The organism is Halorientalis sp. IM1011, from assembly GCF_001989615.1.
In the GTDB taxonomy this organism is placed as follows: Archaea; Halobacteriota; Halobacteria; order Halobacteriales; family Haloarculaceae; genus Halorientalis.
The window spans coordinates 2767303-3208186 of sequence record NZ_CP019067.1 but is presented as its reverse complement, the minus strand read 5'-3'; the positions used below and the strand labels follow the sequence as shown (position 1 = coordinate 3208186).

Genomic DNA, 440884 nt, shown 5'->3' with positions numbered 1-440884 from the left:
GGATCAACGTCACCGACGAGTTCGACCGGAGCTTCGAGATTTCCGCCGTTCTCGAGCCTCAGGGGTTCTCTGCCCCGCTGGGGGCGGATCAGACGGTGTTCGTTCCGGCCTCGCAGTTCGAGAGCGACGGCTACGAGCAGGCCATCGTCCGGGTCGACACGACGACCGGTTCCGTCGACGCCGCGACACGGGCCATCGAGAGCGAGTTCAACGTCCGGGAGGAGGTGGTCCGTGTCGAGCAGGTCCAGGAGCAACGCGAGCAGTTCACGGAGTTTTTCGGCACGATCAACCAGTTTTTGATCGGCGTCGGTGCGATCTCGCTGCTGGTCGCCGCGGTCACCATCGCCAACACCATGCTGATGGCGGCCATCGAGCGCGAGAGCGAGATCGGCGTCCTCCGGGCGTACGGCTACCCCAGGCGGGCAGTCGTCAGCCTGCTCGTCGCCGAGTCGACGATCCTCGGCGTCATCGGGGCGGCCATCGGCGTCCCCATCGCGCTCGGCATCGGCATGGCGATCAACCAGCTCCTGCTCGGGGACCCGCTGGCGTTCACCGCCGCGGGGCTCCGATACGTCGGGATCGGCGTCGCCTTTGGCATCGTGACCGCGCTGCTCGCGGGGCTGTACCCGGCGTGGAAGGCGGCCAACAAACGACCCGTGGAGGCGCTGGACTGATGGTCCGAATCGACCACCCCGGCGGAGGTGCCCGGCCGTGAGCTGGCTCCGACGGATTACAGGCCGGTTCCCGTCGATCGTCATCGCTCGGCGGAACATCTCCCGGGCACGCACGCGGTCGCTGCTGGCGGCCGCGGCGATCACGATCGGCGTCGTGGCGATCGCGGCTATCGGGGCCGGCGGCGCGGCGTTCAAGCAGAGTCAACTCGACCGGATCCAGGAGCAGGGCGCGACGAACGTCTACGTCTCGCCGGGGTTCGACAAGGACGAGTCGAATTTCGACCGGACGGACCTGCTGCGGATCGAGGAGACGGTGGGGGGTGCCGGTATCGTGGCCACGGAGTCCCGATCGATGGAGTACCGGATACGATCTAACCGCCGATTGAGCGTCTCGGTGACGTATCTCGACGATCCACGGCTGCTCTACGAGGTCGCGGCGGGGGAGATTCCGACGAACTGGCGGCGAAGCGCCGTCGTCTCGAACGAGTTCGCCGCGGACCACGGCCTCGAACCCGGCGATCGAATCATGCTGGCTCCGGAGGCCGACGACGGCGAGGTCGCCGAGACTCGGCCCTACCGCGTGACAGCCGTGCTGGCCGAGAGCGCGGCCTTCGGCGTCGACGAGGTGTTCCTCCCGATCGAGGAGACGGGTGACCGCACCTACAGTCAGGTCCGGGTGACGACCCAGTCGGTCGACGAGGCCGAAGCGGCGGCCACGGCCCTGCGGTCGGAGTTCAACGGTCGGAAGGACCAACTGCTCGTCTTCGAACTCACGTCGCTCGTCCGCCTGTTCCGGTCGATCGTCGACGGGATCAACCTGTTCCTGGCGGGGCTGGGCTCGCTGTCGCTACTGGTCGCCGGAGTCTCGATCGCCAACACGATGTTGATGTCGGTGACCAAGCGACGCGAGGAGATCGGTGTCCTCCGGGCGGTCGGCTACTCGAAGGTCGACATCCTGTGGATCCTGCTGGTCGAGGCCGCGATGCTCGGGGCCCTCGGCGCGGGCATCGGCATCGCGCTGGCGCTGCTGGTCGTGCTGGCCGCCAACGCCGTCTTCCTCGGGAGCCCCTTCGCGTTCACGTCGGAGTCGCTGCTCTATCTGGGCGGCGCGGTCGCGTTCGGAATCCTCACCAGCCTCATCGCGGGTGCCTACCCCGCTTGGCGCGCGGCAAACGAACGCCCCGTCGAGGCCCTCCGGGGCTGACGGAAAAAGGTCCGGAGGGGACCGACGGTAGCTTTTATTTCCGGTGTACGGTATCGGGTGGCATGGACATACAGGATCTCGGGGAGCGTCCCCTGGAGGGGAACGCGGCCGGACTGCACGACCGGACGGCCGACGTGAACGGCGATCTGACTGCGATCGAACACGACGACGAAACGCTCTCGCACGCCGAATTGCGCGACCGGTCGGCGGCCTTCGCCGGGGGCCTCCACGATCTGGGACTGGAACCGGGCGACCGGATCGTCCTCTACCTGCCGAACTGTCCGGCGTACGTCGTGGCTTCGCTCGGCGGGCTGAAAGCCGGGACGCCGGTCTCGTTCATGAACCCGCAGTACAAGCCCCGGGAGATGGTCCACCAGCTGGAAGACACCGACGCCGACGCTATCGTCACCCACTGGTGGCTCCGGAGTACGGTCGACGACGCGCTGGCGGAGACCGACGTGGACCCGGTAGTGATCACAGCCGGCGACCGCGGACAGGTGCCCGACGACGACCACCACGTCGACGACGTGGCGGGTGAGCCGACCCACGTCGAGCGCGACGGCGAGGACGTAGCGCTCCAGCCCTACACCAGCGGGACGACGGGGCAACCCAAAGGCGTGCAGTTGACCCACCGGAACGTCCGCGCTCAGGGCGTCGACATGCTGGTCGAGGACGACGAGAAGGCACCGCTGACGCCAGCCGAACTCAAGAGCCTGATCTGGCTGCCCATGTACCACATCACGGGCTTCGTCCACTGTGGGTGGCAACCCCTCCTTTTTGGTGGATCCCTCCACCTCCGAAGCGCGATGCGGTGGGACCCCGCCGAGGCGATGGCGACCATCGAGGATCTGGGGATCACCCACTTCGTCGGCGTCACGACGATGTACGTCGACATGGTCACCGACGAGGCCTTCGGCGACCACGACCTGACGAGTCTGGAAGTGGCGGCGGAGGGCGGCGCGAAGATGTCCGTGGCGGTCCAGCGGGAGTTCGAGGACACCGCTGGCGTCGACGTGACGGAGGGGTACGGGCTGACCGAGACCTGCGGGGCGACCCACACCGAGAACCAGACCGCGTTCGGTCACAGGGAAGGCACCGTCGGGCAACCCCTCCAGATGACTGACTCGAAGATCGTCGACGAGTCGGGCGAGGAGGTGATGCCTGGCGAGGAAGGGGAGTTGCTGGTGCGTGGCCCGCAGGTGATGACCGGCTACCACGACATGCCCGATGCGACCGAAGAAGCGTTCACCGACCGCGGGTACCTCCGGACCGGCGACGTGGCCCGACGCGACCGAGACAACTACTACGAGATCGTCGACCGGAAGAAACACGTCATCGTCACCGCCGGCTACAACGTCTACCCCAGCGAGGTCGAGGAACTGCTGACCGAACACGACGCGGTGGCCGAGGCCGCCGTCGTCGGCGTCGACGACCAGCGCCGCAACGAAGTCCCCGTGGCCTACGTCGTCCCCCGCCCCGAAATCGAACCCGGCGAGGACGTGACCGCCGAGGCGATCAAACAGTTCGCCCTCGACGAACTGGCCGAGTACAAACACCCCCGCGAGGTCGAGTTCGTCGACAGCCTCCCCCGGACGACCAGCGGCAAGATCCAAAAGTACAAACTCCGGGACGACGAGTAACACGGTATCTCGACCCCGCCACTACCCCCCAATTCGTAACTCGTTAAATAAACGGCCTCAAATAACTGGTTCTGTTGGTATTTCGGCAGTGATTGGTTTCCATCGTTGTGTTCTAGGGCAACGTTTATCTGTCGGAAGACTCTCCTATTCTGAAAATGAACGAGCGAGGAACCCACATGCAGGAGACGACGACGGTCCATCGGCTGGAGTGTAGCGTGGACTGGCCGCCCGAGAACGTGGCGGCGTACTTCGTGGACTGTGCCGAACCGATCCTGTTCGACGCCGGGATGGCGGGCGAGCAGGCTCGCGACGAGTTGATCGCGGATCTCGACGATCACGGTCACGAACTCGCGGACATCGACCACCTGGTCGTCACCCACCCCCACACCGACCACATCGGACAGGTGCAGGCAGTCATCGACGCCGCCGATCCCGAAGTGTACGCACCCGCGACCGTCCGGGAACGATTCGAGCGCGAACCAGAGGGGCTGGAAGCGACGGTCCGGGAGAACGCGCAGAAGGCCGGCGTGCAGGGCGAGTATCTCGACGAAGCGGTGAAGATGTCCGTCGACTCGCTGAAACGCGACAGCAGTCTCCTCCCGAGCGCGGCCGTCGACCACTGGCTCGGCCGCGGCGAGACCGTCGACATCGGCCCGCTCACCGTCGAGACGGTTCACACACCGGGCCACCAGGCCGACCACCTCTGCTACCTGACCGATCTGGACGGCGAACGCGTCCTCTTCTCGGGGGACATGGCGCTCGGTACATTCCGTCCCGTGGCGATGCACACGGGCTTCGACGACGGCTACGAGGAAGCCATCGACGCCTTCTACACCGCACTCGACACACTGGGAGAAATCGACGTGGATCGCGTGTTCACCGGCCACGACGCGCCTCACACCGACTTCGCGGACGCCGTCGAACGGGACCGCGAGAGTCTGGATCGGCTGCTCGACCGGACCCGAGAGGCGCTGGCGGACGGCAGCGGCTCGACGGCCGTCGACATCGCCTTCCAGCGCTCGGGCGACCGAAACATGGAGTACCTGGTCATCGAGACAGCCAGCGCGCTCGCCCACCTCGAACGAGAGGGCGAGCTGACAGGCGAGACGGACGAACACGGCGTCCGTCGCTACGAGGTCGCATGACCGAGTACGAGGCCGTCTTCTTCGACATCGGCGGCGTCATCGTCTCGCTCCCCTCGATCCGGCAGGGCTACGTCGATTATCTGGAGGAGTTCGCCGCCGAGCGCGGCCTCGACCACGGCCCCGCACTGGAGACCTGGCGGGAGGCCCTCGGCGATCACTTCAAATCCGCCGAGGGCACCGAGTACATGTCCGCCAGCGAAGGGTATCAGAAGGCCTTCCAGGCCATCGTCGACGGCGACATCGACCGCGAGGAGTGGGAGCCCGGGTTCGAGACCGCCACGAAGGCCGCCATGGAGACCGAACCGAACGTCGTCGAGACGATCCGGGCGCTGGACGACGCAGGCCTGTATCTGGGCATCGTCTCGGACATCGACACGGCCGAGGCCCACCGGATGCTCGACCAGTTCGGCGTCGACGACGCCTTCGACGGCGTGACCACCTCAGAGGCCGTCGGCTACAAGAAACCCGACCAGCGGATGTTCGACGACGCACTCGACAGGTCCGACGTCGACCCCGCCCGCTCGCTGATGGTCGGCGACCGCTACGACCACGACATGCAGGGTGGCAAAGCGGCCGGCCTCGACACCGTTGCCTACAACGGCACCGCCTTCGAGCGCGCCGAAGAACTGGACAGGGACGGCCACCGCGTCGTCGAAGAGGACGCCATCGACTTCGCCATCGAGGACCACCGAACACTCCTTTCGATCGTCGGCGTCGAGTAGTTCGACGGGTCGTACGAGCGTCCCGCTACCACCGTTTTTCGACGGGTCTGTCGGGTCGACTGATAAACCCCCCTCCCTTATGAGGAGGAACTGTTAACAAAGTGTGTTCGGAACAGCCAGATGCAATGGACTTCGGACTTGACGACAAGACGGCCCTCGTGACGGGGGGTGCGGGCCGCATCGGTGAAGAGGACTGCAAGACACTCGCAGCGGAGGGCGCAGAAGTGGTCGTCCTCGACGTCGACGAGGACGGCGCGCAGGACGTCGCCGACGATATCAACGAGGCCGACAACGACGGTGAGGCCATCGCCATCGAGTGTGACCTCACCGACCGCGATCAGGTCAGTGAGGTCGTCGACGACCTGCAGGACGCGACCGGCGGCGTCGACATCCTCGTGAACAACGCCGGCCTCGTGGACGCCGTTGGTACGGCCGGCGACCTCGACCCCAGCATCTGGGACCGAGACATCTCGGTCAACCTGACGGGCACCTACAACATCACCCGCGAGATCTTCCCCAACATGTGTGACCGGGGCTGGGGCCGCATCATCACCATGTCATCGCTCGCCGGCTGGGAAGGCGGGTACGGCCAGATCTCCTACTCCACCACGAAGGCCGGCCTCATCGGCTTCGGCAAGACGCTCGCCCTGGAGGGTGCACCCGAGGGCGTCACCTCGAACATCCTCGCACCGACCATCGTCGTCGGCGACCTCGCCGAACTGCCCCACGACCAGCTCGAGAACATCAACGAACACTGGGCCGACATCGCCCGCGCCACGCCGATGGACAAACTCGGCAGCGAGGAGGACGTCTCCAACCTCGTCGCCTACCTCTCCTCCGAGCAGGCCGAGTACATCACCGGTCAGGTCATGGGCGTCACCGGCGGCGTCGACCTGTTCACGTACTAGCACCTTTTTACTGCGGGGGGGTTCGCCGGGGGCGAACCCCCCGTTGCAAAAACGTGCGTGAAAAACTCTCCGCGAGTCGCGCCCTGCGGGCGCGCTCGCGGTGTCTTCGTGAGTGACCGAAGGGAACGAACGATGGCTCGAAAGACGCATCGCGTCTTTCGGTGAACTGCGCTCGCTCCGCTCGCGCGGATGCTAGCCTTCCACTCGTTTACTGATCGGGCGCGAGCGCCTGAATCGTGTCCATCGCCATCTCTCCGGCGGCCTGCCGGGGCACCGTGATCATCGGCAGATCGACGATCCCGTCCTGCAGTTCGTCCAGTCGGTCGCGGGCCTGCTCCGTCGTGCCGGCTACCCCGAGCGCGTCGACCATCTCGTCGGTCACTGCGTCCGAGGCGTCACCTCGGTCGCCCGACCGCCACGCGTCGGCGACCGCCTCCGCACCGTCCGGGAACCGCTGGGCGACTGCCTTCCGATAGCCCTCGCCGCTCCCGACGTAGTAGGCGACGTGACCCCGGATCGCGTCGCGGGCCGCGTCCGGGTCCTCGTCGCTGACCGCCGACGGGACGTACGGCGCGACGGTGATCTCGCTCGCGTCCCGTCCCGCTTCGTCAGCCGTCTCCTCGATGTCCGCGAAGGCCTCGGGCAGGTCCGGGAAGGGGACGTTGTGGGGGATCCAGCCGTCGGCGAGCCGGGCGACGACCCGGCGGTTGGCCGGCCCGAGCGCCGCGTGGTAGACCGGGACGTCCCGACCCAGTGGCTCGAAATCCTCGACCTGAATCATTTTTCCGTCGTAGGAAACACGCTCCTCGTCGGTCGAGAGGTACCGCTGGGCGACGGCGATGGTCTCGTGGGCCCGGCGGACCGGGTTCTCGTAGTCGATGCCGTGGAGGTCCTCGATGGCCTTGGCGGTGCTGACACCGGTTCCCAGTACCATCCGGCCGTCGGCGTAGCGGTCCACGGTGGCGGCGGCCATCGCGAGAACGGCCGGGGAGCGGGAGAACACGTTGGCGATGGCGGTCCCCAGCCGTACTTCCTCGGTAGCCTCGGCGACCGCCGAGAGCTGGACGAACGCGTCGCTCCCCCAGAGTTCCGGCATCCAGACGGAGCCGTAGCCCAGCTGTTCGGCGGTGGTCGCGACGCCGGTCGGATCCATCACGTCCGCGGGCGGCAAGAGCAGGCCCGGTTGCATGGTCTTCGCAATCGCCGCCCCGGTACAAAAAGCTCCCTCCGGTCGCGTCCGCGTCTCGATTCGTCGTCCGACTACTCGATCACGCCGTCCTCGCGGAGCGCCGCGATCCGGTCCGCGTCGTAGCCCACGGCTTCGAGCACGTCGTCGGTGTGTTCGCCGTGGCTTGGTGGGGAGCCGGCTACCCCCTCCGGTTCCGCCGTGGACTGGGCAGGGAAGGTAACCCGTGGGATAGTCCCGGAGCGGTCGATCAGGTCCCGGGCGTCCGCGGCCTCGCTGTCGAGCGCTTCGGCCGGCGATCTGACCGGCGCGACCATCGCCTCGGTGTCTCCCAGTTCCGACTCCCACTCGTCGCGGGTCCGTTCGGCGAACAGGGTTTCGAGTTCTTCACGGACGGCCTCGCGTTCGGCCGGATCACCAGTCATGTGCGCATCGGTGAGGTCCGGACGGCCGACCGCCTCACAGAAGGTCTCCCAGAACTTGGGTTCGAGGGCTGCGAGCGTGACGTACTTTCCGTCGGCGGTCTCGTAGGTGTCGTACCAGGGCAGGCCGCCGGAGAGTTCCGTCTCGCCGGGGCGAGGGTCAGCGCCGGTGAGCGCGTCGTGGGAAACGGCCTGCGAGAAGGAGGCCACCACGTCGGTCATCGCCACGTCGACGTACTCCCCGCCGGTGTTGCCCAGTTCCCGCGAGAGCAAGGCTCCGACGACGGAGAAGGCGGCGAAGAGGCCGCCGGCCATGTCGCCGACGGGGTAGCCCGGCATCTGTGGCGTGCTGTCCTCGTCCGCCCGGGTCATGTCGAGCAGGCCGGCCATGCCGACGTAGTTGAGGTCGTGCCCGACACGGTCGGCGTGGGGACCGTCCTGTCCGAACCCCGAGAGCGAGCAGTAGATAACGTCTTCGTTGACCTCGCGGACGGCCGCGTAGTCGACGCCGAGGCGGTCGACGACGCCGGGGCGGAACTGCTCGAACACCACGTCGGCCTCGGCGGCCATATCGAGGAAGGCCTCGCGGCCACGGGCGGACTTGAGGTCGAGAGCGACGCTTCGTTTCCCGCGGTTGACGGCGTCGAAGATTGCACCGACGCCCGTCTCCGTGTAGGGCGGGAGGATCCGCGCGTAGTCGCCAGCGTCCGTGTCCTCGACCTTGATCACGTCCGCGCCGGCGTCGGCGAGCAGTTGCGTCGCGTATGGGCCGGGCAGCAATCGAGAGAGGTCGAGCACGCGTACTCCATCGAGTCGCATGGAGGGAGTCCACGGGCCAGTGACAAAAGCGTGAGCCACGACCGTCGCACCTGACAGCGGTTCGGCCCAAGGATCGACCTACCGTCGTGAAGCCGTCGTTACCTACCTGGAACCGTGCGTCGGGGTCGGATTCCACCGTCGCTCGGTGTGAATTACCGAATCCGTTCCTGAGTCACGGGAACTGTTCGGTACGATGTCCGTCACGACGATTGACGCGTGTACGGTCGGCCTGTGCCAGTGGGCAACTGTTGTGAGAAGTTTCGGCCAGTGGCGTATCGAGCGGGAGTCTCGAAACGGTCTATCGGCTTTACTAGTGGCTTCGGAGTACGTGGGGGAGACGCGGCATTACCGTACACAGGGGGACTTTCACATGGACGTCAACGTACCGACACGGACGCATCGATCGCCAGAACTCGACCGGCCCACGCCACGGAGGGACGGATGACCCGTCGCCCCGATCGGCAGTTCGTCCTCGTCGTCGTACTCGTCGCTTCGCTGGCCGGCCTCGCCAGTGTCGCTGCTGGCGCGAGCGGGCCCGCGGCGGACGACGCGTCGGTCGCACAGGCGAACGGGAGTGATCAAATTGCGACGGAACTGGACGAACTCGCGAGCGCGACGGCCGGCGAGGGAGTGGTCGAAGCCGAGAACAGTCCCGGCGCGAACGGAACGGCACAAGTCGGCCAAGCGGAGACGGAAGCCGCACGGGAAGGAGCCCGGGCCGGTGCCGAACTGGCGGAACAGCAGGGCGTCTCGATATCCGAGGAGGAACGCCAGGCAGCCGTCGAGGCAGCCGTCCGGGCGGCGAGTCAAGATCACGACGCGAGTGCCGACGAGATCCGATCCGCCGCCAAAGGGGCCGCCCACGGCGCGCTCGTCCAGAGCCAGCGAGCGAACGTCACGCAGGTCCAGGCCGGGGTCTTCGGCGGGACGGTGGGGTCGCTGACGCAGGCCCAGAACGCCACCGCCACCCAGATGCAGAGCGCGAGCTACGGCGGGGCCCACGGCGCGGTCGCCCAGTCACAGCGGGTGAACGTCACCCAGATCCAGTACGCCGCGGCCGGGGCGGCCGCGGGCGCGTGTGACGAGACGGCCGACGACGATAGTGAGGAGCAAGACGAGCAGCCCAACGAAACCGACACGCAGGGGGCGAACGTCACCCAGCGCCAGGCGGTCCGCGTCTCACAGATCCAGGAGGCGGCCCAGGGAGCGGCCTACGGCTCGCTCGTCCAGAACCAGACGGTCAGCGTCAGACAGGTCCAGGCCGCGGCCTTCGGCGGCGCTGCCGGCGGAGCGAGCGGTGACGAGGCCGACGCGAAGAAGGTCCAGGAAGCCGCCATGGGCGGTGCCAAGGGTTCGATCGTCCAGCGCCAGCAGGCCGAAGTCACGCAGATCCAGGCCGCCGCACGGGGCGGGACCGAGGGGTCACTGACCCAGAGCCAGCGGGTCTCCGTCACCCAGATACAGTCGGCCGCCTCGGGGGCCGCAGGCGGAGCCATCTCGCAGTACCAGTCCGCGACGATCACCCAGATCCAGTCGGCCGCCTCGGGGGCCGCCGAGGGCTCGCTGACCCAGATCCAGCAGGTGAACGTCGTCCAGATACAACAGGCGTCGTTCGGCGCGGCCGAGGGAGCCGCCAGCACGGCCGCCCAGGAACAGATCGTAAACGTCGAACAGATTCAGGCCGCCGCGAGAGGAGCCGGCAGCGGTGCCGTGATCCAGATCCAGCAGGTGAATATCGTTCAGGTGCAGGTCATCGCGCGGAGCGCGGCCGGTGGCGCGCTCACCCAGTACCAGTCGGCCAGCGTCTCACAGATCCAGTCCGCCGCGAAGGGGGCCTGTGAGGGAGCCGTCTCGCTCAGCCAGCGCCAGCAGGTGAGTGTCGAACAGATCCAGGTGGTCACCGAGCGGGCCGCCGCCGACACGGCGTCGATCGTCGCTGATATCGACATCACCAACGAGCAGACGATCATCAACTACGCACGCGGGACGGCCGACCGGCCCGACGACGATGAGGCGGCCCCCGACGACGAACCCGACCTGCGAAGCCTGTTCGCGGACGGTCGTGACGACGGCGTCTTCCTCGCGAACCCGAACGACGAGGCCGTGACCGTGACGATCACCACCGAGGACGGCGAGGTGCAGTCCGAGACGCTGTCGGCCGGCGAGCAGCGGACTGTCGACCTCGAACCTGGGCTGTACACGCTCACCGCCCAGACCGCCGACGGCGAAGACGTCGAGGTCGGTGGCCGGACTGAACTCCGAATCGGCGTCGGGCCCGAGGACCTGAGTCTGGACGTGACCGTCGACGGACAGTCGGTCACGGTCCAGAACCCGAACGACCAGCGGGTCACCGTGACCGCCAGTCAGGACGGTGAGACGGTCCGGACCTTCGACGTGCCGTCGAACTGGGACGTCACCCAGCGGTTCGATCCGGGGACCTACGTCCTCACCGCGGAGGGCGAGGACGGGAGCACCCTCCCCGTCGAAGGTGAGGACGAGTACGAGTTGACCGTCGAGGACGGGCCCGACCAGCCCGACGAACCCGGGCCGATCGACCTGAACGCGACGGTGACGAACGGGACCCTCTCCATCGAGAACCCCGGGAACGCCTCCGTCACCGCCACGGTGACCGACGAGGAGGGCGAAGAGCAGACGCTCGACGTGGCGGCCGGCGAGACCGTCGAGGAGTCGTTCGATCCCGGGGAGTACACCGTGACCGTGGCCGCCGACGAGAACCGGACGGTCACGATCAACGGCGACGAGGCGTTCGAGTTCACCGTCGAACCTGCGGAGGAACCCGGGCCGGCCATCGACCTCGCCGCGTCGGTAGACGCGGGGAACCTGACCCTCGAAAATCCGAGCAACGCCTCGGTCACGGCAACCGTGGCCGGTGAGGACGGCGAGGAGCAGACGTTCGACGTCCCCGCGGGTGCGTCGGTGACCGAGACGTTCCCGGCCGGGAACTACACCGTGACCGCTGAGTCCGACGAGAACCGGACCGTCACAATCGACGGGAACGAGACGTTCGAGTTCTCGGTCACAGGCCCCGAGCCGGGCGATATCGACCTGAACGTGTCCGTCGAGGGCCAAAACGTCACCGTCGAGAACCCCAGCGAGACCGGGGTCACCGTGACGGCCGCGCCCGAAACCGGCGAGAACGGGACATTCGAGGTTCCCGCGGGGGAGGCCGTCACCGCAGCGTTCGATCCGGGTAACTACACCCTCACGGGCGAACCCATGGAGGGCGACCAAACCGTCACCTTCGAAGGACAGGATACCTTCACGGTAACCATCCAGCCAGCGGCTCCGACGCGGCAGATCGACTCCTGCACCGTGATAGACCAGTCGGGCGAGTACGAACTCACCTCGGACATCTCCTCGGACACCGAGGGAACCTGCATCCGGATCGCGTCGAGTGACGTGACCCTCAGCGGGAACGGCAACACCGTCTCGGGTGCCGGGAGCAACGACAGTATCGGCGTGGCGGTGTACGGCCCGGAGATCGACGAGATCGAAAACGTCACGATCCGGAACCTCGAAGCCGAGAACTGGGGGACCGGTGTCTACTTCAGTAACTTCAGCGACGACATCGGTGTCCAGGGGACGATCGAAGACGTCGCGGTCACCGACAACGTCGGAGACGGGATTTTCCTGGTCAACGCCGACGGATCGACGGTCGAGAACGTGACCGCAAGCGGTACCGACGGTGTCGGCATCACGGTCTGGGAGAGCACGGACCTGTCGTTCACCGACGTCACGGCGACCGATAACGGAAATTACGGGATCCACCTCTGGGATCAGGCCTCCGACAGCGAGTTCACCGAGATCCGAGTCGCGAACAACGGCGGCGACGGACTGTACGGGTCCGTGATCTCGAACAACACCTTCGAGGCGGTGACGGCCGACGGGAACGCCGGGGACGGTATCGGGCTGACCGACAGCGGTGCGAACCAGTTCCAGGATTCCCGGATAACGGACAACGGAGAACTCGGATTCAGGTTCCGGGGCGCGGACGACCAGCGGTTACAGAACGTCACCGTCCGTGGTCACCCCGGGCCTGAGGTCGGCTTCGACGATTCCCTGGGACCGGAGCCCTACGACGCGACCGATCTGTTCCTCGAGCCGGCGGCCAGGTTCGAGTTCACCGGCGAACCCGTGACTCTGGACACGGTCGACAACGAGTCGCTGCCGGATCTCCCCGACAATGCGACCGCCGTCCAGTCGGGTTTCAACGTGTCCAACGTCCAGAATCAGGTTTCGGTCACCGTCCCGCTAGAAGCTGGAACGGACGCCGCACAGGTCGACCTTCTGCGCTTCGACGGCAGCGAGTGGGAGCGCGTGGCCAACGGGTCGGTGACCGACGAGGGTGACGCACTCCAAGCCACGCTGTCCGAGAGCGGTGTCTACGTGCCCGTTCGTACGGAAGCGGTCTCGGCGCTCGACCTCGACGCGTCGGTCGAGAACGACACGCTCACCCTCGAGAACCCGAGTAACGCCTCCGTCACGGCGACCGTCGAGCCCGAAGACGGCGAGAACCGGTCCGTCGAAGTGCCGGCTAACGAGACGGTCAGCGAGACTTTCGAGCCGGGCAACTACACCGTGACGGCCGAGAGCGACGACGACCGAGAGGTCCTGATCGACGGCAACGAGGCCTTCGAGTTCACCGTCGAGGAAGCCGAGCCCGGGGAGCCGATCGAACTGGCCGTGGCGGTGGAGAACGAAAACATCCTCGTCGAGAATCCCAGCGACACTGGTGTCGTGGTCACGGCCACGAACGCGACTGGCGAGGAACAGACCTTCGACGTGGCAGGAGGCGAAACGGCGACACAGGGCCTCGCCCCGGGCAACTACACCCTCACCGGTGAGACAGAACCCGAGACGAACCGGACGGTCCTGCTAAACGGCGAGGAGTCGTACAACGTCACGGTCGAGGAAGACGAGCCCGAGGAACCGATCGAGCTGAACGCGTCCGTGGAGAACGACACGCTCACCCTCGAGAACCCGAGTAACGCCTCCGTCACGGCGACCGTCGAGCCCGAAGACGGTGAGAACCAGACGATCGACGTACCGGCCGGCGAGACGGCTACCGAGTCGTTCGATCCGGGTAATTACACCGTGACGGCCGAGAGCGACGATAACCGATCGGTCCTGATCGACGGCGACGAGGCCTTCGAGTTCACCGTCGAGGAGGAACAACCAGAATCCATCGACCTCGACGTCACCGTCCAAGACCAAAATCTGACGGTCGCCAACCCGAGCGACGCGGTCGTCACTGTGAGCGCGACCGACGCGGACGTGTCGGTCACCGTGGAACCGGGCGAGACGGTCACCGAGACGGTCGATCCCGGCAACTACACGCTCACCGGCGAGAGCGAGAGCGAGCGCCCCGTCACGCTGAACGGCGAGGACGAACTCGACGTCGAGGTACAGCCCGTCGAGGAGTTCGAGTCCCTCGAAACGAGTCTGTCGGGCCAGGAACTGACGGTCGAGAACCCCAGCGAGGAGCTCAGACTCGTCAGGATAAGTAACGAGAGCGGCACGATTCAGACACTAGAGGTGCTGGCCGGCGACGAGACGACGACCACGCTGGAGCCGGGCACCTACACAGTCGAGGCCGCGACCGGTGAAGGAGAGCCGGTGCCCATCGACGGCGAGTCCGAGATCGAAGTAACGGTGGAGGAGGTCGAGCCGCTCGACCTCGCCGTTACAACGACCGACAACGTCCTCGCTATCGAGAACCCCGGCGAGATCGATGCGACCGTCGTCGCAACACCGGAATCGGGGGAGAACGTGTCCTTCGACGTGGAAGCCGGTGCGGAGGTCACCCAGGAGCTCGAACCGGGGTCGTACACGGTGACTGGAACGGCCGAGGACCGCCCGGTCACTATCGACGGCGAGTCAGAGACAGAGGTGACCATCGAGGCGGCCCTCGAGAGCCTGGACGCCTCGGTCGACGACGGGACGTTGACCGTCGACAATCCGAACGAGGAGGAAGTAACGGTGACCGCTTCGCCGGAGGAGGGCGAGAACGTGACGCTCGACGTGGCGGCCACCGAGTCGAACTCCATCGATCTGGATCCCGGGACGTACGAACTGACTGCCGAGTCGACCGACGGCCGGATCGTCCAGATAAACGGTGAACGAGTCGCGACCATCTCAGTCGAAGGCCCGACGACCGAAGAGCCCAACGAGACCGACGAAACTGAAGAACCTGAAGAGACAGAGGAGCCCGAAGAACCAGAAGAGCCTGAAGAACCCGAAGAGCCTGAAGAACCTGAAGAGCCGGAGGAACCAGAGGAACCCGAAGAGCCGGAAGAACCCGAAGAGCCTGAAGAGCCTGAAGAACCCGAAGAGCCGGAAGAACCCGAAGAACCGGAGGAGCCTGAAGAACCTGAAGAGCCGGAGGAACCAGAGGAACCCGAAGAGCCAGAAGAACCAGAGGAACCCGAAGAACCCGAAGAACCCGAAGAACCCGAAGAAACAGAGCAGATGGAAGTCGTGACGCCGGCCACGCCCGGGTGAGCCGAGACCCGGGCATTCGGGACCTGAGATCGGACTGCCGACGGTTGCGATGAGTACACCGCGGCGGGGCCGATGATAACGCCGCCCCTCTCACGAGGCGGTGGATTCAAGCGGGGGCGGGCGTACCGTTGGGCTATGGCAACACAAGGCACGGCCTCGTCGGTCGACTTCGGAACGGGTGAGGAGACCCGGCTCATCCTCGACAGTCTGAGCGAGTTCCTCGAGCAAGAGGTCGAACCCGTCAGAGACGAACTGGGCGAAACGTGGTCGAACCCGCAGTTACGCCACGAGGAGGACGGACGGCTCGTCCCGGAGGTCGTCGACGCTATCGAGCGGATCCGGAAGAAAAGCGCCGACGCGGGCTTCTACGCGATGAACCTCCCCGAGGAGGCCGGCGGGGACGACGTCTCGAACGTCACCTGGTACCGGGCGAAGAAACACGTCGCCAGCCACGGCATCGGCCTGACCGAGTACGTCCTCGCGGGTCCGGAGGGCCCCAAGCCGCTCCTGTTGCAAGCCGAGGGCGAGCAGGTCGAGAAGTATCTGGAGCCGGCCGTCGCCGGCGAGAAATCGACCGCCTTCGCCCAGACAGAGCCCGGCGTGGGGTCGGACTCACCGAGTATGGATACCCGGGCTCGAAAGGACGGCGACGAGTGGGTACTGAACGGCCAGAAACAGTGGATCACGAACGCCCCCTACGCCGACTTCGTGCAGGTGTTCGCGCGAACGACACCCCAGGAGGAGGCCGGGCGCTACGGCGGGATCACCTGCTTCGTCGTCGAGGCCGACGAGTTCGAACTGGGGTCGATGAACAACGCGGTCGGAATGAAGGGCATGCAGGCCGAACTTATCTTCGACGACGTGCGCCTCGGTGAGGACCGGGTGCTCGGCCAGCCCGACACCGCCTTCTACAACGCCATGGACTTCCTCTCGCTCGGGCGGCTCGAACTCGGGGCGGAGGCAGTTGGGTACGCCGAGCACCTCATCGAGCAGGGTGTCGAATACGCCAACGAGCGGGAGGCGTTCGGCCGGCCGATCGGGAAGTTCCAGGGCATCTCCCACAAACTCGCGGAGGGACGGGCACGGAACTTCGCCGCCGATGCCGCCGGACTGAAACTCGCCTGGCTGATGGACGAGGGCGAACAGGCCATCGAGGAGGCTTCGATCTTCAAATATTTCGCGTCGAACGTCTACTTCGACATCGCCGACGACGTGGTGCAGGTCCACGGCGCGAACGGGCTCTCGGAGGACAACCCGTTCATGGACCACCTCCACGTCGCCCGGATCCTGCGCGTGGTGGAGGGCACCGACGAGATCCAGCTCAACACCGTCGCCAAACAGCTCGGCGTGTCGTAAGCAGGATCGCCCGTAATTCGCCGGCCACGGACGGACGTTTCGAGCGGTCGCGGACGGGCGGTCCTCCCGGACAGTGAGAATCACGAAGCGATTTTAACTCGATAGCTACCCGATCTCTATCTGTATGTACGACAGAATCTTGCTCGCGACGGATGCGACAGTCGCGTCAGACGACGCCGAGAGACATGCCATCGAACTCGCAGCGGCCAACGACGCCGTACTCCACGTGCTCTACGTCGTCGACGAGAGCGTCGTCACCGCCTACAGCGGCGACGAGTACGTCGACGAGCGCGAGGGTCCCGAGCACGGACTGGAAGAGGTGGGCCAGGAACGACTGGCAGCGATCAGGGCCGATGCCTCCGACGCGGGCGTCGAGGTCGTAGAGGAACTTCGACACGGCCAACCGGCCGAAACCATCGTGGACTACGCCGAGGAGAGCGACGCGGATCTGGTCGTGCTCGGGACAAAGCGGCGACCCGAGGAGTACCGGACGCTGCTCGGGAGCGTCACCAACCGCGTGCTCCGGTTGACGACCCGTCCCGCGACCGTCGTGAAAACCGACGTGAGCGAGTGATCGGCGCCATCAGTGTCTGAACATGAGGATACGATCCGGCTCGTGTCGGATGCAAAAGGGCGTCACCGACGAGGGGGTGAACGTGTTGTCGGTCTTCTCCGAGATGAACAGTTGCTCGAAGGGCTTCCCGCAGGCGGGACAGGCGTACCCCCTCTTGTTGGCCCAGTGGCTCGTCTCGCGGGTCTCTTTCAGGAGTTTGAGGCCGTGCCGGTAGTCGTGCACGTCGATGGGGCCGTCGCCGTCACCCAGCGTCTCCATGGCAGCGGGAAGGTCACGGAGGGGTATCAATGTCCGGAGCGGTTCGGGCGGCGTTGCCGGCTCCCCGGGCGTTAAGACGCGGGCTAGAGAACGGGACCGCATGACGCTTCTGGTCCCGTTCGACGGATCCGACCTGTCCCGATCCGCGCTCAAGCGAGCGAGCGAGTTCGCCGACTACCGCGGCGAGGAGGTCGTGGCGCTGACCATCATCCCGGACGACGAGGCGTTCGCCCAGGAACGCGGCTGGATCGAGGCCGGCGAGACCTACGACCCGACGGCTGTCTCCGATGAGTTCGAACGGACGGTGCAAGAGGTGGCCCCCAACGCCACCTACCGCTGTGAACACCCCGAGACCAGCGACTCGATGACCGCGACCGTCATCGACGACATCACGCGAACGATCAGACACGTCGCCGACGACGTGGACGCCTCCATCGTGTTCATCGGCAGCGAGAACGCCGGCCGCGTCTCGACCCCCGTCACGAGCGTCGGGAGCCCCGTCTCGGAGGACCCTCGCTACGACGTCCACATCGTTCGCCACGCTGACTAGCTCGCTCCGCCCGGATGAACGCGGGGGCATATAACTGACCGATGATATCGTGAAGAAAACTCAACCACAATCGGTTCGTTGAATCAGATGCGGTTCGCTCCCAATCCCGAACCGGTTTTCTCCCTCTTTCCGCTCCCCCCTCCTCACACGCTCCCGAGGTGACTGTCTCTTCCCGGCAGACCTGTCCGTGACCGAAACCACTAGCCCGTGGGCCGCGTAGGGCCCTTCATGACGGGAGTTCTGGATCGACTGGCCGAGCAGGAGGGCTGGCGCGTCGAGAACGCCGCGGCGCGCGTTCACTACGACGGCGGCGGTGACCGGTACAGCATCGAGTACTACGAACCGAGCGAGTGCGTAATCTACTGGAAGGTGTCACCCGACGGTGACATCGCCGTCCCTGTAAGTCGCGACACCGTGCCGACACCGTTACGCGAGCGTATCCGGCAGGATCTGGCCGCCGCCGACATCGATCCCGAGATCGAACACCGGTCCCTCTGAGTTACATGGACAGCTGGTCTGTCTGCGGGTTGCCGTCGTCCCCCGATTCCGCCGCCGCGACCGCCTCGTCGACGACTGACTGACTGGCTCACGACGGCGAGTCGACGACTGCGTCGATCACCGCCGCAGGGGTCTCACTACCAGCCTCGCGATTCCCGTCCCCGGTTCCGTTCCCACCGGCCGACAGGTCGGCCCCGTCGTGTTGATCTTCCCAGAGGCGGTCGATCTCGGCCGTCAACTCGGACATGCACGCATCCAAGCCGGTTTCCGGACTGTCGTGGTCGTCGACGGGTTCGGTAGCCATTAACATGGTATTATCTCACACAGCCTGATAAGTAACCAGCCAAATTTTCGAGGGTACCCGGGTATCGGCGGAACTCGATCCGTCCAAGAGACGGAGATTTTAATCCCACAGGCGGCCCGAGATGGTAGCATGAGCGTCGACGAGTCGGACCTACGGGCGGTGGCCGGGGCAATCCGTGACGCCGAGTCCGTGGTCGCGCTGACCGGAGCGGGCGTCAGCACCGCGTCGGGTATCCCGGACTTCCGCGGTGAGGACGGTATCTGGGAACGCAACGACCCGATGGACTTCCACATCGATCGGTTTCGGGCCGATCCCGCCGGGTTCTGGGACGACCGGGTGGATCTGCAGTCGGAAGCGTTCGACGACGGTGACGTGGCACCCAACGCCGCTCACGAGGCCCTCGCCGACCTCGAATCGGCGGGCTACCTCGACACCGTCGTCACCCAGAACATCGACGGCCTCCACCAGACGGCCGGTTCCGAGAACGTGATCGAGATCCACGGCTCGGCCGCGCGGGTCGTCTGTCGGGACTGCGGCCAGCGGAGCGACGCCGATCCGGCGATGGAGCGAGCGCGGGACGGTGAGCTACCGCCCACCTGTGAGGACTGTAACGGGACGCTCAAGCCCGACACCGTCCTGTTCGGGGAGCAGTTGCCCGAACACGCGCTGATGCGATCGCAGACCAGAGCCGAAGAGGCCGACGTGTTCCTCGCGGTGGGGTCCTCACTGACCGTCGAACCAGCGGCGTCGCTGCCACGGGTCGCCGCCGAGCAGGGGGCGACACTGGTGCTGGTCAACCTCGAATCCACACCGCTCTCGGGGCGGGCCGACTACGACTTCCGTGCGGACGTGACCGAGGCACTGCCGCGACTGCGCCGCGTGGTCGAGGAGTGAGGGCCTGCTAACGGACCGGTCTCGCCCCCTACGCTTTTGGGGAGACCGGGCGTGTGTTCCCCCGGTATGGAGTACGAAGTGCTCGACACAGAGGACGTACCGGTCACAGACCTGTCGGAAGTGGAGGGCGTGCCGCCGGATCTGGACATCCGGCCCGTCGGCCGGACGATGGGGCTGGACAACCTCCACGTGACGCTGTGGTACTTCGAGCCCGGCGAGGAGATCAACTACCACGCCCACGGTGAGCAGGAAGAACTCTACTACGTGATCGAGGGCGAGTTCTCACTGAAACTCGGTCGCTCGGGCGAGACCGAGACGATGGAGGTCGGACCGGGCGCGTTCTGGGCGGCCGGTCCGGAGATCGGCCACGGCCATCGATACGTCGGCGACGACGAGGGCGTGATCCTCGCGATCGGCGCGCCGGCCGTCGAGGACCCCGGCCTCGACCCGCACAGTCTGGACTGACCGCGATCTCGATCAGGCGTAGCTCCGATCGAGATATTCGAGGATGCGGTCCGACTCGGCCATCGTGATGCCACGGTCCTCGTCGACGACGACCGGGACCTGGCGCTGGCCCGAAATCCGCTTGACTTCGTTACGGCGGGAGTGTAGTCCCTCGACCCAGACCGATTCGTAGTCGATGTCCAGTTCGTCGAGGCGGTCGACGACGAGTTCGCAGTACGGACAGCCCTCCAGCCGATAGAGTGTCATCGTCATACGACTGGATTGGGAGGGCTGTGGCAAAAACCTGCGGCCCCGAGCCGGTGTCACGATCGAGCCGTCCAACCGTCCGCCGGGATTTTTGTAACCGCCGCGTCTCTCCAGGGATATGCCACCCACCGAGGGCGACGAACTCCCCGACTTCGAGGCACTGTGCTGTGACGGCGAGACGTTCCGGTCGACCACTCTCTCCGACGCCGTGGGCGAGCGCGGTGCCGTCCTCGTCTCCACGGGCTTCGTCTACAGCGCTATCGCGCAGAACTGGTGGAAGCGCTTCCAGAAGTACGGCTGGGACGAGTTCGACGAGGTGCCCGTCCTCGGAGTCAGCCGCGACGGTCCCTACGCCCAGAACGATTTCCTCCGCTGGCTCGGCCGCCCGCCCTTCCGTATGTTCGCCGACGTGAACGGCGAAGTTTCCGAGTCGCTGGACCTGCTGACCGACCGCGATCACATGTCCAACGTCTCGACGCCGTGGCGCTCGGTGTTCGTCGTCGATCCCGATCTCGAAGTCGAGTTCGCCTACGTCGCCGACGAGTGGATCGGCCCGCTCCCCCACGAGGACGTGGAGGCGGCCGTGGCGGACCTCTAGTCCGCGCTGGCTTCCTCGCCGTAGATGGCCTCGACCTTGTGGAAGAAGTGATCGCGGATGTTCCGGCGTTTGAGCTTCATCGAAGAGGTGAGCATGTCGTTCTCGGGCGTCCACTCGACGTGGACCAGTTCGAACCGCTTGATCGTCTCGTGTTTCTCGAACTGCTCGTTGACCTCGTCGACGGCCTCCTGCACCCACTCGCGGACGCGCTCGTCGTCACACACGTCGTCGGGGTCCTCGGGGAGGTCGATCCCCTCCTCGTCGGCCCACCGCTCGACCGCCTCCAGATTCGGCACGATCAGCGCGCTGATGAACTTCTGGTTGTCGCCCATGACCATCACCTGATCGACGCGCTCGCTCGTCGCGAAGGCGTCCTCGATGGGACCCGGGGCGACGTTCTTCCCGGTCGAGAGGACGAGCAACTGTTTCAGCCGGTCGTGATAGACCAGATAGCCGTCCTCGGTCTGCTCGATTATGTCGCCGGTCCGGAACCACGGGTCGTCGTCCGCGTCGTCGGACAGGGTCGTGAAGGCGTCCTCGGTCTCCTCGGGTCTGTTCCAGTACCCCTGCGTGACGTTCGGCCCCTTCAGGAGCAACTCGCCGATTTCGCCGTCGGCCTTCTCCTTTCGGTCCGGGCCGATGACGCTGTCGTCGAGGTGGATGTCCATCCCGGCTACCGGCGGGCCGAGCGTCCCGGGCCGGGGGTCCTCGGCTGGATTGGTCGAGACGACCGGCGAGGTCTCGGTGAGGCCATACCCCTCGAAGATCTCCAGGCCCATCCCGCGGAACAGCTCCGCGAGTTCCTTGTTGAGACTGCCGCCGCCGCTGACGAAGTAGTCGATGTTGCCGCCGAGCTGATCTTTGACCTGCTGGAAGACGAGTTTGTTCGCGACGTAGTACTCCAGTTTGAGCCGCCGGCTCGGGTTCTCGGTCCGGCCGTACTCCTTGCCGATCTCCAGGGCGCGCTGGAAGATCTTCTCCTTGAGGTCCGAGGAGGCGGCCTGTTCGCGCATGGCGTCGAAGACACGCTCGTAGACCCGCGGGACGCTCGTGGCCGTCGACGGCTCGACGGCCTTCATGTCCTCCTGCACCGTGTCCGGGCTCTCGGCGTAGGCGACGGTCGCACCGGCACCGAACATCGAGAAGTGGCCGGCGGTCCGCTCGAAGACGTGCGCCAGCGGGAGGAAGGAGAGGGTCTTCACGTCCGAGTCGAGGACCGGTGTGTCCTCGTCCTTGTCGGGACGCGGGCCGAACCGCTTGCGGATCTGGCTGACGTTGGCCCGGAAGTTCGCGTGGGTCAACTGGACGCCCTTCGGCTTGCCCGTCGTCCCGGAGGTGTAGATCAGGCTGGCGAGGTCCTCGGGTGACTGCTGGTCGATCCAGGATCGGTAGGTCGACTCGTCGAAGGCCTCGCGGCCGAGTTCGTAGACCTCCGCGAGCGTGTAGATGTCGTCGTTCTCGTCGTAGACGTCGACGCCGTCGACGAGGACGACGAACTCCACGTCGGTGTCCTCTTTCACGTCCAGCACCCGGGCCAGCAGTTCCTCGTTCTCGACGACGACGCCCGTCGCACCGGGATCGTTCAGAAGATACCGGACCTGCCGGGGCGAGGATTCAGTGTAGATTGTCGTGACGACGCCGCCCGCTGCGAGCAGCGCGAAGTCGGCCTGTGCCCACTCCATCCGCGTGTTCGAGAACAGCCCCACGCGGTCACCGCTGTCCATTCCGAGTTCACGGAATCCAGCCGCCAGGTACCGGACGATTTCGGCCATCCGCTCGTAGGTCAACAGCCCCCACTCGCCCTCGGCCGGTTCGGGGATCACGTCGTCGGTCAGCGACCGGTCGTAGACGCCACCCTTGTACTGCTGGGCGGGCAGATCAGTGTGCCGCTCGACGCTCGCCTCGAACAACTCGGGAATCGTCCCCGAGCCGGTAACTTCGTCCGTGTACTCCCGCTCCAGTTGCAACAACTCCTCCGTTGTGGTCATTGGCGGGACCCACGCAGTCCCACACAATAATACGTTCGGGAATGACTGGCCCACCTCTCATAAAAGGTTACTCATGTGAACGATGGTCGGCGGAACGCGGCTCCGATCCGGTGACCGCCCGGCGCGTCGCCCCATGGATCCGTCCCAGGGCGGTCGCCCTGACGGGCCGCGTCCGACCGCTGGATTTTTGCCTCGGTCGGGCGCGACCCGAGGTATGCGACGGGTCCCGGTTCCGCTCGTTCCGGCGTGGCTCCGGTGGCTCGGTGTGGCTATCGTCGCCGCCTTCGTCTTCGTCACGTCGGTGGTGGTCGCGCCGCCGCCCGAACCCATCGTTCCGGGCAAGGTCGAGATTATTCCACTCGACAAGTGGCGACACTTCCTCGCGTACGGGGCCATCGCCTACGCGCTTGCGTACGCTCTCGCGGACTCCGATCGGCCGCGCACCCACCTCGCCGCGAGCGTGTTCTGCGTGACTGTGCTGTACGGCATCGGTATCGAACTCTGGCAGTGGACGATCCCGAACCGGTTTTTCAGCGTCGGGGACGCCTACGCCAACGCCATCGGGGCCGCGCTGGTCGTCGTCTGGTACGCAGTCGAGTCGTACCTGCAGTTCCGCCCGGTAGCTTCGTTTTTGTCGGAACGGGAACCCGACGCCTGATCACTCGCGAGTCGCACCTTCCAGACCCCCGGGTACCCGCGCCAGCGAGTCGAAATCGACAGCCCCGGGCTCGCGGTGTTCGACGGCCAGACCTCCGTCGTCGGCAGCGACGATCAGCACGTCGGCCTCGTCGTCCACCGCCGCTGGTGCAGGACCTACCGTCGGGCCGGCCGGACCGGGGCCACCCGCGGGCCGCGCGAGGACGACCTGTTCGTCGTCCCGGAACACGACGGCGTCGTCCAGCGACCAAGGGATGACGGCGGCGAGGCGGCCGAGTCGCCTCGCCAGCGCGTCCACGCCGTCCTCGACCGACGACCGGTCTCTCCCGTCGTCGTGACCGCCATCGTTCCCGGGTGAAAAGACCATACGGGACCTAGGTGGTCCCTGGTTGTAAGCGCACTGGCGACTTCGAGCGTCGATTCGGAGTCGCCGGCACGGCGACAGGCTGTCACTGTTCGAGTGTCGCGAGCGTCGTCCCACCCTGTTCGCGGACTTGCACGATGCCGTCGTCTGCCAGGTCGTCCAGCAGGCCTCGAAGCCACTCGCGGCCGTACTCGCCGTCGGGGGCGTAATCGACCCGGATTCGCGGCCCCAGTTCGTCCAGCGACAGTTCGTCGTGTTCACCCAGTACGCGGACCACCCGCCCACGGAACTGCCGACGACTCCCCTCGAAGTCGGGTTGGGTCGGGACGTCGGGCGCGGTGAAGTCACCGGTTTCGTAGGCGTGGCAGAACTCCCGCCAGGGACACCCCGCCGCGTCGCAGGAGGGGGTCTTCTCGCAGGCCACACCACCCAGTTCCATGATCGCGTTGTTCCACACGCGGGACTCACCCGCCGGCATGAGTTCCCGGGCCGCCCGCTCGAACGCGCTGTCGTCGTCGTCCACGTCGAAGGCCCGATAGAGGACGCGTTTGACGTTCGTGTCGACGACGGCGTCGCCGTTGTTGAAGGCGAAGGAGGCCACTGCGTTGGCGGTGTAGGGGCCGACACCCATCAGTTCCGAGAGTTCGTCGGGATCTTCGGGGAACTCGCCGTCGTAGTCGGAGACGACCTGTTCTGCGGCCTCGTGGAGGTACTTCGCGCGGTTGTTGTACCCGAGACTGTGGCCGGTCCAGAACCCGACCACGTCCGCCCGGTCGGCCGCGGCGAGGTCCTCGACCGTCGGCCACCGGGAAAGAAAGTCCTCCCAGGCGTCGACCACGCGGTCGAGCTGGGTCTGCTGGCTCATCACTTCCGAGACCAGGATCTCGTAGGGGTTCTCGGTCTGCCGCCAGGGATAGTCCCTGTGGTCGGCCTCGTACCACTCGATCAGCGCCGTCCGGACGGCGGGCACGTCGACCCCGGAGAGCGCCGCGGGGGCCTCCTCACTCATCGGCGCGACGTAGGGACGACCCCCGCTTACGCGTGGCGGTTCGTGGCGGCCGGTCGATCCACGGCGCACGCCCAGTCGAAAGCGGTTTCCTCGGCAGCCGCCACGTCCCCGCCATGAGCCTCGACGACCTCAAAGACGACGTAGAGGAGAACTACTCGGAACTCGGCGAATCCATCGACGTGGACCTGGACCGGGAGACGCGCAACGAACTCGCGATGCTCGTCGCAGCGATGGAGCCCGACGACGTGGGCGAGTTGCTCCGGCGGGCCGTCCACATGCAGTTCCAGACCGCCGTCGAGACCGGCAACCTCGATTTCCACCTCCGGAACGCCTACGACGTGACCTACGACGAGTACCTCTCCGGGATGACCTTCGAGGAGATGACCGGCGGCCAGTTCCCACAGCAACAGCAGAAAGACGACCGACGCTACCAGTTCTAGTCTCGCACGGCGATCCGACTCTCGCTGGACTACGATCGGGTGGTCTCGGTTTCCCTGTCGGCCACGACAGTCTGCACGTTGTCGAACACGGAGCGCACGTCGGTCTCCCAGATCACGTTCATGCCGACCGCGAGGGTGCCGGTCCCAGACAGCTCTGTGACCGAATATTCGTAGGTCTTCCAGCCCTCGTGGTCCTGCACGTCCTCGCTTCGGTCGAAGTCGCGCTCCTGCAGGCCGCCCTCGGGCTTCTCGCCGGCGAAGAAGGCCACCTCCGAGAGGATGTTCGCCGAGCGCATCTCGCTGTAGGCGTCGACGGTCACTGTCTTGACGCCGGAGAAGTCCATCTCCTGTTCGACCCAGATGGTCCCGTCGTCTGCGACACCGGAGATGTAGAACTCGACCGCCTGCTCGCCGTCGCTGGCACGCTCCGTGACGACTTCGGTCCCGTGGTCGACCGTTCCCCCGCCGCCGGGTATCTCGGGCAGGTCTTTCCCGATCCACCAGCCGTCGAGTCCGTCCTCGAAGGAGGGGTTCGCGAGTCCGATCGGATACTCGGGATCGGTGTGGGGCGTGTCGGTGCCGTCGGGCCGGTCGGTGTCCGACGGGTCGTCGGCGGGGGAGTCGTCGGGGCTCGATTCGTCGCTGGAGCCGGTACAGCCGGCCAGTCCTGCGGTCAGGGCGGTACTGCAGCCCACGAGGTAGGTTCGTCGTCGCATCACCTGACCGTCGAGGGGCGTGGGATGAATCCCTTGTCGAGAGTCAAAGACTCCTTTGAGCTACCAGGCCCCGAGCGGGGGGCTGTCGGATTGGGAAAGAAAGAACGGTGTGTCGGGTCGGGAGGTTACTCGTTGGCTTCTTCGGCAGCGCCTTCGATCTCTTCCATGATCTCGTCGGCGTCGACGTCGGCGTCTTCGAGGGCTTCCTCGATGTCCTCGCCGCCGGGGCCGCCGCCCATGCCGCCCATCATGCCGCCCATGCCCATGCCCATCCCGGAGCCGTCGATGATCTCCTGGATGATCACGCGATCGAGACCGAGCAGATCCGTGACCTGCTGACAGATCTGTTGTTTCTGCATCATCCACTGCTGGTTCATGCTGAGCTGCGGGTTGGCCTCGATGTAGAGGGTCTCCTTCTCGACCTCGACGACCTCCGTCTCGGGCTCGGGTTCTTCGTCCTCGTCACCCTCCTCGTCGGGCTGGACGAGTTCCTCTTCCTCGACCTCGTCGGTCTGGATCCACATCTCCAGATCCATCCCGAGGTACATGTCGAAGAGGCTCTGGGCCTGTTCGAGCTGGTCGTCGACCTCGCCGACGACCTCGTAGTCGTACTCGATGTCCTCACCCGCGAGCGGGTGGTTGAAGTCGACGCGGGCGCGGCCGCCGACGAGGGTCTCGACGCGGCCCTGCTGGCCGTCGACCTGAACCTGTGCGCCGGGGTACTGGTCGTCCTCGGGGATCTTGTTGACGCTCACGGTCCGAACGTCGTCCTCGTCGAACTCGCCGAACGCCTCGGCGGCGGGGATCTCGACGGTCCCGTTGTCGCCGACCTCGCCGCCGATGATGTCGTCCTCGACGGCCTCGAAGAGGAAGCCCTCGCCGAGCACGAGCGTTCGGGGCTCGAACTCGCGGTCTTCCTCGTCCAGACCCTCTTCCTCGGCGACCTCGGGGTAGGTCGTGTCGACGATCATGCCCTCTTCGACGGTGCGGGCAGTGTAGTCCAGTTCCACGAAGTCGCCCGCCTGGAGTCCGGACTGTTCGGATTCAGCTGTCTCCTCACTCTCGGCTACGTCATCGGCCTGTTCGGCCTCGTCGGCCTCGGCTTCGTCACTCATACCGTGAAGGTCATGGGTTACGCCTATAAGCACAACGTTTCGACCCGGGCCGCAGACAGGTCGGCGAGAATCGGTCGGAATCCCGTCGTTTTAGTCGTACCCCGCGAATCGAGGGGTATGTACGAGGTGGAGGTCAAGGTCCGCGCCGATCACGAGGCCGTCCGCGCTCGATTGGACGAACTCGACGCCGAACCACTGGGTACCGTCGAACAGGTCGACACCTACTTCGACGCACCCCACCGGGACTTCGCCGAGACCGACGAGGCGCTGCGGCTCCGGGAAGAACGCGACGCCGACGGTGCGGTGACCGAACTGACCTACAAGGGGCCGCTCGTCGAGCAAGCGTCCAAGACCCGTGAGGAGATCGAGTCGAAAGTGGCGGATCGCGAACGCGTGCAGGCGATCTTCGAATCCCTCGGCTTCTCGCCGGCCGCTACGGTCGAGAAGGAACGCACCCGATACCGGATCGAGGAGTTCACCGTCACCCTCGATACAGTGTCGGAGGTCGGCGAGTTCGTCGAGGTCGAGACCGAGTGTGAACACGAGGAAGACGTGCCGGCAGAACGCGAGGCCGCCGAGGACCTGCTCGAATCGCTCGCCCTGAACCCAGAGGACGGCATCCGAACCTCGTATCTCGGCATGCTCCTCGCCGATGGTAATGCCTGACGGTAATTCTGTCAGCATCGACATTTCCGGAAGTTATAGAATCCCCACCTGCCAAGGGAGGGGTAATGACCGAGCGGAACATTCGCGTCGAGCCGACGAACCGGCTCGCCGTCGAAGATCAGGAAGTGGAGATCGTCGAGCGGAAGGGAATCGGGCATCCGGACTCGATCTGTGACGGGGTAGCCGAGCGCGTCTCGCAGGCGCTCGCAAGGGCCTACATCGAGCGCGTGGGCAAACCACTGCACTACAACACCGACGAGACGCAGCTGGTGGCGGGCAGCGCCGCGCCTGCCTTCGGCGGCGGCGAGGTGCAGGAACCGATCTACCTGCTGATCGTTGGCCGCGCGACCAAGGAGTACGAGGGGACCAAGATCCCGGCCGAGACCATCGCGCTGGAGGCGGCCCGCGAGTATCTCAACGAGGAACTCCCCCGGCTCGACGTGGGTCGGGACGTGGTGATCGACGTGAAACTCGGCGAAGGGAGCGGCGACCTCCGAGACGTGTTCGGCGAGGACGGCGCGGTGCCGATGGCCAACGACACGAGCTTCGGGGTCGGCCACGCGCCCCTGACCGAGACCGAGAAGATCGTCTACGAGACCGAGCACCGACTCAACGGCGAGTACGCAGCGGAGAATCCCGTGGTCGGGCCGGACGTGAAGGTGATGGGCAAGCGGGAGGGCGACCACGTCGACGTGACCGTCGCCGCCGCGATGATAGACGAACACGTCGCCGACCTCGACGAGTACCGCGATGCCGTCGAGGGCGTCCGCGAGTACGTCGGCGACCTGGCCCGGTCGATCACGGACCGTTCCGTCACCGTCCACGTCAACACCGCCGACGACTACGAGGACGGCGCGATCTACCTGACCTGTACCGGGACCTCCGCCGAGCAGGGCGACGACGGCTCCGTCGGCCGGGGGAATCGCGCGAACGGCCTCATCACGCCAAACCGCCCGATGAGTATGGAAGCGACGAGCGGGAAAAACGCCGTCAACCACATCGGGAAGATCTACAACCTGCTCTCGACGGACGTGGCCGAGGCCGTCGTCGACGAGGTCGACGGCATCCGGGAACTCCAGATTCGCCTGCTCAGTCAGATCGGACGGCCCATCGACGAGCCACACGTCGCCGACGCCCACGTCGTCACCGAGGACGGCGTCTCCGTCGCCGACATCGAGGCGGACGTGACCGAGATCGTCGACGAGCGGCTGGCGGACGTGACCTCGATCACCGAGCGGGCGATCGAGGGCGACCTCTCGACGTTCTGAATCGAGTTCCGGCGGCGGGTGAGCCGAAACCGCTTTGCCTCGCGCCTCTGTTCCAGCGAGTGTGACACAGGTCTGTCTCGTCGGCGACCCGGAGGTGAACCTCCGGTACGAGTTGCTCTCCCGGGAAACCGCCCGGAACGCCCTCGCGACCTACGACCTGCGGGAGCCGTTCGAGAACACCGTCGTGGTCGAGACGGTGAGCCTCGGCGCGGCCGTCGCGCTCCTGAACGATCTGAACTGGTATCTCGTTCGGTTCACCCGTGATGCGTTCCTCCGCGAACCGAGCGTCAGCGAGACCGAGTGGCTCTCCCGCGATCTGGCCGCCGCCGTCCGTGACGACGAGGTATCCCCCGACGAGACCGAACGCTTCCTCAAGATCTACGGCGTCGAGTACGAGTCCGACCGCGACGACGAGGGACCGCCCGACGCCGTTGAATCGACGGAGTCCGACGACCGCGACAGCGACGACGACAACGACCCCGACGGCGGGACGGTCGAGACGGCCCCGGATCTGGTCGAACCTATGTACGCCGCCCGGACTGGGCCGGAACTCCCGGAGTACGACCTACGGGACGTGTCCGACACGCTCGTCGTCAGAGTGGCCGAGGACGAGTTCGGCGGCGAGAAACAGCGATAGGGCGGTCGCGGTGCGGTTGCAGTCGGACGAGCATCCGCGCGAGCGGAGCGAGCGCGGTTCACCGCGAGCGCGCCCGCAGGGCGCGACTCGCGGGTAGTTTTTGTACTAAATTTTTGCGAGGAGTGGTGGCGCGCGGAGCGCGCCACCCGACGACGTAAAAATTTAGTTGCCGAACATCCCGGTCGACATGTACCGCTCCCCGGAATCCCAGAAGACGGTGAGCACGAGCGGGCAGTCGGCGTAGTCTGCGCTCCCGGGATCAGCGGGGGCGTCGCCGTCCATCACGATCCCCGGACCGGGGCCACCCGCGTCGGGCGAGGGCGGGCAGGTTGCGTCGGGGTCGGCGAGGCGTTCGGCGACGCGGCGGGCGACGAGGTTGGTGCCGCCGGAGGACTGGCCGACCAGAATCCCCTCCTCGCGTGCGAGGCGGCGACACTCCGCTTCGGCGTCGTCGATGCCGACGGTCTCGACGGAATCGAGCAGGTCGGTGTCGAGGTTGTCGCTGACGAAGCCCGGGCCCATCCCCTGGAAGTCGTCGGAGCCCGATTCGCCGGTCGAGAGGACGGCGTTGTCCTCGGGTTCGACGGCGACGACCTCCATGTCGGGGAACTCCTCTTTCAGTCGGCGAGCCGTTCCGGAGAGGGTGCCGCCGGTACCGACGCCGGCGACGAACGCGTCGGGTGTGCGGTCGCCAAGCTGGTCGATGATCTCGGGGCCGGTGGTGCGGTAGTGGGCCTCGGGGTTGGCGGGGTTCTCGAACTGGCGGAGCTGTACCATGCCCTCCTCTTCTTCGAGGCGGTCGGCCCGTTCCTTGGCCTCGTCCATCTCGCCCTCGACGAGTTCGAGGTCCGCACCGTAGGCCTGCATGATGTTGCGTCGCTCCTCGGACTTGGAGGCGGGCATGACGATGGTGATGTCGTAGCCCTTGGCGGCGGCGACCAGCGAGAGGCCGATGCCGGTGTTGCCGCTCGTGGGCTCGACGAGGTGGTCGCCGGGTTCGATCACGCCGTCGGCCTCTGCGGCCTCGATCATCGCAAGTGCGGGACGGTCCTTGGCGGATCCGCCGGGGTTCTTCGACTCGATCTTCGCGGCGACGGTCGCGCCCGGTGGCGACTTCACCTGCACCAGCGGCGAGCCGACGGTCTCCAGAATCGACGAGTGCATTTGCCCCCGCTATGCAACCCCGGCTTAAGTGCCCACTGCCGGCGGCAGGGCGTGCCTCGGTCGCGGACGCTCTCACGGGCTCCGCCCGTTCGAGTCGAGGTCAGAGACCTCGTGCGCTCCGTTCGCCGCCGGGTTTTTGCTCGCACCCGACCGAGACGATAGCATGGGACGCAGTTCGGGGGCCGGCGCGGTCGAGGAGACCTACGTCGCCGCGCTCCAGCACGACCTCGTTTCCTTCGAGGGAGATACAATGTTCGTCGGTGTCGTCCGCCATCCCACGGGGTGGTTCCACGGCGAGGTCGACGAGAACCGGCCGACACTGGGGCCGCCCGCGGACCTGCTGGAGGAGACCAAACAGCGCCACGAGGACCTGAAGATGCAGGGGTTGTGCGACGAAGAAGCGCACAATCAGGCCTGGGACGACGTTGGATTCGAGGAGCGATACCGCGAACACGTCCGCGACTCAGCGGAGGCACAGGCAGCGCTAGACGGTCTGGCGGATCGGGTTCGGGACGGTGAGACCGTCGTCCTCGTCTGCTTCGAGGGTGAGGACAAACGGTGTCACAGGCACATGCTGGTCGAGATGCTGGAGCAGCGGCTGGACGGAGAGTCGTGAGGGACGTCAGGTAGCTGTCGGGAACACACCCGTTAAGGTCGGTGACTGCGTTGGTGGGGATATGAGCGACGACGGACGACTGACGACGATGGAACCGGACCCGGTCTGGGACGAAGACTCCTACGAGGAGACGGTCGAGACGCTGCGCGATCTCGACGACGACGTAGTGTTCAAGATCTGGGGCGGCGACTGGTGCAAGGACTGCCGGTCACAGCTCCCGGCCTTCGGCGCGGCGCTTGAGGCAGCGGAGATTTCCGAGGACCGGATCGAACACAACCCGACCGAGAAGGAGGACGACGGCTCGAAGACCGGCCCCGGCGTCGAGGAGTACGGTATCGAGTACATCCCAACTGTCGTGGTCGAAGATACCGAGACGGGCGAGGAACTCGCCCGCTTCGTCGAGGAGGAAGACGTTCCGATCGCCGTCTACCTCGCCGACGAACTCGACGGGCAGGTCACGACGACGAACTGAGCCGTATCCGATTCCTACGAACGGTTTCCGGTCGGGAAGCCGGTGGTTACCGACCTGCAAGTTACCGACACGAAGACGGGCCCCACGAGTGGAACGGACTGCATTCCGAACGTGACTGTCGGTATCGGCGGTCCGTCCGGCCGCGTTGGGCCGTGTCTCTGGCACGAAGGATCCGTATGTGGCTACCTGACCTGTTCTATCCGGAATATTACGAAGGGGGGCGTCGGTGTAGCCCGGCCAATGCGACGGAACACGAACGCGGGACTGGACAGGCGGCAGTTCATCGCTGGACTCGCGGCGGGAACAGGTGCGCTCGCGTCGACGGGCGTCGCGGTCGCGGGGTGTGAGGATCACGACGAACCGGATCTCGACGAAGTCGCGGACGGTAAATCCGAGAAGACCTACTACTGCCTGCAGAAGCGGTGGTTCTTCGAGAAGAAGTTCCTGAAGCTCACACCGCTGAAGGGGTCGATCCCTGTCGAGGAGTTATACGGCTGGGACAGAACCCACTACAGTTCGACGGGGACGAAGCCGCTCCAGCGCGAGAACACCTGTACGATGTTCTTCTACGAGGGCCCGGACGGCGACGTGAGTCTGGTGATCGTCCACGAGAAGTGGACCGGGGACAACGACGGCGGTGCGGCGTCGTTCGAGTTCCTCGGCCTCCCCGAGGATGGGTCCTGGACCGTCAGGGACGACGACTACGACGCGTCGAGCAACTACGACGAGTGGGAGACCGACGGGAAGCACCAGACCGTCCACTGGACCTGGGCGGGCGGTCGCAACGACGGCGGGGCGTACGGGCCCCTCGACGACGACCTCTACTTCCGGATCGACCCATCGTTCAACGAGGAGGCCGAACTCTACGGCGAGGAGTACGAGGGCGAGGTCGAGAAGTGGCAGGTGCTCTCGGGCCGACTCGACGATCCCGAACGCCACACCCTGTGGATGGACGAAGGTGCCAACTTCTTCAAGAGCATCTTCAGCGGCCGGGATCACGAGGACTTCTGGGAGGAGAAACGCGACGAATGGGAGGACGGTGACGAGACGGACGACCGCGAGGAGGACGGCGGGAAGGACCACGACGACGAGAAGCGCGACGACGAGAAACACGAAGACGAGGATCGCGGCGATGACGACGAGGGGAGCGACGACGACCACGACTGGTGGGACGACGACGATGATGAGAAAGAGGACGATGACGACGACTGGTGGGATTGAGCCAGCGCCAGTCGTCCGCTCGAACCGAGATCAGTACCGAAGTGCGGAGCGGTTGATGCGGGCGGTCGTCAGGCCTCAGTATCGAACCACTCCAGCGCCGCTCCGATATCGTGGCGCGGCGGCGAACAGGTGAATGCCCGACAGGCGTAGACTGTAGGGTCACCGTCGCGTGCGTCACGGTCGGCCCAGATCGGCGGGGCCTCGTCCAGATTCAATCGGTCGAGCCACTCTGCCAGTCCGTCGGCAGTCGGCGGCCGGCGGGATAGGATACGGCCCGGGAGGTATGCCTCGCCGACGGCGGCCCGCCAGTCCTCGGGTAGTTCGTCGGCGGCGACGGTGAGTTCGTAGCCGCCGTGTTCGTAGCCGTCGGCGGCCAACACGAGCGACGTGTGCCGGAGCGGGCCGGACTCGATCTCGTTGCCGTGCGTGGCCAGCACCCGCTCGGCGATGTCGGCGAAACCCTCCCGCGGGACGAAGTGATCCAATGCGAGCAACAGGTCGGCCGCCACGCCGGCGCTGGAGGGCGTCGACTGGTCGGTGAGTTCCTGCGGTCGTGCGACCAGATCCTCGCCGTCGGCAGGCGTGAAGTACAGCGTCGCCGCCTCGGCGTCCCAGAAGGTGTCCTCGATGGCTCGCGCGAGTTCCAGCGCGAACGCGAGGTGATCGGTGTCGGCCGTAACCTGGTACAGGTCGAACGCGCCACGCGCGAGGAAGGCGTAGTCTTCGAGGTAGCCGTCGACGCTCACGTCGCCGTCCTTGTACCGCCGGGCGAGCCGGCGCTCCTCCGCGTCCCACAGGTGTTCCCGGAGAAACTCCAGCGCCTCGACGGCTGGCTCGGCGACCTCGGGACCGGCCACGAGGCCGGCCTCGGCGTAGGCCGAACACATCAGCCCGTTCCAGCCGGCCAGGATCTTCTCGTCGCGCCGAGGACGCGGCCGATCCTCGCGGGCCTCGAAGGCGGCCTCCCTCGCCCGGTCGAGGACGGTCTCGACCGTCTCTCCGTCGAGGTCGTAGGCCTCGGCGAGGTCCTCGATGTCGGCCACGACGGTCAGCACCGTCTTCCCCTCGAAGTTACCGGGTTCGGTGACGCCGTAGCGATCACAGAAGATGTCGGCGGCGGTGTCTGCGTCCACGGCGTCGAAGTCCGTCTCCGCGAGGGCTTCGCGGACTTCCTCTGGCGTCCAGACGTAGAACGCGCCCTCTTCCTGCTCGCCGGACTCGCCCTCGCTCTGGGCGTCGAGCGTGCTGAAGAAGCCACCGTCGGGGTGCTGGAGTTCCCGCGTGACGAAATCGAGCGTATCGAGCGCGTACTCGCGGTAGCGGTCGTCACCGGTGGCCTGATAGCCCGCCAGCAGTGCGCGGGGGACCTCGGCGTTGTCGTACAGCATCTTCTCGAAGTGGGGGACCGTCCAGTCCCGGTCCGTGCAGTAGCGGTGGAAGCCGCCGCCGACGTGGTCGTAGAGGCCGCCCTCGATCATCGCGTCGAGGGCTTCGGTCGCGACTTCTCCGTACTCCTCGCGGCCCGTCCGGTCGTGGGCGCGCAGGAGGACGTGAACGCGGCCGGCCTGGGGGAACTTCTGGCCGCGGCCCCAGCCGCCGTGGTCGCGGTCGGCCCCGCGGAGGGCCGCCTGTGCCGCGGAATCGAGGGTCTCGGCGGGTGCCTCGTCGGCCGCCTCGGGCGTCTCTTCGAGTTCGCCACGGATCGCGTTCGTCCACTTCTCGGCCCGCTGTTCGATCCCCTCCCGATCGGTCTCCCAGCTCTCCCGAATGTCCGAGAGTAACTCACCGAAACCTGGCATCCCGCGCTTGGACTCGGGCGGGAAGTACGTCCCGACGAAGAAGGGGTCGCCGTCGGGCGTCAGGAACACGGAGAGCGGCCAGCCGCCAGTTCCTTGCGTCATCTGGCAGATGGACTGATAGATGGAGTCCAGATCGGGGCGTTCCTCACGGTCGACCTTGATCGGGACGAAGTCCTCGTTCAACTTGCGGGCGATCTCGGTGTCCTCGAAGGACTCTTCTTCCATGACGTGACACCAGTGGCAGGCCGAGTAGCCGATCGAGAGGAAGATCGGGTCGTCGCGAGCCTGGGCCGCAAGCAGCGCTTCGTCGTCCCACGGTTGCCAGTTGACGGGGTTGTCCGCGTGCTGTCGGAGGTAGGGGCTCTCCTCGCCGTCGAGGCGGTTGCGGTCGGTGGGGGCCGCGTCGGTCATGGGACGGGCTAGACGGGCCGGGTACTTGAGGGCGGGGACGCGGGATTCGGCTGCCACGGCGGGGTATGGCAACGCTTACGTGAGCGTAGTTCGCGGGCTTTCGTATGACAGAGACCGTGCTGCTGGTGGGTGGCGGGGGTCGCGAGCACGCCATCGCTCGCGCGCTCGCCGACTCCGACGCCGACCTGTACGCCTGTGCCGGCAACCGCAACCCCGGTATCGCCGACCTCTCGGAAGGGTTCGAGACGCTCGACACGACGACGCCCCCCGCGGTCGTCTCCTACGCCGAGGAGGTCGAGGCCGACCTCGCCGTCATCGGTCCCGAGGCAGCCCTCGAAGCGGGTGTCGCCGACGCGCTCGACGAGGCGGGGATCTACACCTTCGGCCCGCAGGAAGAGGAGGCCCGCATCGAGACGGACAAGGGCTTTCAGCGGCGGTTCATGGAGAAACACGACGTGCCGGGCTGTCCCGACTTCGAGGAGTTCCGGGACGCCGAGGCCGCCTGCGAGTACGTCGACGAGTACGACGGCGACCTCGCGATCAAGCCCGCCGGTCTCACCGGCGGCAAGGGCGTCCGTGTCATGGGCGATCAGGTCGACGCCGAGGAGGCCAAAGAGTACATCCGAGATTCGGACTACGACCGGATCGTCCTCGAAGAGCGACTGATCGGCGAGGAGTTCACGGTGCAGGCGTTCGTCGCCAACGGCGAGTTGCGCGTCACGCCCGCCGTACAGGACCACAAGCGCGCCTACGAGGGCGACGAGGGGCCCAACACCGGCGGCATGGGCAGTTACAGCGACGGCTCGCTGGAACTCCCCTTCATGACCGAAGACGAGTACCACGACGCCGTGGACGTGCTCCGGGCCGTCGTCGACGCACTGGACGGCTACAAGGGCGTCCTCTACGGCCAGTTCATGCTCACTGCAGAGGGCATCAAGGTCGTCGAGTTCAACGCCCGCTTCGGCGACCCCGAGGCGATGAACACACTCCCGATCCTCAACACGGACTTCCTCGACGTGCTCACGGCGGCCCGCGACGACGAGAAACTCCCGAAACTGGAGTTCCAGCGGCAGGCCACCGTCTGTAAGTACGCCGTCCCCGACGGCTACCCGACCGACCCCGAATCGGGGGCCAAAGTGCAGATCGACGCGGACTCGGCGGGTGACGCGCTTCTCTTCTACGCCTCCGTCGACGAGCGCGACGACGGCATCTACACGACGACCTCACGGTCGTTCGCCGTCGTCGGCGTCGACGACTCGATCACCGAGGCCGAGGAGGTCGCCGAGGACGCCCTCCAGCGGGCCGGTACCGAGGGGCTACGCGTGCGCCACGACATCGGCAAACCCGACCTCGTCAAGCGCCGCATCGACCACATGGCCGAGTTGCGCGACTAGGCGATATCCTGATCGGACGGCGAAAGGGACCAGTTTTCCGCGTCGTCGATCTCCACGCCGCCGAGCCGCCAGCCCTCGCCCGATTCCGACGAGGGCAACGGCCTCGTGACGTGAGTGGACCGAGTCACCAGCCGCGACAGCGGGGCCGTGTCGTCGGCGAGGAAGCCGAAGTCGGCAAGGACCTCGGCAGGGATCGGATCGGCCGTCGCGGTCAGGACGGCCGCCCTCGGGGTGTCGGCGACGACTGCGGCGACGACTGCGGCGAAGACGTCGTCGGAACCCCCGACAAGCGGGAGGGCGTCGGCCAGCCGCGTGGTGGTCACACCGTCGACCGTGTCCGAGCAGGTGACGAGACCGCCGACGAGACGGCCGTCACGGCGAGCGAGGTACGTCCGGCAGTCCCAGTTCGGATTCGAGAAGCGCCAGTCGATGTAGGGTTCGTCCCGGACGACGTGGATCCGATCGGGTACGGCCCGACTATAGAGGGCTGCGAGCGTCGCCGCCGGTACGCCATCGAGTCGCTCGACGGCCACGTCGTCGGGTGTCGCGGCCTGCCAGTCCCGGTAGTCGAGATATCCGTGGACGAGAGGCGCGAGGAGGCGACCCGCGATTCGCGTCGTGCGTCCGTCACCCCGGCGGGCCGCGACCGCGGCCGGGTCCTGGACGCGGTAGTAGGTCGTCGGTCGGGAGACGGTCCGCCAGCCGAACTTCGACAGCAACGGTCGCAGGGCCGGTGTGGGGAAGTTGAAGTAGAGTGCGGCGTCGCCGTCGCGTCCGATACGGGACTCGGTCATCCGGGTCGCCAGACCAGCCCCGCGGTGGTCCGGGTGGACGATCCAGTCGACGGGCTGGAGTGCGGAGACCGTCTCGTCGCCGACCCGGAGACGGTAGGGGAGGACAGCCTCCGCGCCGACGAGCGTCCTGTCGCGCTCGGCGAGGATCATGCGAACCCGGTCGGCCGCCGGGTTCGCCCGGAACCGCCAGTCGAACCACTCGCTCGTCCGCCCGTGGCCCCAGACCGTCTCGTAGAGGTCGAGAAAGCGCGACTCGTCGCCGGCCGCGAACGGACGGATCGCGTACTCCTGCTCGCCGCGTGCGGTAGCAGTCGACTCCATCCATGGTGTCGACGGCTCCCTGACGGGTTACTATGCAGTGTATACCCGGGATAGGCACCGGCTACGGACGGACGATGGGTACCTTTCTTGTCGGTCGCCGTCGAATGGATGGCCGTGACCGACGATCCAGCGACCGGTTCGGGGACCGGAACGGGCGACGGGGACGCCGATACCGACGGCCAGAGGCCGGAGCGACACGCCGCAACGACAGTCCACGCGACGAGCGGGCCGAAGAACTCCCTCCAGCACTGGCTGGAAGCGCGCAGTTTCCTCCGGGTCTGTTGCAACTACGTCGTGATCGTTCTCGCGCGGATCGCGCCGAGCCTGCGGCTGAAGAGCTGGTTGTTGCGCCGCATCGGCGTCACCGTCGGCGACGGGGTGTCCTGGGGCCTCGAATCGACGCCGGACGTGTTCTGGCCCGAACTCGTCACCGTCGAGGATCAGGCGATCATCGGCTACGACGCCACGCTACTCTGTCACGAGTTCCTGCAGGACGAGTACAGGACCGGTGAGGTCGTCGTTCGCGAGCGGGCGATGATCGGCGCGGGCGCGGTGGTTCTTCCTGGGGTCGAGATCGGTACCGGAGCGCAGGTCGCGGCCAATTCGCTGGTGACCGAGGACGTCCCGCCCGAGACGACGGTCGCGGGCGTGCCGGCAGAGGTCGTCTAGTCGCGAATGCGGACGATCCCGTCGCGGAGGATCTGCTGGTTGGGGATGATGTACTCGGTGCCGTCGTCCTCGACGTGGGTGACGAAGAGGTCGACTTCCTGGACGATGCCGGTCCGCTCGCCGACGCGTATCTCGTCGCCGATGCTGTAGGGTTCGTTCAGGAGGAGGTAGACGCCGGCCGCGCCGGCCGACAGCAGGTCGCGGAACGCGATCCCACCGAGGAAGATGATGCCGAAGACGTACGCGGCGAGCAGGATGAGCAGGGCCCGCGTCGCGACGCCGAGCTGGTTCAGCGCGATGAGCGCGGCGATGTAGAAGATGCTGTACTTGACCAGCGTCGGGATCAGGCCGGCCTCCGGGAGTTTGACGCCCCGGAGGTGCTCGCTGACCAGCAGGGCGGCCTTGTCGCCGACGACCAGTCCCGCGATGACCGCCAGCACGGCGATGAACACCTGCGGGAGAAAGGCGGCGAAGAAAGGCAGGACGGCGGCCATCACCAGTAATCCGGCTACGTCCAGCGCTGCGATGGTCGCTCCCAGATACACGGAGAAGGCGACCAGTTGCGAGAGCAGACCGACAGTCGAGGTTCCCAGGCCGCGCGCACTCCGTTCGAAGGCCGTCCCTTCGACGACGCCCGGCAGGCCGAGCGCTCGCAACGCTCGTCGGACGAACTCCCCGAGCAGGTAGCCCGAGATCAGTCCGACGATGAAGATGGCGCTCGCGGCGAGAAAGGGGGAACTCGTCAGGTACTGCAGTACCGCCTCGGCAGCGCTCATCAGTACTCCTCCGGATCGAGTTCGAGGATCAGTTCACCGCCCTTGAACGCCCGCACCAGTCCGTCACTCTCCGAGAGGACGATCGCGACGGCGTTCGTATCCCGGGTGATCGCTCCCGCGGCCATGTGCCGCGCGCCGAGCCCCTTCGGGATGTCGACACCCTCCGCGGATGGTTCGAGGTACCGGTACGCGGAGACGATCTTCCCCGAATCGGAGATGACGAACGCGCCGTCGAGCCGGGAGAACTCCTTGAGCATCACGTTCACGATGGGGTCGCCGACGTGGACGTGGGACTTCTCGAAGGGGTTGTAGCTGAGCGGGCGGGACTTGTTCATCACCTTGCCGGCGTCGCCGACGACGAACAGCGCGCCGACGGGTTTGCCCTTCTGGCCTTTCTTCCCGAGTTCGACGGCCACTTCGAGCACGTCGCGGATGACGGCTGGTTCGGCCCGAGAGTTGACGAAGAGGCCGTAGACGCCGGAGGGATCGAAGTTGCTGGCCTTGACCCGCATCACCGTGTCGATGTCCTCGTCGAAGGTCTTGATGGCGCAGGCGATGTCGTCGCCGTCGTCGACGAGGTCCTGATCCAGCGCACCCTCGACACCGTACCGGACGCGACTGGCCACGTCGTTGAACTCTAGCGGGAGTTCGACGAACTCCTCGGCTCCGACGGCGTTGTCGGGCGCGACGACCACGACCAGCGTGTCGTCCTCGCCCTCGAAGTCCTCGTAGAACGAACTGCTCGGGGAAAACAGGAAGACGGCGTCCACGTCGGACACGAGACCCCCGAGTAGCTCACGCAAGTCGCTCATTGCCGTATGGATCCGTCTGATCCGATTAAATGTTGTGGCCTCGTCGTGCGCCCGTCCTGCATCCGTCAGACCCCCAGGCACGAACTCACAGCGCCACGCCCACGACCCCACGACTGGGCGACAGGTCTTATATCCCCCGCCGCCGTGGTCCGTGGCATGTCAGACCTGCCCGAGGACCCGGATCCAGCGACACGGCTGTACCACCACCGCACCGAGACCGTCTCCGAGGAGCGCGGCTCCGGACCGGCCGTCGTCTTCGCCCACGGGACCCTGATGGACTGGACGATGTTCGAACCCCAGCTTTCGGCCCTCTCTGACGAGTATCGGACCATCGCCTACAACCTCCGGGCCCGAACCGACCGCTTCCAGGGGCCCTACGATCTGGACGATCTGGCGGACGACTGTCGGGTTCTCATGGACGCCAGAGATATCGACTCCTGTGTCCTCGCGGGGATGTCGATGGGCGGGTTCATGGCGCTGCGCTTCGCGCTCAGATATCCCGATATGCTCGACGGAATCGTCCTGATCGACAGCATGGCGACGCCCCACGACGAGGCCGAACGGGAGCAGTACGGCGACATGGTCGAAACGGCGAAATCGGAGGGCGACGTACCCGATCCGATGGCCGAAGCCGTCTCCCACATGCTGTTCGGCCAGACCTCCATCGAGGAGCGAACCGACCTCGTCGAGCACTGGAAGGACCGCTGGCTGACCTACCCCGGTGAGGCCGTCCACGACGAGGTCAAGTCCTGGCTCCACCGCCCCGGCGTCGAGGACCGACTGGACGAGATCGACGTGCCCGTCCTGATCACCCACGGTGCCGAGGACGTGTCGATCGAACCCGAACGCGCCGAGCCGATGGTCGACCAGCTCCCCGACGCCCGGATGGAGGTGATCCCCGAGGCAGGGCACTCCTCGAACACCGAGAACCCCGACGCCGCCAACGCCGCGATCCGGGAGTTCCTCGAGGAGGTCTACTGAACCGAGTCCGGCTTCGCTCGATGTTTTCGTGGCGGGTAGACCCGCCCTGCACAGGCAGGCATGCTACTTACGCTCACGTCCGACGAATTCCGGACGCAATGTCTCTTGCAGAAACAGTCGACAAAATCGATAGCCTGACCGACGAACAGCGCGAGTGCATCGAGAACTGCAACGAGGCGACCGAGGTGTGTGAGTGGTGCGCCGACGAGTGTCTCGGCGATCCCGACATGGAGGAGTGCGCCCGTCTCTGTCGGGACGTCGCCGACCTCACGTCGCTGCACGCCCGATTCATGGCCCGTGGCTCGGAGTACAGTTCCACGCTCGCAGAAGCCTGTGCAGAGGCATGCGAGGCCTGCGCGGAGGAGTGTAGCAACCACGACGCCGAGCACTGTCAGGTCTGTGCCGAGGTCCTGCCGGAGTGCGCCGAAACCTGCCGGGAAATGGCGAACGCATAACCGGGAATCCGGATGGGAATGGCTCTACCCTGTCACCCACGCAATTCATCCCGGAATCGCGTTCAGAGATAGATGGTCCCAGACGACGATTCCACGAGTACGACGGAGATCGAGGACCGACTCCAGCGGGTCGGGCGATATTCCAGACTCGTCAAGGCCGGTTTCGCCGTGATCCTCGGCGCGTTCGTCCTCGCAGTCCTCGTGGTATTGCCGTCGAATCTCGACTCCGTCGCGAGTGCCGTCGATGCGATCCTCATGCCGCTGATATTCGTCGGCATGGGGCTGTTGCTGTTCGGCATCGGAATGCACCTCCATCTCATGCACCTGAATCTGGTCCGGCAACTGCGGACGCGTTCAGACGAGGGTTCGAGCCACAGAACGGATGGACGTGATTCGTAACGTCACAGTCCGGTGAAACGAGCACGGGGTCGGTCTCCTGAGCGACCGAGCCGGGCGTCGAAGCACCTCGGTTGCTACAGTTCGACCGCGTCCAGAAACCGGTCGAACGCCCCGCTCTCGGCGTGGACGTGGGCGTAGGTGCCGAGCGTCCGGTACTCGGTCAGCCCGTCGCGCTCGCCGTCGATCCCGTCGCCCCGTTCCATCTCGAAGGCGAAGCGAGCGTCTCGGCCCACCGACGCCTCGCTGTAGTGAAATTCGTGCCCCCGAAGGAACCCACCGGAATCGGCGGTGAGCGTTTCCTCCGTCGCCCGCAACTCCACGTGGTCGAGCGCCTGGTAGCGGTCCCGCATCTCGATTTCCGCGGGGAGGACGCCGGCCATCTCGCCGGTCTCGCCGTCGGCGGTGGTCAGCGACTCCGAGAGCGTCATCAGTCCACCGCACTCCCCGAGGATCGGCAGGCCCTCGCTGGCGCGCTCGCCGATGGTGTCGAGGGCCGGACTCGCGGCCAGTTCCGAGACGTGGAGTTCGGGGTAACCGCCGGGGAGGTAGACACCGTCGCAATCGGGCAGGTCGTCACCGGCGGTCGGCGCGAAGGTCACCACCTCGGCCCGGTCGCGGAGCCGTTCCAGCGTCGCCGGATAGGTGAAACAGAAGGCGGCGTCCTCGGCGACGGCGATACGGGCGTCAGTGGTGCCTTCGTGGGTATCGACTCCCCCAGCGGGTTCGGGCGGTGCCCGCGCCGTCTCCAGCAGGGCGTCGACGCGCAGGTGATCGGCGGCGGTCGCGAGCGCGTTGTCGTCGACCTGTGATTCGTCGCCCATCTCCAGCCCGAGGTGACGGTCCGGAATCTCCAGTTCGGGCGTCGGCGGGATCCTGCCGAAGTAGTCGAGTTCGTCGGGCAAGGCGTCGCGGATGCCGTCGGCGTGGCGGCCGCCGTGGGCGCGCTGGGCGATCACGCCGGCCACGTCGATATCGCGGTCGATCCGGGCCGCGTACTCTCGGAACCCCAGCGCCGTCGCCGCGACGCTCTCCATGCCGGCTTTCGCGTCGACGACGAGGACGACAGGCAGGTCCAGCGCCTCGGCGACCATCGCCGTGCTGGAGCCGTCGCCGTCGTACAGGCCCATGACGCCCTCGACGAGACAGAGGTCGCCCTCGCCGCGACGGTAGTTGCGCCGGAGGCCGTCGGTGCCTTCGAGCCACGTATCCAGCGTCCGGGACGGGCGGTCGGCGACGACGGCGTGGTGACTCGGATCGATGAAGTCCGGGCCGGCCTTGGCTGGCTGGACGGCGTGCCCGGCATCCTCGAACGCTCGGATGGCAGCCAGCGTCGCGACGGTCTTGCCGACGCCGGAACTGGTGCCGCCGAGGACGAGTCCTCTCATGCCTCGGGTTCGGTCGTCTCCGCACCGTCCAGCAGGCGATCGTAGACGGTGACGATCTGCTCACGAACGTCGGCCATCGGGATCCTGGCGGCGTCGGCGAGTGCAAGCGCGCCGCCCATGCCGACGCCCTCTTTGGCCTCGCCGGCGACGTAGGCGTCCATCGCAGGGTGATCGCGGGCCTCGAAGCCGGGATCGGTGACGGTCAGGTCGATGTCGAGATCCCGGGCCGCCGCCTCCAGATCGACGCTCTCGTCGTCGGCGACGAACGAGGTGGTCGCCAGCCGGATCGTGGTCTCGACGCCGGCGTGGCGCGCCAGCGCGGCGGCGGTCAGCATCTGGGTCCCGCCGGCCAGTGTGATCGCAGTATCGTTCTCCACCAGGCCCACGAGCAGGCCGGTGACCGTCGCCAGTACGGGGTCGCCCATCCGCCGGAGCGCGACTGGGGGTTCGCCCGCCGCGTCGCCCGGGCCGAGCGAACTCGCGGCCAGCCCCTCCTCGACCACCTCCCGCTTGAGTTCCAGCGGGTTCTCGGGGAGCGAGGAGGAGACCGCCGGGTCCTCGCCGAGCGCGCGGAGGGCACCCAGTGCGGTCGTCGTTCCGCCGGGGACGGTCTCGGCCAGGTACACCTCGTCGTCGGGGACCGATCGCCCGAACTCGCGGGCCGCCGCGAGGACGCCCGGCGCGGTCGACACCGGATCCTGCTCGCGAATGTCGTTCCCGGGCCGGGCACCGACGGTCACCGTCGGCGCACCGGTCGGCTCCGCGAGACCCCCGTCGACGACCGTCACGTCCAGATTCAGCAGTTCCCGGACGGCGCGGGTCACGACCGCCGGTGTGGGACAGCCGCTCGGACTCACCGGGACGACCGGCGCGCGGATCGGCTCGCCGTAGGTGACGATCTCTGCGTCGGCGCTGGGCGTGTGAACCAGCAGGCCCTGATCCGCGCCGGCCGCGCTGATTCCCTCGATACGGGCCGTCCGCGTCGTGCCCGCGACGAGCATCAGTCGCACGGCGGGCTCACCCGTCGTTCCATGGTACCGTAGTTACTCCAACTCAGCTTTAACTCGTTCGGTCGGGCCGCCGCTGGGGCACGGTGAGCGAGGGACTTTTTGGCGAGCCCGCCCTGGCCTGAGTATGAAGAAGAGCCTCGAAGAACACGCCGCCCGGTTCGACGAGAAGGCCGAGGCGTACGACGACGACGAGACCCCGGAGTACCGCGCCTGTGCGGGGCTGGTCGTCGAACACGCCGCGGCCGACGCCGACGACACCGTGCTGGACCTGGGGACCGGCACGGGTGCCATCGCGCTGCAGATCGCGCCCGAGGCCGGACGCGTGATCGGCCGTGACATCAGCGACGGGATGCTAGAGCAGGCACGCGAGAAGGCAGCCGAGCGCGGCATCGAGAACGCCTCCTTCGGGACCGGACGGTTCCGCGAGCCGGACGTCGACGAATCGGTCGACGTGGTGACGACGAACTTCGCGATGCACCACCTCAGCGACGAGGAGAAGCGCGAGGCGATCGAGGTGATCGCGGACCTCGATCCCGACCGGTTCGTGCTGGGCGACGTGATGTTCTTCGACGAACCCGACCCCGACGAGCCATTCTACACGCCCGAGGTGGACGATCCGGCCACGGTCGGGACGCTCGCCGACGCGCTGACCGACGCCGGATTCGCGCTGACGACGGTCGAGCGGGTCCACGGGCAAGTGGGTGTGCTGGTCGCGGAACGTGTCCCGGCCGAGCGAACCGTCACGCCCCAGGACCGATGAAACACCTCCCGAAACACCTCCGGCCGCGGTGGCGCTATCTCGCTGTCGCCATCGAGGGCTGGCCGGACGCCGACGTCGACCGCGGGGACTTTCAGCACCACCTCTGGTACGCGGCCCAGAACCTGCTCGGCGATGCGGCGAGCGCGGACGTGGACCTGACGGTCGTCCGCTTTTCCTTCGGGGACGGCGACGGCTGGGCGGCGGTGCGGACGCGCCGCGACGAGGTCGACCGGGCGCGGGCGGCGATCGCTGCGGTCGAGGCCGTCGACGGCCACCCCGTGGGGCTGCGAGTGGCGGGCGTGAGCGGGACGGTCCGTGCCTGTGAGGAAAAGTATATACGAGCAGATCCGGAATCCACGGACGAGAGCACGGTCGTCTTCGAGGACGCCGAGCGGACGGCGGTGGTGCGGGAGGGCCGCGCCGACGTCCGACTCGAATCGGCGTTCGCGGGCGCGACCACACTCGATTTGTAACCATGCAGGGACAATCACAACAGCAGGCCTACGACCGGGGGATCACCATCTTCTCCCCGGACGGTCGCCTCTATCAGGTCGAGTACGCACGCGAGGCCGTCAAGCGCGGCACGGCGTCCATCGGCATCCGCGCCGCCGACGGCGTCGTCCTCGCGGTCGACAAGCGTATTCGGTCCCCGCTGATGGAGCGGTCGAGCGTCGAGAAGTTACACAAGGCCGACGACCACATCGGGATCGCGAGCGCCGGTCACGTCGCCGACGCGCGCCAGTTGATCGACTTCGCGCGCCGGAACGCACAGGTCAACCGGCTGCGCTACGGCGAACCCATCGGCGTCGAGACGCTGACCAAGGACGTCACCGATCACATCCAGCAGTACACGCAGATCGGCGGTGCACGGCCGTTCGGCGTCGCGCTGATCGTCGGCGGCATCGACGCCAACGGCGAGCCGCGCCTGTTCGAGACCGATCCCTCTGGCACCCCATACGAGTGGAAGGCACTGGCCGTCGGGTCCGACCGCGGCGAGGTTCGGGACTACCTCGAAGACCACTACGACGAGGGGATCGATCTGAACGAGGCCATCGGGCTAGCGCTCGAAGCACTCGGCTCGGTCAACGACGACGCGCTCCGCCCCGAAGCCGTCGGGCTGGCGACTGTCGGCGTCGAGGATCGGGAGTATCGCCAACTCACCGACGACGAAATCGAGGATTACCTCCTCGATCTGGACCTGCTCGCGGACGAAGACGACGCCGAGAGCGAGGCTGCGGAGGGCGAAGAGCCGGACGACGAGGCGACCGAGGAGTAACCGCGGGGACCGTTCCCGCCGTGGGGTTGCGAAAACGCCGGTCGGGAACCGGGAAACACCTTTTAACCGGGCAACACAACCCTCGGGTATGATTTCACTCGACGAGGCGGTGACGGCCCGACTGGAGTCCCACGGGGAGCGATTCGAGGTGTTGATCGATCCTGACGCGGCACTCGCGATCAAGCGGGGCGAGTTCGACGGCGAACTCGAGGACGTCATCGCCGCCGAGGACGTGTTCGAGGACGCCTCGCGAGGTGATCGTCCGCCAGAGAACGCCCTCGAAGAGGTGTTCGACACCACCGATCCGATGGAGATCATCCCACAGGTGGTAGCGGACGGGGAGATTCAGATCACGGCCGAACAGCGCAAGGAGATGCAGGAACAGAAGCACAAACAGCTCGTCCAGCACATCACCCGCAACGCCGTCAACCCGCAGATGGACGACGCACCCCACCCGCCCGAACGCATCGAGAACGCACTCGAAGAGGCGGGGTTCAAAGTCGACCCGATGGAACCCGCCGAGAACCAGGTCGACGAGGCGCTCGATCTCCTCCGACCCGTCATTCCGATCCGGTTCGACGAGATGACCGTCGCCGTGCAGGTCCCACCGGACTACGCCGGGTCCGCACAGGCCCAGATCCGGCAGTTCGGCGACCTCGAACGCGAGGAGTGGCAGTCCGACGGCTCCTGGGTCGGCGTCATCACCTTCCCCGCTGGCATGCAAAACGAGTTCTACGACGTGGTCAACGAACACACCAGCGGCGAGGCCGAGACCCGGATCATCTCCGACGAGGACGACATCCCCACGCGTTGACCGGGATCTGACAGTACTTCTGACGTATCACTGAGGCTGTACCGTCGCCCTCCGTGGAAATTTTCGAGAACTAGTTGTTAGTTTAGAAAACCTTCTACGTGAGTGTCCCGACGGTCGGGCTGCATCATGTCAGCAGAAAACGAGGCGACTGGAACGTCCACGTGGCTGTACGTGGCGGTCGCGGTCGCCGCCGTCCTGATCGGCGTGTTCCTGGCCCCCCAGGTGATGCAGTTCACGGAAGGGGCGACACAGGACACGCCCGACTCGGTCGCGGTGGTCCCCGTCGAGGGGCCCATCACCGGCGAAACGGCGGACCAGATCGGCGCGAACCTGCGAGAGGCCCGCCAGAACGAGTCGATCCAGGCTGTCGTCCTGAAAGTCGACAGTCCCGGTGGAACCGTCCCCGCGAGTGAATCGCTGTATCTCGCGGTGAACAGAACGCGAGCGGCCGGTATCCCGGTCGTGGCGAGCGTCACCGGTACCGGAGCCTCCGGCGCGTACATGGCCATGTTACCGGCCAGCCGGATCTACGTCACCCCCGGCTCTATCGTCGGGAGCGTCGGCGTGGTCGGGACCCAGCCGTCCGGCGGGGCCGCCGGGAGTCAGATCGTCACCGGTCCGGACAAGGGCGCTGGCGGGACGCAAGCGGAGTTCCGCGACCGCGTCGAGATGCTCCGCCAGGAGTTCGTCGGCATGGTCTATGACCACCGCGGTGAGCGACTCGACCTCGAACGGGAGCAACTCTCCTACGCGAAGGTGTACGCCGGTGCTGTGGCCCAGCGCAACGGTGTCGCCGACGAGATCGGCGGACTCGACGCCGCGATCCAGCGAGCGGCCGACGAGGCCGGCCTCGAAAACTACGGTATCGTCCGGATGGAGCCCCCGGAACAGCCCGGTCTCGGACTCGTCATCGGACAGCACAACGGCACCGGCGACCGGGTCGTGGTGGTCGAGGACTCGCCGTTCGACTACAGCGGGGTCGAGACACCTCGGTATCTCGCTGTCTACGGTACTCCCGAGCACGCGGAGGTGAGTACCGATGACTAACGTCGCTCGACTCGTCGGTGTGTTCGCCGTCGTCCTCGCGCTCGTACTGGCCGTCGCCGCGGTTTCACCGCTGGTCACGTCACCGGGTGGCGACGCGAATCCGCGACCGCAGGACCCGGCCGCGTTCGAGCCCGGGAACATCCTCCCGGGAGACGTGAATCAGACCGGCACGGTCAGCGTCGAGGCCGGAAGCGAGGAGAAGGTCGTCCTGATCGACCGGGCACACGAGAACGACTTCGACCGCGAGGAGATCGAACCGCTGGTCGAGTCGCTCGTCAGCGCGGGCTACGAAGTGCGGTTCCACGGCGGAGGCGGCCCGGGTGGCGCCCCGTCGTCGTCCGGTCCCGGATCGAGCAGTCCGCTCAACCAGTCGCTACGCGACGCCGACGCGTTCCTCGTGATCGCGCCGGGTCGGCCGTTCACCGACGCGGCGCGGCGCGGGATCGCCGACTTCGCCGACCGCGGGGGCCGCGTCGCCCTGCTGGGTGAACCCACCTCGGCGACGACCAGCATCGTCAGTATCCTCGGCCCCGTGACGAGTACGCAGTCTGCGAGCCAGATGACGCCGCTGTCCTCCCGGTTCGGGATGGGCCTGTCGACGGGCTACCTGTACAACATGTACGAGAACGGGAACAACTACCAGAACGTCTACGCCACCGCGTCGGGCGACGGTCCGCTCACCGAGGGCGTGGACAGAGTGATGTTCGACCGACCGACGGCGCTCTCCGTCGGCGAGGAGGCGTCGGTGGCGCTGTCGGCGACCGAGCGGACCTCGCTGTCGACGACCCGCCAGCAGGCCGCCTATCCTGTCGCCGCGGTCAACGACGACGTCGCACTGATCGGCGACACGTCGTTCCTCACGCCCTCGAACTACCAGTACGCCGATAACGAGGTGCTGGTGAGCAACCTCGCGGAGTTCCTCGTGAACGGGCAGAAAGAGCCGAAACCGACACCGACCGGAACGGAGCGTCCGGGTGTCCCGCCGGGTGCACAACCGCCTCGGACGCCCCCCACCGGGCAACCGCCGACCAACGAGACGACGCCGCCCGCACCGTCGACCGCGACACCGGTCGCGCCCTGAGAACTCGAATTATCCTTTTTTGAAGCCGACGAGGAAGCCGCCGCTGAAGCCCGCCGTCACGGGGAGTGCCGAGAGTAGACTCATGATCCAGCCGGGAGCCTCGGCGGCCTGATCCGCGCCGTCGTTCGCCGCACCGGTGATCGCCTCCCAGTTGACGGCGAGGATCCCCTTGGTTTCGAGGAACTTGAACAGCGCCAGTTCGAGGCCGACGATGACGGCGATTATCTTGGCGATTTTCTTCGCAGCGAAGCCGATAATGCCGCCGATGACCGCGCCGCCCCCGACCTCGATACCGATCTGCTGGGGGTCCAGCCCGGCGACCTGCAGCAACGTTGGATCTACCATGTCACATCAGTTATCCGAGTGCGCCGATATAAGACTTTTGTGCCCACAGGGGCCCGCTGACGCCTGTCAGACGCGGCCCGGGGAAGGAGCTGCCGGTGGACCGACAGGAACCGTACTGGAGTGGTGGCCCTGTGTTTAAATAGCACCACGCCGTAGGTTCGGGTAAGTGACGGCGAACCACACGGAGACCGAGCGAGCGGTCATCGCCAAGCGCGTGGACTCGGGAACGGCCGACACGAGCGAAATCCGGGATCTGGCCCGGGCCGCCGGGTACGAGGTCGTCGGTGAGGTGACCCAGACCCGGACCGAGGACCCCGCGATGCACGTCGGGGAGGGGAAAGCCGAGACGATCGCGGCGACGGCCGCCCGCGAGGACGCGACGGTCGTGATCTTCGACAATCAGCTCGGCCCCTACCAGACCTACAACCTCGGCAACGTCCTCCCCGAGGACCGGCGGGTGATCGACCGCTTCCGCCTCATTCTGGAGATCTTCGGCCAGCGGGCACAGACCCGGAAGGCACAGCTCCAGGTCGAACTCGCCGAACTGCGCTACGAACTGCCCCGCGCCGAGGCCAAGGCCAGCCTCGCCAAACGCGAGGAACGCCCCGGATTCATGGGGCTCGGTGAGTACGACGAGAGCCGAGAACGGGACATCAAGGCCCGCATCTCGCGCATCCGGGACGAACTCGAAGACATCGAACAGACCGAGCAACACCGGCGCGAACAGCGCCGCGAATCGGGGTTCGACCTCGTCGCGATGGCGGGCTACACCAACGCCGGGAAGTCGACCCTGTTGCGCCGACTCGCCGAGGACCTCGACATCGACGAGAACGAGGAGCTCCACCCCGACCTCGATACGACTGCCGAGAGCGAGGACCGCCTGTTCACGACGCTGGGCACGACCACCCGGAAGGCCGATATGGATCGCCGGGACGTGCTCGTGACAGACACGGTCGGGTTCATCACGGACCTGCCCCACTGGCTGGTCGAGTCGTTCAAGTCCACGCTCGACGCGGTCTACCGGGCCGACCTCGTCCTCCTCGTCGTCGACGTGAGCGAACCGATCGAGGAGATCCGGGAGAAACTCGTCACCAGCCACGACACCCTCTCGGAGCGCAATCAGGCCCCCATCGTCACGGTCCTGAACAAGATCGATCGGGTGGACGACGAGGAACTCGAACGCAAGCGAGAGGCGCTCTCGGCGCTGGCTCCCAACCCCGTGGCGGTCAGCGCCAGGGAGGGCGAGAACGTCGACGCACTTAGGGATCGCATCGACCACGAACTCCCGCCGTTCGAGCGCGAGCGTCTCGTCATGCCGATGACCGACGAGACGATGAGCGTCGTCTCGTGGATCCACGACCACGCCCACGTCGACACCGTCGATTACGGCGAGCAGGTGGTCATCGAGTTCGAGGCCCGGCCGAAAATCGTCGAGCAATCACGGGCCAAGGCCGGCGACCTCGTCGCCGCCGAGTCGGCCTAGAGGTACAGCGTCGCCCCGAATCCGAGGCCGATCAGTGCCACGACTACGCCGAGACCGCGGACCGCCCAGAGCCACTTGTCGTCGAACGTCGCGTCCTCGCCGTACTCGCCACCGGTGCGGTCCGGTCGGCGGCGGCCGGCGGTCCACGACCGGATGAACGCCTGTGGGAATCCGATCAGCACGAGCCCGAAGCCGACGCCGAGGACGGCCGCGATGAGCTCGCGGGCGACCATCAGTAACTGCGGAGGCGTTCGATCCGCTTCTCGGTGGAGGGGTGGGTCGACAGCAGGCTACTTCCCCCGCCGAAGATACAGAGCGCGTTGACTTCCTTGGCTTCGGGGGTCGGTTCCGCCCGGCTGGCACTGGAGGAGATTTTCTCCAGCGCGCGGGCGAGCGGGTCACCGCGGCCGAGAACCTCCGCGGCGTCGCGGTCGGCGACGAACTCGCGGTGGCGGGAGACGGCGAACACGAAGACCATCACCAGCATCTGCGCGATGTTGCTCACGATCATGCCGATGAAGATGTCGACGAGTTCGTTGTCGCCCGACAGGATCACCGCGAAGTAGGCGGCGAAGCCGATGATCGAAGCGATGCCCTGCCCCAGTTGCATGATGATCGAGTCGCGGTTCTGGAGGTGGGCCAGTTCGTGGGCGACGACGCCCTCGACCTCGTCCTGTTCGAGCACGCCGAGCAGTTCACGGGAGACGGCGACGGTGCCGTTCCCGCGTCGGCCCAGCGCGAAGGCGTTGGGGACGCCCATCTCGACGAGGTAGAGGTCGGGCTTTTCGATCCCCATGTCCCGACTGGTCTGCTCGACGAAGCGGTGGAGTTCGCGGAACTGGTCCTCGGGCAGCTCCTGGCCCTTCAGCGACCGGAGCGTGAACCACTTGCTGATCTTGTACTGGGCGAAGACGAACACGACGCTCAGCCCGATCAGTAGCGGTATCGGTGCACCGAACACCAGATAGAAGAACGATATCCCCGCGGTGTAGAAGGCGAACAGGATCGAGCCGACGATCGCCATCCGCACTTTGAGTCCGAAGTTGCGCATTGCTGTGGTGTTAGTTCGGCGTTCTCGAACTTATGTTTCGTGGTTGGGGAAGAACCACAAAGTACTCGAAGGGTCAGAACGGGGTCGAGCGATTGGGAGACGGCCAGTCGCCGCTACAGTTCGCGCTTTCGCTTCTCGACGACCCGGACGTTCCGAATCGCCGTGTCGGGATACTGCCCGTCCGCGTCCTTCTCGGCTGCTTTGACCATGTCCCAGACGACGTTCAGCCCCGTCGTCACGCCCTCCAGCGCCTCCATCTCACAGCCCGTCTTGCCGGTGGTCTCGACGGCCACCGTGGCGAGGACCCGCTCCTCGCGTACGTCGAACTCGCAGTCGACGTTGGTGATCGGGATCTGGTGGCACATCGGGATCGTCTCCCAGGTGTGTTTGACCGCCTGGATCGCGCCGATCCGGGCGGTCGCGAGTACGTCACCCTTCTCGACCTGATCGTCACGAATGGCCTCGATCGTCGAGGACTGTAAGCCGATCTCACCCTTCGCGACCGCTCGCCGGGCCGTGTCGGGCTTGTCTCCCACGTCGACCATCTGGACCGACCCCTCGTCGTCTGTGTGGGTCAACTCCTCGGACCCTTCGACGGCCGTCGCGCCGACCTCGTCGAGGGGGTCGTCGGGACTCCCGTCCTCACCGCCGACCGCGCCCTCGTCCTCACCGTCGTCCCCGCCGTCACGCATCGCTCTCACCCCACAGCGCCGTCGGGAGGCTGTCTACGAGATCCGGGGCGACGAGGCCGTGCCCGTACTCCTCGACGGCGAGGTCGCCGGCCCGGCCGTTGGCGTAGGCGGCGATTGCGCCCGCGTGAATCGGCTCCTGTGTCGCGAGCAACGCCCCTGACGCGCCCGCGAGCACGTCACCCGTACCGCCGACCGTCATCCCCGGGTTCCCGGTTCGATTGACTCGCGTCACCTCGCCGTCGCTGATCACGTCGTAGGCACCCTTGACCAGCAGCGTCTGATCGACGTCGGCGGCGAACTCGGCGACCAGATCGGCGCGTCGCTCCCAGTCGTCGTCGGTCTCGCCGCCCATCTTTCGGAGTTCGCCCTGATGGGGCGTACACAGCAGGCTCGCGTCGGTGTCGACTTCGGGGACGACCTGCAGGGCGTCGGCGTCGACCACGGCCCGGCCGTCGAACTCGTCCAGGAACTCCGCGACGGCTTCCAGCGTCCCCTTCGCGTTCCCGAGGCCGGGGCCGATCACTACCACGTCGTGTTCGACCGCCCGGTCGAGCAACTGGTCGACGTGGTCCGGTTCGAGCAGGTCGCCGGTGAACGGGCGCACGATGATCCCCTCGGAGAAGCCCTGTACCTCGCGGGCGACCGAGGAAGGACAGGCCACCCGAACGAGGTCGGCCCCGGTGCGAAACGCGGCCCGTGCCGAGAGGGCCGGCGCACCGGTGTAGGGGCCGCCGCCGATCACTAACACTTCGCCGTGGTCACCCTTGTGACTCGACGGATCCCGGGAGAGACGGAGGAGATCGCCACGCTCGACGAACAGTTCGGCCGCCTCCGGGATGCCGATGTCGGCGACCCTCACGTCGGCGTCCAGTTCGGTGAGTCCCGGTTTCTGGTCGTGGAAGGTGACGACGTGGTCGGCGTCGACGGCCACGCCCGCCGCCTCGCCGGTGTCGGCGTCGATCCCGGAGGGCACGTCGACGGCGACGACCGTGGCGTCGGTCTCGGCGATACGCTCGGCTGCGGTGGCTTCCGGCTCACGGAGTGCGCCCGTAACGCCGGTCCCCAGCATCGCGTCGACGACCACGTCGGGGTCGGCCAGGTCCAGGTCGGTCGAGTCCCGGGCCTCGCGGGCGTCGACCTCGGCACGCTGGAGCGCCTCCCAGTTCTCCCGTGCGATGTCGGTCGTGATCGTCTCGGGACGACCCAGCAGGTGGACGGTCACGTCGTAGTCCGTCAGGAAGCGCGCTGTGACGAAGGCGTCGCCGCCGTTGTTCCCGCGACCGGCGACGACGGCGACCTCGCTATCGGGATCGGCCACGTCGCGGACGACTCGCGCAACGGCGTTGCCGCTGGACTCCATCAACTGTTTCTGCGGGACGCCCAGCGCCGCGGCGTTCTCGTCGAGGATGGCCTGCTCTTGGACGCCCATCATTCCCACTTCACCTCGAAGCCGTCCAGCCCCTCGGGATCATCGTACTCGACCGTCACGTCGTCGACCCGTGCCCGGGGGCTCCCGTCGTGACACCACTCGACCAGCGACTCCACGTCCCCCTCGCCCCCCTCGAAGACGGCCTCGACACGGCCGTCGTCGAGGTTCTTCACCCAGCCATCGACGCCCCGTTCGCGGGCGGTGTCGCGGGTGTTCGCGCGGTAGTAGACCCCCTGTACTTTCCCGGTGACGTAGACGTGCGCGCGGACGCGGTCGCTCATGGGCGTCCCTTCGCCCGCCCCGCAGAAAACGTTGGGCTCTCCCGCCGGCCGAACTATCGGTGTTCGAGGTGGGTGACGGCGGCGATACGGTGACTAATGGGTGGCTAAACGTCCGACGGACGCACGACGGATGTCCGACGATCGGTCTTTGCCAGTTTATAATAATGTCTCCCCCACCCGGAGCCGACGCCGTGCAGCGACGAGTCTACCTCACGACGGTAGCGGCCGCTCTGGGACTGGCCGGGTGTTCCGGCACGGAATCGGAGTCGACACCGAACTCGACAGGGACCTCGACCGAGACCGACGACGCCAACCCGAACGTCGTCGAGCCGACGCAGACGGCCCGGACCGACCTGACGAGCACGGCACCACAGATCACGGCGCTTTCGCTCGCCCCCGACTGGGATCGCCCCGGTGACACGAAGAGCGAAGCCGTCTCGTCGGCCACGGTCGGCGACGACATCCAGATCGCCTACCAGTACCGCGCGTTCGCCCACAGCAAGTCCGTGAATCTGGAGCGACGCATCGCGGTCTACGACGGGAGCGACGAGCAGGTTTCCGACGACACGAGCACGATCAACCGGTCGGTCACTCGGTCGGGATACAGCACCTGGGAGACGGCGGAGGTTTTCGGAACGTCCGGCTGGGACCCCGGCGAGTACCGCGCCGAGGTGACCGTTCGCGATACTACTTCGGGCGAAACAGACACGGCGTCGATGACGTTCCAGCTAGAGGAATAGTCCTCACTCGCCACCGTTGCGGAGATAGTGGAAGACGTACGTCTGGACGTACCCGGCGTATTCGTCGCCGAAGGCCGCCCGGATCGCCCGCGAGGTCTCGGCGTAGGAGTCCCGGTCGCAGTCGGGATAATACTCCTCGATAGTCGTCTGGATCCAGGTGTCCAGCGGCACGGCTTCGAGAAAGTCGAGCGAAAACAGCAGGACGCAGTCGGCCACCTTCTCACCGACGCCGACGAACCGCGTGAGAAACTCGCGAGCGTCTTCGTACGACAGGGTCCGCGCCTCGGCGGGGTCGGCCGTCCCATCGGCGACCATTTCGGCACTGCGCTGGACGTAGGGCGCGCGGTAACCCAGTCCTACCTCGCGAAGCTGGGCCTCCGTCGCGTCGGCGAGCGCCTCGGGCGTCGGGTAGGCGTAGTAGGTCTCCCCGTCAAAGGTCACCGGCTCACCGAACTCCCGGCGGAGCGAGATCTGCATGTCGTGGATACGCCCGACTCGCATCTGAGCCGAGCAGATGAAAGAGATCAGTGCGCCAAACGGCGGGTCACGCACGACGCGCATCCCGCGGTAGGTCTCGAAGGCCTCCCGGAGGAGCCGGTCGTCGGGGGTCGCGTGGCGGATGGCGTCGAGATCGTCGTCGAGGCGCAGCAAGCGCCGGAGGTGTGGCTCGGCGTCGACGTGTGACTCCCACTCCAGTGCGCCGTCGACCTGTCGAACCCGGACGACCGCTGGCTCGTCGCGGTCGGCGGGGCGGGTCGTCGTCCAGTACCAGGCGTCACCGCCGTGTGCCCGGTCGTCTTCGTAGGTGGCGCCGTCCTCGCGCGCCCAGAGATAGGACTGCCCGCTCTCGACGGTCGACTGGAGGTCGACGCCGCCGGCCAAAGTCCTCGCGTCGATTCGGCCCCGTCGCATCGTCGGTCGGGACGGGCCGGATCGGTATGGGGGTTTCGAGATCGAACTCACCGACGGAACCGTTGTTCGGGATCCCGATAAGGCACTGAATACCGCGTGAACGGACACCAATCTTCTTATCGTAGGACAGCCAACAGCAAATTATGAACTGCAGAGTTGTCGTAGAGGCCGCAGTCCCGGTCTACGACGTCGAAACACCGGACGAAGCGGTCCGGATCGCCATCTCGAAGACCGGCGAGATGCTCAATCCGGATCTCAACTACGTCGAGATCAACATGGGCCAGCGCACCTGTCCCCACTGCGGCGAAGATCAGGAGCCCGCCTTCATCGCAGCGGACGAGAGTCTGGTCGCACTCGAACTGGAGATGACCGTCTTCAACGTCGAGCGCGAGGAACACGCCGCACGGATCGCCCGCAAAGAGATCGGTCAGCGCCTCGAGAACATCCCGCTCGACGTACTCGAGATAGAGGCGATCGACGAGGAGGGTGAGGAGGACGAGACGGACGAGTCCGAAACTGAATCGGCGGCCGAGACCGAGACCACGGTCGAGGAGATCACGTCGGACGACACGATCAGTGAGCGAGACGAACGGGACAGCGAAGTGCTGCCCGAGTTCGAGGAGCTCATCGACGAGTAACGCGGGTTTCGACGGGTAGCCTGCCACCGGAGACGCGTGTGTCGTCCGTCGTCGGGCAACGCTGTCGCTCCGGAGTGATTATGTCGCGAGAACGCAGAGAACCGGTTCAGTCGGCAGCGGCTGGAACCTGTTCGGACGGTTCCTCGACCATCTCCGAGACGATACCGCCGGCCAGCGCGAAGACGGCGTCCTTGTGATCGTCCTTGGACATGTGGATCGAGGTCGGTCGAACGCCCACGCGCTCGTACTCGTCGTGGTCGACCTCGTTACCTGTTTTCTCTTCGTAGTGGTTCTGTACCTGTGCAAGCAGGCCGTGAAGATGGATGAGCTCCTGCTTTTTCATGGTCACCCATTCGTAACGACTGAAGGGTTATAGTACTACTCTGAGTCCCGTTAACACACTCCCCGTCCGTAGCGCCGTCCATAGACGGGTTTTCAAGTGATTACTGATCGGAACGGAACTGGCGAAGAGTTGTTTACTCTCCGACAACCGGTGTATGTATGGAGTCGAGGCTGGCGCGCGCTCGGCTGAAAGGTTTTTGGCTCGTCCGCGGCATTGACCGATATGGACTACGAGGATCAACTCGACCGGGCGATGGAGCAGACACCCGACATCGAGGGCAGTAGCGACCGGTTCGACGTGCCCGAACCGGAAGTGCGCCAGGAGGGTAACGTCACGGTCTACGAGAACTTTCAGGACACGACGACGCGGCTCGGCCGCGAGGACGACCACGTCGTGAAGTTCCTCCAGAACGACCTCGGGACCAGCGGCCACATCGACGAGAGCGGCCGCGCCCGACTCACCGGCGAGTTCCGACAGAGCCGCATTCAGGAGTCACTCGACGAGTACGTCGACGAGTTCGTCCTCTGTTCGGAGTGTGGGCTGCCGGACACGAAACTCGAACGCGAGCGCGGGGCGCTGGTGCTGCGGTGTGAGGCCTGTGGCGCGATCTCCTCGACGAGCGGCTAGCTCAGCGTCTTCAGCGTCTCCAGATCGTGTTCGGTGCGGGTGAACTCCGCGAGCCGCCGGCTCGCGTGACAGTTCGGGCAGTGAAACGTCCGCTTGTGCGAGGGGAGCTCGGTGGGGGAGGACTCCCATCCCTTCTTGCACTCCGGGCAGAGCAACCGGACGTAGGTCTCGGTCATGTGTGACCTGTTGACACGCGGCAGCGTGAAAAAGGTTGTCGCCGGTTCGTCTCGCGCGTTCCGCCGGGAGCGTTTACCCGGTCGTTCAGGCCGCCTTCACGTCGTGTTCGGCTTCCAGTAGCTCCTTGTACCGGTTGCGGATGGTCACCTCGGAGATGGAGGCGACCTCCGAAACTTCAGACTGGGTCACCTTCTCGTTGGTGAGCAGCGAGGCGGCGTAGACGGCGGCCGCGGCGAGGCCGACCGGGGACTTGCCCGAGAGCAGGCCGCTCTCGCGGGCGCTGTCGAGCAGTTCCCGGGCGCGGCGTTCTGTCTCGTCCGAGAGGTCCAGATCCGAGGCGAACCGGGGGACGTAGCTCTCGGGGTCTGCGGGCTGAATCTCCAGGTTCAGTTCCCGGACGATGTAGCGGTACGTCCGGGTCATCTCCATCTCGCCGACGCGGGAGACGGTGATCATCTCGTCGATGCTCCGGGGCGTGTTGGCCTGGCGGGCCGCGGCGTACAGCGACGCGGTGGCGACGCCCTCGATGGACCGACCGGGGAGGAGGTCCTCGTCGAGCGCCCGGCGGTAGATGACCGACGCCGTTTCGCGGACGTTCTTCGGGAGGCCGAGCGCGGAGGCCATGCGGTCGATCTCGCCGAGTGCCTGCTTGAGGTTGCGCTCCTTGGAGTCGCGGGTCCGGAACCGCTCGTTCCAGGTGCGCAGGCGCTGCATCTTCTCGCGCTGGCTGGAGTTCAGCGACCGCCCGTAGGCGTCCTTGTCCTGCCAGCCGATGTTGGTCGAGAGCCCCTTGTCGTGCATCATGTTCGTGGTCGGGGCACCGACTCGGCTCTTCTCGTCGCGTTCGCTGGCATCGAAGGCGCGCCACTCCGGTCCGCGGTCGATCTCGTCTTCCTCGACGACCAGTCCGCAGTCTTCACAGACCGTCTCGCCGTGCTCGGTGTCGGTCACGAGGTGACCGCCACACTCCGGGCAGGTCGTCGTCGATTCCGTCTCGGTCTCCGTCTCCTCCGTGATCTCGTTCTCTGTACGTTCGTTCGTTATCGGCCGAGTTGTGGTGTCGCTCATGGGGGGATTGCTTGGGTTGCCGGCGGCGAAAGCCATAAGAAATTGCCGGCGTGCTGCTAACTGTTAGTAAGTGCGAAAAGCATATAAATGTTTCGCTAATCCGGGGCTAGAGGACCGTTCGTATGGCACCAATTACCGCACTGCTGTACAGCGGTTTCACCGATATCGAGAGCGAATCGTCGCCGTCCGCGAGCGGTGGTCAGACCGTAAATAGGTGTCCCTCGTCGGGGACGTCGAACAGGCCGATCCGCGCACCGGCGTCGAGCCAGGCGTGGCCGTAGGAGAAGGCTGCCAGTGCGTTGACTGGGTCGTCGTCGGCCCGGAAGTGTCGGCCGTCTTCCAGATACGAGCGGGCCATCTCCTCGCACTCGGCGGCGGCCTCGCCCAGCGGCGACTCCGGGGGAACGGCGATCTCGGCGGCGTCGAGGGCGTCGGCCAGCAGGTCCTCGTACCGGTCGGTCTTCTCGTCTAGATCGGCGGGCATGTGCCACCAATCTGTTCGTCTTGTCCTAAGCGTGTCGACGTGGCGGGGTCGCCCCGATCGGTCGTGTCCGGACCGTACAGAACAGCGCAGGCTTAATACACCGTCCCCGACTACCGTCTCTCATGACAGACGAGGCCGTCGAACACCGGAGACTCATCATCGCTGGTTCGGGGATCGCGGGCCTGAGCACCGCGATCTACGCCGCTCGCTCGAACAACGACCCGCTCGTTCTGGAGGGGGACGAACCGGGTGGCCAGCTCACGCTGACCACCGACGTGGCGAACTACCCCGGCTTCCCCGACGGGATCGGCGGGACCGAACTGGTGAACAACATGAAAGAGCAGGCCACCCAGTTCGGGACGGACATCGAACACGGGATCGTCGAGTCGGTGGACGACTCCGATCGCCCCTTCCGCGTCGAACTCACAGATGGAACGGTCTACACCTGCGACGCCTTCGTCGCCGCCTCCGGGGCCAGTGCCCGCACGCTGGGCATTCCCGGCGAGGACGACCTGATGGGCTTTGGCGTCTCGACCTGTGCGACCTGCGACGGCGCGTTCTTCCGCGACGAGGACATGCTGGTGATCGGCGGCGGCGACGCCGCGATGGAGGAGGCCAACTTCCTCACGAAGTTCGCCGACACTGTCTACATCGCCCACCGGCGCGAGGAGTTCCGGGCCGAAGACTACTGGATCGACCGCATCGAGGAGAAAGTCGAGGCTGGCGACGTGCAGATCATGAAGAACACCGAGGCCGTCGAGATCCACGGCTCCGAGGCCGAGGGCGTCGACCACGTGGATCTGGTACGCCACCCCGAGGGCCACCCCACGGACAAACTCGACGATCCCGACACCGAGCAGATGCAACTCGACGTGGGCGCGGTGTTCCTCGCCATCGGCCACACGCCCAACACCGACTACCTCGAAGACACGGGCGTCGAACTGGACGACGCCGGCTACCTCCGCACGCAGGGCGGTGACGGCGGCGGCCAGACGAAAACTGCCGTCGAAGGCATCTTCGGAGCCGGCGACGTGGTGGACCACCACTACCAGCAGGCCGCGACAGCGGGCGGCATGGGCGTGAAGGCCGCACTCGACGCCGACGAGTACCTCGAAGACGCGGTGACGGCAGAAGCGGCCGAGGCCGACGGCGTGAGTGCCGAAGCGGACGACTGACGGACGACAGGCTAGTCTGTCGGAAAATACACAGTCTCCTTCTCGGCGGTAACCAGAGCTTACGGAAGATTCGAGGCGAAAGGCTCGCCCTTCAGGGCGGGGAGGATGTCAACTCAGTCGAGTCGCTGCCAGCGGTCGGACGCCTCCAGCGCCGGCAGTGCGTTCGCGAGGTCCATCCTTGCGGCACCGTAGAATCGGTCGCGACCGACAGGTGTCCGCACCCGCAGGACGACTGTCCCGTCGGTCACGGAGTAGACCGCGAGTCGCCACTGGCTCTCCGTGTCGGTCCAGCGACTGCGCAGCGTCGCCGTCGAGTCGTCGACGGTGCGGGATCCGAGTTCCCAGCTCAGGCGATTCAACTGAGGAATGTCGAACGGGACCACGGTCGGTAACTCGACGCGTACGGAGCACTCCCGGGAGCCACGTGCAGCCATACCACAGCACCCGCCCGACTGCAGTAAAAATGTACCTGTTTCCGATCGGACGGCCCGCCAAACCCGACAGTTCGACCGACGTTTAAGCACGGGCAGGACCACGGTACAGCCATGTCACGACCGCACATCGTCGGGATCTGTGGGAGTCTCCGCGACGACAGCCACACGCGAAAAGGACTCGAACACGCCCTCGACGCGGCCGCAGCGACCGGCGGCGAGACGGAACTTCTGGACCTCCGGGACTGGGACCTCCCGGTCTACGACGCGGACGCGGGCGAGGCCGGCGACGCACCGACGTTCACCGCCCGAGTGCGCGCGGCCGACGCCATACTCCTCGGGACGCCGGTGTACCACGGATCGTACGCCACGCCGCTGAAGAACGCCCTCGATTACTGCGGGTTCGACGAGTTCGAGAACAAGACCGTGGGCCTGCTGGCGGTCGCCGGCGGCGGGTTCCCGATAACCGCGCTCGAACACCTGCGAACGGTCTGTCGCGCACTGAACGCCTGGGTCATCCCACACCAGGCCGCCATCCCCCGGGCCAGCAATGCCTTCGAAGGCGACGCCGACGACTGGGGATTCGTCGACGAGAGTGTGGCCGACCGGGTCGCAATCCTCGGTCGACGGGCCGTCGAGTACGCAACCATCGAACCCGATCCGCCCTGCATCGAGAGCACGGAAAACGTGGGTGCCGACGACTGATCGGCGTCAATCCAGGTACTCGATGTCACCGATTTCGGTGCCGTAGAGCCGCCACTCGCTTCGATACGTGCGGAGCCTCGCGGTGGCAGTGATCCGATTGTCCCGGAACTCCCCGCTATTGGAACCGGTCGCTCGCGTCACCTGTTCGTACTCGACGGTCGCCTCGTCGCCGACGACCGAAACCGACTGAACGGTCAACGAGTACTTGAGTTCGTACTGGTTCCAGATTTGCTGCGTTTGCTGGATCGTCCGCTCGTAGTACGGACTCTCGGGGTGGAGCGTCTCCCGGAGTGATTGGAGTCGCTGCTCCTCCGTGGCTCGCACGTTCTGTCTGAGGACGCGCTCGACCGCGTCCCGTTCGGCGTCGGAGGCGCTCCCTGTCTTCGCGTCCGTCACGGGAGTCTCCCCGTCCGTGTCCTCTTCACCCCCGTCGCCTTCCTCAGTGTCGTTGTCCGTTCCGTCCTCGGCCGCTCCGTCACTTTCAGCTGGAAGCACGTCTGTACAACCGCTCACCATCGCAGCCAGTGCCACACCGCTTCCAGCGATTACGTCACGTCTGTTCATAGTGTCCGAACACTATCACTATCTGATAACTGTTCGGGAAGCGGCGCGAATGCGACCGGAACCCGCAACCGTCAAGCCCGGACGCTGCCTATCCCATCGCGTGACCCAGTGGGTCGAGAATCCGACGGGTGGGCGGGACCGCGGCCCGGTCGCGCTCGCGCGGGCGTGGGCAGAGGTGCTGGTTCGCCCCCGTCGGTTCTTCCGGGCAGGTATCGCGCCCGGCGACCAGGCACCGGGACTGATCTTCGCGGCCGTCGTCGTCCTGCTCGAGGAACTGACACGGCTGGCGCTGATCCCGGACGTCTATCCCGTGGTCGCCGGACAGCCGGTCGCCTCCCGGGCCCTGTTTCTCGCGCTCGCCGTCGTCCTCGTGATGCCAGCCGTGTTGCACCTGACGGCGGCGCTCCAGACGCTGATCCTGATGGCGACGGCACCGAACCGCGGCGGCGTCAGCGAGACCGTGCAGGTCCTCGCATACGCGACCGCGCCGTGCGTGTTCGCCGGACCCGAAATCCCCGCCCTGCGCGTGATCTGTACGGCCGCGGGTGCCGTCCTGCTCGTCGTCGGTACCGTCGAGGTCCACGACCTGCCGTACTGGAAGGCGGTCCCGGTCGTCGCGGTGCCGGCGGCTATCGTCTTCGGCTACGGCTTCCGCGGGTTCGGGGCCGCGGGTGCCCTGCTGGCCGAGATCGGGGTCTCGCTACCGTTTTAACCACCGGCAGGCCAACTATCGGTATGCTCAGTCTGCAACTCGAGGAGTTCATGGTCGAACTCAAAGACGGGTCGATCAAGAACGTGGGACCGACGAACAAGTCTGCGACGGCGAAACTGTACGACGTGGAAGGCGTGGACGTGCGGGAGTTCGGCGACGAGCGAGTGAAACTCGCCTTCGAGGACGAGGCGGGTAACGAAATCGAGATCGCACTGTTCCCGGACGAAGCCCGCGAGATAGCTCGCGGGATCGAGATGCTGGAGGAGGAGAGTCGAGTCTTCGAGTGACCGACTGCGAGGACGGGTACTCGCGCGGCAGGGGTCGAACGGGATTCCCGGAGTGATTCGACAACAGTTTTAGGCCGGGTCCGTTTGGTTCCGGTAATGGGAAGCTGTATCATTTGCGGAACGTCTGTCGAAGGGCACATCTGCGAAACACACCAGCAGGACGTGGTCTTCGAGTTCCGCGGCACGAACGCAGACCAGCTGACGCCGGGGCGATTCTACCGAGGAACGGTCGACGGGTACGCCGAATTCGGCGTGTTCGTCGACATCGCGGACCGGGTGACCGGTCTCCTCCACCGGAGCGAACTCGACCAGCGACTCGAGAGCCTCGACTGGGAGGCGGGTGACACCGTCTACGTCCAGGTCAAGAACGTCCGCGACAACGGGAACATCGACCTCGGGTGGTCGATCCGCCAGTCCGAACGGGAGTTCCGCGGCACGCTGATCGACGACCCCGACGAAGATTTCGCCCTGCTGAAAGAAGACGTCGAGGGAGACGACGACAGCGACGACGACGGCGACGACGGGCCGGTTCGCCACACGGTCGGCGAGGTCCCCGACGAGAGCGGGAACGACGACACACGGGAGGCCGGCCGTACCGGTTCCCCGACCGACGGCGGCGACACGGAGACAGACGAGAGCGGAACCACAGACACCGATTCCGACACCCGGACCGCCGACAGCGGTGGCTCGGGCGGCGCCGCAGTCGTCGAAGCCGAACCGGAGAGTACGGACGAAGAGACGACGAGCGTCGAACTCACGCAGGTCGCCGTCGACACGCTGTCCGACCGCGTCGGTGACGACGTTCGCATCGAGGGCGAGATCGCCGACATCCGCCAGACCAGCGGCCCGACGGTCTTCGAGCTCCGTGACGAGACGGGCGTCGTCGACTGCGCCGCGTTCGAGGAGGCCGGCGTCCGGGCTTACCCCGAGGTCGAAGAGGGCGATCTGGTCAGACTCGACGGCGAGGTCCGCCGTCGCCGCGGGGAACTGCAGGTCGAGACGGAGGCACTGCTCGTCCTCGAAGACGACGAACACGACGCCGTCTCCCAGCGGATGGCCGACGCGCTGACCGAGCGCGCCCGTCCCGAGGACGTCGAACCGCTGGCCGACGACCCGGCCGTCGACGCCGTCATCGACGGCGTGCGCGAGGCTGCGACCGCCATCCGGCGCGCCGTGCTCGAAGATCGACCGGTCGTCGTCCGGCACAACGCGACCGTCGACGGCTACGTCGGCGGCGTGGCCATCGAGCGCGCGACGCTCCCGCTGGTCCGCGACCAGCACGGCGCGGCCGACGCCGAGTACCACTACTTCGACCGCCGGCCGCTGGAGGACGGCGTCTACGACATGCAGGACGCCACGCAGGACGTGACCGGCATGCTCGACAACCGCGAGCGTCACGACGAGAAACTCCCGCTGTTCGTGTTCGTCGCCGCGGGCGCGACCCGGGAGTCGCTCGACGGCTTCGACCTGCTGTCGATCTACGACGCCGACCGCCTGGTGCTCGACTCCGCCGAGGCCGACCCCGAGGTCGGTGACGCCGTCGACACGCTCGTCTCGCCCTCGCTCACCGACGCCGACGCCACGACGACGGCGAGCGCCATCGCGGCGACCGTCGCCGCCCACGTCGACGACGACGTGCGCGAGGAGATCGGTCACCTCCCCGCCGTGAGCTTCTGGGAGGACACGCCCGAATCCTACGTCGACCTGGCCGAATCGACCGGCTACGACGCCGACGCCACCCGCGAGATCCGTGAGGCCATCGCGCTGGAGGCCTACTACCAGTCCTACGAGGACAAACGCGAGTTGATCGCCGATCTCCTCTTCCCGGAGACCGACGACGAGCGCGGCCTGGCCGGCCACGTCAGCGAGCAGTTCCGGACGAAACTCGACGCGGAGATCGAGACGGCCGAGGCCAACCTCGAACGCCGCGAAGTCGACGGGATTTCGGTCGCCGTGCTGGACACCGACGCCTTCGCCCACCGGTACGAGTTCCCGCCGACGAACCTGCTGCTGGACGAACTGTTCCGCCGACACCGCGACGACGTGGACGTGGTCGTCGGACTCGCCGAGGACGAACTCTACCTGCGCTCGACGACGGCGCTGGACGTGCGCGCCGTCGCCGCGACCGCCGCCGAGGAAGCGCCGGACGCCGGCCTGCAGGCAAAGAGCACCCGGGACGGCTGTCTCGAATTCCTCTCGGGCGAGCGCGACGCCGTGCTCGACGCCGTGCTGGAAGCGGTCGCCGACGTGGCCTGATCGAGGGAGACTCACGACCCGCCCGTTCCATTCGTTTCGCCCGGTTTCGTCCGTTTGCGCCTTTTTGCCGATGTATAACGAAGGTCGACCGACGTGTATCACCACTCGATGACACGCGAGTCTTCGTCCGGTAGCCTCCCCCACTCGCTCGCCCACCTGCCGCAGTGCCTCGATCGGCTTTGGGCGCGGTTGCGGTCGAACGGACTCGCGACACCGCCGTCGTCGGTCCGACAACCGGCGACGGCCGCACACGCCCCCATCGAGACCGGGACAGTGCCCCCCTTCGAGACCATCACGGTCGCCGAGACCGAAGACTGTAGTGGCTCCCACGGCGTCACGATATGGAACGAGGGGCCGACGCGATTCCTGACCGTGTCGATCGAGTCGGCCGGCCGCGGGCACCTGTTCGAGACCGAGCGTCGCGTCTATCCAGACCGACCGCTCAGGGTGGAACTCGAACAGGCCGACGCGTACACCGTCGCTGTCGGGGACGGCGATCTGCTGTACGAGATAACCGTCGACCCGGCGTGGTTCGACCGCGACGCCGCCGTGACAGATGTAGTGGTCGACGAGGACGGCAAAGTACGGTACAGTTCGCTCGCCGAACGGGATCCGAACGAGTGAACGACCCGAACCTGCCACTCACGTACCTTTCAGATCCAGGAGTGGTGTCTCTGTATCCATGCACCGCCGCCGTTAGTTCCTGGGACTGCTCGCCGGTGGCTACCTGATCGGCGACCGCTGAGGGTCGCTCAGCTGCGGCAACGGAGCCAGCGCACGACCGCCAGGTGCCCAAATACCGTGCGGATGGGTCTCGGCCGGACTGGCGGACCGGGACCCGGTCGAAACGCTGACGGCCGGCGATCCGAGCGCCGAACGGGGCCCCTACTACACCGGCCAGCACAGCCTCTCGCTGTGGAACGACCGGTCCGGCTGTGCATTCGGACTGGAGATCACCGGGCTGGAACACGGGACCGTCCTCGACTGGCGGGGCGAACTGGATGGCGGGGAGTACGTCACCGTCGAGTTCGCGCAGGCCGATCAGTACCTCGTGGCCCTCCACGTCGACACCGTGGACGACACGTGGTTCTGGCACCCGATTCGGAGACCGACGTTCGACTGCAACAGCTCCGGGACGACCGTCGTAGTCCGTCCCGGTGGCCGTGTCGAGTACAGCAGTGTATCGACGCTCGAACTCTGTGACCGCAGTCCGACACAGTATCGGACGCCCAAACCCGGCGATTTCGACGCCGAATAACCAGGTCCAGTTCGTGTCGACTGGAATATATCAAAGCGTTCAACTTCCGGGCTGGAGTCGGCCGAAATATGCGTCGCCGTCAGGTCCTCGCCCTCTTCGCCAGCACCGTCGTTCCGTTCGCGGGGTGTAACGCCCAGAGCGAAACGGCCGAATTGCGGAGCGAGCCACTGCCGTCCTCGCCGATCGATTCCCGACCGGACACGATAAATGCCACGCGTACAGCTAACCTCGACGACGATATCGGGAGAGAGGACACTGTCTCGTTCGACGAGCAGCCGGTCGCGACCCGGTCGGTCGGGGATCGGTCCCACGTGACACACGCTGAGTACAACCGTCCGCGGCAGTTACTGCTCTGGAACGACGGTCCGGAGCGGACGCTCGACGTGACGATCCACGGTGACGCACTCGGTCGCGTCCTCGACTGGCGGCCGACGGTTCCGGCGAGTCGATACGTCGAGGTGACCCTCGCTCGGCCGGATCGGTACACGGTGGTCGTCGGCACGGCTGAGAGCCGGGGCTACACGGTGACGGTGGACCGCGACTGGTTCGACTGCACCGAGTCGTGGCGGACTATCGTCGTCCGTCCCGACGGTCGCGTCGAGTACGCCCGGGGAATGGAACTCGCCACCTGCTTTCCCCGGACCGTCACGCCGGAGTGAACCGCTCGGTAGCCCGAGGCGACACCCTTATTCTCGCGACGCGTCCAGTACTCTCCAAGCGGCAATGAGCACGGAGACGACCGACCCCACCGAGACGGAGGCGTTCGAGCAGGTCTGTGAGGAGCTGGTCCAGCGGATTCTCGCGGGCGACCTGGAACGCGACGAGGTCGAGCAGGCCAAGTTAGAGGTCTGTTCGGACTTCTCCTCGCCGAAGGTTCCGAAAAACTCCGAGTTGCTCGACTACGCCCCGCTCGAACGCCGGGAGGAGTTAGAGGAAGTCCTCCAGCGCAAGCCCGTCCGGACGGCGTCGGGCGTCTCCCCCGTCGCGATCATGACCTCGCCCGAGCGGTGTCCCCACGGGAAGTGTCTCTACTGCCCGGGCGGCCCCGACTCGGAGTTCTCGAGCGCCCAGAGCTACACCGGTCACGAGCCCGCGGCGGCCCGTGGGAAGCAAAACGACTACGATCCCTACGGCCAGGTCACGCTCCGACTGGAACAACTCCGAGAGATCGGTCACCCCGTCGACAAGGTCGAACTCATCCTGATGGGCGGGACGATGACCGCCCGCTCCCACGACTACCAGGAGTGGTTCGTCAAGCGCGCGCTGGAGGCGATGAACGACTACGACGCCGCGGCCCAGCCCGAACCCGCCGAGGGCGAGAGCTTCGCCGAGGATCCCCAGGAGCAAGAGTTCAGCTACCTCGAAGACGTCATCGCCGAGAACGAGACCGGTGACGTGCGCAACATCGCGACCACCTTCGAGACCAAGCCCGACTGGTGTGATCCCGAGCAGATCGACCGGATGCTCGATCTCGGTGGGACGAAGGTCGAGGTCGGCGTCCAGACCACCTTCGAGCGGATCAACCGCGAGATGCACCGCGGCCACGGCGTGCAGGACTCCATCGACGCCAACCGCCGGCTGCGGGACTCGGGGTTCAAGGTCGGCTTCCACATGATGCCCGGCCAGCCCGGGATGAGCAAGGAGATGTGCCTCGAAGATTTCCGCCGGATCTTCGAGGAGTCGGAGTGGCGGCCCGACTACCTCAAGATCTACCCGACGCTGATCGTCGAGGGCACGGCGACCTACGACATGTACCACCGCGGCGACTTCGACCCCCTCGGGAACGAGGAGGCCGCCGAACTCGTCGCGGAGATCAAGTCGATGATTCCGAAGTACACCCGGCTCCAGCGCGTCCAGCGGGACATCCCTGCGGACTTCATCGAGGGCGGCGTCTGGAAGTCCAACCTCCGGCAACTCGCGCGCCAGCGGATGGACGAGCACGGCTGGACCTGCGACTGCATCCGGTGCCGGGAGGTCGGGATGAACGACGAGGAACCCGAGGACGTCGAACTGCAGGAACTGACCTACGAGGCCGGCGGCGGCACCGAACACTTCCTCTCCTTCGAGGACCCCGAGAAGGACCTCCTGATCGGCTTCTGTCGGGTGCGGTTCCCGAACGATCCCGTCAGGAAGGAACTGGAAAACGCCGCGCTGGTGCGGGAACTCCACGTCTACGGAAGCCAAGTGGGGGTCGGTCAGCAGAGCGAGGCCGACCAGCACCAGCACCGCGGCTACGGCCGGCGGCTGCTGGAGCGGGCCGAGCAACTGGCGGTCGAGAACGGCTTCGAGAAACTATCGGTCCTCTCGGGGATCGGCGTCCGGCAGTACTACCGGGAGAAACTGGACTATTATCAGGACGGGCCGTACGTGTCGAAGCGACTCTGACTCAGAGCGCGGATTCCTCGTCGCTACCGAGCGAGACGTAGCGACTGCCGCGCAGTACGTCGACGCCGATGAACACGAGGACGAGGCCACCGACGACACCGGCGACGAGGAACGTGTAGTCCATCGACGTGGCGGTTCCCTCCAGAACGGGGTTCAACAGTGTGAGGGGAAAGCCTAGCCCGAGGGTGACATCCGCGCCGCCGACGAACTGGTGCCAGGAGAGCGTCCAGTCGCCCACGTCGACTTCGTCGCGGCGGGCCGCGACGACGAACAGGAGACCACCGGTCCCGAGCAACAGGGTGCCAACGGCGTCGTAGACGCCCTGCGTGACGCCGACCAGCAGCGCCGGGAACGAGGTCAGCGCCAGGACGACGCCGGCGATCAGGTAGATTCTGCGACGCATGCCCGCATCTCCCCACCGCAGAACAATGAAGCTCCCGACAGCGGGCGAGCGGTTGATACGGGGCCGACGGCAGGGGGTACTTTGACCCTCGCACCCGAACGAGGAGTATGGCTGACGACATCGCTATCGTCGGGGCCGGCGCGGCGGGCGCGGGTGCCGCCTACGCGCTCGCCGACGCCGACGCGTCGGTCACCGTCTTCGAGAAGAGCGGGGGTGTCTGTGGTCGCGCCGCGACGCGTCGCCGCGAGGGCTGTCGGTACGACCACGGGGCCAACTACGTCAAGGCCGACGACGAGCGGGTGACCGAACTGGTGACCGACGGCCTCGACACCGAGGGACTGGTCGACATCGCGGAGCCGGTCTGGGTGTTCGACGCCGACGGGGAGATTTCGGAGGGACGGGACGCCGACGACCACAAGTGGACCTACGAAACGGGAATCACTCAGCTGGCGAAACGGCTGTTCGGAGCGACCGACGCGTCGGTCGAGAACGGTGTCCGCATCTCCGAACCCGTCCGCGAGAACGACGGCTGGCGGCTCTACGACACCGATCACGAGGATCTGGGACACTTCGACGCCGTCTTGCTCACGCCGCCGGCCCCCCAGACGGCGGACCTGCTGGGCTCGGCGAACTGGGAACACCGGCTCTGCCGGGAACTCCGCGAGGCTGTCGCCGTGATACCCTATCGAACCATCGTCTCCGCCGTCCTCCACTATCCCTTCGAACTGGACCAGCCCTACTACGCGCTCGTCAACACCGACGACGACCACGACGTGGGGTGGGTCTCCCGCGAGGAGTGCAAGGACGGGCACGTCCCCGACGGCGAGAGCCTGCTGATCGCCCAGATGAGCCCCGACTGGTCGGTGGATCACTACGACGACGCCGACGGCGCGATCACCGCGACCGCCGCCGAACGGGTCGCCGAGCTGCTCGACGACGAGCGACTGGCGGATCCGGACTGGACGGACACCCAGCACTGGCGCTACGCACTGGCCGACGACGGCGTCGACGCCGGGACCGTCGATCGGGCGGCCGAACACGGCCTCTACCTCGCGGGCGACTGGGTGGCCGGCGAGGCCCGCGTCCACGCCGCCCTCCGGAACGGACTGGAGACCGGCGAGCGCATCACCGACCGACGCTGAGAGTCCAGTCTCGAACTTCTTCGAAAATACCTCAGATTTCTGGGTTTTGTGACTGGCATTTAAGTAGTTGCCAAAAATCGTGTACGTCAATGGCATTAGGGGTACGCCACGACATAGCACGGCAGGTGCATGGACAGGAATCGGTCGTTTCAGTCGGTGACCAGAAATCGACGATGCAGTGTGGGAGGGTGTATTCGCTGTGATCGTCGGCGTTCCGACCGAGACGGCAGACGGCGAGCGACGCGTCGCACTGACGCCGTCGGTCGCCGAAGATTTCGTCGAGGACGGTCACGAGGTCTGTGTGGCCGCCGGCGCGGGGGCAGGAGCCAACTTCGCCGACGACGCCTACGAAGCGGTCGGCTGTGAGATAATCGACGACCGCAGGGCCGTGTTCGACCGGGCCGACGTGCTCTTTCAGGTCCGGGGTCTCGGCGCGACCGAGACGGAAACCGATCCCTACCGCGAGGACCAGATCGTCGTCGGACTGCTCGGGCCGTACGAGGTAGCTGACGAGACGGTCGACGAACTGGCCAGCAGGGGCGTCAGCGCGTTCGCGCTGGAGTTGATGCCCCGGATCAGTCGCGCCCAGAGCATGGACGCGCTGTCCTCGCAGGCGAGCCTCGGTGGCTATCAGGCGACACTGATGGCCGCCGAGGAGTTGCCCAAGATGTTCCCGATGGAGATGACCGCCGCGGGGACGATCCAGCCTGCGGAGGTGTTCGTCATCGGCGCGGGCGTGGCCGGGTTGAAGGCCATCGCAACGGCCGAACGTCTGGGGGCCAGCACCCGCGGCCACGACGTGCGCCTCGAAGTCAAACGCGAGGTCGAGAGTCTCGGCGCCGACTTCGTCGAACTCGAACTCCCGACTGAAGGGTCGGGGGACGAGGAAGGCTACGCCGTCGAAATGGGCGAGGAGTTCTACGCGGAACAGCGAAAACAGATGCAGCGGGTCGTCCCGGAGTCGGACGTGCTGATCACGACGGCCGCCATTCCCGGCCGCCCGGCACCGGAGATCGTCACGACGGAGATGATCGAAGACATGGACGCGGGGTCGGTGATCGTCGACCTCGCAGCAGAGACCGGCGGGAACTGCGAACCGACCGAAGCCGGTGAGACTGTCGAGGTCGACGGCGTCCGGGTCCACGGCCCGACAGACCTGCCCTCACGGGTCAGCACGACCGCGAGCCAGCAGTACGCGAACAACCTGGGGAACTTCCTCGACAATCTGGTCGACGAGGACGGCGAACTCGACGTCGACCTCGAAGACGAGATCGTCGACTCGACGCTGCTCGTCCACGACGGAACGGTCCGTAATCCACATCTCGACGACGGTGGCGGGGGCGGCGACGACGGCGATGCCGCCGACGATTCGGAAGGAGGTGACGACGATGGCGACTGAACTGTCAGCACTGGAACTGTTCGTCCAGAACCTCACGCTGTTCGTGCTGGCGGCGTTCGTCGGCTACGAGATCATCACGAAGATTCCGACGAACCTGCACACGCCGTTGATGTCCGGCGCGAACGCGATTTCGGGCATCACGCTGCTGGGCTCGGTCGTCGTCGCCGGGTCTGGAGAGACGACCCTCGCGACCGCGCTCGGCTTCCTTGCGGTCGTCATGGCAACGATCAACGTCGTCGGTGGGTATCTGGTGAGTCACTTCATGCTCGATCAGTTCCGAGGTGGTAACTGATGGCGGGACCGCTCGCACAGGTGTTGCCCGACGCGGCGCTCCAGGTGGCCTACCTGATCGCCGGCATCCTGTTCATTCAGGGGCTCCGGGACATGACCCATCCGCGGACGGCGACCCGCGGGAACGCGATCTCGGCCACGGGGATGTTCCTGGCCGTGATCGTCACCGTCCTGTGGTTCGACATCGTCTCACCGCTACTCCTCGCGGCCGGGCTGCTGGTCGGTGGCGGTGTCGGCGTCTGGCTCGCTGTCTCGGTCGAGACCACCGAGATGCCCCAGCTCGTGGGGCTGTTCAACGGCTTCGGCGGGGGCGCGTCGGCGCTGGTCGCCGGCGCAGAACTGATCGACACCTACGATGGGGCCAGCGCCGTCGCCCCGCTCCCGATCGACCTGACGGCGACGGCGGCCATCGCCGGCCTCATCGGCTCGGTCACCTTCTGGGGGAGCCTCGTCGCCGCGGGCAAACTCCACGGGTTCGTCGGCGATTCACCCGTGAGCACGAACGTGGGCCACGCGATCAAGGGACTCTTCCTCGCGGCCGCCGTGGTCGCAGGGCTCGTCCTCGTCGTCCAGCCCGACGCGCTCGGTAACTCGCCGATCGCGCCGTGGATCCCCTCCTACTGGGTGCTGGTCGCGGCCGCGTCGATCCTCGGTATCTTCCTCGTCGTGCCCATCGGCGGCGCGGACATGCCCGTCGTCATCGCCCTGCTGAACTCCTACTCCGGGCTGGCAGCGGCGACGACGGGGTTCGTGCTCGGGAATACAGCGCTGATCGTCGCCGGGACGCTCGTCGGTGCCTCGGGGATGATCCTCACCGTCATCATGTGCGAGTCGATGAACCGCTCGCTGGCCAACGTCTTCTTCGGCGGACTGGGCGGCGACGACGGCGACAGCGAGGACATGGAGGACATCTACGAGGGGCAGATTCAGGAGACCTCGACCGAGGAGGTCGTGATGCTCCTGGAAACTGCGAGCCGGGTCGTGGTCGTCCCCGGCTACGGGATGGCGGTCGCACAGGCCCAGCACGCCGTCGCGGAACTGGTCGACCTGCTCGACGAGCACGACGTCGACGTGGAGTTCGGCATCCACCCCGTCGCCGGCCGGATGCCCGGCCACATGAACGCGCTGCTCGCGGAGGCCGACGTGCCCTACGAGAAGATGCGCGAACTGGAGGAGGTCAACCCGACCTTCTCCCGGACCGACGTGGTGATCGTCACCGGGGCCAACGACGTGGTGAACCCGCGGGCCAACGAGGACGACGGCAGCCCCATCTCGGGGATGCCCGTCCTGAACGTCGACGAGGCCAATCAGGTGATCGTCAACAAGCGGAGCCTGAGCCCTGGGTTCTCGGGCATCCCCAACCCGCTGTTCGCCCAGGACGACACGAGCATGCTCTTCGGTGACGCCAAGGAGTCGATGCAGGAACTGGTCAACGACTACAAGGAAGCCACGGACTGAGACCGCGGCTCACCCTGATTCCCAGATTCTGGAGATCGGGGCCACTTTCTTGTTCACGCTTGACGTATTCTCGGGTATGGTACAAGACGCAGTACTGGTGACCTTCATCGGCCTGGCAGCGTTCTTCCTGCTGATCCCGGCGTCGATCTGGCTGCTGAAGAGCGCCCTCGGTGGCGAGGAGCCGGCGGAACCGGCCGACGACGTCGAGACGAACGGTGATCGGCCGCGTCAGGGCCCGAGTGCCTGACGGCGGCCTCACGCTACGAACCGTTTTTCGCGACCGAACGACACCCTCTTTGCGAGGCCGGCGGACCGGAGGATATGGACCGCAAGCGGGAGCTGACGAGCGTCGACCTCGCGGCGCTCTGTGGCGAACTCGGGGACTACGAGGGCGCGAAAGTCGACAAGGTCTACCTCTACGACGACGGCCTCGTCCGGTTCCGGATGCGCGATTTCGACCGGGGACGCGTCGAGTTGCTACTGGACATCGGCGAGACCAAACACCTCAGGGTCGCCGACGCCGAGAACGTCCCCGACGCGCCGGGTCGGCCACCGAACTTCGCGATGATGCTCCGGAACCGCCTCTCCGGGGCGGATCTGGTCGGCGTCGAGCAGTACGGCTTCGACCGGATCGTCACGCTCGAGTTCGAGCGCGGCGACGAGGACACGACCGTCGTGGCGGAACTGTTCGGCGACGGCAACGTCGCCGTCCTCGACGGAGAAGGCGAGGTCGTCGACTGTCTCGACACCGTGCGCCTGAAATCTCGAACCGTCGCGCCCGGGTCGCCATACGAGTTCCCCTCCTCCCGTTTCAACCCGCTCGAAGCCGAGTACGAGGCCTTCGCCGACCAGATGGAGGACTCGGACACCGACGTGGTGCGGACGCTTGCGACCCAGCTGGACTTCGGCGGCTTCTGGGGCGAGGAACTCTGTACCCGCGCCGGCGTCGAGAAGACGATGGACATCGCCGAGGCCGGCGAGGAAGAGTACCGCGCCCTCTTTTCGACCATCGAGGACCTCCGCGAGCGACTGGCCGCTGCCGACCTCGACCCCCGGGTCTACTACGAGGGAGGCGAGGACGGCGAGGATGGAGACGGTGACGATGGCGACGACGATTCCGACCGCGGCCTCCGCGTCGACGCGACGCCGATTCCGATGGCCGAGCACGAGGACTTGCCCAGCGACGCGTTCGAGACGTTCACCGCGGCGCTCGACGACTACTACACCAACTGGGAGGCCGAACCGGAGACCGGCCCCGAGGACGGCGGCGGGCGCGACCGCCCGGACTTCGAGAGCGAGATCGAGAAGCAGAAACGGATCATCGAGCAACAGCAGGGAGCCATCGAGGACTTCGAGGCCCAGGCCGAGGCCGAACGCGAGAAGGCGGAACTGCTGTACGCCGAGTACGATCTGGTCGACGATATCCTCTCGACGGTCCAGCAGGCACGCGAGGAAGACGTGTCCTGGGACGCCATCGAGGCCAAGTTCGACGAGGGGGCCGACCGCGGGATCGAGGCCGCCGCGGCCGTCGTCGGCGTCGACGGCAGCGAGGGCATCGTCACTATCGAACTCGACGACCACCGAATCGACGTGGACGCGAGCGTGGGCGTCGAGAAGAACGCCGACGAACACTACACCGAGGCCAAACGCATCGAGGAGAAAAAGGAGGGCGCGCAGGCGGCCATCGAGAACACTCGCGAGGACCTCGAAGCCGTCAAGCAGCGACGCGAGGAGTGGGACGCCGCCGACGGCGACGAAGGCGACGGAGCAGGCGGCGAGGAGTCCGACGATGACGAGGAGGACACCGAGGACGTGGACTGGCTCTCGCGGGCGTCGATCCCCGTCCGCGCCTCCGAACACTGGTACGAGGAGTACCGCTGGTTCCACACCAGCGACGACTTCCTCGTCATCGGCGGGCGCAACGCCGACCAGAACGAGGAACTCGTCAAGAAGTACATGGACGGCGGTGACAAGTTCTTCCACGCTCAGGCCCACGGCGGCCCGGTGACCATCCTGAAGGCGACCGGGCCGAGCGAACCGTCGAGAGACGTGGACTTCCCCGAGTCCACACTCCAAGAAGCCGCACAGTTCGCGCTCTCCTATTCCTCGGTCTGGAAGGAAGGCAAGTACGCCGACGACGTGTACATGGTCGACCCCGATCAGGTGTCGAAGACGCCCGAGAGCGGCGAGTACCTGGAGAAGGGCGGCTTCGCGGTGCGGGGCGACCGCACCTACTTCGAGGACGTGGCAGCGAGCGTCGCCGTCGGCATCAAGTGCGAACCGGACACGCGAGTCATCGGCGGGCCGCCGGCCGCCATCGAGCCGACGGTCGAGACCAGCATCGAACTCGAACCGGGTCGGTACGCACAGAACGACATGGCCAAGATGTGCTACCGTGAGCTCAAGGAGCGGTTCGCGGACGAGTCGTTCGTCCGGTCGGTCGCCAGCCCGGACCTGATTCAGGAGTTCCTGCCGCCGGGCGGGTCGCGGATGGTCGAGGACTGACCGGTTGCGGCGGTCCAGTCCCGGCGTCGATCAGTGTTTGTGGGTGAAAAGCAGCGGGTTGCCGTCGTGGGTCGCGGTGCAGAGGTCCATCGCGAAGTCCAGTTCCAGCGAGTTGTACTCGTCTTTGCAGACGATCAGGTTGTCGAACGGTTCCTCACAGGCAGGACAGGCGAGTCCGACCGTGTTCTGGTGGATGGTGACCGAGTCGCTCTCCTGCCGGGGCGTCAGCGACGAGACGAGTTCGTCGTACCCTTCCATACAAAAAGGGGTGACCCAGCGAGTATAAATCACACGCCCGACCCGCGCGATTCGGATCCGGTCCCCTGGTTCGCGCGAGTCAGCGACGAAAACGACCCATAGAGCCAATTACCGTGACAGTCATTGTCGACTATGCAACGACGGCTCCAGGGGGCTGCGATCGCCGCCGTCGGGCTCCTGCTGGCCGCCGTCCAGATCGCCCAGGCGATGGTCCGCACGTCGACCACGGTCGGGTTCGCCGTCGATCTGCTCCCCTTTCTGGCGATGGCGGCCGCGATCACCTTCGCCGGCGTCTGGGTCGCCCGGAGTCCCGAGTACGTCGAGTACGGGACCGTCGTCGGCGCGTGGGTCGTCGGGAGCGCCGTCGCCTTCGCCGCGATCACCGCGTTGATCCTCTTCTCGCTGAACGTCGCCACCGAGACGTTCGACGCCTTCGATGCAGCGCCCTACGTCGCCGTGGACAACGTCACCGCCGGGACGCTGGCGGGTGTGCTCGTCGGCATCTACGACGTGCGCAGTCGGATCGACAGGGCAGAGCTGAAACGCCAGCGCGACCGGATCGAGACGTTCGCCAACCGCGCCGCCGACACGAACCACTACGGCCGCGCCCTCAACGAGTCAGACACGATGGACGCGGTGAGCACCCTCTGTGTCGAGGCCGCCATCACGCTCGTCGAGTTCCACGACGTGGCCTTCGTCGAGCGCCGGGGTGGGTTCGCCACGCTCGTCGAGAGCACCATCGCCGGCGTCGACGAAGCGACTATCGCCGAACTCGCCGGCCTGGCCGCCGGCGCGGAGGCCGCGACCGTCGTCACCCACGAGGACGACCTCCCCGCGGGACTCCCCGAGGACGTCGAGCGCGTCGTGACGATCCTCGTCGCCGAGACCGACAGCGCGACGACGGCGATGGTCGCGCTGGACCGGGGCGACACCGCCGTGACCGAGGAAACTCGCTCCCTGCTGGAGATGCTCGTCGCCCACGCCGGGACGGCCCTGGAGAACATCTACGAGACCTCGATCCCCACCCGCGACGAGCGGGACGCGGTCACCATAGAGATCGACGACGGGGACGAGTAGGACTACCCGTTCTCGTTCCCGTCGCCGCCCTCGTACTCCCCGAGTCGAACCCCCGGTTCCACGTACCGGTCGGACTGTCGCTCGCGGTTGCGCTCGGCCAGCTGACCCCACTCTTCGAGCCCCCGCTCTACCTGCTCGGCCGAGAAGCCGATCACCTCGCCGACGGCCCGGAGGTCCCGGGGGGCGCGCAACTGGAGGTGACTGGTCGGGTCGACGCTCACGACGTAGGGCACGTCGTAGGTCTCGACCATCTCCCGGAGCTTCCGGAGGTCCTGAATCGCCCGGACGCGGGTGCCGCCCTGTTCGCGCAGCACGCGGGCGAGCGAGAACTCGATCCGGACGCCGTTTCTCGCGGCTTCCTTGGCGAGGACGTGGTTGAAGTCGCCACCGTCCATCGGGTGGGCGAGCACGTCGACCGCCGGCTGTTCCACGGCGAAGCGATTGAGGCGGTCGTCGCCGCCGTGGACGCAGACCACCGTCTTCTCGTCGCGGTAGTTGCCGACGAAGCCACTCGCGCGGGAGGGATCGTCGGCCCGGACCTCGACGCCGTCGACCACGTCGATCCCGTAGGTCTCGGCGATCTCCTCGCGGTCCGCGTCACAGGGCTGATCGCCGTGGTTGCGGACGACGATGCCCGAAAAGCCGTATTCGGCGGCCGTGAGGGCCATCCGCGCGAGGGTGCTCTCCCCGTCCGGTCGCGCGTGGACGCCCTCGTACATCACTCCTCCGCGATGAACGTCTCCAGTGCCTCGCGAGCGTTCTCGACCGCTTTCTCCTTCGTCGCGGGGTAGGCCTCGACCTTGGATCGGACGGTGATACCGTCGCCCAGTCGCGCGTCGCCCCCGAAGGCGGCCTGCTTGTCGAGTCTGAGAAACAGCGAGCAGTTGTCGTCGACGCGCTCGTCGAGTTCGTCGGCCAGCTGCTGGGCGGTGTCGAGGTCGCTCAGGCGGTCCAGCACGTGGCGCATCTCGTCGGCCCGTTCGACCCGGGCCGAGAGGACGACGATACGGTCGCCGTGGTGCCCTTCCGAGGTCGTGCGCTCGATCTCGGCCTCTTCGGGCAGAAAGGTACGGAGCGCTTCCTCGACGCGTTTCTCGTCTTCCGTGGCGTAACAGAACGCGCGGAGGTCGACGTAGTGGAAGGGGACCGACGGCACGGCTACGTTACTCCTCGTCGGCGTCTTCGACGGCTTCGAGCGCGTCCTCGGAGATACCGGCCTCCTGCCCGTCGTCGAAGCTGACGGTGTAGTTGGCGTCGCCGAACATCGTCTCCATGACCTGCGTGATCACGCCCTCCTCGCCGTCGTGTTCGCTGTGTTCGTCGTGCAGAATGACGGTGTCGTCTTCCTCGAAACTCATACCCGAAAGCTACGCACGCCGGCCTAAAAAGGGACTGATTCGTGACCACCTCGGGTAACGCGAGCGTCCGAAACCAAACCCCGGGCGTGTCGAAGAATTATTGCTGGCTCGTGTGAAATACGTCGACATGGTCGACCGTTCGCACTCTTTCGTCGCCCCTCCGTATCGCGTGCAAACGCCACGCCACCCAGCAGCGGCACGATGACGGCCGTCGACAACCTGTGGTATCTCGCCGACGAGGCCGACCAGCGGGCCGAACAGACGTATCACCGCCTCGCCAGCGACCACGAGAACTACGTCGAGTACGAGCGCACACGCACTGTCTCCCGGTCGCGCTTCCGCACCGTCGCCGACCGCATCCGGGAGAACGGCCTCCCTTACGGCGCGCACACGCTCGTCTACCGGGAGTCAGGCGACCTCCTGCTGGTCCGCCACGAGGGCGTCGACATGTGGGTCGTCCCCGGCGGCGAGGTCCGTCCCGACGAGTCCTTCCGCGAGGGAGCGCGCCGCGAACTTCAGGAAGAAGCCGGTATCGACGCCGAGTACGAGGGGCTGGGGATCCTCGCCCGGGTCGCGTTCCGCAGCGACGGCCACGACGCCTGGGGCGTCCTCCCCGTGTTCGCCGCCCGCGCGGAGACGACCGACCTCGAAGTCGCCGATCCGGACGACGAGATCTCGGAGGCACGTTGGTTCAACGACCTCCCCGAAGACACCCGCGACCGGGCGGAACTGCTGACCTGGCGCGAGCGGGCACTGTAATCGGCCCGAAAAGCCGTACCGGCCGCCGATTGGACGCACCGTAACCGGAAGTAGTTTTATAACTGACACGTGTGCCTGTACGGACGGATGGAACGATCACAGATGGCGGCCGTCGCCGGCGTCGTCGGCGCGGTCGTCGTGGTGGCAGTCGGTGCAGCGTTCGCCTTCGGACTCGTCCCGGGCGGGGGCAGCGGGGACGACGTGGCACCGCCTGCGGGGGACGATCAGACGAACGACAGCGGGACCGTCGCGCTGAACTTCACGATCCACGGTCGCAGTGAGTGCGGCCTGACCTGCCGGCGTGTGAACACGACGATCACGAACACCGGCAACGAGTCGGTGGAGAACGTCCGGTTCAGACACGAACTGTACACCAGAACGGAGAACGGGACCGCCGACAGGCGGGTCTGGAACGGCACGGTCGAACCGGGAACGATCACCACGAACGAGACGATCGTCAGCCAGTTCGAGATCACCCTCAGCGGGTCGGACGGGTTGGAGATTCAGAACGACGGCGGCATTCTCTACTCGACGGCGGTCACGCCGGCCGGTAACCGGACGTTCGAGAACGTCGTGCAGAACGATTAAGCGCCGAACTCCTCGCCTTCGCGACGGTCGGCGTTCATGCGTCTGAGCGTCGCGCGGGCGTTGCTCGCGTCGTAACCGAAGAGGACGGACTCGCCGTACTCGGCGGCGACTTCGGCTGCGTCGATGAGGTTGTCGATGTCCACGTCGACGGCGTACAGTTCGACGCTGAAGGGCTTCTCGAGGGCGTCGGAAAAGCCCGAGGCGATGATCTCCAGCCAGTAGGTCGTCGTGTAGGCCATGTCGTAGATGGGGACGACGAACTCGTCGACGTACTCGGCGAGGGCGTCGAGGTCGAGACCGGCCCGCTCGTGGACGTGGCCGGGGTAGGGGTCGGGATACAGCGTCAGGTAGAGGTCGCCGGGGACGCGCTCGCGGGCCTCGCGGACGAACTCGGTGATGACGTCGGCGCGCCAGGCGAACCAGTCGTCGAACTCGCTGGCCTCGAAGCGCCGTTCACAGCGGTCGCAGTGACAGTACTCGGGGCGGGGAAACCCAACGTCGTCGAGTCGCACGTCCGGCGTCACGGCGGCGGCGTCATCGACGATTTCGAGCAGCCCTTCGCGGTAGTCGTCGCGGGTGGGGCAGACGTAGTCCCAGTCGAAGTACCGGCGCTCCCGCGTGGCCGGTTGCCCGTCCTCGGAGACCGGGACGAGGTCGGGGTTCCCCTCGGCGGCCGCGTTGTCGCCGAAACAGGAGATCATGCTGATCCCCTCGGAGACGGGTTCGGCGGCCCGGCCGGTGACGTCTTTGACCTCGTAGAACGCACGGTCGAACTCCGACCAGGCCAGCTCTTCCTCGTTGCGGGTGACGACGCCGTACATATCTGTGGGTACACAGCGGCCGGGAAAAGCCCGTCGGGGACGAGCCGTCGGGACAGGGCGGTTCGCTAGCGATACGTCAGTGTCGCCGAGTCACTCCTGAACCGCGAAGCGGTACACGAGGACGATGGCGACCAGGGCGGCGGCGAGCTTGACCTTCGTTGACATTGCATGAAAGAAAACGTCCGGTCAGGGTATAATTGTTCCGGGAACCGCAATCTTCGGCGCAAGCCTGGACCCCAGTCGGTTCCGTCAGCCGACGTGGATGTGATCGGCTATCGACTCCCGGATGATCGTATCGCAGTAGGCACATCGGACGCCGTCCTCGAGGACGGCGAAGCGCGAATCGACCGGTTCGTCCTTCGTCGTGATGCAGTTGCGGTTGGGACATCGCAGGACCCCGACCACCTCGCCGGGTCGCTCGACGCGGTGTTTCTCGATCACGTCGTAGTCCCGGACGATGTTGATCGTCGCCGCGGGCGCGATCAGCGAGAGCACGTCCACCTCGTCCTGACTCAGTTCACGGCCTTCGACTTTCACAACGTCCTTCCGGCCCAGGCGCTCGGAGGGGACGTTCATCCCGATGGAGACCTCCTCGCCGCCGGAACCGTCGATGCCCAGGATCGCCAGGACGTTCAGCGCCTGCCCGCCCGTGACGTGGTCGATCACCGTTCCCTCACTGATCTTGCTGACGCGGAGCTGTTGGTCGTCGGTCATAGGTTCCCCTCCAGGATGAGATCGAGCAGTGCCATCCGTACCGGCACCCCGTTGTGTGCCTGCTGGAAGTAGCGGGCGTGATCGGTCTCGTCCACGTCCGAGGCGATCTCGTCGACGCGGGGCAGCGGGTGCATCACCACCAGATCGTCCTTGGCCGACGCCAGCGTCTCGGCGTCGATCTGGTACTCCCCGGCGACCTTGCGGTACTCGTCCTCGTCCGGGAATCGCTCGGCCTGAATCCGGGTGACGTACAGCACGTCGAGACTGTCCAGCACCTCGTCCAGTTCCGTGTGTTCCCGCATCGACGCGCCCTGCTCGTGGAGGTCGTAGCGGACCCCCCGGGGCAGTTTGAGGCTCTCGGGGCTGACGAAGTGTTGCTGGGCGTCGAAGTTCGTCAGCGCGTGGGCCAGCGAGTGGACCGTCCGACCGTACTTCAGGTCACCCATGATCCCCACGGTCAGGTCGTCGAAGCCGGCCGACTCCCGGATCGTGTAGAGGTCGAGCAGGGTCTGGGTGGGGTGCTGGCCGGCGCCGTCGCCCGCGTTGATCAGCGGAACGTCGACGAACTCGCTGGCCATCTTGGCCGAGCCTTCGAGCGGGTGGCGCATCACGAGGGCGTCGGCGTAGCCCTCGACGACGCGGACGGTGTCGGCGAGGCTCTCGCCTTTCTTGACGCTGGACTGGTCGACCGGGCCCATGTCGACGATGTCGCCGCCCAGCCGTTTCATCGCCGCGGTGAAACTCATCTTCGTGCGCGTGCTCGGCTCGAAGAATAACATTCCGAGCAACTTCCCGGCGTGCCGGTCGGACACGGCCTCGGGATCGGCGGCGATCTCGGCCGCGCGATCCAGTACCGACTCGATGTCGGCACGCGAGAGGTGTTTCGCGCTGATGATGTGGTCCTGGGGCATTGAGAGAACCCGCGACCCGTGGCCCCTTGAATCTCCCGTTAGCCGGAACGGGCCACTGCGGCAAGGATCCGCTCGCGTTTATCCCACCCGAGGACGGCGTTCGAAGGAACACTCATTGTGAACGGGGACCGCCGTTCGAACAGATGGCTCGTCTGGAACGACTCAGGGTGTACCCGGTGAAGGGGCTGGACGGTATCGACGTCGAAAGTGCGGGGGTACTCGACGGCGGGACGCTGGAACGCGACCGCGAGTTCGCGCTCTACGACGCGGACGGCGAGGTCCTCAACGGCAAGCGGACCGACCGCGTCCACGATCTCGACACGGAGTTCGACCCGGACACCGGTGCGTTGCGGGTCGATCCACCGGACGGCGAGAGTCGACAGTTCGACCTCGAAGCGGACCGCGAGACCGCCGCCGAGTGGTTCGGCGAGTACTTCGACGCGGACCTGACCCTCCGGCGGGACGAATCTCTCGGGTTCGTGGACCGCCGCGACATGGGGCCGTCGGTCGTCAGCACGGCCACGCTGGCGGAACTCGCGTCGTGGTTCGACGACGTGACCGTCGACGGCGCGCGTCGGCGCCTGCGCGCCAACGTCGAGATATCGGGCGTACCGGCGTTCTGGGAAGACCGCTTCGTGGGCGCGGACGCGCCCGCCTTCGAGGTTGGAGGCGTCCGCTTCGAGGGCGTCACGCCCTGTGGCCGCTGTGTCGTCCCCCAGCGAGACCCCGACACCGGCGACCCGATCCCGGAGTTCCGCGAGCGATTCGTCGAGAAGCGCCGGGAGACGTTCCCCGACTGGGCCGACTTCGACGCGTTCGATCACTACTACACGCTGATGCTCATCTCACGGATTCCCGATTCGGATCGTGGAAACCGGCTCGACGTCGGGGACGCAGTCGAGGTCGTCGACTAACTCCGCCGGCGAACGTTCTTGAGGGAAGCCGGGACCACCTGCTCCCATGCTCGCGATCGCCGGTGGGAAAGGTGGCTGCGGGAAGACGACCACGACGTACCGACTCGGGCGGGCGCTGGCCGACGACGGTCGCTCCCCGCTACTGGTGGACGCCGACGTGGAGATGCCCGACCTCCACTCCGTCGCCGGCGTCCCCCGCGAACCCGGTCTCGCCGCCGTGGCCGACGGCCGCCGCCCCGCGACCGTCGCCCGCGCCCCAGATGAGCATCCCGATATCGCGGTTCTCCCCGCCACTGGAGCCGACACGGACGACCTCGACGCCGTGGTTCCCCGACTGCGCGCCTGGGACGGCACTGTCTTGCTCGACTGTCCCGCCGGCGCGATGACCGACGCAGTCCGACCGCTGCGGCACGCTGATCGGACACTGATCGTCTCGACACCACGCGCTGCGTCCCTCCGTGACGCGGTCAAGACCGCCGCGATAGCCCGTGAACTCGATGCACCGCCACTCGCCACGGTACTGGTCGAGACCAGTCCGACCGACGACGCGGCCACGGTCCCGGTCGACCGAGCGCGCACAGCGATGAACTGTCCGATTTCGGCATGTATACCCCACGTTTCGAGTGGAGATTACGCGACACACCCAGTTCGTACGGCCTACGAGCGGGTCGCAAGAAAGGTTCAACAACGGAATATTTAATCTGCTGGGTACGCTTGACTCGTACTGACATGGAGAATCGGCTCCGGACCGGGATCGACGTTCTCGACCGGAAGCTCAACGGCGGGATCCCGGCCGGCAGTATCGTCGCGCTCTGTGCCGATCCGGCCAGTCAGGCGGAGCTATTTCTCTACGAACTCACCGCGACGCGGGGCACGCTGTACCTCTCTCTCGACCGCTCCGAAGAAGCCGTCTCCGACAGTATCAGCAACTCGCCGACCGAGACCGGCGATCCGACCGTCCGGCACATCCCGGGGGAGGCCCCGCTGGACAACGCCGGCAAACTCGTCTCCGCGCTCCCGGAGACCTCGAACCTCATCATCGACCCGGTGAACGTTCTGGAGACCCAGGAACCGCCATCCCGGTTCCGCAACTTCATGAACGACCTGCAAAACCACATCTTCAACACCGGGTCGTTGGCGGTCCTTCATTGTCTGACCGGCCACGAGATTCCACGCCTCCGGGACTCCACAGAACACTTCGCCGACGTGGTCTTCCAGCTGGAGACCGGGACCAACGGCGACGACGTGGAGAACCGGCTGGCCATCCCGAAATTCCGGGGCGGCCGGGCACCCTCCGACGTGATCAAACTCGACCTCGTGGAGGAGGTCTCCATCGACACGTCCCGGGACATCGCCTAGGAGTGCCGTTGCTCGGCTAGACGGGACATGTACACCCGGAACACTACCGGGCGAGTTTCTACCAGTAGGCCCGGTGGAAGTGGAAACGGCATATGGGGAGGCGGACCCGTTGGATATTACCAGTAGATGACATGGGTGCCTCGCTGCATACAGAGGGTGATTTCATTCCTCGCCGTACCCCGTCGTTCACTCCGAATGCTCGTTCTTTTCGACTTCGGTGACGATCACGTCCCAGTCAGGATGTTCGGCCCCATTCCGACATTCGAATCCGCCTTCCACATCGATTCCACTCTCGTAGGCCCTGCGAAGGAGGGCTTTCAGCTCCGCGTTTAATTCGTCTTTCGACGCAAGCGAGGTCTCCTCAGACGTCATCTTCCCGCCCCGGTTCGTGGTTCTCCACTGTGGGTTCGTGTTCCGGTGTGATAGTGATCACACCGTAGCTGTGTACGGTTATTGTGTGCCCCTGGTGCGTGAACGTAACGTGAATGTCTCCGTTCGTCCCGTTGCGAACTCGGACGAGCGCATCTAACGCGTCGGGGTCAACAGTGGAATGGAGCGGGGTCAGATCAACCGGATCAGTGTCTCTTACATCTGCCAGCGTTGCGATAACAGCCATACTCGCAGGTGTCTTCTCCTGATCGAACTGCGTGCGAACAGCCCCAAATTCCCGAGAGTGCTCGACCGCTTCGACTCCCACTCCAGATACCGTTGCGTCCATTTCACCCGAATCTAGCCGTCTGAGTCGGTTCAATAAGTATACTGATTATACAGAGGGTTTAATAGAGGGGAGCTCTCCGGACGATCACTCCGAACTACTGAGCGTCGCTCTAATGAGGCGTCGATGCCCGCGTCGAAGGCGTGACGAGAGCGATTGCTGGGTGATGCCGAGCTCGTCGGCGATCTCTTCGAGCGACACCTCGCGTGGGCTGTCGAAGTACCCCCGTTCGTAGGCTAGTACCAGCGCCTCGCGTTGGGTCTCGGTTAACTCGTAGCCCTCTCCCTGGATCGGAAGCATGGCGTGGACGGCGGTGATCGCAATCGGAATGTCGGTTTCCTGGCAGTACTCCCGAAACTCGGCGAGCGCCTCCTGACTCTCACCGCGTACCTCGAACCGCCATTCCTCTTTCGTTCCAATCCCGGAAAGCACGACGACGTTGGCCTTGGCAAGCGCACTCAGGATGCCGAAGTACTCTGACTCCCACTCGGCACGCATGAGATACTCGTCTTCGACGCTATCGACGACTCGAATGTTGCTCACGCCGGAATGTGCCTCGAACGCAGCTTCGATATCCTCCGTTTCTACATCACGCACCCAGAAGTACGGGATAATCAGCGTCTCGTGTGGAATCAATCGCTCCAGTTCGACGGTCACACCCGGCAGGTTCTCGAACACACTTCCCAGCGGAAACTCCCCTACCGGACTCGTAAATTCCATCACAGTCGCCATGGGGAGCCTTCGTCTGGCAGGCGAATAACCGGCATGGGTGGTGTATCATGGCTTCGAGACGAGTCGACGCACCGTTGCTGGCCGACATGGTGTGCGCTGCGAGCGGGGTGTACCTCTGGCACCCGGATGGGCATGGTGCACCATGTTATCTCCTTTTGTCCAACCGGGCAATCTAGTCTTACAAGCGAGTATGAGTGTGATAACGGAGGTTCGCATCCCATCCGATGCTTTTGAACTCGGGCAAATCCTCAGTCTAGAGCAAGCCTCGGCCATCGAACTGGAAACGCTCGTCCCGAGTGGGGACGTGACCGTGCCGCTCTTCTGGGTCTACGAACCGGTCGAAAACGGCTTTCTCGAGACCGTCGAACGCTATCCAACTGTCAACAGCGTCACAGAGGTGGACGTGTTCGACGACAGGACGCTGATCAGGCTCGACTGGGATGCGAGCCAGGACCACCTTTTTCAGTGCATCATGGAACACGACGGGCAGATACTGGGTGCGACTGGATCGTCGGAAGGGTGGAATTTCGAGATACGGTTCACAGATCGCGAGGCATTGAGTCAGTGCCAGGACTGCTGTGAGGCCGCGCACATCTCTCTGGAGCTAACCCGCATATATAATCCGACGGACCCTGAGGCCGGTCCGTGGTACGGCCTGAGTGAGTCCCAACGAGAAGCGTTGACGCTTGCCATTCGAAGGGGATACTACGACATTCCACGAGGGTGTACGACCGCAGAGTTAGCTGACGAACTCGGAATTTCCGATCAAGCAGTGACTGAGCGACTGCGTCGTGGCATTGGGACGTTCGGGAGATACGCACTTCTCACGCCCGAGTCAGCAGCGAAAATGGACTGACTGGGCCCATTATGCACCATGGGACAGAGCCAGGCAGATGGGACGACGCTATGTGAGTATGGACGAGAGTCGAGAGCTGGGAACGCGTGAGATACAGTCAATCGATGAGGATACCGGTTCTTCGGGCCGTGAGGGGTCGATCTCCCCCGATACGATTCTGTCGGCAGTAGCGGACGAACACCGACGCGCCACCCTCACGGCGTTGGACAACGCTTCCGGGAAGACACTGGAATACGATGTGCTCGTAGATCGCGTTGCAGACCGGGTTCGGGACGAAGACCCGAGACTGGAGTCAGAAGAACACCAACAACGCGTCCGAATCGCACTTCACCATACGCATCTTCCAAAACTGGAGGAGGCTCGAATAATCGACTACGAGGGTGAGACGGGGCACGTCCGGTTTGTTGGCGGTGAACTGGAACAAGATCTCCTGAAGTCGGTCGGGACATACGAGGCCTGCGAGTGACAGAATATCGGATCGACTTCCCCTTCGTTCGACCTGACTCAGCCCTAATGTACGAATAGGTATTGTTCGTCGTCTTCGTTCTCTGTACTGACCGATACGACTGACCTGAATTGAAAGTAGGTCCGTTACTGTATTCGCGCCCTGTATGCAGCAATCGCAACGTGTTGAACGTTGAACACGCCACACCAGGGAACGCGGTCGCTATGAATTATCTGAGAATAATATGTATACCTTCTAGAAGTGTACACCCGGAACACTACCGGGCGAGAGTCTACTAGTAGGCCCGGTGGAAGTGAAACTCTCGGTTCTGCGAATCGCGAATCGAGGGGCGTGATAACGCTATTCGTGTTCGAGGGCGTCGTAGATATTGCGATGGTCGTCCCGGTCAGCCTTGGCGACACGCAATACGAGCTCTCGACGGATATCCTCCATCACGTCGTCGAGTGGCGTTTGTTCGCCCGTCTTCTCTTCCGTCGCCATGCATACCCCTTGACCACGAATCCCGTTAATCGTTCGGGTCCGATGATTCATCGGATAGCTGATCAAGTCCATACTCGACGAGGTCGCCTCGCCATCGTCCGACCACTTCATTCAAATCGACTTCTGTCGTGTGTGCTTGGAAATATTCGAGCACGTCGTTTTCATCGACGGCCTTCTCGTCAGTGCCGAGTTTCGCTAGTATCTCTCTGACCTCATCGTCGTAATCGAAGCGAAAGCCATTGAGCAGATAGAATACGACCACCACGTTGAGTGCGGTGCGCTTGTTTCCGTCCACGAACGGATGGTTGGCGACGAGAAGCCGAAGCAGGTGAAACGCCTTCTCGTGAACCGTTTCGGGAACCGATCCGAAACTTCCCTCCTCGACGTACTCAAGTGTGAACTCGACGTCACCACGGTTCCGGACGCCAGGGCTGGTATCCGGGTATTCGGAGACGATATCGTCGTGGATATCGACGACGTCCTCGGCGGACGGATACCAGAGCCGATCACTCATCGTCTGCGCCAACGGGAGGGGAGAAAATGTAGCTTTCCACGCGGGAATTCGCGGGACCGTCACTGGTACTCAGTTCGAAAATGTACACCCGGAACACTACCGGGCGAGTTTCTACTAGTAGCTTCGTCTCTGTGCGATAGTAGAGAGAACCTCCGGGAAGACTGCCACAGACTAGCTATTTCGGTCGATCCGGGCACAGAATTCGTCGAAATCTTTCGCGCCGGCCTGCTCGGCGATGCTCCGCAACGTCCCCGTATCGACCTCGTCGTGCAGCGGCACTGGAACCGTCCGCGCGTCCGAATCGTGATCCGCTGGCGGTTCCCAGCGGAGAATCGCGTGGTCGCCGTTCGTCCGGTCCCATTCGTAGATTCCACTGTTGACCATCACCTTCACGACCTCCCTCCGGAAAACGGTCCCCGCGCCATTCGGTTACTCGAAGATGTCCGACTCGTCCAGCGATCCAGCGGTGTTCTGCTCGGGGTCGATCCCCATCTCCCGGAGGTCGTCGTCACTCGGTGACTCTCCGGCACCGTGATAGCCGGCGACGGCCTCGTCGAGGTTTTCGAGTGCGGCCTGTCGAGTCTGACCCTGCGAGGTAACACCGGTGTCCTCGTCGCGAGCGACCCACACGTCGCCGCTCTCGCCCAGCGATAGCGAGATGTTGATCGGCCCCGGCTCGTCGTCGCCGGAGTCGTCGGTGTCGGTGCTCATACATAGGAAGAGGTCTGGTGGTCGAATAAATCTGGCGTGTCCAGTGGCTGATCCGGACAACTCGTGAGTGGACCACCGCTGATCGAAGGTGTAAACGGACTTTCAAAGATTCGATATGGATATGCTGCGGTGATGGATACAGAGGTTGAGTGCAGCGCTGAGTGAGCGTCCGATTCAGGCGTTTTTGATCGAACAAGCTGTTCGGTACGCCTGTTTATTTCTCGATGGCCCCGCGATAAATGCGATATAAATGCCACGATACTCGTGATAGTACTCAATTTGGTGTGTCTCTCACGCCGTCACCGTCGCCGCTTATTGAGCGAGGAACTGTTTCTCCTCTATGACCGATTCGAGGAGCGACGAGTTCGACCCAACAGCACCAGACCAACGGGAGATTGGCCGCGAAATGGTTGACGACAGTACGGGGCTCGGTTCCGTGATGGCCCACGCCTATCGCGGAGAGATAGACCGAGTGGGGACGTGGCGCCAGCGCCTCGACCAGACGACGACGTGGGCGGTGACGCTGATGGCAGCAATCCTGACGTGGGCCTTTTCGAGTCCCGATAACCCACACTATATCTTGCTGGTCGGGATCGTCGTCGTCACTGTCTTTCTGAACATCGAAGCACGGCGATACCGAGACTACGACGTCTTTCGCTCTCGTGCTCGACTCATCCAAGAGAACCTGTTTGCAAACGCCCTCGATCCGTCCGAGGGTGTCGAAAGTCACGACTGGCGAGCGGAACTGAGCAGGGACTATCGGAAGCCGACGCTGAAAGTCTCGGTATATGAAGCACTCGCAAACCGGCTCCGGCGGGTGTACCTCGCTCTGCTCGGTGTCCTCTTGGTTGCGTGGCTCTTCAGAATCACTGCGTTCACGGGGCGCCAAGACTGGCTGACAACCGCTGGAATCGCCCGTATCCCTGGGATTGCTGTGGTTACCGTCGTGGGTGTGTTCTACGTCGTACTGCTGGGCGTCACCTTCTGGCCCCACGAGCGTCATGCCAAAGGTGAATTCCGTGAAGGAGATACGGACGAATGGAAAGAGACGGACCGATGAATCCGGGCTCCGTACACTGTACCATCTCGGGAGTGGAACGGAATATAGAGGGCTGCAGTCCCTACTAGGAGTGATGTCCGAATCAGAGGCGATCCGCTGGGAGTACGAGACGCTTCGCCCGCCGCGCGATGAGACCCAAAAAGAAGCAGAGGATCCGAAAGCAGAGTTGAATCAACTCGGTACAGAGGGCTGGGAGTTCGTGGAGACGATCGACTACGAGGGAGGCGGCACCAAGTACCTCGTTTTCAAGCGACCTGCCCAATCGGATGAGTCAGTATGACTGACGGGAGCGACATCGGTACGGCAAACACCATGCGTGAGCGCTCGGGCGAGAGTCGGATTAAACTCTGGTTGCTGCTGCGCGCGAACCGCCTTCTCGTCGCCAGCGTCCTGACCGGTGCCGTATTCGTCGCATTCGTCGTCGCCGTCGCTGTCCTCGAACCACCGTTCGCACGGCAAATCGAGTCCGGCGACATGATCGACACGATGTTCTCGACGATGATCACGGTCATCGTGACTGGGACGACACTCGTCGTCACGATCGGTCAGCTCGTCCTCTCCCAGGAGAACGGCCCGCTCGGTGATCAACGCGAGCGTATGTCCAGTTCGATGGATGCCCGGGACTTTACTGAAGAATTGATCGGATCTCCGAGTCCTGCCGATCCATCCGAATTCCTGCGGCAGATCATCGGAATCACGGCACAACGGGCGACGGCTCTTCGAGAGTCTATTGATAAGAACGAGGACGCGGACCTCCGAAAAGAGGTCGATGAATTCGCTGACAGCGTCACTGGGAACGCTGACCTGGTCCGCGACCAACTTGAGGATGCGCAGTTCGGCTCGTTCGATGTGTTATTCGCCGCACTGAATTTCAATTATAGCTGGAAAATCTTCCAAGTCGAACGTCTCGCGAACGACTACGAGGGGAGTCTCGATGAGGAAGAACGCGGCTTGCTTGACGACCTCAAAACAGCGCTGTCTCTGTTCGGTCCGGCGCGCGAACACGTCAAGACGCTGTACTTCCAGTGGGCACTCATCGACTTGTCTCAGATGATACTCTATGCTGCAGTCCCGGCATTGGCCGTTGCGGGTATCATGGTCGGAGTCGTCGATGCGAGGACGTTCCCGGGAAGCACACTCGGTCTCGATCACATGATCCTCGTCGTGGGCGGTGCGTTTGCGGTGACGCTCGTTCCGTTCATGCTGTTCGTCTCGTACGTCCTTCGCGTCGTCACCATAGCGAAACGGACGCTCGCCATCGAACCGTTAATCCTGCGCGACTCACAGCGCTAGGGGTCACGGTCTGCGCGACGAGCGTCGCTCGCTCCGTTCGTGCCACCCTTCCGATGGGACACAGGAGTCCGGTCAGCTGAGGACGAGCGGCCCCATCGAGAGGGTTTGCTTCGCGATCGTGGCGAGTCGCAGGATGTAGGCGGTAAACAGTAGAAACGGCAATGCCGAGATGGCGAAGGCGGCGCTGACGACCCAGAGAATGCGCTCGATCCCGAGGAAGGTGCCGGGAAACGTCGTCGGGTCGACGAAGACGACCATACCACCGGCGACGGTGAGCGAGATCACTGCTGCGTACAGGATGGCTCGCGAGAGTTTCACCAGTGCCCACTGGATATAGAGGTCCTTGATGTACTCGCGGACGGGCCCGTACATCGTGAGCGCCTCCAGGAGAGCTCTGAATGCGTCCCGCTCTTCGTCCGTCAGGTCGGCCTCGTGCGCCATCCCGAGCCGGCGAACGTCGTACATCTTTCGGTCGTAGTTGTAATCGAGTGCCGGTGACAACACGTCGAACGTCCCGAAATCAGCTCCTTCGAGGTGGTCGCGAGCGTGGTCGGCGTTCTTCAACAGGTCATCGACGTATTCGTCTACCGTCTCTTGGAAGTCCTTGTGTCCGGAGTCGTCGAGTGTGTCTCGAAGTGTCCTCGCTCGGTGTTCACTCGTTTCGACGAGCGCGAGGAGGTACGCCGCAGGGTCGGCCGGCGTGACCGTACCGAGGAGGTCGTCAGTGTTCTGGCGGAAATCCATCGTCGTATCCATCCGGCTCCGCTGGCTTCCGAGCGAGCCGATCTCCTGGGAGAGCACGAGCTGATTGATCGTCACGACCAGCGTCGTCCCCGTGATGATCGCCCCGACGAGGCCGGCGAACACCGTCTCGACCATGTCGCTTGACTGCATAGTCGTCTGGAGCGACACTGGTTTCAACACGCCCCAGAGCATGAATACGAGGAAGATCAGGCAGGCGAGACTACCGGCGACGGCCCACCGATTAGCCCCGAGCAGTACCCAGAAATAGTACTTGTTGACGTCCGTCCGCTCACGCAGCGTGTTCTCAGTGGTAAGGTCACTCATGGGGGACAGGCCGTTTGAACACGAGGAGCTTCGTGCCGCCACCATCGTAGCTAATCGTCTCCGTCAGTTCCCACCCTTCGGTGCCGAGGCGGTTGAGTTCGTCCGTCGGATCGACCGTTTCTCGTTTGGTCAATCCCTTCGGCGGTTCGAGCGTCTTGTACTCCCATTGCTGGGGCATAATCAACACCCATGCGAACAGTCGGCCCCCACGATGATGAGACTGCTGGCAGGGACGCCCGCTAACAGCTAGTGAAACTGGGTCTTTGCCACCGTCGGACTCGACGAGCCAGCGGTCGATGCAGGTCGATGGGACAATTCGACCGACTCGCGTTCGGCCAGGCGGGCTGGGTTCTTCTCGGGATCGCAACCGGGAGTGTGATCCAGGTCGGGTCGACGACCCTGCCATGCCACACCTGTTGATGAGTCTGATTCGCTTCGGTCACTATGCTTTTGCAGCGACGGACACAGTGAAAGTGTGTGAAAGAATCAGGGCCGGAAAGCACGGACACGGTTGATCCAACCGGAGTTACAGAGGTCCTCGATTCGTTGATCGAAAGCGGGTTCCACGAAATCAACCGCGAGACGAACGGATTGTTACTTTCTGGATTGTCCGCTGGTCTGGATATTGGGTTTGGTCCATTGTTGATGGCGGTGATACTCACCCTCTCACCGGGTGGGTATGGTGATCTCGGGACGGAGTTGCTACTTGCGGGTGTCTACGCCGTCGGATTCATGTTCGTCATCTTGGGACGGTTAGAACTGTTCACCGAACATACGACCGTGGCCGTGATGCCGGTCCTCGACGGACGAGCGTCACTCGCGGAACTCGGCCGTCTCTGGGGCCTGGTCTACGTCGGTAATATCGTCGGTGGTGCGGCGTTCGTCGCACTCATCGTCACGCTGCTACCCGACCTCGGTGTTGCCTCGCCGGAAGCCTTCGAAACGATTGGTCTCTCACTCGTTACCCACGGTTTCACGTGGCTATTCGTCGCTGGCGTGCTTGCGGGGTGGCTGATGGGACTGCTAGCGTGGCTGGTTACCGCTGCTCAAGAGACGACGAGCCGTCTCATTATCATCTTTATTGTCACCGGTGTTATCGGTCTCCTCCACCTCCCCCATTCGATTGCCGGTAACGTTGAGGTGCTATTCGGCGTTTTTCTATCACCTCAGATATCCGTGATGGACTACGTATCCTTCCTCGCGTTAGCCACGATTGGAAACGCGGTCGGCGGGGTTGTGTTCGTTGCCCTATTGAAGTACGGCCACGTCGTAAGGGGCGGGGAGTAGTGACAAGTGGCCATGCCGAACTATCGCATAGATGACGGGAATCGGACGGCGTGCTGAATCCCGGAAAACACCGGGTGCGGCACAACTCGCCACTCCTCTTCGAAGAGTTGGATCGAATCCACGCTACTGACTGATTGACACGAGGTACTTGCGGAGGTCGTTTACCGCGTCTCTGACCCGTCGCCGGCGACGCGAGTTGACATCGACGTCTATGCCGTGACTCTCGATCCATTGCCGCATCGTGCTACGACCGGCTTCCCGCTCGATGCCGACCTGTCGGAGGTGTTTGATCCGGTGTCGCAGCCAACTGTACTCCATGTGGGCGAACACGTCGATGTACTCCGGCGAGTGGGCGATGAGGATGACGTGGATCTGTCTGTCAGCCAGCAGAGACCGACGATACGTCCAGCTACCGTTTGGCTCCGAGCCAACTGCCGGCTGGTGATACCACGCGAGCGGGTCCCACTCGAACCCGTGTTTCCGGAGTGTTTCCGTGAACTCGTCCAGCGGTTGCTGGACAGTGCCGACGTATTCGGTATCACGGAGGCGGTACTCGGGCTCACCGAGAGTTCGCCCGAGTCGGGTAATCACGGGACCGAGCCGCGTTCTCACGCGGTAGGGAACGTTGGGTTCGAGAGTCTCAAGGATGGACTGCATTTGGAGGCCATTGGGCTTCGAGCATCTCGAATGTATTGCAGACCCGGCAAAAAGCCAGGAAGTGAGCGACACCCCGCCACCGTGTTCTGAGCGGAATCTCTCGTGCTGACTACAGAGAGTAGGTAATCAGCGCCACGAGGTGAACCGATCGGGGCTTTCCAGTTCCGTCTTCAGGGAATCGTCAAAAGCTGACGGCAGTAGGTGACTACCGTGGCACATATTGGCAATAGCTGATATTCCGTTGGCTGTCCAAATAATGGTGTGGGACACAAACAGGAGTTCATCTACGAGCAGGACGAAGATGAACCATTGAGCATCGCGGTCGTATCGGCAGTTGCAGAGGCTCACAACGAGGACATACTCGAGCAACAATGGCGCATCAGTGAAGATATTAATACAGATGCTCTCGACGGGCTCTTTCAGGAAAACAATCTCAAAATGACACTCCAGTTTGAGGCGGATTCGACGACTGCGACTATCACTGCCGACAAAAACGGAGACCCGGTAATCAAAATCAAATCACACCGTTAAGTATGCAAGCCGTACTGAGCGACCCAACCACCCGTGATCGGATGGCAACTCCATGCGAGATTCGCGCCCTGTATGCAGCAATCGCAACGTGCTGAACGTTGAACACGCCACACCAGGGAACGCGGTCGCTATGAATTATCTGAGAATAGTATCTGTAACTGCTAGAAATGTACACCCGGAACACTAACGACCGACATCATCCGGGGCGGTGTGCCCTGTCAGTCGGGAAACCCTCGTGCCGGGTGGAGGACGCTTTCGGCGTCCTCGAACTGCGAGACGGCGGTAGCCGTCGAGTGGGTGGCCCGAAGGGCCACCGAATACGCGAGCGGCGTGAGCCGCGAACGCGGGGAGGCTCGCTAGAGCCTCCGAACTGCGAGGCGGCTAGCGGCCGCCAGTCGTCTGTCGCGTGCCCGGGTTCTCCGCACGGTCATCGCGCCCAGACGGGTGTGCTCGGGCGGGGACTAAAGGCACGCGGCTGGAGGTAAACGTCCGGCCGGTAAGAGCCTGTCGCGCTAGAAGAGATAGTCGTCCTGTCGCAACTGGACGTACCGCCCGGAACCGAGGCTCAGCTTCCGGAGCTTGTACTCCGCGACCAGTCGGATGCCGCTCAGGCCCGAGCCGAGCGCCTGCGAGGGCGAGTACGCGCCGCGATTCAGCATATTGTCCACCAGCCGGAAGGTGTCGTCCCAGTCGTCGGGCTCCCAGCCCCGGACCATATCGGCGAGCGCGACGTTGCGGCGCACCTCCTCGCCGATGGCGCGTTTCCACTCCCGGTTGTACCGGTCGAGCCGGCCCTGGCCCGCGAGCTGGCCGGCGATTTTGCCTGTTCGGACGGCGACGTGGTCGCCGCCTTCGTGGAAAGCCGAGGTCGCGCCCATCGCACCGCCGACGACGGCGACGCCGGCCTCCGTCGGGGACTCGATCGGGCGAGTCGAGGAGATGGGATAGGCCTCGGTACCCTTGCGCTTGCCCCGGTCCTCCACGAGCGGGAAGTCCTCGTCGACGTCGTACTCGGGGTACTCGCGTTCGAGCAGGCGGCGGACGTACACCCGGCCCGGCGGGATCTGCTCGTCGTCGGGATCGAGCAGGGCGTAATCATGCGGGTTTGCCACGTCCGCGAGGTCCATCCCGATGGGCATCGTCAGGCCGATACGGGCGACGTTGTCGTCGTTCGGGAAGACCCACGGGTAGGCGGTGTGGCCGGGCATGACGCCCCACCAGAACTTCAGCAGGCCGTCGTCGAACAGTTCCTCCGGAACACGGCGATGTTCCTGGTATGCGATGTGGTTGGCGGTGTTCGAGTCCAGGTAGTCCCGGACCGTATGGTTGTGCGGGAGGAACTGATCGATGGTGTCGGTCGTGACGGTTCGCTGTGGGCCGTCGGCGAGGATCAGGTACCGCGCCTCAACGTTCTCGCCCTCGGCGAGTTCGATCTCGTGGGAGTGCCCGCCGGTCATGTCCGTCGTCACGTCGGAGACGGAGGTCCCGACCCGGTAGGTCGCGCCGGCGGATTCGGCGCGCTCGCGGAGCCAGTCGTCGAACCGGGCGCGGTGGAAGGCGAAGCCGAAGTCGGGGTAGGTCGCGTCGATGCCCGTGTCCCGGATCGTGACGGACTCGCTGGGACCGATGAACGAAGCGCCTTCGAGGTCGCTGAGGATGATGTCGTCGGGAATCTCCTCGGGACGGAAGTCCATGATGTCGACCCAGTAGTCGAGCATTCCCGCGGCGTCCGTCGAATCGGGACCGAGTCCCTCGCGATCCGCGCGTGGCACCCCCTTCTCGAGGACGACCGTGTCGGCACCTTGCACCGCGGCCTCGTAGGCGGCCGACGACCCGGCCGGGCCGCCGCCGACGATCGCCACGTCCACCTGTTGCATACCCGGTAGCCTGCGCCGAGGGGTGTTAAATGCCGTTCATTTGGCGGCGCGCTCGGCCGCTCGCTCGCCCGACCCGTCGCCGACCACGCCGCGGTCGAACAGCGTCGCCCAGTCGACTTCGGCCCGCCGGACCACGTCGTCGAGGCGCCGGTCGAGTTCGTCGAGTCGCTGTCGAGCCACGCGATACTCAGCGTCGGCGTTCGGTGCGATCGCGTCGCGTTCGCGCTCCAGTCGGGCGATTCGCTCGGCGAGCGTCGCCGACTCCGCGAGCAACCGCTCGCAGGCCACCTCGATCAACAACCGCTCGGTCGTCGCGGCGAGGCGCTCCGGGGTCGGCTCGGACATCGTCAGGTCGGCGTCGGTACTGGCTCCCCCACCGCCGAGGCAGACGACACGGCAGTCGCCGGTCGCATCCCGGAACGTGCCCGGTCCGAGTCCGTCGCGTTCGAGCAGGTCCCCGTCCGCGAGGACGACGTCGATCGCCGTCCCGACTTTCTCGTAGACCTCGAGCCTGTCCGCGGCAGTCCAGACGTTGTACTCACCACCGAGCCACTCCCGACAGGATCGCCGTCGCGACTCGTCGACCACAGCGACGAGCACCACACGGTTTCCCCACGTGTCCATGGCTCGGCTAGCACGGGGGGTGAAATCAAATACGACGACCGTTCGTTCCGTTTCGTTCAGTTCATCGTGTCCGGATACTACCCGACTCGGGCCGATCTGGATTCCAGCCCGCCGCGACAGACAACGCGCGGTCCGGTCCCGAGGTACCGGGTCCGAGATCTCCACTGCCCCCAGATTTTTGCCCGCTGGTGCCGCTACCACCACCATGAGCCGATCGGACAGCACGGGCCGTGATCTGCTGGTGCTCGGCGAGAAGTTCAACGGGCTCCCACCGGCCTCCCTCGCGACCGCGCTCCGCGACCGCCTCCCCGAGTGGACGGTCACGGCCGCGACGACCCCGGCGGAGAGACGGCAACGTGCAGCGAATGCCACGGTGATGGTCGGGCCGAGCGTCGAGGCCGACCTGTTGGCCGACGCGCCAGATCTAGAACTGTTCGCCTGCGCTTACGCCGGGTACGACCACCTGCCGCTGGACGTACTGGCCGAGAACGACGTGGCAGTGACGACCGCCAGCGGCGTCCACGTCCCCAACGTCGCCGAGCAAGCGATGGGGTTCGTCCTCACGTTCGCCCGCGGCCTCCACGACGCGTGGCGGCGACAGCAACGCCGAGAGTGGCGCGTGACCGACCCTGGCGAACTGTCCGGCAGCACGGTCGCGATCGTCGGCCTCGGAGCCATCGGGACCGGGATCGCCGAACGACTCGATCCCTTCGGCGTCGAGACGGTCGGTGTCCGCCACTCACCCGAGAAGGGTGGACCGTGCGACGAGGTAGTGGGGTACGACGACCTGCACGACGCGCTCGCCCGCGCCGAGTACGTCGTCCTCACCTGTCCGCTGACCGACGAGACCGAGGGGCTGATCGGCGAGGTCGAACTCCACACGCTCCCGACCGACGCGGTGATCGTCAACGTCGCTCGCGGCGGCGTGATCGACACCGACGCACTCGTCGCGATGCTCCGACAGGGCGGCATTCGCGGCGCGGCGCTGGACGTGACCGACCCCGAACCGCTGCCCGAGGACCACCCGCTCTGGAACTTCGGGAACGTCCTGATCACGCCACACAGCGCCGGCCGCACGCCGGCCTACCACGACCGACTGGCCGACATCGTGGCCGAGAACGCGGAAAAAGCGGTCGACGGGCGGTTCGACGAGTTGCGAAACCGCGTGGCGCTACCGGACTGACGGTCAGTCGTCCAGCGGTTCGATGAGTTCCACGACGTGGCCGTCGGGGTCCTCGACGAAGGCGGTGCGTGCGCCCGCCGCGGGCTGGTCGCCCGGTTCCTGGACGACGCCGTGGTGGTCGATCTCCTCGAAGGCGGCGTCGACGTCATCGACCTTGACGGCGAGGTGGTCCCAGCCGTCGCCGAAGTCGAAGTCGTCCTCACCCTCGGTGTCGGAAAGCTGGATCTCGACGCCGCTGTCGTCGGCGACGTAGACGTTGCGGGTCTCGCCGTCCTCGCTCGTGAACTCCCAGGAGCGCTCGAAGTCGAGGTTCTCGACGTACCAGTCGGCCAGTTCGTCGGCGTCCGAGACGTTCAGACAGGTGTGCAGGATGTCCATTGCGTGTGCGTGTTGCCACGATGCGGGCTTAAAAGGGGTGAATCGTGGTTGACGCCGAGCGGGGCGGCCTACTCCTCTTCGTCCGGTTCGATGGTGATGGTTCCGTGGGAGCCGGTTCCGTTGGCGACGAGCCCGTGGACGTAGCTTCCGGGCCGGACTCCGTCGGTGTCGACGGTGACGTTGAACCCGCGCTCCTCGGTCCCGTCCAGCGTGAACGGTTTCGCGGCGAGTACCTCCCCGTCGAGGCGGTACTCGATTCGCTGGGTGTCCTCGAAATCGTCGTAGTTCTTCACCGACGCGGTCATCGTGAACGTCTCGCCGGCCGTCACCGATTCCGGGGCGTCGATCTCGTCGATGTCGAACCCTCTCGTCAGCGTGAGCGGGGCCATCTCGCCGCGGTCGCCGACCAGCACACCGGTGTAGTACTCCCCGGGCTCCAGTCCGATCCCCATGGTGTTCTGCTCGAAAGTGAGCGTCGTGCGCTCCCCGGGGTCGAGCGTCACCTCGTGGCGCGCGTAGCGGCTCCCGGCCATGACGAACTGGACGGTACGGGTCGCGGGATCCGACCCCTCGTTTTCCAGTACGGCTTCGACGCGGACCGTCGTTCCGATCCGCGCCCGATCCGGGGTCGTGAGTTCGACCGCGTCGACGGTACCCGATCGGTCGGCCTGTGTGTCCACCCCACTGCCGGACAGCCGGGCGGCGTCGACGGACTCGTGAGCGTGTTCGGTCTCCGCGGGCTGGACCCCCACGGTGACGACGACCAGTGCAACGAGCAACAATAGCGGATAGTACCGCGGCATCGTCGAAGGTGAACCACGAACAACGCGATAAAGCGGTGGGACCATTCACGCTGGAAGGACGACAGTACGGTGACAACAGCTTCGTCTTATCCGGCGATGAGGCGTGACCGACCGACGGCGAACGGACGCCACAGGGCGGCGGTTCGACGGCCAGCGCGTCGGCTCGTGGCCGCTAAGTGCAAACTATGCGTTCCGGTAACAGGCGATTATTCCGGCCCGGCCAGCGCTCCCGGACCCGACCGGTCGGCCGCGTGAGACGTGCTGTTCGGAACCGGCGCGTACTGTCGATGAGGTGTCAGAAATCGCCTCGTCGGCCCCCGACGGATCGGACCGTCAATGCGAACCATTATCACTCAGGATTTCACCTAATAGAACATGAGGTACGGGACGTTCGTGCTAACGCCGGACAGGGGGTGGTTCCATCAGAAGGAAGCCGCACTTCGCGACCGTGGGGTGACGATGGTCGCACTTCGGAACATCACGCTTCTGTCGGACGGGACAGTGGTGCTGTTACACGAGTTGAACGGATCGACCGGGGCGATTCTGGACGCGATCGAGGAGACCGACGAGGACGTTATCGACTATCAGCTCACGGACACCGACGACGGGAAGTTGCTGCGGTGTCACTTCCACCCGACGGAACTGGTCGACTCGCTGTTGACGGTCCTCGACGAGTTCGCCGTGCTTCCGGAGTACCCGCTTGAGTTCGTCGAACCGTCACAGTCGAGTCTGAAGGTGACGCTGATCGCCGAAGACGCCGCGCTCCGGGAGATGATGGACGTGATCCCCGACGGCGTGTCGGTCGACCTGCTCCGGATCGGAACCTACGACCCCGAGAGCAAGACGCTGTTCTCGGGGCTCACCGAACGCAAGCGGGAAGTCGTCCGGAAGGCCGTCGAGAAGGGGTACTACGAGATTCCCCGCGAGGTGACCTGCGAGGAGATCGCCGCCGAACTCGACTGTTCGGCCGGTACCGTCGCCGAACACCTCCAGGCCATCGAGAGCCAGTTCGTGACCGAGATCGTCCCCGCGGGCTACGACACGACCGCCCGGGAGACCATGCGACCGCTCGGCAGTTCCTGAGAACGGACCTGCTCACAGAAGACAGCAAACCGTAGCGGTGCAATGCAGTCGGGGTGCTGTGGGGTCGCGGTAGCGGTTTGCAGTGCGGAGTCACGAGCACAGCAACCGCGAGCGCGCCATCGGCGCGCGAGCGGCCTTTTTCATGAACGTTTTTGCCGCGAGCGGTGGCCGCAGGCCACCCGAGTGGTTCGAAAGGCGCGAAGCGCCTTTCGTCATCACGAGAGAGCCCCGCTCTCTCGAACGACGGGAAAAAGGTTCAGAGGTAGCCTTCTTCCAGCAGCAGTTCGCCGTTCAGCACGGACGCACCGGCCGCACCGCGGATGGTGTTGTGGGCGAGACAGTTGAACTGGAGTCCGTTCTCGGTCTCCTGGATACCGCCGACGGCGATACCCATGCCGTCGTTCTGGTTGCGGTCGAGACGTGGCTGGGGACGGTCGGGTTCCTCGAAGACCGTGATGAGCTGGTCGGGCGAGGAGGGGAGGTCGATGCTGGGGTACTCGCGCAGGGCCTCGGCGGCTTCCTCGACGGACACGTCCGCTTCGGTGTCGGCCCAGACGTTCTCGAGGTGGCCGTCGAGCGTCGGGATGCGGTTACAGGAGGCGGCGACCTCGGCGTCGTTCCACTGGACTTCCGCGCCGTCGAACTCGCCGAGCAACTTCTTGCTCTCGGTCTCCATCTTCGTCTCCTCGCCACCGATGTGCGGGATGGCGTTGTCGATGATCTCCATCGAGCTGACGCCGGAGTAACCCGCGCCGGAGACGGCCTGCAGGGTGGAGACGCGCACGTCGGTCAGGCCGAAGGCCTCGTCCAGCGCGGCCAGCGGCGGGACCATCGTGATCGTCGAGCAGTTGGGGTTCTTGACGAGGGCCCCGTCCCAGCCGCGTTCGTCGCGCTGGACCTCGATCAGGCCGAGGTGGTCCGCGTTGACCTCCGGAATCGTGAGCGGGATGTCCTCGTCGGTCCGGAAGTTCGAGGAGTTCGAGGACATGACGTAGCCCTGCTCGACGAACTCGGGTTCGACGGCCTCACCGACGCTTGAGGGGAGCGAGGAGAAGAGCAGATCCACGTCGTCCGGGACCTCGTCGGGGTCGGTCGCGACGACGGTCGTGTCTGCCACGTCGGCCGGGATGGGGCTATCGACGCGCCACTTCGCGGCCTCGCGGTAGGACTTGCCCGCGCTGGCCTCGCTGGCGGTCAGGGCGGCGAGTTCGAAGTCCGGGTGGGGATCGAGTTGCTGGATAAGTCGCTGTCCGACTGCGCCAGTCGCGCCGAGAACGCCTACACGTACTGTCATTGGTACCCACAGCTACGGCCGGGACACCTCAAAACGGTTTGGAAAGTGGTCGCGTCAGAACGCGGAAGCGTTGGGACTGATCGGCGGGAGAATCGAAGGAGAGATCGATTACGCGGGGACTTCTGCGCCCTGTTTGCGGGTGATGTAACCCGCGATGCGGTTGCGGACGCCCTTGGACTCGATGTTGGTGAGTTCCGTGACCAGTTCCTTGTTGTGCTCGAAGTCGTGTCCGAAGGCGTCGGGGTATCGCTCCAGCAGTGTTCTCCCCGTCTTCTTGACGTAGGCCGGTTTGATTGCCATGTTGGTCGTACGTGCTGGCCCAACTCTGAAAAAGGGTTCGAAAGGCGACCCGGACCGAACGGCGATACGGAGAGTGACCCGTCAACCGTCCCAGGACGAGTTCTCCCGAACGAGTTCCATCGCCGCCCGTTCGCGTTCGCCGCCACAGCGCTCGACCACGTCGGCGAAGTAGTCGAGTCGCGTTTCCAGTTCCGCGCGATCGTAGGCGGGCACGTCCAGCCGGGAGGCCGCCACGGTGGCCTCGATCACGGCGTAGTAGCCCCGGTTGGTCGTCGGGACGGTCTCGCGCTCGACGCCCGTCTCGACGGGTTCGAGCGCCCACTCGACCCACTCCGTGTCGCCCTCCGCGCCCGCGTCGATCTCCTCGACCGTGACCCGCGTCCAGGCGTCGGCGCTCGATAGTACTGGATCGGAAACCTCGCGGACGGTCATCGCCGCCTCGGCGAAGGTGACGGGATCGGTCGTGAACTGGACGTACCCTTCGCCGCGCTCGCGGAAGTTTCGCCAGGTCCTGGTCCGGCCCCACGTTCGTGCGGTGACGGGCCCCTCGTCCGAATCGCCACCCGCAGTGTCAGCCTCGGGCGCGTGCAGCCCCAGCGCGGCGACGTTCCAGCGGTCGTTGGGGCCCAGCGTCGTGACGACGGACTCGGTGACGCCGTGCAGTTCGACCGGCCAGGCCTCAGACATCGGGATCCACCTCCGGGTCATCCTCGACCCACCGGCGGAGTGCGCCACCGGCCGCGCCGAACAGCGTCGCGGGCAGCGCGTAGGCGACAGCGACGCCCATCAGTCCCAGCAGGAGGAAGGTTGCAGGCGCGTCGGCCCGCAGGAAGAGCACGCCCTGCGCGAGCGTCGTCCCGACGAAGACAGTCCGGAAGCCGGTGTCGGCGGTCCGGCGGAGCGACCCGCCATCGAGCCAGCCCGCGAGGACAGCGCCGGGATACAGCCCGAGCGCGCCCGGCCGAAGCACCGTCGAGAGCGTCGCCGACCGCTCGATGCCCGTCAGCAACGCGATGGCAGCGTAGCCCAGCACGGCCACCGTCACGCCCGCGCCGATGGCCAGCGTCCCGCCCTCCGCGGTGATCGGGAGGCGGCCGCCGTCCGAGTCAGATTCTCCGAGCGCTCCCGGTGGATCGGGCCAGTCCGCCTCGTCGTCGCTCATACGTCCAGCCCCCGTTCGAGCGCGACGAACAGCGCCGCGGCGGTGAGGTCGGCGGTCGTCCCCGGATTGATCCCCTCGGCGACGAACTCGTCGGCCAGCGCCGCCGGGACGGTGTCACCGGCGAGCGCCGCAGCCGCGCGCTCGCTCGCGCGCTCGGCGGTCTCGCGGTCGTGCTTGGTCGCGACGAACGTGTCGGGCTCCTCGGCCAGCAGTTCGAGGAACACCCGCGCCGCGCGGTCGGGTACGGGGCCGTCGAGCTCGAGCAACCGCTCGGCCGCGTCGAAACTCCGCTCGAACTCGCCAGTCCACTCCCGAGCGATACCGTCGACTTCGGCGGAGCGCTCCATCACGTCGTACAGCGTCAGCTCTCGCTCCTCGACGGCTGGGATGGCCTCCGCACCGCGGCGTACGTCCAGCGCGTCCATCCCCTCGGGCGGGTCGTCGACGGCCACGTCGACGTGTTCGAAGGCGCGGAAAAAATCGGCGGCGTCGGCGACCGTCGTGGCTTCGGCGAACTCCCCGGCCCGTTCGCCCGAGAGTTCGCCCTCTGCGGCCGCCCGAACCAGCGGGGTGAGGACGAGCAGGGCCCCGAATTGACTGTTGCCGCCTCGCTGCTGGCTCATCCCCGCGACGGCACGCTCGAAGGCCCGGCCCAGGCGCTTCCCATCTGCGGCCAGTTCGAGACCGCGGCGTGCGCCGATCCCGCCGGCCAGAAAGTGCTCGAACCGGAGGTCGTCGTAGTCGTGGGCCCGATCCACGTTGCCGGGTTTCGGCGTCCCCGCCACCTCCAGCAGGAGGGCGAGCTGGGCGTCGTCGACGACGGTGCGCCCCGGCGGTGGCTCGACGCCCGAACCTGTGGAGGTCACGGTTCCACCTCCCCGGCGAACCAGGCCCTCGTGGCCTCCCGGACGCGTTCGAGGACCGCCGGCTCGTCGCTGGGCCGGCCGACGCTCACGGCGTCCGCGCCGTAATCGAGGTACTCCCGCACGCTCTCGCGGTCCCGCACTTCGTTGTTCGCGATCACGAACAGCCCCGTCGCCGCGGCTACCTCGCCGACGACGGATTCGGAGTCCATCGCGTCGACGTGGACCGCGTCCGCGCCGGCGGCTTCGGCCCGTTCCGCGAGCGCCGGCAGGTCGACCCCCGGGACCTCGGTCCGGACCTTGACGCTCACCGCGGCTCCGGTCTCGGCCGCCTCGCGGACCTGCTCGCAGAGTCGATCCGGGTCCCGGAGCAGGCTCTCGCCCGCACCGGCCGCGCACATCTCGTCTTGACGGCAGTGGGCGTTGATCTCCACGAACGCGTCGCGGTCGCGACAGACCCGCGCAACGTCACGGAGTGGAGTCATCTCCGTGGTCCGAGCGTTGAACCCGGATTGGATCGGGACATCCGAGAGGGCGGCCAGTTGCTCGTCGACGAACGCGACGGGATCGGCCGGCAGAAACTCCGTGCGGTCTCGGTCCACGAGTTCGCGGGCGGCCTCGCGGGTGGGTTCGTCCAGCGCGATACCCCCGAGGACAGCCGCACCGGCGTATTCGCTTCCGGCCGCGGCCCACTCTGCGTCGGACTCCCCGGAGAGACTCGCCAGCGCGACCCGCGGTCGGAAGTCGAGCGGTTCCGGTGGCGATGGGGCAGTCACGCGACCACCTCCAGCGCGTCCTTACAAGCTTCGGCCACTCGACGGGCGTCGGCCTCGGTGTCGAGTCGCGTGTCGGTCCGGACGACCGGCCGGTCGAGGTCGGTGCCGTCCTCACTGTCGAGGACGAACGCGTCCGCGAAGTCGTAGGCCTCGGCGACGCCAGCGGTCGAGGGATCGAACCCCTCGGCGGCCATCAGTTTCGCCGCCGGGCCGGAGAACACCCGATCCTCGACGAACGGGGAGACTGCCACGACCGGCGTCTCCCGGAGCGCACTCTCGATTCCTTCGACGGAAATCATCGGACCGATGCTGGTGATCGGATTCGAGGGGCCGACGACGACGGGGTCGTCGAGGGCCGTCAGCACAGCGTCGGTCGCGGTCGCCTCGGTGCCGCCCCGGAGCTCGACGGACTCGACGGTCGGGTCGCCGTCGCGGCCGACCCAGAACTCCTGGAAGTGCATCGGCCCGTCGGGTGTGTGGACGATGCTCGCGACGGGGTCGTCGCTCATCGGCAGCACCTCCCACGGCGTATCGAAGGCATCGGCGAGTGTCCGGGTGACCTCGGTGAGCGTGTGGCCCTCGTCGAGGAGGCCGGTGCGGGTGAGGTGGACCGCGCGGTCGCGGTCGCCGATCAGCATGAACTCCGCGACGCCGGAGAAGCGCCGCCAGCGTGCGATCTCCCGACCCGAAGTCTGCTGCTCGTCGGGGAGGTACCGCGGGCCACCGTCGAGACCGGCGGCGTCGGCGAGGCGGTGGAGTTCGTCGTCGGTGACGGTAGCGTCGTCGGCGATGCCCCACCACGTATCGAGATCGAGTTCGTCGCCGCCGAGAAAGAGGACGGTGTCGACGTCCGGACAGACGAGGTGCCCGCCGAGTTCCACGTCGTCGCCGGTGTTGCAGACGACGGTCGTCTCGGCCGGCGGAAAGATATCGTCCGCGCCCCGGAGGAGTTTCGGCGTGCCCGTCCCCCCGGAGAGAAACGTGACCATACTCGTCGTCGGGAATCGGCGCGGTAAATCCTTTCGCCAGGGGCAACCGCGAGCGCACGCCACGTCCCGGGCGTCGCTGGCCTACTCGCCAGTGACGTTTTTGGCCTCGTCGAGCCAGGACGGCTCCGACACGGCCGTGGAGCCCACGCCTGCGTACTCGACTGCGACGACGTATCGGACGCGGCTCCCCTGCGGGTTCGTCCCGGTCACGTCGTAGCGGAAGGTGCGGATCGATCCGTCCTCGGCCACGCGGAGTTCGGCCGACAGTTCCGTGAGGGAGGCGGAATCGAGCGCGGTCAGACCGTGTGCGTCGGGGTCGAGTCCGTCCGTGCCGTTCGCCGCGTAGACGTGGACGGTTTCACCGTTGGCTCGCTCGGTGCCCTCGTACTCGTAGGACAGGCCCCTGAGGTACCGGTTGATCTCGGGATAGAGATAGGCGTCCGTACTCCCACTGGCCCCGGTCTGGCGGTCGTACGCGATCTGTCCGTCGCCGCGTTCCCGGAGATACGCCGTCCCATTTGCGTCGACGTACGCGGCGGTCGGGTTCGTCCTCGTCACGTTCTGGAAGTACCGGTACTCTCCGGTCGTGCGATCGACCTGAGCCGACAGGTTCGTGTACTCGCGCACGGCACCCGATCCGGCCGCACGGACGACCGCGTTCTGGCGATAGCTAAAGGTTCCGTCGTCCAGGACAGTTCGGTGGCGATCCCGGATCTCGGACCCGTTCAGCGGAAGGTCGTACGGACCGTCGGTCGCGGTTGTCGTGTCGGGCCAGTCGGTCGTCGCGTTCGATCCGTTTGCGGGCGTCTCCGTCGGCGTCCCGGAGTCGCCGCCGAGGCCGCCACAGCCCGCGAGGGCGACGGCAGCGACGAGAGCGATCAGGACGACACGGTTGCGGTTCACGTCCGGGGCCACACCGGCACCCGTCTTGAAAGGGACGGCTTCGGCCCGTGGAAATTCGTCCGGTGACGCGTGAAGTTTAGTGGCGGCGGGCCAAAGCCCGGCGTAATGGATATCAAGGACAGTGTCCACGACCACATCGAGGTGCGCGGGGTCGCGACGGACCTGCTCGACACGCCGCCGGTCCAGCGGCTCAGGCACGTCCGCCAGCTCGGCACCGTCACGCTGGTCTACCCCTCCGCCAACCACACCCGCTTCGAGCACAGCCTCGGCGTCTACCACCTCGCCGACGAGGCACTGGCTCACCTCAACGTCGAAGGACAGCAGGCCGAACGCGTCCGCGCCGCCGCCCTGTTGCACGACGTGGGCCACGCGCCCTTCAGCCACAACGTCGAGTCCGTCGTCCACCGCCACACCGGGAAATGGCACGACGACGTCCACGAACTGCTGGAATCGGGCGCAGTCGCCCGCGTACTCTCTGATCACGGCCTCAACCCCGACGCCGTGGCCGACCTCGTGGCCGGCGACGGCAAGCTGGGCCAGTTGATCTCGGGCGAACTCGACGTGGATCGGATGGACTACCTCGTCCGCGACGCCCACCACACCGGCGTCCCCTACGGTACCATCGACCACGAGCGGCTGGTCCGGGAACTCTCATTCGTCGACGGGGAACTCGTCCTCGCGGAGGGCAACGTCCAGACCGCCGAGAGTCTGCTGGTCGCCCGGGCGCTGATGACGCCGACGGTGTACAGCCACCACACTGCCCGTATCTCCAAGTCGATGCTTCGGCGGGGGGCCGAGCGCCTGCTGGAGGAGGCCGACACCACCGCCGAGGAGATGCGTCGGATGGACGACCACGACCTGCTCGTCGGCCTGCGCCAGTGCGAGGTGACCGCCGAGACCGCCCGCCGGCTCACCGAGCGGGATCTGCTGAAGCGGGCAGTCTGGGCGGAGATGGGCGACGTGCCAGAGGACCTGCTGGAGCGGGACCACGCGGAAATCGTCGAGGCCGAGCGCGAGATCGCCGCCGAGGCCGAGGTCGACCCGGCCGACGTGATCCTCGACGTGCCCGGCCGGCCCGAGATCGAGGAGACGACGAGTCGGGTGATCGTCAACGGGGAGATCCGGCCGCTGGGCGACCAGTCGACCCTCGTCTCGGCGCTCCGGGCCGTCCAGCGCGACCAGTGGCGACTGGGCGTCTACGCGCCCGAAGACGTGACCGAACGGGTCGGCCACGCCGCCGCCCGTGTCCTCGGACTGGACATCGACGGGTCGCTCGTCAGCAACACGCGTCCGGGCGTCCACACCACACTCGACGACTTCCAGGAGGTGCGAGAATGAGCGATCGCCGTACTATCGAGGGAACTATCCTTCGAGGGAAAGAGTTCGAGGCGACCGAGGGACGTGTGATCGTCGCCGACGGGCAGATCGCGGGGATCGAGGAGGAACCGGTCGAGAGCGACGACATCGTCGTCCCGGCGTTCGTCAACGCCCACACCCACATCGGCGACTCCATCGCCAAGGAGGCAGGTGAGGGACTGGACCTGGACGAACTGGTCGCGCCACCGGACGGCCTGAAACACCGACTCCTCCGCGAAGCCAGCCACGAGGAGACCGTCGCGGCGATGGAGCGTTCGCTCTCGTTCATGGAGGGGAGCGGCACGGCGGCCTGCATCGGATTCCGCGAGGGCGGCGTCGAGGGGGTCCGGGCGATGGCCGAAGCCGTCGAGGGACTGGACATCGAGTCCGTGACGCTGGGCCGCGAGGAGATCGAAGCCATGGAGGCCGCCGACGGGTTCGGCGCGAGCGGGGCCCGCGACGGCGAGTTCGGCCGCGAACGGACCGCGACGCGCGAGGCGGGCAAACTGTTCGGCATCCACGCTGGCGAGCGCGACCCCGACGACATCAACGGCGCGCTCGATCTGGACCCGGACTTTCTGGTCCACATGGTCCACCCCGAGCGGATCCACCTCGAACGCGTCGCGGACAGGGACGTCCCGATCGTGGTCTGCCCGCGCTCGAACCTCGTGACCGGCGTCGGCACGCCCGATATCGCCGAGCTGGCCGAACACACCACGGTCGCGCTCGGGACGGACAACGTGATGCTCAACAGCCCCTCGATGTTCCGCGAGATGGAGTTCGCCGCGAAACTCTCCGAGGTTTCGGCCCGGTACGTCCTCAAGATGGCGACCCACCACGGGGCCGAGATCGCTGACCTGAACTGCGGGGTCATCGAGGAGGACCGGGACGCTCGACTGTTCGTCCTCGACGGCGACTCGGACAACCTCACCGGCTACCAGAACCCCGTCCGTGCCGTCGTCCGCCGCGCTGGCATCGACGACGTACGCGAGGTCGTCCTGGAAACCCCCGACTGAACGCGACCCCCCGCCGTTCCGAGTTACAGTTAAGCCCGTCGGTGTCCAAGGTTGGTAATAGATAACAATGTACAATCGCATCCTCCTGCCGACGGACGGTTCGACGGAGATGGAGCCGGTGATCGACCACGCGGCCGAGGTGGCGGCTCGCCACGACGCACTGATCCACGCGCTGTACGTCGTCGACGCGGCGGGGTTCGCTAGCCTGCCGATGGAGACCAGCTGGGAGGGGATCTCGGAGTTGCTGTACGAAGAGGCCACGAGCGCGTTGAACGAGGTCGAACGGATCGTCGACGATCAGGCACCGGTCGAACGGATCGTGGTCGAGGACAGGCCACACCGGGCGATCGTCGACCACGCCGACGAGGACGACTGTGATCTGATCGTGATGGGGACACACGGCCGCGGCGGCATCGATCGGCTCCTGCTGGGGAGCGTCGCCGAGCGCGTCGTCCGACGCGCGCCCGTCCCGGTGATGACGGTTCGAGTCAAGGAGTCACCCGTCACCGACCGGGAACCGGAGATGAAGGCCTAGATCGGCCGGAGGTGTTCGCAGTCCCCTGCGCTGACGCGGACGCGACCGTCGTCGGTCTCGACGACGAGCGCACCGGGGAACTCGACGTCGACGGCCTCGCCGACCACCTCGCCGCCGGGCGTGTCGACCCGGACCCGCCGACCCAGCGTGTCCGCGAGGTCGCGCCACGCGGGCACGACCGAATCGAGGTCCGAGCCCAGGTCGTGGAACTCCTCCAGCACGCGCTGGGTGAACACCCGCCGGTTCACGTCACCGTTCTCCTCCCGGAGGCTGGTCGCCCCCTCGACGAGGTCTCCGGCGTCGACGTTGGCGTTGATCCCGATGCCGACGACGATCCACGAGACTCTGTCGGCCTCGCCCTCCATCTCCGTGAGGATTCCCGTGAGTTTGCGGTCTCGTCCGTCGCCATCGGTCACCAGCACGTCGTTAGGCCACTTGATCGTCGCGTCGATACCGGCCTCGCGCGCTGCGCGGGTGGTCGCCACCGCGGCCGCCAACGTGAATGCCGGTGCGTCGGCGGGCGGAACCGTCGGTCGGAGGAGAATCGAGAGCCAGATGCCCCCGGAGGGGGCCGCCCATTCGCGGTCGAGTCGGCCGCGGCCACCGGTCTGTTCGTCGGCCAGCACGACCACGTTCTCCCGGCCCTCGGCGGCGAGTTCCCGGGCGCGGTCGTTCGTGCTCGGGATCGAATCGTGGTACTCCACCTCGAAGGGCGCGTCGAGACCGAACGCGACGGCTTCGCCGCCGAACTCGGGGACGGTGACGAGTTCGTAGCCGGCGTCGCCGCCCTCGATCGAGAAGCCCGCCTCCCGGAGTGCCTCGATGTGTTTCCAGACTGCGGCGCGTGACACGTCCAGTCGGTCGGCGATTTCGGGACCGGGTACCGGCCCGTCGGCGATAGCGTCGAGGACGCGGCGGCGCGTGTCCTGCATACCCCGGCGTTCACCCGCGGAGAGTAAGTGTCCGGCGACCGCGGTTGATTGCCCCGAGTGTGCCGACCGGATTTATCCGCTCCGGGATCCAAGCGCAGTCATGCGTTACTTCGAGGACCTCTCGGTCGGTGCGTCGGACACCTTCGGCGAGCGGACGCTCACGGAGGCGGAAATCGTCGCGTTCGCAGAGAAGTGGGATCCACAGCGGTTCCACGCCGATCCGGACGCCGCGGCCGAGTCGATCCACGGCGGCGTCATCGCCAGCGGGCTCCACACCATCGCGGTCGCCATGCGGCACTGGGTCGACGCGTGGCTGTCCGACGTGGCCAACCGCGGCGCTCGCTACATCCAGCGCGTCGAGTTCGACCAGCCAGTCCGGCCGGGCGACACGCTCGTCGTGCGAGGAGAACTCCTCGAAAAGACGGTCCCGGACCACACCGACGCCCACGGCTACGCCGACTACGAACTCTCGGCACACGTCGACGGCGAACCCGCCATGACGATGGTGACCGACCTGGTCGTCCGGCGACGCGGGGACGACTGACTCCGGGCGGTCACTGCTCTCGATCCGTCAGTCGATGACGACCAGCAGGTCGCCCATGTCGACGCTCTCGCCCTCGGCGATGGCGACCTGCTCGATGGTGCCGCCCGCGGGAGCCACGATGTCGTTCTCCATCTTCATCGCTTCCAGCACGCAGATCACGTCACCGGAGGCCACTTCGTCGCCCTCCTCGACGTTGACTTCCAGAATTGTGCCCTGCATCTCGGCGGTGACCTGCTCGCCCTCGGCGGCCGCGGCCTGCCCGCCGCCACCACCGCCACCGCCGCCACCGGATCCACCGGAGGGACGCTGGGGCTGGGTCCCGCCACCGCCGTTGCCGGCGCTGGTCGGGATGGGCGGCGCGCCGCGCTCTTCGAGGTTGACCTGGAAGCGCTTGCCGTTTACCTCCACCGTGAACTCGCGTTCGACGACCTCGTCGTCCTCCTCGCCGTCGCCGCCGGCGTCCCCGCTGCCCCACTTCTCCTGGGCCTCGTCGATCCGCTGGGGGTCGAGTTCCTCGTCGAGATACTTCGTGTGGTGTTTGCCGTTCACGAAGGCCTCGTCTTCGAGCATCAGCCGGTGGAACGGGATGATGGTCGGGATGCCGTCGATATCGTACTCCGCGAGAGCCCGCTGTGAACGGGTGATACACTCCTCGCGATCCGAGGCGTAGACGATCAGTTTCGCGATCATCGAGTCGTAGTCGGTCACCAGATCGTCGCCCTGCCGGAGCGCGTCGTCCATCCGCACGCCGATCCCGCCCGGCGGGTCGTACACGTCGAGTTCGCCGCCGGTCGCGGGCGCGAAGTCCTCCGCCGCGTTCTCGGCGTTGATGCGGAACTCCATGGCGTGACCGTCGATCTCCACGTCGTCCTGTGCGAAGCCGATCTCCTCGTCCGCCGCGACCCGGAGCTGCCACTTCACGATGTCGATGCCCGTGATCTCCTCGGTGACCGTGTGTTCGACCTGAATCCGGGTGTTCACTTCGAGGAAGTAGAAGTCCGCGTCCGCGCCCAGCACCTCGTCGGGATCCCGATCCGGATCCTCCTCGACGAGGAACTCGACGGTCCCGGCGTTGTAGTAGTCGGCGGCGTCGACGCCGCGGCGGGCCGCCTCACCGATCTTCTCCCGCAGCTCGTCGTCGAGGGCGGGACTGGGGCCCTCCTCGATGACCTTCTGGTGGCGGCGCTGGAGCGAACAGTCACGCTCGCCCAGATGCCGGACGTTGCCGTGGTGGTCGGCGATGATCTGCACCTCGATGTGGCGCGGATCCTCCAGATACCGCTCCAGAAAGACCGAATCGTTGTCGAAGTAGGCCTCGCCCTCGCGCTTGGCGCTCTCGAGTTGCTCTTCGATCTCGCTCTCCTCGTGGACGATCTTCATCCCGCGGCCACCGCCACCACCTTCGGCCTTGATGGCGATGGGATAGCCGTGTTCCTCGGCGAACTCCCGGACCGCCTCGGGTTCCTCGATGGGGTCGGTCCCGGGGATGATGGGCACGTCGGCGTCGCTCATCACGTTGCGGGCCTTGGTCTTCTCCCCGAGACGCTCCATCGCGTCGCCGGCGGGGCCGACCCAGGTGACGCCCTCGGTGGCTTCGACCTTGCGGGCGAACTCGGCGTTCTCCGCGAGGAAGCCGTAGCCGGGGTGGATCGCGTCGGCGCCGGCCTTCTGTGCGGCCTCGATGATCGCGTCGTGATCGAGATAGGAGTCTGCCGCACGGGCCGGTCCGACGTTGTAGGCCTCGTCGGCGTACCGGACGTGGCCGGAGTGTTTGTCCGCCTCACTGTAGACAGCGACCGTGTCGATCCCCAGTTCCTCACAGGCGCGCATCACCCGGACGGCGATCTCTCCACGATTCGCGACGAGAACCGTATCGAACATGTCGGTCTGTACCGCGAGTTGGGCCTTAAAGGTATGCGACCACGGAAGGCCAGCGCTATCCTCGGCACGCGATACCCCTCGCCGTTTGCGTATCTTTATCACGGAGACCGACGACCGCTCCCCTACGATGGAACACGTCACAGTCGAGGACCTCGAACCGTTTCCGCATCCGCTGGACGCGACCGACGGCGCACGCGCGCTCGCCGACGCACTGGGTACGACCGACGTGGCGATGAACCACTACACGCTGGCTCCGGGCGAAGCCCCGGACGGCGGCTACCACACCCACCTCGATCAGGAGGAGATCTTCTACGTGCTGGAGGGGACCGTGACGTTCGACACCGAGGCGGGGTCACAGGAGGTCGCGGCCGGCGAAGTCATTCGCTTCGCGCCGGGCGACTACCACCACGGCGAGAACGAGAGCGACGAGCAGGCCGTCGTGCTGGCCATCGGTGCGCCCGGCAGGCGTCACGACTGGGACCAGCTCCGCGTGCCCGTTCCCTGTCCGAACTGCGAGGACGTCGACGCGATGGGCGTCGACATCGAAGCCGGCGACGGGGGCGGCCTGCGCTGTCCCGAGTGCGGCGAGACGATGAGCGTCTAGCGGCGGGCGACGAGCACACCCCGAGAAGGGGTGTTTCTGTCCGGTGAGCGCACAGTACGCTTTTCTGTGAACCGTCCCACACATCACGTATGCGGGAGTAGCATGGGAGATACACACACACAGTCGAGCGACAGAGAACACCTCGTGATTCCGCCGGGGACGACCGTTCTCTACGTCGGGTCCGAATCGAAAGCGGGGGCGATCACGACCAGACTCGAACAGGCGACGGACCACCTGTGTACCCAGACGGCGACCGCGGCCGAAGACGCGCGAGCGGTCGTCGAGAACGACGACGTCGACTGTCTCGTCGCGGAGTACGACCTCGCCGACTCCGACGGAATCGACCTCCTGGAGTCGGTCAGGAAACAGCATCCGAACCTCCCGTTCGTCCTCTACACCGACGACGAATCCATCGAAACGGCGACCCGGGCTATCTCGGCAGACGTCTCCGAGTACGTCCTGCGATCTGACGAGTCCGCCGAACAGCGACTGACGGACACCGTCGTCGAAACGGTCCACAAGACGACCCGCCTCCAGCGACGGGACCTCCTCGAACAGCTCATCAACCTCGTCCCGGTCGGCGTCGTCGTCCACGACATCGACGGCGAGTTGATCCAGGCGAACGACCGGGGGCGCGAGCTGCTCGGAATCGCCAGCGACGAACCTCTCACCGAAGCTCTCGAGGACCACCACGTCTATCACCCCGACGGGACCCCGTACGATCGACCGCAACTCCCGCCAGTGAAAGCGTTCCGGACCGGTGCGCCCGTTCGCGACGAATTGCTCTACATAGAGCCACCCGACGACGGCCCGATCTGGGTGTCGATGAATTCGACGCCGATCTACGACGACACCGGCGAGAACATCGTCCGTGTCATCTCCACCGGACAGGACGTGACGGAGCTCAAAAATCGCGAACACCAGCTCGAAGCCACGAACGCGGAACTGAAGAAGACGAGAAACCGCTTCCAGGCGCTCACGGAGAACGCGTCGGTCGCCGTCCTGACCATGGACGAATCCAGCACGATCCAGTTCGCGAACGACACGGTCGAAGACGTCTTCGGATACGCGCCGGACCGACTCGAAGGTGAGTCCATGGACGTACTCATCCCCGACCGACTCGTGGACGACCACTACGCTGCGGTCGAACGGTATCTCGAGACCGGCACGCGCAAACTCGACTGGAGCTGGGTCGAACTACCGGCCGTCCACGAGTCGGGTCACACGATAGATATCGGCCTCTCGTACGGGACGACACAGGTCAACGGCAGCCAGTTGTTCACCGCGGTCATACGCGACATCACCGAGGAGAAGGCCCGCCAGCGGGAACTCGAGGACAAGCGCAAACAACTCGAAGCGACGGTCGCGGAACTCGAACGGTCGAACCGGGAACTGGAGCAGTTCGCCCAGGCGGTGTCACACGACCTCAAAGAGCCGATCCGGACGGTTTCGAACTACCTCGGGTTACTAGAGCGCCGGTACGCCGGGGAGTTCGACGACGACGCCGACGATTTCCTCGAATTCGCAGCAGAGGGGAGCGAGCGGGCCCAGCGAATGATCGAGGATCTGCTGGCCTACGCCCGCGTCGACCACGGCGGCGAGATCGACGAAGTGGTCGACCTGAACGATGTCGTCGAGACGGTCGTTCGAGACTGCAAGCGATCACACGAGTCGAGCGAGGTGGATGTCTCGGTCGGTAACCTGCCCCCCGTCGTCGGAAACCGCACGCGGCTCGAACAGGTCTTCCAGAACCTGCTCTCGAACGCTATCGAACACGCCGACAGCGAACCGGTCGTCGTCGACGTCACGGCGGAGCAGTGCGACGGAAGCTGTGTCGTCTCCGTGTCCGACAACGGCCCCGGGATCCGGCCCGAAGAACAGGATCAGATATTCGGCCTCTTCGAGACGAGTCGCGACAGCGAAGGGACCGGCGTCGGCCTCGCGCTGTGTGAGAAGATCGTCCACAACCACGGCGGAGAGATCTGGGTCGATTCGGGGGACGACGGGACGACGTTTTCGTTCATCATGCAACCCTCGACCGCGTGACCGCCATCGACCCGACCGATATGTCAAGTCGCAGTTTGTCCATCCGGCCGGCTTATGTGTCCGCCGTCGAACTGGCACAGCGTGTCCGATTCACCACCCACTCCGCCGGCACAGTCGGTATCGACCTACGTCGAAGAAGGGGCTCGCATCGCCGCGATACTGCTGGTCTGGGCGATCATCTCCCTGTTTTTCGCGTTCGGACTGACCGAGATCGGTGTCTTCGCCCGCGTCTTCTGGGTACTGGGTGGCGTCTTCGCGCTCACCGGACTGCTCAACGCCGTGCTGTACCTGCTGTACCGTACGGTCGACTACTGGCACTCACAGTCCTAGATCACATCCGGTCCGCTCGTCCCGCGGCAGTCCAGGGGTCTGTCGGCGCGTCGGTCGGCACCCGGACCGAGCGGCGACGCTTACGCGCCACTTTGCTCGCGAACTTCCACTTGCCGTCGGACCAGTTGGGACCGCTGTCCCCGTCGGCCGCGGCGGCCGCCGCGAGTTCCTGATCCCGTACGTGAGCGCCGATGGCAGCGGCGACGGCGGCCGCTTCGTCGGGCTCGGCGTCGTCGAGCGCCGCTTCGACGGCCGCGAGCAAGGCGTCCTCGCCGATCTGGGACGGTGTATTCTCCTCGGCCATCTCAGAGCGGGATGTTGCCATGTTTGCGGTCGGGGGTGTCCTTGCGTTTTCCGCGGGTCATCTCCAGGTCGTCGATGAGGCGGGCGCGAGTGTCCTTCGGTTCCAGGACGTCGTCGACGAACCCGCGTTCTGCGGCCGTGTAGGGGTTCGCGAAGGCGTCGCGGTACTCGTCGATGAGTTCCTGCCGCCGGGCCTCGACGTCGTCGGCGTCCGCGAGTTCGTCGTCGTAGAGGACGTTCACCGCGCCCTCCGGCCCCATGACGGCGATCTCGGCGGTCGGCCAGGCGTAGTTCATGTCCGCCTCGACGTGTTTCGAGGCCATCACGTCGTAGGCCCCGCCGTAGGCCTTCCGGGTGATCACCGTCAGCAGCGGCACGGTGGCCTCCGAATAGGCGTACAGCAGTTTCGCACCGTGTTTGATGATCCCGTCGTGTTCCTGATCGGTACCGGGCATGAACCCGGGCACGTCCACGAACGTCAGGATCGGGATGTTGAACGCGTCACAGAACCGGACGAAGCGCGCGCCCTTGACCGAGGCGTCGATGTCGAGCGTGCCCGCGTTGACGCGGGGGTTGTTCCCGACGATGCCCACCGCGTGGCCGTCCATCCGCGCGAACCCGATCGTGAGGTTGCGCGCGAACATCTCGGCCACCTCGAAGAACGACCCCTCGTCGACGATGCTGTCGACCACGTCCCGCATGTCGTAGGGCTTCTGTGGCTGGTCGGGCACGATGTCCATCAGGTCGTCGGGTTCCCGCTCGGGGTCGTCCCACGGCTCCACGCGGGGCGGGTCCTCGACGTTGTTCTGCGGGAGGAAGGAGAGCAGATAGGCGATGTCGTCCAGCGCCTCCTCCTCGGCCTGGGCCGTGAAGTGTGAGACGCCCGATTCCGTGGCGTGGGTCTGTGCCCCGCCGAGTTCCTCGAAGCCGACTTCCTCACCGGTGACCGTCTCGATGACGTCCGGCCCGGTGATGAACATGTGGCTCGTGTCCTGAACCATCATGATGAAGTCCGTGATGGCCGGGGAGTAGACCGCGCCGCCGGCACAGGGGCCCATGATCGCCGAGATCTGGGGGACGACGCCGGAGGCGAGCTGGTTGCGGTGGAAGATGTCGGCGTAGCCCGCCAGCGAGTCGATGCCCTCCTGGATGCGAGCGCCCGCCGAATCGTTGAGGCCGATGATCGGACAGCCGGTCTCGATGGCCTTGTCCATGATCTTACAGACCTTCTGGGCGAAGGCCTCACCCAGCGAGCCGCCCATGACGGTGAAGTCGTGGGCGAAGACGAACACCTTCCGGCCGTCGACCTCGCCGTAGCCGGTGACGACGCCGTCGCCGGGCATCTCCCGCTCGTCCATGTCGAAGTTGGTCGAGCGGTGTTCCCGGAGCTGATCGACCTCGTTGAAGGTACCGTCGTCGAGGAAGTAGTCGACGCGCTCGCGGGCAGTCATCTTCCCGCGGTCGTGTTGGGCCTCGATGCGGTCCTCGCCGCCGCCGAGTTCGGCCTCGCGTTTGCGTTCGCGGAGCTCTTCGACGCGGTCCTCTATCGTCATCGCGTATCACGTCCCCGTTGGTCCATCTTGGGAGTGAACACGAAGTAGGGTGAAAAATGTTTTCCGGAGTGGGAAGGACGAGCAACGCGAGTCCTTCCGAATTGCGAACGGGGAGGAACGACCCGTGAGCGGGGAGGCTCGACCGAAGGGAGAGCCTCCGGAATTGCGAACGGGGAACGCGAGGTCTTCGACCTCGATTCGAGCGGGCAGAGCCCGCGAGAACGCAGGGAGCCGTGAGCGGGGAGGCACGAGCAACGCGAGTCCTTCCGAATTGCGAACGGGGAACGCGAGGTCTTCGACCTCGATTCGAGCGGGGACTGACCCGAGAGCAGGGAAACTACATCGACCGGCCGAGGAGGTGGGCGCTGTCGTCGGCACGGTTGCCGGTCGCGCGACCGATAGCGTACCCGACAGTCCCGAGAAGACCGCCGGTGAGAATCGACACGGAGAACAGGACGGTCGCGATACCCAGACCGGGAAGGCCCGCCAGCGGAAGCGCGACCGATTTGCTGACGACCAGCGCGAAGACGAACACGACCGTTCCGTAGACGGGGTAGGCCGGGCCGACGCCGAGGTAGCCACAGATCGCGGGCCCGAGGAGACAGATCTCGGCCGCCAATAGGATCGCCGTCTGCCCGCCGTGGGTCACGGGGATCGGCGGAAATCCGTAGTAGACTGTCAGTAACGCCAGCGTCGACAGTCCGTAGAGATAACAGATTCCCGTCGTGCGTTGCCTGAGCAACCACCGCCGGCACTGGGTCCAGTCGAGCATGGCATCTGTTCCCTCCTCGATAATATTTGGTAATAAAAACTATCGTCCGTTCAATCAGTAGGTGGCGACTACGGCCAGGAAATGAGGGGAATCGGCAACGCTTAGGCGGGCGCGTGTCCTCGACCGAGCCATGACAGCACAGTCCCAAGCCGCGCAGTTCCGGGCGGTGGTCGACGGTGACGGAATCGTCGCGTTGCCGGGGGTCCACGACGCGCTCTCGGCCCGGCTGGCCGAGCGGGCCGGGTTCGAGGCCGTCTTCACCTCGGGGTTCGGGATCGCGGCGTCGACGCTTGGGCTCCCCGATCTCGGCATGATGTCGATGGCGGAGAACGTCGATCGGATCGACCGAATCGCCGGCAGCGTCGACGTGCCGCTGGTGGCGGACGCCGACACGGGCTACGGGTCGGCGGTGAACGTTCGGCGCACGGTCTCTGAATGTCTCGACGCCGGCGTCGCGGGGATCATCCTGGAAGATCAGGAGTGGCCCAAACGCTGTGGCCACATGGACGAGAAGCGCGTCGTTCCGGCCGCGGAGGGCGTCCAGCGGATTCGCGCGGCCGCGGACCTCCGCGCGGAGCGCGACGAGGATCTGGTGATCGTCGGCCGCACGGACGCCCGCGCGGTACACGGGCTGGACGAGGCCATCGACCGCGGTCGCGCCTACGCCGACGCCGGCGCGGACGTGGTGTTCGTCGAGGCCCCCGAGTCCCGGGCGGAACTGGAGCGCATCGCCGCGGAGATCGACGCGCCGACGTTCGCCAACGTGGTCGACGGCGGGAAGACCCCTGAACTGTCGGCCGCTGAACTCGACGAGATCGGGTTCGACATCGCCGTCTACCCGCTGTCCGCGCTGTTCGCGGCCACGAGGGCGATGCAGAACGCCTACGAGACGCTGGCGAGCGAGGGGACGACCGAATCCGTCGATGGCGTCTCCTTCGAGGCCTTCGAGGACGTGGTCGACGCCGACGGCTATCGGGAAGTGGAACGGCAATACGCGCCGGAGGAGTGACCCCCAGAGGGAGACGAGAACCGGAGACGAACACATTCTCGGAATTCTGGAATGGTGAGATTGTATTAAGCCGATAGCCATCGTATTTTACTCTGTATGTACGAAACCGTACTCCTCCCGACGGACGGAAGCGAGGTCGCCGCCAGCGCGGTCGAGCACGCGACCGACACTGCGAGCCGCCACGACGCGACGGTCCACGTTCTCTACGTGGTCGACGAGAGCGTCGCCAACGCTGCGCCCGGGCTGGCGATGGGTGAGATCAACGAGAAACTCGAAGACGAGGGCGAGCGAGCCATCGCGGACCTGGAAGAGGAGATTCGCGAGGCAGGCCTCGACACGGAGACGGCCATCCGGGTGGGTGTACCCGACGAGGAGATCCTCAGATACATGGACGAGATCGACGCCGACATCGTGACGATGGGCACCACAGGCAAACGGATCGTCGAGCGCGAGCGGGTCGGTAGCGTCACGGACGCGCTCGTCAGGAAGGCGAACGTCCCCGTGCTGGCGGTTCCGCGAGCCTGATCCGAGGGGCGGGAACGGGCGGCGAACCGCGTTACTGCTGTTCGCGCGCCAGTTCCAGCGACCAGAAGAAGCCGAAGTAGGCGAGGATGCCTGCGAGCATGAACATGTAGTAGGCCCACTGCGGGCCGTCGACGAACCGGAAGAACAGTTCGACGAGCGTCACCCACACCAGGGCGAACAGCAGATCCGAGACCATCCCGGAACGGTGTTCCCGGACGTGATCGCGGATGCTATCGACGAGACTCATCGCCGGTCACCTCGGATCGCCAGCGTGTGTGGGCGGGTCATGCTCGGGTGTAAGGGAGTGGGTGGCTATTCCGCTTGTGCTTCGTCGTCTTCGTCGCCGCCAGCGTCGACCACGAGCACCGGCAGTCGGGTCCGTCGCAGGACCTTCTCGGTGACGCTCCCGAGGATGACGCGGGAGAGTCCCGACCGGCCGTGACTCCCCATGACGATCAGGTCGATGTCGCTGTCCTCGACGAACTTCCGGATGGCGCGTGCGGGTTCGCCGACGCGCATGTGTTCCTCGACGGTCAGCCCGTGTTCGGCGGCCTCGTCGGCGACGTATCCGGTCGCTTTCTCGGCTGCTTCCTTCACCTCGGGCATGTCGTCGAGGTTGCCCTGTCGGATGCGATCGACCTGTTCTGTCCCCAGCGAGTAGCTGGTGGCGTCGACGTCCACGACGTAGAGGACGTGGACCGTCGCGTCGTACTTCGAGGCGATGTCGATCGCCTGATCGACCGCGTACCGTGCCGTCTTGCTCCCGTCGGTGGGAACGAGGATGTTGTCGTACATGGTTCAGTCGTCCGCGGGGGTCTGGCCCCCGTCGGCGCTCACGACGTCTTCTGCGGTCTGTTGCTGGCCCATCGGTTTCGGGCTGTGACACTGCCGGACCATCTTCTTGGTCTTCTCGGGCGGTTCGGTGGTCGCCAGCGAGACGACGATGGTGACGGCAAAGACCAGCGGCGTGCCGGGCAGGGCCGCACCGATCGCGGGCACGAACTCGCCGTAGACCTCGCTGAACGGCATGATGAGGTCGTTGACGACGGCGAGGATCCAGATCGTCAGCCCGGTGACCATCCCGGCGAGTGCGCCCTGTCGGTTCGTGTTCTCCCACCAGAGACCGAGGAAGAACATCGGGAACAGGACGAGCGCGGCCAGCGAGAACGCCAGCGCGACGAGTTCGCCGATCAGCGCCGGCGGGTCGAGCGCGGTGAGCGTCACCAGGGCACCGATGCCGACGATGGTGGCGCGGCCGAGCAGGACCTGCTGGCGCTGGGTCGCGTCGGGGTTGATGAGTTCGGTGTAGATGTCGTGGGCGACCGCGGAGGAGGCCGTGATGAACAGGCCCGCCGTGGTCGCGATCGCTGCGGCCATCGCGCCGGCCGCGACGAAGCCGACCAGCCACTGGGGCAGGTTGGCGAACTGCGCGGCCAGCACGACGATCACGTCACCTTCCGCCCCGGACATCCCGCCGGCGTCGGCGGCGGCGAAGACGGCGTCGGGCGAGATGTTGTTGACCTGTGCGAACAGGTCGACGCCCAGCGCGGCCATTGCAGGGGCCGACCAGTACAGGAGCATGATGAAGAACAGTCCGGAGACGGTCGACCAGCGGGCGGTCCGCTCGTTCTGGACCGTGTAGAACCGCACCAGAACGTGTGGGAGACCACACGTCCCGAAGATCAGTGAGAACGCCGTCGCGACCCAGACGTAGAACGGCGCGTTGACGAACGGTTCGGAGAACTGGGTCGACAGCTCGCTGATCATCGCGCCGTACTGGATCTGCGGGACGATCCAGCCCTGCTGGGTCCAGCCGACGGCGAAGACGCCGACCAGGAACGCGACGATGAGAATGACGTACTGGAGGGCCATCCCCTTGGTCGCTCCCAGCATGCCCGAGAGCGCGAGGTAGCCGACCGTGATCGCCATCATCACGATGACCATCGGGACGAAGTCGAGCCCGAAGACGTACTGGCCGACGAGGCCCATCCCGCTTGCCTGTCCGACCGAGTAGACGTACGCGATGAGGATCGTCGTGAACGCCGCGATGGCGCGGGCAAGCGAGGAGTTGAAGCGGTCACCGACGAAGTCGGGCGCGGTGTACTTCCCGAACCGGCGCATCTGCGCGGCCAGGAAGATCAGCAGGACGAAATAGCCCGTCGTCCAGCCGACGACGAAGGCCAGTCCGTAAAAGCCCGAGAGGGCGATCAGCCCTGCCATCCCGAGATAGGACGCCGCGGACATCCAGTTGGCCGCGATGGCCATGCCGTTCTCGACGTAGCCGATGCCACGGCCAGCGACCCACATCCCCTCGGTGTCGGCGACCCGGAACAGGTAGCCAATAGCGAGGAACGAGGCCATCATCAGGAAGACGATGGCCGCACCGATCGGCTTGAACGAGATGTTCAGCGCGTCGGCCTGCAACGGCAGCATCATTCGTTCACACCTCCGTCAGTGGCGGCCGCCTCCTCGGGGCCGCTGGGTTTCTCGGCCGTCTGTCCGGTGTTGATACCGTACTTCTCGTCGAGTTTGTCACGCCGGTGGGCGTAGATCGCCGCCAGAATCAGCGAACTCGTCGGGGCGAAGAAGGCGACCATGAAGTAGTGCGCCGGGAAGCCGAGAATCGTCAGCGACGTCATCGTCCCCGGGGCGAGGAAGGTCGCGACGACCGGCCCCCACGTGGCGAGGATCCAGGCGATGAAACTCCCCCAGACCAGTTTCAGGTGGTCCCGCATGAACCGCGTGCTGGGCCTGAGGAGGTTGACCTCGCTGTCGAGGTAGTCGGTTTGCTGGTGTTCCTGTGCGGCCTGCGATACCGTACCGCCGTCGGTCTGGGCGACCGGGGACTCGTCGTCTCCGGTCGCCGTACCGTCCGGCGAATCGTGCGTGTCTTTCTCTCTCATATTTCGGTCGTGTGATGGAGTCGTCGGTGGTTCGTGTCTGTGCGAAAGTCAGGTGGTGTCGTCGTTGTGTCGCGTGCGTGAGTGGTCGTGGGTCGGGTCCTCAGTCCTGCCCGACCTTGCCGGCGATATCCTCGACGATATCGGGGTTGCGCAGCGTGCTCGTGTTCCCGAGTTCGTCACCGTTGGCGATGTCTTCCAGCAGGCGACGCATGATCTTGCCCGACCGGGTCTTCGGGAGTTCCGGCGAGAAGATGACCTCCTCGGGTCGAGCGATGGGGCCGATGGCGTCTTCGACGCCCTCGACGATCCGCTGTCGGAGGTCGTCGTCGCCCTCGTACCCGTCCTCGGTGATCACGTAGGCGTAGACCGCCTCGCCTTTGATCTCGTGGTCGCCGCCGACGACTGCCGCCTCGGCGACGCCCTCGACGCCCACGATGGCGCTCTCGACTTCCATCGTGCCGAGCCGGTGGCCGGAGACGTTGATCACGTCGTCGACGCGGCCCAGCACCGTGATGTAGCCGTCGTCGTCGATCTTCGCACCGTCCTCGGGGAAGTAGACCCACTCGTCGCCCTCCTCGTCGGAGTACTCCTGCCAGTACTCCTCGATGAACCGCTCGTCGTTCTGGTACAGCGTCCGCAGCATGCCGGGCCAGGGTTTGTCCACCGTGAGGTAGCCGGCCTCACCGGGCTGGACCTCCTCGCCCTGCATGTCGACGACGTTCGCGCTGATCCCCGGCAGCGGCGGCCCGGCCGATCCGGGCTTCATCTCGTTGACGCCGGGCAGGGTGGTGACCATCATCCCGCCGGTCTCGGTCTGCCACCAGGTGTCGACCACCGGGCAGGACTCGTCGCCGATGTGTTTGTAGTACCACTTCCACGCGCGGGGGTTGATCGGCTCCCCGACGGTGCCGAGCAGGCGCAGGCTCGAGAGGTCGTGGCGCTCGGGGTACTCCTTGCCCCACTTCATGAACGCCCGGATGGCGGTGGGCGCGGTGTAGAGCTGGGTCACGTCGTAGTCGTCGACGATCTCCCAGAGCCGGTCCTTCTCGGGGTAGTCCGGCGTCCCCTCGTACATCACCGTCGAAGTCCCCAGCGCGAGGGGGCCGTAGACGATGTAGCTGTGGCCCGTGATCCAGCCGATGTCGGCCGAACACCAGTAGGTGTCCTCGGGCTTGACGTCGAGCACGGCGTGAGAGGTCCACGAGACGTACGACAGATACCCGCCGGTCGTGTGTTTCACGCCCTTGGGTTTGCCCGTCGTCCCCGACGTGTACATCAGGAACAGCATGTCCTCGGCGTCCCGGGTGACCGGATCGACCGACGCGCCCGCGTGGTCGGCGATCAGGTCGTCGTAGTCGTGCTGGTCGTCGTCGAGGTCGTGGTCGAGTTCCTCGCCCAGTCGGTCGACGACGACCGTGTCTACGTCGTGTTCCACACCGCCAAGCCCCTCGTCGGCCTTGTCCTTGTGGTCGAGCGGGTCACCGCGGCGGTAGTAGCCGTCACAGGTGACGAGATACTCCGAGTCCGCGGAGTTCATCCGGGTCGCCAGCGCGTCCGCCGAGAAGCCCGCGAACACGACCGAGTGGGGTGCGCCGATCCGGGCACACGCAAGCATCGCCACCGGCAGTTCCGGGATCATCGGCATGTACATCGTCACCACGTCGTCTTCCTCGACGCCGAGCTCGCGCAGCGCGGCGGCGAACTCCTCGACTTCGTCGAGCAGTTCCTGATACGTGTACGTACGCGTCTCGTCGGTCGGTTCCCCGACCCACTCGATGGCGACCTCGTCGCCGCGGCCGTCCTCGACGTGGCGGTCGAGACAGTTGTACGACGCGTTGAGCTTCCCGTCTACGAACCACTCGTAGAACGGGGCGTCACCGTCCTCGAGTACTTGATCGTACGGTTCCTCCCAGTCCAGCAGATCTGCGGCCCGCTCCCAGCAGTCGGGCCAGTTCTCCTCGAACTCCTCGTAGATGGATTCGTCGGTGACGTTCGCCTGTTCGACGAACGACTCGGGCGGCTCGAAGCTCTCCCCCTCCGGAAGTCGGGCTTCGAGTTCACCCTCGGATTCCTCGGACATGGTCCATCACCATCATTCACGACATCCCCCTAAAGAAACGGCTCTAATTATGCTAACCCGTGACGCAACCACCGGTCGCCGACCTGTCGGGCGAGAACACGAACGAACCCAACTGGCGTTCATCGGGCGTCGAGAACTATCACCGTTCGTTCGTGTTCGGACCCCTCGGGCGGTTTCTCGGCTGTTTCCGCCCGTTGGAACGGATCACTAAACAGTTAGCGACGGGGTAGTACCCGGCCGCGATCAGTCCTCGTCCCACGGCGACTCGGGGTCGCCCGGTCGCTGGTCGTCGGTGAAGAAGGCGGTCAGGAGTTTCTGCTGGGCGCGCCGGAGGTGGTTGTGGAGCGTCGGTGAGGTGATCCCGATGGCGTCTGCCAGTTCTTCGGCGGTACTGCCCCGTGGCCACTCGAAGTAGCCGGCGTGGTAGGCGGCCTGCAGGACCGCCGACTGTTTCTCCGTGAGCGAGTCGCGCAGTGACGCGCGGAAGGCCGTCGGCGTCTCCGCCGGTCGGTCGCGCTCGCGTTTGGTTATCAGTTCGGTATCGGGGAACGCGTCGGTCACGTCCGCGACCAGTCGTCGCACGTCGGTCTCGGCCGACACCTGGCCGACGACGCGTTCGGTCCCGTTCGTGGCCTCCATCTCCCCGACGGTCGCTCCGTGGTCCACCAGCGTCGTCGCCAGGTCCCGGCCGGACACGACCAGTTCCAGCAGCGCCTCGTCGCCGTAATCGCGCACCAGTCGCGCGTCGTCGATCGCGGCGCGGTCGGTCGCCCACGAGAGCACCCGCTCGGACCCGGCCCCCGCGAGCGTCACGAAGTACACCAGCGCCCCCTCTTCGCCCGGGACGACGCCGTCCAGCGTCACGGTGCAGTCGTGTTCGGCCGACAGGCGGGCGAAAAACGAGTTCGGGTCGCCGCTCTCGAAGGTGAGTTCGACGACGGTGTCGGCGAGCAGGAGTCGACGCTGTTCGACGACGGTGATCGCCTGCCCGAGTCGCCGACCCAGATACGACAGCAACGCTCGTTCGCGGTCGGTCACCGGCGCCGTCGTCCCGACACCGAGGACGGTATCGACCGTCTCGCCGTTCCCGACCGGGACGACCGCTGCCGCTCGATATCCGTTCGAGTCGGCGTGCTCACGCCACGCAGCGAAGGCCGGGTCCGACCCCACGTCGTCGGTCGTCCGAACGTCGTCCGTCGCCAGGACTTCCCCGACAGCGCCGTCTTCGGACGACAGGCCGTCGAGTTCGACCCCACTTCCGGCCTGTGTCGCGACACCGATCGACCCGCCGCGCCGGCGGCCGATCCACGCCGCGGCGTACGGATCGCCGTCGACGAGGCGGTCACAGGTCCGGCGTTCGATCTCGTCCCGCGTCGACGCCGTCGACAACGCGTCGGCGGCGGCTCGAATCCGCTCGAAGGCGGCGTCGAATCGGGACCCGACGGCCGTCTCGCGGGCGGAGTCACCGCCGACACCGTCCACGAGCGAGGTCCGCTCGAACGCCGCCGCCACGTCCGCCCTGTCCAGTTCGGGCAGGAACCGTTCGACGCTTTCCAGACTCCCCCACCCACCGACCGTCGCGACCACGTGGGGATCGACGCCCTCCTCCGCGAGCAGTTGCCGGGCGAAAAACTCCCGTAGCGTCCGCGAGGAGACCGACTGGAACCGGGAATCGCCCGTGCGCTCCGCCGCGCGCTCGCCCGCCTCGGCGACGAGCATCTGTACCCGCCGGGGCGACACCGGTACCAGTCGATCCTCGTCGTTCAGGTCGTTCGCGCGGGCGTACTGCCGGAGGTCGTGTTCCACGTCCGGCGGCAGGTACGCCCGACGGGCCGTCCCGCCGTCCTCGTCGGGCACCGCGAGAAAGTAGTGGTCGGTGCCGTCCCGTTCGTAGATCCCCACGTCACCGGGCCGTACGCGCGCGATCTCGGCGGGTCGGAGTCCGACCTCACCTGCCAGTCTGACTACCAGCTCCGCCCGCAAGGTCTCTGTCGCCCGCCGGAGCCGACGGTACGCCGACGGCGTCAACTCGAACTCGACGCCGGACTCCGCGGCACACATGTTTCGTTTCTCTTTGGAAACGCGAAGCTTCAACCTTGCGACTGTGGTCGCCTGTAATCCCTCGTCGACAGAAAAGCTCCGTATCGCTCGCTTTGTATTTCGCGATTTTGGAGTAGTGCGAAACTCACTCGTCGTCGAGGGCGGATTCGAGTTCGCCGACGACCTCGGGGTTACGGAGCGCGCTGGTGTCCCCCAGGTCCTCGTCGTGGGCGACCGACTCCAGCAGGCGGCGCATCACCTTGCCCGAGCGGGTCTTGGGGAGGTCCGGCGTGAACACGACCACGTCGGGGACGGCGATGGGGCTGATGGCTGCCTCCACGGCCTCGTGGACCTGCTGGCGGAGTTCCGATTCGTCCTCGCCCTCCGCGGGGCTGACGTAGGCGTAGACCGCCTCGCCTTTCAGATCGTGGGGGCCGGCGACGACGGCGGCCTCGGCGACGCCGGTCACGTCGGCGACGGCGCTCTCGATCTCCATGGTCCCGAAGCGATGCCCCGAGACGTTGAGCACGTCGTCGACCCGGCCGAGCAGGGTCACGTAGCCGTCCTCGTCGACGGTCGCGCCGTCCTCTGTGAAGTAGGCCCAGTCGTAGTCGTCCAGAACCGGCCGTGACGGTCTGCGGGCCGCGAACCAGTCCTCGTCGTCGACCATCGACAGCGGCATCCCCGGCCATGGGTCAGTGACGACCAGATAGCCCGACTCGCCGGGCTCGACCGGATCGCCCTCGCCGTCGACGACCTCGGCACCGATCCCGGGGAGCGGTCGCCCCGCTGCACCGGGTTTCATCCGGTCGACACCCGGAAGTGTGGAGACCATCACCCCGCCGGTCTCGGTCTGCCACCAGGTGTCGACCACCGGGCACTCGCCCGCACCGATGTGTTCGCGATACCAGTTCCAGGCCCGAGAGTTGAGGGGTTCCCCGACGGTCCCGAGCAGGCGCAGGCTCGAGAGGTCGTGCCGTTCCGGGTGTTTCTCGCCCCACTTCATGAACGCCCGGATGGCCGTCGGCGCGGTGTAGAACACGTCGACCGCGTTGCGCTCGATCAGTTCCCACACGCGGTCCTTCTCGGGGTGGTCGGGCGTCCCCTCGTAGAGCATCGTCGTCGTCCCCAGCGCGAGCGGGCCGTAGACGGTGTAGCTGTGGCCCGTGATCCAGCCGATGTCGGCCGAACACCAGTAGGTGTCCTCGGGCTTGATGTCTAACACTGCCCGACTCGTCCAGGCGACGTGGGAGAGGTAGCCGCCGGTGGTGTGGCGGACGCCGGTGGGTTCGCCCGTGGTTCCGGAGGTGTAGATCAGGAACAGCTGGTCGGTGGCGTCGCGGGCCACCGGTTCGACGGTCTCGCCGCGGTGCGTGGCGATCAGTTGCTCGTAGTCGCGTTCCCCGTCGGTCAGCGGCGTCCCGTCGCCCAGGCGGTCGACGACGACCGTCGTCACGTCCCGTTCGAGGTCGATGGCGGCGTTGTCGGCCTTGCTCTTCTGGTGGACCGGCGCACCCCGACGGTAGTAGCCGTCGCAGGTGATCAGGTACTCCGAGTCGGCGTCGTCCATCCGTTCGGCCAGCGCGTCCGCCGAAAAGCCCGCGAACACGACCGAGTGAGGCGCGCCGATACGGGCACACGCCAACATCGCGACGGGAAGCTCGGGGATCATCGGCAGGTAGAGGGTGACCACGTCGTCCTCTTCGACGCCCAGCTCCCGTAGCGCGGCCGCGAACTCGTTGACCTCGCGATAGAGTTCCAGATAGGAGTAGGTGCGGGACTCGCCGAGTCGGCCCTCCCACGTCAGGGCGACCTGATTCTTCCGGCCGTTCTCGACGTGACGGTCGAGGCAGTTGTAGGAGGCGTTGAGTTCCCCGCCGTCGAACCAGCGGAAGGGCGGGCCCGCGCCGCCGAGCACCTCGTCGTAGGGCTCGGACCAGGAGAGCAGATCGGCGGCCCGCGCCCAGCAGTCGGGCCACTCGTCCGCGAACTCGTCGTAGATCCCCGGATCGGAGACGTTCGCCTGTTCGACGAACGACCGGGGTGGGTCGACGGCCTCGTCGACTGACGCTCGCGTCGACTGCTCCGCTGGATCCTCCGAGGGCATCTGTCGGTCGGAACTACGGTCTGGCGCGAATAAACGTTGGCACTCCGGCGTGCCAGTAAGCCGCCGCCCGTCGGTTGCGTTTTGTCGACGGGCGTCCTGAGAGTGGATGTGGACAACGTCACGAATCGCCCGTCGAACCCGTTCGGCATGACCTACCCCTGCGAACCGGCCGTCCCCGGCTACGGCGACGCCAACGCCCACTTCCACGTCGTCGGCGACCACCCCGGCGTCCACGGCGGGGCCGACTCGGGCATCCCGTTCACCGACCACCCGACGGGCGAGCGACTCCAGCGCGCGCTCACAGCGGGGGGTCTGCTCGCGGCAACGGGGACACCCCCAGACGTCGCGGGTACATTCCTCTCGTATCTGTACCCCTGTGCCGACGGCGACCCGGACGACGCCGACTACGCCCGCGTGGAACCCCAGTTCGACGCCGAACTCCGGGCGATCACCGCCCACGTCCTCCTGCCCGTCGGCGCGCGGGCGTCCCGGTACGTCCTCGAAACGTACACCGCACACAGGGTGCCCGACGACCTCGGTTCGCTCCACGCAACGGAACTGCGCAGCGGCGGCTTTCTGGTCGTTCCCGTCGCCGATCCGGCGGAGTGGGCCGACGGGGCGGAGCGGCGACTGGTGGAGTCACTGCGGGAACTCCAGCGGACGGATTACCGGCGAGAGGCCGACCTCGGGCGGTTCAGCGCGGGCGAGTCGCCGTACTTCGTGCGCTGATCAGAACGCCGATTCGGGCCGCCGGAGGACGGCGATGGCCCCGGCGACGCCGAGGGCGGCTCCCGCGAGCAGCCACGTTGCGGGGACCGAGATGCCGGCGAGTCCGGTCAGACTCGACAGCAGCGTGAACGCGAGGAAGACCGGGAGCACGACGGCGATGGCGACCAGCCACGGCCGACCGAGCGCCCGCGCCAGCGGCCCGGCCCCGGACTCGTACTCTTCGAGTGCTGCCTTCCCGAGCACCCAGCCGTCGAACAGGAGGAAGCCGAGCAGGCCGACCGTGAGCGCCAGATTCGCCACGTTGTCGGCCAGCAGGGTGAACAGGGCCGGCGACAGGGCGGCGGCACTCCCGGTGACGAGGAAGACCCCGCCGACGCCCGCGGTCGCCTGCGGACGGGAGACCTCGTGTTCGTCGACGAGGTAGGCGACGGGCACCTCGAACAGCGAGATGGCCGAGGACAGCGCCGCGAGCGCGACCACGCCGAAGAAGGCGAGTCCGATCAGCCGGCTGTAGGGCAGGGACGCGAACGCGCCGGCGAGGCTAATGAACAGCGCGCCGGGGCCGCCCTCGCCGGGCGGGACGCCCAGCGAGAAGAGGACGGGGAAGATGACCAGTCCAGCGAGCAGCCCCACGATCGTGTTGAGGACGGAGATGATCGTCCCGTCGGCCGCCAGCGAACGGTCCTCGTCGAGGTAGGAGGCGTACGTCAACATGACGCCCGCGCCGACCGAGAGGGTGAACAGGGCCTGCCCGGCGGCGGCCCCGGCCACGTCGACGAAGTTCGCCTGCAGGTAGCCCCAGTCTAGCGAGAGGTAGAACTCGTAGCCGCCGGCCACGTCCGGGAGCGTACTCGCCCAGACGGCCAGTCCGGCGAGCAGGACGACGATGCCGGGGACCATGATCTTCGTCGCCACCTCGATCCCGCGGTCGACGCCGGCGTAGACGACGCCCGCCGTCACGAGCAGGAAGACGGCGTGGGCCGCGACCGCGCCGAGGCCGTAGTCGATGGACGCGAAGAACTGCTGTGGCGCCCCGAAGTACGCGCCCGTGACACTACCGAACAGGTACTGCAGGATCCAGCCGCCCACGACGGAGTAAAAGGAGAGGATGACGACCGAGGCGAGCAGGGCGACGCTGCCCATCGCTCGCCAGTTGTCCCCACCGAGTTTCGAGAACGCTCCGATGGGGTCGCTCCGTCCGCGACGGCCGATCACGAACTCGCCGAGCAGGCCGGGGACGCCGACCAGCAGGACGAACAGGAGGTAGAGTAAGAGGAAGGCCGCGCCGCCGTTCTCGGCGGTGAACCACGGGAATCGCCAGACGTTCCCGATACCGACGGCACTGCCGACGGCGGCCAGGATGAAGCCGATACGTGTCCGCCACGATTCTCTCGTCATCACTCGCGCCTGTGACCGGACAGCGAAAAACGTGTCGAGACGATCAGAACGGTGCGAAGAACGCGGGGTCCTCGCCGAGGAACATCGTCTGGAACCCGAGGACGAGCGTCGCCGCGACGAACAGCGGGACGACGATGCGGAGGCCCCACATCCAGATCGGACCGAACGATCCGAGCGAGCCTGCACCCTGCCGGAGTTCCGAGACGGCGTCGCCGGCCAGCACCCAGCCGACGAACAGCACGAGCAGCAACACCGACAGCGGCAGGAGCAGCTGGTAGGCCATGTTGTCGAACCACGTCAGGTAGGCGGTGTCCCAGGCCGAGGGGAGCCCCAGGACGAACAGCGCGAGCCCGATCCCGACGGCCAGTACCGGACGCGAGATATCGAAGTTGTCGTTGGCCCAGGCGACCGTGACCTCCATCAGGCTGATCGCGGAGGACAGCGCCGCGAGCGCCACGACGGCGAAGAAGACGACCCCGATCAGTTCACCGAACGGCAGTCCGCCGAACCCGGACGCGACGGCGACGAACAGCGCGCCCGCACCGCCCTCGAGGGCGGGATCGATGTTGTTGGCGAACAGGATCGGGAAGACGACGAGCCCTGCGAGGATGCCGATGAGCGTGTTGACGATCACGATGGTGCCGCCGTCGAACAGCAGGTTGTCGTCGGCACCGATATAGGAGGAGTAGGTGATCATGATCGCCATCCCCAGCGAGAGGGTGAAGAAGGCCTGTCCGACCGCGAAGGGGATGGCCGTGCTCGCGTTCTCGACCATCGCGTCGAGACTCGGGGTCAGGAAATACGCGTAGCCAGCGCCCGCGCCGTCGATAGTCACTGCCCACAGCGCCAGCATCACGAGCAGGACGACGATGCTCGGGACCATCACCTTCGTCGCCTTCTCGATGCCGTCCTCGATACCGAGCGCGACGATACCGACGACGATGCCGAGGAAGACCAGTTGTGCCGCGATGGCTTCCGGCCCGGCCGAGACCGCGCCGAAGTACTCCGCCGGCGCACTGAAGTACGCCCCCTGGGCGCTGCCGACGATGTATCGCAGCACCCAGCCGCCGACGACGTTGTAGTACGAGAGGATCCAGAACCCGGTCACGACCGCGAACGCGCCGAGAATCCGCCACTGGCGGTGGCCGAGTTCGGTGAACGCGTCGACGGCGTTGCGGTTCGTCCGCCGCCCCATCACGAACTCCGCCAGCATCGCCGGGAACCCGATCAGCAGGACGGCGATCAGGTAGAACGCGACGAACGCCGCGCCCCCGTTACCCGCCGTCTTGAACGGGAACTGCCAGAGGTTGCCCAGCCCGACCGCGCTTCCGATCGCCGCTACCAGAAAGCCGACTCGTGTCGCCCAGGTTTCTCGTTTCGACATTGGTTTTACTCCGCCGGGTGCTATTCGCTCATGGATGAAATGTCTGTTGACGAATGTGGTAGGTGATCGGTGTAGAACCCGGACACGACGTGGTCTGTGTATGTCTCCTGCTCGTCATTTACGCCAGTTCGAACACGTCGCCCTCGACGAACCCGATCAGTTTCGTCAGCAGCTCCCGGCGGTCGGCGAAGTGTGAGATCGGCACGTCGTAGGCCTCGTCCATCTCGTCGATGGACGCAGAGGAGAACCGGGGTTCCAGATACGTCCGCCCGCCGCTCTCGACCCGTTCGGCCTCGGCGAAGATCCGGCACAGCGACGGCGGGCGCGCCGGATCGTCGCGTCGGAGACCGAAGTACTCCGGAATCGCGCCGGCTTCGGCCCCGACGCCGGTCGTCAGCGCCGCCTTCGTGAACACGAACGCACAGGCGTCGCTGGCGGCGGCGAACGCGACCGACTGGTCGATCACCGGCAGCGCCGGTCCCGCAGCGCCTTCTTCCTGAACCTCTCTAACGGTGGGAATCGCCACGTCCGAAGCGATGAACGCCGTCACGCCCGGTTCCGCGGAGAGTTCCGCACAGAGTTTCCGGAGCGTGGTCTCGATGTCGTCGGGGTCCACGTCGACGTGCCCGTGGTCGTGGGGCGCGAGCGGATCCGGCGGCAGATCGGCAAACGTCCGGTCCTCGTAGAGGTAGCCGGGATCGAGCAGTCGGTACGGCCCCATCACGAACAGGAGTTTCGTCCCGTCTGCGTCCCCGGGGACGGACTCACGGATGATCGCCTCCACCGACCGGCCGTCGTGTTCGGTGAGTCCGCTCACATCGCTCCCCGGGACCGGCACCGACATGAACCCCGACGGTTCGAACCGACGGTGCCGCCATCGTGTAGAAAACTTGTCTTAACTCGAATTAAGACTTAAGGTGGCCGGGCGGCAAGTGGCGGATATGAGCGAACGGACGAAAGAAACACAGACGGGCGAGGAGCGGTCGCCGGCCCGCGAGCGCGTCGAGTCGGAGCTACTGGGGGACGTGCTGGATTTCGACCGCGAACTCGGTCGGCTGGAGGCGATCGCCAGCGAGGTCCGGTTCCCCATCCTCTACCTGCTGGCCGCGGAGGACGGACTCAGTTCCGGGGAACTGGCCGACCTGACGGGTCGGAAACAGCGGGACCTCTACCACCACCTCGACACGCTCGAAGAGACGGCGCTGGTCCGCAAGCGGACCCGGGACGGGTCGCGGTTCTACGAGCTCTCGGCGCTGGGCGACCGGCTGGTCGAACCGCTGTTCGAGACACTCCGAGCGCGTGCGGACGAACGACAGTGAACCTGCTGGCGCTCGCTCTCAGGCCTCGCCGTACACCGGCACCGCCGCGCCGCTGGTGACGCTCGTGGCCTCCGAACACAGTGCCAGGACGGTCTGGGCGATGTCGGCGGGGTCGACCCACTCGTCGTGATCGGCGTCGGGCATCATCTCCCGGTTCATCGGTGTGTCGATGACGCTGGGCATGACGGCGTTCGCTCGGACGGTGCCGCGGTTCTCCTCGGCGATTGTCTCTGTCAACAGGCGGACTCCGGCCTTGCTGGCGCGGTAGACGCCGTCGCCCTCGCCACCCTCCAGTGAGGACCGCGCGGAGACCGAGACGATGGCCCCCTCGCTGTCCTGGAGGTGGGGCAGGGCGTGTTTCGACGCGAGGAACATCGTCTTGAGATTCACGTCGAACAGGAAGTCGAAGTCCTCGGCGTCGGTCTCCTCGATGGGGTCGCCGCCGCGCCAGGTGCCCGCGACGTTACAGAGGTAGTCCAGCCCACCGTTCTCGTCGACGACGGCCTCGATCGTCTCGGCGACCTCCTCCTCGGCGCTGAAGTCGGCCTGGTGGTGACAGACCGGATCGGGGTCGGCGTGGAAGTCCTCGCTGTCCGGGCCGACGATGTCGGCCCCGCAGACGTCCGCGCCGGCCTCGTGGAAGGCCTCGATCACCGCACTGCCGAGCGTACCCCCCGCGCCCGTCACCAGTACGGTCGCCCCGTCGAAGTCGAACTCGACTGTCATGCTACGCCGTACCGTCCCGAGGGGCAAAAAACCACGAGTGGGCGATGGGTCTGCCGGTACGGGGCGTCCGGGACGGAGTTTCTGAACGAAGGAAAACCCTTTCTCCATCCCGTTCCCATCGGGGGGCGTGCGCTGCATTGCCCACAGGGGGTTCGCCGAGACCTACCCGGAGAACACGGTCGAGGCGATCCGATCGGCGGCCGACCACACCGACGTGATCGAGATCGACGTGCGCCGGTCGGGTTCGGACGATCTGGTGGTGATCCACGACGAGACCGTCGACCGGGTCACCGGCTATAGCGGCCGCGTCGGCGACCTGTCGACCGACGAACTGGCCGCGCTGGACGTACTCGACGCCGGCGAGGGCGTCCCGACGTTCGCGTCGGTGCTCGACGCCACCCCCGACGGCGTGGAACTCGTTCTGGACCTCAAGGAGGGCGGCCTCGCGGCCGACGCGCTCGCACAGGCCCGTGACGCCGGTGTCGAGATCCTCGTCTCCTCGTTCTCGGTCGATATACTCGACGAGGCCAGCGACGCCGGCGCGGACCGACTCGCCTACCTCGCCGCGGAGGGCGACGAACAGGGGATGCTCAACGTGGCCCGTGATCTCGGCTGTACGGCGATCCATCCCCACTGGCAACTCTGTGTCGACGAGTTCGTCGACCGCGCCCACGACGCGGGCCTCGACGTCCACGCCTGGACAGTTCCCTCCAGACACGACGCCGAGGCGCTCTCCAACGTCGGCGTCGACGGCGTCATCGTGGATCGGCCCGCTGTCTGTGAGGAGTGACGCCTTCTCGCTCCGGACGAACTGGACGCAAATCTGATAGCCGACGCTCGAAGTGTGGAAAGGAAGGAAGGGGTGGGGGATGGTGGGGGTGGCACAGAAACCTGTGCCAGTGGTTCCGATACGGACCGCGACGGGAATAAATCTATTGGCCACAACGGCCGAACAAACCGTTCAGAGGCCCGCCACGTTCTGGCGGAGTTTGATCGTGGCGGTCATCAGCGTCGTCGCGGTCATGATGACGAACACGACCTGAATGTGCCGGACGACGCCGACGGTGAGTCCGACCAGCAGTGCGAGGTCGACGACGAGCACGAGCAGGCCGAACGCGACGACGGGGAGGAGGTGACGCAACAGCGAGTCCAGCAGCGTCCCGCGGACCGCGGACCGGGCGAGGTGACGACGGCCGTGGATCAACCCGTAGCCGGCGACGGCCACCGCGGCGACCCCCTCGACGGCGGTCAGCGCGTCGACCGGCCCGAGCAGGCCGGACCCGAACAGGCTCGCCCCGACCAGCAGGCCGAAACCGACCTCGACCGACCGACGTGCCGCGGGTGGTTCCTCGGCCGTCCGGCCGGCGTTCACGAGGGCCTCGTTGGTGCCGATCTCGCGCATCGTCAGCGCGAGCGTCAGGAGGAAGGCCAGCAGGACGCCGTCGCGATAGGGCGTGGTCACGGCCGCGGCCGGGCTGGTGACCGCCGTCGCGGCCTCGACCACGCCGAGTACGCCGTAGAGTGCGGCAGTCAGGCCGACCGCGAGCAGGTAGGTCCAGAGGGCTCCCTGGGCCTCGATCCCGGTCCGACTGCGGTTGAGATAGGCGTAGAGGGCGAATCTGATCCCGAGGACGGCCATCAGGGAGAAGGCGACGAAGAAGACGAACGCCAGCCCGGCGTCGCGGGCGAACACCGATGTCTGGAGCGGGGGCGTCACCCGTCGACCCCCCGCTTTAGTTCCCGCGCGACCTGCGTCGCCGTCTCGTACCGGGTGAGCTTCTGTTTGGCCATCGCGGTCCGGAGCACCTCGTCGACCCACGCCGGAATCTCGGGGTTGATCGCCGACGGGCGCGGCGGCGTCGATTCGAGGACCCCCGTCCGGACCTCGTCGTAGGTACCCTGGAACGGCGGTCGACCGGTGACGAGGTAGTAGACGACGGCCCCCAGCTGGTAGATGTCCGTGGCGTGATCCACGTCGCCGTAGCCGCGGTCGAAGTACTCGGGCGCTGCGAAGCGCGGGTCGAGCAGCGACGACGGGTCGACGTAGCTCCGCATCGCGGACAACAGCCCGACGTTCGACACCAGCGGGCGCTGCCGGTCGGCGATGGTCGTCCCGCTGTAGACGACGCTGTACGGATCGAGACCGGCGTGGACGACCCCGCGGTGGTGGATCGCAGCGACCGCCTCGGCGACCTGACGGCCGTTCCAGACCGCCTCGTCGATGGAGAGATCGAGCCGGTCGTACAGCGGCTCGGCGGTGAACCCCGTTGCCATCCACAGCGAGGGCTCGGTCCCCCAGTCGTAGAGCGTGACCACGCCGTCGTGGTCGGACACCACCCCCCAGTTGCGGAGCTGTGCGGTCACGTCGGCCGCGAATCCGTCCTCGTCCTCGGGGGGATCGAACACCGAAAGCGCCACGCCGTCCTCGGCGTCGTCGAGGACCGCCCGTGTCCGATAGACGGTCGCGAACCGGCCCTCGATCCCGCGTGAGACGATCTGTAGCTCGTCGAACCGACTGGCCGCGGCGATATCCTCGATGTCGACGGCATCGGCCACCGCCTCGAGTTCGGCTTCCCGTTCGCGTCGCCGGGCGGCCGACGACCGAGTGTCGTCTGCGTCGTCGCCCTCGGCATCGGCTCCGTTCCCACCACCCCCGTCTTCGTTACCGGCCGCTTCGCTCCCGGGATCCTCGTCGTCAGATTCGTCGTCGAGGCGGTCCCGGGGGTCGTCGCGGGTGTCGTCGGGCGGGCCGCCGATGGCCTCGCCCTCCTCGTGGTAGACGCGTCGGGGGCCAGACGCGGTGGCTTCCCCGGGCATCTTGGTCCGGCCCACGTCGCGGTTCGTCTCGCCCTGTCCCACGTAGTCGCTCCGGGCGAACCCCCGTGAGAGTTCCCGGTAGCGTCGACGGCGCTCTCGTTCCTCGGCCTCCTCGGCCAGTTCTTCGAGGACGGCGTCGACGCGTTCGGGGTAGCGCCCGTGGAGATAGCCGAGTGCGTGCCGGGTCTCGGGTTGCTCGGCGTCGGCCGCCAGTCGGTCGGCGAGCCGTCTGGCGATCGGCTGGACCATGTCCGCGTCGGCCGTCGCCACGAGCGTCAGTGCCCAGGCCGCCGAGAGCCGATCGTGCCGATCCGCCCGTTCGAGCGCGGCGAGCAGCGTCGGGAGTCGCGTCCGCCCCGCGGCCGGATCGTCGAGCACTGCGTGCACGGCGGCCGCGATCTCCGCCGACGCGTCGTCCCGTGGCTCTGCCATTGGCTCGTCTAGACCTGTCGTTTCTCTGGCACCGATATGACTGTTGTGCCGATTTCCGGCTACGAGGGTCGGATCGAGTCAGATGTCGAATCCGTAGGGATGACGAGCCCGAGGCTGTGGCACCGTCGACGGGAGACCGAGAAAGAGGTGGCGTCAGCGGACGCCGATGGCTTCGATCTGTTCCTGATAGCGGTTTCGGATGGTGACCTCGGTGACCTGGGCGACGTCTGCGACCTCGCGCTGGGTCTTCTTCTCGTTACAGAGCAGGGAGGCGGCGTAGATGGCGGCGGCGGCGTAGCCGGTCGGGGACTTGCCCGAGAGCAGGCCCTTCTCGGCGGTCTCGTCGATGATTTCGTTGGCCTTGGACTGGACCTCTTCCGAGAGATTGAGGTCGGAGGCGAAACGCGGGACGTACTGTTTGGGGTCGACCGGCTCCATCTTCAGGCTGAGTTCCTGGGCGACGTAGCGGTAGGTCCGTCCGATCTCCTTCTGGTCGACCCGGGACACGTCCGAGACTTCTTCGAGGGAGCGCGGGATGCCCTCCTGACGGCAGGCGGCGTACAGGCAGGACGTGGCGACGCCCTCGATGGAGCGGCCACGGATGAGGTCCTCGTTGAGCGCCCGGCGATAGATGACCGAGGCGACCTCCCGCACAGAGCGGGGCACCCCGAGCGCGGAGGCCATGCGGTCGATCTCAGAGAGCGCGAACTGGAGGTTGCGCTCGCCGGCGTCTTTCGTCCGGATGCGCTCCTGCCACTTCCGGAGGCGGTGCATCTGACTGCGCTTCTCCGAGGACAGGGACTGACCGTAGGCGTCTTTGTCCTTCCAGTCGATCTGTGTGGTCAGCCCCTTGTCGTGCATCGTCTGTGTCGTCGGCGCGCCCACGCGGGACTTGCTCTGGCGCTCGCTGTGGTTGAACGCACGCCACTCGGGGCCCCGGTCGATGTTCTCCTCTTCGATCACCAGCCCGCAGTCTTCACAGACGATTTCACCCCCGTCAGCGCTCGATACCAGGTTTGCTGACTCGCATTCGGGGCAACTCTGCATCTCCTCGTCGTCCCCGGTCTCTTTCTCGGTCTCTCGGTCCTGCTCGCGCTCCCGCTGGCGACTCGGACGAACCATCGTTCTTATATAGAACAAGCAGGAGTATATTTAAGCCCTTCGGTACGCCAGCCGCCGGGGAGCTGGCCCGGTGTGAGTCGTGAGTCACGACGGGGACGAAATCGCTGTCAAAGCCACGAAGACGGTGATTTACTTGACGAAAAGCTTACCTTCGGGGACAGAAATGTATCCGGACGAGAATGGAGGACCATCGGGTACTGGGGGTGGGATTGCTGGTGATCGCCGTCCTGTTGCTGGCGAACCCGCTGTACATCTACCCGAACCCGGACGAGGTCAACGAGGTGCGGGTGATGGACTCCTACGACGGGACGCCGGCGGCGAACTACACCTACGGGAACCTGTCGGACGGTGCCCAAGACCTCGTCGATCGGGCCCGGGCCGCCGAGTCGGGTCGGATCACCTTCCGCGGGAACGAGAACCGGCCGTCGGAGTTCACGTTCGTCCAGTCCGATCGGCCGGTACGGGTCGAAGGCGAGGTCTACCGGATCGAACGCGGCGACGAGCAGTTCTACGTCTGGACGCTCGGCCGTCCGGGCCTGGGCACAGAATCCAACCGGTCGCAGGGACTGTTCGGACTCGGAGTCGTGCTCGCGGTCATGGGCGCGCTCTACGTCCGACGATCGCAGCCCCTCGACATCGGCGGTGGCATGGCGGGCGCGGGTGCACTGTTGCTCGTCTTCAACCTCGATTACCGGTACACCGAACTGCTCGGTGGGTTGAGCTTCCTCGGCGGCTGGATCGTCATCCTCCTCGTCCTGCTGGCCGCCATCGTCAGCCTCGGCTATCTCTTCTACCGGACGATGCGCGAACGGCGACTGGCCGGCGAACTCTGACACCGACCAGCCCCGTCGCTACCGAATTATCGAAAAGCCGCTCGGTCGAGGAGAGGCGACCGAACGGGCGATGGGTGTGGGAAACGGGGGTGGGAAAGTCGGGGTGTGGCACTGTTACGTGCCAACACGAGAATCGACGAGTTTATTCGTATTTAATTTTGGGTTCAAATTATCAGGTTTGAATCTGGACATAACGACAGATAATACTACGACCGATTGACGGATCGACAAGCGATACATGTCGGCTCGTGGAAACTCCGGGCAGAGACCGGGTGGATTTAAGCGGGTCGCGGGCGCTGTTGACGGTGGTAATGAAGCTCCACGAGTACCAGGCAAAACGGGTCTTCGCGGAGGCGGGCATCCCCACCCCCGACGCGAAACTCGCCGAGACCGTCGACGCGGCGGTCGACGCGGCCGAGGCCATCGGCTACCCGGTCGCGATCAAGGCACAGGTACAGGTCGGCGGGCGCGGCAAAGCCGGCGGAATCAAACTCGTCGACGACAAAGCGGAGGCCCGCGAGGCCGCCGACGAGATCCTCGGGATGGACCTCAAGGGCTACCACGTCGACCGCGTGCTGGTCGAGGAAGCCGTCGACTTCACGAACGAACTGTACGTCGGTGTGACGATGGACCGCGGCGAGGGCAAACCCGTCGCCATGGTCTCGACACGCGGCGGCGTCAACATCGAGGAGGTCGCGGCCGAGGACCCCGACGCCATCGCGCGCGAACACATCGACCCCGCCTTCGGCATGCACCCCTATCAGGCCCGCAAGGCCGTCTACGACGCCGGCGTCGACCGCGAAGTCGCCAACGACGTGGCCGGCGTCCTCTCGACGCTGTACGACCTCTGGGAGGCCAGGGACGGCTCCGACGCCGAGATCAACCCCCTGATGGTCACGGCGGACGACGAGGTCATCGCCGCCGACGCGGTCATGAACATCGACGGCGACGCCCTGTTCCGCCAGCCCGAGCTGGCCGAGATGCAGGAGGACGCCGCCGAGGACGACCTCGAAGCCAAGGCCAACGACTACGGCTTCGACTACGTTCGACTGGACGGCAACGTCGGCATCATCGGCAACGGCGCGGGCCTCGTGATGACGACGCTCGACCTGGTCGACCACTACGGCGGCCAGCCCGCGAACTTCCTCGACATCGGTGGCGGCGCGAAGGCCGAACGCGTCACGAACGCGCTGGACATGGTCTTCTCCGACGAGAACGTCGACGCCGTCGTGTTCAACATCTTCGGCGGCATCACCCGCGGTGACGAGGTCGCCCAGGGGATCAACGAGGCGCTGGAGGCCTTCGACGAGATTCCCAAGCGCGTCGTCGTCCGACTCGCCGGTACCAACGCCGAGGAGGGCATGGAGATTCTGAACACGGACCTCGTGACCGTCGAGAAGACGCTGGAGGACGCCGTCCAGCGTGCGGTCGAATACGCGGAGGAGGATTCAGCATGAGTGTACTCGTCGACGAAAACACCCGCGTCGTGGTGCAGGGCATCACGGGCGGGGAAGGGAAGTTCCACACCGAACAGATGCTCGACTACGGGACGAACGTCGTCGCCGGTGCGGTGCCGGGCAAGGGCGGCCAGGAGGTCGCCGGCGTGCCCGTCTACGACACCGTCGACAAAGCCGCTCGCGAGGAGGACGCCAACGCGGCCGTCGTGTTCGTCCCGCCAGCGTTCGCCGGCGACGCCTGTTTCGAGGCGCTGGACGCCCCGGTCGACCTCGTCGTCGCCATCACCGAGGGCATCCCGACCCAGGACATGAGCAAGGTCTACCGCAAACTGCAGGAGACCGACACCCACCTCGTCGGTCCGAACTGCCCCGGCGTCATCACCCCCGGCGTCGCCAAACTCGGCATCCTGCCGGGCAACATCTTCAGTGAGGGGAACGTCGGCTTCGTCTCCCGCTCGGGGACGCTCACCTACCAGGTCGTCGACAGCCTGACCGAGCGCGGAATCGGCCAGACCACCGCCATCGGTATCGGCGGCGACCCGATCATCGGGACGGACTTCATCGACGCGCTGGAACTGTTCGAGCAGGATCCGGACACCCACGCCGTCGTCATGTGTGGCGAAATCGGCGGCGAGGACGAGGAAGAGGCCGCCCAGTACATCGCCGGCAACATGGACACGCCCGTCGTCGGCTTCATCGCCGGCCGGACGGCCCCGCCGGGCAAGCGGATGGGCCACGCCGGCGCCATCGTCTCCGGCAGCGGGACCGGTACCGCCCAGTCGAAGATCGACGCGCTCGAAGACGCGGGCACGCCCGTCGGCGACACCCCCGAGGAGGTCGCCGACCACGTCGAAGATATCCTGTAAACCCGACGCGATTCGACACCGGATCCGGCGGCGACGCCGGGCCGTCGGCGTTCCGGCCGTGTGCGGGGGGTTTCGATAGTTTTACGGAATAGATTGAACAAATGCGTTAGCAGTTCAAGCGCTATGACAGTCTCGTCCGTGGAGTCGTTCACGGTCGTCGGGGTGGGGACCGACGCCGATCTGCTGAACCGGGCCACGTCCCGGATCACTGCGCCGGGAGCGGTCGCTATCGAGACCGTCACGACCGGCGACGAGGCGCTCGCGCGCGTGCCGAACGCGGACTGTCTGGTCACCACCTACGCCCTCCCCGGGGGGGACGGAGTCGGGTTGACCGAACGGGTCCGTGCGGATCACCCCAACTTCCCGGTGATTCTGGTCACCGACCAACCAGACGATCGGGTCGCCAGCGCGGCCATCTCGGCGGACGTGACCGACTACGTTCGTCGCGACGGCGAGGATCCGGCCGCCAGACTCGCTACCGCTATCGAGGAGGGGGTCGAGTACTACGAGAGCGAACAGGCGCTTCGCGAGAGCGAACAGCGCTATCGGACCTTGGTCGAGCGCAGTCACGACGGCATCTACATCTACCAGAACGACAGTTTCCTGTTCGTCAACGAACGCATCGTCGAGATCACCGGCTACGATCCCGACGACCTGTACGGGATGGAGATCTGGGACCTGGTCCACCCCGAGGACCGCGAGTGGGTGAAGGAGGTCGGGCGTCGCCGTCGCCACCCCGACGAGGAACCCCCCAACACCTACGAGGCACGCGTCGTCCGAAAGGACGGCGAGACTCGCCATCTGGAGTTTTCCGTCCAGACGACGACCTACGACGGCGAGGCGGCCGTACTTGGATCGGTCCGGGACGTGACCGAGCGCCGCCGTCAGGAGCGGGAACTCGCCGAGACCAAGGAGTTCATGGAGACGATCCTGGACACCCTCGAGGACGTGATCTTCGTGTTCACGCTGGAGGGGGAACTGATCCGCTGGAACGACCAGCTCTGTGCCGTGACTGGCTACACCGACGACGAGCTGGCGGATATGCGCGCGTTCGACCTGCTCCCAGAGGAGTACTACGACGAGGCCATCCACCGTGTCAGAGACGCCGTGACGACCGGTAGCGGCGTGATCGAAGCGGAGGTTCTCACCAGTGACGGCCGGCGGCTCCCCTTCGAGTTTCGGGGTGCCCCCCTCACGGACGAGGATGGCGACATCGAGGCCATCGCCGGCGTCGCCCGCGACATCAGCGACCGACTGGCCCGCGAGGAGGAACTCGTCCAGTACCAGACCATCGTGGAAGCGGTCGGGGACGCGGTGTATACCCTCGACGAACAGGGCCGGATCACGTTCGTCAACGACGCCTTGCTGTCCGTGACGGGTTTCGAGGAGGAGGAACTGCTCGGCGAGTTCGTCGGGAAACTGATGCGCCAGCAGGACGTCGAGACCGCCCGAGAACTCATCGCGGAACTGCTCGAAAGCGAGGAGCGTACGCGGACCACCTTCGAGATGGAGGCAGTCGGCAAGGACGGGAGCCACCTCACGTGCGAGGACAACCTGGCGCTGCTCGTATCGGACGGGGAGTTCCGGGGAACCGCGGGCGTCGTCCGGGACATCTCCCAGCGGAAGGAACGCGAACAGCAGTTGCGCCGGCAGAACGAGCGACTCGACCAGTTCGCCAGCGTCGTCTCACACGACCTGCGCAACCCGCTGAACGTAATCCTCGGGCGGGTCGACATCGCGCGCGAGCGCCCCGGCGAGGAACACCTGGACGCCATCGAGCGGTCGGCGTTGCGGATGGAGCGGCTGATCGACGATCTCCTGACGCTGGCCCGAGACGGTGAGACCGTCGGCGAAGCCGAGCCGGTCGATCTGGAATCGGCGGTCCGCCGTGCCTGGAAGAACGTCGAAACCTACGAGGCGTCGCTGCATCTCGACGGCGACCTCGGGACGCTCCAGGCCGACCGCGCCAGACTGGCTTCGTTGCTGGAGAACCTCTTCCGGAACGCGGTCGAACACGGCGGCGAGTCGGTCACCGTTTCGGTCGGACCGATCGACGACACCGGGAGCGTCGCCGACGGCGGACGCGGAACCAGCGGCTTCTACGTCCAGGACGACGGTCCCGGCATCCCCAAAGGACAACGCGAGGCGGTGTTCGACTCGAGCTACACCACGTCCGAGGATGGCACTGGGCTCGGACTGATGATCGTCAGGGACATCGCGGAGGCCCACGACTGGACGCTTCACGTCACCGACGCGCCGGACGGTAAGCGTCCCGCGTCCTCGGGCGGGGCACGGTTCGAAATCGCGGATGTCGACTGGACCGACCGGTAAAGCCGTCCGTACCCCGCCGTAGTGGCCCCTTGAACCCCCCGTCACAGCGCCCCACGATACCGGCTCCGGGGGCCTTCGCGCCGGCCGTCTGTGGGATGTAATCGGGTGCTGCCCTCAAATCCGGGGGCATGAACGTTCCGGTGCAGATATAAGGTTCGATTCGAATTGTGTCTAGTATGGCTCACACCTGCAGGAACTGCAAGCGGACGTTCGCCACGGAACTCGAACTCGACCTCCACCGAGACACGTGTTCCGAGGGGCAGTTGTTCTGTGACAACTGTGGCGAGCGCTTCACAGAACGATCGGCGACGACCGACGGGTGGCACTATCGCTGCCCGACCGACGACTGCGACGGCGAGGGTATCGGCGAGGACATACACCAGGTAGCGAACGCACGCGTCGCGAAACAGTAACGCTCGTTCTGCCGTATCTCGGCCGCTCGCTGCCAGTCGGGACAGTTCCTGCAGGGCCCCCGTTCACGTCGAGACGGTCCCCACCCTTTCCAGGGCTGATAATCGGGCCCAACGTATACGGTGTCGGCTTGCTTAGCCGAATCCGAATGATCGAGGTCCGGGACCTGCGCAAGGAGTACGGCGGATTCACCGCCGTCGAGGGAAGCACGTTCTCCGTCGACACGGGCGAGGTGTTCGGGATCATCGGCCCGAACGGCGCCGGCAAGACGACGACGCTGAAGATGCTCGCCGGCCTGCTCGAACCGACCGCGGGCGACGTGTCGGTCGCCGGTCACGACGCCGGGACGACCGAGATGCGCCGAAAGCTCGGCTTTCTCCCCGAGGAGTCGCCGCTGTACGAGGAGATGACGCCGCTGTCGTACCTGCACTTTTTCGCCGACCTCTACGACGTGCCCGACGGCGTCGCCGACCGGCGCATCCACGACACGCTCGACGAACTCGACCTCGAACACCGTGACCGACAGCTTGGCGACATGTCCAAGGGGATGAAACGGAAGGTCGCAATCGCCCGGTCGCTGATCAACGACCCGGACGTACTGGTCTACGACGAACCCGCCAGCGGTCTGGATCCCCTGACCACGAACTACGTCATCGACTTCACGAGCGACCTCGCCCAGCAGGGCAAGACCATCGTCTTCAGCGCCCACAACCTCTATCACGTCGAATCTATCTGTGACCGGATCGCCATCATGAACGAGGGTCGGGTCGTGGCCCAGGGGCCGCTCGAAGACCTGCGGGCCGAACACGGCGAGACGGAGTATCACGTCTTCACGACCGTCGAGGTACCCGGCAGCGTGCAGGAGAACGGTCGCCACCGGACCGTCGTCGACTCGATGGACGGCGTCGAACGGATCCGGACTTCGGCGCAGGACGCGAACGGTTCGGTGGTCGACATCCGGACCGAGGAGTCCAGCCTCGAAGAGGTGTTCCTCGATCTGGCCGAGTCGGAGGCCGAACCGTGAACCCCCGGAAACTCCTGCGGATCGCTCGCTGGGAGGTCACCAAGAACGCGGGCGGCGTCGACCGCCGGACCATCGTCGTCGCCGCGCTCGCGCTGCTCGCGGTCGGGATCGCCGCACCTTACGCGGCGACCTCGGGCGTGGCCGTCGACAGCGGCATCTACCGCGTCGGCGTCACCGACGAGAGCCCCTACCATCCCGTCGTCGAAGACGATCCGACCTTCGACGTGCGGGACCCGGACGCCGAGCTGGGTGAGGGAATCGACCTCCGGGTCGACGGGTTGGTGATCGAGGCCGCGCCCACCCCGAAGGCCGCCGCAGCACAGACGGAGTTGCGCTCGTCGGTGAGGGCGTACAACAACCGACAGATGGGGGAGGAAGCCAACCAGTCGGCAGCCTTCCCCGTCCGCGTCTCGCTGGGCTACACTGAACGCTCCCAGGTTCGCGAAGTGATCTCGACCGGCGACGGTCAGGACCAGCAGAGCGACGACGAGGAGCCGAGCGACGGCACCGATGGTAGCGATGGCGGCTCCGACGGCGGACCCGGGACGGACGACGGGGGGTCGGCCGACGGCAACGGGAGTGACGGGACGGCCGGCGGAGGCGGGACCGGGAACCTAGAGGGCGCGGCCGGCGGCGCGGGCGGCGTCGGCGGCATCGCGGGCCAGTTCGCCGGGGGCAACAGTTCGGGGACGCCGGCGGACATCTCCCCGCCGTTCCCCTTCCAGTCGCTCGTGCTCGCCTTCCTCTTCGTGCTCCCGCTGAACTTCATCATCCAGGCCTACGGGAGTACGATGCTCTCGGAACGGCTCAACCGCCGGGGTGAGTTGCTGCTCGTGGCACCGGTCTCCCGGTTCGACATCATCGGCGGGAAGACCCTGCCGTACCTGACGGCGGCCGTCGGCATCGCCGCGGTGATCGCCGCCGCGCTGGAGTTACCGGCGGTCGATCCACTCTCGGTCGGCGTGTCGGTGCTGGCCGTGTTGCCCATCGCCCTGCTCTTCCTCGGCGCGACCTTCCTCGGGGCGATGTTCGCCCGCTCGTTCAAGGAACTCACGTTCGTGACGGTCACGGTGACGGTCTCGCTGACGACGTACGCGTTCGTCCCCGCGATCTTCACCGACGTGGGCGCGGTCGCGCTCATCTCACCGTTGACCATCGTCGTCCGCAACCTGCAGGGCCAGGCCATCGGCCTCGGGGAGTTCGCGTTCTCCCTGTTACCGCCCCTGCTCACGGCGGGCGTCTTCTTCGGTCTCGGTGCGGGCATCTACCGCGAGGAGGACATGTTCACTCAGCGGTCGATTCCGCTGAAGGCGCTGGACGCGCTGGCCGCTCGGGTCCACGGCAAGTGGTCCGTGGCGGCGGTCACCGCGATCCTCCTCCCGTTCGTATTCGTCACGGAACTGGTGGGTGTGGCGGCGCTGTTCGCCGTTCCCAATGCGCTGTCGATCCCGACGATGCTCGTCGTGGTGGTCGTCGTCGAGGAGTTCGCCAAGTCCCTGCACGTCTACGCCGGCTACGCCCACGACCGGTTCGAGGCCGGTCTGTGGCCCGCCGTGGTCGTCGGCGCGTTCTCGGGGATCGGCTTCTTCCTCGGCGAGAAGATCATGCTGCTGGCCCAGCTCGTCGGCCTTCCGAGCGAGGTCGTGGAGGGGCTGATCGCTACCGGCACGGCGACGGGCGTCACGCCGCTCCCGATCTACATCGGGTTCCTGCTGGCACCGCTCGCCCTGCACGTCGTCACCGCCGCTATCTCGGCGGTCGGCGCGAGCAAGACCAGGGGCACCTATCTCGCGGCAGTCACGCTGTCGATGGTGATTCACTTCGCCTACAACTACACGGTGGTGAGTATCGGTGGGTTCTGATCCGCGCGTCGCCATCGCACGACGCGATCTGGCCTCCCTCTCTCGGGAGAAGACCATCGTCCTCGCGCTGCTCATCCAGCTGTTCGTGGCGGCGTTCTCCTCCTTCCTCGTCGTCGGCCTGACCTCGCTGTACGATCCGGGGGCCACCGCCTCCGGCGAGGTCGATATCGGCGTCACCGGCGAGGCCAACGAGAGTCTGCTGCGGGCCATCGATGAGACCGACGGCGCGGAGGCCACGGTGTACGGGAGCAACGAGAGCGCGTTCCGGGGATTCCAGTCCGGAGAGGTGAGCGCGGTCATGGTCGCGACCAGGCAGCCGGATAGCCGCATCTCCGTCCAGGCCACCGCGCCGGAGGGGAGCATCCGAACGACCCTGATCGTCGTCCAGTTGCGGGAAGTGCTCCAGACCTTCGAGCGCCAGCAGCGTGACGCCCGCGCGGCGTTCCTGGAGAATCCGCCCGTGCCGCTCCCCGAGGACGTCTCGGCTAGCCCCTACTTCGGGTTCACCTACACCATCCTCCTCCCCCTCCTGTTGTTCCTCCCACCGTTCATCAGCGGCTCCGTCGCCGTCGACGCGATCACCGAGGAGATCGAGCGCGGCACGCTCGACCTCCTGCGGGTCGCGCCGGTCGACCTCGTGGACATCGTCGACGGCAAGGCCGCAGCGATGGCCGCACTCGCTCCCGTCCAGGCGCTCATGTGGATCGTCCTGCTGTCGTTCAACGGGATCGCTGTCTCCCACGTCCCGCTGTTGCTGGTCACCGTCGGGGCGATGGCGGCCATCGTCGTCGTGATCGGCGTGACGCTCGGACTGGTGATGGGCGAGCGCAAGAGCGCGCAGTTGCTCTACTCCATCGGCGTGCTCGCGCTGTTCGCCTCCGCGGTGTTCCTGCCCGAGCACCCCGCGACGACGGTGGCGAAACTGGCCGTCGACAGCGCGACGACGACCACCTACGCGCTCGTGGTCGTCTACGTCGCGATGGCCGTCGGGCTGTACGGACTGGCGCGGCGGTACACGAGAGGGCTGGACGTGGAGAGCCTGTGAAGGCTGTCGCAACCGCGTCGAGGTAGTTTTTTGGAGCGGCCGACCGACCCCTCGCCATGGAGTACACGACTCTCGGATCGACGGGCATGGAGGTCAGCCGCCTCTGTCTCGGCTGTATGAGTTTCGGCGATCCCGACTGGCGCGAGTGGGTGCTGGAAGACGACGAGGCCCACGAGATTATCGACCGTGCCATCGACCTCGGGATCAACTTCTTCGACACCGCCAACATGTACTCGACGGGCGAGTCCGAGCGCGTCCTCGGCGACGCCCTCGAAGGTCGCCGCGAGGAGTCCGTCGTCGCCACGAAGGTCTTCTTCCAGATGGACGAAGACGACCCCAACAGCGGCGGCCTCTCGCGGAAGACCATCGAGCAGGAACTCGACGCCTCGCTGGACCGGCTCGGAATGGACACCGTCGATCTCTACCAGATCCACCGCTGGGACTACGACACACCGATCGAGGAGACCCTGCGCGCGCTCGACGACGCCGTCCGCCGTGGGAAGACCCGCTACATCGGCGGGAGTTCGATGTGGGTCCACCAGTTCACCGACGCGCTCCACACCAGCGATCGGCTCGGCCTCGACCGGTTCGCCACGATGCAGAACCACTACAACCTGGTCTATCGCGAGGAGGAACGGGAGATGCTGCCCTACTGCGAAAAAGAGGACATCGGCGTCATCCCGTGGAGTCCGATGGCGCGAGGCTACCTGACCCGACCTCACGAGGACGTGGACGCCACGGCTCGCGGGGAGAGCGAGGAGTACCTGTACGAACACCCCTACATGGAGGGCGGCGGGCCGGAGATCAACCGTCGCGTCGAGGAACTGGCCGACGAATACGACGTGACGATGGCCCAGATCGCGCTCGCGTGGGTCCTCGACAAGGACGTCGTCGACGCACCGATCGTCGGTACGACGAGCATCGAACACCTCGAACAGGCCGTCGAAGCCCTCGACATCGACCTCGACGACAGCGACGTGGCGTGGCTCGAAGAGCCCTACGAGCCCGTCCCCGTGTCGGGTCACGAGTGAGGCCAGTCGGATCTCGACCCTCCCGGCCCGTCACCGAACCTCCTCGGCCACGTTCCGGATCGTCTCGTAATCCTCGTCGCTGTAGGCGATGACGCGCACGTCACGCAGGCTGGAGGGCTGGAAGGCCGCGATTTCCTCGCAGATGATCCTGGCACCCTCCCGGAGGGAAAAGCCCGCGACACCGGTTCCGAGTGCCGGGATCACCAGCGTCTCGCAGTCGAGCGCGTCGGCTTCGTCGAGCGTGTTCCGGGTCGCCGACCGGATCGAGTCGGCGGTGGCCTGTCCGCCGGCCGGCATCGCCGCCGCGTGGATCACGTACTCGGCGTCCAGTCCGTAGGCGTCCGTCGTCGCCACCCCACCGAGGTCGACCGGCCCCTTCGCGACGGCCTCGTCGTTCAACTCGTCGCCTGCGGCCCGCCGGAGCGCGCCAGCGACGCCCGACCCCATCCGCAGCCCCGTGTTCGCCGCGTTGACCAGCGCGTCCGCCTCCTGTGCAGCGATGTCGCCCTGCACGACCTCGAAGTCCATACCTGTGAGTGGTCGCTCCCCGTACAAAAATCTCGGTCCCCCGCTAGACGACTTCGGTGGTGGCCTCGGGACCGTCCTCACCAGAACCGGATATTCTTCTTGATCCCCTCCCGTTTCAGCTCCTGGATCTCCTCGGTGAGCGGGATGTCCTTCGGGCAGACCTGCGTGCAGGAGAACTGGGTCTGACAGCGCCAGACGCCGTCCTCCTCGGCGATGCGGTCGATTCGGTGCTCGGACACGCCCTCCGACTCCCGGTCGTCCATCGCGAACCGGTAGGCCACGTTGATCGCTGCCGGGCCGACGTAGTTGTCGCCTTGGCCGTAGATGCTACAGGAGGACATACAGGAGGCACACCAGATACACCGCGTGGACTTCTTGATCTTCTCGCGGTTCTGCCGGCTCTGGCGTCGCTCCTGCAGGCCCCCCGGCGGTTCATCGTCGGGTTTGAGGTAGGGGTCCATCGACCGCATCTCCTCGTAGAAGTCGTCGAGGTCGACCACGAGGTCCTTCATCACGTCGTAGTAGGGGAGCGGTTCGACCCGGATCGGCAGGTCCAGATTCCCCACCTGCGTCTGACAGCCCAGGCACTGTTCGCCGTTGATCAGGAAGGCGTCGGACCCGCAGATGGCCTGGCGACAGGAGTGGCGGAAGGTCAGCGAGGAGTCGAAGTGATCGCGGGCGTAGATCAGCGCGTCCAGTACCGTCAGTCCCTGGGTGTACGGGACGTGGAACGTGTCGAAGCGCGGCTCCTCCTTCCCCGCGACTTCCGGGTCGTACCGGAACACCCTCAGTTCGACCGTGTCCTCGGCCCGCTCGATCTCCTCGCGTGCCTGGGCCTCCAGGTCGCGCTCGCGGGCCCGCTTGCGCTTGGCGTCGAGGCGGCGCTCCTGTGGCGTTCGCGGCTCGGTCTCGGCCGCCTCGGCGTCGGCCGACCCCTCGTCCGGCCGCTCCCGCGTCTCGGTTTCGGAACTCATGGGTGGGCAGTCGGTCGCCGACAGTTGCCGACGGCCGGGCCTAAGCCCTGGGCCGGCGAGTGCAGGGGTCTCAGGGCCGGGTCAGTCCCAGAACGACTGGGTGCGCGCGTACTGCCGTTCCTGGCTCAGGATGTCCCGGTAGAACTCGTCTTCGTCCTCGCGGAGTTTGCCGATGATCCGGGCGGCGTTGTGCGGACCGACGCCGCGGGCCGCCAGCGCGATCACCGCCTGTTTGCCGTGGCTCTGCACGAGGTTCGCGGCCTTGTAGGCCCGTTGGGTCTGTTTCTCCTGCTCCTCGTCCTTCTCGGCCTGCTTGACCGACGACACCACCTCGTCGGCCCAGGGGTTCAGCGCGGCGATGCGTGTCGACCCGCACTGAGGACATTCGGGCTGGTCCGAGACCCGGGAGACCTGCCGCTTGGTCTCCCAGTCCTGACAGTGCAGGCAGAAGAGGAGGACGCGGTCGTTCTGAATGCGCTCGCGCACGGTCTGAATGACGCTGGCGTCGGCGTTCTCCGGCGAGAGCAACTCCTGGCCCGACGAGCGCCCACCGAGACCGACCGGGGTGCGCTGGGAGACGGTCGCGATCTCGATCTCGCCGGACTGGATCGCGGCGAGCACGTCGGCGGCCCCCTCGACGGCGAGTTCCTCGTGGAGCAACTCACGCAGCGCCTCGTCGTAGACCGGCGTGTCCTCCAGGGCCTCGAGCAGGCGGCGCTTGCCGAACCCGCCGCTTGCGCCCCGCTGATAGTTCTTCAGCGCGCCGAACTTCGTCGCGACCTGTGCGAGTTTGAACTTCAGCGCGTCGGCGTTCTTCAGGGAGAGTTCGACGATCCCCGCGACGTGTTCGGGGTCGGTCTCCCGGAGCGTCTCCAGCACGTCGTTGACCGTGATCCCGCTGGGCACTTCGAGTTCGATCCGGTACGGGTCGATCTCCATGCCGACCGAGGAGCCGGTGCGCTGGCCCAGTAGCGCAGACAGGACCCGCCCGAGTGTCTCGTTGATCGTGTGCCCGAAGTGGGCGTTCAGGACGACCTCCCGCCCGTGGGACTCCACGAGGATCCGGTCGCCCGACGGGATCGGCGCGTCGTGGCGTTCCAGCTGGTCGAGGGCTTCGCCGATGGTGTACTCGTCGGCGGGGTACCGCCGCGAGAGGTCGCGGGCGACGGCGTCCGTGCCGACTGCGCCGTCGACCCGGGGGCCGTCGTCAGCCGGCCGCCCGCCGTTCAGTTGCCGCCCGCCCACCTCGCGGATCTCGCCGACCTCCCGGGCGACCGCACGGGGGACGGGAATCTCCTGTCCGACCCAGGAGGGGACCTCGCCGGCGGGGTCCTCGACGGGCGAGACGAGCACCTCCTCTTCCTCCTCGTCGACCTCCGTGATGCGCCACATCTCGCCGCCCTGGATGAAGATCTCGCCGGGCTGGGCGAAGTTGACGACGAACTTCTCGTCGAGAGTCCCGACCTGCCGGCCGCTGGCCACGTCGCTGACCGCGTAGGTGGCCTCGTCGGGGATCATCGAGAGGTTGTGGTAGAAGTACTGCCACGTCCCGCGACGCTTCTCCAGGCGGTCCTCGCGCTCTTCGAGCCAGACCACGCGGTTCTCGGCCAGCTCCCGGACGACCGACTTGAAGTCGGCCTCGTCGAGATTCCGGAAAGGGTACGCGCGAGTCACGACCTCGTAGGCTTCCATCGCAGAGATCTCGCCGAAGTCCATGACGAGGCCGGCGATCTGGTTGGCGACGGTGTCGAGACTGCCGTGGTGGATGTTCGCCGGCTCCACGTCGCCGGCCTGGCCCTGCCGGGCGATCGCCAGCGCCTCGAAGGTGTCGTCCGGTCGCGTCGTGATTACGGTGCCAGAGGAAATCTCGTCGCGACTGTGGCCCGCTCGCCCCACCCGCTGGAGGAGCCGTGAGACCTGCCGCGGGCTCCGGTACTGGACGACGTGGTCGATGCTGCCCACGTCGATCCCCAGTTCCATCGAGGAGGTACAGAGCAACCCCGACAGCTCGCCGGCTTTGAACCGGTCTTCGACCTCGATCCGGGCCTCCTTCGAGAGCGAGCCGTGGTGGACCTCGATGTCGGTCCCTAACTCTTTGAACCGCGAGCCCAGCGCCTCGGCGGTCTGGCGGGTGTTGACGAACACCAGTGTGGATTCGTGGGACTCGACGATCTCCGCGATCGCCCGGACGTGGCTGGCGACACTCGCGTCGGTCATCAACTCGCTCGCCAACTGCTCGTCGGCGTCGGTCACCTCGGGTTCCCGAACCGCGATGTCCAGTTCGCTCCCCACGTCGACCTCGACGATCTCGCAGCCGCGGTCACCGGTGAGGAACTTCCCGACCTCCGCTGGGTCGCCGACGGTGGCCGATAGCCCGATCCGCTGGAACGGTCCCGAAACTTCGCGCAACCGCTCCAGTCCGAGCGTCAACTGCGCGCCCCGTTTCGAGGCCGCGAGTTCGTGCACCTCGTCGACGACGACGTGATCCACGTCTTCCAGCGCGACCCGCAACTTCTCGCCGGTGAGCATCGCCTGCAGGGTCTCCGGCGTCGTCACCAGCACGTCCGGCGGGTTCTCGGCCTGTTTCTGTCGCTGGTAGTCCGTCGTGTCCCCGTGGCGCACGTCGACTCGGAGGTCCAGCGTCTCGCCCCACCACTCCAGTCGGTCGCGCATGTCGCGGTTGAGCGCCCGCAGCGGCGTCACGTACAGCGCGCCGATCCCGAAGTTTTCCGTTCCTTCTAGGGCATCGAACACCGGAAGCATCGCGGTCTCGGTCTTGCCAGTTCCGGTGGGCGCGACGATGAGGCCGTGCTCGCCCGCTACGAGCGGGGGGATCGCGCGGCGCTGTGGCTCCGTTGGTGTGGAAAAACCACGGTCGGAGAGCGCTGCGCGGACCGCCGACCCGAGTTCGGCGAAGGCCGCAGCCGACCCCGTTTCTGCCATCGACAGGCCTAGCGGAGCGAGCCGATTAAGCACACCGCTTTCCCCGGTCGCCGCCCCTGCGACCCCCTCACACGCGGCTGTACTCGCCCAGTCGCGTCCCGTCGAGGAGATACGCCTGTGCCCCCCGAAAGCCCTCGGGGAGGAACGGCGCGAGGAACTCCTGGCCGGCGACGTTCGTCCACGTCCCCCCCGTCAGATCGTTGAACGACGGGAAGACGACGAGTTCACCGTCGGCATTCAGGTCGGTGTCGTGGAACTCCGAAAACGGTGCTGGGTCGAGCGGGCCACGGAGCCAGGCGCGCTCGGCCCGCGCACCGCCGACCTCGTCTTCCAGTCGGATCATCGGGTGTTCGTGGCCCATACAGATCACCTCCGCGGCGAGCACGTCCGGCGAGGGCCACGTATGACCGTGGACCAGCCCCACCTCACCGAGGCGGACGCCGTGTCCCGGCGTGATCTCGACGCCGTCGCGTTCCGCCAGCAGATCGGCGAGATCGCCGTCGTGGTTGCCCTTGACGACCGTGACGGGTACGGCGAGGGCCTCGAGGAGCGTCTCGATCTCCTCGCGTTCCTCGCCGCCGGGGCCGCCGATGGCGTGTTTGAGGTCCCCGAGGACGATCAGTCGGTCCGCGTCCGTTCGGTCGAGCAGGTCCACGACCGACTCGCGGCGCTCGTCGGCGCGGCTCCGGAGTTCCACGCCGTCGTATCGCAGGCCGACTTCGAGGCCGGCGTGATAGTCGGCGATCAACAGGGCCCGCTCGTCCGGCAGGTCGGCGACGGCGGCGGGTTCGCCGGGCACCGGTTCGACCGCCATCAGATGGCCTTGAGCGTCGCCTCGTCGGGCTCGTAACAGCGCCCGTCCATCAGCGCGTCCTGCACGGCCTCCTCGACCGCGTCGGGGTCGGCTCCCGTCCGGTCGGTGACCTGCTCGATCACCGCCGCCCGGTCGGCCCCGTCGCCGTCGTCGAGATCGTTCATCGCGTCCATAACCGCATCTTCCAGGTCCACGTCCTCGGCGGGTTCGTCCGCGGACGCTTCGTCCGCCACAGATTCGGCGTCCGCCGGTTCCTCTGCCGCCTCGGAGTCAGCAGCCTCGGTCGGTTCGTCCGCCTCTGACTCGTCGGTCGCCGGTTCGGCGGGTTCGGCGTCGGTCGCCGGCTCGCCCTGCTCGATCTCTTCCGGATCGGCCGTCTCGATGTCGGCATCGCCGGGTTCGCCGACCTCAGTCCCGGTGGAGAAGTCCGTGCCGAACTCCTCCTCGATCTCCTCGCGTTCGTCCTCGTCGAGTTCGAACTCGCCGGGGTCGAAGTCCCCGACCTCGTCGTCTGCGCCGGCGTCGCCGGCTTCGGTGTCGCCGGTCGGCTCGAAGTCACCGATGTCGTCGTCGGCCGATCCGGTTTCCGGTTCCGGCTCGGTCTCGACGGGTTCGGTCGGTTCCGGCTCGCTCGCCGGCTCCTCGTCGGTTTCGACGCCGGGCGTCTCGGTCCCGGCGTCGCCGGAGACCGGTTCCGTTTCGGGTTCGTCGCTGGTCTCCGGTTCTGCCTCCGTGCTGGACGGTTCGGTGTCGACGGTAGTCGACTCCACGTCGTCGGATTCGATGCCGCCGGACTCGTCGCCCGTCGGCGCCGTCGTCTCGGGTTCGGCGGTCTCCGTGGATTCAGCGGTTTCAGTCGTCTCGGCCGTCTCCGCGGTCCCAGTGGCTCCAGCGGCCGAGATCTCCAGTCCGTCGAGATCGGCCACCGTGACGGACCCCTCGTCTCCGGGCGCGACGGTCAGGGAGTCGACCTCGTCGACGTCCCCGGCGACCACGCGGGCTGCGTCCAATGCGGTCTCCCGGAGCGCGTCCAGATACGTCGGCGTCGTCCCGTAGTGTTCCAGCGCGAGCGCGGTCCCGGCGGCCAGCCCCTCGTCGACACCCGACGCCACGAGGGTATCCCGGAGATCGTCGCCGCGTTCCTCACGGCCGAGCGCGCCAGCCATCGTCTCGACGCGGTCCAGCGTCCGTTCGGCCGTCGCGACGGTCCAGCGGTCGCGGGTCTCCGCGTCGACCTCGTTGATGCTCTCGGGTCGAACCGAGGTGTAGACGGTGTCCGAATCGTCTGGCTGGAAGGTCCGGGCTTTCCCGGTTAGCGCGACGAAGGTCGGCGGCTCGGCCCGATCGAGGAAGGCCATCTCGTCGGGCTGGTACTGCCCGGCGTAGGCCACGAACGCGCCCGTCGGGTCGACGATGCGGGCGCGCAGCACGTCCTCGTTGACCTGTTCGACCTCCGTCAGGACGCCGACGACGAACAGCCGGTTGACGCGCGCGCCACTGGGTGTGACCACGTAGTTCGGGGCGCGCTCCTCGTCGCTCTCCGAGTAGGAGAAGTCGGCGTCGTCGTACTCGGCGGCGAACATCCGATAGGCGACCTCGCGGCGGCCCGCGCCGCCCTGGTCGCCGTCGTCATCGCTCGAACTCATCCGTCCACCTCCGCGAGCAGGTCACGCGCACGCTCGGCGGGGTCGTCCCCGCTCCGAGCGAACGCGGTCGCGTCGAGGTTCGCGCCGTACTCGTCGACGGACAGCGAGCCCCGGACCGCGTACTCGTGGCCGACGACGCTGTCGGCGATGGCCTCGGCGACCACCGACTGGTCCATCTCGTCGCGAGCGTGCTCTTTGGCGTCGTCGAGACCGCCGCCGTACACCTCGGCGGTCAACTCGGCGTCAAGCACCACAGTCACGGTGCCGGTGCCGTCGTCGAGGATGGCCTTGGTCCGCAGGTCGTCCTCGCCCTCGACCGCGCCGTGGCTCCGGCACTGGCCCTTCTGGATGACGCGACCGCAGTCGGGACAGCGCTCGATGAGGCCGGAGCCGTCACGGATCGAGATGACGTTGCCGACCAGTTCCACGTCGTAGGCCCCGCCGCGCTCGACGGCATGGCGGATCGGCAGCCGTTCGGGGTCGTCGCGGGCCTCGACGCCACCGGAGAGCGTCTCGGCGCGGGAGAACTCCGAGAGGTTGACGGAGGGGACGCCGCGGAACTCCCGGACGTAGACGTTTTCGAGGCGGAGGGAAGCACCCTCCTCCAGTTCCGGGCGGGGTTCCCAGTCGGTGAAGGGGAGTCGTGCGCTCTCGTCGGCCAGCGTTCCGCTGAGGATCTCGGTCTCGCCGTCGCGGCCGTCGATGGTCTTCGCCTCGCACTCGACGACCTGGACCTCGAGGTCGACACCGCGGTCGCCGGGCGAGAGGTCCGCGAGGTCGGCGTCGCCACCGATCGGATAGTCGACGGCGATGTCCTCCTCGACTCGCGAGAGGGTCGTGCTCTCACCGAGGTTCAACTCCGGTTTGCCCTCCCACTCGCGGACGCCGGCGTTGCCCATCTCGACGACTTCGCCGGCTTCGAGGCCGAAGTCCTCCCACGCGGTGTAGGAGATCTTCCCGGTCTCGTCGGCGAGTTCGCCCTCGAAGATGACGTGATCCTCGCCGCGGTAGTGGATCGGGCGCTTCCCCACGGTGAGCACGCGGGCCGTGACGGTGACGTTCGAGTCGTCGGGCGACACGTCGGCCACGTCGACGGCGCTGGGCGCGCCGGTCGAGCCCGTGGAGCCGTCGCCGTACTTCCGGCGGAGGCTCTGTTTGGCCTCGTCGACGGGCACGCTGTAGCTCACCAGGTTCTCAAGGTCGGATTTGACCTCCTCTTTGTCGACGCCGAGGTCGGAGGCGAGGTCCTCGGCATGGTCGTCTAACTCCATGCCCGCCCGTTCGGGAGGGTGGGATAAAAATCGTGTCGTGCCCGGCCGCGGGCGGGTATCCCGCCACCCGGTTTCGAGCGGCGACGTTCCCGCGTCGACCCGGCCGACCGTCAGGCTTGTGTCGGAGGTGTGTGAATGGAAACCAATGGCAGGAAGCGACGACGCCGGAACCGGCGAGGAACCGTACGAGACGGAACTGGCAGAAATCGCCCAGCAGGACGAGGCAACCATCGAGTTCTACGGTGGGAAGGGGGTCAGTGCGCTACCCATCGGCCTGTTCATCGTCTGGGCCATCGTCCAGAGCGGCCTGTTCGGCATCTCCGACACGACCGGGCTCGTGATCGGCATGCTCCTCGCGCTCATCACCGGGATGCTGTTCGTGAAGGGCGACTGGAAGGGGTACGCCAACACCATCTTCGAGGGGATGACCCAGCGGGTCGCGGCGACGGCCATCGTCGCGTGGCTGTGGGCCGGAATGTTCGCCTCGACGCTGCAGGCCGGCGGCTTCGTCGACGGCCTCGTCTGGGCCGCGAGCGCGCTGGACATCGGGGCCGCGCTGTTCCCGGCCGCGACCTTCGTCCTCGCCGCACTGCTGGCGACCGGCATCGGCACCGGCTACGGGACCGCCGTCGCGTTCACGACCCTCTTCTTCCCGGCCGGCGTCCTGCTGGGCGCGAGCCCGGTCCTCGTGTTCGGCGCGATCCTCTCGGGTGCAGTGTTCGGCGACAACCTCGCACCCGTCAGCGACACGACCATCGTCAGCGCCGTGACCCAGGAGGCCGACATCGGCGGCGTCGTCGCCTCCCGGTTCAAGTACGCCATCGTCCCGGCGATCGTCGCCTTCGCCGCCTACGTCGTCGCCGGCAACCTCATGGAGGGCATCCAGGTCGCCGGGCAAGCCCGCGAGATCTTCGTCGAGAGCGCAAACCCCGCCGGACTCCTCCATCTGGTCTCGATGGGCGTCGTGATCGCCACCGCCGTCCGGGGCCGCCACATCGTCGAGGCCATCTCCTGGGGCCTGATCGTCGCGATCGCGTTCAATCTCGTGTTCGATCTCGCCGGCCCGGCCGACATGCTCCTCTTTCGCGCGCCGGCCCGCTCGGGCGTGGCGGAGGCGGCCTCGTGGCTCCCGATCGTCGAGGTCGCGGGCTCGGGCGAGTCGCCGGGCGTCGCGGGCAGCCTCTACAGCGGTGCCGAGGGTTTCTTCCCGCTGATCGTCCTGACCCTGCTGATCGTCGCCGGCGCGCGCATCATGATCCGTGGCGGTGGCTTCGCCGCGCTCCAGGAGTGGCTGCTCTCGAAAGTCGCCACGACCGTCACCCGCGCCGAGACGACGATGGTGCTCGGGACGGCCGCCGTCAACGCGATGATCACGATCAACACCGCTGCGGAGATCGCCATCGCCCCCTACGTCTCGACCATCGGCCGGCGGTTCAACCTCAACGGCTACCGTCGGGCGAACATCCTCGACGCCAACACCTCCGCGCTGGGCTACATCTTCCCGTGGGCCGGCGGGGTGCTGGTCGGCGTCGCCGCGATGCAGGGCCTCCCAGAGGAGTACGCCTGGTTCGAGCCGAGCATGATGGTCAACCCCGTCGCCGTCGTGCCCTACGTGTTCCACGGCTGGCTGCTGGTGGCGACCTTCCTGATCGCCGCCTGGACTGGCTTCGGGCGTGAATACGTCTCCGACCGCGAATCAGGGGAGGTGGAGCGCGCATGAGCCTCCGCGAGAAGTACCTCGCCGGCTGGCGGTTCCGGACGCGAGCCCCCGTCTTCGAGCCGGGGGAGGAACTCCTCGCCTACGTCACCGACGCCGACGGCGGAACGAGCGTCGTCCGGATCGGCGACTCCGTCCTCGAACTCGACGACGACGTGCCGGCCGACGCGAAGGTCCGCATCCGCGTCACCGACTTCGACGCCGAGACCCATCGCGGCGAGGCGGAACTGCTGGACGTGGTCGGGACCGCGACGTTCTGAGCGGTCGCACCTGCAGGGCCACCGCATCGCACTCCCGGCGTTCCGTAAGGGAATTGTCGACGCCACCGGAACGGTGGGGTATGCACGTGGTCGTCAACGCCGCGATGAGTGCCGACGGCAAGCTCTCCTCGCGGGAGCGGACGCAGATCGAGATCAGCGGACCCGACGACTTCGACCGGGTCGACCAGTTGCGGGCCGACAGCGACGCGGTCATGGTCGGCGTCGGCACGGTCCTGGCCGACGACCCGTCGCTGACCGTCGACAGCGCCGACCGACGACGGGCACGGGGGGAGCGCGGCGACCCGGCGAACCCCGCCCGCGTCGTGGCCGACTCCCGCGTCCGGACACCACCGGACGCCACGGTGCTCGACGGTGCCGCCCACACCTATCTCCTCGTGAGCCGGGCCGCACCGACGGACTTCGTCGAACAGATGGAGGAGGCCGGCGCGACCGTCCTCGCGACGGGTGAGGACCGCGTGAACCTGACGACCGCGCTCGGCAAACTGGAGGGCGAGGGGATCGACCAGCTGATGGTCGAGGGTGGCGGCGAACTCATCTTCTCGCTGGTCGAGGAGGGACTCGTCGACGAACTCTCCGTGTTCGTCGGCCCGAAAGTGATCGGCGGCCGGGACGCCCCCACGCTGGCCGACGGCGACGGCTTCACCGAGGCGTTCCCCGAACTGGAACTCCGGTCGGTCGAGCGACTGGATGCGGGCGCGCTGCTGGAGTGGGACGTAGTCTGAAAACGCGGAAATCTACTGGTCGGCTCGCCGCTCAGTGGTCGTGGCCGGTCATGTCGGCGAAGGTCTGACCGAACCGCTCCTCGAAGAGATCCATCGTCACGTCTTCGGCGGCCTGTACGTCTTCGCCGGGTTCGCCCTGCGCGTGGTGGATCGCGCCGTGGATGCGCTGGGCCATGCCGATCATCGCGATGTCGCCGACGATCTCGGGGTCGGTCTCATCGCTCTCCCGGAGCATGTCGAGCAGTCCCGTCGGGACTTCGAGTTCGTCGCTGGTGCCGTCCTCGGTCTCGATCGTCAGCGTCGCAGTGTCTGCCATGGCCCTGCTTCGGGGACCCGACTAAAGGGTCTGTTGGGTCCGGGAGGGCGGATCGTACCGAGAACGACCACCGCTGCGCCATCAGTCGGCGTCCCGCGCCGTCAGCGTCAGCTCCAGGTCCGCGCCACAGCTGTTGCACTCGCCCGCTCGGATCACGTCCTTCAGCAGCATGTCCTTGAAACAACAGGGACAGGAGATGCCGGTCAGCGGGCCCGGCATGAACTCGAACGTGTTGTTCCGCGTGACAGTGAACTCCTGTTCCCGCGGCGCGACACCGTCGTCCGTTCCGGCTGGCTCCGAAGACATGCTAATCGGTACCACACCACACCTTGTAAATCTTCGTCAGACATCGGGGACTGCAGTGGAACGAGGAGTCAGTCGGCCGCGGCGACGGCCTCGGCCAGCAGGGTCGCACCGAGGTCGATCTCCCGCTCGGTCACGTCCAGCGGCGGGAGGAGTCGCAGGGTCTTCCGGCCGCAGCCGAGCGTGAGCAGACCGCGGCCGAAGGCCGCGTCCATCACCTCGTCGCGTCGCGCCTTCGTGTCGAACTCGACGGCCAGCATCAGTCCCTTCCCACGAACGTCGGTCATGGCCGGTCCGGCCTCGAACGTTTCCCGGAACTGCCGACCGCGTTCGACGGCGTTGTCCATCAGGTTCTGCTCGTGGATCACGTCGATCGTGATCGCGCCCTGCGCGCAGGCCAGCAGGTCGCCAGCGCCCCACGTCGAGGAGAGGCGACTCTCCTCGTCGGGGAACACGTCCTCGCTGGCGATCGTGGCACCGACCCGGAGCGCCTTGCCCGCCGCGATCACGTCGGGGTCGAACGGGTAGTGGTCCGCCGCCCAGAACTCCCCCGTTCGACCGATCCCCGACTGGATCTCGTCGGCCACGAGCAGGAGATCGTGTTCGTCGACCACCGCCGCCAGTTCCGCCGCGAAGGCGTCGCTGGGGAACCGGTAGCCGCCCTCGCCCTGTACCGGTTCGACGATGACGTACGCGACCTCGTCGGGATTCACGAACCCTCCCGGCCCCAGCATCCGCCGGAGGCGGGACCCGTCCTCGAGGAAGAAGCCACACCCACAGGTCTCTGGGTCGCAAGTCCGGTCGGAACAGAAGGGCACGTCGTGGACGGTGGCGATTTCGGGGAACCGCCGGCGGTACACCTCCTTCGAGCGGTTGAGCGAGAGCGCCCCCAGCGTCCGGCCGTGGAAGGCCCCCTCGAACGTGATCGCGTACTTCCCGGCGGTGTGGTCGTAGCTGATCTTGATCGCGTTCTCGACGGCCTCCGCGCCGCTGTTCGAGAGGAAGACGGTGTCCATACCGTAGTGGTCGGTCACGTCGACGAGGCGGTCCATCAGGTCGGCAGGGCCGGGAATCGGTGCCTCGCCGACCGGGCCGCTGGCGGCGTAGAAGTCCTGCCCGGCGATCTTCGTGGGGTCGGTCGGGTCGAACTCGGCGAGGCGCTCCCGCAGGGTCGGATTGTCGTAGCCCAGCGGGGCCGCCCCGACGTGGCCGGTGAAGTCCATGAGCACGTTCCCGTCCACGTCCGTGCAGAACGGTCCCGCCGCGGGTGCCGTGTGATCCCAGACGAACTCGTAAACGTAGGTGCTCGGCGCGGCCGTCTCGTGGTGGTAGGCGACCTGCTCCCGGGCCCGCTCGCCCGGCAACTCCTCGACCTCGGGCTCGACACTGTCCCGGTCCATGCTAACAATTCGGTAGCCGATCCGATAAGTAGTTCGTCCGGTCACACCCGGTCGCCGCCTCGATGGGCGGTGGTCAGGCGGTTATCGCGACCGTGACGAGGGTCGCGCCGGCCATGAGCGCGAGGCTCCAGGCGGTGACCCGGTAGGCGAACCCCCGGTTCGGGCTGGCGACGGTCAGCCCCGCCTTGACGAGGATGCTCGCTGCCGTCGCCAGCAGGATCGCGAACACCGCTTCGGGTCCGGTGAGCGACCCGCCGCGATAGAGCACCACCGCCGAAGTCGTCGCGCCCGCACTCGACACCAGCCCCGAGATGGCCGCCGTCACGTAGAACCCGGCCGTGCCGAACAGCTGGCGGGCGACGCTGCCCGCGAGGACGATCAGCAGGAAGATGGCTCCGAACCCGAGCGCCTGCCGCAGGGAGAAGGGGCTCTGGAGGTCGATGTCGACGGACTCGCGCCAGTCGGCGGTGTAGGCGGCCACCGCGACGCTCCCCAGCACGACCGCCCCGAGGGGGACGACAGCGCCCAGCAGAACCCCGGACTGGAGGGTGAACACGAGCGCGATGACGAGGTTCCGCAACGCCATCGCCGCGTCGGCCAGCAACACGGCGGCCACCGCGTAGGAGGTCGCCCGGTCGTGCTGGCGGACGTGATCGAGCATCGTCCCGACCACCGCCGTCGAGGAGGCCAGCCCGCCGAAAAAGCCCGTCACTGCGATCCCGCGTCCGCCGTAGGTCTGGACCACGGCGTAGTTGACGATGCCGATCCCCGCTACGGTGACCACCATCAGCCAGACGACACGCGGTTCGAGCGACACGGTGAGAGAGGAGACAGTCAGACTCCGCGACCCGGCCGGCAGGAGCGGATAGACGACGAACGCGAGGATGGCGAACTCCGTCACCGACTGGAGTTCCTCGTGGGACAGCCCCCAGGCGAAACTGTGGAGTTCGCGCTTGAGTACCAGCACCAGCGACGAGACGACGGCCACCGTGACGCCTTCGAGGACGTATCCGCGGGCGACCAGCGCCCCCATCCCGTACGCGACGAGCATCGAGACCGAGGTGGTCAGCGAGAGCCCCTCTTCCTCCGAGAGGAGGCCCTGAACCGCAAGAACGACGCCCTGGACGATCACCAGTACAGCTCCGGCGACCACCAGAAGTTCGACCCCGACGACGGTGAAGACGGCACCGAGCAGGCCGATGAGGGCGAACGTCCGGATGCCGGCCGTCTTCTGTGACCACTCCCGTTCCAGCCCGAGGAACATCCCCAGTGCCGCCGCCAGCACCAGGCGCGTCACCTCGGCGTCGAGCGGTGCAGGGATCGTCTGCAGGAGGAGATTCACCCGTCGGGCTACGCCCTTGAGCCGGTTAAGTACCACGGCGGCCGCCCACCGCGCCCTCCGCGGTTCTTATTAGGTAAGGTGAAAAACGGGGGGTATGGTCGATCTCGACGTCGACCGGGCGCGAGCGTTCTGGTGGGGTCTCGCGGCCGTGTTCGGCCTCATCGTCGCCTACGTCGTCCACGCTTTCATCGGTACCTTCGTGTTCGCCATCTTCATCTACTACGCGACGCGACCGGCGTACAAGCGCATCCGCCGACGGATCCGTCGTCGTAGCGTCGCAGCCGTTCTCTCGCTCGCCGTCTTCGCGCTGCCTGCCGTCGCATTACTCGCGTACACCATCGCGATAGCCCTCCAGGAACTGGACAAACTGAACGGAGACCAACTCGGGCCGGTGATGGTGCTGATCGAACCGTACGTCAACGTCTCCGACATCGTCGAGAACCCCGCGGGGCTGATCGAACAGGGCAGCGTCGAAACCGCACAGAGCACGCTCCTCGCCGCACTCGACTATATCGGATTCGTCGGCACCGGCCTGTTGCACCTCTTCGTGATGTTCGCGCTGGCGTACTACATGCTCAAGGACGGCAGTCGGCTGTCGCGCTGGTTCATCCAGTTCGGCGACGAACGGGGCGTCCTCGAAACGTACGCCAGAGCGGTCGACCAGGACTTCGTGAGCATCTTCTTCGGTAACATCCTCAACGCCATCATCACCGGCGCGATCGGCGCCATCTCGTTCAACCTGCTCAACCTCCTCGGCCCGCCGAGCCTGCAGATCCCCTACCCGGCACTGCTGGGGGTGTTGACCGGCGTCGCGAGCCTCATCCCGGTCGTGGGCATGAAGATCATCTACGTCCCGATGCTGGGGTATCTCGGCTACGCGGCCTATCTGCAGGACGGTGGTTTCGGCTTCGTCGCGCTCGTGGCTGGCGTGACCATCGTCGTCGTCGACCTGTTGCCCGACTTCATCCTCCGCCCGTACGTCTCCGGGCGGAACCTCCACATCGGGCTCGTCATGTTCTCGTACATCCTCGGTCCCCTGCTGTTCGGCTGGCACGGCATCTTTCTCGGCCCGATCATCCTCGTCCTCGTGTTTCACTTTGCCCGGATCGTCCTGCCTGAATTACTCTCGGGCGCGACGATTCGCCCCGTCGCCGTCGATCCGACGTACCTGACGCGGACCGAGACGACGCCACCACCGGACGATCCGAAGTATAGCGTCGACGGCAGCCACGACGATGCGGACGATCCGTCACCGGCCGACCAGCCGGTAGACGGGGCGTCGAACAGCGACGACGGACCGAAAACACGCTAGCCCGAAGGGAACGAGACCCCTCGGTCTCAGGTTCCGACAGATCCGTGACCCGACACCACGCCAGCCGTTTCAGAGGTCGACGTACTGTTCTTCCCACTCGCGTCGGGCGTCGATCTCCCGCCGTCCGCGTCGCGTCAGGCTGTAGAAGTTCGTCCGCCTGTCGCGCTGGCCTTTCTCCACCAGCCCCTTGTCGACGAGCGTGTCGAGGTTCGGATAGAGGCGCCCGTGATGGATCTCTTTCTCGTAGTACTCTTCGAGTTCCTCCTTGATCGCCAACCCGTGTGGTTCCTCCCGGCCGGCGATGACGTACAGCAGGTCACGCTGGAATCCCGTCAGGTCGTACATCGGTAATGTCCATCTCCCAATTAGTGTCGGAATATCATAAACATATCGAACTTCGATACGTCCATAGGGGTCTGGAGGGGTATTTCGTGCGGATTCCGTCGTATCACATCGGAGAAACAGTCCCGAACTTATCGCTGAGTTTCTCTGACGTGTCGCTACATTTCGGCCGGTAGGTCTCCGACTGCCACGTTTATCTGCCGCGGTGGTGTACGGTCAATCTATGCCCGAGAAAGTGCTGTTCGAGACCGAGCACGTACAGAGCCGCGAAGACGTCGCGACCTACCTGCGGACGGTGGCCGACAAACTGGACGACGGCGGACCGATCACCCTCGAAGCGGGCGACCAGTCCGTCACGATGGAACCGCCAGCGAACGTCGAATTCGAGGTCAAAGCCGAACGAGAGGGGCCGACCGACGCGCCCGGCGAATTGAGTATCGAGTTCGAACTCGAGTGGGACGAAGATACCAGTGGCTCCGACGGATCGCTCAGTATCGAGTAAGTAATCCTGTAACTCTTCGGTCGTAGTACACGTCGAATGGAAAGCGAACCACGCGGAGGTGAAAAGACCCCGCGTGGTTGCTTGCCGCCCTGAATTGGTCCCCGCTGACGCTTCGGCCCTCCAAGCGAAGCGTCACCTGAACGCAGTAGCCATAATCACTTAAATGTACCGGCCACGCCAATCCTATTCGCCGTTTCGCCGTTTGCCGTTATTTTTCAATTTCTGTGTCCGAGTCTTAGCCAGCCGTCGACTCTCGGCGGAGTAGAGTGACCGATCAGATATACTCTTCCTCGAGCACCCACCCCAGAGCCCGCTTGTAGTACGTGAACATCTGTCTGACGCCCTGGTGGTTCATGTTCTCGTCGTCGAGCTGTTCTTTCAGGAACTCGTACTGCTCGCGGATCTCCTCTTCGTCGCGCATATTCGAGTGCAGGGCCAGGAGAGGGAAGTATTTTCACACTCACTGGGGCCGAAACGGGGCGCGAGCGGGCCAGTTTTGAGGCTGGCACCGAAAGGGTCGGGTATGAAGATCCGCGGGGACCGGGAGTGTCAGTCCTGTGGGACGCGCTGGTCGTACTACGACACCGGGAGCGTCGAGTGCCCCGAGTGTGGGAGCCTCCGGAGCGTCGGCGTCGACGACCGGACGGAACACACCGCGAGCGCCGTGTCGCTCGATCTGACCGACGTGCGCAACCGCATCGACGACGACCCACTGTCCGAACTGGCTGCAGACGCCGCCGAGCGGTGTCGGGAGTACGTCCGACAGCAGGGGTTCATCGACGCCGGCGAACTTCGGGCACTTGACGGTGCCTACCTCGCGGCGCTGGAACTCGCCCACGCCGCGACGCAACTGGACCACAGCATGCGGATCGACGACGAGGAGGAGTACTACGTGCTGGAGTTGCTACGCGGTGCCGATCAGGGCGAACGGCCCGGCCCGTCGGCCGTGCCGGAGTCGATGCGCGCTGCTCGCGGCCTGGCCTACGCCAGTGCCGTCGACGATTACCACGGCGATCTTCGGACCTACCTCGACGACGAACCCGACGAACTCGCACGGGACCTCCTGGGTTCGCTGCGCGAGCACCGCAAGCGCGTCGAGGCCCTCGACGGCGACGTGTCACTGGCCGATAGCGAGGCGCTCATTGGAGCCGCACAGGCCGTCGGCCACTATCTCTCCGAGGGCGACGAAGGGGCCCTGGCGCAGGCACGACACCACCTCGACAACCTCGATCCGGACGCCTGACACTGCGTCCAGCCGATCGAGCCGCCGCTGCACGCCATAGCGAGCAGGCGATCCAGTTTCGCCCCGACACGGCGGATCGCACACCCGCCTCGACCGTGCCGGTCGACCGTCAGCGCACGGGCCGGACTGGTCACGGTTCCGTACAAAAGGGTTCGCCCCCGTGCCAAGTTTTAACACAGCAAGCGACGAATGAGCGGTCGCCGTTGGGAACGACAACTATGGTTTTCAAGAAAATCACGCTGATCGGTACGAGTTCGGAGAGTTTCGATGCGGCGGTCGACGACGCGGTCGACCGTGCGGAGAACACCCTCGACAACGTCTACTGGGTCGAGGTAGAGGAGATGGGTGTCGAGATCGCGGCCGCGGAAAATCGCGAGTACCAGGCGGAGGTTGAGGTGGCCTTCGAGCTGGCCGACTAGGTCCGGAAACTCTCGCCACAGCCACACTCCGAGACCACGTTGGGGTTCTCGACGTGGAACCCCTCGCCCTGCAGGCCGTCCTCGAAGTCGAGGACGCTTCCCTCGATGTAGTTCATGCTGGCCTCGTCGACGAACACGCGGAGACCGTGGTGTTCGAAGACCGTGTCCTCGCTTTCGGGTTCGTAGTCGAATCGCATGCCGTAGGAGAGCCCGGCGCAGCCGCCCTGCTGGACGAACAGGCGCAGTCCGGCCACGTCTGTGTCCATCTCTTCGCTCTCCAGCAACCGGACCGCCTCCTCGGCCGCGGTTTCCGTAACCTCGATCTCCGTCTCGGTGGCCGCAGAGGTTCCGCTCATGGACGAACGTATTCGGCGAACGGTGTTAACTGTGTTGCCGGCGGCGTCTCCGTGCCCGAGTGGTACGCTCGGTGAGGGCTTCAGCCGCGGTTACGGGGCGTAGGGCACTATTACCGGCGTATTCGGTCGAGTCGGGCGGTTCGCCATCGGGACTCCCTAATCGTTTTGGCAGCAGAGTCAACCCCGCTACCGAGAAAGGTATAGTTACATGACCAGCAAAGCACCGGTCCAGTTGGAAACCGACCAGGCCGAGCCGCGGACCACGTCACAGCTGTTCACGGTCCTCGCGGACAGTCGACGTCGACGGATACTCTCACTGCTCGACGAACGGCGTGGCGGCGTCACGGAACCCGAACTCGCGACGCTGGTGGCCAGCGAGGAAGCAGACGTCCCGCTGCGTACCGTCTCCGACGACCAGCACGAGCGGGCCCTCGTCAGACTCCAGCACGACCACCTCCCGGCGCTCGAATCGGCCGGCCTCGTCGACCGCTCCGGGACGACCGTCCGGACGGCGTACAGGACCGAGGTCGGAAGGGGCATCGTCGAACGGATCCTCGACATCGACGGCTCGCCCGCGGACACGATGACGACGCTCGATCTGCTCGCGTCGGAGCACCGGCGACTCGTGATCCAGTACCTGCGTGCCGAGGGAGAGGCGACCGTCGACGACCTGGTGTCCGCGATCAGTGAGACGAGCGACCGGAACGCCCGGATCTCGCTGCTCCACACGCACCTCCCGAAACTCGCCGATGCAGGTGTGATCGCCGACGACGAGCGCAGCGACGACCGATACCTGGTCTACGAGGGACTCCCCCTCGACGACACTACGGTCGAGGAGCTGATTCCGGTCCGGAACGGCGATACACCCGACGACACGGTCGACGAGGGCGTTACCGGGACGGCCGAGTCCAGCGTTCGGACGCTCGAAGGACGAGACGCCATCGTCGGCCACGGCCAGTCGCTGTTCGACCGGGCCGACGACGAACTGTTCGTGATGATAACGACGGACGGCCTGCTCGACCCGGCGTGTCTCGACGGGCTCCGGGACGCCATCGACCGTGGCGTCGACGTCTACCTCGGCTCGCAGACGCAGGCAGTCCGGGACACGATCAGGGAGGAAGTACCGGGCGCGACGATCTGGGAGCCACAGCGGAACTGGATCGATCTGCCGCCGACCCGCGACCGGCTCGGTCGGCTCGTGTTCGCCGACCGCGAGTCGGTCATGCTCGGCACCGTCGGCGAAAGCGGAGAACACGCGCTCGTGGGGAACGGCGAGGACGACGCCCTCGTGATCCTCCTCCGGGAACTGCTCGGCGACCGACTCGACCATCTCGACGGACAGAGCGGGGACGTCCTCGCTCACCTGCCCCTGTAGCGCCGACTCGACGTCCGTGAATCGCAGCGTCAGACTCCCGACCGCGTTCGCAGAATCGGCCGCTATTCCTCGAACCGTTTCCTGACGCTTTCGGCGTGTGCTTCCAGCCCCTCGGCCTCCGCCAACGTCGTGATCGTCTCCGAGAGACTGTCGAGTGACGTCTCGTCGAGTCGCTGGACGGTCGTCGACCGCAGGAACGTGTCGACCGAGAGCCCACCGTAGCGACGCGCACCGCCCCCGGTCGGGAGGACGTGATTCGGGCCGCTGGCGTAGTCCCCGGCCGCGACCGGGGAATAGGGGCCGAGAAAGACGCTGCCGGCGCTGTCGATGCGGTCGAGCAGGGCCTCGTCCTCGTCGGCGACGATAGCCAGGTGTTCGGCGGCGTACTCCTCGACGAACAGCACCGCCTCGCTCATCGACCGCGCGAGGAACACGCCGCTCTCGTCGTTGTCGAGCGCGCCCCGGATCGTCTCCTCGCGCTCGCGACCGGGGACCTGTTCCGCGACGGCCTCGGCGACCGCCTCGGCCGTGTCGGGGTCGTCCGTGACCGCGACGACGGAGGCGTGGGTGTCGTGTTCGGCCTGGGCCACGAGGTCCGCGGCCACCAGTTCGGGATCGGCCGTCTCGTCGGCCAGCACGGCGATTTCACTCGGACCGGCGAGGAAGTCGATCTCCACGTCGCCACGGACCTCGGCCTTGGCGGCCGTCACCCACCGGTTGCCCGGCCCGACGACGGTCTGGACGCGGTCGACTGTCTCGGTCCCGTAGGCCAGCGCGGCGATCCCTTGCGCGCCGCCCACCTGATACACCGCGTCCGCGCCAGCGATCCCGATGGCCGCGAGCGTGACGGGGTTGAGTTCCTCTGCGGGCGGGGTCGCGACGGCGACGTGGTCGACACCTGCAACCTTCGCGGGGATGACGCCCATCAGCGCGCTGGAGGGGTAGGCGGCGGTGCCGCCGGGGACGTAGACGCCCGCGCGCTCGACTGGCGTGAACAGACGACCCAGTTCCCGGCCGTCGAAGTCCTCGCGCCAGTCGTCGGGGACCTGTCGTTCGTGGAACGCACGGATATTCTCGGCGGCCGTCTCGATGGCCTCGCGAATCTCGTCGTCGATCTCCTCGACGGCGCGTTCGGCGGCGTCGGTCACGTCGAGGTTGCCCACCGAGACGTCGTCGAACTCCTCGGAGAACTCCCGAATCGCCACGTCACCCTCCTCGCTGACGCGGTCGACGATCTCTCGCACGTCGTCGCGGATCTCGTTAATACCGGCGTCGCGCTCGAAGATCGCCGCCCGCTCGTCGGGCCGCAGTTCCGAAATCTCCCGGACGTTCATACACCTCCTCGTCGGGCCAGGGAAAAACGGTTGTCGAAGTCGGGGCCGGTTCAGGCGGGCGTGTCGGCGCCGTCGGGGCTGTACGTGTTCAGTCGGTAGAGCAGGCGGGCGACCGCCAGCACGACGACGGCAGCGAAGATCCCCGACAGGATGGCCGGCGGGTCGGTGACGGCGAACGTGAGTCCGACTACCAGCGCCGCGATCCCGATACGGAGGACGGTGTTGCCGACGATGTTCGCGGCCACGTCCGAGGGCACCGGCGAGGTATCGTCGTAGCCGGCGATGAGAAATGTCCACTCGCGGTACCTGATCAGGTAGCCGAGCGCGATCACGAGCGCACCGGCACCGAGGTACTCGATCGCGATGGAGGGCAGTCCGAACATAGTCGACCGTTCGGCCGGGGGAGGAAAAAGCGTTACTCAGTGTGACTGTTGGGCGATCCCGGTCAGTGCGACCCGGTGAACTGCCCCTTCTCGTCGCGCTCCTGCGTTTGGGAGGAGTGTTGCTCGCCGCGAGAGCGAGTCTCCTGGGTCAGCCCACCGGAGCTACCGCCTCGTTGCTCCTGCTGCCCGTGTCGACTACCCTGTTCCTCCTGACCCTGCTGGCGTTGCTGGCCCTGCTGACCCTGCTGGCGTTGCTGGCCCTGCTGACCCTGCTGGCGTTGCTGGCCCTGCTGTCGGTGTCCTCTCTGTTGGCCCTGTTGTCGCTGTCCTCCCTGCTGTTCCTGCTGGCCGGTGAACTGCCCCTGCTGGGCAGGACCCCGGGACTGCACAGTGTGTCGGCCGCCCGTTTGCTGGCCCTGTTGGCTCCCCTGTCGCCCACCGGGTCGCTGGCCCTGCTGGTGCTGACCTTGCTGCCCACCGAACTGTCGACTCTGCTGACCGCTGGGCTGTCGACCTTGCTGATCGCCCTGTGACTGGTACTGACCGGTCTGTGAGCCCTGGGGCTGTCGCTGGGACTGCTGGTGTGTCTGTCGATGGAACTCCTGTGAGTGAGCACGGCCGGCCTGTCCCTGCTGTGGCTGCTGACCGTGCTGTTGTCCATGCTGCCCCTGCTGCTGTCTCTGTTGTCGCCCCTGCTGCTGTCCCTGCTGGCGTTGCTGGCCCTGCTGATGTCGCCCACCAGGTTGCTGGCGCTGCTGGCCACGTCCCTGTGTGCCGCCGTACTGGGACCCACCTCGCTGATCCTGCTGCCTGTTCTGTCGTCCCTGTTTACCATATTGTGGCTGCTGCCCTTGCTGTCCGTGCTGGCCCTGCTGCCCTTGCTGTCCGTGCTGGCCCTGCTGCCCTTGCTGAGCCTGTCGTCCCTGCTGCCCTTGCTGAGTCTGCTGTCCCTGCCGACGCTGCTGCTCTTGTTGACCCTGTTGACCTGTGAACTGGCCCTGTTGTTGTCGGTAACCCTGTCGCTCACTGCGTCTCTGTTTTCGCTGATCGTCTGGACTCATTAGAAGACCCGGTCGGAAGGCACGACCGAGACGTGGATAAACGCCGTCTATCGTTCTGGTGTCGAAACCGGACCTTATACCGCCCGTGGCCAGTACGCGAAGACTACCCGCTATCCGCTCACGAAACAGGGTCATCCTACGCGACCGGACGACCGACGTTCGACGTACCCAGTCGAACGGCGACGGTGACGGGTTTCGGTAGAGCCGTGGCCCCGGAGTCCACTAGCTCCAGTTGTCGACTACGGCCGACACGCACCCGTCGTCGGGCAGCGGGAAACTGTCGTGGTCGCTCACGTCGTCGGTCACGTCGTACTCCTCGTAGTTGTCGGGGGTCTCGCCCTCCGCACCGGTGTCGCCGACAGCCCTGTCCCACTCTTTCAGGGTGTAAGTCCACCCGAGGAACTCGTCGTCGGTCTTGTAGTAGTTGCGACAGGTGTCGCAGTGCTCGGCGATGGCCTGCCCGTACTGCCCGTCGGTCGCGACCGAGTCGTTGTCGATCGCGCCGCCGAGGAAGTCGACGGACGTGACCGAGGTGTCGTACCCCCGATCCATGAAGAACTCCAGACACTCCGCGACGGTTTTGGCCCCGCCGCCGTGTGCCACCAGCCGCACGTCCGTGTCCGGATTTTCGTCCTGGTAGTCACGGACGAACGTCCCGAGTTTGTCGGCGTTTCGGTCCGCGATCTCGACGGTCTGGTTCCAGCGACCCTCGTCTGCGTCCCAGTCCAGCCCGATCAGCGCTTCGTCGTACCCTGCCGAACGGACGGCGTCGTTGAAGCCCCGGAGCGATTCCAGTGCGCCCGTGAGTCCCTTGTCGTACCGGTGGACGAACACGACCAGTTCGGACGGCGAGGCGTCGTCGGTGAGCCCCGGAATCGTCCCGCTGGTCCCGTAGTTCGTCCGCGTGTTCCCCTTCGTCAGGTCGACACCGAGGAACAACTGCGCTATGAAGTGATTTCGCGTGAGTATCCGGCCGGCGTAGGAATCCTCGAACGCCCCCGCCGTCCCGGTCGCCGCCGTCCCCAACCCGACCGCGGCAGCCGCCCCGGTTCCAACTGTGTGCAGATACGTCCGTCTCGTGACTCGTGTCGATTCGTCCCCACGTCCCATTGTGCCACATTTTCGAACCGACCGATTTAATATATAAATTATGCCCCACACAGCCATGTCTTTATACGCTGTGGGCGTCTGACGTGTGTCTGCCGGGGAGTTTTGGCTGTCGCCGTCGATGGGTCAGATATGGGTTCTGAGTTCGTCTGGGGGGCGACGAAGGTCTGGCACTGTCAGGTGTGTGACAGCCGCAACGTCACGACGGAGACGGACGTGTTCAGCGATCAGTGTCGCAACTGCACTATCTACAACGAACTGGACTGGACGGAGAACGGCGACGTGAGCGTCGTCGAGGCCCGCCGCGTCGCCGAGGGGATGGAGGCCGACTAGGAGTACACCTGCGAGACCATGTGGAGGACCGAGAAGAAGACGGTCGCCCCGAGCAACAGGAGCGAGACGAACAGCATGGGGACGGAGGGGATCCAGGTCATGATCAGCCAGACGGTGACGAAGGCGCTGATCAGGAATACGAAGTGAAAGGCCAGCCAGGGACCAACCTGTCGGAGCGCGTCGCGCAGGGTCCCGACACTCACGTCGTCGGCCGCCGTCGCGGTCGGTTCGTATCCAGAGGGAGTGTAGGCGCTGGTCGACGCGTGTGCTGCCTGCCAGCCGTCGGCCCGCGCCCGATCGCGTGGGTCCGCACGGTGTCCACCGGTCGCCGTCGATGTCGACGACCCCGAGAACGCCCAGTCCTGTCCCCTGTCCGTCGACCACCTACCGTACTCGTCCGTGTCGGTTCCGCCGGTGTCGGTTCCGCCGGCACTCGTTCCGCCGGTGTCGGTGCTACTGGCGTCGGGTCCGGTGGTTCGACCGGTTCGCTCCGTTCGTCGCCGTCGCCCCGTCCGACCCGTCCCGTCGCGTCCGCTCGTACCGGTGTCGGCGTGGCTGGACCGGTAGCGCTGGTAATTTTCCGCGTTCGAGTCGTCACCGGGACTGCGTCCCGACGAGCGCGTCCGGCCGGCCGATCCGCCGCTATCGCTGGTTCCCGTATCATCTGCGAATCCACCCGATTCCGATCCGGTCGAACGGTCGTCGGAATCCGACACGTCGGCGGACCAGGCGGGGTTGTCGAGGTGGTCGCGGACGTAGGCGGTGTGGCCGACGCGGTCGTACCGGCGTCGGCGCATCTCGTCCACCAGCACGTCACGGGCGGCCGTGAGACGCTTGAAGGAGTCGGCGGCGTCGTCGTCGTCACTCACGTCCGGGTGGGTCTCCTTGACCTGGGCCCGGTAGGCGTCCCGTATCGCCTCGGTGTCGGCATCGGACTCGACGCCGAGGACGCTGTAGAACGTCTCCGCCATGCGGATGCCTGATTGGCAGTAGTTCGTTCCCCTGAAGGTTAAAATTTCACCAAGGTTCCACCCGTGAATCGTCCCCACCGCCGGACTACTTGTGTCCGGGGTGAGTACGGCCGGTATGACCTCGCACGTGCTGGTACCGCTCGACGGGTCACCGCTGGCCGACGACGCACTGGTCCACGCGCTCGATACCTTCGACTGTCCGGTGACGGTGCTAAACGTCGTCACACCGCTCGACACGTCCATGAGCGAGGGTGGCGTCCTCGAACCGGGAGCGGACCGCCAGGAAACGGCCCGCGACCGCGCCGAGAATCTGATCGACCGGGCGCGTCGACGAGCCGACGAGGCCGAACGCGACCTCGACACCGCCGTCGAAACCGGTGATCCGGCCGAGACCATCCTCGCGTACGTGGACGAATACGACGTGGACCACGTCGTCATGGGCGGCCACGGCGGCGAGAAACGCGGTCTCGCCGACCGCCTGCTCGGGACGGTGGCGACGACCGTGGTCGGCGAAGCCCCCGTCACGGTGACGGTCGTTCGCTGATCGACGATACCGCCCTACCCGAGCACGACCGCCAGCACCCGATAGAGCCCGAACCCGATACCGACGGACGTGACGAGCGTCAGGACCCAGAACGTCAGCGTCACGCCGATCTTCCGGCGGGAGACGCCGGCGGAACCGCCCGCGAGGCCGCCCCCGATCACCCCCGAGATGATGATGTTGTTGAACGAGATGGGGATGCCGAGCGCGATGGCCGACTGGGCGATGACGAACCCCGGAACCAGCGCGGCGATGGACCGGCGGACGCCGAGTTGCGCGTACTCCCGGGAGGTAGCCTGCAGCAACCGCGGTGCGCCCATCCACGCCCCGCCGAGGATGCCGACCGCGCCGACCGACAGCAACGCGATCCCCGGCAGTCCGAGTTCGACCTGGTAGAGGTTTTCGAGCGGGCCGGTCGCCAGTCCGACCTGACTTCCCCCGCTGGAGAAGGCCACGAGACTGCCCAGCGCGACGAGGAACACTTTCACTCCGCGGTCCACCGACTCGAGCGTCTCCCGGCGGATCAGCTGGAAGCCCCCGGCCGCGAGCAGGAGGGTCACGACCGCGGTGGCGGCGAGTTCGGCCCCCGCCACACCGGTCCGGGCAGCGGTCCCGGCGGCGTAGCCGGCGATCGATCCCTGGGGCTGGCCGGTCGGCGACGGGATGATGCTCAGCTGGACGTGCGCGACGATGCCACCGACAACCGCGGCGAGCAGTGGCACGCCGACCGTCTCGGGAATATCGTCGCGCCTGAGGATCGTCGCGGTGAGGTAGGCCAGGCCACCCGAGACGGGCGGGACGAGCGCCCAGAACAGCCCGATCCGCTGGTAAGTGTCGTAGGCGGGTGCACCGCCCAGCGAGAGTCCGACGCCGACCATCGCACCCGTCGTCGCGAACGCAGCAGGCACCGGATAGCCCGAGTAGATCCCGAACGCCATGAACCCCGCGGCGGTCAGCAGGCCAGCGGTCGCCGCCAGCGATGTGAACGCGACGCCGTCGATCAGCCCCGCACCGACCGTCTCGGAGATGCTCCCGCCCTGCGTGAGCGCGCCGAGGAAGGCGAGGATGCCGATCAGGAAGGCCGCCCGCATCGTCGAGATGGCGTTGGCACCGATCGCGGGCGCGAAGGGCGGGGAGTTACTGTTGGCCCCGAGCGTCCAGGCCGTCACGAGCCCCGTCAGCGTCGCGAACGCGACCAGTCCCCAGAAGACGAGTTCGACCACCGAGTCATCGACCTCCGGGAGCGTCGAGGGTGTCGTAGCAGTCGCGACCAGCGGCAGGCGGGCGGTGTCGAGCCTCGTGCATCGGAGACCGTTCGTACGCGGGGGTCAAAACCTTCGTGGCGGAATCAGCGTCGTCGGTGCCAGATGACGATGCCCGTGGCGAGCCCCATCGCGACGAGTCCACCAGCGACCAGCGGGACGCCGAGCGTCCACTGCCCGCGGAAGCCACCGTACATGAGTCCGAGACTCGCCGCGAACAACCCCGCCTGTGCGAGGAGAGCAGCGGCGATAAATCCCCAGAACGTCGCCGCGTCGGCCCGCGAAATCGAGTCCTCAAGGCCCTCGGGTGGCTCCGTGAAATCCTCTTCCTCGATGACACCGAACGGATCGAACATCAGTCGAACCCGGGAGGCAAACCAGTGTGTTTGACGCCACTTCGCTCCTCGATCAGGAACCGGTAGACCGCGATGTCGGCGCTGGCCGCGGCCTCCTCGATTACCCCCGGCCGCCACGCATCGGCCAGCAGGTCGTGGATGTCGTCCCACTCGGACTCGGGCACCTCGTCAAGTCGCCCCGTCAGGAAGACGCTCTCCCAGTTGTACGGCGATTCGGCGCTGTAGGCGAGAAAGCTGGCGTGCTCGGCCCGCTCGCTCAACCGCTCCTTCCGACTCTCGCCGCTGCGAACGTACGTGAAATACAGCTGCGAGGACCCGTCGAAACCGAACGAGAGCGGGAGCATGTACGGCCCGTTCCCGGTGGGAAGTCCCAGCACCCCCATCCGCCGGTTTCCGAGGAAGGCCTCGATCTCGTCGTCGGTCAACTGTTCGAGCCCGTATGCCCCGAGTTCGTCGATGGTCATCATGCCACACACAATACTCCGAACGGCCATCAATCGCTCGCCGTCTGTCGAATAGCGGATCAATCGACTATCCGAGAACACTGGACCGTCCGACGAACAGTGAAAGAGTCAACCGTGATTGCCGCGGAACCGGCGGACGACTTCGCGGTCGACGGTATTCTCCGGCACGTCCTCGACCCACTCGACGGTCTCGATCCCTTCGCCGTCGAGGCCGGGATCGGCCGCGAGTGCAGTCGTCTCCGGGGTCGCGGTGTAGTGGGCGAAGTAGAATGCGAGCCGGTCGTCCGCACACTCGAAGGCGGCCTCGGTGACGGCGACGAGGTCCCCGACGCCGATCTCGACGCCCGTCTCCTCCCGTACTTCCCGGACCAGCGCTTCTTCGTGGGTCTCGCCGGGTTCGACCTCGCCGCCGGGTGCGAGCCACTCGCCGTCCTCCCGGACCAGCAGGACGCGGCCGGCATCGTCGGTGACGACTGCTCCGACGGCCCAGGTCATCGGGTCGACCTTCGGCTGCAGTTCGGCCAGGCGATCGGCGTCGACGGCCTCGGACTTGCGGCGGTCGAGTACGTCGTCCCGGGCCGCCAGATCCTCGAACGCTGGTTCGCTCGCGGTCATCCTCGGCACTCCGCTCAGGGCAGGGTCACGTCGGTGTCGGTCTGGAGGCTCGCGGCCTTGACGGTGTTCCAGAGCAGCATCGCGCGGGTCATCGGTCCCACACCACCGGGGACGGGCGTGATCGCGCCCGCGACCTCCTTCGCGCTCTCGTACTCCACGTCGCCGACGAGTTCGTAGCCCTTGTCGTTGTCCGCCTCGACGCGGTTGATCCCCACGTCGATCACCGTCGCGCCCTCGCCGAGCATGTCGCCGTCGATCATCTCGGGGACGCCCGCCGCGGCGATCACGATGTCGGCCGCGCGGGTGCGAGCCGCCAGATCCTCGGTCCGGGAGTGACACACAGTAACCGTCGCGTTGCCGCCCTCGGCCTTCTGGAGCAGGAGGTTCGCCATCGGCTTGCCGACGATGTCCGAGCGGCCGACCACGACGGCGTCGGCTCCCTCGGTCTCGACGCCGGCGTCGGCGAGCAGTTTCTGGATCCCGTGGGGTGTGCAGGGCTTGTAGCGGGCGTTTCCGGCGACGAGTCGGCCGACGTTCTCGGGGTGGAAGCCGTCCACGTCCTTCAGGGGGTCGATCCGCCGGAGGACCTCTCGGTCGTCGACGTGGTCGGGGACGGGCATCTGGACGAGGATGCCGTTGACTTCGGGGTCGTCGTTCAACTCGTCGATGGTGTCGAAGAGTTCGTCGGCGGGCGCGTCGGGATCGATCTCGACGTCCCGGGCGTCGATGCCGACCTCCTCGCAGTCGTCCTGTTTCATCGAGACGTAGGTCTCACTGGCCGGGTCGTCGCTCATCAGTACCGTGGCGAGCGTCGGTGTGGTCCCGTCGTCGGCGAGGGTGTCGATGGCGTCGCCCAGTCCGTCGCGAATTTCCTGTGCGACGGCGTTCCCGTCGATGATCTCGGTCATGGCTGAACAGGCGTTGGGACGACCCTTGAACGTCTCGAAAGCCCGCTGACCGATCAGCGGAGCGCGATCGCAACGACCCGCGCCAGATCCGTGACGACGAAATACGTCGCGAGCGCCAGCGCAGGCACCCAGATCGATCGCGTCCGATCGTACCCGACCGCGGCAGCCGCCGCGACGACGGCGTAGCTCACAGTCGAGGCGAGCGTCGTCACCCCCGGGAAGCTGCCGGCCGCGAACGGGATCAGCACGGCGAGCTGTGAGACACCGACGCCGAGCAGGACGGCGACCGCGGTCCCGGACGCGTCGGTCGCGGCCGTGACCCGCGGCACCGCGGTGGTCGCCAGCGCGGCCGCGAGGACGCCCAGGGCTACGACGGCCGCGGCGGTAGCGACGCCGGTGAGCAGGCTGGACGGAAGCGTCGCGACAGACGACCAGATGAGGAACCCGAAGGCCGCCGTCACGCCGGCGACCGCGCCGGCCGGCCCGGCGAGTCGCTCAAGCCCCGTCTGGACGGCCCCGTTGTAGAGGAACGCCGAGCCGACACCGAGAACGGCCGCCGGGAACAGGGCGGACTCCAGGAACCAGCCGACGGAGTAGGATGGCCGAAGCCGAAACCGCTGCCCGCCCAGAACCCCAGCGTCGAGAGTTCGCCCGTCGCGGCGAGGACGAGATACGGCACCGCCGCCACCGCTCCAGAGACGGCGACCACCGCCCCGACGACGGGGATCGAATCGGGATCGGGACCTTCGATCCCCGGGTCGATCCCGCGGAGTCGCGCGTAGCCGATCCCCAGCAGCGCCGCGCTCGCGCCACCGGACAGGGTCGTTACCAGCAGGTCCTCCGGGAACACGGGGAGCTCCGTGGCTCCGACAAGCGCGTACGCGGCGACGTAGGTCACGAGTGCGGTGAGCGCGCCGGCGGTGACCCGCTGGTCCCACTGGAGTCGGTGCCAGCCCGCCCTGACCCGTCCCGAGAGCAGGTAGGCGGCCCCGGCCGCCACCAGAGCGAGCACGACGTAGCTCAGCGCGCCGAGCAGGCGCGATTCGAGGACGACGTTCCCGAACAGGAGCGGTTCGGGGTCGCTCAGGAGCCACCCGTCCATCCGCCTGACGAGGGTCGGGACCACCACGTCGAGGACCGTCGCAGCGAGCAAGAGCAGGAATAGCGAGCCGTACGTGACGATGCGGGGATTATCGGGGCCGGGCACGCGTTCGGCGGCGGTCTCCTGGAGGGACATACGTCGAACTGTTCGTTCGATCTACAAAAATGGGTGGGTCGGAACGGGTGCCTGCCTACTCGTACAGCGGGTGCGCGTCGGTCAGGTTCTGGACGCGCTCGGCGGCCTCGGCCTTCACGTCCTCGTCGTCGTAGTCGTCGATCACGTCGGCGATGATGTCCGCGACCTCGCGGCAGGCGTCCTCGTCGAAGCCGCGCGTGGTCAGTCCGGGCGTGCCCGCGCGGATGCCCGAGGGCTCGAACGCCGAGCGCGTCTCGCCCGGCACCGTGTTGGCGTTGAGGACGATCCCCACGTCCTCGAGGGCTTCCTCGGCGTCCTTGCCCGTCGTATCGGGGTGGGAGTCGCGCAGATCCACGAGGACGAGGTGGTTGTCCGTCCCACCGGAAACCAGCGAGAGTCCACGCTCCTGCAGCTGGTCGCCCAACGCTTTCGCGTTCTCGATGGTCTGTTCGGCGTACTCCTCGAACTCGGGTTCGAGAGCTTCCTTGAACCCGACGGCCTTGCCGGCGACGTTGTGCATCAGGGGGCCGCCCTGCCCGCCGGGGAAGACGGCGGCGTCGATGTCGTCGGCGTACTCCTCGTCGCACATGATGATGCCGCCCCGACCTGCGCGGATCGTCTTGTGGGTCGACCCCGTGACGAAGTCGGCGGTGCCGACGGGGTTCTGGTGGACGCCCGCGGCTACGAGGCCGGTGATGTGGGCGATGTCCGCGAGGTGGTAAGCGTCGACGGCGTCGGCCGCCTCCTGGATGGCCTCGAAGTCGACCTCGCGCGGGTACGCGGAGTACCCCGAGACGACGATGTCGGGGTCGAAGGCCTCGGCCTGCTCCCGTAGCTCGTCGTAGTCGATGTAGCCCGAGTCGGCGTCGACCTCGTACTGTTCGACCTCGTAGAGCTGGCCGGTGAAGTTCGCGGGGTGGCCGTGCGAGAGGTGGCCGCCGTGTTCCAGATCCAGCGAGAGGATCTTGTCGCCGGGTTCGAGCATGGCGTAGTAGACGCCCTGGTTGGCCTGCGTCCCCGAGTGGGGCTGAACGTTGACGTGCTCGGCACCCCAGAGCTCCTCGGCACGCTCGATGGCGAGTTCCTCGACCTCGTCGGCGTACTCACAGCCGGCGTAGTAGCGCTCGCCCGGGTAACCCTCGGCGTACTTGTTGGTGAGCGCGCTGCCCTGCGCTTCCAGCACCGCCTCGCTGACGTGGTTCTCGCTGGCGATCATCGCCAGCGTTTCGTTTTGCCGCTGTACCTCGCCCTCCAGGGCGTCCGCGACCGCCGGGTCGACCTCCCGGACGTGCTCGTAGTTCATGTTCGTGGCTCGGACCCGGCCCGTCAATAATCTACCTTTCCCGTCCCGGCGTATTCATCGGCTTCCCCACCCTTGTAAAAAAGGGCCGTCAATCGTGGGCTATTTAATACACCGGACATACCCCGTCCGAAAAATAATGAGAGAGTAGGACGTGCGAACGAGTGTACCATGTTGGCCTGGGTGGCGGCCAATGGGGGGGTTAGAGCCATTGGGGGGGCCGGGGAGGCGACGGTCCGGACTGTCGACTGGGAGGATCGAGAGTCCGGACCGACGCTGGTCCGGCCAGTCGAGGAGTGCGTGACCGGAACGCTCTCCGAGCTACAGGTCCCGGTGGAGACGGCGACGCTGACCGACGCGTCCGGGGGACGCCGGTACGACCTGTCCGAACCGGTCGCACTCGACAGCGGCCAGTTTCTGCTCGACTGTCGACTCGCGGTCGGAGCGTCCGGGGAACGGGAGCCACAGCGCGGGGCCGGAATCCAGCTATACTGTCGGTTCGACGGCTCCGCGTTCGTCCGTCGGGAGGGGAAACGAGTCGTGGTCAATCTCGGGGAACCACGGCCGGTGACGCTCGGGTTCCGGGAGCACCGCGAGGACCCGGCGTCGATCACTGTCCCGCCGACGCCGGAGGGCGTCGCGGACGCGATCACCCACCTCGCGGCGTCCCTACGGACGACCGGCCCGGAACGCTCCCATCCGTCGATGCGGGATCACCCGCCGGTCGTCGAGGTGGGCGACGAGCGATCGATACCCGACGCGGTAGCGGCGGCGACACCCGAGACGGGTATCGAACTCCGACTGCCGCCGAGTCTGGACTACCTGTTCGTCGGCGCGCCGCTGGCGTACTATCTGGGCGCGACCGTGACCGTCGAGGACGGGGCGACGCCGACGTTACTCGCGCCGAGCGCGGACGTGAACTGTCGATTCCGTGAACTTCCGACCTTCCAGCACGGCGTCGCGCGAGTGCTCAGACAGGTGTTCTTCTACGACACGCTGGTCCGGGACGTGGAGGGGGAGTCGCCAGCCCGCCGGGACTGCCTGCTCGATCGGTTCGAGCTCGATCCAGCGACCCTTCGCAATCGGTCGCCCGCCGAGCGACTGGCGCGGTACTTCTGCGTACAGGAACCGAACTTCGACGAGTTGCTCCCCGAGTGGCACTTCTCGACGTACGCTGCACCCGAGTTCGAGAACGTCCAGTCACTGCCGTACCTGCTGGACGCGCTGAGCCTGATCTACCTGCCCGAGGCCTCGGAGTTACGGGGGACGGAACTGCTCGAACGGACGCTCGACGACTTCTACCGGTCGGGCAGTCACGCCGGTCGGGGCGCGGTGGCCTCGGTCGACCGGGTGGACCCGGAGCTTCGGGCCGGGCGCATCCACGCCTGGTTCGCGGACGGCGCACCCATCGACGCGTTCAAGACGACGCCCCAGGCCTACGAGAACCGGCGACGGTACCAGGGTCGCCGGGGGACGCCGCTGTCGGTGACCGTCGTTCTCAACGACGAGGAGATGTACGACGAACACGACGCCGTGGCAGACATCTACGAGGAGCGGTCGGCCGATCTCCCGCTCGACGTCTCTATCGAGGAACACCTCACGAGCGGCGAACTCGCGGAGGTGTTCGGCTCGCCCAACGACTTCGTCCACTACATCGGTCACTGCGACGCGGACGGACTGGAGTGTCCCGACGGCCGGTTCACCGCGTCGTCGCTGGACGAGTGTGAGACGCGAACGTTCTTCCTCAACGCCTGTGGCTCCTACCACGAGGGGCTCGAACTGATCGAACGCGGCAGCGTCGGCGGCGCGGTCACGCTGACGAAGGTGCTGGACCGACAGGCCGCGACGGTCGGGACCGCCTTCGCCCGCCTGCTCGTCCACGGGTTCGGACTCGAACCCGCGATGCAGTTGTCGCGCCGCCGGATCATGATGGGGAAAGACTACGCCGTCGTCGGGGACGGCACCTACACGCTCGCGCCGACGCCGGACAGCCCGGTCGTGGGCTTTCTCGAAGGTGACGACGGTCGCTTCCGACTGTCCTGTGAGGCGCTGACAGGCCGACGAATCGGCGACTGCTTCCAGCCGCCCTTCGCCGACGAGTCTGCTTACCACGGGACCGCGACCGAAACAGTCCTCGCCCGGGAGGAACTGGTCGACGTGCTGTCAGAGACACCGCTTCCAGTCATCTACGACAGCGAGTTCCACTGGTCGGACGACCTCGCCGCGAAACTGGCACCGGACCGCTGACCGTTTTCACTCTCGAAACGCCGTTTCGATCCGCCAGTAGCCACCACCAGTGAGCCTGCCGGCGATTTTACTACCCATCTGGTGATCATATAATCACGTTTGATATTCAAGCCAAAGGCATATAATTAGCCGCCTCGAAGCTCAGATGTATAATTGTTGGCCGCGTAATTCAACTCGTTATCAACGATAAAATTAAATACCGTAATACAATATATACATTCATAGGACGATGAGCCAAAACTTGCTTGCGGACGGCATCGCGGACCTGTTACGGACCGAGTTGTCGGCCACCCCCACCGAATCGTATCTGATAAACCCCTCACGGGAGACCATCGAGGAACTGGTATCGGTAATGAGCACGCTGGAGTCTCCGCCCGGTGTCAGACTGCTGGCGGCCGAGCGGCCGCTCAAGGACGTGATGGACGACTTCCTCGTCGCGAGTCGGGCGGCGAACCTCGTCGTCGACGGCGCGCTGTCGATCCGGACGGTCGAGGAGCCACCGGAGAACGCACTGTTCGTCACCGACGAGGAGGTCGTCGCCATCGTCGCGGCCGGCGAGTCGGTGGCCGGGCTGACGACCGACGACGCCGACTTCGTCGGCAGCGCTCGGGAGCAGTACGACGCCATCTGGGACGACGCGAGCGAATACAACCTCAGGACCCCGCCGCTGACGGAGGTCCAGGAGACGCTGTCCGCCGACATCAGCGAGGCGACGGCGACGGACTTCGACGAGGTGCTAGCCTCTCTTCAGACCGCACGCGGTAACGGGGACGGCCTCGACGAAGTGACGATCAGCCTCCTCGTTGCCGCGAAAAACGGCGAGCTACTCTACGATATCAGCAAGTGGGGCGAAGACATCGGCCTCGCCTCGAAGGCGACCTTCTCCCGGACCAAGACCAAACTCGAAGACATGGGCCTGATCGACACCGAGAAGGTCCCCATCGACGTGGGCCGACCGCGGCTCCGCCTGATGCTGGGCGACGAGCGACTCGAAGATGCCGACTCGGACCAGCTGGCCAACGTGGCCCAGAGCCTGCTGTCGAGCTGAGGCACGCGCTTTTTTGACCCCCGGTCGCGTTCGACCCCCAATGACAGTCGCTCTCGTCGGTTCGGGACCGGCGCGCGAGGCGGTCGCCGCGGCGCTGGGAGACGTCGACGCGCAAGTCACGGACCTCGACCCGGCGGTCGTCGGCGGGTCCGACCTGGCGGTCGTGGTCGGCCAGGCCGGCGACGTGGCCTTCGAGACGGTCGACGAACGCGCGCGCGAGGCGGGGGTCCCCTGGCTCGCGGTCGAGATCGGCGGCGTCGGCGGCTACCCCGTCGTCGAGGCCGCCGTCGCCGGGTTCGGCCCCGGGACGGCCTGTTACCGCTGTCTCCAGTCCCGGGTACGCTCGAACGCCGATCCCGATCAGGAACCGCAGGCCGCCCCCGATCCCGAGACCGCCCGCTTCGCCGGTGCCATCGCCGGCCGTGAGGCCGCGAAACTCGTCGGGGGTAAGCGATCCTCGGTGATCGGGAGCGTGATCGAGGTTCCCCACGCCCAGCGACAGTTTCTCCCGGTCCCGGGCTGCGTCTGTGCCGGCGAGCGCGACCGGCGACTCCACCTCGATCACGTCGACCGCGATCTGGAGGAGGCGCTGACCCGCGCCGAGCAGGGGCTTGACGACCGGGTCGGCGTCGTCGCCGAGGTCGGCGAAGCCGAGTCCTTCCCGGCCCCCTACTACCTGGCGAACGTCGCCGATACGAGCGAGTTCAGCGACGCGACAGCGCCTCGACAGGCCGCCGGCGTCGACGCCGACTGGAACGCGGCGTTCATGAAGGCGCTGGGGGAGGGCTACGAGCGCTACAGCGCCGGCGTCTACCGCACCGCCGAGTTCGAGACCGGCACGGCCGCCGAAATCGACGACGCGGTCCCGCCCTCGACGTTCGTCTGTGCCGACGGCGACGGGTGGGCGACCGCCGACGAACACACAGAGGTCGAGTGGGTCCCCGGCCGGAACCTCGACACGGACGGCGACGTGTGGCTCCCCGCCGAGTTCGTCCACTTCCCGCCGCCGACCGAGCGGTTTCGGCCGGCCGTGACGACGGGTCTCGGACTCGGCAACAGCACCGTGGAGGCGCTGCTCTCGGGGCTGTACGAGATCATCGAGCGCGACGCCGCCATGCTGTCCTGGTACTCGACGTTCGACCCGCTCGGCCTGTCGGTTGAGGACGAGACCTTCGGGACCCTGCGCCGCCGGGCGAAGTCGGAGGGACTCGACGTGGTCCCGCTCCTGCTGACTCAGGACGTGGACGTGCCCGTCGTCGCCGCAGCCGTCCACCGGGAGGAATGGCCCCGCTTCGCCGTCGGCCTCTCGGCCCACCTCGATCCGGCCCGGGCTGCACGGTCGGCGCTCGCCGAAGCTCTCCAGAACTGGCTCGAACTCCGCGGGATGGGCCGGGAGGACGCCATGGCGGAGAGCGGTGCCATCGGCCACTTCGCGGACTTTCCCGGCGAGGCCCAGACGTTCCTCGCCGTCGGGAGTAGCGTCCCGGCCGAGCAGGTCGGGCCCGCGGAGGTTCCGGCCGGCCGGGACCATCTCGACGCCGTCGTGGAGCGGCTGCGGGACGCGGATCTGGACGTGTACGGCTCGCGACTCACCACTCGCGACGTAGATGCGCTCGGGTTCGAGGCGGTTCGTGCCGTGGTCCCGAGCGCCCAGCCCCTCTTTTTCGACGCCCCCTACTTCGGCGAGCGTGCCGAGTCGGTTCCCCAGAGCATGGGGTTCGAGGCGCGACTCGACCGGGACCACCACCCCTACCCGTAGTGACAGGTCTGCGAAGGTTTATTGCACAGTGTGCGAGACGTACACATAGGGTGGCTCGCGGATCGGTACGCACCGACCGATAGCGACCTACGTGTCCATGACGACCGAATTCGACCTCCCGTGTGCGGACTGTGGCCAGACTCTCGTCCGGCGACAGGTCGAGCGCGCGGGTGCGACGGTGACCGTGGCAGCGTGTCAGAACTGCGGCGGTCGGTACTACCCGGAGTCCGCACTGCGGAAACTCTAGATGCCGAAGGTAGCGCGGATCATGTCGCGCGTTCCGGGCCCGAGCCCGACCGCGACGATGGCGGTCAACAGGAGCAACGCGTAGCGCGGGCTCTCCTCGAATATCTCCCGGTCGAAGATCCACACCACCGCCAGCGCGACCGCGAGTTTCACGAGCAGGAACGGCCAGGACGAGCCCAGCGTCGAGAGCAGCGACGCCGGCAAGACGGTCTCGGCCACACTGATGATGAAAGCGTTGGCGGGATGTTTCGGGCTGTACCTGATCGCGGCGGGCAGTCCCAGCGCGCCGAGCCAGTCGGCCGCGACGACGTTCGCGACGCCGTCGATGGCGTGGCCCCACAGCACCACCAGCCCGATCAGGCCCGTACCAGCGTTGATCTCCGGCCTGAATCGGTCGACGCCCAGGTAGATGCCGACGGCGAGCAGCGTCGCGATGGCGACCACACTCAGGAGGACCTGCGGGTAGAAGTTCACGTAGTCGGCTGTGAAGGCGAGGCTGGTCAGGTAGCCGAACGTCAGGAGGAAGGCCGCGCTCCCGACCGCCGCCATCGGTCTCGCGTACGTCTCGACGTAGCCCTTCCGGCGGAGGTAGATGGTGACCAAAAGCGAGGCGAGCGTCACGAAAAAGACCGTGAAGTAGATGACGGGGCTGATGATCAGCGAGTTCCACGGGTAGGCGATGGCCTGACTGACCCCCTCCGGGACGGCGTCGTTGGCGTCCTCGACGACCCGCAACGCGCCGCCGAAGAGCATGAACGGGACCAGCGCGAAAAACAGGTCCCGGTCCCGCCCGACACCGAGCCGGCGGACCAGCTCGAGGACCCCGATCAACCCGAACAGCAGGAGGATCATGTAGCCGACCTCCGAGACGATTGTGTACCCCGGTTCGGCGACGACCTTGCCGGCGGCCATGGCCTGTTGGCGCGCCGCTTCGCTGTACAACAACTCCACCGAGTCGCCCTGGTGAACTGCCGCCACCGCGTTGTGCGCGTCGGCGTATACCGGCCCCCAGAAGTAGTGCCAGACGAACCCGCGGTAGACCGTATCGTAGAACACCAGCGAGCCCAGCACCAGCGCCGCGATCCCTGCCAGGGCGGCCGCCGTCCATGCACGCCCGGCGTCCATCCGCTCGAACACCTGCATGCTCGACACCGCGCAAGCCGCGCGTTTCAGGGTTCCGATCCTGTGCGATGGACGAACACGATCGGGTTCACGGCTCGCCCGCTCTCTCGCTCACCCGTCGACGCGTGCAGCCACGTCCCGGGCCAGATCCACCAGCCGTTCGTGGTCGGCCCCGTTCGAGGCGACGAGTCCCTGGCTGTCCAGTCGCCAGCGCCCGCCGTTCAGATCCGTGACGGTTCCGCCGGCCGCCCGGACCATGTGCGCGCCGGCGACCGAATCCCAGGGGTTGGGTCGCCGCGTCGTGATCGCAGCGTCGAGACCCCCGCTGGCGACGAACGCGAGCGCGGACTGCATGCTCCCGAACCGGCGCATGTCGCCACACTCCCGCACCACCGCCTCCGAGAGTGCGGCGTACGCGTCGCGCTCGCCGTGTGGCCCCCAGCCCAGCACCGCGACCGCGAACGTCTCCGGATCCGTCCGGTCGCTGACCGAGACCGATTCCCCGTTCAGTCGCGTCTCGCCGTCGTCCGCCAAGAACTCGTCGTCCATCGCGGGCATGACCGTCGCCCCGGCGACCGGCTCGCCGTCTTCGACGCGCGCGACGCTAGTCGCCCACAGGCGCATCCCCCGGAGGTAGTTGGCCGTCCCGTCGATGGGATCGACGATCCAGGCTGGACCACTCGCCGGAACTGTCGACGGCGTATCCGCCTCTTCGCCGACGACCGGGGCGTCGCTCTCCCCGGAGAGCAGTGCGACGACGCGGTCCTGAGCGGCGGCGTCGGCGTCGCTCACCAGGTCGTTCTTGTGTGCTTTCGTCTCGAAGCGTACGTCCGACCGGAAGCGTTCGGCCGCGACGGTACCGCCGGCACGCGCCGCCCGGGCGGCGAGGGAGATCGGATCGTCCATACCGAACCCTCGGGGACCGGGGACAATTAAAGGATGATCTGACTGGCCGTGCGCATGTCCGAGGCGATCTCGTTCGAGTGGACGGCCCGCTCCGCCGCGCGTCGCGCCTCGTAGAACTGGGGCTGGGCCTCGTCCTCGACCTTCACCTCGGCGGCCCGGTGCAGCGCCTGCGCCGCGCCTTCGAGTGCCCCCATGACGTCGGCGACTTCGTTCGCTTTCTCCTGCATCCCGGTCGAGTCCTCGACGCCCCCGAAGTCGGACTGTGCGGTTCCGAACCTGAACTCGGCCGTGTTGAGCGGCGACAGTGCCTGCTCGTAGTTCCGGTTGTAGAACGCGGGAACGCCCTTCTCGAACTTCTCTAACGCGTTCGCGGCGGATCGGATACCACTGTGGAAGTCCTGGAACGCCCAGATCTCCGCGCGGACCTGGTCGATCTTGTCGTCGTAGACGGCACCGACCGGCTCGAACACGGCCACCGCCTCGGGGTCGATCTCGTTTTTGAGCGGGCGGTACAGCGACCGGCCTTCCTTGTAGTGTTCCTTGATCTTGGGCAGCGCCGTGTATTCGAGCTGTCCCGTATTCTCCGCGTAGAGCCGTTCGACCGCGTAGCGGAACTCGTCGTGGGCCTCGTTCAGTTGTTCGCGGACCCGCGCCAGATCTTCGAGGAATATCGTCACCTGTACGAGCGACAGGATGATGTTCTTCTGGTCTTCGGGCGCGTACTCGGTGGCTTCTTCCAGCGGGTCCCGCGCCTCCTGTGCCAGCCGCCGGATCCGCGGCGCGTTGAACGACTCGATGGACGCGTTAACGTTCATTAGATTCGCGTCGGATCCAACCTGCCCCACATAGGCCTCGTAGGTCTTCTGAATCTTCTTCATCGACTCGGTCATCAACTCGGTCGCGCGCGGATCCGTCTCGATGGGCGTTTGCGTCTCGCCACCGTCTTCGCCGAACCGCGACTCGAAGTCGGCCTCGAACGCGCCCGCTTCGAACTCGAAGTCCCTGTCTTCGATCTCCCCCATGGAGAAGTTCTGGTCCTCCCCCATGCCCTCGAAGCTCATATCCGAATCGCTGATGTTGGTTACCCCGTCGGCGTAGGCCCCACGACCGTTGCCGCGCCCACCGCTCATAGCCCCGCACCCAGCGGTGAGTAACGTGCCAGCCGTCGCAAGGAATGCGCGACGTCTCATGGACTACTCGACAGTAATCCGCCTCAACCTATTTAAAAATGCCCCGGCTAGAACCGGTTCTTTTTACCGAGGGCCCAGCCGCACCGCTCGCGAGTGGACAGTTCGTTTCGTCTAGTGTGAGGTTTGCGAGGGAAGATCGCTCCTGCTCACGGGACATTGCGTTCCCTCACGGGCTCCGCCCGTTCGGATATCGAGACTCTTCTTCCGGCGAGTCTCGCTTGTCCCGTTCGCTTCGAGGCCTCCCGATGGTCGGCCTCGCTTCGGATCTTCCTGCACTGTTTGCGAGGGGCCGTAGTGGCCAACAGTGCGAGGGAAGGGATTTGAACTTCAGTCGGACACGGTCCGACAGCGTTCAAACCCTTCGTGCATCGGCCGCGGCGCGTGGTAGCGCCGCGTGCGATGCGAGGGAAGGGATTTGAACCCTTGGACCCCTACGGGAGCGGATCTTGAGTCCGCCGCCGTTTCCAGGCTTGGCTACCCTCGCACGCGTCCTGTACTGGATAGTCTCCGATATAAAGATTCCACGGAAAACGGTTGGACGAGTGATTTCTACATTTCTAACGATCGGAGATATAGAGTGTCGAAAATACAGTTTGTGCGAGTGTTGCAAAGTTGCTGTAGCTTTATTTGGGCAAAAAGTGGTCGGACGGGCTAGTTTTATTGTAGAGTGTTCACAAACGAGGAGTGTCGAAGCGATGGATCGAGCACCCCGAATCATCGAGACGATCCGCGAACGGTTCCGTTCGAGTCCGACCTACCGCTGTGGCGGCTGCTCGCTGACGTTCGAGCGCGAGCGGTTGAACTGTCCGGCGTGTGGCTATCCCGAAATCACGGAAACACGCGCCGGTCGGTGATACCGAACTGTCGATCGCTACCGGTTCTAGTCGGACGCGGCAGGCAGCGTGATTCTGATCGCCGTCCCGCGCGGATCGTTGTCCTCGACCCGGAGATCGCCCCCGGACTGCTGGACGAACACGCGGACGAGCCACAGGCCGAGCCCCTGTGAGTGAAACATCGGTTCCTCGATCCCGTCCTCGAGGACTCTCCGCTCCATACTGGGGATCCCCGGGCCGTCGTCCGCGACCACCAGGGAAACGTCGCCAGCGTCGTCCGTGGCGACGCTGATCCGTATCGTCGGGTCCGGTGCGTCGTGGTGCTCGACGGCGTTGCCGACTAGTTCTCCCAGGACCACGTCGTACTGGTCGACGACGCTCGCGACGGCCGCGTCCGCTAGCTCCGTCTCGATCGTCGCGTCCGGATACGACGCGTCGAGTTCCGGAACCAGGTCACGCGTGCGCTCACTCAGATCGATGCGGTGTGTGGTGTCGTCGGCTTCCAGCAGCGATTTCAGGTGCTGGGACTTCTCGCTCAGGGCGACGAGGTCGTCGGTGGTTCGACGGATCCGTGCCAGCGTCTCTTCGTCGGCCCGTTCGCGCTCGATCAGGTCGGAACACGACCGGACGACGGTACAGTGATTCCGGAGGTTGTGTCGGAGCACGCGATGGAGGATCGACAGTTGCGTCCGGGACTGCTCCAGTTCCGTCCGCGTCTCCCGGAGCGCCCGCTCCCGGTAGGAGATCATCGCGTACAGGACGACGCCGGATACGGCGACGAACAGCCACCCCTTCCCCGTCATCACGGCGTCGAACAGCGGCCCGTCGGAGAACAGCGCGACCAGCGCACGATCCGAGAACGCGATCCACACGGCACCGGCGACGGCGTACGCGAGCGCGATTTTCAGCGGGGTGAGTCCAGCGAACCGTGACGCGTTCATCGAACTCTTTTCGATTTGCCGAGACAATAATATAAATGCAGTGGCGAGAGCCAAAATCCGGGGTTCGTCGGTCGACGGATTGACGAGCGTGACAGCCCAAGATCGACTCGATGGACGAACACACGCGCGACGAGTCGGTCGGGCCCCCGGTACGAGGGGAGCCGACGGGGTGGCTCCCGGAGCAGGATCGCTGGGAACACGGTACCCTTCGGCGCGCGACGATCCACGGCGTCGCCCTCTACAACGCCGGCGAGTACCACGACTCACACGACTGCTTCGAGGACGAGTGGTACAACTACGGACGCGGGTCGACCGAGAGCAAGTTTCTCCACGGGATGGTGCAGGTCGCCGCCGGCGCGTACAAACACGTCGATTTCGAAGATGACGACGGGATGCGCTCGCTCTTTCGCACCGCGCTCCAGTACTTCCGGGACGTGCCGAACGACTACTACGGCGTCGACCTGCTCGACGTCCGGACGGTGTTGACGAACGCGCTGACCGATCCCACAGTGCTGGCAGGGTGGCAGGTGACACTCGACGAGCGCCGGCCGGAGGCCACCGAGGCCGACTTCGCCTACGTCGAGTCGCTGGAGCACTGACCTGTCTCGCGGGAGACCCGTCACAGTTTCGTGGGTACTAAGACGAGTCGGCCGCTGTAGTGAACCGATGCGAGTCGAGACCGTCGGCGACGGCCCCGCGGAGATCGCGGTCATCGGCGGGATCCACGGCGACGAACCCTGTGGCGTCCACGCCGTCGAGACGCTGCTCTCGGCCGACCTGGAGTTCCAGCGGCCCGTCAAGTTCGTGATCGCCAACGAGAAGGCCCAGGAACAGGACGTCCGGTACGTCGACGAGGACCTCAACCGCGCGTTCCCGGGCAACCCCGACGGCGATACCCACGAGTCCCGACTGGCACACGAGCTCTCGATGGAAGTGTCGGACTGTCAGATCCTCGCGCTGCACTCCACCCAGTCCTACGAGGGGTTGTTCGCGCTGGTCGACGAGGTCCGCGAGTACGAACGTCGGATCTGTCCCCGGCTGTCGGTCGACGCCGTCGTCGAGACCTGCGATTTCAAAGAGGGCCGGCTGTTCGAGGTGACCCGCCGGCTGATCGAGGTCGAGTGCGGGTTCCAGGGCTCGGACACGGCCGCCGAGAACGCCGTGCAGGTGACCCGCGAGTTCCTCGCCGCCACGGGTGCGCTGCCCGACGACGACGCACCCCACCGCGACGAACTGCCGGTCTACCGGCTCACGAACGCGGTGCCCAAGGACTCGGCGGAGGCTTACGACGTGTTCGCGACGAACTTCCACGAGGTCCCGGCCGGCCAGCCCTACGCCGCGGCCGACGGTCGGGAGTACGTCGCCGAAACCGATTTCTATCCCGTACTGATGTCGCCGTACGGCTACGAGAACGTGTTCGGCTACGCCGCCGACCGCGTCGGGACGCTGGAGTCCTGACCGCGAGGGCCTGTGCCGTCAGTCCTCGTCGGCCGGCGGCGCGAACTCCACGAGTTTCAGATCTCGATCGAGCATACAGTAGTCGTGCGGTGGCTCCCCGACCACCTCGTCGATCCGGTACTCCTCGTCGAACTCCGCGCCAGCCGGTTCGCAGTATTCGTGGGAGGGACAGCCGGTGTGCGGACAGGGGCCCTCCAGCGTGGCTTTGCTCCCGGCGTAGGCACCTTGAGCGTCGACGTTCGCGACGACCGGGGCCGGCTCGACCTCGACTGCGGTGACTCCCGAGTCGTGGACGGCACAGTCGAGCGTCGAGGCGTTCTCCCGGATCGCGGCCACGCGGTACTTCTGGCCGGTCGCGAGGTTGAGACACTGGTCCCGGTAGGGACAGCCCTCGCAGGCGTCGGCCTCCCCCTGATAGACGAACTCGGTCCCGACTTCGGCGAGCCGGGTCCCGACGAGCGTGACCGTCGTCATGGGCGACCCTACTCCCGGGCGGCGGTTAAGCTTCCCGGCCCGGAACGTGAGAAAGTATTCAGCCCAGTGAGAGTAATCGGATACCATGTACCGGAAGCTGACGAGGCGGCATGCGGTCCGGACTATCGGAGCGGTCTCCGGAATCGGTCTCCTGAGCGGGTGTTCGTTCGGCACGAGCGGTGGTCCCGATCCGGGCGACCTGGAAATCGAAAACGAGGACGATCGAGCCCATTCGGTGACGGTTATCGTCGAGAAGATCAGTGACGACGATGACGACGCGTTCGGTCCAGAGCGGGCACCGACGCCGACCTCGACGCCGATGTCGGAACGCCGAAACCGATTCACCGTCGCCGCGGGCGATACCGCAAGAGAGAGTGGCTATCTGGACGAGACGGGATCGTTTTTTGTCCGCGCACGGACTGACCGAGAGACCAGCGCACAGGGGTGGATCGGTCTTTACAGTGCCAGCGGCGGTGGCGTGGTCGAGGAGTACCTCGAAATCACGGTTCGTTCCGACGGCGGGTTGACGGTCTACGCCCAGCAGGCCGGGGCGTGAGGACGGAATCGCCACGACGACTCGTGACGATCGCTTATTCCCGGCTAGCGTGCCGGAAGAAGGCGATGGCGGCACCCAGCAGCGTGAGGTTCTGGAGGAAGGAAGTGAGTTCTTCACCGCGCTGGTCCTCGTCGACGGCCCAGAAGTCGTGCATCAGGGGTGTGACGCCGACGAAGAAGGCGGCGACGCTCCCGGCCGAGAGCCGCGGGAGTTTCCAGGCACCGATGCCGAGACTGCCACCGAGGAGGAGGCCGCTGGAGAGCGGGACGAGAGTGTCGGCCAGCGGGACCCCCTTGGCGTCCGCGTAGGCGATCCGGCCGTCGAGGTCGTCGAGGTTCCTGAGTGCGAGGACGGCGAGCCCGCTCGCGAAGAGGAGTCGGCCTACGAGCGACGGGGGGCTATCGTGTGTCGAGTCGGGTTGGGGCATCAGGCTAGGAAGGTCGTCGAGCGTGTTAATCCCCACGCTCGACCACGGGTCCAGCCGGCTCGGCACCAGAACGAGGTTCCGTCAGCGGCGGTCGTCGCCGTGCTCGCCGAGCAAGGCGTCGAGTTCGTCCAGATACTCCTCGCGGGGTACCTGATAGTACTCGCGAGGGTCGAACTCGCCGGCGGCGAAGCGGGCGGCGAGGTCGTGGACGCCGTCGACTGCCTCGGCCCGGTCCTCGTACCGCTCGGCCGCGACCTCGATTTCGGGTTCCAGATACAGCGTCACGTACCAGGGGTCGTCGGGGACGGGCCGGTGCTGGCCGGGACGGCGACCGCGCTGTCCCTTGGTCAGGTAGATCGTCGGCAGACAGGGCGCAGGGAACTCGCTGCTGTCGAACACGTCCGGCCGATAGGCCAGCACGTATCTGGTCTCGCCCTCCGACCAGACCGCCCACCCGGCCGCCAGATCCGCGAAGTCCATACCCGTCCATCCGTCCGGTCGGCCTTGAGTGGCGCGGTCTCAGTGGCCCGGTTCCGCCCGTGTGTCCACCGTGCGTTTAAATGGTGGTTCCGACACGTGTAGAACTCGACCGTGGTTCCGGGTCCCGTGGGCGAGTTTCGGCCGTCGAACAGTGCGGAACGAACGCCCGGAAAAGGGGGCCTCGGGGGAACGCTTATGCTCGTGGGATTCTCATTAAATAAATAGTATCGGTGGTAAGCCCACCCATACACGACCCCCACCACCGCCCCCGCTCTCGCCGTCCAGGCACCCCGGTATTTTTTCGGGAATCACCGACTTCGGGCGTTCTGGGCCGGCGGGAGTGGTACGTATACACATGACACATACCCGATACGCTCGCCGTCGACGGGCGCGCGGTTGCTCGCGTCGCGCGAGCGCGCCGTGTCGGTGGCGGAGTGTGGGCTGGTGTGGTGGACTCCACCGAGATCTGCGGGTACGCACCCGTGGTAGCGGGGGCACGCGCGGCGACCGCCGTGGCGGCCCCTCGTTCAAACTGTCCATGATAGCATGACCGATACGAAAGAAACCCTCGCAGAGCTGAGTCGGGAGTACCAGGATTCGATCCCAGCGGACCTCAGAGAGACCCGGACGTTCGACTGGTATCTGGACCAGCTGTACGACCACCCGCGGATCGCCCGCAACGCCCACCAGCGCGTTGCCGACATGTTCGACTACTACGGGACCGAGTACGACGAGGACGCGGGCGTCGTGGAGTACGAGCTCGCCGCCGAAGACCCCCTCAACGACGGGGAGAACACGTTCTACGGCCGCGTCATCCACGAGGCCATCCACGAGTTCGTCAACAAGGTCAAATCCGGAGCCCGCGGACTGGGCCCCGAAAAGCGCATCAAACTCCTGCTGGGCCCCGTCGGCTCCGGGAAGTCCGACTTCGACCGGCAGGTCCGGCGCTACTACGAACACTACACCCGCACCGACGAGGGGCGGATGTACACCTTCCGGTGGAGCAACCTCTGTGACATCATCCAGGACCAGGACCCCGCCGACGACACCGTCCGGTCCCCGATGAATCAGGACCCGCTCGTCTTGCTCCCACAGGAACAGCGCGACCGGGTCATCGAAGACCTCAACGAGGCACTCGACGCCCCCTACACCATCCGCAACGAACAGGCACTCGACCCGGCCAGCGAGTTCTACATGGACCGGCTACTGGCCTACTACGACGACGACCTCGAAGCCGTCCTCGAGAACCACATCGAGATCGTCCGCATCGTCGCCGACGAGAACCAGCGCCGCGCCATCGAGACCTTCGAGCCCAAAGACAAGAAGAACCAGGACGAGACCGAGTTGACGGGTGACGTCAACTACTCCAAGATCGCCATCTACGGGGAGTCCGATCCCCGCGCGTTCGACTACTCCGGAGCCTTCTGTAACGCAAACCGGGGCATCTTCTCCGGGGAGGAGCTGCTCAAACTCCAGCGGGAGTTCCTCTATGACTTCCTGCACGCGACGCAGGAACAGACGATCAAGCCCAAGAACAACCCGCGGATCGACATCGACCAGGTAATCGTCGGGCGGACGAACATGCCCGAGTACAAGGACAAGAAGGGCGACGAGAAGATGGAGGCGTTCAACGACCGGACCAAGCGGATCGACTTCCCCTACGTCCTCCAGTACGAGGAGGAGGCCCGCATCTACGAGAAGATGCTCCGGAACGCCGACCTCCCTGACATCCAGGTCGAGCCCCACACCTTAGAGATGGCCGGCCTGTTCGGCGTCCTCACCCGGATCGAGGAGCCCGACTCCGGCACCGTGGACATCGTCCAGAAGGCCAAGGCCTACAACGGCGAGGTCGACGAGGCCGAGGACGTCGACGTGAAGAAACTCCGGGAAGAGGCCGCGGAGATGGCCGAGATCGGCGAGGGCATGGAAGGCGTTTCGCCCCGGTTCATCGGCGACGAGATCGCCGAGGCCATCATGGACTCGATGCACCGCAGCCGTGACTTCCTCTCGCCGCTGACCACCTTCAACCACTTCGAAGAGAACCTCGAGAACCACGGCTCGATCCCGGAAGACCGGTTCGACACCTACTACCGCTACCTCGAACTCGTCCGCGAGGAGTACAAGGACCGGGCCATCGAGGACGTGCGTCACGCGCTGGCCTACGACGTCGACGAGATCCAGCGCCAGGGCGAGAAGTACATGGACCACGTCATGGCCTACATCGACGACGACACCGTCGAAGACGAGATCACCGGTCGCGAGCAGGAGCCCGACGAGACGTTCCTCCGGTCCGTCGAGGAGAAACTCGACGTGCCCGAAGACCGGAAAGACGACTTCCGCCAGGAGGTGTCGAACTGGGTCTCACGGCGCGCCCGGGAGGGTGACACGTTCAACCCGCAGGACAACGACCGCCTGCGCCGGGCGCTGGAACGCAAGCTCTGGGAGGACAAGAAACACAACATCAACTTCTCGGCGCTGGTCTCCAGCAACGAGATGGACGACGACGAGCGCAACGCGTGGGTCGACGCGCTCATCGAACAGGGCTACACCCGCGAAGGGGCAAAGGAGGTGCTGGAGTTCGCCGGCGCCGAGGTCGCCAAAGCAGAGATGGAAGAGTAATGGCCGGACACGACTACATCGACGCCGCGGACACCGCCCTCGAGGAGACCTACCAGGAGCCGATGAGTCTCGGCGAGTACGTCGACCTCGTGCTGGAGCAGCCACAGCTGGCTTCCCACGCCTCGAAGTACCTGCTGTCGGCCATCGAGGCCGCCGGCACGCGGTCGGTGATCGAGGAGGGCGAGGAGAAAGAGCGCTACCGCTTCTTCGACGACCCGCACAACGACGGCGAACACGCGATCTTGGGCAACACGGACACGCTCAACCAGTTCGTCGACGACCTGCGCTCCATCGCGGCGTCGCGTGGCAAAGACGAGAAGATCATCTGGCTCGACGGCCCCACGGCCACGGGCAAGTCCGAACTCAAGCGATGTCTCATCAACGGGCTCCGCGAGTACTCCAAGACCGACGCGGGGCGGCGCTACACCGTCGAGTGGAACGTCGCCGGTGCCGGCGACGGCTCGTCGGGCATGACCTACGGCGAACAGCCGGTCAGCGACGAAGACGACTGGTACGAGAGCCCCGTCCAGTCCCATCCGCTGACGGTGTTCCCCGACGAAGTCCGGGCCGACCTGCTCGCCGAGATCAACGACCGCCTCGACGACCACGTGCCGGTCCTCGTCGAGGGCGACCTCGACCCGTTCTGCCGTGAGGCCTACGACTTCCTCGAGGAGCAGTACCGCCGGCAGGACACCGAGGACCTGTTCTCGGCGGTCACCGACCCCAAACACCTGCGGATCAAGAACTTCGTCGTCGACGTGGGGCGGGGCATCGGCGTCCTCCACAGCGAGGACGACGGCAGTCCCAAGGAGCGCCTCGTCGGATCGTGGATGGCCGGCATGCTCCGGGAACTCGATTCGAGGGGGCGGAAGAACCCGCAGGCCTTCTCCTACGACGGCGTCCTCTCGCAGGGCAACGGCCTCCTGACTATCGTCGAGGACGCGGCCCAGCACGCCGACCTGCTCCAGAAACTCCTGAACGTCCCCGACGAAGGGAAGGTGAAACTGGACAAGGGCATCGGGATGGACGTCGACACCCAGATGATCATCATCTCCAACCCCGACCTGGAGGCGCGGCTCAACCAGCACGCCGACCGGGAGGGCCAGGACCCGCTGAAGGCGCTGAAACGGAGACTCGACAAACACGAGTTCACCTACCTGACGAACCTGTCGCTGGAGGCCCAGTTACTGCGACGGGAACTCACGAACGAGACGGAGGTCTGGACCGCCCAGACGTGGGACGAACTCGAATCCTGGATCCGTGAACCGCTGACGATCCGGGTTCGAGACAGCGACGCCGAGGTCAACGAGAAAGAACTGGCACCGCACGCCATCGAGGCCGCCGGGCTATACGCCGTCGTCACGCGGCTGGACGACGAGGACGTGCCCAGCGGGCTCGATCTGGTGGACAAGGCCATGCTGTTCGACCGGGGCTACCTGCAGGAGGGCGACGAGCGCATCGAGATGGACGACTTCGAGTGGGACGGCAGCGCCAGGGACGGCGAGGGCGGCATCCCCGTCACCTACACGCGGGACGTGATCGCGGACCTGCTCCACGAGGAACAGGACCGCTACCACGCCGACCTGCCCGTCGAGCACGTCGTCATGCCTCGGGACATCCTCAACGCGATGGCCGAGGGGCTGGTCGACGCGCCCGTGTTCTCGGGTAGCGAACGCGTCGAGTTCGAGAACCAGGTGGTCGCCGTGAAGAATCACGTGTTCAGCCAGCAGGAAGACGACGTGCTCCGGGCGATCATGCGGGACAAGCGGGTCGACGAGGAGACCGTCGAGGAGTACATCGAGCACGTCTACGCCTGGGAGGCCGACGAGGGCATCGAGAACGAACGCGGCGAACTCGAAGACCCCGACCCGCTGAAGATGAAGGTGTTCGAGATCGAACACCTCGGACGGTTCTCCGAGGACAACTACGACGGCAACGACCCCGACGACGCCGTCGAGAAGTTCCGGACGGACAAGATCATCACCGCCCTCAACCGCCACGCCTGGCACAACCGGGACGAGGAGTTCCAGATCTCCGACGTGAACCCCAAGGAGATCCCGGTGATCAAGTCGGTGCTGGGCACCCACGACTGGGAGGACGTGCGCCGCACCTACGAGGACTTCGACCCCCGGCAGTGGGACAACCCGCCGGGCGGCACGGAGACGGCGAGCGTCAAGGCGGCGACCATCGAGAACATGCAAGAGCTGTTCGACTACAGCGAGGCCTCCGCCGAGCTGACCAGCCGCCACGTCATGAGCCAGGTGAGTTACAAATGGGACTGAAAGACGATCTCGACCGCTACCGCGAAGTCGGCGAGGAGCGCCGGCAGGACCTCGCCGACTTCATTCAGTACGGCGACCTCGGCCAGTCGCGGCCGGACGAGGTGAAGATCCCGATCAAGATCGTCGACCTCCCCGAGTTCGCCTACGACCAGCGCGACATGGGCGGGGTCGGCCAGGGCGAGGACGCCGAGGAGGGCCAGCCCGTCGGCCAGCCCGAGCCCCAGCCGGGCGACGGCGACGAGGACGGCGAACCCGGCGAGGAGGGCGGCGAGCACGAGTACTACGAGATGGACCCCGAGGAGTTCGCCCAGGAACTCGACGAGGAACTCGGCCTCGACCTCGAACCGAAGGGCAAGCAGGTCATCGAGGAGAAGGAGGGCGACTTCACGGACATCACCCGGACCGGCCCCACCTCGACGCTGGACTTCGAGTCGCTATTTAAAAAGGGGCTGAAGCGAAAGCTGGCGATGGACTTCGACCGGGACTACCTGCGGGAGGCCCTGAAGGTCGACGGGATGGGCCCGGCCTCGGTCTTCGAGTGGGCTCGCGGCGAGAACATCCCGGTCTCGAAGTCCTGGCTGGAGGAGGAGTACGCGGAGCTGTCGAGCGAGGAGAAGACCGAGTGGGCCTCGATGGACGAGATGGACGAGAACGTCGACCAGCAGTCCACCGCCGAGCGCATCCGCCGGGAGGGGGTCGACCAGATCCCCTTCCGCCGGGAGGACGAGCGCTACCGCTACCCCGAGATCATCGAGGAGAAAGAGAAGAACGTCGTCGTCGTCAACATCCGCGACGTGTCCGGGTCGATGCGCGAGAAGAAACGGGAACTGGTCGAGCGGACGTTCACGCCGCTGGACTGGTACCTGACGGGCAAGTACGACAACGCCGAGTTCGTCTACATCGCCCACGACGCCGAAGCCTGGGAGGTCGAGCGCGACGAGTTCTTCGGCATCCGGAGCGGCGGCGGCACCCGGATCTCCAGCGCGTACGAACTCGCGGCGGAGATCCTCGAACAGGAGTACCCCTGGCACGAGTGGAACCGCTACGTGTTCGCCGCGGGCGACTCGGAGAACTCCAGCAACGACACCGAAGAGCGGGTGATCCCGCAGATGGAGGAGATTCCCGCGAACCTCCACGCCTACGTGGAGACCCAGCCCTCGGGCAACGCGATAAACGCGACCCACGCCGAGGAGGTGGAACGCCACTTCGAGGGCAGCGACAACGTCGCCGTCGCCTACGTCTCCAGCCCGGAGGACGTGGTCGACGCCATCTACGAGATCCTGAGCACCGAGGAGGTGGAAGCATGAACTCCGATCGCTACGAAGCCAAACGCATCGCCGAGGACCTCGAAGAGCCGGTCGACGAGGCCTCGAACCTCGCACAGAAGCTGGGACTGCAGCCGTACCCGGTCAACTACTGGATCGTCGACTACGACGAGATGAACGAGTTGATCGCCTACGGCGGGTTCCAGAAGCGTTACCCCCACTGGCGCTGGGGGATGCAGTACGACCAGCAACAGAAACAGAGCCAGTTCCTCGGCGGGAAGGCCTTCGAGATCGTCAACAACGACGATCCCAGCCACGCCTTCCTCCAGGAGTCCAACTCGATGGCCGACCAGAAGGCCGTCATCACCCACGTCGAGGCCCACGCGGACTTCTTCGCCAACAACGAGTGGTTCGGGATGTTCTCCGACGATCCCGACGCCGCGGCCATGCTGGCCCGCCACTCCGAGACCATCGAGGAGTACATGCAGGACCCGGATATCGACCGCGCCGAGGTCGAGAAGTGGATCGACCACGTCCTCTGTCTGGAGGACAACATCGACCAGCACCGGCCGTACGCACCGGTCGAGACCGACGACCGCGACGAGGTGCTGGACCGCGACGAGGACGTCGAGGATCTGGAGACGAAACTCGACGAACTCGACCTCTCGGAGGAGGTCGTCGGGCAGGTGTTCGACGAGGACTGGCTGGAGGCCCAGCGCGACGAGGACGGCGAGATCACGTTCCCGGCCGAACCGGAGAAAGACGTGATCGGCTTCCTCCGCCAGCACGGGATGGCCTACGACCGCGACGCCGAGAAGGCCGTCACGATGACCGACTGGCAGAAGGAGATTCTCGAGATCCTCCGTCGTGAGGCCTACTACTTCGCGCCCCAGAAGATGACGAAAGTCATGAACGAGGGGTGGGCCGCCTATCACGAGTCCACCATGATGACCAAGGAGGCCTTCGCCGGCGACGACGAGTTCGTCAAGTACGCCGACCACATGGCCCAGGTGCTTGGCTCGCCGGGCTTCAACCCCTACAAACTCGGGCTGGAGCTCTGGCAGTACGTCGAGAACACCGAGAACCGCAAAGAGGTGATCGAGCGTCTGCTCCGCGTGGAGGACATCACCTGGCGTACCCTCCACGACCGCGTGGACTTCGAGCAGGTTCAGGACCTGATCGCGCCCGATCCCGACCTCACCGACGTGCCGGGGTCCCTCGACGACCTCGATCCGGAGGACCCGCGGGTCGACGCCGACGCGCTCGACCGCGCCCGCGACGGTGAGATCGACGTGGAGACCTACCCCTGGAAGGTGCTGACCTACGAGGGACTGGCCGAACGCCACTACTCGCTGGTCCAGCCACAGAACCGCGGGTTCGTCTCCCGGATCGGACAGGAGGAGCTCGAACGGATCTCCCGGTACATGTTCGACGATTCCCGGTACGACAGCGTCGAGGCGGCGCTTTCGGACATCGACTACACCCGCGGCTGGGACCGGATGTTCGAGATCCGGGAGAGTCACAACGACGTGACCTTCCTAGACGAGTTCCTCACCCAGGAGTTCGTCGACGAGAACGACTACTTCACCTACGAGTACACCCAGTCGACGGGCGACTACCGGGTCACCTCGACCGACTACGAGGACGTGAAGAAGAAACTGATGTTGCGCTTTACCAACTTCGGGAAGCCGACCGTCGTCGTCGAAGACGGCAACTACAACAACCGCAACGAGTTGCTGCTCGCCCACAGGTACAACGGCGTCATGCTCGACGTGGAGCAGGCCACGGACACCCTCGAACGCGTGTTCGAGTTGTGGGGTCGGCCGGTGAACCTCAAGACCATCGTGAAGGAACTCGACGAACACGACATCGAGGTGGCAAAGCGCCGGGACCGCGAGCCCGAACCGGACGAACAGGGCAAACTCATCCGCTACGACGGCGAGGAGATCACGACCCGCGACCTCGACTGGGACGAGGTCGAACACCTCGCCGCGACCGACGTGGACTACGACACCAAGCCCGACGAGTGGCTGGCGTAATCGCGGGAGCGCCTCAGGGCCGCCGGTGGGTGCGCCCGCCCGTCGGTCCCCACATATTAATCTGACCCTCGTGTAGCGGAATGAGTCGTTAGGAGCCATTAACAGCGAAGAGAACTGCTTTCGAACCGAGAATGTCACCGGACAGAGACGGCTGGAGTCGCGTCCCGGCGGGCGCGGACGGAGCCAGGAGGTGATCATGGGAGCACAGACGAAAGAACGAGACGACCTCGACGCGGGCGAGATTCACGATATCCTTCGCAACGACCGGAGACGGCTGGCGATCAAGTGTCTCCGCGAACACGACGGGCCTCTGAGCGTGCGCGACCTCTCGGAAGACGTGGCGACCCGCGAGACAGGTGAGTCGCCGGCACCCCGGGACAAGCGCCGGAGCGTCTACGTCTCGCTCCACCAGACCCACCTCCCGAAACTCGACGAACTCGGCATCGTCGACTACGATACCGACGAGAAGGAGGTGCGCCTGCGCGACCGCGCGGCCGAGATCACGACCTACATGGAAGTGGTCCCCCGTTACGGGATTACCTGGGCGGAGTACTACCTCGTCCTCGGGATTCTCGGCTTCGGGACCGTGCTGGCCGCCAGTCTCGGGACGCCGCTGCTCGGCGCTATCGGGACGCCGGCGGTCGCCACGACCTACCTGCTCGTTCTGACCGGGTCGGCCGCGTTCCACGTCCGATCGCAGGACCGGGAGTTCTTCGAGGGACTGCGCGCCTGACACCGGGTTTCAAGCGGCCGTTGGCCGTGGCCCCAACTATGCACGCCGAGTTCGAGATTTCGACCGACGAGCGAGTGACGACCGTCGACGTGACGGAGCGCGTCGAAGATCAGGTTCCGAACGACGCCGATGGCACCGCCACCGTCTTCGTCAAACACACGACGGCCGGGATCAGCGTCAACGAGGCCGAACCGCGTCTCCTGAGTGACATCGAGACCGCACTGGAAGACATCGTTCCGGAGACGGGCTGGGAGCACGACGAACTGGACGGAAACGCGGACGCACACCTCCGATCCATGCTGCTCGGGCGGGACGTGACGGTGCCAGTCGTCGACGGGCGACTCGACCTGGGCACCTGGCAGTCCATCCTGCTCGTCGAGTGCGACGGACCCCGAACGCGAACGGTGACGGTAACCTGTGAGTGACAGGTCGGCGATAGTCGGGATGGAAGCGCTTCGCGGGTCCCTGATGTGTGCCGAAACACATAATGTGCCGTGTACGAAAGGGACGATGACATTCGTTCGCTAACGAGACTCTCACATGAGGTATTTCGATTTCACAATCTCGCCGGAAGACGGGGCGATCCATCCCGCGGACAAGTTGATCGCCGAGCAGCCGGGGGTGACGCGGGACGCACTGATGCACGTCAATTCGCTGGGCGACGGGACCGGTGTCCTCCTCTACCGGATCTACGGTGATCCCGAGTCGGTGACCGAGGTCATCGACGAGTCGAACCAGGTGCTCGCGTGGGACGTGCTCGACGTGCAGGACGACGTGTTCCACCTCTACCTCCACGTCCCGCCGGGCCAGCCCGCCGGGGGACTGATGGCACTGGCACAGAAGTACGCCCTCATCATCGACACGCCGCTGAAGTACACCGATCAGGGCGGTCTCCGCACGACCATCGTGGGCACTCACGAGATGCTCCGGAAGGCCCTGGAGGAGACCCCCGACGGCGTCCGCTTCGCCGTCGAACAGGCCGGCCAGTACTCCCCCGATCGGGAGGACATCCTCTCGATTCTCACCGAACGCCAGCACGAGGTGTTCGAGACGGCCATCTCGGAAGGCTACTACGAGATTCCCCGGGAGGCGACACACGAGGACATCGCCGACTCGCTGGAGTGTGCGCCCTCGACCGTCGACGAACACCTCAGGAAAGCCGAATCGCGTGTGTTGTCGGCGTTGATGCGGTAGGCGAGGGCGAGCGGAGCGAGCCCTCGGTATCGTGAGCGGGGAGGAGCAATGCGACGACCCGCGAGCAGCGAGACTCGATCGAGGGGCATCGAAAATGGGGGCCGATCCGGCTCGCGACTATCGCCGCTCGGCTGTTCGGGGACACTCCCGCCGGTCGCGTCCCCTAATCGTCCGCCGTCGCCGGTTCTCCTTCGTAGATCTTCGTCACCTGGTCCTCGAACTCGGATTTGATGTTGCGACGCTTCTTCTTCAGCGAGGGGGTGAGCATGTCGTTTTCCGGCGTCCACTCGAGGTGGACCAGCTCGAACTGCTTGATCGTCTCGTGTTTCTCGAGGTTGCGGTTGACCAGTTGCACGTCCTCGTTGACCCACTCGCGGACGCGCTCGTCCTCACAGATCTCCTCCTTCGAGTTCGGGAGGTCGATGTTGCGGTTCTGTGCCCACCGAGCGATGGCGTCGAAGTTCGGGACGACCAGGGCGCTGATGAACTTCTCGTCGTCGCCCATCACCATGATCTGCTCGACGCGCGAGGAGGTCGAGAACTCGTCCTCGATTGGCTCGGGCGCGACGTTTTTCCCCGTGTCCAGCACCAGCAGGTTCTTCAGCCGGTCGTGGTAGGTGAGGTAATCGTTTTCGGTCCGTTCGACGATGTCGCCGGTCTTGAACCAGCCGTCGGCCGTGAAGGCCTCCTCGGTCTTCTCCGGCATCTCCCAGTAGCCTTCCGTGACGTTCGGACCCTTCACGAGGAGTTCGCCGATCTCGCCCTCCACGTCCTCGAACTGGTCGTCGGCGACCTGTGACTCGTCGATCTTGACCTCGACGTCGGGCAGCGGCGGCCCGAGCGTCCCGGTTTCGAGGCTCTCCGGGAGATTCACCGACACCACCGGCGCGGCCTCGGTCAGGCCGTATCCCTCGAAGATAGGGATGCCCATGCCCTTGAACAGGTCCGCGAGATCCTCGCTGAGACTCCCACCGCCACTGACGAAGAAGTCGATGTTCCCGCCGAGTTCCTCTTTGACCTGTTTGAACACGAGCTGGTTGGCGATCGAGCGCTTGATCTTCAGTCCCAGCCCGGGACTGTCCGTCCGGGCGTAGTTCCGGGCCACGTCGACGGCCCACTCGAAGATTCGCTCTTTCGTGTCCGAGCCGCTGGCTTGCTCGCGCATCTCGTCGAAGATGCGCTCGTAGACCCGGGGGACGCTGGACCCGCCCTGCGGTTTGATCTTCTGGATGTCCTCGCTGACCGTGTCCGTGCTCTCCGCGTACCCGACGGTCGCCCCGCAGGCGAACATCAGGAAGTGACCCGTGGTCCGCTCGAAGACGTGTGCCAGCGGCAGGAAGGAGATGGACGTCCGGCCTTCGGAGACTGAGGGCACGTCGTCGTCCTTGTCGGGTCGGGGTCCGGTGCGTTTGCGGAGCTGGTTGATGTTCGCCCGGAAATTGTGGTGGGTGAGTTTGACCCCCTTCGGTTTGCCCGTCGTCCCGGAGGTGTAGATCAGACTCGCCAGATCGTGCATGTCCTGCTGTTCGATCCACGACCAGTACTCGTCCTCGTCGAACCCCTGGTCGCCGAGTTCGTAGACCTCCGAGAGCGTGTGGATCTGGTCGACGTCCTCGTATTTCTCCAGTTCGTCGATGACGACGACGAACTCCAGGCTGAGTTCGTCCTGGACCTTCACGATACGGTCGAGCAGGTACTCGTTCTCGACGACCACCCCGGTCGCACCGGGGTCGTTGAGCAGATACTTGATCTGTTTGGGCGAGGACTCCGTGTAGACCGTCGTGACCGTCCCGCCGGCGGCCAGCAGTCCGAAGTCCGAGAGCGCCCACTCCATGCGCGGGTTCGACATGATCCCGACGCGGTCGTCCTGCTCGACGCCGAGTTCTCGAAAGCCCGCAGCCAGCCGTCGGACGAGCCCGCGCATCTCCTCGTAGCTGAGTGACGTGTACTCCCCCGGCTCCGGCTCGTCGATGATCTCGGGCGTGAGCGACCGCGAGTAGATCCCACCCTTGTACATCTGGGCCTCGTTGTCCGGATACCGCTCGACCGCGTCCTCGAACATCTCCGGAATGGTGTTGTCCTCGATCACCTCGTCGGTATACTCCTGCTCGGTCTCTCTGATCGCCTCGATATCAGGTGGGGTCATGCATTGTGGTATCGCGTCAGTCGTTAAATATGCCCGGGTCGTTGATGCGACTCGAAACGCGCGTGGCCGCATGCGCGCTCAAGCAGGTCATTTTCGGGACTCAGCACGTGCGCCTCGGCCACTGATATCGGACCAAAAGTCCCTTTCCCTGACAGTTTTTGGATCCCGAACGCTGCTGGGAGACTGCGGTACAGAACCGGTCGCTATCGAGCCATATCGTCGCGAACGGAATGCACCGGCAGGGATTCGAACCCGATGGCAAACGCTCGCTATCGCTCGCGTTTGCGTGATTCAAATCCCGACAAGTCGCATTCACCGCTCACGGGTTGTGAGCGCCAGAAGTGCACCGTCAGGGATTTGAACCCTGGTCCTCGGCTGTCTTCCCGCGTCGGGTGACACCGAATTTCGCGGCCGAAAGGCCAAGATGATTGGCCGGACTACACCAACGGTGCGCATTCATAGCTGAGAGGGGTTCGGTAATAAACCCTGCTTTTCGGAGGCGGAGTGGGGATCACTCACAGAGGGCGCAGGTGGTGTACCTGTATCGGGTGGCCCAAGTCGAGTGCAGTAGCTCAGTGAGACGAGCGGTGTCGGCGTCGATCCATCGACGAAAGAAAAGTCGCGGGTATCGGCTCGGAGTTACTGACCCTCGAAATCGGGCACACTTCCGTTAGACCTGCGGTCTAACGACGTTCGCCCGATTTTTTCAGTTACCTTCGAAATCGGGCTCACCGTCGCCCATGAACGCCGTCATGCCCTCCATGACGTCGTCGGTGCCGATGAGGTGGCCGAAGGCCTGGGACTCGACTTCCAGCCCGGCTTCGGTGTCGTCGCGGCCCTTCAGCATGGCGCGCTTGGTCATCTTCTGGGCGACCGGCGGGCCCTGGGCGAGCTGTTCGGCGAGTTCGAGCGCCTCGTCGAACAGGTCGTCCTTCGAGACCACGTCGCGCAGGAAGCCGAAGTCTTCCATCTCCTCGGCGTCGTAGCGCTCGGCGGTCATGATGATCTCCTTGGCGGGGCCCTCGCCGATGACGTTGGCGAGACGCTGGGTACCGCCCCAGCCGGGCAGCAGCCCGAGGTCGAGTTCGGGCTGGCCGAACTCGGAGCGCTCGGAGGCGATCCGGATGTCGGTACACATCGAGAGCTCCATCCCACCGCCGAGACAGAAGCCGTCGATGCCGGCGACGACCGGGAGCGGGCTCTCTTCCAGTCCGCCGAAGGTGGACTGCCCCTGAACCGAGAGTTCCTGTGCCGAGAGCGGGTCGGCGCTGGTGGCCATCGACTGCACGTCGGCCCCGGCCGAGAACGCCTTGTCACCCTCGCCGGTGATCAGGATGGCGCGGACCTGCTCCTCCTCTTCGAAGATCTCGCGTGCCTGGTCGAGTTCGTCCAGCACGTCGAGGCTGATCGTGTTCATCCGGTGGGGTCGGTCGATCTTGATATGGCCGACCTGCTTCTCGTTGTGGCCCTCCGGGACGTCCACGTCGATGCGCTCGATGGCGATGACCTCGAAGTCCGGGCCGGTGTCTTCGTCCGCACCCGCACCCTCGTTGAAGCCGCCCTGCTCGGCGGCCTCGGAGAGGTACTCCGGCGGCTCGTAGCGGGCAGCACCTGTCTCCTCGTACAGTTCTTCGAGTTTGTTCAGGCACTTCTCGACGCCGTAGTCGTCGATGGTCTTCGTGGGGCCTTCGGGGAAGCCGGCACCCATCATGACGGCCTCGTCGATGTCCTCGGGCGGGGCGACGTCGCCGCCGACGAGGTTGGCGATCTCCTTGGCGAGTGCGGCGTTCAGGCGCTCCTCGACCTCCTCGGTGTACTCGTCGGTCGGGACGTCCGCGCCGTCACCGTCCTCGTAGTCGTAGAAGCCCTTGCCGGTCTTCTGACCGAGTTCCTCGGCCTCGACTTTCTCCTGCATGATCGGTGCCGGCTCGTACTCGTCGCCGAGCACGTCGTTCATGTAGTCCAGCACGTGGTAGGAGATGTCGATACCGGTCATGTCGGCCAGCTCGAAGGTGCCCATCGGCAGGCCCATGTGGTACTTCGTCGTGGAGTCGATCTCCTCGACGGTGGCCACGTCCTCGCTGAGCATCCAGCAGGCCTCGTTCATCAGGGGCACGAGGATGCGGTTGACGATGAAGCCCGGCGAGTCCTTCCGGACGCGAACGGGGGTCTTGCCGAAGTCCTCGGCCAGATCCACGATGGCGTCGACGGTCTCGTCGTCGGTGTGGGCGCCGTTGATGACCTCGACGAGGTCCATCCGGATCGGCGGGTTGAAAAAGTGCATCCCGCAGAACTGCGCTTCCCGGTCGGTGACCTCGGAGAGGTCGGTGATCGAGAGCGAGGAGGTGTTGGTGGCAAAGAGCGTGCGGTCGGGGGCGTGTTCCTCGACCTCGGCGTAGACGTCCTCCTTGATCTCCATCTGTTCGGGGACGGCCTCGATGATAACGTCGACGTCGCCCACGGCCTCTTCCATGTCGACCAGCGGTGTGACCCGGTCGAGGGCGGCGTCTGCCTCGTCGTCGGTGAGCTGGTCTTTCTCGGCCAGTTTCTGGAGGCTCCACTCGATGTCCTCGTAGCCGCTCTGGACGAACTCTTCTTTGATGTCGCGCAGGCGCACGTCGTATCCCGCGAGGGCGGCGACCTCGGCGATGCCGTGGCCCATGTTACCGGCACCCAGCACCGCGACGGTTTCGATGTCTTCGAGTTGCATGAGTCATTGGAACACTCTCTGCCTGCCCCTTTCAACGTTTTTCTTTGGCCGCAGAAACGGATTACAGAGTGTCTATCGTTTACTCTCGCCGGGAACATCTGTAAGCGAAAACCGGCCGTTCGCTTACAACGGTTCGTGCGTTGTAGACTGATCACAAACAATTATGTTCCATAAGACCTCACGATGGCGTATGGATTTTGAACTACCAGAGGGCATAGACCAGATCCGGAAGGAAATCCGCCGGTTCGGCGAAAACGAGATCGAACCAGTCGCGAACGAGTACGACCGCGAGGAGAAGTATCCCCACGAGGTCATGGACAAGGCCAACGAGATGGGCCTGCTCGGCGCGTCCATCCCCGTCGAGTACGGCGGTGCCGGCTACTCGATCCTCGAGAACATGATCATCGTCGAGGAGCTGTTCGCCATCGACCCCGGCATCGGGTTCTGTATCGTCGCGTCCTCGTTCGGGACCGAGGCGATTCAGGAGTTCGGGACCGAAGAGCAAAAAGAGGAGTTCCTCGAACCGGTCGCGAAAGGGGAGAAGATCTCCGGCGCGGCCATCTCCGAGCCCCACGCCGGTTCTGACGTCTCCTCCATCTCGACACGCGCCGAGAAGGACGGCGACGAGTACGTCATCAACGGCAACAAGATGTGGATCTCGAACGGGACGGTCGGCGACTTCTTCGTCGTCCTCTGTCAGACCGACCCCGACGCCGACGGCCGCTACAACGGCTTCTCCCAGATCATCGTCGAGGCCGACCGCGACGGCTTCGAGGCCGACAAGATCAAGGGCAAACTCGGCATCCGCGCCAGCGACACCGCGGAACTGATCTTCGACGACGTGCGCGTGCCCGAGGAGAACCTCGTCGGGACCGAGGGCATGGGCTTCCTCCAGCAGATGCAGTTCTTCGACGCCACCCGCGTCGGCGTCGCTGCGCAGGGCGTCGGGATCGCCAAGGGTGCGGCCGACGCAGCCCTCGACTACGCCCAGGAGCGCGAGCAGTTCGGCCAGCCCATCTCCGAGTTCCAGGCCATCCAGCACAAACTCGCCGAAGCCTACACCGACATCGAGGCCGCCCGGAACCTGACCTACAAGGCCGCCTGGAAAGTCGACCAGGGCGAGCAGGTCACCAAACTCGCCTCCATGGCCAAGGAGTACGGCTCCCGCGTGGCCGTGGACGTGGCCAACGAGGCCGTCCAGATCCACGGCGGATCCGGCTACGTCGACGACTTCCCGGTCGAGCGGTTCTACCGCGACGCCAAGATCACCCAGATCTACGAGGGAACCACCGAGATCCAGAAGAACATCATCGCCCGCGAACTGCTCGGCAAGGGCATGTCGTAAATCGGCAGTCACCGACTCGCTTTTTTCGATACACTGAGAGTCCGTATCAGATTCGATCGACCAGCGGTGATTATCGGTGGGAGAGACCCGCATGGACTTCGGATATCCCGGCAAACGGCGCAAAATCCCGGAGGAGGTCCGTCGGCGAGCGAAGCGGGATCCGACGCGCCCGTCGGTCGTATCCGTTCCGGATAGCATTTATACTTCGGCGGCGACGAGGTATCGTATCATGCGCGTCCAGCGTTCGCGTACGACCAGTTCGCCCGAAACCAGCCTCGCCGACCGGCGTGGCTGTTGCCGGTGCTGACTCCCTTCTCGACCCGCTGGACGCACCGGTCGTCGACCCGCCGAAACCAAATACCACAATGTTCGACCGACTCGACAATATCAGGAAACACGTCGTCGAAGACGTACGCACCGCACTCGCGAAAGACCCAGCGGCCAAGAGCGCACTGGAGGTCGCCCTGCTGTATCCGGGCCTCCACGCCGTCTGGCTCTACCGCATCGCACACGCCCTCTGGACCGGCGACCACCGGCTGACAGCCCGGGCGCTCTCGGAGGTCGCCCGGTTTCTCACCGGTGTCGAGATCCACCCGGCGGCGACGATCGGCCGCCGACTGTTCGTCGACCACGGCCAGGGTGTCGTGATCGGCGAGACTGCCGAGATCGGCGACGACGTACTCATATACCACGGCGTGACGCTGGGTGGGGACTCCATGCGCCGGGAGAAACGCCACCCGACGGTCGAGGACTGCGCGACCCTCGGGGCCAACGCCACGCTACTGGGCGCCATAACAGTGGGCGAGAGCGCGACCGTTGGCGCCGGCTCGGTCGTCACCGAGGACGTTCCCGCGGACGCGACGGCCAAGGGCGTCCCCGCCGAGATCATCGAGCGGGCTGCCGGGGACGAGGCGGAGACGCCGAACCCGACGGCCGACGCCGAATCCGAACCCCACTGGCTGGCCGACTGCTGATACTGCCGGACAGAAGTTCGTAAATATCATTCGTCGAATCTATGCAGAGACCGGTTGCCACCGTCGTTCTCGGCACCCGTCGGATGTGAAATCCCCTGTCCGGCAGTATGAGGAAACGCCTTTTGCCGCTCGCTCCCTGGCCGGAACGTGACGAGTCCACACGACGAGCTGTCGACCGACACGTATCTCGGGCCGCTGATCGAGGCCCACGGTCGCCTGCGCATCGAGCCGGCCGAGGACTTCTTCCAGCGGTTCGTGACCTCGATCCTCCGCCAGCAGGTGTCGATGGCCTCGGCGGCCGCGACCCGGGAACGGCTGTTCGACGCCGTCGAGGTGACACCCGCGGGGATTCGGGACGCCGACGACGACCTGCTCCAGGACGCCGGCCTCTCCCGGCAGAAGACCCGCTACGTCAACAACGTCGCCTGGGCCTTCGAGCAGCGTGGCTGGAGCAAGGCCCACTTCGAGGGGATGGACGACGACGCGGTACGTGCCGAGTTGACCGACGTGACCGGCGTCGGCGCGTGGACGGCCGACATGCAACTGATCTTCTCGCTCGGCCGCGAGGACGTGTTCCCGGTCGGAGACCTCGGAATCAGGAAGGGAATGACCACCCTCTTCGACGCCGACCTGACGCGAGCGGAGATGGTCGAGGAGTCCGAACGCTGGCGACCGTATCGGAGCTACGCGAGTCTCTACCTGTGGCGGGCCGAAGAGGACATCGCCGAGAGCGTGGCGGAAGTCGTCGGCGAGGGCTAGACCGCGAAGACGGGTCGGCTGGCGTCCCGGAGGACGCGCTCGACGACGCTGCCGATGTTACCCTTCGAGTGGGTCTTGCCCTCGAATCCCATCACGATGGCGTCGGCGTCGACCTCGTCGGCGTAGGCGATGATTTCCTGATGGGGCACGCCGTGACAGTTTCGGGTTACGACCTCGATGCCCTCGCGTTCGGCGCGTTCCGAGAGCGTCTTGAGATAGCCGTGACCGGTGTCTTCGATCTCGTCGATCACCAGTTCGGTGCTGCTCAGTCCGGGTTCGCCGTACAGGCGGGTGTCGACGACGAAAATCGAGTACAGCGTCGCTCCGAACCGCTCGGCGAGTTCGAGAGCGTGTTCGGTCGCCCGGTTGGCACCGTCGCTCCCGTCGATGGGTACCAGAATCGTGTCGTACATACCGGCACTGGGAGCGCCACGGGCATAGTTAGAAACTGGCTGTGAGTGCTGGGACCGGAGAACACACTGATCGGGACGAGCGTGACGTACCAGTCCGGGCTACCGTTCAGTAAGACAGGCTTACGGGTTACTCCTCGCCGGCTTCCTCCTCTTCGGTGTCGACTTCCGTCGTAGTCCGGTCGGCCCGCCGGGTCACGTCGACGTGGTAGTGTTCGAGGATGTCCCGGCCCAGAAGCAGCGGGTAGTCCATGTGGCTGCGGTCCTCGATGCTCGCGGTGACGGTGTGTTGACTGCCGCCGACGCCGACCACGAGGTCGACGACCGGCCTGGAGCGCCCCTCCTTGACGCTACCCGACCGGATCTTTACGATGTCCTTGATCGGCCCGGTGCCGATGTCGGCGGCCAGCGCGGCGTCGATACTCGTCCGGGTCGCGCCCGTGTCGGATTTGGCGTAGACGGTCTCTGCCCCCCGGGTTCCGCGGACGACGACCTCCTCCGTGTAGCCGATCACGACCGGTTCGGCCGGGTCCTCTGAGTCGACCTCGGGCATGCAGGCCGGCCGCGAGTCGTCGAGTTCCGTCGCGAGCTCCGCGACGGCCTCGTCGTCGACGGCCCCACCAGCCCGCTCGATGGCGAGTTTCGCGATGTACGGCGCGGGGTTGATCCCGGTCGCGCCGAACAGGCCCTTGAACCCGGCGGTGGGGTTGACCTCCAGCACGTACCAGCCGTCCGGGCCCTCGATAACGTCGATGCCGGCGTAGTCGAGGCCGACCGCGTCGGTCGCACGGCGGGCGATGTCCGCCACGTCCTCGGGGAGGCTGTCGGTCACGTCGGCGGTCTCGCTGCCCAGCGCGACGTTTGCGCGCCACTCCTCGCCCTGTGCGGTGCGGGACATCGCGGCGATCACTTCGTCGCCCACGACGTAGACCCGGAGGTCGCTGTGGTGGTCGTCGGTGGTGGCGAGAAACTCCTGTAGGAAGGCCTGCCGCGGCCCGACCTGCGCGTTGACGGTGTTGCCGGCGTCGACCTTCCAGGTGCCGCCGCCGTGCGTGCCGATGGCGGTCTTGTAGACGGCGGGGTCGCCGAAGCGCTCGCGGTCCGCGTCGAGGCGGTCGGTCGAGAGCGCCAGCAGCGCGTCTGGAATGGGGACGTCCGCTTCGGCCAGTGCGGTCGCCGTGGCGAACTTGTAGGTAGCCGACAGCGTCGGTCCCGGCGAGTTGAGCATGGGTCGCAGGTTGGCGATAGTGGCTGCGAGCCCCAGTCCCTCGGCGGGTTGTTCCTGTTTCGAGAGGAGGAGCCGGTTGACGATCACGTCGGCGTCGGGTTCGAGCGTGGCCCGGCCGTCGCGAACGTCGACGGCGGTGTTCTCCGCGCGGAGCCACTCGGCCTCGTAGCCCAGCGCGGTGACGGCGTTACAGATCGCCTTCGTCTCCTTGCTGGTGTGGAGGCTGAGGACGCCGATCGTCGGGTCCGTGGTGTCGGCCATAGTGGAGAGTACATCCCCCAGACCGTATGTGTGGTGATCGGCCGGCGCGACCGACTCGTCGCGTCGGGGACCTGCGGGTTTCCGGGCTCGAACCGGCAGGGCAGTTTTTGTACTTGCCTCCCCCTAGAGTTGCCATGGCCGCGGGGGATTTCACGTACAGCGGTGGCCGGGTCGAACCCGGCGAGACCGACGACATCCGCTTCCCGGTGAGCGAGACGTACCTCGGTGACCCGATCCGGATCCCGGTGACGATCATCAACGGTGCGAAACCGGGACCGACCGTCTTTCTGAGCGCCGCGATCCACGGCGACGAACTCAACGGGATCGAGGTCGTCCGCGAGGTCGCCCAGGAGTGGGATCACGACGGCCTCGAGGGGACACTCGTCTGTCTGCCGGTCCTGAACGTCCCCGGGTTCATGGGCCAGCAACGGTACCTCCCCATCCACGACCGCGACCTCAACCGCGCCTTTCCGGGGGCCGAGGACAGCACCAGCGCCCAGCGGATGGCCGCGCGGATCTTCGACGAGTTCGTCGAGCCCTGCGACCTCGGCATCGACTTCCACACCTCGACGCGCGGGCGGACGAACATGCTCCACGTCCGTGCCGACACGGACGACCCGCGAGTCGCCCGTCTCGCGAAGGCCTTCTCCTCGCACGTCATCATCTCCAGCGAGGGTCCGTCGGGGTCGCTCCGCCGGGAGGCCACCGACGCGGGCGTCCCGACGATCACCGTCGAGATGGGCGAGGCCCACCGGTTCCAGCGGGACCTGATCGACCGCGCGCTCGACGGCGTAGTGAGCGTTCTCGCGGAGTACGACCTCCGCCCGACCGAGGCGGTCAACTGGCCCGGCTGGCGCACCATCGTCGCCGATCAGGACGAGAAGACGTGGCTCCGGGCCAACGCCGGCGGCGTCGTCGAGATGCACCACGCCCAGGGCGCACTGGTCCACGAGGGCGACCGCATCTGTACCATCACGAATCCCTTCAAGGCCGCCTCGGACACCGTCTGTGCGCCCTTCGACGGCGTCATCGTCGGCGTCCTCGAAAACCCGCTGGTGTATCCGGGCAACCCGCTCTGCCATCTCGTGCGGCTCGACGCCGACACCCTCCGGGCGGTCGAACGGGAACAGAAAGAAACGGATTCTACGGGACGTTAGTCGCGGTACCGTGCCAGAAGCGCCGTCGAAAGCACCGCGAGCAGTGCGATCACGACACCGAATCCGGGACCGCTCCCGGAGGTGGTGCCGTCGGACTGGTCGCCGGACCCGCCGTCACTCGATCCGCCGTCCTGCACCGAGACCGACCGCGTCGAGAAGTGGTTGATCCCGACCAGCACTTCGCCGCTGGCCTGCGCGCTCGCCGCGTTCGAGACCATGAACCGGGAGTTGTCGCCGTTCTGCGTGGCGCTCTCCAGTTCCGTGACGCTCTCGGCTCGCGCCGCGGCTTCGCCGTCGACGTACACCTGTACGTCCTCGGCTGACTGGATCTCCTCCGCGAGCGAGGCGATGACGACGCGACCCTGCTGCTCGCTCCGTTCGACCGTCATGTTCACCGTGCTGGCGCTTTGCTCGGAGACCTCGACGGTGGTGTCCTGCCCGTAGTTCACCACGTCGGTTGCGTACTCGCCGCCCGATTCGGCCTGCGAGACCGTCACTTCCGCGGCGGCGGTCCCCTGGGCGATGAGACGCTCTTCCTCGGAATCGGAGTCGTCACGGCCGTCGGGGTAGGGTCGGAAGACGAGCGACCCGTCCTGCCCGATGCGGGCGGTCACGTTGCCGGCGTCGTTGACCGTCACCTCGCCGTCGCCGACGACGATGAAGGTCCCGTCGGCGCCGTTCTCCTGTGAGACGACGACGCGGCCGTCACCCTCGCTCTCGGCCGACGCGTCGCCCGAGAGGTTGACCGACGCGACCTGTGCCTCGTCGTTCGCACGAACCACGAAGATGCCCTGGCTCCCGTCGTGAGCGGTCATCTCGGCGCCACTGTCGAACGCGACCGACGCCGAGAGGTCGGTCTGGCTCCCGAGCGACAGGCCCGACCCGCCGATCCGGGTCACCGCCGAGAGGTCGAGACTCGCGCCCGCCCCCAGTCGCGATCGGGTGGTGCTCCGTGACTCGACGGCGACCGAGTCCAGCAGCGTCTCACCGTCGATGGCGTAGTTCACGATCGCGTCGTCTCGCGTCTCGAAGGAAACCGTCGCACCGGAGTACCCCGACGCCTGCTGAGCGTCGGCCGCTGTCGACTCCGCGACGGTCCCATCCGTCGTCGGAGCTACCCCCTGTGCGCCGACCACTCCACTCGCCGATACTGTCAGTGCAACTACCATCGCAGTTACAACTATGCTTCGTATTCGCTCTCCCATTGCATCCCGTCCGGAAGCAGGTGGTAGTCAAAACCTTTCCGGCCGAACATGATTGGAAAGTATAAGGAACGTGGATTTTCCTCCGATTCGATCGCGTCGGGCCGAGTTAGCCGTCGTGTTCGAGGCCTTGGACCATCGTCACGACCCGGTCTTCCTCACCGTCGATCCGTTCCGGGTAGATGGCGACGACGCCGATGAAGTCATCACCGTGTTCGAACTTGCCGGCGTGGATCACTACGTCCACCTCCTGACCGGCCAGCGTCGCCGTGCCGTCGAACTGCTTTACAGTCCGTTCGGAGCCGAGCGTCGTTATGTTGCGGCTCCCGGTCTGTTCGCCCACCTCGAGACCCCGATAGCTGGTCTGGGCCTGTTGGAGAATCTCGCGTTCGGACATCGTCGCGAGCGGACTGAACGACTTGCCGAGGACTTCTGCCTGTGGGCTCGAGAAGGCGACGAACACCGCGGCGCGCTGTTCGCCGAGCGGTTCGAGCCCAACCTGTCGTTCGTATTGGGCCAGGTGGTTCGTCGCGATGACCTCGCGAGTCTGGCCCGCGGCCTCGACCTCTTCCCTGATCACCTGTTCGGTCACGTTGGTCTCCTCGTAGCCGGTCTCCTCGACGGCCGAATCCGAGACCGTGACCTGGGAGGCGTTCAGTCGAAGGGGTTCGTTGCCCAACAGGAACCCACACCCTGCTGTCGCCATCACCGCTGCAACCGCCACTGCTGCGAGAATTCGTCGTTGCATGCTGTACTCGTGGGGATGGGAGACGACGAGCAGCAATAGGAGTTGTGGCCGGGACAGCGCCTGTCGACGGTTCACACCCGGAACGAGGGAAAAACACGTCGCCGAATCGAACGGTCGGAACCGAACATGACCGGGCCGTCGGCGGCTAAACGCTGTGATACGGAGGCGAGGTAGAAACTACTATACACCCCCAGTACCTGCCCACGAACGTTATGAGTCAGTCGTACGACCGGGGCACCATCGAGGACTTCGGCCGGTGGAAGGAGTTCTCGGCCGGCATGTGGGCCTGGATCTTCCACAAGTTCTCTGGCTGGGTGCTCATCGGCTACCTGTTTACACACATCGCGGTGTTGAGCACTGCGACCCAGAGCGGGACGATGTACACGAGCACCATCCAGGGACTGGAGTCGCTCGTCGTCGTCCGCGTGCTCGAGGTGGGTCTGCTCGCGGTCGCCGTGTTCCACATCCTCAACGGCGTCCGTTTGTTGTTCGTCGACCTCGGTGTCGGACTGGAGGCACAGGACAAGAGTTTCTACGCATCGCTCGTGGTCTCGGCGGCCATCGTCGCCGCGAGCGTGCCGACCTTCCTCGCGGGGGCGTTCTAACATGGCCGAGCACTACTCCTCGTTCGAGTACAAGGGGACGCGGTGGTTCCTCCAGCGGATCACCGCCGTGTTCCTGATCGGCGTGCTGGCCTTTCACTTCATGCTGTTGCACTTCGTCAACCACGCCGCCGAAGTCACCTTCCTGGGGACGCAGGCACGGATGCAACAGGTGGGCTACTTCGGCACCATGGTCGCGTTCCTCGTGACCGCGACCTTCCACGGCGTCAACGGCGTCTACAACGCACTGATCAACCAGGGCCTCGGCGGCACCCAGAAGCAGGTCGTCAAGTGGGTCCTGGTCGTCGCCAGCGGCGTGTTGATCGCCCAGGGAATCCGAACCGCACTCTACATGGCAGGGATCATCGCATGAGCACTGAAGTCCAAGAACAAGAGACCGAGACCGAGGCAGAGACCGAACCGGCGGAGTCGCCCCACCAGTCCCGCCGGATGGAACAGAAACGCCAGCGTGCCGCCCAGCGGGACCTCGAAGAGGAAGCCCGGACGGAGATCGACGACGCCGAGGAGACGGTCGAGATCAAGGTCTTCCGCTTCGACCCCGAGGTCGCCGGCAAAGAAGAACCCCGCTTCGACACCTTCCACGTCCCCTTCTTCAAGGGGATGACGGTGCTCGACGCGCTGATCTACGCCCGCGACCACTACGACTCCTCCCTTACCTTCCGGCACTCCTGCCGGCAGGCGATCTGTGGCTCCGACGCCCTGTTCGTCAACGGGACCCAGCGCCTGGGCTGTAAGACCCAGATCGCTGACCTCGAAGACCACCTCAGTTCGACCATCCGCATCGAACCGCTCCCCCACCAGGAGGTCGTCAAGGACCTGGTCGTCGACATGGAGCACTTCTACGACCAGATGGAGGCCGTCGAACCGTTCTTCGACGCCGACGAACTCCCGGACGGCGAACTCGAAGAGCAGCGCCAGGACCGGGAGAACCGCGAGAAGATCAAGATGTCCACGCGCTGTATCTGGTGTGGCGCGTGCATGTCCTCCTGTAACATCGCGGCCGGCGACAACGAGTACCTCGGCCCGGCGGCCATCAACAAGGCCTACCGGTTCGCGATGGACGAACGCGAAGGCGAGAGCCGCAAGCAGGAGCGGCTCAACATCATCGAGCAGGAACACGGCGTCTGGCGCTGTCAGACCCAGTTCTCCTGTACCGAGGTGTGCCCGAAGGACATCCCGCTGACAGAGCACATTCAGGAGCTGAAGCGCGAAGCGGTCAAGAACAACTTGAAGTTCTGGTAACCCCTAGCGAATCCATCTCAACACCCATGCACGAACACGACGTTCTTGTCATCGGCGGCGGCGGAGCCGGGTTGCGTGCGGCCATCGCGGCCCACGAGGAAGGCGCCGACGTGGCCATCGTGACGAAGCTCCACCCCGTCCGGAGTCACACCGGCGCGGCGGAGGGCGGTATCAACGCAGCACTGCGCGACGCCGACTCCTGGGAAGACCACGCCTACGACACGATGAAGGGCTCGGACTTCCTGGGCGACGCCCCGGCGATCGAGACGTTCGCGAAGAACGCCCCAGAGGAGGTCATCAACCTCGAACACTGGGGGATGCCCTTCTCCCGCGAGGACGACGGCCGCGTCTCCCAGCGACCCTTCGGCGGCCTCTCGTTCCCGCGGACCACCTACGCCGGTGCCGAGACTGGCCACCACATGCTCCACACGATGTACGAGCAGGTGGTCAAGCGAGGCATCGAGGTCTACGACGAGTGGTACGTCACCCGACTCGCCGTCACCGACCACGACGACCCCGAGGATCGGGTCTGTCACGGCTGTGTCGCCTACGACATCAAGACCGGTGAGCTCGCCGGCTTCCAGGCGTCAGGCGGCGTGATCCTCGCCACCGGCGGCCTGGGGCAGGCCTTCGACCACACCACCAACGCGGTGGCCAACACCGGCGACGGCCCCGCGATGGCCTACCGCGCCGGCGTCCCGGTCGAGGACATGGAGATGATCCAGTTCCACCCGACCACGCTCCCCTCGACTGGCGTCCTGATCTCCGAGGGTGTCCGTGGCGAAGGTGGCATCCTCTACAACGACGAGGGCGAGCGCCTGATGTTCGAGTACGGCTACGCGAACAACGAAGGCGAACTCGCCTCCCGCGACGTGGTCGCCCGCGCGGAACTCACCGAAGTCAACGAGGGCCGCGGCATCGACGACGAGTACGTCCACCTCGACATGCGCCACCTCGGCGAGGAACGCATCCTCGACCGACTGGAGAACATCCTCCACCTCGCGGAGGACTTCGAGGGCGTCGACGGCCTCGAAGAGCCGATGCCGGTCAAGCCCGGCCAGCACTACGCCATGGGCGGTATCGAGGTCGACGAGAACGGGGAGACCTGCATCGACGGCCTCTACGCTGCCGGCGAGTGTGCCTGCGTCAGCATGCACGGCGCGAACCGCCTCGGCGGCAACGCCCTGCCCGAACTGCTGGTCTTCGGCGGCCGTGCCGGTGCCCACGCCGGCGGCCGCGATCTGGGCGAGGCCCAGATTCCGACCGGCCAGTCCGCGAAGAGCGAGGACGAAGACGTCGACACGCCCGTCGCGCCCGGTGCCATCGACACCGGTGACGAGGACGTCGCCGCCGACGGCGCGCTGGTCGACCCCGACGAGGTCGTCGACCACCACGTCGACGTCGAGGAGCAGCGCGTCGAATCGCTGCTCGAGAAAGACGACGGCGTCAACCACGCCGAGGTCCGGGCCGACGTGCAGGAGACGATGACCCAGAACGTCAACGTGTTCCGCGAGGAGAGCAACCTCAAGGAGGCGCTGGAGGACCTCCGCGTCGCCCGCGAACGCTACCAGGACGTCTACGTCCGTGACCCCTCGCGCACGTTCAACACCGACCTGATCCACACCATCGAGACGCGCAACATCATCGACGTGGCCGAGGCCATCACGCTCGGTGCCCTCGCCCGCGAGGAGTTCCGCGGCGCTCACTGGCGCGCCGAACACCAGGAGCGCAAGGACGAGGACTGGATCAAACACACCATGCTCGCCTGGAACGACGGCAACCCCGACCTCTACTACAAGCCCGTCATCCTCGAGGGCGAGGACAAGACCTACGAGCCGAAGGAACGCTCCTACTAGACCACCTTTTTCTGCGTCGGGTTGCGCGCCGAAGGCGCGCAACCGCTCCTTGAAAAACGTGGGCGAAAAAGTCCTCGACGCTCGGCTTCGTCGCCGGTGCTACGCACCGGCTGCCCGAGGGACCGAAGGTCCCTCGACGCCTCGCGTCGAGCGAACCGCCGCGCCGGAGGCGCGGCGGATGCTTGTCTGCAAACCCGTTACTGCAAACGAACCGCTTCGTCAAACTCAGTTCACAGGCTAGCCGCTCGTCGCATTCTGTGATCCCGGTCGTGGTAAGTGAGTGACTTCCAGCGGGTAACCGTCGCGTGGCCAACGGAACCCGACGCGTAACAATGAGCGGGGAGGCGGTAGTCCGACCGCATGCGATCGTCGGGATTCTCCACCGCAACGTCGAGCACAGCGACGGGGGTCGTCCTCGGAATCGTCCTGCTGGTCACGATCACCGCCGTCCCGGCGGCAGGTGCGTCCGTACAGACGGGACAACACGCCGACGACGTCGAACCGGCCGACGAGAAAGAGACAGTCGACGATGAGGAGCGTCGGATCGTGGTTCCGGCGAGCGCCACGGCGCAGGATGATAGCCACGGCGGGTCGGTCGGCGATATCGTCGACATCGACCTGAGCGTGCCCGACGGTTCCTCGGGACGTCTCTACCTCGGATCCGAGGAGAAGGCGTACCTGACGAGCGTCGAATTCTCGGACGACGGAGACGGCGAGGTGACGCTCTCGCTCAACACATTCCTCGCTGGCGGGCACCTCGGTGCCGAAGACCGCGCGTGGTCGGCCGACAGCGGAACGATTACGAACGTCACGCGCCACACCGACCCGCTCACCGACCCGCTGGAGCCAGCCGTCTACGACGTGAACGTGACCGTCGGCGGTTCCGAGCGAGCCGTCACTCCCCTCCCGCTCCGTCCGGCGTCGGTCGACGGCGCGACACTCGCCGTGGCCCCGGCCGAGGAGTTCGGTGACGAACCGGGCGACCTCACGGCGACCCGGACCGAACGAGTCGCGAACGGCGACACGCTGCTCGCGAACGTCACCGCGACCGGCGTGTTCGGGATGCTGGCGGCCCAGCCCGGCGAGTCGGCGACCGCCCGATTCCGCTCGCTGGTGACCGGCGAGAACGCCTCGCTGGAGATCCGTCCCGACACCGTGGACGCCGATATCGCACTCGATCGGAGCTTCGAGAACGACGCCTTCGACGTCTACGTCGATCCCGACGCGGCGACGCTGTCCATCGTGATGGACACGGGCGCGCTCCGGTACGACGGTGACGCGAGCGGAATCGAGGACGACGAGCGCTACACTCTCGTCTTCTGGATCGAAGAAGAAAGCGAGCTCGTCGTGGACGAGAGCACAGTCGGGGCCGGGTTCGAGGTTCGCGAGCGGACCGCGACGTTCGAGACGGGGGAGAATGGGACCGTCCAGGTGGCTGCAGAGCCCGACGCACGGCTCTCGGGAACCACCCCATTGGCTCCGGGAACGGAGATCGAGGTCGAGGCCCGGGCCGCAGGGGCCTTCCTCCGGCGGAACGAGACGCGAGTCGGAGAGAACGGGACGTTCGACGCGAGTCTCAATCTCTCGGCCGTCGAACCAGGGACCGAATTCACCGCGAGTGTCGACGGCCTGGACGTGGAGACCCCCGGCATCGTGACCAACTGGATCGATCGCGACGCCGCGCCCGACCGGGGTACAGCGACCGATCAGGTGGGTGAAACCGGAACGACGGAACCGGGACCGAACGACGGGAACGTGCTCCCGGCGGCGGCCGCGGACACGGCAGCCCCTCCGACCGATTCGACGCCGGCCAACCACTCCGGGACCACGACCGACGAGTCGGGGGCTGGGTTCGGTGCGGTGGCCGTGCTCCTGGCCGTCGTGAGCGTCGTTTCGCTCGCGCTGGCCCGACGGCGGACCGCGTGAGGTCAGTCCGCGAACTCGTCCAGCCCTGACTGCTCGCTCTCGTCGGGTTCGATGACCGACGGGGAGTCGTTGCTGGGGTCGTTGACCGCCGTGGAGATGGGATAGGCGTCGAGGTCCTCGTCCGGATAGGGCCGGCAGAGGGCCTCGCGCTCGACCGGATCGGCCGTCAGCCAGGTCTCCTCCTCGTCGCGGGGGAGAATCACGGGCATCCGGTGGTGGATCGGCTCGACCACGTCGTTCGGTTCGGTCGTGAGGACGGTCACGGTGTCCAGCGTTCCGGTATCGGTCTCGCGGCGCTCCCAGAGGCCGGCCATGGCGAAGGCCACGTCACCCTCACGGTGGAACCGGTAGGGCTGTTTCGGGCCGCGCTCGGCCGGCTTCCAGTCGTAGAATCCCGAGGAGAGGACGAGACAGGGGCGGGATTCCCAGGCGTCCCGGAAGGCCGGTTTCTCGTCGGCGGTCTCGGCGCGGGCGTTGACGAACCCCTCGTCCTCGGCGTCGGCCCACTCCGGCAGGAGGCCCCAGCGAACGCGGTCGATCCGGTCGGGGGCCTCGTTCGTGACGACCTCGACGGGTTCGGTGGGCGCGACGTTGTACCGCGGCCGGTACTCCTCGGGGACGGTCGCGTCGAACCGCTCGCGGAGGTCGGCCGCCGGCGCGAACAGGGAGGTGCGGCCACACATGGACACCGATAGAGCGGGTGGACGGTTGGATCTGTCGGGAGCTTTTTGCCGGTCGGCCGTCGACGTGGTGGCGGCATGTTACTCGCGGGGACGGTCGTGGCCGACGACGAGACGGTGATCGAGGACGGTGCGGTCGTCGTCGACGGCGACCGGATCGAGGCCGTCGGATCGGCCGACGACCTCCGGGAGCGCTATCCCGACCACGAACGCCTCGAGTACGACGTCCTCGCGCCGGGACTGGTTGGCGGCCACGTTCACTCCGTCCAGTCGCTCGGGCGCGGGATCGCTGACGACACCGAACTGCTAGAGTGGCTCACCGAACACGTCCTGCCGATGGAGGCGGCGCTGGATGGGGAAGGCATGCGCCTCGCGGCCGAGGTGGGGTATCTGGAAGCCATCGAATCCGGGACGACGACCGTGATCGACCACCTCTCGGTCCACCACGCCGAGCAGGCATTCGAGGCGGCGGGCGACCTCGGGATCCGCGCCCGAATGGGGAAGGTGCTGATGAACCGGGACTCCCCGCCGGGACTAGTCGAGTCCGCCGCCGACGCGCTGGCCGAGAGCGAGCGACTGATCGAACGGTATCACGACACTCACGGTGGGCGGGTCCAGTACGCCGTCACGCCGCGGTTCGCGATCAGTTGCACCGAGGAGTGCCTGCGCGGGGCGCGGGAGTTGGCCGACGCGTACGACGGCGTCCGGCTTCACACCCACGCCAGCGAGAATCGCGGCGAGATCGAACGGATCGAGCGCGAGACCGGTATGCGCAACGTCGAGTGGCTCCACGAGGTCGGGCTGACCGGCGACGACGTGGTGCTCGCCCACTGCGTCTGGACCGACGAGCGCGAACGGGAGATTCTGGCCGAAACGGGGACTCACGTCACGCATTGCCCGTCTGCGAACATGAAACTCGCCTCTGGTGTCGCGCCGGTCGCGGACTACCTCGACCGCGGGATCACCGTCGCGCTGGGCAACGACGGCCCGCCCTGCAACAACACGCTCGACCCTTTCACGGAGATGCGCCAGGCCAGCCTTCTGGGGAAGGTCGACGCGCTAGATCCCACGACACTTCCCGCCCGGACCGTGTTCGAGATGGCGACCGAACACGGCGCGCAGGCTGCCGGGTTCGACCGCGTCGGCCGCCTTCGCGAGGGCTGGAGAGCCGACGTGATCGGGCTGCGGACGGATCGGATGCGGTCGGTGCCGATCCACGACGTCTACTCCCATCTGGTCTTCTCGGCTCACGGTGACGACGTGGCGTTCACGATGGTCGACGGGGCGGTGCTGTACGAGGACGGCAACCACGTCGGTGTCGACGCCGCGGACGTCCGCCGGCGGGCCCGGGCGTACGAGTGGTGACCGAGGCGGTCGATTTCGGGGGCACCGTAGGGTTCATACCGATCGGAATCTAAATGTTTGGCGTCTGGAAGGGTGGCTCAGTGGTAGAGCGCCGATGGTTGGACATGCCAGAAATCCGGCTATCGGTATAACCCGCAATGGGCTTCGCGTGGTTCAAATCCCGCCCCTTCCGCTTCAGCCGAATTTCCCCGCGAGGCGTGCCAACGCCGAGCGGTTCGTTCGGGTGAAGTGGGACACGGGATTTGAACCCTGGAAGTCACAGCCCGCGCAGGGCCGAAGGCCCGAGCAGGAATGTCTTCCTCTGGTCCAAATCCTGCCCCTTCTCCGACAATTCGTCCGACGAGCCATGCCAACGCCGAGCGGGCCCTCCGACAGTGAGCGGTCGGAATTCGAATCGTGTCAGTCTCGAACCGACGCGCAAGAACGGTTTTTCGCGTCATCGTGGACTAGCCGCTGGAACCGTGTTTTACCACGACGACAGACTCCAGTACGAGGTCGAGGTAGAGGACCCGGATCCGGTGTTCGGGAAGATGCTCCAGCAGGCGATCGGCGGCGTCGAGGGGGAGATGCGCGTCGCCATGCAGTACATGTTCCAGGCGTGGTCGGTCCCGGACGAACACGAGGAGTATCGCGAGGTGCTGCTGGACACGGCCGCCGAGGAACTGGGCCACATCGAGATGCTCGCGACGGCGGTCAAGAAGAACCTTCAGAACGCGCCCGCCGAACTGAACGAGGACATGGAGACGCTGGCCCACATGCAACCGCGACAGCTCCTGAGCGGTGGGATGAACCCGGTGGCCGCCGACTCGAACGGCGTGCCGTTCAACGGCTCGTGGATCGTCGCGAGCGGGAACCTCGCCTCGGACATGTACGCGAACATCATGGCCGAGTCGACCGGCCGGTTGCTGGCGACCCGGCTCTGGAACGCGACCGACGACCCCGGGATGAAAGACATGCTGTCCTATCTGGTCGGCCGCGACACGATGCACCAGAACCAGTGGATCTCGCTTTTGAAGTCGCTGGGCGACCCCGAGAAGGTGCTCGATGTCCACCCCATCCCCGACAGCTTCCCCGACGAGATGGAGAACCAGGAGTTCAACTACGCGTTCATGGGGACCAGTACGGAGCGCAAAGAGGACCCGGGGAAGCCCTGGACCACCGGGGACTCCCCCGACGGCGAGGGCGAGTTCTCCTTCGTGAACGAACTCGACCTCGACGCACCGACGATGAGCGTCCAGAAGCCGAACGCCGAGGTGTTCAACGAGCCCGCACCGCAGGACGAGGACTGACGACCTATCAGAATAGAGTCCCTACGCCGACCAACAGTCGGTAGGGCTTTGTGGGTGTAAGCGGCAGGGCCGGGCATGCAGGCTGTGATCCTCGCCGCGGGAGAGGGGACGCGGATGCGTCCGCTGACGGCGTCGCTGCCGAAACCGATGTTGCCAGTGGCCGACCGGCCGCTCTGCGCCCACACCGCCGACGCGGCGGTGGCGGCCGGCGTCGACGAACTGATCTTCGTCGTCGGCTACGAACAGGCGGTCGTTCGCGAGCACTTCGGCGAGCGCTACCGGGGCGTCCCGGTCTCCTACGCCGTGCAGGACGAACAGCTCGGGACGGCCCACGCCGTGAAAGCCGCCGAGGACCACATCGAGGGCGAGTTCGCGGTGCTGAACGGCGACGACCTCTACGATCCGGGCGCGCTCGCCGATCTGTTCTCCGGCGGTCCAGCGGTCGGCACCTACGCCGTCGAGGACCCCACCCCCTACGGCGTGTTCGACGTACAGGACGGTACGGTCGAGGGTATCGTCGAGAAACCCGAGGAGCCGCCGTCGAACCGGATCAACGTCGGCGCGTACGTCTTCCCGTCGGAGGCACGGGACTGGCTGGACGTGCCGATGAGCGAGCGCGGCGAACACGAGATCACCGACGTGCTGGAGCGGGTTATCTCGGAGTTCGACGTACGGACGGTCGACGTGGACCGCTGGCTCGGCGTCGGCCGCCCGTGGGAACTACTGGAGGCCAACGAGTGGAAACTGGGAGACCTCGAACCCGCGGTCAGGGGCGAGGTGAGCGGGGACGCCGACCTCCGGGGGCCGGTCGTCGTCGAGGAGGGCGCGACGGTCGAACCGGGGGTCGTGATCGAGGGACCGGCGCTGATTCGCAGCGGCGCGGACGTGGGACCGAACGCGTACGTCCGTGGGTCGACGCTGCTCTGTGAAAACGTCCACGTCGGCAACGGCGTCGAGGTCAAAAACAGCGTGATCATGCAGGGGTCGAACGTCCCCCACCTGTCCTACGTCGGCGACAGCGTCCTCGGACGGGACGTGAACTTCGGCGCGGGCACGCAGGTGGCCAACCTCCGGCACGACGATCGACCTGTGGAGTTGACGGTCAAGGGCGACCGCGTCTCGACCGGCCGCCGGAAGTTCGGCGTCGTCGCCGGCGACGAAGCCAAGACCGGTATCAACACGAGCCTAAATCCGGGCGTGACCCTCTCACCCGGGGCGACGAGCGAGCCGGGCGAGAGCGTGACGCGAGATCGGTAGTTCAGGGAACGGTCCCGGTCGCGAGGGCGACGGCGACGGCGGCGACCGCGAAGCTCACGAGCCAGACGACGAGACGTTTGGCGTTGGCGGCGACGGCAGCGGACATACCCGACGGTTCGACGGGCCGGGACTTAATTTCACGGCGTTCGGCTCGATCCACCGCTTCCCGTAGGGACTGCCGTTGCAGGAGTTATTTGAGGTATGCCAGAGTGGACCACTCACGGATGATCGAGACACCCGACCTGAGCGGTCAGACCGCGTTCATCACTGGAACTACCCGCGGCATCGGCAAGACGCTCGCCCTCGAACTCGCCGAGGCAGGCTGTAACATCGTCTCGACGGGCAAGACCGTCGACGACTCCGACAGCGATCTGGAAGGGACGATCCACAAGACGGCCGAGGAGTGCGCCGAGAAGGGCGTCGACACCCACGCGATTCAGCTGAACGTTCGCGACGAGGACGCCGTCGAGGCCGCTGTGGAGGAGGCTATCGACGAGATGGGTGAGATCAACATCGTCATCAACAACGCCAGCGCGATCCAGATGGCTAACGTCGAGCAGATGCCGGCCAATCGCTACGACCTCATGAACGAGGTCAACGTCCGCGGGACCTACCTGATCTCCCGGGCGTTCATCGACCACCTCAAGGAGGTCGAGGAGGACGCCTGGATCCTGACGAACGCCCCGCCGGTCGAGATCGACCGCTCGCCGGGCAAGGCCGCCTACTCGTGGTCGAAGATGGGGATGTCCTTCGTCACGCTCTCACTGGCTCAGGAACTCGGTGGGTACGACATCGGCTGTAACTCCTTCTGGCCGGTGACTGCCATCGATACGCGGGCGACCCGCTACTTCGGCATGGGCACCGAAGACGACTGGCGGACCCCCCAGATCGTCGCCGACACGGTCATGGAGATCCTCTCGCGAGACCCCACGGAGTTCACCGGCGAGGCGGTCTACGACGAGGAACTGCTCTCCGAGGCCGGCGTCACCGACTTCGGCGAGTACAACCTCACCGAGGGCGACCCTGCGCCCCTCTCCGCACAGATGTTCGATCCCGAGTACGAACGAACGATCTGATTCCCGGCCACAGACGGACGGCCGTGAACCTGCGTCGTTCGGTGCCGATATGTGGGATTAAGTACGTCGGTTCCACAGGTACACCCAATGGTCGATCCGACATCGGATATCGGCGAAGACGTATCGGAGGACGACGCGCCCGCCTGTGAGACGTGTGGAGATGTCGTCGTCGACGAACCGGACCACCGCGTCGTCACCTGGATCGAAGACGCACAGGTCCAGTCGGCACATTTCTGTAACGGGTCGTGTCGGACGGACTGGGACGGCGATCGGTAACCGCTATCTCTCGGGGCTGATCTGGTGGGTGTGTTTCCGCATCGGTCCCGCGATCGTATCGGTCGAGTGTGGCGGCTCGGTGACCGGAGCAGTCAGTCCCGGTCGGCGAACAAGCGGTCGAGGTGGTCGTTCTGGAACAGTCGGTCGGGGTCACACTCCTCGCGACACCGCTCGAAGGTCTCCCACTCGGGGTAGAGTCGGGGGACGTCCGTGCCGTCGAGCGAGTGGAGTTTCCCCCAGTGGGGCCGGCCGTCGCGCTCTCGGAAGATCGAGGCGGCGGCGTCGAAGTACCGCTCGTGGGGTTTGCGGTGGTACTTGTGGACCGCGACGAACCCCGAGTCACGGCCATAGGCGGGGCTGAGCGGGATGTCGTCGCCCGCGACGTATCGGACCTCGACAGGGAACGTGACCGGTTCGTCGTGGCGCTCGATCCAGCTTCTGAGTTCCCGTATCGCCGGCGCGACCTCGTCGGCGGGGACGCTCCACTCGCTCTCGGCGAACCGGACCGTCCGGTCGTGGGCGAACAGCTCGTGACTCGGACCGACAGCCCGGTCGGACGAGAACGACCACGCGGCCAACCGAGTCGCGTACGGGGCGGTCGACGGGATGGCGGTGGAAAGTCGACACAACCCCTCCCACGCGAGGTTCTCTACTGTGCTGTCGAAGTCGCCGCCCTCGCCGGTCCGCTCGGCGTCGGTCCGGTTCATCGTCTTGACGAAGGCCGTCTCCGTATGGGGGAACCAGAAGACCTCGAAGTGGCGGTTCTCCGACCGGAGTCGCGCGAGGTCGTCCAGACACTCGTCGAGCGACATCGGTCGCGTCCGGAGTTCGAGATCGTAGGCGGGCACCACGTCGAGCGTGACGGTCGAGAGGACGCCGAGTCCGCCGAGCGAGACCTGGGCGGCCCGGAACAGGTCCGGGCGTTCGTCGGGCGAACACTCGACGACCTCGCCGTCGGCGGTGACGAGTCGGAGGCGGGCGACCTGCGTCGACAGGATGCCCAGATCGCTGCCGGTGCCGTGGGTTCCGGTGCTGATCGCACCCGCGACGGTCTGTCTGTCGATGTCGCCGAGGTTCTCCATCGCCAGCCCGTGCGAGGCGAGTTCGCTCGTGAGTCGGGACAGCGGCGTCCCCGCACGAACGGTCACCTGCCGGGCCGCGTCGTCCACGTCGACGATGCCAGTGTAGTTCTCCAGGGAGATCAGTACGTCCGCGCTGGGCACGACCGGGGAAAAGGAGTGGCCCGACCCGGCCACGCGGATCGTCCCGGACTCGACGTCCGCGATCAGATCTCGCAGTTCGTCTTCGGACGCGGGCGTCGCCCACTGCCGGGGGTGACACGAGGCCGTCCTACCCCAGTTGCGCCACTTACCGCGCATCGTCGCCCTCCGTCCCAGGCCCGTCGCGTTCGGTCGTCGGTACCGCCGTGAGTTTCACACGAAACATCGGCCATCACCTCGGTACGTGGGAGCCGTCTCGACGACCTCGCCGTCGGCGACGAGCGCGAGCGAGTCGAAGTTACGGCACAGTTCGCCGGCCTTGGCGTGGCGCAAGACGACCGGATCGCCCAGCGAGAGGTCACCGTCGTACGTGATCGGCGTCTGGACCTCGCCAGCGCCCTCGGTGTCGGTCAACTCGGCGTCCGAGGGCCGCGCGACCGTCGGCGTCTTGTCCGGGCCTGCGGGCCCGGACGCGACGTAGCCGCCACCGCGGCAGGTGTAGATCCCGTCGGCGGGCTGCCGGACGACCTCGACGGCGTAGGCCGCCGCCGGCGTGTGCTGGAACGCGTCGTAGTGGTCGAACAGCGTCGGCGCGTAGAAGCCCGAGCCGACGGTCACCTCGGTGACCGCCGGGTCCGAAGTCGTATACTCGAGACTGCCGGTCCCGCCGCCGTTGACGAACCGGAGGTCGTGCCCGCGGTCTTCCAGCGCGTCGACGACGGCCCCGCGGCGGTCGGCGATCGCACCCCTGGACCGCCCTTTCAGCAGTCGTACGGCCGCGTTCACCGCCGCGTTGTTCGCTGGGTTCCGGTCCGGCAGGCCGGCGATCTGGCCCTCGTATCCCATCACGCCGTCGAGGCGGACGCCGTCGGTCCGCTCGATCGCGTCGGCTACCGTGAGCGCGTCGTCGGGGGTCCGAACGTCCGAGCGGCGTGTGCCGAAGAACACCCCGAGATGCTCGCTCGACATATCCACGTCGAGACAGAGCGGGACCTCGACGCCGGCGTCGGACGCGACCGCACCCACGCGTTCGACGTGGGCCTCACTGTCCACCATGAGCGTGATCGTCGTCCCGTCTTCGATACCCTCACAGACGGTTCGGAGCTCCGACGGCTGAGAGATCGGATAGGCCACGAGCAGATCCTCGAACCCGTGTTCGGCGAGGTGTGCGGCCTCGTCGCCGTGATAGCACATGACGCCGCGGAACCCGTCGTGGTCGAGGACGTACTCCATGACGGCGCGACATCGGAGCGATTTCGATGCGAGCCGGACCGGGAGCGACTCGGCGCGGGACCGCACGGCCTCGACGTTCCCGTCGAGGGCGTCGCGATCTACGAACGCCAGCGGTAACTCGCGGTCGGCGAACGTCCGTCGATAGTACTCGTACTCTCGCATTCGGGTCCCACCACCCTGTGGATGGATGAGGGGCCGAGCGGTCGGGTGTATAGTTTCGGGGGCACTGCTAGGGTCAGTTAAAATAGGCGGACGGTCGGCGACGCGCGGTGGTTACTCGAACTCGCCGTCGGAAACGTCTTCTTCGGTCTGCCCGGCCATCTCCAGCCGGTGGTGGGGCAGGAAATGCGCCAGGTCGGTCGTCGTGACGATGCCGACGGGCTCGCCGTCCTCGGTGACGGGCAACTTCTTGACGCCGTTGTTACCCATGCGATCACCGGCGTTCTCGACGGTGTCGTCGGGCCGGATGGTCACCACCGGTTCGGACATCAACTGGCCGACCGTGGTGTCCGCCGGGTCCTTCCCCTGACCGATGGACTTGACGACGTCGTACTCGGTGATGATGCCGTCGATCGGGTTCTCGCCGACGACGAGTGAGCCGACGCCCTCCTCCGCGAACACGCGCGCGATCTCCTCGACGGTGGCGTCCGTCCCGACCGTCTTGACCGGCGAGCTCATGATCTCGCTGACTGGCGTATCGTCTGCCATTGCTGTACGTTGGCGGTCGGACGCCGCACTCTTAAGCGTACCTCCGCCGACGGTCGGCGGATGCGACGCCCCGCTCTGAAACCAGCGGACCGCCGTTCGCCCGCCTCACTGCGAGAGCCGCTCGCGCAGTTCCTCCATCTGGGTTCGGAGCTGTTCGAAGCCCTCGAACGGCGTGCCGTCCGTTTCAACCTGGAGTTGCTCCAGTTGTTCCTCGGTTCGTTCGAGGAACTCGAGCGTCTGTGATTCGAGGTCCTCGTGGGCCTCCCGGAGCTGTTCGACCTGCTGGTCGACCGACTCGACGTAGGACTCGGCGGCCTCCTCGGCGTTCTCGAAACCGGTCTCGGTGAACTCGACTGCCTGTTCGTTCGCCTGCTGGGTCGCCTCTTCCGCGGCGTCGAACTGCTGGTCGACCGCTTCGTGGATCTCCTCGAAGTTCGCCTCGCCCTCGGGAACCATCCCCTCGATGGCGTCCAGCGAGCTGTGGATCGCCTCCCGGGTCATCTCGGTGCCGCGTTCGGACGCCTCGGCGCTACCTTCCATCCCGCTCACCATCGCCTCGTTGAGTCGCTGCTGGAACTCGATGCCCTGCTCCATCGCCTGCTGGCTCCGTTCGAGCGCCTGTCGCTGCAGTTCGAAGACCTGACTGACGGGGTTGTCGTCGTTTGCCATGTGAGAAACATCTACGGCCAGCCGCTTCAAGCCAGTGATGCGACAGCCCCACCTCCGATCGGCGTCAGTCAGCCGTCTCCGTATCGTACGCGCCGATCTGGGTTCGCATGGTCTGCAGGTCGCCCCGGAGGTCTGACAGTTGCCGGCGGAACTCGGTCACCTGCTCGGCTCGCTCGTCGTCGTCGAGTGACTCGACGTACTCCCGGAGCCGTGCTTCGAGGGCCTCATGTTTGTCTAAGAGCGTGCTGATCCGTCGGTTCAGGGCGAGCAACACCGCCCGGAGTCCGCGCTCGTACCGGTCGAGCCCCTCTGCAGCGACGCCGATTACCGTCTCGTCGGCCGTCTCGCTGGCCGAAACGAGGGCTCCGAGCGGAGACTCGACGAGCCCTCGAATCCGGCCCGATTCGTCTGTCGAGCCAGTATCACCGAGTGCGCCGTCGAGTCTGTCGGCAACGTCCCGAACGGTGTCGACGCACAGTTCCACCGCCGCCTCGCGCGTTGCCGCCTCCGCCCGGAACCCGGCGAGAACGGCATCGTCGACTCGCCGCTGGAAGAGGAGGCCGTCCCACACAGCCATCCGGCTCTCGCGGATCGCCGTCCGCTGGAGACCGAACACACGACCGATCGTATCGGACCCGTGCTGTGTCATACCACACCACAGAGTTTCGGCACGGTTTAACCTGGCGTCCAGTACACCGACCGATATCGAGCGTCGAAAACGGAATCACCGGGTGCCCCCTGCACGGGGTGGCCGATCACTCGTAGAGCGGGTCCTCGTGGCTCGTGCCCATCGCGTCGGGGTCGTAGATCCCTTCGTCCTCGTTGCCGACCACGTCCACCTCGGCGAGCAGGCCCTTCCGGGCGACCCGGGAGAGGGCGTGGTCGACGAGTTTGATCCGGGAGGGGACCGGCGTGTCCATCTCGCCGATCATACAGCTTCCCGGCGGCACCTTCATCGTCTGGATGTTCTTGTCGGCGTACGCGCTGAGGTCGCCGTCTTCGGGGATGCCGCCGTCGCGGTAGGCCTCGCTCCAGACGTTCCCGATGGGGTGGAAGTTGCTGGAGACGTTCGGGCCGCCGTCGACCATGAACACCCGGACGCGTTCGTCCTGCTGGACCTCGACGGGGCCGTACCGACCCGCCGCCCAGGCGTGTTTCTCCCCGTTCAGGAGGACGTAGGTCGGGCTCTCGTCGGCCATCGCCTCGAAGTCGAACTTGTGGTGGCCCTCCTCGCCCGTGTCCTTGTCCGTGTACAGTTCGTGCTGACCGAGGTACAGTTCACGGTCGACCTCGGGGAGTCCCTGTTCGGGTTCGACCAGGATCATCCCGAACATCCCGGCGCTGATGTGGTAGTCCAGGTTCGGGACGGCACAGTGGTAGATGAACGCGCCGGGGTACTCCGCGCGGAACCGCATGGAGTTCTCGCTGCCCGGGTTGGCCGTCGTCGCCACCGCACCGCCGCCAGTCCCGTAGACCGCGTGGAAGTCGACGTTGTGGACCATCCCGCTTTCCGGGGCGTTCTCCATCGTGAACTCCACCGTGTCGCCCTGTCGAACCCTGACCATCGGCCCCGGGACCTGCCCGTCGAAGGTCATGTAGTCGAACGTGACCCCGGGTTCGATCTCGGCGGTCACCTCCTCGACGGTCAGCGTCACCTCGTGGGTCTTCGGGGACGACCAGTCGACGGGGTCCGGGAGATCGGTCGGGTCCGCAGCCACCCGATCCACGTCGGTCTCTGCCGGCCCGTCGGACTGGGTAGTCGTGGAGTTATTCGCCGTCTCGGTCACCGCAGGGGCCTCGTTCCCGGTACAGCCGGCGATGGTCGCCGCTGCGCCGCTGATCCCGAGGGCCTGGAGCCACTTTCGCCGCGTGGAGTCGAACATTGGGAGTCACCTTACAGATACGAATTGTGGGAGGAAAGGGATAAAGCGAGAAGTGCGTTCCTGCGGCGTGAGAAGCCTTCTCAGGCGGTAAGAACGAACCTGGAAAAAGGCGAACCGGTTCGGATACCTTATAGGCAGAACATGAACGGATAGACGAGCGCGACCCGATCACCGTCCGCCAGCGCGGTGTCGAGGCCGTCCAGTGACTCGTTGAACCGGCCGTTGACGAGGACACGCGCGTACGCACGCGTCTGTTCGCCCTCAGGATTCGCGTTCCACGTCCCGGGCAGTTCCTCCTCGACGGGTGCCCAGCCACGGGTCGTTGCCTCCGCCTCCGTCTCGGCGATGAGCATGTCGGCCACGTCGTACTCGGCGAAGAAGGCGTCGAGGAACTCCCGTAACGTCGTTCCCTCGAAGGGAAACTCCAGTCGGGGCTCGCCCACTTCCGTTCGGACGTGGCCCGTACACTTCACCGTCACCGTCGTCTCTCGCCCGTCGCTCCCGGTTCCCGACTCGACGGCTGTGCCTGTCATGGCACCAATTAGGCGCTCGTCCCCCAAAACTATGGGCCGAACATATTCGGCGAGTCCTGTCGTCGCCGCAGCGGCTCGAACATGTTCGGCCAAGAGTGTTCGACGAAGGAGGGACAACGTCGAGACGAGATGACTGCCTCACACGACACGGTCGAGCCGGTGACGGAGCGGACCCACGACAACTCCTGGTCGGCGAACCTGGAGAAACCTCACCACGCCGAGGACAGGGAACTGGTTCTGGCGCAGGCCCGCGATGCCGTCGACCACACCGAGCCGGGCAACCACGTCAACCTCGTGACCCACGGCGATCACGGCCACCCGGAGACGTACCTGTACGAGGAACTCGACGCGGCCTACGGCGACGCCGTCGACTACGAGTACGTCGAGCAGTGCGGCTGTGGCGGCCACGTCACCCGCGTCCACGTGGACCAGTGATCGTTCCCGGCCCGTGGGAATCCGCGCCCGTCGTTACAAACACTCGATATTCACTCTGACTCATGAACCGAGACCTCGATACGAGTCGGCGGCCCATGGTGTTGATCTGGGAGGTCACGCAGGCCTGCGAACTCGCCTGTGAACACTGCCGGGCCGACGCACAGTCTGCGCGCCACCCCGACGAACTCACGACCGAGGAGGGAAAGGCCCTGCTCGATTCGGCCCGCGAGTTCGGCGAGAACCAGCTCGTCGTCCTCTCCGGCGGCGATCCGTGCAAACGCCCCGATCTCACCGACCTCGTCCGCTACGGGGACGAGGTCGGGTTGAGCATGTCGCTGACCCCGAGCGGGACCGACGAGTTGACGGCCGACGTGCTGGAGGACCTGTCAGAAGCCGGCCTCCGGCGGATGGCCCTCAGCCTCGACGGTGGCGACGCCGAGCGCCACGACGCCTTCCGCGGGGAGACCGGGAGTTTCGAGGCGACGATGCAAGCCGCGGCGGACGCCCGCGAGGCCGGGCTCCCCCTCCAGATCAACACGACGGTCTGTGCCGAGACGGTCGATCAGTTGCCGGCGATCCGCGAGCGGGTCCGCGAACTCGGGGCCGTCCTCTGGAGCGTCTTCTTCCTCGTCCCGGTCGGCCGTGGGAGGTTGCTCGACCCCATCGCGCCCGAACGGGCCGATCGGGTGATGGAGTGGCTCGCCGAAACCGCCGACGAGGAGCCGTTCGGCGTCAAGACGACCGAAGCACCCCACTACCGGCGCGTGAAGCTCCAGCGACGGGCCGAGGCGGGTGAAGACGCCGCCGACGCCGGGCTGCGACGCAGGGGCGGTATCGTCGCTGGCGACGGCTTCGCGTTCGTGAGCCACACCGGCGACGTGTTCCCCTCCGGGTTCCTCCCCGAGGCCGCCGGCACCGTCCCCGAGGACGACCTCGTGGACCTGTACCGGGACTCCGACCTGTTCACCGATCTGCGGGACCGGGACGCCCTCACCGGGAAGTGCGGGGCCTGTGAGTTCCGGCACGTCTGTGGGGGGAGCCGGTCGCGGGCGTACGCGACGACCGGCGATCCGCTGGCGAGCGACCCGCTCTGCCCGCACGTTCCCGAGGGGTGGACGGCCGACGGCAGGACTGGGGACGGAGCGACGGGCGATTAGCCGGACCGACCTGCCCTAGACGGACTCGCGGGCGACCGGGCCGAGGACCTTCTGCTGGGCCGCGGCGAGGTGTTCGGCGAGCGTCGACGGCGAAATCTCCAGTTCGGCCGCTACCTCCTCGGCGTTCGCTCCTTTCGGGTAGTCGAAGTAGCCCATCTCGAAGGCGGTCGAGAGCACCTCGCGCTGGCGCGCGGTCAGCCGGGCGGTGTCGACGGTGACGAAGCCGTTGCCGACCAGTTCGCCGGACTGGCTGAGGTTGCGGACGGCCACGTCGTCGAACCGCTCGCGGGCCGCCGCGACGATATCCCGGACGCGGTCCGCATCCGGTGCGTAGAACACCAGATACAGCGTCCCGTCGACGGCGTGGACGTCGCTGACCGGACAGCCGTAGCTCTCGACCAGATCGGTGATGCAGGACTCGGCCTCGCACTGACAGCGATAGCGAACCCCTTCCTCGGTCCGGAACACCGGATCGGCGTCGATACCGTCGGCTGTCGAATCCGTCTGGACGGTAAACTCGGTACTCGTGCTGTTCTGTGACCCGCAACTGGTCCGGGCGACTGACTCGACCCGGGCCCCTGCGTCGGTCGACGCGACCGCGAGCGGACACTCACGGGGCTGGGTTATCGCGAGGGTCACCCTGACACCGGCCTGAACGGGATCGGGTTCGGTCGTGCTCATACTCGAACGTTCTCGGCCCGACACCAAAACCGGGGGCTGGTGTTCTCACGCTGTAGGAAGAGGCGTCACTGGGCCTCGGCGATCAGTCCGTCGTCGAGTTCCGCGACGAACTCCTTGACGACGGTCTCCTCGGCGCGGTGGAGCGTCTCGCTGACCGTCGATTTCGCCATTCCGAGGTGATCGGCCAGCTCCGTCAGCGACGACTCGCGGGGCGTGTCGTAGTACCCCTGCTGGACCGCCGCGACGATCAGGTCGCGCTGGCGGTCGGTCAGCAACTGGTCCGTCGAGTCGACCGTCCGCCGGACGTACTCCACGTCGAAGCTCATCCCGAACTGTTCGAGCTGTGACCCGAAGGTCGACAGCCGATCCTGGGACGCGGTCACCTCGACGGTGGCGTGTCCGTCGAGAATCTCGACCGGCGGTTCCAGCGGGATCCCCGACTCCTTGACCGAGAACAACAGGAGGGGCTCGGTCGTCTCGAACTGGATCAGCGTCCGGTCGTCGGACTCCCCCAGCAGATCCAGCGACACGATGGTCTCACGCTCCTGGATCCGTTTGATCACCTCCGGCAGGTTCGGCCCGCTCAGTTCCACGAGACCGACACCCGTCTCCCCGGTCGGCAGGGCCGCCAGCACCCTGAACTCCACGTCCGGGTAGTCCGTCGAGAGATCCCCGATCCAGGCCGCCTGCGGCAGTTTGACGCTCAGTTTCGCTCGAGGCATGGGTCAGAGTTGTCCACGCGCGGACCAGTAGGTGTTTGCGAACATGTTCGGCATTTCGTCCGAACGCGTTCGGGATAAGGGTTGGGGGCGGTGACGAGAAACAGGGAAGTATGGGAACCGAACCGACCGAGACCGCCCGACTGGCCGTCGACGAGACGGGTGCACCGCCCGAGGCCCCGCGTGACCGGCTCGACGCACGCGACCTCGGGCCGCCGAAGCCGCTGAAAAACACCTTGGAGCGGCTCGCGGAACTGGACGACGAGACGGTCCTGATACAGCTCAACGACCGCGCGCCCCAGCACCTCTACCCGAAACTCGACGACCGCGGGTACGAGTACGGCACCGTCGAACTGGACGCGGCCGTCGTGACCGTGATCTGGCGACCGTGACGGCGAGCACCGAGCCCCCCGAAGAGGCATCCGCCGCCGAGGACCGAGCGCCCGACGTGGCCCGGACCATCGAGCGGATCGACGACCGTGCGGCCGCAGTTCGGGATCGACAAGTCGAGCGCGCGCTGTCGGAACTCGATTCGCACGACGACACCGACCCCGAGACCCGCGCTGCAGTCCGGCGTGTGGCCACCCGGCTCACCGAGCGGCTGATCGCGACGCCGAAAGAAGCCCTGCGGACCGCGACGGCCTCGTCGGATCGCCACCCCGACGGCGACGACGCGGTGCGGGTCGCGCTCGAGTTGTTCGGCGACTAGTCCTCGACGCGTTTCGAGAGGACGAGCAGCGCCTCGCTGTCCGTGACGGCTTTCGGTGATACCTCGCGGCGGCCGTCGAACCGGATCACGTCGTCCGATTCCAGCTCGTGAGTCTCGTCGTCCAGATCGAGTTCCACTTCCCCCGAGAGCAGGTGCAGGACGACCGTTCGCTCGGGGTGAGTGTGCGGGTCGACGCGCTCGCCCGCTGCCAGTTCGAGTCGGATCGTCAGCGGCTCGTCGAACAGTTTGGCGTGGGGCGACGCGGTCAACTCGTCGAGTGCGATGGTTTCGGCCATCACCGTTTGGGAAACTCCGCGACGAATTTTTCTTTTGCCTCGCGGCGCACCTCGTAGTTGTCGGCGTCGAAGTCCTCGACCTCCGCGTCCATCTCGTAGTACAGCGGCTTGGGATCGTGGTCGTTGATCAGCCGGAGGGTCTCACCCGCGTCCATGTCCGCGAACGCGTCCATGATCTTGGGGTGGCGCTCCTTCGGCGGAACCTCGCGCACGTCGATTTCTGGCATACACCGACAGTTCCCCCTCGGGACGCCTCCGGATTGCCCCGAACGTGTTCGGTTCAGGGCTCGAACTCGCCCTCGCGGATGCCCCGGCGGACGGGTTCGTGTTCGGCGTCCGAGGGCGGCGGCGCGACCACCATGACGGCTTCGAGGCGCTCGTCGTCGTCCGCTTTGATGCCCCGGTCGCGACCGGCGGGGACGCTCACCACCGAACCGGGTACGACGGCGTGGTCGGTATCGCCGTCCCTGACGATTCCCGTTCCGGACTGGACCACGACGGTCACGTCGCTGTCGGGTGCGTGGACCGGGATGAACTGCCCGGGCTCGAAGTACGCGCAAACGGCCTTGGAGCGCTCGGTCTTGAACACGCCCTGCGCGCTGAACTGATCGTCGTCGTAGACCCGCTCGCTGTCGACGTCCGTGGCTGGCATACCCGGTCCTACCGTCGGCCGCGCCCTGCCGGTTGTCCCGAATCGGTTCGGGACCGGGGCTTTTCACGCCGGCGTGTGACTGGCCGTCCATGGCAACGGCGAGTGCGACCGTCTCGACGTGGACCCGCCGGTTCGTCGCGGCCGGGACCGTCTGGCTCGTCCTCTGGAGTCTCGCCGCGCTCGCCGGCCTCCCGCGCCGTACCGAGATTACACTGGCGCTGTTCGGCTTCGTCTTTCATACACTGTTCGGCAAGGCGTACGCGCTCGTCCCCTCCTACTTCGACCGGGAACTCGCCGTGTCACGGGCCCCGACGATCCACCTTCCGCTCGCAGTCCTCGGCACGGTCGGGCTGGCTGCAGTGGGACTCCCGTGGGTCCCCGGGATCGTCGGCGGGGCCGGAGCACTGCTGTGGACCGGTGGCGTCGCGGTCTTCCTCGGAACGCTCGCCTGGACGGTCCGGGACAATCTGAGTGGTGCTGAGACTGGGACCGGCGACCACGACGCGGACCGGCGGCCGGTCGACCGGTCGGCCAACGCCGCGTTGCCCGTCGCCTTCCTCTACCTGGCCGTCGCCAGTGCGGTGCTCGTCGCCGCCTACCTCCCTATTGCGGCCCCGTTCGCGTACGCACCACGGCGCACGCACCTGTTCGCGGCCGGGACCGCCGCCCTGCTCGTCTTCGGCGTCGGATTCCGGCTGCTCCCCAGGTTCTTCGTCGCCACCCCGCCGAAACCGCTGGTCGCGGTGGCACTCCCGTTCGGCGCGCTCGGGCCGGCGATCATCGCCCTCTCACTGCCCGCGGGACCGCTCTTCCAGCTGGGGGCGGCCCTGGAAGCCGTCGCGGTCGTCGCCTTCGCGCTCGCGGTGCTGTCCCTGATTGTGGAGAGCGATCGCGAGCGCGTCGGTCGGTACGGCGTCGCCGCCGGCGCGCTGTTCGGCGTGGCGGTGGTCGCGCTCGGCATCTCCTTCGCCGTCGGCGGCCTCGACTACGCGCTCGTGGTGACCCACTACCGGTTCGCGCTGGTCGGCTTCCTCGGGCTGACCATCGTCGGCGTCGCCACCCAGTTCTACCCGCCGGCAGTCGGCGAGTTCCCCGTCGACGGCGACCACCTGGCGCTGGCCGCGATGGCGGCGCTCGGTGGGGGACTCGTCGTCGACTTCGCGGGACGACTCGCCGAACAGGTGGCCGTGGCCAACGTCGGCCTCGCGCTCGCTGCACTGGGTGCAGTCGGGTACGCGTGGCTCCTTCTGGGAATCTTCCGGGCGCGAGCGCGGCGCTAGAAGGGGGTCCCCGTCTCCTCGGCGTAGCCCTCCTCGTTCGGGACGCCGGTCTGTCCGCCGCCAGCGCCGCCACGTTCGTCCGGGAGGTCACCGGAGTCCAGATATCGGGCCTCGTGGTCGCGCAGTTCCTCGTTGATCACGCCGCTCTTGTGGTGCATGCCGTCGACCCGGACCCGGACGAGGTCGTACTCGTGGCGGTCGGCGAGGCCGTTCCAGGCCCGGAAGGATCCTTTCGCCAGCGTCGTGCTCTGGGGGCAGAACTCGGTCGTCGGCGTGAACTCGGCGATCAACACGTCACGGTCGCCGGCGTCGGGGCCGTCGACGGTGCCGCGCTCGCGCGCGTAGCGGTAGCCGGCGTCGGGGTGGCGCACGTCGAGGTTCAGGCGCGCGAGGTTGTAGCCGAAGGTCATGTCGTAGACGCCGCGCTCGTCGAACAGTTCGCGGGTCAGGCGGTGAAAGGCGACGTGCTCTCGGCCCGCGAGCACGTCGTGTTCGGTCAGGTACGCTCCGGGTTCGGGGACGCTCTCGGGGACGAACGCGTCGTAGTCGTCGAACGTGGGGTCGTCCGCGGAGAACGGCGAGGGAACGTTCATGCGAGACGGTACGGTCGGCCACGCCCTGGGTACAGTCCCGAACTGGTTCGGGTTCGTCCGACGGGGTGGTTAGTTTCCGTCGGCGGTCGGATCGAACAGCGCAGCCATCAGTTTCGTCTGGGCGGCCGCGAGGTGTTCCGCGAACGTCGAGGGTGCGACGCCGAGTTCGGTCGCGACTTGCTCGGCGTTCGCACCTTTCGGGCGCTCGAAGTACCCCAGTCTGTGGGCCGTCCGCAACACTTCCCGCTGGCGCGCCGTGAACGAGGATTTGTCGACGAAGACCGGTTCGGAGTGAGGGCCGTTCTCGTCCGAACGGCGCAGCGATCGGACGGTGACGGCCTCCTCGGTCTCGCGCAGGTCCGCGACCACCGACCGGAGCACGCCGAGGTCTTCCGCGATGAAGGATAGTTTGACCGCCCCACCGGCTGCAGTCACGTTCCGCACCGGACACCCGTGCGCCTCGACGCGCTCGCAGGCGCAGTCCTGATCGGCCTGCCGTTCGAGGCGGTGGATGGCCTCGGATTCGTAGCTGAATATCTCCTCACCAGGAACGTCCGCCCCGGAGACGGACTCGTCGGTCGTCACTTCGACCGTGACTTTCCCGTCGACGGGGTGACCCTGTGAGACCGACCGAACGCGACCGTCCGAGCTCATCGGCGCGACCGGACAGCAGTTCGGTTCTCTGACCGCGACGGTAGCGAGGATGCCCTCGGCCATGGCAATTCCGTAGACAGCCCCGGAACTAAACCGTTGCCCCGTCTTGAAGCCCCCCTATTCAGTGGGTCCCCCTCTAACACCGGTCGCCGGCGAGGCACACGTATTCGTGCGTCGACACCGACTCGAGTGGACGATGGGACGCTGTGGCGGCCGGACGTGCCGGATGCTGGACACGTAACCGCGGGTCGCGAACCGAAACTACCGAACTCACGCATGCAAGGCAAAACGATCGTCATTCTGTTCGTACTGCTTGCCGTGTTGCTTCCGATGTGGTTCGTGGCGATACAGGGCGAGCCGCCGTCGGAAGAGATCCAGATCGACCAGAGCGTCAGCGAGATCCGACCGCTCGGCGGGTTCGTCGACACTCCCACCAAGCTCTCGCCGAGTCAGGTGGGCGTGATCGTCTGGGTCGCGCTGTTCGCGCTGGTGGGAGTGTTGGCCTTCTTCCACCGGTTCATGAACCGCGCGGCCCGACCCGACGAGGGCGAAGACGCCACGGTGACCGAGACGGCCGCCGATGGAGGTGGCCTGTCCCTTCCCTGGATCGAGACTGAGGACCGCTGGCTCGTCGAGTACCACCCCGCCAGCGACGCCATCGAGGGCCTGATCGCGATGGGCGGACTGACCGCCCTCTCGATCGTGTTCGCCGCGCTGTTCACCGGCGAGTACCTCACGCTGGCCCGCACCCAGTACTTCGGCGTCTACGCGTTCGGGATGTTCATGTCCCTCACCGGGTTGACCGTCTCGTACTACGCCTGGTTCATGCCCCACATCGAAGTGGCCGAACGGAGGGGACACTGATGTCCGACGACACACCCTCGCCGGACCTCGGACGGTCGTATCCAACGTCCGACGAGAACGGGGACACGGGCGGAGGCGACGGCGGCGACTGTCCCTGTTCGGCCGAGGTCGCGGGCGAGACCCGGCCGAGCATCTATCAGGACTTCTACGGGGACGCTCGCGCGGAGATGGAGCGCCGGGACTACGCCAAGGCGCTGGCGACCATCGGCGGGCTGACGGCCATCGGCAGCCTCACCGCGCCGCTGATCGGCCTGAGTCAGGTGTTCGAGCGGGAGTACACCGGCCCCATCTACTCCGACGGCGTCGCGCTGATCGACGACGCCGGCGAGCGGATCACCGAAGACCGGCTCTCCGAGGGCGAACAGCTCACGGTGTTCCCGGAACCGCGGCCAGGGCTGGCCGACTCGCCGACCCTGCTCGTGCGGTTCCCGGAGGACGCCTACGGCGGCGACACCAACTCCGCGTTTACCGTCTCGGGCTATGCCGCCTACTCGAAGGTGTGCACCCACGCGGGCTGTATGGTGGCCGACCGCGACGGGCAGACGCTGGTCTGTCCCTGTCACTCCGGGCGGTTCGATCCGCTCTCCGGCGCGGCCGTCACCGGCGGGCCGCCGCCGCGGTCCCTGCCACAGCTCCCGATCACGCTGTCGAGCGAGGGCCATCTCGTCGCCACCGGCGACTTCGAGGGTCCGATCGGCGCGGGGGGTGAGTGAGATGGGGCGACTCGACCGCATCTACGGCTTCTTCGACGACCGGCTGGACCTCGAAGAGAGTAAATCCTTCCTCGGGAAGGCCTTCCCCGCCGAGGATTCGTTCCTGCTCGGCGAGGTCGCGCTGTTTTGCTTCCTGATCCTCGTCCTCACGGGGATGTTCCTCGGCTTCTTCTTCGAGCCGAGCACCACCGAAGTCGAGTACGAGGGCAGCGTCGCCGAGTATCAGGGCGAGGAGCTGCCGGAGGCGTTCGTGAGCGTCCTCAACATCACCTACGACGTGCCCTTCGGCATGCTGCTCCGGCGGATGCACCACTGGGCGGCCCACCTGTTCATCGCCTCGATGGCCCTGCACATGTTACGGGTGTTCTTCACGGGGGCGTACCGCAACCCGCGGGAGCTCAACTGGCTCGTCGGAACGGGTCTGGCCGGGTCGTCGATGTTCGCGGCCTACACGGGCTACGCGCTGCCGTTCGACGAGTTCGCCAGCACGGCCGTCGGCATCGGCTACAACGTGGCGCTATCGGTGCCGCTGATCGGCGAGACGCTGGGGCAGGTCGTCTTCGGCGGGAGCTTCCCCTCCAGTGCGACCATCCCCAGACTCTTCTTCCTGCACGTACTGATATTCCCGCTGATAATCGGCGCGCTGCTGGCCGTGCACATGCTTATCCTGATGCGCCAGAAGCACACGGAGGCCGAGCGCGAGGGCGACGTGGCCGGTCGGGAGACCGTCGACCGGGACGACGACACCGTCGTAATCGGCCTGCCGGCGGTGCCCAACCAGGTGGCGGTCAGCGCCGTCGTGTTCTTCCTGACACTGGCGGTGCTCTCGCTTCTGGCCGGGTTCCTCCCGGTCCACAACATCGCCGAGTACGGTCCCAACAACCCCGCCTCGACCCCGTCGCTGATCATGCCCGACTGGTTCCTGATGTGGGGCTACGGGTTCCTGAAGCTCGTGCCCGCGTGGATGAGCTTCGACCTGTTCGGGATCCACGTCAGCGCGGAGTTCATCGGCGGCCTCATGCTGCCCGGGCTGGTGTTCCTGGCGGTCGCGGCCTGGCCGTTCATCGACTACAGCGAGGAGCAGACCCACTTCGCGACGAGCCCCCTCGAGCGGCCCTGGCAGACCGCGGTCGGCATCGCCGGAGTGACCTTCATCATGGTCGCCTCCATCGCGGGGATGGACGTGATCGTCGCGGACATCGTGGGCTCGTCGACGGCCGCGATCAAGCCGTTCCTGCTGGCCGCGCTGTTCCTGGTTCCCATCGCCGCGGGGCTGATCACCTACGCGGTGTTGCGCGGGGGCGAGGAACCGCCGGCGGGCGGCGAGAGCGCGGCGGCGGACGGCGGCGCACCGGCACGGACAGGATCGACGACGGAGGACACGGATGACTGAGATCGAACTGAGCGCACGGCGGTATCGCTGGCTGGATCGAACGAGCAAGCTCTGCGGGGTCGCGCTGATCGCAACCGGCCTCGAGGTCGGCGGCGACACGGCAGCGGGCCTCGCGCTGGCGGCGCTCGGCGTGATGTGCGGACTGGCAACCGTGGTGATAGACGCATGAGTGAACGAACGGATACGGACGACGGATCGGACGGAGTCGACGCGGCCCGCCGTGATTTCCTGAAGGGACTCGGCGCGGCGACGGCGGTCGGCGTCACCGGCTTCGGCCTGGGACAGCAGAGTGCGATGAACAGTTTGGAGATCGTCGACGACCCGATCGGGGACTACCCCTATCGGGACTGGGAGGACCTCTACCGCGAGGAGTGGGACTGGGACTCGACGGCCCGGTCGACCCACTCGGTCAACTGCACCGGCAGTTGCTCGTGGGAGGTGTACGTCCGCAACGGGCAGGTCTGGCGCGAATCGCAGGCGGCTGACTACCCCCGATTCGACGAAGACATCCCGGATCCGAACCCCCGGGGCTGTCAGAAGGGGGCCTGTTACTCCGACTACGTCAACGCCGACCAGCGCGTCCTGAATCCGCTTCGGCGGGTCGACGATCGCGGCTCGGGCCAGTGGGAACAGATCTCCTGGGACGAGGCCCTCACCGAGATCGCCGAGGAGGTGATCGAAACGGTGCAGGCCGAGGAGTACGACGCCATCTCCGGGTTCACGCCGATCCCTGCGATGAGCCCGGTCTCGTTCGCGTCGGGCTCGCGGCTGATCAATCTGCTGGGCGGCGTCTCCCACAGCTTCTACGACTGGTACTCGGACCTGCCGCCGGGCCAGCCGATCACGTGGGGCACCCAGACGGACAACGCCGAGAGCGCCGACTGGTACAACGCCGACTACATCATCGCCTGGGGCTCGAACATCAACGTCACGCGCATCCCCGACGCGAAGTATTTCCTCGAAGCTGCCTACAACGGCACGAAACGCGTCGGCATCTTCACCGACTACTCCCAGACGGCGATCCACACGGACGAGTGGATCAGTCCGGAACCGGGCACCGACACCGCACTCGCCCTGGGGATGGCCCGTGTCATCGTCGAGGAGGGGTTGTACGACGAGGCCCACCTCAAAGAGCAGACCGACATGCCGCTTTTGGTCCGGGAGGACACCGGGAAGTTCCTCCGGGTCAGCGAGGTCCAGGGCCTGTCGACGAACGCCGACCGCCCGGACCAGATGTTCGTCATGCAGGACGGGCAGGGGAACCTGCGGGTCGCGCCCGGGTCGCTCGGCGAACGCGACGGGCAGAAGGACCCGACCGAGAGCATCGCACTCGACTTCGACCCGCAACTCGCCGTCGAGGGGTCGGTCCGGACGACGGACGGACAGGTCTCGATTCAGTCGGTCTGGAACAACCTCACCGACGAACTGGCGAACTACACGCCCGAGTACATCTACGAGGAGACGGGCGTCGGGCGAGAGACCCACCAGGAGATCGCTCGCGAGTTCGCCGAGGCCGAGAAGGCCAAGATCATCCACGGCAAGGGGGTCAACGACTGGTACCACAACGACCTCGGGAACCGCGCGATCCAGTTGCTCGTGACGCTGACTGGCAATCTGGGCGAGCAGGGCACCGGGCTCGACCACTACGTCGGGCAGGAGAAGATCTGGACGTACAAGGGCTGGCAGACCCTGTCCTTCCCGACCGGCTCCGTTCGCGGGGTGCCGACGACGCTGTGGACCTACTTCCACGCGGGCATCCTCGACAACACCGACGCCGAGACCGCGGCGAAGATCCGCGAGTCCATCGAGAAGGACTGGATGCCGCTCTATCCCTCGGAACGGTCGGACGGAACTCGTCCCGACCCATCCGTCCTCTTCGTCTGGCGGGGGAACTACTTCAATCAGGCCAAGGGCAACGTCGCCGTCGAGGAGGAGCTCTGGCCGAAACTCGACCTCGTCGTGGACATCAACTTCCGGATGGACTCGACGGCGATGAACGCCGACATCGTCCTGCCGACGGCGAGCCACTACGAGAAACACGATCTCTCGATGACGGACATGCACAGCTACGTGCACCCCTTTACCCCGGCGGTCGAACCCCTCGGGAACTCCAAGACCGACTGGCAGATCTTCCGGGAACTGGCCGGGAAGATCCAGGAGATCGCCCAGCAACGCGGGATCGACCCGATCCCCGACCGGAAGTTCGACCGTGAGATCGACCTGACGAGCGTGCACGACGACTACGTCCGCGACTGGGAGACCGGCGAGGAGGGCGCGCTGACCGAGGACAGGGCCGCCTCCGAGTACATCCTCGAACACTCCGAGGAGTCGAATCCGTCGGACACGAACGAACAGTTGACCTTCGACGACATCGACGAACAGCCCCGGCGGCTGCTCGCGGCCGGCGACCACTGGACCTCGGACATCGAGGAGGGCGAGGCGTACACGCCCTGGAAGCGCTACGTGCAGGACAAGGAGCCGTGGCCGACCTTCACGGGACGCCAGCAGTACTACGTCGATCACGACTGGTTCCTCGAACTCGACGAGGAACTACCGACGCACAAGTCGCCGCCGACGCTGCAGGAGAAGTCGGACTACCCGCTGCGATACAACACGCCCCACGGTCGGTGGTCGATCCACTCGACCTGGCGCGACAGCGAGAAGATGCTGCGGCTCCAGCGCGGCGAACCCGTCGTCTACCTCAACCCCGAGGACATGGCCGAACGGGGGATCGAGGACGGCGACACCGTGACGGTGTACAACGACCTGGCCGAAGTCGAGGTCCAGGCCAAGAGGTATCCCAGCAGCGAACCCGGCACCGTCCGGATGTACTTCGCCTGGGAGAAGTTCCAGTTCCCGAACGACAACAACTTCAACAGTCTCGTACCGATGTACATGAAACCCACACAGCTCGTCCAGTACCCCGAAGACACCGGCGAACACCTGTACTTCTTCCCCAACTACTGGGGGCCGACCGGCGTCAACAGCGAGGTCCGCGTCGAAGTCGAACCCACCGACGGGTCTGGTTCCGGCGGCAGCGGCGGAGGTGACGGCCAGTGAGTTCCCAGAGCGACGGCGGCGACGCGGGAGACGGCGTCGACCTCGCGGAGGGAATCGACCACCAGGTCGCGATGGTGATGGACCTGAACAAGTGTATCGGCTGTCAGACCTGTACCATCGCCTGCAAGACCAACTGGACCGAGGGCGGCGGCCGGGACTACATGTACTGGAACAACGTCGAGACCAAGCCCGGGTCGGGCTATCCCAAGGACTGGGAGGAGATGGGCGGCGGCTGGACCGACGACGGGAGCGAACGCCAACCCGGCCAGCTCCCCGAGAAGGAGGAGTACGGCCGCGCCTGGGAGTTCAACCACGAACAGATCTTCTACGAGGGCAGCGACGAACCGCTCCGGCCCATGGACGGTGCGGAGTGGGGGCCCAACTGGGACGAGGACGAGGGGGCCGGCGAGTACCCCAACTCCTACTACTTCTACCTGCCCCGGATCTGTAACCACTGCACCCACCCGTCCTGCGTGGAGGCCTGCCCCCGCAGCGCCCTCTACAAGCGCGAGGAAGACGGCATCGTCCTCGTCGACCAGGAACGGTGTCGGGGCTACCGCTACTGCGTCGAGGGCTGTCCCTACAAGAAGGTGTACTACAACTCGGTGAAGAAGACCTCCGAGAAGTGCATCTTCTGTTACCCCCGCATCGAGGGTGAAGGACCGGAGGGCGAGGTTCGGGCCCCATCCTGTGCCGAGGACTGTCCGCCCCAGTTGCGGCTGGTCGGCTACCTCGACGACGAGGACGGGCCGATCCACAAACTCGTGAACGAACACGAGGTGGCGGTCCGGCTCCACCCCGAGTACCGCACCGAGCCCAACGTCTACTACATCCCACCCTACGCGCCGCCACAGCACTCAGAGCGCGGGGAGAGCCTCGACTCCGAGCGCATTCCGCGCAACTACCTCGAAGAGCTGTTCGGGCCGGAGGTCAACGAGGCGCTGAACACGATCGAACGGGAGCGAAACAGGGTCGAACGGGGCGAGGAGAGCGAGGTGATGGACATCCTGACGACCGACAACCCCGCCCAGCAGTACCGGCTGGAGGTCTTCGACGATGAGGAGTAGGGAACTCACGCTCGCGGCCGCGCTCGCGGTGGCGCTGGTCGCGACGACGGTTGCGGTACCGGCGCTGGTCGAGGCGCGGCCGGCCTTCGCGGTGCCGGTCCACGAGGGCGGCGACGATGCCACCTTCGACAGCCCGGGCAGCGAGGACTGGGACGAAGCTCCGGCGGCGACGCTGCACCTGAGCAGCGCCGAGAGCGGCCTCCCCAACGCCAGTTCGACCAGCGTCGAGGAAGTGGATCTGCAGGCCGTCCGGGCCGACGAGCGGCTCTACCTCAAACTCAGCTGGGCGGACGCGACGAGGGATACCTCCACGGCCGAGGTCCGGGAGTTCGCGGACGCGGTCGCCGTTCAGTTGCCGGTCAACGAGAGCGCCCGACCGCCGATCACCATGGGCGCGGCGGACAACCCGGTGAACGTCTGGTTCTGGCGAGCCGACGGCACGCACGAGGAACTGCTCGCGGGCGGTGCCGGCACCACGTCGCCGATGGGCGGCACCCTCGAGAACGCCAGCCGATACGAGAACGGGACCTGGGAAGTCGTCCTCTCACGTGATACTGCGGGCGACGGGGCCAACCGGACGGCGATCCCCGACGAGGAAGACCTAGACCTTGCCGTCGCGGTCTGGAACGGCTCGAACGGGGAGCGCTCGGGCCACAAGGCCGCGAGCGACTGGTACTACCTCGAACTCAGTGGCGGGCCGCAGGGGCCGCCCTACGAACTCCTGCTGTGGGCCGTCGCTGGCGCAGCAATCGTCATCACGACGCTCGTGACGGTCGAAGGTGTCCGGCGCACGCGGGGTGAGGCCTGATGGCCTCGAACGACGCACCGACCGGCCCGGATCCGGGCCGACTGGCCGGTGAGATCGACACCGACGCGGGCGCTCGCGGCGCGGTCTACGCGTTGCTGGCGGCTGCGTTCGACCAGCCCGACGAGGAACTCTACCGTGCGGTCGAGACCGGCGCGTTCCGCGAGGAGATCGCCGCGCTGGTCGACCGCACCGATCTGGACGTGACAGTGCCCGATCTGACCACCGAGGACGACTACGAGAAACTGTGTGCGCGGTACAACGACCTGTTCGTGATCGGGTTCTCGGAGGTGGTCGACGCCACCGACGGGACGATGCGCCACGAGGAACCGCCGGTCTCGCTGTACGAGTCCGCCCACCGGCCGGAGGTGTCCTGGAACGACGTGAACCTCGACCTGGCGCGGGCTTACGAGTACTTCGGCTGTCAGGTCGATCAGGACGAGCGGGACAATCACGACCACCTTCAGCTACAGCTGGAGTTCATGGGCTATCTCTGCCGCCGTGAAGCGGCAGTCGATCCGGACGTGGCGGCGGCGCGGCTCGACTTCCACGACCGGCACCTCCGGGTTGTCGGCGAGGCCGTCGCCGACGGAATCGCCGCGGAACCCGGGACTGAGTTCTACGGCGACCTCGGCGAGTTCCTCGACGCGTTCACCGACGCGGACGTGGACGACCTCGCCGCCCGCCGCGAAGGAGGTGGGTCGGCGTGAGCGGGGAGTCACCGACTGCGAACCCGACTGCCGAGACCGACGAGGAAACGGAGTCGTCGGTGTTGGCGGCGCTCGCCCGGATCGAAGTCGACGGCGACCGGGCCGCGCTGTGGGCGGGGATCTGCGCGCTCGCGATGACCGCGGTCGGATTCGCGGTCACCATCGCACACAACGCCCCGTTCGATCCGCTGGCGGTGCCAGCGGTCGTCCTCGACGCGTTCGCCGTCGGGACGCCGCTGGTGCTGGGCGCGACGCTGTTCGCCGTCGCACTCACCGAAACCGAGCCGACGCGACGGGTCGGCCTGCTGTTCGCCGGCGTGTTCGGACCGCTCGCCACGCTGTCGTCGGCGGCGACCCTGCCCGCCGTAGCCGGCGTCATCGGCGGGGGCGCGCTCGCGCTGACCGGGTCACTCGACCGACCGACCACCTACCGCGAGGGGCGACACGCGGCCGTCGTCGTCGGGTTCGTCGCGGCCGTCGCGCTCTCGCTGTCCGCCGCGACGGGTCTTCTCGGTACCGGCATGACCGTCGGCGCGGGGCTGGCGCTGGTGGCGACCGGTGCGATCGCGTTGCTGGTCGAGATCGACCGATTGGCCGCCCTCACAGGACTCACAACGGCCGCCGGCCTCGTCGCTGTGGCGGTCACTGTTCCTTATTTGACGGGGACCGTCCTGCTCGTCGGGTTCGGCGTCGTGGCCGTGCCACACCTGCTCGTCGCGTTCGCGCTGGGCGGCGGCGAGGCGGCCGCCGTCGCAGGATTGCGCCGCGGGACGCCGCTGCTCACAGTGGGTGCGCTGCTGGTCGTCCTCGCGGGCGTGCCGGCCACGCTCCCGCGGGCGATGGGCGTCTTGCTCGGCGTCGCGCTGGTGACGCGTGCGACCGCGGAGCAGACGGGGGTGACGGCGTGAGAGACCCCGAGGAGGCGACCGACGGGCCGCCGGACCCGCGGACCCACCCGGAGCAGAGCCCGGGCTTCGGCGAGGACCCCGAGGGCCTCGAAGATATCGAGGTGAGCCGGGACGTAACTATCGGCGAGGCTACCCCGAGAGAACTCCAGGCGACCGATCTGTCACCCGTCGCGGACGCATCGGCCGCCGAGAAGATCGACGACCTGCTTTCGGGCGACCACGTCGAGCGCCGACGGGCCGCGCTGGCGCTGGGCGAGGAACGCCCCGAGGAGGCCGTGCTGGACGCGGTGATCGCGGCGACGAACGACCCCGACGACGACGTGCGACAGTTCGCCGTCGAGTCGCTGGCGGACCTGGGTGGCGAGCGAGCGGCGGCGGCCGTCGTCGAGACGCTGGCCGACGAGGACCCCTGGGTGCGAGCCGAGGCGGTCGTCGCGCTCGACAACATCGATCGTATCGAGTTCGAGGACCGTATCGAGGCGGCGCTGTCCGACGACCACCACGCCGTTCGTCGCAACGCCGCCATCTCGCTGTTCAAACACCGCGGCGAGGATCTGCTCCCGGTCCTGCTGGAGCAGTCCCGTGCCGACAGCGAACGTTTACGGGAGTGGGCCGCACACCTCATGGCCGGGATCGACGACGAGCGCGCGACAGAGCGACTGACCGAACTGGCCGAGGACGACGACGAGCCCCAGGTCGTCAGGAGCACGGCGGCCCGGGCCGTAGAGGCCGATCCCGGGAAGTTCCGCCGGCAGTTCACCGGCGGCATCGAGGGCGAGAGCACGGCGTTACCGGGGGAGGACCGGCTGAACCGCAGACCCGATCTATGAGTTCCGAGGATACCACCACGACCGAACCGCTTTCCGACCGCGTCGAGGCCGCACTCAGGAAGGTGCGCGATCCCGACGCCGACGTGAACGTCTTCGAGGCGGGCCTGATCGACGACGTGCGAATCGACGGCAGCGACGTGACAGTACAGGTGGACCTCTCCGAGTTCCCGCCCAGCGAGGGCCAGGCCGTCACGTCGACGATGATGCGGGCCGTCTCGGACGTAGAGGGCGTCGAGCGAGCCCACGTCGAGCAGGCCCCAAGGTCTGCCGACACCGAGGGCCGCGAGATCGGCGTCGAGACGGCCGACCGCGTGATCGCCGTCGCCAGCGCGAAAGGCGGCGTCGGGAAGACCACAGTGGCGACGACGCTGGCCTGCGCGCTGGCGGCCCACGGCGACGACGTGGCGCTGTTCGACGCCGACATCCACGGCCCGAACGTCCCCGAACTCCTCTCCGTGAGCGGCCCAGTACAGTCCGACGAGGAGGGGCACCCCGTGCCGATCGACGTGAGCGCGAGCGACGGAGCGGTCCGCGGCGACGAGGACGCCGACGGCGGCCCGGGGGACCTCGAAATCATGAGCGTCGGGCTGATGAACGACAGCCAGCCCCTGGCCTGGCGGGGGGCGATGGCCCACGACGCGCTGACCGAACTGTTCGAGGAGACGGCCTGGGCCGCCCCCGACACGCTCGTGATCGACCTGCCGCCCGGCACCGGGGACGTGGCCCTGACCACCCTGCAGGAGGTGCGAGTCGACGGCGTCGTCTTCGTGACCACGCCCTTCCACGCGGCGGTCTCGGACACCCACCGCTCGCTCCAGCTGTTCGAGGAGAACGAGGTACCCGTCCTCGGCGTGGTCTCGAACATGGGCGAGTTCGTCTGTGACTCCTGTGGCGAACACCACGACCTGTTCGACGGCGACGACCCCATCGACGCCCTCGACGTGCCAGTTCTCGCAGAAGTCCCCTTCACGGGCGACATGCAGTCCCAGCCTCGCCCGACCCCCGACGACGTGCCCGACGTGGCACTGGAACTCGGCGGAGCCGTCGCCGACCGAATCGAGGAGATCTGGACCGTCGAGGTGCCCGAGAACGCGGTCGATCTCCGTGGCGTTCCGCCGGAGGAACGCCGCGATCGCGTCCGGGATGCCTTCGAGGGAATCGAGAGCGGCGAGCGGTTCGAGGTCGTCAGCGACCGGAATCCCGGGCCGGTCCGGGAGTTCCTCGAAGACCTGATCGACGGTGAACTGACGACCTGCCAGGTCAAGCGGCAGAACCCGGACACCTGGCGGTGTCGGACTGAAAAGCCCTGAGCAGCTGTCCTTTCGTTATTCGGCGGCGTCGACGATCTCGTAACTGACGTTGTCCTCGCGGAGCCGATCGGTGTGGCCCGCGAGGTCGGTTTCGACGGTCAGGAGGAGGACGTCTAGCCCGCGGGTCGCGGCCTCGCGGACGGCCTCGGCGGTGCCGAAGCGGAGGTCCGGGTCGGTGTCGGCGGCGCGGGCGGCGGCCAGCGCCTCGGTGCCCCCCACCGCCAGCAGATCGTGGTCGGCGGCGAGATTCGCTACGCGGTCGGTGTCGACGGCGCGGCTCCCGCCGTTATCGACCCGCGGGAGCGAGACGATGGTCACGTCGCCGAGTTCGTAGTCGAGGACGCCCTCGAAGTCGGTGACACCGACGTCCGTTCCGGCGTCGGCGTCGGTAACCGCGACCGCCGTCGCCGAGCCGGCAGTACCGGGCGTGGCCTGGAGAGTACCGTCGTGCATCGACAGCGAGACGGGCTGGCCTTCCTCGATGTCGCCCGTCGCGATGGCGGTCTCGATCTCGACCTGACCGATCACCTCCTCTGAGACGTGAGTGACGTACTCCTCGAGGCGGCTGGTGTGAGAGATGAGCCAGTCGACGCCCTCCTTGGTCACCTCGTAGCGACCCCGGCCGTGTTTCCGAACGAAACCCTGCTTGATGAGATCCTGCAGGTAATCGCTGACCGCCTGGGAGGTGATCCCGATAGCCTCGGCGACTTCCTGCTGGCTGACCGCGGGCTGGCGCTCGGCGATCTGGACGAGGATCTGGTAGCGGGTCGCGTCCCGCTTGCTCCGGAGCACGTTCGACTCGCCGGACTCGTCCGACATGCCTCTCCCTGCGTCCCGGAAACTCAAGTACCTTTGCCATACTCCCGGCATACTTTCCCGAGCGGCCCGTTCTCGGCCGGGGTTGAAAATCTAGCTTTCGTTAGTACAACCAAAATTGTTTTATTCGAGACTCCGGTTGTATTCGGTGATGTCCCGCGTAGCGCTCCCACACGACGCGAAGGCGGGGCCGACCAAACCCGAGGTCCGGGCCGTGTTGCTCTCGAAGCTAGGGCTCACGGACGGGGATCACTTCGTCGAAGTCGGCTCCTGTACCGGTGCGGTCACCATCGAGGCGGCCCGGCAGGCCGGACGCGTCACCGCCGTCGAACGAAAGGAATCGCGACTGGAGACGACCGAGAAGAACCTCGACGCGAACGAGACCAGCGCCGAGGTCGACCTGCGAGCCGCGGAGGCCCCCGAGGGGTTGCCCGAGGACGCCGACGCGCTCTTTCTCGGCGGTTCCCGCAATTACGAGGCAGTTCTCGATCACGCCGTCGAGACCGGTGTCGATCGCGTGATCATGAACGTCTCGCGGCTGGAGGTCGCCGGTGCGGCCACCGAGGCCTTTCGCGAACGTGGCCTGCTGGAAGACGTCGTCCAGTTCCAGGTCAGCCACGGCTACGAACTCGCCGGCGCGACGAGTTTCGACTCGGACAACCCGGTCTACATGCTGATCGGGAGCGCGAGTGGGTCGGAGGTTGCGGCGGACGGAGGGCAGCCATGACCCTCTACGGCGTCGGACTCGGCCCGGGCGAGGCCGACCTCGTGACGGTCAGGGGGAAACGCGTCCTCGACGAGGCCGACGTGGTGTACTCGCCGGGGCGACTGTCTCGCTCGGTCGCGACAGAGCACGTCCCCGCGGAGCGCATCGGCGACCTGGACTTCCCGATGACTCGCGACGAGGAGACACTCCGGCAGGCCTGGAAGGAAGCCGCCGCCGAAATCGCGCCCAGAGCCCGGGAGGGCGACGCCGCCTTCGTCACGCTGGGCGACCCGAACGTCTACTCGACGTTCGGCCACCTCCGTCGCACGCTGGATGCCTTCCACCCCGACGTGGATCTGGAGGTCGTCCCCGGCGTCAGCGCCATGACGGCGTTCGCGACGGCGCTGGGCGTCGAGGTGCCGGCCGGCTCGGGGCTCGCACTCCGGGAGGCCGATGGGGGCCGCTCCCCCACGGGACCGGATCGGATGATCCTCTTCAAAGTGACCGACGCGCCCGCGACCCACGAGGGGCTGGTCGACGCGGACTACGACGTGACCTACGGCCGCCGGCTGTTCATGGAGCAGGGCGAGACGGTCGTGACCGGCGATCCCGACGAGATCGACGAACGCGACTACTACACGCTGGCCTACGCGACCCGGAGCGACGCGGAAGAGGAGCTGGCGACAGCGCAGTTCGAGACGGCAGGCGACGATGACCCCGCCCCCGTCACGGAGGAACGAGCGGAAGGCGTCGCCTGTGGCGACGAACCGCCGGAGGTGCGATCTGATGACTGACCCCGACGCGGAGGGGCCGACCGACCCGCAGGACGCCATCGACGCGACCGCGGGCCGGACCGACCGCGATTCCCGGGTCTACGAACACAGCGCCGGCGACGAGCAGGAGGGGATCCCCTTCATCGGTGCCGGCCCGGGCGACCCGAAACTGCTGACGGTCGCGGGCCGGGAACTGGTCGAGGCCGCCGACCTCGTCGTCCACGCCGGGTCGCTGGTCAACAGCGAACTCCTCGACGAGTACTGCGCGGACGCGGAGACGGTCTCCTCTATCGGCAAGGATCTCGAAGAGCTGATCCCGCTGATGCGGGACGCCTACGAGGCCGGCGAGAACGTGGTCCGACTCCACAGCGGCGACCCGGCCATCTACGGCGCGGCGCTGGAGCAGATGGACGCGCTGGAACACGAGGGCGTCCCGACCTACTTCGTTCCCGGCGTGACCGCCGCGTTCGCCGCGAGCGCAACGCTGCGGACCCAGTTGACCCTCAACGAGGTCTCGAACCACGTCGCGTTCACCCGACCGCAGGGGAAGACGCTGGACGCCGACGAGGATCACATCTCGGAGTTCGTCGAGATGGGCGACGTGACGACCTGTATCTACCTCGGAACCCACGCCGTCGCGGAGACGATGGACCGACTGCTGGACCAGGGCCACGACCCCGAGACGCCCGTCGCGGTCGTCTACCACGCGTCCTGGCCGGACGAGGACGTGATCGAGGGGACGATCGAAACCATCGGCGACCGGGTCGAAGAGGCCGGCTATCGCGCATCGGCACTGGTGATCGTCGGCGAGGCGGTCGCGGGTGACGGTTACGAGCGGTCCTACCTCTACGACGGCTGGGCGTCGCGTGGGAGCGACGACGCGGAAACGGAGGCTGACGACTGATGAGTACGGATACGAACGACACAACGGACGGGAGCACAGACGCGGACGGCGACGGATCGAGCGACGGCGGCGGCCACTGCTCGACCCCCGACAGCGACGGGGAGGTCGCCGAGGAAATCGCAGTAATTTCCTTCGAGCGAAAGTGGGAGACTGCGGAGGAGATCGAAGCGGAGATCGGCGACCGCTACGAGACCATCGACCTGATCGAGTACCACGGCGACGTGTTCGAAGAGTACTGGGGCGAGTACGACTGCTTCGTCGGGCTGATGGCGAGCGGGATCGCGATGCGCAAGACAGCGCCCCTGCTGGACGACAAGTGGGACGACCCCGCAATCGTCGTCGTCGACGAGGAACTGACGTGGGCCATCCCCATAACCGGGGGTCACCACGGCGCGAATCAGGTGGCCGACGACCTCGCGACGATGGGCGCGGTCCCGGCGATGACCACCGCGTCCGAGGCCGCGGACAAACAGGGCGTCGAGAAACAGGCCAAGGCGCTGGACGCCCACGTCGTCAACGGCGATTCGACGGTGGCGACGAACCTCGCCGTACTCGACGACGAACTCGGTCCCGTGGAGCGACTGGACGGACCCAGAGCCGTGATGGTCGACGACGACGTGACGGTGTTGAAGCGCAACGGCGACGACGGCGTCGTGCTTGGCACCGGCAGCGTCTCCGGCGCGAAACCCGAGCAGTTCGAGACCGCCTGGCGGAATGTCCTCGAAGGCACAGAGTACGATCTGGAAGACGTGGACTTCGTCGCGACCGGGACGCGGAAGGACGACGAGGAGGGACTGCTGGAGGCCGCGGCCGACCTCGATCTGGGCGTCGTCGCCTTCGAGAAGGAGACTTTAGAGGGGTTCGAGGGCCCCTCACCCTCGCGTTCGAAGGAGTTGATCGGCTGGCCCGGTATCGCGGAGGCGTCGGCCATCGCGGGCGGCCGCGAGCACGAACTGATCGGCGAGAAGGAGCGCTACGACGAGGCCGTGACGGTGGCGGTGGGACGATGAGCGGGGCCGACGACGCCGGAGCCGACACGACAGCGGCCGACGACTACGGTACGCTCTACGTCGTCGGCATCGGCCCCGGGCTCCCGGGCGGGATGACCCAGCGAGCCAAAGACGTGATCAGCACCGCCGACTGCGTGATCGCCTCGAACCTCTACCAGGAGTTCCTCCGGAAGGACGGAACCCTGCCGCCCGAGAGTGCAGCCGTCGAGGCCGCCGCGGACGGTGGGGTCGCCGCCAGTTCCGACGAAGGAACCGTCCTCGAACGACCGAACGGCGACCGTCAGGAACTGGTCCGCTCGACCATGGGCCGGCAGGTCGAACTCGCACGCGAGGCGTTCGACCGCGTGCGGGCCGGCGAGGACGTGGCTCACGTCTCGGGCGGTGACCCGAACGTCTACGGCAAGTCCGACCTGCTGTTCACGATGGCCGAGGAGGAGGGCGCGACGGACGTGCCCATCGAGATCGTCCCCGGCGTCACGGCGGCACTGGGCGGGGCGGCCAACCTCGGCGCGCCGCTCTCGAACGACTTCTGCACCGTGTCGCTGTCGGACAAGTGGCGCGGGTGGGACGAGATCGAGGAGAAACTGCGGGCGGCCGCGATCTCGGAGTTCGTCATCGTCCTCTACAACTGCTGGCGCGACTACGAACGGGCCATCGATGTCGTCCGCGAACAGCGGGCCGACGACGTGCCGGTCGCCATCATCAACGACGCCGGCCGCGACGACGCCGGCCGCAACGTCGACGGCGAGACGCAGACGATCACCACCCTCGACGAGGTGACCGACCACGACGAGAAGGTCGGCGGGATGGGCTCGTCTATCCTGATCGGCACGACGGAGACGAAGGTATGGGCGAACGACCACCGCGAGTTCCTCGTCACGCCCCGCGGCGGGCGTGACGTGGAGGATTTCTAAACGATGAGTACCGACGACACCACCACCAACGACGCGAGTACAGACACGGAATCGAAGTGCGGCGGAGCGACGACCGGCACCCAAGACAGCACCGAATCCAACTGCGGAGCGTCTTCGTCGTCGAGTTCCTCCAGCGGGTGCGGCGCGAGTTCCGACGAGGAGGAGGAAGTCGGCGCGACGGTCGACGATTTCGACGCCGATCCCGGGCAGTTGATCGCGGTCGGTCTCGGTCCCGGCCAACCGGAAGGGATGACCGACCGGGCCAAGGCCGCGCTGGCCGACGCGGAACACATCGTCGGGTACACGACCTACGTCGAGCTCCTGCCCGACGAGATAACTGAATCCGCGGAGGACATCTACGACACGCCGATGTGCGGCGAGGTCTCCCGGACCGAGGAGGCCATCGACCGGGCGCTGGCCGGCAACGACGTGGCGATCATCGGGAGCGGCGACCCGAACGTCTACGCGCTGGCCGGCCTCGCGCTGGAGATCGTCGAGTCCAAGGGCGCGACCGCCTCGATGCTCGACTTCGACGTGGTGCCCGGCGTCCCCGCCGCGCAGTCCTGCGCAGCACGCGTGGGTGCGCCCCTCGTGAACGACACCGTCTCGATCTCGCTGTCGGACCACCTCACCGACATGCCAACCATCGAGTCGCGGCTCCACGCCGCCGCCAAGGAGGGCTTTACAATCTCGATCTACAACCCCTGGAGCCGCAAGCGCCGGGAGAACTTCGAGAAGTGCTGTGAGATCCTGCTGGAACACCGCGACCCCGACACGCCCGTCGGCGTGGTCCACGCCGCTGGCCGAAAGGACGAGGAAGTCGAGATCGTCGACCTCGAGGAGCTCCCGGAACTGGGCGAGACGGACCTGATCGACATGACGACCACGATCCTCGTGGGCAACGACGAGACCTACGTCTGGGACGACCGGATGGTGACCCCGCGGGGCTACGAGACCAAGTACGACTACTGATGAGCTACACCATCACGCTCGATCGGGCGGCCTGCGACGGGATCTTCGCCTGTCTCGTCAGGGACGACCGATTTACCGAGCGGGAGGACGGACTGGCCGGCATCGAGGAGACGGCCGACAGTGCCGAGCGCGACCGGAGAACCCAGGGCGACACGGTGACCGTCACCTTCGACGACGATCGCCGGGAGAACGCCGAACAGGCCGCCGCGGCGTGTCCGGTCGACGCGATCCAGGTCGCCGCAACCGACGGAGGGGACCCATGAGCGTCGAGACCGGTGTGCCGTCGGACCTGCTGGCGAGTCACCCGGAGACGGCGTACTTCTGGGGCCGCGTCGTCGGCGACGGCGACCTCGGCGAGGACTGCGTGACGGTCAGGACCAACGACGAGACGGCGGCCCGGCGGCTCGCGTCCATCGCGGGAGCCGAGCAGGTCGACCGGCGCATCCGCGAACGCGAGTACGCCCACGACACGTCGATCACCCGCGCCGAGGAGGAGTTCACGGTGCAGGTGTTCGGCGATCTCCCGTCTCGCGCCGCTGCGGCCTTCGGCCTCCCGCGGGACGGCCAGCCGGGCGGCTACCGGTTCGACACCTTCGGCGACCACGACCGACAGCTCCTCCGGGGGCTGCTCGAAGGCTGTGGCACGATCTGTTTCAAGAGTTCGGCGGAGACGGTCGGTCTCTCGTTCGTCGCCGACGACCGGCGACTGCTGGAGACGATTCGGGGACTCCTCGACGGTCTGCCTGTCGACGCCCCCAGTGACGAGATCGCCGAGACCTCCTCGGGCGGCTACTGGTTCGGGATCGAGGACGAGAGTGTCCCGACTGTCGGCCCGTGGCTCTACGAAGGCAGCGAGGAGACGGGTCTGTTCGCGCCGTCGCGGCGGCGGAAGCTCCAGCGGAGCCTCGATCAGGCGGAGGGCGTCGACCCGTGAGTCGGAGCACCGCAGGCGGCGACGCCGCGGGCGCGTTCGACGACGAGGCGGTCCTGCTCGTCGGCCACGGCTCCCGGCGCGAGAAGTCCAACGAGCAGGTCCGGGAGCTGGCGGCCGCCCTCGAAGACCGGCTGGGCGTGCCCGTCGACGCGGGCTTTCTCGAACTCGCGGAGCCGGCGATCCCGGAGGCCATCGCCGGCCTCGCGGCGACGGTCTCTGAGGTGACCGTGGTCCCGCTCTCGCTGTTCGCCGCGAGTCACGTCAAAAACGACGTGCCGCTGGCCGTCCAGCAGGCCCGGGCGGCACACGACGGGCTGACCGTGAACAACGGCGCGCACCTCGGAATTCACCCCGCAATCGTCGACCTGCTGGACGACCGGGCGGCCGCGATCGAGACCGACCTCGGGGTGGACCGGACCGAGGACGACGTGGTCGCCGTGGTCTGTGCGCGGGGGTCGAGCGATCCCGATGCCAACGGCGACGTGCACAAGCTCGCCCGCCTCCTCGACGAGGGGCGGGCGTTCTCGCGCGTCGAGGCCTCGTTCATCGGCGTGACCGAACCCCTCCTCTCGGAGAGCCTGCACGGAATCGCCAAGCGCCGCCCCGACGCCGTGGTCGTGATCCCGTACATGCTGGGCGACGGCGTCCTGACCCAGCGGATCCGCGATCACACCGACGAGTTCGACGAGGAGTACCCCTACGTCGACGCGGCGGCGGGCGACCCGCTGGGCACGGACTCGCGGTTGCTCGACGTGCTGGGCGACCGCTGGCAGGAGGCCCGTAGCGGGAGCGTCGAGATGTCCTGTGACACCTGCAAGTACAAGGTCGAACTCGACGGGTACGAGGAAGACGTGGGCGGCGCGCGGGCCATGTTGCGAGCCCTGACCCACCAGGAGACCCACGCCGACCGCGAGGACGTGGCCGACGACCCGCACGTCCACGACGCCCCCGAGAAGCACGTCGCGGTCTGTACGAACCAGACCTGCGCCGCCGACGGCGCGCCCGCCGTGCTGGAGACTCTCCGGCAGACCGTCCGGGACTCCGAGGAGTGTGACGCCCGCGTCACCCGCTCGTCCTGCCTCGGCCGCTGTGGCGAGGGGCCGATGGTCGCCGTCTACCCCGACGGCGTCTGGTACGGCGGCGTGGCCGACGAGGACGCCGACCGCATCGTCTCGTCCCACCTCGACCGGGACCGCATCGTCTCCGACCTCGTCGATCAGACGCTGTGATCGACACGATACACTATGAGCTGTGACGAACTCGAAGCCCTCAGATTGGGCGTCATGACGGCACTCGGCATCGGCGACGAAAGTACGCGCGAACACGCACGGACAGAACTCGAAGGGAGTCTTGACGGCCCCATCGAGGCCCTGGCGAACGCCGAAACCTTACCGGAGATCGAACGTCACCTCGACGCCGCCCTCGTGGACCTCGAAGAGGAGGTCGCGCAGATGGACTCCGACGATCCGGAATACGATTACACACGCGGACGGCTGGTTGCCGTCCGGGACGCCGAGCGGGCGATCCACCGGCTGACCGAACAGGCCGAGAGCGTCCTCGACGGGTTCGGGGAGGCTCACCACCATCTCCACGAGGCGTTCCCCGTCGATGAGTAGTTTCGGCCGCCGAACCGCGCCGCTGGGCGAGGTCGACCCGGCCGGCTCCCGCCACCTCGGTCGACGGTCGGCCGTCGCGCTCACCGACGACGCAGTGCTGGTCGGGACGGCCGACGGCGACCTCCGGGCGTTCGACCGCGACCTGACGCCGCGGTGGACCGCGGCCGGGGACGGACCCGGCGAGACCAGCGACGGGAGCGTCGTGGCCATCGATACCCTCGAAGGCACAGCCGTCGTCGGCGAGCGCGGTGCTGCTGGCGCGGTGCGGTGTCACGACCCGAAAAGCGGCGATCTTCGGTGGCGCTACGAGACCGCCGCCGACGTGGGTGAACCGCAGGACGAGACCCGGTTCCTGTTACCGTTCGTCGCGGACGTGGTTGCGGGCGAGAGCCGGTTCTACGTCGCGGCGCGCCGATACGAACGCGGCGACGAGGGCCGAGAGTTCCGCAGCGTCGTCTACGCCTTCGATCCCGGCGGAGCCGTCGACTGGCGCTACCGGACGGACGCCTCGCCGATCAGCCTCGCAGTCCGGGACGACCGCGTGGCGGTGGCGTACAACCGCTGTCCCGGCGACCACCAGTGCGGGCTGGTCGTGCTGGACCGAGCGGACGGGACCGAACGGATGACCTGGGATCCCGGAACCGACGGCGGGCGGCGCGTGGGGGACGTGTCCCTCCTCGCCGACGGGATCGCCGTCGCGAGCCACGGGGACTACTGCGGCTATCTGCTGGAGGAGGACGGGAGCCACCGCTGGTGCGTTCCGCTGGCGACGCCCGATACGGTCGACGGCGAACGCGTCTACGCCTACCCGAACCACGTCCACGCCACCGACTCCGGGGCCGTCTTCGTGACCGGCAACACCTACCCCGAGGAAGGCCGCGAGACCGACGCACGCCACCCGAACGAACACACCGCGATCGGCGTCGGCCCCGATGGGGAACGTACGTGGCGCGCCGAGGTCGGCGGGTTCGCGTCCGGGATCGGAACCTCCGGCGACCGTATCGCCGTACCGAGCGCACAGCACTTCCGGGACCGTGAGGCCGACGGCCACGGGCTTCGGGTGTTCGACGTGGCCGACGGAGCGGTGTCCACGAAGGCCGCAGACGGCGTGGTGACGGCTGCGGCGCTGGACGAGGAATCGGTCGTCGCCGTCGAGGAACCGGTCGCGTACCACGACGAAAGCGAGGAGCGTGGGGCCTATCGCGTGCTGCGAGTCGAACGAGAGTGAGCGGGGCGGATCGTCTCAGATCCGGTTGTTCAATTTGTACAGTTCCAGCGCCTCCAGCCGTGGATCCGAGGAGGCCGTGGCGTTCGCACCGACGGACGTGCCGGCGACGCCCTCGTTGGTCGCGCTCCCGGTACCCGAATCCAGGATGTAGGCGACTTCCTCCTCGATTTCCGCGACTGGTTCGCCGAGTTCCTCGCTCGCTTCCTCCAGCGCTCGTTCAATCTCTTCGTCGGAGGCGGTGAACTCCCCACCGCCCGCGATGTCGGTCAGGTCAGTCATCCGCGACACCTCCGGTGACGACGGTCGCCTCGCCGAGGTCGAGTTTCTTCGCGTAGGTCTCGGCGTGGTGTTCGATCCGGGCGTCGTAGTCGGTCTCGTCGGCCTCGTTCGCGGCACGCTGGGCCACCTTCGAGAAGGTGTTCGGGGCGTAGGCCTCCAGATCCAGCGTCTCCTCGAACTGGGCGTGCCACAGCTCCATCCCGCGCTGGATGAGGCCGTCGAAGTCCGCGCCGAGCGGATCGTCCATCGCCGCCGAGACGAAGTAAGCCGTGTCGATGACGTGGGGGAGACACTCCAGCGACTCCTCCCAGATGGCCTCGTCGACGCCCTGGTACTCCGGGATCCCCTCTCGTTCCTTCTCTAGCAGTTCCGAGAGTAGTTCCAGCCCGTGGGTCACGTGGCGGCCCTCGTCCGTACTGACGAACTGGAACCCCTTGTTGAGCAGCGGGAGCGGGGCTTCGGCCATCATGTTGTTCTTGAGGAAGTAGCCGCCGCGGGCGGCGATGCCCTCGACCATCATGTGGTAGGTCGTCGCGGCGCGGGCTATCTCGACGGGATCGCCGTTGTTGGCCGCCAGCGCCATGTGTGCCCCCTGTCGCTCGCCGAGTTTGGACATGCCACAGGCCGACGTGCGGGGAAGCGGTTGCCCACCACGCCGGATGTCGAGGTGGGTGTCCGGGAACACGTCGCTCATGACGGTGTTGATGTACATGTCGAAAAACTGCGTGTGTTTGGCCTCCGTCATGGCGAACACCGTCGCGTACATCTCCTTCTCGATGGAGTCGTCGAGATACGGCGACGCCATCTGCTCGATGATCCGTCGGCCGTCCTCGGCGACTGCGTGTTCCAGATCGACGAACGCCGCGATCAGCCGCGCCCACTGCTCTTTCTCCTCGGGCGCAAGCGAGTTCCACACCGCCAGATCCTCCTCGACCCCCACGGTCTCGACGAGTTTCGAAACGTCCCACGTCCCGAGTTCGATCCCCTTCTGGTAGAGTTCGTACCACTGGCTGTCGGTGTCCACGCGACCCGTCTCCACCGCGTCCATGTCGTGCATCGACATACCAGTGGGCACGGGAACTGTTCGCGTAGGCATTCCCCCGGAAAATGTGGGTCGATTAACACGGTCGTTCCGGGAACGAACATGTTAGGCCCTGATAGATCCGTTTCGCCGACTACGAGTCCGTTCCGAAGTCGATGGGGCGGGCGAATCAGTCCGAGGTAGGTCGAGGATCGGACGGAATCCCATCGACCGGGCCAGTGGTGGTGGTGTCGGAATCTCCGTCCGCGAGCCACGCGTGGGTGCCGGCCAGCAGTCCCCAGACCATCAACTGACCGAACAGGACCTGTGCGCGGAAGGCGGCGACGAACGCGGCCGGGAGCGACTGCGTGGTCGCGTTCGTCGGCAGAGCGATCGCGAGACCCACGAGTAATGCGAACGGGACCGCGGCTCCGGCCAGCGCACGGGCGCGTCCGTCATCACGGAGCCGGTTGTAGGTGTATCCGGCGAGCAGACACGCCGTGAGACCGGCCAGCATCATGCCCGCGTAGATGGGGAGCCGAGCGTCCACGGACAGTGCCTGCTCGACCCCTGGCGGCTGGGGCGGCAGGACGAGCCACGGCGCACCCGAGACGGTGACGAAGCCCACGGCAGCCGCGACGGCACTCTTGGTCGCCCCGGTCCCGGGAATCGCCGGTTCGAGGAAGTAGAAGGCGAGCCCGAAGGCCACGACACCGAGTAGCAGGCCCCAGAACACGCCCCCGACGACGCTGATCAGGGGCGCGGGGACGACATCGAGAACACCCGACGCGTCCCCGCCGTGACTGTGCCCGCCTTCGCCGGCGTGGTGCCCGCCGGAACCGCCGTCCGCGTGGCCGCCGTCGGCGTGGCTGTGGCCGCCGCCCTCGCCGGCCAGTCCCTCCGCGGCGGCGATCATCGGGTTCGCCAGGAGGGCGACGAACAGTCCTAGTGCCACGCCGGCGACAAGCCCGGCCTTCAGCCCCCGCACCAGATACGATTCGAGCATCAGTGGCAGGTGATACCGGCCGCGTGCCGGGCGTTGTGAAGCGAGTCGTGGACCAGCGGCTCCTGGACGAACAGGAGCGTGAAGCCAAGAATCGCCAGTAGTGCGAGTCCGAGCGCGACCCGTGGCGTCGTCAGCGCCGGCCGCGCCGATTCGATACGTCCGTGAACGGTGTTCGCTGTCGCCATTGTAAACTACAGTTGTAGAACAGCAAGCTTAGTTGTAAAACTTTCGAGTGCGCCAACTCTCAGTTGCGGCCAACGGCGTCAGCCACGCGGTCGGCCGAGAGCGCCGAGAGTGGAACCCGGGTCGCGTCGAGGGTCTCACAGACGAGATCGGTCACCCCGGCGCGGGCTCCATCGCCGGCGTCGACGACGACGGTCTCGGCGTCGGTGGCTGCAAGTTCACGGGCGGCCGTACGGGTTTCGGCGGTCGGACTCCCGTCGGCGACGTTGGCCCGTCCATCGGTGACCAGCACGACCACCGCCGCCTCCGGGTCGGCACGGTCCAGGACCGTGCGCGCCGTCCGCAGGCCGTCCGGCAGCGGCGTCCGGTCGCCCGTCGGGAGGTCCTTGAGGTGGCGAGCGGCGCGGGTGACGCTGTCGGTCGGCGGGAGGACCACCTCGGCGCCGTCCCCGGCGACGGCGACGAACCCGACTTCGTCGCGCTGCTGGTAGGCGTCCTCCAGCAGTTTCAGTACCGTGCCCTTCGCCGTCCGCATCGCGCCCCGCATCGAGGCGCTCGCGTCGACGACGAACAGCACGAGTGCACCCGTCTCGCCCGCTCTGACGGACTGTCTGAGGTCGCGCGACTCGACCGCCGACCCGCCCCGCCGGGCCGCCGCCCGGACCGAGGCCGCCGCGTCGACGCTGTCGCTCGCGTCGGCCCGCGTCGTCCGCACCCGCGATCCCTCGGCGTCCGGACTCGGCGTCGACCGAGCACGCGAGCCACGCCCGGAATCACCGCCCGCATTGTCGATCGCTTCGGGCGTCGAGAGCTCCGGTGCCTCCGCATCCCCGACATCCGCCCGGCGCTGTCCGGGAAGCAACGGCGTCGCGGGGTCTGTCGCCTCGTTCGCATCGTCGTCACCCTCCGGATCTGCGTCGTCACTCTCGCCCGTTCCGTCCGCATCTCCGCCGCTCTCGGGCATCGCGTTGCTTCGGCCCGTCCCACCGTCAGCGGTCGGCGATGGTCGGGAATCCGACTCGCCGCTTCCGTCCCGTCCGTCGTCTCTCCCGTCGCCGCCCCCGTCCGCAGTGCCGTCCGTCGATCCCTCTCCGCCGGACCCGGACTCAGCTCCGTCGTCACCTGTCCCCGCCTCCGGTGTCCGTTCGTCGTCCGCATCGTCGGGTTCGCCCTGTCCGTCGTCGGCGTCGCCGGTTCCGTCGCCGTCGTCGGGACTGTCGGCTTCGTCGCCGTCAGCCTCATCGAAGTGGTCGTCGAGTACGTCCTCCGGATCCGGCGCATCTTCGAAGGGGCGCGACTGGAGCCGGTGGGGCAATGCCAGTTCGGCGGCCCGCCGCACGTCCGACGCGATCACTCGCGCGCGGCCGTCGAGTGCCGCGAACGCGCGGGCGGCCCGTGCCATCGCGATATCCCCGCGGTGGCCGTCGACGCCAGCATCCCGGCACAACTCGGCGATCTCGGCCGCGAACTCGTCCGGGAGCGTCACGTCCGGAAGGGTCGCGCGGGCACGCCGGAGTCGCGCCGCGGGATCGTCATCAGCCGCCATACCCTCGTGCTCCCCGAGGGCCTGCCGGATGATCGCCACGCGGTCGTCGATCTCGCGACAGCCCGTCACCGTTGCCTGAAGGGCGAACCGATCCCGTAGCTGGGGGCGCAGATCGCCCTCCTCGGGGTTCATCGTCCCGATCAGCGTGAACTCCGCTGGGTGGACGACGCTCACGCCGTCGCGCTCGACGCGGTTGACACCGCTCGCGGCTGCGTCGAGCAACACGTCGACGAGGTGATCGTCCAGCAGATTCACCTCGTCGACGTAGAGGATGCCGCGGTTGGCCCGCGCCAGCAGTCCGGGCTCGAACTCACTCTCGCCGTCGAGGGCATCTTCCACCGAGAGCGTCCCGACGACCCGATCACGGGTCGCCCCGAGCGGGAGCGTCACGAGCGGGACCGACCGCTCCTCGACTGGCGGGTCGTCGCGCTCCCGGCAGTCCGAGCACTGCCGGTCGGGGTCCTCGGGCGGGCAGCCGTACGGACAGTCGGCGACCGCACGCTGGTCGGGGAGGAGATCGGCCAGCGCGCGGACGGCCGTCGACTTGGCCGTCCCCTTCTCGCCGGAGACGAGTAACCCGTCGAGGTCGGCGTTCGCCGCGGTCGCGAGTAAAGCCCGCTTGAACTCCGTTTGCCCGACGATTTCGCCGAAGCCCGGCCGGCTACCTCCACTCTCCGCCCGGCCCTGCGAAGCTTTTTTGCCGTGGGCGTAATCAACCATACTTGCGTTAAGTAAACAGAGGTTTAACAACGTTATGCCGAAGATCGGGTTATACACCGCGACGGAGAACGAACTGGGCGCGGTCCAGCGTGCGGCCGCAGAGGTCGATGTCGACCTGGTCGTGCGCTCGGACGGGGACCTCGACGGCGTGGACGACGTAGACGCGTTCGTCGACGAACTGACCGACGCGACGGCGGTCGTGTTCTGGCTCCACGGCGGCCAGGACAGCATGCCTGGGTACGATCACGCCCGCGAGCGCCTTGCCGAGGCGGGCGTCCCGCTGATCGTCGAGTCGACCGGCGACGCCTTCGCCATCGAGGACACGACGGTCGCCAGCGGCGAGCGCGAGCGGGTCTGTGAGTACCTGGACCGTGGCGGCACCGCGAACGTCGCCAACTGCCTGCGCTATCTGGTCGCCACCTACGACCCCGCGGCCGACCCCGCGTACGACGATCCCGTGACCCTCCCGACGGAGGGAGTCTACCACCCGGATCACCCGGCGGCGAGCTACGACGAACTGGTCGAGACGTTCGACCCCGACGCGCCGACCGTGGCGATCTGGTTCTACGAGTCTCACTGGACCCACGAGAACACCCGCTACGTCGACGCGCAGGTTCGCGCCGTCGAAGCGGAGGGGGCAAACGCCCTGCCGATTTTCTGTGAGCCCGCCACCGACGCCGACGGACAGTGGGACGCCGAGCGCGTCACCGAGGAGTGGTTGCTGGACGCTCGCGGCGAGCCCGTGGTCGACGCCGTCCTCTCCTCGTTCATGTTCTCGCTGTCGATGGACGAGCGCGGCCGCAGCGCCGACGACGAGGGCGACAGCGCCGAGGACGTGTTCCTCGACAGGCTGGGCGTCCCGGTCATCCAGACCGTGACGACGATGCGCTCGCGCTCGCGGTACGAGGCGAGCGACACCGGCGTGATGGGCTTCGAGCTGGCCCTCTCCGTCGCCCTCCCGGAGTTCGACGGCAACGTCATCACCCACCCGATCAGCGGGAAGGAGCGCACCGACGACGCGGCCGACATCGGCAGTGCCCCGAAACAGCACTTCCCCATCGACGACCGCGTGGACCACGCCGCCCGCCTGGCGGTCAACTGGGCCGAACTGCGTCACACCCCCAACGAGGACAAGCAGGTCGCCGTCGTCCTCCACAACTACCCGCCCAGCGACGACGGCATCGGGACCGCCTTCGGGCTCGACAGTCCGGAGAGTACGGTCAACCTCCTCGACGAGCTACGGGCCCGAGGGTACGAGATGGGCGGCGACGTTCCGACTGACGGCCAGTCACTGATCGACGACCTCACCGCGCAGTTGACCCTCGACGACCGCTGGGTCGCGCCCGAGGACGTACGGGAGCTCTCGGTCGATACCGTCGCACCCGGGCAGTACACGGACTGGTTCGACGACAAAGACGACCGCTTCCGGGAGAACGTTATCGAGGAGTGGGGCGAGGCCCCCGACCGGCCGTTCGCCATCCCGGGCGTCGAGTTCGACAACGTCCTCGTCACCGTCCAGCCCCCGCGCGGGTTCGGCATGGACCCCTCGAAGGTCTACCACGACTCGGACCTCCAGCCGCCCCACGACTACGTGGCCTTCTACGAGTGGCTCAAGCGGGAGTTCGCCGCCGACGCCGTCGTCCATCTGGGCACCCACGGCAGTCTGGAGTGGCTCCCCGGCAAGACCGTCGGGCTGGACGGCGAGAGCGCGCCCGACCAGCTGATCGACGCCGTGCCCAACATCTACCCCTACATCATCAACAACCCCGGCGAGGGGACCCAGGCCAAGCGCCGATCCTACGCCGCGGTCGTCGACTATCTGACGCCGGTGATGTCCAACGCCGGCACCTACGACGACCTGGCCGACCTGGAGGAACTCGCGGACCGCTACCGCGAGGCCGGGATGGAGGACGCCCGCACGGACGACGGCAAAGCGCTGGCTGATCGGATCCGCGAGGCGGTCGACGACCTCGATCTGGCCGTCGAGTTGGGGATCGCAGGGGAGATCGACGAGAAGGCAGATGTCAGGGGGCCCGACGAGGCCGGGTCGACGCTCGCGGAGGGCACCGTCGAGGGCGACGACGTGGCTATCGACGACCTCGTCGAGCGCATCCACGAGTACCTGACGGACGTGAAGACGACTCAGATCAGGCTCGGACTGCACACGATGGGTGAACCACCCGAAGACGACCGGCTGACGGAGTACCTGGTCGCGCTGACGCGACTGGACAATCCCGGCGGACCGAGCCTCCGGGAAGCCGTCGCGGGCGTGCTCGGGATCGACTACCAGCGGATGCTCGACGAACCCGGGACCTACGACGACGAACTGGGCATGACCTACGCGCAGGCCGCCGACGAGGTGTACGAGACCAGCCTCGATCTGGTGGAGACGCTGGCCGCCCACGACTTCGACGTGCCCGAGAGCGAACTCGCCGAGGGCGACAGCGAGGTCAACATGAACCTGCTCGTGGTCGATATCGATCCGCTCGGGGACGCTCGCGCGCAGTCCGGCGCACACGACGACCTGCGCGAGGCACTCTCGTTCATCTGTGAGGAGGCCGCGCCGCGCGTGGCGGGGGCGGAAGACGAGATCCCCCGCACCGCGGACGCACTGGCCGGCGAGTACGTTCCGCCGGGCGGGTCGGGCGCGCCGACCCGGGGCGGCGTCGACTTGCTCCCGACGGCGCGGAACTTCTACACGCTCGACCCCCGGAAGGTCCCGGCCAAGAGCGCGTGGGACGTGGGCCGGGAGGTCGCCGACGGCGTTGCTGTACGACACCACGACGAGGAAGGCGAATACCCCGAGGAGATCGGCGTGGTCGCGTGGGGCACCCCGACCGTCCGGACCCGCGGCGAGACCATCGCACAGGTGCTGGCCCTGATGGGCGTCGAACCGCAGTGGACCGACGCCGGCCGAGTCGACGGTGTGGAACCGATCCCGCTGGAGGAACTCGACAGACCCAGAATCGACGTGACGACCAGGGTTTCGGGGTTGTTCCGGGACGCCTTCCCCGCGGCGGCGGGCGTGATCCACGACGCCGTCGACGCCGTGGTCGACCTGGACGAACCCCACGAGATGAACTACGTCAAGAAACACGTCGAGGAGGAGGCCGAGAAACTGGAGGCCGACGGACTCGACCCCGACGAGGCTCGCGACGCGGCGACACACCGCGTGTTCACGACGCGACCCGGCGGCTACGGCGCGGGGACGAACAAGGCCGTCGACGAGGGCAACTGGGACGACCGCGGCGACCTCGCCGACGTGTACGTCCAGTGGGGCGGCTACGCGATGGGGTCCCGTGGAAAGGTCTCCGAGGCCCACGACGCGTTCGAGCGCCGCCTCGGCAACGTCGACGCGACCGTCAAGATCGAGGATACGGCCGAACAGGACGAGTTCGACTCCTCGGACTGGTACGCCTTCCACGGCGGATTCATCACCGCTGTCGCCGAGACCAGCGGCGAGGAACCCGCGTCCTACGTGGGCGACTCGGCCGATCCGGACAACGTGGACGTCTACACCAACGAGGAGAAGGTCCGGAAGGCGATGCGCGCCCGGGTCCTCAATCCGGAGTGGCTCGACTCCATGGAGGAGCACGGCTACAAGGGCGCTGGCGACCTCTCGACCACCGTCGACGTGGTGCTCGGCTGGGACGCCACCACCGGCGTCGTCTCGGACCACCTCTGGGCGGACGTGGCCGAGAAGTTCGCCTTCGACGAGGAGCGCCAGGACTGGTTGAAGGACGTGAATCCGTGGGCGCTGGACTCGATCACCGACACCCTGCTGGAAGCCATCGACCGCGGGCTCTGGGACGCCGACACCGAGTTGGAGGACCGGTTGCGTGACATCAACCTCGACGTAGACGGTGATCTGGAGGCGCGGGCGGCTGCGGACCGCGCCGGTCACGATTCCGAGGAGGTGACCAGCGATGACGACTGATGGCGCGACTCCGGAGGAGTCGCGAGACGGAGGCGGTGCAACCGCCGACGCGGATGGCTCGGAGTTCGAGGCGTACGCCGACCTCGGCGCGACCACCGAGAACGCCATGGAGATCGCCGAGACCTCGATGGACCGCGTGCGCGAACTCGTCCCCGACGAGACGCTGGCGGACCGCATCAGACAGAAATCGGTCCACGCCACGGGCGACCCCGAGTTCCAGCACCTCGTCCGGTTCACCGGCGAGACCGAGGACGAGCCCGTCGTCGCGGGCGCGCGAGCCGTCCTCGACGAACGGCCCATTGTCACCGACATCACGATGGTCAAGGAGGGCATCACCGGCCGCGGCCACGACTGCCCGGTCCGGAAGGCCATCGGCAACGGCGCGGAGCTGGCCGCCGAGACCGGGATGACCCGCACCGCCGCCTCGGTGCTGGAACTCGACCGCGAGGGCGTCTACGACGACGCGGTTGCCGTCGTGGGCAACGCACCGACTGCGGCGCTGGCGCTGGCCGACTGCATCGAGGACGGCACGCGGCCGGCCGTCGTCGTCGCGACGCCGGTCGGGTTCGTCAAGGCCGCGGAGAGCCGGAAGCGACTCCGGGAAGTCGCCGCCGCCCACGGCGTGCCAGCGATCACGAACGTCGGCCGGCGCGGCGGAAGCGGGCTGGCGGCCGGGCTGACGAACGAACTGGTTCACGTCGCCAGCGACCACCGCTCCGGTGACCTGACGAACGTCGACCTGGACCGATGAGCGACGCCGAAAGCGAGGAGTACGACCTGGATTCCGGTCCGGACCCCGCGGACTTCGCGGCGAGCGCGCCGGAAGCGGCCGATGCTGACGAGCCGATCCACGCCGTGGGTATCGGCCCCGGAAACCCCGAGTTCCTGACGCCGCGCGGTCGGCGGGCCGTCGCGGACGCGGACGTGGTGGTCGGCTTCGAGACGGTCGTCGAGTTCGTCGCCGACCTGACCGACGCCGACTTGCTTACCTGTGGCTACCGCGACGAGGGTGAGACGCTCGCCCGGTTCGCCGAGCGGGTCGCCGACGGCGAGACCGGGACGGCGGTGCTGATGGGCGACCCGAACCATTCGGGCTACCAGTTCCTCGGGAAGGTCGAGCGGGCCGTCGAGAACGAGGGTGCGGGACCTGTCCGCGTGATACCCGGAATCTCCGCGCTACAGGTGGCCGCCTCCATGGCCCGAACACCGATGGAGGACAGCGAATTCGTGACCCTGCACAAGAGCGGTGATCTATCGGCCGATCTCGACCGGCTCCGGGATGCGGTCGGCGAGCGACACCTGCTCGTCCTGCCGCGCCCCTACGATCTGATGCCCGGCGACGTAGCCGCCGAGTTGCTGGACGCGGGCGCGCCGGACGATCTCGACGCGCTCGTGCTGGAACGGCTGACCCACGAGGACGAGTCGATCACGCGGACGACGCTCGGGGGGCTGGCCGACCACGCTGGCGGCGACGGATCGGAGGAGACGCCATTCTCGGACCTGTCGGTACTGGTCGTGCGACGAACGTAGGTTGGTCGTTCGTTCAGAGGCCGAAGATCGGGACGAACCGGAAAGTGAGGTACGCGCCGAGTGTCGCGATGGCGGGCACGACGTTCTGCATCAGGACGACGCGGGCGGTCGTCGCGGGGTCGAACAGATCTCCCGCACGCGGTATCTCCTCGGGATCCTCCTCGCCGATGGGCGGCAACTCCTCGCCCGGTTCGTCGTCGGCCAACGCGTCGACGGTCATCGGCGGCGATTTCTCCGCTCTGACCGCTTCCGGAACGGTCACCGGTCGAGTCGCTCGCCCCCACCCCAGCCCGATGATCGACACCGTCGCGATGATGACGAAGCTCGCCGGAATGCCCAGTATCGAGAGGAAGACGACGAGCGTCGAACTGACCGACGCGACGACGATCGCAGCCGTCAGCGGGAGTTCGGTGATGTCGCTGCCCATCGTCTCCAGCGTCCGTCGGGCGATCGTGAACGCACCGATCGTCACGGCGACACCGCCGAGGGCGATCGCGGGATCCATCGCCAGTTCACCGCTCCCGACCAGCGGTGCGACGGCGTTGGCGATGTTCGAGGTCCCGGAGCTAAAGGCCATCAGACAGCCGATGGCGACGACGGTGACCGTCCCGATCAGCTCCCGGCGGTTGGTCGTCCGATGGACGCGTGGGATCGGAACCAGCCCCGAGCGATCCCAGTCGAGTAGGGGTCCCTCGCTACGCTCCATCGCGACGAACCGATTGAGTCGCGCGTAGAAGTACCGGCCGATGATCAGCGACACCCAGAAGCCGATGATCGGAGAGACGACCCACCAGATGACGATCTCGCCCATGACCGCGAGGTCGAGCACTTCGCCGGCCAGTGCCAGCCCCGCGATGGCTCCCACGGCGGTCATCGAGGTCGAGGCCGGGACGCCGAAGACGTTCCCGACGAGTAGCGCGACGCCGATGAAAAACAGGACCGCGATCGACGTTTCGAGCGTGAACACCCCGGTGTCGACCACCAGTTCCGTTCCGAGCTTCGTCACGACGTTCCGACCGATCGTCCAGGCACCGAGGAAGAAGAACACGCCCATCAGCGCCGCCGCACCGGTCTTCGAGATGGCGTCCGCGCCGACGGCCGGCCCGAACGCCGGCCCCGTCGTGGACCCCCCGATGTTGTACGCGACGAACATCGCCACGAGAACGCCGGCCACGAGCAGTACTTGAACCATCAGTTCCACCTGTCCTCGTCGTTCTCGTCGATCGATTCGTCGGCCTCGTCGTCCTCGTCGGTCGACTCGTCGTCCTCGTCACCGTCGAGTTGTTCTTCGAGCGTCTCCTCGACCGTCTCCTCGACGGTCTCCGTTACCTTCTCCTCGACCGCCTGTCCGACCGTCTCCTCGACCGTTTCGCCCACTGTCTCCTCGACGGTTTCGTCGACGGTCTTCTCCACCGTCTCACCGACTTTCTCCTCGACGGTTTCGTCGACAGTCTTCTCCACCGTCTCACCGACCTTCTCTTCGACCGCCTCGCCGACCTTTTCCTCGACAGTTTCTCCGACGGTTTCCTCGACTGTCTCCTCGACAGTTTCACCGACGGTTTCCTCGACAGTTTCACCGACTTTCTCCTCGACAGTTTCTCCGACGGTTTCCTCGACAGTTTCACCGACCGTCTCTTCGACCGTTTCGCCGACCGTTTCGTCGACGGTCTTCTCCACGGTCTCGCCGACTTTCTCTTCGACCGTCTCGTCGACGGTCTCCTGTACGGTCTCTTTGACCGCCGTGGTCATCCAGTCCGGATCGAAGCGAGCCATCTTCCAGACGACGTGGATGAGATAGGATAGCAGGACCCCGAACCCGAACGCCAGCCCGACGGCGTTGTCGGCGACTACGATCAGCGCGACTGAAAGGGCGATCAGCAGGCCATAGGTGAGATCGACTATCGAGTCGACGCGGCTCGGGTTCACAGTTCACCTCCGTCGGCTGTGAACGGTTCCGAGACGGGAGCGCGTCGCTGGACACCGGGGAGCGGAGAATACACGTATACCGTAAACGAGGAGCCCTCCGCTCAAATATGTTAGCAAAGACGGTCGGGACGAACACGGCGCGTGGTCGGTCGACACCTGTGGGCCGGGTTCGGTCAGAGGATGCTCCGCGCTAGATCCGTCCCTCGCCGTCGGTCGCGACCGATCGCGCCCCCTGCACCAGCGCGTCCTCGAAGGAAGCGGGTTGGGCACGATCTGTGGCCGCTAGAGCGCGTTGTCGGGTGATCTCGCCTTCGATGGCGTCGGTCACGAGCGGGTGGTCACCCAGCGGGTCGGCGTAGGCCATTCCGCCGCGGTGGAGTTCGAGTTTCGCGGGGATCCGGTGGTCGGTCGTCGCGTTCGCTGTCAGAAAGAGCGGGACGGCGACCGATCGGTCGGTCTCCACGGCATAGCGGACACACTCGACGGCGGGGTTCTGCAGGAGGTAGGAAGGCTCGACGGCGGCGTAGTCGGTACGGTCGGCGATCCGGGTGGCGTGGTACTCGACCATCTGCCGGTGGTAGGGCTGGGAACTGCTCCCCTGTCCGACGAGGACGAGCGTGGCGTCGGATCCCGGTTCGGTCAAGGCGGCCGCGCGCTCTATCACCAGTCTCGTGATGGCAGGGCTCGCGCCGACGGGTTCACAGTACCGGACCGTCCCCTCGAACGCGGGGAACGTCCGGGGTAACACGTCCGTCGTCTCGCGACTGTGGGCCAGCGACGCCGGCAGTACGTAGACGATGCCGCCCTCGACGTCCCGAAACCGGTCCCGGAGTTCCCGACCCGGCTCCTCTGCGTACGTGACCGCGTGGGCTACGTCGACCGCACCGCGTCGCTCGATCCGTTCCGCGTGGGTCGCCAGCGTCTCCCTGGCGTGTGTTCCCTCCTGCCCGACGAGTACGAGTGTGTCCTCGACCATATGTATACAATCTTGCTTTATCTATAGCAAGCGAGCTTGCTCACAGCCACGACGGAGAGGCCCAAATAGATTTTGGTCGTGGTGGCGAGCGGCCACGAAGTGGCGCCTCCCCAGTTATCCGCGGGCGGTGGTGGCTCTCCCGGGTCGGGGGCCTGCGTCCGATCCGGTCCCCGACACCTGGTAGTCGACGAACCGGACCTGAACGGTGACGTTCGCGCCCGTCGCCGCTGCGATGCGCCGGTCGAGTGCCCTCGGAAGGTTCGCGTGTGCCCTGTCGCTCGTCCGTCGGATCGAGTAAGTGACGCTCGTCGGGGTCGTGAACGGGCCGATACCGGTGTATTCGTAGGACGACTCCGTGACTTCCAGCCCCTGGTACTCCGCGCGGTTCAACACGTCCGTCGCGGCACCGTTGGCCGTCCGCTCGAAAGCGCTCTGCTGGACGAACCCGACGGCGACGAACGCCACGATGACGAAGATGAGGAAGAAGGTCCCCCCGACCTGCAGCGTCCGCCCGAGCGAATCGGTCGAGATGGGCCTTCCCGGTCCCGGTTCGTCCTGATAGCCGAGATACCACAGCATCGAGAACGCGCCGACGTTCACCGCCACGATCGTCGCGAACAGCAACACCAGCGCCCCGAGGCCGAGCTGGAACTCGGCCCACGCCAGCCCGATCCCGGCGACGCCGGCCGTGGGGATCAACGCCGCAGCGATCATGACGCCGACGATGCTCACCTGACCCTTCGTCGCCAGGCCGAAGGCACCGGCCGCACCGGCCGCCAACCCGACGGTGATCGACAACAGTCCGGGCGAGGTCCGCAAGGCGACGAGTTCGAGGCTCGTGATCGCGAGCGCCTGCGGGACGGCGAAAAACTCCTTGACGGCGAGGCTGAACGCGGCGGCGGCGAGGGTCGCCACGATCAGGCCGGCGACCTGCATCTTGAGGCTCTCGTACAGCATCGCCCGGTCGCTGCGGACGGCCCCGACGCTCGCGGTCAGCATCGGGCTGACGATGGGTGCGATGACCATCGACCCCACGACCACGGCGGGGGAGGCAAGCAGGAGGCCTGCGACGGCGACGACGGCGGCCAGGATCATCATCCAGAGATACGCCCGCGTGTTGTACCGCATGTCCTTGGCCTTCGAGCGGAGCGTCCGCGGAGCCAATTTGTTCGGCGTGTCGGCCCACGCGTCCTGTATCCCGTCGATCCCGGGAAAGTTCGCGAACTGGGTTTCGACCGACACGGTGAACGTCGAGTCGTCGTACCCGGCCGCGTCGAGGTCCTCGAGGACGTGTTCGACCGCGTCGGCCGGCACGACGACCGAGACGAGCGTGTGGTCGTCCCGGTCACCCCCACCGACCGTCTCGAAGTATCCGAACTCGCCCTCCTCGATAGTGTCGACCACCGCGTCACGGTCCTCCGTTGGAACCGAGAGGTGGAGCAGCCGCACAGGCCGGGTACACCGTCTCCCCTCGAAAGGACTTCCCCAGCGTGTGCAGGCCAGGGAGCCGGGCCGATTCGGAACGTTTCTGGGCCGAACACGTTCGATTCAATTCCCGGACCGTTGGAATACCCACGTGAGGTATATATCAATCCCCCAAACATCGTGGTGTCATGAGTGATCAGATGAGTGCGCCGGGAACGCGGTTCTCGCGTCGCGATTTCGTGAAGGCTACCAGTGGTGCGACGGCCGTCGCCCTGGCCGGCTGTCAGGGCGCGCCGCGCGCAGATAGCGCCGGAACGGCGACGACCCAGTCGTCCAAGTCGAACCAGTCGTCGCTGCCAGCCGCGGCCCCGCCGGAGATGGTCGACCTCGCAGAGCAGGGTAACGAGGTCACGCTGAAGACCGTGCCGGCACGGCTCCCGGTCCATCCCGAGGACTCGCTTGGCGGTCCCATCGAACTCCCACGAGTGTGGGCGTTCGCGGCCGACGACGGCCAGCCCAGCGTTCCGGGCCCCGTCCTGCGTGCACAGGAGGGTGACGTTATCGACGTGACGCTGGACAACACCGACGGCAAGCGGCCCCACACCGTCCACTTCCACGGCGTCCAGAAGGCCTGGAAGGACGACGGCGTCCCGACGACCTCCGGGATTCAGGTCCCGGCCGGCGAGAAACACACCTACGAGATCCCCGCCAACACCCCCGGGACCCACGGCTATCACTGCCACTACCAGACCCACCAGCACATCGAGATGGGGATGTACGGTATCTTCCGGGTCGATCCCGAGGGGTATCAGGAGGCCGACCGCGAGTACTTCCTCACCGTCAAGGACTGGGACTCCCGGCTCTCACGAATGTACGGCGGCGAGGACGTGAGCTACAGCGCCCACCACCGCAAGGCAGACGTGTTCACGATCAACGGCCGGTCCCTGCCCCGTACCTTGCACCCGGAGGACGGCTCGCCGCTGATCGTCAGCAAGGGCGATACGGTCCGGGTCCACCTCGTGAACGTCGGCGGGTACATGGCCCACCCGATGCACACGCACAATCACCGGTTCGAAGTGGTCGAGAAGGACGGCACCCAGCTCCCCGACGCGCTCCGCGTCGAACAGGACATCGTCAACGTCGCACCCGCACAGCGACGCACCATCGAGTTCGAGGCCAACGCCGAGCCCGGCATCTATCTGATGCACTGTCACAAGGTCAACCACGCCACGAACGGCCTCGACGCCGCCGCGTCCTACCCCGGCGGCATGGTCACCGGCATCGTCTACGAGGAGGCGATGGACACCGACATCTTCGCCGACCTGATGGACTACGCCGGCTACGAGATGTGACGAACGGATTCGGCACAACTGATTCGCCGTCCGACTGCTGACGATATCCATGGTCGAGAAACCCGAACGCGCCCGCGTCGGCGATGCACCGCGGGACGCTACCGAACGCGAGTGGGAGGTGTTCGTCCGCGAAGAGAGCGACGGCCGCATGCGCTACGTCGGGAGCGTCACCGCCCCCGACGCCGACGTGGCCTACGAACAGGCGACGAAGCTGTTCGCCTGGTTCGCCGACGACGTGTGGCTCTGCCCCGCGGAGGCGGTCCGGCGCTACTCCACCCACGATCTCGACGAGGACGCCGACCCCGTCCCGCTCGATACCGGCGACGAACCGCGAACGATCGAGTGATCGTCCCACCGACGGGTCGAACATGTCCGGGACAAGACGGACCGCAGTTCTCACGAACCTCGAAGTATGAGCCAGGATATCCCCACCCACAGACGGCTCGACGTGCGCGACATCGACGGTGAACCGTTCGACGACATCATGGCGGCCCTCGACGACCTCCCCGACGGTGAGCGGCTGCGCCTGATCAACAGCTTCGAGCCCGAACCGCTGTACGCGGTGCTGGAACAGCGCGGGTTCACCCACGAGACCGAACGGGTCGGGCCCGACGAGTTCCACGTCGACATCGAACACGCCTGAGCGACCGCTCGCCCGATCCCTGGCGAACACGTTCGGGCACAGTCGTTCGGCCGCCCGACACGTACTTACGACCATGAGCGTAGTTCCCGGAAACATCGACGCCGGACAGGGACCGCCGATGACCGTCCCGCTCCGGCACTTCGTCGTCGCGATCGGGTTCCTCGTCGGCGCGGTCGGGCTCGCGGCCGCCGACACCGCCGTCGGGCTGCCCGGGCTCGCCACCCTCGCCCACGTCCACCTCCTGCTGGCCGGCTGGATCTGTATCACCATCATGGGAGCGATGACGCAGTTCGTTCCCGTCTGGTCCGGCGTTTCGCTGTACTCGCGCCGACTCGCGAGCGTCCAGCTCCCGCTGGTCGTCGCCGGCCTCCTCGGGATGGCCGGGAGCTTCCTGTTCGGAGCCCTGCCCTGGGTCCACGTCTTCGGGACGCTCGCGGTGGCCGGGTTCTGGACGTTCGCCTACAACCTCGGGCGGACGCTCGCCCGCGTCGACGGCCTCGACGTGACGGAGGCCCACTTCGCGTTCGCACTCGCCTGTTTCGTGCTCGTGACCGGGCTCGGGTTCCTGCTCGCGCTCGACTATGCCGTTCCCGTGTTCGCCGACCTGCCGATCACCCGGTTCAGCACGGTGGGTGCACACGCCACGCTCGCCGTCTTCGGCGCGATCCTGGGGACCGTCTTCGGCGCGCTCTACCAGCTCGGGACGATGTTCACCCAGACCGAGCTCCACGGGATCGATCACCACCTCCGCCGGATCGAGTCCTACGGCTACCCAGCGGGCGTCCTCGCGCTCGCGGGCGGTCGGCTGGTCGGGAGCACGCCGCTGGCACGTGTGGGGGGCCTCCTGATCGTCGTCGCCGTGGCCGGCTTCTCGATCCTGCTGGCTCGCCGGCTGGTCGAGACCCGTGTCGACTGGACGCCGATGCTCTCGCGGTACGCCGTCGTCGCCGCGGCGATGGCCGCCTGGAGCCTGCTCACCGCCCCGGCGTGGCTTGCCGACCCCCTCGCGCTGACCCACCGCTTCGGCGGGCCCGGCACCGTCCACCTGCTCGCGCTGGGCGTCGTCGGGTTCGTCGTCCTCGGGACGCTGTACCACATCGTCCCCTTCATCGTCTGGGTCCACCGCTACAGCGACCTGCTGGGGTTCGAGGACGTGCCCATGATCGACGACCTCTACGACGACCGACTGGCCGCGGCGGACTTCGGCCTGATTCTGGGCGGCGCGATCATCCTGGTCGCCGCGGAACTGTTCGCCCTGCCAGCGCTGGCCGTCCCGCTCGCGGGCGCGCTCGTCGCCCTCGGCTCCGTCGTGTTCGCCGCGAACCTGCTCGCGGTTCTGCGCGACCACAGCCCCCACACCATCGCCGGTGTACTGTTCGCGCGCTCCCGCTCCGACGAGGACGTCGGAACGGACGACGGCGCGGGAGAGGAGCGACCTGCCTGACGGACATCCGGTGACACCGGTGTCACCTGATGTCATCCCGGCCAGAGAGCGCCTATACATCTGGAGGGCGTACCCTGTCATCATGAACGTTCAGACCCGGACTGCGCGGCACGAGGTGTCGATCGAGCGATGACCGGACCCCACCAGAACCAGTCGCTGGTCACCGCCGGGACCGACATCGACGACGCCGAAGCGGCCGTCGTGCTCGCCCACGGCCGCGGCGCGAGCGCGGAGAGCATCGTCCAGCAACTCGGCCGCGAGGTCCACCGCGAGGTCCACCGCGAGGGCGTCGCCCTGCTGGCACCCCAGGCGGCCCGGAACACCTGGTATCCCAACTCCTTCCTCGCGCCCGCAGAGCAGAACGAGCCGGGCCGTTCCTCCGGTCTCGAATCCATCGGGGACGCCGTGGAGGCCGCGGTCGACGCCGGGATTTCCCACGAGCGAGTGCTGCTCGTCGGGTTCTCGCAGGGCGGCTGTCTCGCCAGCGAGTTCGTCGCGCGCAACCCGCGCCGCTACGGCGGGCTGGCGGTCCTCTCGGGCGGACTGATCGGCGAGTCGGTCGACCCCGACGACTACCTCGCGGTCGAGGGCGACCTCGACGACACGCCGGTCTTTCTTGGCTGTAGCGACGTCGACCCGCACATCCCCGAGGAGCGCGTCCACGCGACCGCCGAGGTGCTCGAGAACCTCGGCGGGGACGTGACCACGCGCATCTACGAGGGGATGGGTCACGGCGTCAACGCCGACGAACTCGACGCGCTGGACGGACTGGTCGCGGCGCTGGTCTAACGATCCGGATCGGTAAGTAGAGCGTACCGTCACGCCCGGGACCGCGGGGTCGACAACGGTGTGTCTAACAACGGTCCTCGCGCCCGAACCGTGGGCGTCCATTGTCGATCGGACGGCGACCGAGCGCGACCCGGCGGTCGGAGGGCAGGGCATGAGCGGTAGCGACCGTGACGAGGGTGACGACGAGCAGGTGGGGCGGATCGACAGACAGGTGACGTCCGCTCGACGCGACGAGGAGGGGAGACTGACGCGCTGGTTCCTGCTGACGGGCAGACGGATGGTCGTCTCGGCGTCGCTCCTCGTGTTCATCCTGGCCGTCCTCGTGGGGCTCTCGGTGTTGCGGCCGATCGACGTGCGGGTGTTGCTCGCCGAGACCAGCACGACCGAGAACCTGTTCAACACGCTCCTCAGCGGAACGATCCTGCTGGTCTCGATCGTCGTCTCGATCAACTCGGTCGTGCTCTCCCAGGAGATCACGGACATCGAGAGCCAGCGGGACCGGGTCGACGCCTCGATCAAGTACCGCAAACGACTCGGGGAACTCGTCGAGGAGGAGATCACGCCGGCCCGTCCGGCGGAGTTCCTGCGGGTCATCCTGCACGTCGTCTTCGAGCGGACCCAGCGCCTCCAGAACCTCGCCGCCGAGCAGGGCGACGAGGACCTGCAACACGACATCGAACCGTTCGTCACCGACGTGTTCGTCCAGGTCGGACGGGCCCGAACGACGCTGAGCGACACCCGGAGCGGTACGTTCGGCGTCCTCCTCGTGGGTCTGAACTACGACCACTCCGAACAGCTCCGGGCGCTGCGGATGCTCGACCGGACCTACCGCGACGACCTGACCGAGGAACAGCGCGCGGTCGTCGACGACCTCGTCGAGACGCTGAAGTACCTCGCGATCGGCCGCGAGTACTTCAAGTCGATCTACTACAAGCAGGAGCTCGCGCGGCTGTCGAGCCGTATCCTCTACGTCTCCCTCCCCTCCATCGTGTTCATCTCCTACGTCATCCTCTCGCTGGACACCGACCTGCTCCCCGACGTGATGATGTTCACCCTCACGCCGCTGCTACTGTTCGTCCTGCTGGCCTACACCGTCGCGCTCGCACCGTACATCGTGCTCACGTCGTACATCCTACGGGCGTCGACGATCACCCTGCGGACGGTCGCCGCCGGGCCGTTCATCCTCCAGAGCGGCCCCCAGGACACCGACCGCGAGACCATCGAGCATGCCCTCGACTGGGAGGCGTTCGAAGACGAAGAGGAGTGACGACCCCGGCTGGCGGGACCAGACCTATTGCACCGGCCTGACTACGCCGGGTATGGACGAGTCCTTTCGGTTCGCCTACGATCACGGGCCGATCAGGTACGGCCGCGGCTGTGTGGACGCGCTGGCCGACGAGCTCGCCGACATCGGCGCGGAACGGGCGCTGGTGGTCTGCGGGAAGACCGTCGGGTCGACGCCCGCGGTGATCGACCCGGTCGAGGACGGCCTCGGCGACGCCCACGCGGGTACGTTCGCCGGGACGACCCCTGACAAACGACTCGGTGCCGCCGTGGCGGGGCTGGAAGCCATGCGCGACGTGGACGCCGACGCCCTCGTCAGTCTCGGCGGCGGGAGCAGTCTCGACGTGGCGAAGGCCATCGCGGTGCTGGCCGGCCGGGACGAGGACCCCGAGGCGCTCGCGGCCGAACTCGAATCGACGGGCATCATCGCGGCCCCCGACGACGTGCCCCCCATCGTCGCGGTCCCGACGACGCTCGCGGGGGCGGACCTCTCGATGGCCGCGGGGATCACCGCCACACCGGCCTCAGGGCTGGTCGACGAACCGGTCGGCGGCGGTCTCTTCGCCGAATCGCTGATGCCCGCCGGCCTGCTGTACGACCCGGACCTGTTCGCGACGACGCCGACGGACGTGCTCGCCGGGTCGGCGATGAACGGCTTCGACAAGGCGGTCGAGACCCTCTACGCCAGCACGCGATCGGCCGTGACGGACGCGACGGCCAAGCGCGCGCTCGAACTGCTCTCCGATGGGCTGCCGGATCTACGCGAGGACACGGACGCGGCGCTGGAGCGGGTGGTTCCGGGAATCGTCCTCGCCCAGTACGGGGCCTCCCGACCGGACGGGATGACCCTCTCGCTGCTCCACGCCTTCGGGCACGGCCTCACCGCCGGCTACCCGGTCCAGCAGGGGGTCGCCCACGCCGTGATCGCACCGCACGCCCTCGAATACCTCTTCGAGCGCGTCGACGGCCGGCGTCGCCTGCTGGCCGACGGGCTGGGCGTCGACACCGCAGGCGTGAGCGACGACGAACTGGCCGACGCCGTGGTCTCACGGGTCGCCGAGATCCGGGACGCGCTGGGCCTGCCGTCGAGCATCAGGGAACTCGATGGGATCAGCCAGTCGGACCTCTCCGACATCGCGGCGTACACGCTGGACGACAGTATGATGGGCTACGCACCGGCCGATCTGGACCCCACGGTCGAGGACCTCGAAGGCGTCCTCCGGGACGCGTGGTGAGTGATGGGAGACTCGCCGCGTTGTCGGCTCTGCGGGGCGGCGTTGACGACGGGACTGGTCGCGACCGGTCGGCGGGGCGGCTGTTGCAACGCGACGCCCATCGTCGGGGCCTGTCCCGAGCACGGCCCGCTCGGCCCGCACCACGTCGTCGACGGAGAGTAATGTCGGGCAGCCGGATCGCAGATGGGCCAGCGCGCGGGCGGCGGGACCGATCTCAGGACGATCCGGTTCCCGGCTCACCGACGCGGCGAGTCGTCCCGCTCTCCCGTGAGGACGGGGCCGCCGTCGCGACCATGACGAGCGCGAGACCGCTCGTGAGCAGGTTCACGCCGAACAGCAGGCCGACGGCCCAGTCTGCGCTGGTCGGGAACCCGAGCAGGATCAACGAGGACAGCAACACCGCGACGACCCCGGAGGCCACCAGCCAGCCCGAGTTCTCGTTTTTCCTGAGGCGCAGGCCCATCACCAGCTGGAGCAGTCCCTCGGAGAGGAAGAAGACGCCGAGGACGAGCGTCAGCGCCACCAGTCCCAGCGTGGGATTGGCCAGCATCGTGATCCCGGCGGCTCCGTATAGCACGGCGATGAGGACGCCGAAGACCGCGCCCCGCCAGGCCTGCACGGAAAAGGCCGCGGCGATCTGGACGAGCGCTCCGATCACGAGCAGCGCACCCAGTACCAGCGAGATCGCGATCCCGGTGAGATAGGGGGCGAGGATCGCGAGCAACCCCAGTGCGACCAGGAACACGCCGCCGACCATCACGGTCAGCCGGTTCGCGGCCAGCGAGCGCTCGGAGTCGCTGTACGTTCGCTCCCCGGACTGCTCCCGCGTCGACCCGTTCTCGGTGGTGCCGTCGCGGTCGGCGGTGTCGTCGGATACCATGGTCGATGTGTCACGGTCGCCGACCGCCGCCGGTCGGCGTAATCGCCCGTGGATTCGGCGAGCACGGAGAAAGGGGTATTCCCGGAACGACTGCCTGCACCCGACCCGATGCTTTCGGCGTAGTTGCGGACGACCGCTCGATTTTGGGGCGGCCATACGGTGGAAGGGGTGGCGCTCAGTCCGTGTAGCGCGCCCACACGGCGATGGCCGACGGCGTGATCGCGATAGCGACGACGTAGGAGTAGACGATGCTGAGCGCGGTCAGCAGGCCGAACTGGCCGAGGACCGGTGTGAGCGCGAACACGAGGACGCCGATCCCGGCCGCCGTCGTGAGCATGCTCCCGGTGAGCGCGCCGCCGGTTCCCGCGACAGTCCGCCGGAGCGCCGGGAAGGGGTCGTCACCGTCGTACTCGTCGGCGAACCGGTGGACGACGTGGGCGGAGTAGTCGATGCCCAGCCCGATCGTGATCGAGAGGATCGTCGCGGTGAAGGCGTTGAAGGAGAGGCCGAGCAGGCGCATCGTCCCGGCGATCAGCGCCACGGACACCGCGATGGGGAGGAGGTTGACCAGCCCCAGCGCGGGTTCGTCTTCGAGGACGGCGTAGACGGCGACCAGGAAGACGGCGACCAGCAGGAGCGCCGTGGCGAGGCTCACCAGCGCCGACTGGAGGATGAGCGCGGCGATCGACTGGAAGACGACGACCTGCCCCGTCGCGGTGGCGTCGGGCCTGTACCGGTCGGCTACCTCGCGAGCGTCGGCGGTGATCGCGTCCTGTGACGCGGTCGCTTCCGTCTCGTACTCGACCCGGGCGGACCGGCGGTCCTCGGTGACGTACTGCAGCGCCCGGTCGCGCTGTGGCGAGGTGAGTAGCGCGTCGTACACCTGCCGGAGGTTGTCGTCAGGGACGCCGTCGTCGTCCACGTCGTTGCGCTCTACCAGCGCCCGGAACTCCGCGGACTCGTTGGCGTAGTCGCGAATCACCGTCACGATGCTGGTGGAGTCGGCCCGGCGGTCGCGGGAGACGAACGACTCCGGCGGGTTCCGACCGGCCTTCTGCACCGATTCGAGCGTCGTGTCCCGCGTCAGCGGCCCCTGCAGGAATATCGTCACCGTCTCCCCCTGGGCGGCCTCGAAGTTGTCTTCGAGGAATTGGATATCGCGAGTGACGGTATACTGGTTCGGCGCGAACGGTTCGGGCAGATCCTCGAGGTAAGCGGGCGTCTCCTCGGGCGGCAGGAAGTCCTCCTGGGAGAACGCGGTGTCGATCCCGGTCGCGTAGGCGGCCGACCCGCCGGAGACCAGGAGGACGACGACCAGGAAGGCGACGGGCGCACGCCGCGCGACCGCGACCCCACCCGAGAGGACGGTGGCGAGCCGGGACCCCTCGCGACCGAGCGGTTGCTGGCCGAACGCGGGGAGGTCGTGGGCCGCCCGAAACCGGTCGCTGGCGACTTTCGCCGCCGGGAGGAAGAGGCCGAACACGAGGAGGGTGAAGGCGATGCCGACGGCGGCGACGATCCCGAACTCCCTGATGGGCGCGAGCCTGCTCGTCAGGTTGGCGGCGAAGCCGATGACCGTCGTCCCGGTGACGATGGCGAAGGCCACGAGCAACTGGTCGAGCGCCCGCCGGATCGACGCGTCGACGCCCGCGCCGGTGACCCGTTCCTCGCGGTAGCGGTTGATCGTGTGGATGCCGAAGTCGATCCCGACCGCCAGCAGCAGGGGTGGCACCGCGATCAGAAACTGCGTAAAGGGGATCCCGGTGAGACCGAGGAAGCCGAACGTCCAGACGAGCGTCATGGCGAGCGATATCGTCCCCAGCGCGAGATCGACGGGATCGCGGTAGGAGACGATCAGGAAGGCGAGGATGAGTACGATCGCGGCCGGGACCACGAGGAGCAGGGAGTCACCGATCACGTTGGAGAACTCCGCGGCGATGATCCCCTGCCCGAACACCCGGAGGTCGGCGTCGACCGCGTCGACGATCCCCCGCGACCGGAGCTGAATCGGCGTCATCGGCCCGGGTTCACCGCCACCGCCGCCCCCTTCGTCCAGTTCCGTGGGGATCCGGTGGGTGACGACCGCGACTGTCGCGCTCGCGGTGGCACTGGTCGGATTGAAGTCGTCGCTCACGAGGTCGGTGAACGACGGTCGGTCCGAGAGGGTCGCGACGGCGGCGTCGATCTCGGCCTCGTCGGCGCGGTCGATCGCGCGGCGCTTCTCGGCGAGCGTCGTCGCGTCCGGGTCGAGTTCGGTGGCTATCAGGCCCGCCGCGCTCTGGGTGGACTCGACCCGGAGGTCGGGGCGCTCGGCGAGGGCCTCGAGCGCCCGGAGCGTCGCGAGCAGTTCGCCCTTCGCGAGGACGTTCCGGTCCGTCTGGATCAACTGTGTCGTCCCACTATCCGGCCCGAATGGGGCCCCGAACTCCCGTTGGACGTCCTCGAAGGCCTCCTGAGCCGGGGTGCCCTCCGTGAACTGCTCGGTCCCGGCGGTCGTCGAGACCTGGCCGAGGCCGACGGCGAAGAGGGCTGTCACCAGCAGGAAGCCGAGGACGACCGTCTTCGGCCGGTCGACGACCCAGTTCGCGACGGTCTCCGTCCGCTTCATCACTCGCTCCGGAACCGCCGGCCGACCAGTCCACCCGTCAGCGCGAGCAGGGTGACCAGCCCCAGCGGCCAGAGTCGGCTTATGAGCCCGTCCTCTTCGGGTTCCGTGACGTTCACGCCGATCTGGTAGGTCTCGGAGAGTTCCGTGTCGCCGTCGGGCAGTTCGTACTCGAAGTCGGCGCGCAGCGGCACGGTTCGGGTGCTGGCGTCACCCGCGGCGCTCACGTCGAAATCGAGCCGAACGGTCTCGTTGGGTTCCAGAACCGGGACGAACGCCTCGTCGTCGCCGGTGTCGAGTGGGTCGTCGGCGAACACCTTGGCGTTCACGTCCCGGAGGGTGTCGTTCCGGACGTTCCGGACGACGAGCGTCACGGTCCCGGTCTCTCCCTGGGCGACTGCGGCCTCGACCCCGCGTACGGCGAACCGGTCGCGCTCGGGGCGGACCCGGACGCGAGCCGTTAGTTCGTCGCTCGCCGTCCGGTCGCCGCCGTCGTCGGCGTAGGCCACGCGAAAGCTGAGCAATCGTGGTGTGGCCGCACCGTCCTCGGTGATCTCGACCGGGACGGAGAAGGGGCTGGAGCCACCGGCTCCGAGGTCGCCCAGTGCGAACTCGGTCTCCTGTGGGTTCGTCGTCTCGGTGTCGGTCTCCAGTCGCAGGACCGCCGCGGTGACGTTGCCCGGCCCCTCGTTGCGGACCCGACCCTCGACGACTCCCTCCTCGGCGACCCGGAGGGTACTCGTGACGTTCGCGATGGTGAAGGCCTGTTCGGCCAGCGGGACGACACCGAAGCGGATGGGGTCGCTCTCGCGGTCGTCGCCCCCGTCGTCCGTGTAAGCCACCAGCGCCCGGACGGCGTAGGCCTGGACCGCGCTGTCGTTGGCGGCCCGGAGTTCGTACTCGACGGTCCGGTTCTCGCCGGGGTCCCACCCCCCGACGAACCGCGTCGAGTTGTCCGCGCCACCGACGGTGAGTTCGGCGCTGTTGGATCTGAGCCCGACCCGTGCGTCGCTCACCGTCTCCGACCGCCGGTTTACGACTGTTAGCGTCAGTGTGCCCGTATCGCCCACCTGCGTCTCGACGGTCGTGTCGACGACCGCGAAGCCGTCGCGTTCCGCGCTGACCGTGACCGTGACGGTGTCCCGGTCGCTCCGCCGGCGGTCGCCGTCCTCGGTCTCGTACTCGACGGCAAAGCGGAGCTGGCGGGGGCCGGGTTCGGCGTCGTCGGCCAACTCGAACGGATAGGTGAACGATTCGCTCTCGTTCACCGCGAGGTCACCGATCGGGACCGACGGCCGGTCGGCGGTGACGGTCTCGTCGCCGGTCTCGACGACCAGCGCGGCGTTCGAGACGTTCCGAGACCCGGTGTTCTCCACGCGTCCCTCTACGGTGCCGTCATCACCCACCCGGAGCGTGGCACTGACGTTCCGGATCGTAAACGCCTGCTCGGCGTCGGGTTCGACGCTCGTCCGGATCGGGTCCGACCGCTCGTCGTCCCCGTCGACCGTGTACGCGACTCTGACTGTGAGGGGGTACTCGGCGACGGTCGAGTCGTTGGTCGCGGTGACGTCGAACGTCACGGTCTCGGAGTCGCCGTCCTCCCAGTCGCCGACGAACCGGGAGGCGTTCGCGCTCCCGTCCACGAGCAGGTCGCCGCTCCGGGAGGTGAGCGACACGCGCGCTTCGGTGAGATCCTCGCCGACCTCGTTGTCGAGTTCCAGCGAGACAGTCCCCGCTTCGCCGACCTGCACGTCGCCGTCGACTTCGTCGAGGTCGAAGTCTGGTTCCTCGTCGTCGATCTCGACCGAACCACGTAGCGGTCGGCTCTCGCGCGGGTCGCCGTCGGCGTTCAGGTAGTCGACGACCAGTCGCACCTGCACGGGGCCGGGTTCGGCGTCGTCGGGCACCGTGACCGGGATCTCGAAGTCGGCCGTCTCGCCGGCGTCGAGATCGCTCAGCGACACCGACTCGCGGCGGGCGACGACCGTGGCGTCGGTCTCGCCGGTGGCGGTGACGGCCACGTCCGCGCCGGTGACCAACCGGACCGCGGCGTCGGTGGCCGGATCCGGCCCCTCGTTGGTGATCTCCCCGCTAATGGTGCCGTCGGCGTCGACCTCGAGGTCGCCCTCCAGATCCGACAGCGAGAACTCCTGTTCCTCCTCGGGCGTGACGCCGAAGGTGAGGTCGCGCGAGCGCCGTCGGTCGCCGTCGGGATCGACGTACCGGACGACGGCTTCTAGTGCGTACTCCTGTGTCGCCGAGCGGTTGGTCGGCGTCGCCGAGAACGTGATCGACTCGGTGTCGCCGGCGTCCCAGTCGCCGATAAAGCGGGACGCCCCGGCACCGGCGGCCCCGTCGTTCTCGCCGGTTCCCTGCCGGCCGGCGCTCCCGTCGACGAGGAGCGCACCGGTCTGGGAGCGGATCAGTACCGAAGCCTCCGTCAGGTCCGCGGAGCCAGTGTTCTCCAGATCGAGTTCGACCGTTCCCTGCTCGCCGATCTGCAGGTCGGCGTCGACCGATTCCACCTCGAAGCGGCCCTGTTCGGTGACGACGAGTTCGACCGGGACCGTGACGCTCTCCTCGTCCCTGTCGCTGTCGTTCGCGTCGATCTCCTCCGTGAACTCGTACTCGATCTCGGCGTCGAGCTCGTAGGTCCCCGGATCGGCGTCGTCGTCGACGGCGATGTCGAACCCTGCACGCGAGACTGCGCCGCTTTGCAGATCGCCCAGTGGAACCGTCCCGGACTCGACGGTGACGGGCGCGTCCCCCTCGGTGAGTGTCACCCGGACGTTCCTGGCCGTCGTGACCGCCTGTTCCGCCTCGGGGTCGGTCCCGGTTCCGCCGTCCTCGACAGTGCCGGAGTTGACGACGCTTATCGCCAGTCGCCGGTCGACACCGGGCTGGACGGTCCGGTTGGGCGCGAACGCCTCGAGGTCGGGTTCGCCCGCGACCGGTTCCGTCTGTTCCGGTGTTGGACCGGCATCCCCTCCAGGAGTCGTCTGGTTACCGTCGTCGGGCTGTGACCCCGGTCCGGTCTGGTTGCCGGGGTCGGTGCCGTCACCCGGGACTCCGTCGGTCGGCGTCCCGGTACCGTCGCCTGGCGTCGGCGTCGTCTGGTTCCCGGGTGTACCGCCTCCGCCGTCGGTCGGTGTCGTCCCGGACTCCGGGGTAGTGGGCTCACCCGCAGGCGTGTCTCCGTCGGCGGGGGACTCACCGTCGGACGGAGCGGACGGCGTCTCCACGGGCACACCGTCGGTCGGCGTCTGCTCGCCCGGCGACGATCCGTCCGCAGTGGGTGTGACTCCTCCGTCGCCCCCGTCAGCAGGCGTTTCACCGTCGCCGGGGACGCCGCCGTCGGCGGGTGTCTCTCCATCGGCCGGTGTCTCCCCGTCCGTCGGTTCGTCCCCACCCACCAACTCGTCGCCGTCCGCCGATGTCCCGTCGCCGTCGTCCGACTCGCCTGGGGGTGAGTCGCCGCCATTCGCCGGTTCGTCGTCTGTCGGTGTCACGGGACCGTCGTCCGACTCGTCAGGCGGGGCTCCGTCGCCATCGTCGGGGGCGTCGGTCTCTTCCGGGTCAACGATCGGTGTCTCCGCGTCGCTGTCGTCACCCCCGGCCTCCCCGCAGTCGTCGGTCAGCGTGGTCGGGGACGGTGTGACGCGGGGGGTCGTCGTGCTATCGGTCGCGTCGCAGTCATCGGCGACCGTTCCAGCGTCGCCAGTTCCGGGCCCGGCGAGCAACAGTCCCGCACCGATGGCGGTCACTGCGATCGCAAGGAGGAGGGCACGCCGTTTCATTGGCGGACGGCTGCCGACCGAAGTTGATCGCCGGATCGAGCACGGCTCTGGCATCGCAATCGGTGACACAGCGGCGGCAGCCGACCGCACCGACACCGACTGCCGGTCTCGGCGGGGCGTTCGTCCCAGCCGTCGGTGGCCAGTCGCATCTTTCACCGAGCGTCGGGCCAGTCATCCGTTAGTACGCGGTCAGTACGAGCCTGTTAACGGGAGCGTATTCGCCACAGTCGTATTTGAACGCGCCTACGACCCACAGGTGACGGTCACGCGAGTTGCAAGAGCACGACAAGCCCGATCCCGAAGGCGTAGACGGGGATGAGATACGCCAGCAGTTTTCCAGGGACAACCCGGACCAGGTACGGTGCGAGGACGGCGGCGAAAACCGATCCGACGAGCAGGGAGGGGAGTAACACGAACTCGACGGAGAGGCCGACTGCGAACAGCGTCAGGTACAGGAGCGTTCCGACGATCGAAACCAGCCCTTCCGCGAGCGCGGTGATCGCCGCCGCGGTCTTCTCGTAGACACCGGCGAAGATCTGCCCGAGCGTCACGACGGGGCCGAAGCCACCGCCGGAGATACCCTGATTGACGCCCGCCAGCAGGGCGAACCCGACCAGCCGGCGCGGGCGGTAGACGTTCGAGCGCGGGAGATACTGTCTGGCGACACCGATTACCCCCATGCCGATCACGAGAACGGCGACGTACCCCTCGATCACGGTTCCGGGGAGCCCTAGCGCGAGGTATGCGATCAGGATCGACAGGACGGCACCGACGACGCCACCTGCGGTCAGCACGAGCACGGCACGGGTCGCGTCGGTCAGTGGCGGCCGGATCGAGAACTCGACGTTTTCGAACTCGTGGTGCATCGCACCGGCGAGTAAGCCGCTTATACTCTGGGTGACGAGGAGGGCCGGGACAACCTCCAGCGGCGCGTAGTTCAGCGAGAACAGGAGCGGAGAGAGCGCGGTCCCGAACCCCATCCCGGCGGCCGAATCGAGTGTCTGAAAGACCGCGCCGGCGACGATCACCGACGGGACGAACAGCCGACCCACAGCGGCGGGATCGGCCGGCCGGACGCCAGCAATCCAGACACTCGTGAGGAAGCCAGCGACGAACACGACCGCGAGCCAGCCGAGTCGGCGGCGGGTCCGCTGACCGATCCGGGCCCGTTCCGCCAGCGACTGCCGATCGAGTTCCCGCGCCACGGCGTCGATGTCTCTATTCCCGTACGCCGGTTCGACGTCCTCTATCTCCGTGATCCGTCCTCCGGACATCCCTCCCGTCGGGAAGAGCGGACTCCGAGATTGTAATCCAGCGCGTACCAGCCCCACGGGTCGACCGTGGTGCAGCGAAACCGAGTGTATCCGTGCGTGTCCGAAACCGTCAGCGGCCGGCCGGACATCCGGCAGGCTCTGGCTCGCTCCCCTTCACCATGCCACCGTGGCCACCGCCGATCAGCGTGGCGAGCGGGGTCGGGTCGCCCTCGCGCCCCGGTAATCCGGATGCCGGCCGCCAGCGAAACGACAGGGGATCGGCTTACCGCGACTGCAACTGGCGCAACGTTTCGTCACCGGCGACAGTCAGTCCCCGCGAGTCGATTCCGGGGCGCTCCCGCCGCTCGTCCGATCCGTCTGCCGACAGAAAGCCGGACAAACTCGAAAGAACCCGGGAATCGAGAACCGTCGGGCTCTCGGATACCGGATTCCTGCGGATCGGTTCGGACCCCTGCTGTACCTGGGTTTGACAGTCCATACGCCGGATGCACTCGTTCACGCTCGCGGACAGTACCGAGCCAGTTCCGGCGGTCGGTGGCTATATTCACCACCAGTGACAGTTCCGGCCGCCTGCACTTACCTGTGCGTGCAACAGTCGTCGCGTCTACTACTTTCCGCATAACCAAGGATTGGCCTGTGGTGAACTGGTGGTGCATGGTTTCAGCAAGAAAACGCAGTACGCAGGTGGTGGCGATTACGTTGCTTCTGGTCGCCGTCGGGGGTCTGGCGGCGGTCAGCCCCACAGTCGCACAGGAGGACGACGACGAGCAGGAACCCGGCTCTCAGATCCGTCTCGTACACGCGGTGCCCGGCGGTCCCGCCGTGGACGTGTACATCGACGGTGATCGTGTCCTTCAGGAGGTGGATCCCGGCGAGGTTGCCAGCTATCAGGAGGTCGAACCCGGGAACCACTCCATCGTGATGGTCGCGGCCGAGGAACCCGGTGGCGTCGTGCTCGACACGGAGATCGAGACCGAAGAGCGCGGGAACTACACCGTCGCGGCCGCGGGCCAGTTCGAGGACGGTGAGGCACAGGTCGACCCAGTCGTGTTCCTCGACAACGCGACCCAGCCGAACGCCGAGTTCGGGTCCATCAGGGTCGGCCATCTCGTCCCCAACGCCTCCGCGGTCACGGTGACGCTCAACGAGACCGGCGGCGTCGTGTTCGAGGACGTCGCGTTCGGCGAATCCTCGCCGTACAAGACGATCCCCCAGGGCGACTACACCCTCGACATCCGCACCGGCGGCCCGGACGGTGAGGTCGTCCAGACCGTCGACGCCGACCTCGCCGCCGGTGAGGCGGCCACGGTGCTGGCCATCGGTTCGGACGACGAAAACGAGACCCTCCAGGTTCTCCAGCTGACCGACCCCACTGGCCCGGAGGAACTGTCACCCGATATCGTCCCCGAACCCGACGGTGACGCGGCGGACGATACCGACGAAGAAGACACCGAGAACGAAACTGAAGACGCCGAAAACGAAACCGAAGCCGGACCGATCGAGATCGGCGAATCCGACGTGATCGACGGTGACATCGAGGAACCCGACGAAGACACCGCCGACGAAGACACCACAGACGAGGACGGCGAGGCGACCGACGAGGACGCCTTGGATGAAGACGAAGCGGCAACTGAGGAAGAACCCGACGACGAAGACGACACCGAGGAAACCGACGGTGAGGTCGCCGACGACGAGGACGAGGGAGAGGAGACCGAGACGGCCACGCCCGAGGAGTGACGAGCGCCACGAGTCCAGCGTCGATTCGGGTGTGTCCCCCGATCCGTCGCGGTCGCGACCCCTCTTTTTTGGACGCGTGAACGAGACACGATGGCGAGTTTACGTGCATCTATGGAGAGAAAACGACGGTATGAATGGAATGGACCTCGGGATTGCCCGGCGTTCGGGCGCGGGTAATCCCGCGTGCCTCCTCCACCCCGCGACCCTACGAGCGACGGGTGTCCGGGGATCCGCTGCTCGCTTCCGCGCCTGACGGGGTGTCCCCGATTAACCGCACCGGATCGCCCCTGCAGGCGAGCCAGTGGGGACCGCCGCCCCCGCAGGACGAGGCTTCGACGTTGGCTTGCGGGGCCCGCGTCCGTCTGACCGGACGCCCCCGAGCTTCGGTCCCCGCTAAAGACCATATCGCGGGTTCAGGGCAGGGCCTAACTGCCCGACCTAGTCCACTCCCTCCTTATCCGGAGCCCCATAAGGGCCTTTCGGATGCGCCCCCGTCGCCCGATTTCCACGTGGTCAATGCGTCCGTCGCTCGGGCCGCCACTCAGAGCAACCCCAGCGCACGGGCGAACCACGCCGAGCCGGCGGGGACGAACACGCTCGCCCCGGCGACGATCCAGCGGTGGGCCGTGTCGATAGCGACCACGTCCACGCGGACGGTCAGCGCCCACGCGACCGCGATGACCGCGATGACCGCACCGAGAACCAGCGCGACGCCGGCACTGAGTGCGGGATCGGAGCGCCCCTCGCGGCCGGCGGCCAGCGCGATGAGGGCGACTGCGGCGAACAGCCCGGCCAGCAGCGGGTTGATCGCACCCGATCCGTAGTAGAGGCCGACGCCGGCCACGTCTTCGACGAGGACGTAGGGCGCGGCCAGGGCGAGGAGGACGGCCAGACAGCCGACGATACCGACGAGCGGGGCGATCCGGAGGTCGTCCATACCCCCTCTGGTCGCCGACAGGACTTAATCGCGGCGTTGTGCGGGCGATCAGACGCGCCGGTCAGCCGAAACGGCCACAAGCGTGCGCGCTAAACGATGCCGCATGGTCGGACTCGGTGACACGAAAAAGAAGATCGAGAAGATGATCTCGGCGGCCGAAGACCTCTACGAGAAGATGAACCAGTTGCGGGCGGAGATCGACGACCTCCGCTCGAAGGTCGAGAAGACCAGCGAACAGGTCGACACGATGGCACACGACCTCGACGAACAGCGGGTGCTGGTCGAGCAGTTGGCCAGCGAACAGGGGATCGACGTGGACGAGGTTCTGGCCGAAGCCGCCATCGAGGAGGCCGACACCGGGGAGAGCGCCGAGAACGGTGCCGAGAACGGCGCCGAAACCAGCGGCGCGGCCGGCGGCAGCGCCGCCGAACCAGAGGACTGAGTGGCGGATCGCGCGGCCCTCAGCCCATGAGCCGCTGGTGTTCGACTTTCAGACACCTGTCTTGCACGACCCGACGCCCGGCGTCTTCGGCCCGTGCGGCCGCGTCGTCGTCCGTGATGTCGAGTTGCATCCAGACGACCTCCACGTCGTCCCGTTCGAGCACCCCGTCGACGATTCCCGACACCTCCTCGCTGGGGCGAAACACGTCGACGATGTCGATGTCTTCCTCGACCTCGGCCAGCGAGTCGGCAGCCTCTCGGCCCAGGATCTCGTCGGCGTAGGGATTGACGGGGACGATCTCGTAGCCCTGCCGTTGCATGTAGGCCGGAATGTCGTGGGCGGCCTTGCCGGCGGTCGACGAGCAGCCGACGACGGCGATGGTTTCCAGCTCCAGAATCTCCCGGAGTTCGTCGTCAGTTTCGACTGGCATGGGAGAACGGAGGTCGGGAACGACCAAAAACCTGTCCGGAGGTCAGGGTTCGACCGCTTCGGTGTCGACCCCGGGGAGCTGGAGGGTGACCGAGCGGTCCTCGTCGGTGCGGACGACGCCGTCGAACAGCTGGATGAGCGTGTTCATCGTCTCCTCGTCGTGGGCCGTCGACTCGATGACGTGGATACCGACGGCGTCGGCGTTCTCGATGCGACTGGTGAACACGTGCATGAACCGGAACACGGTCTGGAGGTTCGAGTAGAGCAGCAGCGTCGACAGCGAGTCGACCACGACGCGGTTGCGCTTGCTGTTGCGCTCGCGGTAGAACTCCTCGACGAACTCCGAGAACTTGATCCCGATCCCGGTCATGTCGACCGGCGACGAGGCGTACTTGACCGTATCGGTGTCCGAGGCCGACTGCCCCTGATGTTTGGTGACACAGTCGACGACACCGATGTGTGCGTCCTCGGGATGGGTGAGCAGCGAGCGAAAGTCCGTCAGGACGCGCTCGGAGTTGTCCCGGGTCGTGACGACGATCGAACCCTCTCCCTGCTCGGCCCCGGCCTCCAGGGCCTGCATCGCCAGTTCACGCTTGCCGGACAGCGGCGGCCCGGCGACGAGGATGTTGGTCCCGGGATCCACCGTCGCGTCTCCGAACTCGGTTCCCAAATCGTACATGAATGGTCTCGTTGAAACAGGTCGACCGCGTGCGGACCACGGTCTAACTCCGTGTACTACATTCTGCTGTGGGCACACATATATGCTTTTGTGTGCTGACCGCCGTTGAACCCGCGAGCGCGACTACGCCAGCAGTACTGCACGTCCGACGACGAACGCGACCGCCGCCAGAAACATCCCGTATTTGAGGTGTGACTGGCCGGCCGTCGGATCTCCGAACCCCTCGTAGCCCGCGTACAGCATCACCAGATCCGCCGGCACGACGACGACGAGATAGGCTACCCCGAACGTCCCAAGCAGATACGGCACTGGACTCGCGACGGCGGCGACGACCAGTAGCGCCGCCGCGAGACCGAGCGCCCGCCGTTCCCCGATGGCGATCGGCAGCGTGTTCAGCCCCTCCTCGCGGTCCCCCGCCACGTCCTCGACGTCCTTGATGATCTCCCTGGCGAGCGTCGACAGCGCGGCCAGCAGGAAGAGGACCACCACCGACGCGAGTACCGTCGGCTCCACCGGCCAGACCGCCGCCGTCCCGAACAGGAACGTGCTCCCGCCGAGATACGCCACCAGCGCGTTCCCGACACCGGGGAGCCCCTTGAACAGCTCCGTGTAGGTGATCAGCGCGAGCAGGTTGAACACCGCGATGGCGATGGCCAGCAGCGGTAACAGCGCCAGCGCGAGTACGACTGCGACGAGAAAGAGCGCGACGCTGAACAGGAGCGCCCCGCGCGGTGAGACCGCACCCCGGGGAATCGGACGGTCGGGCGCGTTGATCCGGTCGATCTCCCGGTCGAAGTAGTCGTTGATCGCGTTGCCCGCGCCGGTCGCCAGCACGGTCGCGGCGACGGCCGCGACGACCGGCACGGCCGGGAGCGACCCGCCGACGGCGACGAACGCACCGATGAACGTCAACGCCCCGGCCGCGATCGCGTTGACCGGCCGCGTCAACTCTACCAGCCCGCGAACGCGCTCCGCCGTTCCCATGTCCCCTTCTGCCGACGACCGAGTGATAAACCACCCGATACGTCGCGCTGCTGGGCGGTTTGCGGACCGCGATACAGTGGCACATCCACCGACGCCAACCGAGTCGTTTAACAGGGGCGGTTGATTACCGAACGGCCGAGGGCGCTTAGCTCAGTCTGGACAGAGTACTTGGCTTCGGACCAAGCTGTCGCGGGTTCAAATCCTGCAGCGCCCATCTTGTTGCGGCACGGAACGAATACAAAACCCAACAGCCGATAGAGCGTCTGTTGTTCGGACATTCGGCCTGTTCGGAGATATCAAAATCGGCCCCTGAAATCGGGTTCGATTGGGGACCAACTGCGGCCCGCCGCCGTCTGGCGGTGACTCAATACAACCGAGCGGCCGAAACGGGGTGTTGGGCGTGAGCAAATCCGCCGCTTCCGGGTCCGAAGTCCCGGAGACGACGGTTCGGAACCGCTCACAGTACGCCGACACCCTGCATCGGCCCGATCCGGACCGCGACGAGCCGCGGCCAGCCTGCTGGGAACAGAATCGCGAGGGGGAGTTCACCACAGTGCCGACGGTCGCGTATCGGCCGCACTACGAGTTCTGTGGGAATCCGGAGTGCTTCGGAGGTGAGCGCCATGTCTGACCGGCCGAAAGCGCTCGTCGAAGCTCAGAACAAGGCGCTCCGAAAGGAGAACGAACGGCTTCGGACATACGCCGACCGGTACTTCGAACTGGTGGCCCGGTTCCCCGAGATCGTTCAGAAAGCGATCGAGGCCGCGGACGGTGATGAGTCATGAGCCGGCCGTTGGTGATCGACGCCTACAGTGGGCCAGGCGGTGTCGGGCTGGCCCTGGACGAACTTGACGTGCGCCACCTCGGGATTGATATCCAGGACTACAGCGAGACCTATCCCGGCGAGTTCGTGCAGGCCGACGCCTCTCACGTCCCGTTCATGTCGCGGTTCCCGTCCCCGTCGTTGCTCTGGGTTTCGCCGCGGTGTCAGGCGTATTCGAAGCTCTCCTACGCGAACGCGGGCCGGTACGATTGGGACCAGACGCCGAAAGAGCGGTATCCGACGTTCGCAGACCTAAACGTCCGGGCAGTCATCGACGCGGTGGACCCGGATCACTACATCATCGAGAACGTCGCGACCTGCGACGATCTCCGGGAGCCGTGCCGATTGAACGGGCTGGCGTTCGGGCTGCCGATCAACAACGAGCGCCACTTCGAGACGAGCTTTCCTGTTCCCGACGCTCGGGACCGTGGCACGGCCGAAATACCGATTGGGAAGGACTACGTGCGGCACGAACTCGCGGCGGCCAAGGGAATTCCGGCCGAGTGGTCCGAGTCCGAGATCCGGTCGGCCATCCCGCGTGAGTTCGTGCAGTACCTGCTGCACTACTGTCCGAGCATCCCAGACGTTCCGCTACCTGACGCGCTCAGACAGCGGCCGCTTGCTGAGTTCTCGATCCAGGGAGGTGGGCAGGCGTGAGCGCCGAGCAGGCGAACCTCTGGGACTTCGCCAAACCAGACCTGTCCCGACTGACCGAGGCCGAACGCGAGGTCTACGAGGCCGTCGATCAGGGGCCCTACGGCGCGCGGGAGTACGCGCGATATACTCAGCGGTCGCCGGGGACGGTGAGCAACCTGCTCCGTCGAGCGCGGACCCGACTCGACACGGAGGGGTCGACGTGAGTCCCGACGACGTGCCCTGGCCAGTGGAGTTCGTGCGGGCGTCGGAACTCCGCCGGGGTGCGACAGACGCCGAGGTCAAACACGCGATAGTGACTGCCGAGGACGACTGAGGATGCGCGCGGTCGACCCGGCTCCCCACGAGTTCGCCGCGAACTTCCTGTTCGCGGAGGACGGTCTCGCACCGTTCTTCGCCGCTGACTCCCAAGTGAAGGCTGGCGGCGGGAGTCAGCGCGGAACGTTCGTCGACGACGGCGAGGAGTGGGTCGTGAAACTCTACTACCAAGACAGCGGGATCGTGCATCCCGGTCGACAGACGCCGACGGGGACGGACTGGCTACTCGACGAGATGCGTGAGTTCCGGCTTTCAGTACAGCGGCACCCGAGCGAGGATTCGGTGGGCGAGCAGGATTTCAATGCGCACCTGGCCCCGCGCTGGCAGGGCATGGAGGTGGAGAAGAACGACGGCGACACGTTCGAGTTGGACGTGCCCGAGGAGATCGACGAGGCGGTGAACGTCCGGGTGAACGGCAGCAATATCGAGTTCACCCGCTACCGGCGGTTGTTGAAGAAAGCGGCGCTGTCGGTCGGGATTAACGGCCGGTACTTCGAGGAACCACACGAGTACAGCAACGTGCAGGACGCCGAGATGTACGTCCGGCTGCACACCGACGCGAGCGGGCCGGTCCACGCGCGAGATGGACCGATCGCTTCGATGGGCCACTTGCTGGAGAACGACCGCCGAGGCTACCGGAAGGTGGTGCAGAACGACGACGATGACCACGGCCAGAACCTGCCGGGCTACTACCACACGGCGACGTTGGACCGGCGACGGATTCGCGAGGCGTTCCCGGACCACCGCCTGCCGAAAGAGGTGAAACACTACTACAGCCGGCAGGCGCTCTCATTCGACAGAGACCACCCGCTCCGGCACCCGAAGGTGGGGTCGAGCTATCAGGCGAGTCTGATGCCCGACGACGAGCACATTCCCGTCGACGAGGAGAGTCTGGAGGAGCTGGCCGCCGAGTTGAGTCAGACCGTTCACAGTGTCCTGCTTGATGCGGGGCTCGATATCGCGCCGGAACACGGGGACGGCCCCTTCGTTTCTGATGCGTACTTCGACATGTCGGTGGGTGAGGGTCACCGAGAGGCGGTTTCGTTGGACCTGGCGCATATTCGGCACGAACAGGAATCGGTGGTGGTGAAACACCTGGCAGACGGCCTGAGCCCGGTGCAGTGGGAGTCCCTGGATACGTTGGTGTCGGACGGCGGCGAGGTCGCGCCTGCGGACATAGCCGACGAACACGGCCGGCACGTCGATAGCGTGCGGCGGGCGCTCCGGGAGATCGAGGACATGGTGGACCGCGAGTATGGGTCGGTGTCGTTGCGGAGTACCTACGTCGCGGAGTTGGTTCACGACGCGGTACAGGAAGCGCGAGACACCGTGCAGAAGGCCGCCGAGGCGGGCGCGCGTGCCTTGGAGGCCGCCGAGCGCGGCCTGGACGAACGCACGAGCGCGTTCCTGGCGTGGGCGGCGAAGTACGGAGTCGACGTGGACGACCGCCGGGACGCGCGGATGAAGCTCCGCCTGGGTGACTTGGATCCAGACGCGGACCCCGATCCGGCCTTCTTGGTCCGGCAGGCCTTCGAGCGCTGGACGGCCATGAACCGCGACGAGTCGACGTTCCGAAATGGTGTCGTCGAGTTCAACGGGCAACGGACCGAGATATGGCGGTTCCTGGCGCGGAACGCTCGAACTCTGTGAGCGCCGCGGTGAGTGGCAACACTCCCGCCCACCCCTGATTTTCCCGTGATTCGTCGGTTTTGACCCCTGGATAGCCTTGGGCTCAGTCGAGATCGAGACCGGCGAGCGGTCGCGCTGGCCGGGCTGGCCCGGCCACCCGACGGGGAAGCACGACCCGGGGGGTCGTGTTCCCCGTTAAGGGTGTGGCTAAGACCACCTCATCAAAATACACCACACCGCTCCGCCGCAGGCGGCGCGCGAAATTTCAGATTAGTCGCCCTCCTCCACAAATGTGATTCTCTCAACGCTTGAAAACGAGACAAAGATCCGATCATGGCCTCCTTCTGCCTGTTCAATGTCTTCCTGGCTAATTTCCGTCCTCTCGATTAACGCGTCAAGCACTTCTGCATCTGTAAATTCGATAGCATCTTTTAAAACAAATCCAGGTGGAAGCGACATCACCTTCTCCACCGTCCCTTCTATTCCGTGGATATTCTTCCTTTTTTGTTGTATGTTGCCAGACCCAATATCAGTCACCTTCACTCTTTCAATTCTAATCCTCTTTCCTTTGTACTCTCTCCAGTAGTCAATAGCATTTTTCGCTTCATTAGCTATCTCGCCGGTTGGCGCAATCCGCGCTAATAATCGAGAAAGCATGTTTGGTATTATTATACTATATGTGGTAGAAATAGTATTCTCTTCGTGTTTAAGCTCGATAAGATCGGTGTTATATTACTCAAGTCCAGATAGCGATCTTGAAATGACCCCTGGACCGCGGATTTACCGCCCCCGGGTTCCGGAGAATCGCGCATATACGCGCATATATTATAGAGATATACTCGCCTGGCGGAAATGGAATCGGAAGAAACGCGCCGCCGGCTGGTGATTCACGCTGGGTCAGATTCCGAGTCTGATTCCGCGGGGTCGTCGGTGTTGTTGTAGACCCAGGTCTTGGACATTCCGACGATATCAGCCACCTCCGTCCCGCTCATGCCCTTGTCTCGAAGCCGTTGGGCCTGGCGGACCTTCTCGTCTTTCCGCACGTCCTCCGGGCTCTCGGTGCTCTCACCGTCGCTGACGGCCCCGCTCATGTCGAAGACGGGTTCTTCGGTCGTCGAGAAGCGGAGGCGGCTCTTCTTGATGCCATTGAAGGTCGTTTTCGGTTTGGCCTTCTGAATCTCGGTTGCGTCGACGAGTTCGTCCCCGTAGACTTCGAGGCGCTTCTTTCCGGGCTTGTGAACGAACGCACCGGTCTGCGCGACGAGTCGCCGGAGATCTCGCGAGAGGTCGGTGACGGTCTGGCCGATAAAGCAGATGCACCGTTTCGTGCCCGCGGGTGCGTTCCCTTTGCGCACGAGCTTGAGCAGCCTCGCGAGCGCGTTCGCTTTCTGTTGGTCGCTCCCGACGCCAGTGAGACCCTGGCCGGTCTCGTCGATCAGCAGGTAGAAGTCGTCGGTCGACTCCTTGAACAGCGTCTCGACTTCCTCGTAACTACTGGCAAACTCGACGTGTTCGTTCTTCTTGGCGGCGCTCTCCACGTTCGTCACGATCCGGCCGCGGGTGACCATGTGCCACTCGTCAGCGCCGGAGAGACCCCAATCGGTCTTGCCCGACCCCATTCCGCCAGTGACGAACAGCACCGAAGCCTCCGAGAGGAGCGTGGAGTGCAACCAGCGGCGGTAGCTCCCGCTCTCAGCATCTTTCTCGTGGTTGACCATGCCGACGGCGTACTGCATCTGACTGACGTTGCCGGCTTCTACGGCGTCAGTGAGTGCGTCGGTGGCTTCGTTCCGGAGGATCGTCTGGTAGAGTTCGGAGTCTTCGACCGAATCGAGTCCTGGGTGCGCGTTCGGGTCGAACGCGGTCGCGAGCGTGTTCAGAAGCTCGCGCGGATCGGCGTCCGGGGCCATGCCCGCGTGCGGGTGCGATTCTTCGACCGCGCCCTCGGTCACGCGCTTGCGGAGTTGCGCGGCCGAGTAGGTAACCTGCTCGGAGGCTTCCTTACTCATCTACCTCACCTCCGTCCGTCGCGGCGGGTTGCTGGCCCGTCCCTGGCGTCTCGCCGGGTTTGGGGTCGGGGCCGAACTCCTCACCGTCTTGGTGTTCGGTCTGGCGTTGCTCGTCTCGCTCCCGTTCTTCGAGGTCCTGAATGTCGTGGTCGTCAAGCGCGTCTTGGACGGCTTCCTCGATGCGTTCGCCCTTGTGGACGGCAGTGCCCTCGTACTGACTCACGAGATCGTTGACGATGCCGCGGACGGCCGTGCGCACGATACTGCCCATGCGCGTTCGGATGGAGAGTCCTTCCTGAGCCTGCTGTTCGAGCGTGGTCCGGATCTCGTCGATGCGTTCGCGTTGTTCGAGGAGTTCCAGGTCCGACGCCGAGCCGCGCCAGGTGCCGATGCACACGTCGTAGTCGGGCCAGTACTGCCGACAGGCGTAGGCATCCGCGCTGGTCTTGAGCCGGTAGAGTTCGCCACTCTCGACGGTCAGCTTCTCCCACTTCTCAGGACTCAAGCGAAACACCGCGAAGCCGTTGTCCCGGGCGTCGATATCGACCAGATACGTCCCGCCGGGGGAATACAACCAGTCGACAATGCGCATGGCGGGCGCGTAGCCGAGTGCGATTGCCGCGAGCGCGCCCACAGCAAACAGACGCGGCTCGCGCGGGATCTCCGGCGGCTCGGGTAGGCCGAACCACAGGGCCAGCCCGACGGTGACGACGGTCGCGCTACCGATCCACCACCGATACGCGGTCAGCAGTTCGACGGCGGCTTCGCGTCGGTTCATAGGACGCGAGTCACCTCCCCTTCGTCTTTGGTGACGCGACGATACGCGACGCCAGAGATGACCAGCAGACCGCCTGCGAAGCCGGAGAGGCCGGCGATCTGGGTGTCCTGCCACGTCGGCCGGCCACGAAACAGGTGACTGTCGCCGGACTCGCCAGCGATCCGGTGGGGGACGGCGTAGCGGGTGTTCCCGGTAACGACGGTCACCCCAACGAAATTGCCTTGCCGGGTGACGGGCATCTCGACGGTGACGGTGCCTTCGATGACTTTCGTCTTCGAGGGGAGCTGGCCGCCCTGACGGAACGCGCCCGCGTCGTAGAGTGTGACTGCTTGCGGGCCGTCCGCCCGGAAGGTGAGCGAGAGGGTGCCGTTCCCACCGTCTTCCACAGGTTCGTAGCTTGTGTTGACGAGCGTCAGCCCGTCGGTGACGACTTCGCCGCCAGTCTGGTTGGTCTGGTTAGTAGTCTGTGCAGTGGCCGCGCCGGTCCCGATCGCCAGGAACGCGACGGTGATTCCGACGAGGAGAACGCTACAGCCGACGGCCAGCAGCCGAGTGTATCGGATTGGTAGATTCATGGTCTGAAAAGCGTAGTTTCGTCAGTTCCGGGTGACGAGTCCGAGGGTGACGATCGCGCCGATCGCGACGACGACACCAGCGCCACCGAACGGGAGCGAGGCCCCGAGGCCGTCGAAGTCGAACAGTCCGCCAGTTCCGCCAGCAGACTTGTTTTCTAATTTCCTCTCACGGGCCTCAAGCCGAACCGTCAGGTTCTGATATTTGTCCGACAGTGCAGCGAACTCGGAGAGGTTGGTTGTCCTCGTACTCGTGGGATTCGTGTATTTCACGGTATCCCCGTCAGAGTAGTTTGCCCCCTCGAATCCGTCCGCAGAGACCAGCGTAAACTCGTTCTTGAGGGGTACAGTATCTCCAGACTCAGTTACGACATACTGAGGGCCGGCTATCTTCGATGAGTTGTAGGTCTGCCCCACAACAAAGCCGTCTCCGGGAATCGCGTCACTCATCAGAGTCCCGTTATGGACCGTCCCGGTTCGCCCGTCGCGGATCTGCATGGCGCGGATATTGTTTAGGTCCTCTGGGGGGGAGATTCCGAGAGACGTGAGGCTGCGAAGGGTCCACGTTGACCCGTCCGCGGCGTCCGGTTCGTAGTTCCGAGCCCCGAGATACGGGTCCACCAAGTCCGAGCGATCTATTACGCCAGCAGACCACGCATCATAGGTTCTATTGGCGAAATCCCCGACATTCGAAGCGACGGTATTCGCCTGTGACTCTAGCTCAGACCATTCACTGCTGTAGGTGCCAGTGAACGACTCTAAGCGGGTCTCAGAGTCCAATTGATCCGGGGGAACCACGTCCACAGATTGCAGAGGTCCGCCGCTGACCGAACCCTGCCCCTCGTTGGTTACGTCGTAGGTGTGGCCCGCGCCTCCGCTGTTCTCTAAGACGATCTCCTCGGTCTGGTATGAGGTCCCGTTTACGAGGGTGACGGTCGTGTCCTGCACGTTGACGACCGCGACACCACCGGGATCTCCCTGTGTGGTGTCGAACCTGATAATGTCCTCCGAAGACAGATTTTGCTCAGAATCGGCCTTAGAGGCTATGTCCTCCAAGTGACGGGCGCGAGACTCGAAGGATCTTGCTAACTGCACTTGAGAGGCAGAGTAGTTGTCTTTGACTGCACGCTTTGCCGTCGTTATGGACTCTGCCTTGCTTTGAGACGTGTTCAGAGACCGGATGAAAGCGTTTTTGCCTTCGATTCGCCGAACGGTCTTTAGCCCACTCCCGAGGTTCTGGAAGGTGGTGTTTAGCGTCTCATGCTGCGCGGTAGCACCCTTGTACCCCGTGAACAGGTCTGCGTGGGTCTGGTGTGCTTGGTTTTCGTTGATTTTGTCCTGATCAACACTACTACTATCAGTTAGGCAAGAGACAACTTCGCCAGCCATTGCGTAGTAGTTCGGCATTGGCCCGATGTTATTCTCCATACCTGCTTTGATAGGTTCGCAGTCATCGCCGTTTGCTGCTGCCGCGGTCCCGACCGGCGCGACCGCCGACGAGACGAGGGCGATCGCGAGCAGCCCGGCGAGGACTCGCTGGGTGAGTTCCCGCATGGTCACCCCGCGTAGGAGAGCGAGTAGAACCCGCCCGCCTGGACGATCACGGCCACGAGGCCGGCGATCTGGTTACTTAGCATACCTTCCAACAGCGGCATGAACGGCGGGAACAGCACGAGGCCGATCGTCGCCAGGGTGATCCACCGCTCGACGTTTGTCATCTGCGAGAGGTCCCGGCGGTTGCTCGCGTAGGCGGCGAGCAGGGCCAGCACCGAGATGATGCTCGCGTAGGAGATGGTCGTCTTGTAGTTCTCACTCGCGAATTGGAAGGCGGTACTTGCGAAGTCGAACCCGAACAGCGAGAAGCTGATCAGGCCGGTCGCGATCGCGGAGGACAGCACGAACAGCGGGCTGACCACCACGTCGTCTAAGTCGAATTTTCCTTGCATCGTGCGACTGTCGTCAGTGAGACGACAGTCGCACGTCTAGGTAATCCGGTAAAAGACAGGGTGTGCAGTGTATGTACTCTACTCGCTGTGTCTGGACGCTACAACTCGTGAAACGGCTTGAGGTACGTCGACCTGCCCCTGTGGTAGTTCCACGGTCACATTCTCCACCCCAGAGCGTTCAACCGTTATTTCGACATCACCGGATGTTCGGCCATCTGCTTCATATATAATATATATCCCGGCACTGAGCAGTAGGAGCCCTCCTACTGCCAACACACCAGCGCTACCGTCTCCGTTCCCCATCCCGAGAACGCCAAAGAAAGTCATGATACCGCCCAAAACTGCCAAAATACTGCCGAAAATCTGCATTGGTGCTCGCGATTCTTCTTCTCGGTGGTACCGAGTCCCGGTCACACTGGGACCTGTGAGAAGCGTACTCCGAATGTCAATCTCTTCTTGATTTGTGTCCTCGTCTTGGTTTATTTTCAGGAGACGGCGGTCGGTGACGGCGATGGTCCGTGTTGTGCCTTTGTTGTTCGATCCTGTGTAGTATTCCTGCAACTGTTCACCATCTGGGACATGATCGCGAAGGATTTCCGTGTGGGATTCAGTGGCGGCTTCCATATTGCGACAGTTGTGAGTGTCGCTTTTCTGTCTTGTAGTTTGTCCTGAAATCGTAGCCGGAACCGTATCGGAAGCCTTGCCACGACCCCAGGGGGTCGCGCATCGAGATTCCGATGATCTGTGATATGCACACGAGCTGGCGCTGGCCGTGTGCATACTCGACCGGACTTGACCGACAGTTTGGAGAGATCGAGGCGGTCGGCCGGTAGAATCGGCTGGGATTTATGAGTGAGATGGGTTTCAGTAACCCACTCTGACTGTGTTTTACGCCGTCGTGTTCACGAGTGGTGGATATGCGAATCCGCGAGGACGGGAAACACGCGCATCGAACTGAGACAATTGAGCAGGCCGCCGAGTTCTGGGAATGTAACAAGACTATAGCTTTAGTAAAATCCGCAGATTTCGCTTGCAGAATGGATGAGCGTATAATAAAAATCCTCAACCGCGAGGACTTAACACCGGAACAGAAGCGATCTATTGCTCAAACACTGACGATACCGAGTATATATGAGATTGAATATCAAGAAAACGTTACTGTTGATAAATGATTTCAAACGGTGATTCATATGTCTACATCTTCTGATTCCAGTCTATCAAGGAATGCCGGTTTAACCCCATTCAGCACCTCATTCGCATCGTAATCTCCATCTGAAATCAGTTGCTCGATATCGTCAATATCAGGGTTTTCAATCTCACTCCGCCTTCCAATCTCTCGGGCAAATTCGATCAAAAATTGGTCTTCAAGTTTCTCGGTTGCCCGATAACCAACCAACATTTGAAGTGGCTTTGTTGTGTCGACGGCCGGAACAAATGGAATTGAAATTGACAAATAATACAAAAACAAAAACAATCCGTCATCTTGGATTAATAAATCATTGGATATGTTCTCACGGCCCTGAATCAAGTCTTTCCATTTCAGGAATTCATTCTTTTCCTCTTCTGTCAGACCCATGGCTTCAACTGTTTCCTCATATTCTGAGGCCCAGGTTCCAGATGGAAGATTCGGACTTGATATAAATTCATTACTTTCAACAATAAGAAATAGATCCCATAATTCGGTATTCTCTGATAAGATGGAGGTGATACGGTCCATGTCTACAGACTTCTTTTCATCATATACAAGACATCTCGCCGTCCGGTCCACCACCTCCCCCTGACCGGAGAACGTCATCGGGATATGATTGAACGAAGTCTTATCCTCTAATTGCTTAATCTTCTCAAGCTTCTCAAGATCAGATTCCAGGTTCTGGACCGTGAGGTTGCTTTTGATTTCACAAACGAAGGCTACTCCGGAAAGAGGTACCCAACTCATTTCACCCGCCTCAAATAGAATACTGGGTTTAGAATTTTTAAACATTGCAAGTACGTCTATCTCATTCTGTTGCGGATTATCAAAAACATCGACACAGTAGAATAAATCGTCAATCACTGCAGTTCTGGTCTGTATGTCATATATCCCATCAAAATATTTTGTGAGAAATCCCGAAAATGCCTCCTCTAACGCTGCGCCCTTGGTATTTGCATTGAATGACTGTTTCCGAAAAAGACGCCATTCAAGTCGTAATTGTTCTTGAAAACCCTCTAAAAACTCCGATAGTCTCTCTGATAACTCATCGTCAGCAAACATAATCCGTCATTGTCGGCTATTCAAAAATATCTTCTCCTCACTACAGGGGGGCAACTATTTATCATCAATTCGTAGGTCGTCCGCTTTGAGATCGCCTGCGAGGTAGTCACGCCCCTTGGTAGTCATTTGATAGTACCCGCGCTCTTCCGAAACCTTCGATAGAAGGCCCCTGTCGGTCAGTTTTCGCATTCGACGGGCAACTGTATCGCGACTTTTGTCTATAACTTCGAGGCGGTCGTGGAGGTTGTACCAGACCACAGTCGGAGGCAGAGCTACGCCGTCTTCCTGAGCAGCAAAGAACTCTAAGACGGCATCGTCGACTTCGTTCATTCCTTCGACACGCGGGCGCATACCCGCAAATCTGAGCAGTACGTGTTAATTCCACCGACCACTCTGTATCTCTGGGTCATCGTATTCGGTACTGAGCTAAATTGTGCAAACAAATAAGTAAGGTGCGTATGTCTGAGCAATATGGAACGATGCACTCAGCCAACCGACCTGACGACTTCGGAAAAGGAGTCTGTCGGGCCGGTCCCGGCCCGAGGGTGTCGTTCTGAGGTGACGACATGATAGATGCGCACCCCTCACGGCAAAAGACAGGTCCCAGTCGGGGACTTCCGGAACGCTTTCCGGAAATCGAGAAGCGAACGGGAGCAAGTCTCTCACGGCAGAATAGCAAGAAAGCGGGGTTTTCTGGAAGTTCCGGAAACGCCCCTGCACGGCCTAAGTGCCAGACGGCCATCGGATCGAGTATGTGGTGCTTGCCAACCACAAGTGACGACCCAGAGGTGAGTAGTTGAGATGCCCGAGTGCTGCCCTGATTGCGGGAACCCCGATATCGTCCCTGAGGGCGGGTGCCCGTTCTGCCACCGGTGCGGCTGGAGCAAGTGCGGCGGAGGTCGCGCATGAGTGACGACGACCTGATTCCGATTCCTCCGAAGGAGGCCGTCGAGCTTCACCTTGACAAGCTGCAGGATACCTCCGCCGAGTGGACGGAAACCAGCCACCGGAGCCATCTCCGGGCCTGGGTCGAGTGGTGCCGCGAGGAAGGCGGTATCGACTCGATGGACGAACTGACGGGCCGGGATATCTACGAGTTCCGCCGGTGGCGTCGTGACGGTGGATACTCGAAAGGTAACGACGAGATCGCGCCGCGAACCTTACACACGGCTCTCTCGACGGTCCGCGCATTCCTCCGTACCTGCGCGTCCATCGAGGCCGTGCCGGAGGACCTGTATGAGCGCGTCCAACTGCCCTCTCTCAGTCGGAACGAACAGATATCCGATTCGTGGCTGCCCCCGGAGCGGGTGACGCCGATCCTCGATTATCTCGACAGCTACCAGTACGCGAGTCGAGATCACGTCGTCTGGGTTCTGGTGTGGCACACCGGAGCGAGACTCGGCGGTATCCGGGCGCTCGACCTGGGCGACGTTGAGTTAGAGGGCTCGGAACCGGGCTTGACCTACCGGCACCGGCCCGGTACCGGGACCCCATTGAAGAACGACGACAAGGGAGAGCGCTACAACCGAATTAGCCGGCGAGTCGCGACAGTGTTGGGTGATTACATCGACGGTCCCCGGAAAGATGTGGTCGACGACAACGGCCGCCGGCCCCTCGTGACGACGGAACACGGGCGAATCTCACCGACGTGCATCCGGAACGCGTTCTATCGGTGGACGCGCCCGTGTTTCGTCGGTGAGGAGTGTCCGCACGACGAGGACCCGGAGACTTGCGAATACACGAAGTACGTCGGGATGACGAAGTGCCCGTCGGCTCGCTCTCCCCACGACGTGCGGAAGGGCCGGGTGACGAAGTACCGGCACGACGGTGTGCCCCGAGGAGTGGTCGCGGACCGGCTCGACTGCTCCGAGGAGGTCCTGGATATGCACTACGACCGAGCGAACGAACGTGAGAAAGCAGATCGACGCTGGAAATTCATCAATGACTCCTAACACACAAGTGGAGACCGACGTAACGCACGCTAGAAGGCCGCTCCGTCCCTGCAGCGCCCATCTTGCTGCCGCGAACGAACCGTGAGCGGCAGCAATGTGGCCGCGAAGGATTTGAACGAGGGGAGACGCAGCGCCCGAGCAGGGCGAGGGCGACCGTCTCCACGTAGTTCACAATCCTGCAGCGCCCACTTCTTCGAGGGCGGGAATCGCCCGGCAAAGCCGTAGGAATCCTCAAACTGTACGTAGCCGCGTTGTTTGATAGGTAGATCGTGTCTGCAAAAATTCGCGGACATCCGGACTATTGGTGAATTAATCCCACAGTGAGTCAGAGCGTGTCGAACGAGTCGATGACATCACTCGTCGAGTACGTCTCGACTAGATCCTGTTCGTCGAAGTCGGAGTCGTCACTCCAGATGGCCGCGTCCCTGGCTATCGCACATGCCAGATACAGTACATCGTCGGGATCGGTATCGTTGATCGCCTCTTTTGCCCTATCGATAGCCGGATAGAAATCGTCGGCAGGCACGACTTCGATATACTGGAACAGAAGGTCGATGAACTGTGCCACTCGGTCTGGTTCCATCCCGGACTTCTCTACGATCAGGTCTTCGTAGTTCTCGACCTCGTCGTGCACGAACGCGGGCGTCAGAAGTTCGGGTTCGAGTGTGACGATGAGTTCTCGTGTTTTTGAATCGGCGATGAGTGCCGAGATGACGACGTTGGCGTCGATTACCAGCTTCATCGTGACGCTCAGTCCGATTCTTCGTCGACACGCTTCCGTCCACTCTCGTTGATTTTGTCCGCGATCTCCTGCACATCGCTCTCGGTGAGTTCGCTCTCGCTAGTGAGTTCGTCCATCACTTCGAGCGCGTCGATTTTCTCCTGGATGGCCTGCCGCGTGACCTCACTCCAGTTGATTTCGGGATGGTTCTCCATGCGCTCTTTGAGATCATCGTCCACGTTGACCGTGATAGTCGGCATATAGGAATCTATGGAAACACAGATTACTGTGTCTTTCGGTGCACTTCACATTCCCTGAATTCGGCCGTATCACGTCCTAGAGGTGGGTTCGTTCGGTCATCGGATTCAAGCCTGCAGCGCCCGGGTCGTTGGAGGCGTCAAACAGTTCTACCGCCAGCCCATATCCAGCACAAGTGTTTTTCGGGCGGAGAACCGACCTTTGATGGGGTGCGACTCCCATGCCGATCGCTCCGCACGTCCCGCGAGACGACGACGAAGACCGGAAGGCACCGAATATCGGTGATGTCGTGGAACGGATCATCAACGGGGGCGACCCGTCCCCGACCGCGGTGCCGGCGTGACGAGGAGTCGTAACCGCTCGTTTTCTTCGGCGACGACGCGCAACACGTAAAACACTCGATACTCAAGCGTCGGTGTGGCGAAGCCGCTCCGGTTCCGGGTGTCGAACGAACGCTGGACCGAGGGTCGGGTTCGGTCGGATCTGCTGGGCCCGCTCGACGCGAACCTCGGCGCGACGATGAGCACCCCGTGGTTCAAGCAACCCGAGGGCTACGAGGCCCGCCGGTTCGAGATGGACAACGGCGATATCGCGCTGTTCCTCTGGAACGGGCAGGGCTACTGGCTGGGCAACACCGAGACGCCCAGCGCCCTCTGGCGCACCGAGAAGCACACCTTCGAGGAGGTGCCCGACCGGATTTCGGAGTGGGCCGAACGCGAACTGCTCGCCCAGTTACACGAGGAGTCGCCGTGGCTGGCCGACTACCCGACCATCTCGTGGTTTTTCCTGCCCGTCCTGCTCTCGAAGGACGGCCGACACACCACCCGCGAGTTCCTGCGCGACCACGCCGCCGGATTCCCCGACGCCGACCCCGACGAGGCCCTGCGGTTTTACGAGGAGTTCCTGAAGACCGACGCGCTCTCGGACCGCTACACGATGGCGTCGAAGCTCGGGACGAGCGAACATCTCAACGTTGGCCGGATGCGCTCGACGATGAGCGAGTTCACCGTCGCCAAGATACTTCACGAGGCCGGCTACGATGTCACCCCCGAGATCGAGGTGACGACCGGCCACTTCATCGACTTCCGGGCCGACGAGAACGGCGAGGGGGTCCTCGTCGAGGTGACCCGGCCCCAGCCCCCCGCCGAGCGGGCCGCGAGTTCGGCGAGCAAGTCGATCCGCGAGACCGCCGAGACGAAAGTCAGCGGCCAGCTCTCGAAACACGAGGGCGGCGTGACCCTGTTCGTGGACTGCTCGTCGTTCGCGGATCACCACTGGGAGACGCTACTGGACGAACAACCGGAGGTCCGACACCGCCCCGCGGTCGTCTTCCGGGCCTGGCCCGACGGTCGCGTCGAGGGCTACACGAAGGGGAGCGTGCCGCTGGATCTGCCCGACGGGATCGAGTAGTCAGGCGTCGGCGACGATTTCGAACGCCCGTTCACCCATCTGGTTCTCCTCGAAGACGAACACGCGGCCGTCGGCCCGGTCGAGGTCGGCCTCCACGACGACCCGGTGGGCCTCGTTGCGAACGGCCACGCCGGGGAACACCGTCGTCTGCTCGTCTTTGTCGAGCATCACGCGGCCGACGCCGGTGTCCTGCAGGATGTCGGCGTGTGTCTTCAGGTCGTTGACGTAGGTCAACACGCCCTGTTGCTCGCTGCCGTCGGTGACGAGGACGTGCACGTCCCGGCCGGGTGCGGTTCGGAGCGGTGACTCCCGCTTCTGGGGGACGCCGCGGTAGAACGCCTCGCGTCCGTCCGCGTACTCGACGGTGATCCCGTCCTCGGTGAGTTCGATCGGCAGGGTCTGTGGGGAGACTTCCTCACGACTGCTCATACCCGAAGTGTTCGGGCGCGGGGGCAAAATCCCGTCGGACCACCGGTAGACTCGCTTCGCTCGACTACCGAGCCCCCGCTCGCTTCGCTCGCGAGGACACCGGGAGACTCGTTCCACTCGTCTCCCGAGCCCGGCTTCGCGCTGCTCAGCCGGACGCCGACTGACTCGCTCTGCTCGTCAGTCGAGCCCCCGCTCGCTTCGCTCGCGAGGACACCGGCAGACCCGTTCCACTCGTCTCCCGAGCCCGGCTTCGCGCTGCTCAGCCGGACCGCGACCGGCAACCACCACAGGTAAGTACCGAGATACGAGAGGAGAGGGTGATGGAAGGTCGGGCACGAGCCCCCGCGGCAGGGACAGTGTTGAACGCGCTCGCGACCGGGACGGGCTCGGCGTTCGCCATCGACGCCTACACGACGGCGACCGTCGAGTTGACCGACACCGCCGGTGTCGAAGGCGAAATCGCCGACGCACCCGACGCGGACACACGATTGATCGAGCGCTGCGTCGAACTGGTCGTCGAACGGTTCGGCGACGGACAGGGCGGCCGTGTCCGCACCGAGAGCGAGGTGCCGATGGCCTCCGGGCTGAAGAGTTCCAGCGCGGCCGCGAACGCGACCGTCCTGGCGACGCTGTCGGCCCTCGACGCTCGCGAGGAGATATCGCGGGAGGACGCCTGCCGGATCGGCGTGCAGGCCGCCCGGGACGCCGGCGTCACGGTGACGGGCGCGTTCGACGACGCGAGCGCGAGCATGCTCGGCGGCGTCACGGTCACCGACAACACGGAGGACGAGTTGCTGGCCCGAGAGGAGCGTGACTGGTCGGTGCTGGTGTGGACGCCGCCCGAGCGGTCGTTCTCGGCGGATGCGGACGTAGAGCGGTGCGAGCAGATCGCGCCGATGGCCGAACTGGTGGCCGACCTCGCCCTCGACGGCGACTTCGCGCGGGCGATGACGGTCAACGGCCTCGCCTATTGCGCGGCGCTGGATTTCCCGACGGAACCGATCGTCGAGGCGATGCCGCTCGTCGAGGGCGTCTCCCTCTCGGGGACCGGCCCGAGTTTCACCGCGGTCGGAGAGCACAGCGCGCTAGAGACAGTGCGGGACATCTGGACGGAGCGAGACGGTAACACATGGCTGACAACGACACAGACCGACGGCGCACAGACGAGATGAATCTGGACGAACTCCGCGAGGAGATCGAGACCATAGACCGGGAACTCGTGGAGTTGATCGCTCAGCGAACCTACGTGGCCGAGACCATCGCGGCCGTCAAGGACGAACAGGGCCTCCCGACGACCGACGAGGAGCAAGAACAGGCCGTGATGGATCGGGCCGGCGAGAACGCCGAACGGTTCGACGTCGACTCGAACCTCGTCAAGGCGGTCTTCCGGCTGTTGATCGAGTTGAACAAAGTGGAGCAGCGGGATTCCCGTTAAGTGCGGACCAAAAACCGAGTCGCCTGAACCGAGCCAGTCGTCCAAAGGAATATACGGGTACCGTTCCTCCCCACGCTCATGGGAAGCTATGCGACGCCGCCGGATTGGGTCGACTCCGGTGACGAGTCCGACGACCCGTCTGCCAGACTCGGGGACGTGTTATCGGGCCGACTGGCTGATGTCGAGGTCGATTCAGTCGAGGCGGTGCGGGACGTACGAGAGCGTCGATGAAGGTATTCGTCGATACGAACTTTTCCTCGCGAGTCTCACGGACGAGCCTGCACGGGGAGACGTGGCGACTGAGTTTCTGAACCAGAACCACGATTTCTGCACGTCTATTCTGAATCTGATGGAGATTCGGTCAGTGATGACGAAGAAAAAGCAGGTAGAGCAAGAGCGGGTCGAAGCGGTGATTTCCGACATCTATACCGAAGTCGACATCTACGCGCCGGAGATCAGTGACCAGATATCGGCGTACAGTCACCAACAGGAGAATCTCCTCTACACCCTTGATTGCGTCCTTCTCGCCCTGGCGGAAGACATCGACACTACGTTGGCGACCTTCGACGGAGAACTCCTCGATAACGGTGCCGCCCGTCCGAGCGATTTGATAGAGTGAGTTTACCGACGACCAGTTCAACGGATACCGGAAATTAATTCGCAACCTGTTACATCAGTTCGATACCTGAACAAGGTCGAGCAACGCGAGAGTCGATAGACGGCCAGTTTTGTAACGACCCCGGTACAACGCGGGGTATGGACGACGCACCGGGCGAAGCGGGGTTCAGACAGACGGTCCGCTTTTACCTGCTGGACCACCGGACGGCGCTGGGGAAGACCATCGATATCGCCCTGCTGGCCCTGAACTTCCTGTTCGTCTGTCTGTTCGTAGTCGATACCTACCCCGTGGCCGACGCGTACGGGGACCTGCTCTGGTCGGCCGAGGTGGCCATCGCGGGCGTGTTCCTCGTCGAGTACGTCCTGCGGCTCTACGGCGCGCGGGACCGGATCGCGGAGTTTCTGAACACGTACACGATGATCGACCTGCTGGCGATCCTGCCGACGCTGTTGCTCGTCGCCTTTCCGGCCTCGCTCTTCGCGGTCAACGTCGGGTTCCTGCGCGTGCTCCGGATCCTCCGGGTGTTGCGCTTCTACCGGTTCACGCAGGACGCGGAGTTTTTCTTCGGAACCGTGACGGACAACACGCTGCGGTCGATGAAGTTGCTGTTGACGATCCTCGTGTTGTTGTTCGCCTCCGCCGGCCTCTTCTACAGCGCCGAGGTCGCGGCCAACCCGGGCGTGGACACCTTCGGGGACGCATTCTACTACACGGTGGTTGCACTCTCGACGGTCGGCTTCGGCGACATCATCCCCGCGACGGCGGCGGGGCGGTGGATCACCGTCGCCTCGATCCTGACGGCGATCATCGTCATCCCACGCCAGGCGAGCAAGATTCTCAAGGAGTGGACCTCCCGGGAGAAGGTCAACGTGACCTGCCCGCAGTGTGGGCTCTCCTACCACGATCCGGACGCGTCCCACTGCAAGGCCTGCGGGCACGTCATCTACCAGGAACACGATTCTCGCGAATAGCCCCGATCCGGTCGGTGTGGGCGCTCAGTACTCCCAGCGACGGTCGATGCGGTCCGCGATTTCGGGGTGGTCGGCGCGCAAGGTTTCGACCGCCGTCTCGCCGTCGACGTTGATCACGTGGACCTCGCCGCGGCGGCCGTCGTACACGTCCTGGAAGTCGTAGACGACGCCGACGACGTTGAGCGAATCGGGGACGTCGTCGCTCTCGCGGAGGAATTCGACCTGCCGGTCGACGTTGTACTCGACGAGGTGGTTGATCGAATTCGGGCGGGAGAGGTCCGAGGGCAGGCGATCCACGCCCGGTTCGATGTGGGGCTTCAACAGGTCGAGACAGTGACCGATCCCGTCCGGTTCGGAGATGCCCTGTGTCAGGGCGTCGTACGTGGCCGTGACGGCGCCACAGCCCGTGTGGCCCACGACGACGGCGATCTCGGTGCCGGTGTGTTCGATGGGGTAGAGGACGTCGCCGGAGACGGTCTCGCCGACCGCGGTGCGCTGGACGACGCGGTTGCCGATGTTGCCACAGGTGAAGATCCGACCGGGTTCGTCGTTCCCCCACATACGGTCCTGCAGGACGCGCGAGTCCGAACAGCAGACGGTGACGACGGCGGGGTGCTGGGCGTCCTGCACGGCGTCGAACCGCCCGTCGAACGCCTCGGCGTGGTCGGCGTTCCGCGCCAGCAGGTCGACGAACGTCTGATCCATACCCCGAGAAATGACGCGGTATCGACGTAACTCTTGGTTTCCCACACCGGACCGACACAACGCGGTGCTCGGCCTGAAATCCCTCTGGTGCAGCCCCCACGGCGAATCGCCGCTAGAGGGTGAACTCGTCGTCGCCGGGTTCATCCCGCATGGCGGGGTCTTGCTGGTCGGCGACGGACTGCTGGAACATGTCGCCGCCCATCTCCTCGGTCTCCTCCTCGGCGGGGCCGTAGGCGTTCAGGCCCTGCGTGAGCAGTTTCTCGACGGCCTCGTCCCAGTTGACGAATTCGCCCTGATTCACCATGCGTTCGATGTCGCTCTCGACGCGGTCGGACAGCTCCATCTCGATCTTGGCCATACCCCCGCTCGGGGCAACAGGCAGGTAAGGTTTGGGTCTGGTCCGTCCGGCCGAACCCGAATCGACAGTGTCGCCTCCGCCACCGGGTCGGACCGACGGTACCGACCGCGAGTAAGTGCCGGATACAGACGTGCGATCGATCGGCCGAGCGGCCGGATTCACAGGAAAGGACGGCTTTCCCACGGAACGATGTCCCGCGTTTATCCACGTCGCCGTCGCAAGTGAACCCGCTATGTCTGAGGACACGCGAACCGACCGGGAGCGCCGAATGTCGACCGACCGAGAGACCATCCGGGAGTGGGCACGGGAACACGACGTGGTACCCGTCCGATCCCCGGGGAGCACGGGCGAGGGAGAGCAGTTCACGATGCTCCGTGAATCGGAGATGACGGCGGACCAGGAGCGGGTCGAGTGGACCGAGTTCGAGGGCCGACTCGACGAGGGCGATCACGTCGTGGTCTATCACGGCGAAGGTGGAGACCGACCGATGGAGGTCACCGACCGCCAGACGGCGATGACACGGGCGGACGTGAACGACGCCGAGTTCGAAGAGCGGATCCTGGAGGGGGAGACGGTCACCACACAGATCGAGGAGACCTCCGTCGTCGAGACGGTCGTCCACGAGGAGGCGACCGTCGAGAGCGAACTGGTAGACAGAACCGTCGTCGACGCCGATATCGTCGACGTGCGACTGGTCGACCGGGAGTGTACGAACTGCGACCTGCTTGCCGACGACGACGCGTCGGCCACGGACGGCTTCGACCGGGACCGCTACCTCGCGATGGCCGACCGGAGTGAGGTCCGTGCGCAGGCCGACACGGAGCGCGACGTTCGCGGCGAGGCGGAACCCACCGGCGATACGACGGCCGAACGGGAGTCCGATATGGCCGAGGACCGCGACGAACGGACGCCGATCGACGCCGACGCGATCCCGTACAGCGCACAGCTCGACGTGCGGGAGACCTGGTCGGTCACGCGCGACCTCGTCGACCAGTACTCGGTCGAGAGCCGCGTGACCGGAGTCGACATCAGCGAGGACGATACACTCGAGGACCACGATATCGACGTGGAGGGACTCCACCGTTCGATCGCCGAGGGCGGCCTCTTCGACACCGACGAGTCGGCCGACGACGTGCTTGCCCAGAGCGAAGTCCGGAGCGAATTCCACGAGAACGACCGGATCCAGACGGAGTTCGAGCGAAGCCGAACCGTCGAAGACGAGGTCATCACCCGGACGCGTATGCACGCGGACGCCACGGACGGTGAACGGCTCGACATGGACATCATCGACACCCGCGAGGTCGTCGGCGAGGAGTCGGCAGACGCTCCCGGAACCGAGATGGGCGAATCGGCGGAAACGACCGGGGCGGCCGCGGCCGGGCAGGAAGCCCAGTTCGACGACGACGTAATCGGCAAGAAGGTGGTCGACGCCACCGGCGACGACGTGGGGACAGTGACCGATGTGGAGGGAGACATGATGTACGTCGATCCCCACCACGGCATCGCCGAACGCGTCATGTCGACGCTCGGCTGGGGTGACGACGAGGAGAGTTACCCGATCCGGAGCGACCACGTCGAGCGAATCGACGACGATCAGATCGTGTTGAAGACGGAAGAACACCTCGACGAGGAGTAACTCAGCGGTCGGCGTCGGAAAACGTCTCGGCGAGCGCGTCGAGCGCCTCGTGGTGTTCGGTGGTGTGTGGCGCGGTCAACGGGGAGACGCTAACCGCCCCGTCGACGACGGCGCGGCGATCGGTCCCCTCGGGGTCGGGAATCTCTCCCTCGCCCATCAGTTCCCAGATGCGGTCGTGGAGGGTGATCTCCTCGCCGTCGCGCTCGGCGTCCATCATGTAGGTTCGGGAGGGTTCGGTGACGACCATCTCGGCGGGGCCCGCACCGCCCTGCTCGGGAACAGGCGCGTTGACGTTGAGATAGTCCGCGTGCTCGAACACGCCAGCGTCGGCGGCATGCTCGGCGAGATAGCGGGTTGCGCTGGCCGCGTTGTCGTAGGCCGAGCGGTCCACGTCCACGTCCGTGTAACTGGTGTCCTCGCTGACGGGAACGTACAGCGAGACGGCGATGGCGGGCACGTCGAAGAAGGTGGCCTCGACGGCCGCACTGACGGTCCCCGACCGACCCAGCACGTACGCGCCGAGGTTGGCCCCCTGATTACAGCCCGCGACGACCAGGTCGGCGTCGGGGACCAGCGTGCCGAGGCCGGCCACCACGCAGTCGGCCGGCGTCCCCTCGATGGCGTAGCCGAGTTCGTGCTCGTGGATCTCGACGTTGTGCGAGAGTGTCCGGCCGACGGCACTTTGATCCGCGGCGGGGGCGACGGCCGTCACCGTCCCGACGGTCGAGAGCACGTCGTAGAGGGCGCGGAACCCGGTGCTCTCGATGCCGTCGTCGTTCGTCAACAGGATCTCCGGTTCGGCCATGTCGCAACCTGTGACCGGCCGTCGCAAAAGGCCACCGCTCACCCGCGACGGTCGGCGACTGAGTCGGGACCAGTTTTATATAATAGTTTTTGTAAGTTACAAATTATGACGGAGGAACGGGTACCACCGGAGAACCTGTCGGTACTGGGACGGTGCCGCTGGCTGTTGTTCGAACAGTTCGACGAGTCGCGAGCCGACCGGCTCCGGAGCGCGATCGTCTTCGTCGGCCTGGCGACGAGTTTCCTGGCGTTCGTCGCGGCCACCACGGCGCTCCTGCGGAGCGTCGACCTGTGGTGGGTCGCAGTACTCCTCGGAATGCTGGGTGCGGGGACGCTCGCGTTCGTCTGGCTGCTCGCGCTCGGGTCGTTCGCGACGTGGTTCGAGAACGGCGACGGTCTGGCTCCGGAGTGAGTCAGGCGTCGGCGGGGACGCGGTCGACGACGCTCTCCCCGTCGACCACGAGGTTGTAGGCCTCCTCGTCGTCGTTCCAGAGCGCCAGCACGTTCTCACAGAGCAGGAGGTCGCCGTACGCGGCCGTTCGCAGGTCCTCGTTGAGTGCCGACTCCTTCGTCAGCACGGCGTAGTGAGCGACCTGTTCGCTCCCGTCACCGATCTTGAACAGCGGGTTGGCGTCCTCGCCAGCGAGGTCGTGGCTCAACTTGATCGCCGCCACGTCGATGCGGTTGGAGACGTGCGTGTCCATGTCGGCCATCCGGGCGAACTCGCTGACCGAGGGCGAGAAGTCGATCCGGCGCTGTCCGTCCGGCCGCATGATCGTGTAGGCGTACTGCACGTCGACGTTGACGAACTCGCCGGGTTCGTGGTCGGGGCCGCCGGCCGCCTCGTCCAGTCGGCGCTGGAAGCCCGGCGGTTCGAGGTCTGGCTGGACGTCGAACGACCAGCCCTCGTCGGTCGGCGTGGCATTCGGCCAGAGCCGCACCGTCGGGGCATAGACCGTCAGCCCATCCTCGACGGCGCGCTCGACTTCCCGGAGCCCGATGGCGGTCTCCCGGTCGGCGGGTGCGAGCGCGACGAGCGAGCCGTCGACCGCGAGTGCTTCGCGGTAGCGGTCGACGACGCTGGCGGGGTCGTCGAGTTCGCTCAGAACGTTTGAAAAGAGGAGCAGGTCGTACTCACCCTCGGGTTCGAAGTCCTCCGCCGTCGTTTCGTGGATCGTCGTCCGGAAATTCCGGCCGGTCTCTTCCAGCATGGCCGAGAGCACGTCGGTCGCAGCGCTGGGTTCCACGGCGTGGTACTCGACCAGCGCGTCCTCGGGCACCAGATCGGCCAGCCCCAGCGCCGGGCCGCCGACACCGGCACCCACGTCCAGCACCCTGAGTTTCCGGGGGAGCAGACCGTCCGCGATCAGGTCCGCGAGGACGTACTGGACGGCGGCGTAGTAGTCGGGGAGGTGATAGAGCGCGTAGGAGAGCGCCGTCTCCGCGTCGTACGCCACGTCGTTGCCCCAGAGGTAGTCGGCCTTCAGGTCGCGGATGCGCTCGCGGATCGCCTCGCCCGACTCGCCCTCCGGCCAGCCCGGGCCGTACTCCTCGACGAACAGGTCCTCCAGTGCCAACGAGTACGCCGATGGGAACGCCTCGACGCCGTGGAAAGGAACCGACAGAGAGCCTTCTTCGACCGGTTCGAACGTGCCGTCCTCGTTCTCCAGCAGTCCGAGATCGAAGGCGTCCTCCCGCAACACCTGCGCGATGGCCGCCGGATGGGGGCGCCCCTCGACGTACTCCTGGATCTCCTCGGGGTCGATGGGGCGGACCGACTGGAGGTACCGGGCGTTGTCCCGGACCCCGTCGCGCTGGGCTTCGTTCATCGGTGGTCACCCGCCCGATCGTAGAGCGCGCCGAACGCGTCGGCGTCGGTCGCTGCGAGCTCCTCGGCCGCCGCAGCCACGTCCTCGGCCCCGTCGAAGGCGTCCTGGATGTCGGCGTACACGCGCGCGTCGCCGCCGGTGACTTGTTCGAGGAGGTCGAATAATACCGTGGAGATCGGCGTCTGGAACTCCTCGGGTACCGGGTCGGCGGCCAGCCCGAAGGCGAGGACGGCGGCGTGGGTCTTGGCCTGGACGGTCTCCATCGCGCGGTCGTGCTCGTCCGCCGTGGTCTCGAAGACATCGTTCCCGCGGGCCGTCAGCGCGTCCCGGACCGCGTCGGTCGTCGATCCGGCGGCGTCGACGACGGCGGCGACGTTTCCGGGTTCGTTCTCCGGGGCGAAGAGCGGGTGGAGGCTCAGACGTTCGCGGTCTGGCGCGTGTTCGCGCATCGCGGCGACGGGTTCGGCGGCGACGCCAGTCACGTCGATCAGCGCGCGTTCGGCCCGGTCGGCGTGGGTGGCGATCGCCTCGACGGCGACCGGGATGGGGACTGCGATACAGACCGCCGTGAAGGACTCGTCGGTGTCGAGCGGGACGGCCCGGCCGTCCACGGCGTCGGCGGCGGCGCTCGCGGCCGCGTCGTCGGGATCCGCGAAGGCGATCCCCACGTCGTCCGCCCGGACCGCGTCGGCGAACCACCGGCCCATCGCGCCGGCACCGACCACGAGTACGTTCATGCGGACGTGGTAACCGTGGCCCGCTCAAAAGCGGTTCGGGTCGACGACCGCGAGCCTTTTACCGCCGCGCCGAGGGCATCCGGTATGAACAGGCGGGTGGTGCTCGCGGCCGTAGTCGCCGTCGCGATGGTACTGGCGGGGTGTTCCTGGGTCGAACAGCCGGACACCGACCCCCCGACCGAAGCGAACACGACGGAGCAGGGCGACGGGGGGACCATCCCGACCGGCCGGCTCAACGATCACACCGCCGTGCTGGCCAACGAGAGCTACGAACTCTCCGTCGACGTCACTATCGAGACACCGAACAGGAGCCGGAACGCCAGCGTCGCGGTGGCGAGCGATCCGGACGGCGAGCGACAGCTGATCGGGACGCAGTCACGGAACGGTACACTCGACCGCTACGTGAACAGCACAGCCGTCTTCTCCCGCGTCGACACCAACGGCACGACCGAATACGGCCGCGCCGCGCTCGGGAACGCCAGTTTCTCGACGGCTCACACCGACGGTATCCGACTCAGTCGGCTGGCGCGGATCTACGAGTTCGGGCAGTTCGAACCGGCCGGCAACGTCACCCGCGATGGCAAGCGGTACACCGCCTTCGAGTTGCGCGGCGTGAACACCGGTCCGAACGCGACGGTGACGCTGAATCACTCCTCGGGTGAGATACTGATCGCGCCGAACGGCGTGATCCGCCGCGCGTCCATCGACCTGCGGGGCACCCAGCGGGGAGAACCGTTCGTCTACACTCTCGACTACCGTATCACGGCGGTCGGCGACGTGACGATCCAGCCACCGGAGTGGCTCGACGAGGCACGCAGGAGTGACAACGCGACCCAGACGCCCCGGAACGGGACCACTCAGACGACGAGCGCTTCGGGGTAGTCGGTGAGGTTCTCGTAGCCGTCCTCGGTGACGACGACGATGTCCTCGATCCGGACGCCGCCGACCGCCGGATCGTAGAGGCCCGGTTCGATCGTGATGACGTGTCCGGGTTCGAGTTCGTCACCGCCCGGGCCCACGAGGGGCTGTTCGTGTACGTCCAGCCCGACGCCGTGGCCGGTATTGTGGATGAAGCCGGTCTCCGTGGTCTCGTCGCTTCGGAGAGTGGGTTCGCCGGCGTCCTCGTACACGTCACAGACCGCGTCGTGCACGTCCGAGCCGGTTGCGCCCGGTTCGACGACATCGAGGGCCGCCCGTTTGGCTTCCGCGGTCAGGTCGTACCACCGCCCGATCTCCTCGGAGGGCTGGCCCTTCAGGAAGGTTCGGGTCATGTCGGCGTGGTACGAACTTGTCTTGTCCCGCGGGAAGATGTCGACGATGATCGGTTCGTCGGCCGCCAGTGGGCCGCTCCCGCGGTCGTGCGGATCGGCAGCGGAGGTCCCGCAGGCGACGATGGTCTCGTCGAGCGCACAGCCCTCCCGGAGCAGCGTCACCTCGATCTCTTCTTTGACGCGCTCGCTGGTGAGCGGTTCGCCCTCGTAGTGGAGCTGACCGTCGGCGACGGTCGCGGCGTCCAGCAGTTCCTCGGCAGCGCTCATGGCGGCCTCGTTGGATTTCTGGGCCGCGCGGACGTGGTCGACCTCCTCGTCGGTCTTGGTCGCGCGGATCTCCTCGATCACGTTGGTCCCGCCGCGGCCGATCGGCGGCGTCTCGGGGTCTCGAACCTCGATCCCGTGTTCGCGGAGGCCGTCGGCGGTCGCCAGCGGGAATCGCGAGGGAACGGCGACCGACTCGACGCCGCGCTCGGCGAGGAAGTCGGCGAGGACGCGACGGCCGCCCTCCAGTCGGCCGTGTTCCTCTACCAGCGCGGGCATGTCGTAGTCGACGTGTCGTTCCACCGACGCCGCCCGGCTCTCGGACTTCGCGCGGCCGTACTCCAGGCTGGAGACCAGCAGGTGGACCTCGCCGTCGTAGAGCGTGTGGAACGGATCGGGAGCGGAAAATCCCGAGAGATAGTGCTGATCGGAGTCGTCGCCGTCGGCGTCGATCAGGAAGCCGTCGACGCCCGTTTCGTCTAGAAAGGCGTCGAGTGCGGAGAGATCGGGTTCCATACGCCCGACTGCGTCCCCGACCGACAAAACCTCGTGGGTCGACCGTTCGGGTCCGGTACCCTCATGCCGGCCGACTACGAGGACTCCCGCATGAACGTCGAGATCTCACCGTCACGGGTCGGCGGAACGGTTCAGGCTCCGCCCTCGAAGAGCTACACGCACCGGGCGATCCTCGCGGCGGGGTACGCCGACGGCGCGACCGTCACCGACCCGCTCGTGAGCGCGGACACGCGGGCGACCATGCGCGCCGTCGAAGCCTACGGCGGCTCCGTCGATCGCGGTGACGACGACAGTACCCTCGAAATCGAGGGGTTCGATGGCCAGCCAGGCGTGCCGGCGGACGTGATCGACTGCGCCAACAGCGGGACGACGATGCGGCTGGTGACGGCCGCGGGAGCGCTGGCCGACGGCATCACCGTCCTGACCGGCGACGAGTCGCTCCGGTCGCGGCCCCAGGGGCCACTGCTGGACGCAGTCGAGCAACTGGACGGTCGTGCCGAGAGCACCCGCGGGAACGGGCAGGCACCGCTCGTGGTGAAGGGGCCCGTCGAGGGTGGACGCGTCTCGATCCCCGGCGACGTATCCTCCCAGTACATCACCGCGCTGTTGATGGCCGGCGCGGTCACCGACGATGGGATCGAGATCGACCTGGAGACCGAACTCAAATCCGCGCCGTACGTGCAGATCACCATCGAGGTACTGGAGGCGTTCGGCGTCGAGGGGGTCGAGACCGACGCTGGCTTCCGGGTTGCCGGTGGACAGACGTACTCACCCGAGGGCGGCGAGTACGCCGTGCCCGGCGACTTCTCTTCGATGTCGTACCTGCTGGCCGCCGGGGTGCTGGCGGCCGAGGACGAACTTCTGGTCAGGGGCGCACAGCCCAGCGCGCAAGGCGACGCGGCCATCGTCGATATTCTGGAGCGGATGGGAGCCGACATCGAGTGGGACCGCGAGGCGGGCGTCATCACGACTCGTCAGTCCTCCCTGTCGGGGATCGAGGTCGGCGTCGAGGATACGCCCGATCTCCTACCGACCATCGCGGTGCTGGGCGCGGTCGCCGACGGGACGACGACGATCACCGACTGCGAGCACGTCCGCTACAAGGAGACCGACCGCGTGAGCGCGATGGCCGAGGAACTGACCGCCATGGGCGCGTCGGTCGAGGAGGAGCAGGATAGCCTCACGATCCACGGCGGCGAGACCGACCTCCAGGGCGCGACGGTCGACGGCCGTGCGGACCACCGTATCGTCATGTCGCTGGCGGTTGCCGGGCTGGTCGCCGACGGAACGACGACGATCGAGGGCGGGGAACACGTCGACGTGTCGTTCCCGGACTTCTTCGACGTGTTCGCCGGCATCGGTGCAGACGTGAGCCAGGAGTGACGGCTCGGCGGAGGCGAACGTGGGGGCGAACAGACGGGACGGGCGACTCGCGGCCCAGTGTCCCGTGCTATCGCGGGCTGGGCCGCGACGATGCGTCAGATCATGGGCGGTGGTGGTTCCGGCCCCATTGATAAACTCTCGTGGGCGAACGCGACAGCCGTTCCCTTCGTTACCAGGGTTCTCACGATCTGAGAACGCACAGGACGGATTTGATACCGCATCGCGTAGTTTACGGTGACTATGTCACGACAGACAACTGCGGAACGCATGGCGATGTGGATCGGCCGCGTCGTCGGCCTCCTCGCAGTGGCCTACACGGCGCTTGGAGCGTGGCTCCTGCTCGGGCGACCGACGGTTCCCGGGTCGAACGGCTACCTCGTCGGCTCGCTCGTCTCGGTGCTGCTGTTGCTGGGCGTCGCGTACGTGCTGACCGAACAGAAGCCGATGCTCGGTGACGGTAGACGGTCCATCTAGCCGGCCGAACGACTACTTTTCGGCGTAATTCGGCTTCGAAAAGGGGCCGCCGTCCGGTCAGGCGTCTGCCGCGTCGGGCGTCTCGCTGACCTCCGACCAGACCAGCACGAGGGCGAACGCGACGACGCCGATACCGAGCGAGACGGGCATCGGCAGATCGATCCCGACAAAGGATAGCACGACCGGGAGTTCGATGAACACCGGCACCATGAACGCGCCGACGATCAACAGCGCGGCCGGCGAGAGGCGACTCATGCGATCACCTCCAGCAACGGCGCGATGATTGCCGGCGACGCTTCCTGTCCGGCCGGGTAGAGGCCGGCACCCTGGACGATGCTGTACAGCGGCAACGAGTACGCGAGGATCACGAGCACGACGGCGATCAGCGCCCAGAGCTTGAGGTTGTCCAGCACGGTCGGCGACTGCTCCGGACCGGACAGGGCCGGCGGCAGCGCCGAGTCGAGTCCGCGAGCCGGCTCGTTGTTCATCGCGGTCAGGGCGACGTTCATGAGGAACAGCAGCGCCGAGACGAACAGCAGGACGCCGCCGAACGCCAGTTGCAGCCGGAGGCTGGTGACCGATCCGGCGATCGTCTCGAAGGTGACCTGCGGGTACTGCGGTTCGGCGGTCCGGCGCGGGATGCCCGCGAGGCCACCCCGGTGCATCGCCGCGGACATGAACACCATGCCGACGAACCAGAGGACGACCTGGAAGAGGCCGATCGGACGGCTGTAGAGTTTCCGGCCGGTGATCCGGGGGACGAGCCAGTAGGAGGCGGCCATGAACGTGAGTGCGACGGCCGTCCCGACGGTGAGGTGGAAGTGGCCCGGCACCCAGATGGTGTTGTGGACGAGGTAGTTGATGTTCATCCCGGCGTTGACCATGCCGCTGAACCCGCCGGCGGCGAACATCAGTCCCGCGAGTGCCATCCCGGTGAAGGCCGGATCGCGCCACGGGAGCGCTTTCAGCCAGCCGAAGTAGCCGGTGCCGCCGCGCTGGCGCGCGCCGTGTTCGATGCTCGCGACGACCGTGAAGGCCGTCAGCAGACTGGGCAGCAGGAGGAACATCGTGTTCGTCATCGCGATGAACTTGAACCCTTCCGCGATGCCGGGGTCGACGTACTGGTGGTGGATCCCGACCGGGGTCGAGAGCAGCAGGAAGAGGACGAACACGACGCGTGCGAGCGGGTCGCTGAACAGCCGTCCACCCGCGAGTTTCGGCAACACGGTGTACCACAGCAGGTACGCCGGCATCAGCCAGAAGTAGACGACGGGGTGGCCGAAGAACCAGAACAGCGTCCGCGTGAGCAAGGGGTTCGGCGCGGGCATGAGCCCGAGCGACCACGGGATCAGGAAGACGACGACCTCGACGGCGACGCCCATGGTGGCGATGAACCACATGAGCATCGTCGTGAGGACCATGAACGACTGCAACGGGATGCGCTCGCCGGGGTTCTCGCGCCGCCAGGCGAGATACTGGCGGAACCAGTCGATACCGGCGAGCCACGTCCCGATGATAAACAGCGCGAGGCCGACGTAGAACAGCGGGTGTGCCTGCAGGGGTGCGTAGAACGTGAAGAGTACGTCCGCGCTGATGTTCGATGCCGGCATCAGTCCGGCGAGGATCGAGATACCCGCCATCGCGGTCCCGATCGACATCGCAGTGACCCAGAACCAGGTGAACCGCTTGCTCACCGGCGGACGGTCCAGGCTTCGCGTGTTCGCCCACGCGAACACGCCCGCGAGGAAGAAAATGGTGAACACGATCACCAGCAAGACGCCGTGGAGCGTCAGGAGGGTGTAGTAGTCCTCCGACGGGACGAGCCGGGCGATATCGGTCCGGTGGAGTGCCTGGAGGACGCCCATGAACGCCCCGATCCCGAAGGCGACGAACGCCGTCAGGAACAGCGACCGCACGACCCGCGAGACGTGGGGGAACTGAATCAGAAAGGAGTTGTCCGGGAGCATCTCCCGGGCCGAGTCGACGGTCTCGCCGGTCGTCTCACCGGGGGTACTCACGCCGACTCACCTCCGGTCGGCGTCGCGGTTGCAGTCGCGTTCGTCGTCCCGTTTCCGCTCGTCTCCGTCTGCGTGTCGTCCCCCATCGTGAAGTTTGACGGTTCCTGAACGATCAACTCGCCGGCCATGTCGTGGTGGCCGGAGCCACAGTACTCGTGACAGACGATACCGTAGCGGCCGGGTTCGTCGAACTCGACGGTGACTTTCGCCACCTCGCCGGGGATCACCATCGTGTTGGCGTTCGTCCCGGCGATCTCGAACCCGTGGAGCACGTCCCGGGAGGTCACGTGGAACGTGACCGTGCTGTTCGCGGGCACCTCGATGGTCCCGGGCTGGTAGGCGAACTGCATGGCGATGATGTGGGCCTCGTATTCGTTGGGGCCGACCTTCGTAACACCCGGATCGTCGAACCCGCTCGTGTTTCCGAGGTTACTCGGGTTCACCTGTCCGCCCTCGTCGTTGACCATGACGACGCCGGCACCGACCGCACCGTAGACGACGGTCGAGACGAACCCGACGATCAAAAGCAGGGACGCCCCCAGCCACAGTTTCTCGTAGTTGTGAACGTGCATCCCAGGTCACCCCACCACCGTCGGACCGTTACCCAGGAACTCGACGAAGTACATGTACGTCCACATAAACGCGAGGATGAGGAAGTACACGAACAGTAACGCCAGCGTTCCCTTCGGATCGTACTCCTCCTGTGAGAGCGGTCGATCGATCTCTGCGTCCCGAACCAGAGTGCCGTCGGCGTACGCGTCCTCGCCGACGACTCCGCTGTCTGTCTCCGTCTCGGTCATGATCGAGTGTTCGCACATGTTCGTTAAATTCAATACCGGGAGTTCTCACGTCGTGGGAACAGCGCCCACGATTATACTCCACGTTCGCCAAGAGTCGGTATGATCAGGGGATTCGACTCGCTCTCGCCGCGAATCGTCGTCGCGATTGGATTACTGGCGCTGGTGCCGGTGGTCGTATTCGGCGCGACCCGTTCGTTCTACCTGTCGGCCGTCGTCACGGTCACGAACGTCGTACTGATCTCGACGAGCCTCTACCTGCTGTTCTCGCCGACCGAGGCCGAAGCACGGGAAACCGACCCAGCCCACAACTGAGTGGTAGCCAGCCGATCGATATATGACCGCGACGTATCTCCAGCTGGCCGGTGTGACCGCCGTCGAGGGCAACGTCGACCTGCTGGTGTTCGCCGTGATCGGCCTGCTGGCCGGCGCGCACTGTCTGGGGATGTGTGGACCGCTGGTGACGCTGTACGCCGACCGGATGGACGCACGGACGGGCACCGACCGGAGTCGCCGGCTCACGCCCTTCGCCGTCCGCCAGCACCTGCTGTTCAACCTCGGTCGGACGATCAGCTACGCGGCTATCGGCGCGCTCGCGGCCGCAGCCGGTGGCGTGGTGTTCGCCTCGGTCGGGGACCTCCCCGGCATCGCGAACCCGATCCGTATCGTCGCTGGCCTCGTCGTCGGCCTGGTCATCGTCGCGACGGGTATCCGATACCTGCTGGGCGGTACCGGTCACCTCGACCGGTTCACGCCCGCTGTCGTCACGCGCGGCTTCCAGCGGATCACCGGGTGGCTCACTGCTCGCGTCGACCGGCTGGTCGGCTCGCCGAAGATCGTCGGTCTCGGTGCGGTCCACGGGATCCTCCCCTGTCCGATCCTCTACCCCGCGTACGTCTACGCGTTCGCGCTTGGTGATCCCGTCCGGGCCGCGCTCAGCCTCGGGATCCTCGGACTGGGGACGGTCCCGACGCTCTTTGCCTACGGCACGGTGCTGGGGACGCTCGGTGACGGCCACCGGCGGACACTCCATCGGCTGCTGGGTGGAGCCTTCGTCCTGCTGGGATACATCCCTCTCTCACACGGCCTGATGTTGCTCGGCGTCGGCGTCCCGATGCTACCCGTGCCGTTCTACCAGCCGCTCACATGACCGACTGTACACTCTGTGATCGACCGACGCCGGACCCGCCGATCACCGACGGCGACGGCGGCGAGTACTGCTGTCGGGGCTGTCTCTCGGTCGCCCGTGCGCTCGACGACGTGGAGACGAGCGAGGACGACCTCGACGAGCGCCGTGACACGGACGACATCGAGGTGCCCGAGGACGCCGAGACCGGATACCTCGCGGTCGACGGGATGCACTGCGGGACCTGCGAGGCGTTCCTCGAATCGCGTGCCGTCGAGCAGTCGGGCGTCCACGACGCCGCCGCCAGCTACGCCACGGACACGATGCGGGTCGTCTACGATCCCGACGAGACCCGGGCCGACGACCTCGCCGACACCGTCTCCGGCTACGGGTACACGGCCCGATCCCGGGGGATCGAGTCCGAGAGCGAGGCCGACGAGTCCGCGTGGGCGCTCGCGCTCGGCGGATTCTTCGGCATGATGGTGATGGGCTGGTACGCCATCTTCCTGTACCCCACCTACTTCGGATACGACGTGCCCTTCATCGACCTGAACAGTCTCGTCGGCCTCTACCTGTTCGGGAACGTCTGGCTGCTGACCTCGATCGTCCTCTTCTACACGGGATGGCCGACCCTCCGCGGGGCCTACGTCAGTATCCGGGCCGGCCACCCAAACATGGACCTGCTGGTCGCGCTCGCGGCCACGGCCGCCTACGGCTACAGCACCGTCGCAATGCTGCTCGGCCGCACCCACCTCTACTTCGACGTGACCGTGGCCATCGTCCTCGTGGTCTCGCTGGGCAACTACTACGAGGGCCGGGTCAAGGACCGCGCTGTCGGCCTGCTCTCGGAGTTGACCGAATCCCGGGTCACCGAGGCGCGACGCCTGACAGCCGACGGGACGGAGACGGTCCCGGTCGAGCAGCTGTCGGCCGGCGACCGCCTGCTCGTCAAGGCCGGCGAGCGGCTCCCGACCGACGGCGAAGTGGTCGAGGGATCGGCCGCGGTCGACGAGTCGCTGCTCAGCGGTGAACCGATGCCCGTCGAGAAGGTCCCGGGCGAGGAGGTGATCGGCGGGAGCGTCGTCACCGATTCGCCGCTGACCGTCGAGGTCGCGGCCGACGCCGAAAGCACGCTCGACCGCATCGTCGAGTTGCTCTGGTCCATCCAGAGCACCCGGCCGGGGATGCAACGGCTGGCCGACCGACTCGCGACCGTGTTCGTGCCGACCGTGATCGCGCTCGGTCTCGTGGCGGCGGCGTGGGTTCTGTTGACCGGCGGGAGCGCGGTGTCTGCACTGCTGATCGGGCTCACAGTTCTGATCGTCTCCTGTCCCTGTGCGCTGGGGCTGGCGACGCCGCTGGCCGTCGCCGCCGGGATTCGCGAGGCCGCCGACGCGGGCATCGTCGTCGTCTCCGAGGCCGTCTTCGAGGCGGTCCCAGAGGTCGACGTGATGGTGTTCGACAAGACCGGGACGCTGACCACGGGCGAGATGCGCGTCGCCGAGGTCGTCGGTGACGACCCCGATGTCATCCGCGACCGGGCGGCCGCGGTCGAGTCCCGGGCGAACCATCCCGTCGCCACCGCGATCACCGAGTCGGCCGACGCTCCACCGGAGGCGACCCACTTCGAGCGCCACTCGACCGGCGTCAGCGCCGTCGTGGACGGCGATCGCGTGACTGTCGGCCGGGCTGACCTGCTCCGGGACGAGGGGCTGTCGATCCCGAACTCGCTGGCACAGCGAGCAGAGGGGGCGGCAGCTGCCGGCCAGCGCTCCGTGTTCGTCGGCTGGGACGGCCAGGCGCGGGGACTGCTCCTGCTGGGTGAGCGTGAGCGACCGGAGGCCGCCGAGGTCGTCGCGGATCTCTCGGCCGACCACGAAGTGGTCGTCCTGACGGGCGACGAGAGCGGTGCGGTCGAGCGCATCGAGGATCGCATCGACGCGGACGAGGTGTTCGCCGGCGTCCCGCCGGAAGCCAAAGCCGAGACGGTCGACCGCCTGCGGAGTCGCGGGACCGTCGCGATGGTCGGCGACGGGAGTAACGACGGACCCCCACTGGCCGCCGCGGACCTCGGCGTCGCGCTAGGGAGCGGGACGGACCTGGCGGCCGACGCCGCCGACGCCGTCCTGCTCGACGACGACCTGCGGAACGTGGCCACGCTGTTCGACATCGCCAACGGCACGCACGGCCGCATCCGGCAGAACCTCGGCTGGGCGTTCCTCTACAACGGCGTCGCGATCCCGATAGCCGTCGCCGGCCTGTTGAACCCGCTGTTCGCTGCGGTCGCGATGACTGCCTCCAGCCTCCTCGTCGTCGTCAACTCGGCGCGGTCGCTACGATCGTGACGGTCCCGCGACCCACGTCCGGACTCACACGCAGACGGCTGGGTTCGACGCTTTCTCAACCTTCAAATGCCAGGACCACCCAGAAGGCAGTAATGAACGGCAACAGTTTCGGACGGCTCTTCCAGGTGACGACCTACGGGGAGAGTCACGGGGAAGCGATGGGCTGTACGGTCTCGGGGGTTCCCGCCGGCGTGGAACTCGACGAGGAAGCGATTCAGCGGGAACTCGACCGGCGCAAACCGGGCCAGTCGATGATCACCACCTCCCGGGGCGAACCGGACGAGGTGACGATCAACAGCGGCCTGCAAGACGGCTACACGACAGGCACCCCCGTCGGGATGGTCATCCAGAACAAGGACGCTCGCTCCGGCAAGTACGAACCGTTCGTCACGGCCCCGCGACCGTCCCACGGCGACTACACCTACTCCGCGAAGTTTGGGACGCGCAACTGGGGCGGCGGCGGTCGCTCGTCGGCCCGAGAGACTGTCAACTGGGTCGCCGCGGGCGCGATCGCACAGCAGGTCCTCGACGCCTCGGAGTACGACGTGCAGATCAAGGCCCACGTCAACCAGATCGGCGACGTCGAGGCACCCGAGGTCACCTTCGAGGAGATGCTCGAACACACCGAGGAGAACGAGGTCCGGTGTGCGCACCCCGAGACGGCAGAGGAGATGCGTGAGGTCGCCGACCAGTACCAGCAGGAGGGCGACTCCATCGGCGGGTCGATCTACTTCGAGTGTCGCGGCGTCCCCCGCGGGCTCGGCGCGCCACGGTTCGACTCCGTGCCCGCGCGACTCGGAAAGGCGATGTTCGCCATCCCGGCCGTGACGTCATTCGAGTACGGCCTCGGGCGCGACGCCCGCGACGTGGCCGGCATCGACCGCAACGAGGACTGGGAGTTCGACGACGGCGAGTCCCACCCCGAGACGGTGAGCGAGGAGGGTGACCCAGTCCCCGTCGGCAACGACCACGGCGGCCTCCAGGGCGGCATCACGACTGGCGAACCGATCTACGGCGAAGTATCCTGGCACGCACCCACCTCGATTCCGAAGACCCAGACCACCGCCGACTGGGAGGACGGCGAGCGCAAGGAGATTCAGGTCGTCGGTCGCCACGACCCCGTCCTGCCGCCACGGGCCGTCCCCGTCGTCGAGGCGATGCTCGCCTGCACAGTGCTGGACTTCATGCTGCTGTCCGGCCGGATCAACCCCGACCGCATCGACGGCCGGCCCGGCGAGTACGACACCGACTACCACCCGTCGAGTCCGCAGGACGACCCCGAGGACGCCGCGACCCGGGCCGAGTCGACCGAGGACGACGACTAACCCGGCGACTCGTCGGCCGTCCCCTTCTCCCAACTGTCGCCACTGACACCGCACACCGCGGAGCGAATCGACCACTATCGCCAGCGAATCGATTGCGCCCCGGCGTTTATCCGCGGGCCGGCCCTGGGACGGGTATGGACGCGAATCAGGAGACGGTGGCCAACCCGTTCGGGATGGACGAGGACTGCCGGCAGTGTCCAGCGCTCTGTGAGACCCGGACGCAGATCGTCCACGGCTACGGCGACGTGAGCGCCGACTTCCTCGTCCTCGGGGAGTCCCCCGGATCAGGCGCGGACGCGACCGGCGTCCCGTTCACCGACGACGAGGGCGGCCGCGCAGTCCTCTCGATGCTCTCGGAACTGGGGTTCGTCGACGCCGCCGACGGCGACGAGCCGACCGTCGAGAACGTCTTTCTGACGACGCTGACGCGGTGTCACCATCCCGAACGAGGACCAACAGACGACGAAGTGCGCAACTGCGAGGGATTCCTGACGGCCGAGATCCGGATGATCAACCCCGAGATCATCCTGCCCGTCGGACAGCGGCCGCTCGACGCGCTGGCAGCCGAGTATACGACGAAGCGGGTCGACGATTTCGACGTGGAAGACGACCACGCGACGACGATCAGGGGGCGCGGATTCGAACTGGTCCCCGTGATCGCCCCGGAGGAACAGACCGACGAGCAGCGAGCGGCCCTGCTCGATCACCTCGCGTCGCTACTGGATCGTGACTACCGCCAGACGAAGGGGCGGCGGGGCCGCTGAGTCACCAGTACGGGTTCGAGACGCGGCCGCCGCTGCCGGCGGTGCCGGCCGCCGCGAGGCCGAGGACGAAGAGGGCGGTGAGTGCGAGCGTCGCACCGACCGCCGTGACCGATGTCACCGGCGGTACGCCGGCGATCAGCGTCCCTATGCCGACGGCACCGCCGACGAGCATCCCGGCGATCAACAGCGACCCGACGAATCCGGTCATCTGTTCGTAGATCATATCCCGGGATTGGTCCACCGGTCATATAAACGGGGGTGATTCCGGCGCTCGAAACGGCGCGTTCAAGGGCCGCCCGCGTCGATGGCTACCCATGACTACCGTCGCCGTACTCGCGGACCCGCCGCGCGAGGGACTCGTCCTGCCGAAACTCGTCGCGGAGACGCCGCTCTCCGAGGCCGAGGCGACCGAACTGTACGTCGCCATGCTCCGGGACGTGTGTCGCGCGGTCGAAGCCAGCGGGGGCGACCTCCTCGTCAACTACCGCGACGATGCGGACCTGCCCGAGCACGACGGGGAATCCTCGGAGGCACAGCTCCGGGCGGCCGTCGCGCCGGCGCTGGACTCGCCCGACGACGCACGATACGAGGTACAGGTCGGCGCGTCGTTCTCGGCACGAGCGGGCAACACGGTCTCGCACCTGCTCGAACAGGAACAGGTCACCTCGGCCGCAGTGGTCGAGCCGACCGCGCCGTTTCTGACCCGCACGATCGTCGACAACGCGGCGATGAAGCTCCGGCGACACGCCGTCGTCCTCGGTCCCGCGAGCGACGGCCGGGTGTACTACGCCGGGTTCGCCGAGGGAGTCGACTTCGAGGACGCCTACGAGCCGCCGGTTCTGGAGACGCTGACCGACCGCGGCGTCGCGGCCGACCTGAGCGTGGACTTCCTGCCGACGACGCCGGTCGTCGAGACGCGATCGGATCTGGTGAGTGCGCTGGCTCAGATCAGCGCTCGGGCCACAGCCGAACGAAACCACCCCGCACACACGGCGCAGTGTGTGGCCGAGTTGGGACTTGACGTGGTCGCTGGCGAGGACGGGCCGGAACTGGTTCGGGAGTGACCGACAGGTCTTATAGTGGTCGGGGAAAAGTGGTGGCTGCGGTGGGATAGCGAAGTGGCCTAACGCGACTGCCTTGAGAGCAGTTGTCCTCACGGACTCTGGGGTTCGAATCCCCATCCCACCGTATTTTGCCACGAACAACTCGTGAGTGGCAAATTCGGTGTTGGGATTCGAATCAGGGAGTGAGAGGTGAGTGAGCGGTGCGAGGCGCGAAGCGCCTCGGGGGACGAGCGGCGAAGCCGCGAGTCAGCGAACGAACGGGAACGACCGTGGTTCGAATCCCCATCCCACCGCTTCTTCGCGAACGAACGTGAGCGGAGAGCGGTGCATGGGGATTCGAGCCCTGCCAGTCGCAGCGCGAACGAAGTGAGCGACCGTCTGGCTCCGGTTCGAATCCCCATCCCACCGCAGAACCCCTATACTGTTCGATGCTCTAGCGTTGTCGATGAACGATCCAGCGTCGGGGCGGTCGGAGCCGCGGATACACACGGCACCGCGGACGGACGTCTCGCGGGACCAGGGCAAGTTCAGGACGCACTTCGACTTCCCGGGGCGGGCGGTTCCCGAACACGACGACCACGGCTACGGGCCGCTGGCGACCGTCGTCGAGTCGTTCATGGACCCCGGCACGCTGATCCGGATGCACCAGCACCGCAACGAGGAGATCATCTCGTGGGTCCCCGAGGGCGTCATGCGCCACGACGACCGGCACGGGAACGAACTCGTCACCGATTCCGACCACCTGATGGTGATGAACGCGGGCAGCGGCTTCTGGCACGCCGAGGAGACGCTGGCCGAGGACCCGCCGCTGCGGATGCTCCAGATCTTCGTCCGCCCGCACAGTCTCGACCTCGAACCCGACATCCAGCACGAACCGATCCCCGATCCAGTCGCCGGCGAGTGGCGACACCTGTTCGGTCCGGAAGGTGGCGACGCCCCGCTTTACGTCCGGAACGCCGTCGATTTCTACGACTGCCAGCTCGACGCGGATGCGACGGTCACGCTCCCGTCCCGTCCGGGATGGGACACGTATCTGTACGTGTTCGAGGGCGCGGTGACGGTCGGCGACGCGTCGGTCGGCTACACCGAGAGCGCGCTCGTGATCGGCGACGGCGACGTGTCCGTCACTGCCAACGAGGACTCGCTACTGGTCGCGTTCAGTCTGGATTCCGACGCGCCAATCACCCGGCAGGGGACCATCGGCCGGTAGTCGGCCGGTAGCTTGCATATGCTTGCAGTACACCGAACGGGCAGCGTATCGACCACAGGGTATGACCTATCGGACGACGATCGGGTGGTCGCTCATCACGTCGGGGATCGTGACGCTGTTGCTGGCGTATCTGCCGGGCGATTCGGTGTACTGGGGGATCGGGCTGCTGGTGGTCGGGATCGCGGTGTTCGTGATCCGGCGGTAGCCGACTCGACTGTATCCGGGTCGTTCACTGTATGTTCCGGGACTCTGTAACGGTCAGTACGCCCGGCCTCCACAGTCGGGGGTCCGACACGTCGATCCGTCGACCCAGGTGGCGTTCGTGAGGTCGGCACCGTCGAATTCGACCGACTGGGTGGCCATTCCCTGCAGGTCGGCGCGCTGGAGGCGCGCGTCGGTCAGGTCGACGCTGTGGAGCGACGCGTTCCGGAGCGTCGCGTCGGAGAGATCACCGCCCGACAGGTCGACGAAGATCAGCGTGGCTCGGGTCAGGTCGGCTTCCGAGAGATTCGTCCCGCGGGCGGTGACGTTCTGGAGGGTCGCGTCGACGAGGGACGTGTACGTCGAGTGCGTGCCCGACAGGTCGCTGTTCTCGATCGTCGAATCGTCGAAGGACGCACTCATGGTCCGTGCCTCGGTGAAGTCGACGCTGCTGATCGACGCGTCGTCGACACTGGCACCGCGGAAGTCCGCACCGTCGACGCTGGTACCGACGAGCGTCGACCCCCGTAGCGCGGCTGTATAGAGGTTCGCGTCGACGAGAGACGCGTTCGATAGGTCCGACTCGCTCGCGCCCTCGATCGTTGCTCCAGTGAGATTCGCGGCGACCAGCCGAGCACCGTGAACGCCGACCGTCGCCCTCACGAGTCGCGCTTGCCGGGCTTCGAAAGAGCCGTCTAACCTGCTTTTCAGCACCGCGTCGGACAGATCCGCACCCAGCAGATTCGCCCCCGAAAGGCGTACGTAATCGAGAGACGCCCCGGACAGGTTCGCATCGTAGAGGCTAGCATCCTCGAGATTGGAATCGTTCAGCGTCGCATAACTGAGGTCGACCCCGGAGAGGTCACAGCCGGCGAGATCTGCGCCCGATAGGTTCGCTCTTGGTGCTATCGAACCCCCTGTGCAGGGGTCGAACAAGCCGAAGGCGGTGCTCCCGATACCGAGGACGAGGAGGGTCCCGAGGGCGAGGGCGACGATACTCCGGCGATTCATACGTCGGCGAGGGTACTGGAGCGGACGAGAGCAGGCGTGTGGAGTCGTGGCGTTCTGGGGACCTGATGCATATCGGACGACGATTGCCGAGCGACCGTGAAATGTCTTCTGGCGTGAACGAACTGGCGGCGTTCCCGCGTCGCGCGCGGAGAGAGTAACGTTTTTGCGTGGTTCGGCCCCAGCGTGTGGTATGAGCGACTGGCCCCACGATCCCGACGGCGACGAGGGTAGCGAGGGACGCCGCAAATACGGACAGGCGATTCTCGCGAAGAAAATCGACGAAGACGAGGACTTCCCCCTCTCTCAGGCGGAGTTCGTCGAGGAGTTCGGCGACGAACCGATCCGGATCGACTACGAGACGGTCGTCAGCGTGGCCGACATCTTCGACAACGTCGATCAGGAGGAGTTCGAGGACTTCCCGGACTTCCACAAGGTCGTCGGCCAGTCGATGCGCGACGCGGGCTACTGGCCCTACGAACTGGCCTGAGCGTCTCGCCGGACTGACCGTCTCGAATCGCGACCGGCTGTTGCGTGTGACCGCGACACATACTTGTGCCGGAGGCTCGTAGTTTTACGCCGAGCTATGGCGACCCACACAGCGGACCCCGAACCTGACGAAATCGATCGAGCGGGGGAGCTACCGCCACACGTCGTCGACGGCTTGCTCGCGTCGCGGCGGCGGCGTCGGTCGCTCCGTTTGCTCCGGGAGGCGGAGGAACCGGTCGTGGTGGGTGACCTGGCCGAACGACTGGCGGGATCTGAGGCCGACCCGCGGCGGGTACGCGCGGAACTATACCAGTGTCACCTGCCGCGGCTGACGGCAACTGGCGTGGTCGCGTTCGACTCGCTGCTGGGGACCGTCGAGTTTACCGGCGGGCCGCGACTCACGGCGCGACTGGACGGCGAGCGCCCGGAGATCTGTATCAGAGCGGAAGACAAATAGCGGCCCGGGACCAAACCGTCGCTACTGTGACGAACACGCAGGTGACACACGTCCAGATCGACAACTACGGTCCCTGGACGGTCACCCCGGAGCCGCGGCGCGAGGTGGACTTACAGACCCTGCAGTCACGGCTGTACGCCGACCTCTCGCAGTTGTTCGGGAACCGGAACGGCTACGTCTTTTTCACCCGGTTCGACAACATGATCGCGGTGTCCAACGGGCTGGACGTGGACGACCACGCGATGATTCAGGAATCGGTCGGCAACCGCTATCCCGTCACCATGAGCATGGCCGTCGCGACGGGGACGACGCCGGTGCAGGCGCTGGGCGACGCCACGGGCGAACTCCAGGACGCCGGGAGCGCGCAGGACGAGACCCGCCGGGAGATTCTTAGAGGCCGGACCATCGACGAGGAGTTCCGGACCGACGCGGACGTTCAGATCGCCCACTTCGACGTGAACGACGCGACGGGCAAGTACACGGACGAACTCAACGAGTTCGACACGTTCATCCACATCGAACAGGGCTACGCCGAGCTGATGCGATACATGCGCACGGCACACGGCTCGCTGTCCTTCTTCGTCGGCGGCGACAACGTCATCGCGGTCTGTCCCGACCTCGACGCCGAGGACTATCTGGACGCCATCGACCACGTGAACGAGGCCGTCGACGTGGAACTCAAGGTCGGCGTCGGCCGCGGGCGGACGGCACAGACAGCCGGGATGGCCGCCAAACACGCACTGGAGGAGTGCCGCGCGACCGGGGCCGACGTGGAACTGGACTTCTGACGCGTCGCCGGAATCTTCGAAGGGTTCGAAAGTAGAGCACGAGCAGTCTTAAGCGTGGTGCAGGTAGCTTTTAGATACCGTGTGTGAAAGTGTAGCACATGAACGGCAACGTCACGGTCGGACAGGTGATGCGACGGGACTACGTCGGCGCGAGCGAGGGCGACGGGCTCGCGGAGACGGCCGCGCTGATGTTAGAAGAGGACGTCGAGACGGTCGTCGTGTTGCGCGGGACCGACCCCATCGGGATGGTCACCCAGCGCGATGTCCTCGAAACAGCGGTCGAACGGGGCGATCTGGCGTCGGTGACCGTCGCGGACGTGATGCAGAACAACGCGCCGACGGTCGGTCCGGGAGAGACGCTGGCCGCCGCGACCGATCGGATGTCCGGGACCGATTCGCGCCACCTCCTCGTGACGGAGGGCGACGAACTGGCCGGCGTGATCACCGAACACGACGTGGTGACCGCTTCGACGCTCGATCCCGGCGTCGAGAGCGAGCGGCCCGAGACAAGTAGCGGGTCGACCGTCGAGGCCGTAGCCGCCACGGCCGGTTCCGGGGCGGCGGGCGACGAGGAGTACTCGAACCAGGGGATCTGTGAGCTATGTGGGTCGCTGAGCCGCGACCTCTCGACGTTCAACGGGCAGCTGGTCTGTAGCGACTGCAAGAACGTGTAGCGCCTTCGCGGTCGGGGGACGGTCCGCATTCAACCGGCCCGCCCCACAACAAAACACATATCCTCTACCGAGCGGGAGAGGGGAGCATGGGAATACCGACGTTGTCCGACCTCGCCGTCGACGGTACGACGGTGGGGGTGCGCGTCGACATCAACAGCCCGTTGGACGAGGACGGACGCCTCGCCGACGACGCCCGGCTGCACGCGCACGTCGGCACGCTGCAGGAACTGCTCGACCGTGGCGGCAAACTCGCCGTCCTCGCCCACCAGGGCCGCCCCGGGGGCGACGAGTTCGCGACACTCGAAGACCACGCCGACCGCCTCGGCGAATTACTCGACCACCCGATATCGTACTGCGACGCCACCTTCTCCGCGGACGCCCGCGAGGCCATCGCGGCCCTCGATTCGGGCGAGGCGGTCCTGCTGGAGAACACCCGCTTCTACAGCGAGGAGTACATGGAGTTCCCGCCCGAGGAGGCCGCCGAGACCTTCCTCGTCGACCGGCTGGCCCCGGTCGTCGACGCGTTCGTCAACGACGCGTTCGCCGCGGCCCACCGCTCACAGCCCTCCATCGTCGGCCTGCCGATGCGGGTCGACAGCTACGCCGGCCGGGTCATGGAACGGGAACTCGACGTACTGAGCAACATCGAGGACACCCCGCGACCACGCGTGTACGCGCTCGGCGGTGCGAAAATCGCCGACGCCTTCGACGTGGCCGAGAGCGTCCTCGACCGCGGACTGGCCGACGAGATCCTCACGAGCGGGATGACCGGCAACGCCTTCCTCGCGGCCAGCGGGGTCGACATCGGCGAGCCGTCGATGAACGCGATCACCGACCGCGACGCGACCGCCGTCGAGCGGGCCGAGGACCTGCTCGCCGAGCACGGCGAGAAGATCCACGTCCCAGAGGACGTGGCCGTCGATCAGGACGGCGAGCGCGTCGAAGTCACCGTCGACGAATTGCCGGTCGACGCGCCGGCGCTAGACGTGGGGACGAACACCGCGGCCGCCTACGCGGACGTGTTCGAGACCGCCGGCACGGCCATCCTGAACGGTCCGCCGGGCGTGTTCGAAGAGGAGCAGTTCGCCCACGGGACCCGCGAGATATTCGGCGCGGCGACCAACGCCGAGTACAGCATCGTCGGCGGAGGCGACACCGCGGCGTCGCTCCGGCAACTGGGAATCGAGGGGTTCGACCACGTCAGCACCGGTGGCGGGGCGGCCCTCCGGTTGCTCACCGGCGGGGAACTGCCGGCGGTCGAGGTGCTGCGCGAGGAGTGAACGTCGAACGCCCGGACACGGACGCGGCCGACGCCATCGCCGACCTCTGGGTCGACCTGGCCGAGGAACAGCGCGCCGTCGGCTCGCACCTCCGGGCGAGCGAGAACCGCGACACGATCCGTGAGAACGCCCGCCGGGCCATCGTCGCCGACGGCCTCTACGTCGCCGTCGCCGAAGCCGACGACGAGTTCGACGCCGACCCCGGGACCGTGCTGGGCTTCGTCATGTTCAGTGCGGGGAGTGAACTGCTGGCAACGACGGCGACCCGGGGGACCATAGAGAACCTCTACGTCTGTCCCGAGTACCGCGACCGGGGGATCGGCAGCGAGTTGATGGCGACTGCCGAGGCAAAACTGGCGGCGCGGGGCGTCGATGCGGTGAAGCTGGAGGTGCTCGCCGCCAACGAGGCGGCGCGGCGGTTCTACAGGCGGCACGGGTACGAACCCCACAGGGTGCAACTGGAGAAGTCGGTGGAAAGCGATAATCACTCAAAGGGGTAGGCGCTATCCGAAAGTGTGCCAGGGGAGCTTGGGCGGTCCAAGCACCCGACTTGTAATCGGGAGTTCGTGGGTTCAAATCCCACCCCTGGCTCTTTCGTCCGAGTATTACGAGGACGTAGAGCCGCTGGTGGGATTTGAACCCGGCCAGTCGCAGCCCGGGAGCGAACGAAGTGAGCACCCCGGACCGTCTGGACTCGGTTCGATATCCCACCCCTGGCTCCTTCGTCGAGTAAAACGAGACGAAGAGCAGCAGGTGGGATTTGAATCAGGGAGCGGGATGTGAGCGAGCGGTGCGAGGCGCATCGCGCCTCGGTAGACGAGCGGCGAAGCCGCGAGTCAGCGAGCGAACGAGAGCGACCGTGGTTCAAATTCCACCCCTACCGCTCACCATCACGTCCGTGCCAGGAGTGACTACGCCTGCTGCGTTCGATTCGCCCCCAGAGACTGCCGGGTCAGTTTCGCCGGGTCGGAGTAGCTGCGGCCGTTGTACTCCCAGGAGAACGAGTCGGCGAGCAGGACCGACCCGGATCCCGGGTCGTCGTAGAGACGGGTGCGGTCGGTGGAGGAGTTCTCGTCGACGACGAAGGTAACGTGGGCGGCCTTGCCGGGCGGGAACTCCTCTGTGGCGACCGCACCGTAGCAGGTGGCGTTGGCCGAGCGGTTGGTGTACTCGCCGACCCGGATCTCCTCGGTCTGGTTGGAGACGAGAGCGGTGCCGAAGTTGGTTGCCCCGAGCTCCGAGCGTTCGACACAGCCGGGGAATCGGACGTTGAGGTCGAAGTTCTGGAGGGTCCGCTGGTCCGGGTTGGCGAGTTCGACTTCGTAGGCGGTGTAGTTGCCTGCGCTGAGGTTGTACCGCTCCTGGAGTTCCCGGTCGGGGACTTCCAGCTGGTGGACTTCGACGTCGGGGGTCGGGCTGTCGACGATGCCGCTCTCGACGTGGAAGTCGTACATCGCGGGGCCGATGGCGGGGCTGAGGCTGGCGAAGACGACGCCGCCGATCAGCCCGCCGATGATGGCCGTCTCCACCTTGTCGGCGAGTTCGAAAGTCCAGCCGTCGCCGCCGAGTCGATCACAGACGCGCCGGACGGAGTTACCTCCGAGGGTTCGGCGGAAGGCTCGCGCGAGGGCGAGCGTCACCGGGAGCGCGACCAGCACCGCGAGGACGCTGATACCGACGCCGAGGACCAGCCGCAGGAGGGGCTCGATCATGTCCGTGCGGCGATACTCCGGAGGGTCTTATGAACTCCTTTCTTTCGGATACCGGCCGAGTTGTTGCGGGTCAGTCGTCGGCTTCGAGCGCCTCGGCTGCGAGATCGCCACGGAGGTATCGCCGGCCGCGGTCGGTCAACTGGTAGAGGGCGCGCGTCTCGTCGTGGTACGCGACCAGTCGTTCGTCCGATAGCTGGAGGAGGTGCTCACGGACGGTCTGTCGTTTCCACTCGGTGTTGGCCGCGATTACGCCGGGTGTGAGAACGAGCTCCCGTTCGTTTCCGTTGCGGAGCACCTCCAGCACGTCGCGGTCGACCGGCGTCATCCAGGAGGCCAGGGGCGGCTGCATCGTCCTACCGTAGTGACTGCAGCAGTATAATTCATTTTCATTTTACAGTCGCCTCACGATATACGAACGCGGTTCGCTGGCGACCGTTGTGGTAACAATTAAGTGTGCTACAAACAGGATTGTTGATAGAGAACGGTTCCGCTCCCGAGTGAGCGGACGGGCGGTGCGGTGTGACGGTGGGCCGAGTGATCTCAGATGACCGAAGGCGAATCCAGCACCACGACCGACGTAACGTACCCGGACCTGAGTGCGTTCCAGCGGGACGTACTCATCATCCTGCGACGACTGGAGTCGAGCGACGAGGACAGTTACGGACTGGCGATCAAGCGCCACCTCGAGGACCGATACGACGACGACGTGAACCACGGTCGCCTCTACCCGAACCTCGACGAGCTCGTCGAACTCGGACTCGTCGAACGCGGGGAGATCGACAAGCGGACGAACCGATACACGTTGACCGCCGACGGACTGGCGCTCCTGCAGTCCCACGCCGACAGCCTCGACGAACTGCTCGACTAGCAGTCGACGCTTCTTATTTCGGTGACCGGCAGGTCAGTCGTCGCCGGGCCGATGTCCCGACCGTCGTTCGCGTGACGGCGTCGGCGATTCCGTGTACAGCGAGTAGAGGAGGACACCGAACCCGAAGGCGGTGAACACGCTCTGGAGCGTCGCGCTCGTCTGCAGCGTCAGTCCGAGTATCCGGTGGAGGACGCCGCCGAGGATGGCTCCCACGGTGACGAGTCCGATGCCGACGGCCAGCGCACGCAGAGCCGGCGATCCCGTCCGTCGATACGCTCTGGCCGACAGCAGCGTAAGTATCCCGCCGAACAGCAGCGTCACCGCCTTCGCAGCGGCCAGGAGCGTCGTGCTCGCGTACATACAACCAACTGCGACCGACACTCAAATATAAACGACAGGGCGTTTCCAGCCTCCGGGAACGCCCCTGGGTGAACGACGTTCGGGGCCACATTTATACCGTGGCCGAAACGATATTCGACCACAGAACCGATCGAACGTTGCCGATTGTAGTTACAACCCCCCCGTAGAAAAGACGATGAATCTGACACGTCGGGATTTGCTCGTCGGGATGGGTACCACGACTGTCGCGGGCGGGATCGGAACGGCGGTGTACGGCGGTGTGGCCCACGACGGAGCGCAAAAACCGTCCGCACTGGTCGCTGGGAGTCTGCTGAGCGTCGCCTCGGGGGTTCCCGGCGCGTCAGTCGAGGCCCACGGGAGCGTCGCCGCGCGACAGCTGGTCAGGGACGGCCTTCGCGACCCGGACGCGGTCGCACTCGCCGACCCGCGGCTGTTCGAGGGGATCGCGACGGAGGTGACGGCGTTCGCGACGAACGCGCTGGTGGTAGCCTACAACCCCGATTCCGCGCACGAGGCGGCTATCCGTTCGGACTGGGCGAGGGCCGTCCAGCGATCGGCGGTCGCGGTCGGCCGGACCGACCCCGCGGTCGACCCGCTGGGCTACCGGACGGTGATGGCGCTCCGACTGGCCGCCGACGAGGAGTCGCTCGACGCCGACCGCGCGCTCGCCGAGTCCCGGATCCTCCCCGAGACGGACCTCGCGAACGTCCTCGAACGTGGTGATCTGGACGCCGCGTTCGTCTACCGGAGCATGGCCGTCGAGCGCGACCTCCCCTACGTCTCGCTGCCGGACCGCATCGACTTCTCCGCGCCCGCGGCCGCCGATAGCTACGCCCGGGCGTCCTACGATCTCGGTGACCGGACGGTCCGGGGAACGCCGATCAGGTACGCCGCGACGGCACTCACCGACGCCGGACGGGACTGGGTCGAGCGGCTCACCGGGGGCCGCGAGCGATTGCGCGAGGCGGGGTTCGGCGTGCCGGAGTCCTATCCAGCCCCGTCGGGGGTCGGTCGGCTCCGCAACGTCAGCATGGACACGTAGCCGACGAGCAGGCCGGGCCAGTAGGTCGTCAGCCGGAACAGCACGGCGGCCGTCACCGCCGTCGCCAGTTCGACCGGGAAAAACAGCGTCACCAGCGCCGAAAAGGCCACCTCGTAGGTCCCCGATCCGCCGGGCGTCGGTGACAGGGTGGCGAGCACAGAGAGGTTCACGATGAGGTACAGCGGGACGAAGTCGGGTTCGAGACCGATCGACAGGAAGACGAAGTACAGCGAGACGATCTGTGCGACGATCGCGAGGTGAGAGACGCCGGCGGTCGTCAGCAGGAAGCGGGGATCGCTCCCGGCCTCCTGAAACGCCTCCTCGATCCGGTCGACGCGCTCTTTCAACGACCGGACGAAGGATTCGGCGCGATCGAACCGGCTCCCGACGGCGGTCAGGAGTCGGTTCACGGCGGCTCCGAGCACGCCGTTCTCCGACCACAGCAGGTACGCCACGAGCCCGCCGGCGAGGACGATCAGGACCGAGAGGATCGCGATATCGACGAGCAATCCCTCTATCGACCCGAACACGGCGAGATAGAGGAGCCCGCCGAGCGTGAACGTGAAGAAGGGCGTGGCGTTCAGGATGTCGGCCGAGACGACACACGCGAGCGACGTCTCGTAGTCGGTGTCGGTGTTGTCGGAGACGATGTAGGCCATGATCGGCTCCCCGCCGAACTGTCCGAGCGGGGTGATCGAGTTCAGGAAGTGCCCCGTGAGGAACATTCGGACGGTTCGTGAGAGCGTCGTGTCGATCTCCATCCGCCGGAAGTACCGGTGCCAGACCAGTGCCCAGACCAGCAACGACGAGAACCCGACGACGACTGCGATGGTGAACAGCACGGGATCGGCCCGACCGATCGACGACAGGAACTTGCCGAGGTCCGCCAGATAGAGCAGTATGGCGAACAGGAGGCCAGTGACGCCGAACCAGGCCGCCCCCTTCCAGCCGATGGTTATCGGGAGTCGCATCGACACCCCTCCATGGTCTCCGCCGACGGGTTCGGTCCCCGACGGGTCTCCCGTCGGTTGGTGACGGGTCCGCGTCCCGACCCCGTTCCGAGCGAGTTCCAGCGGCTCTCGGGAGGGTGACGCTCTCGTGGGCGCGGTTCGGTCGGCTGTGTGGGTCCGTGCATGTCCCGGTATAGGTTACTTGTAGCCCAGTTCTTCGAGCCGTTTTTCGACTTCCTCGTCCATCTCGTGGTCGGGGTCGCCGTCCTCGCCGGCGGTCTCGGCCGATCCGATCTCGTCGACCGCTGCTCTGAGGTCGTCCGGAACCGGAATTTCGGTGTCGGTCGTGAGGTCGTAGGCGTCGTAGTGCGCGTCGCCGTCCTCGCCGACCGACTTGACGACTTTCCGCCCGTCGCGTTTGGCGTACCTGAGCTTCCGGTAGTACTCGTCCCAGCGGTCCCGCGGGATGTAGCCCGTGAAGTTCTCGGGGTACTCGATGCCGCCTTTTACCGTCTCACTGAAAACCCCCTCGGGACGGTCCGCGATGCCGGCGTAGTAGGGCACCAGGTCGTGGAGCCGCCGGAGTTCGATCGGTCGGTCCTCGCGGTCCGGATCGAGATCCGGGTGGTCGACCAGTAACACCGTGTTCACGACCGGTTCGGAGACGGTGAACTGGTGGCCGAACTGTTCGCCGTCCTCGCCGAGGGCCTGCCCGTGGTCGGATAGCACCACCACGACGGTGTCCTCGTCGAGGTCGTTGGCTTCGAGCGCGTCGGTGATCCGCCCCACGAGGTCGTCCGTGTAGTCCACGGAGGCGTCGTAGACCTTCCGGAGCTCGTCGAAGTCGATGTCCTCCTTCGTGAACATGTCCTTCTGCCGGTGGGGAATCGCCGACTCGTCGGTCACGCCGTGGCGATCCTTGTAGGACGTCGGGGGATGGTACGGTTCGTGTGGTTCCATCAGATTGACGTAGAGGAAGAAGTCCTCCCCGTCCGCGCCCCGGGCGTCGAGGTACTCCTCGACCGCCCCCACGGTCTCCTCGGATTTCGTCGAGTCGTCGACGCCGAACAGCCTGAAGATGCGGTCGAGCTGGCGGCCCAGCACGCGACGCGTACCATCGCCGAGTGTGTCGAACAGCTTCGCCCCGAGCCGCGAGAGTTTGACGCTCACCGGATTGTCGGCCTTCCCGAGGAAGTTCTCGACGTGATCGAAGTCGTCGGTCATGCCCTTGTGGGGCGTGATCCAGACGTTCGGGGTGATGGCCGCGGTCGAGTACCCCGCGTCGGCGAACGCCGTGACGAACGTGTCCCGGCCGTCGAAGTAGCTTCTGGCGTGAGTCGTCCCGTGATCCCACGGGTACTCGCCGGTGAACATCGACGCGTGCGACGGGAGCGTCCACGGGGCCTGCGTGACGGCGTCATCGAAGACGACGCCCGAGTCCGCGAGTTCCTGCATGTGGCCCGTGAAGTCGACGTCCTCGTTGTAGACGGAGGTCCGATCCTTCCGCAGCGAGTCCAGAACGAGGAACACGACGTTTTTCGTCCCCGTAGCGACGTCTTCCATGGCGGATCCCACGTCGGGGGCGTATTAGTAACTGTGACTTCTATCGGCCGCCCGATCGGAACCACATGCGATTTATCCGACAGGGGTCTTGTGGGGGGTATGACGGAGAAAGTCGCGATAGTCTACTGGTGTGACGGCGCGGGCCACGCGGCCAGGGCCATCCCGGTCGCGAAGGAACTCCAGTCCCGCGGCGTCGACGTCGCGATGGCCGGCGGCGGGAAGGGCAAGAAGTTCGTCGAGATCAACGGCTTCGACCACCCCGGCCTCACCACGGTGACGGTCGAGGGGAGTACCCCCGTCGAGTTTCTGGAACACACGGCGTTCGATCTGGTCCCCTCCGCGGCCAAGCGGATGAAAGAGGTCTATCAGTGGCTCGAGACGGAGGACCCGGACACGCTGATCACCGACGACGTGTTCGCGGGGCTGGCGGCGGCCAAACTGGGCATCGAGTTCTACCGGATCGACCACCTGACGGAGGACCTGCTGGACCCGGTCTGGCGGGGACCGCTGGCGATATACAACAAGATCTCACTGCAGTTCGCGGAGGGGATCATCGTCACGTCGTTGTGGGCCGACGAGCCGGATCCCGAGGGTATCACCCGGGTCGGCCCACTCGCGCAGGAGGGCAAGGTGGAGGAGGAGGTCGAACCCTTCGACGTGCTCATCAACCCCGGCACGCACGGGGAGAACTTCGACGAGATTCGGGAGCGCCTCGAAGCCGACGGGTTGCACGTCCGGTCGGTCACCGACGACGACTGGGACATCACGCCGGCGATGACGCCATACACGGGGGCCGCAGACGTGGTCGTCTGTACCGGCTTCTCCTCGATCGCGGACACGGTCGTCGCGGGCACCCCCTGCGTGATCTACCCGTTCCTGCCGTTCCAGGAGGCACTCGCAGAGGAAGCGGAGCAAAAGAGCATCGACGGGATCGCACACGCCGCCGACGTCACGGAGGTCGTCGAGAGCGTCCGACGGTTCCGCGACTCCGACGAGTCCCCAGAGTACGAGAACGGGGCACCCGAGTTCGCCGACATCGTGCTGGACGAGTGACGGCGCGACTCGCGGGAGCGACGTTCCGAACCGACCGTCCGGCCAGTTTTCACCCGCTCGATTCGTCAGCCATAAACCCCTGAACCGGCCAGTGGGCGACGGATGCAGGAGTCGTCGTTCGGCTGGGCCGCGTTCACGCGCGCACGACCACTCGTCGATGCCGGCTACGCCGGCGTCTTGCTCGTCGTGACCGGCACGCTGGCGTGGGTGACCGGCGAGGCGTTCGTCTTCCCCAGCCTCGGCCCGACCGCGTACCTGCTCGCGACGGTCCACACCGAGATCCAGACAGGGCGGCGCGTGATCGGCGGCCACCTGATCGGCATCGTCGCCGGGCTGATCGCCTACCACACCATCGCCAGCGGGCTCGCCATCGTCCCGGCCGAACCCGCCTACTCCGCAGGGCAGTTCCGTCTCATCACGAGCGCCGTCGTCTCGGTCGTGCTGACGACGGCGGGGATGCGCGCGACCGGGACCGAACACGCGCCGGCCTGTGCGACGACGCTGATCGTCTCGCTCGGTCTGCTCTCGACGGTCGAAGACGCGGCGTTCATCGCCGTCTCCGTCACGCTGCTGTACCTCGTCCACCTCGGCGGCGAGCGAGTCGTGGACGCTGTCGCGGGGTAAGCTACCGGGCCTCAGGCAGCCTACCACGCGTCGGCCTCGGTCGTCCCCGCGCCGTCGCCCTCCTCCTGGATGAGCGTGCCGCCGTAGGGCCGGAAGTCGAGTTCGTAGACGCTGGCCACGTCCTCCAGCACGTCTTCGCGGCGGGCGATGGTCTCGGTGTCGTACCCGACCGCCTCGACGGCCGCCTCCAGTTCGTCGCCGTCGATCACCCCCGACGCGTACGCGTCGGCGATGCCGTCGCGCAACACGTCGGCGTTGCGACGGATCCGCAGCGCGTCCTCGAAGGTCTCCCGGGTCTCCGGCGAGGGGTCGCTCCCGCGGAGCGGCACGTCTTCGAGTAGCTCGGCCGCGCGCTCGTCGTACTCGTCGGCCTTCTGCAGGACCTCGATCACCTGCTCCTTCGGGGAGAGTTCCTCCCAGGCGTCGCGCGCCGAGGGGGCGACCATCGCGTCGACGGCATCCTCCCACGTCGTCGAGCGCTCGGCGTCCTCGAAGACCTCGGCGACGAACGCGCCGGCGTGTTCGTCCGGGATCGATACCGCGAGCGATTCGTCGGTGCTGGTGTCCGTGTCGGTCATGGGTATCCCCTCAGTAGCCCGGCCCTCCCGGGCCGTCGTTCGGGCGCGGCCGGTTCGAACCGCCCATTCCCTCGCGCGAGGGAGACGGGCCGGGGCCGCTCGGCTGTCGTCCGCTCGATCCGCCCTGTCCCGGTACGTCCGGGTGGGTGCTGGTCCCGTCCGGGGCCAGTTCGCCACCTGGCACGTCCGGGCCGCAGTCCGACACGTCGACGTCGTCGGGGTCCTCGCCGCGGGCGCGGGCCAGCGCGCGCTTCGCGGCCCGCTGCACGTCGTCCGATCGGTCCTGCAGGCCCTGTTCCTCCAGTGCCTGCTGGGCACGGTCGGTCCCGAAGTCACCCAGCGAGACGGCGGCCTTCGCGCGGACGAAGGCGTTCTGGTCGCGGGCCAGCACGGCCGCCAGCAGTCGCACGGCGTCCTCGTCGCCGGCCGCGTCGGCGTACCCCGGGAGGAACGCCGCCGCGTACTCCCGGACCGGCGGGTGCGGGTCGTTCTTGAGCCGGTCGGCGAGCAGGTCCCAGCTCGCGGCCTCGCGCTTGCCCAGCGCGATGACCGCGTTGCGTCGGACCCAGCCGCTGTCGTCGTCGGCCGCCGTCCGGATCGGCTCGGAAACGTCCCCCTCGACGCGGGAGAGGGCGACGACCGCCTCGGCGCGGACCCACTCGTCGTCGTCCGAGAGCGCGGCCGCAAGCGCCGAGACCGGTCCGCCGGCCGCGCCCAGCGCCTCGACGGCGAACTGGCGGACGTCCGGGTCGTCGTCGGTACGTGCGCCAGCCGCCAGCGCCTTCCGGGTCTCGTCGGCGACGCCGGTGTCCCGCGCGCGGTCGAGTAGCGCGAGGGCCGCGTCGCGGCGTGTCCCGGCGTCCTCGTCCGAGAGGGCGGTACGGAGCCGCGCCTCGGAGATCGATCCGTCACCGTCGTCCAGCGCCCGACCGCGGGCGCTCTCCATCGCGAAGTCGGTCATTGTTCACCTCCGAACTTCCGGTAACTGTACAGCCACGCGAGGCCGGTCGCCAGCACGAGCATCACGAGGTAGCTGCCGAGGTCACCGCCGAGCAGGCCGTCACCGCTCCCGGTAGTCGTCGTGGCGTTCTCCGTCGGCGTGGGCGTCCCGTCGCCGGGGCCGCTGTCCGCGGCGACGAGTTGCGAGCCGTCGCTCGTCAGCTTCGTGAACTCCAGCGAGACCGACTTCTTGCCGTTGACCTCGTCGGCGCTCCCGTTCCAGACCGCCCAGGCGAGGTAGACGGGTTCGTCCGTGCCGAACGTCGCGTCGTACTGACCCTCGGTGTCGCGCTCGCGGACGAACACGACCTGCCAGCCGTCCTCGGTCCGCTCGCCGTTCGCCCGCACGGTCTGCGTCGGCGCGTCACTCAGCGAGCCGAAGCCCTTCGCGTAGTAGTTCTGGCCGAAGTCGTCGTAGGTGGCCTGCGAAATCGGGTTCCCGGCCGCAGTTCCGGGTCGGGTCTCGTTGTCCGGGTGGGGGTAGCTGTACATGTCGCCCGCCCCCTCAGCGCTGTCGTTCGCGTACTGCCAGCTGGCCCGCCAGTACCAGATGTCGACGGGCTGGCCACTCGCGCCCATCGTGATCGGCGGTTGCTCGCCGGTGCGCAGCATCACCGCCGCGGCGTCGCTGTAGTTCCCCGGCCGGTCGAGCGCCAGGTCCCGCGTCGGATCGTCGTAGGTCAGTCGGAAGCCGACGTGGGTGTCGTTGGTCATCGCTTTCACGTCGACCTCGCCGACGCTCCCGCCGCCGTAGGGGAGCGCCATCTGCTGTTCGTACAGCGTGACCGTCCGCCTCGGCGCGTCCTGCCAGTTCGACGCGTCCACGTCCATCGGGACCGTCGACGTCTGGGCCACCGGCTGACTCCCGCCCGTGACCGCCATCGCCAGGCCGGCCTGTGCGGCGACGACGAGGCCGACGGCGAACACGCCGGCCGCGAGCGCCACCGCCAGCGCGGACAGGGCCGGCGGGTAGTCGTCCAGCCGCGCGGCCGCACGGCCCGGTAGTTCCAGCGCCGTGCGGAGCCGGTCGGGAAGGCGCTCTCTCATCGCGCGCTCACCCCCGCCGGACCGGAGAGGTCTGCGTCCGCGTCCACGTCACTCGGCGGGTGCGCGGCGTGGTCCGCTCCGACCAGTTTCTCCGCGAGGTCGGCGGCCGCCAGATACACCGGATCGTCGGTCGCCGCCCGCAGGTCGATCGCCAGCGACGGCAGGAAATCCGAGAGGTGATTGTCGAGCAGCGCGGCCTCGATCCGTTCGAGGTCGGCCGCCCGGTCCTCGGCGTCGGCGGCCAGCGAGGCCGCCCGCTGGGCCGCGAGGATCTGGGCGAGTTCCAGTTCCAGCGCGAGGTGGTCGTGACGCTCGGCGAAGTCGGGCGACCGCTCCAGATCGAACGCCTCCAGCAGGCCGGCGACGGTCGCGATCCGGCGCTGGGCGAGGCTCACGTCGTCGCCGACGGTGTATTCGGCCTCGTAGGGCACCACCTCGTAGCTGCCGCCGTCGGTGGGCAACCCGAACAGGCCGTTGTAGCTCGATTCGAGGGACTCGGCGTCGGTCTCGTCGAGCGCGTCGAGCAGGCGTTCGGCCTCCTCGACGAGTCCGAGGGTCTCGGCGGCCGCGCGGATGCCCTCGGCGGCCTCGGGCGCTGTGAGGTCCGCGAGCACCTCGTCGTCCGGGTAGACGAAGACGCCGGCCAGCGCGCCGTACAGCGCAGCCCGGGCCCCGTGGCGATCCGTGTCGGTCCCGTCGTCGGGGAAAGTGTAGTCACTCATCCTGATCACCTCAGGGCTGGTTGGTCCACTGTTCGCCCTCGCGGATCTCCATGGGCTCCTCGATGGGGATGTCGACGACCTTCTCGCCGTCGGGGTCCCAGCCCTTGACCCGCGTGTCCGTGACCTCGTACGTCTCGATCATCCGGGTCGTCGCCCCGAACAGCTGGAGGATGCCCAGCACCTCGTGGCTCGGATCCCTGACGCGCTGCTGGACGATCTCGATGCTCTCCTCGTAGGTGTCGCCCGGCCAGTCGTTGTGTTTCTCCTCCGTGTTCGGCGTGAACATCTGGGTCAGGAACTCCGGCGGGACGTGGTAGGGCGGCATGTAGAACACCTGCGGCTGGGTGCCGAACTGCGGGTAGAGCGGCAGCGCGATCTTCTCGTCGGACTTGACGAGGTAGTTGATCGGGCTCCGACCGCCGGGAGCCGTCCCGCCAGGCGAGGGGGCGTCCGGCCCGCGGTTGATGTTCCCGTGGAGCCGGGTCTTCCCGATACACGAGGAGACACACCGTGGGACGTTGCCGTCCTCGATGCGCGGGTAACAGCCGATGGGTTTCTCCGTGACGCCGGTCTCGGCGTTGAACATCGGCTTGTGGTACGGACAGGCCTTGACACAGCGGCGGTAGCCCCGACAGCGTTCCTGGTCGATCAGGACGATGCCGTCGTCGCGCTTGTACACGGCCTGTCGCGGGCAGGCCGCGAGACAGGCCGGGTTCTTGCAGTGGTTACAGAGGCGGGGCAGGTAGAACTGCCAGATGTCGTGGTACTCGCCCTCCTCGACGTCGCTCTCGACGACCTCGTCCTCGGGGTACTCGCCGTGGACGGAGTCGTCGCCGAGTGCGGGGTACTCCCAGTCTTCCTTTTGAGCTATGTAGCCCTTGACACGCTCGTCGTCCTCGGCGGCCTCGAAGATGGTCTGTCCTTCTTCGAGGTCGTCGAGCAGGCGCATGTCCCAGCCCATCGGGTAGCCGCCGTAGGGCTCGGTCTCGACGTTCATCCACCACATGTACTCCTGTCCCTTGCCCGAGGTCCAGGTGGACTTACAGGCGAAGGAGCAGGTGTTGCAGTTGATACAGCGGTTCGTGTTGATGACCATGCCCCAGTGCCAGTCGCGCTCCTCCTCGCGGTGTTCGTAGGGGTAGCTCTGCTCGCGACCGAGCTGGGGGTTGTAGACGTCTGGCATTAGCTGTCACCTCCCTGCAGCGACCCTCCAATGTAGTCCTGCATCAGGTCGTCCTTGCGCGCGTCGCCGGGCCGCCAGTCGGCCGCCTCGTACTTCTCGACCTCCACGAGGTCGTCGCGGTTGGTGCCGGTCGGTGCCCAGACGGTCTCCTCGTAGCCGTGTTCCAGTTCGGCACCCTTCCAGACGATGTCGTCCTCGACCACGTCGGAGATGTTGGGGTCGCCGAACACCGCCTTGTGGACGAGGTCGTCGGTCTCCTGGGCGGGGTCGAGCCAGATGTTCGTCGTCACGTTGTACCCCTTCTCGCTGTCGGGGTTCTCCTCGTCGTCCGGGAAGTGCTGGGGCCACCAGCCGTGCCAGATGGTGAGCTGGCCCATGTCGCCGGCCGAGCGGGGGCGCATCCGTTCGCTCACCATCGCACGGACGACGAGACTCCCGCGGAGCCCGCTGATCCGGACGTAGTCGCCGGTCTCGACGTCTATGTCTTCGGCGTCCTCTGGGTGGATCTCGACGAAGGCCTCGCCCAGCGGCGGCGTGTCGTTGGTCTCGCCGTCACCCTCCGGGAACGAGAAGTCCTCGACGAGTCGGTCGGTCCCATCGGGGTCGGCGCTGGTCGACCCGAAGTCCCTGGCCGACCAGAGCAGGTTCCAGTCCGTCATGCCCCACGAGGAGTGAGTCCGGTACTTCGGGTGGGGCGTGTTGTAGTAGAACTGGTACTCCTGATCGTGGTAGATCGGGTTCTCCTCGTCTTTTGCCTCGTCCCACTTCTGGTTGCGACCGTACGGCGTCCCCTCCGGGCTCTCGATGTGGTCCAGATCCGCGCGACCGAGTTCGAGGAACCGATCCTCCTCCTTGTGGAACTCCATCCGACCGGTCTTGGTGTAGAACGGCCGGTCCTCGTGGATCTGTGACCAGAAGGGGATCCGCGGGTAGGTCTTCAGCTGGAGCCGTTCCGGGCCGTCCTCGATGTCCTCGACGTCGATGTCGCGGGTGGTCATCCCGGCATCGAGGGTCTGCTGGATGTAGTCCCGCACGTCCTCGTCGTCGTCGAGGAACTTGTGGAAGTACTCCCGGTAGGAGTCGACGTTGCGCTCCTCGGGCGGGATCTTCTCGTCGAGTTTCTCCGCGACCAGCGCGACGATCTCCCCGTCCTGCTTGGTGTCGTAGATGGGGTCCATGACGCCGTGGTCCATGTGCAGGAAGGGGTTCTCCGGCCCGACCGTGATGTCCGGGTACTCGCATTCGAGCCAGGAGTGCACGGGCAGGACGATGTCGGCGTGCCGGGCCGAGTACGTCATGTGCATGTCCGAGACGACGAACAGTTCGTTACCCGTGTCGGGGTGCTTGACGAAGTTCTCGACGACGTGTTGCTGGTGTTTGGTCTGGTTCAGCAGGTTGCAGTTCATCGTCCACAGCACGGCCGGCCGGGACATCGTGTAGGAGTCGGCGTTCTCCGGCAGCACCGGCTCGTCCGCGTCGCCCTGCGGGACGAGGTCGAGGTCCTCGTCGAAGTCCCCGCGGATCTGGTGGGCGTCCAGCGTCTCCCCGCCGAAGAAGGCGAAGGCATAGCCCGGGTACATCCCGTGGGCCGCGTGGCCGTCCGGGTTGACGTAGGTGGGATAGCCGTCCAGCAGTTCGATCTTGTACTGGCCGGAGTAGTTGTAGTAGCCCGCGCCGGCCTCGCCGATGTTGCCCAGCATCGACTGGACGAAGAAGATCGTCCGCTGGAGCGAGTCGTTGCTGTGGAACCAGTGGTTGATTCCCTCGCCAGTGAACCACTGGGCCTTCTCGGCGGCGGCCAGTTCGCGGGCGGTCTTCCGGAGCCCCTCGGCGGGGATCGTCGTGATATCCTCGACGGTCTCGGGGTCGTAGTTCTCCAGGATGTTGGCCTTCTGGCGCGTGAAGTCGGTGTGAACGGACACGGAGTCGCCGTCGGCGAGGGTCACCTCGCGGTCGACCTCCAGCCGGGGCGTTGCCGGAGTCTCCTCGCCGACCTCCTCGCGGGTGATCGCGACGAGTTCGCCGTTCTGATCGAGCGCCACGAAGTCGCCCCAGTCGTCGTGTTCGTGCTGGTCCTCCACGTCCTCGGCCGGCGGCTCGTGGTCCTCGAACACCTCGTGTGCGCGCAGGTACTTCCCGTCGTCCTGGCGAATCAAAAGCGGCAGTGTCGTGAACTGCCGCATGAACTCCTCGTCGTACAGCTGTTCGGTGATTATGACGTTCGCGATCCCGAGCGCGAAGGCGGGGTCGCTGCCGGGGCGGACGGGGAGCCAGCGATCGCACTTCTGGACCGTCGGGGAGTAGTCGGGGTAGACGCCGACCATCTTCCCGCCGCGCTCGCGGGTCTCCTGGAGCCAGTGGTTGTCCGCGAGCTTGTTGTGGATCAGGTTCTTCCCCTGCATGATCGTGAAGTCGGCCTTCCGCCAGGCCGACGCGTCGGCGTCTGAGGTCTGGTACCCCGTCGTGATGACGTGTCCCGGCGGCAGGTCGGCGTACCAGTCGTACTCGGTCCACTCACAGCCCCCGAAGATGGAGGCCAGCCGCCGCGCCGAGCCGTGCCGGGTGATCAGCCCGTCGGCCTTGATGGCGTTGAAGACGTGGAAGCGCTTGTTGTCCTCCAGATTGGCCATCTTCTCGGCGATCAGGTCGATCGCCTCGTCCCAGGAGACGCGCTCGAACTCGTCTTCCCCCCGCCCCTCCGGGCTCGGGTCCTCGGGGTCCCACCCCTTCCGGACCATGGGGTACTTGATCCGGCTCGGCTCGAAGGTCCGCCGGTGGAGGGTCAGCCCCTTCATACACCCGCGCGGGTTCCAGTGGCGGCTCACGTCGGCCTCCTCGTAGCCGCCCGGACCGCCGGGGCCGGGACTGCCCTCCTCCTGGTGGTAGATCTGTTCGGCCCTGATCGGCACCCCGTTTTTCATGTAGAAGTTCAGCGCGCACGACTGGGTACAGTTGGGGTGACAGACCGTCCAGTCCACCGCGTCGTACTCGTAGATCTCGTGGTAGACCCGCTCCCAGTCCCTGTTGGGGTAGGACCTGAGCGGGTTGTCCACGCTGGTCACCGGTTCGACGGCCTGGGTCGCCGACCAGGCGTCACCGACCAATGCCCCCACTGCGCCTGTCCCCGCCGCCGCGAGGAACTCACGCCGCGAGAGGGACATGGGTCACCTCCTGTGCCGCGGTCGTCCGTCCACCATGCACTGCTATCATACACCGGACGATTCGCTCGCACACATTTGACTCCGCGAGCGTGTTCTCAGAAGACTGGAACGTACGGGAAAACGTTCGGCGATACACTTATATAGAGCCGTAACACCTAATTTAGGATATCTTTATAATTCGAAGTACGAAAGACGTATTCCTTCTCTACTATACGTTATCCGTCATACTAGCTGCTTAAAGTGTGATTTTGATAAAGTACCTGATAGATATGTGCCGTCGGCCCGAAATAGGTGTGCGTGCCGGGATGGTTCCCGGCACAGCCGAGGCGGAGGACACCAGCACTCGGACCGCCAACGTGCCGAACGGTCGGAGCCGTTCGGTGGCAGTGGACGCTTCGTCGGACCGGTTCGTGAGGTCCGCTGATCCCGAACTATCCAGCAACCGAACCCGCATTCGGTTGCACCTGTACCTACCGGCCGATCGGGGATCAGTGTGGAGCCAAAACTCCGGGGGGTTTTTTGCCAGCGGCGGGTCGCCCGGCCCAGTTCGGCCGGTCTCGGTCGATAGACCCGAACGTGTCCGGGAGTACCCCAATACTGTGGGAGCACCGAGAGGGGATTATGAGCGCGACCGGTCTCCAGATCGCGATGGCGATCGACGCCCCGGGTGGCTGTCCGGCGGGCGAGGTATCGGCTGAAACCGACCAGTCCGTCGAATCAGTCACCTGGAACAGGGCGGGCGACGGGGACGTGACCGAGGAGTTCACCGTCGAGGCCGACCTCAACCGGGCGGACGTGGATCCCGTCTTCGAGACGGACGGGCGGACCCGCTACCGATTCGACCGCGACTGGACCGACCCCTGTGCCTGTGAAACCGTCGAGTTGCAGGGCTCTCCGTTACAGAACGTCCGGGCCGAGGACGGCCGGCTCCACCTGACCTTCTACGCGCCCGACGTGGCGCAGGTCCGCGAGATCGTCTCGGAGCTCCGGGAGCGTTACGAGGGCGTCCGGCTGAAACACCTCAGCCAGTCCGGCGACGTGGACGAGGAGAACCTCGTCCTCGTCGACCGGAGCCGGCTCACCGACCGCCAGCGGGAGGTCCTCGAGACCGCCTACGAGATGGGCTACTTCGAGCACCCCCGCGAGGCCAACGCCAGCCACGTGGCCGAGGAACTCGGCATCACGCTCTCGACGTTCACCGAACACCTCGCCATCGCCCAGTCGAAAGTACTGGACGCCATCGTCGACCCGGAGTGAGGAGGAGACAAACAGCTATCTGACCGCTTCTCAGGGCCGTCTCGTCCGCAACACCCACGTCTCTGCGTCCCGCTTTTCGACCTCGAACGGCTGGAAAGCGAGTACCGGATCGTCGACACCCGCGAGGTCGCCGAGGAACTCCCGGACTGGCGTCGGATCGCGGTCGCTCACGAGGTAGAACGCCTCGCCAGAGTCGACCGACGTGAACCCCTCCTCGACGGCGTCGTAGCGCGCCTCGGAGTCGAGTCCCCGAACGTCGACCGCGTCGTTGTCGTCCACCTCGATCCCTCCGACTTCGGCCAGTCGCTCGGTGACGCGCTCGGCCAGCTCGTCGAACGACTCCGGGACCTCGCCGGGGACGGCCGTGGCCTGTACCTCGTCGGTGAAGGGGAGTTCCGCGAGGACCGGCACGTCGAGGTCGTCGGCATCGCCGCCGTCGAACAGCGGGTGCTCGTCCCCGCACTCGGGACAGGTGTGACTGGCCATGTTCAGGACCGTTCCCAGCACCGGCACCCCCTCGTCGGCGAACAACTCGACGCTACGGCGGGTGTCGGCCACGCTCGACTGGAACGGCGTCGTCACGAACACCACGCCGTCGACGCTCGTCTCCTGCAATATCGAGAGCGGCACGTCGCCGGTCCCCGGCGGCAGGTCCAGCACGAGCACGTCCCGGTCGGTCCAGTCCGTGGTCTCGGCGAGATCCGTCACCACGTCGTGAGCGACCGACCCGCGCCAGGCCAGCGGCTGGCTATCGTTCATCAGCCCCGTACTCATCACCTCGACGCCGCCAGTCTCGACCGGCTGTGGCCGGTCGTCCGCCCCCGCGCGGACCGGGCCGTCCACGTCGAGCAGCGTCGGGACGTTCGGCCCGTAGAGGTCGGCGTCGAAGATCCCCACGTCGTCGTCCTCGGCCAGCGCACAGGCGAGCTGGACCGCGACCGTGGACTTCCCGACGCCGCCTTTCGCGCTCGCGACCGCGATCACCCGGTCGATATCCGCGAACGCGCCGGCTTCGTCGTCCCCGCCGGCCTCGTGACCGTGTTCCGCGTGGTCGTGGTGACCGGCGCCGGGCCCGTGGTGACCGCCTGCCGCGTGTCCGTTCGTCGCTGCCTGGCTGCCCGCCGCGTTGCCTGCCGGGTGCCCAGCACCGCCGCGTTGCCTGCCGGGTGACTGCGGGGAGACCCGCCGGACGGACACCTCGTTCACGCCGTCGACGCCGCCGACCGCGCTGACCACGGCGTCGGCGACCCCGCGGGCCATCGTCGGATCGACGGCCGTCTGATCGAGGGCCACGGTCACGTCGCCGTCCTCCACCGCCAGATCGTGGATCAGCCCGGCCTCGTACACGTCGCTTCCCAGCGACGGGTTCTGTACCTGCCCCAGCGCCGACTCGACCGCGGATTCGAGATCGTGTGACATGCTGGTGTCTCCGACGCGAACGCGTCGGCTAGCCTTCGACCCGGCCCTCGGTAGCTTCCCGACCAAAACGTCGTGGTTGTTTAAGTGACGAGGGGTCGCTTCCCGGGGTCGGGGCACGACTTTCCCCACAGCATCGTGGGGCGTGTTTTAGTCCCGCAGTCGTCGAATCGACGGCCGATGACCGACTTCGAGTTCGAGTGTCCACACTGCGGGGAGCGAACGGTCGTCGACGCGGCGGTTCGACGGCTCCTCGTCGCCAACGGCTGTGTGGTCTGTGGCGAAGCGATCACACGCGAGGCGTTCGGCCGTGGGCCCGCCCCTGACACGTGATCGGGAGCCAGCGCGTCGGACTCGGTGAGGGTCACTTTTGGGACTGCGAGCCCGACCCACACACATGACACGGGAACACCTCGAAGCGGCAAACCGGGCGCTGCTTTCCGCCATCGAGACGCCGCCCGAGACCGGGATGGAGGAGGAACTGGACGACCTCGCCGAGCAGCTGTGGTACCTCGCGACCGAGAAGGAACGGATGCCCGATCAGGGCCGACTCGAACGCGTCCAGTACCGGCTGACCGTCCTCCGCGAACGGGTCCACGGTCGTCGTGGCGAACTCGTGGCGTCGGCCATCGACCACGTCAGTGCCTGCCGAAAACGAGCGCAGTCGAGGGCCTGACCCCGTCGATTCCGATCAGTTCTCTTCTTCGCGCTCGCGGAGTTCGAACTTCTGGACCTTGCCCGTCGTCGTCCGGGGCAGTTCCTCGACGAACTCGACCTCGCGGGGGTGTTTGTACTCGGCCATGTTCTCCAGACAGTACTCCTTGATCTCCTCGGGCGTCACGTCGGCGTCGGGTCTGGGGACGACGAAGGCCTTGACCGTCTCGCCACGGCGCTCGTCCGGGATGCCGACGACGGCGGCGTCGGCCACGTCCTCGTGTTCGAAGAGGAGTTCCTCGACCTCACGGGGATAGACGTTGTACCCGCCCGTGACGATCATGTGTTTCTCCCGGTCGATGACGTAGAAGAAGTCGTCCTCGTCCCAGTACCCCAGGTCCTCGGTGTGGAACCACGTCTTCCCGTCGACCTCTGTGAACGCCTCCGCGTTCGCACCGGGGCGATCGTGGTAGCCCTTCATGACGTTCGGGCCGGAGACGACGACCTCGCCGACGATCTCGTCGAGATCGTGCTCCTCTTCGTCGATGGGACCCTCCTCGACGCGGGGCATCTCCTCGAAGTCCTCGTTCACGATCTTGGCGTCGACGCCGGGGATCGGCTGGCCGATCGCACCCTTCCGGCGCGCGCCGGGGCGGTTGGCGTGAGTGATCGGACTGGTCTCGGTGAGCCCGTACCCCTCGTTGAGCTGCACGCCGAAGATCTCCTCGAAGCGTTCGATGACCTCGATCGGACAGCTGCTGCCCCCGGAGTTCGTAAAGCGGAGGCTGGAGAGGTCGTAGTCGCTCGCGTTGGGGTTGTTGATCATGTCGTTGTACATCGCCGGCACGCCGTGCATGATCGTCAGCCCCTCCGACTGGATCAGGCCCATCGCCGTCTCGGCGTCCCACTCGGGCAGCGGGTAGTAGGTCGCGCCGCCGTAGAGTCCGGCGTTCATCACGACCGTCATGCCGTAGATGTGGAACAGGGGCAGGACGCCCAGCAGTTTGTCCTGCGGCCCGATCTCCTCCTCCATGATGTCGTCGGCGTGGCGGCTCATCCACCCGAGGTTGCGGTGGGTCAGGAGGACGCCCTTCGGCGTGCCCGTGGTGCCGCTGGTGTAGGGCTGGGCGGCCACGTCGTCGTCCGCCCGCTCGACGGTCTCCATCGGTTCGTCGGCGAGGAAGGCGTCGAACTCGGTCGCACCCTCGGCATCGCCGCCGACGCTGACGATCTCCGTGACGTTCGTGTCGTCCTGTACTTCCCGGACGAACGGGACGAGATCCGCCAGCGAGACGACGACTTTCGCCTCGCTGTCCTCGAGCATGTGGCTGATCTCGCGGGCCTTGTACTGGGGGTTCATCGGCACGACGGCCCCACCGGCCCGGAGCACGCCGTAGTAGGAGGTGACGAACTGCGGGAGGTTCGGCAGGTAGACGCCGACGCGGTCACCGGGTTCGACGCCTGCGTCCCGCAGTGCGGCCGCGAGTTGCCCGGTCCGGTGCCAGAACGCCTCGTAGGAGATCTCGGTGTCCCGGAACGAGATAGCGGTCTGTTCGGGGTGTTCTGCGACCGTCTCGGCCACGTCGTTTACGAGGTTTGTCATCCGTAGAAACCAACGGCTGACGTGATTAAAATAGTTGTCTTATCCATCACCATCGTTTCCCGTTTTCCTGTCAGACGCTAACAACGGAACCGAGTGACACGGTTGATTTTACAACGGAAGGTGGCCGACGCGGTCGGCCCTAACCGCCCAGATACGACTCCCGGATGTAGTCGTCGTCGCGAAGTTCTTCGGGTGGTCCCTGGCGGACGATCTCGCCGTTTTCGAGCAGGTTGATCCGGTCGGCGTGGTTCATCGCGAAGGTGACGTTCTGCTCACAGAGCAGGATGGTGACGCCTTCCTCCTGGATGCGGTCGATCCCTTCGCTGATGTCCTCTAAGATGACCGGCGCGAGTCCGAGCGTCGGTTCGTCCAGCACCAGCAGTTCCGGATCGCTCATCAGCGCACGGCCGATGGCGAGCATCTGCTGTTCCCCGCCCGACATCGTGTGTGCGTGCTGGTCCTTGCGCTCTTCCAGCGTCGGGAACAGGTCGTAGACGAACTCCAGACGTTCCTCGTAGTCGCCCCGGACGTAGGTCCCGAGATCGAGGTTGTCCTCGACGGACATGAACCCGAACAGATCCCGTTTCTCGGTACACTGTATGAGTCCGTCCTCGACGAGTTCCTCCGGATCGTTCTCGCCGACCTCGTCGCCGTCGTAGGTGATCGACCCGTCGTATGGGAGAAAGCCGGAGATCGAGTTGGCCAGCGTCGTCTTGCCCGCGCCGTTGGGGCCGATGACCGAGATCAACTCGCCTTTGCCGATCTCCAGATCGACGCCGTTGAGCGCCTGTACCTTTCCGTAGGAGACGTGAACGTCATTGACGGAGAGGATCGGGTCGCCGGCGACGCCCGAGTCGACCACTGCTCTCGATTCGCCCTCGGCGTCGGAACTCATTCGAGACCACCTCCGAGGTAGGCCTCCTGCACGTCGGGGTTCTCCGTGATCTCGTCGGGCGTACCCTCCGCGAGCAGCGACCCGAAGTTGATCACGATCGCGCGGTCGATCAGCTGCAGGAGTCCGCGCATGTTGTGGTCGACGACGACGAGCGTCATGCCCTCGTCACGCAGTTCGAGCAGGAGGTCGGAGACGCTCTCGACCTCGGGGCCCGAGAGGCCGGCGAAGGGTTCGTCGACCAGCAACAGGTCGGGGTCGGTCCCGAGCGCGCGGCCGAGTTCCAGTCGGAGCATCCCGGCGTGAGGGAGTTCCGCGGGCGTCTGGTGAAGCCGGTCGCCGAGACCGACCCGTTCACAGATCGCGCGCGCCTCGGCGTGGAACTCGCCGAGCAGTCCGTCGGTCGTGACGAGCCTGTCGTCCATCATCGAGAGCGCGACGTTTTTCAGGACGCTCCGGTCCTCCAGCGGCGCGAACGACTGGAATGTCCGGGCCATCCCGCGTTTGACCATCTGGTGTGGCGGCGTGCCGGTCACGTCTTCGCCCTTGTACCAGACGGTGCCGTCGGTCGGGGGGTACGTGCCCGTCACGCAGTTGAACGTCGTCGACTTGCCCGCGCCGTTGGGGCCGATGAAGCCCAGGATCTCCTGTTCCTGCACCGCGAAGGAGAGGTCGTCGACGGCCACCAGGCCGCCGAACTCCTTGCGCAGGCCGTCGACGGCGAGGATTCCGTCGTCGGCCCGGACGCCCTCGTCGGCCGTCCCGGTCGCCGCTTCCTCTGCCCTCGTGTCGGCGCTCATTCGTCGTCACCTCCGAACATGTTGTCGTAGTACTCCTGATAGCGTTCGATAGTCTGTTCGACCGGATCGGTGCCGCCCTCGTCGGGGGACTGACCCCCGTCGGCCGCCATGCCTTCCTCACCGCCGGTGCGCCCGGTCGCGCGCCGGCCCAGCGCGATCCCCCAGCGGAGGACGCCGCCGGGGAAGATGTTCAGCAGGACCAGCGTCACGATGGCGAACAGGAAAAAGGACATCTCCGAGATGGACTTCCCGATCACCGGGACGGTGAACTCGATGAGATTCAGGTAGTCGGGCACCATGGCGACGAACAGGCCGCCGAGGGCCGCGCCGACGATGGTCCCCATCCCGCCCAGCACGGCCGCGATGATGACCTCGACGTTGATGATGACCGACATCAGCTCCGAGGGCGTCGGCGAGCCGACCGGCGTGTGGACGTACGCCGCGCCGGCCAGGCCACCGATCGCACCGCTGAGGACGAACGCGAAAATCTTGAACTTCGCCGTGCTCAGCCCCGCGGCCGAGACGGCGTCCTCGTCTTCCCGGATCGCGGTCAGGATGGCTCCCGTGTTCGAGCGCGTGAGCGCCCATAGCAGGACGAACACGGCGAGGAACAGCCCGAGCGCGAGGAAGTAGTTGCTCACGAAGCCGAGTCCGACGAGATTGTCGGGGTTCCCGAGACCCTGCTCGCCGCCGAAGATGTCGCTCATGTAGATGAACAACTGGAGCAGGATGAGCGGTGCGACCAGCGTCACCAGCGACAGGTACGGCCCCTCGATTCGCAGGGCCGGCACGCCGATCAGGACGCCGGCCACCGCGGCCAGCAAGACGCCGCCGAGGATCGAGACCCACGGCGAGAGCCCGTGGCCCATGTTCAACATCGCGGACGTGTAGCCGCCGACCGCGAAGAACAGGCCGTGCCCGAAGCTGATCTCGCCGGTGTAGCCGGAGACGGCGTCCCAGCTCATCGCGAACATGGCGAAAAAGAGCGCGGCCGCCACGTTGTACAGCCCGAGTTCCCAGGAGCTGGCCGGCATGATCAGGACCACGAACTGCCCGACGACCGGCAGCGAGACCAGCAGCGGGATCGCGATCAGGAACGCCAGCCCGAGCAACCCGATCTTCTGGCGCAGCGGCATGCCGAGCGGGTTCAGTGTCCCGAACAGCAGACGTAGTCGAGAGGTTGATTTGTCACTCATTGTATCACTCCGCGAACTCCCGGCCGAAGAGGCCTTCCGGTTTCACGAGCAGTACGACCACCAGAACGGCCAGTGGTGCGAGTCCCTGCAAACTGGCCGAGATTAGGTTCGTCGTGGCGATCTCGAGGAAGCCGATGAGGTACGCGCCGACGACGCTGCCCCGGATCGAGCCGATCCCACCCACGACGACGATGGAGAAGGAGAGCACGAGCTGTGCCTGCCCCATCGCGTAACTGGCGGTCAGCCAGGATCCGAGGAACAGGCCGGCGATACCGGCGAACGCGCCCGCGATGATCCAGGTGATCAGATTGATCCGGCTGCTCCGGATTCCCACGAGGGACGCCCCTTTGTGGCTCATACTGACCGCGAGGATGCCTTTGCCGGTCTTGGTGTAGTTGACGAACAGGAACAACAGGCCGATGATGAGCCAGGAGACGACGAACATCACGCCGAGCAGGTTCTGGAACGTCGCGCCGGCGATCGAGAACTGTCCCTCGATGAGCCGGGGGAGCGACCTGCTGGTCGTCCCCTCGAACACCATGATGGCCTGTTCGATGACGACGCTCACCACGAGCGTGGTGATCATCACCATGATCGGTTCGTCTTCGAGGCGTTTGACCATCCCGAGGTAGAGCGCCCCGGCGAACAACGCCGGAATCGCGACCGAGGCGAGGACGGCCGCCGGAATCCCGAGGCCGAGCTGTCCGGCGTAGTACGCCGAGAAGGCGCCCATCGTGATCGTGGCCCCGTGGGCGAGGTTCAGGACACCCCCGACGCCGAAGATGAGGGTAAATCCGATGGCGATCAACGCGTACAGGGCGCTGATCATCGCCGCCTGTACGAGGATTGTCAATAGGACTGAGGAGCTTGCCATGTGTGAAATATGAACTGAGAAAGTCCGTCCGCGTTACACCCAGGGCGGTGCTTCGTAGTCCGTCGACGAGACGTAGCTTGGGTGCAGGACTTCCTGCGAACCGGTGCCGTCTCCCTCGCGCCACTGCTGGAAGACCGGGTTGACACCCTCTTCGGGCCGCGTATCGGGCGAGAAGTTGTACATGATGTCGTGGGCGTACTCGTGATCGGGTCCGTAGTAGTCGAGGCTGCCCGCAGTGCCCGTGTAAGAACTCTCTTCGAGCCCCGTGACGACCTCGTCGGCGTTGACCGTTTCGCGCTCGGTGACGACGTTCGCCCACTGCATCACCGCGTCGTAGGTGATGTAGCCGGTGTAGACCGGGTAGCTGTCGTTGGCGTCGTTGAAGGCCTCCACGTAGTCCAGAGTCTTGTCCGTGAGTTCGCTCTGTGGCGTCGCCGTGTTCTGGGTGATCGTGTAGCCACAGGCACCGCCGGTCTGCTCGTAGTAGGATGGCAGCTGTGAGAGAACGTGGATACCGCCGAACTCGAAGGGCCGCTGGTCACGCGCCCACTGGACGATGGCGGGCGTCCCGGTGTGTGCCATCGCGACGAAGGCCGCGTCCGCGCCCGACTGCTCGACGTTGTCGTAGATCGGACCGAAGTTCTCCGTCCCGGAGGCGTAGCGCTGTTCCATCGCGACCTCGACGTCGAGGTCGCCGATGTGGTCGTCGATGGCCCGCTGGACCGGGTTGGTCCACTCGTAGTCCTCGACCAGTAGCGCCACCGAGTCCCAGCCGAGGTCGCTCCCCTTGGCCCCGAGGAAGTCGACCATGTTCTGGCCCAGATGATAGCCGTTGACCGGGCCGGTCCGGAAGTGATACTTGTACTTGTCGTACTCCTCGTGGACCTGCTTGCTCGCCTCGGGCGTCGCCGCGCCGGTCGTCATGTGGACCGTTTGCTGTTGGGATATCGGGTCCATCAACTGGAGGAGTACTTCGCTCGTGAACACCCCCGTCGTCATGTGGGCGCCCTCGTCCAGAGTCAGTTCACGGTAGCGCTGCCGACCCGTCTGGGGACTCTCCTCGGTGTTCTTGATCGAGACGTTGACCGAGTCGACCCCGCTCAGCAGTTCGTCATTGTCCTCGAGGTGGCTGGCAGCCAGTTCCGCCGAGTTGGCGATCGACGCGCCGATCGGGTTGTTCTCCGGTGCCGGCGCGAGAACGCCGACCGTGACTTCGCTTGGAATCCCTTCGGACTGCTCACTTGGGCCACCGCCGAGACAACCCGCGAAGCCCGTCGCGGCCGCCCCAACACCGGCCGCCTGCAGGAACCGACGACGATCGATTCGGCGTTTATTTCCATTGTATTCGCTCCCCAATTCTTCGCTACCATTGGCGTCTCCTGCACCGCTACTACTTCCATCGTTAACCATGGTGTCTGTCACCACATTGGAAACGAGGGTAATAAATGTTCGTGGCGTTTGTTGGTTAAGTTACACGACCGGGAGAGATAGTATAAAAGGCCTTCTATTACCGGCCCTGGAAGTCGGGGTCCCGACCCTCCATAAACGCCGTGGCCCCCTCCTCGTGGTCGTGCGTTTCGAAGACCTGCGCCTGGCCCGCGGCCTCGTTGGTCATCGCCTGATCGAGGTCGCTGTTGAGTCCCTGCCGGATGAGTCGCTTCGAGGTCTTGAGGGCGATCGTCGGGCCGGTGGCGATCCGATCGACGTACTCGGAAGCCTCGTCCTCGAACTCGTCGTCGCCGTAGACCTGTGTGAACAGGCCGATATCGAGCGCGTCCTCGGCGTCGAGCATCTCCCCGGTGAGGACGAGTTCCTGTGCCTTGTTCTCCCCGACGACCCGGGGGAGGAAGTAGGAGGTCCCGGTGTCGACGGCCAGGCCGACCTGCCGGAACCCGAAGCTGATCCGGGAGCTCTCGCTGGCGATCTGAACGTCACACGCGATGGCCAGGTTCGCACCCGCGCCGAAACACGTCCCGTCGATCTTCGCGATGACCGGCAGTTCACACTCGTGAACGCGAGTCAGCGCCTCCGACGTGTGGTTGATGTTCTGGACCTTCTCGTAGGGGGCCACCTCGCCCTGGAGTCCCTCCAGCATAGCGTTGATGTCCCCGCCAGCGGAGAAGGAACCGCCGGCACCCGTGACGACGACACAGCGGGCGTCGGCGTCGTCGATCTCGTCGAACGCGTCGACGATCCCTTCGGCCACGTCGCCCGTCAGTGCGTTGCGCGTGTCCGGTTCGTTCAGCGTCACCGTCGCGATACCGTCCTCGACGTCGAGAAGCACGGATTCCTCTGACATACCACGACCCACGTCGGCCCACCCGTTCAAAAAATTTCCCCCTCAGCTACCACTGGAGTGCAATTTAGCGATTATCCTAACATTGTAATTCGGCGGGTCCGGACGTGTCCCGAAACTCAACGACTCGTCCAGCCGCCGTCGACCGATAGCACCGAGCCGGTGACGTAGCTGGCGGCGTCGCTGGCGAGGAACACAGCGGGACCGGCGATCTCGTCGGGGTCGGCGAAGCGGTTCAGGGGAGTCCGGTCGAGCAACGACTGGCGGAGGTCCTCGTCGTCCATCGCCTCCTCGATGAGGTCGGTCGCGACGTAGCCAGGCGCGATGGCGTTGACCCGGACCTCGGGGGCCCAGTCCAGCGCCATGCTCTTGGTCAGGCCCACCAGCCCGTGTTTGGAGGCGACGTAGGGGTGCTGCCGGGGGAGTCCGACCAGCCCGCCGACGCTGGCGACGTTGATCAGGCTACCGCCGCCGTCGGCGAGGAGGTCCGCGCTGGCCTGCGCGCAGGCGAACGCCCCGCGGAGGTTCACGTCGACCGTGAAGTCGAACCCGTCCTCGAGGTCGACGCGCTCCGGCGGACCCAGAGCCGGGTCCGGGTTGACGCCGGCGTTGTTGACGACGACGTCGACGCCACCGAAGGCGTCGACCGCCTCGTCGAAGAGGGCCGCGACGCTGTCCTCGTCGGTCACGTCCACCGTCCCGGCGTGGGCCTCGCCGCCGGCCTCGCGGATCGTCTCCGCGACGGTCTCCACGTCCTCGCGAGTGCGGGACGCGGGAACGACAGACGCCCCGGCACCGGCCAGTCCTTCCGCGATCGCGCGCCCGATACCGCGGCTTCCGCCGGTTACGACTGCGACACGTCCGGAGAGGTCGAACTCGTCGTGCATACCACGTCCCTTGCGAGACCGGGTGAATGAATGTTTGTGTCGGCGGGATCACGGTGGGTCGAAGTGGCCGAGTGCAGACGACGAACGGACGGGTGACCGGCGGACGTATAACGAAGACAATGCATTTTCGAAGAAAAGTCCTTATTCGTCTCCTCGTGGTCAGTCGGGACGATGCCCACGAACACGAACCGCCGCCGATTCATCCAGCTCGCCGGAACCGGAGCAGCGCTCTCGGTCGCCGGGTGTAACGCCCTCCAGTCCGACGGAACGGCGACCGACGACGGCTCCGACGGGGAGAACTCGGGGAGCAGGACGGTGACACTCCAGATTCAGCTCGGCCAGCAGGCTCAGCGGCAACTGCAACAGCAGCAACTGCAGGCCCAGTCCCAGATGCGAAGCGGGGAACTCAGCGAGTCGGAGATGCAGGCACAGATCCGGGAGGCCTCGGCGGAAGTGTACGGTGAGGCCATCGACTCCTTCGAGAGCGAGGTCGCGGCCGACGCGAACATCACCGTGGAAGACTCCATCGAGGCGTACGGCGTGGTGCTCGTCTCGGGCAGTTCCGACGCGCTGATCGACTCGCTCTCGACGGACGCAGTCGGATCGATGTACCCTGAGTCGACGTTCGAGCAGGCTCGTACACAGGCCCAGCAGGGGACCCAGACCCCCGCGGGCGGCACGCCGACCGAATCGGGGACCGATCAATCGACCACGACGGAGACCGAGCAATCGACCGGAACGCCGACGGAGTGACGGCCGCGGCCTGAATCGGGCGGTCGGGTGCCCCACTGGTTTGGCAGGGGCTTTTGGACGGGTGACGCCCTACGGGTGGTATGCGCATCCACTGGCACCGTCGGGACCTGCGCGGTGCGGACAACGCCGGCCTGCGAGCGGCCGCGACGGCCACAGCCGACGACGAGACGCCCGGCGTCGTCCCCGTGTTCGTCTTCGACCGCGACGTGCTGGCCCACGCCGGGCCACCTCGGGTGGCGTTCATGCTCGACGCGCTCGCCTCGCTCAGGGAGTGGTACCGCGAGCGCGGGAGCGACCTGCTCGTCCGACACGGCGACCCCCGCGAGATTATCCCCGCCTTCGCCGACGAGTTCGACGCCGACGGCGTCACCTGGTGTGCGGACTACTCCGGGCTGGCGACCGAACGCGACGCCGCGGTCCGGCAGGCGCTGGCCGAGGAGGGCGTGACCCGCGAGAGCGTCCACGACGCCGTCTTCCACGAACCCGGCGCGATCACCACCAACGAGGGCGAACCCTACCAGGTGTTCACCTACTTCTCGAAGAAGTGGCACGACCGCCCGAAGCCGGAGCCCTTCGACGCACCCGCCGACGCGCTCGCCGACGTGTGCGACGACGAACCGCTCCCCTCCCTCACGGATCTGGGGTTCGACGAGCCCGAGGCCGACGTGCCCCCGGCCAGTCCCGCGGCCGCACGCGAGCGACTCACCGACTTCTGTGACGAGGACATCTACCGCTACGCCGACCGCCGCGACTACCCCGCCGACGACTGCACGTCCCGGCTCTCGGCCCACCTCAAGTGGGGCACCATCGGCATCCGTGAGGTGTACGAGGAGACGGAAGCGGCGAAGTTCGCGGTAGCTGAGGGAAGCGACGAAGCCGAGTCGGTCCGGGAGTTCCAGGACCAGTTGGCCTGGCGGGAGTTCTACACGCAGGTCCTCTTCTACAATCCAGAGGTTGTCACGGAGAACTACAAGGACTACGAGCGAGCGATCGACTGGCGGGACGATCCCGACGCGTTGCAGGCGTGGAAGGACGGCGAGACGGGGTACCCCATCGTCGACGCGGGGATGCGCCAGTTGCGCGAAGAAGCGTACATGCACAACCGCGTGCGCATGCTCGTGGCTTCGTTCCTGACGAAGGACCTGCTCGTCGACTGGCGGCGGGGATACGACTGGTTCCGGGAGAAACTGGTCGACCACGACACGGGCAACGACAACGGCGGCTGGCAGTGGGCGGCCTCGACGGGGACCGACGCCCAGCCGTACTTCCGGATCTTCAACCCGACGACACAGGGGGAACGCTACGACCCCGACGCCGAGTACATCGGGACCTACGTCCCGGAACTCCGGGGGGTCGACCCGGACCTGATCCACGACTGGCCGACCCTCTCGACGAGCCAGCGCCGGCAGGTCGCACCGGACTATCCCGCCCCCATCGTGGATCACGGCGAGCGCCGGGAGCGGGCCATCGAGATGTTCGAACACGCGCGGGGCGAGTAGCCCGCCGTCCGTGACTCGCCACCGGTTGTCTTTATGGCGGCAGGCCGAGGAGGTACGCGGGAACCCGGACGATGGCAGTCTCTCACGTATCGTTCGTACTCATCTGGGGGACGATCACGGCCGCCGCCGCGTTGACCCTCGTGGCGTGGCGACAGCGCCCGGAACCCGGCGCGACACCGTTCGCGGTTCTGATGGGTGCCGGGACGTGGTGGGTCGTCACCTCCGCGATCGGCCTGTTCACCCTCGACACCGGCCGTCGGCTGCTCCTGCACGATCTGGAGTGGCTCGCACTCGCCGTCCTGCCCCTGGCGTGGCTGGTGTTCGCGCTGGAGTACACCAGCCGCGAGGAGTACGTCTCCCGCCGAACGCTGGCACTGCTCGGCGCGGTCCCGGTTGTGTCGGTGGCCCTGCTGGCGACCAACGACGTACACCACCTGCTGTACGCCGAGCGGACAGTCACGCGGTACGGCGACATCGCACTGGTCGACGTGTCGCGGGGCCCCTGGTTCTGGGTGTACATCGCCTACGCGTACGCACTGCTGGCGACCGGCTCCTTCCACGTCGTCCAGCTCGCGGTGAGTAGCCGGTCGCTCTACCGCGGGCAGGCGGCAGCCCTGCTCGTGACCGTCCTCGCGCCGTGGTTCGGGAACCTGGTCTACGTCACGGACTACCTCCCGATCGTCTTCCTGACGGGGACGGACCTGTCGCTGACGAGTTTCGACCCGACGCCGTTCACGTTCGTCATCTCCGGCGCGGCGGGGCTGGCCGCGCTGTCGCAGTTCCGGTTTCTCGACGCCGTCCCCGTCTCCAGTCGCGTCGCCCGCGACTCCGTCGTCGAGGGCATGGACGACGGGGTGATCGTCGTCGACGACGACGACACCGTGATCGACTGCAATCCGCGCGCCTGCGAGATCCTCGACTGCACCCGGAAGTCCGCCATCGAACACCCGGCCGCGGACCTGCTCCCCGCGTACACAGACCTGAGCGACGGGGAGACACGGACCATCGAGGTCGAACGCGACGACGGCGTGCGGTACTACGAACTCAGCGAGACGGGCCTCGGGACGACGGTCGACGGGACGGCGGGCCACATCGTCTCGATCCACGACGTGACCGACCGGCGCAACCGCGTCCAGCAACTGGACGTGCTCAACCGGGTCCTCCGGCACAACCTCCGCAACGAGATGAACGTCATCTACGGCTACGCCGACCGCCTCGACGACGGCGAGGCCGTCGACCGCATCCAAGAGAAGGCCATGCGCATGGTCGCCCTGGGCGACAAGGCCCGCGAGATCGACCGCATCCTCGACGACGAGGAAACAGACGACACCATCGCCCTCTCACGAGTCGTGGACCTCGAAGTCGAACGCGCACGGGAGGCCTACCCCGAGGTGACCGTCGAGGCGTCACTCCCCGAGTCGTCGGCCGCCTGCAACCGCCCGCTGGGAGCCGTCCTCCGGAACCTGCTCGAAAACGCCGCCGAACACAACGACGGCCCCGATCCCTGGGTCCGGGTCGACGCCCGGGTCGAGGGCGACGAGGCGATCGTCGAGGTCGTGGACAACGGTCCCGGTATTCCGGCCGAGGAGCGGTCGGTCCTCCGGACCAGGGAGGAGACGCCGCTGCAACACTCCAGCGGACTGGGCCTGTGGCTCGTCGCCTGGGGCGTCGACCAACTGGGCGGGTCGATCACGATCGCGGAATCCGGCGAGTCGGGGACGACCATCCGCCTCGAAGTCCCGGTGATGGAGGGCCGAGAGCCGTCGCCGAGCGAGTGATCTGAGCCGTGTGTCCGGAGGCTGGGTCTAGCCACAATCGGTTACGCGACGGCCGGTTATTGCACGATAACGACCGCCTTCTAAACCTTTAACAGGTGTCCAGCCGACAGTTGGACTGGAGGAGAACTACATATGCCCGAGAGATCTAACCCCGAACTGCCACCGCTTCCGTACGACTACGACGCGCTCGAGCCGTCGATCAGCGAACAGGTGCTCGAATGGCATCACGACACCCACCACCAGGGCTACGTGAACGGCCTCGAAAGCGCCGAGGAGACCCTCGCCGAGAACCGTGAGAACGGTGACTTCGGGAGCTCCGGCAGCGCCATCCGCAACGTGACCCACAACGGGTCCGGTCACTATCTCCACACGCTGTTCTGGGAGAACATGGACCCCAACGGCGGCGGCGAGCCGTCCGGTGAACTCGCCGACCGCATCGAGGAGGACTTCGGCTCCTACGAGGGCTGGAAGGGCGAGTTCGAGGCCGCAGCGTCCGCCGCCGGTGGCTGGGCGCTCCTGGTCTACGACCCGGTCGCCGACCAGCTGCGCAACCTCGTCGTCGACAAGCACGACCAGGGCGCGCTGTGGGGCTCGCACCCGATCCTGGCCCTGGACGTCTGGGAGCACTCCTACTACTACGACTACGGTCCGGACCGCGGCAGCTTCATCGACGGCTTCTTCGACGTCGTCGACTGGGACAACGTCGCCGAGCAGTACGAGAAGGCCCTCTCGCAGTAGCGCCGTAGTCCAAGCCCGACATTTCTTTCGACGCCCGACCCGTCAGCCGCAGGTTCGCCAGCGCTCGGTCGGTCGACCTCCTCAGTCGGCCGATGGGGTCGCCGCCGCCTGCTCGACGCCAGCCCGAGCGGTCGTGAACTCGAAGCGCGCGCCGGTGTCGCTCTCGGCCGCCGTGACCGTCCAGCCGTGGGCCTCCGCGATGCTCCGGACGATGGCCAGCCCGAACCCGGTCCCGCCCTCGCGTTCGCTGTAGCCGTGCTCGAACACCTCCTCGCGTTTGTCCGCTGGGATTCCCTTCCCGTCGTCGACGACGTAGAACCCGTCGCCGTCCGCGCTGACGGTGACGGTGACGGCCGTCTCGTTGTGCTCGACAGCGTTCCGGAAGAGGTTCTCCAGGAGTCGCTGCAAGCGGTCGCGGTCGGAACGGAGCGTGCGGTCGCTCTCGACCACCAGTTCGGAATCACCGGTTTCGACCTGGGTCCACGCCGCCTGTGCGACGGATTCGAGGGAGACGGATTCGGGGTCGTCGATGGTCTTGCCGTCCCGGGCGAGCGCGAGCACGTCGTTGACGATGCGCTCCATCCGGTCGAGCGCGTCCGTGACGTGGTCGAGGTGTTCGAGGTCGCCGGTATTGCGCGCGAGTTCGACGCGACCGCTGGCCACGTTGAGGGGATTCCGGAGGTCGTGGGAGACGACGGAGGCGAACTGGTCGAGTTGCTCGTTCTGGCGTTTCAGTTCCGTCTCGTGGTATTTGAGGTCGGTGAGATCACTGACGAGACACTGCCGGCCGATTGCCTCGTTCCGGTGGTCCCGGAGGACGGTGACCTGCACCCGATAGAATCGCGTCTTCTCTCCGATGTCGACCTGCACCTCCTGAGAGCCGTCGGCGGCGGCTTCGAAGGCGTCGTAGAAGTCTGGGACGTGATCGAGGACCGACGCGACGGACCTGCCGACGACGGGGTCGTCGCCGAGTCCGAGTTGCCGGCGGGCGACGCTGTTTATCTCGACGAACTCGTCGTCGCCGTCGAGGACGAACAGTCCGTCGCGGATGTTCTCGGCGATGCTCCGCTGGGTCGCCGGCGAGGCGCTGAGCAGTTTGTACTGGAAGAGGGCGGCGGTGAGCGCGAGGGCGGTGAACGTGAACGCGATCGGCGAGAGGTCGACGGGAAAGATGCGGAGCTGGTAGAGGAGGTCGGCGACGAACGGTGCCAGTCCGCCGACGATGACGGCGTACACCTGCCGCGGGTGCAGCGTCTGGTGCTCCCGAAGCAGGCGGACGAGCAGGGCGAGCGCCACCAGCACCAGTCCGTAGGCGTAGACGACGTGGACGTAGAACATCGGCCCGTGCGAGAAGTCGATACCCCAGTAGGTCGCCTCGGTCACCACTGGATTCGAGAGAAAGAGCCCGTGGTAGCCGTTCGTCCAGACGGCGGTGACGAACACCACCGGCTCGACGGCCAGCAGCCCCATCGCTTTCGGGGTGACGTACTCGTCCTGGCCCGTGTAGACGAGGACGAACACGAAGAAGGCGGTCACGAGAACGGGGACCGTGGTGTACACCACGTTCCCCCAGAACAGCGACTGCGCCAGACCCGGACTGCGAGCGGCCATGATATCGCCGACCTGCCAGACGAAGATGGCCGCGAGCATGGCGAGAAGCGGGGTCGCGCCGGGCTCGGATCGGTACCGGACGGTGACGTACCCGAGCGACACGGTGACGACGATGACCGCGAGGCGGACGAACGAGAGCGTCGAGAAGGTCACCTCCGGAGACACGTACCTAAAGAGTGAGTTACGACATAAATGTGCATCGGCCGTTCTCGCGGCGCGAGAGGTTTGAACACGGCCGCGCGGATAATTTGCTGGGAGACCCCGTCAGTACAACTCGGACTCGTGCCGCAGGTGGTCCCGGGTGATCTCGTCGACGCTCCGACAGCCCGACAGCCCCATCGTCAGGTCGAACTCCGCGACGAAGTTCCGCAGGTAGGTCTCGACGCCCTCGGCTCCGCCGGCGGCCAGCGCGTAGGCGTAGGGCCGGCCCAGCAACACGGCGTCGGCGCCGAGGCCGATGGCCTTGAACGCGTCCGAAGCTCGCCGGACGCCGCTGTCGAAGGTGATCGGCACCTCGCCGTCGACCTCCTCGGCGACCGAAGGCAGCGCCTCGATTGCCGAGATGGAGCCGTCGACCTGCCGGCCGCCGTGGGTCGAGACGCCGATTCCGTCCGCGCCGTGTTCGATGGCCAGCCGCGCGTCCTCGGGGTCGAGGATGCCCTTGATGAGGACGGGCAGGTCGGTGTTGTCGTGGACGAACTGGAGGTCCTCCCACGTGAGGCTGGAGTCGCCGAAGACGTCGAGGAAGTGTTCGACCGCCGCGGCGGGGTCGTCCTCCGGCGGCTGGTCGAGCTGGGAGCGGAACTCCGGATCGGAGAAGTAGTTGCCCACGCCCTCGCCTTCGAGGAAGGGGTAGTAGCCGCGTTCGATGAGCCGTTCGCGCCAGCCGAGGATGGGCGCGTCGACGGTGACGACGATGGCGTCGTACCCGGCCTGCTCCGCACGGTCGAGGAAGCTCTTGGCGATGGCGTCGTCCGAGGACCAGTAGAACTGGAACATCTTCGGGGTATCGCCCAGTGCCTCGGCCACGTCCTCCATCGGTTCCGTCGAGAGGGAACTCAACACGAGGGGGACGTCCATCTCGGCGGCACCCTGTGCGGTGCCGATCTCGGCGGACTCGTGGAGCAGCGACTGCACACCGAGGGGCGTCAGTGCGATGGGCACGTCGAAGTCGACGCCCGCGATCTCCGTCGAGAGGTCCCGGGACTCGACGCCACGCAGCATCTTGGGGACGATCCGCCACGGCGAGAAGTCCTTGTTGCGCTCGAAGGTCTCGTCGCTCCCCGCGCCGCCGTGGACGTAGGCCCGGCCCTCGTCGCTCATGGCTTCGTGGGCGGCGTCCCGGAGGTCCGCGTAGGAGACGGGGAAATCCGTGGTTTCGTCGTCCAGCATCCCGCGCCGATAGATGTCGTTGACACGGTCGTCGCCGAACCGATCGGATTCTGGCATATCGGCCCGATACAGCGCCGTCTCAATACCAGTTTCGGCTGTCGACTCCCGTCGACGGCCGGGCCCGGCCGGTACCGGCGTCAGGCATTTGCCCCTCGCAGAACGGACCCTCTCGCATGGAACTGCTGGACGCCGGCGGCTACTGGTACGTCCGGTTCCTCTTCCAGCGCGGGCTGGCGCTGATCTACCTCGTCGCCTTCCTCGTCACCGCCGACCAGTTCCGCGCGCTGGCCGGCGAGGACGGCCTGCTCCCCATCGACGAGTACGTCGAGGCCGTCGCGTTCGAAGACCGGCCGAGCCTGTTCTATTTCTACCCCTCCGACCGGGTGATCGGCGTCGCCGCCTGGATCGGGGTCGCGCTGGCAGTGCTGGCCCTGCTGGGCGTCCCCTACTTGCTGCCCGAACCGTGGCCCATGGTGGCCTCGGTGGCGATCTGGGCCGCGATGTGGGGGCTCTACCAGTCCTTCGTCAACGCCGGGCGGATCTTCTACGGCTACGGCTGGGAGTCGATGTTGCTGGAGACCGGCTTTCTCGCCATCTTCCTCGGTGCCGGCACGACAGGGCCACCCGTGATCGTGATCTGGCTCGTGAAGTGGGTCCTCTTTCGCAACATGTTCGGAGCGGGCCTGATCAAGCTGCGCGGGGACGACTGCTGGCGCGAGTTGACCTGCATGGATTATCACTACGAGACCCAGCCCATGCCCAACCCGCTCTCCTGGTACGCCCATCACCTCCCCGACCGGTTCCACCGGATCGAGACCCTGGGCAACCACGTCGTCGAACTGGCGATTCCGTTCCTCTACTTCGCGCCGCAACCGTACGCCGCAATCGGCGGGGCCGCCACCATCGGCTTCCAGCTGTGGCTCGTGCTGACGGGCAACTTCTCGTGGCTGAACGCCCTCACGGCGATCCAGGGGATCGCGGCGTTCAGCGACGGCGTGCTGACGACGCTTCTCCCCCTCCCCGCGACCTCCTCCGCCCCGGCACCGCTCCCGTTGCAGGTCGCGTCGGTGCTGGTCGCCGCTCTCGTGATCGCGTTGAGCGTCCGCCCCGTCGTCAACATGCTCTCGACCACACAGGTGATGAACACCGCCTTCGACCCCCTCCATCTGCTGAACACATACGGCGCGTTCGGCTCGATCACGAAGCGCCGCTATCAGCTGGTCGTGGAGGGCACGCGCGCCGACGATCCCGATGAGGACGACTGGGAGGCCTACGAGTTCGAGGGACAACCAGTCCGGACCGACGAGCGCCCGTCCCAGTGGGCCCCCTACCACCTCCGGCTGGACTGGCAGCTCTGGTTCGCGGCGATGCAACCCCGGCCCGGCCGCCGCCAGCGCTGGTTCACCGCCTTCCTCGCAAACCTGCTGGAGAACGACGAGGCCACCCTCTCCCTGCTCGCTCACAACCCATTCCCCGACGACCCGCCCGAGCAGGTCCGCGTGCGACGGTTCCGGTACCGGTACACCTCGCCGGCGGAGCGCGCCGAGACCGGCGAGTGGTGGGAACGGGAACTCGTCGGACTCTACGTCCACCCCGTTTCGCGGTCGGAACTACGGTCGGGATCGGTCGGGCAGCGGTCGCGGTTCTAGCGGTCCCGCTGCCGGTCGTCGCCGAAGACCAGCGTCGTCAGGTCGCTCCAGAACGACCGGTTGTCGGCGACGAACTCGTATCCCTCCTCCCGGAGTCGTTCGTACTCCTCGAAGCTTCGCAGGAACTCGGCCACGGACCGGTAGTCCTCGCCGACGTCGGACATGAGAAACGCCCGCTCGATGGACTCGCCACAGGAGTAGATCTCGTCGTCTGTGACCAGATGGGAACACTCCTCGTAGTCCTCGGGCAGACGGTCGCGTAGATCGGCGTCCAGTTCGGAGAACCCGACGATCTCGACCGGCGCACGGTCCACGAGGTACTCCGCACACCGCGTACAGAACCCGCAGTCGTCGTCGTAGACGAGTGTCGCGTCCGGCATGGGTGAACGATAGGGCCGACGGGTTGAAATCCTCCCGGTCGCGGCAACGTCGGTCGCTCCGAGGAGTCCCTCGCCACCGTCAGACCCATGCCGGTCGGAGGCCCAGTATCGCCCATGGCCACGCAGTGGGTCGGTCTCGGGACGGTAGAGCGGTTCGTGCAGGCCGTCGTCGCCGGCGGACTCGCGCTGGTCGCGGGCCTCTGGGCGACGGAACTGTTCGCGCTCGGCTCACCAGTGTGGCTGGTGGGCGTCGCTCTCGTCGTGATCGGCATCGCGGGGCTCTCCTGGGGCATCTACAGCGAACTGTCGATCTGAGCGGGCCGAGACGGGAGGGTTTTGACGGCGAGGGTCCAACCGGGAGGCATGCCCGTTCCCAAGTCAGAGTTCGACGATCTGCGGTCTCTGGAGTTCCGCGACCCCGAGGACGTGCTCGATCCCGACGAGATGTACACCGTCTACGAGATCGCCCGCCTCTTTCAGGGGCTGGACCCGGGGCAGGAACTCGACCCCGAGACGGAGGCCATTCTGCTCGACTGGACCATCCCGTGGATGCTCGACAACAGCGACGCCTTCGTCTTCGCCGAACCGGCCGACGACGCCGAACCCGGCCACTACGGACTGGAGACCGGTGATGACGAGACCGACGACGGAACCGACGCCGAGTCATGAAACTGCTCGTCGCCGGCGCGGACAGAGTCGACGCGGGCAAGACGACCTTCACCGTCGGCCTGCTCGACTACCTCGACGCGGTGGGGTTCAAACCCCGCGCGGGCAACGACCACTGGTTCCACCACGACGACTACAGCCACGCCGTCGAGCAGGGGCGGCTGTTCGGCAAGGACGCGAAGCGACTGGCCGCGGCCAGCCCCGACGACCTCGATCCCGAGGACATCAATCCGATCCATCGGCTCTGGCGGCCGTCGCCGGGTGAGGGCGCTGGCCTGCTCGGGCAGACGGATCGGGAGTTCGTCGTCGACCGCGTGGCCGAGAACTACGTGGTCAACGAGCCCGTCGAGATTCCCCCTGAAGTCCGGAAGTACCTCCCGCTGGAGGAGGCGATCAGCGTCTCGTCGCTCCCGGAGTTGAACGAGGTGATGGGGAACCTCCATCTGGTCGCGCTGGACGGCATCGCCGGCCGGATCGCCGACCGCGAGCGTGCAGTGGTCGAGTCCTACGGGAACGTGGCCCGTCCGCTCCGGGAGTTCGAGCCCGACGCCGTCGCCGTCGTGGAACCGGCCCGCGTCCGGATCTACGAGGGTGAGCGGTACACCAAGGCCTGTTCCATCGCCAGCGGTGGACCCGAGGAAGGCCAGCTGGAGGAGCGCGTCCCGTCCGTCGTCGACCTGATCGACCCCGTCGGGTCGGCATCGCTTCCAGCGCTGTCGAGCGAGGAACGGGAGGATCCGTCGGCGGTCGCGAGTGCCTACGAACGCGGCTACGAGGAACTGTTTGCTGCGGTGGAGTGAGGTTTCGAGTACCTATCCCATCCGGGCGGCCTGTGCGGCGAGTTCGATGTCCTGGTAGGGGTTGGTCTGGACGCTCGGGCCGTGGCCGGTGTGCAGTTCGTCGAGGTCCTCGGAGACGACCGAGCGAACGCGCTCGATGCTGTCGATCAGGACTTCGCGGTTCCCCTCGGCGAGGTCGGTCCGGCCGAAGCCGCCGTTGGCGAAGATCAGGTCGCCGGCGATGAGGGTGCTTGCGGCCTCGGAGTGAAAGCAGAGGTGGTCGTCTTTGTGGCCGGGGGTGTGGAGCGCGCGGTAGTCGTGGTCGCCCAGCTGGACCGTTTCGTCGTCTTCGATGGCGTGGTCGACGCCGGACTGGTCCGTGTCGTAGCCCCACACGTCCACGTCGAACTCGGCGACGATGTCGGGAAGGTTGCCGACGTGATCGGGGTGGGTGTGAGTCATGACGAGGGCGTCAACGTCGTCGACGTGTTCGCGGGCCGCGCCCACGACGTCGAACTCGTTGCCGGCGTCGACGAGCACGGTGCGGTCCCCCTCGACGAGGAAGACGTTGCTCGTGAACGCGCGGACGCCGCGTGCGAGGTTCGTGATCATGGAGAGGGGTACAGCGACCGGTGGCTTTTGCGTGTCGCTTCGGGTCAGGGCGAACACGTTCGGCCCCGGGCGCACGAACGGGGCATTCCAGCGCCGATATCGACGGCGCCCGTCGACCCACAGGGCTATGTATGAGGAATGGTAAAAGCGTACAGGAGCGCAGATGACTGATTCAGCAGCACCTGTCGTGCTCATCGTCGAGGACGAGCCCGACGTCGCCGAGACCTACAACCTCTGGCTCGCCGACGACTACGAGGTACGGATCGCGGCGGACGGTGACGAGGGGCTCGACAAGCTCGACGAGGAGGTAGACGTGGTTCTGCTCGACCGGATGATGCCCGGGCTATCGGGCGACGAGGTGCTCGAACGCATACGGGAGCGGGAGTTGGGCTGTCGGGTGGCGATGGTGACCGCCGTCGAACCCGACTTCGACATTCTGGAGATGGGGTTCGACGCCTATCTCAGCAAACCGATCAGGAGCGGGGAGCTCCTAGAGACCGTCGAGAAGCTCCTCGAACGATCGACGTACGACCGCCTGCTCCAGAAGTACTACGCACTGGTCGAAAAGCAGGCCACGCTCGAAACGGCAAAGAGCGGCGCAGAACTCGCGGAGAGCGACGAATACGCACAGCTACAGAACCGGATCGCCGACCTGCAGGAGGAGCTCTCACGGACCATGGGCGGCGTCAAAGACGACGACGACTTCGTGGCGGCGATCCAGCATATCGGCGGGAGTGAGGACACGTAATGTACGACCTATCATCTGTTCTAGAGAACGAGGCAGTGTCGGAGGTCCGCCCGGGCACCAGTATCCTGATTTCCGGGCCGGCGATGACTGGCAAAGAGAGCCTCGCGATGGAGATTCTGGCCGATGGCTCGCGAAACGGCGACGGCGCGCTGGTCGTCTCGACGAGTGACAGCGCAGAGACCATCGTCGAAGACTACCGCGACCGCGTCGCCGGCGTCTCGAACCTCCAGTTAGGCGTCGTCGACTGCCGCGCCGAAGGCTCCGGCGGCGGCCTCGCCGACGGCGACACCCCGCCCGGCCTGTACGTCCACAAGGTCTCCTCGCCGGGTGACCTCACGGGAATCGGGATCGGGATCACGAAGTGTCTGGAAGCGCTCCACGGTGCGGGCGCAGAACAGGGCCGGATGGCGCTGGTCTCGCTGTCGACGATGCTCACCTACACGAACCGCGAGACGGTGTTCAAGTTCTGTCACGTCCTCTCCTCGCGGCTGGACGCCGCGGGCTACATCGGCGTGTTCACCATCGACAGCGGGGCCCACGACGACCAGACCATCCAGGTCATCAAACAGGCCTTCGACGGCCTGGTCGAGGTCCGCGACGGCGAGAGCGGTCGCGAGGCCCGCGTCATGGGACTGACCGACGGCCCCACGGACTGGCAGTCGCTCTAGATCGGTGCGCCGACGAGCACCAGTCGCGCCAGGTCGTCGCTCTCGTTTCTGAGCTGACGGCGCTGGTCGGGGTCGATTCTGACGGCCTCGTTTTCGGCAAGCGTCACGGTCTCGTCGTCGAACTCCACGACGACTTCCCCCTCGACCACGCAGTAGACCTCTTCCTGTCCGTCGTCGCTGTGGTCGTGGGGCTTGCCCTTCGCACCGGGTTCCAGTTGCATCACCGTCAGCCCGAGTTCGTCGGTGTCCAGCGCTTCCTTCAGGAACCACATGCCGCCGTACTCGCCGTCGATCACCGATTCCACGTCGTCGGTCGAGGCAGTCTCGTAGGCCATATCCGCTCTTCGACCGCGACCGCTTTCAATCCGCCGGCGCGCTCCTCGCGGCCATCGGTCGTCGAGAAGGGAAATTTATCACCCTCCGCTCCGGCGTGGAGGTATGGAGGTCCGTCTACTCGAGGCCACCGAGGACCCTGAGGAACTCATCTGCAAAGCGGCTCGCAACGACTACATGGAGGAATTCGTCGGCGAGACGCCGTTCGACGAGACCATGGACTCTATCGAGGGAGACTCTCTAGAGGACAAACAGGAGACCCTGATCGGCCACCTGCTCGATCACGGCCACTTCGGCCCCTTCGAGCACCCCCAGGCCACCTTCGCGGTGAAAGGGATCAGCCGATCCTGCATGGCTCAGATCACCCGGCACCGACACGTGTCGTTCGACGTCCAATCGATGCGTTACGTCTCATTCGACGACGTGGACCCCGACGACGTGCGCGAGGGCGAGATGGTCGTCACGCCGCCGTCGGCGACCGACCCGGACTGGGTGGGTCGCAACCAGCAGAGCGGCGCGGTCGGCGAGGAGACCGCCGAGAAGCGCGAGGAGGTGTTTCGGGAGACGGTCGCCGACGCCGTCGAGTCCTACCAGGAACTGCTCGATCTCGGGATGCCGCCCGAGGACGCCCGGTTCGTCCTGCCCATCGGCACCGAGGTCAACATGGTCATGTCGATGAACGTCCGGATGCTCATGCACGTCGCCGACATGCGAGCGGCCGCAGACGCCCAGTGGGAGATTCGTCAGATGACCGAGAGTATTCTCGACCTCGCCGCGGAGTGGTGTCCGATCACCTTCGAGTACTACGACGAGCACATGAAAAACCGGAAGAACCGGCTGGCTCCCTGACGGTGGGGATGGGCGAATCGCCGGAAAGCATCGGGTCGTTTGACGTGTCGGCATCGCTGAAGATTGGACAGACACAGTGTTTTTATGGAGTCCGGGGGTTCTTTCTCCCACTAGATGTCTCGTCCGCTCTCGTTCGCTTTCGTCTGTGTCCTGCTGCTCGGGGCCGTTCTCGGGCAGGGACCAGCCGTCGCCACCGTCGACGGCGATGGGACGACCCACGTCGACAGCGCCGCGATGCAGGCCGACGACGGCCGGGCGCTCGCCACCCCACAGCAGTTCGAGTCGACGCAGTTCGTCGTCACGGTGTACGCGAACGGTTCGGCGCGGTGGACGTTCAAACACTTCACCGGTGTCCTGCAGAACAGCACCCAGCGCGAGAACTTCCAGACGTACGCCGACGAGTTCGAGAGCCAGGAGACCGATCTCTGGACGAAGTTCCGGACCAGCGCGCGAGGGCTGACGGCGGCCGGGAGCAACGCGACCGACCGGACCATGACCGCCGAGAACTTCCGGCGGTCGGCCGGACTGAATCCCCGAGGAGACACCGGTATCGTCGAGATGTCGTTCCTGTGGACGAACTTCACGCAAGTGTCCGGCGACAGGGTCACCGTCGGTGACGTCTTCCAGGGCGAGTTCTACGTCGGGGAGAGCCAGCAACTCGTCTTCGAGGCCGGTCCCGATCTGTCGCTGTTGACGGATCAGGCTGCCCCCCCACCGGACAGCACGACCAATGGATCCGTCAGCTGGGACGGGGCACAGTCGTTCGCCGACGGCAATCCGCAGGTCGTGTTCACGACCGGTGATCCGAGTGCAGTCGGTGCCGGCGACGGGACGGCGGGTGGGAACTCCGATGGGGGCTCCAACGACGGCGGGCTCTTGCCGCTCGTCCTCGCGGGCGTCCTCGTCGTCGCTGTCGGTGCCGGCGCGGGCATCGCCTGGCGGAACGGACTGTTCGGGTCGATGACGACCGAGGGCGACGACCCGGACGGGCCGACCGCCGGTGCGACGGCGGACGCGGCGACGAACGACGCGGCGACCGATACCGGCGGGGAGACCGAGGCAGCACAGGAGCCTCCGATCCCCGACGAGGAGTTGCTGACCGACGAGGATCGGGTCCTCTCGCTACTGGAGGACAACGGCGGGCGGATGAAACAGGCCAACATCGTCGACGAGACGGGCTGGTCGAAATCGAAGGTGAGCATGCTCCTCTCGGACATGGAGGACGAAGAGCACATCAGCAAGTTGCGGGTCGGCCGGGAGAACATCATCAGCCTCAAAGGACACGAGCCGGACGCGGCCGGCTCGCCGTTCGACGACGAGTGAGCGGCGGAACGCGGACGGCCCGCCGCAGCCGCGTCAGCGACGTGTGTTATCCGTACTCGTACTCGCCGTCGTCGTCGGTGTCGTACTGCACGCGCAGTTCTAGCTCCGGCAGCGTGATGCGGTTGGTCGCGAGGTACGTCGCGTGGATTTCGGCGTCGGTCATCTCGATTCCGGGGTTCTCACCGCCGTCGAGACTGACGGTCTTCCCCTCGACCGGTTCGGAGGGGGCCGTGATCTGGAACGTCTCGGTCAGGTCGTCGGAGTCCGTACCCCGCATCCTGAGGCCGCTGAACGATGCTTCGCTCGCGTTCAGTCCCGTCGATCGGATCAGGATCTGATCGGTCTCGACGGTGCCGCCGGACTCGATCGTGATGCGGGCGGTGCCGTCGAAGGCGTCGAGCGACAGCTCGCCCATGTCGATGGTCTTGACGAGTCGCAAACCCTCGATCCGGTTGGCCTGCAGTTCCATGATCGCCTGCGGGGCGTCGGTCCCCTCGTCACGCTCGACCACGTCGGGGTAGAGGACCAGGTCGTCGCCCTCGATGCTGTCGGCCTCGATGGTGAATCCGCCGATGCCGGCGACCGGAACGGCAAGGCCCGTCCCGGTGCTCAGAAAGAGGAGGCCGACGACCGCGATCACGCCGAGGGAGACGCCGGTACTCTTCGCCAGTAGTGATTTGTCGTACATGGTGTTCCCTTTCGTGGTTGTCCCGTCGGCTACGCGGCGTCGCAGGCTCCACCGCCCGTCGAGAGTTGCACCGCTCGACGGTGACGGGCCGCCCCCAGGAGTCGCCGACCCCCTCTACTGGCCGATCCTCACTCGGCCGTCCCACGCCACAACCACCTGTATCCGTACGAGAGTGTCCTGTGTGAGTATTTTCGCGGGAAACCGGCCGACCGGTCGGCGCTTGGCGACGGACTCGCTCCCGACACGGGCCGGACGCATCCACCCCGTTACCGGCCACGTTCCCGTTCGATTCGGTTACCCCCCGGATCGGAATCTCGATCCGAGGGAGTCGGCAAGGGTTCGGTATTTGATACCATACTACATGGGCCACGTCACCGCGCGATCCCGGTACCGACGGGGCGTTGGTACACCGGCCCACAGTGGTCTCGAAACGGAACTGTTAAACACAACTCGCGGTTACCGTGGAGTAGACGCGCCGAGGGCGTGACCGACGCCCGAAGCCGATGCGCTCCGATGGTGTAGTCCGGCCAATCATATTGCCCTCTCACGGCAATGACCAGGGTTCGAATCCCTGTCGGAGCATTTCTGCGACGAACGAAGGTGAGGAGCGAAAGCTCCAAAAAGGGATTGGAACTCTGGAAGTCGCAGCGCGAACGAAGTGAGCGACCGTCTTCCTTCAGTTCGAATCCCTGTCGGAGCACTTCTGTCGCTCGCAAACCGCGAGCGACGAATGCGACCCATCAGGTGATTTGAATCAGGGAGGAGTTTGCTCCGACCGTGGTTCGAATCCCTGTCGGAGCATTTTGCTGCGAACAATCCGTGAGCAGCAAAAGCGGCGCCCCAGGGATTTGAAGTAGAGAAATCGCAACCCGAGAGTGAAACGAACGGGTCCGTTTTCGCGTGGTTCGAATCCCTGTCGGAGCACTTCTGTCGCTCGCAAACCGCGAGCGACGAATGCGACTCACCAGTGGTTTCAATCACGCGAGCGAAGCGTACGGCTGCGAAAAACCGAGTACTGTCAGTCGGCGGTGAGGACGTCGGTGTTCTCGATCTGGATGTCGCCGCCGATGGTGCGGTTCGGGTAGGGGATGTCGATGCCTTCCTCGTCGAACCGCTCTTTGACGGCCGTGACGTACTCGCCGCGGATCTTCACGAAGTCGGCGCGGCTGGGGTTGTCGATCCAGATGCGCGATTGCAGACCGACCGAGGAGTCGCCGAGTTCGGTCAGACGGACGGAGGGCTCGGGGTCGTCCATGATCCCGTCGTGGTTCTCGGCCTCCTCAACGATGATCTCGGTCGCCTCGTCGATGTCGTCGTCGTAGCCGATGCCGAACAGGAACTTCAGGCGGAGTTGCTCCTTGGCGACGGGGTTCTTGATGACGCCGCCGGTCAGCTGGGAGTTGGGGACGGTCAGCAGTTCGTTGTCGAAGGTGCGGACCCGTGTCACTCGCAGGGAGATGTCCTCGACGACGCCCGAGTGGCCGTCCCACTCGATCCAGTCGCCGATGCGGAAGGGTTTGTCCGTGTAGATGAACACGCCGGCGACGAAGTTCGCGAGGACGTCCTGCATCGCGAAGCCGATGGCCAGCGTGGCGGCCGCGCCGATGGTGGCGATGGCGGTGAGGATGTTGCCGTAGCCGGCGAAGGTGAAGGCGATGGCGACCGCGGCGAAGGCGGTCACGATGCGGACGAGTTTCACGAGTGGCTTGCGCGCGTGCTCGTCGAGGTCACGACGTTTCAGCACCCGGTTGATCAGGGGGGAGACGAAGATCCGTCCCAGCACGTAGAGGACGAGAAAGGCCACGAGAAAGGTGATGGCCGAGCCGACTGCCCCGGCCGCGGGAACGCCGATATTGGCGAGCTGGTCCGCGAGGAACGTGTTCGCCGACTGGAGCGGGATCACCGCTCGATCACCGCCGTGTGCCCACGGGTGCGGGCGAGGTCACCGCCGACCCGCTCGGCCAGGTCCTCGGCCAGGTCCTCGGTCGTGGTTCCACCACGTGCTGCCCGCAGGAATTTGACTTTCACCATGTCCCGGTCGTCGAGCTGGTCCGACAGCTCCTCGACGACGGCCTCGACCCCGTGTTTCCCGACCCAGACGGTCACGTCCAGATCGTGCATCCGCCGACGCTTCTCCTGTTCGGTCATGTCGTCTTCACTATAGGGCAATCGTTCTTAAAAGCTATCACCGATGGAGCGTGTGGGTGCGGTTCGCAGTGGCAGCCAGGGCGGGTGGATGAGGCGACCGCGATCAGTACGGGTAGCGGGCGTGGCTCCCGCAGTCACAGGTGACGACGACGTGGCCGTCCCGGGTTCGGATGCGGGCGTTCACGCCGGGGCGGAGGTACGCGTCACAGCGGTCGCAGGTGAACCGTTTGAACTCGGGCGGAAGCGAGAGCCGGTTGCGCTCGGCGATGCGACGGGCGCGGCGGACGTAGGTCCGGGCGCGGTCGGTCTCGCCCGCCGAGGTGGCGGCCTTCGCGAGCGCCTGCAGACGCTCGATGCGCTCGGCGGCCAGTTGCTCCTCGCTGGGCATACCCGGGACTCACCGGTCGAGACGGGGTATAGGTTCTGTTTGCCGTCGCGGAACCGCCGAGCTTTCGGTAGGGTTTTTTCGGACCCTCGTCACGGCCTCCCCGTGCAGGGACTCAGTAGTCCGGCGCTCGCGGGTCGACTCGGTCGGAGCGGATCACCTCACCGGTGTTACGGCGATATCCGCGATGGGGGCTACTCGCAGGCGAATCTCGCACCGGGGCTAGATGAAATGTATCTATCACGATCTCGCCGATGACACAACGTATTAGAGACAGGTCGTCGAACTGTCCTGCGATGGGTCGGACCGTGGCCGTCTTCACCGATACGTATCTGCCGACTGTTAACGGCGTGACCTACACGGTCCAGACCTGGCGACAGCGCTGGGCGGATCGCGGGGGCCGGATGCCGATCGTCTATCCGGGGGCCGACGAGTACGACCCCGCCGAGGACGAGTATCCGGTCAGGAGCTTCGAATTCCCGTTCTACGACGAGTTCAACGCCGCGATGCCGCGCGTGCCGGACGGGATCGATGCGTCCGACCCCGATCTGATCCACACTCACACACCGTTCCTGCTGGGGCTCAGCGGGCTGAAGTACGCCCGGAGCCACGGCGTCCCGCTGGTCGCCTCCTACCACACCCCGACCGCCGAATACGCCGACTACATCGCGGAGGGGTGGCTCCGGACGCCAATCGAACGGGCCGCGCGGTCCTACGAGAAGTGGTTCCTCAACCGGGCTGAGATGGTCGTGGTCCCGAGTGAACCCGCCCGCCACCACCTCCGGGAGATCGGCGTCCGGACCGCCGTCGAGGTCGTCCCGAACGGCGTCGATACCGACCGGTTCGCGCCGGTGGACACGAGCCAGTTCGTCGAGGCCCACGACCTCGACACGGGGAAACCACTCGTCGGCTACACCGGACGCCACGGGTTCGAGAAGCACCTGGAACTGATCGTCGAGGCGGCCGACGGGATGGACGTGACCCTCGTGTTCGGCGGTGACGGGCCGGCCCGGGATCGGCTGGAACGGTTGGCCGCCGACGCCGACGTGGACGCTCGCTTTCTCGGCTTTCTCGACCGCGAGGACCTCGCCGCCTTCTACAGCGCGCTCGACGTGTTCGCGTTCCCCAGTCCCGTGGAGACACAGGGGCTGGTCGCGCTCGAAGCCAACGCCTGCGGGACGCCGGTCGCGGCCGTCGACGCCGGCGCGCTCTCGGACACCGTCGTCACCGGTGAAACCGGCTACCGTGCGCCCCCGGGCGACCCGGACGGGTTCCGGGCGGTCATCGAGCGGACGCTCGCCGAACGCGACGTGCTGGGGGCGAACTGCCTCGACCGCCGTGACGCCATGAGCGTCGACCACGCAGTCGACAAGCTCTCGGACGTCTACGAGATGTTGCTGTAGCGTTCCGGCGAGACGGGCTTCGAGTCTCGTTTCGCGAGGGGGTTTCATTATCGTGGCCCGTCTCCTTCCGACGAGTCGACGGACCGAGAGAGTATGATGAGTGCTCCGGAGCGGCGGCGGACGATCCGATTCGGAGTGGCATCGCTGGCGGCCGTGTCGCTCGTCCTGTTGGCCACGAACGTGGCGCTCATGCTCTCCTCGGACGTGACGGCGGTGGCGCTCGTGGTCTGGTTGATCGCACCGGCCGCGATACTCGTCCTGCTGATCGCAGTCGGCCTCTGGGTCAGGGCGGACCGCGACCGTGCGACGCACCTCACGCGCGTCGCGGCGTGGGCGTTGCTCGGTGCGGCCGCGCTGGGCTTCGGCGGCGCGCTGAACGGCTACCTGAACGCCGTCGAAGGGATCGCACCGGATGCGACGGTGGAGCTGTTCGTCGGCTGGGCGGCCGGCGGCCTGCTCGACGGCGGACTCATCGGGCTCTACGACGCCGAGCGCCGACTCGAACGGGAGCGAACGGAACGGGCCCGCGAGGAAGCCGAACAACTGGCGGCGGGACTGTCCGTCGTCAACCGCGTCCTCAGACACGACCTGCGCAACCACGCGACCGTCCTCGAAGGGCAGATCGACACGCTGGACGTCGACGAAAACGAGGTCGAGACCTTCCGCCGGCACGTCGACCGCATCGTCGAACTGGCCGAGCAGGGCCGACAGATGGAGTCCGTCTTGCGGACCGACGACCTGATCGTCGTCGACGCGAGCACCGTCGTCGAACGCGTCAGCGAGGACCTCGGTGCCGTCCACGACGCCGCGAGGATCACGGTGACCACCCCCGAGTTCGCCCCGGTCTCCGTCGGCAGTATGTTCGAAGTCGCCGTCGAGAACGTCGTCGAGAACGCCATCGTCCACAACGACGATCCAGCCCCCACGGTCGATATCACTGTCTCGAACGGCGACGACACCGTCACGGTCGAGGTAGCCGACGACGGGCCCGGTATCCCGGATCACGAACTGTCCGTGCGGGAGTTGCCCGCCGAGTCGGCGCTCGAACACAGCAACGGCCTCGGCCTGTGGCTCGTCGACTGGTTCGTCGAGCGGTCCGGCGGCGATCTCGACATCGAGACCGGGTCCGACGGGAGCCGCGTCCGGATGATCCTCCCACAGGGTTGACGCGACGCTGGCGAGCGGAAAAAGCGGAGAATTACGGTTCTGCGAGTGCGCTCAGTCTTCGAGCGCGTCGGCGATCCGGTCGAGGGTACGGCGCACGTCGTGGACCTCGTCGCGGAGCTTTCGGACTTCGCGGGTCAGTTCCTCGTTGTCGCTGCCGCCTTCCTCGCGGCCGCGACCGCGACCTTCGCCGCCGGGGCCGCCCGGACCCATGCCGCCGGGGCCGCCACCGCCGGGGCCCATGCCGCCGCCACCGGGGCCGCCACCCATCATGCCGCCCATCATCTGGGCGAAGGGGTTGCCGCCGCCGCCCATGCCGCCGGGGCCGCCACCGCCTCCGCCGCCCATCATCTCTTCGAGGCGCTCCTCGCGGCTCATACCCTCGCCCTCTTCGCCCTCACCTTCCTCGGCTCGCTGCTGGCGGATCTCCTCGACCCGCTCGCGGAAGGACTTCTCCTCGCCTTCGCTCTCTGGGGCTTCGCTCTCTGCCTCTGTCTCCTCGGAAGGATCGTCGTCTGCCATGGGTCCGGGTTCGGGAGCGCTCGGGAAAAGGATTGTCGTGTTCGACTCCTCAGGTCGGCACGGTTCCGAGCCGCCGGGCCAGAAGCGAGATGCCCGCGACCGCGCTCAGAAGCAACGCGAGATTGAACGCGGCCATGACGAGGGGCTGGTACCCTGCGCCGACCCAGACGTCGATAGCCCGGGTCGCGCTCAGGTAGAACTGTGCCGTCGCCCAGAGCGCGACGATCACCAGAACCACCAGCGCGCCCCACTGGAGCTGGTCGAAGACGCTCATCTCCTCGACCGTCGTGGAATCGGTCGCGTCCGATCCCGCAGGCGACTGACTGGCGGTCGGTGCGTCGTCGGTCGTGTCTGTCGTCTCCGTCATTGGAACCTCCGTGCGTAGAGTGCGACGGCGAGGACGGCCAGCGAGGCGATAGCCGCGCCGAAGCCGGGACCGCCTTCGGTGGTAGTCCGCTCACCGGGGGCGCTCTCGGTCTGCTGTGTCTCGTCTTCCGCCTCGAAGTCGCTCGTGTCGAGTGTGTCGCTGCCCGTGCCGTTCGCCTCGACCGTCACCGTCTGGTTGGGGTTCAGCGTCGCCGTCGCCTGTGCCGTCCCGACCAGCACGTCGTCGGCCTGGAGTATCGCCATCAGCTTGTAGTTGTAGTCGTCCGGCACCGTCAGCAACGCGGAGGGCGTGGCGGTCCGCCCCGGCCGAATCGATCCGACCGTCCTGACCTGCCGGTCGGCCACGATGTTCGAGTCCGCCTGCCGGGCCAGCACGGTGATCTTCAGCTCGTCGTTGGCCAGGTCACCGGTGTTCGTGAGATAGGCGGTGACGTTCAGCGTCGCGGAGGACCCATCGCTCTCGGTGATCGAGAACTGGATCGGCGGTAACTGCCCCGAGCCGAAGCCCTCGAAGGTGTGGAACTCGACACCGGTCCGAGCGTAGTCCGGCTGGAGACCGCCGACGCCCCGGACGGTCTTGGTCCCCGAGGCGACCCGCTCACCGTCCTGGTAGACGAGCGTCTCGATCCGGTAGTCGCCCTCGCGGTCGACGCTGAGGTTCTGGACGACCGGCACCTCGCGCGTGCCCTCGACCGTCCCGACCTCGGTCGTTCTGGTCGCGGCGACCAGATCGGTGTCTTCGTTCACCGCGCGGACCAGCACCGTCACGTTCTCGCCGGGACCCCCGTCGTGGGAGAGCCGACTCCGGACCGAGAGGGTCGCGGTCCCACCGGTTATCTCCCCGGCGGCGATGGTCTGTTCCTGTACCGACAGCTCGGAGGGCGGCGGGTCGGGCGTCGCGTCGGCCAGCGCACCCGGCGCGACGGCGACGAACAGGGCGGCCGCGACGAGGACCGCCCCCGCCGCGCCCGCGAGTTTCGTTTCACGCTCCATACACGACGGTCCGCACACCCCGGTAAGTGTTTTGTGTAAAACACGACGGGGGCGAAGGAATCAGAACGCGCCGAGACTGGCCTGTAACTCCCGATCCGTGCCCCCCTCCGAGATATCGTACCCGACCAGGTCGCGCATATCCACGGCGAAGGTCGTTCCACCGTTATCGAGGACGAGGACCCGGCCCTGCGTGCCCCGGACCGTACCGGTCAGCAAGGTTTCGGCGACCGGCCGGTCGGCCAGCGCGAACCCGTAGTCGAACTCGAAGGTCTCGGTGGGGTCGTACTCGGTCAGCAGGTCGCGCCACGCAGCCTCGTCCACGTCGCGGTGGAGTCCCTCGGTTTTCGTCGGGACGCGCACCCGGTCGCCCACCGCCTGGGCGATGTCGGCTTCGACCTGCCGGGCGATCCGGCCGTCCGCGACCGTCCGCAGGTGGGCCGCCCTGTCGGCCCCCTGTTCGCGCAGGCGGGTGTCCAGCCGCCAGGAGCGCGTGACGCCCACCTTGAACGTCGCCGGGGCGAACGCTGCGAGATAGATCGCGTGTTCCTCCCGGCAGGACGGCAGGGGGAGGTCGCAGTTCCCGACACAGCGGGCGCAGGCCCAGCGGCTGGTGTGATCGTCGCAGTAGGGCCCGGTTGGGTTCGGGCAGGCCTCGTGGCTCCCGTCGCTGATCGTCCCGGCGCAGTGGCGGTCGTCGAGGGTGTACGCGAGATCCGTCCCCGGCGCGAGCGACAGCCGCTCGATCCCCTCGGCCGTCGCGAGGGTCAGGGCAGGCTCACGGTCGTCACCGACGCCCGTGTCGTACCCGACGATCTGCACGCCGGAGCGTAGGAACCGGGTGACAAAAGGGCTGCCGTTGGGGGCTTCTGACTAGTGCTCCTGGACGAGTTCCTCGGCGGCTTTTCGCACGGCGTCGTCGCTGGACTGGTCGGGTTCCCAGCCCAGTGCCGAGAGCTTCTCGATGGAGAGGCGCATGCGGGGGACGTCGCCGACCCAGCCGCGGTCGCCGCCGGTGAACTCGTACTCCGGATCGAGGTCCATCGCGTCGCTGACGATGTCGGCGATGGTAGTGACCGACGTGGTGGTCCGGGTCCCGAGGTTGTAGACGTTCAGGTCGTCGTCGGCGTTCTCGACGACGTGACACATCGCGTCGACGCAGGATTTGACGTGCATGTACGATTTCTCCTGGCGACCGTCCCCGAGGATTTCGAGCGTGTCGGGACTCTCCCGGAGCTTGTGGATGAAGTCGGGGATGACAGCGCCCTTCTGGAGGCGCGGGCCGACGATGTTCGCGAAGCGGTAGACCCACGCCTGAATCCCGTAGCTCTTCGCGTAGACGGAGATCAGCGACTCCTCGGAGAGTTTGCTCGCGCCGTAGGCCGAGATGGGTTCCATCGGCGCGAAGTCCTCGGGCGTGGGACGAGGTGCCTCGCCGTACACCGTCGAGGAGGAGGTAAAGGCGATGTTGTCGACGCCGACCTCGCGCATCCGTTCGAGCACGGTGAGCGTGAGGTTGCCATTGAGTTCGTACTGGGCGCGCGGGTCGTCGGTGTCCACAGTTCGATCGGCCGCGAAGTGGAAGACCCCATCGAGGTCCGCCGTGATGACGTCCTCTGCGACGGCGGGGTCGGTCAGGTCGCCCTCGACGAACTCCACGCCGTCGGGCACCCACGAGGGGTCGCCGTTCGAGAGGTCGTCGACCGCGCGGACGTCGTTGTTCTGGGCCAGTCGTTCACAGAGGTGAGAGCCGACGAAACCCGCACCGCCGGTCACCAGGAGGGACTTTCCTGTCAGGTCCATGCCGTTCGTCCAATTGCACCCCTCAAATGCGTTTTGAAGCCGGCGGATTTCGGCAGCTGATACACTACTCGCCACTAAGACGATCTAGATCCTCTCATACGGTATCTATGCCGCAAACAGAACTATTCTACCGGGCTGCATGCCCCTCTCACGTCGCAGGTATGACGACGAATGCAGGAACGCGAGCGACCGGACAGGACCGCCAGCAGTGCGAACTGGGTAGGTACGCGGACGTGATCTGACGATGGCCGGGCCGACTACCTGGCTACTAGCGCGGGCGAGCGATCGGACCGTCGCCAGACTGGCTATCGCCTTTGCGGCCGGATTCGTGATCCTCGGGGCCGGCGTCGTCTGGTACGCCGGCAGTATCGGCGTGTCGATGGGCGCGATGGCCTACGACGACGATAGCCGGACGGTCGTGATCGACGCCGCCGACGCGGCCGAGTTCGACCGCCACTACGACGAAGACCGCGAGGAAGGCTGGTGTCTCTACGGAACGACCAACGAGACGCACCTCCGGGTCGAGGAAGTCGTCCACGCCGATCCCGTCGGCCAGGGACCGGAGCGGGTGACGTTCACCTGCCTGCCCGAAACGGCGGGTCAGGTGCTCGGCGGCGACACGGCCACCCTGATCGGCACTGTCCACAGCCACCCCGGGCACAACGAGAGCGAACTGAGCAAGCTCGACATCGCGCTGTTCGGCCGCCTCAGCCCGTTCGTCGAGACGATGGGCGTCTACACCGAAACCAACGGCACCGCCTACTTCACGACCGACAGCATGACCAACCCGCTCGATACGCGAGTCGTCGGCGGCGCGGACGACGGAGGGCGAGTCGGGCGAGGAGAGCGAACGGATTCGAGCCGGTCGGCCCGGAACCTCACCGGATCGGACGACCCTGCCGTTCGAGATACATCGCGCTGAGGTAGCCGCCGGCGGCACCCAGCACTGCCGGGAACATGACGCCGCCGAGCAATACGATCGACGGGAGATCGGCCGCCGTCGGCAACACGGCAGCGAACAGCCGCGAACTGAACGGCATCGTCACGACGATAGTGCTCAGCGGGAGGAGAATCGTGAGGAAGAGCACGCCGGTCGCGTACCCGAGGACGATCCGCGCGCCGAGTTTGGCCGCCTGGACCTTCGTGGCGATGACCTCGCGGTCGAGATACGCACGCAGGAAACCGGCCAGCAGCGTGACCAGGGCGACCGCCAGGAGGATCACGGTCCCCTGACTGCCGAACCCGGGCTCGAACTGGACCGTCGAGAGGAAGCCCGCGATGCTGCCGACCAGTTTCTGTGGCACGGTGAGCGTGAGTTCCTCGGCGACGGTGTCGGCCCCGGCAGCGGCGGCTTGCTGCTGGATCTCCTGGAGCTGGGCCGCTGCCCGGTCGGGGACCGGATCGAACAGCAGGTAGGTGACCACGAGCCCGCCGGCAACACCGAGCCAGCCCGTGATTCGGCTGGTGAAGCCGGTGTCCTCGTCGAACGCGAAGACCGACAGCCCGCCGAGCGCGCCGATTGTCGCGGGCACGACCAGTCCGGCGACCAGCACGCCACCGATCAGGTCGTCGACGCCGAAGACGACGCCGATCACCAGCGCGAGGGGGAAGGCGCCGGCGACTACCGCGGTCCCGGTCGTCGCGTGATCGACCAGATCACCGTCGATCGCGTAGTTACGCGAGAGGTAGCGACCGCCGATGTAGAGGACGAACGGTCCGAGCAGGTACAGCAGCAACAGCGCCGCGTCAGGGTTCGTCTGCAGGAGGTCGATCGTGTTCGCGAGTTCCGTCTCGACCGACGGGTAGTCCGACGGGTCGACGGCGGACAGCGAATCGAAGCTCGCACCCCGGAGGTAGGTCCGGACGATCTCGTGCCCGGACCCGAAGCCCGCGACGACGAAGAACAGCGACGCCGCGGCCGCCAGCGGCTCGTAGTCCAGGAAGATCAGCGCCGCCCCGGCGAGCAGTCCGAACGGGAGCAACACGGCCACCGCCCCGAAGACGGCACCGGCGGTCAGCGGGAGGTCGGCCAGCGAGTTCCGGATCTGGTCGGCCAGGCCCTGCTGTTGCCCGACCGCGTTCCGGCCGGGGCCGACCTGCTGGCCCCCCGGTTGCTGCCCCTGCGTGGACTGTTGTGGATTCGAGTCCACGGGGTCACCACCGTCCCCAACTGTCACGTTCTGACCGGCTTCGATGGACGCCCCACACGACGGACACACGGTCGCGTCCGCCGCGACGTCACGTCCACAGGACTGACATTCCATACGGGAAATGAGTATAGAAATCTGATAATAATGTAACGAAATCTTTTCGGAGCGGGAGTTGAACCCACGCAGCAGAACGCGGAACGAACTCGTTCAGATGGTGTCGAGCACCGTCGCACCGTATGTCACGTACAGGACCGCCGCCGGAATCGTCACGACGAGTCCGCCCAGGTACCACGCGAGTTGGGTGAACGGCTCGGGTGGGGCCAGCACCGTCCCCGCGAGGAAGGACCCGAGCGTGGCGAGCGCACACGTGGTCACGAATCGCTCGCGTCGGGTATCGGGGGCGCGCTTCGCGAACAGCACGGCGGAGTTGGTCAGGAAGACCGACACGATCATCACCAGCCAGAAGACGACCATCGCCACCAAGATGGCGACGGACGGGATCGCAGACACGGAGAGGGGGCGCATGGACGTTCGTTTCGGGGCTGCTGTGTAACTCTTTGCATCGGCGCAGGTACTCACACCCCGTGGCCGGACGAGTGGGGCGGCCATCGTATCGAAACCCCCTAACCGGGCACGGTGCTTCTGGGGAGTATGCAGGGAGACCCCGAGGTCGCGGTGCTCAGACTCGGCCACCGACCGGGCCGTGACGAGCGGATCACGACCCACGTCGGGCTGACCGCGCGGGCGCTGGGGGCCGACCGTGTGATCCTCGCCGGCGACGGCGCGAGCCGGGCCGACACCGTCGAGGACATCACCGACCGCTTCGGCGGCCCCTTCGCCGTCGACACCGTCGAATCCTGGCGACCCACCCTCCGTGACTGGGAGGGCGCGATCGTCCACCTCACGATGTACGGCGAGGAGGTCCAGACCGTCGAAAGCGAGATCCGGGAGCGCCACCGCGAGCGACGGGAGCCGCTTCTGGTCGTCGTCGGTGCGGAGAAAGTCCCCTTCGACGTGTACGAGAAAGCGGACTGGAACGTCGGCGTCACGAACCAGCCCCACTCCGAGATCGCCTCGCTCGCCGTCTTCCTCGACCGCCTGTTCGAGGGCCGGGAACTCGACCGGGAGTGGGAGGACGCCGAGAAAGTGGTCATCCCTCAGGCCGTCGGTAAGCGGGTTGAGGAGGCCGACGGAGACGTTGACGGCGGCGAGTAACCAGAATTCGTCAGGACGGCACGAACAGCCGGAACGGGCGGGCGAGGCGGGCGACGATCCGCCAGGTGTTGTCCCGGACGAACGCCCAGGGACCGACAGCCGACTCGTCGAGGGCCCAGACCTCGCGGTCGCCGTCGGCGTGGTCGCTCACACGGTAGGCGGTCCCGGCCCGCTCGTGGTAGTCGAGCGCGTCGCGGACCCGCGATTCGGTCATATCGGTCGCCCCAGCGAGTTCGGGGACGGTCTTCGGCCCATCTTTCAGTTCCTCGGCGACGATATTTCCGACCTGCATCGACAGCATCATCTCGCTGGTCGGTGGGTCCTCCTCGGCTGCGTCGTCCAACCGGATCCCTGCGCGGAGACTGTAGAGGGCGTCCAGTACCAGCCAGCCGCCGACGAGGGCTGCCCCGGCGGCGACGCCAGTGTCGGTGCCGCGCCAGGCCACGAACCCGCCGACGACGAGCAGGATCCCGCCGAGGGCGAGTCGTGCGTGTCGTTCGTCGATGCGGGGAATCTCGCGGCCGATCTCGGCAGACTCGCTCAGGAGGACGATTGCAGCTATCACGACGACCTGTGCCCACGAGAACTCGAAGAAATACCGGAACAACACGACGAGACCGACGGCGTACAGTGCACGCCGGAGCGAGGGACTGCCGGGGAGGGACTCGGAGAGGGCGGCCATACCCGACAGTCGTGGTCCCACCCACCTAATATCTGTGTGGAACTTCCCAGCCGGAACCCGGTCCGGTGCTTTTAAAGGCGGCAGGCACGGATAGATACACCAATGGCTTTTGAGGAACTCCTGGAGGACCCGGTCATACAGAAGTACCTCCACGAACTGGTGGGCCCGAAGGGGATGCCCGTCGCGGCCGCACCGCCGGACGGCGAGGTGACGGACGAGGAGCTCGCGGAAGAGTTGGGGCTGGAGCTCAACGACGTTCGCCGCGCGCTTTTCATTCTCTACGAGAACGACCTGGCGACGTACCGCCGGCTCCGCGACGAGGATTCGGGGTGGCTGACCTACCTCTGGACCTTCGAGTACGACAAGATCCCCGAGCAACTCGAAGAGGAGATGTACCGCCTGCTGGAGGCCCTGGAGGACCGCGAGCAGTACGAACACGAGAACGAGTTCTACCTCTGTGACGTCTGTGGCATCCGCTTCGAGTTCGACGAGGCGATGGACTTCGGGTTCGAGTGTCCCGAGTGTGGCTCGCCGGTCGACGCCATGGAGAACACGGCGCTGGTCCAGGCCATGGAGGAACGCATCGACTCGCTGCGTGACGAACTGAACGTGGAACGAGAGACCGAAGCCTGATGGTCGTCCTCGCAACGAAGTGCTACGTCGACGGTGACGCCCGCGAGCGCGCACTCGACGGTCTCGGCTCCCTGATCCAGAACGCGGTCGGCGACCTCGACGTGACCTACGAGGTCGGCCTCCGCGACGACGACTTCCCCTCCGTCACCGTGGAGGGCGACGACGCCGTGGCCGCGCGCAACCTGCTCCGCGAGGAGTGGGGCGCGATCACGACGGAGTTCGAGGCCGGCGAGACCTACGTCGGGACCCTCGACGGCTGGGACGAGGACGGGTTCGTCCTCGACGCCGGGCAGGAGGTCCGGATCCCGGCCGCGGAGATCGGCCTCGGGCAGGGCTCGCCCGAGCAGATCCGCAAACGGTTCGGACTGGTCCAGCACCTCCCGCTCGAATTCGTCTGGGACGACTCGCCGCGGCTGTCGGACGACCAGCGCGACGAGTTGTACGACTGGACCCGCGGGACCGGGCGGGTCAACGTCAACAGCGCGACCCGGGCGGAGGTGCGGGCTACCGTCAACCGCGCGGGCCACGCGCAGGACATCGTGACCGTCGAGCGGCAGGGCCTGCTCGAACAGTCGGTGCTCTGCAAGGAGGGGACCGACCCGCCGGGCCTGCTCGCCAGCATCGGCAAACACCTCCCCTCGGAGATCCTCGCCGTCGTTCCATGAATCGCCGCCTCGTCCTCGGAGTCGTCGCGCTCGCCGCCCTCCTCACCCTCGCGGGCTGTTCATCGATACTGGGGCCGGGAGAACCAGACGCGGAAGCGCTGGGCAAGAACGTCACCTACGACTGGGAGACCGACGCCAACGCGACGTTCGACATCAACGACACGCGCTATACGGCCGTCTATCGGGTCGAGAACCGGTCTTACCTCGAACTCTACGACCGGGACGCGCTGGGGACCGAGCACCCGCTGGACATCGAGGGCCTGAAGTTCCGGTTCGAGAACGGCACAGTCCGGAACCTCACCGCCGACGACGTGGAGCGGACCCGCCGGCGCACGAACGTCTCGCTGCCGGGCGAGCAGGTCAGCGGGAGCGTGGCATTCTCGGCCCCGCGAAACGGGAAGAGCTTCAATCTGCCGACGTTCGTCTCGGGGAGTTACGAGGTGACGCTACCGGAGAGCGCACGCGTCAGCGTCCCGATCCTGGCACAGGTCAGCCCCGGCGAGTACGACGCCACGCTGGAGAACGACCGCGTGACGCTCGTCTGGGACGACGTGGAGAGCCGGATGCTCTCGATCCGCTGGTATCTGGAGCGGGACCTGTGGATCTTCGGCGCACTGGTGATTCTGGCGCTGGTGATCGGCACTGGCGGCACGATCTACTACCTCCGGCAGATCCGCGAACTCGAACGGCGACGCGAGGAGGTCGGGCTCGACGTCGACACCGGTGACGACGTGGGCGACGACGGCCCGCCACCGGGAATGCGGTGACAGCCGTCGCCGGGAATACGGTGACGGCCGTCGCGTCGTGAATGGGTGATTCGGGACCCGAAGCGGCCCGAAGCTTCAACCGGGCGGCCGCCCTCGTGACCGTCGATGCCCCTGCTGATCGACGTGCGCAAGCTCCGGATCATCAACGTGCTCATGGAGAGCGGTGCGGGCAACGTCGCCGACTCGCTGGAGTCGCTGGCGGGGCTCGACGCGTCGGTCGCGGTCAAGAGCCTCTCGATGGTCGAACCGGGCGACATCCCCGACGATCTGGGTGACGAGCGACTGTTCTGTGCCTCGGTGAAACTGACCGAACCGCCCTACGGCTACTTCGTGATGACCTTCGGGATGGAGACGGCCGAGAACGTCGCCGAACACATGACCGGCCGGGCGGTCGAAGGGGAGTTGAACCAGTTCCACGAGAGCGCCCTGCAGGAGATGTGTAACATCTTCACCTCGGGATTCATCGACGGGCTCGCCAACACGCTCGGTCGCTCCATCGAGATGGGGACGCCGGAACTCGAACACGGCACCGGCCGGGAGTTGATGGCGGCGAACCTCTCGCACATCACCGACGACTCGCTGGCCATCGTGCTCGACTCGCAGGTCGACGTGACCGAGCCCAAACAGGCGTTTCGCATCCGGATCTTCCTCGTGCCCGATCCCGGGGCGTTCGTGAACGTCCTCGATCATCTCGAAGTGGAGGATATCCGGACCGAAGAGCCGGACGTGGCGGGACTGTAGGACTTTTATTCGCGGGTCGCCAACCCGAGGTATGCGCGTCGCGCTGGTCACCGTGGGCGACGAGTTGCTCGCGGGGGACACGGTCAACACGAACGCCGCCTGGCTGGGAGAGCGACTCACCGACCGGGGTGCGACCGTCGAGCGAGTGACGGTCGTCCCGGATCGGATCGCCGACATCGCCCGCGTGGTCAACGAGTACCGCGCCGAGTACGACGCCGTCGTCGTCACGGGCGGACTGGGACCGACCCACGACGACGTGACGATGGCGGGCGTGGCGACAGCCTTCGGCCGCGAGGTGACCCGGAGCGACGAGGCACTGGACTGGCTCGAATCTGAAGGGGGGTACACCCGCGAGGACCTCGCCGAGGGGACCGCAGACATACCCGCCGGCGCGGAGATGCTCCCGAACCGCGAGGGGGTCGCGCCCGGCTGCGTCCTCGAATCGGTGTACGTCCTGCCGGGGGTCCCCGACGAGATGAAGGCGATGTTCGAGGACGTTGCGGATCGCTTCTCGGGCGAGCGTCGCCACGTCGAGACAGTCGTCGCCGACGAACCCGAGAGTGCGCTGCTCGACCGGGTTCGGGACGTACGCGAGGAATTCGACGTGAAGGTGGGGAGCTACCCCGGCGAGACGGTTCGGATAAAACTGGAGAGCACGAATGCGGAGGCGGTCCGCGAGGCGGCCGTGTGGCTCCGCGAACGGGTCGAATCGCCGGAAGCGGCGGACGGTTAGCGGTATAGATACGCGACCCAGGCCGCGGCGAGCAACACGCCTACCAGTCCGACGAGGGCACCGCTGCTGTTGATGATCGCCTCCTGGACGCCCGGTTCCGATGCGTTCGCGGCCGCGGTCGAGAGTATCGCGTTCATAGCCGGCCGTTCCGACCGCTGGGCCTTAAGAATCCCGGAGCGCGAGCGGACGTTTCAGATGGTTAAGAGTACGTGGTGTGACGCCCTGCCGCCGTCGGACGCCTTTTTACGCTGCCACGGGAACCGTACGGTAATGGGACGGATCGGGGTCGTCGTCAACCCCATCGCCGGGATGGGCGGGCGCGTCGGGCTGAAAGGGACGGACGGGAAAGTCGACGAGGCACGCGAACGCGGCGCGGAACCGCGCGCCCCCTCCCGCGCCCGCGCGGCACTGGATAGGATCCACGAGCGCGCCCCCGAGACAGAGATTCTCACGTACGCGGCACCGATGGGCGAAGCCGTCGCCCGCGAGGCCGGTTTCGAACCGCGGGTCGTCGGTGAACCCGCGGGCGAGGAGACCGCTGCGAGCGACACGCGCGCGGCCGTCGAGACCTTCCTCGACGAGGGAGTCGATCTCGTCCTGTTCGTCGGCGGTGACGGGACCGCCGTCGACGTGGCCGAGACCATCCGGGAGGGTGACGCCGACGTGCCGATGCTGGGGGTCCCCGCGGGCGTCAAGGTGTACTCGTCGGTGTTCGGGGTCACGCCACGGGCCGCGGGCGACATCGCCGCGACCTTCGAGGACACCGAGCGCGCCGAGGTCAACGACATCGACGAGGACGAGTACCGCGACGGCGAGGTCCACACGGAGTTGCGCGCCGTCGTGCGCGTCCCGGCCGCCGAACAGCGCCAGGCCAGCAAACAACTCGGTGGCGGCACCGTCGAGAGCCTCGCCGAGGGGGTCGCCCGCGAGGTTCGCGACGGCGTGACCTACGTCCTCGGTCCCGGGAGCACGGTCGGCGCGGTCAAGGAGCGACTCGGCTTCGAGGGGTCACCGCTCGGCGTCGACGTGTGGCGGGACGGCGAGGTGCTGGTCGCGGACGCGAGCGAACGCGAAATTCTCGATCACCTCGGCGAGGAGAACGTCATCGTCGTCTCGCCCATCGGCGGGCAGGGGTTCGTCTTCGGCCGCGGGAACCAGCAACTCTCGCCGGCCGTGATCGAGCAGTGCGACCTCGAAGTCGTCGCCTCGAAGTCCAAGCTCGACGAACTCGGCACGCTCCGGGTCGACACCGGCGATCCGGATCTCGACGAGGAACTCACGGGGTGGCTCCAGGTCAGGGTCGGCCGGTACGAGCGACGGCTGATGCAAGTGATTTAGGAACGTGGAATTTCTGCCTTATCGATCAAGAGGTATTACATTCGTTTCCGGATTAAGTGGTGTATAGATAAGATTAAGGTCGCCGGCGTCTGACAAAGGGAGTATGGAAACGCGGAAAGTACAGCGGCTCGGTCCCTCCACGCTGGCGATGACGTTGCCCGCCGAATGGGCGTCGGAGCACAACGTCGAGAAAGGCGACGAGGTGTCCCTGCGCATCGGTGGGAAGGGAACGCTCACCGTGATGCCCGAGTCCGTTCAGACCGAAGAGTCCGAAGCGATCATCTACACCGAGGACCTCGATGCGGACGCCGTCGAGCGGGCCATCGTCGCCCAGTACGTTCTCGGCCGACGCATCATCCACGTCGAGGCCGGCGAGGACGGCACCCTCAAATCCGAACACATCAACGCCGTCTACAACGCCGAGACACAGCTGATGGGCCTTGGCGTCATCGAGGAGACGCCCGAGCGTATCGCCATTCGCTGTTCGGTCGACCCCGAAGACTTCACGCTGAACAACCTGCTCGAACGGCTCGAATCGACCGGGTCGACGATGCGGAACGAGGCCGTCAAGGCGCTGGCCCACGGCAACCCCGACCTCGCCCAGCGAGCCCTCAACCGGGAGCGACAGGCCAACAAGATATTCGTTCTCCTCTTGCGACTGATCTTCACGGCCTACCAGAACCCCAACCTCGCGCGGGCGGTGGGGCTGGACAACGGCTTCCCACTGATCGGCTACCGCTCGATCGCCAAGAACCTCGAACTCACCGCGGACAACGCCGAGGACATCGCCGAGATCGTCCTCGAAACCGAGGGTCACACCCTCAACGTCGAATCCTCGACGATGCGGCGCATCCGGGAGTTCACGGACCAGGTCAACGAGATCACCGAGATGGCGGTCAAAGCCGCCGTCGAGCGGGACTACGACGCCGCCATCGAGGTCCGGAAGCTGTACGCCCAGATCGGCAACCGCGAACAGGAGATTCTGGACGATCTCCCGGAGATGGAAAACGAGGAACTGCTCCGGGTCCGGGAGGTGCTGGTCAGCCTCCAGCAGACCGCCCAGTACGCCGTCCGGAACGCCGAGATCGCGACGAACCTCGCGCTCAACGAGGAGTCGGTCCACACCGAGATCCAGTAGCTCCGCGACTTTTTCGAGAAGGCGACCGGTGACCGACGGCCTCCGTTCGTGAGTCGGCCGCTGCCGTCTTTCGTTCGTCAGTCCGCAGTCGCCTCGTCGCCGGCCCCCTCGGCCGTCGTCTTTCGCACCGTCAGCGGACTCCGTCGCGTGATCGTACAGTCGAACGCCGGATGTTCCGCGTAGTGGCGCACGAGCATGTGCCGGCGCGAGCCGGTGATCCCCGATCGGCCGACCGCGTCGGCCGTGAACTCCGCCGGGAGCCGGTCGTAGAGCCGGCGCACCTGTTCGAAACTCTCGAACACCTTGCTGTTGCCGGCCGAGTCGGCACCCCGACGCGAGACGACGTACGCGCCGTCGTCGCGGAACTGCCCTGCGGTGTGCAGGAACTCCCGGCGACTCGTCAGCGCGTCGTCTATCTGCCCTTTGAGTTCGGTCGCCTCTTCGCGGGTCAACTCGTGGGTCACCCCCTCGACCTCGACCCGGATGCGATCCCCCACCGCCGTAACACCCTTCCCGGTGTCGCGATCCTCGTTACCCTCGAAGAACGCGACCAGGAGCGTCAGCACTCCGTGTCATGCGACCACACGTTTCACCCAATCTTATAAAGCCCTGTCCGCGGGATGACAGGGTGTTTTAAGTCATCCGAGGAGACCGCCGTCCTCGGTACCGGAACCGCTTCCATCGGTCGTCGCGGTCGAAACGCCGTCGTCACCGCCGCTCGTGCCGTCGCTGCCGCCGGTGTCGTCGGTCACGGTCCCGTCGGCCGTGTCGGTCGACGTGGTCCGTCCGTCCTCGGTACCGTCGCCGGAGTCCGTTCCGGTCGCGGTCTCGTTTTTCGTCCCGAACATATCGGTCTCGATGGTCGTCCGGTAGTCGAGTGGTTCGAGCGGGATCTGGAACGAGCCGGTGCCACCGAGGCCGCCACCGACGGCGTCTTCGGCTGGGTCGACGACGGCGTAGAACTCGATTTCGAGTTCGGTGACCTGTCCGTTCCGGAGGTGAGTCACCCACCAGTCGTCGAGGTTTCCGTTCCGAATGGCGAGGTCGGCGCTGATGGTCTCGCTGGTCCCCGGGAGGACCGTCGCCACCTCCTGACTGCTGCCCTGCCCGACCTGCACGTCGTTCATCGTGATATTGTACCCGAGTTCGGTGATCGCGTAGGGGTACTGTTTGGGGTTGTACGCCTCGAAGGACATCGCCATCGGAGTCCGTTCCTGGGTCAGTTCCTCCCGGTCCCAGTGAGCGGCGGTCTCGTTGACGAACAGGACCGGGTCGGACGGCACCGAGCGGCCGGCCTCGATGGGCCGCGTCTCAGAGGAGTTGAACTGGCCGAGCAGATCGGTCTCGATGGTCCGTTCCTGCGGGACCGCGAACTCCCGCCCGCCGAGCAGTCCCGACCGGACCACGGCGTCGATCGTGACGTTGGTCCGCTCGCGGTTCTCGATGTGTGAGTGCCACCACGGCGGGATGCGGTCGTTTCGCATGTACGTCCTGAACTGGAGCGTCGAGTTACCGGGACCGATCGAGAGCCCCTCCCTGTACCCGGTGGCCATAGCCACGTCGTTCATCCGGACGGTGTAGTTGACCGTGGTGTCCGACAACGAGACCCCGACCGGGTTGGGGTTGGTGACGGTCATGTCCGTCTCGACGACGGTCGTCGAGTTGTTCACACCGGCAAAGCGGTTCTCCACGGCTCCGACACCCGGCACGCCGATCACACCCACCAGGAAGGCGAGGACGACGAGCACGACGAGTCCGCCCCCGACGGACCCGGCTATGCGCGCCTTACTTCCGAGAAACGCCGACTGAACCCGTTCGGTATCCATCGAGAGGGTGCAGTCGGAGGGGGCAGTTATGTCTTCTGGCAGGCACGCGGCGCTGACGGCCAGCGCGGTCGTTCGAATAAACTAAGTGCGCGCTACCGGAAGGCCGGACAATGGCAGAAACCGCACTGCAGTCGGACATGGCGATCGGCCTCGGACTGCTCTTCGGGGCGCTCGGCGTCGCGGGGGCAGTCGTGATGTACGTCGCGGCCGCACAACAGCTGCTGGCGGGCTGGGGCTTCGCGCTCGCGATCGTGTTCGGATCGCTGGCTATCGCCGCGATCCACGTCTTCTCGTAGGCAGGCGTTTCGGCAAAACGAGAGCTTAAAACGTCTGGACCGCCTACTACCTGTATGGCCGATTTCAGTGAAGAGGAACGGCGTATCCTGGAGCACCTGCGCGACCAGGTCGGCGGGGACGAAGCCTACGTCCGGGCCAAAAACATCGCCGAGCACATCGGTCTGTCGGCGAAGCAGGTCGGTGCGCGCCTCCCGCGACTGGCCGAGAAGTCCGACGACGTGGACATCGAGAAGTGGGGACGGGCGCGCTCGACGACCTGGCGAGTCACCCGAAGTTGAGTCCCGACAGAGTCGGACGCTTTTTTGACCGGCGGCCCGAAGACAGTCTATGACCGTCCGGGTCGAGCGGACGTTCGAGTTGCCCGCCCAACGGGAACAGGTGTGGTCGTTCATCGCAGACCCGGAGAAACGGGCCCGTCCCATAAGCGTCGTCGACGACTTCGAGAAGACCGGCGAACACACCGCGACGTGGTTCGTCGAACTCCCGATTCCCGTCGTCAACAGACGCATCGCCATCGAAACAGAAGAGACCGAGTTCGACCCGCCACGCTACGTCGAGTTCGTCGGCCGGTCGAAGGTGATGCGCGTCGTCGGCGAGCACGAACTCGAAGACGTTGACGGAGGGACCCGCGTGATCAATCGCTTCACCGTCGACGGCAAACTGCCCGGCGTCGAGCGGTACTTCAAGCGCCACATGGACGAACAGCTCCGCAACATCGAGGCCGCGATCCGTGAGGATCTGGGGATCGAAGCGTGAAGGTCGCGCTGGCCCAGATCGCCGTCGAGCCCGGCGAGGTGACCGGCAACGTCGACCGCGCGGTCGCCGCCGTCGAGCGGGCCGCAGACTCCGGCGCGGATCTGGTCGCCCTGCCCGAACTGTTCGACGTGGGCTACTTCGCGTTCGACCTGTACGCCCGGGTCGCCGAACCGATCGGCGGCGAGACCCATCGGCGGCTGGCGGCGGCCGCCCGCGAGTACGGGATCGCCGTGTTGGCTGGCACGGTCGTGGAGGATCTGGCGGCGACGGCCGCCGAGACCGACCTTCCGGTGCCCGCCGAGGAGGGCCTGGCCAACACCGCCGTCTTCTTCGACCGCGACGGGCAGCGCCGCGCGGTCTACCGGAAACACCACCTGTTCGGCTACGACTCGGCCGAGTCGGACCTGCTCGTGGCCGGCGAGCGCACGCCGGTCGTCGACTTCGAGGGGTTCGGCGTCGGGATCACGACCTGTTACGATCTGCGCTTTCCGGAACTCTATCGGGACCTCGTCGACGACGGGGCGACGCTCGTGCTCGTCCCGAGCGCGTGGCCGTACCCGCGCGTCGAGCACTGGGAGTTGCTCCCGCGGTCACGGGCCGTCGAGAACCTCGCCTACGTCGCGGCGGTCAACGGCACCGGTACCTTCGAGGACGCCGAGTTACTGGGTCGCTCGACCGTCTACGACCCGTGGGGCACGGTGCTGGCGAGTTCCGACGACGACCCGACGCTGGTGACGGCCGACCTCGACCCGGAGCGGGTCGCGTCGGTCCGCGAGGAGTTCCCCGCGCTGGCCGACCGGCGACACGGCGACCACTGACCGTTTACCGTGTCGCCGTCGCCGTATTCCTGTCACTGATCGGAAAACACAACGGTTTTCTTTCGGTAGGAAGTTTCGCCGACAAATGGACCTTCGAGAGCGCCGGGTGGAGCTGCTGGGTGTTTCGGGACTCCTCGTGCTCGCCGCGGCGCTCAGGGTCGCGTTCCTGACCTCGGAGAGCCTCTGGACCGACGAGGCCGCGACGCTGTACTACGTGCGGAGTTTCAGTTACAGAGAACTCCTGTTCGAGGTGCCGATCACCGAGACGCATCCGCCGCTGTACTACCCGTTCATGAAGCTCTGGACGGGGCTCACGGGCACGTCCGTCTTCGGGTTACGGCTCCCGTCGGTCCTGTTCGGGGTCGGGACGGTCGCCGTCACGTACGCCGTGGGCCGAGAGCTCTACTCACACCGGGCCGGGCTCCTCGGGGGCGGGCTGGTCGCCGTCTCGCGGTTCCACATAAGCCACTCTCAGAGCGTCCGGATGTACGCACTCCTGTCGTTTCTCGGCGCAGTGTCCTTTCTGGCGTTCGTTCGGTTCCGCGATGGCGGTACGACCCGCGACCACGTCGGGTACGTCGTGGCGACGGCCCTGTCCATCTACACGCACGTCTTCGGGCTGTTCGTCCTCGTCGTCCAGAACCTCTACGTCGGGACGACTCCGTTCGTGGATCGGGTCGACGAGACGATATCGTGGCGACGGTGGGCCGTCCTCCAGGGCGCGGTCGCGGCACTGACGGCCCCGTGGGCGTACGTGTTGCTCTCGCGCGTGCTGTCGGTCTCCAGCGGTGGCCCACCTGCCAGACTCGGGTGGATCCCCGAGCCGTCGCTGGCCGTGTTCAGACAGACGATAACCCGGTACTTCGGGTTCGGTGCACTGCCGGGGCCGAGCGTCGGCCCCTGGGTGGTCCTCGCCGTCGGCGTCGCCGCCGTGTACGGGTTCGGCGTCGTGACGAAGGGGACCGAGCCGACCGACGGGCTGTTGTCGCGGTTGACCGACTCGGTCGACGGTCGGACGTACCTGCTCGGCCTGTGGGCCGTCGTCCCCCTCGGCCTCCTGTTCGTCGTCTCGAAGGTCGTCGTGCCGCTGTACGTGATCCGGTACACCATCGTGGCCTCGCTGCCGCTGTTCGTGCTGGTCGGGGCCGCCATCGACGGGCTCGGCTCGGATCGGCGGACACTCGTCGTCGCGGCCGTCCTCCTCGTCCTGATGGTCGGCTCCCTGCCGGGCTACTACGCGACCGACCAGAACGGACAGTGGGACGAGGCCGCCGCACACGTCGAGTCCGAGGCGACAGCGGGTGACCGCGTGCTCGTCACGAACTACCATCCCGGATTCGTTCAGACGAAGACGGCGTTCGACTACTACTTCTCCCGTTCCGGGGTCCCGGTCACGGGAATCCCGGACGGGATCGATCCGGCGCGTGTGGGGAACCTGACGGCGGAGCACGACACCGTCTGGGCCGTGTTCGCGTACACGGTGCCGTCCCACGAGAGAGCGATCCGAACCCGCCTGAACGCGTCCTTTACCCCCGTGGACACCCGGACGTACCACGGCGGCATCACGGTCGTCCGGTACGAGCGGGTCGGCGATACTAACGGGGGCTGACAGGTAAGCGTCGCATCGTCGCCGAACGGGTCACGAGGTGGGAGACGCTTTCGAACGGCGACGGGTCGGTCCGAATATTTATGCAGGGTGGAGCCAAACCGTGGGATGCCGGTACGGCGCTTTTCACGTCAGACCGGCAAACCAAATCGCGCCCGCCTCGCTGCTCGGCCACCGCCACTCGGTCCGTCCGGCGGCGTCGAGAGACGCCGACCACCTCGTCCGTCGGCGAGACCGACTCCGGCCGGGACGCCGGCCGGCTGGAGCCGGTTTCGACGCGATCACTCCTCCGTCGTGATGTCCGCCGACAGCCCCTGGGCCATCTCGATGTCTCTCGAGTTGTTGAGCGTCCACGCCGTCCGCTCCGTGACCGCCTCGATCACCTCGCGGGCGCTCGGTGCGCCCTTCCCGGACTTCTTGACGCCGCCGAAGGGCAACTGGACCTCCGCGCCGATACAGGGGAGGTTGGCGTAGGCCAGCCCCACTTCCGCGTGGTCGCGGTAGTAGTTGAGCTGGCGATAGTCCTCCGAGATGATCGCACCCGCCAGTCCGTAGGGCACGTCGTCGTGGATCTCGACAGCGCGCTCGATCCCGCCGCTGTAGGGGATCAGGGCGACGTGTGGCCCGAACACCTCCTCCTGCAGGACGCGCATCTCCGGGTCGTACTCGGTCTCGTAGACGAAAGGGCCGACCCAGTAGCCGTCTTCTCGCCCGGCAGGGATCTCCTCGTCGGCCAGTTCGGCGCGGTCGATCAGCACGTCGACGCCTTCCTCACGCGCGAGGGCGTTGTACTCGTGGAACTTCTCGACCTGCCCTTCGTCGACGACCGGGCCCATGAACGTCGACTCGTCCAGCGGGTCACCGACCGCCACGTCCTCGGCGAGGTCGACGAACCGCGATTTGAACTCGTCGTAGACGTCCTCGTGGACGATCAGTCGCTCGGCCGAGACACACCGCTGGCCGGTGGTCTTGAACGCCGACATGACCGCCGAGTGGACGGCCACGTCGAGATCCGCCTGTTCGGTGATCACGATGGCGTTTTTCCCGCCCATCTCCAGGGCGACCTCCCGGCCCGGTTCGCCGCCGAGTGTGTCGGCGATGGAGTGGCCGACCTCGGCGGAGCCGGTGAAGAGGACGGTGTCGACGCGGTCGTCCTCGACGATGGCGTTGCCGGCCTCGCCGAAGCCCTGCACCATGTTGAACACGCCGTCGGGGACCCCGGCGTCGTCGAGCATCTCGGCGACGACCTGCCCGCACCACGGCGTCTGTTCGGCGGGCTTCCAGACGACCGTGTTGCCCTCGACGAGGGCGACGGCCATGTGCCAGAAGGGGATGGCGACGGGGAAGTTCCACGGGGTGATACAGCCGACGACGCCGCGGGGCCGACGGCGCATGTACGAGTCCTTGCTCGCGACTTCGCTCGGCACCACGTCACCGTGGGGGTGGCGGGCGTTGCCGGCCGCCCACTCGACCATGTGCCAGGCCTCGGTTACGTCTGCCTTCCCCTCGCTGATCTCTTTGCCGCACTCCCGTGTGACGATCTCGCCCAGTTCCTGGTGGCGGTCCCTGAGTTCGTGGAACACCTCCCAGAGGTGTTCGGCACGGTCGATATACGAGAGGTCGCGCCACGCCGGATACGCCTCAGCGGCGGCCGTTACCGCACGCTCGACCTCGGCGGGCGTCCCCCGGTGGAACTCGCCGAGCCCCTCGCCGGTCGCTGGATCGACGCTCTCGAACGTCTCACCGCCGCCGATCCACTCGCCGTCGACGTAGTGGCCTGCCGGACCCTCGACTTGCTGGCTCATATTCTCCGGCAAAAATTGCACCGGCGAGGATAAAAAGCCATCCCCGTTCGTGGGTCGCCCAGCCCGAGGTCAGGTCAGAGGAACCCACCGTCGTCGGTCGTCGTGGTCTCGTTTTCGGGCATCATGGGAGTTTCCGTCTCCGTTCCGTTCTCGGGAGCCACGCCGCCCTCGGGCGACGTCTCGTTTTCGGTGGGCGACATCATGCCGTCCTCCGTGGTCGTCTCCATGCCGTCCTCGGGCGAGGTGCCGCCCTCGTCCTCGACCGTACCGCCGAGACCGCCATCCTCGGGTGAAGTACCGCCATCTTCCTCGGGCGTGCCGCCGAGACCGCCATCCTCGGGCGAGGTACCGCCATCTTCCTCGGGCGTGCCGCCGAGGCCCCCACCGCCGGGTGATTCGCCCCCTTCGCCCTCGGGACTGGTCTCGTTGTCTCCTTCAGGACCGGCACAGCCAGCGAGTGCGACCGCGGCTGTAGCCGAAGCTGTCGCGCCCAAAAGTCGTCTTCGAGTGAGTCGAGTCATCGGCAGTCTCACCTATCGATGCCACGGTGATAGCTATCCGCCGCTTAACGATTGTAACATGGTCGAACTGGATGAAACAGTGTCGAGAGCCGTCAAGTCGCCACTTTCTCGATCTCACCTTTGACCGCTGCCGCGTCGAAACTGTGATCCGGACGGATGTTGACGAAGTCCAGAAACGCCCGCGCGTCGAGCAGTTCCGCGGGCGAGTACGCGGTCAGCGCCGCCGTGACCGTCGCCTGTGCTCCGATCTCGGGAGCCAGCGCCCCCAGGGCACAGGCCACGTCGTAGGCCTGCGCGTCGTCGAGGCCGTCCCCGCGGACGTTCGTCGCGTCGATGAAGTAGAGGTCACCGTCGGCCACGAGGACGTTCTCGGCACGGAGGTCGCCGTGGACCAGCCCGTCGGCGTGCATGGTCGACAGCGCCCCGAACAGCCCCGGGGCGTGGTCCCGGACGGCCGCGGCATCCAGTACGTCGAGCGTTCGAAACTCGGGCAGATACTCCAGGACGAGGACGCCGAGCCCGTCGACCTCGAACGCCTCGATGGGTTCCGGGGCGTCGAGCCCGAGTTCGCGAATCCGTCGGGTCGCGGCGAGTTCGTGTTCGGCCATCTCGACCGGCGAGTCGAAGTGACCGAAAAACCCCTCGGTACCGCTGGAGAACGCGCCGAGGTTCCGCCCCGCCGTCAGGAGTGCGTGGACGAGCGTGTGCCGGTCGGTGATGACCTTCACGAACACCTCGTCGTCGATCACCAGCGGGGTCGACAGCCAGTTGTCGGCCTCCAGAAAGGTCACGCGGTCGGCCGGTAACCCGTACCGTTCGGCGACCGCCTCGACGACCGATTCGACTGCCGCATCCGAGAGATCCCCTCTGAGCAGTCGACGGATCGCCATCGACCGAACCGAGTGGGGCCACAGGTATAGCCTTTCGGCCGGCGGTTCGGCCCTACCGGCGAGCGCTTTTTCGCCCGTACCCTTTCGTACCGAAACGGGACCACCGCGGGCCGTGACCTGACGAACCGACGCGGAGCGTCCCGCGGGAGCGCGACACATCGCTTCGCGAATACCACGGTCGCGTGTCGCCTGTTCGCCCCAAACGGAACGGCAAAGTCCGCGGAGTCCGCTGGCCTCGATATGGGCACGCCGCTTTCCTCGCGCGAGGAACAGACACAGGAAGTCATCGACCGCCTCCACGGGGAGTTCCCCGACACGACCATCTCGCTGAACTTCTCGAACCGGCTGGAACTACTGATCGCCGTGATCCTCTCGGCGCAGTGCACCGACGAGCGGGTCAACAAGGAGACCGAACACCTCTTCGAGAAGTACGAGTCCGCCGAGGACTACGCCGAGGTCGACGAGGCGGAGCTCGCCGAGGACCTGAACTCGATCACCTACTACAACAACAAGGCGGGGTACATCACGAGCGCCTGCCAGACTATCGTCGAGGAACACGACGAAGAGGTTCCCGACACGATGTCCGAGTTGACCGACCTCCAGGGGGTCGGCCGGAAGACGGCCAACGTGGTGCTCCAGCACGGCCACGAGGTCGTGGAGGGAATCGTCGTCGACACGCACGTCCAGCGGCTGAGCCGCCGACTCGGGATCACCGAAGAGGAGCGTCCGGAAGCGATCGAACAGGACCTCATGCCGGTCGTTCCCGAATCGGAGTGGCAGGACTACACTCACCTGCTGATCAGTCACGGCCGGGCGACCTGTACGGCACGGAACCCGGACTGTGCGGACTGTATCCTCGAAGACATCTGTCCGTCATCGAAAGTCGACGCTGACGTGGATCTCGCCAGCGGCGAACCCTGGTAAAGGGTCGCTTACTGCCGAAATCTCGACTGAGATCCCCGAGCCACCAGTTCTCTATCTGATCGTGAGTGGCGTTCAGCACAGCCTACCGGCGACACGACGGGCCAGCGCTCACAGTGACGACCTGGCCGCCAGCGTTACAGCGAGTGACGCCCGAGTCGCAAGCATCCGAGACCAATCAGCACTGATAGCTGAAGAGACGGCCTGCAAGCCAGAATAGGCTGAAAAAACGGTTATACGTCTATCGCCCCCTTACTGAGACGTAGGGTCGATAGGAAGACCCTACGGAGACGAGACCTGGCCGACGCCACGCCGCGACGCCGCACTCTCGGGCAAACACGGCGTCACTGACGATCAGTCGCTCGATGCGATCCGCGTCGGCCCGTCGGAACGCGACGGACACGTCGTCTTCGCGCGATACCCTCCCCCCTACCCACCACTGCCACCCACTACACGGGCGTCGATCGGCACGCACCCACCCGAATCGACACCCATCTTCGACCCCCTCTGCGATCGTCCCGGGCATCACCCTGTCATTTTCGGCCGGCTCTCCGGCCACACGCTTCTACAGGTACATGACGGCGTAGCGTGAGATGCCGACGACGTAGGCCAGAAGCCAGAAGAACGTGTAGCCGAACACCCCGATCCGGATGCGGCGCCGGTAGAACTGCAACCGGTCGGAGCCGATCTCGTCGAGCAACACGTCCTCGTCGTAGTCGTGATAGAGGTCGTGTTCCCACTTGGCCCGGAAGACTCGCACGATACCCGTGAAGCCGAACGCGAGCATCGCGTATGCCTGGAGACCGAGAAACGCGTGGATGGCAGCCGGGCCGCCGAGCTGGTCGGCCAGTCGCGGCACCATCCACAACAGCATCGGGACAGTGGTCAGCGTCAGTCCAGTCCCGATGAACTTGAGATGGTAAGTCAGCACGCCCCAGGTGACCTGCTCGGTGTCGATCATGATCCAGGCTCCATAGAGGAAGCAGGGGAAACTGGACGAGACCGCGAGGAGGACGAGCGTCGCGATCGTCGCGTCCGACAGGGCGACCATGGCCGGCCTAGGGACAGGGGCCGCTAAAACGTGCCGAAACCGGGGGAACGCGGGTCGGAAAGCGTATACGGCTTCCCCCCGTATCGCCGCCAAATGGCCGATCCAGAGTCGACCTCCGCCGGCGACGAGGACGGTCCAGACGAGACCGAAACGGGCGCACCAGCGAGCGAGCGTCCGGACGATGCCGAGGCGGTGTCGACCGAGGAGTTACGTGAGCAGGTCGAGTCCCAGTACGACTTCGACGACTTCGGCCCGGACCAGATGGCCGAGATGAGCGCCGAGGAGTGGGATGCGGCTTTCGACCCCGACACGTGGATCACCGGGCAGGAGTTGCTCGACCGGGTCGAGGCGGACCTCAAGAATCGGGTCGTGGTTCGTGACGTGTTCGCACGCGTGGAGCGGCTGAAGGACGGCCGGGTCGTCGCCTACTCCGACGAGGGGTACGCCACCGTCTACCCGGACGGAACGGTCGAGGGGTTCGGCACCGTCCTGCGAGACGTAAAGCCCGTGGTCGCACTCTGTTCGATGGAGGAGTACGACGTCCCCGAGATGCCCGACGGTGAGGTCCTCCCGAAGCCGACGGAGGTTCCGGAGGGGAGCGGCGAACTGGGGAATCTGATGCTCCAGCTCGTCGGCGGGATGCAGGTGCTCGCCGGGATCGGCCTGCTCGGGGCCTGGATCGTCTTCGGTCTGAACGTCGTCGCCGTCGTCGCCGGGTTCGCCTTCCTGTTGATCGGGGTCGCCCTGTTTTTCACCGTGGCGAACGCGCGGCTCTCGGACCGGTTCCGCGCCGAGGAGTACCGCACACGGTTGCGTGCCATCGGGATCGAAGACGGCGAGCGACCGGACTTCCTCCCGATCGAGGACGAGGAGTGGCGCGACGAGGGCGGGCCGGGTGCGGCGTCAGCGGCTGAACTGGGATCGTCCACAGCAGCCGACGAGCGCGACGACGAGGGGCGTGATTCCGGATCAGTTTCCTGAGTGTCAACCCCCGTCTCGGGCCCGTATTCGGTGGGTTTATACAAAGCCAGTTCTGAGTCAGTTGTGTATATGAACAGGCGGGACTTTATCCGGACAGCCGGCGGGGCTGCCGGCGCGACCGCCGCCGTGTCTGCGGGAGCGGGCACAGCCGCCGCGTCCTCCGAAGGCGGCGATGGCGGCGCGACGCGCCCGGACTTCGGCGGCTATCTGGACGACGCAAACGGTTACGGTGGCGGCCAACCGGCCGACCAGACCGGTAACGACGAGGTGACCGTTCAGGTCGGGACCGGAAGCCAAGGTTACGGCTTCAGTCCGCCAGCGGTCCACGTGGACACGGGAACGACGGTCGTGTGGGAATGGACCGGTGAAGGCGGAGCCCACAACGTGGTTAGCAACGACGAGGTTTTCGACTCGGGCGCTGCCGAGAGCGGTTCCGGCGTCACCTTCGAGTACACCTTCGAGGAGGGTGGCATCTACAATTACCACTGTGTCCCCCACGAAGGAATGGGAATGAAGGGTTCGATCGTCGTCGGATCGGACTACCCGACGGTACAGATGGAAACCGGCGGCGGCGAGAAGAGCCTCCACGAGATGGGCGTGCCGTTCCAGGCCCATTACGTCGGTCTGGCGACCATCCTGATGGTGATCGTGTCGCTGGTGTTCACCTTCTTCCTGCTGAAGTACGGTGAATCGCCACACACCAAAGGAGGGAACGACTGATGTCCTCTGAAGGCAGCAGTTACGGTGACATCCACCGGTACGAGCCGCCGCGAGAGAGCACGGCCGCGGCGCTCGCCATCGTCCTGTTGACGGTCGTCGAGATCATCTTCGTCGCCCTGTTCACGTACGGTCTGATCGGCGGCTGGGGCTTCTCGGAGATGGGGAACATGTTCCTCGGCGGCCTCCTCGCGGCGATCTTCATCGATCTCGCCTTCATCCTCATGCTGTACCGAAAGGAGTTCCTGCCCGACGTGATGATCGTGAAGAAGCGTCGGCGCAAGTGGGAGGATCTGTACGTCCGCGAGGACGACGTCGACGGCGAGTCGCTCACCGATGAGAGTCCCTGGGAAGGAGTCAAGCGGGCGCTATACCCCTACTACAAGCGATAACTATGCCACTCGACGAAGACAAATATCCGAGCGAGACGGGTCGACGACGCTTCGTGAAAGGCGTCGTCGGCAGTGCTGCGTTATCGAGCGTCGGCGTCGGCGGCGCAGTCGCCCTCGACACGGCGACGTCGCCGACCGGTACCGGCGGTGGGATCACGCAGTTCATGGGTATCGAGAACACGGACGGCCCGGCACCGCGCGGGATGCCGATCATCCCGCTGACGGTCGACTCGGAAGGTGCGCTGAAAGGCGTCTGGCCGGACGTCAAGACCGAGACCGTACAGGGTCAGGAAGTCACCATCGCGGAGACGGAACTCGGCGGGACGACGTACTCGTCGGCCTGGTTCCAGTATTGCGGGATCCAGACCGCCGAGGGGCTCGACCCCGAGGCCGACCAGGACAACTTCTTCCGGTCGTCGTCCGGGCCGTCGCTGTCCTGGCAGTCCGAGGCCAAGGAGTCCGGCGAGAAGCTGTTCGTCGACGACTTCTCCGATTACGAGAGCTGGGGCAACGGCATCGGCCAGAGCGGGCTGGGAAAGCCCGCCGAGGCCGCCTGGCGCTCCGACGGTGACGTCCAGACCGTTCCGGTGCAGGTGCTCCGGAGTCCCGAGGTCTCGAAGATGGCGAACGGCGAAGGGCCGTACAGCGAGCTCCCCGGCGAGGTCCAGAGCTTCATCGGGGCCGCCACGGAACAGAACTTCATGGCCTGGCTGAACAAGTGCACCCACTTCTGCTGTGTCCCGGGCTTCAAGACCTACGAGGGCAGCGCGAAGTTCGACGCCGAGAACGAGGTGTACTGCCAGTGCCACCAGTCGGTGTACGACCCGTTCAGTCCGGTCAGCAAGTCCTTCGTGGCCCTGCCACGCCCGGGTGAATAACGATGAGTCTCGAGAAAAAAGACGAACACGATCACAAAGGCTGGATGGAGGAGCGCGACCTCACGGCGCTCGAGGAGCGCTATCTCACCCTGTTGATGTGGCTCGACAAGCGGCTCCGCCTGGTCGACTATCTGGAGCTGCTGGAGGACCTCTACTACAAGGTCAACCTGCAGATGCCGAAGAGCCACACCGAGCAGTACGGGCTCGACAACAAGTTCTGGTACTGGTACCCGTTGTACGCGCTGGGGTCGTTCTCGACGCTGGCATATCTGGTCGCGGCGGTGTCCGGGGCCTTGCTCGGGTTCTACTACGCGCCGGCGGCAGCCGGCGCGACGGGCGATCCGACTGTCGCCTACGAGTCGCTGCGGTACATCATGCAGGACCTGAACTTCGGGTACATGCTCCGGTCGATCCACCGCTGGGCCGCGCAGGTGATGACCGCGGCCGTCTTCCTGCACATGCTGCGCGTCTACTTTACGGGTGCGTACAAGGAACCCCGCGAGCTCAACTGGATCATCGGCATCGTCCTGATTTCGATGACGATGGTGTTCGGGTACTCCGGATACCTGCTCCCGTGGAACCAGCTGAGCTACTGGGCGGGACAGATCGGCGTCGAGATGGCGCTGTCGATTCCGCTCGCGGGTGAGTGGACGGCCCAGCTCCTGTTCGGTGGTTTCACGCTGACGCAGGCCACGTTGCAACGGATGTACATCCTGCACGTGTTCTTCCTGCCGTTCCTCGTGACGGGGCTGATCGCGGTCCACATCGGCATCGTCTGGATGCAGGGCATCGCGGAACCACACTAATACAATGAGCGACAACGACACTCCCGAAACGGACGGAGGCACGGGCATCGTCCCGCCGGACGACGAGACCCCCACGTGGAGCGAGCGCAAGGAGCGCACGCAGGGGCTCTCCCGGCTGACCTACGAGTACTTCGAGCGGGCACGCCGCGAGGACCAGGACCTGCGCCAGGAGTCCAGTTACGTCGAGCGTGACGTGCTGGGCTTCCCGGCCTGGCCCCACGAGATGATCCGGAACCTCGCGCTGACGAGTTTCTTCGTCGGCATGATCGTGTTCCTCTCGGCGACGCTTCCCCCGGAGATGATGCCGCCGGCGAACTCCTCGAGTACGCCTGCAGTCATCCTGCCGGACTGGTACCTGTACTGGTCGTTCGGCCTGCTCAAGCTCGGCCCGCTCAACCCCGAGCTGGCGCTGCTGGGCGGGCAGAAGCTGATGGCCGACCGGACCTACGGCGTCCTGGCGAACCTGGTCGTCGTGGGTGTGATCACCATCGTCCCGTTCCTGAACAAGGGCGCGGCCCGGCGACCGGTCGAACAGCCCTTCTGGGCGTCGGTCGGCGTCTTCGGCGTCGTGTTCGCCTTCACCATCGCCGTGCTGTCGGTCAAGAACCTGGTCCCGATGGGGTCGAAGCTCCTGTTCGACCTGACCTTCCTGCTCCCGTTCGTGGCAGGGTTCATCAGCTACGGAATCCTCAAGTCGATGCGCGAGGGGTACATGTTCACCCTCAACCGCCGGTACTACCGGCTGCGGCCGCCGAAGTAACGGGACCCGGAGGTCCCGTCCGACCGCCTGTTCCACTCGTTTTATGACATCAGACGATCAGCTCGATCCGTCCGAGACGCCGACAGAGACAGCGCCCGACGATCCGGCGGACGGGTCGGACGGACCCGCCGACCGAGGCGTGGACCACCAGAGTTCGGAAGACGAAAGCGCGGACCGCGACGTCGAGGTTCCGATGCGGGTGTACAAAGCGATCACGGTGTTCACGACGCTGTTCGCCATCGTGACGGTCGTCGGCGGGTTCGTGGTGCTCGACTCGGCGACCAACCGGGCGACGGCCTCGCTCTCGGAGATCCAGCCGCTCGCGGCGCTGGCCGGTATCGGGCTCATACTGGCGGGAGCCGCCGCTTACGCGTTCTCGACCCGATTCCGTGCGGAGGGAATGGGAAAGTCTAAAGACGACACCGACGAACAGTCGGATAATGGCTGACGAATTCGCCAAGGGTCTCGGTATCTTCACCACGGCGGGACTGGCCTGGATGGTGCTCGCGGGCTGGTACACCACGGCAAGCTTCGAGGAGGGGCAGCTGCTGGCCGCACCGCCGTCGGACCCTGACGTCTACGGTAGCATCGCGCTGTTCCTGAAAGACGCGCTGTTCTGGTTCGCGATCCTGGGCGCGCTGACGTTCTGGGTCGTCATCCCGCTGCTCGACCAGGCACGCGACGCGTGGGCCGAGCGCAGTAACTGACAAACGGTCGCTTCGTTTTCGGCCGCCCACCGTGCTCGACACGGTCGCCGCTCGCGTCTTCATTCTGGCCCGTGACGGATTCGTCCGACATCGCTACCGAGTACCGCGAGCTTTCGGGGCGGCGTGAGGTGCCTCCGACGGTCGCCGACACAGCGTGGCCTGACCGTCAGCGCGTGACGACTGTCGACAGGACAGGAGAGCGGGATCTACGCCTCGAAAGCGCAGACGGAGTAGTTGTCGGCTTCACCGGAGCACCGATCGGGAGATACGGCGATGTCGCCGCTGTCGACGAGGCGACCTGAGAGAAGAAGCCGTCGGGCCGCGATCAGATGACCCGTCCGACGAGGCCTTCGACGAGGAAGAAGAGGCTGAGATACGCGATGTAGGCGAGTGCGAGCAGGGACGCGGCGATGGCCCCTTTGGGTCGCTCGATGTCGATGCCGCGGCGGGCCTCGACCTTGCGGGCCTCGAACTCGAAGAAGTCGGTGATGAACACGCCGACGACGAGCGCGGAGGCGACGATGCCCGAGTGCTGGTGCAGCGTCGTGTAGTAGAACGCCGCGAGCACGAACAGGACGTTACTGGCCGCGTGGATCGGGTTTCGACTGACAGCCTCCGCACCGCCGTCCTCGGCCTGTTTGACGTGCCTGCGGTAGGTGAACGCGCGAGTCCCGATGTTGATCACGGCCAGCGCCAGCAGCACGTACTCCATGTGGGGGCCCAGGATCGTATCCAGCGGGCCAAACAGCGTTACCGAAGGTTGCATATCCGGAACTGCGTCCGTGATGCTTTAGTGTTTTTCCAATCGCTCGCCCGAGCAGGTCACGGTGACCCGGTATACGGGTGGCTGCTCGCCGGCACCGAGAGGACGGGGAGCGTGTCGACGACGGAGACCGAAACCGACACGCCGGGTTCGATACCGTCGACTCGGCGGTCGTCGGCCAGCAACTCCACGGGGACTTCGTCGCGTTCGACCCGCAGAGAGATGCTATCGAGGTCCAGGACCCAGTGGTCGGCGTTGGTCGCGAACGGCGCGATCGGTGCGACGGCCCCGACGCCGGTACCGTAGGCGACGACGGGTGCGTCGACGCGGCGTGCGTACCCGTGTGAACCGGCGGGCGTAGCGACGACCACGCCGTCGGCTCGAAACCGTGCGACGGTAGTCCCGTCGGTCACGACGGCGTACTCGGAGATTCGAGCCGGTTCGGCGGTGAGAAGCGTTACGTCCGTGAGCGCGCGGGCCCGAACGTCGTCACCGACGTAGACGCCGACGACGGGGTACCGATGGATTTCGCCCGTGCCGGTGACGAGTGCCTCCATCGCGTCGTCGACGGTCGACAACGGGACCGACCGGACGCCACGGCCCCCGTCGACGGGCAGAACTGGACTGCCGGGCAGATCCGGCCGTGCGGTGAGAGAGAGGAGTGCGTCCTCGCCGACGGTGACGAGGGCGTCGGGTTCGGCCGCGAGGACGGCGTCGAGGTCGCCGGTCGCGGGGGTTCCGCCGGCGTCCTCGACGGCGGCGGCGACGCGTTCGACGGATTCGCCGACGACGCCGACGGCCGCGCGCTCGACAGAATCGCTCATCGGTGTCCCGTGGGACCCCGGCATGCAAAAGGGTGCGGTCTCGGCGGAGGGATCGATGGTGAAGAGACCATGCAGGGCGCGTTTCTGAACACTTTTCACGTGCGGGCGCGACAACTCGGTCATGCGAGACGTGCTCAGGGAGTGGCGACCGGTGGTCGACGAGGCCATCGAGGAGTTGCTCCCGCGAGTCGTCGACGAGGCGTATCTCTCGGAGTTTTTCGGGCCGGCGACCCACGCCTACGATCCGGACGCGATCCAGCTGGCACTGGCCGATCCGATCTGGGAGTTGCTGGACAGGGGCGGCAAGCGGTGGCGAGCGGTCGTGTTCTTGCTGCTGGTCGAGGCCTTCGACGAGGAACCCGAAGAGTACCTGCCCTACGCCTGTATCCCCGAGATCCTCCACAACGGGACGATCATCGTCGACGACGTGGAAGACGGGGCATCGATGCGGCGTGGCGAGCCGGCGATCCACCGCGAGTTCGGGACCGACATCGCGCTGAACGCCGGCAACGCGATGTACTTCCTCCCGCTGAAGGTCATCACCCACGATCCTGGCGATCTCGACGCCGAGACGCGGCTTGCGGCCTACGAGATGTTGATGTACGAACTCAATCGCACGCATCTCGGACAGGGGATGGACATCACCTGGCACAACCAGCGGGAGATCGACATCACCGAACAGCAGTATCTGGAGATGTGTGCCTGCAAGACCGGCTGTCTGGGGCGGATCGTGGCGCGGCTGGCGGCCATCGTCACCGGCCAGCCCGGGGCAATCGAGGACGCCGTCGCCGACTACGCCGAGCGGATGTCGATCGCCTTCCAGATCGGCGACGACATCCTCGATGTCGAGCACTCCCTGGATCGAGCGGGCGACTTCGGCAAGGCCTTCGGCAACGACATCCGGGAGGGCAAGAAGACGCTCATGGCCATCCACGCGGTCGAGAACGCCGATCCCGAAGACGCCGCCAGACTCGAGGAGATCCTCTGGGCCGACGACAATACCGACGAGGAGATCGAGTGGGTACTGGAGCTCTACGAGTCGACTGGAGCCGTCGAGTACGCCCGCGAGCGAGCCCTGTCCCTCTCGGACCGGGCCCGAGCCACCCTCGACGGACTGGATCTGGAACCCGAACCGAAAACACAGCTCGCGGAGTTCACTCGCTTCGTCGTCGAGCGGGACGACTAGGCGAACACGGAGTAGGTCATCACCAATCCGAAATACAGGAGCACGAGCGCGCCGAGGGCTTTCAGCCGGAACACTCGCAGTCGCTTTTCTTCGCTCTCGTACGCCTCCTCGAAGGCGTCGCGTTCGGACTCGTCGAGGGCGTCGGCGTGGTCGATACCGCGGTGGAGCGCCAGCAGTTCGGCGTCGGCGAAGGGCGCACCGCAGTGGGCACAGACCACCGGCTCGGCGTCTGGCGGCAGGTCGTACTCCGCGGGGATGTCCCGGTCGGTTTCGGCGGCGGTGCTCGCTCGTCGGCGTTGGCTGTCGGTCGTCATAGGAACGGGGGAGTGACGCTCGGTTGTGAGACGATCCAGAGACTGACCATGGTGTAACAGACCATCACCAGGGTGAACGTGTACTGGCTGCGGATGGCCTGGAGTCGCCCGGGGAAGCGGTCGAAGGCCGCGGCGTGGGCGACCCAGATCGCCAGCAGGTGCCCCAGCAGGACGAAGGTGAGGTTGAGTGCGCCGAACCAGCCCGGGATCACCGCGATGGGGACTTCCCCCGCGGCAGGCCCGGCGAGTGGCGTCGGCGCGACGGCGAGGGCGGCCGGGAACAGGGAGAGGAAATACTCCAGGTAGTGCGCGAGGTGGTAGCCGGCGGCGATGGCCAGAAGCGGCGGCGCGAACCGACGGGCCAGCACGGCCGGGGTGACGTAGGAGTCGGCCAGCCGGCGCGCACCGCGGGCCGCCAGCCAGTAGGCTCCGAAGAAGACCAGGTAGCCGACGACCAGAGCGAGGGGGTACAGTACCGCAGGCGGGACACCCAGATCGACGACGGCGGGTGCGAAGTCCGCCCACAGCGGTGTCGCGACCAGTCCGTCGTAGGTGGTGACCCACACGAGGGCGACGACGAAGCCGACCTCGTCGAGCCCGTCGACGAGGCGGGCGTCCGTGAGCGCGCTCCCGGGCAGTCGGAGCCGGAGGGTGCCGGTCTCGTCGTCGCGAGTCAGCGGTGCGACCCGGCCGTAGTACCGGAAGACGCGCGCCACGGGGTCGACCGTCGTGAACCACCGGTCGGGACCGAAGACGAACGCGCCCGCCAGCGTCACGACGCCGTAGCCGACGATGGTCGTCGCGAGCAGCCCGGGGTCGTCGGCCAGCGGACTGACGACTTCGAGCCAGATCAGCGCGAGCAGGCCGACGACGCTTGGCCAGGCCCCGAATCGCTCGGGGTAGTCGCGGTCGAGCGTCGGGAGCGCACTCGACAGCGTGCGGAAGGGATCGAGGATCGGCCAGGTGTTGCCGACGAGGTAGGTGGTCATGGTGAATCCGGCCCACCAGCCGACCCAGACCAGCAACAGGCCGAGGTTGGCCAGCGCGGCGTCCGGACCCAGAAAGCCGATTCCGAGGACGGCCGCGAGGCCGGCGAGGCCGGCGATTTTACCGAGAGCGACGAGGAGCCGGCGACCGGGAACGACGGCGTCCCGACCCCAGCCGTGGAGCTCCCGGATGAACAGCCGGTCGGTGACGAAGGAGGCGAGCAGGAAGGAGGCACCGACCGCACCGCCCCCGGTGAGCAGGAACAGCCAGGTCGGAACCTGAATCGACTCCCGGCCGCCCGCCCCGAGGCTCCCACCGTGAGCCGCGGCCGTCCCCACGAAGAGGGTGCCGGCCAGCACCGCAAGGAGGAGGTGCCCACTGCGGCGACGGAGTGACGTACTCACCATCTGTCGACGCTTGGGATGGACCGGTGGAGTAGCTTCCGGAATCGGACGGGTCCGGGGCCGCGGAGCGGCGAGCGACCGACGGGAGTGGGATCCAGCGGCGACGAGTTGGGCAGGTTTTTATCGGTCGACTCGTAACGCTCATTCACATATGGGCGTCGCAGACGAAACTTCGGACGACCACGGTGGCCACGGCGGTCACCACCTGCCAGCGGTCGAGGACTGGCCGCGCGGGTTCGGTGAAGCCAGCTGGTGGCCGTTCATCACGGCCCTCGGTGCGAGCGGGTTCTACATCGGCGCAGCGCTGTACGTGCTGGGCCGGGCCGAGGAACCGATCGTCGGCTCGATGGTCGGGCCCGGGGTCTTCATCGCGAGCGCGGTGATGTTCCTCGGTGGCCTGTACGGCTGGCTCTACCACGCCTTCGTGGTCAACTTCTGGGAGCACGGGACGGAAGAACACGACGACTCCACGTTACGGCTCGCGATGCTGTTGTTCCTCGGCACGGAGATCGCCACCTTCGGGGCCGGCTTCGTCTACTACTTCTTCATCCGGGCCGGCACGTGGCCCCCGGGTGAACTCCCCGAGCTGTTCGGGACGCTGGTGATCGCCAACACCCTGATCCTGATCGCGAGCAGTTTCACGCTGCACTTCGCCCACACCGGCCTGCTGAAGGACAACCGCAAACAGTTCGTCGGGCTGTTGGGTGTGACCCTGCTGCTCGGGATCATCTTCATCGGCGGCCAGGCCTTCGAGTACTACGAGTTCATCGTCCACCGCGGCCTGGAGTTCCAGGGTGCAGTGTTCGGCAGTGCCTTCTTCGGACTGACCGGCCTGCACGGCCTGCACGTGACGCTGGGTGCGATCCTGTTGTCCATCGTGTTCATCCGCGCGCTGCTGGGGCAGTACTCCGCGGAACGCCACACCTCCGTCAGTACGGTCTCGATGTACTGGCACTTCGTCGACGTCGTGTGGGTCTTCCTCGTCGTCGTCCTCTACGTCGGCGCGGAGTTCGGCGTCTGAGACAGCGGCTCTCGTTTTTTCGGAACGAGCGCACGGAGCGAAGCAACGGCTATCCGACGGCAATTCGTCCGTACCCTGTTGCCCGCCATTCACTCACGTCACCCTAGCCCGGACTGTGTGGATTACAACCACGAGTGAAAGATAGATAGTTTAAACTACGAGTGGAGTTCGATGTGTTGCCAACACTTATCACGAAACGTGCGCAGTTGACGATCAATGGTACAGGTCGGACGGGGTCCGCTCAGAGTGTGTTACGTCGGCGGTACCGAGGAGGTGGCGGACTGGATCCTGGCCGGATTCGAACGCGTCGATCGGGAGGTGGAGGTGGTCGTCGAGACGGGGTTCGAGGACGGGCTGGAACGGATCGCCGAGGCCGAGCAGCGTCTCGATCCCCGGATGCGGAGTCCGCTGGCCGACACGGAGGAGCCGTTCGACTGCGTCGTCCCCACGGACGACGCCGACTACGATCCAGTGGCGTTCGTCGATGCAGTCCGCACCAAACACGAGGATCTGCCGATCGTGCTCTTCGCCGCGGACGGTGACGAGTCGCTGGCCAGCGACGCCATCTCAGCGGGGATCGACGACTACGTGACGACCGACGGTGAGGACCCGACCGGAACGCTCGCGGACCACGTCGTCACGCAGTGTCTGGAGTACCGGGAGGCGCTGGACGAGAAGCGCCGCGGCAGACAGGCCCAGCGCCTGCTGGAAGCCAACCCGGACATGGTCAGCGTCGTCCGCCCGGGGGCAGCGATCACCTACCAGAACGAGACTGTGGAGGAGGTCCTGGGACACACAGCCGAGGACCTGACAGGCAGTGTCCCGTACGATCGGATCCATCCCGACGACTGGCGGCGGCTCCGCGAGGAGTTCTACGACGGTGTCATCGACGGTGACCGACCGCCCCGCGCCGAGTTCCGTATCGAGGACGCCGACGGCGACTGGCGCTGGGTCGAGGCCCGCGGTCGAAACCTGCTCGACGATCCGCTGGTCAACGGGTTCGCCGTCACGACCCGGGCCATCGACGACCGCAAGCGCCGCGAGCAGGACCTCGAAGGGTACCGGCGCGTCGTCGAGAACGTCGGCGATCCCGTGTTCTTGCTCGACCCCGAGGAGCGACTCACCTGGGTCAACGAGGCGTTCCTCGAACACACCGGGTACGACCGGGAGTTCGTCGAGGGAGCCCACGTCTCCCGATTCATGCGCGAAGACGACCTGGAGCGAGGGCGGGACCTGGTCGCCGACCTGCTCGACGACCGCGACCGCCGCTGGGGCGTCTTCGAGTTCGCCACACAGACCATCGACGACGACGTTCGCTGTTACGAGGTTAATCTCGCCGTCATCACCGACGACGACGAGTTCCAGGGGTCCGTCGGCGTCCTCCGGGACGTGACCGACCGGGAGTGAGTCACTCGCCCCCGACGCCAGTTATCTCCACGCGGGCCCCGCCGTCCGTACCCGCTACGAGCCGAAACGACCAGCCGTGGGCCTCGGCGACGCGACGGGTCAGCGCCAGCCCGAGCCCCGAGGCCTCGTGGTCGGTCGTCTCACCGTATTCGAGCAGGCGGTCGCGGTCCTCCTCTGGAATCCCCGGCCCGTCGTCCTCGACGTAGAAGCCGTCGGCCAGGTCGCCGACGGTGACGGTCACGTCGTCACCGCCGTGTGTCACCGCGTTGTCCAGCACCTGTTCGAGCAGTCGGCGGAGTCGGTCACGGTCGGCCAGGAGCTGGCGGTCGGTCTCGACGCTGATCGTCGCTCCAGGTGCGTCGCGGTCCTCCCACACGAGGGCGACGAGGTCCGGGAGCGCCACGGATTCGGTCCGTTCGACGGGCTTGCCTTTCCGGGCCAGCGTGACGAGATCGTCGATCAGCGTCTCCATGCGGTCGGTCGAGCGGCTGACCGCGTCGAAGTGCTCCTCGGCGTCGTCCATCTCGCGAGCCAGCTGGAGGCGTCCCGCGATGACGTTCAGGGGGTTGCGAAGGTCGTGTGACACCGCGCTGATCAGCTCTTCGAGGCGTTCGTTCTGCCGTTCGAGTTCGCGCTCGTAGGCGATCCGATCGGAGATGTCCCGGGCGACACCGGCGACGCCGACGGTCTCGCCGGTATCGTCGGTCAACCGAGAGCCCCGGAACTCGACCGGGACCTCGCCGCCGTCCCGGCGCTGCACGGCGGCCTCGATCGTCGCCTGCCCGGTCTCGAAGGCCTCGTCGATGGCGTCGGAGATCCGCTCGCGGTCCCCGGGCGCGAAGAAGGCAGTCGGGGCCATCCCGTCGAGTTCGGCGTCCTCGTACCCGGTCACGCCGGGGATCGACTCGTTCCAGTAGACCACGGTCCGGTCGCGGTCGAGGACGAAAAAGCCGTCCCGTACGGTGTCGAGGGCGTTCGCGAGGACGGTCCCCTGTCCTCCCGGATCGAAGTCGGCCAGTTCGGATCGCCGCGACGGTTCCGATCCACCGTCGGTGTCGATACGGTCGCCCTGACCGACAGCCGTGAGGATTTCGTCGGCGAGGGTCTCGTACCGCTCGGTCCCCGATCCCTTCTGGAGGTAGCCCGTGATGGCGGATTCGATCGCACCGTCGATGCGCGCGCGGTCCCGGCCGGTGAACAGGATAAAGGGCAGGTCGGGATCGGCGTCGTGGACGGCATCCACGAACTCGTCGCAGTCCATGTCCGGGAGGTGGTAGTCGCTGACGAGACAGTGAACGTCGCCAGCCCGGACGCTTTCGAGTGCTTCGTCGGCCGTCTCCGCGGACGTCACGTCGAGGCGGTCGTCCTCTCGACGGAGAAAAGTCGCGGCCAGGTCGACGATTTCCGGGTCGTCGTCGACGTGTAGCACCCGAACCCGATCGACGTCGGCGTCACTCATAGCAACTGTTTGGATAAGTGTCCTGTTAAGGGTTGAGGGCGTTTCGGTGAACAACGTCGGTCCCGGCCGCCAGGACGGACCCACCCTGTCACCGCGGTGGCCGGTTCCTCACTCGTCGACCGACTCCCCCAGTCGCTGAGTTCCTGACAGCGACCCACCCACAGCGAGTCCCTACGACCACGGTAAGCCACCGTTGTGGCCCCGCGAGTTCGGCCCATCGAGCGAGCGTCACGCGGGTGACTCCCCGTACGGGCCGGCTACCGCCACCCTCCCGTCGGTCGGAAGTGAACGTATAACCAAACGCCGTCGCCGGGACGCGGGGATATGGACAACGTCGCCGTCGTCGTTCTCGGATCGCTTCGGTACGACGAGTTCACCACGGCGTTCGACTGGCTCCCGGGCCGACGGTTCACCAGCGCGTTCGCACCCTCTCACTGGACCGTCCCGGTGCACGCCGGCCTGTTGACCGGCCGCTACGCCGGGGAGATCGGCGTCCACAGTCGCGCCCCCGAACTCGGTTGCCCGGAGTCGACACTCGCCGAACGACTCTCGGCCGCGGGCTACCGGACGCGTGCGTTCACCGCGAACCCGGACCTGTACCGGTACGACGGCTGGGACCGGGGCTTCGACGAGTTCGTCGGTTACGCCAGTCTCGACGCCTACCACCCCGACTCGTTCGACTGGGGTCAGGCCGTCGAGAACGGTTCCGCGACGGGCCGCCGACGCTATCTCGACGCCGTCTGGCAATGCCTGCGAGCGGACTGTGACACCCGCCGATCGCTCCGCGAGGGGTACGACCTCTTCGCCCGCTCGCCGGCCGACGGCGGCGCGTCGTCCGTCCGCGACCGCGTGCGCGCGACCGACTTCGGCGACCGGGAGTTCTGCCTTCTAAACCTGATGGAGGCCCAGTCACCGTACTACCCACCATCCCCCGGTGAAGACCCCGTGACGATGGTTGCCGCCGACGCCTTCTCCGACGACCCCGTCGACCTCGACCGCGCTCGCTCGGCGTACCGGCGGTCGGTCGCGGTGCTCTCGGAGATCTACCGCGAGATCTTCGCCGACCTCCGGGAGACCTTCGACTACGTCATCACGCTCTCGGACCACGGGGAACTGTTCGGCGAGTACGGCATGGTCGAGCACTCCTTCGGCCTCCACCCAGAGTTGACGCGAGTCCCCCTGGTCGTCAGCGGCCCCGGACTGGAGGGACGAGAGAACCGCGTCGTCAGCCTGCTCGACGTCCACCGGACCGTCGCCGATCTCGCCGGGATCGACGCCGACGGACGCGGCCAGAACCTGCTCGACGACCCCCGGCCCGTCGACCGCCTCGTCGAGTACCACGGTCCGCTCCCCGATCAGGAGGATCAGTTCGAGCGCAGGGATGCCCCTCGCGAAGCGCTCGAACGCCGGCAGTCACCCCTCTACGGGTTCGTCGCCGCCGATGGCTCCTACGCCTACGAAACCCACACCGAGGGATTCCAGACCGTGGGCGAGTTCGACGACGACCCGCGGGCACGGCTGGACGAACTCCGTACCGATCTGGATATCCGGACCGTGGCGGACGACGAGCGATCCGTCTCGGATTCCGTCCGTGAACGACTGGAGGAACGGGGGTACGCGTAGAGCCGATCGGGAAAATTCAGCAAGCCGGTGGAGGGGATTGTGAACCACGGTCGGAGCAAAGCTCCTCCCTGATTCAAATCCCTCTGTGGCATTCGCTCCGCACGTTCGTTCGTCGCAGAAAGCCGGTGGAGGGATTTGAACCCTCGGCCTATTCCTTACGAAGGAATCGCTCTGCCAGTCTGAGCTACACCGGCACGCTCACTTCGTTCGCGTCCCGAGCCCTGCGTCGCCTTGCTCCGCAGGACACCGACGCTCCGATGATTACATTCCTTTGTCGGCGCATAACCGCAATAAGGGTTGCGGATCGGATCGTCCCACAGGGACGCCACCGCCCCTCACACCCTCGACAACCGTACGTCCAGCACCACGTTGAGTTCGTGGGGCGCGTACGACCGGACGGTGTGGCGCGTCTCCACTGTGACGTCGTACTCCGGTTCCGCCGCGGCCCGGATCGCCCGCTCTCCAGGTCCGAAGGGATCGTCCTCGTGCTGGATATCGTAATAGTGAATCACCGCCTCGTCGCTCGCCAGCGCGACCGCCGTGTCCAGAAACTCGTCGGCGCTGTGGGGCAAGTTCATCACGATCCGATCGGCCCAGCCCTCGTAGTCGCCGGCCACGTCGCGCACACCGTCACTTCGCTGTACTCGTGACGAGCCCGAGACTACGTCTCGGACGTCCCCCTCGATCGCGGTCACACGGTCCTCGACGCCGTTTCGGCGGGCGTTCTCCCGCAGGTACTCGATGGCCGCCCCGTTGAGGTCGACGCCGACGGCTTCGGCCCCGCGCTCGGCGAAGGGGATCACGAACGGACCGACGCCCGCGAACATGTCGAAGGCGCGTTCGCCCTCTCGAACCTGCTCGGCCACGCGGTGGCGTTCGGTCGCCAGCCGCGGCGAGAAGTACATCTCGGCGAGATCGACCGCGAACTCACAGCCGTACTCGCGGTGGACGGTCTCCGTGGCGTTCCCGTCGCCGGCCAGCACCGCCCAGTCTCTGACCCGGAGGTCCCCCTTGACCTTCGAGGTGCGGTTCAGGACCGTCTCGACCGGCAACGCGGACGCGACGATGGCGTCGGCCAGATCCTGGGCGCGCTCGCTATCGTCCTCGTCGACGATCGCAACGTCGCCGATCCGCTCGTAGGCGGCGTCGAAGTCGACGAGATCGGACGGCATCGTCTGTGTCTCGCGTGCGGGTGCGTCGTGATCGATTACCTCGAAGTCGTCTGGGACCGCCTCGGGATCGACGACGGGGATGTACAGCCAGCCGTCGGCGTGTTCGATCTGGTGGGTGTCGTCGATCAGCTCGGCGGCCGCGAGGTCCTGACGGGCGCGCTCGCCATCCTCGCGGGCGACACGCACGCATGGCACCGACATGTTCCGGACTCGGCGGCCGCGGGCGGTAAGCCTTCGGTTCCGTGTCGGGCCGTTTAACCGCCCCGCCGACCGAGCGAGTGTATGCTCACGTTCGTCGGCCTCGGACTGTACGACGAGCGCTCGATCACCGTCGCGGGCCGGGACCGGCTCCGCGAAGCCGACCGAGCGTTCGCCGAGTTCTACACCTCCAGACTCGTCGGCACCTCCGTCCCGGACCTGGAAGCTCACCACGGCGTCGACATAGAGGTCCGCGACCGAGCGGGCGTCGAGCAGGACCCCGACCCCATCCTCGACGCCGCCGCCGACGGCGACGCCGTCTTCCTGACCGCCGGGGACCCGATGATCTCGACCACCCACGTCGACCTTCGTCTGCGCGCCCACGATCGGGGCATCGACACTCGCGTCGTCCACGGCACGACCGCACAGACCGCCGCGAGTTCGCTCACCGGCCTCCAGAACTACCGGTTCGGGAAAGCGACCACCCTCCCCTTCGAGCGCGCTCACGGTGGCTCGGGGGTCCCCGACAGCGTCGTCGAGACAGTCGCCGACAACGCCGACCGAGGCCTCCACACGCTCGTCTACCTCGACATCAAAGCCGCCGACGACGAGTACATGACCGCCGACACGGCCGCCGACTTGCTCGCCGACGAATACGACGAACGGTTGGCCGTCGCCGTCTGCCAGGCCGGCAGCTCCGATCCCACCGTCGTCGCCGACGATCTCTCGGCACTGGCCGATCGGGAGTTCGGAGCCCCGCTGCATCTGCTCGTCCTCCCCGGCGACCTCCACCTGCTCGAACGGGACGCACTGGTCGAACTCGCTGATGCACCCGTGGACCTCGTCGAAAACTGGACGGTCTAACTCTTACTCGCCGTCGGCCCGCACCGGCTTGACGTCCAGCGCGCCCCGCAGATCGTACTCGCTCCCGGTCGCCATGTACAGCAGATCCTCGATGATGATCAGCACCTCTGGGAGTTCACGCACCACCAGCCACGTGATCACGACCAGCGCGACGACCGACGCGCTCTGCGCGATGATCCGGTCGGCCCAGTAGTACGACACTCGCGCCGGATCCTGGGCCAGCGAGAAGGCGAACACGCTCGCAGTTAGCTCCGGGAACCACTGCATCTTCATGTTCCCGAAGGAGAGCCCGATGAACACGTTCCGGACGAGATTGAGCGCGTAGATGACGGGAATCGAGACGGCCACGGCGCGGAGTTTCCGCCGCATGGGCGCACGGACGGCCGCGATCAGCCCCAGCATGATGGCCATGCTCCCGATGCCGGTACAGGCGATGACGATCGTGTACGCGACCCGGTAGTCCGGTCCGTGCTGGAACGTGAACGTGTTCCGGAACGACTCGTAGTCCGGATTGACCGCACTCCCCTGGATAATCTCGGGATGGTAACCGAGCAGCCCCATCAGGAACTCGGTGTGGCGGACGACCATCTCGATGAGGACCTCCTGCAGGACGAGGATCGCCTCGAAGGGCAGGTAGACCGCCCCCATCACCGCGACGGCCCGCGAGAGGACGAACAGCGTGTCCCGTCCCCGCCGGAGCAAGACCGCGACGTACAGACAGCCAGGGACCGCGATCAGCGTCCCGATCCCCTCGACGATGCTCTTCTGGACGAACGCGAAGTGATAGATCAGCGTGAACCAGAAGACGGCGAACAGCACCCACGCACCGACGGTGACGGGACGGGCGATATCGCTGTCCGGATCGTACCAGTCCAGCAGTGCTCCGGCGACGAACGCCGCGACCACCAGCCACGCCAGCGGATCCGACCACTGGTTGAGCCACGCCAGCGCACCCAGCACCGTCTCGATCATTCACGCGTGCGTACGGCCAAGGCAGGCATATGTCTTGTCGTTAGGTCCGTACGCCACCGCGCGTGGTGACGCACCCGCAGAACAGCGCTGTCGCTGTCCGGTGTAGCGTCCGAAAGAAAAGCGTCAGTTAGGGCCGGACGGAAGTCCGGTAGTTAGTCGCGGCGGCGGACAGCCAGCAGGGCAGCGGCGACCAGCGCGACGAGGGCGAGGACGGCCGTGAAGCCGGGCCCGCCTTCGGTGGTCGTCTGCTCGTCGGTGTCAGCCGGCGCTTCGGTGGTGTCAGCCGGTTCTTCCGTGGTGTCGACAGGCTCGTCCGTCGTGTCGGACGGATCTTCCGTGGTGTTGTCGACAGGTTCCTCGGAAGCGGGCGAGACCGTGGCCGAGTCGCTGACGGCGGAGCCGTTCAGCATGTAGGCCGTGTCGGTGTCGCCACCAGGCTCGAAGTCGAGGGCCTGGTTGTCGTTCGTGTCCATGTGCGCGACCGCGTAGAGCGTGGTCTCGTTGGACAGCGGGCTGACGTCGATGTCAGCCGTCGTGGTGCCGGAGTCGAGGTAACTCGACGTGCCCACGATTTCGCCGTCGGCGGAGCCACTACGGATGGAGACGAAGCCTCCGTCCGAGAGGGTCGCGTCGACACTCACAGCACCCTCTTCGACCGTCTGGTCGTCGAAGGTGATGTCGGCGGTCGGTGCGTCACCGATGACGCCCTGCGTGTCGTAGTCGTCGTCGAAGCCCTGCGCGTTGGCGACGAACGTCGCGTTCTGCGCGCGGTCGGAGAGATCGACCGTGGCGCTGAACGTGCCGTTCTCGCTAACGACTGCTTCGGGGTCCTCGAGGAACGGACTCTCGCCCGTGGAGCGGAGCCGGATGTTCAGCTCCGTACCGGGGGCGACGCTCGTGGAGCCAGAGATGGTCTGGCCCGCAGAGGCGGCGACGCGGATGACGTCACCGGCGTCCGTGTCGAAGTCGATGGACTGCTCGACGATGGACGCGCGGTCGGTGACCGTCTGCGTCTCGTCACCGATGTCCGAATCCTCGAACGTGGTCCAGTTGGCGACGTACTCCTCACCGTCCTCCATGCCGAGGTTGGCGTTGCCGCCGAAGTTACCCTGCTGATTTGCAGAGTCTTCAAGGTCCGACCGGGTGAGCTGCAGGTTGTCTTCCTTCATCACGACGAAGAGGGAAGAGTTGCGCTCGTCCGGCACGACCTTGATACCGTTGTTGTTGCTCGACGACAGGACCAGCTCTTTCTCCTGCTGGTTCGCTGCCGTGCTCTCTTCGGTCTGCTCGACACTGAACTTGAAGTTCCCGTTGTCGTCGTAGCGGGTGATCGTGTTCAGCGCTTCGGCGTAGTCGTTCGTGCCTTCTTCCACGAACTTTAGCGCGCCGAACATGCTAGTGGACTGGACCTGGTAGACCAGGACGTCGCCCTCCGCGACGGAGTTGTCCCGGGTCAGTTCGCCCTCGTTGGCGAACTCGTAGAGTTCCGCGGTCTCGTCTTCTTCCACGTCGGAGAAGACGTCACCGGGCATCGTCCAGCTCTTGATGTCCGTGACCTGCGGTTCGACGACCTGGACCGTACCGACGTCGAGTTCGTCACCGTTGTGGGTGACGTTGACGTCGTACTGGTCAGGTTCCATCGGACCGGAGATACCAACGTTAGCCGTCGGTTCACTGAGATTGTCAGCCGCACCGGCGACCATACCGAGTTCGTCGCCGTTGATGTCGCTGGTACCAGCGAGACTCACAGTGTCCTCGTTGTCGTCAGCCGAGAGAGCGAGGTCAAGCGTGTCGTTTGCGATATCGTTGCTCTGTGCGAGCGTCCGATTTTCGTCGTCGGGCGTCCAACTGTCAACCTGACCCTGAACGTAGGCCGGGAGGTCGCCGTCGTACCGACCGGCGATGAACGTGTTCATGTTGACCGTAACGACGCCGTCGTCGTTACCGTCTTCAACACGGAAGGTCGCGTTGAAGTTGACGTTGTTGAAGCCGACGTTGACCTTGGCTTCGTCCGTCTCTTCAAGCTGGATCGGGATGACCGCGAAGTCACCCTGTGCTGCCGTGGCGACACCGCCGCGGAGGATCGTTGCGTCGACGTCGTCCTCTTCAGTCACCGAGACGGACGAGGTGTCCGTAACGCCCGTGTCCGTGACCTCGAACGAGAACTCGTAGTCTCCGATGTCGACTGCGGAGAAGTTGGATGTGATGTTGGCGTCACTGCTGACATCCTCGAGGAGGACACCGTCACCGGAGTACTCCGTGTCACTGCTGATGTCGTAGACATCACCGAGCGAGTTATCGTCTTCCTCGAGTTCGTCTTCGAAGATTTCGACGACTTCGCCATCGTCCAGGCCGTCAGCCTCGACCGTCATGTTGTAGCCGGTCCGGGCGGAGTCGGCCTCGAGGTAGATCTCCTCCTGCGCAGATTCGTCGGACTGGAAGCCGACGTTCACGTTCTGCGGGGTGATCTCGAAGGAAGCCGTGGAAACACCAGCATACTGAGCACCGTCAGTAGTGCCGCCATTGTAGCTACCGTTAGCGGCGAAGTTAGCGTGACCAGTTCCGTCCGAGAGACCATTCTCGAAGTTGATCACGGACGTCTCGCTGGCCCCCGTCGAAAGGACGTAGGAACCCTCGAAGTTCTCCGTGTTGATGATAGCTTCGCCGTCGTTCAGTGAGACTTCTGTCGTCAGTGAGCCAACGCGCTGACCGCCGCCGTCGCGGCTCTCAGCCTCACGGACCTGAACGACGTCCGTGTCGATACTCGAATCAACGTTGATCACGAGACGCTGACCCTGCCAGTACGGACCGCCGCTGGAGGTCAGACGCTCGTCATATGCATTACTCTGCCGTTCTGTCGGATCATTATCGCGATCGTATTCGTCGATCACGCTGTCATTCGCAACGGCTGCTCCTGAGAACGCGACCATCGGTGCAACTACCGACAGCACCATCAGCGTCGCGAGGAACAGGCTGCGAACCTTCTTTTTAGTTCCTGTCATAGTTTGTGTTTGTGCGTTTCGGGCGGTGCCAGCAACTTTCCCGTCGGACAGCCGCGGCCCACACGACCGCCGCGGGGAGACTGCCAAACCGTACTCGATACTGTCACCATGGGTAGGGG

Annotated in this window: 475 protein-coding genes, 8 tRNA genes and 1 other RNA gene (1 of these 484 cut by a window edge); 254 read left to right on the top strand and 230 right to left on the bottom strand. The window is 66.2% G+C overall.

What is annotated here, in order from left to right:
• The 6 genes from BV210_RS16660 to BV210_RS16635 all read left to right on the top strand — a co-directional run.
• Positions 1-674, top strand: partial view of an FtsX-like permease family protein gene (locus BV210_RS16660; RefSeq protein WP_077207745.1) — the 3' portion only. Its footprint begins 508 nt before the window's first position; only the last 674 of its 1182 coding nucleotides appear in the window; its start codon lies off the left edge, out of view; its stop codon occupies positions 672-674.
• 37 nt (positions 675-711) lie between these two features.
• Positions 712-1878: an ABC transporter permease gene (locus BV210_RS16655; protein ID WP_077207744.1), complete on the top strand. Its 1167-nt coding sequence runs from the start codon at positions 712-714 to the stop codon at positions 1876-1878.
• A gap of 62 nt (positions 1879-1940) precedes the next feature.
• Positions 1941-3518, top strand: a complete 1578-nt coding sequence (locus BV210_RS16650; protein ID WP_077207743.1) for a class I adenylate-forming enzyme family protein — start codon at positions 1941-1943, stop codon at positions 3516-3518.
• Between the two features lie 155 nt (positions 3519-3673).
• Positions 3674-4663: an MBL fold metallo-hydrolase gene (locus BV210_RS16645; RefSeq protein WP_077207742.1), complete on the top strand. Its 990-nt coding sequence runs from the start codon at positions 3674-3676 to the stop codon at positions 4661-4663.
• Positions 4660-5385, top strand: a complete 726-nt coding sequence (locus BV210_RS16640; protein ID WP_077207741.1) for an HAD family hydrolase — start codon at positions 4660-4662, stop codon at positions 5383-5385. Before BV210_RS16645 ends, BV210_RS16640 begins: the two co-directional genes overlap by 4 nt.
• A gap of 125 nt (positions 5386-5510) precedes the next feature.
• Positions 5511-6293, top strand: a complete 783-nt coding sequence (locus BV210_RS16635) for an SDR family NAD(P)-dependent oxidoreductase (protein WP_077207740.1) — start codon at positions 5511-5513, stop codon at positions 6291-6293.
• Positions 6294-6501: 208 nt separating this feature from the next.
• Here BV210_RS16635 and BV210_RS16630 read toward each other — a convergent pair whose 3' ends face one another.
• The gene (locus BV210_RS16630) at positions 6502-7482 is read right to left on the bottom strand and encodes an LLM class flavin-dependent oxidoreductase (RefSeq protein ID WP_077207739.1); all 981 of its coding nucleotides are present in this window, start codon (positions 7480-7482) and stop codon (positions 6502-6504) included.
• A 71-nt stretch (positions 7483-7553) separates the two neighbouring features.
• The gene (locus BV210_RS16625; RefSeq protein ID WP_077207738.1) at positions 7554-8720 is read right to left on the bottom strand and encodes a CaiB/BaiF CoA-transferase family protein; all 1167 of its coding nucleotides are present in this window, start codon (positions 8718-8720) and stop codon (positions 7554-7556) included.
• 441 nt (positions 8721-9161) lie between these two features.
• Between BV210_RS16625 and BV210_RS16620 the strand changes: the two genes are divergently transcribed.
• The 3 genes from BV210_RS16620 to BV210_RS16610 all read left to right on the top strand — a co-directional run bounded on the left by BV210_RS16620 (position 9162) and on the right by BV210_RS16610 (position 17172).
• A complete protein-coding gene (locus tag BV210_RS16620) occupies positions 9162-15242 on the top strand; it encodes a right-handed parallel beta-helix repeat-containing protein (RefSeq protein ID WP_077207737.1) in 6081 nt (2026 codons plus the stop codon).
• 135 nt (positions 15243-15377) lie between these two features.
• Complete coding sequence (locus BV210_RS16615; protein ID WP_077207736.1) at positions 15378-16598, top strand: acyl-CoA dehydrogenase family protein; 1221 nt, start codon at positions 15378-15380, stop codon at positions 16596-16598.
• 124 nt (positions 16599-16722) lie between these two features.
• On the top strand, positions 16723-17172 hold the full coding sequence (locus BV210_RS16610; RefSeq protein WP_077207735.1) for a universal stress protein: 450 nt from the start codon (positions 16723-16725) through the stop codon (positions 17170-17172).
• Positions 17173-17181: 9 nt separating this feature from the next.
• On the opposite strand, the gene BV210_RS16605 is transcribed toward BV210_RS16610, so the two are convergent.
• Positions 17182-17430: a hypothetical protein gene (locus BV210_RS16605; RefSeq protein WP_077207734.1), complete on the bottom strand. Its 249-nt coding sequence runs from the start codon at positions 17428-17430 to the stop codon at positions 17182-17184.
• A 100-nt stretch (positions 17431-17530) separates the two neighbouring features.
• Between BV210_RS16605 and BV210_RS16600 the strand changes: the two genes are divergently transcribed.
• Entirely contained in the window at positions 17531-17980 is a 450-nt protein-coding gene (locus tag BV210_RS16600; protein ID WP_077207733.1) for a universal stress protein, read from the top strand.
• A 228-nt stretch (positions 17981-18208) separates the two neighbouring features.
• Positions 18209-18478, top strand: a complete 270-nt coding sequence (locus BV210_RS16595; RefSeq protein ID WP_077207732.1) for a hypothetical protein — start codon at positions 18209-18211, stop codon at positions 18476-18478.
• Between the two features lie 88 nt (positions 18479-18566).
• Here the strand turns inward: BV210_RS16595 and BV210_RS16590 are convergent, their stop codons facing one another.
• Positions 18567-18782: a hypothetical protein gene (locus BV210_RS16590; protein WP_077207731.1), complete on the bottom strand. Its 216-nt coding sequence runs from the start codon at positions 18780-18782 to the stop codon at positions 18567-18569.
• A 129-nt stretch (positions 18783-18911) separates the two neighbouring features.
• On the opposite strand from BV210_RS16590, the gene BV210_RS16585 reads away from it, so the two are divergent.
• Together BV210_RS16585 and BV210_RS16580 are read left to right on the top strand one after the other, a co-directional pair.
• On the top strand, positions 18912-19676 hold the full coding sequence (locus BV210_RS16585; protein WP_077207730.1) for an NAD-dependent deacylase: 765 nt from the start codon (positions 18912-18914) through the stop codon (positions 19674-19676).
• Positions 19677-19742: 66 nt separating this feature from the next.
• Positions 19743-20141 (top strand): cupin domain-containing protein, encoded by a 399-nt coding sequence (locus BV210_RS16580; RefSeq protein WP_077207729.1) that lies wholly within the window; start codon positions 19743-19745, stop codon positions 20139-20141.
• Positions 20142-20153: 12 nt separating this feature from the next.
• Here the strand turns inward: BV210_RS16580 and BV210_RS16575 are convergent, their stop codons facing one another.
• Entirely contained in the window at positions 20154-20393 is a 240-nt protein-coding gene (locus BV210_RS16575) for a glutathione S-transferase N-terminal domain-containing protein (protein ID WP_077207728.1), read from the bottom strand.
• 112 nt (positions 20394-20505) lie between these two features.
• On the opposite strand from BV210_RS16575, the gene BV210_RS16570 reads away from it, so the two are divergent.
• Entirely contained in the window at positions 20506-20985 is a 480-nt protein-coding gene (locus BV210_RS16570) for a redoxin domain-containing protein (protein WP_077207727.1), read from the top strand.
• Here the strand turns inward: BV210_RS16570 and BV210_RS16565 are convergent.
• Complete coding sequence (locus BV210_RS16565; RefSeq protein ID WP_077207726.1) at positions 20982-22973, bottom strand: long-chain fatty acid--CoA ligase; 1992 nt, start codon at positions 22971-22973, stop codon at positions 20982-20984. The two genes, BV210_RS16570 and BV210_RS16565, sit on opposite strands and share 4 nt — an antisense overlap.
• 214 nt (positions 22974-23187) lie before the next feature.
• Between BV210_RS16565 and BV210_RS16560 the strand changes: the two genes are divergently transcribed.
• Positions 23188-23631, top strand: coding sequence for a VanZ family protein (locus BV210_RS16560; protein WP_077207725.1), 444 nt, complete (start codon positions 23188-23190; stop codon positions 23629-23631).
• Here the strand turns inward: BV210_RS16560 and BV210_RS16555 are convergent, their stop codons facing one another.
• Positions 23632-23997: a hypothetical protein gene (locus BV210_RS16555; RefSeq protein ID WP_077207724.1), complete on the bottom strand. Its 366-nt coding sequence runs from the start codon at positions 23995-23997 to the stop codon at positions 23632-23634.
• 82 nt (positions 23998-24079) lie between these two features.
• Positions 24080-25003: an A/G-specific adenine glycosylase gene (locus tag BV210_RS16550; protein ID WP_077207723.1), complete on the bottom strand. Its 924-nt coding sequence runs from the start codon at positions 25001-25003 to the stop codon at positions 24080-24082.
• A gap of 113 nt (positions 25004-25116) precedes the next feature.
• Between BV210_RS16550 and BV210_RS16545 the strand changes: the two genes are divergently transcribed.
• On the top strand, positions 25117-25443 hold the full coding sequence (locus BV210_RS16545; protein ID WP_077207722.1) for a hypothetical protein: 327 nt from the start codon (positions 25117-25119) through the stop codon (positions 25441-25443).
• A 29-nt stretch (positions 25444-25472) separates the two neighbouring features.
• Here the strand turns inward: BV210_RS16545 and BV210_RS20500 are convergent, their stop codons facing one another.
• A complete protein-coding gene (locus tag BV210_RS20500) occupies positions 25473-26159 on the bottom strand; it encodes a hypothetical protein (protein ID WP_077207721.1) in 687 nt (228 codons plus the stop codon).
• 125 nt (positions 26160-26284) lie between these two features.
• Positions 26285-27274, bottom strand: coding sequence for a peptidylprolyl isomerase (locus BV210_RS16535; RefSeq protein WP_077207720.1), 990 nt, complete (start codon positions 27272-27274; stop codon positions 26285-26287).
• A 117-nt stretch (positions 27275-27391) separates the two neighbouring features.
• Between BV210_RS16535 and cyaB the strand changes: the two genes are divergently transcribed.
• The 3 genes from cyaB (at position 27392) to BV210_RS16520 (ending at position 29845) form a co-directional block, all read left to right on the top strand.
• The gene (cyaB, locus tag BV210_RS16530) at positions 27392-27940 is read left to right on the top strand and encodes a class IV adenylate cyclase (protein ID WP_077207719.1); all 549 of its coding nucleotides are present in this window, start codon (positions 27392-27394) and stop codon (positions 27938-27940) included.
• Positions 27941-28005: 65 nt separating this feature from the next.
• The gene (locus tag BV210_RS16525) at positions 28006-29208 is read left to right on the top strand and encodes a methionine adenosyltransferase (RefSeq protein ID WP_077207718.1); all 1203 of its coding nucleotides are present in this window, start codon (positions 28006-28008) and stop codon (positions 29206-29208) included.
• 61 nt (positions 29209-29269) lie between these two features.
• Entirely contained in the window at positions 29270-29845 is a 576-nt protein-coding gene (locus tag BV210_RS16520) for a DUF5804 family protein (RefSeq protein WP_077207717.1), read from the top strand.
• 162 nt (positions 29846-30007) lie between these two features.
• On the opposite strand, the gene BV210_RS16515 is transcribed toward BV210_RS16520, so the two are convergent.
• Positions 30008-31009, bottom strand: coding sequence for a PLP-dependent cysteine synthase family protein (locus tag BV210_RS16515; protein ID WP_077207716.1), 1002 nt, complete (start codon positions 31007-31009; stop codon positions 30008-30010).
• A 163-nt stretch (positions 31010-31172) separates the two neighbouring features.
• On the opposite strand from BV210_RS16515, the gene BV210_RS16510 reads away from it, so the two are divergent.
• The 3 genes from BV210_RS16510 (at position 31173) to BV210_RS16500 (ending at position 33318) form a co-directional block, all read left to right on the top strand.
• A complete protein-coding gene (locus tag BV210_RS16510) occupies positions 31173-31625 on the top strand; it encodes a DUF488 domain-containing protein (protein ID WP_077207715.1) in 453 nt (150 codons plus the stop codon).
• 61 nt (positions 31626-31686) lie between these two features.
• Positions 31687-32097: a thioredoxin gene (locus tag BV210_RS16505; protein WP_077207714.1), complete on the top strand. Its 411-nt coding sequence runs from the start codon at positions 31687-31689 to the stop codon at positions 32095-32097.
• 240 nt (positions 32098-32337) lie between these two features.
• Entirely contained in the window at positions 32338-33318 is a 981-nt protein-coding gene (locus BV210_RS16500) for a hypothetical protein (RefSeq protein ID WP_077207713.1), read from the top strand.
• A gap of 68 nt (positions 33319-33386) precedes the next feature.
• On the opposite strand, the gene BV210_RS16495 is transcribed toward BV210_RS16500, so the two are convergent.
• Positions 33387-35528: a thioredoxin domain-containing protein gene (locus BV210_RS16495; RefSeq protein ID WP_077207712.1), complete on the bottom strand. Its 2142-nt coding sequence runs from the start codon at positions 35526-35528 to the stop codon at positions 33387-33389.
• Positions 35529-35632: 104 nt separating this feature from the next.
• On the opposite strand from BV210_RS16495, the gene purD reads away from it, so the two are divergent.
• On the top strand, positions 35633-36922 hold the full coding sequence (gene purD, locus BV210_RS16490) for a phosphoribosylamine--glycine ligase (RefSeq protein ID WP_077207711.1): 1290 nt from the start codon (positions 35633-35635) through the stop codon (positions 36920-36922).
• On the opposite strand, the gene BV210_RS16485 is transcribed toward purD, so the two are convergent.
• Positions 36919-38037, bottom strand: coding sequence for a GNAT family N-acetyltransferase (locus BV210_RS16485; RefSeq protein ID WP_077207710.1), 1119 nt, complete (start codon positions 38035-38037; stop codon positions 36919-36921). The genes purD and BV210_RS16485 overlap by 4 nt on opposite strands.
• 114 nt (positions 38038-38151) lie before the next feature.
• On the opposite strand from BV210_RS16485, the gene BV210_RS16480 reads away from it, so the two are divergent.
• A complete protein-coding gene (locus BV210_RS16480; protein ID WP_253741548.1) occupies positions 38152-38706 on the top strand; it encodes an acyltransferase in 555 nt (184 codons plus the stop codon).
• Here BV210_RS16480 and BV210_RS16475 read toward each other — a convergent pair.
• Positions 38703-39482: a mechanosensitive ion channel domain-containing protein gene (locus BV210_RS16475; protein ID WP_077207708.1), complete on the bottom strand. Its 780-nt coding sequence runs from the start codon at positions 39480-39482 to the stop codon at positions 38703-38705. The two genes, BV210_RS16480 and BV210_RS16475, sit on opposite strands and share 4 nt — an antisense overlap.
• Positions 39482-40294: a diadenylate cyclase DacZ gene (gene dacZ / locus BV210_RS16470; RefSeq protein WP_077207707.1), complete on the bottom strand. Its 813-nt coding sequence runs from the start codon at positions 40292-40294 to the stop codon at positions 39482-39484. Before dacZ ends, BV210_RS16475 begins: the two co-directional genes overlap by 1 nt.
• Before the next feature lie 156 nt (positions 40295-40450).
• Here dacZ and BV210_RS16465 point away from each other — a divergent pair, with 156 nt between their 5' ends.
• The 3 genes from BV210_RS16465 (at position 40451) to BV210_RS16455 (ending at position 42129) form a co-directional block, all read left to right on the top strand.
• Complete coding sequence (locus BV210_RS16465; protein WP_077207706.1) at positions 40451-41275, top strand: alpha/beta fold hydrolase; 825 nt, start codon at positions 40451-40453, stop codon at positions 41273-41275.
• Between the two features lie 98 nt (positions 41276-41373).
• Positions 41374-41730, top strand: a complete 357-nt coding sequence (locus BV210_RS16460; protein ID WP_077207705.1) for a four-helix bundle copper-binding protein — start codon at positions 41374-41376, stop codon at positions 41728-41730.
• A gap of 72 nt (positions 41731-41802) precedes the next feature.
• Complete coding sequence (locus BV210_RS16455; protein ID WP_077207704.1) at positions 41803-42129, top strand: hypothetical protein; 327 nt, start codon at positions 41803-41805, stop codon at positions 42127-42129.
• A gap of 74 nt (positions 42130-42203) precedes the next feature.
• Here the strand turns inward: BV210_RS16455 and BV210_RS16450 are convergent, their stop codons facing one another.
• Positions 42204-43514, bottom strand: coding sequence for a cobyrinic acid a,c-diamide synthase (locus BV210_RS16450; protein WP_077207703.1), 1311 nt, complete (start codon positions 43512-43514; stop codon positions 42204-42206).
• Positions 43511-44515 carry a nicotinate-nucleotide--dimethylbenzimidazole phosphoribosyltransferase gene (locus tag BV210_RS16445; RefSeq protein ID WP_077207702.1) on the bottom strand — a complete coding sequence of 335 codons (1005 nt, stop codon included), beginning with the start codon at positions 44513-44515 and terminating at the stop codon, positions 43511-43513. The genes BV210_RS16450 and BV210_RS16445 overlap by 4 nt, the downstream gene beginning before the upstream one ends.
• A gap of 133 nt (positions 44516-44648) precedes the next feature.
• Between BV210_RS16445 and BV210_RS16440 the strand changes: the two genes are divergently transcribed.
• The 6 genes from BV210_RS16440 to BV210_RS16415 all read left to right on the top strand — a co-directional run bounded on the left by BV210_RS16440 (position 44649) and on the right by BV210_RS16415 (position 49502).
• Positions 44649-45284, top strand: a complete 636-nt coding sequence (locus tag BV210_RS16440; protein ID WP_077207701.1) for a class I SAM-dependent methyltransferase — start codon at positions 44649-44651, stop codon at positions 45282-45284.
• Positions 45281-45757 carry an Rpp14/Pop5 family protein gene (locus tag BV210_RS16435; protein ID WP_077207700.1) on the top strand — a complete coding sequence of 159 codons (477 nt, stop codon included), beginning with the start codon at positions 45281-45283 and terminating at the stop codon, positions 45755-45757. Before BV210_RS16440 ends, BV210_RS16435 begins: the two co-directional genes overlap by 4 nt.
• Positions 45758-45759: 2 nt before the next feature.
• Positions 45760-46560, top strand: coding sequence for an archaeal proteasome endopeptidase complex subunit alpha (gene psmA, locus BV210_RS16430; protein WP_077207699.1), 801 nt, complete (start codon positions 45760-45762; stop codon positions 46558-46560).
• A gap of 88 nt (positions 46561-46648) precedes the next feature.
• On the top strand, positions 46649-47374 hold the full coding sequence (locus BV210_RS16425; RefSeq protein WP_077207698.1) for a ribosome assembly factor SBDS: 726 nt from the start codon (positions 46649-46651) through the stop codon (positions 47372-47374).
• A gap of 126 nt (positions 47375-47500) precedes the next feature.
• The gene (locus BV210_RS16420) at positions 47501-48421 is read left to right on the top strand and encodes a S49 family peptidase (RefSeq protein WP_077207697.1); all 921 of its coding nucleotides are present in this window, start codon (positions 47501-47503) and stop codon (positions 48419-48421) included.
• On the top strand, positions 48414-49502 hold the full coding sequence (locus BV210_RS16415; RefSeq protein ID WP_077207696.1) for a hypothetical protein: 1089 nt from the start codon (positions 48414-48416) through the stop codon (positions 49500-49502). Before BV210_RS16420 ends, BV210_RS16415 begins: the two co-directional genes overlap by 8 nt.
• Positions 49503-49511: 9 nt before the next feature.
• Here BV210_RS16415 and BV210_RS16410 read toward each other — a convergent pair whose 3' ends face one another.
• Entirely contained in the window at positions 49512-49847 is a 336-nt protein-coding gene (locus BV210_RS16410; RefSeq protein WP_077207695.1) for an FUN14 domain-containing protein, read from the bottom strand.
• 166 nt (positions 49848-50013) lie between these two features.
• Here BV210_RS16410 and hflX point away from each other — a divergent pair, with 166 nt between their 5' ends.
• Entirely contained in the window at positions 50014-51330 is a 1317-nt protein-coding gene (gene hflX, locus BV210_RS16405) for a GTPase HflX (protein WP_077207694.1), read from the top strand.
• Here the strand turns inward: hflX and BV210_RS16400 are convergent.
• The 5 genes from BV210_RS16400 to BV210_RS16380 form a co-directional block, all read right to left on the bottom strand.
• On the bottom strand, positions 51327-51563 hold the full coding sequence (locus BV210_RS16400; RefSeq protein ID WP_077207693.1) for a hypothetical protein: 237 nt from the start codon (positions 51561-51563) through the stop codon (positions 51327-51329). The genes hflX and BV210_RS16400 overlap by 4 nt on opposite strands.
• Positions 51563-52381, bottom strand: coding sequence for a M48 family metallopeptidase (locus tag BV210_RS16395; RefSeq protein WP_077207692.1), 819 nt, complete (start codon positions 52379-52381; stop codon positions 51563-51565). Before BV210_RS16395 ends, BV210_RS16400 begins: the two co-directional genes overlap by 1 nt.
• A 113-nt stretch (positions 52382-52494) precedes the next feature.
• Positions 52495-53073: a cyclic pyranopterin monophosphate synthase MoaC gene (moaC, locus tag BV210_RS16390; RefSeq protein WP_077207691.1), complete on the bottom strand. Its 579-nt coding sequence runs from the start codon at positions 53071-53073 to the stop codon at positions 52495-52497.
• Positions 53066-54505, bottom strand: a complete 1440-nt coding sequence (locus tag BV210_RS16385; protein ID WP_077207690.1) for a bifunctional ADP-dependent NAD(P)H-hydrate dehydratase/NAD(P)H-hydrate epimerase — start codon at positions 54503-54505, stop codon at positions 53066-53068. The genes moaC and BV210_RS16385 overlap by 8 nt, the downstream gene beginning before the upstream one ends.
• Positions 54502-54783 carry an acylphosphatase gene (locus BV210_RS16380; RefSeq protein WP_077207689.1) on the bottom strand — a complete coding sequence of 94 codons (282 nt, stop codon included), beginning with the start codon at positions 54781-54783 and terminating at the stop codon, positions 54502-54504. The genes BV210_RS16385 and BV210_RS16380 overlap by 4 nt, the downstream gene beginning before the upstream one ends.
• 191 nt (positions 54784-54974) lie before the next feature.
• Here BV210_RS16380 and BV210_RS16375 point away from each other — a divergent pair, with 191 nt between their 5' ends.
• Positions 54975-55523 carry a hypothetical protein gene (locus BV210_RS16375; RefSeq protein WP_077207688.1) on the top strand — a complete coding sequence of 183 codons (549 nt, stop codon included), beginning with the start codon at positions 54975-54977 and terminating at the stop codon, positions 55521-55523.
• A 3-nt stretch (positions 55524-55526) separates the two neighbouring features.
• On the opposite strand, the gene BV210_RS16370 is transcribed toward BV210_RS16375, so the two are convergent.
• Positions 55527-56435, bottom strand: a complete 909-nt coding sequence (locus BV210_RS16370; RefSeq protein ID WP_077207687.1) for a DNA-3-methyladenine glycosylase — start codon at positions 56433-56435, stop codon at positions 55527-55529.
• 143 nt (positions 56436-56578) lie between these two features.
• Here BV210_RS16370 and BV210_RS16365 point away from each other — a divergent pair, with 143 nt between their 5' ends.
• Complete coding sequence (locus BV210_RS16365) at positions 56579-57073, top strand: DUF555 domain-containing protein (protein WP_077207686.1); 495 nt, start codon at positions 56579-56581, stop codon at positions 57071-57073.
• 106 nt (positions 57074-57179) lie between these two features.
• On the opposite strand, the gene BV210_RS16360 is transcribed toward BV210_RS16365, so the two are convergent.
• Entirely contained in the window at positions 57180-57416 is a 237-nt protein-coding gene (locus BV210_RS16360) for a UPF0058 family protein (RefSeq protein WP_077207685.1), read from the bottom strand.
• Between the two features lie 222 nt (positions 57417-57638).
• Between BV210_RS16360 and BV210_RS16355 the strand changes: the two genes are divergently transcribed.
• On the top strand, positions 57639-58043 hold the full coding sequence (locus BV210_RS16355) for a translation initiation factor IF-2 subunit beta (protein WP_077207684.1): 405 nt from the start codon (positions 57639-57641) through the stop codon (positions 58041-58043).
• Here BV210_RS16355 and BV210_RS16350 read toward each other — a convergent pair.
• The 3 genes from BV210_RS16350 to BV210_RS16340 all read right to left on the bottom strand — a co-directional run bounded on the left by BV210_RS16350 (position 58040) and on the right by BV210_RS16340 (position 59772).
• Positions 58040-58219 carry a hypothetical protein gene (locus tag BV210_RS16350; protein WP_077207683.1) on the bottom strand — a complete coding sequence of 60 codons (180 nt, stop codon included), beginning with the start codon at positions 58217-58219 and terminating at the stop codon, positions 58040-58042. The two genes, BV210_RS16355 and BV210_RS16350, sit on opposite strands and share 4 nt — an antisense overlap.
• A gap of 85 nt (positions 58220-58304) precedes the next feature.
• A complete protein-coding gene (locus BV210_RS16345; protein ID WP_077207682.1) occupies positions 58305-59288 on the bottom strand; it encodes a transcription initiation factor IIB family protein in 984 nt (327 codons plus the stop codon).
• A 199-nt stretch (positions 59289-59487) separates the two neighbouring features.
• A complete protein-coding gene (locus BV210_RS16340; RefSeq protein WP_077207681.1) occupies positions 59488-59772 on the bottom strand; it encodes a DUF357 domain-containing protein in 285 nt (94 codons plus the stop codon).
• A gap of 122 nt (positions 59773-59894) precedes the next feature.
• On the opposite strand from BV210_RS16340, the gene BV210_RS16335 reads away from it, so the two are divergent.
• Positions 59895-60947, top strand: coding sequence for an NAD(P)/FAD-dependent oxidoreductase (locus tag BV210_RS16335; RefSeq protein ID WP_077207680.1), 1053 nt, complete (start codon positions 59895-59897; stop codon positions 60945-60947).
• A 113-nt stretch (positions 60948-61060) separates the two neighbouring features.
• On the opposite strand, the gene BV210_RS16330 is transcribed toward BV210_RS16335, so the two are convergent.
• Positions 61061-61381 (bottom strand): hypothetical protein, encoded by a 321-nt coding sequence (locus BV210_RS16330; protein ID WP_077207679.1) that lies wholly within the window; start codon positions 61379-61381, stop codon positions 61061-61063.
• A 111-nt stretch (positions 61382-61492) separates the two neighbouring features.
• Between BV210_RS16330 and BV210_RS16325 the strand changes: the two genes are divergently transcribed.
• The gene (locus tag BV210_RS16325; RefSeq protein WP_077207678.1) at positions 61493-62083 is read left to right on the top strand and encodes an NADPH-dependent FMN reductase; all 591 of its coding nucleotides are present in this window, start codon (positions 61493-61495) and stop codon (positions 62081-62083) included.
• 6 nt (positions 62084-62089) lie between these two features.
• Here BV210_RS16325 and BV210_RS16320 read toward each other — a convergent pair whose 3' ends face one another.
• Positions 62090-62647 carry a hypothetical protein gene (locus BV210_RS16320; protein ID WP_157526074.1) on the bottom strand — a complete coding sequence of 186 codons (558 nt, stop codon included), beginning with the start codon at positions 62645-62647 and terminating at the stop codon, positions 62090-62092.
• A gap of 100 nt (positions 62648-62747) precedes the next feature.
• On the opposite strand from BV210_RS16320, the gene BV210_RS16315 reads away from it, so the two are divergent.
• The 6 genes from BV210_RS16315 (at position 62748) to BV210_RS16285 (ending at position 69545) form a co-directional block, all read left to right on the top strand.
• Complete coding sequence (locus BV210_RS16315; RefSeq protein ID WP_077207676.1) at positions 62748-63359, top strand: YIP1 family protein; 612 nt, start codon at positions 62748-62750, stop codon at positions 63357-63359.
• 23 nt (positions 63360-63382) lie between these two features.
• On the top strand, positions 63383-63646 hold the full coding sequence (locus tag BV210_RS16310) for a hypothetical protein (RefSeq protein ID WP_077207675.1): 264 nt from the start codon (positions 63383-63385) through the stop codon (positions 63644-63646).
• A gap of 96 nt (positions 63647-63742) precedes the next feature.
• Positions 63743-65902: a DHH family phosphoesterase gene (locus BV210_RS16305; protein WP_077207674.1), complete on the top strand. Its 2160-nt coding sequence runs from the start codon at positions 63743-63745 to the stop codon at positions 65900-65902.
• Positions 65903-66010: 108 nt separating this feature from the next.
• Positions 66011-66526 (top strand): hypothetical protein, encoded by a 516-nt coding sequence (locus tag BV210_RS16300; RefSeq protein ID WP_157526072.1) that lies wholly within the window; start codon positions 66011-66013, stop codon positions 66524-66526.
• 702 nt (positions 66527-67228) lie between these two features.
• Positions 67229-67819 (top strand): hypothetical protein, encoded by a 591-nt coding sequence (locus tag BV210_RS16290; protein WP_077207671.1) that lies wholly within the window; start codon positions 67229-67231, stop codon positions 67817-67819.
• Positions 67820-67883: 64 nt separating this feature from the next.
• The gene (locus BV210_RS16285) at positions 67884-69545 is read left to right on the top strand and encodes a tRNA uridine(34) 5-carboxymethylaminomethyl modification radical SAM/GNAT enzyme Elp3 (protein ID WP_077207670.1); all 1662 of its coding nucleotides are present in this window, start codon (positions 67884-67886) and stop codon (positions 69543-69545) included.
• Position 69546: 1 nt separating this feature from the next.
• On the opposite strand, the gene BV210_RS16280 is transcribed toward BV210_RS16285, so the two are convergent.
• The gene (locus BV210_RS16280; protein WP_077207669.1) at positions 69547-69948 is read right to left on the bottom strand and encodes a hypothetical protein; all 402 of its coding nucleotides are present in this window, start codon (positions 69946-69948) and stop codon (positions 69547-69549) included.
• A gap of 107 nt (positions 69949-70055) precedes the next feature.
• Between BV210_RS16280 and BV210_RS16275 the strand changes: the two genes are divergently transcribed.
• From BV210_RS16275 to rqcH, 6 genes are all read left to right on the top strand, one after another.
• Complete coding sequence (locus tag BV210_RS16275) at positions 70056-71090, top strand: NAD(P)/FAD-dependent oxidoreductase (RefSeq protein ID WP_077207668.1); 1035 nt, start codon at positions 70056-70058, stop codon at positions 71088-71090.
• Positions 71091-71289: 199 nt separating this feature from the next.
• Positions 71290-72489, top strand: a complete 1200-nt coding sequence (locus tag BV210_RS16270) for a Re/Si-specific NAD(P)(+) transhydrogenase subunit alpha (RefSeq protein WP_077207667.1) — start codon at positions 71290-71292, stop codon at positions 72487-72489.
• On the top strand, positions 72479-72781 hold the full coding sequence (locus BV210_RS16265; RefSeq protein WP_077208090.1) for an NAD(P) transhydrogenase subunit alpha: 303 nt from the start codon (positions 72479-72481) through the stop codon (positions 72779-72781). The genes BV210_RS16270 and BV210_RS16265 overlap by 11 nt, the downstream gene beginning before the upstream one ends.
• Positions 72781-74238 (top strand): NAD(P)(+) transhydrogenase (Re/Si-specific) subunit beta, encoded by a 1458-nt coding sequence (locus tag BV210_RS16260; protein WP_077207666.1) that lies wholly within the window; start codon positions 72781-72783, stop codon positions 74236-74238. Before BV210_RS16265 ends, BV210_RS16260 begins: the two co-directional genes overlap by 1 nt.
• Positions 74239-74314: 76 nt before the next feature.
• Positions 74315-74485 (top strand): hypothetical protein, encoded by a 171-nt coding sequence (locus BV210_RS19995; protein ID WP_157526070.1) that lies wholly within the window; start codon positions 74315-74317, stop codon positions 74483-74485.
• Between the two features lie 74 nt (positions 74486-74559).
• Complete coding sequence (rqcH, locus tag BV210_RS16255; protein ID WP_077207665.1) at positions 74560-76743, top strand: ribosome rescue protein RqcH; 2184 nt, start codon at positions 74560-74562, stop codon at positions 76741-76743.
• 30 nt (positions 76744-76773) lie between these two features.
• Here the strand turns inward: rqcH and BV210_RS16250 are convergent, their stop codons facing one another.
• On the bottom strand, positions 76774-77001 hold the full coding sequence (locus BV210_RS16250; RefSeq protein ID WP_077207664.1) for a hypothetical protein: 228 nt from the start codon (positions 76999-77001) through the stop codon (positions 76774-76776).
• A 132-nt stretch (positions 77002-77133) separates the two neighbouring features.
• On the opposite strand from BV210_RS16250, the gene BV210_RS16245 reads away from it, so the two are divergent.
• Positions 77134-78078 carry a hypothetical protein gene (locus BV210_RS16245; RefSeq protein ID WP_077207663.1) on the top strand — a complete coding sequence of 315 codons (945 nt, stop codon included), beginning with the start codon at positions 77134-77136 and terminating at the stop codon, positions 78076-78078.
• A gap of 2 nt (positions 78079-78080) precedes the next feature.
• Here the strand turns inward: BV210_RS16245 and BV210_RS16240 are convergent, their stop codons facing one another.
• The 3 genes from BV210_RS16240 to BV210_RS16230 are packed head-to-tail and all read right to left on the bottom strand — an operon-like array spanning position 78081 to position 79436.
• Positions 78081-78797, bottom strand: coding sequence for an RNase P subunit p30 family protein (locus BV210_RS16240; protein WP_077207662.1), 717 nt, complete (start codon positions 78795-78797; stop codon positions 78081-78083).
• Positions 78797-79234 (bottom strand): RNA-binding protein, encoded by a 438-nt coding sequence (locus BV210_RS16235; RefSeq protein ID WP_077207661.1) that lies wholly within the window; start codon positions 79232-79234, stop codon positions 78797-78799. Before BV210_RS16235 ends, BV210_RS16240 begins: the two co-directional genes overlap by 1 nt.
• A 7-nt stretch (positions 79235-79241) precedes the next feature.
• Entirely contained in the window at positions 79242-79436 is a 195-nt protein-coding gene (locus BV210_RS16230; protein WP_077207660.1) for a DUF1918 domain-containing protein, read from the bottom strand.
• Between the two features lie 201 nt (positions 79437-79637).
• Between BV210_RS16230 and BV210_RS16225 the strand changes: the two genes are divergently transcribed.
• Positions 79638-80195 (top strand): NUDIX hydrolase, encoded by a 558-nt coding sequence (locus BV210_RS16225; protein ID WP_077207659.1) that lies wholly within the window; start codon positions 79638-79640, stop codon positions 80193-80195.
• 87 nt (positions 80196-80282) lie between these two features.
• The gene (locus BV210_RS16220; protein WP_077207658.1) at positions 80283-80783 is read left to right on the top strand and encodes a hypothetical protein; all 501 of its coding nucleotides are present in this window, start codon (positions 80283-80285) and stop codon (positions 80781-80783) included.
• Here the strand turns inward: BV210_RS16220 and BV210_RS16215 are convergent.
• The 3 genes from BV210_RS16215 to pyrB all read right to left on the bottom strand — a co-directional run bounded on the left by BV210_RS16215 (position 80780) and on the right by pyrB (position 83229).
• Complete coding sequence (locus BV210_RS16215; protein WP_077207657.1) at positions 80780-81604, bottom strand: hypothetical protein; 825 nt, start codon at positions 81602-81604, stop codon at positions 80780-80782. The genes BV210_RS16220 and BV210_RS16215 overlap by 4 nt on opposite strands.
• Positions 81605-81853: 249 nt before the next feature.
• Positions 81854-82318 (bottom strand): aspartate carbamoyltransferase regulatory subunit, encoded by a 465-nt coding sequence (gene pyrI / locus BV210_RS16210; protein WP_077207656.1) that lies wholly within the window; start codon positions 82316-82318, stop codon positions 81854-81856.
• Complete coding sequence (pyrB, locus tag BV210_RS16205; RefSeq protein ID WP_077207655.1) at positions 82315-83229, bottom strand: aspartate carbamoyltransferase; 915 nt, start codon at positions 83227-83229, stop codon at positions 82315-82317. Before pyrB ends, pyrI begins: the two co-directional genes overlap by 4 nt.
• 143 nt (positions 83230-83372) lie before the next feature.
• Here pyrB and BV210_RS16200 point away from each other — a divergent pair, with 143 nt between their 5' ends.
• The 3 genes from BV210_RS16200 to BV210_RS16190 are packed head-to-tail and all read left to right on the top strand — an operon-like array spanning position 83373 to position 85502.
• Positions 83373-84143, top strand: coding sequence for an MOSC domain-containing protein (locus BV210_RS16200; protein ID WP_077207654.1), 771 nt, complete (start codon positions 83373-83375; stop codon positions 84141-84143).
• A 46-nt stretch (positions 84144-84189) separates the two neighbouring features.
• Complete coding sequence (locus tag BV210_RS16195; protein WP_084802659.1) at positions 84190-84843, top strand: P-loop NTPase; 654 nt, start codon at positions 84190-84192, stop codon at positions 84841-84843.
• Positions 84844-84872: 29 nt separating this feature from the next.
• Complete coding sequence (locus BV210_RS16190) at positions 84873-85502, top strand: transcriptional regulator (protein WP_077207653.1); 630 nt, start codon at positions 84873-84875, stop codon at positions 85500-85502.
• 186 nt (positions 85503-85688) lie between these two features.
• Here the strand turns inward: BV210_RS16190 and BV210_RS16185 are convergent, their stop codons facing one another.
• From BV210_RS16185 to BV210_RS16175, 3 genes are all read right to left on the bottom strand, one after another.
• The gene (locus BV210_RS16185) at positions 85689-85874 is read right to left on the bottom strand and encodes a hypothetical protein (protein WP_077207652.1); all 186 of its coding nucleotides are present in this window, start codon (positions 85872-85874) and stop codon (positions 85689-85691) included.
• Complete coding sequence (locus tag BV210_RS20905; RefSeq protein WP_371340828.1) at positions 85864-86118, bottom strand: HalOD1 output domain-containing protein; 255 nt, start codon at positions 86116-86118, stop codon at positions 85864-85866. The genes BV210_RS16185 and BV210_RS20905 overlap by 11 nt, the downstream gene beginning before the upstream one ends.
• Before the next feature lie 186 nt (positions 86119-86304).
• Positions 86305-86949 carry a helix-turn-helix domain-containing protein gene (locus BV210_RS16175; protein ID WP_077207650.1) on the bottom strand — a complete coding sequence of 215 codons (645 nt, stop codon included), beginning with the start codon at positions 86947-86949 and terminating at the stop codon, positions 86305-86307.
• A gap of 190 nt (positions 86950-87139) precedes the next feature.
• On the opposite strand from BV210_RS16175, the gene BV210_RS16170 reads away from it, so the two are divergent.
• Both BV210_RS16170 and BV210_RS20495 read left to right on the top strand, forming a co-directional pair.
• Complete coding sequence (locus BV210_RS16170; RefSeq protein ID WP_077207649.1) at positions 87140-87805, top strand: helix-turn-helix domain-containing protein; 666 nt, start codon at positions 87140-87142, stop codon at positions 87803-87805.
• 58 nt (positions 87806-87863) lie between these two features.
• On the top strand, positions 87864-88271 hold the full coding sequence (locus BV210_RS20495) for a hypothetical protein (protein WP_216640629.1): 408 nt from the start codon (positions 87864-87866) through the stop codon (positions 88269-88271).
• A 339-nt stretch (positions 88272-88610) separates the two neighbouring features.
• Here BV210_RS20495 and BV210_RS20345 read toward each other — a convergent pair whose 3' ends face one another.
• The 4 genes from BV210_RS20345 to BV210_RS16150 form a co-directional block, all read right to left on the bottom strand.
• Positions 88611-88751 (bottom strand): hypothetical protein, encoded by a 141-nt coding sequence (locus tag BV210_RS20345; protein ID WP_172824914.1) that lies wholly within the window; start codon positions 88749-88751, stop codon positions 88611-88613.
• 25 nt (positions 88752-88776) lie between these two features.
• Positions 88777-89265, bottom strand: coding sequence for a type II toxin-antitoxin system death-on-curing family toxin (locus tag BV210_RS16160; RefSeq protein WP_077207648.1), 489 nt, complete (start codon positions 89263-89265; stop codon positions 88777-88779).
• 171 nt (positions 89266-89436) lie between these two features.
• On the bottom strand, positions 89437-89649 hold the full coding sequence (locus BV210_RS16155) for a type II toxin-antitoxin system HicA family toxin (RefSeq protein ID WP_077207647.1): 213 nt from the start codon (positions 89647-89649) through the stop codon (positions 89437-89439).
• A 45-nt stretch (positions 89650-89694) separates the two neighbouring features.
• Entirely contained in the window at positions 89695-89976 is a 282-nt protein-coding gene (locus BV210_RS16150; protein ID WP_077207646.1) for a HicB family protein, read from the bottom strand.
• A 340-nt stretch (positions 89977-90316) separates the two neighbouring features.
• Between BV210_RS16150 and BV210_RS16145 the strand changes: the two genes are divergently transcribed.
• The 3 genes from BV210_RS16145 (at position 90317) to BV210_RS16135 (ending at position 92329) form a co-directional block, all read left to right on the top strand.
• Complete coding sequence (locus BV210_RS16145; RefSeq protein ID WP_077207645.1) at positions 90317-91036, top strand: DUF2270 domain-containing protein; 720 nt, start codon at positions 90317-90319, stop codon at positions 91034-91036.
• 73 nt (positions 91037-91109) lie between these two features.
• Entirely contained in the window at positions 91110-91316 is a 207-nt protein-coding gene (locus tag BV210_RS16140) for a DUF4177 domain-containing protein (protein ID WP_077207644.1), read from the top strand.
• Positions 91313-92329, top strand: a complete 1017-nt coding sequence (locus BV210_RS16135; protein WP_077207643.1) for a hypothetical protein — start codon at positions 91313-91315, stop codon at positions 92327-92329. The genes BV210_RS16140 and BV210_RS16135 overlap by 4 nt, the downstream gene beginning before the upstream one ends.
• Positions 92330-92401: 72 nt before the next feature.
• On the opposite strand, the gene BV210_RS16130 is transcribed toward BV210_RS16135, so the two are convergent.
• Both BV210_RS16130 and BV210_RS16125 read right to left on the bottom strand, forming a co-directional pair.
• Positions 92402-93397: a hypothetical protein gene (locus BV210_RS16130; protein WP_077207642.1), complete on the bottom strand. Its 996-nt coding sequence runs from the start codon at positions 93395-93397 to the stop codon at positions 92402-92404.
• Positions 93390-93575, bottom strand: coding sequence for a DUF4177 domain-containing protein (locus BV210_RS16125; RefSeq protein WP_077207641.1), 186 nt, complete (start codon positions 93573-93575; stop codon positions 93390-93392). The genes BV210_RS16130 and BV210_RS16125 overlap by 8 nt, the downstream gene beginning before the upstream one ends.
• Before the next feature lie 299 nt (positions 93576-93874).
• On the opposite strand from BV210_RS16125, the gene BV210_RS16120 reads away from it, so the two are divergent.
• Complete coding sequence (locus tag BV210_RS16120) at positions 93875-94684, top strand: formate/nitrite transporter family protein (protein WP_077207640.1); 810 nt, start codon at positions 93875-93877, stop codon at positions 94682-94684.
• Between the two features lie 123 nt (positions 94685-94807).
• Here the strand turns inward: BV210_RS16120 and BV210_RS16115 are convergent, their stop codons facing one another.
• Positions 94808-95341, bottom strand: a complete 534-nt coding sequence (locus BV210_RS16115) for a hypothetical protein (protein WP_077207639.1) — start codon at positions 95339-95341, stop codon at positions 94808-94810.
• A 261-nt stretch (positions 95342-95602) separates the two neighbouring features.
• Here BV210_RS16115 and BV210_RS16110 point away from each other — a divergent pair, with 261 nt between their 5' ends.
• Positions 95603-95872 (top strand): HalOD1 output domain-containing protein, encoded by a 270-nt coding sequence (locus tag BV210_RS16110; protein ID WP_077207638.1) that lies wholly within the window; start codon positions 95603-95605, stop codon positions 95870-95872.
• A 512-nt stretch (positions 95873-96384) separates the two neighbouring features.
• On the opposite strand, the gene BV210_RS16105 is transcribed toward BV210_RS16110, so the two are convergent.
• Entirely contained in the window at positions 96385-97749 is a 1365-nt protein-coding gene (locus tag BV210_RS16105; RefSeq protein ID WP_077207637.1) for an NAD(P)/FAD-dependent oxidoreductase, read from the bottom strand.
• A 36-nt stretch (positions 97750-97785) separates the two neighbouring features.
• On the bottom strand, positions 97786-98373 hold the full coding sequence (locus BV210_RS16100; RefSeq protein WP_077207636.1) for a hypothetical protein: 588 nt from the start codon (positions 98371-98373) through the stop codon (positions 97786-97788).
• Between the two features lie 205 nt (positions 98374-98578).
• Between BV210_RS16100 and BV210_RS16095 the strand changes: the two genes are divergently transcribed.
• Positions 98579-99556 carry a D-2-hydroxyacid dehydrogenase gene (locus BV210_RS16095; RefSeq protein ID WP_077207635.1) on the top strand — a complete coding sequence of 326 codons (978 nt, stop codon included), beginning with the start codon at positions 98579-98581 and terminating at the stop codon, positions 99554-99556.
• Positions 99557-99559: 3 nt separating this feature from the next.
• On the opposite strand, the gene BV210_RS16090 is transcribed toward BV210_RS16095, so the two are convergent.
• Both BV210_RS16090 and BV210_RS16085 read right to left on the bottom strand, forming a co-directional pair.
• Complete coding sequence (locus tag BV210_RS16090) at positions 99560-99934, bottom strand: VOC family protein (protein ID WP_077207634.1); 375 nt, start codon at positions 99932-99934, stop codon at positions 99560-99562.
• A 68-nt stretch (positions 99935-100002) separates the two neighbouring features.
• Positions 100003-100737 carry a hypothetical protein gene (locus tag BV210_RS16085; RefSeq protein WP_077207633.1) on the bottom strand — a complete coding sequence of 245 codons (735 nt, stop codon included), beginning with the start codon at positions 100735-100737 and terminating at the stop codon, positions 100003-100005.
• 375 nt (positions 100738-101112) lie between these two features.
• Here BV210_RS16085 and BV210_RS16080 point away from each other — a divergent pair, with 375 nt between their 5' ends.
• Positions 101113-101820 (top strand): helix-turn-helix domain-containing protein, encoded by a 708-nt coding sequence (locus BV210_RS16080; RefSeq protein ID WP_077207632.1) that lies wholly within the window; start codon positions 101113-101115, stop codon positions 101818-101820.
• 256 nt (positions 101821-102076) lie between these two features.
• Here the strand turns inward: BV210_RS16080 and asd are convergent, their stop codons facing one another.
• From asd to BV210_RS16040, 8 genes are all read right to left on the bottom strand, one after another.
• On the bottom strand, positions 102077-103114 hold the full coding sequence (asd, locus tag BV210_RS16075; protein WP_077207631.1) for an aspartate-semialdehyde dehydrogenase: 1038 nt from the start codon (positions 103112-103114) through the stop codon (positions 102077-102079).
• A 108-nt stretch (positions 103115-103222) separates the two neighbouring features.
• Positions 103223-103414, bottom strand: a complete 192-nt coding sequence (locus BV210_RS16070) for a 30S ribosomal protein S17e (protein WP_077207630.1) — start codon at positions 103412-103414, stop codon at positions 103223-103225.
• A gap of 81 nt (positions 103415-103495) precedes the next feature.
• A complete protein-coding gene (locus BV210_RS16065; protein WP_077207629.1) occupies positions 103496-104101 on the bottom strand; it encodes a DUF447 domain-containing protein in 606 nt (201 codons plus the stop codon).
• The gene (locus BV210_RS16060; protein WP_077207628.1) at positions 104094-104576 is read right to left on the bottom strand and encodes a hypothetical protein; all 483 of its coding nucleotides are present in this window, start codon (positions 104574-104576) and stop codon (positions 104094-104096) included. Before BV210_RS16060 ends, BV210_RS16065 begins: the two co-directional genes overlap by 8 nt.
• Positions 104573-105442, bottom strand: coding sequence for a triphosphoribosyl-dephospho-CoA synthase (locus tag BV210_RS16055; protein ID WP_077207627.1), 870 nt, complete (start codon positions 105440-105442; stop codon positions 104573-104575). Before BV210_RS16055 ends, BV210_RS16060 begins: the two co-directional genes overlap by 4 nt.
• On the bottom strand, positions 105439-106215 hold the full coding sequence (locus BV210_RS16050) for a tRNA-dihydrouridine synthase (protein WP_077207626.1): 777 nt from the start codon (positions 106213-106215) through the stop codon (positions 105439-105441). The genes BV210_RS16055 and BV210_RS16050 overlap by 4 nt, the downstream gene beginning before the upstream one ends.
• Positions 106212-107204, bottom strand: a complete 993-nt coding sequence (gene cofD, locus BV210_RS16045; RefSeq protein WP_077207625.1) for a 2-phospho-L-lactate transferase — start codon at positions 107202-107204, stop codon at positions 106212-106214. The genes BV210_RS16050 and cofD overlap by 4 nt, the downstream gene beginning before the upstream one ends.
• A gap of 81 nt (positions 107205-107285) precedes the next feature.
• Positions 107286-108107 carry a hypothetical protein gene (locus tag BV210_RS16040; RefSeq protein WP_077207624.1) on the bottom strand — a complete coding sequence of 274 codons (822 nt, stop codon included), beginning with the start codon at positions 108105-108107 and terminating at the stop codon, positions 107286-107288.
• Positions 108108-108212: 105 nt separating this feature from the next.
• On the opposite strand from BV210_RS16040, the gene BV210_RS16035 reads away from it, so the two are divergent.
• From BV210_RS16035 to BV210_RS16025, 3 genes are all read left to right on the top strand, one after another.
• Positions 108213-109445, top strand: a complete 1233-nt coding sequence (locus tag BV210_RS16035; protein WP_077207623.1) for an HD domain-containing protein — start codon at positions 108213-108215, stop codon at positions 109443-109445.
• A complete protein-coding gene (locus BV210_RS16030; RefSeq protein ID WP_077207622.1) occupies positions 109442-110479 on the top strand; it encodes an amidohydrolase family protein in 1038 nt (345 codons plus the stop codon). The genes BV210_RS16035 and BV210_RS16030 overlap by 4 nt, the downstream gene beginning before the upstream one ends.
• 67 nt (positions 110480-110546) lie before the next feature.
• Positions 110547-111014: a universal stress protein gene (locus tag BV210_RS16025; protein WP_077207621.1), complete on the top strand. Its 468-nt coding sequence runs from the start codon at positions 110547-110549 to the stop codon at positions 111012-111014.
• Here BV210_RS16025 and BV210_RS16020 read toward each other — a convergent pair.
• Positions 111011-111946, bottom strand: coding sequence for a biotin--[acetyl-CoA-carboxylase] ligase (locus BV210_RS16020; RefSeq protein WP_077207620.1), 936 nt, complete (start codon positions 111944-111946; stop codon positions 111011-111013). The two genes, BV210_RS16025 and BV210_RS16020, sit on opposite strands and share 4 nt — an antisense overlap.
• A gap of 100 nt (positions 111947-112046) precedes the next feature.
• Here BV210_RS16020 and BV210_RS16015 point away from each other — a divergent pair, with 100 nt between their 5' ends.
• Positions 112047-112490 carry a MaoC/PaaZ C-terminal domain-containing protein gene (locus BV210_RS16015; protein WP_077207619.1) on the top strand — a complete coding sequence of 148 codons (444 nt, stop codon included), beginning with the start codon at positions 112047-112049 and terminating at the stop codon, positions 112488-112490.
• A 27-nt stretch (positions 112491-112517) separates the two neighbouring features.
• Here BV210_RS16015 and BV210_RS16010 read toward each other — a convergent pair whose 3' ends face one another.
• Positions 112518-114371: an acetyl-CoA carboxylase biotin carboxylase subunit gene (locus BV210_RS16010; protein ID WP_077207618.1), complete on the bottom strand. Its 1854-nt coding sequence runs from the start codon at positions 114369-114371 to the stop codon at positions 112518-112520.
• A 127-nt stretch (positions 114372-114498) separates the two neighbouring features.
• On the opposite strand from BV210_RS16010, the gene BV210_RS16005 reads away from it, so the two are divergent.
• From BV210_RS16005 to BV210_RS15995, 3 genes are all read left to right on the top strand, one after another.
• On the top strand, positions 114499-114975 hold the full coding sequence (locus BV210_RS16005; protein WP_077207617.1) for a cupin domain-containing protein: 477 nt from the start codon (positions 114499-114501) through the stop codon (positions 114973-114975).
• Positions 114976-115077: 102 nt separating this feature from the next.
• Complete coding sequence (locus BV210_RS16000) at positions 115078-117021, top strand: ATP-binding protein (RefSeq protein ID WP_077207616.1); 1944 nt, start codon at positions 115078-115080, stop codon at positions 117019-117021.
• A gap of 81 nt (positions 117022-117102) precedes the next feature.
• Positions 117103-117351 carry a hypothetical protein gene (locus BV210_RS15995; RefSeq protein WP_077207615.1) on the top strand — a complete coding sequence of 83 codons (249 nt, stop codon included), beginning with the start codon at positions 117103-117105 and terminating at the stop codon, positions 117349-117351.
• Position 117352: 1 nt separating this feature from the next.
• Here BV210_RS15995 and BV210_RS15990 read toward each other — a convergent pair whose 3' ends face one another.
• The 3 genes from BV210_RS15990 to BV210_RS15980 form a co-directional block, all read right to left on the bottom strand.
• Complete coding sequence (locus BV210_RS15990) at positions 117353-117676, bottom strand: acc operon protein (RefSeq protein WP_371340798.1); 324 nt, start codon at positions 117674-117676, stop codon at positions 117353-117355.
• Positions 117657-119207 (bottom strand): acyl-CoA carboxylase subunit beta, encoded by a 1551-nt coding sequence (locus BV210_RS15985; RefSeq protein WP_077207613.1) that lies wholly within the window; start codon positions 119205-119207, stop codon positions 117657-117659. The genes BV210_RS15990 and BV210_RS15985 overlap by 20 nt, the downstream gene beginning before the upstream one ends.
• Before the next feature lie 337 nt (positions 119208-119544).
• Positions 119545-119979 carry a hypothetical protein gene (locus BV210_RS15980; protein ID WP_077207612.1) on the bottom strand — a complete coding sequence of 145 codons (435 nt, stop codon included), beginning with the start codon at positions 119977-119979 and terminating at the stop codon, positions 119545-119547.
• Between the two features lie 130 nt (positions 119980-120109).
• On the opposite strand from BV210_RS15980, the gene BV210_RS15975 reads away from it, so the two are divergent.
• Positions 120110-120988 (top strand): oxaloacetate decarboxylase, encoded by an 879-nt coding sequence (locus tag BV210_RS15975; protein WP_077207611.1) that lies wholly within the window; start codon positions 120110-120112, stop codon positions 120986-120988.
• A 96-nt stretch (positions 120989-121084) separates the two neighbouring features.
• The gene (locus BV210_RS15970; protein ID WP_077207610.1) at positions 121085-121513 is read left to right on the top strand and encodes a universal stress protein; all 429 of its coding nucleotides are present in this window, start codon (positions 121085-121087) and stop codon (positions 121511-121513) included.
• A gap of 31 nt (positions 121514-121544) precedes the next feature.
• On the opposite strand, the gene BV210_RS15965 is transcribed toward BV210_RS15970, so the two are convergent.
• The 7 genes from BV210_RS15965 to acs (BV210_RS15935) all read right to left on the bottom strand — a co-directional run bounded on the left by BV210_RS15965 (position 121545) and on the right by acs (BV210_RS15935) (position 130643).
• Positions 121545-121760, bottom strand: coding sequence for a hypothetical protein (locus BV210_RS15965; RefSeq protein WP_077207609.1), 216 nt, complete (start codon positions 121758-121760; stop codon positions 121545-121547).
• Between the two features lie 65 nt (positions 121761-121825).
• Complete coding sequence (locus BV210_RS15960; protein ID WP_077207608.1) at positions 121826-122308, bottom strand: universal stress protein; 483 nt, start codon at positions 122306-122308, stop codon at positions 121826-121828.
• Between the two features lie 3 nt (positions 122309-122311).
• Positions 122312-123949 carry a VC_2705 family sodium/solute symporter gene (locus BV210_RS15955; protein WP_077207607.1) on the bottom strand — a complete coding sequence of 546 codons (1638 nt, stop codon included), beginning with the start codon at positions 123947-123949 and terminating at the stop codon, positions 122312-122314.
• Positions 123946-124416: a DUF4212 domain-containing protein gene (locus BV210_RS15950; RefSeq protein WP_077207606.1), complete on the bottom strand. Its 471-nt coding sequence runs from the start codon at positions 124414-124416 to the stop codon at positions 123946-123948. Before BV210_RS15950 ends, BV210_RS15955 begins: the two co-directional genes overlap by 4 nt.
• Positions 124417-124516: 100 nt before the next feature.
• Entirely contained in the window at positions 124517-126496 is a 1980-nt protein-coding gene (gene acs, locus BV210_RS15945) for an acetate--CoA ligase (protein ID WP_077207605.1), read from the bottom strand.
• 243 nt (positions 126497-126739) lie between these two features.
• A complete protein-coding gene (locus BV210_RS15940; protein WP_077207604.1) occupies positions 126740-128557 on the bottom strand; it encodes a bacterio-opsin activator domain-containing protein in 1818 nt (605 codons plus the stop codon).
• 124 nt (positions 128558-128681) lie between these two features.
• A complete protein-coding gene (gene acs, locus BV210_RS15935) occupies positions 128682-130643 on the bottom strand; it encodes an acetate--CoA ligase (RefSeq protein ID WP_077207603.1) in 1962 nt (653 codons plus the stop codon).
• Positions 130644-130751: 108 nt separating this feature from the next.
• Between acs (BV210_RS15935) and BV210_RS15930 the strand changes: the two genes are divergently transcribed.
• Positions 130752-131372, top strand: a complete 621-nt coding sequence (locus BV210_RS15930; protein ID WP_077207602.1) for a uracil-DNA glycosylase family protein — start codon at positions 130752-130754, stop codon at positions 131370-131372.
• On the opposite strand, the gene BV210_RS15925 is transcribed toward BV210_RS15930, so the two are convergent.
• From BV210_RS15925 to BV210_RS15915, 3 genes are all read right to left on the bottom strand, one after another.
• Positions 131373-132770: a sodium-dependent transporter gene (locus tag BV210_RS15925; RefSeq protein ID WP_077207601.1), complete on the bottom strand. Its 1398-nt coding sequence runs from the start codon at positions 132768-132770 to the stop codon at positions 131373-131375.
• A 43-nt stretch (positions 132771-132813) separates the two neighbouring features.
• Positions 132814-134154 (bottom strand): sodium-dependent transporter, encoded by a 1341-nt coding sequence (locus BV210_RS15920; RefSeq protein ID WP_077207600.1) that lies wholly within the window; start codon positions 134152-134154, stop codon positions 132814-132816.
• A 118-nt stretch (positions 134155-134272) separates the two neighbouring features.
• A complete protein-coding gene (locus BV210_RS15915; RefSeq protein ID WP_077207599.1) occupies positions 134273-134971 on the bottom strand; it encodes a hypothetical protein in 699 nt (232 codons plus the stop codon).
• 124 nt (positions 134972-135095) lie between these two features.
• On the opposite strand from BV210_RS15915, the gene BV210_RS15910 reads away from it, so the two are divergent.
• A complete protein-coding gene (locus BV210_RS15910) occupies positions 135096-135473 on the top strand; it encodes a helix-turn-helix domain-containing protein (protein WP_077207598.1) in 378 nt (125 codons plus the stop codon).
• Between the two features lie 18 nt (positions 135474-135491).
• Here BV210_RS15910 and BV210_RS15905 read toward each other — a convergent pair whose 3' ends face one another.
• Positions 135492-136199, bottom strand: a complete 708-nt coding sequence (locus tag BV210_RS15905) for an SDR family oxidoreductase (protein WP_077207597.1) — start codon at positions 136197-136199, stop codon at positions 135492-135494.
• Positions 136200-136326: 127 nt separating this feature from the next.
• Between BV210_RS15905 and BV210_RS15900 the strand changes: the two genes are divergently transcribed.
• Complete coding sequence (locus tag BV210_RS15900) at positions 136327-136989, top strand: glycerophosphodiester phosphodiesterase (protein WP_077207596.1); 663 nt, start codon at positions 136327-136329, stop codon at positions 136987-136989.
• 171 nt (positions 136990-137160) lie between these two features.
• Here the strand turns inward: BV210_RS15900 and BV210_RS15895 are convergent, their stop codons facing one another.
• From BV210_RS15895 to BV210_RS15885, 3 genes are all read right to left on the bottom strand, one after another.
• Complete coding sequence (locus BV210_RS15895) at positions 137161-137916, bottom strand: hypothetical protein (protein ID WP_077207595.1); 756 nt, start codon at positions 137914-137916, stop codon at positions 137161-137163.
• Positions 137913-139448, bottom strand: a complete 1536-nt coding sequence (locus tag BV210_RS15890; RefSeq protein ID WP_077207594.1) for a protein kinase — start codon at positions 139446-139448, stop codon at positions 137913-137915. The genes BV210_RS15895 and BV210_RS15890 overlap by 4 nt, the downstream gene beginning before the upstream one ends.
• A 153-nt stretch (positions 139449-139601) precedes the next feature.
• Positions 139602-140570 carry a transcription initiation factor IIB family protein gene (locus BV210_RS15885; RefSeq protein WP_077207593.1) on the bottom strand — a complete coding sequence of 323 codons (969 nt, stop codon included), beginning with the start codon at positions 140568-140570 and terminating at the stop codon, positions 139602-139604.
• Between the two features lie 179 nt (positions 140571-140749).
• On the opposite strand from BV210_RS15885, the gene BV210_RS15880 reads away from it, so the two are divergent.
• From BV210_RS15880 to BV210_RS15840, 9 genes are all read left to right on the top strand, one after another.
• A complete protein-coding gene (locus BV210_RS15880; RefSeq protein WP_077207592.1) occupies positions 140750-141403 on the top strand; it encodes a hypothetical protein in 654 nt (217 codons plus the stop codon).
• A 311-nt stretch (positions 141404-141714) separates the two neighbouring features.
• Positions 141715-142860, top strand: a complete 1146-nt coding sequence (sucC, locus tag BV210_RS15875; RefSeq protein WP_077207591.1) for an ADP-forming succinate--CoA ligase subunit beta — start codon at positions 141715-141717, stop codon at positions 142858-142860.
• Positions 142857-143726, top strand: a complete 870-nt coding sequence (gene sucD, locus BV210_RS15870) for a succinate--CoA ligase subunit alpha (protein ID WP_077207590.1) — start codon at positions 142857-142859, stop codon at positions 143724-143726. The genes sucC and sucD overlap by 4 nt, the downstream gene beginning before the upstream one ends.
• A 123-nt stretch (positions 143727-143849) precedes the next feature.
• Positions 143850-146057 (top strand): PAS domain S-box protein, encoded by a 2208-nt coding sequence (locus BV210_RS15865; protein ID WP_077207589.1) that lies wholly within the window; start codon positions 143850-143852, stop codon positions 146055-146057.
• A 176-nt stretch (positions 146058-146233) separates the two neighbouring features.
• Entirely contained in the window at positions 146234-146470 is a 237-nt protein-coding gene (locus BV210_RS15860; protein ID WP_077207588.1) for an HVO_2901 family zinc finger protein, read from the top strand.
• A 146-nt stretch (positions 146471-146616) separates the two neighbouring features.
• The gene (locus BV210_RS15855; RefSeq protein ID WP_077207587.1) at positions 146617-147492 is read left to right on the top strand and encodes an ABC transporter ATP-binding protein; all 876 of its coding nucleotides are present in this window, start codon (positions 146617-146619) and stop codon (positions 147490-147492) included.
• Positions 147489-149354 (top strand): protease PrsW, encoded by a 1866-nt coding sequence (locus BV210_RS15850; protein WP_077207586.1) that lies wholly within the window; start codon positions 147489-147491, stop codon positions 149352-149354. Before BV210_RS15855 ends, BV210_RS15850 begins: the two co-directional genes overlap by 4 nt.
• On the top strand, positions 149344-150399 hold the full coding sequence (locus tag BV210_RS15845) for an ABC transporter permease (RefSeq protein WP_077207585.1): 1056 nt from the start codon (positions 149344-149346) through the stop codon (positions 150397-150399). Before BV210_RS15850 ends, BV210_RS15845 begins: the two co-directional genes overlap by 11 nt.
• 56 nt (positions 150400-150455) lie before the next feature.
• Positions 150456-151430, top strand: a complete 975-nt coding sequence (locus BV210_RS15840) for an aldo/keto reductase (RefSeq protein WP_077207584.1) — start codon at positions 150456-150458, stop codon at positions 151428-151430.
• 30 nt (positions 151431-151460) lie between these two features.
• On the opposite strand, the gene BV210_RS15835 is transcribed toward BV210_RS15840, so the two are convergent.
• From BV210_RS15835 to BV210_RS15810, 6 genes are all read right to left on the bottom strand, one after another.
• Positions 151461-151958 (bottom strand): macro domain-containing protein, encoded by a 498-nt coding sequence (locus BV210_RS15835; protein ID WP_077207583.1) that lies wholly within the window; start codon positions 151956-151958, stop codon positions 151461-151463.
• A 77-nt stretch (positions 151959-152035) separates the two neighbouring features.
• Positions 152036-152932, bottom strand: coding sequence for a succinate dehydrogenase/fumarate reductase iron-sulfur subunit (locus BV210_RS15830; RefSeq protein WP_077207582.1), 897 nt, complete (start codon positions 152930-152932; stop codon positions 152036-152038).
• Between the two features lie 81 nt (positions 152933-153013).
• Entirely contained in the window at positions 153014-155875 is a 2862-nt protein-coding gene (locus tag BV210_RS15825; protein WP_077207581.1) for a DEAD/DEAH box helicase, read from the bottom strand.
• A 67-nt stretch (positions 155876-155942) separates the two neighbouring features.
• Entirely contained in the window at positions 155943-156689 is a 747-nt protein-coding gene (locus BV210_RS15820; RefSeq protein ID WP_077207580.1) for a metallophosphoesterase, read from the bottom strand.
• Positions 156689-158335: a hypothetical protein gene (locus BV210_RS15815; RefSeq protein ID WP_077207579.1), complete on the bottom strand. Its 1647-nt coding sequence runs from the start codon at positions 158333-158335 to the stop codon at positions 156689-156691. Before BV210_RS15815 ends, BV210_RS15820 begins: the two co-directional genes overlap by 1 nt.
• Entirely contained in the window at positions 158332-159606 is a 1275-nt protein-coding gene (locus BV210_RS15810) for a Single-stranded DNA binding protein (RefSeq protein WP_077207578.1), read from the bottom strand. Before BV210_RS15810 ends, BV210_RS15815 begins: the two co-directional genes overlap by 4 nt.
• Before the next feature lie 145 nt (positions 159607-159751).
• Between BV210_RS15810 and BV210_RS15805 the strand changes: the two genes are divergently transcribed.
• From BV210_RS15805 to BV210_RS15795, 3 genes are all read left to right on the top strand, one after another.
• A complete protein-coding gene (locus tag BV210_RS15805) occupies positions 159752-161326 on the top strand; it encodes a Na+/H+ antiporter NhaC family protein (protein ID WP_077207577.1) in 1575 nt (524 codons plus the stop codon).
• A complete protein-coding gene (locus BV210_RS15800; protein WP_077207576.1) occupies positions 161323-161583 on the top strand; it encodes a hypothetical protein in 261 nt (86 codons plus the stop codon). The genes BV210_RS15805 and BV210_RS15800 overlap by 4 nt, the downstream gene beginning before the upstream one ends.
• Before the next feature lie 80 nt (positions 161584-161663).
• A complete protein-coding gene (locus BV210_RS15795; protein ID WP_077207575.1) occupies positions 161664-162326 on the top strand; it encodes a 2,5-diamino-6-(ribosylamino)-4(3H)-pyrimidinone 5'-phosphate reductase in 663 nt (220 codons plus the stop codon).
• Between the two features lie 31 nt (positions 162327-162357).
• On the opposite strand, the gene BV210_RS15790 is transcribed toward BV210_RS15795, so the two are convergent.
• From BV210_RS15790 to BV210_RS15775, 4 genes are all read right to left on the bottom strand, one after another.
• A complete protein-coding gene (locus tag BV210_RS15790; protein ID WP_077207574.1) occupies positions 162358-162642 on the bottom strand; it encodes a hypothetical protein in 285 nt (94 codons plus the stop codon).
• Positions 162643-162723: 81 nt separating this feature from the next.
• Entirely contained in the window at positions 162724-162948 is a 225-nt protein-coding gene (locus BV210_RS15785) for a hypothetical protein (RefSeq protein WP_077207573.1), read from the bottom strand.
• Positions 162949-163016: 68 nt separating this feature from the next.
• Complete coding sequence (locus BV210_RS15780) at positions 163017-164345, bottom strand: aminotransferase class III-fold pyridoxal phosphate-dependent enzyme (RefSeq protein WP_077207572.1); 1329 nt, start codon at positions 164343-164345, stop codon at positions 163017-163019.
• Positions 164346-164418: 73 nt separating this feature from the next.
• Entirely contained in the window at positions 164419-165687 is a 1269-nt protein-coding gene (locus tag BV210_RS15775) for an MgtC/SapB family protein (RefSeq protein WP_077207571.1), read from the bottom strand.
• Positions 165688-165781: 94 nt separating this feature from the next.
• On the opposite strand from BV210_RS15775, the gene BV210_RS15770 reads away from it, so the two are divergent.
• Positions 165782-166999: an AI-2E family transporter gene (locus BV210_RS15770; protein ID WP_077207570.1), complete on the top strand. Its 1218-nt coding sequence runs from the start codon at positions 165782-165784 to the stop codon at positions 166997-166999.
• A 69-nt stretch (positions 167000-167068) separates the two neighbouring features.
• Here BV210_RS15770 and BV210_RS15765 read toward each other — a convergent pair whose 3' ends face one another.
• Positions 167069-167344, bottom strand: coding sequence for a PadR family transcriptional regulator (locus BV210_RS15765; RefSeq protein ID WP_077207569.1), 276 nt, complete (start codon positions 167342-167344; stop codon positions 167069-167071).
• A 220-nt stretch (positions 167345-167564) separates the two neighbouring features.
• On the opposite strand from BV210_RS15765, the gene BV210_RS15760 reads away from it, so the two are divergent.
• Complete coding sequence (locus tag BV210_RS15760) at positions 167565-167843, top strand: amphi-Trp domain-containing protein (protein WP_077207568.1); 279 nt, start codon at positions 167565-167567, stop codon at positions 167841-167843.
• A gap of 274 nt (positions 167844-168117) precedes the next feature.
• On the opposite strand, the gene BV210_RS20340 is transcribed toward BV210_RS15760, so the two are convergent.
• The gene (locus BV210_RS20340; RefSeq protein ID WP_169302358.1) at positions 168118-168264 is read right to left on the bottom strand and encodes a hypothetical protein; all 147 of its coding nucleotides are present in this window, start codon (positions 168262-168264) and stop codon (positions 168118-168120) included.
• Between the two features lie 102 nt (positions 168265-168366).
• Between BV210_RS20340 and BV210_RS15755 the strand changes: the two genes are divergently transcribed.
• Both BV210_RS15755 and BV210_RS15750 read left to right on the top strand, forming a co-directional pair.
• On the top strand, positions 168367-169086 hold the full coding sequence (locus BV210_RS15755) for a hypothetical protein (RefSeq protein WP_077207567.1): 720 nt from the start codon (positions 168367-168369) through the stop codon (positions 169084-169086).
• A 218-nt stretch (positions 169087-169304) separates the two neighbouring features.
• Positions 169305-169505: a dodecin gene (locus BV210_RS15750; protein ID WP_077207566.1), complete on the top strand. Its 201-nt coding sequence runs from the start codon at positions 169305-169307 to the stop codon at positions 169503-169505.
• On the opposite strand, the gene BV210_RS15745 is transcribed toward BV210_RS15750, so the two are convergent.
• Positions 169502-169861: an iron-sulfur cluster assembly accessory protein gene (locus tag BV210_RS15745; protein ID WP_077207565.1), complete on the bottom strand. Its 360-nt coding sequence runs from the start codon at positions 169859-169861 to the stop codon at positions 169502-169504. The two genes, BV210_RS15750 and BV210_RS15745, sit on opposite strands and share 4 nt — an antisense overlap.
• Positions 169862-170069: 208 nt before the next feature.
• Between BV210_RS15745 and BV210_RS15740 the strand changes: the two genes are divergently transcribed.
• Entirely contained in the window at positions 170070-171236 is a 1167-nt protein-coding gene (locus tag BV210_RS15740) for a hypothetical protein (protein ID WP_077207564.1), read from the top strand.
• 62 nt (positions 171237-171298) lie between these two features.
• Here BV210_RS15740 and hisD read toward each other — a convergent pair whose 3' ends face one another.
• A complete protein-coding gene (gene hisD / locus BV210_RS15735; RefSeq protein ID WP_077207563.1) occupies positions 171299-172570 on the bottom strand; it encodes a histidinol dehydrogenase in 1272 nt (423 codons plus the stop codon).
• A 50-nt stretch (positions 172571-172620) separates the two neighbouring features.
• Entirely contained in the window at positions 172621-172953 is a 333-nt protein-coding gene (locus tag BV210_RS15730) for a DUF3784 domain-containing protein (protein ID WP_077207562.1), read from the bottom strand.
• Positions 172954-173126: 173 nt separating this feature from the next.
• Between BV210_RS15730 and BV210_RS15725 the strand changes: the two genes are divergently transcribed.
• Both BV210_RS15725 and BV210_RS15720 read left to right on the top strand, forming a co-directional pair.
• Positions 173127-173486: a hypothetical protein gene (locus tag BV210_RS15725; protein WP_157526068.1), complete on the top strand. Its 360-nt coding sequence runs from the start codon at positions 173127-173129 to the stop codon at positions 173484-173486.
• Between the two features lie 75 nt (positions 173487-173561).
• Entirely contained in the window at positions 173562-174017 is a 456-nt protein-coding gene (locus BV210_RS15720) for a hypothetical protein (RefSeq protein WP_077207560.1), read from the top strand.
• Between the two features lie 219 nt (positions 174018-174236).
• On the opposite strand, the gene BV210_RS15715 is transcribed toward BV210_RS15720, so the two are convergent.
• Positions 174237-175124: an alpha/beta hydrolase gene (locus BV210_RS15715; RefSeq protein ID WP_077207559.1), complete on the bottom strand. Its 888-nt coding sequence runs from the start codon at positions 175122-175124 to the stop codon at positions 174237-174239.
• 129 nt (positions 175125-175253) lie between these two features.
• On the opposite strand from BV210_RS15715, the gene BV210_RS15710 reads away from it, so the two are divergent.
• Positions 175254-175454 (top strand): hypothetical protein, encoded by a 201-nt coding sequence (locus BV210_RS15710; RefSeq protein ID WP_077207558.1) that lies wholly within the window; start codon positions 175254-175256, stop codon positions 175452-175454.
• Here the strand turns inward: BV210_RS15710 and BV210_RS15705 are convergent.
• Positions 175451-176425 (bottom strand): J domain-containing protein, encoded by a 975-nt coding sequence (locus BV210_RS15705; protein WP_077207557.1) that lies wholly within the window; start codon positions 176423-176425, stop codon positions 175451-175453. The genes BV210_RS15710 and BV210_RS15705 overlap by 4 nt on opposite strands.
• 115 nt (positions 176426-176540) lie before the next feature.
• Here BV210_RS15705 and BV210_RS15700 point away from each other — a divergent pair, with 115 nt between their 5' ends.
• Complete coding sequence (locus tag BV210_RS15700; RefSeq protein ID WP_077207556.1) at positions 176541-176969, top strand: universal stress protein; 429 nt, start codon at positions 176541-176543, stop codon at positions 176967-176969.
• Between the two features lie 14 nt (positions 176970-176983).
• Here BV210_RS15700 and BV210_RS15695 read toward each other — a convergent pair whose 3' ends face one another.
• From BV210_RS15695 to glyA, 8 genes are all read right to left on the bottom strand, one after another.
• The gene (locus BV210_RS15695; protein ID WP_077207555.1) at positions 176984-178189 is read right to left on the bottom strand and encodes an inorganic phosphate transporter; all 1206 of its coding nucleotides are present in this window, start codon (positions 178187-178189) and stop codon (positions 176984-176986) included.
• Positions 178190-178314: 125 nt separating this feature from the next.
• Positions 178315-178584, bottom strand: a complete 270-nt coding sequence (locus BV210_RS15690) for a hypothetical protein (protein ID WP_077207554.1) — start codon at positions 178582-178584, stop codon at positions 178315-178317.
• On the bottom strand, positions 178584-179048 hold the full coding sequence (locus tag BV210_RS15685; RefSeq protein ID WP_077208087.1) for a pyridoxamine 5'-phosphate oxidase family protein: 465 nt from the start codon (positions 179046-179048) through the stop codon (positions 178584-178586). Before BV210_RS15685 ends, BV210_RS15690 begins: the two co-directional genes overlap by 1 nt.
• A gap of 108 nt (positions 179049-179156) precedes the next feature.
• Positions 179157-179663, bottom strand: coding sequence for an NUDIX hydrolase (locus BV210_RS15680; protein WP_077207553.1), 507 nt, complete (start codon positions 179661-179663; stop codon positions 179157-179159).
• A 14-nt stretch (positions 179664-179677) separates the two neighbouring features.
• Positions 179678-180571, bottom strand: a complete 894-nt coding sequence (locus BV210_RS15675; RefSeq protein WP_077207552.1) for a bifunctional methylenetetrahydrofolate dehydrogenase/methenyltetrahydrofolate cyclohydrolase — start codon at positions 180569-180571, stop codon at positions 179678-179680.
• A 53-nt stretch (positions 180572-180624) separates the two neighbouring features.
• Positions 180625-181032, bottom strand: coding sequence for a hypothetical protein (locus BV210_RS15670; RefSeq protein WP_077207551.1), 408 nt, complete (start codon positions 181030-181032; stop codon positions 180625-180627).
• Positions 181029-181808 carry a hypothetical protein gene (locus tag BV210_RS15665; RefSeq protein WP_077207550.1) on the bottom strand — a complete coding sequence of 260 codons (780 nt, stop codon included), beginning with the start codon at positions 181806-181808 and terminating at the stop codon, positions 181029-181031. The genes BV210_RS15670 and BV210_RS15665 overlap by 4 nt, the downstream gene beginning before the upstream one ends.
• A 55-nt stretch (positions 181809-181863) precedes the next feature.
• On the bottom strand, positions 181864-183111 hold the full coding sequence (gene glyA, locus BV210_RS15660) for a serine hydroxymethyltransferase (RefSeq protein WP_077207549.1): 1248 nt from the start codon (positions 183109-183111) through the stop codon (positions 181864-181866).
• Positions 183112-183279: 168 nt separating this feature from the next.
• Between glyA and BV210_RS15655 the strand changes: the two genes are divergently transcribed.
• From BV210_RS15655 to BV210_RS20335, 4 genes are all read left to right on the top strand, one after another.
• Entirely contained in the window at positions 183280-185355 is a 2076-nt protein-coding gene (locus BV210_RS15655) for a hypothetical protein (protein ID WP_077207548.1), read from the top strand.
• Between the two features lie 229 nt (positions 185356-185584).
• Complete coding sequence (tbsP, locus tag BV210_RS15650) at positions 185585-186403, top strand: transcriptional regulator TbsP (RefSeq protein WP_077207547.1); 819 nt, start codon at positions 185585-185587, stop codon at positions 186401-186403.
• Between the two features lie 40 nt (positions 186404-186443).
• Entirely contained in the window at positions 186444-188162 is a 1719-nt protein-coding gene (locus BV210_RS15645; protein ID WP_077207546.1) for a YcaO-like family protein, read from the top strand.
• A 97-nt stretch (positions 188163-188259) separates the two neighbouring features.
• Positions 188260-188409 (top strand): hypothetical protein, encoded by a 150-nt coding sequence (locus BV210_RS20335; protein WP_172824913.1) that lies wholly within the window; start codon positions 188260-188262, stop codon positions 188407-188409.
• On the opposite strand, the gene BV210_RS15640 is transcribed toward BV210_RS20335, so the two are convergent.
• The 4 genes from BV210_RS15640 to BV210_RS15625 all read right to left on the bottom strand — a co-directional run bounded on the left by BV210_RS15640 (position 188406) and on the right by BV210_RS15625 (position 192110).
• On the bottom strand, positions 188406-189551 hold the full coding sequence (locus BV210_RS15640) for a DUF63 family protein (protein ID WP_077207545.1): 1146 nt from the start codon (positions 189549-189551) through the stop codon (positions 188406-188408). The two genes, BV210_RS20335 and BV210_RS15640, sit on opposite strands and share 4 nt — an antisense overlap.
• Before the next feature lie 90 nt (positions 189552-189641).
• Positions 189642-190436 carry an inositol monophosphatase gene (locus BV210_RS15635; protein ID WP_077207544.1) on the bottom strand — a complete coding sequence of 265 codons (795 nt, stop codon included), beginning with the start codon at positions 190434-190436 and terminating at the stop codon, positions 189642-189644.
• Between the two features lie 26 nt (positions 190437-190462).
• Complete coding sequence (locus BV210_RS15630) at positions 190463-191566, bottom strand: hypothetical protein (RefSeq protein ID WP_077207543.1); 1104 nt, start codon at positions 191564-191566, stop codon at positions 190463-190465.
• Between the two features lie 460 nt (positions 191567-192026).
• A tRNA-Leu gene (locus BV210_RS15625) sits at positions 192027-192110 on the bottom strand.
• A gap of 211 nt (positions 192111-192321) precedes the next feature.
• On the opposite strand from BV210_RS15625, the gene BV210_RS19990 reads away from it, so the two are divergent.
• The gene (locus BV210_RS19990) at positions 192322-192480 is read left to right on the top strand and encodes a hypothetical protein (protein ID WP_157526064.1); all 159 of its coding nucleotides are present in this window, start codon (positions 192322-192324) and stop codon (positions 192478-192480) included.
• 26 nt (positions 192481-192506) lie between these two features.
• Here BV210_RS19990 and BV210_RS15620 read toward each other — a convergent pair whose 3' ends face one another.
• Positions 192507-193400, bottom strand: a complete 894-nt coding sequence (locus tag BV210_RS15620; RefSeq protein ID WP_084802656.1) for a sensor histidine kinase — start codon at positions 193398-193400, stop codon at positions 192507-192509.
• Positions 193401-193510: 110 nt separating this feature from the next.
• Here BV210_RS15620 and BV210_RS15615 point away from each other — a divergent pair, with 110 nt between their 5' ends.
• Both BV210_RS15615 and BV210_RS15610 read left to right on the top strand, forming a co-directional pair.
• Entirely contained in the window at positions 193511-193999 is a 489-nt protein-coding gene (locus tag BV210_RS15615) for a DUF309 domain-containing protein (protein WP_077207542.1), read from the top strand.
• Between the two features lie 67 nt (positions 194000-194066).
• Complete coding sequence (locus BV210_RS15610) at positions 194067-194858, top strand: succinylglutamate desuccinylase/aspartoacylase family protein (protein WP_077207541.1); 792 nt, start codon at positions 194067-194069, stop codon at positions 194856-194858.
• 18 nt (positions 194859-194876) lie between these two features.
• Here the strand turns inward: BV210_RS15610 and BV210_RS15605 are convergent, their stop codons facing one another.
• Positions 194877-195332 carry a UPF0179 family protein gene (locus tag BV210_RS15605; RefSeq protein ID WP_077207540.1) on the bottom strand — a complete coding sequence of 152 codons (456 nt, stop codon included), beginning with the start codon at positions 195330-195332 and terminating at the stop codon, positions 194877-194879.
• 85 nt (positions 195333-195417) lie between these two features.
• Between BV210_RS15605 and BV210_RS15600 the strand changes: the two genes are divergently transcribed.
• A complete protein-coding gene (locus tag BV210_RS15600) occupies positions 195418-195888 on the top strand; it encodes a hypothetical protein (RefSeq protein WP_077207539.1) in 471 nt (156 codons plus the stop codon).
• A 34-nt stretch (positions 195889-195922) separates the two neighbouring features.
• Here the strand turns inward: BV210_RS15600 and BV210_RS15595 are convergent, their stop codons facing one another.
• Both BV210_RS15595 and BV210_RS15590 read right to left on the bottom strand, forming a co-directional pair.
• The gene (locus tag BV210_RS15595; protein WP_077207538.1) at positions 195923-196315 is read right to left on the bottom strand and encodes a DoxX family protein; all 393 of its coding nucleotides are present in this window, start codon (positions 196313-196315) and stop codon (positions 195923-195925) included.
• Between the two features lie 81 nt (positions 196316-196396).
• Positions 196397-196795: a DUF5820 family protein gene (locus BV210_RS15590; protein WP_077207537.1), complete on the bottom strand. Its 399-nt coding sequence runs from the start codon at positions 196793-196795 to the stop codon at positions 196397-196399.
• A gap of 546 nt (positions 196796-197341) precedes the next feature.
• Here BV210_RS15590 and BV210_RS15585 point away from each other — a divergent pair.
• The 7 genes from BV210_RS15585 to BV210_RS15555 all read left to right on the top strand — a co-directional run bounded on the left by BV210_RS15585 (position 197342) and on the right by BV210_RS15555 (position 206927).
• Entirely contained in the window at positions 197342-199414 is a 2073-nt protein-coding gene (locus tag BV210_RS15585; RefSeq protein WP_077207536.1) for a PrkA family serine protein kinase, read from the top strand.
• Positions 199414-201696 (top strand): PrkA family serine protein kinase, encoded by a 2283-nt coding sequence (locus BV210_RS15580; RefSeq protein ID WP_077207535.1) that lies wholly within the window; start codon positions 199414-199416, stop codon positions 201694-201696. Before BV210_RS15585 ends, BV210_RS15580 begins: the two co-directional genes overlap by 1 nt.
• Positions 201687-203003: a YeaH/YhbH family protein gene (locus BV210_RS15575; RefSeq protein ID WP_077207534.1), complete on the top strand. Its 1317-nt coding sequence runs from the start codon at positions 201687-201689 to the stop codon at positions 203001-203003. The genes BV210_RS15580 and BV210_RS15575 overlap by 10 nt, the downstream gene beginning before the upstream one ends.
• On the top strand, positions 203000-205000 hold the full coding sequence (locus tag BV210_RS15570; protein WP_077207533.1) for a SpoVR family protein: 2001 nt from the start codon (positions 203000-203002) through the stop codon (positions 204998-205000). The genes BV210_RS15575 and BV210_RS15570 overlap by 4 nt, the downstream gene beginning before the upstream one ends.
• 196 nt (positions 205001-205196) lie before the next feature.
• Entirely contained in the window at positions 205197-205733 is a 537-nt protein-coding gene (locus tag BV210_RS15565) for a hypothetical protein (RefSeq protein ID WP_077207532.1), read from the top strand.
• 38 nt (positions 205734-205771) lie between these two features.
• Positions 205772-206158 carry a secondary thiamine-phosphate synthase enzyme YjbQ gene (locus tag BV210_RS15560; RefSeq protein WP_077207531.1) on the top strand — a complete coding sequence of 129 codons (387 nt, stop codon included), beginning with the start codon at positions 205772-205774 and terminating at the stop codon, positions 206156-206158.
• 115 nt (positions 206159-206273) lie between these two features.
• On the top strand, positions 206274-206927 hold the full coding sequence (locus tag BV210_RS15555; protein ID WP_077207530.1) for a helix-turn-helix domain-containing protein: 654 nt from the start codon (positions 206274-206276) through the stop codon (positions 206925-206927).
• 163 nt (positions 206928-207090) lie between these two features.
• Here BV210_RS15555 and BV210_RS15550 read toward each other — a convergent pair whose 3' ends face one another.
• The 3 genes from BV210_RS15550 to BV210_RS15540 all read right to left on the bottom strand — a co-directional run bounded on the left by BV210_RS15550 (position 207091) and on the right by BV210_RS15540 (position 211783).
• Complete coding sequence (locus BV210_RS15550; RefSeq protein WP_077207529.1) at positions 207091-209073, bottom strand: long-chain fatty acid--CoA ligase; 1983 nt, start codon at positions 209071-209073, stop codon at positions 207091-207093.
• A gap of 342 nt (positions 209074-209415) precedes the next feature.
• Positions 209416-209525: transfer RNA gene (locus BV210_RS15545), tRNA-Glu, on the bottom strand.
• Positions 209526-209779: 254 nt separating this feature from the next.
• Complete coding sequence (locus tag BV210_RS15540) at positions 209780-211783, bottom strand: 3-hydroxyacyl-CoA dehydrogenase/enoyl-CoA hydratase family protein (protein WP_077207528.1); 2004 nt, start codon at positions 211781-211783, stop codon at positions 209780-209782.
• A gap of 190 nt (positions 211784-211973) precedes the next feature.
• On the opposite strand from BV210_RS15540, the gene BV210_RS15535 reads away from it, so the two are divergent.
• The 3 genes from BV210_RS15535 to BV210_RS15525 all read left to right on the top strand — a co-directional run bounded on the left by BV210_RS15535 (position 211974) and on the right by BV210_RS15525 (position 214861).
• Positions 211974-213128: an acyl-CoA dehydrogenase family protein gene (locus BV210_RS15535; RefSeq protein ID WP_077207527.1), complete on the top strand. Its 1155-nt coding sequence runs from the start codon at positions 211974-211976 to the stop codon at positions 213126-213128.
• A 365-nt stretch (positions 213129-213493) separates the two neighbouring features.
• Positions 213494-214102, top strand: a complete 609-nt coding sequence (cysE, locus tag BV210_RS15530; protein ID WP_077207526.1) for a serine O-acetyltransferase — start codon at positions 213494-213496, stop codon at positions 214100-214102.
• A 147-nt stretch (positions 214103-214249) separates the two neighbouring features.
• Positions 214250-214861 (top strand): DNA-3-methyladenine glycosylase, encoded by a 612-nt coding sequence (locus BV210_RS15525; RefSeq protein ID WP_077207525.1) that lies wholly within the window; start codon positions 214250-214252, stop codon positions 214859-214861.
• Here the strand turns inward: BV210_RS15525 and BV210_RS15520 are convergent.
• Both BV210_RS15520 and BV210_RS15515 read right to left on the bottom strand, forming a co-directional pair.
• Complete coding sequence (locus BV210_RS15520) at positions 214858-215274, bottom strand: universal stress protein (protein WP_077207524.1); 417 nt, start codon at positions 215272-215274, stop codon at positions 214858-214860. The two genes, BV210_RS15525 and BV210_RS15520, sit on opposite strands and share 4 nt — an antisense overlap.
• 127 nt (positions 215275-215401) lie before the next feature.
• Positions 215402-216760 (bottom strand): RimK family alpha-L-glutamate ligase, encoded by a 1359-nt coding sequence (locus tag BV210_RS15515; RefSeq protein WP_077207523.1) that lies wholly within the window; start codon positions 216758-216760, stop codon positions 215402-215404.
• A gap of 134 nt (positions 216761-216894) precedes the next feature.
• Between BV210_RS15515 and BV210_RS15510 the strand changes: the two genes are divergently transcribed.
• Entirely contained in the window at positions 216895-217917 is a 1023-nt protein-coding gene (locus tag BV210_RS15510; RefSeq protein ID WP_077207522.1) for a succinylglutamate desuccinylase/aspartoacylase family protein, read from the top strand.
• Here BV210_RS15510 and BV210_RS15505 read toward each other — a convergent pair.
• Complete coding sequence (locus tag BV210_RS15505; RefSeq protein ID WP_172824912.1) at positions 217914-219053, bottom strand: PGF-CTERM sorting domain-containing protein; 1140 nt, start codon at positions 219051-219053, stop codon at positions 217914-217916. The genes BV210_RS15510 and BV210_RS15505 overlap by 4 nt on opposite strands.
• Before the next feature lie 175 nt (positions 219054-219228).
• Positions 219229-219867: a DUF6517 family protein gene (locus BV210_RS15500; protein ID WP_077208085.1), complete on the bottom strand. Its 639-nt coding sequence runs from the start codon at positions 219865-219867 to the stop codon at positions 219229-219231.
• 212 nt (positions 219868-220079) lie between these two features.
• Between BV210_RS15500 and sdhC the strand changes: the two genes are divergently transcribed.
• The 5 genes from sdhC to BV210_RS15475 all read left to right on the top strand — a co-directional run bounded on the left by sdhC (position 220080) and on the right by BV210_RS15475 (position 225514).
• Positions 220080-220472 (top strand): succinate dehydrogenase, cytochrome b556 subunit, encoded by a 393-nt coding sequence (sdhC, locus tag BV210_RS15495; RefSeq protein ID WP_077207520.1) that lies wholly within the window; start codon positions 220080-220082, stop codon positions 220470-220472.
• A gap of 1 nt (position 220473) precedes the next feature.
• Positions 220474-220842, top strand: a complete 369-nt coding sequence (locus tag BV210_RS15490) for a succinate dehydrogenase hydrophobic membrane anchor subunit (protein ID WP_077207519.1) — start codon at positions 220474-220476, stop codon at positions 220840-220842.
• Complete coding sequence (locus BV210_RS15485) at positions 220839-221732, top strand: succinate dehydrogenase/fumarate reductase iron-sulfur subunit (RefSeq protein ID WP_077207518.1); 894 nt, start codon at positions 220839-220841, stop codon at positions 221730-221732. The genes BV210_RS15490 and BV210_RS15485 overlap by 4 nt, the downstream gene beginning before the upstream one ends.
• Positions 221733-221758: 26 nt before the next feature.
• Positions 221759-223588 (top strand): FAD-binding protein, encoded by a 1830-nt coding sequence (locus BV210_RS15480; RefSeq protein WP_077207517.1) that lies wholly within the window; start codon positions 221759-221761, stop codon positions 223586-223588.
• A gap of 360 nt (positions 223589-223948) precedes the next feature.
• The gene (locus BV210_RS15475) at positions 223949-225514 is read left to right on the top strand and encodes a BGTF surface domain-containing protein (protein WP_077207516.1); all 1566 of its coding nucleotides are present in this window, start codon (positions 223949-223951) and stop codon (positions 225512-225514) included.
• A gap of 2 nt (positions 225515-225516) precedes the next feature.
• On the opposite strand, the gene BV210_RS15470 is transcribed toward BV210_RS15475, so the two are convergent.
• Positions 225517-226197 carry an SOS response-associated peptidase gene (locus tag BV210_RS15470; RefSeq protein WP_077207515.1) on the bottom strand — a complete coding sequence of 227 codons (681 nt, stop codon included), beginning with the start codon at positions 226195-226197 and terminating at the stop codon, positions 225517-225519.
• Between the two features lie 75 nt (positions 226198-226272).
• Here BV210_RS15470 and BV210_RS15465 point away from each other — a divergent pair, with 75 nt between their 5' ends.
• From BV210_RS15465 to BV210_RS15440, 6 genes are all read left to right on the top strand, one after another.
• Positions 226273-227559: a 5'-deoxyadenosine deaminase gene (locus BV210_RS15465; protein WP_077207514.1), complete on the top strand. Its 1287-nt coding sequence runs from the start codon at positions 226273-226275 to the stop codon at positions 227557-227559.
• Positions 227560-227625: 66 nt separating this feature from the next.
• Positions 227626-227731: transfer RNA gene (locus BV210_RS15460), tRNA-OTHER, on the top strand.
• A 289-nt stretch (positions 227732-228020) separates the two neighbouring features.
• The gene (locus BV210_RS15455; protein WP_077207513.1) at positions 228021-228848 is read left to right on the top strand and encodes a manganese catalase family protein; all 828 of its coding nucleotides are present in this window, start codon (positions 228021-228023) and stop codon (positions 228846-228848) included.
• A 75-nt stretch (positions 228849-228923) separates the two neighbouring features.
• Positions 228924-230105: a bifunctional sugar-1-phosphate nucleotidylyltransferase/acetyltransferase gene (gene glmU / locus BV210_RS15450; RefSeq protein ID WP_077207512.1), complete on the top strand. Its 1182-nt coding sequence runs from the start codon at positions 228924-228926 to the stop codon at positions 230103-230105.
• A 224-nt stretch (positions 230106-230329) separates the two neighbouring features.
• Complete coding sequence (locus BV210_RS15445) at positions 230330-231181, top strand: SDR family oxidoreductase (RefSeq protein ID WP_077207511.1); 852 nt, start codon at positions 230330-230332, stop codon at positions 231179-231181.
• 87 nt (positions 231182-231268) lie between these two features.
• The gene (locus tag BV210_RS15440; RefSeq protein WP_077207510.1) at positions 231269-231457 is read left to right on the top strand and encodes a hypothetical protein; all 189 of its coding nucleotides are present in this window, start codon (positions 231269-231271) and stop codon (positions 231455-231457) included.
• Positions 231458-231549: 92 nt separating this feature from the next.
• On the opposite strand, the gene BV210_RS15435 is transcribed toward BV210_RS15440, so the two are convergent.
• The 7 genes from BV210_RS15435 to BV210_RS15405 form a co-directional block, all read right to left on the bottom strand.
• Entirely contained in the window at positions 231550-232836 is a 1287-nt protein-coding gene (locus tag BV210_RS15435) for a D-arabinono-1,4-lactone oxidase (protein ID WP_077207509.1), read from the bottom strand.
• Positions 232837-232890: 54 nt separating this feature from the next.
• A complete protein-coding gene (locus BV210_RS15430) occupies positions 232891-234072 on the bottom strand; it encodes an amino acid deaminase/aldolase (protein WP_077207508.1) in 1182 nt (393 codons plus the stop codon).
• A gap of 111 nt (positions 234073-234183) precedes the next feature.
• Positions 234184-234618, bottom strand: a complete 435-nt coding sequence (locus tag BV210_RS15425) for a cyclic nucleotide-binding/CBS domain-containing protein (RefSeq protein WP_077207507.1) — start codon at positions 234616-234618, stop codon at positions 234184-234186.
• Positions 234619-234723: 105 nt separating this feature from the next.
• The gene (locus BV210_RS15420; protein ID WP_077207506.1) at positions 234724-235287 is read right to left on the bottom strand and encodes a hypothetical protein; all 564 of its coding nucleotides are present in this window, start codon (positions 235285-235287) and stop codon (positions 234724-234726) included.
• Between the two features lie 64 nt (positions 235288-235351).
• Positions 235352-235936: a hypothetical protein gene (locus BV210_RS15415; RefSeq protein WP_077207505.1), complete on the bottom strand. Its 585-nt coding sequence runs from the start codon at positions 235934-235936 to the stop codon at positions 235352-235354.
• Positions 235937-236042: 106 nt separating this feature from the next.
• Positions 236043-237170, bottom strand: coding sequence for a copper-containing nitrite reductase (gene nirK / locus BV210_RS15410; protein ID WP_077207504.1), 1128 nt, complete (start codon positions 237168-237170; stop codon positions 236043-236045).
• Positions 237171-237298: 128 nt separating this feature from the next.
• Positions 237299-237703: a MoaD/ThiS family protein gene (locus BV210_RS15405; protein ID WP_077207503.1), complete on the bottom strand. Its 405-nt coding sequence runs from the start codon at positions 237701-237703 to the stop codon at positions 237299-237301.
• A 129-nt stretch (positions 237704-237832) separates the two neighbouring features.
• Between BV210_RS15405 and BV210_RS15400 the strand changes: the two genes are divergently transcribed.
• Positions 237833-238138 (top strand): CGCGG family rSAM-modified RiPP protein, encoded by a 306-nt coding sequence (locus tag BV210_RS15400; RefSeq protein WP_157526061.1) that lies wholly within the window; start codon positions 237833-237835, stop codon positions 238136-238138.
• A gap of 62 nt (positions 238139-238200) precedes the next feature.
• A complete protein-coding gene (locus tag BV210_RS15395) occupies positions 238201-239295 on the top strand; it encodes a radical SAM protein (RefSeq protein ID WP_077207501.1) in 1095 nt (364 codons plus the stop codon).
• A 15-nt stretch (positions 239296-239310) separates the two neighbouring features.
• On the opposite strand, the gene BV210_RS15390 is transcribed toward BV210_RS15395, so the two are convergent.
• Positions 239311-239976 carry a helix-turn-helix domain-containing protein gene (locus BV210_RS15390; protein WP_077207500.1) on the bottom strand — a complete coding sequence of 222 codons (666 nt, stop codon included), beginning with the start codon at positions 239974-239976 and terminating at the stop codon, positions 239311-239313.
• A gap of 65 nt (positions 239977-240041) precedes the next feature.
• Positions 240042-240698, bottom strand: coding sequence for a helix-turn-helix domain-containing protein (locus BV210_RS15385; RefSeq protein WP_077207499.1), 657 nt, complete (start codon positions 240696-240698; stop codon positions 240042-240044).
• A gap of 110 nt (positions 240699-240808) precedes the next feature.
• Between BV210_RS15385 and BV210_RS15380 the strand changes: the two genes are divergently transcribed.
• The gene (locus tag BV210_RS15380) at positions 240809-241087 is read left to right on the top strand and encodes a DUF2249 domain-containing protein (RefSeq protein WP_077207498.1); all 279 of its coding nucleotides are present in this window, start codon (positions 240809-240811) and stop codon (positions 241085-241087) included.
• Positions 241084-241404, top strand: a complete 321-nt coding sequence (locus BV210_RS15375) for a hypothetical protein (RefSeq protein ID WP_077207497.1) — start codon at positions 241084-241086, stop codon at positions 241402-241404. Before BV210_RS15380 ends, BV210_RS15375 begins: the two co-directional genes overlap by 4 nt.
• Here the strand turns inward: BV210_RS15375 and BV210_RS15370 are convergent.
• Genes BV210_RS15370 through BV210_RS15360 form a run of 3 tightly spaced genes read right to left on the bottom strand, consistent with a single transcriptional unit; the run spans position 241401 to position 242352 of the window.
• Positions 241401-241700, bottom strand: coding sequence for a cupin domain-containing protein (locus BV210_RS15370; protein ID WP_077207496.1), 300 nt, complete (start codon positions 241698-241700; stop codon positions 241401-241403). The two genes, BV210_RS15375 and BV210_RS15370, sit on opposite strands and share 4 nt — an antisense overlap.
• Complete coding sequence (locus BV210_RS15365; protein WP_077207495.1) at positions 241700-241927, bottom strand: DUF2249 domain-containing protein; 228 nt, start codon at positions 241925-241927, stop codon at positions 241700-241702. Before BV210_RS15365 ends, BV210_RS15370 begins: the two co-directional genes overlap by 1 nt.
• A gap of 53 nt (positions 241928-241980) precedes the next feature.
• Positions 241981-242352, bottom strand: coding sequence for a cupin domain-containing protein (locus tag BV210_RS15360; RefSeq protein ID WP_077207494.1), 372 nt, complete (start codon positions 242350-242352; stop codon positions 241981-241983).
• 89 nt (positions 242353-242441) lie between these two features.
• On the opposite strand from BV210_RS15360, the gene BV210_RS15355 reads away from it, so the two are divergent.
• Positions 242442-243632 carry a hypothetical protein gene (locus BV210_RS15355; RefSeq protein ID WP_077207493.1) on the top strand — a complete coding sequence of 397 codons (1191 nt, stop codon included), beginning with the start codon at positions 242442-242444 and terminating at the stop codon, positions 243630-243632.
• Here the strand turns inward: BV210_RS15355 and BV210_RS15350 are convergent.
• Positions 243629-244225 carry a hypothetical protein gene (locus BV210_RS15350; RefSeq protein WP_077207492.1) on the bottom strand — a complete coding sequence of 199 codons (597 nt, stop codon included), beginning with the start codon at positions 244223-244225 and terminating at the stop codon, positions 243629-243631. The genes BV210_RS15355 and BV210_RS15350 overlap by 4 nt on opposite strands.
• 69 nt (positions 244226-244294) lie before the next feature.
• The gene (locus BV210_RS15345; protein WP_077207491.1) at positions 244295-244942 is read right to left on the bottom strand and encodes a helix-turn-helix domain-containing protein; all 648 of its coding nucleotides are present in this window, start codon (positions 244940-244942) and stop codon (positions 244295-244297) included.
• A gap of 213 nt (positions 244943-245155) precedes the next feature.
• On the opposite strand from BV210_RS15345, the gene BV210_RS15340 reads away from it, so the two are divergent.
• From BV210_RS15340 to BV210_RS15295, 11 genes are read left to right on the top strand one after another with little or no spacing between them, the layout of a single operon-like run.
• On the top strand, positions 245156-245743 hold the full coding sequence (locus BV210_RS15340; protein WP_077207490.1) for a hypothetical protein: 588 nt from the start codon (positions 245156-245158) through the stop codon (positions 245741-245743).
• Positions 245743-246456 carry a ubiquinol-cytochrome c reductase iron-sulfur subunit gene (locus BV210_RS15335; protein WP_077207489.1) on the top strand — a complete coding sequence of 238 codons (714 nt, stop codon included), beginning with the start codon at positions 245743-245745 and terminating at the stop codon, positions 246454-246456. Before BV210_RS15340 ends, BV210_RS15335 begins: the two co-directional genes overlap by 1 nt.
• Before the next feature lies 1 nt (position 246457).
• Positions 246458-247849 (top strand): cytochrome bc complex cytochrome b subunit, encoded by a 1392-nt coding sequence (locus BV210_RS15330; RefSeq protein ID WP_077207488.1) that lies wholly within the window; start codon positions 246458-246460, stop codon positions 247847-247849.
• A complete protein-coding gene (locus BV210_RS20330) occupies positions 247842-248018 on the top strand; it encodes a hypothetical protein (protein WP_172824911.1) in 177 nt (58 codons plus the stop codon). The genes BV210_RS15330 and BV210_RS20330 overlap by 8 nt, the downstream gene beginning before the upstream one ends.
• Entirely contained in the window at positions 248015-250909 is a 2895-nt protein-coding gene (locus BV210_RS15325; protein WP_077207487.1) for a molybdopterin-dependent oxidoreductase, read from the top strand. Before BV210_RS20330 ends, BV210_RS15325 begins: the two co-directional genes overlap by 4 nt.
• The gene (locus BV210_RS15320) at positions 250906-251976 is read left to right on the top strand and encodes a 4Fe-4S dicluster domain-containing protein (protein WP_077207486.1); all 1071 of its coding nucleotides are present in this window, start codon (positions 250906-250908) and stop codon (positions 251974-251976) included. Before BV210_RS15325 ends, BV210_RS15320 begins: the two co-directional genes overlap by 4 nt.
• Positions 251966-252784, top strand: coding sequence for an ethylbenzene dehydrogenase-related protein (locus tag BV210_RS15315; protein WP_077207485.1), 819 nt, complete (start codon positions 251966-251968; stop codon positions 252782-252784). Before BV210_RS15320 ends, BV210_RS15315 begins: the two co-directional genes overlap by 11 nt.
• Positions 252784-253491 carry a molecular chaperone TorD family protein gene (locus BV210_RS15310; protein WP_077207484.1) on the top strand — a complete coding sequence of 236 codons (708 nt, stop codon included), beginning with the start codon at positions 252784-252786 and terminating at the stop codon, positions 253489-253491. Before BV210_RS15315 ends, BV210_RS15310 begins: the two co-directional genes overlap by 1 nt.
• A complete protein-coding gene (locus BV210_RS15305) occupies positions 253488-254399 on the top strand; it encodes a hypothetical protein (RefSeq protein ID WP_077207483.1) in 912 nt (303 codons plus the stop codon). The genes BV210_RS15310 and BV210_RS15305 overlap by 4 nt, the downstream gene beginning before the upstream one ends.
• Positions 254396-255229 carry a HEAT repeat domain-containing protein gene (locus BV210_RS15300; protein WP_077207482.1) on the top strand — a complete coding sequence of 278 codons (834 nt, stop codon included), beginning with the start codon at positions 254396-254398 and terminating at the stop codon, positions 255227-255229. The genes BV210_RS15305 and BV210_RS15300 overlap by 4 nt, the downstream gene beginning before the upstream one ends.
• Positions 255226-256539 carry a P-loop NTPase gene (locus tag BV210_RS15295; RefSeq protein WP_077207481.1) on the top strand — a complete coding sequence of 438 codons (1314 nt, stop codon included), beginning with the start codon at positions 255226-255228 and terminating at the stop codon, positions 256537-256539. The genes BV210_RS15300 and BV210_RS15295 overlap by 4 nt, the downstream gene beginning before the upstream one ends.
• Positions 256540-256554: 15 nt before the next feature.
• Here the strand turns inward: BV210_RS15295 and BV210_RS15290 are convergent, their stop codons facing one another.
• Complete coding sequence (locus tag BV210_RS15290; protein WP_077207480.1) at positions 256555-257358, bottom strand: MarR family transcriptional regulator; 804 nt, start codon at positions 257356-257358, stop codon at positions 256555-256557.
• 148 nt (positions 257359-257506) lie between these two features.
• Here BV210_RS15290 and cbiT point away from each other — a divergent pair, with 148 nt between their 5' ends.
• The 11 genes from cbiT to BV210_RS15235 are packed head-to-tail and all read left to right on the top strand — an operon-like array spanning position 257507 to position 266412.
• Entirely contained in the window at positions 257507-258082 is a 576-nt protein-coding gene (gene cbiT / locus BV210_RS15285) for a precorrin-6Y C5,15-methyltransferase (decarboxylating) subunit CbiT (protein WP_077207479.1), read from the top strand.
• Positions 258079-258855 carry a cobalt-factor II C(20)-methyltransferase gene (locus BV210_RS15280; RefSeq protein WP_077207478.1) on the top strand — a complete coding sequence of 259 codons (777 nt, stop codon included), beginning with the start codon at positions 258079-258081 and terminating at the stop codon, positions 258853-258855. Before cbiT ends, BV210_RS15280 begins: the two co-directional genes overlap by 4 nt.
• Positions 258848-259738 (top strand): cobalt-precorrin-4/precorrin-4 C(11)-methyltransferase, encoded by an 891-nt coding sequence (locus BV210_RS15275; RefSeq protein ID WP_077207477.1) that lies wholly within the window; start codon positions 258848-258850, stop codon positions 259736-259738. Before BV210_RS15280 ends, BV210_RS15275 begins: the two co-directional genes overlap by 8 nt.
• Positions 259738-260748, top strand: a complete 1011-nt coding sequence (gene cbiG, locus BV210_RS15270; RefSeq protein ID WP_077207476.1) for a cobalt-precorrin 5A hydrolase — start codon at positions 259738-259740, stop codon at positions 260746-260748. The genes BV210_RS15275 and cbiG overlap by 1 nt, the downstream gene beginning before the upstream one ends.
• Positions 260745-261662, top strand: coding sequence for a precorrin-3B C(17)-methyltransferase (locus BV210_RS15265; protein WP_077207475.1), 918 nt, complete (start codon positions 260745-260747; stop codon positions 261660-261662). The genes cbiG and BV210_RS15265 overlap by 4 nt, the downstream gene beginning before the upstream one ends.
• 3 nt (positions 261663-261665) lie before the next feature.
• A complete protein-coding gene (gene cobJ / locus BV210_RS15260; protein WP_077207474.1) occupies positions 261666-262634 on the top strand; it encodes a precorrin-3B C(17)-methyltransferase in 969 nt (322 codons plus the stop codon).
• Positions 262634-262897: a ferredoxin gene (locus BV210_RS15255; protein WP_077207473.1), complete on the top strand. Its 264-nt coding sequence runs from the start codon at positions 262634-262636 to the stop codon at positions 262895-262897. The genes cobJ and BV210_RS15255 overlap by 1 nt, the downstream gene beginning before the upstream one ends.
• A complete protein-coding gene (locus BV210_RS15250; protein ID WP_077207472.1) occupies positions 262894-263568 on the top strand; it encodes a cobalamin biosynthesis protein in 675 nt (224 codons plus the stop codon). The genes BV210_RS15255 and BV210_RS15250 overlap by 4 nt, the downstream gene beginning before the upstream one ends.
• The gene (locus BV210_RS15245) at positions 263565-264797 is read left to right on the top strand and encodes a CbiX/SirB N-terminal domain-containing protein (RefSeq protein WP_077207471.1); all 1233 of its coding nucleotides are present in this window, start codon (positions 263565-263567) and stop codon (positions 264795-264797) included. The genes BV210_RS15250 and BV210_RS15245 overlap by 4 nt, the downstream gene beginning before the upstream one ends.
• Positions 264798-264812: 15 nt before the next feature.
• Positions 264813-265184: a DUF3209 family protein gene (locus BV210_RS15240; RefSeq protein ID WP_077207470.1), complete on the top strand. Its 372-nt coding sequence runs from the start codon at positions 264813-264815 to the stop codon at positions 265182-265184.
• Positions 265177-266412, top strand: a complete 1236-nt coding sequence (locus BV210_RS15235) for a PQQ-binding-like beta-propeller repeat protein (RefSeq protein ID WP_077207469.1) — start codon at positions 265177-265179, stop codon at positions 266410-266412. The genes BV210_RS15240 and BV210_RS15235 overlap by 8 nt, the downstream gene beginning before the upstream one ends.
• A 15-nt stretch (positions 266413-266427) precedes the next feature.
• Here BV210_RS15235 and BV210_RS15230 read toward each other — a convergent pair whose 3' ends face one another.
• From BV210_RS15230 to BV210_RS15210, 5 genes are all read right to left on the bottom strand, one after another.
• A complete protein-coding gene (locus tag BV210_RS15230) occupies positions 266428-266691 on the bottom strand; it encodes a hypothetical protein (protein ID WP_084802655.1) in 264 nt (87 codons plus the stop codon).
• Positions 266684-267754, bottom strand: a complete 1071-nt coding sequence (locus BV210_RS15225; RefSeq protein ID WP_077207468.1) for a ribonucleotide-diphosphate reductase subunit beta — start codon at positions 267752-267754, stop codon at positions 266684-266686. Before BV210_RS15225 ends, BV210_RS15230 begins: the two co-directional genes overlap by 8 nt.
• A 148-nt stretch (positions 267755-267902) precedes the next feature.
• The gene (locus BV210_RS15220; protein WP_077207467.1) at positions 267903-268718 is read right to left on the bottom strand and encodes a CbtA family protein; all 816 of its coding nucleotides are present in this window, start codon (positions 268716-268718) and stop codon (positions 267903-267905) included.
• Positions 268718-268903: a CbtB domain-containing protein gene (locus BV210_RS15215; protein WP_077207466.1), complete on the bottom strand. Its 186-nt coding sequence runs from the start codon at positions 268901-268903 to the stop codon at positions 268718-268720. Before BV210_RS15215 ends, BV210_RS15220 begins: the two co-directional genes overlap by 1 nt.
• 59 nt (positions 268904-268962) lie before the next feature.
• On the bottom strand, positions 268963-271167 hold the full coding sequence (locus tag BV210_RS15210) for a VWA domain-containing protein (RefSeq protein WP_077207465.1): 2205 nt from the start codon (positions 271165-271167) through the stop codon (positions 268963-268965).
• Positions 271168-271201: 34 nt separating this feature from the next.
• Between BV210_RS15210 and cobN the strand changes: the two genes are divergently transcribed.
• Genes cobN through BV210_RS15195 form a run of 3 tightly spaced genes read left to right on the top strand, consistent with a single transcriptional unit; the run spans position 271202 to position 276634 of the window.
• Entirely contained in the window at positions 271202-275104 is a 3903-nt protein-coding gene (gene cobN, locus BV210_RS15205; RefSeq protein WP_077207464.1) for a cobaltochelatase subunit CobN, read from the top strand.
• A complete protein-coding gene (locus BV210_RS15200) occupies positions 275094-275855 on the top strand; it encodes a precorrin-8X methylmutase (protein WP_077207463.1) in 762 nt (253 codons plus the stop codon). Before cobN ends, BV210_RS15200 begins: the two co-directional genes overlap by 11 nt.
• Positions 275852-276634 (top strand): cobalt-precorrin-7 (C(5))-methyltransferase, encoded by a 783-nt coding sequence (locus BV210_RS15195; protein ID WP_077207462.1) that lies wholly within the window; start codon positions 275852-275854, stop codon positions 276632-276634. The genes BV210_RS15200 and BV210_RS15195 overlap by 4 nt, the downstream gene beginning before the upstream one ends.
• A 13-nt stretch (positions 276635-276647) precedes the next feature.
• Here BV210_RS15195 and BV210_RS15190 read toward each other — a convergent pair whose 3' ends face one another.
• The 4 genes from BV210_RS15190 to BV210_RS15175 form a co-directional block, all read right to left on the bottom strand.
• Positions 276648-277826, bottom strand: coding sequence for an inorganic phosphate transporter (locus BV210_RS15190; RefSeq protein ID WP_077207461.1), 1179 nt, complete (start codon positions 277824-277826; stop codon positions 276648-276650).
• A complete protein-coding gene (locus BV210_RS15185; RefSeq protein WP_077207460.1) occupies positions 277826-278560 on the bottom strand; it encodes a hypothetical protein in 735 nt (244 codons plus the stop codon). The genes BV210_RS15190 and BV210_RS15185 overlap by 1 nt, the downstream gene beginning before the upstream one ends.
• Before the next feature lie 190 nt (positions 278561-278750).
• Positions 278751-279536, bottom strand: a complete 786-nt coding sequence (locus BV210_RS15180; protein ID WP_077207459.1) for a CbiX/SirB N-terminal domain-containing protein — start codon at positions 279534-279536, stop codon at positions 278751-278753.
• Between the two features lie 114 nt (positions 279537-279650).
• Positions 279651-280985: a DUF389 domain-containing protein gene (locus BV210_RS15175; RefSeq protein ID WP_077207458.1), complete on the bottom strand. Its 1335-nt coding sequence runs from the start codon at positions 280983-280985 to the stop codon at positions 279651-279653.
• A gap of 164 nt (positions 280986-281149) precedes the next feature.
• Here BV210_RS15175 and BV210_RS15170 point away from each other — a divergent pair, with 164 nt between their 5' ends.
• The 8 genes from BV210_RS15170 to BV210_RS20325 all read left to right on the top strand — a co-directional run bounded on the left by BV210_RS15170 (position 281150) and on the right by BV210_RS20325 (position 287870).
• The gene (locus BV210_RS15170) at positions 281150-282313 is read left to right on the top strand and encodes a multicopper oxidase domain-containing protein (protein ID WP_077207457.1); all 1164 of its coding nucleotides are present in this window, start codon (positions 281150-281152) and stop codon (positions 282311-282313) included.
• 49 nt (positions 282314-282362) lie between these two features.
• Positions 282363-282659, top strand: coding sequence for an Htur_1727 family rSAM-partnered candidate RiPP (locus tag BV210_RS15165; RefSeq protein WP_077207456.1), 297 nt, complete (start codon positions 282363-282365; stop codon positions 282657-282659).
• A 66-nt stretch (positions 282660-282725) separates the two neighbouring features.
• On the top strand, positions 282726-282956 hold the full coding sequence (locus BV210_RS15160) for a DUF2249 domain-containing protein (RefSeq protein WP_077207455.1): 231 nt from the start codon (positions 282726-282728) through the stop codon (positions 282954-282956).
• Positions 282957-283029: 73 nt separating this feature from the next.
• Positions 283030-284400, top strand: coding sequence for a hypothetical protein (locus tag BV210_RS15155; protein WP_077207454.1), 1371 nt, complete (start codon positions 283030-283032; stop codon positions 284398-284400).
• Between the two features lie 129 nt (positions 284401-284529).
• Positions 284530-285189, top strand: a complete 660-nt coding sequence (locus BV210_RS15150) for an alpha/beta hydrolase (protein ID WP_077207453.1) — start codon at positions 284530-284532, stop codon at positions 285187-285189.
• A gap of 151 nt (positions 285190-285340) precedes the next feature.
• The gene (locus tag BV210_RS15145) at positions 285341-286456 is read left to right on the top strand and encodes a hypothetical protein (RefSeq protein ID WP_077208083.1); all 1116 of its coding nucleotides are present in this window, start codon (positions 285341-285343) and stop codon (positions 286454-286456) included.
• A gap of 52 nt (positions 286457-286508) precedes the next feature.
• Positions 286509-287708: an iron-containing alcohol dehydrogenase family protein gene (locus BV210_RS15140; RefSeq protein WP_077207452.1), complete on the top strand. Its 1200-nt coding sequence runs from the start codon at positions 286509-286511 to the stop codon at positions 287706-287708.
• Between the two features lie 3 nt (positions 287709-287711).
• The gene (locus tag BV210_RS20325; protein WP_172824910.1) at positions 287712-287870 is read left to right on the top strand and encodes a hypothetical protein; all 159 of its coding nucleotides are present in this window, start codon (positions 287712-287714) and stop codon (positions 287868-287870) included.
• Positions 287871-287922: 52 nt separating this feature from the next.
• On the opposite strand, the gene BV210_RS15135 is transcribed toward BV210_RS20325, so the two are convergent.
• The 4 genes from BV210_RS15135 to BV210_RS15120 all read right to left on the bottom strand — a co-directional run bounded on the left by BV210_RS15135 (position 287923) and on the right by BV210_RS15120 (position 296264).
• Positions 287923-288588, bottom strand: a complete 666-nt coding sequence (locus BV210_RS15135) for an HdeD family acid-resistance protein (protein WP_172824909.1) — start codon at positions 288586-288588, stop codon at positions 287923-287925.
• Positions 288589-288763: 175 nt separating this feature from the next.
• Positions 288764-291196, bottom strand: a complete 2433-nt coding sequence (locus tag BV210_RS15130) for an RND family transporter (RefSeq protein ID WP_077207451.1) — start codon at positions 291194-291196, stop codon at positions 288764-288766.
• The gene (locus BV210_RS15125; protein ID WP_077207450.1) at positions 291196-294990 is read right to left on the bottom strand and encodes a hypothetical protein; all 3795 of its coding nucleotides are present in this window, start codon (positions 294988-294990) and stop codon (positions 291196-291198) included. The genes BV210_RS15130 and BV210_RS15125 overlap by 1 nt, the downstream gene beginning before the upstream one ends.
• 263 nt (positions 294991-295253) lie before the next feature.
• Positions 295254-296264 (bottom strand): sulfite exporter TauE/SafE family protein, encoded by a 1011-nt coding sequence (locus BV210_RS15120; RefSeq protein ID WP_084802651.1) that lies wholly within the window; start codon positions 296262-296264, stop codon positions 295254-295256.
• 654 nt (positions 296265-296918) lie between these two features.
• Here BV210_RS15120 and BV210_RS15110 point away from each other — a divergent pair.
• A complete protein-coding gene (locus BV210_RS15110; protein WP_172824908.1) occupies positions 296919-298001 on the top strand; it encodes a DUF4397 domain-containing protein in 1083 nt (360 codons plus the stop codon).
• Positions 298002-298138: 137 nt separating this feature from the next.
• Here BV210_RS15110 and ffs read toward each other — a convergent pair.
• Positions 298139-298450, bottom strand: an RNA gene (gene ffs / locus BV210_RS15105) — signal recognition particle sRNA.
• A 92-nt stretch (positions 298451-298542) separates the two neighbouring features.
• Entirely contained in the window at positions 298543-298938 is a 396-nt protein-coding gene (locus BV210_RS15100) for a hypothetical protein (protein WP_077207447.1), read from the bottom strand.
• Positions 298939-299041: 103 nt separating this feature from the next.
• On the opposite strand from BV210_RS15100, the gene BV210_RS15095 reads away from it, so the two are divergent.
• A complete protein-coding gene (locus BV210_RS15095) occupies positions 299042-299380 on the top strand; it encodes a DUF5798 family protein (RefSeq protein WP_077207446.1) in 339 nt (112 codons plus the stop codon).
• Positions 299381-299399: 19 nt separating this feature from the next.
• On the opposite strand, the gene BV210_RS15090 is transcribed toward BV210_RS15095, so the two are convergent.
• The 3 genes from BV210_RS15090 to BV210_RS15080 form a co-directional block, all read right to left on the bottom strand.
• Positions 299400-299810, bottom strand: a complete 411-nt coding sequence (locus tag BV210_RS15090) for a CoA-binding protein (RefSeq protein ID WP_077207445.1) — start codon at positions 299808-299810, stop codon at positions 299400-299402.
• A gap of 42 nt (positions 299811-299852) precedes the next feature.
• Positions 299853-300488, bottom strand: coding sequence for an ATPase domain-containing protein (locus BV210_RS15085; RefSeq protein ID WP_077207444.1), 636 nt, complete (start codon positions 300486-300488; stop codon positions 299853-299855).
• Positions 300489-300611: 123 nt separating this feature from the next.
• Positions 300612-301472, bottom strand: a complete 861-nt coding sequence (locus tag BV210_RS15080) for a geranylgeranylglycerol-phosphate geranylgeranyltransferase (protein ID WP_077207443.1) — start codon at positions 301470-301472, stop codon at positions 300612-300614.
• Positions 301473-301611: 139 nt separating this feature from the next.
• Here BV210_RS15080 and BV210_RS15075 point away from each other — a divergent pair.
• The 5 genes from BV210_RS15075 (at position 301612) to BV210_RS15055 (ending at position 304917) form a co-directional block, all read left to right on the top strand.
• Positions 301612-301686, top strand: a tRNA-Arg gene (locus BV210_RS15075).
• 409 nt (positions 301687-302095) lie between these two features.
• Positions 302096-302257: a hypothetical protein gene (locus tag BV210_RS19985; protein ID WP_157526057.1), complete on the top strand. Its 162-nt coding sequence runs from the start codon at positions 302096-302098 to the stop codon at positions 302255-302257.
• Positions 302254-302952, top strand: coding sequence for a DNA cytosine methyltransferase (locus BV210_RS15065; RefSeq protein WP_077207441.1), 699 nt, complete (start codon positions 302254-302256; stop codon positions 302950-302952). The genes BV210_RS19985 and BV210_RS15065 overlap by 4 nt, the downstream gene beginning before the upstream one ends.
• Positions 302949-303155 (top strand): sigma factor-like helix-turn-helix DNA-binding protein, encoded by a 207-nt coding sequence (locus BV210_RS15060; RefSeq protein ID WP_077207440.1) that lies wholly within the window; start codon positions 302949-302951, stop codon positions 303153-303155. The genes BV210_RS15065 and BV210_RS15060 overlap by 4 nt, the downstream gene beginning before the upstream one ends.
• A 112-nt stretch (positions 303156-303267) precedes the next feature.
• Positions 303268-304917, top strand: coding sequence for a MarR family transcriptional regulator (locus tag BV210_RS15055; protein WP_077207439.1), 1650 nt, complete (start codon positions 303268-303270; stop codon positions 304915-304917).
• A 249-nt stretch (positions 304918-305166) separates the two neighbouring features.
• Here the strand turns inward: BV210_RS15055 and BV210_RS19980 are convergent, their stop codons facing one another.
• The 7 genes from BV210_RS19980 to BV210_RS19975 all read right to left on the bottom strand — a co-directional run bounded on the left by BV210_RS19980 (position 305167) and on the right by BV210_RS19975 (position 310825).
• Positions 305167-305553: a hypothetical protein gene (locus BV210_RS19980; RefSeq protein WP_157526055.1), complete on the bottom strand. Its 387-nt coding sequence runs from the start codon at positions 305551-305553 to the stop codon at positions 305167-305169.
• Positions 305554-305783: 230 nt separating this feature from the next.
• A complete protein-coding gene (locus BV210_RS15050; RefSeq protein ID WP_157526053.1) occupies positions 305784-306905 on the bottom strand; it encodes a hypothetical protein in 1122 nt (373 codons plus the stop codon).
• Positions 306898-307683, bottom strand: coding sequence for a hypothetical protein (locus BV210_RS15045; RefSeq protein WP_077207437.1), 786 nt, complete (start codon positions 307681-307683; stop codon positions 306898-306900). Before BV210_RS15045 ends, BV210_RS15050 begins: the two co-directional genes overlap by 8 nt.
• Positions 307680-308258: a hypothetical protein gene (locus BV210_RS15040; RefSeq protein ID WP_077207436.1), complete on the bottom strand. Its 579-nt coding sequence runs from the start codon at positions 308256-308258 to the stop codon at positions 307680-307682. Before BV210_RS15040 ends, BV210_RS15045 begins: the two co-directional genes overlap by 4 nt.
• A gap of 21 nt (positions 308259-308279) precedes the next feature.
• Entirely contained in the window at positions 308280-309809 is a 1530-nt protein-coding gene (locus BV210_RS15035) for a hypothetical protein (RefSeq protein ID WP_077207435.1), read from the bottom strand.
• A gap of 2 nt (positions 309810-309811) precedes the next feature.
• On the bottom strand, positions 309812-310201 hold the full coding sequence (locus tag BV210_RS15030; RefSeq protein WP_077207434.1) for a hypothetical protein: 390 nt from the start codon (positions 310199-310201) through the stop codon (positions 309812-309814).
• A 78-nt stretch (positions 310202-310279) separates the two neighbouring features.
• Positions 310280-310825, bottom strand: coding sequence for a hypothetical protein (locus BV210_RS19975; protein ID WP_157526051.1), 546 nt, complete (start codon positions 310823-310825; stop codon positions 310280-310282).
• A gap of 293 nt (positions 310826-311118) precedes the next feature.
• Between BV210_RS19975 and BV210_RS20490 the strand changes: the two genes are divergently transcribed.
• Complete coding sequence (locus BV210_RS20490; RefSeq protein ID WP_077207433.1) at positions 311119-311373, top strand: hypothetical protein; 255 nt, start codon at positions 311119-311121, stop codon at positions 311371-311373.
• A gap of 14 nt (positions 311374-311387) precedes the next feature.
• Here the strand turns inward: BV210_RS20490 and BV210_RS15020 are convergent, their stop codons facing one another.
• Together BV210_RS15020 and BV210_RS15015 are read right to left on the bottom strand one after the other, a co-directional pair.
• On the bottom strand, positions 311388-312452 hold the full coding sequence (locus BV210_RS15020) for a DUF6602 domain-containing protein (RefSeq protein ID WP_157526049.1): 1065 nt from the start codon (positions 312450-312452) through the stop codon (positions 311388-311390).
• A 54-nt stretch (positions 312453-312506) separates the two neighbouring features.
• Complete coding sequence (locus BV210_RS15015) at positions 312507-312782, bottom strand: transcriptional regulator (RefSeq protein ID WP_084802648.1); 276 nt, start codon at positions 312780-312782, stop codon at positions 312507-312509.
• Between the two features lie 575 nt (positions 312783-313357).
• Between BV210_RS15015 and BV210_RS15010 the strand changes: the two genes are divergently transcribed.
• Positions 313358-314404 carry a site-specific integrase gene (locus BV210_RS15010; protein ID WP_077207430.1) on the top strand — a complete coding sequence of 349 codons (1047 nt, stop codon included), beginning with the start codon at positions 313358-313360 and terminating at the stop codon, positions 314402-314404.
• A 325-nt stretch (positions 314405-314729) separates the two neighbouring features.
• On the opposite strand, the gene BV210_RS15005 is transcribed toward BV210_RS15010, so the two are convergent.
• Complete coding sequence (locus BV210_RS15005) at positions 314730-315146, bottom strand: PIN domain-containing protein (protein WP_077207429.1); 417 nt, start codon at positions 315144-315146, stop codon at positions 314730-314732.
• A gap of 8 nt (positions 315147-315154) precedes the next feature.
• Positions 315155-315385 carry a hypothetical protein gene (locus tag BV210_RS15000; protein WP_077207428.1) on the bottom strand — a complete coding sequence of 77 codons (231 nt, stop codon included), beginning with the start codon at positions 315383-315385 and terminating at the stop codon, positions 315155-315157.
• A 218-nt stretch (positions 315386-315603) separates the two neighbouring features.
• On the opposite strand from BV210_RS15000, the gene BV210_RS20785 reads away from it, so the two are divergent.
• Together BV210_RS20785 and BV210_RS14995 are read left to right on the top strand one after the other, a co-directional pair.
• On the top strand, positions 315604-315726 hold the full coding sequence (locus tag BV210_RS20785) for a hypothetical protein (RefSeq protein ID WP_256385539.1): 123 nt from the start codon (positions 315604-315606) through the stop codon (positions 315724-315726).
• A gap of 74 nt (positions 315727-315800) precedes the next feature.
• Entirely contained in the window at positions 315801-316793 is a 993-nt protein-coding gene (locus tag BV210_RS14995; protein WP_077207427.1) for a DUF5784 family protein, read from the top strand.
• On the opposite strand, the gene BV210_RS14990 is transcribed toward BV210_RS14995, so the two are convergent.
• Complete coding sequence (locus BV210_RS14990) at positions 316794-317222, bottom strand: DUF5796 family protein (RefSeq protein WP_077207426.1); 429 nt, start codon at positions 317220-317222, stop codon at positions 316794-316796.
• A 320-nt stretch (positions 317223-317542) separates the two neighbouring features.
• On the opposite strand from BV210_RS14990, the gene BV210_RS14985 reads away from it, so the two are divergent.
• The 4 genes from BV210_RS14985 (at position 317543) to BV210_RS14970 (ending at position 320247) form a co-directional block, all read left to right on the top strand.
• A complete protein-coding gene (locus BV210_RS14985; protein WP_077207425.1) occupies positions 317543-318394 on the top strand; it encodes a shikimate kinase in 852 nt (283 codons plus the stop codon).
• A complete protein-coding gene (locus tag BV210_RS14980; RefSeq protein ID WP_077207424.1) occupies positions 318352-318657 on the top strand; it encodes a chorismate mutase in 306 nt (101 codons plus the stop codon). Before BV210_RS14985 ends, BV210_RS14980 begins: the two co-directional genes overlap by 43 nt.
• Positions 318658-318775: 118 nt before the next feature.
• Complete coding sequence (locus BV210_RS14975; RefSeq protein WP_216640628.1) at positions 318776-319276, top strand: PIN domain-containing protein; 501 nt, start codon at positions 318776-318778, stop codon at positions 319274-319276.
• Between the two features lie 137 nt (positions 319277-319413).
• Positions 319414-320247 carry an ion transporter gene (locus BV210_RS14970; protein WP_077207423.1) on the top strand — a complete coding sequence of 278 codons (834 nt, stop codon included), beginning with the start codon at positions 319414-319416 and terminating at the stop codon, positions 320245-320247.
• A gap of 24 nt (positions 320248-320271) precedes the next feature.
• On the opposite strand, the gene BV210_RS14965 is transcribed toward BV210_RS14970, so the two are convergent.
• Entirely contained in the window at positions 320272-320952 is a 681-nt protein-coding gene (locus BV210_RS14965; protein WP_077207422.1) for a carbonic anhydrase, read from the bottom strand.
• A gap of 112 nt (positions 320953-321064) precedes the next feature.
• Positions 321065-321310 carry a CopG family transcriptional regulator gene (locus BV210_RS14960; RefSeq protein ID WP_077207421.1) on the bottom strand — a complete coding sequence of 82 codons (246 nt, stop codon included), beginning with the start codon at positions 321308-321310 and terminating at the stop codon, positions 321065-321067.
• A 232-nt stretch (positions 321311-321542) separates the two neighbouring features.
• Between BV210_RS14960 and BV210_RS20650 the strand changes: the two genes are divergently transcribed.
• Complete coding sequence (locus tag BV210_RS20650) at positions 321543-322946, top strand: PRC-barrel domain-containing protein (RefSeq protein ID WP_077207420.1); 1404 nt, start codon at positions 321543-321545, stop codon at positions 322944-322946.
• 1 nt (position 322947) lies between these two features.
• Here the strand turns inward: BV210_RS20650 and surE are convergent, their stop codons facing one another.
• Complete coding sequence (surE, locus tag BV210_RS14950; protein ID WP_077207419.1) at positions 322948-323751, bottom strand: 5'/3'-nucleotidase SurE; 804 nt, start codon at positions 323749-323751, stop codon at positions 322948-322950.
• Between the two features lie 105 nt (positions 323752-323856).
• On the opposite strand from surE, the gene BV210_RS14945 reads away from it, so the two are divergent.
• Positions 323857-324162 carry a hypothetical protein gene (locus BV210_RS14945; protein ID WP_077207418.1) on the top strand — a complete coding sequence of 102 codons (306 nt, stop codon included), beginning with the start codon at positions 323857-323859 and terminating at the stop codon, positions 324160-324162.
• 1 nt (position 324163) lies between these two features.
• Here the strand turns inward: BV210_RS14945 and BV210_RS14940 are convergent, their stop codons facing one another.
• Both BV210_RS14940 and BV210_RS14935 read right to left on the bottom strand, forming a co-directional pair.
• Positions 324164-325579 carry a small ribosomal subunit Rsm22 family protein gene (locus BV210_RS14940; RefSeq protein WP_077207417.1) on the bottom strand — a complete coding sequence of 472 codons (1416 nt, stop codon included), beginning with the start codon at positions 325577-325579 and terminating at the stop codon, positions 324164-324166.
• On the bottom strand, positions 325576-326316 hold the full coding sequence (locus BV210_RS14935; RefSeq protein ID WP_077207416.1) for a prephenate dehydrogenase/arogenate dehydrogenase family protein: 741 nt from the start codon (positions 326314-326316) through the stop codon (positions 325576-325578). Before BV210_RS14935 ends, BV210_RS14940 begins: the two co-directional genes overlap by 4 nt.
• 84 nt (positions 326317-326400) lie before the next feature.
• Between BV210_RS14935 and BV210_RS14930 the strand changes: the two genes are divergently transcribed.
• Positions 326401-327198 (top strand): hypothetical protein, encoded by a 798-nt coding sequence (locus BV210_RS14930; RefSeq protein ID WP_077207415.1) that lies wholly within the window; start codon positions 326401-326403, stop codon positions 327196-327198.
• Here the strand turns inward: BV210_RS14930 and BV210_RS14925 are convergent.
• A complete protein-coding gene (locus BV210_RS14925) occupies positions 327174-328367 on the bottom strand; it encodes a Xaa-Pro peptidase family protein (RefSeq protein WP_077207414.1) in 1194 nt (397 codons plus the stop codon). The genes BV210_RS14930 and BV210_RS14925 overlap by 25 nt on opposite strands.
• Positions 328368-328457: 90 nt before the next feature.
• Here BV210_RS14925 and aroA point away from each other — a divergent pair, with 90 nt between their 5' ends.
• On the top strand, positions 328458-329750 hold the full coding sequence (gene aroA, locus BV210_RS14920) for a 3-phosphoshikimate 1-carboxyvinyltransferase (RefSeq protein WP_077208080.1): 1293 nt from the start codon (positions 328458-328460) through the stop codon (positions 329748-329750).
• A 240-nt stretch (positions 329751-329990) separates the two neighbouring features.
• Positions 329991-330224 (top strand): hypothetical protein, encoded by a 234-nt coding sequence (locus tag BV210_RS14915; protein ID WP_157526045.1) that lies wholly within the window; start codon positions 329991-329993, stop codon positions 330222-330224.
• 57 nt (positions 330225-330281) lie between these two features.
• Here the strand turns inward: BV210_RS14915 and BV210_RS14910 are convergent, their stop codons facing one another.
• From BV210_RS14910 to BV210_RS14895, 4 genes are read right to left on the bottom strand one after another with little or no spacing between them, the layout of a single operon-like run.
• Positions 330282-330479 carry a hypothetical protein gene (locus tag BV210_RS14910; protein ID WP_077207412.1) on the bottom strand — a complete coding sequence of 66 codons (198 nt, stop codon included), beginning with the start codon at positions 330477-330479 and terminating at the stop codon, positions 330282-330284.
• Positions 330476-332191, bottom strand: a complete 1716-nt coding sequence (locus tag BV210_RS14905) for a b(o/a)3-type cytochrome-c oxidase subunit 1 (protein WP_077208079.1) — start codon at positions 332189-332191, stop codon at positions 330476-330478. Before BV210_RS14905 ends, BV210_RS14910 begins: the two co-directional genes overlap by 4 nt.
• A 47-nt stretch (positions 332192-332238) precedes the next feature.
• Complete coding sequence (locus BV210_RS14900) at positions 332239-332814, bottom strand: cytochrome c oxidase subunit II (RefSeq protein ID WP_077207411.1); 576 nt, start codon at positions 332812-332814, stop codon at positions 332239-332241.
• 6 nt (positions 332815-332820) lie between these two features.
• Positions 332821-333042 (bottom strand): hypothetical protein, encoded by a 222-nt coding sequence (locus BV210_RS14895; protein WP_253741541.1) that lies wholly within the window; start codon positions 333040-333042, stop codon positions 332821-332823.
• Between the two features lie 99 nt (positions 333043-333141).
• Between BV210_RS14895 and BV210_RS14890 the strand changes: the two genes are divergently transcribed.
• The 5 genes from BV210_RS14890 (at position 333142) to BV210_RS14870 (ending at position 338599) form a co-directional block, all read left to right on the top strand.
• Positions 333142-333354, top strand: coding sequence for a hypothetical protein (locus BV210_RS14890; protein ID WP_077207410.1), 213 nt, complete (start codon positions 333142-333144; stop codon positions 333352-333354).
• A 22-nt stretch (positions 333355-333376) separates the two neighbouring features.
• Positions 333377-334189 (top strand): sulfite exporter TauE/SafE family protein, encoded by an 813-nt coding sequence (locus BV210_RS14885; protein ID WP_077207409.1) that lies wholly within the window; start codon positions 333377-333379, stop codon positions 334187-334189.
• On the top strand, positions 334186-336510 hold the full coding sequence (locus BV210_RS14880) for a cation-translocating P-type ATPase (RefSeq protein WP_077207408.1): 2325 nt from the start codon (positions 334186-334188) through the stop codon (positions 336508-336510). Before BV210_RS14885 ends, BV210_RS14880 begins: the two co-directional genes overlap by 4 nt.
• A gap of 92 nt (positions 336511-336602) precedes the next feature.
• The gene (aroC, locus tag BV210_RS14875; protein WP_077207407.1) at positions 336603-337835 is read left to right on the top strand and encodes a chorismate synthase; all 1233 of its coding nucleotides are present in this window, start codon (positions 336603-336605) and stop codon (positions 337833-337835) included.
• A 134-nt stretch (positions 337836-337969) separates the two neighbouring features.
• Positions 337970-338599, top strand: coding sequence for a uracil-DNA glycosylase family protein (locus BV210_RS14870; RefSeq protein WP_077207406.1), 630 nt, complete (start codon positions 337970-337972; stop codon positions 338597-338599).
• 1 nt (position 338600) lies between these two features.
• On the opposite strand, the gene BV210_RS14865 is transcribed toward BV210_RS14870, so the two are convergent.
• Complete coding sequence (locus tag BV210_RS14865; protein WP_077207405.1) at positions 338601-338822, bottom strand: hypothetical protein; 222 nt, start codon at positions 338820-338822, stop codon at positions 338601-338603.
• A 91-nt stretch (positions 338823-338913) separates the two neighbouring features.
• Here BV210_RS14865 and BV210_RS14860 point away from each other — a divergent pair, with 91 nt between their 5' ends.
• The 4 genes from BV210_RS14860 to BV210_RS20320 all read left to right on the top strand — a co-directional run bounded on the left by BV210_RS14860 (position 338914) and on the right by BV210_RS20320 (position 341078).
• Complete coding sequence (locus BV210_RS14860) at positions 338914-339663, top strand: DUF2064 domain-containing protein (protein WP_077207404.1); 750 nt, start codon at positions 338914-338916, stop codon at positions 339661-339663.
• 40 nt (positions 339664-339703) lie between these two features.
• Positions 339704-339787 (top strand) — tRNA-Ser (locus BV210_RS14855).
• Between the two features lie 321 nt (positions 339788-340108).
• A complete protein-coding gene (locus tag BV210_RS14850) occupies positions 340109-340873 on the top strand; it encodes a pirin family protein (protein ID WP_077207403.1) in 765 nt (254 codons plus the stop codon).
• A gap of 61 nt (positions 340874-340934) precedes the next feature.
• Entirely contained in the window at positions 340935-341078 is a 144-nt protein-coding gene (locus BV210_RS20320; protein WP_172824907.1) for a hypothetical protein, read from the top strand.
• A gap of 53 nt (positions 341079-341131) precedes the next feature.
• Here BV210_RS20320 and BV210_RS14845 read toward each other — a convergent pair whose 3' ends face one another.
• Positions 341132-342085 carry a pentapeptide repeat-containing protein gene (locus tag BV210_RS14845; RefSeq protein ID WP_077207402.1) on the bottom strand — a complete coding sequence of 318 codons (954 nt, stop codon included), beginning with the start codon at positions 342083-342085 and terminating at the stop codon, positions 341132-341134.
• A gap of 190 nt (positions 342086-342275) precedes the next feature.
• Between BV210_RS14845 and BV210_RS14840 the strand changes: the two genes are divergently transcribed.
• The 7 genes from BV210_RS14840 (at position 342276) to BV210_RS14810 (ending at position 346361) form a co-directional block, all read left to right on the top strand.
• Positions 342276-342572, top strand: a complete 297-nt coding sequence (locus BV210_RS14840) for a DUF5785 family protein (RefSeq protein ID WP_077207401.1) — start codon at positions 342276-342278, stop codon at positions 342570-342572.
• 96 nt (positions 342573-342668) lie between these two features.
• Positions 342669-343028 (top strand): hypothetical protein, encoded by a 360-nt coding sequence (locus BV210_RS14835; RefSeq protein ID WP_077207400.1) that lies wholly within the window; start codon positions 342669-342671, stop codon positions 343026-343028.
• A gap of 26 nt (positions 343029-343054) precedes the next feature.
• Positions 343055-343816: a GTP cyclohydrolase III gene (locus BV210_RS14830; protein WP_077207399.1), complete on the top strand. Its 762-nt coding sequence runs from the start codon at positions 343055-343057 to the stop codon at positions 343814-343816.
• 98 nt (positions 343817-343914) lie between these two features.
• Positions 343915-344490, top strand: a complete 576-nt coding sequence (locus BV210_RS14825; RefSeq protein WP_077207398.1) for a cyclic nucleotide-binding/CBS domain-containing protein — start codon at positions 343915-343917, stop codon at positions 344488-344490.
• An 86-nt stretch (positions 344491-344576) separates the two neighbouring features.
• The gene (locus BV210_RS14820) at positions 344577-345770 is read left to right on the top strand and encodes a phosphoglycerate kinase (RefSeq protein ID WP_077207397.1); all 1194 of its coding nucleotides are present in this window, start codon (positions 344577-344579) and stop codon (positions 345768-345770) included.
• Positions 345767-346270, top strand: coding sequence for an N-acetyltransferase (locus BV210_RS14815; protein WP_077207396.1), 504 nt, complete (start codon positions 345767-345769; stop codon positions 346268-346270). Before BV210_RS14820 ends, BV210_RS14815 begins: the two co-directional genes overlap by 4 nt.
• Before the next feature lie 17 nt (positions 346271-346287).
• Positions 346288-346361, top strand: a tRNA-Thr gene (locus tag BV210_RS14810).
• A gap of 320 nt (positions 346362-346681) precedes the next feature.
• On the opposite strand, the gene BV210_RS14805 is transcribed toward BV210_RS14810, so the two are convergent.
• The gene (locus BV210_RS14805; protein ID WP_077207395.1) at positions 346682-347482 is read right to left on the bottom strand and encodes a hypothetical protein; all 801 of its coding nucleotides are present in this window, start codon (positions 347480-347482) and stop codon (positions 346682-346684) included.
• A gap of 70 nt (positions 347483-347552) precedes the next feature.
• Positions 347553-347831: an ArsR family transcriptional regulator gene (locus tag BV210_RS14800; RefSeq protein ID WP_216640627.1), complete on the bottom strand. Its 279-nt coding sequence runs from the start codon at positions 347829-347831 to the stop codon at positions 347553-347555.
• Positions 347832-348026: 195 nt separating this feature from the next.
• On the opposite strand from BV210_RS14800, the gene BV210_RS14795 reads away from it, so the two are divergent.
• Positions 348027-348350, top strand: coding sequence for a PadR family transcriptional regulator (locus tag BV210_RS14795; protein WP_077207394.1), 324 nt, complete (start codon positions 348027-348029; stop codon positions 348348-348350).
• A 33-nt stretch (positions 348351-348383) separates the two neighbouring features.
• Here the strand turns inward: BV210_RS14795 and BV210_RS14790 are convergent, their stop codons facing one another.
• A complete protein-coding gene (locus tag BV210_RS14790; RefSeq protein WP_077207393.1) occupies positions 348384-348710 on the bottom strand; it encodes a hypothetical protein in 327 nt (108 codons plus the stop codon).
• A 175-nt stretch (positions 348711-348885) separates the two neighbouring features.
• Between BV210_RS14790 and BV210_RS14785 the strand changes: the two genes are divergently transcribed.
• Positions 348886-349752, top strand: coding sequence for an extracellular solute-binding protein (locus tag BV210_RS14785; protein WP_077207392.1), 867 nt, complete (start codon positions 348886-348888; stop codon positions 349750-349752).
• Here BV210_RS14785 and BV210_RS14780 read toward each other — a convergent pair.
• Positions 349698-350723, bottom strand: coding sequence for a lysylphosphatidylglycerol synthase transmembrane domain-containing protein (locus tag BV210_RS14780; RefSeq protein WP_157526043.1), 1026 nt, complete (start codon positions 350721-350723; stop codon positions 349698-349700). The genes BV210_RS14785 and BV210_RS14780 overlap by 55 nt on opposite strands.
• A gap of 177 nt (positions 350724-350900) precedes the next feature.
• Complete coding sequence (locus BV210_RS14775) at positions 350901-352265, bottom strand: sulfatase (RefSeq protein WP_077207390.1); 1365 nt, start codon at positions 352263-352265, stop codon at positions 350901-350903.
• Positions 352266-352364: 99 nt separating this feature from the next.
• Between BV210_RS14775 and BV210_RS14770 the strand changes: the two genes are divergently transcribed.
• Positions 352365-353318: a glycosyltransferase gene (locus BV210_RS14770; RefSeq protein ID WP_077207389.1), complete on the top strand. Its 954-nt coding sequence runs from the start codon at positions 352365-352367 to the stop codon at positions 353316-353318.
• 102 nt (positions 353319-353420) lie between these two features.
• Positions 353421-353942: an HPP family protein gene (locus BV210_RS14765; RefSeq protein ID WP_084802647.1), complete on the top strand. Its 522-nt coding sequence runs from the start codon at positions 353421-353423 to the stop codon at positions 353940-353942.
• Between the two features lie 20 nt (positions 353943-353962).
• Here BV210_RS14765 and BV210_RS14760 read toward each other — a convergent pair whose 3' ends face one another.
• The 6 genes from BV210_RS14760 to BV210_RS14735 are packed head-to-tail and all read right to left on the bottom strand — an operon-like array spanning position 353963 to position 361632.
• Positions 353963-354520, bottom strand: a complete 558-nt coding sequence (locus BV210_RS14760; protein WP_077207388.1) for a hypothetical protein — start codon at positions 354518-354520, stop codon at positions 353963-353965.
• Between the two features lie 10 nt (positions 354521-354530).
• The gene (locus BV210_RS14755; RefSeq protein ID WP_077207387.1) at positions 354531-355481 is read right to left on the bottom strand and encodes a HEAT repeat domain-containing protein; all 951 of its coding nucleotides are present in this window, start codon (positions 355479-355481) and stop codon (positions 354531-354533) included.
• Positions 355478-356566 carry an ethylbenzene dehydrogenase-related protein gene (locus tag BV210_RS14750; protein WP_084802646.1) on the bottom strand — a complete coding sequence of 363 codons (1089 nt, stop codon included), beginning with the start codon at positions 356564-356566 and terminating at the stop codon, positions 355478-355480. The genes BV210_RS14755 and BV210_RS14750 overlap by 4 nt, the downstream gene beginning before the upstream one ends.
• Complete coding sequence (locus tag BV210_RS14745; RefSeq protein WP_077207386.1) at positions 356563-357288, bottom strand: molecular chaperone; 726 nt, start codon at positions 357286-357288, stop codon at positions 356563-356565. The genes BV210_RS14750 and BV210_RS14745 overlap by 4 nt, the downstream gene beginning before the upstream one ends.
• Before the next feature lie 10 nt (positions 357289-357298).
• Entirely contained in the window at positions 357299-358471 is a 1173-nt protein-coding gene (locus BV210_RS14740; protein ID WP_077207385.1) for a 4Fe-4S dicluster domain-containing protein, read from the bottom strand.
• Positions 358471-361632, bottom strand: a complete 3162-nt coding sequence (locus BV210_RS14735) for a molybdopterin-dependent oxidoreductase (RefSeq protein WP_077207384.1) — start codon at positions 361630-361632, stop codon at positions 358471-358473. Before BV210_RS14735 ends, BV210_RS14740 begins: the two co-directional genes overlap by 1 nt.
• Before the next feature lie 621 nt (positions 361633-362253).
• Here BV210_RS14735 and BV210_RS14730 point away from each other — a divergent pair.
• Complete coding sequence (locus BV210_RS14730) at positions 362254-362889, top strand: helix-turn-helix domain-containing protein (RefSeq protein WP_077207383.1); 636 nt, start codon at positions 362254-362256, stop codon at positions 362887-362889.
• A 30-nt stretch (positions 362890-362919) separates the two neighbouring features.
• Here BV210_RS14730 and BV210_RS14725 read toward each other — a convergent pair whose 3' ends face one another.
• On the bottom strand, positions 362920-364308 hold the full coding sequence (locus tag BV210_RS14725; protein ID WP_077207382.1) for a P-loop NTPase: 1389 nt from the start codon (positions 364306-364308) through the stop codon (positions 362920-362922).
• A gap of 177 nt (positions 364309-364485) precedes the next feature.
• Between BV210_RS14725 and BV210_RS20315 the strand changes: the two genes are divergently transcribed.
• Together BV210_RS20315 and BV210_RS14720 are read left to right on the top strand one after the other, a co-directional pair.
• A complete protein-coding gene (locus BV210_RS20315) occupies positions 364486-364638 on the top strand; it encodes a hypothetical protein (protein WP_172824906.1) in 153 nt (50 codons plus the stop codon).
• 64 nt (positions 364639-364702) lie between these two features.
• Entirely contained in the window at positions 364703-364981 is a 279-nt protein-coding gene (locus BV210_RS14720; RefSeq protein ID WP_077207381.1) for a hypothetical protein, read from the top strand.
• Between the two features lie 15 nt (positions 364982-364996).
• Here BV210_RS14720 and BV210_RS14715 read toward each other — a convergent pair whose 3' ends face one another.
• The 8 genes from BV210_RS14715 to BV210_RS14680 all read right to left on the bottom strand — a co-directional run bounded on the left by BV210_RS14715 (position 364997) and on the right by BV210_RS14680 (position 373507).
• Positions 364997-366562, bottom strand: coding sequence for a long-chain fatty acid--CoA ligase (locus tag BV210_RS14715; protein ID WP_077207380.1), 1566 nt, complete (start codon positions 366560-366562; stop codon positions 364997-364999).
• A gap of 139 nt (positions 366563-366701) precedes the next feature.
• A complete protein-coding gene (locus BV210_RS14710) occupies positions 366702-367457 on the bottom strand; it encodes an ABC transporter ATP-binding protein (protein ID WP_084802645.1) in 756 nt (251 codons plus the stop codon).
• Positions 367454-368254 carry an ABC transporter ATP-binding protein gene (locus tag BV210_RS14705; RefSeq protein WP_077207379.1) on the bottom strand — a complete coding sequence of 267 codons (801 nt, stop codon included), beginning with the start codon at positions 368252-368254 and terminating at the stop codon, positions 367454-367456. The genes BV210_RS14710 and BV210_RS14705 overlap by 4 nt, the downstream gene beginning before the upstream one ends.
• Positions 368251-369450 carry a branched-chain amino acid ABC transporter permease gene (locus tag BV210_RS14700; protein WP_084802644.1) on the bottom strand — a complete coding sequence of 400 codons (1200 nt, stop codon included), beginning with the start codon at positions 369448-369450 and terminating at the stop codon, positions 368251-368253. The genes BV210_RS14705 and BV210_RS14700 overlap by 4 nt, the downstream gene beginning before the upstream one ends.
• A 4-nt stretch (positions 369451-369454) precedes the next feature.
• On the bottom strand, positions 369455-370303 hold the full coding sequence (locus BV210_RS14695; protein WP_253741538.1) for a branched-chain amino acid ABC transporter permease: 849 nt from the start codon (positions 370301-370303) through the stop codon (positions 369455-369457).
• A 54-nt stretch (positions 370304-370357) separates the two neighbouring features.
• Positions 370358-371734, bottom strand: a complete 1377-nt coding sequence (locus BV210_RS14690; protein WP_077207376.1) for an ABC transporter substrate-binding protein — start codon at positions 371732-371734, stop codon at positions 370358-370360.
• A 97-nt stretch (positions 371735-371831) separates the two neighbouring features.
• Positions 371832-372623, bottom strand: coding sequence for an enoyl-CoA hydratase/isomerase family protein (locus BV210_RS14685; protein WP_077207375.1), 792 nt, complete (start codon positions 372621-372623; stop codon positions 371832-371834).
• Between the two features lie 116 nt (positions 372624-372739).
• Positions 372740-373507 carry an SDR family NAD(P)-dependent oxidoreductase gene (locus BV210_RS14680; protein WP_077207374.1) on the bottom strand — a complete coding sequence of 256 codons (768 nt, stop codon included), beginning with the start codon at positions 373505-373507 and terminating at the stop codon, positions 372740-372742.
• A 171-nt stretch (positions 373508-373678) separates the two neighbouring features.
• Here BV210_RS14680 and BV210_RS14675 point away from each other — a divergent pair, with 171 nt between their 5' ends.
• The 4 genes from BV210_RS14675 (at position 373679) to sod (ending at position 378275) form a co-directional block, all read left to right on the top strand.
• Positions 373679-374260, top strand: a complete 582-nt coding sequence (locus tag BV210_RS14675) for a hypothetical protein (protein WP_077207373.1) — start codon at positions 373679-373681, stop codon at positions 374258-374260.
• 80 nt (positions 374261-374340) lie between these two features.
• Positions 374341-375759, top strand: a complete 1419-nt coding sequence (locus tag BV210_RS14670; RefSeq protein WP_077207372.1) for a deoxyribodipyrimidine photo-lyase — start codon at positions 374341-374343, stop codon at positions 375757-375759.
• A 71-nt stretch (positions 375760-375830) separates the two neighbouring features.
• Positions 375831-377537: a histidine kinase N-terminal 7TM domain-containing protein gene (locus BV210_RS14665; RefSeq protein WP_077207371.1), complete on the top strand. Its 1707-nt coding sequence runs from the start codon at positions 375831-375833 to the stop codon at positions 377535-377537.
• 132 nt (positions 377538-377669) lie between these two features.
• Positions 377670-378275, top strand: coding sequence for a superoxide dismutase (gene sod, locus BV210_RS14660; RefSeq protein ID WP_077207370.1), 606 nt, complete (start codon positions 377670-377672; stop codon positions 378273-378275).
• 81 nt (positions 378276-378356) lie between these two features.
• Here the strand turns inward: sod and BV210_RS14655 are convergent, their stop codons facing one another.
• Both BV210_RS14655 and BV210_RS14650 read right to left on the bottom strand, forming a co-directional pair.
• Entirely contained in the window at positions 378357-380051 is a 1695-nt protein-coding gene (locus BV210_RS14655; RefSeq protein ID WP_077207369.1) for a histidine kinase N-terminal 7TM domain-containing protein, read from the bottom strand.
• A 99-nt stretch (positions 380052-380150) separates the two neighbouring features.
• Complete coding sequence (locus tag BV210_RS14650; protein ID WP_077207368.1) at positions 380151-381335, bottom strand: alpha-hydroxy-acid oxidizing protein; 1185 nt, start codon at positions 381333-381335, stop codon at positions 380151-380153.
• 116 nt (positions 381336-381451) lie between these two features.
• Here BV210_RS14650 and BV210_RS14645 point away from each other — a divergent pair, with 116 nt between their 5' ends.
• Positions 381452-382927: a lipase maturation factor family protein gene (locus tag BV210_RS14645; protein WP_077207367.1), complete on the top strand. Its 1476-nt coding sequence runs from the start codon at positions 381452-381454 to the stop codon at positions 382925-382927.
• On the opposite strand, the gene BV210_RS14640 is transcribed toward BV210_RS14645, so the two are convergent.
• The gene (locus tag BV210_RS14640; protein ID WP_077207366.1) at positions 382924-383307 is read right to left on the bottom strand and encodes a DCC1-like thiol-disulfide oxidoreductase family protein; all 384 of its coding nucleotides are present in this window, start codon (positions 383305-383307) and stop codon (positions 382924-382926) included. The genes BV210_RS14645 and BV210_RS14640 overlap by 4 nt on opposite strands.
• Positions 383308-383421: 114 nt before the next feature.
• On the opposite strand from BV210_RS14640, the gene BV210_RS14635 reads away from it, so the two are divergent.
• Genes BV210_RS14635 through BV210_RS14625 form a run of 3 tightly spaced genes read left to right on the top strand, consistent with a single transcriptional unit; the run spans position 383422 to position 384773 of the window.
• Positions 383422-383622, top strand: a complete 201-nt coding sequence (locus tag BV210_RS14635) for a hypothetical protein (RefSeq protein WP_077207365.1) — start codon at positions 383422-383424, stop codon at positions 383620-383622.
• 48 nt (positions 383623-383670) lie between these two features.
• Positions 383671-383976 (top strand): DUF5827 family protein, encoded by a 306-nt coding sequence (locus tag BV210_RS14630; RefSeq protein ID WP_077207364.1) that lies wholly within the window; start codon positions 383671-383673, stop codon positions 383974-383976.
• Positions 383973-384773, top strand: a complete 801-nt coding sequence (locus BV210_RS14625) for an ATPase (protein ID WP_077207363.1) — start codon at positions 383973-383975, stop codon at positions 384771-384773. Before BV210_RS14630 ends, BV210_RS14625 begins: the two co-directional genes overlap by 4 nt.
• 12 nt (positions 384774-384785) lie before the next feature.
• On the opposite strand, the gene BV210_RS14620 is transcribed toward BV210_RS14625, so the two are convergent.
• Positions 384786-385364, bottom strand: coding sequence for an MBL fold metallo-hydrolase (locus BV210_RS14620; RefSeq protein ID WP_077207362.1), 579 nt, complete (start codon positions 385362-385364; stop codon positions 384786-384788).
• A gap of 163 nt (positions 385365-385527) precedes the next feature.
• Between BV210_RS14620 and BV210_RS14615 the strand changes: the two genes are divergently transcribed.
• Together BV210_RS14615 and BV210_RS14610 are read left to right on the top strand one after the other, a co-directional pair.
• On the top strand, positions 385528-386112 hold the full coding sequence (locus BV210_RS14615; protein WP_077207361.1) for a HalX domain-containing protein: 585 nt from the start codon (positions 385528-385530) through the stop codon (positions 386110-386112).
• Positions 386112-386780, top strand: a complete 669-nt coding sequence (locus tag BV210_RS14610) for a hypothetical protein (protein WP_077207360.1) — start codon at positions 386112-386114, stop codon at positions 386778-386780. The genes BV210_RS14615 and BV210_RS14610 overlap by 1 nt, the downstream gene beginning before the upstream one ends.
• On the opposite strand, the gene BV210_RS14605 is transcribed toward BV210_RS14610, so the two are convergent.
• Positions 386777-387115: a cupin domain-containing protein gene (locus BV210_RS14605; RefSeq protein WP_077207359.1), complete on the bottom strand. Its 339-nt coding sequence runs from the start codon at positions 387113-387115 to the stop codon at positions 386777-386779. The genes BV210_RS14610 and BV210_RS14605 overlap by 4 nt on opposite strands.
• Before the next feature lie 103 nt (positions 387116-387218).
• Between BV210_RS14605 and thyX the strand changes: the two genes are divergently transcribed.
• Together thyX and BV210_RS14595 are read left to right on the top strand one after the other, a co-directional pair.
• Positions 387219-387962, top strand: coding sequence for an FAD-dependent thymidylate synthase (thyX, locus tag BV210_RS14600; RefSeq protein WP_077207358.1), 744 nt, complete (start codon positions 387219-387221; stop codon positions 387960-387962).
• 114 nt (positions 387963-388076) lie between these two features.
• Complete coding sequence (locus BV210_RS14595; RefSeq protein ID WP_077207357.1) at positions 388077-389285, top strand: hypothetical protein; 1209 nt, start codon at positions 388077-388079, stop codon at positions 389283-389285.
• A 46-nt stretch (positions 389286-389331) separates the two neighbouring features.
• Here BV210_RS14595 and BV210_RS14590 read toward each other — a convergent pair whose 3' ends face one another.
• A complete protein-coding gene (locus BV210_RS14590) occupies positions 389332-389973 on the bottom strand; it encodes a DUF6230 family protein (protein ID WP_077207356.1) in 642 nt (213 codons plus the stop codon).
• Positions 389974-390480: 507 nt separating this feature from the next.
• Here BV210_RS14590 and BV210_RS14585 point away from each other — a divergent pair.
• A tRNA-Glu gene (locus tag BV210_RS14585) sits at positions 390481-390555 on the top strand.
• 436 nt (positions 390556-390991) lie between these two features.
• Here the strand turns inward: BV210_RS14585 and BV210_RS14580 are convergent.
• The 3 genes from BV210_RS14580 to BV210_RS14570 form a co-directional block, all read right to left on the bottom strand.
• On the bottom strand, positions 390992-391876 hold the full coding sequence (locus BV210_RS14580; protein WP_077207355.1) for a mechanosensitive ion channel family protein: 885 nt from the start codon (positions 391874-391876) through the stop codon (positions 390992-390994).
• The gene (locus BV210_RS14575) at positions 391873-392121 is read right to left on the bottom strand and encodes a YhbY family RNA-binding protein (RefSeq protein WP_077207354.1); all 249 of its coding nucleotides are present in this window, start codon (positions 392119-392121) and stop codon (positions 391873-391875) included. The genes BV210_RS14580 and BV210_RS14575 overlap by 4 nt, the downstream gene beginning before the upstream one ends.
• A 103-nt stretch (positions 392122-392224) precedes the next feature.
• Positions 392225-392509, bottom strand: coding sequence for a ribonuclease P protein component 4 (locus tag BV210_RS14570; protein WP_077207353.1), 285 nt, complete (start codon positions 392507-392509; stop codon positions 392225-392227).
• A 293-nt stretch (positions 392510-392802) separates the two neighbouring features.
• Between BV210_RS14570 and BV210_RS14565 the strand changes: the two genes are divergently transcribed.
• Positions 392803-393909 carry a glycosyltransferase gene (locus tag BV210_RS14565; protein WP_077207352.1) on the top strand — a complete coding sequence of 369 codons (1107 nt, stop codon included), beginning with the start codon at positions 392803-392805 and terminating at the stop codon, positions 393907-393909.
• Between the two features lie 93 nt (positions 393910-394002).
• Entirely contained in the window at positions 394003-395076 is a 1074-nt protein-coding gene (locus BV210_RS14560) for a sensor histidine kinase KdpD (RefSeq protein ID WP_077207351.1), read from the top strand.
• A gap of 51 nt (positions 395077-395127) precedes the next feature.
• Here BV210_RS14560 and BV210_RS14555 read toward each other — a convergent pair whose 3' ends face one another.
• From BV210_RS14555 to BV210_RS14535, 5 genes are read right to left on the bottom strand one after another with little or no spacing between them, the layout of a single operon-like run.
• Entirely contained in the window at positions 395128-395595 is a 468-nt protein-coding gene (locus BV210_RS14555) for a hypothetical protein (RefSeq protein WP_077207350.1), read from the bottom strand.
• 49 nt (positions 395596-395644) lie between these two features.
• Entirely contained in the window at positions 395645-395962 is a 318-nt protein-coding gene (locus BV210_RS14550) for a hypothetical protein (RefSeq protein WP_077207349.1), read from the bottom strand.
• On the bottom strand, positions 395959-396975 hold the full coding sequence (locus tag BV210_RS14545; RefSeq protein ID WP_077207348.1) for a PGF-CTERM sorting domain-containing protein: 1017 nt from the start codon (positions 396973-396975) through the stop codon (positions 395959-395961). The genes BV210_RS14550 and BV210_RS14545 overlap by 4 nt, the downstream gene beginning before the upstream one ends.
• 60 nt (positions 396976-397035) lie before the next feature.
• Positions 397036-397794 carry a DUF2797 domain-containing protein gene (locus BV210_RS14540; RefSeq protein ID WP_077207347.1) on the bottom strand — a complete coding sequence of 253 codons (759 nt, stop codon included), beginning with the start codon at positions 397792-397794 and terminating at the stop codon, positions 397036-397038.
• Positions 397795-397845: 51 nt separating this feature from the next.
• Positions 397846-398775 carry an NAD-dependent epimerase/dehydratase family protein gene (locus BV210_RS14535; RefSeq protein WP_077207346.1) on the bottom strand — a complete coding sequence of 310 codons (930 nt, stop codon included), beginning with the start codon at positions 398773-398775 and terminating at the stop codon, positions 397846-397848.
• 244 nt (positions 398776-399019) lie between these two features.
• Here BV210_RS14535 and BV210_RS14530 point away from each other — a divergent pair, with 244 nt between their 5' ends.
• Entirely contained in the window at positions 399020-399697 is a 678-nt protein-coding gene (locus BV210_RS14530; protein ID WP_157526041.1) for a hypothetical protein, read from the top strand.
• Here the strand turns inward: BV210_RS14530 and BV210_RS14525 are convergent.
• Both BV210_RS14525 and BV210_RS14520 read right to left on the bottom strand, forming a co-directional pair.
• Positions 399654-400925 carry a hypothetical protein gene (locus BV210_RS14525; RefSeq protein ID WP_157526039.1) on the bottom strand — a complete coding sequence of 424 codons (1272 nt, stop codon included), beginning with the start codon at positions 400923-400925 and terminating at the stop codon, positions 399654-399656. The two genes, BV210_RS14530 and BV210_RS14525, sit on opposite strands and share 44 nt — an antisense overlap.
• A gap of 207 nt (positions 400926-401132) precedes the next feature.
• Entirely contained in the window at positions 401133-401450 is a 318-nt protein-coding gene (locus BV210_RS14520; RefSeq protein ID WP_077207343.1) for a hypothetical protein, read from the bottom strand.
• Between the two features lie 126 nt (positions 401451-401576).
• Here BV210_RS14520 and BV210_RS14515 point away from each other — a divergent pair, with 126 nt between their 5' ends.
• Positions 401577-402140: a tRNA (cytidine(56)-2'-O)-methyltransferase gene (locus BV210_RS14515; RefSeq protein ID WP_077207342.1), complete on the top strand. Its 564-nt coding sequence runs from the start codon at positions 401577-401579 to the stop codon at positions 402138-402140.
• 10 nt (positions 402141-402150) lie between these two features.
• On the opposite strand, the gene BV210_RS14510 is transcribed toward BV210_RS14515, so the two are convergent.
• Positions 402151-402822, bottom strand: coding sequence for a hypothetical protein (locus tag BV210_RS14510; protein WP_077207341.1), 672 nt, complete (start codon positions 402820-402822; stop codon positions 402151-402153).
• 102 nt (positions 402823-402924) lie between these two features.
• On the opposite strand from BV210_RS14510, the gene tfe reads away from it, so the two are divergent.
• The 5 genes from tfe to BV210_RS14485 all read left to right on the top strand — a co-directional run bounded on the left by tfe (position 402925) and on the right by BV210_RS14485 (position 406361).
• The gene (tfe, locus tag BV210_RS14505) at positions 402925-403455 is read left to right on the top strand and encodes a transcription factor E (protein ID WP_077207340.1); all 531 of its coding nucleotides are present in this window, start codon (positions 402925-402927) and stop codon (positions 403453-403455) included.
• Positions 403455-404120, top strand: a complete 666-nt coding sequence (locus BV210_RS14500) for a DUF2110 family protein (RefSeq protein ID WP_077207339.1) — start codon at positions 403455-403457, stop codon at positions 404118-404120. The genes tfe and BV210_RS14500 overlap by 1 nt, the downstream gene beginning before the upstream one ends.
• Positions 404117-404887: a DUF5803 family protein gene (locus BV210_RS14495; protein ID WP_077207338.1), complete on the top strand. Its 771-nt coding sequence runs from the start codon at positions 404117-404119 to the stop codon at positions 404885-404887. The genes BV210_RS14500 and BV210_RS14495 overlap by 4 nt, the downstream gene beginning before the upstream one ends.
• Before the next feature lie 105 nt (positions 404888-404992).
• Positions 404993-405628, top strand: coding sequence for a chemotaxis protein CheC (locus BV210_RS14490; RefSeq protein ID WP_077207337.1), 636 nt, complete (start codon positions 404993-404995; stop codon positions 405626-405628).
• A 31-nt stretch (positions 405629-405659) separates the two neighbouring features.
• A complete protein-coding gene (locus BV210_RS14485; RefSeq protein WP_077207336.1) occupies positions 405660-406361 on the top strand; it encodes a molybdopterin-binding protein in 702 nt (233 codons plus the stop codon).
• On the opposite strand, the gene BV210_RS20310 is transcribed toward BV210_RS14485, so the two are convergent.
• A complete protein-coding gene (locus BV210_RS20310; RefSeq protein WP_172824905.1) occupies positions 406358-406498 on the bottom strand; it encodes a hypothetical protein in 141 nt (46 codons plus the stop codon). The two genes, BV210_RS14485 and BV210_RS20310, sit on opposite strands and share 4 nt — an antisense overlap.
• 133 nt (positions 406499-406631) lie before the next feature.
• Between BV210_RS20310 and BV210_RS14480 the strand changes: the two genes are divergently transcribed.
• Together BV210_RS14480 and BV210_RS14475 are read left to right on the top strand one after the other, a co-directional pair.
• Positions 406632-407699, top strand: a complete 1068-nt coding sequence (locus tag BV210_RS14480) for an ATP-NAD kinase family protein (RefSeq protein WP_077207335.1) — start codon at positions 406632-406634, stop codon at positions 407697-407699.
• A 103-nt stretch (positions 407700-407802) separates the two neighbouring features.
• Complete coding sequence (locus BV210_RS14475) at positions 407803-408837, top strand: phosphate uptake regulator PhoU (protein ID WP_077207334.1); 1035 nt, start codon at positions 407803-407805, stop codon at positions 408835-408837.
• Between the two features lie 77 nt (positions 408838-408914).
• Here the strand turns inward: BV210_RS14475 and BV210_RS14470 are convergent, their stop codons facing one another.
• Positions 408915-409289: a hypothetical protein gene (locus tag BV210_RS14470; RefSeq protein ID WP_077208073.1), complete on the bottom strand. Its 375-nt coding sequence runs from the start codon at positions 409287-409289 to the stop codon at positions 408915-408917.
• Positions 409290-409475: 186 nt separating this feature from the next.
• Complete coding sequence (locus BV210_RS14465) at positions 409476-410663, bottom strand: LEA type 2 family protein (protein WP_077207333.1); 1188 nt, start codon at positions 410661-410663, stop codon at positions 409476-409478.
• 110 nt (positions 410664-410773) lie between these two features.
• On the opposite strand from BV210_RS14465, the gene BV210_RS14460 reads away from it, so the two are divergent.
• The 5 genes from BV210_RS14460 (at position 410774) to BV210_RS14440 (ending at position 414143) form a co-directional block, all read left to right on the top strand.
• Positions 410774-410959, top strand: a complete 186-nt coding sequence (locus tag BV210_RS14460; protein ID WP_077207332.1) for a hypothetical protein — start codon at positions 410774-410776, stop codon at positions 410957-410959.
• A 54-nt stretch (positions 410960-411013) separates the two neighbouring features.
• Positions 411014-411238: a FaeA/PapI family transcriptional regulator gene (locus BV210_RS14455; protein WP_077207331.1), complete on the top strand. Its 225-nt coding sequence runs from the start codon at positions 411014-411016 to the stop codon at positions 411236-411238.
• A 49-nt stretch (positions 411239-411287) separates the two neighbouring features.
• Positions 411288-411716 (top strand): CoxG family protein, encoded by a 429-nt coding sequence (locus tag BV210_RS14450; RefSeq protein WP_077207330.1) that lies wholly within the window; start codon positions 411288-411290, stop codon positions 411714-411716.
• Complete coding sequence (locus BV210_RS14445; RefSeq protein ID WP_077207329.1) at positions 411713-412534, top strand: carbon-nitrogen family hydrolase; 822 nt, start codon at positions 411713-411715, stop codon at positions 412532-412534. Before BV210_RS14450 ends, BV210_RS14445 begins: the two co-directional genes overlap by 4 nt.
• An 85-nt stretch (positions 412535-412619) precedes the next feature.
• Entirely contained in the window at positions 412620-414143 is a 1524-nt protein-coding gene (locus BV210_RS14440; RefSeq protein ID WP_077207328.1) for a glycosyltransferase family 39 protein, read from the top strand.
• A 278-nt stretch (positions 414144-414421) separates the two neighbouring features.
• Here the strand turns inward: BV210_RS14440 and BV210_RS14435 are convergent, their stop codons facing one another.
• The 3 genes from BV210_RS14435 to BV210_RS14425 form a co-directional block, all read right to left on the bottom strand.
• Positions 414422-415945, bottom strand: a complete 1524-nt coding sequence (locus BV210_RS14435; RefSeq protein WP_077207327.1) for an aldehyde dehydrogenase family protein — start codon at positions 415943-415945, stop codon at positions 414422-414424.
• Positions 415946-416019: 74 nt separating this feature from the next.
• Entirely contained in the window at positions 416020-416439 is a 420-nt protein-coding gene (locus BV210_RS14430) for a hypothetical protein (protein WP_077207326.1), read from the bottom strand.
• 119 nt (positions 416440-416558) lie between these two features.
• A complete protein-coding gene (locus BV210_RS14425; protein ID WP_077207325.1) occupies positions 416559-417356 on the bottom strand; it encodes an RIO1 family regulatory kinase/ATPase in 798 nt (265 codons plus the stop codon).
• 240 nt (positions 417357-417596) lie between these two features.
• Between BV210_RS14425 and nth the strand changes: the two genes are divergently transcribed.
• A complete protein-coding gene (gene nth, locus BV210_RS14420; protein ID WP_077207324.1) occupies positions 417597-418280 on the top strand; it encodes an endonuclease III in 684 nt (227 codons plus the stop codon).
• A 562-nt stretch (positions 418281-418842) separates the two neighbouring features.
• On the opposite strand, the gene BV210_RS14415 is transcribed toward nth, so the two are convergent.
• Entirely contained in the window at positions 418843-419328 is a 486-nt protein-coding gene (locus BV210_RS14415; RefSeq protein WP_077207323.1) for a hypothetical protein, read from the bottom strand.
• 93 nt (positions 419329-419421) lie between these two features.
• On the opposite strand from BV210_RS14415, the gene BV210_RS14410 reads away from it, so the two are divergent.
• From BV210_RS14410 to BV210_RS19965, 9 genes are all read left to right on the top strand, one after another.
• Positions 419422-420309: a hypothetical protein gene (locus tag BV210_RS14410; RefSeq protein WP_077207322.1), complete on the top strand. Its 888-nt coding sequence runs from the start codon at positions 419422-419424 to the stop codon at positions 420307-420309.
• 69 nt (positions 420310-420378) lie between these two features.
• The gene (locus tag BV210_RS14405) at positions 420379-421029 is read left to right on the top strand and encodes a halocyanin domain-containing protein (protein WP_077207321.1); all 651 of its coding nucleotides are present in this window, start codon (positions 420379-420381) and stop codon (positions 421027-421029) included.
• Positions 421029-421418, top strand: a complete 390-nt coding sequence (locus BV210_RS14400; RefSeq protein ID WP_077207320.1) for a hypothetical protein — start codon at positions 421029-421031, stop codon at positions 421416-421418. Before BV210_RS14405 ends, BV210_RS14400 begins: the two co-directional genes overlap by 1 nt.
• Before the next feature lie 2 nt (positions 421419-421420).
• Complete coding sequence (locus BV210_RS14395; RefSeq protein WP_077207319.1) at positions 421421-422296, top strand: Rieske 2Fe-2S domain-containing protein; 876 nt, start codon at positions 421421-421423, stop codon at positions 422294-422296.
• Positions 422297-422298: 2 nt separating this feature from the next.
• Positions 422299-423102 carry a cytochrome bc complex cytochrome b subunit gene (locus BV210_RS14390; RefSeq protein ID WP_077207318.1) on the top strand — a complete coding sequence of 268 codons (804 nt, stop codon included), beginning with the start codon at positions 422299-422301 and terminating at the stop codon, positions 423100-423102.
• 4 nt (positions 423103-423106) lie between these two features.
• Positions 423107-423862, top strand: a complete 756-nt coding sequence (locus tag BV210_RS14385) for a cytochrome bc complex cytochrome b subunit (protein WP_077207317.1) — start codon at positions 423107-423109, stop codon at positions 423860-423862.
• Positions 423863-423905: 43 nt separating this feature from the next.
• Entirely contained in the window at positions 423906-424310 is a 405-nt protein-coding gene (locus tag BV210_RS20900; RefSeq protein ID WP_371340797.1) for a hypothetical protein, read from the top strand.
• Positions 424303-424569 carry a hypothetical protein gene (locus BV210_RS14375; protein WP_077207316.1) on the top strand — a complete coding sequence of 89 codons (267 nt, stop codon included), beginning with the start codon at positions 424303-424305 and terminating at the stop codon, positions 424567-424569. The genes BV210_RS20900 and BV210_RS14375 overlap by 8 nt, the downstream gene beginning before the upstream one ends.
• Positions 424570-424640: 71 nt before the next feature.
• Positions 424641-424871, top strand: a complete 231-nt coding sequence (locus BV210_RS19965; RefSeq protein WP_157526037.1) for a hypothetical protein — start codon at positions 424641-424643, stop codon at positions 424869-424871.
• 23 nt (positions 424872-424894) lie between these two features.
• Here the strand turns inward: BV210_RS19965 and BV210_RS14370 are convergent, their stop codons facing one another.
• Both BV210_RS14370 and BV210_RS14365 read right to left on the bottom strand, forming a co-directional pair.
• Positions 424895-425335, bottom strand: a complete 441-nt coding sequence (locus BV210_RS14370; protein ID WP_077207315.1) for a hypothetical protein — start codon at positions 425333-425335, stop codon at positions 424895-424897.
• 56 nt (positions 425336-425391) lie between these two features.
• On the bottom strand, positions 425392-426156 hold the full coding sequence (locus tag BV210_RS14365; RefSeq protein WP_077207314.1) for an NAD(+)/NADH kinase: 765 nt from the start codon (positions 426154-426156) through the stop codon (positions 425392-425394).
• 121 nt (positions 426157-426277) lie between these two features.
• On the opposite strand from BV210_RS14365, the gene BV210_RS14360 reads away from it, so the two are divergent.
• Entirely contained in the window at positions 426278-427342 is a 1065-nt protein-coding gene (locus tag BV210_RS14360; RefSeq protein WP_077207313.1) for a polyprenyl synthetase family protein, read from the top strand.
• Here BV210_RS14360 and BV210_RS14355 read toward each other — a convergent pair.
• Together BV210_RS14355 and BV210_RS14350 are read right to left on the bottom strand one after the other, a co-directional pair.
• Positions 427339-427656 carry a C2H2-type zinc finger protein gene (locus BV210_RS14355; protein WP_253741532.1) on the bottom strand — a complete coding sequence of 106 codons (318 nt, stop codon included), beginning with the start codon at positions 427654-427656 and terminating at the stop codon, positions 427339-427341. The two genes, BV210_RS14360 and BV210_RS14355, sit on opposite strands and share 4 nt — an antisense overlap.
• Entirely contained in the window at positions 427653-429050 is a 1398-nt protein-coding gene (locus BV210_RS14350) for a hypothetical protein (protein ID WP_077207312.1), read from the bottom strand. Before BV210_RS14350 ends, BV210_RS14355 begins: the two co-directional genes overlap by 4 nt.
• A 148-nt stretch (positions 429051-429198) precedes the next feature.
• Here BV210_RS14350 and BV210_RS14345 point away from each other — a divergent pair, with 148 nt between their 5' ends.
• Both BV210_RS14345 and BV210_RS14340 read left to right on the top strand, forming a co-directional pair.
• Positions 429199-430068, top strand: coding sequence for a heme-copper oxidase subunit III (locus BV210_RS14345; protein ID WP_077207311.1), 870 nt, complete (start codon positions 429199-429201; stop codon positions 430066-430068).
• A 216-nt stretch (positions 430069-430284) separates the two neighbouring features.
• The gene (locus tag BV210_RS14340; RefSeq protein WP_077207310.1) at positions 430285-431475 is read left to right on the top strand and encodes a PAS domain S-box protein; all 1191 of its coding nucleotides are present in this window, start codon (positions 430285-430287) and stop codon (positions 431473-431475) included.
• Position 431476: 1 nt separating this feature from the next.
• Here the strand turns inward: BV210_RS14340 and BV210_RS14335 are convergent, their stop codons facing one another.
• Positions 431477-432934 carry a PAS domain S-box protein gene (locus BV210_RS14335; RefSeq protein WP_077207309.1) on the bottom strand — a complete coding sequence of 486 codons (1458 nt, stop codon included), beginning with the start codon at positions 432932-432934 and terminating at the stop codon, positions 431477-431479.
• A 324-nt stretch (positions 432935-433258) separates the two neighbouring features.
• Between BV210_RS14335 and BV210_RS14330 the strand changes: the two genes are divergently transcribed.
• Complete coding sequence (locus BV210_RS14330) at positions 433259-434557, top strand: sulfatase-like hydrolase/transferase (protein ID WP_077207308.1); 1299 nt, start codon at positions 433259-433261, stop codon at positions 434555-434557.
• A gap of 120 nt (positions 434558-434677) precedes the next feature.
• On the opposite strand, the gene BV210_RS14325 is transcribed toward BV210_RS14330, so the two are convergent.
• Both BV210_RS14325 and BV210_RS14320 read right to left on the bottom strand, forming a co-directional pair.
• Positions 434678-434751 (bottom strand) — tRNA-Thr (locus tag BV210_RS14325).
• A 141-nt stretch (positions 434752-434892) separates the two neighbouring features.
• Positions 434893-435930: a class I SAM-dependent methyltransferase family protein gene (locus BV210_RS14320; RefSeq protein ID WP_077207307.1), complete on the bottom strand. Its 1038-nt coding sequence runs from the start codon at positions 435928-435930 to the stop codon at positions 434893-434895.
• A gap of 81 nt (positions 435931-436011) precedes the next feature.
• Here BV210_RS14320 and dph5 point away from each other — a divergent pair, with 81 nt between their 5' ends.
• The gene (gene dph5 / locus BV210_RS14315; RefSeq protein WP_077207306.1) at positions 436012-436791 is read left to right on the top strand and encodes a diphthine synthase; all 780 of its coding nucleotides are present in this window, start codon (positions 436012-436014) and stop codon (positions 436789-436791) included.
• Positions 436792-436794: 3 nt separating this feature from the next.
• Here the strand turns inward: dph5 and artA are convergent, their stop codons facing one another.
• Both artA and BV210_RS14305 read right to left on the bottom strand, forming a co-directional pair.
• A complete protein-coding gene (gene artA, locus BV210_RS14310; RefSeq protein WP_077207305.1) occupies positions 436795-437763 on the bottom strand; it encodes an archaeosortase A in 969 nt (322 codons plus the stop codon).
• 152 nt (positions 437764-437915) lie between these two features.
• Entirely contained in the window at positions 437916-440852 is a 2937-nt protein-coding gene (locus BV210_RS14305) for a BGTF surface domain-containing protein (RefSeq protein ID WP_172824904.1), read from the bottom strand.
• Positions 440853-440884: the final 32 nt, after the last annotated feature.

Excerpts from the sequence above, each read along its gene's own strand:
- BV210_RS16550 (WP_077207723.1), bottom strand. The coding sequence starts at position 25,003 with ATGAGTGAGGAGGCCCCCGCGGCGCTCTCCGGGGTCGACGTGCCCGCC.
- BV210_RS16590 (WP_077207731.1), bottom strand. The coding sequence starts at position 18,782 with ATGGCTACCGAACCCGTCGACGACCACGACAGTCCGGAAACCGGCTTG.
- BV210_RS14820 (WP_077207397.1), top strand. The coding sequence starts at position 344,577 with ATGGGAATACCGACGTTGTCCGACCTCGCCGTCGACGGTACGACGGTG.
- BV210_RS15445 (WP_077207511.1), top strand. The coding sequence starts at position 230,330 with ATGATCGAGACACCCGACCTGAGCGGTCAGACCGCGTTCATCACTGGA.
- BV210_RS14595 (WP_077207357.1), top strand. The coding sequence starts at position 388,077 with ATGTCTCGTCCGCTCTCGTTCGCTTTCGTCTGTGTCCTGCTGCTCGGG.
- BV210_RS14645 (WP_077207367.1), top strand. The coding sequence starts at position 381,452 with ATGGAACTGCTGGACGCCGGCGGCTACTGGTACGTCCGGTTCCTCTTC.
- BV210_RS15155 (WP_077207454.1), top strand. The coding sequence starts at position 283,030 with ATGAGCGTAGTTCCCGGAAACATCGACGCCGGACAGGGACCGCCGATG.
- BV210_RS16265 (WP_077208090.1), top strand. The coding sequence starts at position 72,479 with ATGGCGACTGAACTGTCAGCACTGGAACTGTTCGTCCAGAACCTCACG.
- BV210_RS15820 (WP_077207580.1), bottom strand. The coding sequence starts at position 156,689 with ATGGCGGTCGAACCGGTGCCCGGCGAACCCGCCGCCGTCGCCGACCTG.
- BV210_RS14575 (WP_077207354.1), bottom strand. The coding sequence starts at position 392,121 with ATGACCGAACAGGAGAAGCGTCGGCGGATGCACGATCTGGACGTGACC.
- BV210_RS14840 (WP_077207401.1), top strand. The coding sequence starts at position 342,276 with ATGAGCGACTGGCCCCACGATCCCGACGGCGACGAGGGTAGCGAGGGA.
- BV210_RS15585 (WP_077207536.1), top strand. The coding sequence starts at position 197,342 with ATGACCGATACGAAAGAAACCCTCGCAGAGCTGAGTCGGGAGTACCAG.
- BV210_RS15370 (WP_077207496.1), bottom strand. The coding sequence starts at position 241,700 with ATGGCCGAAACCATCGCACTCGACGAGTTGACCGCGTCGCCCCACGCC.
- BV210_RS15240 (WP_077207470.1), top strand. The coding sequence starts at position 264,813 with ATGAGCTGTGACGAACTCGAAGCCCTCAGATTGGGCGTCATGACGGCA.
- moaC (WP_077207691.1), bottom strand. The coding sequence starts at position 53,073 with ATGCGTGACGGCGGGGACGACGGTGAGGACGAGGGCGCGGTCGGCGGT.
- BV210_RS15315 (WP_077207485.1), top strand. The coding sequence starts at position 251,966 with ATGAGGAGTAGGGAACTCACGCTCGCGGCCGCGCTCGCGGTGGCGCTG.
- BV210_RS15555 (WP_077207530.1), top strand. The coding sequence starts at position 206,274 with ATGAGGTATTTCGATTTCACAATCTCGCCGGAAGACGGGGCGATCCAT.
- hisD (WP_077207563.1), bottom strand. The coding sequence starts at position 172,570 with ATGAACGTCCGGGAGATTTCGGAACTGCGGCCCGACGAGCGGGCGGCG.
- BV210_RS15210 (WP_077207465.1), bottom strand. The coding sequence starts at position 271,167 with ATGGTTGATTACGCCCACGGCAAAAAAGCTTCGCAGGGCCGGGCGGAG.
- BV210_RS15295 (WP_077207481.1), top strand. The coding sequence starts at position 255,226 with ATGAGTTCCGAGGATACCACCACGACCGAACCGCTTTCCGACCGCGTC.
- BV210_RS14775 (WP_077207390.1), bottom strand. The coding sequence starts at position 352,265 with ATGGAAGACGTCGCTACGGGGACGAAAAACGTCGTGTTCCTCGTTCTG.
- BV210_RS15065 (WP_077207441.1), top strand. The coding sequence starts at position 302,254 with ATGAGCCGGCCGTTGGTGATCGACGCCTACAGTGGGCCAGGCGGTGTC.
- BV210_RS15535 (WP_077207527.1), top strand. The coding sequence starts at position 211,974 with ATGGATTTTGAACTACCAGAGGGCATAGACCAGATCCGGAAGGAAATC.
- BV210_RS14760 (WP_077207388.1), bottom strand. The coding sequence starts at position 354,520 with ATGACCGACACGGACACCAGCACCGACGAATCGCTCGCGGTATCGATC.
- BV210_RS14945 (WP_077207418.1), top strand. The coding sequence starts at position 323,857 with ATGACGGAGGAACGGGTACCACCGGAGAACCTGTCGGTACTGGGACGG.
- BV210_RS16260 (WP_077207666.1), top strand. The coding sequence starts at position 72,781 with ATGGCGGGACCGCTCGCACAGGTGTTGCCCGACGCGGCGCTCCAGGTG.
- BV210_RS15110 (WP_172824908.1), top strand. The coding sequence starts at position 296,919 with ATGGTTTCAGCAAGAAAACGCAGTACGCAGGTGGTGGCGATTACGTTG.
- BV210_RS14320 (WP_077207307.1), bottom strand. The coding sequence starts at position 435,930 with ATGTCGGTGCCATGCGTGCGTGTCGCCCGCGAGGATGGCGAGCGCGCC.
- cbiT (WP_077207479.1), top strand. The coding sequence starts at position 257,507 with ATGTCCCGCGTAGCGCTCCCACACGACGCGAAGGCGGGGCCGACCAAA.
- BV210_RS16240 (WP_077207662.1), bottom strand. The coding sequence starts at position 78,797 with ATGTACGAGGGCGTCCACGCGCGACCGGACGGGGAGAGCACCCTCGCG.
- BV210_RS15420 (WP_077207506.1), bottom strand. The coding sequence starts at position 235,287 with ATGGCAAACGACGACAACCCCGTCAGTCAGGTCTTCGAACTGCAGCGA.
- BV210_RS16345 (WP_077207682.1), bottom strand. The coding sequence starts at position 59,288 with ATGAGCGACACCACAACTCGGCCGATAACGAACGAACGTACAGAGAAC.
- sdhC (WP_077207520.1), top strand. The coding sequence starts at position 220,080 with ATGAGTCAGTCGTACGACCGGGGCACCATCGAGGACTTCGGCCGGTGG.
- BV210_RS14860 (WP_077207404.1), top strand. The coding sequence starts at position 338,914 with ATGACTACCGTCGCCGTACTCGCGGACCCGCCGCGCGAGGGACTCGTC.
- cobJ (WP_077207474.1), top strand. The coding sequence starts at position 261,666 with ATGAGTACCGACGACACCACCACCAACGACGCGAGTACAGACACGGAA.
- BV210_RS15150 (WP_077207453.1), top strand. The coding sequence starts at position 284,530 with ATGACCGGACCCCACCAGAACCAGTCGCTGGTCACCGCCGGGACCGAC.
- BV210_RS16475 (WP_077207708.1), bottom strand. The coding sequence starts at position 39,482 with ATGAGCGCTGCCGAGGCGGTACTGCAGTACCTGACGAGTTCCCCCTTT.
- BV210_RS15880 (WP_077207592.1), top strand. The coding sequence starts at position 140,750 with ATGGAGGACCATCGGGTACTGGGGGTGGGATTGCTGGTGATCGCCGTC.
- BV210_RS14795 (WP_077207394.1), top strand. The coding sequence starts at position 348,027 with ATGACCGAAGGCGAATCCAGCACCACGACCGACGTAACGTACCCGGAC.
- BV210_RS16455 (WP_077207704.1), top strand. The coding sequence starts at position 41,803 with ATGGTCCCAGACGACGATTCCACGAGTACGACGGAGATCGAGGACCGA.
- BV210_RS16620 (WP_077207737.1), top strand. The coding sequence starts at position 9,162 with ATGACCCGTCGCCCCGATCGGCAGTTCGTCCTCGTCGTCGTACTCGTC.
- BV210_RS14770 (WP_077207389.1), top strand. The coding sequence starts at position 352,365 with ATGACGGAGAAAGTCGCGATAGTCTACTGGTGTGACGGCGCGGGCCAC.
- BV210_RS16065 (WP_077207629.1), bottom strand. The coding sequence starts at position 104,101 with ATGTCTGAGGCCTGGCCGGTCGAACTGCACGGCGTCACCGAGTCCGTC.
- BV210_RS16420 (WP_077207697.1), top strand. The coding sequence starts at position 47,501 with ATGTCAGCAGAAAACGAGGCGACTGGAACGTCCACGTGGCTGTACGTG.
- BV210_RS14850 (WP_077207403.1), top strand. The coding sequence starts at position 340,109 with ATGAACGATCCAGCGTCGGGGCGGTCGGAGCCGCGGATACACACGGCA.
- BV210_RS16305 (WP_077207674.1), top strand. The coding sequence starts at position 63,743 with ATGGGAAGCTGTATCATTTGCGGAACGTCTGTCGAAGGGCACATCTGC.
- BV210_RS14335 (WP_077207309.1), bottom strand. The coding sequence starts at position 432,934 with ATGAGTGACGCCGACGTCGATCGGGTTCGGGTGCTACACGTCGACGAC.
- BV210_RS14395 (WP_077207319.1), top strand. The coding sequence starts at position 421,421 with ATGCCACTCGACGAAGACAAATATCCGAGCGAGACGGGTCGACGACGC.
- BV210_RS14590 (WP_077207356.1), bottom strand. The coding sequence starts at position 389,973 with ATGTACGACAAATCACTACTGGCGAAGAGTACCGGCGTCTCCCTCGGC.
- BV210_RS14890 (WP_077207410.1), top strand. The coding sequence starts at position 333,142 with ATGATCAGGGGATTCGACTCGCTCTCGCCGCGAATCGTCGTCGCGATT.
- BV210_RS15750 (WP_077207566.1), top strand. The coding sequence starts at position 169,305 with ATGGTTTTCAAGAAAATCACGCTGATCGGTACGAGTTCGGAGAGTTTC.
- BV210_RS15335 (WP_077207489.1), top strand. The coding sequence starts at position 245,743 with ATGTCCGACGACACACCCTCGCCGGACCTCGGACGGTCGTATCCAACG.
- BV210_RS16425 (WP_077207698.1), top strand. The coding sequence starts at position 46,649 with ATGATTTCACTCGACGAGGCGGTGACGGCCCGACTGGAGTCCCACGGG.
- BV210_RS15080 (WP_077207443.1), bottom strand. The coding sequence starts at position 301,472 with ATGGGAACGGCGGAGCGCGTTCGCGGGCTGGTAGAGTTGACGCGGCCG.
- BV210_RS16190 (WP_077207653.1), top strand. The coding sequence starts at position 84,873 with ATGGAGAATCGGCTCCGGACCGGGATCGACGTTCTCGACCGGAAGCTC.
- BV210_RS14520 (WP_077207343.1), bottom strand. The coding sequence starts at position 401,450 with ATGCGCCCCCTCTCCGTGTCTGCGATCCCGTCCGTCGCCATCTTGGTG.
- BV210_RS16125 (WP_077207641.1), bottom strand. The coding sequence starts at position 93,575 with ATGCCCCAGCAATGGGAGTACAAGACGCTCGAACCGCCGAAGGGATTG.
- BV210_RS16060 (WP_077207628.1), bottom strand. The coding sequence starts at position 104,576 with ATGAGCGACGACGAGGCGGACTGGCCCGATCCACCGGGAGCGCTCGGA.
- BV210_RS16600 (WP_077207733.1), top strand. The coding sequence starts at position 17,531 with ATGACGCTTCTGGTCCCGTTCGACGGATCCGACCTGTCCCGATCCGCG.
- BV210_RS15030 (WP_077207434.1), bottom strand. The coding sequence starts at position 310,201 with ATGCAAGGAAAATTCGACTTAGACGACGTGGTGGTCAGCCCGCTGTTC.
- BV210_RS15400 (WP_157526061.1), top strand. The coding sequence starts at position 237,833 with ATGACTGCCTCACACGACACGGTCGAGCCGGTGACGGAGCGGACCCAC.
- BV210_RS15965 (WP_077207609.1), bottom strand. The coding sequence starts at position 121,760 with ATGAGTCTCGTCGATAGCATCCGCGATCACGTCCGGGAACACCGTTCC.
- BV210_RS15685 (WP_077208087.1), bottom strand. The coding sequence starts at position 179,048 with ATGACCATCGACGAACTCGGGGCATACGGGCTCGAACAGTTGACCGAC.
- BV210_RS15800 (WP_077207576.1), top strand. The coding sequence starts at position 161,323 with ATGAGCCTCCGCGAGAAGTACCTCGCCGGCTGGCGGTTCCGGACGCGA.
- BV210_RS15395 (WP_077207501.1), top strand. The coding sequence starts at position 238,201 with ATGAACCGAGACCTCGATACGAGTCGGCGGCCCATGGTGTTGATCTGG.
- BV210_RS14900 (WP_077207411.1), bottom strand. The coding sequence starts at position 332,814 with ATGCACGTTCACAACTACGAGAAACTGTGGCTGGGGGCGTCCCTGCTT.
- BV210_RS16030 (WP_077207622.1), top strand. The coding sequence starts at position 109,442 with ATGAGCGATCGCCGTACTATCGAGGGAACTATCCTTCGAGGGAAAGAG.
- BV210_RS15810 (WP_077207578.1), bottom strand. The coding sequence starts at position 159,606 with ATGGAGTTAGACGACCATGCCGAGGACCTCGCCTCCGACCTCGGCGTC.
- BV210_RS15580 (WP_077207535.1), top strand. The coding sequence starts at position 199,414 with ATGGCCGGACACGACTACATCGACGCCGCGGACACCGCCCTCGAGGAG.
- BV210_RS15225 (WP_077207468.1), bottom strand. The coding sequence starts at position 267,754 with ATGTCGATGCACGACATGGACGCGGTGGAGACGGGTCGCGTGGACACC.
- BV210_RS14870 (WP_077207406.1), top strand. The coding sequence starts at position 337,970 with ATGGACGCGAATCAGGAGACGGTGGCCAACCCGTTCGGGATGGACGAG.
- BV210_RS20320 (WP_172824907.1), top strand. The coding sequence starts at position 340,935 with ATGACCTATCGGACGACGATCGGGTGGTCGCTCATCACGTCGGGGATC.
- BV210_RS15220 (WP_077207467.1), bottom strand. The coding sequence starts at position 268,718 with ATGCTCGAATCGTATCTGGTGCGGGGGCTGAAGGCCGGGCTTGTCGCC.
- BV210_RS16380 (WP_077207689.1), bottom strand. The coding sequence starts at position 54,783 with ATGAGCGACCGCGTCCGCGCGCACGTCTACGTCACCGGGAAAGTACAG.
- BV210_RS15140 (WP_077207452.1), top strand. The coding sequence starts at position 286,509 with ATGGACGAGTCCTTTCGGTTCGCCTACGATCACGGGCCGATCAGGTAC.
- BV210_RS15730 (WP_077207562.1), bottom strand. The coding sequence starts at position 172,953 with ATGTTCGGACTGCCCTCCATCGCGATCGAGTACCTCGGTGCCGGTGCG.
- BV210_RS15005 (WP_077207429.1), bottom strand. The coding sequence starts at position 315,146 with ATGAAGCTGGTAATCGACGCCAACGTCGTCATCTCGGCACTCATCGCC.
- BV210_RS15835 (WP_077207583.1), bottom strand. The coding sequence starts at position 151,958 with ATGGACTTCGAGGTCGTGCAGGGCGACATCGCTGCACAGGAGGCGGAC.
- BV210_RS14960 (WP_077207421.1), bottom strand. The coding sequence starts at position 321,310 with ATGGCCAAGATCGAGATGGAGCTGTCCGACCGCGTCGAGAGCGACATC.
- BV210_RS15690 (WP_077207554.1), bottom strand. The coding sequence starts at position 178,584 with ATGTTCGATCCGTTCGGTGTCATCGAGGAAGAGGATTTCACGGAGCCA.
- BV210_RS16280 (WP_077207669.1), bottom strand. The coding sequence starts at position 69,948 with ATGCGTCGCAGAATCTACCTGATCGCCGGCGTCGTCCTGGCGCTGACC.
- BV210_RS16510 (WP_077207715.1), top strand. The coding sequence starts at position 31,173 with ATGGGACGCAGTTCGGGGGCCGGCGCGGTCGAGGAGACCTACGTCGCC.
- BV210_RS14680 (WP_077207374.1), bottom strand. The coding sequence starts at position 373,507 with ATGCACGACGAGTTCGACCTCTCCGGACGTGTCGCAGTCGTAACCGGC.
- BV210_RS15765 (WP_077207569.1), bottom strand. The coding sequence starts at position 167,344 with ATGTACGACCTGACGGGATTCCAGCGTGACCTGCTGTACGTCATCGCC.
- BV210_RS14710 (WP_084802645.1), bottom strand. The coding sequence starts at position 367,457 with ATGAGTTCCGACGCCGAGGGCGAATCGAGAGCAGTGGTCGACTCGGGC.
- BV210_RS16115 (WP_077207639.1), bottom strand. The coding sequence starts at position 95,341 with ATGCAGTCCATCCTTGAGACTCTCGAACCCAACGTTCCCTACCGCGTG.
- BV210_RS16170 (WP_077207649.1), top strand. The coding sequence starts at position 87,140 with ATGAGTGTGATAACGGAGGTTCGCATCCCATCCGATGCTTTTGAACTC.
- BV210_RS16535 (WP_077207720.1), bottom strand. The coding sequence starts at position 27,274 with ATGAGTGACGAAGCCGAGGCCGACGAGGCCGAACAGGCCGATGACGTA.
- BV210_RS15120 (WP_084802651.1), bottom strand. The coding sequence starts at position 296,264 with ATGTCCGGAGGACGGATCACGGAGATAGAGGACGTCGAACCGGCGTAC.
- BV210_RS14440 (WP_077207328.1), top strand. The coding sequence starts at position 412,620 with ATGGACCTTCGAGAGCGCCGGGTGGAGCTGCTGGGTGTTTCGGGACTC.
- BV210_RS16010 (WP_077207618.1), bottom strand. The coding sequence starts at position 114,371 with ATGTTCGATACGGTTCTCGTCGCGAATCGTGGAGAGATCGCCGTCCGG.
- BV210_RS15265 (WP_077207475.1), top strand. The coding sequence starts at position 260,745 with ATGAGCGGGGCCGACGACGCCGGAGCCGACACGACAGCGGCCGACGAC.
- BV210_RS14805 (WP_077207395.1), bottom strand. The coding sequence starts at position 347,482 with ATGATCGAGCCCCTCCTGCGGCTGGTCCTCGGCGTCGGTATCAGCGTC.
- BV210_RS15345 (WP_077207491.1), bottom strand. The coding sequence starts at position 244,942 with ATGGCCGAGGGCATCCTCGCTACCGTCGCGGTCAGAGAACCGAACTGC.
- BV210_RS15380 (WP_077207498.1), top strand. The coding sequence starts at position 240,809 with ATGGGAACCGAACCGACCGAGACCGCCCGACTGGCCGTCGACGAGACG.
- BV210_RS15215 (WP_077207466.1), bottom strand. The coding sequence starts at position 268,903 with ATGGCGACAGCGAACACCGTTCACGGACGTATCGAATCGGCGCGGCCG.
- BV210_RS16325 (WP_077207678.1), top strand. The coding sequence starts at position 61,493 with ATGTCACGACCGCACATCGTCGGGATCTGTGGGAGTCTCCGCGACGAC.
- BV210_RS14915 (WP_157526045.1), top strand. The coding sequence starts at position 329,991 with ATGTCACGACAGACAACTGCGGAACGCATGGCGATGTGGATCGGCCGC.
- BV210_RS15090 (WP_077207445.1), bottom strand. The coding sequence starts at position 299,810 with ATGCCAGTCGAAACTGACGACGAACTCCGGGAGATTCTGGAGCTGGAA.
- BV210_RS16185 (WP_077207652.1), bottom strand. The coding sequence starts at position 85,874 with ATGACGTCTGAGGAGACCTCGCTTGCGTCGAAAGACGAATTAAACGCG.
- BV210_RS15905 (WP_077207597.1), bottom strand. The coding sequence starts at position 136,199 with ATGACAGTCGAGTTCGACTTCGACGGGGCGACCGTACTGGTGACGGGC.
- dacZ (WP_077207707.1), bottom strand. The coding sequence starts at position 40,294 with ATGAGCGACTTGCGTGAGCTACTCGGGGGTCTCGTGTCCGACGTGGAC.
- BV210_RS15860 (WP_077207588.1), top strand. The coding sequence starts at position 146,234 with ATGGCTCACACCTGCAGGAACTGCAAGCGGACGTTCGCCACGGAACTC.
- BV210_RS14785 (WP_077207392.1), top strand. The coding sequence starts at position 348,886 with ATGAATCTGACACGTCGGGATTTGCTCGTCGGGATGGGTACCACGACT.
- BV210_RS14685 (WP_077207375.1), bottom strand. The coding sequence starts at position 372,623 with ATGTCAGAGGAATCCGTGCTTCTCGACGTCGAGGACGGTATCGCGACG.
- BV210_RS15980 (WP_077207612.1), bottom strand. The coding sequence starts at position 119,979 with ATGCTCGACTGGACCCAGTGCCGGCGGTGGTTGCTCAGGCAACGCACG.
- BV210_RS14925 (WP_077207414.1), bottom strand. The coding sequence starts at position 328,367 with ATGGAACCCGATCTCTCCGCACTCGACGCCTTTCTAGACGAAACGGGC.
- BV210_RS15890 (WP_077207594.1), bottom strand. The coding sequence starts at position 139,448 with ATGGCAGAGCCACGGGACGACGCGTCGGCGGAGATCGCGGCCGCCGTG.
- BV210_RS14880 (WP_077207408.1), top strand. The coding sequence starts at position 334,186 with ATGACCGACTGTACACTCTGTGATCGACCGACGCCGGACCCGCCGATC.
- BV210_RS14765 (WP_084802647.1), top strand. The coding sequence starts at position 353,421 with ATGCAGGAGTCGTCGTTCGGCTGGGCCGCGTTCACGCGCGCACGACCA.
- BV210_RS14490 (WP_077207337.1), top strand. The coding sequence starts at position 404,993 with ATGCCCCTGCTGATCGACGTGCGCAAGCTCCGGATCATCAACGTGCTC.
- BV210_RS15480 (WP_077207517.1), top strand. The coding sequence starts at position 221,759 with ATGCACGAACACGACGTTCTTGTCATCGGCGGCGGCGGAGCCGGGTTG.
- BV210_RS14480 (WP_077207335.1), top strand. The coding sequence starts at position 406,632 with ATGGGACGGATCGGGGTCGTCGTCAACCCCATCGCCGGGATGGGCGGG.
- BV210_RS16575 (WP_077207728.1), bottom strand. The coding sequence starts at position 20,393 with ATGACGATGACACTCTATCGGCTGGAGGGCTGTCCGTACTGCGAACTC.
- BV210_RS15310 (WP_077207484.1), top strand. The coding sequence starts at position 252,784 with ATGGCCTCGAACGACGCACCGACCGGCCCGGATCCGGGCCGACTGGCC.
- BV210_RS14400 (WP_077207320.1), top strand. The coding sequence starts at position 421,029 with ATGTCCTCTGAAGGCAGCAGTTACGGTGACATCCACCGGTACGAGCCG.
- BV210_RS19975 (WP_157526051.1), bottom strand. The coding sequence starts at position 310,825 with ATGGAAGCCGCCACTGAATCCCACACGGAAATCCTTCGCGATCATGTC.
- BV210_RS14515 (WP_077207342.1), top strand. The coding sequence starts at position 401,577 with ATGCAGGGAGACCCCGAGGTCGCGGTGCTCAGACTCGGCCACCGACCG.
- BV210_RS15565 (WP_077207532.1), top strand. The coding sequence starts at position 205,197 with ATGGGAGCACAGACGAAAGAACGAGACGACCTCGACGCGGGCGAGATT.
- BV210_RS16625 (WP_077207738.1), bottom strand. The coding sequence starts at position 8,720 with ATGCGACTCGATGGAGTACGCGTGCTCGACCTCTCTCGATTGCTGCCC.
- BV210_RS14930 (WP_077207415.1), top strand. The coding sequence starts at position 326,401 with ATGAACAGGCGGGTGGTGCTCGCGGCCGTAGTCGCCGTCGCGATGGTA.
- BV210_RS20900 (WP_371340797.1), top strand. The coding sequence starts at position 423,906 with ATGACATCAGACGATCAGCTCGATCCGTCCGAGACGCCGACAGAGACA.
- BV210_RS20340 (WP_169302358.1), bottom strand. The coding sequence starts at position 168,264 with ATGCGCGACGAAGAGGAGATCCGCGAGCAGTACGAGTTCCTGAAAGAA.
- BV210_RS15330 (WP_077207488.1), top strand. The coding sequence starts at position 246,458 with ATGGGGCGACTCGACCGCATCTACGGCTTCTTCGACGACCGGCTGGAC.
- BV210_RS16595 (WP_077207732.1), top strand. The coding sequence starts at position 18,209 with ATGACGGGAGTTCTGGATCGACTGGCCGAGCAGGAGGGCTGGCGCGTC.
- BV210_RS14365 (WP_077207314.1), bottom strand. The coding sequence starts at position 426,156 with ATGAGCGATTCTGTCGAGCGCGCGGCCGTCGGCGTCGTCGGCGAATCC.
- BV210_RS16365 (WP_077207686.1), top strand. The coding sequence starts at position 56,579 with ATGAACTGCAGAGTTGTCGTAGAGGCCGCAGTCCCGGTCTACGACGTC.
- BV210_RS15830 (WP_077207582.1), bottom strand. The coding sequence starts at position 152,932 with ATGAGTTCCGAAACCGAGACGCGGGAGCGGCCGGACGAGGGGTCGGCC.
- BV210_RS15675 (WP_077207552.1), bottom strand. The coding sequence starts at position 180,571 with ATGACCGAGATCATCGACGGGAACGCCGTCGCACAGGAAATTCGCGAC.
- BV210_RS15970 (WP_077207610.1), top strand. The coding sequence starts at position 121,085 with ATGTACGAAACCGTACTCCTCCCGACGGACGGAAGCGAGGTCGCCGCC.
- BV210_RS14610 (WP_077207360.1), top strand. The coding sequence starts at position 386,112 with ATGTACGACCTATCATCTGTTCTAGAGAACGAGGCAGTGTCGGAGGTC.
- BV210_RS14895 (WP_253741541.1), bottom strand. The coding sequence starts at position 333,042 with ATGACCGAGACGGAGACAGACAGCGGAGTCGTCGGCGAGGACGCGTAC.
- BV210_RS14425 (WP_077207325.1), bottom strand. The coding sequence starts at position 417,356 with ATGGCGATCCGTCGACTGCTCAGAGGGGATCTCTCGGATGCGGCAGTC.
- glyA (WP_077207549.1), bottom strand. The coding sequence starts at position 183,111 with ATGAACTACGAGCACGTCCGGGAGGTCGACCCGGCGGTCGCGGACGCC.
- BV210_RS14985 (WP_077207425.1), top strand. The coding sequence starts at position 317,543 with ATGGAAGGTCGGGCACGAGCCCCCGCGGCAGGGACAGTGTTGAACGCG.
- BV210_RS16130 (WP_077207642.1), bottom strand. The coding sequence starts at position 93,397 with ATGAGTGACCTTACCACTGAGAACACGCTGCGTGAGCGGACGGACGTC.
- BV210_RS15815 (WP_077207579.1), bottom strand. The coding sequence starts at position 158,335 with ATGAGTTCGAGCGATGACGACGGCGACCAGGGCGGCGCGGGCCGCCGC.
- BV210_RS15705 (WP_077207557.1), bottom strand. The coding sequence starts at position 176,425 with ATGGCGGAGACGTTCTACAGCGTCCTCGGCGTCGAGTCCGATGCCGAC.
- BV210_RS15100 (WP_077207447.1), bottom strand. The coding sequence starts at position 298,938 with ATGGACGACCTCCGGATCGCCCCGCTCGTCGGTATCGTCGGCTGTCTG.
- BV210_RS14530 (WP_157526041.1), top strand. The coding sequence starts at position 399,020 with ATGGCCGGGCCGACTACCTGGCTACTAGCGCGGGCGAGCGATCGGACC.
- BV210_RS15160 (WP_077207455.1), top strand. The coding sequence starts at position 282,726 with ATGAGCCAGGATATCCCCACCCACAGACGGCTCGACGTGCGCGACATC.
- BV210_RS15640 (WP_077207545.1), bottom strand. The coding sequence starts at position 189,551 with ATGCAGGTGTTCGAGCGGATGGACGCCGGGCGTGCATGGACGGCGGCC.
- BV210_RS14630 (WP_077207364.1), top strand. The coding sequence starts at position 383,671 with ATGCCCGTTCCCAAGTCAGAGTTCGACGATCTGCGGTCTCTGGAGTTC.
- BV210_RS15145 (WP_077208083.1), top strand. The coding sequence starts at position 285,341 with ATGAGCGGTAGCGACCGTGACGAGGGTGACGACGAGCAGGTGGGGCGG.
- BV210_RS15390 (WP_077207500.1), bottom strand. The coding sequence starts at position 239,976 with ATGAGCACGACCGAACCCGATCCCGTTCAGGCCGGTGTCAGGGTGACC.
- BV210_RS20495 (WP_216640629.1), top strand. The coding sequence starts at position 87,864 with ATGGACGAGAGTCGAGAGCTGGGAACGCGTGAGATACAGTCAATCGAT.
- BV210_RS14885 (WP_077207409.1), top strand. The coding sequence starts at position 333,377 with ATGACCGCGACGTATCTCCAGCTGGCCGGTGTGACCGCCGTCGAGGGC.
- BV210_RS16090 (WP_077207634.1), bottom strand. The coding sequence starts at position 99,934 with ATGGACATCCTGCACACCTGTCTGAACGTCTCGGACGCCGACGAACTG.
- BV210_RS16485 (WP_077207710.1), bottom strand. The coding sequence starts at position 38,037 with ATGGAGTCGACTGCTACCGCACGCGGCGAGCAGGAGTACGCGATCCGT.
- psmA (WP_077207699.1), top strand. The coding sequence starts at position 45,760 with ATGCAGGGACAATCACAACAGCAGGCCTACGACCGGGGGATCACCATC.
- BV210_RS15540 (WP_077207528.1), bottom strand. The coding sequence starts at position 211,783 with ATGCAACTCGAAGACATCGAAACCGTCGCGGTGCTGGGTGCCGGTAAC.
- BV210_RS16215 (WP_077207657.1), bottom strand. The coding sequence starts at position 81,604 with ATGTACGGCGTCGTCACCCGCAACGAGGAAGAGCTGGCCTGGTCGGAG.
- BV210_RS16350 (WP_077207683.1), bottom strand. The coding sequence starts at position 58,219 with ATGACCGAGACCTACGTCCGGTTGCTCTGCCCGGAGTGCAAGAAGGGA.
- BV210_RS14535 (WP_077207346.1), bottom strand. The coding sequence starts at position 398,775 with ATGGACCTGACAGGAAAGTCCCTCCTGGTGACCGGCGGTGCGGGTTTC.
- BV210_RS16145 (WP_077207645.1), top strand. The coding sequence starts at position 90,317 with ATGACCGATTCGAGGAGCGACGAGTTCGACCCAACAGCACCAGACCAA.
- BV210_RS14555 (WP_077207350.1), bottom strand. The coding sequence starts at position 395,595 with ATGGCAGACGACGATCCTTCCGAGGAGACAGAGGCAGAGAGCGAAGCC.
- BV210_RS14665 (WP_077207371.1), top strand. The coding sequence starts at position 375,831 with ATGGCAGTCTCTCACGTATCGTTCGTACTCATCTGGGGGACGATCACG.
- BV210_RS14640 (WP_077207366.1), bottom strand. The coding sequence starts at position 383,307 with ATGCCGGACGCGACACTCGTCTACGACGACGACTGCGGGTTCTGTACG.
- BV210_RS16525 (WP_077207718.1), top strand. The coding sequence starts at position 28,006 with ATGACCGAGCGGAACATTCGCGTCGAGCCGACGAACCGGCTCGCCGTC.
- BV210_RS16445 (WP_077207702.1), bottom strand. The coding sequence starts at position 44,515 with ATGCTCGTCGCGGGCACGACGCGGACGGCCCGTATCGAGGGAATCAGC.
- BV210_RS15940 (WP_077207604.1), bottom strand. The coding sequence starts at position 128,557 with ATGTGTGCCGCGGAGTCCGGCGTCGAGTTCGAGTTGACGCCGTCGGCG.
- BV210_RS16360 (WP_077207685.1), bottom strand. The coding sequence starts at position 57,416 with ATGAAAAAGCAGGAGCTCATCCATCTTCACGGCCTGCTTGCACAGGTA.
- BV210_RS15280 (WP_077207478.1), top strand. The coding sequence starts at position 258,079 with ATGACCCTCTACGGCGTCGGACTCGGCCCGGGCGAGGCCGACCTCGTG.
- BV210_RS15165 (WP_077207456.1), top strand. The coding sequence starts at position 282,363 with ATGGTCGAGAAACCCGAACGCGCCCGCGTCGGCGATGCACCGCGGGAC.
- BV210_RS15050 (WP_157526053.1), bottom strand. The coding sequence starts at position 306,905 with ATGAGTAAGGAAGCCTCCGAGCAGGTTACCTACTCGGCCGCGCAACTC.
- BV210_RS14465 (WP_077207333.1), bottom strand. The coding sequence starts at position 410,663 with ATGGATACCGAACGGGTTCAGTCGGCGTTTCTCGGAAGTAAGGCGCGC.
- BV210_RS15740 (WP_077207564.1), top strand. The coding sequence starts at position 170,070 with ATGACCAGCAAAGCACCGGTCCAGTTGGAAACCGACCAGGCCGAGCCG.
- BV210_RS14780 (WP_157526043.1), bottom strand. The coding sequence starts at position 350,723 with ATGCGACTCCCGATAACCATCGGCTGGAAGGGGGCGGCCTGGTTCGGC.
- glmU (WP_077207512.1), top strand. The coding sequence starts at position 228,924 with ATGCAGGCTGTGATCCTCGCCGCGGGAGAGGGGACGCGGATGCGTCCG.
- BV210_RS16615 (WP_077207736.1), top strand. The coding sequence starts at position 15,378 with ATGGCAACACAAGGCACGGCCTCGTCGGTCGACTTCGGAACGGGTGAG.
- BV210_RS16070 (WP_077207630.1), bottom strand. The coding sequence starts at position 103,414 with ATGGCAATCAAACCGGCCTACGTCAAGAAGACGGGGAGAACACTGCTG.
- thyX (WP_077207358.1), top strand. The coding sequence starts at position 387,219 with ATGGAGGTCCGTCTACTCGAGGCCACCGAGGACCCTGAGGAACTCATC.
- BV210_RS14725 (WP_077207382.1), bottom strand. The coding sequence starts at position 364,308 with ATGTCACACGATCTCGAATCCGCGGTCGAGTCGGCGCTGGGGCAGGTA.
- BV210_RS16250 (WP_077207664.1), bottom strand. The coding sequence starts at position 77,001 with ATGGAAGGGTACGACGAACTCGTCTCGTCGCTGACGCCCCGGCAGGAG.
- BV210_RS14570 (WP_077207353.1), bottom strand. The coding sequence starts at position 392,509 with ATGCCCAGCGAGGAGCAACTGGCCGCCGAGCGCATCGAGCGTCTGCAG.
- BV210_RS20330 (WP_172824911.1), top strand. The coding sequence starts at position 247,842 with ATGACTGAGATCGAACTGAGCGCACGGCGGTATCGCTGGCTGGATCGA.
- BV210_RS15550 (WP_077207529.1), bottom strand. The coding sequence starts at position 209,073 with ATGACCCCACCTGATATCGAGGCGATCAGAGAGACCGAGCAGGAGTAT.
- BV210_RS16645 (WP_077207742.1), top strand. The coding sequence starts at position 3,674 with ATGAACGAGCGAGGAACCCACATGCAGGAGACGACGACGGTCCATCGG.
- BV210_RS16135 (WP_077207643.1), top strand. The coding sequence starts at position 91,313 with ATGACTGACGGGAGCGACATCGGTACGGCAAACACCATGCGTGAGCGC.
- BV210_RS20335 (WP_172824913.1), top strand. The coding sequence starts at position 188,260 with ATGACGACCGAATTCGACCTCCCGTGTGCGGACTGTGGCCAGACTCTC.
- BV210_RS16105 (WP_077207637.1), bottom strand. The coding sequence starts at position 97,749 with ATGCAACAGGTGGACGTGGCGATCGTCGGCGGCGGCCCGGCCGGGTCG.
- BV210_RS16515 (WP_077207716.1), bottom strand. The coding sequence starts at position 31,009 with ATGCACTCGTCGATTCTGGAGACCGTCGGCTCGCCGCTGGTGCAGGTG.
- BV210_RS15290 (WP_077207480.1), bottom strand. The coding sequence starts at position 257,358 with ATGTCGGACGAGTCCGGCGAGTCGAACGTGCTCCGGAGCAAGCGGGAC.
- BV210_RS15180 (WP_077207459.1), bottom strand. The coding sequence starts at position 279,536 with ATGGTCGAGGACACACTCGTACTCGTCGGGCAGGAGGGAACACACGCC.
- BV210_RS15200 (WP_077207463.1), top strand. The coding sequence starts at position 275,094 with ATGACGACTGATGGCGCGACTCCGGAGGAGTCGCGAGACGGAGGCGGT.
- BV210_RS14375 (WP_077207316.1), top strand. The coding sequence starts at position 424,303 with ATGGCTGACGAATTCGCCAAGGGTCTCGGTATCTTCACCACGGCGGGA.
- BV210_RS15790 (WP_077207574.1), bottom strand. The coding sequence starts at position 162,642 with ATGGCAGACACTGCGACGCTGACGATCGAGACCGAGGACGGCACCAGC.
- BV210_RS16640 (WP_077207741.1), top strand. The coding sequence starts at position 4,660 with ATGACCGAGTACGAGGCCGTCTTCTTCGACATCGGCGGCGTCATCGTC.
- BV210_RS15955 (WP_077207607.1), bottom strand. The coding sequence starts at position 123,949 with ATGATGCTGCCGTTGCAGGCCGACGCGCTGAACATCTCGTTCAAGCCG.
- BV210_RS16440 (WP_077207701.1), top strand. The coding sequence starts at position 44,649 with ATGAAGAAGAGCCTCGAAGAACACGCCGCCCGGTTCGACGAGAAGGCC.
- BV210_RS16570 (WP_077207727.1), top strand. The coding sequence starts at position 20,506 with ATGCCACCCACCGAGGGCGACGAACTCCCCGACTTCGAGGCACTGTGC.
- BV210_RS16290 (WP_077207671.1), top strand. The coding sequence starts at position 67,229 with ATGCGTCGCCGTCAGGTCCTCGCCCTCTTCGCCAGCACCGTCGTTCCG.
- BV210_RS14415 (WP_077207323.1), bottom strand. The coding sequence starts at position 419,328 with ATGGTCGCCCTGTCGGACGCGACGATCGCGACGCTCGTCCTCCTCGCG.
- BV210_RS15595 (WP_077207538.1), bottom strand. The coding sequence starts at position 196,315 with ATGCCCCAACCCGACTCGACACACGATAGCCCCCCGTCGCTCGTAGGC.
- BV210_RS16505 (WP_077207714.1), top strand. The coding sequence starts at position 31,687 with ATGAGCGACGACGGACGACTGACGACGATGGAACCGGACCCGGTCTGG.
- acs (WP_077207605.1), bottom strand. The coding sequence starts at position 126,496 with ATGTCCGAGGAATCCGAGGGTGAACTCGAAGCCCGACTTCCGGAGGGG.
- BV210_RS16500 (WP_077207713.1), top strand. The coding sequence starts at position 32,338 with ATGCGACGGAACACGAACGCGGGACTGGACAGGCGGCAGTTCATCGCT.
- BV210_RS14605 (WP_077207359.1), bottom strand. The coding sequence starts at position 387,115 with ATGGCCTACGAGACTGCCTCGACCGACGACGTGGAATCGGTGATCGAC.
- asd (WP_077207631.1), bottom strand. The coding sequence starts at position 103,114 with ATGACAGTACGTGTAGGCGTTCTCGGCGCGACTGGCGCAGTCGGACAG.
- BV210_RS16200 (WP_077207654.1), top strand. The coding sequence starts at position 83,373 with ATGGCTCGTCTGGAACGACTCAGGGTGTACCCGGTGAAGGGGCTGGAC.
- BV210_RS14935 (WP_077207416.1), bottom strand. The coding sequence starts at position 326,316 with ATGAACGTACTCGTGGTCGGTGCCGGCGCGATGGGCCGGTGGTTCGCC.
- BV210_RS15700 (WP_077207556.1), top strand. The coding sequence starts at position 176,541 with ATGACCTCGCACGTGCTGGTACCGCTCGACGGGTCACCGCTGGCCGAC.
- BV210_RS16100 (WP_077207636.1), bottom strand. The coding sequence starts at position 98,373 with ATGGACACGTGGGGAAACCGTGTGGTGCTCGTCGCTGTGGTCGACGAG.
- BV210_RS15825 (WP_077207581.1), bottom strand. The coding sequence starts at position 155,875 with ATGGCAGAAACGGGGTCGGCTGCGGCCTTCGCCGAACTCGGGTCGGCG.
- BV210_RS15855 (WP_077207587.1), top strand. The coding sequence starts at position 146,617 with ATGATCGAGGTCCGGGACCTGCGCAAGGAGTACGGCGGATTCACCGCC.
- BV210_RS14410 (WP_077207322.1), top strand. The coding sequence starts at position 419,422 with ATGGCCGATCCAGAGTCGACCTCCGCCGGCGACGAGGACGGTCCAGAC.
- BV210_RS16175 (WP_077207650.1), bottom strand. The coding sequence starts at position 86,949 with ATGGCGACTGTGATGGAATTTACGAGTCCGGTAGGGGAGTTTCCGCTG.
- BV210_RS14625 (WP_077207363.1), top strand. The coding sequence starts at position 383,973 with ATGAAACTGCTCGTCGCCGGCGCGGACAGAGTCGACGCGGGCAAGACG.
- BV210_RS16300 (WP_157526072.1), top strand. The coding sequence starts at position 66,011 with ATGACACGCGAGTCTTCGTCCGGTAGCCTCCCCCACTCGCTCGCCCAC.
- BV210_RS16585 (WP_077207730.1), top strand. The coding sequence starts at position 18,912 with ATGAGCGTCGACGAGTCGGACCTACGGGCGGTGGCCGGGGCAATCCGT.
- BV210_RS14370 (WP_077207315.1), bottom strand. The coding sequence starts at position 425,335 with ATGCAACCTTCGGTAACGCTGTTTGGCCCGCTGGATACGATCCTGGGC.
- BV210_RS15910 (WP_077207598.1), top strand. The coding sequence starts at position 135,096 with ATGAGCGAACGGACGAAAGAAACACAGACGGGCGAGGAGCGGTCGCCG.
- nth (WP_077207324.1), top strand. The coding sequence starts at position 417,597 with ATGGGCACGCCGCTTTCCTCGCGCGAGGAACAGACACAGGAAGTCATC.
- BV210_RS16650 (WP_077207743.1), top strand. The coding sequence starts at position 1,941 with ATGGACATACAGGATCTCGGGGAGCGTCCCCTGGAGGGGAACGCGGCC.
- BV210_RS15510 (WP_077207522.1), top strand. The coding sequence starts at position 216,895 with ATGGCCGCGGGGGATTTCACGTACAGCGGTGGCCGGGTCGAACCCGGC.
- BV210_RS14345 (WP_077207311.1), top strand. The coding sequence starts at position 429,199 with ATGGGCGTCGCAGACGAAACTTCGGACGACCACGGTGGCCACGGCGGT.
- BV210_RS14385 (WP_077207317.1), top strand. The coding sequence starts at position 423,107 with ATGAGCGACAACGACACTCCCGAAACGGACGGAGGCACGGGCATCGTC.
- BV210_RS14510 (WP_077207341.1), bottom strand. The coding sequence starts at position 402,822 with ATGGCCGCCCTCTCCGAGTCCCTCCCCGGCAGTCCCTCGCTCCGGCGT.
- BV210_RS20310 (WP_172824905.1), bottom strand. The coding sequence starts at position 406,498 with ATGAACGCGATACTCTCGACCGCGGCCGCGAACGCATCGGAACCGGGC.
- BV210_RS15615 (WP_077207542.1), top strand. The coding sequence starts at position 193,511 with ATGGACGAACACACGCGCGACGAGTCGGTCGGGCCCCCGGTACGAGGG.
- BV210_RS15095 (WP_077207446.1), top strand. The coding sequence starts at position 299,042 with ATGGTCGGACTCGGTGACACGAAAAAGAAGATCGAGAAGATGATCTCG.
- BV210_RS16095 (WP_077207635.1), top strand. The coding sequence starts at position 98,579 with ATGAGCCGATCGGACAGCACGGGCCGTGATCTGCTGGTGCTCGGCGAG.
- BV210_RS14495 (WP_077207338.1), top strand. The coding sequence starts at position 404,117 with ATGAATCGCCGCCTCGTCCTCGGAGTCGTCGCGCTCGCCGCCCTCCTC.
- BV210_RS16580 (WP_077207729.1), top strand. The coding sequence starts at position 19,743 with ATGGAGTACGAAGTGCTCGACACAGAGGACGTACCGGTCACAGACCTG.
- BV210_RS14825 (WP_077207398.1), top strand. The coding sequence starts at position 343,915 with ATGAACGGCAACGTCACGGTCGGACAGGTGATGCGACGGGACTACGTC.
- BV210_RS16080 (WP_077207632.1), top strand. The coding sequence starts at position 101,113 with ATGAGGTACGGGACGTTCGTGCTAACGCCGGACAGGGGGTGGTTCCAT.
- BV210_RS16565 (WP_077207726.1), bottom strand. The coding sequence starts at position 22,973 with ATGACCACAACGGAGGAGTTGTTGCAACTGGAGCGGGAGTACACGGAC.
- BV210_RS20490 (WP_077207433.1), top strand. The coding sequence starts at position 311,119 with ATGCGAATCCGCGAGGACGGGAAACACGCGCATCGAACTGAGACAATT.
- BV210_RS14970 (WP_077207423.1), top strand. The coding sequence starts at position 319,414 with ATGGACGACGCACCGGGCGAAGCGGGGTTCAGACAGACGGTCCGCTTT.
- BV210_RS14560 (WP_077207351.1), top strand. The coding sequence starts at position 394,003 with ATGATGAGTGCTCCGGAGCGGCGGCGGACGATCCGATTCGGAGTGGCA.
- BV210_RS14965 (WP_077207422.1), bottom strand. The coding sequence starts at position 320,952 with ATGGATCAGACGTTCGTCGACCTGCTGGCGCGGAACGCCGACCACGCC.
- BV210_RS15170 (WP_077207457.1), top strand. The coding sequence starts at position 281,150 with ATGAGTGATCAGATGAGTGCGCCGGGAACGCGGTTCTCGCGTCGCGAT.
- BV210_RS15805 (WP_077207577.1), top strand. The coding sequence starts at position 159,752 with ATGGCAGGAAGCGACGACGCCGGAACCGGCGAGGAACCGTACGAGACG.
- pyrB (WP_077207655.1), bottom strand. The coding sequence starts at position 83,229 with ATGCCCCAGGACCACATCATCAGCGCGAAACACCTCTCGCGTGCCGAC.
- BV210_RS16320 (WP_157526074.1), bottom strand. The coding sequence starts at position 62,647 with ATGAACAGACGTGACGTAATCGCTGGAAGCGGTGTGGCACTGGCTGCG.
- BV210_RS16150 (WP_077207646.1), bottom strand. The coding sequence starts at position 89,976 with ATGAGCACCGACACCGACGACTCCGGCGACGACGAGCCGGGGCCGATC.
- cyaB (WP_077207719.1), top strand. The coding sequence starts at position 27,392 with ATGTACGAGGTGGAGGTCAAGGTCCGCGCCGATCACGAGGCCGTCCGC.
- BV210_RS14940 (WP_077207417.1), bottom strand. The coding sequence starts at position 325,579 with ATGAACGAAGCCCAGCGCGACGGGGTCCGGGACAACGCCCGGTACCTC.
- BV210_RS14730 (WP_077207383.1), top strand. The coding sequence starts at position 362,254 with ATGAGCGCGACCGGTCTCCAGATCGCGATGGCGATCGACGCCCCGGGT.
- cofD (WP_077207625.1), bottom strand. The coding sequence starts at position 107,204 with ATGGTCACGTTTCTCTCCGGGGGGACGGGCACGCCGAAACTCCTCCGG.
- BV210_RS20785 (WP_256385539.1), top strand. The coding sequence starts at position 315,604 with ATGCCGATCGCTCCGCACGTCCCGCGAGACGACGACGAAGACCGGAAG.
- BV210_RS20650 (WP_077207420.1), top strand. The coding sequence starts at position 321,543 with ATGTCTGAGGACACGCGAACCGACCGGGAGCGCCGAATGTCGACCGAC.
- BV210_RS15680 (WP_077207553.1), bottom strand. The coding sequence starts at position 179,663 with ATGACCGCGAGCGAACCAGCGTTCGAGGATCTGGCGGCCCGGGACGAC.
- BV210_RS16560 (WP_077207725.1), top strand. The coding sequence starts at position 23,188 with ATGCGACGGGTCCCGGTTCCGCTCGTTCCGGCGTGGCTCCGGTGGCTC.
- BV210_RS15275 (WP_077207477.1), top strand. The coding sequence starts at position 258,848 with ATGACTGACCCCGACGCGGAGGGGCCGACCGACCCGCAGGACGCCATC.
- BV210_RS14690 (WP_077207376.1), bottom strand. The coding sequence starts at position 371,734 with ATGGTTAACGATGGAAGTAGTAGCGGTGCAGGAGACGCCAATGGTAGC.
- BV210_RS15840 (WP_077207584.1), top strand. The coding sequence starts at position 150,456 with ATGGAGTACACGACTCTCGGATCGACGGGCATGGAGGTCAGCCGCCTC.
- BV210_RS15985 (WP_077207613.1), bottom strand. The coding sequence starts at position 119,207 with ATGACGATAGAGGACCGCGTCGAAGAGCTCCGCGAACGCAAACGCGAG.
- BV210_RS14615 (WP_077207361.1), top strand. The coding sequence starts at position 385,528 with ATGACTGATTCAGCAGCACCTGTCGTGCTCATCGTCGAGGACGAGCCC.
- aroA (WP_077208080.1), top strand. The coding sequence starts at position 328,458 with ATGAACGTCGAGATCTCACCGTCACGGGTCGGCGGAACGGTTCAGGCT.
- BV210_RS15885 (WP_077207593.1), bottom strand. The coding sequence starts at position 140,570 with ATGGTTCGTCCGAGTCGCCAGCGGGAGCGCGAGCAGGACCGAGAGACC.
- BV210_RS15635 (WP_077207544.1), bottom strand. The coding sequence starts at position 190,436 with ATGGACGATCCGATCTCCCTCGCCGCCCGGGCGGCGCGTGCCGGCGGT.
- BV210_RS14340 (WP_077207310.1), top strand. The coding sequence starts at position 430,285 with ATGGTACAGGTCGGACGGGGTCCGCTCAGAGTGTGTTACGTCGGCGGT.
- BV210_RS15235 (WP_077207469.1), top strand. The coding sequence starts at position 265,177 with ATGAGTAGTTTCGGCCGCCGAACCGCGCCGCTGGGCGAGGTCGACCCG.
- BV210_RS15195 (WP_077207462.1), top strand. The coding sequence starts at position 275,852 with ATGAGCGACGCCGAAAGCGAGGAGTACGACCTGGATTCCGGTCCGGAC.
- BV210_RS15490 (WP_077207519.1), top strand. The coding sequence starts at position 220,474 with ATGGCCGAGCACTACTCCTCGTTCGAGTACAAGGGGACGCGGTGGTTC.
- BV210_RS16435 (WP_077207700.1), top strand. The coding sequence starts at position 45,281 with ATGAAACACCTCCCGAAACACCTCCGGCCGCGGTGGCGCTATCTCGCT.
- BV210_RS15020 (WP_157526049.1), bottom strand. The coding sequence starts at position 312,452 with ATGTTTGCTGACGATGAGTTATCAGAGAGACTATCGGAGTTTTTAGAG.
- BV210_RS15465 (WP_077207514.1), top strand. The coding sequence starts at position 226,273 with ATGTTACTCGCGGGGACGGTCGTGGCCGACGACGAGACGGTGATCGAG.
- BV210_RS14650 (WP_077207368.1), bottom strand. The coding sequence starts at position 381,335 with ATGCCAGAATCCGATCGGTTCGGCGACGACCGTGTCAACGACATCTAT.
- BV210_RS14790 (WP_077207393.1), bottom strand. The coding sequence starts at position 348,710 with ATGTACGCGAGCACGACGCTCCTGGCCGCTGCGAAGGCGGTGACGCTG.
- BV210_RS15610 (WP_077207541.1), top strand. The coding sequence starts at position 194,067 with ATGCGAGTCGAGACCGTCGGCGACGGCCCCGCGGAGATCGCGGTCATC.
- BV210_RS15015 (WP_084802648.1), bottom strand. The coding sequence starts at position 312,782 with ATGAACGAAGTCGACGATGCCGTCTTAGAGTTCTTTGCTGCTCAGGAA.
- BV210_RS15780 (WP_077207572.1), bottom strand. The coding sequence starts at position 164,345 with ATGGACCGGGACAGTGTCGAGCCCGAGGTCGAGGAGTTGCCGGGCGAG.
- BV210_RS16310 (WP_077207675.1), top strand. The coding sequence starts at position 63,383 with ATGCTCAGTCTGCAACTCGAGGAGTTCATGGTCGAACTCAAAGACGGG.
- BV210_RS14675 (WP_077207373.1), top strand. The coding sequence starts at position 373,679 with ATGCCCACGAACACGAACCGCCGCCGATTCATCCAGCTCGCCGGAACC.
- tfe (WP_077207340.1), top strand. The coding sequence starts at position 402,925 with ATGGCTTTTGAGGAACTCCTGGAGGACCCGGTCATACAGAAGTACCTC.
- BV210_RS14545 (WP_077207348.1), bottom strand. The coding sequence starts at position 396,975 with ATGGAGCGTGAAACGAAACTCGCGGGCGCGGCGGGGGCGGTCCTCGTC.
- BV210_RS16330 (WP_077207679.1), bottom strand. The coding sequence starts at position 61,381 with ATGGCTGCACGTGGCTCCCGGGAGTGCTCCGTACGCGTCGAGTTACCG.
- BV210_RS16460 (WP_077207705.1), top strand. The coding sequence starts at position 41,374 with ATGTCTCTTGCAGAAACAGTCGACAAAATCGATAGCCTGACCGACGAA.
- BV210_RS19990 (WP_157526064.1), top strand. The coding sequence starts at position 192,322 with ATGGATCGAGCACCCCGAATCATCGAGACGATCCGCGAACGGTTCCGT.
- BV210_RS20325 (WP_172824910.1), top strand. The coding sequence starts at position 287,712 with ATGGGAGACTCGCCGCGTTGTCGGCTCTGCGGGGCGGCGTTGACGACG.
- BV210_RS15570 (WP_077207533.1), top strand. The coding sequence starts at position 203,000 with ATGAACTCCGATCGCTACGAAGCCAAACGCATCGCCGAGGACCTCGAA.
- BV210_RS16400 (WP_077207693.1), bottom strand. The coding sequence starts at position 51,563 with ATGGTCGCCCGCGAGCTCATCGCGGCCGTCCTCGGCGTCGGCTTCGGG.
- BV210_RS14620 (WP_077207362.1), bottom strand. The coding sequence starts at position 385,364 with ATGATCACGAACCTCGCACGCGGCGTCCGCGCGTTCACGAGCAACGTC.
- BV210_RS14455 (WP_077207331.1), top strand. The coding sequence starts at position 411,014 with ATGGCCGATTTCAGTGAAGAGGAACGGCGTATCCTGGAGCACCTGCGC.
- BV210_RS15645 (WP_077207546.1), top strand. The coding sequence starts at position 186,444 with ATGACAGTCGCTCTCGTCGGTTCGGGACCGGCGCGCGAGGCGGTCGCC.
- BV210_RS19985 (WP_157526057.1), top strand. The coding sequence starts at position 302,096 with ATGTCTGACCGGCCGAAAGCGCTCGTCGAAGCTCAGAACAAGGCGCTC.
- BV210_RS16630 (WP_077207739.1), bottom strand. The coding sequence starts at position 7,482 with ATGCAACCGGGCCTGCTCTTGCCGCCCGCGGACGTGATGGATCCGACC.
- BV210_RS15470 (WP_077207515.1), bottom strand. The coding sequence starts at position 226,197 with ATGTGTGGCCGCACCTCCCTGTTCGCGCCGGCGGCCGACCTCCGCGAG.
- dph5 (WP_077207306.1), top strand. The coding sequence starts at position 436,012 with ATGCTCACGTTCGTCGGCCTCGGACTGTACGACGAGCGCTCGATCACC.
- BV210_RS14670 (WP_077207372.1), top strand. The coding sequence starts at position 374,341 with ATGCGCATCCACTGGCACCGTCGGGACCTGCGCGGTGCGGACAACGCC.
- BV210_RS14635 (WP_077207365.1), top strand. The coding sequence starts at position 383,422 with ATGGCCACGCAGTGGGTCGGTCTCGGGACGGTAGAGCGGTTCGTGCAG.
- BV210_RS16450 (WP_077207703.1), bottom strand. The coding sequence starts at position 43,514 with ATGAGAGGACTCGTCCTCGGCGGCACCAGTTCCGGCGTCGGCAAGACC.
- BV210_RS16605 (WP_077207734.1), bottom strand. The coding sequence starts at position 17,430 with ATGGAGACGCTGGGTGACGGCGACGGCCCCATCGACGTGCACGACTAC.
- BV210_RS15770 (WP_077207570.1), top strand. The coding sequence starts at position 165,782 with ATGGTCGATCTCGACGTCGACCGGGCGCGAGCGTTCTGGTGGGGTCTC.
- BV210_RS16545 (WP_077207722.1), top strand. The coding sequence starts at position 25,117 with ATGAGCCTCGACGACCTCAAAGACGACGTAGAGGAGAACTACTCGGAA.
- BV210_RS15920 (WP_077207600.1), bottom strand. The coding sequence starts at position 134,154 with ATGTCGAAACGAGAAACCTGGGCGACACGAGTCGGCTTTCTGGTAGCG.
- BV210_RS15125 (WP_077207450.1), bottom strand. The coding sequence starts at position 294,990 with ATGAAACGGCGTGCCCTCCTCCTTGCGATCGCAGTGACCGCCATCGGT.
- BV210_RS16415 (WP_077207696.1), top strand. The coding sequence starts at position 48,414 with ATGACTAACGTCGCTCGACTCGTCGGTGTGTTCGCCGTCGTCCTCGCG.
- BV210_RS16140 (WP_077207644.1), top strand. The coding sequence starts at position 91,110 with ATGTCCGAATCAGAGGCGATCCGCTGGGAGTACGAGACGCTTCGCCCG.
- purD (WP_077207711.1), top strand. The coding sequence starts at position 35,633 with ATGACAGAGACCGTGCTGCTGGTGGGTGGCGGGGGTCGCGAGCACGCC.
- BV210_RS14740 (WP_077207385.1), bottom strand. The coding sequence starts at position 358,471 with ATGCCAGACGTCTACAACCCCCAGCTCGGTCGCGAGCAGAGCTACCCC.
- BV210_RS15190 (WP_077207461.1), bottom strand. The coding sequence starts at position 277,826 with ATGGTTCAAGTACTGCTCGTGGCCGGCGTTCTCGTGGCGATGTTCGTC.
- BV210_RS16035 (WP_077207623.1), top strand. The coding sequence starts at position 108,213 with ATGGATATCAAGGACAGTGTCCACGACCACATCGAGGTGCGCGGGGTC.
- BV210_RS16370 (WP_077207687.1), bottom strand. The coding sequence starts at position 56,435 with ATGCGACGGGGCCGAATCGACGCGAGGACTTTGGCCGGCGGCGTCGAC.
- BV210_RS15515 (WP_077207523.1), bottom strand. The coding sequence starts at position 216,760 with ATGGCCGACACCACGGACCCGACGATCGGCGTCCTCAGCCTCCACACC.
- cysE (WP_077207526.1), top strand. The coding sequence starts at position 213,494 with ATGTTCGACCGACTCGACAATATCAGGAAACACGTCGTCGAAGACGTA.
- BV210_RS14800 (WP_216640627.1), bottom strand. The coding sequence starts at position 347,831 with ATGCAGCCGCCCCTGGCCTCCTGGATGACGCCGGTCGACCGCGACGTG.
- BV210_RS15135 (WP_172824909.1), bottom strand. The coding sequence starts at position 288,588 with ATGGTATCCGACGACACCGCCGACCGCGACGGCACCACCGAGAACGGG.
- BV210_RS14500 (WP_077207339.1), top strand. The coding sequence starts at position 403,455 with ATGGTCGTCCTCGCAACGAAGTGCTACGTCGACGGTGACGCCCGCGAG.
- sucC (WP_077207591.1), top strand. The coding sequence starts at position 141,715 with ATGAAGCTCCACGAGTACCAGGCAAAACGGGTCTTCGCGGAGGCGGGC.
- BV210_RS16085 (WP_077207633.1), bottom strand. The coding sequence starts at position 100,737 with ATGCCGCGGTACTATCCGCTATTGTTGCTCGTTGCACTGGTCGTCGTC.
- BV210_RS16220 (WP_077207658.1), top strand. The coding sequence starts at position 80,283 with ATGGAACGATCACAGATGGCGGCCGTCGCCGGCGTCGTCGGCGCGGTC.
- BV210_RS15975 (WP_077207611.1), top strand. The coding sequence starts at position 120,110 with ATGACAGCACAGTCCCAAGCCGCGCAGTTCCGGGCGGTGGTCGACGGT.
- rqcH (WP_077207665.1), top strand. The coding sequence starts at position 74,560 with ATGGACCGCAAGCGGGAGCTGACGAGCGTCGACCTCGCGGCGCTCTGT.
- BV210_RS14705 (WP_077207379.1), bottom strand. The coding sequence starts at position 368,254 with ATGAGCGCCGACACGAGGGCAGAGGAAGCGGCGACCGGGACGGCCGAC.
- BV210_RS15575 (WP_077207534.1), top strand. The coding sequence starts at position 201,687 with ATGGGACTGAAAGACGATCTCGACCGCTACCGCGAAGTCGGCGAGGAG.
- BV210_RS15715 (WP_077207559.1), bottom strand. The coding sequence starts at position 175,124 with ATGGGACGTGGGGACGAATCGACACGAGTCACGAGACGGACGTATCTG.
- BV210_RS14735 (WP_077207384.1), bottom strand. The coding sequence starts at position 361,632 with ATGTCCCTCTCGCGGCGTGAGTTCCTCGCGGCGGCGGGGACAGGCGCA.
- BV210_RS15000 (WP_077207428.1), bottom strand. The coding sequence starts at position 315,385 with ATGCCGACTATCACGGTCAACGTGGACGATGATCTCAAAGAGCGCATG.
- BV210_RS15425 (WP_077207507.1), bottom strand. The coding sequence starts at position 234,618 with ATGGCAGACGATACGCCAGTCAGCGAGATCATGAGCTCGCCGGTCAAG.
- BV210_RS14835 (WP_077207400.1), top strand. The coding sequence starts at position 342,669 with ATGGCGACCCACACAGCGGACCCCGAACCTGACGAAATCGATCGAGCG.
- BV210_RS15385 (WP_077207499.1), bottom strand. The coding sequence starts at position 240,698 with ATGCCTCGAGCGAAACTGAGCGTCAAACTGCCGCAGGCGGCCTGGATC.
- cbiG (WP_077207476.1), top strand. The coding sequence starts at position 259,738 with ATGAGTACGGATACGAACGACACAACGGACGGGAGCACAGACGCGGAC.
- BV210_RS15755 (WP_077207567.1), top strand. The coding sequence starts at position 168,367 with ATGAAGATCCGCGGGGACCGGGAGTGTCAGTCCTGTGGGACGCGCTGG.
- pyrI (WP_077207656.1), bottom strand. The coding sequence starts at position 82,318 with ATGACCGACGACCAACAGCTCCGCGTCAGCAAGATCAGTGAGGGAACG.
- BV210_RS14700 (WP_084802644.1), bottom strand. The coding sequence starts at position 369,450 with ATGAGTGACAAATCAACCTCTCGACTACGTCTGCTGTTCGGGACACTG.
- BV210_RS14990 (WP_077207426.1), bottom strand. The coding sequence starts at position 317,222 with ATGAGCAGTCGTGAGGAAGTCTCCCCACAGACCCTGCCGATCGAACTC.
- BV210_RS16355 (WP_077207684.1), top strand. The coding sequence starts at position 57,639 with ATGGACTACGAGGATCAACTCGACCGGGCGATGGAGCAGACACCCGAC.
- BV210_RS15440 (WP_077207510.1), top strand. The coding sequence starts at position 231,269 with ATGGTCGATCCGACATCGGATATCGGCGAAGACGTATCGGAGGACGAC.
- BV210_RS14905 (WP_077208079.1), bottom strand. The coding sequence starts at position 332,191 with ATGCTCCCGGACAACTCCTTTCTGATTCAGTTCCCCCACGTCTCGCGG.
- BV210_RS16395 (WP_077207692.1), bottom strand. The coding sequence starts at position 52,381 with ATGCGCAACTTCGGACTCAAAGTGCGGATGGCGATCGTCGGCTCGATC.
- BV210_RS15340 (WP_077207490.1), top strand. The coding sequence starts at position 245,156 with ATGCAAGGCAAAACGATCGTCATTCTGTTCGTACTGCTTGCCGTGTTG.
- BV210_RS14750 (WP_084802646.1), bottom strand. The coding sequence starts at position 356,566 with ATGAGAGAGCGCCTTCCCGACCGGCTCCGCACGGCGCTGGAACTACCG.
- BV210_RS20500 (WP_077207721.1), bottom strand. The coding sequence starts at position 26,159 with ATGCGACGACGAACCTACCTCGTGGGCTGCAGTACCGCCCTGACCGCA.
- BV210_RS15255 (WP_077207473.1), top strand. The coding sequence starts at position 262,634 with ATGAGCTACACCATCACGCTCGATCGGGCGGCCTGCGACGGGATCTTC.
- BV210_RS16495 (WP_077207712.1), bottom strand. The coding sequence starts at position 35,528 with ATGACCGACGCGGCCCCCACCGACCGCAACCGCCTCGACGGCGAGGAG.
- BV210_RS15040 (WP_077207436.1), bottom strand. The coding sequence starts at position 308,258 with ATGAATCTACCAATCCGATACACTCGGCTGCTGGCCGTCGGCTGTAGC.
- BV210_RS16005 (WP_077207617.1), top strand. The coding sequence starts at position 114,499 with ATGGAACACGTCACAGTCGAGGACCTCGAACCGTTTCCGCATCCGCTG.
- BV210_RS15500 (WP_077208085.1), bottom strand. The coding sequence starts at position 219,867 with ATGCAACGACGAATTCTCGCAGCAGTGGCGGTTGCAGCGGTGATGGCG.
- BV210_RS15600 (WP_077207539.1), top strand. The coding sequence starts at position 195,418 with ATGTACCGGAAGCTGACGAGGCGGCATGCGGTCCGGACTATCGGAGCG.
- BV210_RS15590 (WP_077207537.1), bottom strand. The coding sequence starts at position 196,795 with ATGGACTTCGCGGATCTGGCGGCCGGGTGGGCGGTCTGGTCGGAGGGC.
- BV210_RS16340 (WP_077207681.1), bottom strand. The coding sequence starts at position 59,772 with ATGCCCGCCGATCTAGACGAGAAGACCGACCGGTACGAGGACCTGCTG.
- BV210_RS16465 (WP_077207706.1), top strand. The coding sequence starts at position 40,451 with ATGTCAGACCTGCCCGAGGACCCGGATCCAGCGACACGGCTGTACCAC.
- BV210_RS14745 (WP_077207386.1), bottom strand. The coding sequence starts at position 357,288 with ATGAGTGACTACACTTTCCCCGACGACGGGACCGACACGGATCGCCAC.
- BV210_RS15475 (WP_077207516.1), top strand. The coding sequence starts at position 223,949 with ATGCGATCGTCGGGATTCTCCACCGCAACGTCGAGCACAGCGACGGGG.
- BV210_RS15630 (WP_077207543.1), bottom strand. The coding sequence starts at position 191,566 with ATGAGCGGTGGGCGCGGCAACGGTCGTGGGGCCTACGCCGACGGGGTA.
- BV210_RS14475 (WP_077207334.1), top strand. The coding sequence starts at position 407,803 with ATGGAAACGCGGAAAGTACAGCGGCTCGGTCCCTCCACGCTGGCGATG.
- BV210_RS15785 (WP_077207573.1), bottom strand. The coding sequence starts at position 162,948 with ATGTCTTCGGAGCCAGCCGGAACGGACGACGGTGTCGCGCCGCGGGAA.
- aroC (WP_077207407.1), top strand. The coding sequence starts at position 336,603 with ATGAACGGCAACAGTTTCGGACGGCTCTTCCAGGTGACGACCTACGGG.
- BV210_RS14330 (WP_077207308.1), top strand. The coding sequence starts at position 433,259 with ATGGACAACGTCGCCGTCGTCGTTCTCGGATCGCTTCGGTACGACGAG.
- BV210_RS16635 (WP_077207740.1), top strand. The coding sequence starts at position 5,511 with ATGGACTTCGGACTTGACGACAAGACGGCCCTCGTGACGGGGGGTGCG.
- BV210_RS15250 (WP_077207472.1), top strand. The coding sequence starts at position 262,894 with ATGAGCGTCGAGACCGGTGTGCCGTCGGACCTGCTGGCGAGTCACCCG.
- BV210_RS16025 (WP_077207621.1), top strand. The coding sequence starts at position 110,547 with ATGTACAATCGCATCCTCCTGCCGACGGACGGTTCGACGGAGATGGAG.
- BV210_RS14565 (WP_077207352.1), top strand. The coding sequence starts at position 392,803 with ATGGGTCGGACCGTGGCCGTCTTCACCGATACGTATCTGCCGACTGTT.
- BV210_RS15960 (WP_077207608.1), bottom strand. The coding sequence starts at position 122,308 with ATGTACGACAACATCCTCGTTCCCACCGACGGGAGCAAGACGGCACGG.
- BV210_RS15655 (WP_077207548.1), top strand. The coding sequence starts at position 183,280 with ATGTTGGCCTGGGTGGCGGCCAATGGGGGGGTTAGAGCCATTGGGGGG.
- BV210_RS15085 (WP_077207444.1), bottom strand. The coding sequence starts at position 300,488 with ATGTACGATTTGGGAACCGAGTTCGGAGACGCGACGGTGGATCCCGGG.
- BV210_RS14720 (WP_077207381.1), top strand. The coding sequence starts at position 364,703 with ATGACACGGGAACACCTCGAAGCGGCAAACCGGGCGCTGCTTTCCGCC.
- BV210_RS16385 (WP_077207690.1), bottom strand. The coding sequence starts at position 54,505 with ATGATGGGCGTCCAAGAGCAGGCCATCCTCGACGAGAACGCCGCGGCG.
- sod (WP_077207370.1), top strand. The coding sequence starts at position 377,670 with ATGCCCGAGAGATCTAACCCCGAACTGCCACCGCTTCCGTACGACTAC.
- BV210_RS15990 (WP_371340798.1), bottom strand. The coding sequence starts at position 117,676 with ATGGCAACATCCCGCTCTGAGATGGCCGAGGAGAATACACCGTCCCAG.
- tbsP (WP_077207547.1), top strand. The coding sequence starts at position 185,585 with ATGAGCCAAAACTTGCTTGCGGACGGCATCGCGGACCTGTTACGGACC.
- cobN (WP_077207464.1), top strand. The coding sequence starts at position 271,202 with ATGCCGAAGATCGGGTTATACACCGCGACGGAGAACGAACTGGGCGCG.
- BV210_RS15415 (WP_077207505.1), bottom strand. The coding sequence starts at position 235,936 with ATGACACAGCACGGGTCCGATACGATCGGTCGTGTGTTCGGTCTCCAG.
- BV210_RS16015 (WP_077207619.1), top strand. The coding sequence starts at position 112,047 with ATGCGTTACTTCGAGGACCTCTCGGTCGGTGCGTCGGACACCTTCGGC.
- BV210_RS16245 (WP_077207663.1), top strand. The coding sequence starts at position 77,134 with ATGCAACGACGGCTCCAGGGGGCTGCGATCGCCGCCGTCGGGCTCCTG.
- BV210_RS16285 (WP_077207670.1), top strand. The coding sequence starts at position 67,884 with ATGAGCACGGAGACGACCGACCCCACCGAGACGGAGGCGTTCGAGCAG.
- BV210_RS16230 (WP_077207660.1), bottom strand. The coding sequence starts at position 79,436 with ATGAGTTTCGAGGAAGACGACACCGTCATTCTGCACGACGAACACAGC.
- BV210_RS15405 (WP_077207503.1), bottom strand. The coding sequence starts at position 237,703 with ATGACAGGCACAGCCGTCGAGTCGGGAACCGGGAGCGACGGGCGAGAG.
- BV210_RS15710 (WP_077207558.1), top strand. The coding sequence starts at position 175,254 with ATGGGTTCTGAGTTCGTCTGGGGGGCGACGAAGGTCTGGCACTGTCAG.
- BV210_RS15520 (WP_077207524.1), bottom strand. The coding sequence starts at position 215,274 with ATGTACGACACGATTCTGGTACCCATCGACGGGAGCGACGGTGCCAAC.
- BV210_RS15325 (WP_077207487.1), top strand. The coding sequence starts at position 248,015 with ATGAGTGAACGAACGGATACGGACGACGGATCGGACGGAGTCGACGCG.
- BV210_RS16000 (WP_077207616.1), top strand. The coding sequence starts at position 115,078 with ATGGGAGATACACACACACAGTCGAGCGACAGAGAACACCTCGTGATT.
- BV210_RS16225 (WP_077207659.1), top strand. The coding sequence starts at position 79,638 with ATGACGGCCGTCGACAACCTGTGGTATCTCGCCGACGAGGCCGACCAG.
- BV210_RS15130 (WP_077207451.1), bottom strand. The coding sequence starts at position 291,196 with ATGAAGCGGACGGAGACCGTCGCGAACTGGGTCGTCGACCGGCCGAAG.
- BV210_RS14715 (WP_077207380.1), bottom strand. The coding sequence starts at position 366,562 with ATGACAAACCTCGTAAACGACGTGGCCGAGACGGTCGCAGAACACCCC.
- BV210_RS20905 (WP_371340828.1), bottom strand. The coding sequence starts at position 86,118 with ATGGCTGTTATCGCAACGCTGGCAGATGTAAGAGACACTGATCCGGTT.
- BV210_RS15435 (WP_077207509.1), bottom strand. The coding sequence starts at position 232,836 with ATGCGCGGTAAGTGGCGCAACTGGGGTAGGACGGCCTCGTGTCACCCC.
- BV210_RS15360 (WP_077207494.1), bottom strand. The coding sequence starts at position 242,352 with ATGCCAGCCACGGACGTCGACAGCGAGCGGGTCTACGACGACGATCAG.
- BV210_RS14865 (WP_077207405.1), bottom strand. The coding sequence starts at position 338,822 with ATGATCTACGAACAGATGACCGGATTCGTCGGGTCGCTGTTGATCGCC.
- BV210_RS14460 (WP_077207332.1), top strand. The coding sequence starts at position 410,774 with ATGGCAGAAACCGCACTGCAGTCGGACATGGCGATCGGCCTCGGACTG.
- BV210_RS15055 (WP_077207439.1), top strand. The coding sequence starts at position 303,268 with ATGCGCGCGGTCGACCCGGCTCCCCACGAGTTCGCCGCGAACTTCCTG.
- BV210_RS16410 (WP_077207695.1), bottom strand. The coding sequence starts at position 49,847 with ATGGTAGATCCAACGTTGCTGCAGGTCGCCGGGCTGGACCCCCAGCAG.
- BV210_RS14845 (WP_077207402.1), bottom strand. The coding sequence starts at position 342,085 with ATGAATCGCCGGAGTATCGTCGCCCTCGCCCTCGGGACCCTCCTCGTC.
- BV210_RS15485 (WP_077207518.1), top strand. The coding sequence starts at position 220,839 with ATGAGCACTGAAGTCCAAGAACAAGAGACCGAGACCGAGGCAGAGACC.
- BV210_RS14405 (WP_077207321.1), top strand. The coding sequence starts at position 420,379 with ATGAACAGGCGGGACTTTATCCGGACAGCCGGCGGGGCTGCCGGCGCG.
- BV210_RS14450 (WP_077207330.1), top strand. The coding sequence starts at position 411,288 with ATGACCGTCCGGGTCGAGCGGACGTTCGAGTTGCCCGCCCAACGGGAA.
- nirK (WP_077207504.1), bottom strand. The coding sequence starts at position 237,170 with ATGTTCGACTCCACGCGGCGAAAGTGGCTCCAGGCCCTCGGGATCAGC.
- surE (WP_077207419.1), bottom strand. The coding sequence starts at position 323,751 with ATGGCCGAACCGGAGATCCTGTTGACGAACGACGACGGCATCGAGAGC.
- BV210_RS15950 (WP_077207606.1), bottom strand. The coding sequence starts at position 124,416 with ATGAGAGAGAAAGACACGCACGATTCGCCGGACGGTACGGCGACCGGA.
- BV210_RS15365 (WP_077207495.1), bottom strand. The coding sequence starts at position 241,927 with ATGCCAGAAATCGACGTGCGCGAGGTTCCGCCGAAGGAGCGCCACCCC.
- BV210_RS14755 (WP_077207387.1), bottom strand. The coding sequence starts at position 355,481 with ATGACCGACTTCGCGATGGAGAGCGCCCGCGGTCGGGCGCTGGACGAC.
- BV210_RS16155 (WP_077207647.1), bottom strand. The coding sequence starts at position 89,649 with ATGGTCAACAGTGGAATCTACGAATGGGACCGGACGAACGGCGACCAC.
- BV210_RS15620 (WP_084802656.1), bottom strand. The coding sequence starts at position 193,400 with ATGAACGCGTCACGGTTCGCTGGACTCACCCCGCTGAAAATCGCGCTC.
- BV210_RS15430 (WP_077207508.1), bottom strand. The coding sequence starts at position 234,072 with ATGCGAGAGTACGAGTACTATCGACGGACGTTCGCCGACCGCGAGTTA.
- BV210_RS14485 (WP_077207336.1), top strand. The coding sequence starts at position 405,660 with ATGCGCGTCGCGCTGGTCACCGTGGGCGACGAGTTGCTCGCGGGGGAC.
- BV210_RS15605 (WP_077207540.1), bottom strand. The coding sequence starts at position 195,332 with ATGACGACGGTCACGCTCGTCGGGACCCGGCTCGCCGAAGTCGGGACC.
- BV210_RS15045 (WP_077207437.1), bottom strand. The coding sequence starts at position 307,683 with ATGAACCGACGCGAAGCCGCCGTCGAACTGCTGACCGCGTATCGGTGG.
- BV210_RS15925 (WP_077207601.1), bottom strand. The coding sequence starts at position 132,770 with ATGACGAGAGAATCGTGGCGGACACGTATCGGCTTCATCCTGGCCGCC.
- BV210_RS15865 (WP_077207589.1), top strand. The coding sequence starts at position 143,850 with ATGACAGTCTCGTCCGTGGAGTCGTTCACGGTCGTCGGGGTGGGGACC.
- BV210_RS15665 (WP_077207550.1), bottom strand. The coding sequence starts at position 181,808 with ATGTCCCTCCAGGAGACCGCCGCCGAACGCGTGCCCGGCCCCGATAAT.
- BV210_RS15355 (WP_077207493.1), top strand. The coding sequence starts at position 242,442 with ATGGCAACGGCGAGTGCGACCGTCTCGACGTGGACCCGCCGGTTCGTC.
- BV210_RS15010 (WP_077207430.1), top strand. The coding sequence starts at position 313,358 with ATGAGTGACGACGACCTGATTCCGATTCCTCCGAAGGAGGCCGTCGAG.
- BV210_RS20315 (WP_172824906.1), top strand. The coding sequence starts at position 364,486 with ATGACCGACTTCGAGTTCGAGTGTCCACACTGCGGGGAGCGAACGGTC.
- BV210_RS15230 (WP_084802655.1), bottom strand. The coding sequence starts at position 266,691 with ATGACTGACCTGACCGACATCGCGGGCGGTGGGGAGTTCACCGCCTCC.
- BV210_RS15560 (WP_077207531.1), top strand. The coding sequence starts at position 205,772 with ATGCACGCCGAGTTCGAGATTTCGACCGACGAGCGAGTGACGACCGTC.
- BV210_RS14360 (WP_077207313.1), top strand. The coding sequence starts at position 426,278 with ATGCGAGACGTGCTCAGGGAGTGGCGACCGGTGGTCGACGAGGCCATC.
- BV210_RS14910 (WP_077207412.1), bottom strand. The coding sequence starts at position 330,479 with ATGAGTCGCCTCTCGCCGGCCGCGCTGTTGATCGTCGGCGCGTTCATG.
- BV210_RS14355 (WP_253741532.1), bottom strand. The coding sequence starts at position 427,656 with ATGACGACCGACAGCCAACGCCGACGAGCGAGCACCGCCGCCGAAACC.
- BV210_RS14390 (WP_077207318.1), top strand. The coding sequence starts at position 422,299 with ATGAGTCTCGAGAAAAAAGACGAACACGATCACAAAGGCTGGATGGAG.
- BV210_RS15745 (WP_077207565.1), bottom strand. The coding sequence starts at position 169,861 with ATGAGCGGAACCTCTGCGGCCACCGAGACGGAGATCGAGGTTACGGAA.
- artA (WP_077207305.1), bottom strand. The coding sequence starts at position 437,763 with ATGATCGAGACGGTGCTGGGTGCGCTGGCGTGGCTCAACCAGTGGTCG.
- BV210_RS16555 (WP_077207724.1), bottom strand. The coding sequence starts at position 23,997 with ATGGTCTTTTCACCCGGGAACGATGGCGGTCACGACGACGGGAGAGAC.
- BV210_RS14550 (WP_077207349.1), bottom strand. The coding sequence starts at position 395,962 with ATGACGGAGACGACAGACACGACCGACGACGCACCGACCGCCAGTCAG.
- BV210_RS14435 (WP_077207327.1), bottom strand. The coding sequence starts at position 415,945 with ATGAGCCAGCAAGTCGAGGGTCCGGCAGGCCACTACGTCGACGGCGAG.
- BV210_RS16195 (WP_084802659.1), top strand. The coding sequence starts at position 84,190 with ATGCTCGCGATCGCCGGTGGGAAAGGTGGCTGCGGGAAGACGACCACG.
- BV210_RS16275 (WP_077207668.1), top strand. The coding sequence starts at position 70,056 with ATGGCTGACGACATCGCTATCGTCGGGGCCGGCGCGGCGGGCGCGGGT.
- BV210_RS15795 (WP_077207575.1), top strand. The coding sequence starts at position 161,664 with ATGCACGTGGTCGTCAACGCCGCGATGAGTGCCGACGGCAAGCTCTCC.
- acs (WP_077207603.1), bottom strand. The coding sequence starts at position 130,643 with ATGCCCTCGGAGGATCCAGCGGAGCAGTCGACGCGAGCGTCAGTCGAC.
- BV210_RS20345 (WP_172824914.1), bottom strand. The coding sequence starts at position 88,751 with ATGGCGACGGAAGAGAAGACGGGCGAACAAACGCCACTCGACGACGTG.
- BV210_RS15350 (WP_077207492.1), bottom strand. The coding sequence starts at position 244,225 with ATGAACGTTCCCTCGCCGTTCTCCGCGGACGACCCCACGTTCGACGAC.
- BV210_RS15035 (WP_077207435.1), bottom strand. The coding sequence starts at position 309,809 with ATGCGGGAACTCACCCAGCGAGTCCTCGCCGGGCTGCTCGCGATCGCC.
- BV210_RS19995 (WP_157526070.1), top strand. The coding sequence starts at position 74,315 with ATGGTACAAGACGCAGTACTGGTGACCTTCATCGGCCTGGCAGCGTTC.
- sucD (WP_077207590.1), top strand. The coding sequence starts at position 142,857 with ATGAGTGTACTCGTCGACGAAAACACCCGCGTCGTGGTGCAGGGCATC.
- BV210_RS15760 (WP_077207568.1), top strand. The coding sequence starts at position 167,565 with ATGCCCGAGAAAGTGCTGTTCGAGACCGAGCACGTACAGAGCCGCGAA.
- BV210_RS16020 (WP_077207620.1), bottom strand. The coding sequence starts at position 111,946 with ATGCAGGACACGCGCCGCCGCGTCCTCGACGCTATCGCCGACGGGCCG.
- BV210_RS14980 (WP_077207424.1), top strand. The coding sequence starts at position 318,352 with ATGGCTGACAACGACACAGACCGACGGCGCACAGACGAGATGAATCTG.
- BV210_RS16610 (WP_077207735.1), top strand. The coding sequence starts at position 16,723 with ATGTACGACAGAATCTTGCTCGCGACGGATGCGACAGTCGCGTCAGAC.
- BV210_RS14350 (WP_077207312.1), bottom strand. The coding sequence starts at position 429,050 with ATGGTGAGTACGTCACTCCGTCGCCGCAGTGGGCACCTCCTCCTTGCG.
- BV210_RS19980 (WP_157526055.1), bottom strand. The coding sequence starts at position 305,553 with ATGCTTTCTCGATTATTAGCGCGGATTGCGCCAACCGGCGAGATAGCT.
- BV210_RS16160 (WP_077207648.1), bottom strand. The coding sequence starts at position 89,265 with ATGAGTGATCGGCTCTGGTATCCGTCCGCCGAGGACGTCGTCGATATC.
- BV210_RS16335 (WP_077207680.1), top strand. The coding sequence starts at position 59,895 with ATGACAGACGAGGCCGTCGAACACCGGAGACTCATCATCGCTGGTTCG.